Origin of the sequence: Paenibacillus sp. FSL R7-0340 (assembly GCF_038002205.1) — a bacterium.
Lineage (GTDB): Bacteria > Bacillota > Bacilli > Paenibacillales > Paenibacillaceae > Paenibacillus > Paenibacillus polymyxa_B.
In genome coordinates this window covers 1905856-2367228 of sequence record NZ_JBBOBY010000001.1, presented here as the reverse complement: position 1 = coordinate 2367228, position 461373 = coordinate 1905856, and the positions used below count along the sequence as shown (strand labels likewise).

Below are 461373 nucleotides of genomic sequence, written 5' to 3'. Positions count from 1 at the left end.
GGTAATAAGCTTTAATATCTTCATATACTTGTTCAATACTCTTCTTAAAATATTTTTCTTCGATATATTTTTTGGTTCCGCTATCAATTTCATCTATGGAGTTATAATTACGGTAAAGATCATATAATTTATTCGCCCTGGCCGGGAAAAAAACTCCTTTTTTCATAACCTGAATTTTCGCTCCCATTTCAAACATATCCCCTGCGGGAGCGTAGTCTGTATCCTGTATATTTAACTGCTGGAGCAAATCCTTTACATCATCACTTGTCCCTGCTTCAACCGTACATTGGTTGATTGAGCCTGTCATGATAAAATCCGCACCCAGTATAAACGCTGCCGCAGCAGCTTGTGGAGTCCCTATCCCCCCGGCTGCCCCTACCCTTATACTTTTATTGTATTTATACTTAAGTAACGCTTCATCCCTCATTTTAAGCATTAACGGAACCAGTACATATGCAACAGCATGATCAGTATGCCCGCCTGAATCAGCCTCGACACACAGATCGTCTACCATAGGAATTTCCATCGCCATCCGGGCCTCATCCCGGCTTATCCTATTTTCCTCAAGCAGTTTATTTACGATATTCTGAGGCGCAGGACTCAAGAATGCCTCCACAACCTCGGGTCTTGATACTTTCGCTATAATCCTGTTCTGCGGTGTTACGATCCCCTTTTCATTTCGTTTCAAACCTTTCAATCTGTACCTTACCAAAGAAGGCGTTATACTCATAAAAGCAGAGGCTTCAATAGTTCTAACACCGTATTTTATGTACAAATCAACGATGTTATTTTCTATTTCCAGGTGATCGGGAACATGAATAAGATTCATTCCATAGGCTTCGCCTTGGTTCAATTCTTGCTGAATATACTTTATAGCTTCCTCAAGGGCCCCAATCTTGACTCCCCCTGCCCCAAAGAATCCCATCATTCCTGCCTTACCTGCTTTTACGACCATCTCTTTTGAAGATATTCCCTTATACATCGAACCCATAAGATACGCGTATTTAAGTCCATAATATTTTTTGAATTCGCTATGACCAAGAGACTCCGCCGTAAATCGTTGGCCGGATATACTATTCTTCGACTTTACTTCCTGTACCTGCTCGCTACGTTCCTCATCCTCCCTCACAATCAGCGGTTCTGCGTCTCGTTGTATTGCGTTAACCAACCCTGTTATGACTTTTCCAGGCCCAACCTGTATGAACTGGGTTACATTTTTACCCATTAGATATCTTATACTTTCCGACCATTTGACTGGACTTACGATCTGGTTGATCAGCGTACTCCTTACATCTTGCTGCCTGTAGGGTCTGGCATAGATATTTGAAATGACTGGTATTTTCAATTTTGAGAATTCGAACTGTGACGCATAGGCCTCAAATCTCTGTCTGGCATCTTCCAAATACCTGGAGTGAAATGCTCCACTTACATTTAAAATCACATAGTTTGTGGCTCCTGCATCCTCAAAAATTGGCTGCGCCTGCTCAATCATGTCCTTCGGTCCTGAGATGACAATCTGGCTTGGCGAATTAAAATTAGCAACATCAATCTCCCTTAAATTATTTTTCTCGATAACTTCTCTAAATACTTCCTCGTTCAAGCCTATGACCGCTGCCATACCACCACCAGTAGCCTTGACCATCAGTTCTCCTCTTTTTTTAACCAGCTTCAAGCCCGTTTCAAAGTCAAATGCCTCTGCGGCAAATAAGGCATTGTATTCACCTAGGCTATGTCCTGCAACATAATCGGGTTTTCTTCCAGTCTCTTTTAATTTATTAAGATAACTCAAAGCGTTTACGACAAATAGCGCCGGTTGGGTAAAATCCGTTTGTCCTAGTTGATTGGCAGGATCTTCAAGACACAGTTTCTTAATAGAATAACCAAGAATAGCATCCGCTTTTGCAACCAATTCCTGAAATTCGTCAAATAGTCCTACTCCCATGCCTTTGGCTTGAGCCCCTTGTCCAGGGAACAGATATGCGATCATTTGTGTCCTCCTTTTTGCTAGTGAATGCATATTAGTCGAATATTTCAAATAGACGATCCAAATTTTTCATATCGTTTTGAAAAGGTGAAAGAATAGAACAAATACTTGCCATTTTCTTGTTACCAAAATTGTACTTCACAAAATTAGCAAGAGTGCCCGAGGGGCCAAGGTCAATATAGATGACCCCGTCCCCGTCTCCCAGACATTTTAAAGCGTTCCGAAAACGGATAGGTTTTCTAGTGACATCCCAAAGAAAACGGTTGTCAAGGGATGTCGCCTTTCCTCCGTACATAGATGAAACCATATTTATAGTCGGATTCCTTAGGGGCTTAAGCTTTAAATACGCTGTATATTCCAAGGCTATAGGGTCCATTAAGGAAGAGTGAAAAGCAAACTGGACCGGTAATCTTTGACATATAATCTCATTTGCTATCAAGTAGCGTTCAATTTCTTCCAGTTCCTCATAGCTTCCAGAAATGACAAAATGCGAGTCATAGTTGATTGATGCTAACTCTGAGTTGGCATTCAATACGGATATTTGGTCATACAGACTGAGGTCGCCAATTACGGCCAGCATGCCACCCTTTGGACAGTAGGTTTCTACCATTTCTGCTTGCTTGACAAGGCATTGAAGAGTATCTTCATAACTCATACAACCAGCCGCAGCAACAGATGCAAACTCACCGAGGCTGGAACCCAAAACGTAATCAGGATAAATCCCCTTTTCCAGTAATACCTGTGTGAGGGCATACTCCACCATGAAAATTGCGGGGTGAGTATATAACAGACTATCAAACAGGTCTCCTCTCCCACGGTTGTCGTCGTACAGCATTTTTAATACGGACCTTCCTGTAATATCCGTATGAATATCATCCAGCTTCGTCATCCATTTTCGGAAAACTGGATTTAACTTAAATAATTCTCTTCCCATGCCGTAGTATTGTGAGCCTTGGCCTGAAAACATAAAAATCACAGATCTGTCCATTCTAACCTCCCACAACATACTCATTGATAAAATCCCAATAACTCCATTTAAAACGAATATTTCACAGTAAATTGCGAACTAATTGCATTTGGGAAGGTGTGGGATTGCTTTCGTTAAGAACATTCTCCATATGTTGTCTTATTGCAGGTTTGAATTTCGGCTCTGTTATGATATATAGCTGCCCTTTTTTGATTCCCTCAAACATCTGATTTGCTACATCCTCTGGAAGTATTCCATTCTGGACAGCCTTGCGGGCCAATTGATTAATGACTTGTCTTTCCGGGGGAAGATTTCCTAGTCCGGTCTGCTTACTCAGCTCCGTCGGTCGGTTTCGTTCCGCATCCATAATTTGGGTGCGTACGAACCCGGGGCAGACAACTGAAACCCCTACATTGGAACCTATCAATCTGAGTTCTTGGTGTAGCGTTTCAGACAAGCTTAAAACGGCATGTTTTGACGCGCTATATATGCCATTACCAGGGCCGGACAATAGCCCGGCGATGGAAGCTGTATTCACAATATGACATGCGGTTTTCTGTTTCAGCATAATAGGAACAAAAATTTCAGTTGCAAAGAGAATCCCCCATATGTTTACGTTTATTACCCACTGCCAATCCGCCACCGTATTTTCCCATAATAAGCAGCCCGTTCCGGCGTCCACTCCTGCATTGTTGAACAAAAGATGCACAGCTCCAAATGTCTGAACCGTTTTTTGCGCTAATGCACGTATATCAGCTTCTTTGGAAATATCCGTCACCACAGATAACGTTTCTGCGCCCATGTCTTTCAATTGTTTTTCGGCCCTTAGAAGGGCCTCCTCCTCAATATCCGCGAGGACGACCTTCATGCCCTCATTTACACATCGGTCCGCAATAGCACGGCCAATCCCACTGGCGGCTCCCGTCACTACGGCTATCTTATCTTTAAATTCCCTCATGATTTACCTCCAGAATATTTTGTATTTTCCATCTGATAGTGATCGGTTCCCTGTTTATGTTTAAAACAGGGTTATCGGTAGGGGGATTCTGCGGACATCTTTATCCTCATGAAGTGCCTCCCATGAAATCCTGCCCCCCTGGGTCCAATACATCGCTATATTTTCCATATTTTTCTCCTCTAGCAGCAATTGAGAAACGGTCTCTCCTATTTTCCCTGAGAGAAGCGCACTCGTATTTGAGTCTTCTGCACTTTCTCCTATAAATAACGGAATAGATGCCCCTTCGGGCCCGTTGCCGCTATCGGCTATTTCGAGAAGTTCCCTAAGACCCGTGAGTAGATCCTGCCGCGTATTCGCTACGATTGCCGCCCGGCATGTCATCGCTTCGCGGCCTGTCTGAAGTGTAAAGGCAATATCTTGTAAGGCATCATCGCTCTGCTGCTCCAAATATCCCAGTAATTGATTGGCAAGCGCCATCAGTCTCTCCCGGTTTATGTCCGAGAGAATCACCACTTGGGGCTGATCTGCCACTCGCAAATGAATGTTGTCTTTTTCTGAAGGGATATATTCTTCCAGAATGAAATGCACATTAGAGCCTCCCGCACCAAAGGAGCTTACGGTTGCCCGCAACGGGAATTCCCGTTCTTCTCCCTGAATCTCAATTACAGGCCGCTCCCATTCCTGAACCTCCCGTTGCAAATAAAATGGAGTATTACTGAAATTAATATTAGGGTTAAGCTTCTCGGCTTTAATGGTAGGAACCAGTTTTCGATGCCACAATTGCAATATGACCTTGGTTAGCTGTGATATTCCCGAAGCCGCTTCTGCATGCCCTATATTGGATTTGACTGAGCCAATGGCACAAAATTGCTGCTCGGTCGTGAATTTCTGGAATGCTTTATTCAAAGCAGCAAGTTCAATAGGGTCTCCCAATGTAGAACCATTTGCGGCTGCCTCTACATAACTGATCGTCCGGGGGTCTATACCGGCTTTCAAAAAGTTTTCTTCGACTAGTTGCGCCTGCGCATTGGGGTTAGGGATTGTATATCCATTGCTATGTCCCCCATGATTGGTTGCCGTGGATTTAATAACCGCTAAAATGCAATCTCCATCCTGTACAGCCTTATGAAGCGGTTTTAAGAGTACCGCTCCAACTCCTTCCGCTGGAAGGTACCCATCCCCATCTGCAAAGCTTCTGCTATCTTCATGACTTCCAATCAACTGATTTTGACTGGATTCAATATACTTTTTGGGACTAGTCAATAGATTCCCCCCGCCAGCTACCGCTATTTGACACTCTCCCCTGATCAGGCTTTCACATGCCATATGGACAGCTACAGCTGAGGAAGAGCTCATCGTATCAATGGATATGCTCGGTCCCTGGAAATTGAAATAATGCGACATGGGATTTGCGACTGCAACAGACCCAAATGATGTTACCCGTTGGGCAGAGTCCGGTTCGATATCACAGGAGCAGTATTTGTGATACGTAGCGCCCACATAGACGCCAACCTTGTTCTGGTGCTTCTTCTGTAATGCCTCTCGCGTATATCCTGCACTTTCAAGCAAATTCCATATTATTCCCAGGAAAAGTTGCTCCATCGGGTCCATTAAACTGATCTCATAGGGGGTGAGATGAAAGAATGCTGGCTCTGACAGGCTTATTCGTTCCATGAAACCGCCCCACTTGCAGTAGGTTTTTCCCGGCTTGTTTCTCTCCTTGTCAAAATAAAGATCGTGCTCCCAACGGTCTTTTGGAACTTCGGTAATGCAGTCCTTGCTATCTTGGAGATTGCTCCAGAACTCCTGAAGATTTTCCGCCCCTGGATATTTCCCGGACACCCCGATGACAGCAATGTCCATCGCTCCTGTTTCTTGTTTCTTCTCCTCCTGAGCCTCTACCTCGGTTGCCGAAAATTGGGGACGACGGAATATCGGAGAAGGGGCTTTTACCTGCTCCATACCAAACCATTCAATCAATTCGCCTCGATGCGATTCCAGGAAATATTCTATTAAACTCTGGATATTCGGATATTCAAAAAGTAAGGTCCTCGATAGCGGGCCGAAGTTTTTTTCCAGCTCATCGGTTAATTCCATTGACTTTATGGAGTCAACACCATAGTTTTCTAGATTTTTGTCCTCTTCAATGCGATGTTCCGGCAGTCCAGTGGACGAAGAGAGCAGGCTCTTTAGGTAACTTGCCATTTTTTCACGCAGTAGCTCTTCTTCCTGGCTGGACACTGCCTTATTTGTTATAGAAGTTGGTTCGGCATTTTCACCCGCAGCTGTTGCCTGATCTATGCCAAACAAAGCGATTAATTGGTCTCGATAGGCTTCCACAAAATATTCCGTCAAACTCCGAATATCTGGATATTCAAAAAATAGAGTCCTCGACACCTGATCGAATGTTTTCTCCAGCTGGTCGGTCAACTCCATAGACTTTATAGAATCAACCCCATAATTTTCAAAAGGTGTATCCTCTTCGATTCGATATACGGGCAGTTCGATGGACGTTGAAAGCAGGGTCTTCAAGTAATGGACCGTCTTTTCACGCAGCAGGTCCGCTTCTCTGCCGGACACTTCCTTGTTTGCTGCAAAAGTTGTGTCGGTTTTCGCGCCTGCAACCGCTACCTGATCTATGCCAAACAAAGCAATCAATTGGTCTCGATAGGCTTCCACAAAATATTCCGTTAAACTCCGGATATCTGGATATTCAAAAAATAGAGTCCTCGACACCTGATCGAATGTTTTCTCCAGCTGGTCGGTCAACTCCATAGACTTTATAGAATCAACCCCATAATTTTCAAAAGGTGTATCCTCTTCGATTCGATATACGGGCAGGCCGATGGACGATGAAAGCAGAGTCTTCAAGTAATGGACCGTCTTTTCACGCAACAGGTCTTCTTCCTGGCCGGACTCTGTCTTCTTTGCTGTGGAGGAAACGATGTATGCTTCAGCTTCTGATCCGAGCGCCTGATCCCGGGATGCTTTGCCGCTTTCTTCAAGCTGTCCCTCCATGATCATCATGTTGCTGATTAGCTCTACGTCTCCTTCGATCACCATGACCTGATCCGAAATACAGGCTATGCTTTGGTACAGGGCGCTCATTCCTGTCTCTGTCCTCATCGCATACATACCCACCTTCTGCATGGCCTTCTCCGTCTCCTGGTCAGGCCGCATTCCGCCATCTTTCCATAACGGCCAATTGATGGACAGCGTTTTGCCTGTACGCTCCATGGAGGTTACCAAGGTATTGCGGTACCAGGCATATGCGTCCATAAAAGCATTCGCGGCAGCATAGTCAGACTGACCTGCATTACCACCCACTCCCGAACCTGACGAAAAAAGGATAAAGAAGTCAAGAGCAATGTCCTTACTGGCTTGGTCCAGATTTACCAGTCCCGCAACCTTGGGCGCCAGCACTGCCCTGAATTCCAGGCTAGTCTTTTTAATAATATAGTTATCCTGGATTATTCCAGCACTGTGCAGGATGCCGTTGATTCCGCCGTATGTCTGTTTGATATCTTCAATTAAGCCAACCACAGCTTCCTTCCGCGTGACATCCGCCTGCTTGTATTCTACCCGGGCGCCCAATGCCTTCAATTCCTCCAATGAAGTCTGCTTGTCCTGATCCAGTAGGGAACGTCCAGTAAGAATCAAAGTCACTTCCTTGGCCTGACGCGCAATCTCTTTAGCAAAAATAAGACCTAAACCCTTTGCTCCTCCAGTAATCAAATAAACCCCGCGGTCTTTCCATGGAATATCCGGTGTCTCTGACGGCATTTCTGCTTTACTCCAGACAGGAATCCAACGTTTGCCTTCTGCAAACCGGATGCGGCTATCCGCAGGGTGTCGGCTGTTCGTCTTTAGTATTTCGATGAGCCCTTCCATTTTTTCTGTATCCTCAACTTCAATTAACTGACCATAGATCTTTGGATTTTCCTTTTGCGCAGTTTTGAGTATGCCGCACAGCCCAGCGAAGAGCAGCTTTTCATGCTGAGGCATCGTTACAATCTGCACCAGCACCTTGCCTTTGGGTTTGTCATCCAGGATACTTTTTATTTTTTCAAAAACCTGGACGGCATACTTTTCGAAGCGGCGATCAACCTCTTCCATACCGGATTGCAGAGTGATACATTCCACTCCTGCCAAGGAGGACTCGATATCTCCTGCAGCAATGGTATCTGTTTCGCAAAGCATTACCACATGTCGTTCGTAAATGGGAACCATCGTGTCCTCCGCAACCGCCTGTTCTTTCCAGAAGGGTTGGAGCATCATTACACCAAGTGTTTTCTCACATGCGTCCACTTCCTTGTAGGAGCATCCTTTTATACGCACGCAGACTTGGCCTGCCTCATCACACAAATCAATGTCATACTTCTGCGTATTATGACCAGTCCCGCTTCCTCTGCTATACCGGATCAACGCCCACATTTCACAGGGACATTCCCGAAATATTTCGAGTCCCTCAATGGCAGTCGGCCGTATTTTCTGTAGAGGATCAATGCCTGAAGGCCACATGATATTTTCATCATTCGAAAACAAGTATGCCGGCGGCATTTGCAAAGCAGCGTTTATTATAAAGGGATGCAAAACAAATAAGCCCTCAGTATTCCTAATACCGGAAGGCAACGATAGCTTGGCCAGCACTAACCCCTGTCCTATATGCACTTGTTCATTGGCCTGATGTTCCGGACTGTAGTCGGCTCCCATGCCCCACACTGCTCCATCGTCTATCCCAGTCGAAACATGCTGAAAGCACTCCATCTGCAAAGCCTGTATATCCCACGTTTCCGCTTCATTTAACATCTTCAGTTCGGCACTACCCTGGCTGTGTAAGACAGGGTCCCCGGCTTCTGTTAATCTGCTATAGATTTTGAAGCCAATCGCTCCTTGATCTCCCGGAAAGAGCCCTATATGTATTTCTAACGGCTGATCTCCTATAGCGGGAGCATGTGTCCATACAATATCTTTAATAATGATGTTTGCCTGACCCTTCTCCTGTACTGTTAACGACTGCTCCACCGCTGCCCGCACCATTTCAAGGCATGCCGCTTCTGACAGGACAAGCTTTCCGTCAACTACGGAGTCCTTCAGATAAAACTCCTGGCCGCTAAAGGTTGAACTAAATCTTTGCTCAGAAAGTACGGAGGTGTTTTGATGCAGTAATGGATGTAGATGTGCAGCCACATTGGCGAACGGCTTTTCTTCATCTACATGTATCCAATATCGTTCTCTGGCAAAAGGATATGTGGGTAAAGGGATACGGCGGGGCTGGACATTACCGTAAAGTCTGCTCCAATCAATACGGACACCCTTGACCCACAAGTCTGAGATTCTGCCGTACTTTTCCGCTAGAATCTGTAAATCAATCGTTTCATCGAGCGTTTTCTCCTCTGAGGCCATGTTCAAGCTCTCCTTGTCTCGCTTGGCCTGTCCCCGGTAAAGCTGTGCAATACTCTGTCTTCCTCCAATAAAGCCCCGCAACTTGCTTCTAAGTTCCTCCACTGATTCAACGACCACAGCGAGGCGCTCTTCCATCGCCTCACGTCCTGTCTGCAAGGTATAAGCCACATTCACCAAATCGTGATCGGAAAACTCATTCCGATCCATTACAGTAGCCAATTGGCTTACCTGCTCCTTCAATGCTCCATCACTTTTTGCCGACAGAACTATGACGACCGGTCTTGGAGGAGTAAAGGTATTTTGAAAGTCATCCTGTTCCGCAGGGAGGTATTCCTCAAGGACGATATGAGCATTAGCCCCACCGGCTCCAAAGGAAGATATCCCGGCGATCCTCGGGTATTCCCGTTGCTCGCCGTCCTCCTCCACTATCGGACGCTCCCATTCAGAAAGACCCTGTTGGACTACAAATGGCGTTTTGGAAAAGTTTATATTAGGGTTCAGTTTTTGGGAATGCAGGCTAGGGGCAATTTTCCGGTTTTTCATTTGCAAGATGATTTTAGCGATGCCTGCAATCCCTGCGGCCGCCTCTAAATGGCCTATGTTTGATTTTACCGAGCCGATAGCGCAAAACCCCGTGTCCTGCGTATCTTTCTTAAATGCCTGGGTAAGCCCGGTGACTTCAATAGGATCACCGAGCTCCGTTCCAGTACCGTGGGCCTCAATATAACTGACTGCCCGGGCATTTACGCCTGCTTTATCAAAAGCCTCTCTAATCAGTTCACCCTGTGCTACCGGGTTAGGCACGGTATACCCGTTTGTTTTTCCTCCATGGTTGATACGGGTTCCCCGAATAACCGCATAGATATGGTCCTTGTCTGCAATGGCTCGTGACAAAGGTTTGAGCAGCACAACCCCTGCACCTTCGCCAGGGACAAATCCATTCCCGCCTTCCCCAAAGCTTTTACACCGCCCCTCAGGCGATAGCATTCTCATCGTACTGAGAAAGATATAGCTTGAAGGATGAAGATATAAGTTGACTCCTCCAGCAACAGCCATTTCGCATTCACCGTTAAAGATATGCTCACAGGCCTCGTGGATTGCAGTTAATGAGGAAGAGCACATGGTATCAACCGGGATACTGGGCCCCTTTAAGTTCAAGAAATAGGATATTCTGTTGGCTACCGAGCTGAAGGAGGTTCGCGGAAATACGGGTTGTCCTTGTTCCCACAGCTTTGGTCCATATAGATTGAACCCCGTTCCGGTAATTCCTGCAAAGACGCCAATCCGGCCATTATACTGTTCGGCGAGCTGTTCCCTACTATATCCTGCATCCTCGAAAACCTTCCAGCATTCTTCCAGGAATATTCGCTCCTGAGGATCCATACTCATCGCTTCCCGGGGAGATATATTAAAGAAGAGAGGATCAAAATCTGCAAAATCCTCCACAAATCCTCCATATTTACTATAGCTTTTGCCCTTCTCAACCGCTTCTTTGATGTCGGAACAGTAGAAACCTTCCCTCTTCCAGCGTTCCGCAGGAATTTCTGTTATACAGTCTTTGCCCTGTTCCAAATTACTCCAGTACTCTTCCATATTTTTGGCCTGCGGATATCGTCCGCTTATACCAATAATCGCTATTTGCTCGTGTTTCACACGGTCTCTGTTAGTAGCCGTGTTGCGGATACGATTGTTTTCTTCCTTTGGCAGGGTTGACAAAGAAAACTCGCTGGCAGCATGCAAGGTTGCGGAAATGGAGACGGATTTCTCTTCCGTCTTTATCGGGCTTCCGAGTCCTGTCCACCGTACGCATTCCTTGTGATAATCAGCAATAAAATATTCGGCCACTGCCTCCAACGTCTGATATTCATAAAACAAGGTCATTGATATTTCTCCAAAAATGCCCTGCAGCTTTTGATTAAGCCTTGTAATCATGATGGAGTCAATGCCATAGCTTTCTAAAGGCTCGCTGACATCAATCTTGTCAATGCTCAGCTTGGTAACTTCTCCAAACAATAGTTTTAGCTGATATAAGGTTTTTTCTAGAAGCAGTTCAAGATTCACCTCTGAAGAAGCTGACTCTTCAACATATTCTTTCTCCTGTGGTTGGGACGCCAGGAAATACTTTTGCAATTTGGATTGCTCACCTTCTATTACTAATAACTGATTCAGGCCAGCGGCCAGACCGTTATATAAAGCCTGGATGCCGTTTGAAGCTTGCATGGCTACCATGCCAATACTTTGCCAAGCCCTCTCCGTGTCATCGTCCACATGCATCCCTCCATCCTTCCAAAGAGGCCAATTGACAGATAGCGTCTGCCCTTTGCGCCCCTTTGAGGATACAAGGCTGTTTCGATACGCGGCATAGGCATCCATAAAGGCATTAGCGGCAGAATAGTCGGCTTGACCGGGGTTGCCCATAATCCCAGCTATTGAGGAGAAGAGAATAAAGAAATCCAGATGTAGCTCCTTGGTCTCCTGATCTAAGTTCACCAGTCCGGCAACCTTTGGTGCCATTACTTCCGCGAACTCTTCCTGTGATTTATTCATAATAAAACGATCCTGTATTACTCCAGCACTATGAAGGATACCATCAAGGCCTCCATACTCTTCCCTGATCTCAAGGATCAATTTGGAGACCTCTTCCTTCCGTGCTACATCTACCTGTCTGTACTCAACGCGGGTCCCCAGTGCCTTCAACTTCTCCAATATGGCCTGTTTGCCTTCGTCTAGATTTGAACGGCCTACAAGAACTAGCGTGGCTTCCCTGACTCGCTGGGCGATATCCTCCGCAAAAATAAGTCCTAAACCTCCTGCACCACCCGTAATCAAATAAGTCCCCCGATCCTTCCAGGGTACTCTTCCCGTTGTCTCAGTGGGTTTCATCTCGTTCCAACCGAGAACCAAACGTTTACCATCCTCATACCGTATCCTTTTATTCTTTGGATATTGACTGTTCTCTTTTAATTTCTCAATCACCTCTTCCAGACCTACAGATTCCAATTCTACGAGTTGCCCTACGATTTTCGGGTTTTCTTTCTCAGCTGTCTGCAGTAATCCCAATAGTCCTGCGAAAGGTTGCTGTGCGCTTTGTGCGGAAACTGCAATCTGTATCAGTACGCTACCCTTGGATTCCTCTGTGAGAACCATTTGCACTTCCGTGAGCAGCTGGAGGGCATACGCCTGAAAGCGTTCATCCATGCTGCTTTGGCTGGCATGCAGCTTGATGCAACGGGTTCCTTTCATGAGCGATTCAATGCTTCGCTCCGCGAAATGATCCAGTTCGCAAAGCACCACCAGATGCTGGCTAAATTCAGGGCGTGCCACTTTCTGATGAGCAACTTGCTCTTTCCAGAAAGGCTCAAGCATAAGGACTCCCGTATCCGCCAAGGACCCCGCAGTCCCTGTTCCGCTTTGCGGGGCCTCATGTGAAACCATTTGAGCTTGAAATTGGCGTATTTTTACAATGGCATCCTCTTTCTGTATCCGTCCGCTTTTTACCTCGCCTAGAATATATTGAAAAAAATCCTTCATCTTCTATTGCCTCCCAGCACGTAGAAACTTCTCATTTACGTATACATATATTGAGGATTTCACTGGCAGCCTCATCAACAGACAGGGTATCGTTCATCATTTCATCCAAGAGTCTGCCGCACAATATATCATCAAAGTCTACATCGCTCTCACCTTGCGAAAATAATGCATAGGCTTTTACTTGATCCTTGCTTTCAGAAGCCCAGTAATGCTCTTTAGCAAAAGGGTAGGTAGGCAGGCTGATACGGTGAGGCATCTTCCCTGTGTAAAGTTTTTCCCAATCCAAATTTATCCCTTTGGCCCACAGCTCCAAAAGCTTGGTATATTTCTTTTTGGAAATCCAAAGATCGATCATTTGTTGCAAGTCTTCGTCCCCCGAAAAAATAGACAACGATTCTCTGTTACGTTTAGCCTGTCCCCTATATAGGTTGAGCATGTTATGGCGTCCATCCACAAAACTCTTTAATTTTTCCTCAAGCTCTGCGGTAGATTCCACAAGTATGGCTAAACGCTCCTCCATCGCTTCGCGCCCCACCTGAAGCGTGTAAGCAATATCCGATAGGCTTGCGGAGAATAGCTGACCCTGAAGAGCATTCAGCAGCTGCCTTCCCTTTTCCTTAAGCTGCTCCTCGCTCTTGGCTGACAACACGATCATGACAGGTCCCTGAGAAGCGGATTCTGTTCCAGACTGTTCCTGATACTCGGGAATATACTCTTCAATCACGATATGAGCGTTTGCCCCGCCTGCACCAAAAGAAGATATTCCAGCCCGTCTTGGATATTCTTTTGTGATTCCATCGGTTGTAATTACCGGTCTCTTCCATTCCTCCAGGCTTTGCTGAACGATAAATGGAGTATTGTTGAAATTAATTTCAGGGTTCAACTTCCTTGAATGTAAGGATGGTACTAGCTGGCTGTGCTTTAGCTGCAACAATATTTTAGTCACTCCTGCAATGCCTGCTGCACTCTCACAATGGCCTATATTGGATTTGACCGCCCCTATGGCGCAGAACTGCTTATCCTTTGTGAATTTTTCGAAAGCCCTTGTCAGTCCTGCAATTTCAATAGGATCTCCCAGAGCTGTACCGGTTCCGTGGGCTTCAATATAACTAACTGTCCTTGCATCGACATCCGCACGCTGGAGCGCTTCTTCAATCAACCAGGATTGAGCTTGAGGGCTAGGTACTGTATAACCGCTGGTTTTACCTGAAGCATTAAGCATGCTCCCTTTGATTACTCCATAAATATGGTCGCCATCTGCAATGGCCTTCTCCAACGGCTTCAACACGATCGCGCCGACACCCTCTCCGTCGACGAATCCATCTGCCTGATCTCCGAATGACTTACATTCACCCGTTTTAGAAAGCATCGTCATAGCCGACAGCTTGATATAGTGGATAGGGTCTACAATCAAGTTGACTCCCCCGGCAATGGCACACTCGCTTGTACCGCTATACAGGCTTTCCAAAGCCAAATGGATCGCCGTCAATGAGGAAGAGCAAGCGGTATCTAAGGACATACTCGGACCTTGGAAATCCAAATGATAGGAAACCCGATTCGAGATGGAATTATATTGAGGTCCCAAACCGTAATTTCCGTTCATAACGCCTGCAAATACACCGACTCTTCTACTCTCACAAAGATTGGCAGGGGTATACCCAGCATCCTCTATGCTTGCATATGCTGCTTCCAGGAACAGTCTTTCCTGCGGATCCATTGTTTCGGCTTCTGCGGGAGAAATCTTAAAGAATAGCGGATCGAATAAATCAATGCCTTCGATAAAACCGCCCGATTTCGTATAGATTGTGCCCCTTTTCCCTTTTTCTTGGTCAAAGTAGGTCTTCCAATCCCAACGGTCTTTCGGAATTTCAGTTATGCAATTTTTACCTTCTCTTAGATTGTTCCAATATTCCTCTATATTACTAGCTCCCGGATAGCGTCCTGACATCCCAACAATCGCAACATCCCTGATATTGGAGGATCGTGTCGTTGGCTTTTCCTTTGTGCTGTCAGAAGGCTTAAGGAAACGCCCTCCCCGGTCAAACTTCATTGGGACAGTAGCGAGTAATTGCAAAGCAGGGACCTCTTCAACTCTGGAAGTCTCTTCGGTCAACTCCTGTTCCTTTATCCCTACCAGCTTCTTCAACGAGTCCTTTTGCGTTTGAAGAAGGTATGCTACTAGATCATCTATGGTGTTGTACTCAAAAAACAGCGTGCTGGCAAAATCCTCAATGACTTCACGCAAAACATTTGTGATTTGCACAACCAATATCGAGTCGATTCCATACTCTTCCAGGGCAACCGTTGAGTCGATACTTCCCGGTTCCATTTTTAGCGTCTCACCAAGCAAATGTTTAAAATACGCCGTACTTTTTTCACGCAGCACATGTTCTACCTCTGCTTGTGCTACCTCTATTTTGGGTTGAGTTCGTTGTTTCATTGATACCGTTTCTACAGTTCTTTTCTCTATCAATATTGATCTTCGTTTGTGCTGTCGCTTTTGCCGAACCAAGCCATCGCTTTGGGCTGCAACAATCTGCTGGCCCCAATCATGCGCCTCTTGCGCCGGGAAGAACGCTGCATGGAAACCTTCTTTGTCCAGTACGGTTTCCCATATTTGAGGGTGAAGCCCTGGGCATCCAGGAATACGCCATTCCGGATCCTCATACGCCCACCAGCCATCTAGCAATCCGAAGGTAAGGTGGGTAAACACGCTACTACCTGTGATTTCATTGAGCAGGAGCAAGCCGTTGCTTTTCAAAACCGCTTTAGCATTACGTAACGCCTGGCGGATGTCTTTTGCGGTATGAAGTACATTAGCGGCAATGACAATATCATATTTACCCGTCTCAACACCTTGCCCAGCAATAGGTTCTTCAACATTAAAAATCTGGTAGCTGAGATACGGATTATGCGGCCCATACTCTTTTTCCGCGTGCATCAAAAAGGCTTTGGAAATATCGGTATAGCAATATTCCTGAATGTGTTTGCGGTATGGGCGCAATTTCAGGAATAGCGTGGCACTGGTTCCTCCGGTGCCCGCTCCGATTTCCAGAATTCTGATTTTCGCAGTGGAGTCGGCCATAATCCTCTCCTGAATATAAGCGGCAGTCGTATCGGCAAGTACTTCATTAAAGTAGTCCACCACCAGATTGTTCTTGTAAATTCCTTCCACTAGTTCCATTGAGGAATTGGGAAAGATGACTTCAGTCGCAGGCGATTTTCCGGTAAGCACTTCCGGTAAAGCCCGTAGCGTTGTCTCAACCAAATTAACCCTTGCTCTCATCTGCGGATATTGTAGCCATGTACGCTTGCGCTCTTCCCATTCCTGCCAGACATCATCTCGATCCGTCAAGCTGGAGTTTCTACCTGATAGGTCGTTATCCATCTGTGTCAAAATCTCCATGCTCTCTTTCAGCCATTTGCCATATAGCTCAGGTAGTCCGAGTTTATTTTTGAACTCGTCGACGGACTGACGATCTGTCCCTGATAACCCCATGGACAAGAGCTGCTCCCGCAACAACCTGCTTAGGAGATGTTCCATCTCCCTTTCCTGGAGGTCGCCCATATCATCTGCAGCATAGTTTTCGATAAAATGGCTTCTTGATTGTATTGCTGTAGCAATATTTTCCTGAATATCCCTGAGATTCGGATCCGAATTAGGCGGGTAGAGATCAATCTCTTCCGTCGGATTAGTCCCTTCCATCTCCAAATGTCTTGTTGTTTTCATAAGCCCCATTTGGTCAACTGGTGAGGCAAGAAGCGTCTCAAGCGCCTCCATCCCCTCCTGCGGGTCAATGAGCCCAACACCTATTTGCGCCAGTCTGGAGTAATTTTCTACCTCCTGCCCTCCATTTTGAGAGGCATTGTTTTCGCCGCTCCCCCAGTATCCCCAGTTCATGACCTTCACTGGACAACGCCATTCCTGCGAAAGACGATGCGCAAACGCGTCTTTAAAGGTACTTCCGGCAGCATAGCTACTTTGTCCCGGATTCTTTACATAGGTAATCATGGAAGAGAAGAACAATACGAAATCCAACGGCTCATTTTGGAAGACCTGAGCCATGCGTACACTTACATCAACCTTTGCTGAAAGCCCTGACCGGAGCTCTTCCTCCGTCAAATCTTCCAAGCCCTTCTCCAAAAATGAAATGGCTGAGTGGACCACTCCGTTTATGTTGGAGTACCGCTGTTTTATTTCCTCATATGCCCGCTGCAGCTCCCTTTCGTCTGCTACATCCGCCGTGATATAGCATGGAACAGGTCCCAGGCCTTCAAATCCGTCCAGTTTGGCCTGGATAGAGGCATCCTTTTGCCTTCTGCCTAGCCACACCATCTGGGCCTGGTAGGTACAGGCCATATACTTGCTCCAAGCCTCTCCGATAGTGCCGGCACCCCCGATGACCACATAGACGCCTCCGGTTTTGTATAGCGTCTGTCCTTTTAAACCTGAAGTCTGTTTGAATGGGACCAAGTGCTGCCGGTACCACTGCCCATTTCTGTAAACCCACATCCTTCCTTGTCGGTCCGAAGGCAGCGTAAACATATCGGATAGCGGCCAGTCATCATCGGATTGCAGGTCAAGGATACGGATTTTCCAGTTCGGATATTCTTTGGCCATGGTGCCTACCAGCCCATGAAGACTTGCGTGAGTCGGGTTGACTGTATCGTTCTGATCCATCGGCTGAGCTTGATTGGTTATCGTTGTCCAGCCTAGCTTTTTCGTCCCGTATCCCAATAAAAGCATCGCTTTGACCATTCTAAAGAAGAGAAGGACTCCCTGCTCCTGTTCCTTGATCAAGGACTCGGCAGTCACCGATTCGACGGAAACACAGGGTGCAATCCACAGGATATGGTCAACGGCTCCATATTCTTCTACCTTTGCGGCAACTGTTTCAATGGAATCGTGCGCTTGAAGCTCCAAGAAATGCGCCCTAGGATAATACTCCCGGATGGCCTGTCTGTCTTTGTCAGTACCACCTGCAATGACCAATCGGTCTGTCGGTGACGGGGAAACGACATCTTTTTTTACAGCAGCAGGGTCCCATTTCGGGATGAGCATTACGGATCCTACAAGCGGGTCGGCGGCACTTTCTCCTGCCGCTGCGCCTTGTGCATTTTCAATGCCGACTTCTCCGTCCAGCGCCCGGGTGGATAATCCTGTTATTCTGACGCAAATAGTTCCTTCCTCATCACACAAGTCAATATTAAGCTTCTGTACCTTGTCTTCTTTCTTGCTGCCCTCGCTGTATTGAATCAACGACCACATGTTCGGGGTGCATGCCCCATAAATCTCAATCTCTTGGAGGGCAAACGGCATATGAGGCGTAGCTGGTACAGCGCTACCCGGCAACCCTCCGTTTTCTTGGCCCATAATTAGCCCGATGGATGCATGCAAGGCCGAATCCAGCAAGCTGGGGTGAAGAACCAAGCTGTCCGCCATATTAGAAATGAAGGAAGGCAATGCCAGCTTGGCTAGTACCCTGCCCGGATGTGTATATACCTTCTCCACACATCTGTATGCCGGGCCATAATCCATTCCCATTTCCTCGAAGATTTCATAACATTGCGATCCGTTAAACCTGTGTTGACCAAAATCTGCCTGTAACGCCTTAAGGTTTAGTGTCGGTTTTTGCTCTACGCAAACCTGCACCGCATCACCTTGGCTATGCACGGTATGCCCTCTTTCGCTTCCTACTTGCCCGCTATACACTTCAAAGCTGATTTTTCCGGTGTCTTCCAGAGAGAGCCTGGTGTGTACAGGAACTGGCTGGTTGTCCACCACAATGGGCCGAATCCAGTTTACATTTTTCAAACGGATTCCTGTTGTGCTGTTGTCCATATCTCCTGTGGAACGTTCTACAGCCGCCCGTACCATCTCAAGATAGGCTACGCCAGGCAGAACCTTTTGGCCTTTCACAACATGATCCTTGAGGAAAAATTCCTCGCCTGTAAACGTTGAACTGAACCGCTGCTCCAGAAAGTCTGAAGTGTTCTGATGCAGTAAAGGTGTCAAAAAGGATGATTGGGACGAAGCGGCTTCTGTTATTGCGGCGCTCTTTTCCTCATGTACGGGTATCCAATAGCTTTCTCTGGCAAAAGGATAGGTTGGCAGACTCATCCTGCGAGGCTTCACATCCTCATAAAGCTTGTTCCAATCCAAAATCAGTCCCGTAACCCAAAGTTCAGCGAGCTTTCCATACTTCCCTTTGTCCACCCATGCATCAATCATTTTAGCCATATCTTCATCGACTTCCTGAGTGACAAGCCCTCCTCTATTACGCTTTACCTGTCCTCTATACAGTTCTTCTACGCCTTCCTTTTTTTGTAGGAAGCCTTCCAATTTCCAGTCAAGCTCTTGGATGGATTTTGCAATGATCGCCAGACGTTCGTCCATCGCTTCTCGCCCGATTTGCAGCGTGTAGGCGATATCTGAGAGACTTGTATGCGGGTCATTCAGTTCTCTGAGTGCAGACAGCAATCTTTGCACCTGCTCGTCCAGCCTTTCCTTATTTTTGGCCGACAACACGACTATGACAGGATTCAGGGATGCAGGAGCAGCTTGCTGCTGACTAGCTTCTTCTGGAATATATTCTTCGATGACCACATGAGCGTTAGAGCCCCCAGCACCAAAGGCCGATACTCCTGCTGCCCTTGGGTATTCTCTGGTTTCACCGTTGATGGCAACTACAGGCCTTTTCCACTCTTCTAATTCTTGCTGAACTTTAAAGGGACTATCGCTGAAGTCGATATTGGGATTTAAGGTACTTGCATGTAGCGAAGGCACGATTTGTTTATATTTCAACTGCATAAGCACCTTTGTCACCGCGGCGATACCAGCAGCACTCTCACAATGCCCGATATTAGACTTCGCCGACCCGATTGAACAGAACTGCTTATCGCCGGTATATTTCCGGAAGGCCTTCTGTAAGCCTGCAATTTCAATCGGGTCTCCCAGTGGAGTTCCTGTTCCATGGGCTTCTATATAGCTGATGGTTCTGGGGTTGATTCCTGCCTCCTTAATTGCCTGACCAATCACACGGGCCTGTGCATTGGGGTTAGGTACGGTATAGCCGTTGGTTTTCCCCCCGTGGTTCACTGCAGTTCCTTTGATAACTCCATATATCCGGTCTCCGTCTGCTATGGCCTTGGCTAATGGCTTGAGCAGCAAAGCCCCGACTCCTTCTCCCGGTACATATCCGTCTCCCTGTCCGAAGCTTTCACATCTCCCATTGCTTGATGCAAAACTTCCCTGTCCCAACAATAGGTATTTGTTAGGATGGATGGAGACGTTGACCCCTCCTGCTACTGCCAGTTCGCATTCTCCATGCTGTAGTCCATGACAGGCCATATGAATTGATGTCAGTGACGAGGAGCACATGGTATCTACAGCGATACTTGGCCCTTGAAAATTACAAAAATACGATACCCGGTTGGCAACCGCCGAGGCATTCCCGAGAAGTCCAATCATCCTTCCCTTGGCTTGTTCCTGGGCTCCATAGAGTTGATACTCATGGTACATCACTCCGACGTAAACCCCGACATTGCCTTCTATGCCGCCAAGCTCCCGCTCTGCACAAAGGGTTTCTCTCGTATAACCTGCATCCTCTATCGTTTCATAAACGCATTCCAGGAATAAGCGCTCCTGCGGGTCCATCGTTTCCGCTTCCCTTGGCGAAATATTGAAAAACAACGGGTCAAACCAGTCCACTCCATCGATGAACCCTCCCCACTTGCTGTAGGTTTTTCCGGGCTTGCCTCTGTTTTCATTAAAGTACAGACTGTGATCCCAGCGTTCTTTAGGAATCTCTGTAATGCAATCCTTTCCATCCCTTAGGTTGTCCCAGAACTCTCGGATACCCAATGCTCCCGGATATCTCCCCGACACGCCGATAATTGCAATGTCTAATGCCTTCTTCTCCTGATGTGGTTGTATACCTGTCGGGAAAAGCCATGGACGCCTACGATTAGCCGATATCGAGGCTAAAGGCTCTATGGTTGCTTTTATAGGTACTTTCGGGCCTGCATCAGGAGCCGTATTCTTCTCTGTCGCTTCTACAGCATCAATCAGCCGACCGCGATACGATTCAAGGAAATAACCCGTCAATGACCGGAGATTCTGGTGTTCAAAAAATAATGTTTTCGGTAGTGAGCCGAAAGTCTTTTCCAATTCATTGGTAAGCTGCATAACCAGTATCGAGTCAATCCCATACCTGTCCATTGGTGCATTGACATCTATACTTTCAGCGGGCAGCTTGATCACGGTTGAAAGTACCGTTTTCAAATAACCCTCCGCTTTTTCCCTTAGCCATTCTTCTCCGATAAGCGATGCTCCCCCGCTTTCCATTACAGATCGGCCTGAGACATCAGTTTCCGAGAGCTGGCCTAGAATTGCCGCTTTAATCCTTTGGGGATACCCTTCGATCACCATAACCTGACTTCTGCCGGAAGACAGGCTTTGATACAAAGCTTTGATTCCATTCTCCGTTTGCATGGCAATCATGCCCAGGCCTTGCATCGCCCTTTCCGTTTCCAGGTCGACATGCATGCCTCCATCCTTCCACAGAGGCCAGTTTATCGACAGCGTTTGCCCCTGGCGCTGCTTTACTGTCACCAAAGCATTTCGATAGGAGGCATACGCATCCATAAAGCCATTAGCAGCGGAGTAGTCAACCTGCCCTACATTGCCAAGGCTTCCTGCGCCAGAAGAAAATAAGATAAAGAAGTCCAGAGGCAGGTCTCTGCTGGCCTGGTCCAGATTCATCACCCCTGAGACCTTCGGAATCAGCACTTCTCTAACCTCTTCTTTAGTCTTCTTGATGATGAAGTTGTCCCGAATCACTCCGGCTGTGTGCAAAATACCGTTAAGGCCGCCAAATTGCTCGACGATGCCATGAATTAGCCCGGTAACCGATTCGTTGTGGCCCACATCTGCCTGTTGATACTCTATATGACCGCCCAGCGCTCTCAGTTCGCTTAACAGAGCCTTTTGGTCCGCAGAAAGTGATGACCGACCCACCAATACGACGGTGGAGTTTTTCACATTGCGCACAATGTCTCTGGCAAAAATAAACCCCAGGCCACCTAAGCCACCAGTAATGAGATAGATCCCACCATCTCTCCACGGCAGGTCTGCATCTTCACGTAAGGCTTCAATTTCTTGCCACATTAAAGCCTGTCGTTTGTCCCCTTGGTACCGTATCCGTTCGTTATGCAGGCCACTCCGGTTCCCTTGTAGTTTCTCAATGATTCCTTCGACATTATCCTCTACATCAAGCTCAAGCAGCTGACCCATGACATTCGGATTTTCTTTTTGAGCGGTTTTCAGCATTGCAAAGAGCCCGGAATAAACCTGTTGGTCCTTCCGAGCGCGGGTTGCAAGCTGTATCAAAACTTTCTGTTTGGGGATGTCTAGCAGGATGCTTTGCAATTCTTCAAATATCTGAATGGTATAATCTTCAAACCGACTGTCCATATCCATGCTGGAGGACTGTAAAACAAGGCAGCGAGTACCATCCATGTGGGCTTCAATATCCTCCCCGGAGATACCATCCACTTCACACAGGATCACAACATGCTGGATATCTTCGTTAGCGTTCACCCCTGTGGTGACAGGTGTCTCCTGCCAGACAGGCTCAAGCATCAGTGTACCCATATCCTCAGTGATGCTGGCTTGCCCCACATCTCCTTCCAAAGCTCTGGATAAAAGTCCTTTGAGCTGCACGCAAATCTTTCCGGTCTCATCGCACAGATCAATATCCACCTTGCTTAATCCATTCGACGTCTCTTCACTCCCATCGTGAGAGATCCGGGCCCACATCACTGGAGTGCATTTTTCGGAAATCTTCAGTTCCTCCAAAGCAAAGGGTAACGCTGGCTTGCCTACAGGCAAATTTTCTTCCGAACCCATTACCAAGCCGATTGTGGCCTGCAAAGTTGAATCCATCAAAGCTGGATGCAGTACAAATTCAGTTTGAGTATGGAGTACAGAGGATGGTAGGGACAGCTTGGCCAGCACGTAATCCTTTCCTCGAAAGATTGCCTCAATGCCACGGTGTGCGGGTCCATAGTCTATCCCCATGGCTTTGAAAGCTTCATAGCATTGGCTCGAAGAAAGTGGTGTGCGGGTACAGTCTGCCCGTAAGACATTCAGGTCCAGATACTGTAGCTCGCCAGCCCTCTCCAGCACAGCCATTCCCTGACTGTGTATAATACCTTCAGCGTCGGCCCCTTCCATCCCGCTGCATATTTCAAACGCAATCTCTCCATTGTCCTGGGGATATAGACTGATGAGTACCCTGACCGGTCCGTCTGCTACAACCACAGGCCGAGCCCATACGATATTTTTCAGCTGAATATGGGTCTCGCTTTCTACTACGGCCCCCACTGCCTCTTCTACAGCTGCTCGCACCATTTCGAGGTAAGCCACCCCGGGTAATGTTTGTTGACCCTTGATTCTGTGGTCTGACAGGAAAAATTCCCGGCCTGTAAAAGTAGAGCTATAACGTTGTCCGGAGAGATCGGAAATATTCTGATGCAATAAAGGATGAATTTGGGCAGTCATAGCCAGATTTACACTGCCTTGTCCAGTGTCTGTTTCGGATAACCAATAGCGTGCCCTTTCGAAAGGATAGGTCGGCAGACTGATTCGTCTGGGCTTGATATCTCCATAAAGTGCGTCCCATTCAATGCTTGCGCCATTGGCCCACAATTTGGCTACCTTATCAAGTCTTTTCTTCTCAGTCCAGGCCCGAACCAGGGTTCCGGTGTCTTCGTCCGAATCCAAGAGTTCGATTCCGCCACCTGGATAGTTCACACGGCCGATCAGCACTTTTTCCGACGAGTTTCCGTTAATAAAATGTTCAAGTTCATCTATCAGATTTTCTCTTGAATCCGTCAAAAACGCGAGACGCCAGTCCATGGCCTCTCTTCCCACTTGCAAGGTATAGGCCAGGTCCGTGAGATTAACGCTTTCGTGCAACTTAACAAAATTCATCATATCTGCTGCATAGGTTTTCAAGGATTGTTCACTTTTAGCGGACAGCACAAATAGTCCCGGGTTGTCTTTACCCACTGGGGGTAGATTCACCGCAGAGACTACAGGAACATATTCTTCAATAACCATATGAGCGTTAGTGCCGCTAAATCCGAAAGAACTTACGCCCGCACGCCGGGGTACTCCCGGTTCGGGCTCCCAGCTTTGCAGACTGGTGTTAATATAGAACGGGCTATCCTCCAGAGAAATATGCTCATTTAAGGATTCGAAATGAATGGTAGGCGGCAATTGGTGGTGCTTCATGGCCAGCAGCACTTTCATCACACTGGCCACTCCGGCCGCAGTCATCATATGACCCATATTGCTTTTCAGTGACCCCAATGCGCAATAGCCCTTCTTGCTTGTATAGGATCGGAATGATTCCGTAAGTCCCTCCACCTCGATAGGATCACCCAGCTTTGTTCCTGTTCCGTGGGCCTCTATCATGGAGATGGTTTCGGGATGAATGTTAAACCGTCGATATACGTCTTTTTCCAGCGAGATTTGTGAATTTACACTTGGGGCAGTTATTCCGTTGGTTTTTCCATCCTGGTTCATTCCCCATCCCCGAATAACTCCATATATGGAGTCCTTGTCTCTGACTGCATCAGAGAGCCGTTTTAATAAAATGACCCCAACTCCTTCTCCGGGGACAAACCCGTTTGCACGGGCATCAAAGGTAAAGCACCGTCCATCCTTGGACAGCATTCCTGCCTTGCTAGTCATAACATGCATCCCCGGACCAGCCATAATCATGACTCCGCCTGCCAGAGCAAGGTCACTTGTTTCTAAAAGGAGACTGTTGCAGGCTTCAGCAATAGCCACCAGAGAGGAAGAGCATGCGGTATCAATAGCCAAAGAAGGACCTTTCAAATTTAGCAGATACGAAATCCGAGCGGATAGAATTGAAGGAGACCCTCCCATAAGAACCTGCGCATTTAACCCCTGCCCACTCATGGACCTCCCATAATCACTGGCTGCACAACCTACAAAAACACCGCAGCGGCTCTCCGACAGTGAGGCTGGATTTAATCCGGCATCTTCAATGCATTTCCAGCTGCTTTCAAGAAACAGGCGCTGTTGAGGATCCATCATCTCTGCTTCTGCAGGGGATATATTAAAGAACAACGGGTCAAATTTATCTACATCCTCTAAAACACCCATCCATTTGCTATAGGTTTTTCCCTGAGCCTTGGGATCGGTATCGTAATATTCATCGATTGACCATCGCGTTGAAGGGATTTCCGATATACAATCCCTGCCCTGAGCCAGATTGTCCCAAAATTCAGCCAAAGTCCTGGATTCCGGGAATTGCCCTGCCATACCAATAATTGCGATAGACTCCTTATGTTCCTGACCGCGCGGCATATCTAGCATAGCTTTTTTAGAATCAGCATGCTTGACCGTTTTGTGGGAATCATTGCTATTCGGCAGCTGTCCATAGGCGAATTGAATCCGTTCTTTAACTTCTTGCTGATTCACAAACGTTTTATCCTGCATTTTTATTTCTTTTTCAATAGTAGCCGCCAGCTTTTCTCTTATCGATTGGGCCATATGGTTTTTCAGCTCAATTAATGACTCCCTGGGAGACTCAGACAGTTTTCTTGCCAGCTGCATGGCGTGCGGCACCACTTCATTCCTCGGTACAACCGGAAAAGGAACCCCTTTGGTTTCCAGTTCCGAACCACTATATCTAGTACCTGTAAATAGAATTTCCTGTGCCATACTAACCCCGAATTTCTCAGGGAAAATCAGGGTCGAACCCGCTCCGGGAGTAAAGCCGTACTTCATAAAGTTAGTAGTATAGATGCTTTCCCGACTCATCACGATAAAATCGCAAAACATCCCCATGCACCAGCCAGCACCAATCCCATGTCCCTGCATAGCAGCGATGACGGGCAGCTTGCAATCCAAAGCAATCTTGTAAACATTGGTATCGCTATATTTCGCCTTTCCCTCATGGATAGCCAGCAACCCCTCTTGGGTGCCTCCTGTGGCAAAGTAGGTGTCATATCCCGTCAGAATCACAACTTTATAATTCTCGTTAGCCTGCACTGTCTCAAACGCCTGATTCAGGCCGATAATTAGTTCATCGGAAAATGTATTTTTGTGCGCCGTGTCCTTCATTTTCAACAAGACAATCCCGTGCTCAAATTCCTGCAATTCAACCACAGACTGTACCTTCATTTGGGAGGCGCTTATCTCCTGCCCATCCTCCGACGTGTGGAAGCTGTCCAATGGTTGCAACGTGAAAGCCCGTCCTTCTGATAATTCCTGTGGACTGGCTTCCAATGATTCATCCGGGAGCTCGCCAATAAATTGAAGCAATTGTTTTTCAGCATCTTCATAATTGATTTCCCCTGCTTGCACCGCACGAAAAATATCTTTTGAATCCATAAACATGTCCTCCTAGCTGTATGAAATAGGACAAATATCATGTTGGCTGTCTACGAGTGTAATTGGTTGAATAACTGGTCGGCCTGTTCAAAATCTAACTCACCCTGCAGTACTTTCTGTAACAAGACTTGCATGGGCTGCTTAGGCTTCGGCTCTGTAGGATCCTGATTTGTATCTCCCGCCGACTTGTTCAATTCCTTTGCCAAAAATTTGGAGAATTCTTTAATGTTAGGATAGTCGTACACTCTGGTTGCCGGAATAGCTGTTCCAAAGCGTTTATTCACAGCCTGCACCCACTCTACACCTATAATGGAGTCCAGTCCCATATCAATAAATTGATCATCCCGGCCAATATCCATTTCATTCATACTCAAGGATTTCGCAAGACTTTCTACCAGTTCCTTCTCCAATGTTTCTATCCGTACAGCCGTTGGCGCATATGTCGACCGCTTTGCCTCATCCTTGGCAACAACGGGCGGCGGCGAAGAAGGCTTGGCCTCAGGTTGCGGCGGGGCAGGCTTGGATTCTGCCAGCACAGCTGACTTTTCTGGCTTATCTGCTACCATCTGGATGTTGGAAACGGAGCTTAGCAAAATGCCCTGCGGTTTTTCAGGTACTTTCGCCAAAGCCTGTCTCTGCACATTATCGTTGCTATGGTTAACTGCAGGAGGGCTGGAAACGAACTCTTGTACCGACACATCGACTACAGGAGTTTCCGCCTCGACGTCCCGGGATTCGCCCCCACGCGCGAAGATCCAATAGCTCTCCTTGGCAAATGGATAAGTTGGCAGACTAATCCGACGAGGGCTGGTATTCTCATAAAGTCTAGTCCAATCGAAGAGTAGCCCCTTCACCCAAAGCTCCGCCAGCTTTGTATACTTCCCCTTGCTTATCCAACTATCCACCATTTTTGCCATGTCTTCGTCTGCCTCAAGAACAGCTAGGATGTCTTTATTCTTCTTTGCCTGACCCAAATACAGCCCGTCAATATCCTCATTCCCCGCTAAAAAACTCTCCAGCTTTTCTGTAAGCTCACGGGTAGACTTAACTATGACTGCTAACCGTTCTTCCATGGCTTCCCGTCCCACCTGCAGAGTAAATGCTATATCCTCCAGGCTGGTTTGCGAGTATTCCGGCTCTTTGAGTTCAGCAAGCAGTCTTTGCACCTGTTCATCCAGTCGATCTTTATTCCTCGCCGACAGCACGATCATTGCCGGATTTTGCAGTGGAATGGTAACTTGTCTAGTCTCCTGCTCCTCAGGGATATATTCCTCAATGAGCACATGTGCGTTGGAGCCTCCGGCGCCAAAGGAGGAAATACCTGCGATTCTTGGGTATTCAACTGTCTTCCCATTCATTGTGACGACGGGTCTTTTCCACTCTCCCAGCTCCTGCTGAACTATAAAAGGACTATCGCTAAAATCGATATTCGGGTTTAGTGTTTTTGAATGCAATGAAGGCACGATTTGTCCGTATTTGAGCTGAAGGAGCACCTTTGTAACTCCGGCGATCCCTGCCGCGCTCTCACAATGCCCAATATTTGATTTTGCCGATCCGATTGCGCAAAATTGCTTATCCTCCGTATATTCCTGGAAAACTTTTTGCAATCCGGCGATTTCAATGGGGTCACCTAAGGATGTCCCGGTGCCATGCGCTTCGATGTAACTAATGGTTCTGGGGTTAATTCCTGCTTTCTTAAAGGCCCTTCCAATTACACTGGCCTGCGCATTGGGATTAGGAACTGAGAATCCGTTTGTCTTCCCTCCATGATTCACCGAGGTCCCCTTTACGACCCCATATATATGGTCGCCATCTGCAATAGCTTTGGACAGTGGTTTGAGCAGTACGGCTCCTACGCCTTCTCCTGGCACATATCCATCTCCGCCTTGTCCAAAGCTTTCGCACCGTCCTTTACTCGATACAAACCTGCCTTGCCCAAGCATCAGGTATTTGTTCGGATGAATGGATACATTGACGCCGCCAGCAATGGCAAGCTCACACTCGCCTTGTCGCAAGCTTTGGCAGGCCAGATGAATGGTCGTCAATGAAGAAGAACACATGGTGTCCACAGCCATGCTCGGACCGTGGAAGTTACAGAAATAAGATAACCGATTTGCGATGGAAGCCGGATTGCCAGGAACGGCAATCATTCTGCCCCTAGCTTGTTCCTGTGCCCCATAAAGCTGGTATTCTTCATACATGACCCCGACAAAAACACCCACATTCCTATCCTGCCCAAGGCCCCGCTCTAGTCCAAGCGCTTCCCGGGTATAGCCTGCATCCTCTATCGTTTCATAGACGCATTTCAGGAATAGACGCTCCTGAGGATCGATTATCTGTGCTTCTCTAGGAGAGATATTGAAAAACATGGGGTCAAACTGATCCACACCTTTGATAAAGCCTCCCCACTTGCTGTAAGCTTTTCCGGACTGGTTCCTGTCCTCGTCAAAGTGCATGCTGTGATCCCAGCGATCTTTGGGAATTTCCGTAATGCAATCCTTCCCATCGCGCAGATTGTTCCAGAATTCCCGTATGTTTTCTGCATCGGGATACATGCCCGACAAACCGATAATGGCAATTTCCTCTGATTCGCCTGCTCTTTTCGGTTGCGGTTGGAAACTTGCCTGAACTGGCATGAAACGCGATTGCTTCCGACTATCAGAAAGTGACCTTCCCGGGTCGTTTTCCATCGTAGAAGGCTTGAATTCTTTCGCAGGGTTGACCTCTGTCTCGATTCCAAGCAATTTAATCAGCTGCTTCTGGTGGACTTTAAGGAAATATTGGGTCAATTCCCGGATATTCTGGTATTCAAAAAATAAAGTTTTGGGCAGTGTTCCAAACGTTTTCTCCAACTCACGGGTTAGCTGTTTAATCATAATGGAATCAATGCCGTACTTCTCCATAGGGGCATCGGTTTCAATCTGCCTTGCCGGCAGCCTGATGGATGTAGCGAGCAATTGCTTTAAATAATTTGCCGCTTTTTCGGCAAGCAGGTCTTGTCCGATGACCGAACCCATCTCGCTTTCCCTTATCATAGAGGAGGCATCTCCAGCCTGATTCAGGGACGGTTGCTGCAGGAGCGTTTCTCTTAGCTGACTGGCATGCCCTTCCAACACCATGACTTGATTCTTTTCGGAAGCCAGGCTCTGATACAAAGCCCGAATTCCTGCACCAGTCTCCATTGCAAACATCCCCATCCCTTCCATGATCTTTTCTGTTTCCCCATCAATACGCATTCCGCCTTCTTTCCAGAGTGGCCAATTGACTGAAATCGTCCGCCCCTGGCGTTGTTCTCGCTCTACCAGCGTATTACGGTACTTGGCATAGGCGTCCATAAAGGCATTGGCAGCAGCATAGTCAGCCTGCCCTATATTCCCGAGGCTCCCTGCAACGGATGAAAAAAGGATGAAGAAGTCCAGCGGGATTTCCTTGCAAGCCTGATCCAGATTCACCAATCCCGTAACCTTTGGTGCCAAAACGTTTTGCAATTCCTCCCGTGTTTTTTTAATAATGAAATTATCGCTAACCATTCCTGCGCTGTGCACAATTCCGTCCAGCTTCCCAAACTCTTCCTGAATATCCCGAATCAAAACTTCAACGGCCCTTTTATCGGCGACATCGGCTTGTCGGAATACTACTCTTGCACCTAAAGCCTCTATCTCCTCAATCCTTGCTTTGGTGTCACCACGAAGCGGGGAGCGTCCGACAAGAATTAAAGCGGTATCCCTGGCCTGTCGTGTAATTTCTTCGGCAAAAATCAAACCGAGACTTCCGGTTCCGCCGGTAATTAAATATACTCCCCTGTCTTTCCACGGAATGCTGATCGCTTCCCCGGAGGCTTTAATTTCCGTCCATACGGCAACATGCCGTCTACCTGATTGATAGCGGATATGTGGTTCTATAGAACCGCGACTGTTTTCTTGCAGGATATTTATCAGACCTGCTGGATCCTGCTCCACATCCATTTCTATCAATTGGCCAACCAGTACTGGATTCTCCAGCCATGCTGTTTTTAAGAGTCCGGAAAGTCCCGAGAATACCTGTTGGTGATCCTGCACCGGAACGACAAGCTGAACCAATGTTTTGCCTTTGGATTCCGTTTTAAGAATATGTTGAATTGCCTCAAACACCTGTGTCGCATAAGTCCTAAACCGTGCATCAATGCTCTTCTCTTCGGATTGGAGAATGAGGCACTGCACCCCGTTCATTTGCGATTCAATAATTTCCCCGGAAATATATCCCGGTTCGCATAAAATTACCAGATGCTGTTGATAGTCAGGTGCTGTTCCTTCCAGAGCAATCGCTTGTTCTTCCCACACAGGCTCAAGCATCAAAGTCTCCGGTGCAGTCCATTCCTCTGGTGCCCCTGTCCCTCTTTCAGCAACTCGTGATAAAAATCCCTTCATCCTCACACAAACATTCCCCTGCTCGTCACACAAATCGATATCTAACTTTTGCAGCGGGCCATCCTGCCTGCTGTCTTCACTATTACGAATCCAGGCCCACATCTCTGATGTGCATCTGTTAAATACCTCTAACTCTTCCAATGCAAATGGTAAAGCTGGCTTAATGGAAGCTTTGCGATCACCTGCACTCATAATCAAGCCTATCGTCGCCTGAAGAGCGGAGTCCATCAAACTGGGGTGCATCACATAATGCTCCATCGTATGGTAAACGGAAGAAGGCAAGGACAACTTGGCAAGCGCTTGACCCACTCCGACATATATTTTCTCAATTCCCTGATGTCCCGGCCCATAGGAAATCTGCATCGCCGCAAACGCCTCATAGCACTGACGGGATGAAACGGAGCCCAGACTGTACTGCTCCAGCAAGGTTTTAATATCTATAGCAGGGACCTCTGCCACCGGAACAATTACTGCCCTGCCTTCACTTTGCACCACCAGCTCGGTGTCCGTTGCTCCAGACTTGCTGTAAATTTCATAGGCGATCTCCCCGCCATCTTGCGGATAGAGCCCAATACTGACATCAACCGACTCCTCCCCAACCACAACTGGACGGATCCAATCCACATCTTTTAACCGGATGGACGTCCACTTATCTTCTGGAGATCCTGCAACCTGCTCTACTGCCGCCCGCGCCATTTCAAGGTAGGCCACTCCAGGCAAGAGCTTCTGCCCCCTTATCACATGGTCAGACAGGAAAAATTCCTTCCCCGTAAAAATGGAGCTGAACTGCAGTCCATAAATATCGGACGTATTACGCTGAAGTAAGGGATGAATGCCGACTGCTGTCTCCCGTTCCAACACAACACCGCTTGCTCCCGTCCGTTTATTGATATCGGTTATACAATATCGTTCTTTGGCAAAGGGATAGGTTGGCAGACTGATACGGTTTGGTTTAGCCTCTCCGTACAACAGGGCCCAGTCAATTGCGACTCCTTTTACCCAAAGGTCTGCGATTTTTCCATAGCTGCCTTCGCTAACCAAAACATCAATCGTCGTGCCTGCACCCTCTCCGTCTTCACGAGCTCTAATTTCTTCTTTATGGCGTTTGGCGTGTCCCACGTGTAAGCCGTGGATACCATCCCGGCCTTCCACAAATCCTTTCAATTTCTCTTCAAGCTCCCGGAGAGAGCCTACAACGAAAGCCAAACGTTCTTCCATTGCTTCGCGCCCCACCTGAAGGGTATACGCTATATCTACCAGACTGCTGTCTGTGAACGGATGCTCCCCGATTGCAGCTAGTAATAGCTGCGCCTGCTCTAGCAGTTGTCCTTCACTCTTGGCTGACAGCACCACAATAGCCGATTTTGGGGTGGTAAGGGGAATAGAATTCTGCGCCTGCTTTCCAGGAATGTATTCTTCGATTATCAAATGGGCATTGGCACCCCCGAATCCAAAGGAGCTAACACCCGCTCTTCGAGGAATATTTTTCCCTTGAGTATCCCGCTGTGGCTTCCACTCCCGCGCCTCCTGAACGATATAGAACGGACTACCTTCAAGTTTTATATAGGGATTAATTGCCTCGCAATGAAGGCTTTTGACCAGCTTTTTATGCTTTAACTGAAGCAGTACTTTTATGACACCCGCGATTCCAGAAGCCAGTTCCAGATGTCCGATATTGGTCTTCACCGAGCCCAATCCGCAATGGGATTCTGTGATCCCGGGTCCCTCTGTATTCTCATAAAGCTCTTTGAAAGCTGCTTTCAGTCCGTTAATTTCAATCGGATCGCCCAGCTCGGTGCCTGTCCCGTGGGCCTCAATGTAAGAGACAGTCCTTGGATCGATTCCGGCCTTTGTATATGCATTTACCAACACATCCGCCTGAGCCCTCGGATTAGGAGCTGTCAGGGAATTGGCCCGGCCTCCGTGATTGACGGCAGTACCCCGAATTACACCATAAATATGGTCTCCGTCCTTCTCTGCATCCTTCAGCTTTTTCAGGAAAAGCATGCCGGCCCCTTCACCACGCACGTAGCCATTGGCCTTATCGGAGAAGGTTTTGCACCGACCGTCCTCACACAGCATTCCTGCTTTGTTGAAGCTGATATGGAGTTCAGGCGTGATAATCACATTGACACCGCCTGCAATCGCCATCTCGCAGCTTCCATCCTCTATGGCTCTAACGGCTCGGTGAATGGCCACCAGCGAACTGGAGCAAGCCGTTTCGATAGGCTCACTCGGACCATGAATATTAAGGAAATAGCTCATTCGATTGGGCCCAACAGACGGTGCCATACCGCTGGAGGAATACGCCTCGACACCCACATTTCCCTGATAGATCATACCGCTGTAGCCGCTGTTCGCGGTACCTACAAAGATTCCTGTGCGGGTTCCCGACAGACTCCCTGCCTGAATGCCTGCATCTTCAATCGCCTTCCAGATATAGGTCATCAACAGACGCTGCTGCGGGTCCATGAGTGCGGCTTCCCGTGGTGAAATTCCAAAGAATAACGGGTCAAACTCATAGATCCCCTCAATAAACCCGCCCCACTTGATGTTTGTTTTATTGGCCTCCTGCTCAGGGTCACCGTAATACGTCTTCCAATCCCAGCGATCTTCAGGGATTTCAGTGATACAGTCCCTGCCTTCCTCAAGATTTTTCCAAAACTCATCCACATCCCGAGCCATGGGAAATACACCGCTCATTCCCACGATGGCAATAGGTTCAGGAACAGCCTGAGTCTGTTGCGGCATGGACAACACATTCCCGCCTGCAAACCGGAAACGCTGCCGTCTAACGTGGGTACTGTCTTCCCTATCATCCTCCACGGCCTGGACAGCAGGCTCAATCCGGGCATGCACGGCAAACTGCTCGCCAAGCACGGCATCATATTCGTCCACCAAATACCTGGTGAAGTCATGAATCGTTGTGTATTCAAAAAATATGTCCGGCGTCAGCTCAAGTCGGTATAAGTGATTGATGTTGTTGGTAAATTGTGTGAGTAGGATGGAATCGAAGCCATACTCACTCAGTTCTACATGTTCATCAATATCTTCAAGTTTGACTTTCAGCAATTTTGACACGGCCTGTATCATAGCGGCCTGTACCTTGTCCAGCAGATCCGGTACGGCATTGCTTTTAGGGGAAGCTTCTGAAATTCCTGTCACCTTTTCAGGCTGCCTAATCTCTGGAGTCGTGATTAAACCCATGCTTTTCTTCATTTTTGCGAGATTGCCTTCCATCACCATAACCTGATCAACGCCCGCGATCATGCCACGATACAAGGCCTGAACGCCGGAAGAGGTTGACATGCCGCTCATGCCTGTACGCTGCCTTACCAGCTTCTCCGTTTCCTCATCAATACGCATCCCACCCTCTTTCCATAGCGGCCAATTGATGGATAGCGTTTGACCCTGGCGCTGCTTAGATGCTATCAGAGTGTTCCGGTATCCGGCATAAGCATCCATAAACGCATTAGCTGCAGAATAGTCTGCCTGTCCCTGATTACCTAATCCTCCGGCTACAGACGAAAATAGAACAAAGAAGTCAAGCGGCAGATTCTTGCTTGCCTGATCCAGATTCACTGTCCCTATTACTTTGGGTGCGAGAACCTCCAGCATTTCCTCGCTATTTTTTTGGAGTATGCGGTTGTCACGAATGACTCCTGCACTGTGAATGATGCCATTGATGTTTCCGAATTCCTCCTGAATTTCCTGGATTAAATCGGTCACCGCCTGCTCCTGAGTCACATCGACCTGTCTGTATATTATTCGCGCCCCTAATGCCTCCATTTTCTTTATCTCAGCCCGTTTGCCCTCATCCAGCGCGGAACGCCCCGTTAAAATCAAGACGGCTTTATGGACTTTATCCGTAATCTCTTTGGCAAAAATGAGTCCCAATCCACCGGCACCGCCAGTAATCAGGTACACTCCGCCATCCTTCCACGGGTTACCCGCCGCTTCCTGAGAGATGTGAACTTCGTTCCAGCAGGAAACCCACCGTGTGCCTTTCTCGTACCGAATCTGGATATCCTCGAGGCTACGGCTGTTTTCTTTTAAAATGTCTATGATTGCTCCCCAGTCCTCATCCTGTCCCAGTTCTATTAACTGACCTACCAGTTTTGAATGCTCAAGCCGGGCCGTTTTTAAAAGACCGGAAAGTCCCGAGAAAAGCTGCTGCTCCTCCTGTCCGCTTATGGCAATCTGGATCAGTACCTTGCCATTGGGTTTTTCCCTGAAAATGCTTTGAATCTCTTCAACCACCTGGACGGCGTAATGCTGGAACTGTTCCGCGATTCCGTTTCGGTCGGGTTGCAGTACAATGCATTGCACGCCGTCCATCCGAGCTTCAACTTGTTCACGGGAAATCCCGGACGGCTGGCAGAGTAACACGACATGGCGATCATATACGGGCATTTCAGCCCCTAGAGCAATCCCTTGCTCTTTCCATACGGGTTCAAGCATCAAGTTACTGGAATTTGACTGAACATCCGAGGAAATCAAGTCCCTATTCAGAATTCTTGATGAATATCCTTTTATCCTGACACAGATGGCTCCAGTTTCGTCGCTCAGGTCAATATCCAGCTTCTGTGCCTTTTCCTCAGCTAGACCGTCTGCATTGTAGCGAATCAGCGCCCACATGATGGAGCTGCAATTTTTTATAATTTCAACTTCTTGAATGGCGTAAGGCAAAGAAGGTTTGATCTCGCCAGACCCCAGCGTCAAGCCTACGGTTGCCTGCAAGGCCGAATCTATCATACTTGGATGCAGGACAAATTTGCTTTGGTTGTCAGAAACGGAAGCCGGCAAGCATAACTTAGCCAGCACTTGACCCTCTCCCGCATACACCATCTCAATCCCTTGATGTCCAGGGCCATAATCCATTCCCATATCCCTGAAAACTCCATACAATTGTGTGGAGTCGAAGTTCCGACTGCATACATTCTGCAAGTCTTTAATATTCAGTGTTGGGACCTCCACAGCCGATCTTCGTGTAGCACTGCCGTAGCTATATATCACAATCCCTGCATCAGCTTCTGCGCTCTCCCCATATATTTCATAGGAAATCTCTTGATGATCATCCAGGAAAAGTCCGATGTGTAGCTGTAGTGGCCCATCCTCTACGATAATAGGCCGTGCCCAAACCACGTTTTTAAGGCAAATTCCGGTTGGCCCGCCCTCATCATATCCTGTTGCCTGATCCACGGCCGCCCGGACCATTTCAAGGCAAGCAGCCCCAGATAGAACCTTGCGTCCATTCACCACATGATCCTTCAGGAAAAACTCCTGGCCTGTAAAAGTCGAACTGAACCGCTGCTCCGAGAAATCGGAGGTGTTTCGATGCAGTAAAGGATGGAGCGAAGCAGCAGTGACAGAAGTCATGCCTTTGCCTGCCTTGCTGTCAAGCTCAGGCGCCCAGCAGCGTTCTCTCGCAAAAGGATAGGTCGGCAGACTGATCCGGTAAGGTTTGATGTCCCCATACAGCTTGTTCCAGTCAATAGTTAGCCCCTTTACCCACAACTCCGCTATTTTTTTCAGTTTTCTCTTCTTGATCCAGGTTTCAAGCAACGATTTGGCATCTTCATCCGCCTCAAACATCACAATCCCGTCTTTGCTCTTTTTCACCTGCGCCGTTAGGACGCCAGCAAGCAGATCATGATTCGCAAATCCTTCGAGCGCTTTTAGCAATGCCTCTTTTGAATCTGCCACAAAAGCCAGCCGGTAATCCATCGGCTCGCGGCTCACTTGCAGCGTATACCCCATATCCGAGAGGTTAAGATTTTCCCGGGATGCAATAAAGCTCCTCATTCTTTCGGCATACGTTTTTAGTTGCTTTTCACCTTTAGCAGACAAAACGAAGAGAACGGGATTATGGATATCGGCGGCGGCTGGTGAAGTCGCAGATGTTCCAGTCCCGGGACGATATTCTTCAATAATAAGATGGGCATTCGTACCGCTAAATCCGAAAGAGCTCACAGCGGCGCGCCTTCTGTTCCCGCGGGAAGGTTCCCAGGCGTTCAATTCTGTATTTACATAAAAAGGAGAATTATCAAAATCAAAATGCTCATTCGGGTTCTTGAAATTCAGTGTCGGTACTAGTTTTCTATGCTTCATGCATAGCAACACCTTTTGCACGCTTGCTATGCCCGCTGCTGCAGAAGTATGCCCGATATTGCTTTTTACCGAACCTATGGCACAGTAGTTCTTCTGATCGGTTTTCTCTTTAAAGGCGGTTGATAAAGCTTCCAATTCAATAGGGTCACCCAGCTTGGTTCCTGTCCCATGCATTTCAACATAGCTAATGCTTTCAGGCTCAATCTGATATTTGTTGTATATTTCCCGCTCCAGCTCAATTTGGCTGTTTGTGCTTGGAGCGGTAATCCCGTTGGTTTTTCCATCTTGATTGATTCCGGACCCAATAATAACTCCGTATATATGATCCCGATCAGCCTCAGCATCCTTCAGCCGCTTCAGAACCAGCGCCCCTACTCCTTCCCCCGGAACAAAGCCGTTGGCGCTATTGTCAAACGTTTTACACCGGCCATCTGGCGACAACATTCCGGATGCAGACATGCCTACATACGATTCAGGAGTCAGATATAGCGACACCCCGCCAACCAACGCCATTTCTATCTCTCCGTTAGATAACGCCTGGCAGGCCAGATGGGTTGCCACCAGCGATGAGGAGCATGCCGTATCTACGGATATGGCCGGACCTTTCAGATTGAGGAAATAAGAGATGCGAGCCGCTGCAATAGCGTTACTGTTCCCAGTAGTATTGGTGAACTGCGCTTGATGCTTGTACCGCAGCATACTATATTCATTATTTAAAATTCCAAGGTAAACCCCGCATTTTTTATTTCCCAACTGTGAGCCACTATAGCCTGCATCCTCAATTGCCTTATATGCTTCCTGCATAAAAATGCGCTGCTGGGGATCCATCCCTTCCGCCTCGGTAGGAGAAATATTGAAAAATAACGGATCAAAATATTCCATATCCTCTAAAACACCCAGCCACTTGCAATTGATTTTCCCCTCTTGCGCTGGACGAGGATCATAATATTGGCTTACATCCCAACGGTCCTTCGGGATCTCAGTAATGGAATTTTTGCCTAGAGCGAGATTATCCCAATATTGCTGCACATCTTCCGCACCAGGATATCTTCCCGAAATCCCGACAATTGCAATTACGTCTTTATTTTCCAAAGGCATAGGCGATGAATCCTCTGCTACCTTTACCAGGTGGAATGGCTCGGAATCCTCCTTAGGCGATAGCCTTGGGGAACATTGCAGCGTGTCAGGTCCCTTCGAATGGACTTTCGCAATAGGCTTGTCCGTGTCCGGGACTGTGCTCAAGGACTGTTGATTGGAGCTTCCTCCACGCTTATTGATTTCTTGTGCCAAATATGCAGCGAATTGGTGAATGGTCGGATAGTCGTAGACCTTGGTCGCTGCTATAGATGTACCATATCGTTTATTAATATTTTGAACCCACTCTACGCCTATAATGGAATCTAGTCCGGTATCTATAAAGTTTTTATCCGCCTCAATCTCGCTCCGTTCCATATACAAAGCCTCAGCCAGGCTTACCGTCAGCTCTTCCTGTAACAGCTCTGCAGAGGCGCTGCACTCAGCCATGCTGGCCTGCGCCTGCTTTTCAAACGAAATCGGCATCAAATTCACCTGAATGGAAGCCTCTGCCGATTTCTCCGGCTCTAATGCAACGGATGACAGTGAATACTCTGCTGGAGAATGATCCGAAATAGACTGGGCAGAGAATGGCGCAATTGATTTGCTCAACAATTCCTTCTCAACAAATTTGCTAAAATCCCGGATGGTTGGATAATCGTAGACTTTTGTCGCTGTTATGGCTGTATTGTAATGCTTATTAATGCTACGAACCCACTCTACGCCTATAATGGAATCCAATCCAAGATCAACAAAGTTTCTAACCGAATCGATATCGCTCCGATCTATATATAAAGCCTGCGCCAGGCTTGTTGTCAGCTCCTCCTGCAATATTTCCGCCGATATTGCAGAAGGAATAGACGACAGCGCTTCCGTCTTCTTCTCATCCTCTAATGTGTGCGATGTCTCCTCCAGTGAAGTTAACATGATCGTTGTCCCCTCCTGGTTGGCAGACTTGCTTAGGTGCGGCTGATGGTCCAACAAATTCGGTAAGGATATGCCGCTTGGTTTTTCAGAACTATTCAAAAAACCGGGTTGTATTAGGGCTGTTGGCTGCATCGCATGAGTCTGGACGGGAATTGCCTTTTCCTGAGCTTCCGTAACAGCTCTTTCTACAGAAGAGACTCTTTCTACAGATGGACTCATAATATCCGTGATCCAGTACCGCTCCCTCGCAAAAGGATAGGCCGGCAGGCTAATTCGTCGCGGCTTGGCGTCCCCATAAAGCATGTTCCAATCCATTGCCAGTCCCTTGACCCAGAGATCAACAACCTTCGAATATTTCCTTTTCCCTATCCAGGCAGCAATCATTTTCTCCATGTCTTCATCTTCTACCAGCGCCGTCAGCGCCTCCTTATTCCGTTTGACCTGGCCCCGGTACAACTCAGGGATTCCGTCCCGTCCTTCCAGGAATCCTTCCAGCTTGTCCACCAGCTCCTGCATAGACCCTGCAATCACTGCCAGGCGCTCTTCCATGGCTTCGCGTCCCACCTGGAGCGTGTATGCCACATCGGCCAGACTGCTTTCGCTTAGCTGTCCTTCCCGCATAACAGCTAGCAATCTCTCAGCCTGCTTTTTCAGTCGTTCTTCATTTTTGGCCGACAATACGATGATCGCAGGCTTTTGAGCCGTAACGCTCATCGGCACCTTCTCTTCTGCAATGTACTCTTCGATGATGACATGTGCATTGGAGCCTCCTGCTCCAAACGATGAAATCCCGGCAATCCTCGGATATTCCCGCGTCTCTCCATCGATCTCAACCACCGGCCGCTTCCATTCCCCCAGCTCCTGCTGGACGACGAACGGCGTCTGACCGAAATGGATATTCGGATTCAATTCTTGGGCATGCAGGCTGGGAACCAGCGTCTGGTTTTTCATCTGCAAGATGATTTTCCCAACCCCGGCGATGCCCGCTGCCGCCTCCAGATGTCCGATGTTGGACTTCACAGAGCCTATGGCGCAGAATCCCGTATCCGGCGTATCCTTCCTGAATGCCTGGGTCAGACCCGTCACTTCAATCGGGTCTCCCAGCTCCGTGCCTGTCCCGTGGGCTTCAATATAGCTGACCGTCCGCGCATGGACCCCCGCTCGCTCCAATGCCGCCCGGATGAGTTCCCCTTGGGCTGTCGGATTCGGCACCGTATAGCCGTTGGTCTTGCCTCCATGGTTGATGCTCGTCCCCCGAATCACCGCATGGATGAGGTCCCTATCAGCGATCGCCTTGGACAGCGGCTTTAATAGGACGACCCCCGCGCCTTCTCCAGGGACAAATCCATTGCCTCCTTTGCCGAAGCTCTTGCACTGCCCGTCTGCTGACAGCATGTGGTTGGCGCAAAGTCCGACATAGCTGAGCGGATGGAGATACAGATTTACTCCGCCTGCAATAGCCATTTCGCATTCTCCACGATACAGATGCTCACAGGCTTCATGAATCGCGGTCAACGAGGACGAACACATCGTATCGATCGGCATGCTTGGCCCTTGCAAATTAAAGAGGTACGAAATCCTGTTGGCCACTGAACTAAAGGATGTGTGAGGGTATATTTGTGTTCCTTTTCTCCATAAATCAAGTCCGTATAGATCAAAGCCCGTTTTGGTAATTCCGGCAAATACGCCTACCCGGCTGTTATGCCGCACCGCAAGCTGTTCCCGGGTGTAGCCCGCGTCCTCCAACGCTTCCCAGCAGGCTTCAATGAACAGCCTTTCCTGCGGGTCCATACCGAGTGCTTCCCGTGGCGCAATATTGAAAAAGCGCGGATCGAAATCCGCAAATCCTTCGATAAAGCCCCCCCACTTGCTGTAGCTTTTTCCATTCGCTACCGCTTCCTGTGAATCAGGATGGAAGAACCCTTCCATCGTCCAGCGCTCACGCGGGATTTCGGTGACACAGTTCTTCCCTGCTTTTAGATTTTCCCAATATTCGTTCATGTCCCTGGACCAGGGATACTTTCCAGCCATCCCAATGATCGCTATCGGTTCACGCATTTCCGCAGGGGCAGACCCGGCCAAGTTTCGGATGGGCTTCGCTGCCGTTTTTGCCGCAGATGGCACGGCTTCTTCTTCGACATACAGCGGTGCCGCAAGTGTTTCCTCCACAGGCTGTATGTCATGGTTCATCCCGGTCCACTGCATGCACTCCTGCGGGTATTCCGCTACAAAATATTCCGTCAAGGCGCGCAAGGTCTGGTACTCATAAAACAGCGTCTGGGACAGCTCTCCAAAGAAGCCCGCCAGCTTGGCATTGAGCTGGGTAATCATGATCGAGTCGATTCCATACCTCTCCAGCGGCTCATGGGCTTCGATGCTGCTGACGCTCAGCCGAGTCACCTCTCCCAATAGCACCTTGAGTCGATATAAGGTTTTATCGTAGAGCAAGTTCGAATCCAGCTTAGGCGCAGTTGCCTGGATAGGGACAGCTGCCTGGATAGCATGGACATCGGGCTGTGAAACGGCTTTTGCCAGGTAGGCCTCAATTTTCTCAGGTTCTCCTTCCATGACCATCACCTGCTTCTTGCCAGAGGCCAAGCTTTGGTACAACGCCCTCATTCCCGACCAGGTCTGCATGGCTGTAATACCCATGTTTTGCGTCATGATCTGTTCCGTGTCCGCATCGATCCGCATTCCGCCCTCTTTCCATAGCGGCCAGCGGATGGATAACGTCTGTCCCCGCCGTTGCTTGGCCCCTACCAGGGCATTCCGGTATTCGGCGTATGCGTCCATAAAGGCATTGGCGGTCGAATAGTCAGCCTGTCCCGGATTGCCTATGCTGCCCGATATGGAAGAAAAGAGCACAAAGAAGTCCAGGTTCTGGCCACTGCTTGCCTCATCCAGATGGACCAGTCCACTCACCTTCGGTCCCAGCACCTCCATAAATTCTTCACTAGTTTTTTTAATGATAAAATTATCATGAATCACCCCTGCGCAGTGGATGATCCCATGGACACGTCCATATTCCTGCTGAATGCTGTCCAATAAATCGATAACGGTGTTTCTATGGGTGATATCCGCTTGCCTGTACACCACGCTGGTTCCTGAAGCCTCCAGCTCCTTCAGCCTCGTCTGCTTGTCTCGGTCCAGCGGCGACCGCCCCGTCAAAATGAAGGTCGCTGCTTGCGTCTGCCGGGCAATCTCTTCTGCAACCAGCAGTCCCAGACTGCCGGAGCCGCCGGTAATCAGATAGACCCCACCATCTCTCCATGGAAGCCCCTCTTCTTGCCCAGATGTTTCAAGCCTGCTCCAGCAAGCGATTGTCCGTTGTCCGTTCTCATAGCGAATCCAGCTATTCATCGGGCTACGGCTGTTGTCCTCCAGCTTCGCCAGGATGCCTTCCGCCTGTTCTCCCTGATCCACTTCGATCAGCTGCCCGATGAATTTCGGGTTTTCCAGCCGGGCTGTCTTCAACAGTCCCGAAAGTCCCGAAAAGAGCCGTCCTTCCCCGGCGTTCCGCACCACAATTTGGACCAGCACCCTCCCCTCAGGCTTGTCTTTGAGTATGCTTTGAATGCTCTCAAAGGCCTGAATAGCATAGGCCTGGAACCGTTCATCAATCCGGCTCTTCCCGGATTGAAAGGCAAGCACCTGCACAGCTCCGTTCAAACTCGCTTCGAGGCGCTCGTGCAAAGCTTCGTCTGGCTCACAAAGCAAGACCATTCGCCGATCATAGGCAGGGACTTCGGCTTCCAGCGGTATCTCCTGCTTTTTCCATGTAGGCTCAAATAGCAGTGTACGGCTACTCGTAACGGCAGGCGCTTCCGCAGCTCTGGCGACCGTAAATTTTGGTTCACGCTCTGCCGCTCTGCCGCCTGTAATTTTGTCCTCACTCCTAGGCGCCCAATACTGCTCTTTTGCAAAAGGATAAGTTGGCAACGGAATCCTAGAGTACTGTTCATTTGAAAATAAACACTCAAAGTCTAACGAATATCCCTGAACATACAAATCTGCAATCGTAGTCAAAAGCTCCAAATACTCGCGGGTATCGCTTGCGTTTTGACAATTGTAAATACATTCATCCCCGTATCTTTTCAAAGATGTTTGTATGCGTTGATCTTTTTCGTGCAGTTCAGAATGATAAACTTGAGAAGCACTGCCTTTTTCCAGCCACTTTTTAAGGGACATGGCAAGCTCGCCTTGATTACGGGCAACACAGGCAAGACGATGATTACAGTGCTTTCTCCCAAGCAATAATGTATAACTCATATTACCGCAATCCGCCTTAGGCTCCTGTTCGCAATAGGCAAGCAGTTGCTCTACCTGCTGGCGCAATTGTTTTGAAGTCCGTGCCGACAGTGGAATGAAATAACCTGGCTTTTCGGAATGTGTCCGTTCCGTCTGTGGAGCCTCTTCTATAACCATATGAGCATTCGTACCGCTGGCACCAAAGGAGCTGACCGCAGCACAGCGTCTGGCTCCAGGCTCAACCTCCCAGTCCTGCAGATGCGTATTGACATAAAAAGGACTATCCGCAAACTGAATATTTGAATTGCCCGACCGGAAATGAAGTGTAGGAGGAATTTGCTTATTCTTTAATGACAATAAAAGTTTGATCATTCCCGTAATTCCTGCCGCAATTTGCGTATGGCCAATATTCGTCTTAATGGACCCTATGGCGCAATATTCCTTCTTGTCGGTATACTTTCTAAAGGTTCGAGTCAGTGCCTGATATTCAATGGGATCTCCCAATTTGGTGCCAGTTCCATGTGCTTCCACCATCTGGATTTGCTCTGGGTGGATATGAAATGTATCATATACATTTTGCTCGAGTCGCTCCTGAGATTTCTGGCTTGGCGCAGTAAGTCCATTCGTGGTGCCGTCCTGGTTGATCGCCGAGCCTGAAATCACTCCATAGATGTGGTCTCCATCAGCAACAGCTTCATGAAGTCGCTTGAGCACAATCGCGCCAAGCGCCTCTCCCGGAACCATTCCATCTGCCCTGTCATCAAAGGTATAGCAGCGTCCCGAGCGAGACAGCATCCCTGCCCTGTCACCATACAAATAGCAGCGAGGGGTCGTATGAATATAGACACCACCCGCTAAAGCCATATCCGTTTCTCCGGTCCATAAGCTTTGGCAAGCCAGATGAACTGCAACTAACGAACTGGAACAAGCTGTATCTACAGCTATTGCTGGTCCGTGAAGATTCAAGTAGTAGGATATTCTAGCGGGAATCACGGAACCCATATGACCCCAAAGCGCTTGTGGAGGCAGGTCTTCACCCAGCAATTGTTGGTAATCTCCCTCGGCACAACCCACATACACTCCACAGCGGCGACCCTCCATCCCTGTACCTGCATAGCCAGCATCCTCCAGAGCATGCCACGCTTCCTCCAGAAACAATCGCTGCTGCGGATCCATATAGGTCGCTTCCAGTCCCGAGATATTGAAAAAAAGCGGATCAAACTTATCAATATCCCCCAAAAAACTGCCGTGATTGCAATAGCTTGCATGTTTTTCCTGGTATTTCGAAAGATCCCATCGGGTTACCTCTTCCACTAAATCGTCACCGTTCTTAAGGTGATTCCAAAGCTCATATACATTATCTGATCCAGCAAACCGCCCGCTCATTCCAATAATCGCAATGGGCTCCCTTGGTGTTAAAGCTCTCTCTTTATCCTTCTTATTGGGTCTGTCCGGCTCAAAGGATATACTTGCCGTTTCAACAGGATGAATCGTATAATCCGTGTCTTTAAGTTTTTGGATGTCGCGACTTGCATCTTCCATGTTGTCTATTGGATTAGCGCTCTGGTCCAAGACTTGTGAAACTTTATCTCCATATTGGCTTAAAATGTATAGCGTCAGTTGTTTTACCGAACTGTAATCGAAGATGTCGGTGGTTTGCAAATGAATCCCCAGCCCCTGATTGACAGCCTGCACAAAGTTGACGCCAAGAATGGAGTCCAGGCCATAATCTGCGAAAGACTCATGAATATCAATCATAGTAAAGTCCACATTCAAAGCCTCTACCAGCTTCCCTACGATAAGCTCCTGGACATACTCTTCAGCCATCTCGCTTGTTACATCAATATCTGATCGAATTCCTTCGTCACGCTGTTTCATTTGAGATTTGCCGTGTTCAGGCTCCTGTTTGTTCCGAATCAGACCATCGCTTTCCGCCACAATAATTTGTTGACCTATATCATGCGCTTCCTGAGCAGGGAAGAAAACGGACCGGAAACCCTCCATTTCCAATACCTTTCGCCAACTTTCGGGATATAACCCGGGAGAGCCTGGAATGCGCAGCTCCGGATCATTATAAAGCCACCATCCCTCTAAAAGGCCAAAGGATAGATGGTTTAACAGAGAGTTACCGCTGATTTCATTTATAAGAATCAGACCGTTTTCTCGCAGCGCCGCTTTGACATTGCGTAACGTTTGGCGAATGTTCCGAGTGGCGTGCAATATATTGGTGGCAATCGCAATATCATATCCACCTGTATCGATATCTTGTCCCTGAGCCGACTCTTCCACATTAAAAATCTGATAAGTCAGGTAAGGGTTTTGCGGACCGTACTCTTTTTGTGCATGTAATAAAAATGCTCTGGATTTGTCGGTATAGCAATATTCTTGAATATGCTTCCGATAAGGTTCGAGCTTCTGGAAGACCAAAGCGCTAGTACCTCCAGTGCCTGCGCCAATTTCAATGATTCGAATCGGTACCGACGGGTTATGCTTAATCCGCTCATTCAGATAGGAAACTACGATATCTCCCAACACTTCATTAAAGTAATCCGCTGCAGGACTGTTCTTATATATACCTTCTACCAGTTTCATAGAGGAATTAGGAAAAATGATATCGGTGGCTGGTATTTTCCCGGTTAAAATTTCCGGCAGTTTGCGCAAGGTTGATTCTACCAAAAATACCCAGGCTGAGAGATCCGGATTTTTCAGCCATGCCCCTTTCTTCCATTCCCACTCCTTCCATACAGCCTGCAGATCGACCGAAGCGGTACCCGCTACGCTATATGACTCTCCATTGCAATACAAATACTGATTCCGTACCAAAATCTCTATGCTTTCTTCAAGCCAACGATCGTATAAATTCAGTAAGGCGGTTTTTGTTTTAAAATCTGCGATCATAGCTTTCTTTTCCATTTGCGCATATGGACATAATCCCATCAAGCGCAAATGGCTCCATAACAGCCTGCATAAGATATCATTCATTTCCTTCATCTGTAAGCCTCCATTCCCGTTCAGCCCCTCGTGTCGCTCCGTCCTGTTCCGAGTAAGCTTTGCTGTCGACTGTAGTCGAGGACATTGTCTCGTATGCAGCCGCTAGGTAAGAAAGATCTGGCATCTTCTTTATTTTTACACTGGCAGAAATATGACTCTGGATGTTTTGGATATACGAAGGAATAGCTTTGGCATTTGAAGCATCGATGTCTTCCTTATTCATTTCCGAAACATTTGCCATTTTGGCAAGTGTCTTTTGGGCAATGAACGAATCTGTTGGCTTTACAGCATCTGCAGATTCAATGGAAGCCAATTTAGTTTTAATATCCGTGATCCAGTACTGCTCTCTCGCAAAAGGATAGGCCGGCAGGCTGATTCGCCGCGGCTTGGCGTCCCCATAAAGCATGTTCCAATCCATTGCCAGTCCCTTGACCCAGAGATCAACAACCTTCGAATATTTCCTTTTCCCTATCCAGGCAGCAATCATTTTCTCCATGTCTTCATCTTCTACCAGCGCCGTCAGCGCCTCCTTATTCCGTTTGACCTGGCCCCGGTACAACTCAGGGATTCCGTCCCGTCCTTCCAGGAATCCTTCCAGCTTGTCCACCAGCTCCTGCATAGACCCTGCAATCACTGCCAGCCGCTCTTCCATGGCCTCGCGTCCCACCTGCAGCGTGTATGCCACATCGGCCAGACTGCTTTCGCTGAGCTGTCCTTCCCGCATAACAGCTAGCAATCTTTCGGCCTGCTTTTTCAGTCGTTCTTCATTTTTGGCCGACAATACGATGATCGCAGGCTTTTGAGCCGTAACGCTCATTGGCATCTTCTCTTCTGCGATATACTCTTCGATGATGACATGTGCATTGGAGCCTCCCGCTCCAAACGATGAAATCCCAGCAATCCTCGGGTATTCCCGCGTCTCTCCATCGATCTCAACCACCGGCCGCTTCCATTCTCCCAGCTCCTGCTGGACGACGAACGGCGTCTGACCGAAATGGATGTTCGGATTCAGTTCTTGGGCATGCAGGCTGGGAACCAGCGTCTGGTTTTTCATCTGCAAGATGATTTTCCCAACCCCGGCGATGCCCGCTGCCGCCTCCAGATGTCCGATGTTGGACTTCACAGAGCCTATGGCGCAGAATCCCGTATCCGGCGTATCCTTCCTGAATGCCTGAGTCAGACCCGTCACTTCAATCGGATCCCCCAGCTCCGTGCCTGTTCCGTGGGCTTCAATATAGCTGACCGTCCGCGCATGTACCCCCGCTCGCTCCAGTGCCGCCCGGATGAGTTCCCCCTGGGCTGTCGGGTTCGGCACCGTATAGCCGTTGGTCTTGCCTCCATGGTTGATGCTTGTCCCCCGGATCACCGCATGGATGAGGTCCTCATCAGCGATCGCCTTGGACAGCGGCTTTAATAGGACGACCCCCGCGCCTTCTCCAGGGACAAATCCATTGCCTCCTTTGCCGAAGCTCTTGCACTGCCCATCTATCGACAACATGTGGTTGGCGCAAAGTCCTACATAGCTGAGCGGATGGAGATACAGATTTACTCCGCCTGCAATAGCCATTTCGCATTCTCCGCGGTACAGATGCTCACAGGCTTCATGAATCGCAGTCAACGAGGACGAACACATCGTATCGATCGGCATGCTTGGCCCTTGCAAATTAAAGAGGTACGAAATCCTATTTGCTACCGAACTAAAGGATATTTGGGGAAATATTTGCGCTCCCTTCTTCCATAATTCCGGCCCATAGAGCTCGTAGCCCGTCTTAGTAATTCCGGCAAATACGCCTACCTGGCGGTTATGCCGCACCACAAGCTGCTCCCGAGTATAGCCCGCGTCCTCCAGTGCTTCCCAGCAGGCTTCAATGAACAGCCTTTCCTGCGGGTCCATACCGAGTGCTTCCCGTGGCGAAATATTGAAAAACAGCGGATCGAATTCTGCAAAACCTTCGATAAAGCTCCCCCACTTGCTGTAGCTTTTTGCATTCACCGCCGCTTCCTGTGGATCAGGATGGAAGAACCCTTCCATCGTCCAGCGCTCACGCGGGATTTCGGTGACACAGTCCTTCCCTGCTTTTAGATTTTCCCAATATTCGTTCATGTCCCTGGACCAGGGATACTTTCCAGCCATCCCAATGATCGCTATCGGTTCACGCATTTCCGCAGGAGCAGACCCGGCCAAGCTTCGGACAGGCTTCGCTTCCGCCTTTGCCTCAGCCGGCACGGCTTCTTCCTCGGCATACAGCGGTGCCGCAAGTATTTCCTCTACAGGCTGCATGTCACGGCTCATCCCGGTCCACTGCATACACTCCTGCGGGTATTCCGCCACAAAATATTCCGTCAAAGCACGCAAGGTTTGGTACTCATAAAACAGCGTCTGGGACAGTTCTCCAAAGAAGCCCGCCAGCTTGGCATTGAGCTGGGTAATCATGATCGAGTCGATTCCATAGGTTTCCAGCGGTTCATTGGTTTCAATGCTGCTGACGCTCAGCCGGGTCACCTCTCCAAACAGCACCTTGAGACAATGCAAGGTTTTGTCGTAGAGCAAGCCTGCATCCAGCATAGGTACGCTTGCCTGATTAGGTACAGCTGCCTGGATGGCACGGACATCGGCCTGTGAGAAAGCTTTCGTCAGGTAGGTCTCGATCTTCTCGGGCTCCCCTTCCATGACCATCACCTGCTCCTTGCCGGAGGCCAAGCTTTGGTACAACGCCCTCATTCCCGACCAGGTCTGCATGGCTGTAATACCCATGTTTTGCGTCATGATCTGTTCCGAATTCGCATCGATCCGCATTCCGCCCTCTTTCCATAACGGCCAGCGGATGGATAACGTCTGTCCCCGCCGTTGCTTGGCCCCTACCAGTGCGTTCCGGTATTCGGCGTATGCATCCATAAAGGCATTAGCGGTCGCATAATCAGCCTGTCCCGGATTGCCCAGGCTACCCGATATGGAAGAAAAGAGCACAAAGAAGTCCAGGTTCTGGCCACTGCTTGCCTCATCCAGATGGACCAGTCCGCTCACCTTCGGTCCCAGCACTTCTATAAATTCTTCCCTTGTTTTCTTGATGATGAAGTTATCTTGAATCACCCCTGCACAGTGGATGATCCCATGGACACGCCCATATTCCTGCTCGATGCTGTTCAGTAAATCGATAACGGTGTTTCTATGGGTGATATCCGCTTGCCTGTACACCACGCTGGCGCCTGAAGACTCCAGCTCCTGTAGCCTCGTCTGCTTGTCTCGGTCCAGCGGCGACCGCCCCGTCAAAATGAAGGTCGCTGCTCGCGTCTGCCGGGAAATCTCTTCTGTAATCAGTAGCCCCAGACTGCCGGAGCCGCCGGTGATCAGATAGACCCCACCATCTCTCCATAGAAGCTCCTCTTTTTGCCCAGATGTTTCGAGCCTGCTCCAAAAAGCGGTTTTCCGTTGACCTTCCTCATAGCGAATCCAGCCATCCATCGGGCTTCGACTGTTGTCCTCCAGCTTCGCCAGGATACCTTCCGCCTGTTCTCCCAGATCCACTTCGATCAGCTGCCCGATGAATTTCGGGTTTTCCAGACGGGCTGTCTTCAACAGTCCCGAAAGTCCCGAAAAGAGCCGTCCTTCCCCGGCGTTCCGCACCACAATTTGGACCAATACTCTTCCCTTCGGCTTGTCTTTGAGCATACTTTGGATGCTCTCAAAGGCCTGAACAGCATAGGCCTGGAACCGCTCGTCGACCCGGCCTTTTCCGGATTGAAAGGCAAGCACCTGCACAGCTCCGTTCAAGCTCGCTTCGAGTCGCTCGTGCAAAGCTTTTTCCGGCTCACAAAGCAAGACCATTCGCCAATCATAGGCAGGGGTTACGGCTTCCAGTGGTACGTCCTGCTCCTTCCAGGCAGGCTCAAATAGCAGTGTACGGCTACTCGTAACGGCAGGCGCTTTCGCTGTTCCGGTTCTTATTGCTCCGGCCTCAACCTCAGGAGCCCAACAGCGCTCCTGAGCAAAAGGATACGTAGGTAGACTTATTCTTTTCGGTATGACATTGGAATATAGCAATCGCCAATCTATATAGAAGCCTTTGGTCCACAACTCTGCCAGCTTGTTCATTTCACGATTTGCAATCCATTTGCTCATTAATTCCTTGAAAACTTCTTCCTGTTCAAATAATTGCACTGAATCTTTTGACTGATTGTTTTCTCCCCTCCAGCAATTCTCGATAGATTCTTGTTCATTCGTGAACGATTGGAGCTTTTGTACCAGCTCGCTCGTATTCTTTACGATAAAAGCTACCCGGTTTTTCATTGCCATTCGTCCTGTCTGAAGCGTAAAGGATACATCCGACAAATTAATGTCTTCAGAAGCTATCAAAAAATCTGAAAGCTCTTGTGCATACACTTTAAGACGATGATGATTCCTTGCAGATAATGGAATCAGATAGACAGCTTCTTTGTTCACAGAACTATCTTTAAATCGTTCTGATTCAGCATTGACTACAAATTGTTCGAAAATGGCATGAGCGTTAGTTCCGCCTATTCCAAAGGAGCTTAACGCCGCCCGATGAGGAGACGACGCCTTCTCCCATTTTTGGAGGCTATCTACAACATAAAAAGGTGAATCAGGAAAATTGATATCAGAGTTTGGTTTTTCGTAATTAAGTGAAGGAGGAATCTCATTATGGTATAAGCTTAAAGCAACTTTAATGCACCCCGCCAAACCTGCTGCAGTATCCAGATGCCCGATATTGGTTTTGACCGATCCAATACCGCAAAATTGTTTTTTGGTTGTATACTGCCTGTACGTTTCATTTAAGGCGGCAAATTCAACAGGATCGCCCAATTTTGTTCCAGTTCCATGCGTCTCGATATAACTGATAGATTCGGGATGAATTCGGGTTGATTCTATCGTCTTCTGAATAACCTCAGCCTGACCTTTGACACTTGGGGCATAAAACCCTAATTTGTCGGTTCCGTCGTTGTTCACACCTACTCCCCGTAAAAGCGCATAAATATGGTCACCGTCTCTAATGGCATCTGGCGCTTTCTTCAGTAGAACAACCCCAACCCCTTCTCCGCCAATCATTCCATCTGCCGACTCGTCAAAGGCTTTAATATGTCCGTCACTGGAAAAATTCAAGCCGGGTTGATGCACATAGCCTACACTGGTAAAAGGAAAGATCGTGGATGCTCCGACTAAAGCGTATTTGGCTTCACCGGATAACAGGCTTTGCGAAGCCAGACGCAATCCGACTAATGAGGAAGAGCAGTTCGAGTGCACAAACAGACTCGGACCTTTAAATCCCAATTTATGAGAGATCATGGTAGGAATTGTCCCACCCTGTGCTAAAATCCAGGTTACATATTCATCCGCGTTCTTCAGGACATTAGGTGATTGCGACGCCAAATTTGGGATAAATGCTTGATAGAAACTGCTGCTTGCCGACATATACACACTGGTTTCAGGAATTTCTTTGCTAATATAGCCAGCATCCTCAACGGCTTTCCATGAATGCTGCAACAGCAATTTCATTTGAGGATCCATAAACTCTGCATTTTTCTGTGATAAGCTGAAAAACTCAGGGTCGAAATACTCTTTTCCTTCAATCGTGCATCGTCCGGGAACATAGCCTCGATTCCCGACGATTTCTTTTTCCAGCCCTAATCCAACCAATTCTTCCTCGGAAAAGAAGCGGACACTCTCCACCCCTGCCCTCAAATTGCTCCAAAACTCGGCATGGTTTTTGGCCCCTGGAAAATGACATGAAATCCCTATAATTGCGAGACTATCCTCAAAGTAATCTGGGTAGGGTGGCTTGAGGTCATCTTCGCCTGAATCCATTTTCGGTAAGGCTGTATTTTCAGCTGTATCTGTTTGTTCCGGTGAATGTGATTGTTCCGTTTGAGAATCAACATTCTCGCTTCTTGTTTCTGTAATGTAGGCACTGAGTTCCTTAACTGTCGGATACTTGAACAATGCTGTCACCGAAATATCGCATTCCAACAATTCCTTGACCCTTCCGATCATCTCTGCTGCTGAAAAAGAATTCCCGCCTACGTCAAAGAAAGCATCATCTGTACTTAGATCATCAACATTCAGAAGTTTTTTCCACACCGCTAGAACCTGATGTTCAACATCTGATTGTGGTAAATGGATCTTTCTTGTTGTTGCTAACTCGATCCTGCGATTCATTAATTCTTTTCGATCTATTTTCCCATTAGGGGTCAAAGGCAGCTTATCTAGCTCTATAAAAAATGCTGGTATCATATAAAAAGGCAAGAAAGTTTTTAAATAGTTTCGCACTTCCTTCGGATCAAGAGGAGGCTTACCGGACTCGGAATTGTTCAGCAAACAGTAGGCAATAAGCTGCTTATTTCCCTCCTGTTCCTTGGCAATCACGACACAATCATCGATTCCTGGATATGTTCTGACCTGACCTTCAACTTCACTCAGCTCGATCCGAAACCCGCGAATTTTCACTTGATAATCCATCCGTCCCACATACTCAATAGAGCCGTCCGAAAGCCACCTGCATAAATCTCCAGTTCTGTAGAGCTTGGCTTCCGGATTGAATGGGTTGTCTATGAACTTTTCAGCCGTAAGCTCTGGCTGGTTCCAATAGCCTCTGGCCAATCCGCTGCCCGAAATAAAAAGCTCTCCCGGAAGACCGACAGGCACAGGTCTAAGATGTTTGTCCAAAATGTAAATCTGGGTGTTTGCGATAGGTTTACCGATCGAAATAGGCTTATCTGCGTCGATCTTTTGAATTGTAGACCAAATTGTCGTTTCAGTCGGACCGAACATATTCCATGCGTCACAGCTGTTATGAACAAAATAAGATTTCAACGTTTCCGAAAGGGCTTCCCCTCCGCAGAGAACTTTCATGTTCTCTTCGTTCTTCCAGCCGGTTTGAAAGAGCAGGGTCCAAGTCACAGGAGTAGCTTGCATGATTGTCGGTTTTATTCTTTGAATTTCCCGCTTAAGTCTTTCGGCATCCTTTATGTTTTTGGAGCTGCAAATATAGCATTGAGCCCCCTTAATCAAAGGCAGATATAATTCCAGTCCCGCTATATCAAAGCAATACGTTGTCACCGCAAGTAGTTTGTCCTGCTCTGTTAAACCGGGCTGCTCTCCCATGGAAATAAGAAAGTTGGTCAACGCTTTATGTGAAATCATGACCCCCTTGGGTTTCCCTGTACTTCCAGAGGTATATATCACATATGCCAAATGGTGAGGTTGCACTTCCCGTTTGATTGTCTTTCTACCCTTCACATCACTTTTCAGATGATCCCAGTCTTTATCAAGGACAATACAGCTAACGTTGTTCCCTTCCAAGTGTGACACTTTCTCCAACAACCCCGATTGCGTAATAACCAGTGAAACATTGGAATCCTGAAGCATATACTCCAATCGGTCCTCCGGATATTCCGGATCGAGCGGCACGTAGGCTCCACCGGCCATCAGGATTCCTAACAGCCCAATCACCATATCTAAAGAACGTTCCATGCAAATCCCCACAAGAGTATCAGGAGTTACCCCATGTTTCTGCAAATATAAGGCCAGCAAAGTGCTCTTTTCTTTTAGTTCCCCATAGGTAAGCGATTCCTTTTCATATACAACTGCAATAGCTTCAGGTGTTTTTCTTGCCTGTTTTGCGAATAATTCAGGGAAGCACTTATCAGGATAACTTGTTCCGGTAGCATTCCAGTCATTAAGGATGATGTCCTTTTCCTCTGGTAAGAGTAATGAATGCTCCTCCAAGGGCCAAGCGGGATTCTCCATAAGTGCTTCCGCTAATTCTATATAACGCTCTGCCATCTGTATGATGGTTGAATGATCGAACAAATTGGAGCGATATTTAATATTTAATATCATTTCCTCTTCCTGCTCTTGCAGTTCCAATACCAACTCGTATTCGCCTTCCTGGTGAATTTCTTCAACCAATTCGACGAAAAAGATATCTTTATATGGCTTGCAAAGCTGCTGAAAGCTTGAAGTTGGAAGGAAGTTTTGATAAGAAAAGGCTGCTTGGAAAACAGGTGAGCTCGTCTGCTTCCGCGGCACATTCAATTCTCGGACCAGAGCCGGAAAAGGATACGAGGCATGATCCATTCCATCGACTACTGTCAGCTGCAATTTTTTCATGAAATCCAGGAATGTCTCTGTTTCCGATATCTGACTCCGGATTGGAAGCATATTGACAAAATAGCCGATTAAATTATCAAAACGCTGCTCCGGGCGCACCATAACTGGCATTCCAACAATGATATCTTCCTGTCCCGAATACTGGTTAAGCAATACCGTATACATACCTAACAAGACTGTAGACAAGCTCGTATATTGCGCTTGGGCAAAAGACTTTACCCGTTTGACCCATTTAAGCGGAAGCGGCTTGGAATATGTTTGTGCTTCCATGCTTTGAGCCGGAAAAACAGAGCGGTCATATGGCAGCTCCAGGGTCGGTAAAGCACCTGACAGCTGTTGTGTCCAGTAGGAACGATACTTCTCCCCTTCTGCACTCGCTAACATCGTTTGCTCCCATTTAACAAAATCGCCGTAGCTCGCTGCGGGTGGAAACACTGTCGATGTCTTTCCCTGTACCACGTTTTTATAGGCATCTAAAAAGCTTTGTGTAAACATGCCGAAAGAACTTCCATCAAAAATAATATGGTGGATGACAACCAGTATGAAATGTTCCTGTTCAGATCTGGACATAACATAAATACGCATCAAAGGATCCTGTTCCAGCACGAATGGTTGCTTCGCTTTATCCCTAATAAATGGAATAATCTCATCTGCTTCCAAGGCTGAAATATCCTCCACTTGCACATGAAGCGGCTGCGTGGGCTGCAGCTTTTGATAAGGTATCCCATTTTCCTCTTCAATCACACTTTTTAAAATAGGATACTGTTCTAAAACGATGTGAAAAGCCCGTTTAATGCTCTCAATCTCAATCTTCGTATTAAACCGGAGGCATATTGGTATATTGTAAGCATTCATCTCAGGGGACATTTTATGTAATAGCCACAACCCTTTCTGAACTTCAGAAAGCGGATTCCTTCGGAAACTGAGCGAATTTTTCTCAGTATTGACCTGTACAGTGGATTTATCTTCTTCCACCTTTTGGGCTAAATATGCCGATAATAGTTGAATCGTCGGGTTCTCTAAAATTTCTCTTGCTTTGACCTTGATCGGATAGGACTTCTCAAGGCCGCGTATAAGCTTCATGACAAGAATAGAATCGATGCCATAACCATGAAGATTTGTATTCAAATTCATTTCCTCGTGCTTGAGATTCAGTTCCCAACACAAAAATTGCACTATATACTCCTGAATCTTCGATTGAACCAATGAAACGGCATTTATGGTACTGTCATGGTTTTCTGCGGCGGTTTCTTCCATATTCGAATGTGATAGTGAGAACGCACTCCGATATTGATAAAGTGCTTGAAGCTCTTGTTTGATATAAGCATTGCGGCAGATCTTTCTTTGGATTTTCCCACTTCCCGTTTTGGGTATACTTCCCTTAAGCAGCAAATAGATATCGTAAATTTCAAGTTGATGCGTATTGGATACGGCATTCAGTATGTTTTCGACCAGACGTTTATATTCCTGCTCATGAAGGGGCGCTTCAATTTCCTGTACGACGATTACTTTTTCCTGACCATTGATTTCAGAGGAAAATACAGCGATGGGCAAGGTCAACTCTGGCATATTTTTTTGGATGGTCCATTCAATATCGACGGGATGATGGTTTTTGCCGCGAATAATGATGACTTCCTTCTCTCTACCGATGACATAGATATGATTATCCGCAATAAAGCCAAGGTCCCCGGAACGAAAAAAGCCGCCTTCTTTTGTATCTGAAAGGGCTACCTCAAAAGTGCTATTCGTTTCTTCCTTCCTGTTTAAATATCCCTCTGCCATCCGTGCGGATTTAATCCAAATCTCGCCGACTTCCTCCGGTAAGCATTGTGTATGCCTTTCAGGATGAACAATTCGTATTTGCGTCGGATCTTCAATCTCCCCACAGCTCACTACGGACTTCGATTTATTCTTTTCATCCGTGTATTGGACTCTTCGTTGCTCCAAGCTAGGGATATCCAAGTTAAGGAATCTCATCGACTGACCTGGTTTTATACTGGCGACAGGGCACAGCTCCGATAAGCCAAGGAGGGGACAAAATATATCCTCTTGTAGCCCTAATTCCCGGAATTTATGGATGAAGTTCTCGTAAGTTTCCTTCCGGATGGGCTCACCTGCACATATAATCGCTTGGAGATGGCGAAGTGAATATTGCTTAATTGAAGCTATGTCCAGTGTGGAGCAGCAATAATCGAACGCAAAATTTGGCGCTGCCGTATGGGTAGCCTGATACTTGTCAATCATATGAATCCAATTTTCCGGATTTTTAGCGAAGCTTTCTGGCGGGAGAATAATGCTCGACGCCCCGTTTAAAAGTGGGACTAAAATATTGTTATGCAGTCCAAAAGCATGAAATTGCGGCGTCCAGGAAACGACACGACTATTCCGGTCAATTCTCCATTGCTCGGCCTTGGCCTGATTCATCACACAGCTGTGACTGAGGATTACGCCTTTTGGCAAGGATGTCGAGCCCGATGTATACATCAAAAGAGCAGTATCCTGCGGCGCTGGCATTCTCATCTCTATCTCAACGTCAACGGTGTCTTCTTGAAAGATTTCATCAATATTCAGGATACGGATTGAATTAAACTCCCTCCGTGTTTGGAGAAATGCTTTGAAGTCCGTATTGGTTATGATACATACGGCTTGGGAATCCCTATAGATAGGCATCATCTTCTCAAAGATTTTTTCATCCGGCTCCGAATCTGTAATAGGTGTAGGTATGGCCACGATATTTGCATAAAAACATGCCAGCATGCTGCTGATATATTCCAGACCCTGAGGAAATACAAGAAGTGCCCGTTCCTGCTCAGCCAGTTCTTTCAATAGGATATTGCCCAAAGCCTGTATTTGATGTAGAAGCGTATTTCCGGAAAGAATTTGAGGACTCTGGCCTTCTTTCTCAAACGTAAATAACTCTTTTTCAGGAAATTTCCGGCAAGTTTCAATAAAAGAAGCGATCGGAATATCAAGGTTCCATGTTTGGTCATGTTTTCGCATCATTCTCCACCAACTCCTCAAAACACAAAGTTTATATAACATGAGCTAAAGGCTTATCACCCTGTCCATTTTGAGCTATTATTCACGTTTGAAGCATTGCCAGGAGTTGCCTGCTAAAATATATCAAAGAAAAAACGAGTGATGAGGAAGGCTATATGCCTCTTTCACACTCGTTGCTGGTTCGCATGAACAACCGCAAAGGCGTTCAACGAATCTCTATTTGGTTATTTTCCAAACAAGTTGATAATTCGTTCTTTAACCTCTGCTTGATGAAAGGTCTTCTCATGCATGATAAGCTCTTGTTCTACGATTTTGGGAAGCTGTTCCCGGAGTGGAGCAACCAAATGATCCTTTAGCGTGATTAAAGAAAATCTGGGTTTCTCGGCTAGCTGCCGGGCAAGATCCATTACATAGCCCATCACTTCTTTGCGGGGCAGGGTCGGAAATGGAACTCCCCGTTTTTCCAGTTCAACACCTCGATAATTGCCCCCATTTAACAATAACTCTTCTCCCAAGCTGAACCCTAGTTTTTTAGGAATAATATACGTGGCACCCATTCCCGGTGTGAATCCGTATCTCATAAAATTAGTCGTGTACACACTTTCCCTGCTTAGGACTACAAAGTCAGAAAATAGCCCCATTACAAAGCCTCCGCCCACCGCATGTCCCTGCATAGCAGCTATCACTGGAACTTTACAGCCCAATGCAAGTGAGTAAATATTTTCATCGGTAAACTTCGAGATTCCTTCATGTAAAGCCAACAGTCCCTCTTGCGTCCCACCCGTGGCAAAGTAATTATCGTATCCTGTTAGAATTACGACTTTGCAGGTTGAATCTTCTTGGATCGTCTTGAACGCTTGTCTTAGTCCATGGGTCATTTCAAGCGTAAATGTATTTTTATGAACTCTATCTTGCATTTTCACTTGAATAATACCTCGTTCGATTTCAAGTAATTCAACCACGGATTGTGACATTATGATCTTCTTCCCTCCTACATCCCCATCTTGTGGCGTAGACCATCAGTCCATCCACGGAAATTGCCCCGTTTCAACGTATCGGAAAATGCCCTTAAGATTTTGAGCGTCTGAAAACACCTCTTGATTGGACGCCAACGCTAGTGGTTTACACTGACGCAAATCGTTGAGTTCATCCATAAAGCGCTTGTAGCGTAAAATCCCATGCTTGCTCAATCGTCTGAGGCGTAATAAATGCTTGCGTAGCACCATCTCACTCTGAGCATCGTACGCATCAACCAACCCCCATACATGGGCCTGTTGAACCGAAACGAGCTGCGTCATTAGTGTTAAATAATGCGCTTTTTGGAATCCAATCCTGCGGACTAAAAATGGTAGAACGCAAGCAGGGAAAAGTCCAAATAGCAATTCTGACAAGCTGAACTGTGCCGTCTCGTCGGCTATCACAATATCGCTGGCAGCAATAAATCCGACGCCACCAGCGTTTGCTTTTCCTCGCACATGAGAAATCGTGATATAGGGCCCAGTTGCTAATTTTAACCACAGATCATACATAGGCTCTGGACTCATTGCATGTTCTTGTCCACTTTCCACTTTTTCACGCATTCCCTCAAAATCCGCGCCAAAACAGAACACCTCCGGCAAACCTTCCAAAACTACGATCGTAACTGACTCCTCACACAGTGCAAGTACATGCAAGCACTCCTCGATGAGGGTATTATTAATCGTATTATTTGCCTCCGGTCGGTAAAAGCGAATATAACAAATCGATTCTTGAAACCGAACCTGAATCGTTTGATAACTCATGATTCCCACCTGTATTTACGGTGGAATTCATAGATTTCTTCCAAATACAACCGCTGTCTCCCTTTCCCGGAAGCTATCACCCCCGGAATCAATTGAAAATCCAGCTTGGCGTTGCGGGTTCCAAACCGTACAGCGCCACTGCCTTTTAGCAGGGATTCATATTCATCCATAGTTAACTGATAGCGATCATTCAAATTACGCTCAATTTCAAAACGCCGCAGATGTTCCTGGCTTTGCGGCATAACAACCCCGCTATAAAATTCAGAGCAGCAGCCTGACCCGTAGGAAAAACAGCCGATTCGCTTTGGAGCATCGAATGTACCCTGATCAATCGTACCTGCCAAGGAGAGGTACAAAGTCGCCCCCATAATATTACCGACTCGTTGGCAATACGCCAATCCGGGCTTAACACGTTGTAAATAATCTGCCTCAATCTCATTTGGTTTGGATTGAGTCAACCTTCGCATCATCGTGCGATGCGCTCCTTTTACCATTCCGCCAAAAGGAGTATGAAAGGCAAGATACTGAAAGGTATCTTTATAATCCACTCCTTGCACCCGTTTTTGGTATTCCAAAAACGCTTGCTCGCAACAGTCCAGATAGGACATTAAAGACAAATCTGCATCCCCAGCCTCGCTATCTGGAATCGGCCGGCAAGTATCCATCACCTCATAGCCGTAATATCCATTAGCGCCTGCATCAATTTGAAAAACATGAGGATTTTCACTAATGAGCATTGCCACGGCCCCTGCGCCTCCACTTGGCTCAGCATAAGACCAATCCTCACTCAAGACATCCCCGCCTTCAGCAGCAATAAATCGTGAAATATCACTGGCAATTACAAGCGCTTTTGCTCCTGGCGAGACCTGAGAAAGAATAAAATTCACCGCCATTTGGAGTCCAGCAGTACCGGAATAGCAGGCTTGCTTGAGCTCGAATAATCTGCAATTCCGATTCAACCCCAAATAGTGGTGAATATATGTACTGATTGATTTCCCAAAATCAATACCTGATTCCGTACAGGTGATAAGCATTTCGATTCGGTTTTTTTCCGCTTCTGAAAGAGCGTCCACCAGCGGTTTTGCCGCATTTACTCCAAAGGTAACTGGATCTTCGTAAGGTAGGGCAACCGCCTTTTCTTTCATTAATAAATTTTCGAACCTTGCAGGATCCAATTGCCTGTGTTGGGCTAATTGCATAACATCCAGATAGGCAGAGCCACCAAAAACGTTCATTGCCTCAATTCCCACGACAACCATAATCGTCCCCCTCTCTCAAATACGCGACTCACATTTTTGCATACAAATGGCAGTATTGATTCCACCAAAGCCCATGCTCAGATTCATAGTATTGTGAATAATTGCTGGTACGGACTCATTCTTCACCCAATTGCAGTCCAATTGGATAGGCTCCTCCAAATTACGGGTAGGGTGAAGTCTCGACTCCGACATTTGTAAAAGAGTAGCAATAATTTCAACAGTTCCTGCCGCGCTCAAGCCGTGACCGATAATGGATTTAGTTGCATTGATATAGGCATGTGACAATTTACAATCCTGTAATGCCTTTATTTCTATCTCGTCTCCAACGACCGAGCCTGTCCCATGGGGATTAATATAATCAATCTCTTCCGGTAGCAGCTTTGCTTTCTCCAAAGCTCTTCTAATCACTCGGGCTTCGCCTTCGTAGGAGGGATTGGGATTCCGGTTTCGATCCATTCCCATATCCCATCCTGCAAGTTTGGCATAAGGTTTCTCCCGAAGCCTCACGGCAGAATCGGCCCGTTCTATGACTACAACCCCGCAAGATTCCCCATAGATGAACCCGTCCCGCGACTGATCAAATGGTCGACACGCCATTGCAGGTTCATCGGCATATCGGTCGCTTCCCATCGCTCCCAAGGATCGCAATGCCTGGCATTCCATATACGAAATATCCATCAATGCCCCCATTGCAATGCAAACATCAACACGATCTGCTTGAATTGCCTCAATTGCTTGAATGATTGCGACTTGTCCACTCGCGGATGCACCACCGACGGTATAAGCTAACCCCTGAATACCGAACTGTTCGGTACATAGTCCGCACAAATCAGTATCCATAAAGGAAACCCCATAGGTCGGCGGTACAAAGCACATTTTGTCCCGATAGGCCTCATAAGTCTGAAATAGCTCCCGTTGCTGAAAATTGGAGCCTCCAACCACCAGTCCAATACGGCTAGGATCAACGTTATCCAATTGAGCATCATCCCAGGCTTCTTGAAGGGTTACCATGGCCACCTGCCCCGAAAATGATGCTGTACGTAACATTCGTTTGGATAATGCATTCGGATAAGACAAGGGTGGCAGCTCCGCACCTATAATTGAAGCTTCGCCTCTTCTGCCAGGGCGTTGCATGACGCCAAATGCATGCTGCCCTTTGAACAACGCTGAGGCAAAAGCAGCCTTCCCCTGCCCAATCGCCGAAGTCACGCCAATCCCCGTAACGACTAACTCAGGTTTTTCATAATTTTTCATAATTTCGCATAAAGTGCATCTGTCAATTCCCCTATATTTTTCACGCCAGACAATTCGACGCGCGGAATATTAAGAGATAATGTTTCCATCGTCTTGTTTACAATTTCAGCCCGATCTACTGAATCTGCACCCAAATCCACCAATCGATCTCCATACTCGAACGTGTGATCTTGTAATTCGGGAAGCACTTCACGAATACAACGTTTAACGATATCGAATACTTCTTCCTTATGCATGGGTATCCTCCTAAAAAATAAATGATTTAAAACTCAACAAACCTGGTGTTCAGTAAACATGATCTACAAACGGATTTCGATGAAAACTTGCATTGAATTTTTCATAAAGCCGAGAAGTATTCATACTCCATTCCGTCTTCCTCGGTGCTACAATCGTGCAGATATAGTCACCTAACTGGTAAGACTGGGCAGCATATTGTGGAAAATGTGAAAATGTACTTTGGAAGCATCCATCCACAAACCTGGTCTCATTCATTTCAAGTACATGCAGCGATGTTGTAAAACCTGTTCGCAATATTTTCGACAGGGCCTCCTTCACTGTCCAAAAAACCGTCAATAAAGCTGAGTACTCCCCTACTCCCCGCACGACAGAGATTCTTCCTTTTTCTTCCGCCGTCAGTTGGCTTTCAATTGTCTTATTTCGCTTAGAATCAATCCTCTCAATATCAATGCCCATGGGATGTGCTTCGGGAAAAACAACAGCCGCTCCGATATAGTCGCAGTGGGCAATGCTCACCTGATAGCTGTGGACACCATTGATTCGAAGCATGGGCTGGCCGAAGACACCTGACTCCACACTTACGTTGCGCAGGTCTGGCTCGCTTAACAGCACCGAAACTGCTTGTTTGGCACTTAGCCTGCCAAGCACAAAGTTGGATTTCCGCCGATGGAATACCAAACTCTCGAAGTAACTACACTCATCCGAATGAAAGACTTCTCGATCAAGGGGAGCGTCTGCGTTATAATCTGCATGGACAAAACTGACGGCCGCCTTCATCACGGCATCTTCCCGCTTCAACATTAGTTGTTCTGCATACGAGGCTACGCATATCCCCCCTAGTAAACTACTAACTTAGCAGTCCAAATCAAAAAAGGCCTTCAAATCCCTTAAGGGTTCTGAAAGCTTCCTCATGGAGTATGAACTCGTCACGAGTTCTCCACTTTAAACCTTACTTATAATTTCCAAAGCTACTCTCACTAACCTGATATCACCCATAAATTCTAACTGAATGACCGCTTGTCGTTTATGTCTATCTATTTTCTTAACTATACTCCCCCTTCCTTTAAGTGGGCCATCTAGGATACATATATTGTCTCCTTCAATAATTCCAGTTGATGATTCTATACAATAGCTATCATTGCATAGACTTTCTAACATTTGTTTCTCCGAATCTCTCATTGAAGCTTCAAACTTCGAGTATCTCAATAAACGAATGATATCACTAGAAGTGCAAATCATTGAATTTGTACTGGTTACGAACTGCAAGTCAGGTAAATTCGACTCAATAAATACATAGCTTGGGAACAAAGGAGCCCATTCTTTCTTTACTATTCCTGCTACTTTAAAGAGTCTTTCTTGGAGTGGTATAAAGGGTTTGTAGACTTCAGAATCCAACCACTCATTAATAAGCTGCTTGACCTGTTCTTCCCTACCCGTTCGCACAAAAAACACGTACCAGCTCACTTAACTCATCTCCTATAAAAACGTACTGCCAAATCATCTCCTATAATGTCTACTACTACCCATATACATAGCTTCGCCCTTTCACTTATCCTACTTGATAAGCTACAATCTCTCACGATATATCCCTCTTTGATGGTTAACGTGACCCGCCAGCGATTAACCACAGAAAAGTTCCTTTATTTTTCATATAATCATATAATTGGAATAATGTTTTTCCATTATAATCCTCTACTCAAACCCTGTCAATTCACAGTTGATTGGAAACGGCCAAGTTCATAATTGGATTCGCAAACCTTTCTGAAAATGCTAAATTTGAAGTCATTATTATCTTTCGAATACAGCCTCAACGTTTCTGGCGGCTTATAAAAGAACTGATCCGAGTGTTTTACTCTAGTTAACTTGAGCATCTGGGGCACAGACAAATGATAGATCGTTATGTATTATTTTTTATATTCAAGATTTTCTCTCACCATTAGAACTGGGCCACAATACAGACTCATTTGAAATCGAACAGGCCCTTTTGGTTCGGACGCATTCTAAATTTAATAAAAGATTCCTTACTCGTAAATTGAAAATAAATATTTTCATCCATGAGGTGATTGAGTGTAAAACCAGGCGCTTTACCAAATGAATGAGCAGGATAAATTTGAATAAAGTCATCAATTTCTCGCTTTATTTTTTGAACACTATTATATAATTCTATTGGATTTCCTCCATTTGGGTCACAAAAGCCACAACCTTCAATGAATATTGTATCCCCAGTAAATAAGCGATCTGATAAAAGATAGCATACACTTCCCGCGGTATGTCCGGGAGTCAAAAGACTTTTGATTTCTGTTTCACCGACCTGGATTGAATCCTTGTCTTTAATTGAATGTAAATTTCTACATCTAAAATGATAAAAATCGATTTCGTTTGTTGACATGAATACCTGCGGGTTATATTTTTCCAGGAGTGGATTTACCAAATTAATATGATCCCAATGTGAGTGAGTTAATAGTATCGCTTTGAGATCGCCATTCAAATGTTGAAGATAGGACTCTACCTTTAATAAATCCCATGATGGGTCAACAATAGCTATGTCTCTTGTTTTCTCATCCATTACAAAATATACATAATTGATGAAATTCATAAAACAGACTCTTAACTGTTCCATATGAAAAGTCAGATTCATATCAGCTTCACCGAACCACCTTCCCAATGGTTAATTAAAAACAATAACATTCTGATTTAAGGTTTTGGGCCCCTTCATTTTTTAGAAATACTTACTATTTAATTATAAAGGCCTAATTTCATTGTCCTATGATTATAACAATTGATGCAATAGAAAGGCTCCAACTCTCTGTTACAAGATCGCTTAATTTTTCCAAAACAAAAAACGCCTCTCCGTATGTTAACGGTGAGACGTTTTTGTTGGTTCTGTGTACCTGTTACGGAGTATTCCGCAGGTACACAGAACCTCGCGTTATTTTCGTTCATTTAACTTTGATGTGTCCGTTATAAATCAAAAATGCCGAGGACCGGGATCGAACCGGTACGGTAGTCACCTACCGCAGGATTTTAAGTCCCTTACGAATAGTTAGCGGTTAAAAACCGCGCTGTATCAACGTTTTACACCGATTATATACGTTAAATTGACGACAAGTACCCGAGGACCTCACCGTTCATTTATGCGTGATGTGATTGCGTAGGCTCCCGCTCCTGTGCGGTTGCTACCGTTATATTATACGGTAAATATTTCCGGTATACAAGCATCTCATAAACGAAGAAAAAGCGCCCGCCCACGAATCATAACCGTAGACGAGCGCTTTATAATTCTCGGAAGTTTATTTTGATACGCCGATTTCTCACGCACCAGATTCCGGGCCGTCGCGCAGGGGCCTTGGGGGTACGGCCCTCGCAATCTCCGAGCAAAAAGACGCTTATTCATTCGCTTTTGATAGCGTAAATAAGCGTTAATTTCGATCGGACACACGCAGCGATACGTGCCACCCGGCCGCCTTTTATGCAGCGGATATTCACATACATGTTCACAAAACACATATTATGCGAATATGTCTGCGCTCGGAAGCCGCGCTGTTATGCGGTTGATGCCGCGTTGCATAAACGCATCGTATTCACTGTATATACATTACCAGCGTATAATCCGTACGAATCCCGTAGCTACGCGGCTTTACGCGTTATCCGCCCATCTACCCGCTGGTAACGTATGCAGTGAAATACGCTGGTTCTCACGTCCGTTATACACTGCGTATGCAGCCGGAGTGTGTAGCGTAAATCCGCTATGTATCCGACTCATCCAAAAAAATTCCGAAGGGGGCACGCGTCAGGAGCTTCGTGTAGGAAAATTCGCTATAAAGTACACTTTTGGGACACGATAAATAGCCACTAAAGCCCTATATACCGCTGATATAACGCCATTTCACCCGATTTCGCATACGGTATGAGTCCGAACCGACTCGCGGCTTAAATAAGGCCGAACATTCGGCATCTCTCCGTGATTTCATCCGCTGAAAGCGCGAGCCAATCTACCGCACTCCTATGTCGTCGACGTATTGCGGATATGAACCCTCGGTGTACCCTCTCGTACTCTTTATTAAAGTCTTCGCGCTGTCGCCAACGGTACAATGTCCGCCTATCAACTCCGCATAGAGACGCGATTTCATCCATCGTGTCATGTACGCCCTTGCGCGCCAGCATTTCGATTGCAAGCCTATGACGCTCATCCAACGGCGGCTGTGCCCGTCTTTTGCGCTTCTTATTCGTCATTGTAACGCAACTCCTTCCGTATGTAAAAAGAGCACAATAAAAAGGACGGCAAAGATACCGTCCTTGAGTGCTGCATTTAACGTTTGTTCTTTCAATTATTCGTCCTCTTCTTGATGCTTAAATTCGAGCGTCTGTGTTGTCGGATTAACCCAATAGGATACCGCTTGCTCGAACTCTTGTTTATGCTGCTGATATTCGAGTTGAATAACGCCTATTTTATCATTATCATAATCACACAACTGCGGATAAAAAGCCACATCATCTTCGACACTTGTTTCCGCTACGTCGCCAGCCGATTCCGGTGTTACAAAAACTACTTTGCCCGATACCTTGTCCCAAAACACTCTTGACCCAATTTCATCCATCTTTACCCCTCCATATTTTTATTCGTATGCGAACCATTCGAAAGCTTCGATTACCGCTGTAGAGGTCGATCCGGCATAGTCATTAATCCGGCTACTTCCAACCAAACACGTAAACCCTCCAGACTGTTGCGTGAGACTACTTAGGGTAAGACGGTTGTTAAATCTGCCATACATAGATATATCCCCTGTTTGCGGAATAGAGGCAGTAGCAAACCCTTCTATATACAGGACATTGCTAGTATCTTTTAACCTCACGCGGATAAACACTCTTGTTGGAGAAAAGGACATGTTGTTCACTCCTACGGTCATTGTAGCCCCACTACTAAAGTTAGGAGCTGTTGCCGATTGGCCGTTAAACGTGCCTTGTGCCCATCTTTTTACGGGTAGATTCGTTATTGCTGCGGCTAATTCCGCGTGAGTGTTGCTGGCTGAGACATTACCACCTTTTCCGTTAATAGCGCCAGCAACGACACCTTTTCCATCAACGGATAATTGCTTTAAATTATTAAAATCGGACAATCCGAGAAGCCTTTGCCACGGTTGCCAAGAAGCAAATCCAGATCCGCTATTGTAAGCTGATCGTACCCATACCTCCATTTGACCGTGTGACCTATATGTCTGGCTCAACGCGCCACTCCCGGCTGTCATAACCTCCAGTACACCGTAAGTATATGCGCTCCCTTGGTCCGCGTTTTTAGGATAATTAATAAACGTTGACCAATCTGTAGCGTTGACCAAGTAAATGCCGTTTGCAGTTGCGCTATTAAAATCGGTAGGAACCGCTCCCCGAACGACTATTCCGCTATTCCACAAAGCTCGTTCCGCGGCTGTGGTGTGTTTGACGGAATCCGCAGCATGCGTAGTAAGCGCCTTGGCTGTCGGCGCCAACGTTTCAGATGTACTATTCGTGGCATTCGTGAGCTGTACGATACCTTTTTGCGCCGTACTCGCATCAACCGGGTCCTTTACGTTAAGTTGATCCGCGGGCACCTTTCCGTCCGCGCCTAGTACGGCGAGCCCGCCTGCTACGCCTACTTTCGTGTCTATAGCACGCCAATTTGCGTCCAGGTATTTCTCTAAGTCAAAATACGTTGTTGTTGGCGATGTACGATCAATTAGATTTAATCCGAGATTTGGTGTCTTCATAAGTTTTCTCCCTCCGTAAGTAAAAGAGCGAGCCGCAGCCCGCCCGCCATTACATCGCTAATCTACGCGCCAGCATACCGGCGAACCTTTCAACGTCCATATCGCTATTAATCGTTACGTTCTGTATGATGATTGATGGAGTGTTACCGCCTTTGCCACGTTGTTGATCGCGCCATTCGGACGCCTCGTGCTTTGTGAGTACCGCCTCATCACGGTGAAGTGTAGCGGGATAACCGTTCATAGGTACCCGGTCGAGACCGCCTGCGTGCTTATTGCCGAGCTTATTCCGACGTTCAGCGTTATGTGCCGCTAACTGATCGTCCGGAACACCGCCCATCCACGTAGGTAAGTGCTTATTCGTCCAGTCAAAGACCCCGTTGACAGCGTCACTTGATCCGAGAGACTTTGCTCCCTGGCCAATGTAGACGTTAGATGCACCACCGCCTGCGCCTATTGCAGCCCCTGCGAGCGCACCGCCAGGACCAAACACACCACCAACTATCGCACCGCCACCGCCATTAAGTACTGCACTAGCGATAGGGTCGTTAGCAATCGCTTTTTGTATCCCGTCAATTAATCCAGAACCAAGTTTTAACCCGACACTCACAAACGTTGGTACGGCTGATTCGAGAGACGAGGCCATGAACTGGACAACCTGTGCCGTTAAGTTCTCTACAGCTACTCGTCCTCCACCATTCCACCAACGAGCAAATGCCTTTTCTATCTTTTCGAAGGCGAACGCTACTTTACTTTTAATGTCTGGAAGCTTCGTAAACTCAGGGTTATTGATAAAGTTATCCTTGAGGAACGTCTTAGCGGTATTGACCGTACGCTCTACCGCTGCGGTAATCTGCGGCGTATACTTAACGACGAAGTCTGCGGCAGCTTGCGCGAGCTTCTTCAGGATCGGCATCGTAGGAAGCAGCGCGGATATTTGCAACGTTTCGATTGCGCCCTGGAACTGCTCGACGGCACCCGCTGCACTGTCCATCTTCTTAGTTGCGACCTGGAGCGCGGTTACATTCGCCATCTCCTGCTGAAACTTCTTAACGCCGGCCGCGCCCTCTTTGAAGAGGATGTTACCCGCGCGAATCGCATCCGACCCGAAGATTTGATGCAAATAGTATTGACGCTGCTCATTCGTAAGCTTACCGAATCGATTCTTCAGCAAGTCCGCTACTTGCGCTAGGTCTTTAATCTCGCCCTTATTATCGTAGAAAGCGGAATGGATGAGATTACTCGCAGTCAGGAACTTCTTCGTTTCCTTCGCGGCCTTAGACGTACCCACCTTGAGCCCCGTCTGCGCTGCGACATACTTCTCGATGTCCTTCGTAACTGCCTGTACGGAGGTTCCCGTTGATTTAATGCCCTTCTTGCTCATAAACGCGAGAGCATCCGTTGTGTTAACGGTCAAGAGATTGAAGTCTTCGAACATGCCGTACGCCTTGTCCGTTGCTGGAACCAAGTTGGACAGGAACGTCTTCAGCGACGTACCTGCGTCCGCGCCCTTTAACCCGTTATTCGCGAACAAACCTAGCGCTGTATTCGCATCCTTAAACGACATCCCTACGCCGTCTGCAACGGAACCAACCGCAGCCAAGGAATAACGCAAATCGTGTACGTCCGTAGCCGATGCGTTCGCAGTCCCGGCGAGAATATCAGCCGCTTGAGCTGCGGTTAAACCGTCTTTTTTGAACGAGTTGAGCGCCGTAGACATGACTTCCGCAGCCTCCGCGAGACCGAGACCGCCTGCTGTTGCGAGGTTGAGCGCTGCGTTCAGACCGCCCGCTTGGACCTGCGCGGTGGACATGCCCGCTTTCAAAAGCTCCTCGATTCCCTGTGCGGCCTCAAGCGCGCTATATTTCGTTAACGCCCCTTGTTCGAGCGCGAGTTGCTGCATGGCTTTCGTCTGCGCGTCCGTTGCGCCTGTCAGCGCCTGAATCGTAGACATTTGCGACTCAAAATCCATCGCCTTCTTAACGGAGTCCGCCGCAAAGGATACTCCGGTTACCGCCACGCCGAGTCCTGTCGCCGCTACACCGAACTTCGTTATGCTGCTAAAAGCCTTGCGCATGGGACGGCTCATATCGTCGACTAGGCGTAAGTGTCCTATCAGATCGAATGAAATTTAGATCGCCGTCCTTTCGATCGCACGCACCAGGAGTCCCAACGCCTTGTAAACGGCCATGGCCGGTCCTACTATGCCTTTTCCAGTCCGGACGGCTTCGTCTACGTCGTCGATCGCGGGAAGTAGCTTTTTCATACGGAATCCCATTGCTTGTACACGCGCCATGTCTGAAGCTTCAAACTTTGCGGCCACTTCGTTCCATATCGCTGCCTGCTCAGGAAAACTATCTGCGAAATCATACGAACCGGGACGCTTGTGCGTTAAGACCGATTCAATCAATCGAATTACGGGCGTTACGCGCTCCATATCTGCGAGAACGCTGTCCGGTAGTTTAGACTTGTTCATACGTGTTCCCCCTTTTGGATATAACAAAAAAGAGGCCCGAAGGACCTCCGTGTTATCGCTATTTACCTACGCGGTCAGCCCTTTGATACGGGCGTGCGCCTTCTCTTGCTGGAACTCCAGTGTATACTCTCCGACGATGATACCGGACTGATAATCGCCTTTGACGCCGAGGTACGTGTGACCGAAGGAGCGATCGCCAAGCGGACGAATCTTAATCCGATTCGCGTCAATAAACAGAATCTCGTCCGGCTTCAGATTATCGTTAAGCACGACTTGAAACGTACCGAAGTCGTTAACGATGTGGTCGACCTTCTGCCCGCGACTATTCTCCGCTTGTGTCAAACGGATTTGCGTAAATGCCATGTCGCTAATTGCGCGCTTCTGCACGGCAGGAACAACGAACGTATAGCCAGCGCTTCCTGTCGCAAAGCCACCCGCACTATAGACTTTTTGCACCACGTCATCGAGGAGCTTTTTCGTAACTGGCCCGCCGGCGGTCGTTACGTTGGTCTCGATGAAGCTACGGATGCCGCGCATTGTGCGTTTATTGCCGTTGTCCGACTTTCTACCGCCGATAATCGCCTTTTCCAACTGGAGCGCGAGTTCAAGTTGCTTCTTCGCTTTCTCGTAATAGTATAAACCTGACGCCCCGATTCCGTACTGTGCCACCGCTTCCGCAGACCCGGTAATGCTCACCGTATCCTCGAAAATTTGCGTCACGTTGTCAACCTTGAGACGTTCTTTAAAACGGGCTTCCCGTGCGTCTGCACCTTCCAGACCATCACCATACAACGACTCAATCGGAGAGTCCTTCGTAATTGCAGCGGCAGTTGTTCCGCTGTAGCCGCGAACGACCGTAATCTTATTCGCTGTGGTATCGATGGCCTGCACCAATACGAGTTCATCGCCAATTTCCGCAATGGTGCGCGGTCGGAACGGCTCGGTGCTGGCGACCTTAATTTCCGTTGCATCCACAGCAGTAGCGGCAGTCACCGTCGTACGTGTTGCGAACATGGCATCCTCGTACCATGCGTGTGTGATCGATGTGACTGGCTGGCTGAATCCGAGTAAATTCAGCATCGGCGTTTGTGTTGGGTTAAGCAGCAGAATTTCGTCGGATACAGATTCACGTTTACCTACCAAGTCAGTTGTATAAATTGTCATAATAAATTCCCCCTATTAATTTTGTAATTTAAGTTTACTTTTGAGTTCCATGTACTCAACCATGTCTTCTGGACGTCCGGTACGTTTAGCTTTTTCTGCTGCTGCCGCAAGTCGCTGTTCGCTCGTCTTTTCGACTCTCTCTTGATAGTTGAGACCGGACGGGCCCCCTATTGTATGCGACTTTTTAGGTTTAGCTGCTGCGGTAAACGTGGTCAGGATTTCATCAATCCCCTGCGCTTGCCCTGCGTCATCAAACGTTACAGCGGAAAGATTTACGATACCCGCCAGTGCGTCCGGATCGTCAATACCTGCTGCTCTTGCCTTCCGATAGAACGCGTTGCTTACACGTTGGCTGTGTAGCTCCGTTGTTAACGTTTCGAGGCGCTGTGTGAGCTCCGCGCGCTCATCTTCCCACGTTGGTTCTTGCGTTTGCTCCTCCGGAGTTCCCGGATTTGTTACGTCTTCCATGTATACCGCTCCTTTACCATTTAAATTTCATGTGCCTGAACCACGTAAAACCTCGCGGAGTCAGCCACCGCTTTACTGCTGGAGTAATCACCGGTCTCACCTCCTTCACGCTAATTCCTCTGTTACGGTAATTATTTCTAGTGCTCGATCGGCTGCCCCCAGCACGTTTGAATGAAGCCGAATGCTCTCGCCTACGAACAATCCTCGCGCAGCCACTTCGTCGAAGGCAGAAACTATTGCGCCCGCTCCGGCCTCGATAGGATCATCGTTATCCTCAGAAATAGGCTTACTACCTTGTAAAATCGGCCACCCAACGGATGAGTCAACGTAGACGAAGTCACGGCCAAAGTTCCGCTCATGCGCAATCGTCGGCAATCCCTTGCTCATTTCCTTTTCTCCTTCCGTCTGCGTCTCCGCTCGTCCTCGGCGATCCGGTCCGCATTGAGGCGTATGTATCGGCGGGACACTGAATCACCAAACGTAATCGTAATTCCGTCCGCATACGATATCACCGTATGGTACTGGTTAACTCCGTTGTTCAACATAGTTACGACCTCCTTGCTACTTGTGTACTCAAATACCGACATTGTACGGAATCATCACCGCGCCAGGCTTTACACCGCTTATCCGCTTTTGACATCGCGTGAAGCAATACGCAGCTTGAATCCGGCTTATAGTACGGACAATATGTAGCCGCATCCTCTCGATCACTCACTAGCTCACCTCCCGCTAAAACCGTGCATAACCGGTGCTCATTTCCGTGTTTTCGCTTGATTTCAGACGCGCAAAAATAAGCCGAGGGTCATAGTTCCTCCGCTTGTCTAATACGCTAATAACACGCTAATTCAACGTATAGTGTACTGCGCCGTCATGCGCTGATTTGGCAATTTAACAGGCGCTTGATCGACCGTTTCCGCGCTTCCGGTACACGATACTGAATCGCGATTAACTTGCCGAATCGGAAGTACTCAGCCATGACGTGAAAATCCGAATAGCTACGCTTGATCTTCGCCATGACGGTAACATCTTCTGTGTAAGCTGCGAGGTTGTCCGAGTCAATCCGCCATATCTTGTTACCCACGTAAGGCCCTCCTTTTGGGTACGACAAATAAGCCGCCTCGAAATTCGGGCCGCCTTGGTGATGCGTTTTTAATTGAAGAGAACTTTAATCGCTGCCAGCTTTTCCGCTGACCCTGCGAAGACAACTCGCGGATTAACTATAACCCGGCGCTTCCGTTTATCATGGACGTCGGGCACGAGCAGGAAAACGTTCTTGCCATTGAGCTTAACCGCGTCGAGTGCTTTGCGAAGTTTCTGCGCGTCCTTATACCCGAGTAATGCCGCGAGTCTCTCGACATCCATCGGTTGCAGCCGGTCTTCCTGCGTCTCTTCCGGATTAAAGCATACGATGTTAGTGTTGAAGTTGATAAACGGAAGCACCGCGTAGAGGATCGCTAATTGTTTGACTTCACGGCCTTTTCCGTAAGTCTCATACAAGCCGCGTACAGTATTGCGGAACATACAAATATAGCGGTACTCGGAAAGATCGTATGTGTTCTCTTTCTTGATCTCGCCGCGATAGAATATTGACGGGTTCATGTACAAGTCCCCGGTTTCCTCGTCCTCCGAGATGATTGATTCCGCGACCAGCTTCCTGTGTAGTTCGGAGTATCTAACACGGTGCATGCCGAGGAGATTGGCAAGGCCGGCGCGTTTAATGGGACGCCCGTTGTCGTGCTGGAGCCTGCCGCCGTCGTAGCTCGTATAGGTCCCGAGGAACATTACACGAGCATAATCGGATTGACTGAGCGACGGGAACCGCTCGATAAATGTTTCGCAGCCTTTAAAGAGCGCGAACACAAAACCGCCGTGCTCCTCCGCCCATTGGCCGAGTACCGTGACGTTGCGCGCCCCGCGTGCCTGCGCCTCAGTCGTCCGGATGACCGTGTCAATCGTAGAGGAAAGTCCGGCTTCTGCTAGTAGTTTATCCGCATGCTCCTGCGCTACGATCGCGGCCCCCTTCGTCTTTTGCGGTAGGTATTTCCAGACTCGATTGGCACGTGATCTTTTATCAGAATTGCTCATGTTACCCCTCCCAGATGAAAAATACCCTGCTTTTCAGTTACAAAATCGGCCAGATACCCTGCTTTTCAGTTACATGACTTTTTGGTGAGTAGAGGCTAAAAACCCACGTCTGGCGCGGCTTTCCTCCGTTTTTATCGACTTTTCGGAGATTCTATCCCTATAGTAAGTCTTATATTTTTTTTCTTCTTGGACGCGCAGAATACATGTGAACATACCATAACACCATGCTGCCGCCTCCCTTCGGTCGTTGCCTCACCGCACCCAAAAGATGGCACGGTGAAAATATATCTCTACCATAATCTTTCTCGCGTTTAGAATATGTACAGACGTCCCGGTAGGGGCGGATGTCCGCAGGAGCGTAGCGACGCGGAGGGTAAAGCGGATGAACACGACATATCTACCGTTGCAGCGTCTACTTTCCCGGTAGTAACGTATCCCGGTATATCTCGGTTAGGCGCGTTAATTTATCCGGCGTAAGTTGAAGTTCTCTTTCGAGCATATCCGCCCTGACTTTCGGTAGGTTACGGGCTCCGTTCTCGACGTAGGACACGAAACGCCCGCTCACGCCCATCAACGCGCCTAATTCTTCGTATGAGAGTCGATAGACTGCGCGGATAATACCGATGTTGCTTTCGTTAACGACCGCCATTGTAAACACCTCCCTTTGCGTTCTGATTCTTGAACTAGCTACGTAAATAAAAAGATCGCCGTCATGTCGTCAGGCAATCGACACGAGAGCGATTCTACTTCCTCATAACATGTAGATAACTAAATGGACAAAATATACGGTCTAAACGGAGGAATTTACGCGGTCCTCTCATACACGTATGTAACTGAGCAGGCAAAATGCAGGTATAGAACGTAAAAAACATGTTCAAATCTTCCTCATAACGTATAGCCACAAAATCACGAAAAATGTAGGGTAAAACGAAGGAAATTACGTTACGCAGTCCTCTCATATACGTTGGTAACTGAGCAGGTAAAAAACAACCATACTACTATCGTAGAAATAACGTAAGGGTGTGCTGGAGTGTACCCGCAACGTTCTACTTCCTCATAACGTATAGCCGCAAAACAACGTAAAAAACAACCTAAAACGGAGGAAATTACAGTGCCCTTTCATATACGCAGGTAACTAAGCTGCTAAAATATAGGTAAAAACAAAAGAATTTTCGTATATTTTCCGGCCTATACTATATAGGCGCTTTCTCCGCTTTGTTTATGTCACTATCTACTCAAAGTCAGCTAATTGCCGAAAAAACTTTCGCCAGGTATATAACCGTAGTCTTCATAGAATCCGTTATACCTATAAGTGTCAGTATCGAGATTGTGAATCTTCCTATTATATTCCCGCCGCTTACGGTCTGCGTCGTGCCTCATTTGGCAAACTGATTTAACGGTCCCATCTTCGTATTCATCAGAACGACGCTCATTAGCGGCATAGTTATACCGAGTATACGGGTGCCAGTGGCAGTAGGACATACGCCCGTTTCGCGACACGTCGTAAAAAGGACGGCCGCATTCCGGATGCGTGCACTCTTTAACTTTATGTAGTTTGAACTGAATATCTCGCCACGTAGCGCCGAAAGGCTTGCCCGCCTCGGTTATTAATGAGCGGAAGTATGACAATTCTTCACGCCTTGTCCCTTCTAGGATTAAGCGAAACTCTTCCGTTCTCCAGCGATAGTCCTCAGCTTCAAAGTGCCGCAGGAGACGCATATATACTTCGATTTTTTGCCGATGCGTCAGTTTCACAGTTAACCCCCTCCTAATTAATATGTTTCCAGAATAGCCGCTTTCGAACATACAAGCGAGTCTTTCTAAAGAATTTTTAAGAAAAATGGAACCTACGTTCGTGTCCTGCGTATTAATCTGATATAACAAGCAGACGACCGGTGCCTGAACCGGATTTACCGGCCGATCGTCCGAGGATGAAAGATATATATGAACTACGCCTGCCTGACGGATATTGCCGTATCCGGACGTAGGAATTATCGAAGCCGGCCAAACCGCAGTACATGCGTTGGCGCGCAGTCTACGGGTGGCCGGGAATTTAAAGCAGCGACCTGTTAGCGCAGGCCGAGCGTCCGCATAGCGATCCCTCCGCCAGTTGGCGCTGACGGTACGGACATTTAGCCACCAATGTTGGCGCAATGGCAGCCGGATAATACACGCGCGTCTCCTCCCCATATTGGCGTTAGGTTCATCGGAGGTATTTTACGTCAATACCTCGCGTGCAATTAAAACGACCGCGTAGATAAACTTGAGAACCGCCACAATACGCTTGCGATTTTTACGTGATAATACGATGTTACGCGTAGTTGATAAACTGCTTACTGCGTTCAATCTGGACGCCCCCCTTCCCGACAATGAATCCGAGTTCCTTCATAACGTCCATTGATAGCGTTAAACTACCGAGCGGCGACCGTTGATTGACTCCGGTTATCCGCCAGAATGCCCGCGCCTGTATGACGAGCTCCTGACGTGTGCCGACGTACCGAACTATGTAGTTGCCCGTGATCGGATCGAGTACGTAGCGAACTTGAGCCGGAGTAACTAGCGGACGGACAACACGGAAGACTTCCCGTTTCATTTCTGCGTCCAATTCAAAACCCAGTTCAACGAGTTGTGCCGGAGTAGCTTCGACAATGTCACCGTAGAGATACGGATTAGCTTGCGGTATAATAGTGAAGAATAATTCCGATGTAACGCGGAGTTCTTGACGTTTGCGGCCGCTTCCGACCGTGATTATAATGAGGTTGTCGCGACGATTACGGATGAAACCTAACGTGATTGACATATGATTCGCCTCCAAGCGGGATATATAGGATGAGTTGCGTTGACGCTTCGGAACAGTACGTTGTTGCTCGGATAAAGATGAAACTTTATATTAACTCAAAACGTTAATAACCTGATACGATAATAACTCTTTGAGTTAATATAGTCAACCCTTTTTATAATAAAATAAAATTAATAATAAGGAGGATCGCGAATGATTCGTTTTACACTTGAAGAGATGCTCAAGAAAAGAGAAATGAGTATGTATGCACTGTCTAAAAGTTCAGGGATTCGTCCTAACACCATAAGCCAATGGGTAACAAACGAGGGCGTTGACGTAAAGTCTATAACTATCGAGACTCTCGATAGAGTCTGTTCTGTATTAGACTGTCAGCCAGGGGATTTAATTAAATACATAACGAATGCCAAAGAAAGTACCGATAAAAAATAAAAGGATCGCAATAACTGACGGTCCTTTTCCGTACAATAACCATCATTCACCTTAGACCAACCTTACCTATTCGTTGGTGCTATATCGACCTAATTCCACGGCAAAACAACGCTAAAGAGTTGCGCATATAGACGGGAATAACATACGTCCGCTAACAATGAATACCCGCCTTTTGCGACAGCCATTCCACGGACGAAGATAAACGTCTAGTAGGGTCGACACTAAAGGGTGAGTCGTGTAGTAGTAAACTGCGGAAGGAGAGCGGAACAGCAACTTATGTGTGGTGGCTGTGTTCGTGCGGAATTTAGAAAAGGAGGGTTAAAAATGGGAGAAAACAAGGAACATGAAGAACCGAAAATAACAACTATAGAAGAAGGGGAAAAGCAGGTCGAACTAATACTTGAACCTCACCTGAAATCTTATATAACTGGTAATATAATGGCCTGTGAAGTAATATCCGTAGCTATTAATATACTGCCGACATTGAATTTACGTGATGTCAGCAGTTCATTAAAAGCTACCACTTCTCTGCTTATAAAAAATGTAAACGATCTACGAACAATGCGTATCTTAGCAGCCAAAGGTTACTCAACTCAAACTGCCACTATTGCATCCTCTTTATATGAGTCATCTTACATGCTCGCTTACATAGCTGGTGATGAAGAATTAGCAAATCAGTGGATCGAGCATACTGACCCCAGAAATTTGCCGACCGGCATTAAAAAATTTACCGAAGAGGCCCTTAAAAAGCAGGTCGATGATTATGAGCAAATTGCAAGACAAGAATACCACAAGTATCACCAACTCTGCATGGCTAAGCACAGTAATCCATTAATACAAAAGAACCACGGATTCCTTATTGAAGAAAGTAATGTTATCGCTGAATTTGGTCCTGAGATAGGTGAGCATTCTATTCGTCTTAGTTGTTTCGCTCTAGAGAACTCAATTTCATTTGTAATGACGGGGTTAGTTGCATATATAAATGCCCACCTCATTAATTATGATATCTCGCCCTTACAAGAAAAATTAAACCAGTTATCATCATACTTTAATCAGCTTCAGAATGAGTCCTATAAAAAATGGGCACAACAATCCGAATAATTTTACGCGAAAATAGCGCAAGCCCCTCCGTTTGGGATTTGCGCTATTTTCGCGTAAAATTAGGTTTTCTATTTGTGACTCTTATGTATGTATTCGTGATGCTTGAACAACGATTATACGCAATGAAAAACACGATAAAACTAGTTAGTTTATCGTTACATTAAATACGATCCCATAACGTAATAGTCCGTACAGAAACCACAGGATGATGCCTCCGATTATCAAACCGGAAATTAATCTCGCAACTTGTTTATCTACCGGAAACATGTCCCAAAAGCTCGGGTCATCGTCTTCCTCTTCGACTATTTTCTTTGACTCGGTTTCTTTCATATTAGTTTCTTGTAGCACTTAATCACCCCTTGGTAATAGCATAAAGACCGCCCAGCACCCCGAGCACGCCACAAGCAATCGCCGCGATCATAATTACCGGCCCTTGTATATCGCGGCCTTCAACTTTTTTCGTAAGGAATCCGAGAATGACCGCGATCGGAGACGTAACTATGGGGAACCACAACAGTGAGAGTACCACAAACGTCCATCCGAGAAACGCGAGCGCGCTTCCCTTTCTTTGCTCTTGCCTTTCCTTCGGTTTGTCGCTCTTTACGACACCGTTAATCAAACCTTATCCCCTCCGTCATCTCACGTTTACCTAAATAATACCATCGGACTAGGTCCATGTCACTACAGTTACACGAAAAAATAACAATAAACTCCCTGTTATATAAATTTTTTCATCTTAATCTAGACAAAATAATAAAACAATTGTTTATAGTCAATGCTTAGTGTATAATAAAATAAAAAATGTAACGCATTACAAAAAGAAAAGGCCGCTGGCGTTGCAAGACATAGCTCGGCCCTAATTTAATTTAATTGTATTTCACAAAAAATAGCCGATGATCCCGGCAAAGATAGCGGCTATTTTTTGCGTTTTATAACAATGACAAGTGTAGCGAACATTATCATGAGTGACAAAGATTCATACACGGTCATAGCGGTCACCTCCTGGGTAGCCGCTTTTTGCTATGCCTTGCTGGCTTAATTATACACACCTCCCCTCTTTTATACAATCGTAATTAGATACACGCTACATCCGAAGAAGTAGTACGTTGTCACTAAAAGAAAAACGGACCCACCTACGCAACTTAAATGAGTCCGTTGTTATCTCCATTATTTCGGCATCCATACGTCAATCAACACGACGGACTGGTTCGCCTCTGTTACGACGCTTACCAAGCGTGAGGGTTCCGGAATGTCGTCACCATCCGCTTCCATTCCGTAGAGGTGCAGCGCGAGGCAATCCTTCGCCATATACAGCGCTTCTTCATCCGTGTCGCCGCAAGTGTAGGCGCCAGGCAAGTCCGGGAAGCTGACCGAAATGCCATCGTCCGCGTAATCGAATATGGCCGGGTATACGTAACGGTTTTTCATAAGTGACGCCTCCTACTGATCGTTTAGTATCGAATTTACCGGTGAGTATTTCGTATGCTGCACGGAAATATCCGGCTGATACATCTCTGCGTAGAGTTTCACCATCTCCAACGTCTTGTGGCCCATGATCGACATAAGCGAAACAATATCACCGCCGTTCATTAAGTAATTGCGCGCAAACGTATACCGAAGCGAATGGCATGATACGCGAATTCCCTTGATATTCGCCAGTTTTCCGTAATCGCTTATCTGCTCCTGTACATAGCGCCGTTTAAGCGGCTGGCCCTCCGCATTCACGAAGAAAATATCGTGTTCCTGCTCCCCACGCATCTCCTTGTATTCACGTAATCTTAGCGCCAAAGTTTCGCTGAATGGCACAACGCGTTCCGTGCGGCCCTTCCCGTAAATTTGAATCACTTGCTCCTGCCAGTAAACGTCATGGACACGAAAGGTCAGCGCCTCCTCCAAGCGTATTCCCGTATCCAAGAGAACGAGCAGGAAAACGTAGGCGCGGAAACCAGCTATCGTACCTCTATCAGGCGCGTCCAATAACGCAACAACCTGTTCGCGACTTAACGTGCGATTAATGCGCTTTTCTTCAACGAGCTTATCAATCGGTTCCATTGGGTTTTCATTTAAGTAGCCTGAGCTATGTAAGTGATTAAAGAACGCGCGCAAACCTCTTATATATTTGTTGACTGTAGACGCTTTATTACCTATGTCTAATCTACGTTGTATAAATTCGTATACGTCCTCTGTAATTACGTCTATAGGACGCGATACGTCATTTTCGGCTAGGAACTCTTTGAACTTACTCAAGGTCTGAAAGTAAAAATCATACGTATTCTCAGTCAAATTTTTCAGTTTTCTTGATTGAAGGAATCCAGTTATAGCTTCATCCATCTCCAATAGTTCCTTGTTCTGCTTTTGTTCAATGATTTTCTTTCTCTTCTCTTTGTAGTCCATATTCAAACTCCTCTCCTATTATTAAGAGAAAGTTTAAACCATTAACTCAGCGGATACAAAAACGCGCACCTCCGAAGAGATGAGCGTTACGCACATATGTTTTATATTTTCATATTCCGTTTTGCCTTCGTACTCTTAAAAAGCCGATCAACCGGACTCGCCTTCGCGTGCTCTGCTTTCAAATCGTCGTTTACAAGTGCTACATATCTTTGCGTCATTTCCATCGTAGCGTGTCCGAGAGCCCGCTGCGTAGCAAAGGCGTTCGCCCCATTACGCAGAAACTCCAACGCAAAGACATGCCGCAAGTCGTAAGGGCGGATATGTGTGCCAATTTTCTTACAGTATATCTCCATGCGGTCGCCCCATGTATGACGGTTAAGCGGACGCCCTTCGTACGAACAGAATATCGGAATGTCATCGCTCCACTCAGGCGCACGCACTGATATCAATTTCCGCAACGCCTTCGTTGTAGTCTCCGATATAGGAAGCGTCCGCGCAACACGGCCTTTCGCCACCTTCGCCGGCACGTAAATTTCCCGCAAAGATGCGTTAAAATCCTGCGGTATTAGCTTCGTACCCTCCGATGGGCGGATGCCTGTATCTAGCGTTAAAAGAATGAGCGTATAGTCGCGTAGACCGACAAATGTGTTCTGGTTAGGCGCTGCCAACAACGCATTAAGTACTTCTACCTCGACCGCAACGGCTCGGTTTTCTGTCTTGCGTTTCTTTACACTTGCGAGCGGATTCGTGGATAGCTCGCCCTCTCTCATACAGTAGTTAAAGAATGTGCGTAAGTAAACGAGTCGATTGTTAAACGTTGGCGGCGCGATGTCCTCCGCTAGATGCTCCATTACCGCGTCCCTTAGCGCTTGCTCCGTGTCCCATGCATTGGGAAACCGTTTGAATAGAAGCTTAACGGTCCGATCGTAGTCGTGCAACGTATACTGACCGACTCCGTCCTCTAGCTTCTTATACGCTAGGAACTCCGTGAGAAGCTGACGCCAGTCCGTTCGGTTGCCCGCCGTAGGTTTTATACTTCGTAATCTTGCCAAAACAAAAACGCCTCCTCCGCATATTAACGGTGAGGCGCTTCGTCGGTCCTGTGTACCTGCGGATTACTCCGTTACAGCTACACAGGACCTCGCGTTATTTTCGTCCATTTAACGCTGATGTAATCGTGGTAAAACGTTGTGATGCCGAGGACCGGGATCGAACCGGTACGGTAGTCACCTACCGCAGGATTTTAAGTCCTGTGCGTCTGCCAATTCCGCCACCCCGGCATAAATTTAGGAACGCTAATCTTCACACTTACTTGTCTTACAAGTATCTGAGAAACACGCATCTGATTAAGAAGTGTTCTCATTATGTAAATGTCGTTCAATTGGGCACCAACATATAATACGATAATTTTATCGAATTGTAAAGTGTTTTTTTAAAAAATAATAAAATTCTCTTTTTGTATAACTTGTGCACATTTGAATTACACTAATAAACGTCTTTCCAAACTACCAGAAGGGGTGTTACGAATGCGTGAAGGTATGATTCCAGCTGTTCTTGGAACGGTAGTATCGGCTTCAGGCGCTGTGTTGCTGAGCAGTAAGTACAAACTTGCAGCTACAGGCATTCTCGGTTTCGGACTGGCTCATGTTGTTCTGGGAGCGATTGATCTGATTGAGCATCGCTAGTTGTTTGGGAAGTACCGGGCGGGATTTACTCCCTCCCGGTTTTATTTTTATCAACGTTTAGTCTGGAGCACAAGCGTTTATGTAAAGTATAGAAGCTGAATATGCCTAATAAAAGGAGCTGTGATGTGCTATGAGAGATAATAACTCTGAAAAGAATCGTACTGACGATCAAATCGAACATAAACAATCCCTGGACAAGCGCGAGCCAGGATTTAATCGCATTCCTGACACCGATGCAGATACACCTGCTGCTACTGATATGATTGATGAAGCCATAGGTCGCGGGATAGACAAGTTACGTAACGATTTCACAAAATAAAGCATGGGTAATAAGACACAGGTTTGTGAGCAGTCCTTAATCATTTGTTTTGATATGTACAGTGATTTCGTAAAATCACTTAAAGATCAGCATGATCCAGCCAATGATTGATATCCACAGCACGATGCTGATTAAGAGTCCACACATGATACCAAAAGAGAAATTACCTTCACTCTTCGGTACAGCACTACCAAATTTCAATCTAAGCTTCATTTGATTCCAGTTCATAGAACCCCCTCCTTAAGTTCTATTTCGGAATATGAAGCTTATTTTTGTAGACCTATAGTCATGTTTTCAAAAATAAAATAGGGTTTTTCGTCCTATCATCCTGATCGCGGAAATAGGATTACAGCTATACCGACCAAACAAATCAATCCACCAATGAAATCGTACAAGTCGGGTGTCTTTTTATCAATCCACCAGCCCCATGCAATGGAAAGAACAATAAAGACACCTCCGTATGCTGCATATACACGCCCAAAGGAGGAAAAAACCTGAAAGGTAGCAATGATTCCATACACAGCCAAGATTACTCCGCCGCAAAGTCCGACATACCATGTCTTTCCTTCACGCAGCCACTGCCAAATCAAATATCCTCCTCCAATTTCAGCGATGCCAGCCAATATAAAAAGTAAAGCTGCCTTTAACACCATTTCACATCCCTAATTCTTCAAATTCTTTTCGATTTTTTTGGATATCTCATTAGAGCACTCGACCTAAAAGGATAATCAATGCAATCACGCCAACCAGAATCAGCAGGTTGCTGACCTGACGCCATAAGCTAGGCACTCCCTCGGAGAGAAGCTTCCGCTGATTGGCATCAAAGTTCGCTTTGGCTCCTTCAGCATCTGCTGACCTAGAGAATGGTCTGTTTTCTTCATTCATAAGAGCACCTCCTTTTCAATCCACTTTAATCATACCAAACTTTTCCGTCGATTTCGCGTTGCTCTTATGCATATACTTCACATATATTTCTGATTGCATCTTCATATATGTGAAGTGTACATCCATATGTCAATATTTCGCTGAATATAAAGTATGATGTCGAATCAAGGTAGAGTGGGTATTTAGACGTCTTTCATTGCAGGACGGTAGTTATGGTATAATTTAGTCAACTTGTTCAAGATCGTAACCAGCGCTCATTTGTTTACTCAACTTATAATTAAATTGACATCTAAGAATCCACATCCCGGTTACAACCTGCATATTCTGTTTGTAAACCCAGGAGGAGGATACCGATGTCCCCAATCTTTATAGCAAGTTTAATGATGATGGGCATATTTTTATTTCAGGCAGCCATCGTTCTCGGCATCATACATTGGATTTCAAAACGAACCCAACGTCCAGCACAAACCAAAATGTATCTTGCAATGGGTTTGCTCGTTGTAATTTTAGGTTTCCTTGTGTGGGACAACTGGATACACTTACAGGAATTCAATGGATGGGCCACGATTAGTCTGCTGGTGATTATTATTAGCGCCTATATACAGCTTAGAAAGCAAAAAGAAAAATACTAATCCCATTACCATGCATCAAAGGAGGAGCGCCATGAAATCTCACTCAACACGCTTTTGGTTACAGAGGGTGCTACTGCTAATGCTTGTTTTACTCTTCAGCGGCTCTCAGCAATCATTCATTGTTGCCGATGCCGCCCCGCCAATTAATGTTCAGGCCTCTGCCAAAGCCAAGCAATTACTTGCCTACCTATCTAATGTACCGGATGATATGCTAATTTCCGGGCAGCATGATTACTTAGAGGCACCGGATGAACAAAATAACAAGCTACAACAAATCAGCGGACAATACGCAGGACTTCACGGCTATGAGTTTGGAGGATTGGCTAACCAGTCCCGTACAGCCCTACGAGAGCAACGTCAGCATGTTGTGAATAGTGCTATCCAATGGAGTCAGGACGGCGGAATCGTAGCTGTTACCTTCCATCAGGCGCTTCCTGGCAAACCTAAAACGTGGAAAAACGTACAAGCAAAAATTACTCAAGCTGAATTTAATCGTTACATCACGCCGGGTACCCCGCAATATAAACAACTGATCGCTGATCTGGATGAGGTGGCTTTGTCCCTTAAGACCTTACGAGACGCGGATGTACCTGTTTTATGGAGGCCCTATCATGAAATGAACGGCAACTGGTTTTGGTGGGGAAACAAGCAAAATTATGCTAAGTTGTGGAATCTAATGTATGATCGGTTCACTCATGTCCATCATCTGGATAACCTGTTGTGGGTGTGGAGTCCCAATGCTCCAAACGCATATAGCACTCCCTATAATTTGTCCTTCCCAGGTATTAACCGAGTAGATATTCTTGCAGCTGATATCTATAACAATGATTACAAACCCTCCTACTACACCGAATTGCTAAAGCTTGCGCAGGGCAAGCCTATGGGAATCGGAGAAAGTGATATTCTGCCAAGTGCGAAGGTGCTGCAAAATCAGCCAGCCTGGGCCTATGCCATGACATGGGGAAAGGAGCTGTCTGCAACGAATTCACAAGCAGCAATCAGACATTTTATGAACCAAAATAATATCATCACACGAGACCTTCTTCATGAGTCCCTACGCTGAAAGAAAAAAGCTTCCACTTCGCTCTAGGAGCAAAGTGGAAGCTTTTTTATACCAAATCCAAATAAAGCACTCTAACTATTTCTAATAACCTCTTCTAGATCAATATCGGCATACGCCTCTTCACCAAGATGTACGGATACAATGGTGTAGATCCGCTTGGACAGTCTAGACATCAGCCGATCACCCGGTGCTACAGAATATTCTTCCCGATAATCTCCAATTTTGTGAAAACCGCTGGACATATGGATGTACAAGTTGCCCCTACGTGTTTTACCATGCACCAACATCAAATCTCCTCCTGCTGTGTAACCAACCTAATTTCCCTGTTACATGTATATCGGTCAGAACAAGATAGGATATAAGTCCCTGGTCCCCTCTTTCGTTTCACATGTTAGTGCACGTAAACGAAACGGGTCTGCCAGTGATGTGACAGACCCGTTTTTGTAAACCCATTTTCGTGATTTAGGAAGAAACTATTCTTGATAGGATTCTGCTATTGCATTCGCTGCAATGATTGCATTGTACACGTCAGCAGGACTAACTGGGAACGGCATGTTGACCATTGTATCATTCGATGCACAAGCAGCTTCAGCCACTTGGCGCCATTCAGCCTCAACAAATTCCTCTACACCCAAGTCACGAAGCGTCAATGGAAGGCCTACATCCTTAACCAGTTTAATCACGGTTTCCAGTTCTTCTTTCGGTGCATTTTCCAGCACTAGCTGGGTTAACAAACCGAATGTAACTTTCTCACCATGCTGTGCTTTATGAAGCGAAGGAACAGCCGTCATGCCGTTATGAATGGCGTGTGCTGCTGCCAACCCACCTGATTCTGCACCAACACCGCTCAAATAAATGGTAGCTTCAATCGTATCCTCCACCGCACGAGTATATACTTTCCGATCCACAGCACGTTTGGCCTTCACAGCATTTTCCAGCAACGTATCATAACAAAGACGAGCAAGTCCCAATCCTGTAGTGGAAGGCTTGTTCAGAACCAGGTTATCCCCGTTAGCCTGATAGCAAGCACGAGCTTCAAAATAAGTGGCCAGTGCATCACCGATTCCAGCTGCAAAGAAACGTGCAGGCGCTGCTGCCAGAATGCCTGTATCCGCCAGTACAACGTCTGGATTAGTAGGCAGGAACAGATATTCATCAAAAGAGCCATCTTTTTTGTATATAACCGCAAGCGCGGTACAAGGAGCATCTGTAGAAGCAATCGTTGGGAAAATAACAACAGGCAGCTTTTCATAATAAGCGGTTGCCTTGGCGGTATCCAACGTTTTTCCCCCGCCAATCCCTATGATAATGTTTGAACCATGTTTACGCACCAATTCACGGTTACGATCAATCTCTTCTTTTGTACATTCATATTGGAATTTCTCGAAGACCACCTGGTTACCAGCTGCTTCAATTGAAGCACCCGCCTCCTTTTGGGCCCTTTCAAGTATGAACTCATCGCAAATAACAAAGGCTTTATCGCCATAATCCTTAATATAGTCATTTAACGACGAGAGCAGATTTTGTCCAGAAATAAATTTCTTGGGTGAAGTGACGGACCTTACAACGTTTGCCATGTAAATTCCTCCTCAGCTTTGACTCATACTCAAATTAATAACCATTTGGGCATGTGACCCCTTAACTATAAACCTCTTTTCACGTTATTAAAAGGCTTATTATGGAATATTTTATGAACAAATTGTGTATCTATTATACTTGAACAGTCGAGCGCCATTCAGAATACAGGATACCCATCATGATACGATCATAACTATTACCATCACGAAGAACAGCGGAACGAACTCTACCCTCAAGCTGGAACCCCGCCTTCTCATAAGTTCGGATCGCTTGTGTATTGTACTCAATCACATCCAAGCCGACCCGATTTAAATTGAGCTCATAAAACGCATAACGAAGAATGAGACCTACAGCTTCTGCCCCAAAGCCCTTGCCACGGTAGTCCGTATTACCTATACCTACTGCCAGCTGCCCGCTGCGATTATTCCACTCAATTCCGTGGATAGCAACAAATCCGATCAAGACATCATCTGCCAATGTTCTTAATCGAAAATAGACCTCGTTAGAGCTGGGAGATCCTTCTGACTCCATCTGTTTCAACGTGTAAGGGAGCGCCAAATCCGTATCTACATTTCGCAGATACTTCGCATCCTCACCCCATTTGAACATCACTTCGGCATCTTCTTCCCTGACTGCGGCCAATTTTATTCGTTCTCCATAAAATAAATTTTCGATCTTAATGCCCCTTCAGCTCCTATTATGAATTGTGTGCCATGTTTTCTGTCATAATTGTCATGCTATCCGATGTCCGCAATATAAGCTCTCCCTTATGTACTCAATGTTTAAATTTTACAAAAAAATCAAACATAACACAACCAAATCATTACAATTGTCATTGTGTGATACACAAAAAGACCTTGCAGCTGCAAGGTCTTCATATTCCTAGTATTTAAATAACATAGCAACCAGTTGATATCCAGCTCCAATCGTCCAGAACAGTACATAATCACCGCGCCGGATACGACCCGATTCAATACCTTCATATAGAGCAATGAACGGGCTACTGGTACCTGTGTAACCATATCGATCCCCCACATAAATCATTTGGGCATCCTCTAGCTCCAAGTGATCCTGAATCTTCAATACATTTGCTAACGAGAACTGAGACAGACAATAAGCCCGTACATCCCGAGGCGTCAGCCCATTCTTTTTTAAAATGCGTTCAAGCAGATCAAATGTAGGAGGCAAGGCCATATTGGCGTCGAACGGGAGCCACTGAATATATTTTCCGGGGGCGTTCCTTTGGAGTGTCGCCGCTAACCCCTGAGCCGGGTACAAAATTTTATCTATATTGACTGGGTCCGTAAAATACATAGAATCTATAAATCCGGTGTCTTCTTCTGTACGCTCCAAAATAGCCGCACATGCAGCATCTCCATAGTTCGCATAAGTAATCTCATCCTCCGGACCGGAAATGAGTGAATTATAATCCGAACCGATAATAAGCGCTGTCCGCACGTCAGGATTAGATAACATCGACCGACTGACTTGATCGACAGCGACTGTCATCCCTGCACAATTCGCGTTGGAATCCATCACGGCCACATCATGTCTGGCCCCAATCGCCTGGTGAACAAACAATGCATTCATCGGAAACAGTGACTCAGGAACTTGAGTGGAGAACACGATCATATCCACGTCACGGCCTGTCATACCAGCCTGTTCCAGAGCTTTTTGCGCAGCCGCAATTCCCATTGTTAGACCGTTTTCGTTCGGATCATCAATGATATAACGCTGTTTTCTACCCATATGCTCCATGAAGCGTCGAATATCTTTGCCCTGCTCGTCAAAATGGCGAACATAGTATTCGTTATCCAACGAATGGGACGGATGATACACACCCAGTGCTTTTATTTTGATATGGCTCATCAGGCTTCCCCCTTACACATACATCAGCGCATTATTGTACAACAATATCTACGTTGTTTAATCCTGCTTCGCGTGCTACTCGACCAAGCTGCATTTTAATAATGGTTTGTTGAAGGCTGATGCCAAAGATTACTTTGGTAAATCCAGTTTCTTTATAACGTACAAATGAGCCCTTCAATTTTTCCACTTCTCCCGGACCCAAAAGTGCCATCTGGGTACAATCTACCTTGAGTGTAAAGCTGGACGCCTGAATGGATGAGGTTTTGGCTACATAATCTTTTACAAAGCTATCATACTCCTCCTGGCTAAAAACTCCATTCACCGCCATATGTACCGTTTTCATGGCTTGATCTACTTCGATAGTGTAAGGATGTTGACTCATTTTAGAAGGACTCCTTTAATTTCATTTTTTTGTCTATTAAGAGTATCGGAATAATAGGTAGAATTTTTAATATTAAATCAGATAATTCACCACTAAAATATTACAAATTTGTGAATATAAAAAACCGTCACTGCTCCTAGAAGAAGCAACTGACGGCTAGAAATTTGCGTATTCTCATATGAAATTAATTCGTAAACGTATGGCGACCGAGTGAGATGACAGCCGGGCGACTTTTACTCCATTTGGCTGTAGCAATGGCCGGGTTGTAATAAAACAAGGACCCATTGGTCGGATCAGCACCATTAAGTGCCTGTCTGGCTGCACGGTACGCAGTCTTGTTGGGTTTCAGGCGGTATTGACCATCCTGTACAGCGGTGAATTGACCAGGCTGCAAAATAACGTCCGGGATCGAGCTTGGAAACTCACCGGACTGAACACGGTTTAATACGACAGCGCCGACAGCCACTTGACCTTCAAACGATTCCCCGCGAGCCTCAGAATAAATGATACGAGCCAGTTGATCCAGCGCGGTTACGCGCACCTCTCCGAAGGATTCCAGCTTGGCTTGTGTAGCCGCTCCGGCTACTCCATCAGGTGTCAGACCGTTATCCCGTTGAAAACGAGCCACCGCTTTACTGGTCAGAGAACCATAGTACCCAGTAAACCCAGCCTTGAAATAACCGAGCGAATGAAGCTGCTGTTGAAGCTCCAGCACCCGTTCGCTTTGAACCCCTTTCTTCAAAGCTGACGTTTGTGCTTGTGCTTGTCCTGGTGCGACTGACAATACAGTACCTAACATACATGCGCAGGACAGGATTAAAATAGATAACTTTTTCATATTCCAGACAACCTCCTCTTTCATGTTCTGTCCGGTGCAACCATTCCGGCCTGTACAACTCAGGGACGTTTATCCGATGATGTTTCTTATGACATAACTTATGCCTAGCTGCAGAAATGACGCGTGGCTACATACGGAATGGGACAATCATGCTTTCACACGTCCGTTGCAGTATACCATAAGCCGCATTTACGTATCATCCGGCTCTGGTCCTAAGACTACCCAAGCAAATAAAACGCCATCCCTAAAGGGATGACGTGTATTAAGAACAATGGATCATGTTCTGACCACACTTGAATACGTGACTTTTTTCGCTATTTTTCGCTTCAACTTGCCCGGGACCGGAGCCTGATTTCTACTAATTCAAATCACATATCCGCGCACACATACATGGGCGTATGCATAGGGTAGCGTACGATCATCAAATTTCGAATAATAGAAAGGCAGGAAACGACGCGTGGATTCATATATGGATTACACCTCCCCTACTGTACAATTTACCTATGATTTAAGAGACAATGTTTTGTTTCAGAAGGATGCTCAAAACTCGATCAACGAGCTGTCGATCCAGCAGCTGAATACATTGGCGAATGTATCGCTGCTGGATATTCGCCTTAGCACAGCTAATGTTGTGGAGCCTCACTATCACCAAAATGCCACAGAACTGGTATACTGCATCTCTGGAGCAGTAACCGTGTCACTGATTAACCCCTTCACCCTCGAGTTACGACATTTTCCGATCACACCTGGCCAAGTGGCTAACGTTCCTCAGGGATGGTGGCATTATCTGGTCGCCACGATGGACAACACTCATTTGTTGACCATTTTTAATGCTCCGACCCCTGAATTCATACTGGGCTCCGACATTTTGCGGCTAACGCCAAGTAACATTCTGGCTCATACTTACTGCCTGAATGAGAATAAGATTCAGGAAGCACTCGCCCCAATTAAAAAGCCTGTCATCATCGGTCCTCCCAATGACTGCAAGCAGCAGCCCCCCCGAAAACCTGGGATACATGTAAGGCTTGCCGATACTTCACCCCACCCTCAGGTCGCCCCCCAAAGAGGTTACGCCCATACCAATGGATTTCCTGGCTTCTCTTTTAATCCCTATCAAGAATAGGCTAACTCTAGTCAGGCCTTAAGTTCGAAGGAATACCTTTTCCCTGTATGTTCGCCGTTACCATAAGACCGTCCCTCTCATAAAATGCCAATGTATAAGAGGGGGTGATGGAATGGACGCTTATTACAACTGTTTGAACTGCATGAATAAAAAAGTGCGTATTCTCACCGTTGACGGAAAACAGTACGAAGGAACCATTATGGATGTGGATCGTAATAATGTGTACTTAAAAAAAGAACGGAACGGACGTGTACAAACGTCTGCCTTTTATCCTGGCTACGGGTATGGGAATCAAATCTTAACTTTGAGCTTGTTCACCCTGCTGGCGATTGCGTTAATTTAATCTCTGTTCCATTGTCCGTTCCTGTCTATAGATGCCAATGTACCTCAAATGACAGCTGCCCAGCCCGGCACAGTTTGTGTAGGGCCTGTACGCTGTTATTTGAGGTGTTTTATCATACGTTCCATCCTCTAAAACACTTAACCCCCCATCGGTTATATACCGATGGGGGGTTAAGCTACTCATTTCAATTTAAACCCATAAAGACTTAGTAATGATAACGAGCAAAATGAACAGTACCAGGATAGCTCCTGTCGATGTCCATACTCCTGGGTAGCCCCCTACTGAACCGCCACCACAACCTCTTTCACATTCACTCATGGTCATTGCCTCCTTCAATTCAAGGTACAACATAGCTTATGTATTGAGCTTTCCTATGGACCGGGCTTTTCGGCAATGTTATGAATGTTTTCGCTGATGGGCATTAGCCTACACCTTTCCTAGGCAGGAGCATAGGATAACACAACTAATCTTGAAGGAGTGAAGCAATTGAATTCAAATCAAATGCTCAATTACAACGTTAATCAACCTTTTCCTCACCATCCTACCTCTCACCACGTCGTGGTGCACCCTGTAGATCCATACGTCGTAGAAACATTAAAATCGGTGATCGGCAAGTACGTTGTACTTGAGACAACACGTGGCAGAATTGATGGATGCGTAGTCGATTGTAAGCCCGACCATGTCATTTTAGATGTATACGGAAAAAAATTCTTTGTTCGAATCAGCGAAATCGTATGGATCATGCCCAACTAAACAAATCAGACATTAAAAATCCTCGCAGATCCCGTTCCGGATTCGCGAGGATTGATCATGATATGATTTGGCTAATCGAGCTCTCCTGCCAGTGAAGCCCGGAGTTCATCTATCGTTCCGTTGTATTCATCCAAATCGACTTGGCCTTGAATACCCGGAACACTGCCTGTGCTACTGTACTGCCAAGCCCACCAGTTATTCCAAGCTGGAACCGCGGTCGGCTTTTGCGTAGTGCTGTATCGGGCTACCCACAGTTTATACATAGAAAATGTAGGATCAAACTTGGAAGCAAAAACATTGCCCGTGTATACGATTGGCTGACGCCCGGTAAGCCTCTCCATTTCATCCAAAAAGGCATGAGCCACTTCACTAATTTGTGCAGGAGTAAGACCTTTGGGGTTATTTTCATAGTCCATCACAGGGGGCAGATCTAGCCTGCCTCCTGCTGAATCTATAGCCCTGGCAAAATTAGCTGCTTCCTGACGAGCTCCATCCGCGGTAGTAGCATTCAAAAAGTGGTAAGCGCCAACCAAGATGTTAGCATCTCTGGCACCCTGTACATTTATCAAAAATTGATTATCTTGATATTTTGTGCCCTCTGTAGCTTTAATAAAAGCAAATGTCTTACCTGCCGCTGCCACTTGCTGCCAATCAATCTTGCCATTATAGTGTGAGACGTCAATTCCTTGCGCGTGTCCATCAGAAGAAATCGCAGGTACAACAGGTATGGTAGGTATAACGTCCTCGGTAGTTGATGGCTCCTCCGTTTCCTGATCCAACGCTATAACAACCTTACCATCATCCGCATTGAGTACATGAAAGGGTGTGCTGTGATTAAGATCAACCACAATACGTACCGATGCGGGGGTTGTACTAAACATGGAGTATCTTACTTGGGAAACATCTGGATCTTCAGTGACTGGAAAACTTCCTTGTCCACTACTGTCAAATGATTGCGATGCTAGAAATTCCTCAGAAAACGTTGAACTAGGTATGTCTACAACAATACGGTCTGCATGAGTCAACGTAGTTACTTTGGGGGTTGCTTTTCCATTAACAGCTATAGTCAATTGGTGATTAGCGAAGCTAATTTGGTTTATAGCTGTACGCGCACTCTCTTTAGGATTACTTACAGCTGAAGTAGCAGAATGATCATGAGTGGACTCGCTATTGTCGCTTGAAGTAGGCGGAGTCGTCAGGAACACAGTTTTAAGCTCGTTGTTCCAGGCCACATCAATCCCTGTCTGTTCAGACACAAAGCGAAGCGGAACATAAGTCGTCCCCTCTCTAAGCAAAGGCGCTACAGCCAATCCCATTTGATGATCATTGACAGAGGCTATGGGATTGTTGACCTGAAGACTGAGGTTAAGATTTTGCTTATGTATAGTTATGGTCCCTGTCTTGGACTCCCAATTCACGCTATAACCCAATTCCTCTACAATGAGACGGAGTGGAACCAGTACATTCCCCTTTACTTCTTGAATCTGAACACCTTTGCCAACACTTATATCTTTACCATCCAACTGAAGATGTGAACTCGAAGATGCAGCATGACTTTCTCTTGGAAATGCTAGTAGAAACAGAAACAAAAAAGCAAATAAACAAATTTTCTTCATTATGTACCCTACCATTCTCTAAATTTTCGCTTATGAAATTCTTGCACTCTATGATTCTCAGGACCTCCATTTTGATAGACGCGAATCATATGTAAAAAGTTACGATTAATTCAGTATATATTTCAGTCTTATCATACAAAAGTACTAAAAAACTCTGCCAGCTATACAGCAAGCAGAGCTTTTTCCAGTTTTATTAATCTAGTTTACTAGCAATCTTATCACAAACGAATACTTCATGTTCACACTGTTAAAAATGTTAACCCTATAAGAATGATCGAAGTAACAGACAGTACCAGTAAGGGAAGCATTGCTTTCTCCCGCAAAGCCTTAAAGCTCACATTCAGCCCCATGCCTACCATAGCCATCGTTAACATAAAGGTGGTAACTTGAGAAATTCCGTTCGTCAGACTAGATGGAACTACAATATATTTTCCAAAAACATAGCTGCCCACAATACTTGTAGCCATAAAGCCGATGAGGAACCAGGGGAACTCCACTTTAGCGTCTGTACGAATTTTTCCAGTTCGTTTCATCCAAACCATTAAAACAAAGCTGAGCGGTATGAGTAAGAAAACACGCCCCAGTTTGGCTAATAAGCCCATTGCAAGTGCATCCTGTCCGGCAGGCGCTGCAGCTAAGGCCACATGTGCAATTTCATGTAAACTGATACCCGACCAGATTCCATATTGCATATCCGTCAAAGGAAGCCAGGGCCGAAGCACAGTAAACAAAATGGCAAATACCGTTCCAACCAAGGCAATGAGTCCTACCCCTATGGCTGTATCCTCATCTTTGGATTTTAACAAGGGAGAAACCGCTGCAATCGCTGCTGCACCGCAAACTCCTGTTCCAATACCAAGAAGAAGCGAAAGCGAAGCATCTGCCTTGAAACGTTTTGCCAACCAAACCGTAAAAAAGATGGAAAATACAACAGTGCCCACATCACGCAAAAGTAAACCAAGTCCATGATGAATGACAACATCCATGTTCAACTTCAGCCCAAATAACACAATAGCTCCACGTAGTATTTTCTTTGCTGAAAACTCAACTCCCAAGCGCACAGCTTCAGGGTATCCCCACAACTGTCGGTACAGAATAGCGAGAAACATGGCACAAGCCAATGGACCTACATAATGAAAGCCTGGCAATTCGTTCAGGCCATAGCCTGCCAAAGCAAATAACATCGTGAGGACAATGCCAAATATACGCTGGAATAATCGACCTCTGTTCGAAAATAATTTGGTGTGTTGTGTATGACTGTTCATGGTGAACCCCTCCAATTCTACATGCATCCAGCTTAATATGTTTTTTGTCATAAGAAAAATAAATCATTATAATAATGATAATAAGTAAATAGATATGATGAATTTGGAGGAATGGGCCTTGGACCAATCTTTAATCGTATTTGTTATGGTCGCGGAGAAACAAAATTTCACACGAGCTGCCGAGGTGTTACACATGACCCAACCTGCGGTAAGTCAATATATTCAAACGCTGGAACGTAGCGTAGGAACCCGCCTCCTGGAGCGTAGCAATAAGTATGTACGCTTAACCAAAGCAGGTGAAATTGTGTATCATCATGCTCAGGAGATTATCCGTCTCCATACACGGATGCAGTATTTGGTGGACGAGCTGATGCATACAGCAAAAGGAAACCTGTCGATCGGCGCAAGCTACACGTATGGCGAATATGTGCTGCCGCATGTGATCGCGCAAATGAGGGTCCGGTATCCACTCATTCAGCCCTCCATTACCATCGGCAACACCCAGGAAATTGAAAAACTCATGATCCATAATCAACTGGATGTAGGTATTATCGAAGGAGAATTTCAGCATGACCATTTACACATCGAATCATTTGCTGATGATAGAATGTATATCGTCGTTCCGCAAAATCACCGTTTGGCTGGTAAATCTCAAGTGGATGTAAGTGAGCTGCAAGAGGACATCTGGATTCTGCGGGAAGAAGGTTCTGGAACCCGGGAAGCGGCTGAAAAAATGTTTGCACGGTTTCAGTTCTCCCCTTCTCATATGATGAATTTTGGCAGTACACAGATCATCAAAGAGTCTGTAGAAGCAGGCTTGGGGATTTCTTTGCTGTCCCAATGGGTCATTCAGAAGGAACTTGCTCTGGGAACATTAAAAGTACTGGATATTCGTAATCTTCCGGTTATTCGAAAATTCTCCTTCCTAACTCCTTCTTCGACATTTGAAACGAAAGCAAGCACCGCTTTTTTGGAGATTTTGCGAAGTTATAATGTGAAAAGGTAAAGTGCAGAAACAACGAAAAAAGCACCCATTAAGGTGCTTTCAACATAATCATTATCATGTTTTTTTATGAGGAAAGATGATCCTTACCATGATAGAAGAAATGAGAAAAATCAGCGTAGCTTCCTTGGAATTGTTGCATATCATGAGCAGCAATACCTACAAAATTTCCTGTAAAACCCCCGGATAAAAAGCTGATATCCTGCATTTCAAAAAGCCGCTTCCAAGCAGGTTTGTCTCCGACTCCATAATAAAATTGCCCGTGGGATGCATGGACTTCCACAGCTAAATGTATAGGAAGATCGTCCTGAAGCGTAATTGCTTGAGGAACTAAGGTAAATGTATTGGCTTCACATCGCATCATGCGCAGTACCTTCCCTTGCCCCTCCTCATAGCTAATATAGGCATACAAATAATCTTCTTCATTAAGGTACAGTAGTAGCCCCGCCATTTGTAAATAGCTTGTCGGCTTATACTCCAATGCTGTTTCTACCCGGAAATGATGATCCGTTTGCCGAATGGCAAGCACGTGATGCTGGAACAGACTTTGAATGGATTCTCCAGCCAGAATGCGAAGGTAGCCTGGGCGCTGGCTTAATGAACACCAGCTATCGTCCGCCAGGATACGCAATGTGTTCCACGTTTTATCTAATGTGGGTCCCTCGAAAAAATCCTCAAAAACATAACTCTGCTGCTCTTGCTTAACCGAGAACATCCCTTGAGGTGCGGGTACCTCCAATTGAGGTGTATGGCCCCCAGCAGTTAATCGCAGCCAGCCTTCATCATTCCAGTACACTTGCTGCAAGGCTGTTTCCCGTCCTAAAATGGCATATTTCCCCTCTACTGGACGTGTGCATAAATGAGCCATGTACCATTCGCCGTCTGGTGTTTGTACAAGACTGCCATGTCCTGCGCATTGTAACGGGAAATCAAGTTGATCACGTGACGTAAGCATTGGGTTGTGCGGGTCTACTTCGTATGGCCCGGACATCTGCTTCGAGCGTGCTACGGTAACGGCATGCCCCGTACCCGTTCCGCCTTCCGCTGTAACAAGATAATAATATCCGTTTTGCTTGTAGATGTGAGGCGCTTCTGTTTTCTTTAAAGGAGTACAATCAAAGATTTTAACAGGCTCGCCAATGAGCTGTTGTTGCTTGCTGTCATACTCCTGCATGACTATACCGGAAGATTTATTGCTTTCCAACATGCGGTAATCCCACAATGCGTTCAACAGCCATTTACGTCCGTCCTCATCATGAAATAAAGACGGATCAAATCCGCTACTGTTAAGATAAACGGGGTCCGACCACGGTCCTTGGATCGTAGGCGCCGTCATCACAAAATTATGAACATCCTTGAACGGACGTTTGGTGCTTTTCACATCCGTATAGAGCAGATAAAAAAGGTCATCTGCATAGCTAAGCTGCGGTGCCCAAATGCTACAATTTTTAGGATTACCTCTTAAGTCAACCTGATCGGTCAAAATATCTGTGCAATGCTCCCAATTTGCCAAATCTTTGGACTGGTACACCCGCACTCCAGGCAGCCACTCAAACGATGACACCACAATATAGTAAGTATCTTCGACACGTGTAATACACGGATCGGGATTAAAGCCTTTTAATATGGGATTTTGGATCATCATGAGACCTCACTTCTCCTTACTTCCAAAATGTAACTTCAGCAAAAACCTGTTCCTTGCTCCATGCTTCTGTTCCCGCTTCAAAACAATCCGCCCACGGAACACGCTGCTTACGTAACGTAGCAACTTCATCGTGTCCGTTATATTCTTGATAACAGACGGTTTTCTCGTTCGCAACATTGTCCCAATTGTCCCAGCCACGTGGGTCAATATGATCGCCCATTTTACAATCGACAAATACGGTCTTGGCATATTCCCGCCACGGACGCCCCAAAAAAACCGGAGTAATATCAGGCTCTGCAGTTAGGTAGCAATGGTTGAATACATAACCATACGCTTGTCCTTGCGGCGTAGAGGCAGCTGTAACGTAGCTCGTTTGGTTCTTATGATGGCGTAAACTGCGAATTTCGCAATCTTCAAAATACGCGGTAGCCCCACCAAAAATAAAGTCCACCGTACCCTCTATATAACAATGCTGATAGAGCTGCCGATAGTGCCTATGATGCTCCTTCAAATGGATTCCACCAAACTGGAGTCGTTCTTTCGGTGCAGGAGGTAGAGGGCCTGTAAATAAAGTATCCTGGTGTCCTTTAAAGGTACAGTTTCTAAAGACCGTTTCATCACAATGAGCGTATACCGCAACGGCCTGCCCAATGGCTTCTCCCTGTCCTGCCGTGTTGGAAATCGTGAGATTTTCCAAGATCAGATGGCTACCGCCTAAAAATAAAGTAGGTGTCGCAAAGGTCCCTATTTCCTCACCCGCTTCATCCCGCTCCTTGGCATACCGATCCATTCGAATCTCTACCTGCCCAATGCCTATAATATGAAGATATGAACGGTAAATTCGTACCTCTTCCTCATAAGTACCTGATAAAATAGTTAGCGTTTCCATTTCGTTGGAAGCCGACTGCTCCAATACAGCAATCGCCTCCTGAATCGTATGGAAATCACAAAAGGATTCTTTTCCAACTAGCATGGTTACCCCGATCCCTTCATTTGATTTACAGGTGTTCAGCTAAAAATGACTGCCACGCCGTTCGCATTTCCAACGTCTCCATATGTCCACCGCCCGCAATCACAGGCTGCCAATGCTCAGGGTGACCTGCCTCCTGGTAAGCTTCCAGCAGCCCTTTTGCCAAATGCTCGACTCCTTCAATAGGACACATCCGGTCATTTTGACCTGTTATACTCATCCGTGGACGAGGTACGATCCGCTTTTGAATATCCAAGGTGGTAAAATGCTTCAGCAAGCCGGGGACATAGGAGTAGAAGCCATGATGGTCCAATCCCCTTTTGGCGATCAGCGTATGGGCATCTACCTGTCCACAAATATCAACCGTGACCTGTATCCGTTCATCTAACGCAGCCATCCACCATGCCATGAGTCCACCCATCGACATACCGATTGTTCCGATACGAGAAGCATCAATGTCCTCACGCTGGCACATATAATCCACCAAACGACGGTTATCATACAGCATCATGCCCCACAGCACTTGGCCCTGCCAGAGCATTTCCTTTACCAGCTCGCTCTCGGTTTTGCCTCCACGTTCATTAAATCCCCACATGTCAATGCAGCATACACAGTACCCCATGTCTGTCAGAGTTGTAGCAAACGAGGGCTGCTGTAAGTAAGAACTGCTATGGATCAGTTCCTTGCGCCCGTTCGTATAATTGCCTCCATGCGAATGGTTAAAAACGACCAATGGGAACGGACCGTTCCCTTGTAAGGGTGTAGCTACATAAGCGGGTACAGACTCGATCCCGTTCAAGTCCAGCAGGAGACACTCCAGTCGATATCCCTCACGCTCTTCTTGATTCAGCAGAGTTGCCGTTACAGGGCGATCTGCCGGAAGGTCTCCCAACAATGCTTGCAACTTATCCACGTTGTACCTCCTTTCATGCCCTCCTAATTCATCATATTTTGTTCAGAAGGTTGTATCGTTACTTGTTCTATCAGCTTTTCGGGCTGAGCTGTATTCTTCGAATGGCAACGATTGATTTCAACGTCTTCCCCATTTTCAATATAAAAGGCAGGACCTTCATGATTCTCAATCGTCACATGTTGAAAACGAATATCCTTCACGTTACCTAGATAAAAACCACGGTTGTTCATATCTTCTATCCCTGTCATCATGGCCGGACGACCGGGAATTGCATTTTTAGCCATAGAAATATCAATATTGGAAAATGTGATTTCAGCAATATATCGTTCTGCAAGTCCGTATAAGAATCCAGCAGCCGCATGAACCTGTCGTGCCGTAATATCGGAAAAATGGATTCGTCTAAAGCACGGGGTTTCATCGGTAATCGGATAGGGATTTTTGTCCCACACATATTTGTCTTTGCCCCGAGGGCCGCAGAAATAATAAAGATTCAGAATAAATGGACAAATTACATCTTCCATCACAATGTTGCTGACGCGAATATCCTCGATGCTTCCGCCACGTCCTCGTCTGGATTTCAGACGTATGCCCCGATCCGTTTGCTTGAACACGCAATTGCTGATCGTAACATTACGAATGTCACCACTCATTTCGCTTCCCAGTACGACTGCGCCATGTCCATGCACCATCGTACAGTTGGTAATCGTAATATTTTCACATGGAATTCGCTCTTGTGTATCTTCGGTTCCTGCTTTGATCGCAATACAGTCATCGCCCACATCTATATTGCAGTTGCTAATACGAACATTGGAACAGGATTCAGGATTAATGCCATCCGTATTGGGGGAGTCCGCCGGGTTAAGAATGGACAAATTATCAATTGTAACGTTATAGCAAGCGATGGGGTTTACAGTCCAACTGGGGGAATTTTTTAACATAACATCTTTAATGGTAACCCGCTGACAACGGTCAAAGCTGATTAATTTGGGTCTCGGATACTGTAACTCCTCTGGATGATTGCGGTGCTTTTCCCACCACGGCTGACCATTTCCATCCAGCGTTCCGCTACCTGTAACTGAAATATTCTCAAGGTTCTGCCCATAAATGCATGACGCATGCACTTCCCGCTGAACGCCTTCCCATCTGGATTCTACTACAGGGTAATCAGCCAGTTCCGTACTAAAGGACAGAGTTGCGCCAGGGCTTACATGCAGCTCAATGTTACTTTTCAGAAAGATAGCACCTGTCAGATACGTCCCAGACGGAACAAAAACGGTTCCTCCTCCAGCATTGCTGGCCGCTTCAATCGCAGCCGCAATCGCTCCCGTAGCCAGCGTCGTGCCATCCTGAACTGCTCCATAATCTACAATGTTATACAATTGCATTTCGTTCTCTCCTGTCTTTATATTTTGTGAATGTTAGATCCATTTTGTATTGGAAAAGCATAAGCTGCCCCCGGATTTCAACATCCAAGAAATTATTCAAGGAGTCTGGGGGCAACAGCCATGCTCAGCTATTATTTTTTCGTTTTCTTATACGCTTCCTCGTACTCAGCAGTAATCCGTGATCCACCGGAGTTTTTCCAGTTTTCTACGGCTGCTTTAAATCCTGCTTCGTCAAGCTCACCCATAATAAATTTGAAGGAGGCGTCGGTAATGATTTTCTCCAGCTCTGTTCCTTGCTCATTAGCGGTGACTGAATCCAGTGGCACGGTTGGGTCCAGAACAGCAAATTCATTATTTTCTCGGACTAATTCATTAGCCAGTTCCTTTTCTGGATTGGCATCTTTTAAGTTGTAGGTCACTTCACTTGGTCTGGAGCTTGAAAACGGCTGAACATCTGCTTGCCACAAATCTGTATTCGTAATTTTGAAGGCTCCATCTTTTTCGATCTTATAATGAGTGCCTTCTATACCGCCGGTCATATACATATATACATCTTTGTCAATTAAATCATCTACAAATTGCAGCAGTCTCTTCAACTCAGCTTCTGTTTTTACTTCGGATTTCGGAAATGCCAGCAAACCTCCTACTCCGCTTCCCTCAGACCATACGTGGTATTTGCCATCTCCATTCGAAATCTTGTTAACCGGTACCAGCTTCAGCCCCTTTTGTAAGCCTTGGGACAAGGTTCTGAGGTTAGAGATATCGATCATACCTGTATAAATACCTGCTTTACCTTGTGCAAATTGTTGTTGCTGGTCCGTTTTAGCGGTTACAGCAAAGTCTTTAGAGAGATATCCGTTTTTGTATAATTTATTGGAATACTTTAAGGTCTCCAAATATTGAGGAGTATCAAATTCCGGCGTAAATTTTCCGCTTTCATCTACTTTCCAGCCATTAGGTGTGCCAAAGTAGGAACTTAAAGTTTTGAAGCTGCTGTAGCGTAGATCCGATCTGTCAACGAACCCAGTCGTATCATTTTTTCCATTTCCATCCGGATCATCTTCTGTAAACGCTCTCGCAACTTCATACAACTCATCCAGTGTCGTCGGCACCTTCAGTCCCAAGCGATCCAGCCAATCCTGGCGAATGACCAGACCCGCCCGAGCCAGATTCTTCTGGAACGGAACGCCATACAGTACCCCTTCAATGGATGCGGCTTCCCGAACTTCAGGCGGGATTTTCTTCAAATTTTCATAATCATCCAAATACTTTCCTACATCCCAGAATAGCCCTGATTTCAAAGAGCTTCGTACTGAAGAATTTGTCATCATCGTCAGAGTCACCATATCGGCCAATTCGCCGGATGCAAGCGCGGTAGTGATTCTCTCTTCTTTGGAAGCGTCAGGCACCCAATTGAACGTGATTTTAGAATTGGTGTATTCTTCAATTTTGCTTTTGATCGTTTCTGTAGGCGGAGAAGCTGTATGCAATACGTTTAACCAGGTAAATTCCAGTTTGGACTTCGGATCATAGGTTTGGCCGCTTTGATCCTCAGCTCCCTTGTCACCGCAAGCAGCTAAAAAAACACTCATGACCATTAGTACAGCAAGAAGGCCCGATACTCCCTTTTTCGTCGTGATTCCCTTTTTCATCGTGTTTGCTCCTTTTCTGTTTATATATTTATGCCATATCTTCCTCTTTCACCAGAACCTCTCGCTCTATTTTGCTGAACACCTGATGCGTCATCCACATCACGAGATAACCCATAATACTTGCTCCGGCAAAAGTTAGAATTCCTGGGTACAAGCCTAGAATCAATGCAAAAAGCACGACAATGGCTACAAAAAGAACAAGCGTATATTGTAAATACGAAAATCCAATCACTATCGACATTTTGACCTTCAGTCCGATACCTTTCCAATCATAGTGAGCCAGCAGCGGGAAAATGTAGGCCAAAGAGATGAGATACAAAAAGGCTCCAATAAGCGTCACCACACGAACATACCAGGACGAGACGTTGACTATATCCACGTAGAGCACGTAACCCACAAGGCTGTAAAGCCCGCCAATGATTGCTGCTTCTTTAAAGCTTTCTCTAAAGTAACGTACAAACGTCGAGAAAATGGCGACTTCCTCATTGCCCCGAATCCACTGCCTTAAAATACTAAGCATAGCAACGGTTGCAGGCCCAACGCCTATAAAACCCAAGCCCAGAATCGTCGCAACCGTCCAAAGCAAGTTAAGGTAGACCAGGCGCAGCAGGCGCATGCACCATTTGTTCATGTTTTCTACAAACCGTACCATTTTGCATCCTTCCCGTCGTCATTAGTAAACGCCGTCTTCACCAAATTTCTTGGCCAGTCGATTGGAGCCCATAATCAGGATTAACCCTACTACACCTTTAAAAAGTCCTACCGTCGTACTGAAACTTAATTGTCCATTCTTTAAGCCCGCAGTATAAATGTAGGTGTCAAAGATTTCGGCAACCTCGCGGTTTAATGAGTTCAATAGCAGATACATATGCTCAAAGCCCAAATCCAACGTGCTACCGATCTTCAAAATTAATAATGTAATAATGACTGGGCGGATCGCAGGCAAGGTAACGTGCCATGTCTTTCTCAGGCGTCCAGCTCCGTCCATCTCTGCTGCCTCATACAATTGCGTATCTACCACTGTAATCGCAGATAGATAAATGATGGTAGACCAGCCGAGTTCCTTCCAAATCACTTGCCCGATGTAGACGGTTCGCAGCCATTGAGGAGAAGTTAAGAAGCTGATCTTCTCACCGCCCAGCGCGGCAATCATTTCATTCAGCACCCCACCGTCTACGGTTAGGAATACATAAGAAATCGAAACAATGATAACCCATGACATAAAGTGCGGGATGTAGATAATGGTTTGAATAATGTTTTTAAAAAACATCTTCCTAACCTCGTTCAGCATGAGTGCCAAAATGATGGGCAATGGAAAAAAGATTACAATGTTCAGCGCAAACAAAACCAGTGTATTACGAAGCAGCATAAAAAACGTAGGCTCGGTAAACAAACGAATAAAATGCTTCATTCCTACCCATGGACTGCCCGTGATTCCCTGAAAAGCTTGATAATCCTGAAATGCAATCACCAATCCCCCCATAGGAAAGTACTTAAAAATAATGAAGTACACCAGTCCGGGTAAAACCATTAAATAGAGCAACTTGTGTTTCTGCATTCGTAAAAGGCTTTCTGTCGTTCTTTTGTTCTTTTTCATTTTCATGTTTGGTGCGGGGACACTTGAAACTTTCATTAGTTCGACCTCCTTCAAACGTTCCTGTATACGTTTTCAAGAGTACGCGATTTTCAGCATTCCGCATATAATCATCAAATGATAGCGTTTACAAAATTGAGTATACAGCCTACTTTTCAACCTTTTCACCTTAGCTAATGATTACAACACAACCTAATGATCATCCGCTTTTCTCCATGATTAGAGAACACCTCAAGATTTGATTATATACGGAATTCTTTCCTCTTGATAAGGTTGACATGTAAACGATTACGAGGAGGTCAACCACATTGACGCAACCATTACGAAAACAAAAATTACGAAAAAAAGAATCGCTGGGCAGCCGTATTTTCAACATTGTAAACAGTACACTATTGATTCTCATTGCCCTCACTTGTCTCTTACCTTTTTTGAATATCATCGCCAGCTCTTTTGCCTCAACTGAAGAAGTGATAGCCAAGAAGTTCATTTTATTCCCCGTTACTTTTTCCTTGGATGCCTATCGCTATATTCTGTCGACTCCCACCATTTTTAGAGGTCTCGGGGTTTCGGTTGGAGTAACGGTCGTCGGTACAGTTGTAAGTATGATATTTACTGCTTTTATGGCTTATGGATTATCCCGAAGATATCTACTTGGCCGCAATACGATTAACTTCATTGTCGTGTTTTCTATGTTGTTTAGTGGGGGGATGATTCCGACATTCCTGGTTGTAAAAAGCATGGGGCTTATCAATTCGTATTGGTCCTTGATTCTTCCCGTGGCCATTAATGCGTTTAACCTGATTATCATGCGTAACTTTTTTCAGGCGCTGCCAGATGATTTGGAGGAATCAGCCAAGATGGACGGGTGCAACGATTTTGGTATCTTCTTTAAAATTATGTTGCCGTTAGCCCTGCCTTCTATTGCAACCATCTCTCTATTCTACGCTGTTGCCTACTGGAATACGTATATGCACGCCATTCTCTATATTAATGATTCTGCCAAATGGCCGATTCAAGTCTTGCTACGTCAAATTGTAATCGTTTCCAGTGGTATGCAGGCAGAAGGAACTGCTGTAGATGTCATCCCGCCTGCGCAGACGATTAAGATGGCAGTCATTGTCATTGCGACCGTTCCGATGTTAATCGTGTATCCATTTGTGCAAAAGCACTTTGTCAAAGGAGCTTTATTAGGAGCGGTTAAAGGCTAATTGGCTTGCTTCATCTTTCGGTAAGCTCCTGGTGTAACCTGTTCCTTTTTCCGAAAAGAGCGGATAAAGTTTTGCGAATTATGATATTGCAGTCGCTCAGCGATTTCTTTAATCGTCATATCGGTCTCAACAAGCCATTTCTTGCCCATTTGTAACCGGTAGCCCATTAGATATTCACTAAACGTCGTTCCGTATTCTTTTTTGAAAATGCTGCTTAAATAATTCGGATTGTAATGAAGTCGGTCTCCAATGAGTTCTAATGATAATTCCTGGTCATATTCAGCACGGATAATAGCCGCAATTTTCTCCGAGAGACAGCGGAATTGCTGATTGGTCTTCTCCTTCATGCTTTTTACCATGGGGAAAATAACTTGCTCTATCAGCATACGTTCTATCTCTTCCGGGTTACGGATGTCCAGCAAACGATGATACAAGGCATGGTTGTCTTGCGTCAGCAGCACTTCAATCCCTAATAGCTGCTCCAATTGGATGAGGTTATTCACAAACCGTACCAACAGCACTTCAAAGTTCATGGAATGATTGTTTTTTATCATCATTTCCTCCAATAAAGAGTGCACGGTATGGTATACCTGCTCTTCGTCCCCTATTCGGATGGCATCAAACAGTTTTGATTCCAATTCCGTAGGATAATGAAGCAGCACCGGACCTGAAATGACCATGGAAATATCTTCATAAAAAATAATTGATTCTTTGCCTAAATTTAAACGGTGATGCAAAGCTTGCTTGCTCATCTCACAGGCTTCTTTACTTTCTAATAAGTTATCATACGCCGTACTAATGCCGATGCTGATGGATACATTCAAATACTCTTTTACGTTTCGAACCAAAAGGGTCGCATCATCTAGGACTTGCTTTCTCATTTCCTGTTCGCTCTTACCTGTCAGAATTAATATGGTGGCCTGAGTGTTATCGTTCAAAATGATGGGAAGCATTCGCTGCTGCTCTGGAATCGTTTCTTCTACGATTTTATTAATAGCCAGCAGCAAAACATCTTTATCCGAGGGCTCTCGATCTCCCAGATTATCCAGTTGGACTAACAAGGTAATATACATTTGATTCTCGATCGGCGGATAACCCAAGCGTGGCATTTTTCGTGCCAATTCCTCTGCAGAAATACGTTTGCGGAACAGGTTGAGAATCAATTGGGTTTCCAACTGTGGCATTTCGGACTGAATGAGACTTTCCAAGCTTTCTTTCTCGGTTACAATGTTATCGATTGAATTAATAATCCATTCAATTTCATTTTTAGAAGGTTCATTTTTGAAAGCGAAATTAGGATTTTTAGGCAAGCTTCGTTTTATTTGCTGAAATGGCTTTGTAAAGTAAATGGCAATGAAGTACGCCACTACCACCATTAAGAGCGTTAATACAAGTCCCATCATGATGATCCCAAATTTGGTCGTTTGAAAGGCATCCGCAATTTCTTTCTTATCTAATACCGTTAAGTAAGTCCAATTGTTGTAAGCAGATTTGGCATAAATGACTTGTCGTGCAGGCTGCTGATCCGTTTTCTCCAAAGTTAACATACCTGTGTTGTTCGGCTTCACTGCAGCTTCTGAAATATGCTGAAGCTGTTGGGTGGACAATAATTGTTCAGCAGGCTGGGTTTCATACATTAAATCGCCTTGTTTATTCAAAATAAAAACAGCCATATGATCCTCGGTTTGAATCGTATGATTTAACGTTTGCAGCGAAATATCCGACAAAGCAATGGCTTGCTTCTTCTTAGAGAATACAGGCAAGGTATTAACAAAACGAATTCCTTTATCTGTTTTAACCCAGAATAGTCCCTTCTCTTGGTGGTCGATATAGGTACTAATCAGCTTTTCTCGTTCCGTTTTCGTCAAATAGGACAGGCTTCCATTGGAGATTCTCCAATTCTGATTTAGACTGATTAGCGAATATTCCGTTCCCTCTAATCCCATCGTAGCAATATAATTGAGCTGAGTATTCACATTCCGATACGCTATAAAATCTTTTTCTGTAATGGGATTTTTCACAACATCATTAAAGGAACTGGTCGTGCTATACGTATTAAAAGCATATTCAATCGTTTGAATTTTCTGCTCCAGACTATTTCTGATCTGTGCCATGTAGCTTTGCTTGGTATTGGAAACTCTCTCCACAACGGAGCTAATTGTTGTAAAATAGATGTAGCTGCCAAAACTGGCCACCAATCCTATTCCCAAAACCAGAATCGTAATAAAAATAGTATAGAACATTCTTCCTTTTTTCATTGCGCTCCCCCTCTGGCTCTTTGCATCACAACAAAATTATAGCGCTTTCATAACAAGGTTTAAATCATTTTTTTCACGTGTGCATTATTTTTTACATCCGTATCATTCCAATTTAAGTCGATTTTGTTTGGTTTGCGGCAGTTAAAAAGAAATTTGGAGGAGTTATTTATGTTACATGTTGTTAGTCCTAAAGAACCGATTATAAAAGAAGAATTTCCGTCAGACACTTCCTTTCTCTCCCTCTATCCCGTAGCAGTTCGTGAAGCTCGTCCTTTTATATTGGTATTACCTGGCGGTGGCTACGAGCATTTGGCCTCACATGAAGGAGAGCCTATAGCTCGGTGGTTGAATGATCTAGGTATTCATGCGGGTGTGCTGGAGTATCAAGTCGGCGATTTCGAGATTATTTCCTTGTTGAAGGATGTAGAACATGCTCTGCAATGGATTCGCCAAACACCGCATGATTGGCTAGTCATCCCTGATCAAGTGGGGCTCATCGGTTTTTCAGCAGGCGGTCACTTGGCCTCCATTGTCTCCACTATAGGGATGGTAAAACCAGATCTTCTGTTGTTGGGATACCCTGTAATTTCATTTCATGAGCCTTATACACATATCGGAAGCCGTACACATTTTTTAGGGGAACAGCCGACGCTGGAGCAGCTCCAAGCCTTTTCATCCGATCGGCAAGTAACTTCACAGACACCTCCAACTTTGATGTGGACTACAGCCAATGATGGCGCTGTACCGGTAGAAAATAGTCTGTTGTTCGCTTTTTCATTATCCAGAGAACGTATTCCGTTTGAACTGCATGTATTTGAGGAAGGGCGACACGGCTTGGGGCTGTCAGAGGACAACCATGAATGCCATCAATGGCTTAATCTGGCGGAAACTTGGCTTCAAAAACATGGATATGCTCAGGCAAGGCAACAGATGACAACTCGACTGTTTATCGCTGGGGACTCCACTGCAGCTCAAAAAGGGGCTACCGAAAAACCGATGACAGGCTGGGGCGAACACTTGCAAAGCTACTTGGCACCGTCTGTTCATGTGGACAATCGTGCCGTCAATGGACGAAGCACCAAATCTTTTATAGCAGAAGGCCGGTTAGCTGATATTGAAAAAGATATTCAAGCTGGAGATTATCTGTTTATTCAATTTGGACACAACGATGAGAAAAAAGAAGACCCCACTCGCTATACCGATCCTGATGGAGAGTATCGTCAAAACTTAATTCAATACATTCAGTCCGCTCGGGAGCGTGGTGGAATTCCAGTGCTATTGACCTCTGTAAGCCGCCGCCGCTTCAAAGCAGACGGTGAACCTGATCCGCTGGCTGTAGGAGCCTATCCTGCTGCCATGAGACAAGTAGCCGCGGAAACCAAAACACCCCTGCTCGATATTTTTAAAGCTTCTCAGCAGCTATATCGTTCAATGGGTGGAAAAGAGTCACAGCAGCTATTTATGCATTTGCCTGAAAAAACGCATCCTAATTACCCCGCTGGTGTAACGGATAATACCCATTTTTCTGACGAAGGAGCCAAACAGGTCGCCCAGCTTGTAGCGGAAGCAATTCGACAGTGTGCGGAACTGTCTGCATTAAAACAACGTATGGTAGAAAGGAATCTAGACAGCGATGAGAGGCTTGCACACCAACTTGTCAACTGATATCAAGAACTAAATAGATACAAACACAAAACGGACTTGGAGCTAATCACTCTGACGTCCGTTTTTTATTCCGTGTGGATCAAAGACTATACAGCTAGGAGAATAGTTCAAAAGTATGGTAAATAAAAAACTTAAATTGTTATATTTTAATTCTTTTGTATTTTATAGGACTTTAGAATCGTTTTGTTGTATTATTTTGACAACATTTGTCGAATTAAGTGAAATCCATAACTTTACATGGTATATTTTAGGAGCTCAGATCATACATAAGGAGGATTTTTTTATGAAAACTAAGAAAATATTATTATCAACAGCTATGTCTCTGGGACTTATTGGGAGTATTATCGTCCCTAGCGCGTCCGCATCTGTAGGCCCTTCTCCGGTAATTACGCCTGTCGTAGAAGTTAACGGAGTATACTACAGAACGGCTACGTTGCCACGTAATTATTCCTATGCGTTGTCAAATTACCCAGGGGATACTTATAAAGTGGCGAGCGGAAATGTCACCGTCTCCGCTTCCGGGGTGGTAACAACTACTACTGCAACGACTGCAAGAGTTGAGATTTACGGCGGTAACGGTAAATTGAGAATGGTGTACACTGTTAAGGTGTCCTAAGATAAAAGCAGTGCTATTTTTATGGGTCGAAAAGAACTCATATTAGCTTTTTTATCAGCGGAATCCTTTATTAGTTTTCATTGAACTCTATTAACCGACTCTTGAGAAGTTTTATTTAAATGCTCCTCAAATTGAGTGCCAAATGCTCGAACGTCCTCTTTTCTAAACTTTCGTGAGATCAATAAAGATACCCCAAAAAATCTAAGTCTCCCTCACTCCAATCTATCTTTCCTACTTTTTTAATCATTATTCCATCAATTTTCTCAAAGCCTATTCCATTTGTAATAATTTTTTCATTATCAATTTTTAACCATTTAATTTTGTTCTTTACAGGCTTATATCCATTTCTTAAATACAAGTTCATATTATCAGCAAATAAAAGTATAAAATCAATATTTCGTGTAACGGATAACTTTTCAATTTCTAAAAGCAGTGCTGAAGCTATTCCCTGTGATCGAACATTTTTTGAAACACACAAATCAATTAAACCCAGTACTCTTATGGTTTCTCCGTTTAGATTCATTATCCTATAATCTAATCCAACATGCCCTATAAGTTGATAATCATGGTTAAAAGCTAGAAGTCTAAAATGTGGAAGTTGCTTGAAATAAATTCTATCCGTAGGGTAGATTTCTGAAAAACTGTCCATTAATAATGCTTGTATACTGGCTGCTAACTCTTGACTTATGTCATGTTCAAAAACTTGATCTATTTTCAAAATACCACTCCCATCCTTTTACCTACTTTAGCACTCTTCTACATTTAAGTGTGACAACTGTACGTGAATTGCGAAGGAATACTTCCTACTTACTGAAGCGGGTGATTTTTTTCTTGTTAATTCTAAAGGGGCTGTTGTATTAATTAACACAAATATAATTAGTGATCAATTTTTTGAACAGCCTACTATTCAGATTTATCAAGTATCCAAAAAAGAAAAGCACATAGCAATAACGTTTGAATATGGACCATCAAATACACTGTTTTATGCTTATCAATATAAAAACGGTACATTATTTAATAAACTTTCCATTATGGGCGATCAGGGTGTACAAGTTGATATAAAGGGAACCGTTAAACAATATTGGAAAAAGTACAGACCTGAGGGAGGATGGAATTTAGCTATAGCGACGTATTCATGGAATACTTCAAAGAATAAGTACCTCGGAGCAGGACAGCTGCCTTAGTTAAACATCTCTATTGAAATGCTCACGTTTAAAGTCATCTAAGGAAATACACTGGGACTCACACCAGCTTTCAGTCAGTGGAGTCCTCTTTTAGATCTAAAAGTAAAACTCACTAGTCCCTAATATTTTCTAAAGTAGCGCTTCCCATCTCCTGTAGGCATAATAACCTTCTGGTCCCTACCCCGTCATTCTACCCGAAATGTAGACCCTTCCGTCCACACAATATAGTCAAATCAGGCATCGAAAAGACGATATAACGATCGCAAAATGATTTCTGAAAGCTGTCCGTTATCAAAGGTATGACTGGGAAACCGATAAGTTATCGGAATGGCATACTGTTCCTGCTGGCGGCATTGTCATAATCGAAGGAGTATATTCCATCCGAAAGGAACTAGAAGACAAATATGACTTCAAAGTTTGGGTTGATTGTCCACGAAAAATTAGGCTTTCAAGAGGTCTTGAAAGAGACGGAGACTGTACTCGTGGGAAGGATTATAATCGCTCCCTCATAAAGGGGCTACTTTCCTCCATTTTCTCACCCTCTATAAACAACAAAAAAACCCTTGCTACGCAAGGGTTTTTGAGGAAATGGGCCCTGAGGGACTCGAACCCCCGACCAATCGGTTATGAGCCGACCGCTCTAACCAACTGAGCTAAGGGCCCTCAAAAAAATTTGTATATTCACGTTACACATTCATAACAGCAACGTTAATTAATATACAACATTTTCTTGTGTTTCGTCAATAGTCTTTCGAAAATTTTCTTTTACAAAATTATTTTTGTGGACTTACGGAATAAATCGGACACCATAACGACCTTTGCGCGAGCGGTACACCTCCACTGCGCGGGGATCATTGTAGCCATACATCCAGCCGTCGTGCTCCAACCTTTTTGCCAGACATCCTGCCTGAAATTTAGTCGTGTACAGTCTGCCATAGTAAATCCAATACATCCGAACTCCCTCTTTTCACATGATGGTAGGAGTTAGTGTAACCGGATCGAATTCGATTTACACGGCCTGAGCCATAACAATCTACAATGGTTAGCACGAGTACGAATCGCTCTAATCATTAGCTCTGTTGGCCCCTATAGCTCATCTTATTTGCCAAAGGAAGTCGGATCCTGACGCCAGGAACGCAGCAGTTCCATCTCTTCTTCCTGAATAGTTCCTTCACGCAAGGCAACGTTCATCAGGGCTGTATAATTGGACAAGCTTTGCAGCTCCACACCTGCTTCTTCAAAGGCTTGAGTCGCTTTGTCTAGCTGGTAGCTGAAAATAGCTAGTACCGCTAACGGCTGAGCGCCTGCTTGTGCTACGGCCTGTGCTGCTTTAATGGAGCTGCCTCCTGTAGAAATGAGATCCTCGATGACCATAACCTTTTGTCCTGCGCCGATGCGGCCTTCAATTTGGTTCTCTTTCCCATGTCCTTTGGCTTTGTCCCTCACATAGGCCATTGGCAGATTTAGCTTTTGCGCCACCCAGGCCGCATGAGGAATCCCTGCTGTAGCTGTCCCTGCAATGACTTCGGTTTCGGGATATTGCTCACGAATGAGGGCAGCAAATGAGTCTGCGATCAGCTCGCGTACCTCCGGGTAGGACATGGTCAGACGATTGTCACAGTAGATTGGCGATTTAATGCCGGATGTCCATGTAAAAGGCTGTTGCGGGCGCAATGCCACCGCCTGAATACGTAACAGATGGGATGCGATTTGCTCGGGGATACTATTGAATGTGGTCATACTTGTATCATCTCCTCAATAATGTGTTCCGCTGCGGCACGTGGGTCTGCTGCTGCGGTGATAGGACGTCCAACAACAATGTAGCTGCTGCCTTGGGCAATGGCTTGCCCAGGTGTAAGCACACGCGACTGATCGCCTGCAGCACTACCTGCCGGGCGTATGCCAGGAGTTATCGTCTTAAAGTCTGATCCACATACAGCACGAATGGCAGGCACTTCCAAAGGTGAAGCTACCACACCATCCAGTCCCGCCTCACGGGTCAGTTGTGCGTAACGAACTACTGCATCCTGTACCGTACCAGGAATACCTAACTCCTTATTCATGGTCGTCTGATCCGTGCTGGTCAGCTGTGTGACTGCAATAATGAGCGGCATGGAAAGCGAACTGTCTGCGGAAATAGCTGCTTCTGCACCAGCTTTAGCGGCTGACATCATATTAATGCCTCCAGCAGCATGTACGTTGAACATATCCACACCTAGGCGGGTAATGCTCTCTGCCCCTCCCCGCACCGTGTTAGGGATATCATGCATTTTCAAATCCAGAAATACGGAGTATCCTCTGGACTTTAGCTGTTCTACAAAAGCTGGCCCTGCATTATAAAACAGTTGCATACCTACTTTTATATAACAGGGAATTCCCTCTAGCTGCCGAATTAACTGCTCAGCCTGTTGTGCATTGGGATAATCTAATGCAACCATCAGCCGTCCTGCCATCTGCTGAAATGCTCCATTCACCGTTCTACATCCCCTTTTCACGTCAATTCGGGTACATTTGCCCGTGATAAAGGACATCCGTCAGCCGAAGCTGATGAATGTCCTTCCCTGTGCTACTTATTTCCTCACATCTATTCGTAACGCATTAGTTGCTTAGGACCGGCATGGATTCGGATGTGAAATTGATCGTTTCCAGCATTCTTAGCAAAGCGCGTACTGTATCCAGTGAGGTCATGCAGACGATGCCATTCTCAACCGCTTCACGGCGGATACGGAATCCATCACGCTCTGGCGTTTTGCCTTTGGTCAGCGTATTGAAGACAAAGTTGGCTTCACCCGTACGGATCATATCCAGGATGTTCGGGTTACCTTCGCTCAGCTTGTTGATCGTGTTCACCGGAATATTGGCCTGCTTCATAGCAGCCGCCGTTCCACCTGTTGCAATAATTTTATAGCCCAGTCTGTAAAAGCCCTGCATCAACTCGACAGCTTCTTCTTTGTCCTTATCTGCCACTGTAATGATGATTGCTCCAGTGGATGGAATTTTCATGCCAGCCCCCACAAGTCCTTTGTACAGTGCTTTGGCATACTGAATATCGCGTCCCATGACTTCACCTGTCGATTTCATTTCTGGGCCCAGCGTCGGCTCTACACGGCGCAGTTTGGCAAAGGAGAATACCGGAACCTTAACCGAGACATAATTACTTTCAGGCCAAAGGCCTTCTGAATAACCTGCATCTTTAAGCTTACCGCCCAAAATAGCCTGTGTAGCCAGATTCGCCATCGGGATATTCGTTACTTTACTCAAGAAAGGAACCGTCCGCGAGGAGCGAGGATTAACCTCGATCACGTACACCTGGTCTTGATGAATGACAAACTGGATATTTACCAGACCGATCGTTTTTAATTCTTTGGCGATACTGATTGTAATTTCCACAATTTTTTGTTTCAGCTCGGCAGACAAGTGCTGTGGTGGATACACCGCGATCGAGTCACCTGAGTGAACCCCGGCCCGTTCTACATGCTCCATAATGCCTGGTACCAATACTGTCTCGCCGTCGCAGATGGCGTCGACCTCAACTTCTTTACCCAGCATATAACGGTCGATGAGCACCGGATGCTCTGGATTGATTTTAACCGCTTCTTCCATGTACCGCAGCAATTCCGTATCTGAGTACACGATTTCCATAGCGCGCCCGCCCAGAACGTAGGATGGACGTACCAGGACCGGATAGCCTAGCGCCTGTGCGGTTCCTACTGCTTCATCTACCGATGTGACCGTGTTGCCTTTAGGCTGTGCGATAGCCAGACGAGACAAAAGTTGCTCGAACTTTTTCCGGTCTTCCGCTTCATCGATACTTTCCAGACTCGTACCCAAAATATTCACGCCTGCCGCACTCAGCGGAGCTGCGAGATTAATGGCCGTTTGACCACCGAACTGGACGATAACCCCAATCGGTTTTTCCTGCTCGATGACATTCATTACATCTTCGAAGAAGAGCGGTTCAAAGTAGAGGCGATCGGATGTGTTAAAGTCCGTAGATACCGTCTCCGGGTTGTTATTGATAATCACTGCTTCGTAGCCTGCTTTTTGAATAGCCCATACCGCATGTACGGTGGAGTAATCAAATTCAATCCCTTGCCCGATCCGAATCGGTCCGGAGCCGAGTACGATAACTTTCTCTTTGTTAGATGGAATAACTTCATTTTCCACCTCGTAAGAGGAGTAGTAGTACGGAGTTGTGGCTTCAAACTCGGCTGCGCACGTATCTACCATTTTGTAGACCGGACGCAGGTTTTGAGCTAGACGGAATTCACGTACCTCACGCTCGGTTGTCATACTGTCGTTTTGGCCCATACTGCGAATCTCGGCGATAGAGCGGTCGGTAAAACCTTTACGTTTGGCCTGATAGAGTGTTTCGTAGGTCAGCTCAGACTCTCCAGCGATGATGGCTTCGAACTTGACGATTCCCTCTACCTTATCGAGGAACCACCAGTCAATTTTCGTCAAATCTTGAATCTCCTGCTGCTGCCAGCCGCGACGGAACGCCTCGGCTACCAAGAACAAACGCTCATCATCTGCTTTAATCAGGCGATCCTTGAGCACGTCATCAGACAGCTGTTCGGCTCCCTTAAGATGCAGACGGTTTACACCGATTTCCAACGACCGTACCGCTTTATGGATGGACTCTTCGAATGTGCGTCCGATGGCCATGACTTCACCCGTTGCTTTCATTTGCGTGCCCAGCTTGCGGTTGGCAGAAATGAATTTGTCAAATGGCCAGCGTGGTATTTTGCTCACGATGTAATCCAGTGTTGGCTCAAAGCAAGCATACGTTTGTCCCGTTACCGGATTCACAATTTCATCCAACGTGTAGCCCAGTGCAATTTTGGCAGCCATTTTAGCAATCGGATATCCAGTTGCCTTGGAAGCCAGTGCCGAGGAGCGGCTTACGCGCGGATTTACTTCAATTACATAGTATTGATAGCTGTGCGGATCAAGCGCAAACTGTACATTGCAGCCGCCTTCGATATTGAGGGCGCGGATAATTTTCAGAGAAGCGGAGCGCAGCATCTGGTATTCGCGATCTGACAGCGTCTGACTCGGAGCTACGACGATACTGTCACCAGTATGCACGCCGACTGGATCAAAGTTCTCCATATTACAAACAACGATGCAGTTATCATTGCCGTCACGCATGACCTCATACTCGACTTCCTTCATACCTGCGATACTTTTTTCCACCAAACATTGTCCGATTGGACTGTATCTCAAGCCAGAGCTGACGGTTTCACGCAGTTCTTCTTCTGTAGAGCAGATACCACCGCCTGTTCCCCCTAGCGTATAAGCAGGGCGAACGATAATTGGATAACCGATTTCGTTAGCAAATTCTAACGATTCCTCTAAGGTTGTTACAATTACACTCTCTGGTACAGGCTGTTCCAACTCGCGCATCAAATCACGGAACAGATCACGATCTTCGGCTTGTTCTATCGAATTCAGTTGAGTTCCCAGCAGCTTGACGTTTTCACGCTCCAGCACTCCGGCGCGAGCCAGTTCCACTGCCATATTCAGACCTGTCTGTCCTCCCAGCGTAGGAAGCAGACCATCTGGACGCTCTTGACGGATAATCTGTGTTACAAAATCAAGTGTGATCGGCTCGATGTATACTTTGTCTGCCATGTTGGTGTCTGTCATGATGGTTGCCGGATTACTGTTGATCAGTACTACCTCGACGCCTTCTTCTTTGAGCGCTTGACAAGCTTGTGTACCAGCGTAATCAAATTCTGCTGCCTGACCAATGACGATCGGACCGGAACCGATCACAAGTATTTTTTTAAGTTCTGTATTTTTCGGCATATTAGCGCTCTCCTCTCACTGCGGCGGCGATAGCAGCCTGACGCGGTTGCTTTGGATGATTTCTTTTGTGCTCACGGATCATGTCCAGAAAACGGTCAAACAGGTAGCCATTATCGTAAGGTCCTGGTGCAGCCTCTGGATGATATTGAACCGAAAACGCGGGATACTTGGTATGTTTAAGACCTTCAATCGTTTTATCGTTGTTATTAATATGCGTCACTTCAAGCTCAGTTCCTTGGATCGAATTCTCATTCACCGTGTAGCCGTGATTTTGTGATGTGATAAAGCAACGTCCGCTCTCCAGTTCTTTCACCGGGTGGTTACCACCGCGATGTCCGAATTTCAGCTTCTCCGTATCCGCTCCCGAAGCTAAAGCGAACAACTGGTGTCCCAAGCAAATTCCGAAAATCGGGTATTCCCCTAACAGTTCAGCTACCGTACGAACGGCATGGGGTACGTCTTTTGGATCTCCAGGGCCGTTAGACAGCTGGATACCGTCCGGGTCCAAACGGCGAATTTCCTCAGCCGTCGTATCATGTGGAACGACAACCACATCGCAGTCCCGTTTATTCAGTTCGCGCAAAATGCCGCTTTTTGCACCGTAGTCAATCAGTACGATCCGCTCTCCGTTGCCAGGACTGCTGTACGGATGAGGTGTGGAAGTCATAGGAACCTGATTACGCAATTCTTCAATGGTGAGGTCAGACATCATTTCTTTCAGTTCTTCCAGCGGCTGGGAACCAGTCGTCAAAATGCCCTTCATCGTGCCGTGATGGCGAATAATCCGGGTAAGCATGCGGGTGTCGATGTCGCTAATGCCAATGATGCCATATTCCTTCAGCAAATCGCCCACGCTGTATTGAGCACGCCAGTTACTTGGCGCCGGCTCGTAATGTCGAACAGCAAAGCCATGGACATAAGGCCGTACCGATTCAAAGTCATCCCGAGTAATTCCGTAATTGCCAATCAGCGGGTAAGTCATCGTTACGATTTGTCCGCAATAAGAGGGATCAGTCAGCACCTCTTGATAGCCTGTAATCCCTGTGTTGAAAACGACCTCGCCTGTTTTTTCACCTTCCGCACCAAATGATGTGCCTGTAAACAGCGTGCCGTCCTGAAGTAACAATCTTGCCTGCATCCCGTCTCACTCCTCTATATTGTTTCCTGCTATTAGGTTCTATTTATTTAGTGGTTTCTATTTATTTTGCTTCGTCAGCAGACCATACCAGTTTGCCGTCTACCCAAGTTTTCACGGGCCAGCCTTTGAGCTTCCAGCCTGTAAAAGGAGTGTTGCGTCCTTTGCTGGCAAACGTTTGCGGATCAACTGCCTGCTCCTGCTCCAGATCAATCATGGTCAGGTCAGCTGGAGCCCCTTCTTCCAGGCGTCCCGTATCAAGGCGGAAGACACGCGCTGGATCAGCAGTCATACGACGCACTAGAAAGTCCAGCGTCCACTGTCCGGTAGCTACGAATTTTGTGTACAACAGCGGAAAGGCCGTCTCAAAACCAACGATTCCGAATGGCGCCAGCTCCATACCTCTTGCCTTCTCTTCCTCACTGTGCGCTGCATGGTCGGTTACGACGATGTCAATCGTACCGTCTTCCAGTCCCTCTATGCATGCCTGCACATCACGTGGGGAGCGGAGCGGAGGATTCATTTTCCAGTTCGCATCCAGCCCAGGGATGTCCTCATCTGACAATACCAAGTGGTGTGGGCATACCTCAGCCGTTACCTTGATGCCAAAAGATTTCGCGTGGCGGATTAACCGCACTGACTGCTCCGTGCTGACATGGCATACATGATAGTGTGCCCCGGTTGCCTCGGATAGTAAAATGTCTCGTCCGACGTGAATGGCTTCGGATTCGTTCGGAATGCCTTTAAGTCCGTGGCGCTTGGCAAATTCGCCGTCCGTCACCGCCGCTCCTTCAACAAGCGTGTTATCCTCACAGTGTGCAATAACCGGCATATCCAGTGCTTTGGCCCGCGCCATGGCATCCTTCATCATTTGCGCGCTTTGCACCCCGACACCATCGTCAGTAAAGCCGATTGCACCCGCTGCTTTGAGCGCTTCAAAATCTGTCAGCTCACGCCCCAGTTCGTTTTTCGTAATGGCTGCGTAAGGAAGAACCTTGGCAAGCCCGGCTTCCTGTCCCTTTTTCAATACCAGCTGGACTGTGTCCACATTGTCAGTCACTGGACGTGTGTTTGGCATGCAGGCAATCGTCGTAAATCCGCCTTTCACCGCCGCACGGCTGCCCGTTTCAATCGTTTCTTTATATTCAAAGCCAGGTTCTCTCAGATGCACATGCATGTCGATTAAACCGGGGATGACCAGTTTTCCCTGGGCGTCGATTTTTTCAACTTCGCGCTCCTGCTCAGATGCCCCTTCTTCTATAAGTAGGCTGACTCCAGCATCTGCATTTGCGATAGCCAAAATTTTTCCGTCGGCGATTAGGATTGATTTCAATTCAGCCTCGCCCTGCTCGTTCAATACGCTTGCATTCATTATTAATTGTTTCATCTGAAATATTCCTCCGCTCAGTTTTCTGCAACTTTTTCCTACGATCCAATTGACAGCTTCTACAGCTTCATTGCCCGTTCCATAACCGCCATGCGGATCGGAACTCCGTTTGCCATTTGCGGAAAAATTCGCGATTGTTCGCTTTCCACAACTGCACTATCAATTTCCACATTCCGATTCACTGGAGCTGGATGCATGATAATCGTTCCGGGCTTCAGGTTCGCTGCTCTTTTTTCTGTCAAACCGTACTGCTCTCGATACTCATCCGCTGAGCGCAACATCCCTTCAGCATGCCGTTCCAGCTGTACCCGAAGCATCATGACCACGTCCGCCTGTAGTGCCTCTTGCATCGGAACATAAGGCGCGTACGCCGCAAGATCAGGTGCTTGCATATTATCAGGAGCGCAGAAGCTAACCTTGGCTCCGAATTTTTGCAAGGCCCACAGATTCGAGCGAGCGACACGGCTGTGCAGAATGTCTCCTATGATGGATACTCTCAAGCCTTTAAGCTCACCGAAAGTTTTGCGCATGGTGTACAGGTCCAGCAGAGCCTGCGTTGGATGCTCATTGTTGCCGTCCCCCGCATTAACCAGTGGGACACTGACCTTTTCAGCGAGCTCTTGCAGCACCCCGGCTGGCTTTAACCGGATGACTCCTGCGTCAATGCCCATGGATTCGAGCGTACGTACTGTATCGTAAATGGACTCCCCTTTTTCCACACTGGAAGCCGCAGCGGAAAAGTTCAAAACCTGAGCGCCCAGCCGCTTCTCTGCCATTTCAAAAGAAAAGCGGGTGCGAGTGCTGTTTTCAAAAAACATGTTGGCCGCAAAGCGTGATTGCAGTACTGGAACCAGTTTTTCTGGTTGAGACTCCCAATAATGAGCGCGATCCAGAATGGACTCGATTTCATTTCGGCTAAGTTCCTTTAACCCGAGCAGGCTACGTTCTTTAAGTTGACTGGCTGTTGTGATCATAGCTGTTCCCCCCGGTTCTGAATGATTGTCACTTCGTCCTTACCGTCCGTCTCTTGAAGGGCTACTACGATTTCCTCAGATTTGGAGGTCGGGATGTTCTTGCCGATGTAATCCGGACGAATCGGAAGCTCACGGTGTCCGCGATCCGCTAGCACTGCCAGCTGGATCATTTGCGGTCGTCCGCAGTGCATCAATGCATCCATCGCCGCGCGGATGGTGCGGCCTGTATACAGCACATCGTCAAAGAGAATGACTTTCTTATCATGAACCGATACGTCAGCAGGATTCATCAAAAGCTCTTTTCCATTTCCTTTAGCTTCGGCTACGCTGCTCCGGTCATCCCGGTAGGCTGTAACATCCAGCTCTCCCCATGGAATTGGTGCGCCTTCAATCTCAGCAATTTTTTCAGCCAGACGTTGCGCCAGATGAACTCCACGTGTTCGAATACCTACTAGCACACAATCGTCAATACCTTTGTTTTTCTCCAAAATTTCATGTGCAATCCGTGTCAATGCCCGACGAATCGCAATTTCATCCATCAGTACATGTGTTTCATGACTCATGCTTCCAGCCTCCTCAGGTGATGTTCCCTTCAGACCTGGTCCCGTGTTCGGATACAAAAAAGACTCCTTGCCCAAGTTTGGCAAGGAGTCTCGTGTGAACAGTCTTCTACTGTTCTCCGATCTCTCGGACACACTGAAGACATACCGCCGCAGCGGATGCACTGATCAGTGATCCATTCACGTTACCTTGCCAGCCTCACGGGACTGATTTAAAGGTGCTATTCAGGATTTCCTTTGTCCTGCTTCTCATAGTGTGAGATGGTTAGCCATCTCTTGGACAAAGTTCATCGCAACTACGAGAAGTATGACAGATTGAAAATCGTGTGTCAACACCCGTTCAACCGGAACCACCGGAAGCACTCTAATAATTATACAACTTCATTGTATAATTATCCATAGTTGTTTTTACCCATACCTTATCCCACAATAAAAAAACCGCCCTTTAGGCGGTTTAACTTAATAATTTATTCAGGTTTGTGAATAGGAATGCAAATTGTCATTGTTTTAGCGACTACGCAAGGATGCTAACACATCCTCCATATCAGGAGGGATCGGTCTGTTGAATTCCATGTACTCTCCAGTGGATGGATGCTTAAAACCCAGTACCGCCGCATGCAGCGCCTGACCATCCATACGAACCCCTTTGCTGCGTCCATACATAGGGTCGCCAACCAATGGGTGTCCAATAAATTTCATGTGAACACGAATTTGGTGTGTGCGTCCTGTTTCCAATTGAAGTTCAAGCAGGGTATAATCCCCCAACCGTTCAATGACGAGAAAATGGGTGACTGCATGCTTGCTGTTACGTTCCGTCACTGTGAACAATTTGCGATCACCCGAATCGCGGCCAATCGGAGCATCTACCGTTCCCTGATCGTGGCTCAAATGACCGTGAACTAAGGCTATATATTTCCGAGTCACACTATGGTCCTTAAGCTGTGCTGCAAGTGATGCGTGAGCCTGATCATTTTTAGCCGCCATCAGCAGTCCTGATGTATCCTTATCAATACGGTGAACAATACCAGGACGTAATTCCCCATTGATGCCGGAAAGATCGTGGCAGTGGTACATCAGTGCGTTAACCAATGTTCCCGAAGAGTGTCCCGGTGCAGGATGCACGACCAGACCACGTTGCTTGTTAATAACAATAACGTCCGAATCCTCGTAAACGACATCCAACGGAATATTTTCCGGTACAATATCTACACTTTCTGGCTCCGGTACCGATAATACAATACGATCTCCTTCAGCCAGCTTGTAGTTCGCCTTGATCGCCGTACCGTTCACCAACACCCGACCATTTCCGATCCACAGCTGTATCTGAGAACGAGACACTTCCTTCATTTCTTCGGCGATATATTTGTCTATACGTGTTTTGGCATCCACGGAATCCGCTGTCCATTCCAGAGATTCACTCTCCAGTTCGTCTTCATAAGACAGACCTGCGGCTTCGCCGTTTTCATTCACTTCGCTCATGCTATGACTTCCCTTCAATGCTATCATTGCCATTTCCTTTTTCCCGACGCGATTCCAGCAATGTATCCAAAATAATCAGTGCTACACCGATGACAATCGCCGAATCTGCCACATTAAAAATCGGGAACGTATAGCTTCCAAAATTGAATTGCGCAAAATCAACCACTTCACCTGAAATAGCCCGATCCAAAAAGTTACCGACTGCTCCCCCCAGCACCAAACTTAGCGCAACAGGAAGTAGCTTTTGTCCAGCCTTGACTGTTTTTCGCAGGTACCAGACGATACCGATCACCACTACAATTGTAATCACGATAAAAAGCCAACGTTGACCTTCCAAAATCCCAAAAGCGGCTCCACGATTACGATGGGAGGTGATTAAAAAGAAATTGCCGATGACTGGTATTTGCTCGTACAATTCCATCCGCGTAGCCACCAAATATTTTACTCCCTGATCAATCAAAAAAATAATTAGCGCAATACCAAAATAAATCACAGTCCTTCGTCACTCCGATCCGCTTATATCCGTTGTTGAACCCATTTATTGTAGCATAAGCGTTCTCAGATCGTCCACGAAACCCGCAAGCTATCAAGTACAGATCATCTATAAAATGAACTCCACTGCATTTGATTAGAATTTCCTATGTAAAAGAGGCCTTCCCGGTGCAAACTACAAGGAGCATACTCGACACAACGCATGCGCATGTAAACCTAGAACAAGGAGAGGATTCCATGTCCCCATTGACGGAGCAACAATTGCAGGGCTTGCGTAACGAACTGCTGGAACGCAAAAAAGAAATTGAGCATCGTTTGCAGGACAACGGCCATTACGGACTCGGCGATTCCCAACGCGATCAAACCGGCGAGCTTTCTCCTATTGATAACCACCCAGGAGATCTGGCTACCGAAACCTACGAGCGAGCCAAGGATATTTCCTTACTGGAGCACGACGAATTCCAATTAGAACGCATCGAATCAGCTCTGATGGCCATGGAAAAGGGGACGTATGGCATTTGTGCCGCCAGCGGTAAACCCATTCCCTATGAGCGCCTACTGGCTGTTCCCTATACCATTTACTGTAAAGAGTACAGTCCCGAAACAGAAGTGTCTAACCGCCGCCCAGTGGAGGAAGAATTTCTCGCTCCCTCGTTCGGCAGAACAAGTCTGGATGAGCGTGATGATCAAAACGGCTTCGATGGTGAAGATGCATGGCAGATCGTCGAAAATTGGGGTACCTCTAACACACCAGCCATGGCCGAAAGTAGAGAAATCCACAGTTATGATGATATGGAAATTGAAGCAGGCGACGATAATATGGGCTTCGTAGAACCATACGAAAGCTTTGTTGCTACTGACATTTATGGACAAAATGTTTCCGTTATTCGTAGTTCCATTTATCAGCGTTATATCGAAGATGGCGAGGGCGAAGGTCTACTGGAGCCGGATACGCACGAAGACGAATCGTGAACTTCAAAGTGGAGATCGCTGCCTAATAGGTAGTAAGCTCCAATTGTCGTTGTACAATTCGTACAATATCAGCGATATAATCACCGATAATCGGCAAATTCAACGCTCCGAGCACTTGCAGCACATAAATAATGGTAGCGGCAAAAAAAGTAAAACCTAGCGCGATGCCGATTCCCCTGGAAACGCCTGATATTAGATTTAGCCAAAGTAATCGCCAAGGCTTGTTCAGCAGCAAAGCATAATCTGCAATACGTGTCCGTTCCATCTGCTCTGACACAGCACGTATCAGCTTTTCAACACGACTTAATTGCTCTGCCTGATTACCTGTTTTGCTTTTATCTGCGGCTACGGCTGCTCCTTCTCCGTTCATCTCTCGGAGACTTCTCCCCTGTCTACGCCTTGATCGTGCCGTCATATGCACAATCCCCCTTTTCCCATGGCTGCCCTGAACGCAGCAAACGAGCCGAAGCACGTAACGGAGAAAAACCGTTTCCGATGCTTAGGCTCGTTTTTATATGCTGCCTGTTATTGTATTATGGGACAGGGGGCTTGTAATTATTCTCCAATATGAACGCCGATGGTTTTACCGTTCACATCCACATGTTCTGCCGGTTCGGCTTGACCAAATGTCACAGTAGTAACCAATACGTTCTCACGCAACACAGAATCGAAGCTTTCGATGGCCTGACGCAGCTCGTTATCTACATCCAACGTCAACGCCACATACTTTTCAATCGGCAGATCCAGTTTTTTACGATAATCCTGTACCGCACGAACCACTTCACGTACCCAACCCTCTTGCTCCAGCTCTGGCGTAATGTCTGTGTTCAACGCTACCGTTAAGCCATAACCGGAAGCAGAAGCGAAGCCTTCTTTCGCTTTTTTCTCCACCAGCAGTTCTTCGGCCGTAACTTGCAGCTCTTCACCTTCTGGAGAAGCGACGTTTAACACTCCTTTTTCTACAACAGAACGGGTATCCTCAGCAGACATTCCTTTGAAAAAGTTTTGTAGGAAACCGACATTTTTGCCGTATTTCTTGCCTGCTACTTTCAAATTCAGTTTCAGTGTAAAATCTACAAAGCCGCTATCGTCCGTCTCAACATGAATATGCTTCACGTTAATCTCATCTTTGATGATTTCCTCATAGCCACTCAGTTCAAAGTCCTGATCCATGGACAGAATCAACTCGGACAACGGTTGACGCGTTTTCAAACCCGTTTCGTTGCGGACGTTACGCGCCAATTCAACGACACGGCGTGCCGTTTCCATATCTCGTTCCAGTTCCAAATCGATCAAGGACTCATTGGCAGTCGGATAATCATCCAGATGAACACTTTCCTCGTTGCTTAGGTTGAGGTAAATATCCTCTGCAAGCAGTGGTGTAAACGGCGCAAGCAGTTTGGCAGTCGTTAACAACACTTCGGTCAGTGTACGGTATGCATCCAGCTTATCTTCTGTAAGACCATTGCCCCAGAATCGGTCGCGTGAACGACGGATATACCAGTTGCTCAGCTCATCAACAAACGATTCAATTGCTTTAGATGAGTTCAGGAAGTCATTTACAGCCAGCGCTTTGTCCACTACCAAAATGAGGCTGTTCAGACGGGACAAAATCCAACGATCCAACTTATGAGCCGATGGTTTGAACGGATGCTGTGCCGGATCAAATCCGTCGATATCCGCATACAAAGTCAGAAAAGCGTGTGTATTTACAAGCGTATCCACCAGCTTCGATTTAGCCTCACCTACAATGCCTTTGGAAAAACGTTTGCTATTCCATGGTGCACTATCAGACAGCAATGCCCAGCGGAAAGCATCTGTACCGTACTCGTCAATCACTTCCCACGGATCAATAACATTACCCTTGGATTTAGACATTTTCTGCCCCTGCTCATCCAGTACATGGCCTGTCGCCATGACAGCTTTATAAGGAGCTTTGCCAGTCAGCATAGTCGAAACCGCAAGCAAGCTATAGAACCAGCCACGAGTCTGGTCAATCCCTTCACAGATCATATCTGCCGGAAATTGCTGCTCGAACGTTTCATTATTTTCAAAAGGATAATGATGCTGTGCAAACGGCATGGAGCCACTATCGAACCATACGTCGATTACTTCCGGTGTACGAGTCATTTCGTATTTACCGCATTGGCTACGAACCTTAATATCATCTACATATGGTTTGTGCAGCTCGATGTCCGCTGGTACATCGCCAATCGCACGTTCCCTCAATTCAGCAATACTATGCGGAGCGAACTGTTCTCCAGTTTCCTCACAAACCCAGATGTTTAGTGGTGTACCCCAATAGCGATCGCGACTGATGTTCCAATCCACCAGTTCCTCCAAAAACTTGCCAAAACGTCCTTCACGTATATGCCCCGGGTACCATTCGACTTCGCTGTTGTTGGCAATCAATTGATCCTTGATCGCAGTTGTTTTGATAAACCAGCTGTCCATAGCATAGTACAATAATGGAGTATCGCAGCGCCAGCAGAACGGATAGCTATGCTCGTATTTTTCCTTGCTGTACAGCAAACCTTTTTCGGACAGCATTTTAACAATATCTACATCACAGTCTTTCACAAAACGGCCTGCAAAATCAGTGATTTCCTCTACATAGTTACCTTGAAGATCCACCACGTTGATGAACTCAACACCATTTTCACGACATACCCGGTAATCATCCTCACCATGCGCCGGAGCCATATGAACGATACCTGTACCGCTGGAGTCTGTTACGAACTTCGCACCCAGAATCTGATTACCCTTCTCAACCTGAAAATACGTAAATGGCGGGGTATACGTTTGGCCAACCAGTTCTGAACCGGATAGTGTGCCAATCACTTCATGATCGCCTTTAATTACGTCCTCAACCAGATTTTTAGCAACGATGTATACACCGTCTTCCTGCTTCACACGTGCATATTCCAGTTCAGGGTTGACGGCGAGCGCCACGTGACTCGGCAAGGTCCAGGGTGTTGTCGTCCAAGCCAGTACATATTCACCACTGCTATGCAACTTGAATTTCGCCGTGGCACTCAGATCCTTCACATCTTTGTAGCCCTGCGCTACTTCATGAGAACTTAGCGTCGTCTGACAATCCGGGCAATACGGACTCACACGATGACCACGATACAGCAGATCTTTTTCATGAATTGTCGCCAAAATGTTCCATACGCTCTCGATATAGTTATTATCCAATGTAATGTACGGGTTATCGAGGTCAGTCCAGTATCCGATCGCTTCGGTTAGATCACGCCATTGTTGCTCGTACTCAAACACGCTTGCCTTACATTTTTTAATAAACTTTTCAACGCCATATTCTTCAATTTCAGGTTTGTGGGAGATTCCCAGTTGCTTTTGTACACCCAATTCTACCGGCAAGCCATGCGTGTCCCAGCCTGCCTTACGTACGACGCGGTATCCCTTCATTGTCTGATAGCGGCCTACAAAATCCTTAATTACACGGCCCAGCACGTGACCGATATGCGGTTTACCGTTAGCTGTTGGTGGGCCCTCATAAAATACAAAATTTGGCTTTCCTTCACGATTTGTGATGGATTTACGGAATGTGTCCTCTTGTTTCCATTTGCTCAGGATGCGCAGGTCACGGGACCGTGCTTTTTCTTTAACATCCACTCTGTTCATACTGTCATACTCCCTCTCTGCTCATCATTGATTTCCCTAGCATTTCCTAAAAAAAGCAACAAAAAAAGCCCCATCCCTGTAAAGGGACGAGACTGTGCTCGCGTTACCACCCTGATTCCGTAAAAACAGACCATTCTAAAATACAGTCTCATCACGGCTCTCTGAGCCCCACTCAACTACAGCAGGGCGCCATTATAACGCATGGCAAACGGTGATTGCTTACACACGCCATAAATCTTAAGCGCTTCAGCTCACTTCTCCGGGAGGATCTTCGGTCATGTTCTGAACGTTGGCTTGCACCGGAAGGCCAACTCTCTGAGGGACAAATCATGACGTACTCGTTCCCATCAACGAATTAAACATGTTAAATTCATCGAATATTAAACCAGCAACATCGTTGCCTTGAATAACAACCATCAGCCGACAGACGGATAATCATTGAATTCAGTATAGTATTTACAGTTATAGCCTGTTTAAAGATAAAAGTCAACCCTAACAAAGCCTAATAAAAGCTTGTCAGAAATGAAATTAGTAAATTTCTTTCATCTCACGCTCGCGCTCCAGTACTTCGCGTTCCCGGTTTTCAAGGGCTTCCCAGCCGTCTTGGCTTAACAAGTCAAGCTGCGCTTCCACCAGTGTACGAAACCGTGCTCGGTAAATCGATGCCTGCTTCTTCAGTTCTTCAACCTCCAACGCGATCTTGCGGGATTTAGACAATGCTTCGTTCACAATACGGTCCGCATTTTTTTCCGCTTCCTTCACGATCAGTTGGGATTCTTTCTTGGCGTTGTTACGAACTTCATCAGCCGCTTCCTGCGCCACGATAATCGTCTTACTCAGCGTATCCTCAATGGTCGCGAAATGATCGAGCTTCTCCTGTACGTTCAACAACTCGGTGCTCAGTTCTTTATTTTCACGAATAACGCCCTCGTAATCTTTGATCACCTGATCCAAAAATTCATTAACCTGATCCTCATCATAACCGCGAAGCCGGCGGGCAAATTCCTTGTTATGTATATCCAATGGCGTTAATGGCATGCCGTCCACCTCCTATAAGATTGACAAAAATTACATTTTCCGCGTCACGACGCTCACTATCATCTATCGGTCATCATACCCCGTTTTGTGAATACTGTACAGAGCAAAATCGTTCCAGTTCTTCGCTATAGCTTAATTCTTTCGACAGAAAGCTCGTGATTCCTGCCTACAGCTATACAAACTTACCAATTTTGACACGGAATCTTCCCTTTTTTGTCATCCCGTCTGTTTCAAGCACTTTGAAACGCCCAAAACCCTGCATGGAAATAACGTCCCCAGCTTTAAGTGGAGTGGATGGATTCTCCTCCACCTTCCAATTTACCCGGCACCGTCCCGCCCGAATCGGTGTTAATATTTTACTGCGGCTTAGCTTGTATACATCGCTGGCAATACCGTCCAGTCGTAAAGAAGCGACAGTCAGATCTAGCGCCTCTAATGCAACTTCCTTCGTTCGCAGACTCGCTACAGGCAACAGTTCTGTCCATACATGGACACGATGTACCTGCTGCAAATGCATCGTCATAAAATCACCGATCTCTGAAGCTACCAATACATGGCACCCATCATCAAGTACATGAATGTCCCCGATTTTCCCACGTTTGATTCCAAGTCCCAGTAGGGCACCTAGATAATCACCGTGCTCAAGGGTACCTATTTTATGATCGTCAGATGTGATGGAAAGGACCTGAATCCCCATCTCCTCACCGTCCAAATACGAATAATCGGGCGCAATAAGCGCCCGCTTTCGTTCTGAAGCCATATATCCGCCATCTACCCTAATCGTGACCTTGTCTTCCTTCGAAGCAAGTGTCTCCAATATGTACTGTTGGCGCGGGTCCAAAAAATCAGTCAGCTTCTGCTCATGATAAGCTCCCGCATGACTGATCCATTCGGAAGCGCGATCCACATAATCCCGTTCATCCGGGTGAAAATGCTCATAAATCTCAGTTCGCATAACTCCTCCTAGACGAAATTACCAATTAAAGAAATCAAACCGTATGACGCAAAACGCAGAGCAATCAGCGCAACGATGGGTGAAATATCAATCATCCCGAAGATTGGCGGTATAAACCTGCGAAACGGAGACAAATACGGCTCCACAAACTTGGCAAGTAAATCGCCAATTACACTCTCTCTGGCATTAGGAAGCCATGACAGCAGAACATATGCAATGATCATGTACGAATAAATCTGAAATAGCCAGTAAATTACCTCGATCAAGAAAAGTTCACCTCATTCTGTTAAGTTCTTGTTCAGTGTCAGCCAGTATTTCCGTAATAGAGCCTTGAATCTCAACCGTATCTGGTGTACACAGAAAAATATTGTTCCCGACCTTGGAGATACCACCACCCAGTGCATACACAGTACCACTCAAAAAATCAATAATGCGCAGCGCCTGATCCTTGCGAATTCGTTGCAAATTAACTACGACGGTGCGATGGGAACGGATATGGTCGGCAATTTCCTGTGCTTCATCATAAGAACGCGGCTCATACAGGACAACTTTCACATTTTTCTGTGAATGGATGCTGACAACATTAGTGCTCTTCTGGTTCTTACGTTTATCAAAGCTTGGGGTTTCAATTTCTTGATCTTCCGGCGTATTCATAACCTCTCGCTCTATAACTTCCTCTTCTTCCTGAAGCCCCAGAAAGTTCATGAACTTATTCATTACGCCCAATGGAAATCCTCCTCTCGTCCGACCAGTACGGAACCAAGCCGCAGCCAGGTCGCTCCCTCTTCAACCGCCACTTCAAAATCATTGGACATCCCCATAGACAAGTGAGCGATGGGTTCTCTGGTCAAGGCTTGTCCATTTAACCTATCCCGTAATTCACGTAATCCCCGAAACACAGGCCGAGTTTTTTCCGGGTCTTCCTCATGAGGAGCCATCGTCATCAAGCCAATCACGTCCACATGCTCCAACTCGCGAATTTGTTCCAAAAAGGGGACAACCGCCTCAGAGGACAAGCCATATTTGGATATTTCCCCAGAAATATTGACTTGCACAAAAGCTTTAACTCGCAGTCCCAGAGCGGCTGCCTTCTTGTCCAATTCCAGAGCGAGCGATAAGCGGTCAAGCGAATGTATAAATTTAAATTTTCCAATCACATCTTTAACCTTATTCGTTTGGAGATGACCAATAAAATGCCACGTTCCCCGGTCACCCAACTTGCTCCATTTATCCGCAGCATCCTGCCAGCGATTTTCGCCCACATGCTCTAAGTCGCTATCCAATACCGATGTCATTGTCGCCGCCGAAACATATTTCGTGACAGCGATCACATTAACTTCATCACACGAACGTCCGCTTCGGTCACATGCCGCTTCTACACGGGCATTCACTTCTTTAATTCGTTCCTCCAAAGACACGTGAGGACTCACCTCTCTTCCAGACCAATCCAACTCGCCATTCTTCCTGTGACGCCGCCTTCTTTGCGATATGAAAAAAACAAATCGCTACGGCTACTCGTGCATAAGGTAGTACATTCGATATGGCTCGGCAATATTCCTGCTTTCATCATAATGTGTCGATTGCATTGTTTCAAGTCAAGTAGTGTTTTTCCGGCGGTTAAGGGGAAGTAAACAGAACCTTCCCATTTATCATTACCCGGGCAATCATGCTCCAAAACCCGAATTTGGCTCATCACGTGCTCATCCACCTCATAGGATTCAGAACCAATGGAAGGACCAATAGCTGCTAGTATATCAGACGGCTGAGATCCATATTCGTTTTGCATGGTCTGTACCATTTTCAATGCGATTTCCGCAACGGTTCCCTTCCAGCCTGCATGCGCCAACCCAATCACACGGCGCACTGGATCACAAAAATATAATGGTACACAGTCTGCATAAAAGGACGTCAGCAAAATGCCAGGTACATTCGTCAAAAGTCCATCTGTGTCCTGAAAAGCGGATGCACGATCCATAAAGCCTCGCCCGCGATCAGCAGCCTTGACCACGGCAACATGATGACCATGAACCTGTTCACCGCACGTCCACGCTTCAGCAGCAAAGCCAAGCTGCTCAGCAATGAGCCGACGGTTACGAATAACTTGCTCGGGGTCATCCCCTACATGGAACGCACAGTTCAGACTAGCGTAGGGCACCTCACTGACACCGCCATGACGACCTGTAAAACCCGCTGTTAATCCCTGAACCTGCCGCTCCCAAGATTGAATATATAACAACTCCGGTACGGGACGTCCGCCATCTTTCATAAGCGCAGCCCCCGTAGCCTCGGTGTTCACTACAAATGGTTCCATTCATTCTCACCTCTACTGCCCAGTGTACCAAAAAGCCGCCGCCGTGTCTTCACAACACACTAAAATACGTAGATCTGCAAGTTCAGAAGCCCCGTCGGTCACTCCGCTCTTGACGTTCGATATATAACTTTTCCTCCCCTTCACCCGGCGGCTCATGCAATCCTTCCAGTCGTACAAGCACAACATCCGAACCAATTTTCACAATGTTGCGCCACGGAATGACCAACTCGCTTCCGCCTCCAAACCAGCCCATAAAACGACTGCTGCCTGGAACCACAATGGCTTCAATTTTCCCCTGCCGCACGTCAATCTCCAAATCACTGATTTGTCCCAGACGTCGTCCATCTACAATGTTAATGACATCCTTGGTTTGAAACTCGGAAATTTTCATTGCTCTTACTGACGTTTCTGGTGCACTCACACGCATCACATCCTTTATTTCACTATATGAGCGGAAGAGCCCAAAAAATGTCCTGTAAACGCAAAAACGATCCGGGTAGGATCGTTTTTATCGCTGAATCATTCAAGCATTCATTTCATTAGGACTTTACATGTTTTTGCATTTGCTGTATAGCCGACTTCTCTAATCTTGAAACCTGGGCTTGAGAGATACCGATTTCGTCGGCAACCTCCATTTGCGTCTTTCCTTCATAAAAACGCATAGACAATATCATCTTTTCACGCTGGCCCAGGCGATGCATCGCTTCCCGCAGAGCGATTTCCTCAATCCATGAGACGTCTTTATTTCTGTCATCACTGATCTGATCCATCACATAGATTGGGTCGCCCCCGTCGTGATATATCGGCTCGAACAGCGAAACCGGATCCTGAATCGCATCCAACGCGAACACAACGTCTTCTTTGGGCACATTCAATGCCTCTGAAATTTCAAAAATCGTTGGTTCTCGCGAGTTCAGATTCGTCAGACTGTCCCGCACCTGAAGCGCCTTATATGCAATATCCCGTAACGAACGAGATACACGGATCGGATTGTTATCCCGCAAATAACGGCGGATCTCTCCGATAATCATCGGCACCGCATAAGTGGAGAACTTTACGTTTTGCGAAAGGTCAAAATTATCAATCGCCTTCATTAGGCCGATACATCCTACCTGGAACAAATCGTCCACAAACTCTCCCCGATTGTTAAATCGTTGAATCACACTCAGGACGAGTCGGAGATTGCCGTTGACCAATTTTTCTCTGGCTGATCGTTCATTATTTTGCTGAAGTGATGTGAACAACTCGCGCATTTCTGCATTGGTTAATACCGGCAGTTTGGCGGTATCCACACCGCAAATTTCCACTTTATTTCGGGTCATCGTGTCTTACCTCCCAAGGAGCAACATTAATGTACATTATCTCCTGAGGGCATTTTTTTATTCGCCGTTTCCATCGCTTCCGGATATACCCATGCATTATACCATTTTATTAAATTCTTTTCGTAAGCGCTTTATAATTCGCTTTTCCAGACGCGAAATATACGATTGCGAGATACCCAACAGGTCAGCAACATCCTTCTGTGTCTTCTCTTCTCCGTCTTGTAAGCCGAAGCGCAGCTCCATAATTAAACGCTCTCGATCCGTCAACTTATCCAGTGCCTTATGCAATAATTTACGGTCCACCTGCTCCTCAATATTACGGTAAATGGTATCATTTTCCGTCCCCATCACATCGGAAAGCAATAATTCATTACCGTCCCAATCAATATTCAGAGGCTCATCAAAAGAAACTTCCGTTCTCGTTTTACTATTGCGACGCAAATACATCAAAATCTCATTCTCAATGCATCGAGACGCATATGTCGCAAGTTTGATTTTCTTCTCTGGATCAAAAGTGTTAACCGCTTTGATTAGTCCAATAGCACCAATGGATACGAGATCCTCAATGTTGATTCCCGTATTCTCAAATTTACGGGCAATATATACGACTAACCGCAAATTTCTTTCGATTAGCATCGACCGTACTGCTGCATCTCCAGAAGAAAGTTTCCCCAGCAAATATTCTTCTTCGTCTCTCGTCAGCGGTGGGGGGAGCGCCTCGCTGCCGCCAATATAATAAATTTCTTCACTTTTCAGCCCAAATAAAAATAAAATACGATAATATTGCAGTTGCAATGCTAGCCTAATTTTCATCTTCAATTTCATCTGTTCCCGCATATCATTCTCCCCCTTTTGAAAATAGTGCAATTCCAACTGTGCTCCGCCCATTTCACCATTGGATATTTCTCGTCGCCTTCAAACATCATTTTGTGTTTATGCTCCGTCATCCTGATTCCGTAAAATGCTCACTAAAATGTGCATCTCGTTTCTGGTTGGTATCAGCACTGCCCTCTTCTTGTGCCGTCACATCCGGGTGGATGATGGCACGATACTTACCCTCTGCTGACAATGTTCCCCCATCCAAGCCAATCAACACTCGATGATGTACAAAATGAGCCCCATTCATCACCACCTCTACTCGGTCTGGTTTGAGGGCGAGCATAAAGGAATGACTGCGGTTAATTCCACGATAAGGGACGAGACGAACACGATCCTGCCAGCTAAACGATTCGTCCCCCAGTTCCATCACCAGTTGGTCAGCATTACCCTCAGAACATTTTCGAAGCCAGGAGGCGGGCAAATACGATTCCCACAAGGCCGCCTCCATGACCATCACCGGGGTTCGGGTCAAAGGATCATAGAGCTGGTTACCTGTATCCAACAAGCCTGTACACTCAATATGATCCTGCCCAATCCACACCTGCACTTGTCCCAGAAACCCACTCATCCTTTCTGTGCGCTGCTTTGAGGACTGCACAATACGAAAGAAAAGCATCACTCCGCCAAATGCGCATAAAATAAACCAGAATGCGATTTTCAGTTCAAAAGACATTCCTCCCGAAGCGGTGTACCAGATACCATTAAACAATTCCCCCGTATTTTGGAGAAAATAATGCATCCCCAAAATGCCACCTGCAGCTACAAAATTGATCATGTAAAAAGCACCCATTGTACGAAGATACTTTTGCATGCTGCCAAATCCAAAAGCCACCAGCAGCATTATGACCGATAATGCCAGTTTGATCAGGAACGTAAATAAAAAGGACAGTTCCGGCACAAACATCATGACCACGTACATTGCGCCGATTCCAGCTGAAGCCATCAACCTCCACCACACCGGACGAATTTTTCTCATCCAGGCGGTGACCATCAGCAGCACAGCATCAATGAACAAATTGGCCAAAAAAATCAAGTCGATATAAACAACCAAGACTTCACCCGCCCAGCGTTTGCAGGATAGGCTTAAGTATAGTAGTCATGCTGTTCAAAGTCTGTCTAACGGTGGGGACGGTGACCGACTAATTTTGTCGGAAAGAGGAGAAGTGCCTGAACTGCAGGATGCGGAAAACAGAAAGAAGCCCGCATCTCCAGGGAGAATGCGGGCAGTCTGAATTGAAACTAGTTATCGTTATTATTATTGCGCGAACGGTTACGTAAGAATGTAGGAATGTCTAATTGGTCACTGCTTTGAGTGTTACCAAATGGACGCAAGTTAGGAGAGCCTTTTTCCGCCGAATCGGAAGTAGCCGGGTTGGCTGCCGGTTTACGTCCCGGTGCCGGTTGACTTGGCTTGCCTTCAAAGCCAGTGGCAATGACGGTAACCTTGATCTCTTCTTTCAACTCTTCGTCAATGATAGCACCGAAAATCATGTTTACTTCCGGATCGGAAGCCGATGTTACAATTTCAGCCGCCTCATTAACCTCATATAGAGACAGGTTGTTGCCACCAGTGATGTTCATAATCACACCACGAGCACCTTCAATGGATGTCTCCAACAACGGGCTCATGATAGCCTTGCGTGCTGCTTCAGCCGCACGATTTTCACCAGTTGCTTCGCCAATCCCCATCAAAGCGGAGCCACGCTCCGTCATGATCGTCTTAACGTCAGCAAAGTCGAGGTTGATTAGACCCGGTACAGCGATCAAATCTGAAATACCTTGTACCGCCTGACGCAGAACATTGTCTGCTTCACGGAATGCTTCCAACATTGGGGTTTTCTTGTCCACAATTTCAAGCAAACGGTCATTCGGGATTACTATCAAAGTGTCTACTTTTTCTTTTAATCCCTCAATACCAAGTTCAGCTTGATTGGAACGCTTACGCCCTTCAAACGTGAATGGTCGGGTTACCACGCCTACAGTAAGCGCGCCGCATTCCTTGGCAATTTCAGCAATGACAGGAGCCGCTCCGGTTCCAGTACCGCCACCCATTCCCGCCGTTACGAATACCATATCCGCACCTTTGAGCGTATTCATAATGAGCTCACGCGATTCTTCAGCCGCTTTTTTACCCACATCGGGGTTAGCGCCGGCACCTAGACCGCGGGTCAGCTTATCCCCAATTTGAAGCTTATGCTCAGACTTCGCTAAATGAAGTGCCTGGGCATCTGTATTGACTGTGATGAACTCCACACCCTGAACACCATTTTCGATCATTCGGTTAACCGCATTGCTGCCGCCGCCTCCGACGCCGATCACTTTAATTTGAGCCAAGCTCTCCATTTCAAAATCAAATTCCAACATACTATTCCATCTCCCCCTCAATGTGCATGGATGGCCCGTCCATGATTGGCATAATTAGCAATGAACGTTATATAAATTCACTGAACATATTTTTTAAGCGTTCAATCAACCCCTGCTTTTGCTCGCCTTCCGCAGCGGGACTACTGCTTTTGGTTCGGTTAGTCGGCTTCTTGGTACTTCCGCCACTGTTGCTAACGCTAGTCGATCTTCCGCGATAGTAACGAATAGCATTATGCAAGATTCCAACTCCGCTCGTGTAACCCGGATCCCTTACACCGATAAAATCAGGTACGGCGATCCTTACGGAAGCGGCCAGTTCGCTTTGTGCCACCTGAAGTACACCAGGCATGGAGACGGTGCCTCCGGTAAGTATATAACCTCCCGGAAGCTCTGTGTAACCCAAGCGCTTAACTTCCGCCTGAATGAGTTGAAAAATTTCCTGCACTCTCGGCTCAATAATAGCAGCCAAATCCTGCTGGTTGAACTCCTTATCCACGTTACTGCCGATACGCGTCACTTTAAAGACGACATCGGCTGCCGCATCATCATACCATGCGCAGCCGTACTTAAGCTTTACTTTTTCGGCTTGATCGGTAAGGGTTCTCAGTCCGTAGGCAATATCATTGGTTACAAATTCTCCACCAATCGGAAGTGTAGATGTGGCAACAATCGTTCCTTCCTGGAAAATGGCAACATTCGTAGAACCTGCACCAATATCCACCAGCACCGAACCCATCACCTTTTCATCCTTCGAAAGAGACAATTGTCCGGCTCCAAGAGGCAGCAAGACCAGATCTTTAATCCTCAAGCCGGCTTTCTCAACGCAGCGCAACAGATTATGTATCGGGGTCTTGCCTCCAGTAACAATCGTAGCCTCTACTTCGAGACGAACTCCAATCATACCGCGAGGGTCCTGAATGCCTTCAAGGCCATCCACGACATACTGCTTGGCTACCACGTCAATAATTTCTCTCTCCGGTGGTACAGCAATAACCTCAGCTGCCTTCAGTACACGCTCAATGTCCTCCTCACCGATTTCACGGTCCTCGTTGGACACGGCTACTACGCCATGACTATTTTGCAGGCCAATATGATTGCCTGAAATCCCCACATACACTTCTGTTATTTGAATACCAACCATGCGTTCTGCGTGATCCACGGCGTTACGGATTGATTGCACGGTTTGATCAATGTCTACAATTGCACCTTTGCGAATCCCTTCCGAGTCGGCAGATCCAACTCCAATAATATTAAAGGTTCCATTATTCATTTCCCCAATAATAGCCCGAACTTTGGATGTACCGATGTCCAAACTAACAATGATGTCATTGTTGCTCAAGTCTGTGGCACCTCCTGACTCCAAAATGAATTTCGTTCTTTAAACACACTCTGTACATATTCAACAAACTCCATGCTTTCCCTCTTTTTTCTACAAATTTTTTAGAAGCCAATTTATGGTTGCAGTCACATAAAAATTTGAAGAAAAAAGAAGGAGGCAAGTCTATTACCCATAAAATCAATTCTAGCATTTTTTCACATCACTGAGTAGTATCTTTTTCTTGGCCCTCTTCACTCGTATCCGGTTTGAACGGAACGTAGGAATCCGCCTCCAACATGGTGATCAAACCTGGATCTTCTGTTTCTAGCACCTGGTTCAAATAGCTGATTTTAGAATTCAGTAGAGAAACGGTTGTAATAACCTCAAACTGGGAACGTGTGTACATTTTGATGCGGTCCGGAAAAGAAGGAATCGGCGCGGGAATAATTTCTGAAATATCGGCTGTCCATTCCCCCGGAATGCGTGATAAAGCATCACACAGCTTCGCTTTGTACGGATCATCAGATTTCCATTTGGTCAAAATAGGCTTCTCAACGGCTATTCCGCTACTCCCCACGCCCACGCTTGTCCCGTTCGCTAGAATAGCACGAAGGCTCCCGTCACTCTGCAACTCGTAAGCGACCGTAGCAAACTCTTTAATGTGAATAGCAATAATCCCCGGAAACTGCTTGTCCACTGTGACTTGCTGTATCGATTGAATTTCCCGCAGTTTCTCAGAGATGTCGGATGAACTGACTCCGAAATACTGATCTCCAACAGCCAGACCGCTTCGATTAAGAAGCTGATCTCGGGTCGAAAATACATTACCATCAAAACGAATTTCAGAAACCCGACTCAACGAAGAACGGAAAAAGAGAACAGCAAGCAGTACGATAAACAACAAAATGAGAAGAATAGCAATCTTCCGGCTTGTACTTTTTTTCGTTCTGTTCTTTTTAAGAACAGGTATTTGAGCATTTGGCATAGCTTCTCTCCACAAAAGCCTTTTGTCCCCCCGTTAACGGAGGGACATTACAGGCATTAATTTACGAAATCCAGCTGCTCCGGCACCGGAGACTGACGGCTCATTCGGGCACCCAGTCCCTGGAAAAGACGTTCGATTCGGTCATACCCTCTGTCAATATGATGAACCTGCTCGACAATGGTACATCCTTGAGCCGCTAGACCCGCTATGACCAGCGCAGCCCCTGCCCGCAGATCGGTAGCCTCTACCGTAGCCCCGTACAGACGAGAAACTCCTCTTATAAAAGCAGCATTTGCATCAACCGTAATATCAGCACCCATTACATTTAGTTCATCTACATGTTTGAATCGGCTTTCGAAGACGGTCTCTTTCATGACACTGAATCCGTCCGCCAAGGAAAGCAGAACCATGACCTGAGATTGCAAATCCGTCGGAAAAGACGGGTAAGGGGAGGTAACGATCCTTTCCACTGCTTTGGGACGACTCATACAACTTACGGTCATTATATCATTCAAGATGCCGATTTGAACACCAGCCCGCCTGAGGACATGAATCAGAGCAGACAAGTGGGATGGATTGCAGTGGGTCAGCGACACACTTCCTCGTGTAGCTGCAGCTGCGATCATAACCGTTCCAGCTACTATGCGGTCAGGAATGACCTCATACGTACACGGATTGAGGCGACTGACCCCCGTAATTGTAATCGTGTCGGTTCCAGCACCGATAATGCGGGCTCCCATGGCATTCAAGAAGTTTTGTAGATCCTGAATTTCCGGTTCCCTCGCTGCATTGGTGATCGTTGTTCGTCCTTCAGCCAACGCAGCGGCCATCATAATATTTTCCGTTGCACCTACACTCGGGAAATCCATGTGGATGTCCGAGCCGATTAGCTTGTGGGCTCGAAATGTAATTTGCTCGTCTTTTTCCTCTATCTCTGCGCCAAGAGCTTTTAAGCCCTCTAGGTGAAGATCAATTTTGCGCTCGCCTATGGCGCAGCCTCCGGGCTGGTAAATGGAAACTTCTCCATATCTGGCGAGCAGCGGTCCCATCAGAAAGATAGATGAGCGCATTTGCTTCATCAAATCTTCTGGAATTTGGAACGTTCGGACGGACGACGTATCCACGTATACCGTTTCCTCTTCATGTCGGCATGTACAGCCGAGTCTTTCAAGGATGTGCAGCATGACCTTAATGTCTAAAAGATGGGGCACATTCCGAATTTCTACCTTACCTTGTGCTAGTAAGCTCGCTGCAAGAATAGGTAGTGCCGCATTTTTTGCCCCATGGATACGTATGGTGCCTGACAGGGGACGGCCTCCCTCAATCACCAATTTGTCCAATGTATCACCTCCGAGTTTACCGCTCACCCACTACGAAAACCTCCGGAACTAGCTTGATGCCGGTTTGAGATGATATTGTACTTTGAATATGCTTCATTAGGGTAAGCACGTCCTCTGCTGTCGCTTGACCGGTATTTACAATGAAATTGGCATGCTGTACAGATACCTCTGCGCCTCCCGCCTTCAAGCCCTTGAGACCTGCGCTCTCAATAAGGCGAGCAGCATAGTCTCCTGGAGGATTACGGAATACGCTTCCTGCACAAGCTAACTGTAACGGCTGGGTCAGCCGGCGGCGGTCTTTAAAAGCCGCAAGTGCTGCTGAAATTTCCTCGCGGTCGCCCCGCTTCATCCGAAACACTGCCTCTGTCACCATTCCACGTTGCTCATGCAACACGGAGTGACGATAGCTGAAATGCATATTCTCGGCATCGTACACAACCAATTCCCCTGTATCCAGCACAATCTCAGCGGACTGGAATATTTGTGACACATCAGACCCATGGGCACCGGCGTTCATGTAGACAGCCCCACCGACTGATCCTGGGATACCACCAGCAAATTCAAGGCCGGACAGGCCCTGCTTGCTGGCCATAACGCACAGTTTGACCAGTGAAACGCCTCCTCCAGCAACGATCTGTTCATCTTCAAAATGAACATAATCAAATCCTGGCCCCAGCTTGATCACAAGTCCCCGTATCCCTTTGTCAGAGACGAGCATGTTGGAGCCCCGACCCAACTGCATCCAGGGAATTCCGTGCTCGCTAGCCAGCTTCAATACTCTTGCCAGCTGCTCTTTGGTATCCGGGATGACAATTGCATCCGCAGGGCCTCCAATCCTCCATGTCGTATATTTGGACAGCGGCTCATGCTCCAGCACTTTTCCGATATCATGCTCCGCTAATAATGGCATCCATTGCTGCATTGTACTGAAACCTCCTTGTTGCTTGCCCCGCATGGTTATAAGGCTCTCACCTGACAACCGGCAGCCTGAGTGATGGTCACAATCTATAGGGTATCCTATGTAAATACCATCCGGTGTGTGACAACCGCCCAATTCTGCGCTGCAGACTACCTTTTATGGGCAAGACGTTCCATTTCTTTTACTAAAATATCTGCTGAGTCAGGCTTGCCAAGCGCAGACGCCGACTCTGCCATGCGACTCCGCCATGCCTCATCCTTCATAATTCCCGCTATAGATTGAAACAGGGCCGGGCCACTCAGTTCCTTTTCTACAATCATGACGGATGCGCCTGCCTTTTCAAGTGTACGAGCATTAGCCTCCTGATGGTTATTCGTCACATTAGGTGATGGGATCAGAATGGACGGAATGCCCAACGATGTGATCTCTGCCAAGAAGGACGCACCTGCGCGATTAACAATTAATGAGGTACAAGCCAGCACCTCTGGCATATTGTGAATATAGGGAAGCACGTGTAGATGATTGGGCAATGAGCCGATCTGATTCCGTATGCTATCCAGCGTTTGCTCATAATAAGATTCACCGGTTACATATACAAAATGGACGTCTTTCAGTTGCGAAAGTTGCGGAGCCATTGCAATCATGGCGTCATTAATGGCCTTCGCTCCCCTGCTGCCACCGACCACAAGGACGACCGAGCTGTTCATCGGTACCCCAATAGTAGCAAATCCCCGATCCCGGTTAGCCAAACGAACTGTTGTAGCACGCGGGTTCCCGGTGTACAGTACATTTTTAGCTTTGGGGAAAGCTCCTTCTGAGCCTTCAAAGCTAACAGCCACTGTATCCACATAGCGACTCAGAAATGTATTAGTCAGCCCTGGAATTGCATTTTGCTCATGAATAATGCTGGGAATTCCCAACTTGGAAGCTGCATAAACGACGGGGCCGCATACATATCCCCCGGTGCCAATAACGACATCTGGCTTAAATTTCTTTAATAATGCTTTGGATCTGCGAACCCCTTTGAAAAAGCGCATGATCGTTTTTATATTTTCCACAGACAAGCTGCGACGAAATCCTGTGATATCAATAGCCTCAAATGGAATTTTTTCCTGAGGAACCAACTTGCTTTCGAGTCCTCGTTGACCGCCAATGTATAAAAATTCAGCGTCCGAATCAATCTCTTCGCACTGTCTGGCTACGGCCAGCGCCGGATAAATATGCCCTCCGGTGCCGCCGCCGCTCAACACGACGCGCATAAACGTTCACCTCGCATAACGTGATAAATTTAGTAAAATGCCCAGAGCAGTTAGCATTAAGGTCAGAGAAGAACCTCCATAGCTGATTAAGGGCAGTGTTATTCCTGTCACCGGCATTAAACCGATAACGACACCAATATTAATGACGACCTGTACGGCGACCATTGCGACAATACCCACCGCAAGCAAACTACCATAGGTATCCGGAATGGTTATAGCGACACGCATTCCTCTCCACACGAGAACCAAAAAGAGCCCCAACACCGCCATTCCACCGATAAAGCCAAGCTCCTCCGCCAAAATGGAAAAAATAAAATCAGTCTGCGGCTCAGGAACGTAGCTATATTTTTGTCGACTCATGCCAAGCCCCAAGCCCGCCAGGCCGCCTGGACCAATCGCATATAGCGATTGAATAATTTGATAACCTGCGCCAAGCGGATCGGACCAAGGGTCCAGAAAAGCGGTGATGCGCTGAAGCCGATAAGGCGCAGCTGCAATCAGTGCAGCAAACCCTGCTGCTCCCGACAAAGCCAGCAGACCGAGATGCTTCATACGCGCGCCTGCCGTAAATACGATGAGCATGGACGCTCCCATCATTACCGTGCCAGTGCCCAAATCGGGCTGGAGCATAATAAGCCCAAAAGCCAGTCCCATGAGTCCAAGCGGGGGCAACAGGCCGCGCGTAAAAGAGCTAATATCATAGTCAGGACGACTGAGCCAACGAGCGAGAAAAAGAATCATACCCAACTTCATAAACTCGGAAGGCTGAATGCCGAAAGAGCTAATACCGAGCCAGCTTCGTGCCCCGCCTCTTACTACACCAATGCCGGGAATTAATACGGCAACCAGCAACGCAAGACAGATCAACAACACAACCTTGGCATATTTCTGCCAGATCCGGTAGTCCGTTCTGGCAGTAAAGTACATCGCTACAAGACCGAGCCCTGCAAATAGCAATTGCCGCTTTACAAAATAGTAGGAGTCCCCGTACTCGTGAAAAGCGAGGACGGCGCCCGCACTGTATACCATAACCATGCCGATGGCTAATAAGCTTACAATACAAACGAAAAGCCATAGATCCGGCGCTGGACGAGATTGCTTCATCAGGAGGCCACCCCTTGCATAAAAGTAGGGGCTTATCCAACCCCCCTACTTACAATTTATGCGCCGCCTCTTTAAAAATACGTCCACGCTCTTCATAGGATCGGAACATATCCCAGCTTGCACAGGCGGGTGAGAGTAATACTACATCTCCCGTCTCAGCAAATTCAGCAGCCTTGTTCACAGCCTCCACGAGCGTAGCGGCGGCATCCTCCCCATTATCGACGACCTTGACATGCTCTATTCCGGCTTGCTGGGCCCGCTCAGCCAGCTTATGTCGTGTCTCACCCAAGAGCACAACGGCTTTCACACCTTCCTGCAAGGAAGGTACGAGCTCTGTATAATCAGAACCGCGATCCAATCCTCCGGCAATGAGTACAATGGGTTGCTTAAAGGAAGATAAGGCCATCATTGTTGCTTTCGAATTGGTTGCTTTGGAATTATTGTAATAAGCTACACCAGCGTGTTCTAAAACATATTCAAGCCGATGTTCGACGCCGCGAAAAGTACTTAATGGTTCCGCCAAATTCGCTGGTTCTGCGCCTGCAGCAATGGCGATTGCGCAAGCAGCAAGAGCATTTTCTACATTAAAACGACCCGGAAGTCCAATCTCAGCTACGCCTATAATGGGATGCAGCACACCATTTCCATCGCGGTATACGATGCTACGTTCAATATCGTCCGTCACATCCGGTATGTATGGCGGGTCAGCAAACAACCCTTCCTGCAAACGTTCTGTCATAGAGAACGGAAGCAGCTTCGCTTTTATATAGGGTACGAGCTCCCGGCAGACGGGGTCATCCCAGTTCACCACCGCAGTATCCGCCGCCGTTTGATTGGCAAATAGACGCGCCTTGGATGCAACGTAGTCCTCCATGCCTCCGTGGTAGTCCAAATGGGTCTCAGCTACATTGAGCAGGCAGGCCACAGCGGGCTTGAAATCCTTTGTTCCTTTTAACTGAAAGCTGCTCAGCTCCACAACCATCCACTCGTCCGACTTGGCGTCCACAGCCGCCTCACATAAGGGCGTACCGATATTACCAGCCACGATTGGATTCATGCCGGATGCCTCCAACAGCTTGCCTACCCAAGTGGTCGTGGTCGTCTTTCCGTTGGAGCCAGTAATGCCGATGATCGGAGCTTTACATAGATGGTAGGCGACCTCAACCTCGGTCACGACCTCAATGCCGAGCTCGACAGCTTTCTGTACGGGAGGAGCCGTATAAGGAATCCCTGGATTTTTGACAACCAGCTTCACTCCAGGATGAATTAGCCCCTCTGGGTGACTCCCGCATAAAACGGAAATTCCCAAAGCCTCTAATTCAGAAGCTTCGGGACATTGTTCCCTATCTTTTTTATCATTGACTGTCAGCTTCGCTCCGGCCTGGTGCAGCACCTTGGCAACTTGCACGCCGCTTTTGGCCAGCCCGATAATGACGACTTCCTGATCTCTGTATGCGTCTGGATGGTTCATTTGTCTACAACCCCTTGTTGAGATAAAGTCCGAGTCCTGCCAACAACAGTCCTACAGCCCAGAATGTAATAACTACGCGCCATTCGGACCAGCCGGACAGCTCGAAATGATGATGAATCGGGCTCATTTTGAAAATACGCTTGCCACGTGTTTTAAAAGAAGCTACTTGCAAGACCACGGACAGCATTTCAATTACGAATACACCACCGATAATGAGGAACAAAATTTCGCTTTTCGTAACGATGGCAATGGCACCTATGGCGCCGCCGATTCCCAGCGAGCCTGTGTCACCCATAAACACCTTGGCAGGATGAGCATTATACACGAGAAATCCGAGTACAGCGCCAATCATAGCCGCTGAGCATACTGCTGCCGGAAGCGAGGTCGCCTGAATCGCGACAATGGCATAAGCAGCAAAGGCAATGGCACTTGTACCGGACAGCAGCCCGTCCAGCCCATCCGTGAAATTGACAGCATTGCTAATCGCCAGCATCATGATAATGATGAACGGATAATAAAACCAGCCGCCCCAATCAAAAGACCATGACGTTCCAGGGATGCCGATCGCAGTACTATGATCATTACTAAGCAGAAGCCAGCACATGATCGCGCCAAACAATAATTGCCCAAACAGCTTTTGACGCGCCGTCAGACCTAACGAGCGTTTGAATACAATCTTGATATAGTCGTCCAAAAAGCCGATCAGCCCAAAACCGAGCGTAGCAACCAGCAGAACGTAAAAGTCCGTATTTTTGATAGCTGAAAACTTAAGAAAGGTCAGCGTAAAAGCCACCAGAATCACGATACCGCCCATTGTAGGCGTACCTATTTTTTTAAGATGGCTTTGTGGCCCGTCATCCCGGACCTGCTGGCCGAATTTCATTCGCCGCAGCAGCGGAATGAGCAGTGGAGCGGCAATGACCGCCAATATAAACGATACGACGATCGTCAGCAGTAATAATTGAATATCCATGGGAGTCTCCCTCTCGTCAACATCAGTTCTGTAGCGGACCGTTTTTCAGCGCATCCACAATTTCTTCTAGTCGCATCCCTCTGGATGCCTTAACCAGCACAATATCATTGGCGTGTAGATGATCCAGCAAATACTGGATCAGCTCTTGCTTATCTGTATAAGCGTGAACGTTAGCAGTTGGCATCAACTCTTGCGCACCCTGCGCAATCGAAGTGCCTAACGCACCGTAGGTAAACAGTACTTCTACGTCGTGCTTTGCCGCGAAAATTCCAATTTCCTCATGGAATTGCTTTTCCTCAGGTCCCAACTCCAGCATGTCACCAAGCACGGCGATTTTACGTCCGTCCGTTTTATACGCAGACAGCGTCTGAATTGCAGCCTTCATTGAAGCCGGACTGGCATTATAAGCGTCGTTTAGCACGGTAAGTCCATTAGGACAGTTCACGACCTCAATGCGCATGCCCGTCAGCTTTAAAGACGACAACCCTTTACGTATATGGTCTACATCGACATTGAAATGACGCGCTACCGCCAGTGCTGCCAAACCATTTACAACATTGTGCTGTCCAAGCAAGGGAAGCCGGAAAGCCTCTTTGCCAGATTGGGCTGTTATAAATAAGCTGCCTTCTCCATCGGAAGTGATTTCAGTTGGATAGTCATCGTTGCCTGCAACTAGCCCGAACGTAAACAATTTTAAACCTTCAGGCTTGACCGTTTCAGACTCCGCCAACACTTGTGAAAGCAGTGGTTCATCCCCGTTGTAGATCAGCAAACCACCAGCCTTAAGGCCACTTGTGATCTCCAACTTTGCACGAGCGATTTCCGCACGAGAACCAAGCTGCAGCAAGTGCGATTCGCCTATGTTCGTTATGATAGCTACATCTGGTTGGGCAATATTAGCCAGCAGACGAATCTCTCCACGTCCACTCATGCCCATCTCCAGAATGAGAATATCTGTATCCTGCGGCATGGACAGTACAGTTAAAGGCAAACCGATATGATTGTTATAATTCCCTTCGGTTTTGTGTACTTTAAAAGTTGTGCCCAGCAGAGCGTTTACGATGTCTTTCGTTGTCGTCTTGCCGTTGCTTCCCGTGATCCCAACGACAGAAACGCCGGTTTCGCGTAAGTATGCAGCTGCTAGATGCTGAAGGGCTTCTAGCGTATCCTCTACCTCAATAGCGTTCTCAGCCGGAGGTGCTCCATGATCCTTTTGCCATAAAAATGCAGCTGCACCTGCCTCGCTTACGATCTGCTGCACATAATTATGCCCATCAAACCGTTCGCCCACGAGTGGAACAAACAACCCTTGGCTCTGCGGCCTGCGAGAATCTGTAAAAACGCCTTCGACCATCTGTTCGGTGTCCGCTTCTCCGTGAAGTATTCCTCCACACATAGATGCAATCTGACCGATTGTTCTTTTCATCACTTGGATAAACCCCTTATCGCTTCTTTGGCTACGATGCGGTCATCGAATTCATGCACCGTTTTTCCGATCAACTGGTAAGTCTCATGACCTTTTCCCGCAATCAATACTACATCGTCAGGGCTTGCCATTTCAACAGCTTTATGAATTGCAGTTCTGCGATCCACGATCAATTCGTATCGTTCTGCGGGTACACCTTCGTCGATCAACCCTTGTTCGATGTCTTTCAAAATCACTTTCGGGTCCTCTGTTCGCGGATTGTCGGAAGTAATAAACGAGTGATCGCTGTAACGCGCAGCAATTTTCCCCATCAATGGGCGTTTCGTACGATCTCGGTCGCCGCCGCATCCAAATACACACCATACTTTACCGACCGCAAATTCCTTTACGGTGCGAAGGACATTTTCCAATCCGTCCGGTGTATGGGCATAATCTACAATAACAGCAAAGGGCTGACCCGCATCTACAGGCTCTACCCGCCCATCTACGCCTGCAATAGACTCTAGACTGCGCTTGATATCCACCAGCGAGATTCCTTCCAGCAAAGCAGCGGTAATGGCCGCCAGTGCGTTGTACACATTGAACTTGCCTACCATTCGAAGCTCAATATCGGTATCTCCTTTAAAAGTAGACACATGGAAGGAGGTTCCCTTGGAACCTATAGTGATACGAGATGCCTGCACATCAGACTCCTTTTCCACGCCGTATGTAATCACTTGGGCCGCAGTTTGAGCCTGCAAATAGGAAGAAGCCGGATCGTCTGCATTCAGAACAGCATATTTGCTATCTGATGCATCCCGCGAGAAAGCATTTCCCAACCTAGAGAATAAAAGTCCTTTTGCGGCACGGTACTCCTCCATTGTGTTGTGGTAGTCCAGGTGGTCCTGCGTCAGGTTTGTAAATATAGCGGTGCGAAAATCAGTTCCTTTGACGCGGCCCTGCTCCAACGCATGTGAGGATACTTCCATGACACAGCATTGAACCCCCTGCTCTGCCATATTTCCGAGATAACGTTGCAGTTCCACCGCTTCGGGCGTAGTGCCAGACATTGGGTAAGACTGACCACCGTAACGCATTTGAATCGTACCAATCAGTCCGGTGTTCACCCCCGCATCCTTCATGATCTTTTCAATCAGATAAGTTATCGTTGTTTTACCGTTGGTTCCGGTTATGCCGATCATGCGCATGCGTCGGCTCGGTGAATCAAACATATAATCTGCCAAAACCGCCATGGCATGTCGTGCATCCTTAACTACAAGCTGCGGAACAGGTACATCCAGTTCACGTTCAACGACCAAAGCTGCCGCCCCGGACGCAATTGCCTGCTCAGCATAGTCATGTCCGTCCACTGTAAAACCTGGCAAACACAGAAATAAATCCCCCGGTTGCACTCGACGTGAATCCGCCCCGATTCCTCGGCAATCCACTGTACCGTCACCCACCACACGGGAGACGGCCAGCAGTGAAGCCAATTGTTGAAGCTGCATCTTTCATTCCTCCATTGCTCTCTCGTTATTCATAGTATGGTATAAAATGAACCTATCAATCCCCCATGTAAATACGGATCGTTGATCCCCGCTCCAATCTGGAGCCCGGCTTCGGCGCCTGACTCACGACCGTCTTGCCTGACCCAGATTTCACGAGCATAAAGTTCATATTCATATCTTCGTACAAATCAGCTGCAGTGGCACCTACTAGATCAGGTACCGTTTCGATCGGATTTTCTCCATACTTGTACTCTTTGGCAATTTGATTGGTGCGAGGCGGTATTTTCAAGGCAATCAGCGCGTCCTTTAAAATATTTTGCACGATTGGCGCAGCAACCACCCCGCCGAATTGAATGCCCTTCGGGTTATCGACAGCGGTATAGACGACGATTTGCGGATCATCCGCCGGGGCAAAACCAATAAAGGATACAATATGCTCCGAGGAAGAATAACGTCCGTTAATCACCTTTTGTGCCGTCCCCGTTTTACCTCCTACCCGGTAGCCTTCAATGAAAGCAGGACGACCTGTACCTTTAGCAACGACGCTCTCCAGCGCTTCTCTTACCTGTCGGGAGGTCTCCTCTGAAATGACCCTACGTACTAGTTCTGGTTCTACTTTTTCCAGCACTTTTCCGGTTCCCGGCTGAACCCAACCTTTTGTAATGTGAGGCTTATAAAGATTACCGCCATTGATTGCCGCCGATACTGCCGTTACCTGCTGGATCGGAGTGACAGACACCCCTTGACCAAAAGCGGTTGTCGCCAGTTCTACAGGACCGACCTGAGGTAGCTTGAACAAAATGCCGTTGCCCTCACCAATCATGTCGATTCCCGTTTTGCTGCCGAAGCCGAAATTCCGAATGTACTTGAAAAGTGTTTCTTTACCTAACCGCTGCCCCAATGTTACAAAACCGGGGTTGCAAGAATTCTCCACCACTTGAAGGAACGTTTGGCTTCCATGTCCGCCTTTCTTCCAGCAACGCAGGCGTGCTCCACCGACTTCAATATATCCCGGATCAAAAAAACGGTCATTTTTGAGATTGACCTTCTTTTCTTCCAAGGCAGCCGCCAGTGTAATAATTTTGAAAGTAGACCCAGGTTCATATGTCATCCAGATAGGCAGATTTCGATTATAGATTTCAGGCGCATACTGCTTGTATAGTGCTGGCTCATAGCTTGGTCGTCCAGCCATGCCTAATATTTCACCCGTCTTGGGGTTCATAGCAATAGACAACGCGGACTTCGCCTGAAATTTGACCATGGCTTGGTCAAGCTCCCGTTCCATAATGGACTGCACAGACTTATCAATGGTTAATTGTAAATTCAGTCCATCCTTCGGTTCAATGTATTTTTCAGAAGAACCAGGCATCAGACGACCACCTGCATCTGATAAATACGCAATGCTTCCGTCGATTCCCCGAAGCTTACTGTTTTGCTGCTTCTCTACGCCTGTCAGCCCTTGATTATCAATTCCTGTAAACCCAAGAATATGAGCCGCTAGATCACCATAAGGATAATAACGTTTGTTGTCTTCAGCAACAACGATACCCGGCAGCTTCAAATCACGAATTTGCTGCGCTTTCTCCATCGTAATTTTTCGTCCGCCGGGCTGAAGTTTTTGGCTTGCTGTTCGTTTGGTAATCAGCTTGAGCACTTTATCCTCACTCATATCCAGCAAGGGCGCCAGCCTGCGTGCCGTTTCTTCCGGCTTCTTAATTTGCACTGGTATCGCCATGACTGTCGGCGAACTGACATTGTAGGTCAGCGCCGTACCCTGCCGATCCAAAATTTCGCCGCGCTTGGCGGCAAATGGAATATTGCGGCGCCACGAATCCTCAGCCTTGGCCGAGAGCTCGCCTCCTTTACCCAATTGAACATAGGCGAGCCGGATCGACAAGGCCGCAAACAGTACAAATAATCCCATTACCCCCCATACCAGCCTCCGCCGCATGGTCACGTTAGATTTTTTCAAACGCGCTCCCTCCGTTCCTCAAATACTCATGACATGTCTTACCTCATGAATATTCAAAAGAACGGACATTAGAACAAGCTATCAGTTATCCTCGCCTTTAATCGCAGCAGCACTTTTCTCATCTGCAACAGCAGATATTCCTCCCTTAGGAGCTCCCGCGTCTGTTCCAGCATCAGCAGTAGTACTGGATTCGGTTTTAGTATCGGCCTCCCTTTTTGTTGCGCTGCCGGTCTGGTTAGCTGCAACTCCATTGGTCGAGTCCTGTGTTTCCTCCGGTTTCACTCCGGTCACCGTTTCTTTGGCCGGCTGAAGCGTCACGCTGACGATCCGCTTTCCATTTACCATTTGCGCCTTTTGAGAGACAACATAACCTTCGCCGCTTACCTGCACACCAACCTTCATAAGGGTCAAAACTTGAAGTGTGTCACGCAACGAAACACCTGTAAAATCAGGAATAGTCATGTTGGCACTATCCTCAGTCAGCAAGTAAATGCGTTGTCCGGGTTTCATTTTGACGCCTGCTTCAGGATATTGGCGAACAATTTTGGAGCCTTTGCCTACCGTTTCATAGGCAATTCCCTGTTTGAGCAATGCATTTTGCGCATCTTTCTTCACCTGACCAGTTAATGTTGGTACCGTTGGCAAATTCACTGTTTTTACAACAGCGCCACCTGATTTATTCGTTTTAGTTCCTGTTTTTGGAACCCCCATATATTGCAACGATTGAGATACGATTTTTTTAAATACAGGCGCTGCTGCTGTACCGCCGCCTACTGATTTGTTAGGTTCATCCATAACAACCAAAACAGCTATTTTCGGATCATTTACTGGTGCAAAACCTATAAAGGACACGACATCCTTCGAATGGTCATATACTTTTCCGACGACCTTCGTCGCTGTACCTGTTTTACCAGCTACACGATATCCGTCAATATAAGCAAGGCGTCCCGTACCAATTTCTTGGTCAGATACGACCTGCTCCAGATAGCTGCTTGTCTGGACTGCCGATTCCCGAGTAATCACTTGGCGGACTTCCTTCGGTTGAATCGTCTGAACTTCGCCTGTATCTGGGTTCATGATTTCTTTCACCAGATGAGGTTGCATCAGCTTCCCCCCGTTAGCAATTGCCGAGATTGCAGCTACCTGCTGGATTGGCGTTACCTGAACACGTCCGTGTCCATACGAAGCCGTTGCCACCTCGGATTTGTACTGGGTATGGAAAGTAATAGCTCCGGTAGACTCACTCGGAAGATCAATGCCTGTTTTCACGCCGAATCCAAAGTTATTAATATATTTCTTCAGCCTTTCGCCACCCAACTTATCCAATCCCAGATGGACGAAACCGACGTTACTTGAACGCTTGACCCCCTGAAGATAGGTTAACGTTCCCCAGTTACGGCTTACGTCACGAATATCCCAGCCTCCGACCCGAATCATACCAGATTGGTAGGATTCATTTGGATTGAACACCTTTTCTTGAACCGCAGCTGCCAAGGTGACAATCTTAAACGTGGAGCCAGGCTCGTAGATAGATTGAGTAGCATTATTACGGAAATATTCCAAGGGTGTACTCCCATATGTATTGGGATTAAAATTCGGGTAAGTCGCCATACCGAGAACATCCATCGTTTGGGGATCAGCAGCTACTACAGTCATCGTTTTCGGGTTGTATTTTGCAATAGCTTCCTGCATGGCATCCTCTATATAATACTGAATCGTATCGTCAATCGTCAGCTTTAAATTTTTACCATTTTGTGCCGGCTCATAGACACTTTCCGATCCTTGAAGAGGAACTCCCTTCCGATCCCGCTGATACAGAAGCTTTCCAGCCGTCCCCGAGAGCTCTTTATTATAATAAGCTTCCAACCCCATACCTGCTGTGCCATCTTTTCTTTGATAGCCAAGAACATGGGAAGCCAGCTTATTTTCCGGATAATAGCGTTTGGATTCTTGAACGGTGTCCACAGCTCCAATTACTTCATACTTATCCTTCAAATACTCTTTGAACGTATCCACTTGTGCCTTGACCTCAGGATCTACCTTCCAGCCCCCATTACGAATCTCGCGATTTTTTAAGTAGTTCCCCTTTTTATCCTTTGCAAAAAGATGTCCTCTCAGCTCATCCTCAGGCGTTTTGAGTAACTGGTGCAGCTTAGCTACAACCTCATTCTCCAAATCATACTCCTGAATGATGCTAGGATTGACAACTACCGTATAAGCCGGTGCATCCGTAGCCAATACGTTTCCTTTACGGTCCGTAATGGTTCCACGCTTGGGCTGAATCACCTGATCTCTTTCTACTTGATTAACTACCAGGTTATGCCAGTACTCCCCACTCACAACTTGAATCCAAAATACCTTAAGTAGCAGAACAAGAAAAAAGAGGGTAATACATCCCCCTATTAGCAGTGTGCGAAGCTTTATTCTTTTGACCATAGCTCAAACCTCTCTGCAAAAAAATGTACGTCAGAGCATAGCTTGATGCTATGCCCTTAACTATTTGGCAGCCTGCTTTTCCACACGAATGGGCTCTCTTGTTGGTTCGATATATCCCTGTTCCTTTGCAGTCGGCACGATCTGATTTTCCAGACGCTCCTTTTGAATCTTCAGTTGGGCGATATTGGTCTGTAATTTGGAAATGTCCTTGCTTGCCGTATTAATCGAATAATTGATTTGATAAATGTGAGCGTACCTGCTAATCAACATACCAGCAATGACAATGCACGCTACAAGTGTCAATAGATACAGCAGCTTTTCTCGAATCGGCAGCTCTCTGCGGCGTGTAACGACTTTGGTGGTCTCACGATACCGTTGTTGCTGAACCTGTTCCTGACGGGCTCTTTCTTTTACAGCCAAATTACCGCGTGTATAAGCCATGTCGCCTCTCCTTCTCCATTAAATTTACAATTTTTCGGCAACTCTCAGCTTCGCTGACCGGGACCGTGGATTAAGCTCCAATTCCTGCTCTGACGCCACAATCGGCTTACGGTTCACCAGCTTCAGATCGCCTATCATTTTGTCCTCCAAAATAGGCAAATCAGATGGATAGATGCTTTTCGCCAAATACTCCTTGAAAATATGCTTGCATATCCGATCCTCCAGAGAATGGAATGTAATGACCGAAATTCTGCCTCCTGGAGCCAGACATCTTATTGCCTGATGCAAAGTATCTTCCAGTGCACCCAACTCATCATTCACAGCAATCCGCAAAGCCTGGAAACTGCGTTTAGCCGGATGTCCCCCGGTTCTGCGTGCCGCAGCCGGAATTCCTTCTTTGATAATATCGACAAGTTCCCCTGTTGTGTGAATAGGCTTGTTCAATCGACGTTCAATCATGATCTTTGCGATCCGCCGTGAAAACTTCTCTTCTCCGTAATGAAACAAAATACGCGCAATCTCTGCTTCCGACCATTCATTGACAATTTCGTAAGCCGTAAGCGAGCTACTCTGATCCATCCGCATATCAAGCGGTGCATCATGATTGTAGCTAAATCCCCGTTCCCCCTCATCGAACTGGGGCGAGGATACACCCAGATCGAACAAAATACCCTGGACTTGCGGGACGCCGTCTTTTTCGGGCAATCCCAGCTCGGTCAGCTTGTCCTGCAAGTGGCGGAAGTTGGATTTCACTAATGAAATCTTTCCTTCATAGGCTGACAGCTTCTCTCGCGCATTGTTCAATGCCCAGTCGTCCTGATCAAAGGCAATGAGCCTTCCCTCAGGGCCAAGCTGTGATGCAATGACGGAACTGTGTCCTGCCCCTCCCAACGTGCAGTCCACATAAATCCCGTCCTGCCTGATGTTTAGTGCCTGTGTTGCTTCTTCTTTGAGTACGGTAATGTGGTGAAACAAACGGCTGACCTCCTAAATTACAATTCAAAGTTGAAATCAACCAATTTCTCAGCAATGTCGTTAAATGCTTCTTCTGATTGGTTGAAATATTGCTCCCAAGTATGCTTGCTCCAAATCTCTACACGGGTGGACACTCCCAATACGACGCACTCTTTAGTAAGCTTGGCGTATTCGCACAAATTCCCCGGTAAATTTACCCTGCCCTGTTTGTCCAATTCGCATTCAGTCGCCCCCGAGAAAAAAAAACGGGTAAACGCCCGCGCATCGGCCTTCATCAGAGGCAGTGCTTTAAGTTTTTTCTCCATGACAGCCCACTCATCCATGGGATACACGAAGAGGCATTGGTCCAGCCCGCGGGTAACCACGAACGAGGCACCGAGAAGTTCACGAAACTTGGCCGGTACAGTAAGCCGGCCCTTCTCATCAATGCTATGTTGGAACTCCCCCATAAACATTGGTTTCGTCACCCCTTACCCCATTCTCCCACTTTGGCCCACTTTCCACCACCTAAGCATAATAGATTCGCTTTAAAAAATCAAAGACCTCTTTTTCATTACCAAAAAGTGATAGAAGCCGGATCCATACCCTTATGTCTGTTATTGTAGCCCTGCGTCACAAGATGCAAAAAAGCCCCTTACCCCATGAAGCCGGCCCCCGACAATATGCATCAGGTTTCGAAACAACACGGAATAAAGGGCTTACTCTCTGTCCATTATGCCAACCTAAACAAACACTTGCATTAAAAACGCAACACTTTTGCAGCGAAAATCGTGATGAAATAATCCGATTACGCGTTCCAGCTGTCCAAATAGATCTTTTGGTCTTCAGTTAACGTGTCAATTTGGATTCCCAGACTATCAAGCTTGAATCGAGCTACCTGCTCATCAATTTCATAAGGTACATTAATAACAGCTTTGCCTAGCTCATTGTAACGATCATTCACATATTTCAAGCCAAGCGCCTGAAGCGCAAATGTCGTATCCATAATTTCCGCAGGATGACCATCAGCAGCAGCCAGATTCACGAGACGCCCTTCTGCCAGCAAATACATTTTACGTCCATCTTTAAAGCGATATTCCTCGATATTGCGACGCACCGTACGAATGGATTCGGAACGTTTAGCAAGCTCAGGCTTACTAACCTCCACATCAAAATGCCCTGCGTTACACAGCACAGCTCCATCCTTCATCACATCAAAGTGTTCTCCTGTAATTACAGCCTTGTTTCCAGTTACTGTAATAAAGAAGTCGCCCAGTTTGGCAGCTTCTACCATCGGCAAGACATGGAAACCATCCATATGGGCTTCTACTGCCTTGATTGGATCAACTTCGGTTACAACAACGTTGGCTCCTAGCCCTTTCGCACGCATTGCAACCCCTTTGCCACACCAGCCATAACCTACCACAACCACTGTACTTCCGGCTACAACCAGATTAGTCGTACGAATAATGCCGTCGAAAGCTGACTGTCCTGTACCATAGCGGTTATCAAACAAATATTTGCAGTAAGCATCATTAACAGCCACCATCGGAAAGTGAAGTTGCCCTTCTTTTTCCAAAGCCTTCAAACGAATAATTCCAGTAGTTGTCTCCTCTGCTCCCCCACGGATCGTAGAAATCAGATCAGGCCGTTCGGATTGCAACAGAGTAACCAAGTCACCACCATCATCTATAATGAGATCCGGCTTTGTTTCCAGTGCCTTGATTTGCAAATTTTTGAATTCTGCCGGGTCCGGATTGTATTTAGCTAATACTGTAACGCCATCTTCAACTAATGCGGCGCAAACATCATCTTGTGTGGACAATGGATTACTACCCGTAATAGTTACCTGCGCTCCACCTGCTTGTACCACTTTAGCCAGATAAGCCGTTTTGGCCTCCAGATGTAGACAGATGGTTACCTTCAGACCAGCAAAAGGTTGCTCTTGCTCGAATTGTTGACGTATACGGTTTAATACCGGCATATGGGCTTCTACCCAATCAATTTTCAAATGACCTTCAGGGGCCAATTTAAGATCATGAACTATGCTATTTTGCAGAGAATGGGAAGTCATACTTTGTTTCCTCCTTCATATTGGTTAAATTTGAACCATGATAAATCCTATATAAAATAATAAATCATACATAAATAACGCGATGCGTACCCGTCAGATCCAATGGTACACTCATAATCATATCAATCAGGCTGAGACCATGACGGTTCAGAAAATGATAGATCGTATACGCCCGCTCCTGCGGCTGTCCAAATGGAAAAAGCGACCACTCAATACGATCCCACTGGCGAAGTGCTGTTTCATTTTGCCGAAGCAACGCTTCCTGAACTTTTGCCTCCAGATAGGCGATCTGTGCCAGAATCTTATCGCGGTTGGTTTCTCCGAGCGGTAGCAAACCTTTTTCAATCAAACCTGTCTGCTGCACAAGCGGTTCGTACATGCGGACAAAAGCTTCCTTAGCCCCGGAAAACTGATCCTGCATTCCAAGCTGATCTTGAGTGGCGATCCATTGCTTTTTCCGTTCCTCAAGTCCGTCTCTAACTTGACCAAAACTCAATTCATACTTAAGCATATGCTTCTCCACGCCTGGCTCTACCAACGTAAAAGACATTCGTGGCAGCAGTATCGGCATCTGCATCTCCAACACCCCGAAAGCATCCCGTGTAATCGCCCAGTAAGCAATCTCTCCTAGACCCAGCACAGATGCCAGCACCGGAAACAGTGAATCCTGCATTAGAGGACGAGTTAGCACATTGTTACTAAAACGTTCGGGATGTCTATCTATCTCTTCAAGCAGTTCATCCACAGTAAACACCACCAGACCGTGTCGATCCGTGAATAGTCCAGCTTTTTTGAAAAGCAGCAAGCGTTCATCTTCATGGATATAAAAGAGATTCGCGCCACCTTCATGCACATCGGCTTGTAAATGATATCCATAATCTACGATCCGCGCAGCAGTCGTCCGGTAAGCCTGCTCCAACTCATCATTGTGCTGAACTAGTTGCTTAAAAACGGATGCTTCCAGCTTGCGTAGCGAAGGATCTGCTGAATCCAAGAGTACTAATCCATAGGTGCCGAACAAAAGGCCCAGCAACTTGACAAAGGCTTCACTCAGTCCATATGAATCCGTTAGCCCGTTCTCAATCATGCGCATTATTTCAGCCTTATGTTCTGAATCTGGCAAGCTTTGCTCTATATCCGCTATCGCTTGCTTCCACTCAACAGCCTCAACTTTAATGGCACTAACCGAAGAACGGCGTTCAGGCTGCTTATTCAGCTTGATTTTGACGGCTTGTGGGTCATTTGCCATTACGTATGTATGATTGACCTCGTCCCAGTCATGATCTTCGCCAGCAATCCAGAAGACGGGAATAACCGGACGTCCAAGCCGTTCCTCAGCTTCTCTCGCCGCCTTAATTAGGGTAGCAGCTTTGTAAATGACCAGCATCGGACCTGTGAACAATCCGCTTTGCTGCCCGCCAGCTACTACTAAGGCATCTGGACTTTCCAGACGGTCCAATGAAGCACGAACCGCCTCATACGAATTGTATTTCTCATTGTATATACGAAGACATGCTACGATATCCTTACGGTTTAATCGCAGATGCCCCGTCTTATCCAGCCACTTCGCCCGTTGGGCATAAGCATCGGCGTGCAGCACATTATATTCATACAAGTCGCTTGCGCGTCCTGTACCCTGTATATAATCTTCTGCCAAAGCCGACCCTCCGCGAAGCGTTTCCGGAATTATCTTCATGGGTCTGCCTCCTGTCTCCACCAAAACCTTACTGCTTGATTGTACCGAAAGCCCATGTCCACGTCAAAGCTTCCTACAAAAAAAACCGCCGAATAACTCGGCGGTTGGTGCATAAAACAAGATCAGGCGTAAGGCTCAGCTACAAAATGTCCTTTAGACACTTCGATGAGCGTGGCATTTTCCAGGTTATAAGCCCCTGTCTTGCTGCCAGATGCATCATGAATCGGGCCTGCTTGGTCGCCTGGCATAATAATCCGTTTTTTGTTGGCTTCTACTTCTGGATCAGGAAGTGGGATCGCCGACAAAAGCATTTTCGTATAAGGATGGATCGGATTTGCATACAATTCAGCACTTTCTGCAAGCTCGACCATTCTACCCATATACATTACAGCTACCCGATCACTGATGTGCTTGACCATCGACAGATCATGCGCAATGAACAGGTATGTCAGACCCAAACGTTCTTGAAGCTCTTTTAACAGGTTGACAACCTGAGCCTGAATAGATACGTCAAGAGCTGAAATCGGCTCATCACAAATGATGAATTTAGGATTAACCGCTAGTGCGCGTGCAATGCCGATCCGTTGACGTTGACCACCAGAAAACTCATGCGGATAGCGTGTTGCATGGTCAGGGTTCAAACCAACCAGATCAAGTAACTCTTCAATCCGTTTCTTACGTTCTGCACGGCTACCCGCCATATTGTGAATATCCAGTGCCTCACCAATAATATCAGAAACGGTAAAACGCGGGTTCAATGATGCATACGGATCTTGAAAGATCATCTGCATATCACGGCGCATTGCTTTCATTTTACTTGGTGATAATTTGTAAATATCCGTACCGTTAAAACGCACGCTACCTGCTGTAGGTTCATACAAGCGCAAAATCGTACGACCCGCTGTAGACTTACCACAGCCGGATTCGCCAACCATACCCAGCGTTTCACCCTCGCGAATATAGAAATTCAGGTTGTCCACCGCTTTGAGCACACGGTTTTTGCCAACATTAAAATACTTTTTAAGACCTTCAACCTCAATTAAATTGTTGCTACTCACCATGATCTCACCTCCTATTTCTTCAACTTCGGATCAAGCGCATCACGCAAGCCGTCGCCAAAAAGGTTGAACGCAAGCATAATCAAACTGATCAAACCTGCTGGGAAAAGCATCCGCCACGGGTAATACATCCACCCGGTCAGAGCCGATTCAATCATTGAACCCAGCGACGCCTGAGGAGCCTGTACCCCTAATCCAAGGAAGCTCAGGAATGCCTCAGAGAAAATAGCACTTGGAACTGTCAAAGTCAGTGTGACAATGATTGGTCCTACCGCATTAGGCAACAAGTGACGGAACAGCAAACGACCTGCACCAGCACCCATTGAACGGGAAGCAAGTACGAATTCTCGGTTTTTAAGTTGTAACATCTCACCACGTACAATCCACGACATGTTAATCCACCCCGTTACACAGAGCGCAATAATAATTGTAGTGATACTTGGCTCCAGTACAACCAGCAACAGGATCGTAACAAGCAAGTAAGGAATGGAGTACAAGATTTCAGAAAATTTATTCATGATTTCATCAACGCGGCCACCAAAGTAACCCATAATTCCACCATAAATAACTCCAATCATCAAGTCAATCATTGCAGCAGCCAAACCAATAATCAAGGAAATCCGAGCGCCCATCCAAGTACGTACAAACATATCACGTCCCAGATCATCTGTTCCGAACCAATGTTCCGCCGAAGGAGGAAGATTGGTGCTCAACAAATCATTGGTGCGGTCATCGTATGGGGACAGCATCGGCCCAACAATTGAAGCAAGCACAATGAGAACCAACACACTCAAGCTCGTCATTGCCAGTTTATTTTTACGAAGTCGTTCCCAAGCATCTCGCCAAGCGGACAAGCTTTCGCGCTGAATAACTTCAGACTGCTTTTCATCCGCCCCGACCTTCTGGAAATCTTCCGGTTTTACCTGAAGCTTATCCAAGTTCACAGCATTATCTTTAACAGACATAAAGTTATCCCTCCTTCCCGCCAGTAAGCTTAATCCGCGGATCAATAAATCCATATGCAATATCTGTAATAAAACGCGCCACCATCAGCAAAATACCGTAAAAAATAGTAACTCCCATAATCATGGTATAATCGCGGGTTGTAATACTATCTACGAATACCTTACCAATACCGCCAATCCCGAAGATACGTTCAATAACAACTGAACCCGTAATAATATTGGCCGTCATGGGTCCCACATAGGTAACAACCGGCAAAATAGCATTACGTACAACGTGTTTGAACATAATTGTAATGGATTTCAAGCCTTTAGCTTTGGCAGTCTTAATGTAATCCGCATGAAGTACTTCCAGCATGCTGGAACGCGTTAGTCGAGCGATAAACGCAATTGGGGAAGCAGATAAAGCTGCAACAGGCAGAACGTAGTCCATCGGACCGTCAAAGCCCATAACATTAAACCAACCTAACTGTTGAGCGAAGAAAAATTGAATCAACGATGCTAGAACGAAGCTGGGAACCGCAATCCCCATGATAGCTAATACCATTGCAACGTTATCTATTAGCCTACGATGATACAAAGCTGCCAGCATACCTAGCAAGAGACCGACAATTATCGACACGATTATGGCAACAAAACCTAGTTTGAGGGAAACCGTAAAAGTTTGTCCGATAATGTCAGTTACACTTTGATTCAGCTTTTTCATAGAAATACCAAAATCACCTGAAGCAATATCACCTAAGTATTTAAAATATTGGACATATACAGGCTTATCCAGCCCATATTGCTCCATTAACCGGGCTTGAATCTCAGGAGAAGTCGCTTTTTCACTCATGAAGGGGTTACCCGGAATTGCTTTCATGAGAAAAAACGTCGCAGAGATCAGAATGAACAAAGATAGCAGCATATAGAAAAATTTACTGATCAAATAACGCGTCATTGCCCGTTTACACCCCCCATAAATTTTTTTCGACACCATTCGATTTTATCGAAATAGAATTGGACTGTCCAATCTACTTATTTGCATGGTTACATGATGATGGAAAAGACCATGACACACAAAAAAAACGGGATATATATGGTTCTATCCACATATATATCCCGAAGTAACTATCAAACTTCAGAATCGAGCTTCAGTTACTGTGTAATATACGCTCTTGTGAAATCAACTGCTCCACTAAAGTCAAGCCCAATGTCTTTTACATTCGGTTTCGTTAAAGAAACATTTGAGTAGTAGTAGATCGGAAGCATTACCATATCATCTTGAACCAGAATTTTCTCCGCTTTCGCAAAATCTTCCATGCGTTTTGCTGGATCAGTTTCTTTCTTAGCTGCTTCAATCAAAGCATCATATGCTGGGTTAGCATAACCTGCATTGTTGTTGCCATTGCCTGTTGTCCACATATCCAGGAATGTCATTGGATCATTATAGTCAGCAGACCATCCACCACGAGCGATTTGGAAATTCAGCTTGTTACGTGTTTGGATAAATACGCCCCACTCTTGGTTTTGAGTTTTGATGTCAACACCAAGGTTTTTCTTCCACATATCAGCAACTGCCAAAGCAATCTTTTGGTGACTCTCGCTGGAGTTATACAGCAATGTTACCGGAGGAAGTGTAGTTACGCCTTCTTCCTTCATACCTTCTTGAAGCAATTTTTTCGCTTCAGTGAAGTCTTCTTTGAAGTAATCATCTTTATTCTCAGTACGGAATTCTTGAGATACTCCTTTGATACCTGGAGGTACAAAGCCGTATGCAGGAATTTGACCGCCCAATGTTACTCTTTCAACGATTGGTTGGCGTTCAATAGCCATCGCAAACGCTTTACGGATTTTAACATTATTAAATGGTTTTTCAGTTACATTAAACAGATAGTAGTACGTACTTGCAATCCCTTTTGCCTTAAATTCGTTAGGCAGTTCTTTTTTCACAGCCGGAATTTGGTCGGTAGGAATTTCACCGTTTGGCATACCTGCGTAATCGAGTTGTCCACTTCTATAAGAAGCCAGCTCTGTTGCACCGCTATTTACAAGGGACATCGTAATTTTATTCAGCTTGATATCATCTTTACCCCAATAGTTTTCACTTTTGGTTACTTCGATCTTTTGACCGCTGTCCCAAGTCGTTAATGTGTAAGGTCCGTTAGTGATCATGCTATCTTTCTTAACAGCCCACTTATCATTACCTTTAACGGAAGGATTTACAGGGTAAAAAGTGTAGAAAGAAGTCAATCCCAAGAAGTAAGGAGTTGGGTGCTCCAGCTCTACTTGCAATGTATGGTCGTCAACAGCTTTAACACCTACATCTTTAAAGTCTGTAACTTTAGTGCCTTTAAAAGATTTCGAAGTGCTCAGGTTGTAACCCTCAGCATTTTTGATATAGTACAATTGGTAAGCATATGGAGGTGCAGGAGCCGTGGAAGGATCCAATACCCGTTGCCAAGCAAATACGAAATCGCTTGCTTTGACTGGGTCGCCATTACTCCATTTTGCAGTATCACGAAGCTTGAACGTATAGGTTTTGCCGTCATCGGAAATTTTCCAAGATTCAGCTACGCCAGGGATTTCTTTGCCGTCAGGACCCATACGTACGAGACCTTCATACAAAGTTTTCAGAACCGTGTTAGTTTGACTATCCTGAGCTTGTGCCGGATCGAAGGTTGGCGGCTCGGAAGCAAGGTTAATGCGCAAAATTTGCTTGTCGGCCGGAGCCGGCGTAGTCGAGGTGTTTTCTTGTGCGCCCTTACCATTATCGTTCTTGCTGGAGCCACAACCTGCGAGCAGTGCACCAACTGCAAGAATGAGTGTCAAAAGGACTAAAAAGCTTTTCCTTTTCATCTAGCGTTTTCCCCCTAGTTCTAAAGTGGTATATGTTTATAGATTATACAACCAGCGGTCAAAAAAATCTACATTACATTTCTTCAAATTGAGCTTTTTTTTCAAAAAAACATGATTAATTCATATTTTTTCACCTTTTCATGTCACCTTATATCACATGATGTTGAATATATTCTTAAATATACCAACAACAGTCAACAAAATATACGCCAATGTCATCGCTATAAAAGTTAATCTCCAGACCGCTCTACATAATCTTTTACCATCAACCTTCCCTTTTATTCGATTTTGAGCTCCTCCAATTAAACCCAAGGCCAGTAATAGGAGCAGTAGAATCAAATAAAAACCGAATCGAGATGTAAAAATGACGTTAAAGAGTGCTGCGACGGAAAATATCAGAAAAAACGTGGTAATATCCATAGAAGTAAGTAACGATTTCTTTTTTTCCATTTTAAGAATGTAGCGACAAACCGCAAACACGATCAAAAACGGAAAAAAGGGAAGAATACTGAAAGTGATAATAGTACCTTGTATAAGACTCAACTGATCACCCCTCTTTTAGCCGCATGCCTTCAATTAATTGCCACAATACCTCATGAGTTGGTGCAGTAACTCCAGCCCGATCTGCCATCTGCACCAGTTGTCCGTTAATTGAAGCAACTTCCGTCATGGACTGTGCAAGTACATCAGCTAGCATGGACGAGTGATTTTCTGCCGTTACCCGGCATACATTCATAATTTGCTCCCACCATGCGTTTTCCCAGTGGATACCATGAGCTTCATACACTTGAATGCCTTCATCGTACAGCCTGCGCATCATATGTATTCGAATAGGGTCCGAAAGCAGCTCGCCATTACGAACTCGCCATACCGCTGTCAGCGGATTGATCACAGCATTGATCAACAACTTGCGATACATACCGTTCTCGATTTCTTTCGACAAGCAAACGTCAAATCCTGCTGCAAGCAGCCGATTTAGCACACATTGATTAAAATTATTGTTCTTCGCCTCCTCCCCTTCCTCCGAACTACCAATTTCAGTAACACCCGATCCTGCATGTACAATAGATGCTACTCCCTGTCTCTTGGCTCCTTCAGTCGTCACAGCAGGGTATACCACAGCTTCAGGCCAAGCCTGTCTAATGCGTTCTATATGGCCGATTCCATTCTGCAAGCAAACAATTCCTGTATCTCTATCCATTTGAGCTGCAGGCTGGATCTGTTCTAATACTTCCTCAATCGCCCCCTGTTTGGTCATAAGCATTATCCATCGTGCTGGAGCCTGTGAATTTAACCGTTGCCAATCTGCCAATGGCGCTACCTTCAATTTATCCCCGGAAACATGTACTGCCGTCTGTCCCTCCTTATCAAACACAGTAATCCCTTCACGAGCAATGACGCGTGCCTGCTCAAGTGTACGCGTCCACAGCCTTACTTTTGTACCCGAAGCAGACAACCTCCCGGCAAACAACAATCCCAGCGAACCCGCTCCAATAATATCAATCACCTTTGTATCGTCTCGCTTCCATCTTTTTTTCTACTATATCATATGCACTCTAAAGAAATACAAAAAACGCCAACTACGGCAAAGCGCTAGTTGACGTTTTATTTCAATATTGCAGAAGTAATCTTGTTACTCAATGCGCTCCAGATTCCCATTGGCGTCCATTTTGAATCTGGATTTAAGCTCTTCCTCATCTTCAGTGATTAAAGCCAAGCGCCGAGCTCGGTCCATAATCTGAATCAGAGCTTTATAATCATCATTCACAACACGATAGTCGGTTTGTACATCATTCACTTCTTTGGACAGCCGGTCATTAATGGAGCGAAGCTGATTCAATTCTTCTTCCTTTTCCCGTAAATCTTTCTCCAGCATCTTAATCTGCCGATTCGTTTCCTGGACGGATCCCTTCCATTGGCGCAAGAAGCGAATTACTGCATCAATAGATAATGTATCCTCACTCGCACCATCCGTTCTGTATCCACCTTCGACTGTATCAAGCGAGGCAAAAGCCGCAACCTGTGATACACCCACCGGGTTCTGCTTACGGATATAACTGCGCTTCTGGCGCTGTGCTTTGGCAATACTAATCGCTTCATCGTAACGTTTGCGCACGCAGCTATTCCAACGAAAGCCACATGCTGCAGAGGTTCTTCCTATTTTTTGTCCAACCTCCTCAAACGCAGCGAGCTGCGTTCCACCTTCACGGATATGCCGCAATGTCACCTCCGCCAATATCAAGTCATCTTCCACACTCCATGCATCTTGTCTTATTGCAGTCATGCCTCTAGCCCTCCTAACAACATCCTGAAATAACCGTCTTCATGAACCGATCTTGCCGGTATTTGAATAGGGTATAAAAGCTGTTTATTCATTCCTATGCCTCTCGTAGAGTTCATAGAATCTATTTGATACTAAATTGTATTTCCATTTCTGCAAGAACTCATACGTGAACGTAAACAGTTTCGGGTTTCAAGCATGCTCAGACTGCTGTACAATAAAATGAATGGTTAAAGAAACAGAAAGGATCATATACATTACCATTAGTTTTTTTCGGGAATACATAAAAGGGGAAACCAAATGAACAAACGAATAAAAATCACAATCAGCACCCTGCTGACCACCATTATGTTGCTAACTTTCATATATGTACGTCCTACCCTGGCCGCTCCCTCCCATGAAGAAAGTCAGATTTTACAAGATAGCCTGTCGATTGTAGAGATAGACCATGAAATTGAGCGAATCAGTCAGGAGCAGCATACCCTTTTGCAGCGTCAGCAGGAACTGCGAAGTAATCTCACCGTTCAGCAAGAGCAAATGACCATACAACGGAAGCGTGCAGGTTCTGTGCTGCGATCTTATTATATGGGGGAAAGGGACAAACTGTTGAGTGTGGTGCTAGGGGCGAAAAGTATAAGGCAACTTCTCTCTCTGTACGATTACTACTTATTATTGATTAGTCACGATCAGGATGTGCTTCAAGAATACGAATCCAATTATCAATCTATGCGAAAAACAGAACAACAAGTCACCCAAGCCTCAATGGAACTGGAGACTGTCAAAACAAACTTACTGGCACAACGTAAACGCATTGCCCTGCTTCAGTCGCGTGTAAATGACGGCGTTAACGCCAGTAATGACCCGGATACCCTACGTAAGCTAATTGGCGAAATGACAGCTTATTGGGAGAATGTAGGTGTCTACGAGGTAAATAAGCACTTTAAAGCATTAGCTCAAGCTATGCAGAATTTACCACAATTCATTCAACAACAACAAGGTGCCATGGTTACAAATGGAAAAGTCATTACGATAAGCATTCGTGAAGAGGACTTTAACCGTTTTTTAAAGTCAGAAAATGAATTGTTTAATCACTTCAACTTTACATTTGCGCAGGATCGAATTGTGGTAGAAGGTCAGCAGGGAACGATGAAATTAAGGGTAGAAGGTCACTACACGCTAGAGAATGAGCCGAAAAATGCAATTTTATTTCATGTGGATCGATTGGTATTTAATGGTCTGGAGCTACCTGATACGACCCGCAACAAGCTGGAAAAGGATTTTGATCTGGGTTTCTACCCACAGCAGCTTATTTCCTATGTCAAAGCCACAGAAGTACGCACTTTAGCAGGAATGCTTGAAGTTAAGCTCGAATTAAACTTTAAGTAAAATTTTGCTCACCTTTCATTGTTCTGAATTTTTACGTGTATAAAACAAGAGACCCCGGGAGATTCCCGAGGTCTTTATTATTGTAATAACGGTAGGGATTTTATAGTAGATCGGCTGCCAACTGCGCAAGCTTGGAGCGTTCTCCTTTTTCCAACATGATATGCCCACTAATCCCTTCTTGCTTAAACCGCTCCACCACATAGGTTAGACCGTTACTGGCTGCATCCAGATAAGGGTGATCAATCTGCTCCGGATCTCCCATCAAAATGATCTTGCTCCCCTCACCCACCCGGGACACAATCGTTTTGATCTCATGTCGGGATAAGTTTTGCGCCTCATCGACTATAATAAATTGCCCAGGTATCGAACGCCCACGAATATAAGTAAGTGCCTCCACCTGAATACTGCCCAAGCCCATCAAAATTTTGTCGATATCACCTGATTTTTTGGCATCAAACAGATACTCTAGATTATCGTAGATGGGTTGCATCCACGGGCGAAGTTTTTCATCCTTTTCTCCCGGTAAATAACCAATATCCTTACCCATAGGAACAACAGGCCGAGCAATCAGCAGTTTCTTGAAGCGATGTTCATCCTCTACCTTAAGCAAACCTGCCGCCAGCGCCAGCAGCGTTTTGCCCGTACCCGCTTTTCCTGTAATGGTCACGAGAGGGATATCGTCATTAAGCAAAAGCTCCAATGCCATCCGCTGTTGAGCATTACGCGCGCTGATTCCCCACACCGATTCGTTACTTAAGTACAGCGGCTCTAATCGCTCTGCCTCCTGATTCACTTTCAGCAAAGCTGATTTTCCAGTTCCCATTTCATCTTTCAGAATAACAAATTCATGCGGATACAGCGTATAAGGTAGTTCCAGTGGCTTGATTGGTAAAAAACGGTTAGAGTAAAATTCATCTATGATGGACGGGTGCACCTGTATTGCCGAGTATCCGGGATATAGCTCACTTAGATCGCCTGTTCTATCGGATAGGTAGTCTTCGGTCAGCAGTCCCAGTACATCTGCCTTGATCCTGACCAGCACGTCTTTACTGACCAAAACGACCGAACGTGGTTCAGGCTGCTCCTGCTCTTCCAGATGATAATTCAAGGCGACCGCCAAAATCCGGTTATCGTTCGAAACCTCCCCGAACATCTCCTGAACTTTCAAAAAACTTCGGTGGTTTAACTCAACCTTAAGCCTCCCACCCTGGGGAAGTGGAACGCCACTGTGCAGATGACCTACTTCTCTTAACCCGTCCAACAATCGCGATACATTGCGGGCATTCCGTCCAATCTCATCCGCGTTGCGTTTTTTGGAGTCGATTTCTTCCAGAACAACAGCTGGAATGACAACTTCATGTTCTTTGAAGGTAAAAATGGCTTTCGGATCATGCAGCAGCACATTCGTATCCAGCACAAAAATTTTCCTCATTAAATCCCCTCCAAAGCGGCGTGGACAATCTCGTGTTTCATACCTATACCTATTCACCGGGTACCCAATACTTGCTGATTCCCTGAAAAAAGAACCCCAAAGCAGATAAAGCAACGAAAAGTTGTAGTGAAGATAGCTCTGAGCCTGTACATTTTTAAAATTAGACACAAAAGGCCCAGTGATTGCTCACTGGACCTAGACTTGGTTCACTATAACTTTAGACATACCTCAACCCCCTTATGTTATATAAGAGCTTTACTCGCTGCGAGTATAACATAAGAGAGGAGAAAGATACATACTCAGGAATTGGAAGAAGCTGCAGTAGTGTCGCTTGCTTTTTTAGCTAATTCCTCTTGTAGCGCTTGTTTGGCCAAATCGAGCTGTTGCTCATCAATGTACACATACGGGCTACGCCACGTTCCTGCCACCGGATTGTATTTCACATTTTGCTTGGAAATATTCCAATAGGTTTGTACGATATTTTTCATTTGCTGTGACTCGATATCTGTCATCATATTCTTATCAACCGATTTAATAATTGCGCTAAACTTGGTCAAAGCGTTAAAGGATTGCATTTGGTCAATTAGGGAATGAAGCACCTGATTTTGTCGACGATTGCGATCAAAATCGTCAGATTCAGCTGTTCTTGGACGACAATTCGATTTGCGGTAGCGAACAAAATCAAGAGCCTGATCACCGTTCAAATGCTTGGCTCCAGCTGTCAGGTTAATATCGGTACCATCTGCACGGTCACGATAACACATGTTTTTATCAACCGTCACATCTACGCCACCCAAATTATCTACTACATCTCTAAAGCCCTGGAAGTTAATAACCGTCACATAATCGATATCAATGTTTAAATATTTGCCGATCATCTTCTTCATTTGTTCTTCAGCAACTTCACCAGATTCTTTCTCTCTAGCCTTAAACACTGGATAATACTCATTCAACTTGCGTGGTTTATATCCATCCATTTCTAGACGCGTATCGCGCGGTAAAGACACGATGGTAGACGATTTGGTATTGGGGTTTAATGTAGCTACCATAATAACGTCTGACAAATAAGTCGGATGATCAGGGCGGTAATCGGTTCCCAGCAATAAGATAGTCAAAGGCTTAGCTTCAGCCAATTGTGTTTTGGGTACTTCCTTGTTGATCCCCGTATCCAAAACTTCCTCTACCTGATTGTAAATATAGTAGGTATAACCACCTACTGCCAAAATACCTATAATGAGCAAAAACAAGACAAACTTCATAAACGATCTGAAAAAGCTTTTTTTCTTTTTCGTTTTTTTCGGTTTGGCGGATTTTTTCCCGCTTTGTGTCCGGGGAGGCAATCCGTTCGAAAGATTACTCATGCTTCAACACCTTTTCCTGCGTTTTGAGAAATATCGCTTTCTCCAAGTTTACAATCCTAAAACACATACAGCGGCGCATCCCGTTCCCGGGCGTCGCCGCTGTGGCCAAAGACCAATCCAATCAATTACGTATTTGCTTGTGCTGTTTTACGTTGTTTCTCCGCACGCTCGCGTTCACCTTTGTTCAAGATCTTTTTACGCAAACGGATGGCATTAGGTGTAATTTCGCAATACTCATCATCATTCAGATATTCGAGCGCCTGCTCCAGAGAGAAGATAACAGGTGTTTTCAGTTTAACTGTATCGTCTTTTGTTGCTGAACGAACGTTTGTCAATTGTTTTTCTTTACAAATGTTAACGACGATGTCGTTATCACGTGTGTGCTCCCCAACGATCATGCCCTCATAGATTTCAGTACCTGGCTCCAGGAACAAAATACCGCGATCTTCTACGCCCAGCATACCATAAAATGTAGAGCTGCCGTTTTCCGTTGACACGAGAACACCCTGATGACGTCCACCTACTTGACCGCCAACAAATGGTCCATAGCTGTCAAACGCATGGTTCATTACGCCGTAACCACGAGTCAAAGTCAGGAAGTTTGTAGTGTAACCGATCAGACCACGTGCAGGGATCAGGAATTCCAAGCGAACCTGTCCGGTGCCGTTATTAATCATGTTAACCATTTCGGCTTTACGGGAGCCCAAACTTTCCATAACCGCGCCCATGCTTTCTTCCGGAATATCAATGAGGAGACGTTCGATTGGCTCCATTTTCTTACCGTCAATTTCCTTGACGATAACTTCCGGTTTGGACACTTGCAGTTCGTAACCTTCACGACGCATGTTTTCAATCAGGATACCCAGATGCAACTCACCACGTCCGGATACAATAAAGGCGTCCGGGCTATCTGTTTCATCAACACGTAAGCTGACATCCGTTTCGAGTTCTTTCAGAAGACGCTCACGCAATTTACGGGATGTTACCCACTTACCATCGCGACCTGCGAATGGGCTGTTGTTAACCAGGAAGGTCATTTGCAGCGTTGGCTCATCAATCTTCAGTACAGGCAATGCTTCAGGATGATTTGGATCGGCAATGGTTTCACCGATGTTGATATCTTTAATTCCCGCAATCGCCACAATGTCACCAGCGCCCGCTTGGTCAGTTTCAATACGTTTCAGACCTTGGAAGCCGAACAGCTTCTCAATACGCGCTGATTTACTGCTACCATCACGCTGCATAACTGTGACTGCTTGCCCCTGCTTGATGATACCGCGGTTTACACGACCTACTGCAATTCGGCCAAGGTATTCGTTATAGTCCATCAGTGTTACGAGGAATTGAAGAGGCTCATCTACTTTCTCAGTTGGAGCCGGAATGTGCTCTACAACTGTTTCGTACAATGCTTGCATGTTATCGTCTTGCTTTTCAGCATCCATGCTGGATGTTCCGTTCAGCGCCGAAGCGTACACAACAGGGAATTCCAATTGCTCATCATTCGCACCCAGCTCAATGAACAAATCCAATACTTCGTCAATGACTTCTGCCGGACGAGCTGCCGGACGGTCAATTTTGTTCACTACAACGATAGGCGTCAGATTTTGTTCCAACGCTTTACGCAGTACGAATTTCGTTTGCGGCATGCAACCTTCGTAAGCATCAACGACGAGCAAAACACCGTCAACCATTTTCATAATCCGTTCCACTTCGCCACCAAAGTCGGCGTGTCCCGGTGTATCTACAATGTTAATCAGGTAATCTTTGTAAGTGATTGCTGTATTTTTAGCCAAAATCGTAATACCGCGTTCACGCTCCAGATCGTTGGAGTCCATGGCGCGCTCCTGAACAGCCTCGTGTTCTCTAAATGTTCCGGACTGTTGAAGCAGCTTGTCGACAAGCGTCGTTTTTCCGTGGTCGACGTGGGCAATAATCGCAATATTGCGAATGTTTTCTCTTGCATGCATGGTTTGTATCCATATCCTTTCCGTATATCAAAATAGTGTCTCTATCCTGAAGCAGTGCTGATTCAAGGCTAACAATCGTTCTTTAGGCCCACTCCCTGCCAGCCTTCTATATGTTTCAGGCTTTGTACAGACAGCTTCTCTCTCCGATTCGCGTGAAAACCTTAAAATAAGCGTCAGAAATCTCCGACGCTCTTATCATATCCATTATATTATAGTTGAAATATGTCATAAAGCAAGACATTATTGCCTGTTCCGTAATTTACCGCCATAAAATCTCACAGCTTGTCGTTTTACCTTTTGCGTTTGCCACGGTTGTTTAGGACCAACCAGATTCCAGCTCCGATCAGTAAAACTGCAATAACATATATGATGCCCGTTCTTAGCAGGGTAATGACCAATAAAAACACCGATATCAACCCCAATATCACGCCCCCTGTATAAACATTACGAGAAAGCGAAATATCATTAATGGCGTACTGCCATAATCCAATCGCCACACCTAGAAGTAGCAAAGGCCATAAATAGGCCATTAAATTCCAGCCCCAAATATTGCAGAGCAAAAATAAGAAGCCATAAACCGACAAAATCCCTGCCGGCAGCAACATAAAGGGTGAAACTTTACGCTTCATGTACATTGCATGCAGTACGATTCCAGGTATTAAAAACAGCAAAGGCCAAAAGTTTCGTCCCAAGAAGGAGAACGTCCCCAGTTTCCCCAACAAAATAATCAGTCCTACGGCAACAATGCCCACTCCGATCATACGCTCTTTTCCGGAATTCATCGTGGTCTCCTTTGTTTGCTGAATTTGTTTTTAGGTCTTTTAATGTGATTGTTTTTAAGTATATTTTAGCCGATGTTTTCCAAAAAAACTACGTTCAAATATGGCGAGCTCGTAACTGACGATATATTCCTACAATGACAACTGCTGCGGCCAAAAGTCCCGGTAACCATGCATGTATTAGCTCCCCCGCACCTGCTAACCACACACCCAATCGGGGATCACGGAGTAGCATTTCTCCTGCCGTAAAAGCCAGGATTGCAGATCCAAGCAAAACAAGTACAGGGAACCGATGAAGCCAGATCGCAATCACGTTGCTGCCCCAGACGACAATCGGAATGCTAATTGCAATACCAATGACGATAATGGCGATATCCCCATCTGCTAGGGCTGCAATAGCTAATACGTTATCTAGACTCATCACAAAGTCCGCTACCAGAATCACCTGTATAGCCTTCCATATGGTTGTTTCTGCTCTGACTCCCACATGATCCTCATTCTCATAAAGCAGCTTAAACGCAATCCATAACAGAAGTAGACCGCCTGCCGCCTGAATAAAGGGTATGCCCAGCAAAATGACAGCTACAAAAGTCAAAACACAGCGCAGGAGGACTGCACCGACTGCCCCCCACCATATAGCTTGACTCCGCTGCCTTGCAGGCAAGTTTTTGCTCGCCATGGCTATAACAACTGCATTATCACCGCTTAATACCAAATTAATCATTAATATTTTCAACAGCAAAATGATATGCTCCATGTGTACAAACACCCCCATCCTACTTGTATGCGAAATAGGACGAGGCTATGCTTATAAGCCTTGTCAAATAAGTCATCATTTATTAAAAATTGATGTCAAATTTGTTGAGTAAAGACCTTGAAATCAATAACAAACAGCAATATAATGAATCGTATTTCCGAAAAACGGGTATTAAAATAAACAACATACAATGATTTTAGGATGTTTAATCAGGGAGATGAGAACGATTGATATGTCCGGACTTCAGTTCTTTTGGCTACTGCTTAATGTGATATTTATTGATCTTCTGCTCGCAGGAGATAATGCGATTGTAATTGGACTTGCCGCCAGAAAGCTGCCTCCTGCCACGCAAAAAAAAGCGATACTGTACGGTACCGGTGGTGCCCTGCTCATTCGCATAGCAGCCACCATTGTGGTACTCTGGTTGCTTCAAGTACCGTGGTTGTTACTCATCGGGGGTGTCATGTTAGTCTGGATCGCGTATAAGTTACTCGTAGACCAGGAGGACCATACCGAAGTCAAAGCGGGAACAACGTTATGGGGTGCTATCCGCACGATTGTTGTAGCCGATGCGGCTATGGGTCTGGACAACGTGATTGCGGTTGCTGGCGCGGCCCAGCAGCATTTGCTACTTGTAGTGCTTGGCCTGTTAATTAGCGTACCGATCGTTGTATGGGGTAGCACTCTTTTTATCAAACTGATCAATAAATTTCCCTGGATTATCTATTTGGGATCGGCTGTTCTTGGTTATACAGCCTCTAATATGATTACTGAAGAACGTAAGCTGGAACCCTATTTTACCGAGCACCCTGCGCTGCGTATCTTGTTTATTGCCGCAGTTATGGCTGGTATTTTGCTCACAGGATATCTTCAAAATCGCAGAGCAGTATCCAGTCGAGAAAAAGCCGTCTAAAATGATTCAAAAACTGTTTTAACTAAAATAAAAAGGCAGACCCAAATTAGCTGGTGGGTCTGCTTTTTTATTTTAAAACCAATCTTCCTGTATAACTTCCTCTTTACGCCCCTCTATAGCTCCACCTGTCTCCAGGACAAGTGTCTCCGTTTCAGCCACAGCCTGTTCAATCAAGGCATTTAAATCCCGAATAGAGGCTTCAATCTTTTGAACAACCCACAAATTCGGATTGGTGGTTGGGGATTTGGGAACAAACAATGTGCAGCAATCCTCATATGGAAGGATGGATAGATCGTAGGTGCCAATTTGCTTTGCGATTTCCGTGATCTCCTGCTTATCCATCATTACGAGAGGTCGCAGCAATGGTAATTCTGTCGAACGGCCAATCACATTCATGCTGGATAACGTTTGACTAGCGACTTGCCCCAGACTGTCGCCCGTCACGAGTGCCAGTGCTCCTTCACGCTCAGCCAGCATCGTTGCAATTCGTAACATAGACCGTCTCATTAGCGTAATTATCAGATTATCCTGTCCAGTGTGCGTAAAGGCCGTCTGCACCTCTGTAAACGGCACAAGGTGGATTTTAATCCGACCCGCATAGCCTGCTAAGACCCTTGCCAATTCAATGACCTTTTCTTTCGCACGCTCACTTGTAAACGGATAGCTATAAAAATGCACACATTCAATTTCCAATCCTCTACGCATGGAAGACCACCCTGCTACCGGGCTATCAATTCCACCAGACAGCAGCAGCATAGCTTTACCGTTCGTTCCTAACGGAAAGCCCCCTACAGCCATAATAACATCGCTGAATATATAGGCCGCCTGCTCTCTAACCTCCACACGTAACTCAATATCTGGTCGATGTACATCGACCCTCAACGCTTGAAACTCTCGCAAAATAGGAGAACCAATTAAATGGTTCATCTCTTGTGAAGAATGGGCAAATTCCTTCCACACTCTGCGGGCATTTACCTTGAAAGTCGTTCCCTCGTCCACATTCAGCTCACGCATCAAAGCTACAGCGGTCTCAATTATAGCACCAAGCTCGACAGGAGCCATTTTGACAGGACTTATTGTCGTGATGCCAAACACTTTTTGTAACACTTGAATGATCTGTTCATAAGGCTCTCCTCCGAGAACCACATAAATCCGTCCAAATTCCTTCCGCAAAGAAGCACCGGGAAACGGTTTGAGTAGCAGCTTCACGTGATTCAGTACTGCCTTTTCAAAACGAGTCCGATTCTTCCCTTTTAATGTAAATTCACCGAAGCGAAGTAACAACATATCATAGTGCATTTTAACGTTTCCACCTTTCAAGGGATTCCAGCTTGGCTACAGCCTGTCGCAGTGCAAGTATAAGCTCATCGATATCCTGTTCCGAATGCTCATCACCGAAGCTGATACGAATGCCGCCAGACGCTTCCGCCTCATTGCATCCCATCGCCAGCAGCACCCGACTGGGTTCAGCCAATTTCGAAGAGCAAGCCGATTTGGTGGATACTACCACACCCAATTGCTCCAACGTATGCAGCATTACCTCGGCCTTCATGCCCGGATACGAAAAGTGGACAATATGCGGCGCTTCTTCCCCGCTGTTCAGCCGCAGTTGACGGATTGTCTTCACTTCTGCGACCACCCGTTCTCTCCACTCGGTCATACGGCGTGCTGTCTCTACTTGCCGTTCGCCCGCCAACCGTACCGCCTTAGACATACCGACTAGCAGCGGTACATTTTCCGTACCTGCACGAAAACCCTGCTCCTGAGAGCCGCCACTATGCAGTGGGAAAAGCTCCACACCTTCCCGAACGAATAGTAGTCCAGCACCTTTGGGTCCACGCAGCTTATGCGCAGAGAGGCTGTACAGATCAGCCTGCCAGCCCCGGATATCAACCGGTAGCTTTCCAAACCCCTGTACACCGTCAATATGAAATAGCACACGGGGGAACTGTTTCTTGAGCGCAGCTCCGATATCATGCAACGGTTGCACCCTTCCCGTCTCATTATTGACATGCATGATACTGACTAAAATCGTATCTTTACGGACAGCGGCACAAACCTGTTCGGTGCTCACATGCCCCTCCACATCGACAGGTAAAAATGTAACCTCGAAGCCCAGATTTGTCAGTTGTCTGCAAGCTTCGTACACAGACGGGTGCTCTGTCGATACAGTAACAATATGCTTGCCTCTGGTCTGATACTGCAAAGCTGCTCCCTTAATAGCAAGATTGTTGCTTTCCGTTGCTCCGGATGTGAAGACAATCTCTGATGGATACACTCCCAAAGCCGCAGCACATACTTCGCGCGAACGCTTAAGCAACTTATCCGCATCCTCTCCATACCGATGCATCGAAGATGGATTCCCATAGTGGCGTCTCATGACCTCGGCAACTGTTGTAATCACCTCTTCAAAAGGTGGAGTTGTCGCCGCATAATCAAAATATTTCATTGCACTCCCCTTTCTTTCCTATAACTGCTACAACAAAAAAAGACCAAAACAGGCAAAGGCCGCTACATTATAGCGACACCCTTTCCCCATTTGATCCTATCTGCGGACCTAATCTAAATGAAATTACGCACTTTTTTTCGTTATAAGCTATAGGGCTTAGATCGTATATTTTTCACGTGCATTTTGAATTTTGGTAATATATCTTTGCGTTTCCAGCGGAAGCTTGTCCAGTACAGCCATTAACTGTTCATCACTATTTACACCAAGCCGCTGAACCCGCCCGGGACCTGCATTATATGCAGCCAGCGCCATATTTTCTTGTCCGTTAAACCGTTTAATCTGGTAAGACAAATAACGAACACCTGCATCAATATTTTGAACAGGATCATATGGGTCACTGACTCCCAGACCTTGAGCCGTAGCATCCATAAGCTGCATAAGCCCTTTGGCTCCAGCCGAAGAAGTGACCGACGGATTAAATGAAGATTCCGTATCAATAACTGCTTTAATCAACGCTACTGGAATGCCGTATTTCTGACTAGCCTCGTTAATCAAATCATCATATGCTGTAGGTGTTGTGGGTCCGTCTGTTGCTGTACTGGAAGGAGCGGGATACAGTGACGAAGCCGTTCCCCTGGAAGGTCCCAATTGAAGCCATAGTAAACCGTTTTCGTCTCTGCTAACATCACTTGAATTTTCTCGAGTCACAGCACCATCTGTTTCCAACTGACCTACTTGTTCCAGTAATCCGGAAAAAGCGTCCGTTGTACCCGTCTGGGTTGTAGCACTCATATTATTTAACAGCTGCATGTCTAACATGGACTTGGACACGCGCGGATCAATTTGCATGTGGTGTTCCCAACTTTCTATAGTTGTTGTATCCCAAATAGCTTGTCATTACTGCTATGATACAACTTTTTACTATGTACTTCCATACCTTTTAATGAAAAAAAGCTCCGTTTCTGTCGAAAAGACAGCGGAGCTTTATAGATCAGCTTTAATGTAATTATATCACTAAGATGATTTTTCTCGGATATACAAAAGAAAACTGAGCTTTTTCCTCCAGTAGGGTCAACGAACGAACGGGATAAAAGCAAAATAACTCAATGTTGCCAGCGCCCCAAGACCAATCGACCAAATGCCGGTCGTTTTGCTGCCATTCACATAAGCAAAAAAACCTAAAACTGCAGCAATAGGCCCCAGCACAATTGACCACATAAACAATGAGGCAATTCCTGCAGCCAGACCAATATAGCCAGAAATACGACCACTATTGTTTATAACCTGCTCTTCACCCTTGACCTCATGTCGAGTCACAACTGATCCGGGAGCAACTTCTGCTGCATATTCTTCACGATCATTACGGCGCTTGGCAGATCGTTCATGAATGTGACGGGGGTAATCTACACGTTTGCGGCTAACATGCTCTTCATTCTGATGCTTGTCGTTTTCATGATCTTCCATAATAAACTGCACCTCCAAATGCGAAATGAATCGCGTAATAAAATTCACACGGACTTCGGCTTAAAAGTGTGGCAACAGGTTGCGGCTGACGTGGCAGCCTTATCACGTTCTTCTGAACTGAAGCTTTCCCCCGCATATTCTTCTTTAAATTTCTTTCCGGCATGACCATCAACTTCAATCATGATCAAATCTGCCTTGCACAAGTTGTTTTCTCCCCAATAATGGCAATTGGCTACGCTACACTTAACGATTGGCTTGGCCTCTTGGCTCATGATCATCACCTCGGATTCATTGTCCCCCCGCTACCCTGCACCTATGCGTTCATGGTATATGGCAGTTGGTGACATACGAAAAAAGCCGCTTCCTTCACCTCCTCCAATATGGCAGGAAGCAAGTAGAAAACGGCTTGCTTGTCTTAGTTTTTGATTAGAAATGATCTTCCCCGTTGAATGCTTTAGGCATGAGTACGTCGAGTCTGCATCCGGCGCTGAGTCAAATAGTCACTTTCATAATAAGTCAGATCATCACGCAATTCTTCAAAATTTTTCGTGATGTCCATGATCACTTCGCGAGCGGCTGGCACTGGCGTTTTACGGAAGCGGATAGCATCTTGTCCCGTATACGCATAGCGTCCATCCTCTGCGTAAGATTCATTTTTGGGATAAAAAAAGCTGTTCACGCAGTCATGGTAAACGTTATACAATGCCTTTTCCGCAAAATCGACGTCAAAATTGGCACGGCGTAAAGCCACACCCAGCTTTTCATAAGATACTTCGGAAAAAACAAGGACATGACGGAGATCCGACAAAAAGCCTTTGTAAAAAAGTACGGACTCCTCATTGCCATCTGTAGCCAGTTGCGGCAGAGCATGCTCATTGAGGAATGTTTCCACCCGTTTCACGGCAGTTTTCAGTCTCTCCTGCGCCGACTCACATAATTTTTGTACGTTGACTGCTGACATCAAGGCAGCTCCCCCTTATTTGTTGCTTGTTCATCAATTTGGTTACCCGAAAATAGTCCCTTCTAACCGAAAGAGCTGTAATTTTCAGTATTTATCCTACCACAAATGAGCATTGAAAGGTATAAAAACATGCCAACCTCCTCACGCTAAACCATAAATTTATGAATACTCAAGGAGGACGGTCCCATGTCTCGGCGAAAATGGTTAAAACCCCTGCTAGGAGCAGCTGCCGGGGTGCTTCTCATCACACTGATGCTGCCTTCCCGTGATCATCGCCCTACACCGCAACCCGAATATACGGCCAAGATGGTGCCACAGCAAGAGAAGCAGCTCAAAAAAGGAATGTTGGCTTTGGACCTGTCCGCTACGGATACCCTCACACGCATGGATGCAAGGCAGGATATTCAATACGTGATGCGGGAGCTTGATGGTAAAACTGCTGATCAGAAAAGACAGTTTACTCGCACGCTACAGCAATCGCACAGTCATCTTCATACGTTACTGTGGATTCACACACGCGACGGGAACACGAGCACCTACACGGGCAGCAAAGCACAAACTCGTCTGCTCAGTCATCCTCAAATCAACAGCAGCTTGGCTGCGGCTCGCCGTTCCGTCATGCAAAATAAATCCTACGAATCTGCTGCATTTCAGGCTGAAGGCGGTAAATATTTTGTCATGGCAGAACCATCGGCTGACGGAACATGCGGCGTTGCTGCCCTGGTCAGTCAGCAAGTATTGCGTGACGTGGAGAAGCATCAGCGGAAGAATTTGCGTTTGATTCCCTATCCAAAAGAAGGCAGCTACAAAATCGAATCCGTACATCCCGACACATTGCACGATATTACTGTCAAGACGGGCCATGACAACGAAAATGCAAGCCATTATTTCGAAAACGAAATTGTCGTTCGCTTCCGTCACAATCCTGATTCACGACAACTGCAGGAAATTGCAGCAGATTTACACTGTGCGCCAGGCCGCAAGCTTGGTTATACCTATGTATTTCATTCGGATAAGATGAACTTCAAGGAACTAAAGCAATATTTTTCAAGAAAGTGGAACCCGCTTTATACTGAGCCTCACTATATGTATCTAACCAATGAGAAAACACCTATCAAAGCGGACAGCTCTATCCCCAATGATTTGCTCTTTTCCCGCTATCAATGGAATCTGCCGGCTACTGAAACCAACCGGGGTTGGAAATTAAGCAAAGGCAGCAAGGACGTAATTGTCGCTGTCGTAGATACGGGAGTAGATTTGGATCACCCCGACCTAAAAGGTCAAATCCTTTCAGGTCATAACGTGGTAAATCCGTCTGAAAAGCCTTATGATGACGTCGGTCACGGAACGCACGTCGCTGGCATCATTTCTGCCCTCGTGAATAATGGTGAGGGGGTCGCTGGCATGACATGGTACAACAAAGTCATGCCGATTAAGGTACTTGACCAATCCGGATCCGGTACGACTTACTCGGTTGCAGAAGGTATTATATGGGCAGCTGATCATGGGGCTAAGGTCATCAATTTGAGTCTGGGCAATTACGCACAAGCTGAATTTTTGCATGATGCGATCAAATACGCCTATGATAAAGATGTCGTATTAGTTGCAGCTACAGGTAATGACAATACGGAACGACCTGGCTATCCAGCAGCGTATCCTGAAGTATTTGCCGTTTCCGCTACAGATTCTTCTATGCACCGTGCATCCTTTTCTAACTATGGAGATTATGTAGACGTCATGGCTCCAGGTGCAAGTATTGCCAGTACGTACCCAGGGAACCAATATGCTGCACTGTCGGGTACTTCAATGGCCAGTCCCCATGTATCAGCGCTTGCTGCACTGATTCGATCCATTAACCCCGATCTGACCAACAAAGAGGTTATGGATTTAATGAGAAGCAGCGTAATTGACTTGGGCACACCCGGGCATGACAAATATTTCGGATATGGTCAAATTGACGTGTATAAAGCGTTGAAAGCAGCACAACGTCCATATGTTCCTTTGCAATTCTATCCACAGCATTTAAGTGACAAGTTAAAATCAATATTAAAGAAACTGGAAACGTAAGATTCCTTATTGGAAAAAAGCAGCCATGTTGCTCCATGGCTGCTTTTTTGGGCTTTATTAACGCTTGGAACTGCTGCGAACAGGACGCTTGCCATGGCTGCGAGTATGACAGCAAGGTTCTCCAGGGTCCTTTATACTCACCGGAAATACGTGATGAGGTACAGGTACAATGTGCGTCTGATTAACAATTTCAATCGGATGAACCACAGGCACGACTTGTGGGAAAAATTGATGATTTACAAATTGGATCGGCGGGCACACGATCGGGTCGTAGGGGCAATGACTCATAATGTGCAACTCCTTTCGGTGAATTAGTACAGCATATTAAGAAGGCGTGTGCTGTGCTTGGATGTTTACCCCCTAATACAAATATCCCTTATAAAATAGGCTTCCGTTCAACAATGACCGAATGATCAAGCAGTTCGCCCAACAAACGGCACAGTTTGTGAAGACCTGTTTTAAGTGTTTCCTTGTCCGCATACGAAAAAGAAATACGGATATGATTACTGTCCATACCACCTGCATAGCATACTGCACCAGGTAAAAAGGAAACTCCTTCTCGGTCAGCCAGCCGCTCCAATTCTGGAATATCAACATTAGGTGGAAGCTTAATCCACACATTTAAGCCGCCTTCGGGAGCATACCAGCTGACCTCTGGCGGAGCATAGCGCTGGAGCGTATGCAACGCGACTGTCAACCGATCCCGCATTTGTTCCCGCAACCTAACAAGATGCTGATCAAGTCGGTTCTTGATAAAGGGCAATAGCGCTTTTTGCGTTAATAGAGGGCTCCCCAAATCCGTAGTAGACTTGGCAGCCACCAAACGATCCATTACACTGCCAGTGGCCGCTACACAAGCTATACGGCAGCCGGGAGCAACGGTTTTGCTAAAGCTTTTGATATATATCACATGTCCGGACTGATCATGCGCCTTGATAGAGAGTGGCGGCTTTGTTTTATAGTATAGGTCGGAAAATGGATCATCCTCAACAATGAGGCAATGATAACTTTGAGCTAGATCCAGTAATTGTGTGCGTCTGGCCATCGTTAAAGTTACTCCGGTAGGATTATGAAAGGTGGGTATCGTGTAGATTAGTTTTGGGGGATGAGTGTCACAGAGACGTGTGAGGATATCAATCCGCATGCCCTGCTCATCCATCGGAATCATAATTACTTTGGCACCACGACTGGTAAACACATCAATGGCCCCCGTATATGTAGGAGCCTCCATGTAGACAACATCACCAGAACCAACAAAGGTACGTGCCACCAAGTCAATGCCCTGTTGGGCACCACTAGTCACGAGCAGCTGTTCTGCCACTGTGCATATACCGCGTTCGTTCAGGTGATCTGCAAACACTTCCCTCAGCGCTAAATCACCTTCAAAAGTCCCGTATGCTGCCATTGCATCGGGATTTCCAGAGGATAGACGTTGAGTATCAGCGATGATTTCGCGTGTAGGAAGAAGCTCCGGTTGAATTGCTGCTATATGAAAAGAATAAGGAAACTGTCTGCTATGGTTAAAGTTTCTCCATAACTGTGCGCGCGGCAAATAATCGATCAGCGACATTTGCCATGACAAGTCCTGTGCTCCCTCACGTTGAACAGCTACCGAAGGCTCCGCTACATAGCAACCTTTTCCCTGTGTACAGGTAACCAAATGAATAGACTCCAACTCAGCATACGCCTTGCTTACAGTTACGGGACTTACCGCAAGCAGACTGGACAAATGACGGACAGAGGGAAGCTTTGTGCCCTGAGGCAGCAATCCAGACTGGATGCGATCTGCTAATGTTTTGGCAATCTGTAAATATAATTTGACACTGCTATTGCGGCTGAGATCAATATGCATCGGAACCGTCCCCTCCAAAAATCAACTGTTACATTTAGACGTTTACTGTTATACTTCATTATCGATATAATACAACAAATTTCATAGTACAGTATAGAACACAGGAGATGATTGGATTGGAACACAAATTTTCGGGTATGGCTCGTACTCAGGGCTCGTCCATGGTAAGGGACATTTTAAAGCTGACACAGGGAACAGATGTGTTATCTCTGGCAGGCGGCCTTCCGGCCGATGCCTTTTTCCCCATCGAAGCTGTTGCTAAAGCCTATGAGCGGGTATTTCGTCTCGGCGGTACTACCGCTCTTCAATACGGCCTAACCGAGGGCTACATTCCTCTACGGGAACGTCTTGCAGCAATCATGTCATCCCAAGGCATCTCCGTCACCAGAGATAATATCATCATGACGACGGGCTCACAGCAGACCATTGATCTGGTTTCGCGTGTGTTGCTCGATCCGCAGGATACTGTATTGGTGGAGTCCCCTACTTATTTGGCAGCTCTTCAGGTATTTAATTCCTATGGTGCCAACATTGTAAGTGTAGATACAGACTCTAACGGTATGCGATTAGAAGATCTTGAAGCCAAGATCAAAAAACATCAGCCTAAATTCGTGTATGTCATCCCCACCTTCTCCAACCCGGCAGGAAGTGTTTGGAGTATGGAACGCAGAACGGGCGTTGTTGAACTATGCCGTAAATACGGCACTTTGATTTTTGAAGATGATCCTTACGGACGTCTTAAATTTGACGAAAACCTTAACTTTCCATCCCTTTTCTCAATTGATCAACAACTAGGTGGAGACGGTCATGTGATGTACACTTCTACATTCTCTAAAACCGTTGCTCCTGGTGTTCGCTCTGGATGGTTGGTAGCCGATCAAGCTATCGTCGTTAAAGTCGCGAATGCCAAACAATCTGCCGATCTGCACTCCAGCAGTATTGATCAACGTGCTTTGAATGAGTTATTGGACTTTTTTGACTTGGACGGACATATTCGTACCGTGTCCGCCGAGTACTACACTCGTATGCTACGTCTCACATCGCTGATGAAAGAACGTCAATGGGAAGGAATCACCTGGAATGATGCACTCGGCGGTATGTTTATGTGGGTTACTCTACCCGAGGGCTTCCGTTCTGATCGGTTGCTGCAACTCGCAATTCAGGAAGGAGTCGCATTTGTCCCCGGACAAGTCTTCTATGCTGACCTAAGTGGCAGCAACCACATGCGGATCAACTTCACGCATACGGATCCTTCCCTGCTGCCTAAAGCGGTTGACCGATTGGATCGAGCACTGAAGATGTACACAGAGGAAAGTGTGGTAAAAAGCGTGCGATGATGGAGTTGGCAGGATATGTACGTGAGGCCGCTTCACCAATCATTTGATTTACGATCGCTGTTACCCCTGATTCGTTTGGAATTTGAATAGTATGGTGGAATCTGGGACAAAGGTGCAGGCCTCGCTTCTACAGATTCAAATGCGTTGCTACACTAACTACGTGCCTCATCCTCAAACGGTTTTACGGTAGAGGAAGTAAAAATTAAAATGAAAGCCCCCAGTAATTATGCTGGGGGCTTCATTCTAAGAAGGCACTATTTCTGCGTAAATACGGTATGTTAAAAAGGGTGTGCCATGATTCCCGTTGGAATATGACACACCCTTTTTAATTCAATAAATACATTTGGATTAAAAGCTTTCATGCAAACAGGTCATTTACAAAAGTTAAATTTATACATTTTAAGGTGTTGCAGTGGGGAAAGTTTTCCGTAAGCCGGGTTCTGTGCTATTCGTGGTACAGACGGGAACTACCCTCCCACTACAAGCGACAATCATCTATCTAGGCCGAACATTGCTATCCAGCTCCAGCGACCAACCTAGACACGCCTCGGGCTAAGGCTGCTTCGCGAAGAAGCTGTGTCCCATTAGGTCTTGCTCCAGATGGGGTTTACCAGGAACGAAGTCACCAGCGTTCCTCGGGGTCTCTTACACCTCGGTTCCATCCTTGCCTGTGCCGCAAGCGGCCATCGGCGGTCCATTTCTGTGGCACTATCCTTCAACTCGCGCTGACTGGACGTTATCCAGCATCCTGCCCTATGGAGCCCGGACTTTCCTCTCGCGGCTCACGCCGCCAGCGATTGTCTGTCAAACTTTCCGAACAACATTACATAGTATACAGGGAACGCGCGCATGATACAACCCTGAAAATATTGTAAAAAGTAGAAAGCTCCCTTTATTTTCTCATAGGCGTTGGTTTTACAAAAATTGAAAAGGCTCGGTTTCCACCTGAGATACATGTACTTCCGTTGAGTATCGACCTTCTGCCAAGCGTTTGCGCATCCATTCTACGGTTTTAGGCTTCATAATCTTTTCAGCGTTATGTCCAGGGTCAATAATAGCAATCCCCGCCATAAGGGCATCCTGAGCCGTGTGATAGTCAATATCCCCCGTGACTAATACGTCAGCTCCCTTAAAGAGCGACTTGTTCACATAACGGCTGCCAGAGCCCCCAAGCACGGCTGCCTTTTTGATCGTACGATCTAAGTCGCCCACCACACGTACATGCTCGACGTTGAGACCGTTTTTCACAACATCGACAAACTCCCGTAACGTACGGGCTTCCTTGAGCTTGCCTACCCGCCCCAGACCAAAGCTACGGCCTTGCAAATCCATATGGTACAGGTCATAAGCCACCTCTTCATAAGGATGAGCCTTCAGCATCGCTTGAACAACTTTACTGCGTACACCCTGCGGTACAATGGTCTCGATACGAACCTCTTCACTACGTTCCATTTTACCCGGCTCACCCAAAAACGGCTGTGTGCCTTCACCCGGTACAAAAGTTCCGTAGCCGTCAATGTTAAAGCTGCAATGGCTGTAGTTGCCGATATGTCCAGCTCCCGCCCCTAATACGGCATCAAGTACCCGTTGATGATGTGTTTTGGGTACGAAAACAACAAGCTTGAATAATTGCTCGGTGTGAACATCCTCCAGCGTACCTTCACTTTGAATACCCAGAGCTTCCGCCATCCAGTCATTCATGCCGTCCTCAGCCGTATCCAGATTCGTATGACTGATGTAGACAGCAATATCATTCTTGATCAGCTTTTCATACAATCTGCCCGCAGGCTGATCCGTGTTCAATGCTTTAAGTGGGCGGAATATAATCGCATGATGTGCAATAATGAGATCAGCTTTTATGCGGATTGCCTCTTCGACAACCTCATCATTAACATCCAGGGCTACTAATATGTTTTTGATTTCCTTTTGCAGACTACCCAGTTGAAGCCCGATTCTATCGTCCGGAACTGCCAAGTATTTCGGAGCCAGCTGCTCCATGTAGCTAATCACTGTCTGTCCTTTGGCAAACATGCAAGTACCTCCTCTAGCTGTTCAATTTGCTTGCGCAATTGCTCCCGCTTATGCTGTGCGGATTCCTGATCTGATCGTGCCACTTGTGCCAGCACATCCTCAAGCTTGCGAATCTCCAATTTCCATTTATAAAAAAAGATTTCATTCGGTGCTTTGACCAATAGCGGTCCGAGTTGCATTAACAAATCCTGTGTCAGTACCAGCGAACTATCGGGAAGTTTCCATGGTTGATACAGCTCATCCTGTTTCAGTGGGCTTACCGAATCAGGTACGGCCGTCAGAATTTCATATATTTTTCCGTCTTCTTCCATAATATGTTCACTTGTTAGTACCCATTGATGTTCGATGAGCCAACGGCGTAAGATATCCTCGCCTACGTTAGGCTGTAGAACAAGCTGTTTCACTGAAACAAGCTTGTCTTTCCCTTGCTCTAAAATGGAAGCGATCAAGGCACCACCCATGCCGGCTATCGTAATAACATCAACCTCATTGGCCTTAATTACAGCCAAGCCATCTCCCTTTCTAACCGCAATGCGATCAGTAAGACCTGCTTCGGCCACCTGCTTTTGAGCCGCACGTAACGGACCATCGTTAACCTCACCCGCCACGGCTTGCGGTACTCTGCCACTACGCACTGCAGCCACAGGGAGTAGTCCATGATCCGAGCCAATATCCGCAAGTCTGCTCCCGGCAGGAATTTGTTCCATAATATATTGTAATCGTTGAGAAAGTTTCATGACGTCACCCACGTAATCCATTTTTTTCGAGTCCAAAATAAAATTCCTACAACAAATGCCAACTTCAGTATGCTGTAAAATACCACATCACCCGCCGCTTGATGGCGCAGGATAATCATGTCTGCTTCAGCCATGAATGCTAGTGTCATGCCTATAGCGAAATAAATCAAAGCGAGACGCGGAAAGCGGCGATGTACCCACCAGCTTAGCCAGATCAACAATACTGCGTGCAAAATCCAAAATGCCTCAAGCATCACTAAAGTTGCTGTAGGCCAGTAGCGGCCTATAAGGACCGCGTACACTAAAAGCAGCCCAGCAAGACCACAGTAATGAAGTAAGCTGATCCGCAAAGTTAATCCCACAAGACACCATACTACACCGCATAGGCCTACGAGCAAAAGAAACCAAACCCTAGCTTCACCTTGATGGAGCTGAATGATCCACACACCCGAACCCAACATAATCGCACTGCCTAAAGTGCTCAACATCGCACTCATACTCTTTTCGGAAGACCGCCAAAATGCGGCCACTCCATAGCAAATCGCAGTAACTGCACTTGCCGAGAATATTTGCATTGCCAACGGAAAAGCGGTAAAATAAAAACCGATCAAACAAATGCAGGAAATAATGACAAAACCAAGAAGCCAGGCGATCCCATGCCCGTGTCTAAGATATGTAAGCAGCCCGGTGTTGTTACGGTTCTGGCTCTGCGACGGATCTTCGTCCTCCCGATACAGGTTAGACAAAAAATCGCAATATTGCTCAGGGAGCAGCCGACTTCGCCGCCAATGCTCAATTTCATGTAACAGTATTGCCCGTTTTTTCTCCTGGTCCAAGCTTCTTCCCCTCCACCAAGGCTGCCATGAGATAAAAAAAGACCTCCTGCGCGCTTCAAGCCGCAGAAGGTCCGCAATGTTACGCTTCTATTCGAGGAAATCCTTCAGTCGCTTACTGCGGCTTGGATGGCGCAACTTACGCAGCGCTTTGGCCTCAATCTGACGAATACGTTCACGTGTAACACCGAACACTTTACCCACTTCTTCAAGGGTTCTGGTTCTTCCGTCGTCCAAACCAAAGCGGAGACGCAAAACATTCTCTTCCCGTTCGGTTAACGTATCCAGTACATCCTCGAGCTGTTCCTTCAGAAGTTCATAGGCAGCCGCATCTGCAGGCGCCAATGCTTCTTGATCCTCAATGAAATCCCCCAGATGTGAGTCATCCTCTTCACCAATTGGTGTTTCCAATGAAACAGGTTCTTGGGCAATTTTCATAATTTCCCGTACTTTTTCCACGCTCAGCTCCATCTCGGCAGCCACTTCCTCCGGCGTAGGTTCGCGCCCCAACTCTTGCAACAGTTGACGCGATACGCGAATCAGCTTGTTGATCGTTTCCACCATATGCACCGGAATACGGATTGTTCTCGCCTGATCGGCTATTGCGCGCGTAATGGCCTGACGAATCCACCAGGTTGCATACGTACTGAATTTAAAGCCTTTTTCGTAATCAAATTTTTCTACTGCCTTAATCAAACCCATATTACCTTCCTGAATCAGATCCAGGAAAAGCATTCCGCGACCAACATAACGTTTGGCAATACTTACAACCAGACGCAAGTTCGCTTCTGCCAACCGACGCTTAGCTTCTTCATCGCCGTTATTGATCCGTTTGGCAAGCTCCACCTCATCATCAGCAGAAAGCAACGGTACACGACCGATTTCCTTCAAGTACATCCGGACCGGGTCATTAATTTTAATACCGGGAGGCAGGCTCAGATCGTCATCGAAATTAAAATCATCCCCATCATTGTTTTCCGGGTCGTCATTTTGACGCAATCTGGTAACTTCTTCGTCGTTGTCATTCACAACTTCAATCCCCAAGTCACCCAGTTGCTCATAAAACTCATCCATTTGCTCGGGGTCCTGATCAAACGGCGACAGTTTTTCCATGATATCTTTGTAGTTCAGAGAAGAACTTTTTTTACCCAACTCAATCAGTTGATCTTTGACCTGATCCAGTGTTAGTTCCGTCTCCAGTTCAGTATGCTGATCATTCGCCATCTTTCGACTCCCTCCTCCCTAGAAACATCCGACCTCTGTGTGTTCATTGTCTCTCTAGGGCTATAATCTCACTTGCAATTTGTGCTGCGCGCAAAAAGTCACCCAAGCGCTCAGCGGCTCTCATTTCTTCCCTTTTCAAATCCAGTTGCTCCTGCAATGGAAATTTTCGCACCTGATGAATATAATCATCCAAAATGTGCGGTGCCCATACGCCTGGAGCATCCATCATCATGATCGAACTTACGTTCTTCTCCAGCCGGTCGTCTTGCAAAGATGAAATAAAACGGCTTGTATCTGGTAACTTCCCTTGCGCGTAATAGGCATATAGATAAGCAGCAATTGCTGCATGATCCTCAATATTAAAGGCGTCGCCCAGATGCTTTTCTACATACTCTGCAGCTTCTAAATCCTGCATCATCCAGTGAAGCAGCCTGCGCTCAGCCACATGGTAAGCCGGCAACAGATTAGGTGTGGAGACCTGCCCTTTTTTATGCCTACCATTATTCCACCCATTTTCGTTATTATCCCCAAAGTTCTGTTTTTTTTGCAGGGATTGACGCAGTAAATTGCATTCTTGCTTCAAGGTTTCAAAATCCACCTTGACTTCGGCTGATACTTCGCGCAGATACACTTCCCGCTCAGTCGGGGATGACAGAGGTGCAATGACATTTAATGCTTCGCGGGAATACGCGATTCTTCCTTCTTCCTCTTGCAGTATATGGTTTTTTTTCAGATATATAAGCTTAAATTTCACCGTTGAAACAGCACTTTCAATAATTTGACGCTGGAATCGTTCGCCGCCGTATTGCCGGATAAAATCATCCGGGTCCATACCGTCACTGACCAGCGCTACTTTCACGTGAAGTCCCGCATTTTCCAACAGCGGAAAATTTTTAAGCGCAGCAGCTTGTCCTGCCCGGTCACCATCATAACAAATAATGACCTCATCGCACAGTCCTTTTAACATCGTAGCATGGTGCTCCGTTAGAGCAGTGCCCATGGCGGCCACCCCATTTTGTACGCCCGCTTCCCATGCCGAGATGACATCACCGTAGCCTTCAAAAAGAACACTCTGGCGGAGCTTGCGAATTGAGGTTTTAGCATGATGAAGATTGTACAGCGTTCGGCTCTTGTTGAATAGCTTGGTCTCCGGTGAATTCAAATACTTCGGCTGTCCCTCACCAAGTATACGGCCTGCAAAGGCAATAACTTTTCCGTTGCGATTCCAAATGGGAAACATGATACGATCTCTGAACCGATCCACATATCCATCACCCTCATGCCGGGGAGAAATAAGCCCTCCCTTTTCCATCTCCACGGGATCAAAAGAACGCTTCTCCAGAAACTGAACGATCGTATCCCATCGGTTGGGTGCATAGCCAATTTGAAATTGATCAATGATCTTGTCACTGAATCCCCGTGAACGCAAGTACTCCATCGCTGGTTTGCCGTGCTCCGTATTTTTAAGCAAAAAATGGTACATCTTAGAAGTTAACTCATACGCTTGCAACAGCCTGTCCAACTCAGGATGCTGATGCGATGAATCACGTCCCTGCCATTCGCCGAGCGGGATATGACTTTCTTCTGCCATTGTCCTGACAGCTTCGGGAAAGGATAGTCCTTCGATTTCCATCATAAACTTGATGGCATTGCCTCCCGCGCCGCAGCCGTAGCAGTAAAAAATCTGACGATCCGGTGTCACGGTGAATGAAGGGGTTTTTTCGGAATGAAAAGGACAGAGGCCTTTCATATACTTCCCCTGCTTGGTCAAATGCACGTACTTGCTTACCGTATCTACAATATCATGATGTTGTAAAACCGACTCAATGATATCGTCCGGTATGTTACCTTGTCCGGCACTCATATTAACCACCTTCATCTCTTTAGCACGTAAATATAATTCGATACCGTTACTCATTCTCCTGCAAGCGAAGTAAAAGTTTTGTCAGTTTATGTTGAAAAACTTCACGATCCTCTAATGTAAACGGTTTAGGACCTTTTCCATAACGTCCTTTTTTCCGTTCTTTGGCAGAAGTATGACGTCGGTCAAGCATGAAATCTATCGAATCGTTTCGATACATAGCTCCGCGAAAAGACATCACTTCACAACCTTTTGCCAAGGCAAGTGCAGCAAGACCATAATCATTGGTGGTTACAATATCGCCGCGGCGGATATGATTGGCAATATAGAGATCGGCACTTTGGTCGCTTCGGTCTACTTTAACGATGCTTACGCCTTTGCTGCCCTGAATGAGATGATCATATGAAGATACCATAATAACCTCAATATGAAAACGGGAAGCTATCTCCGCAATTTCACTTTTAACAGGACAAGCGTCCCCGTCAACAACGATCCGCACATCCAGTAAAGTTCCGGTTCCCTCCATGAGCATCCCCCATCTCCATCCGCATTCGAGTAAAATACGGAACGGCTGCAAGATTACTCTTACACCGTTCCGTATATTTATACCCATTTTTTCAAGTTGTTCATACTACCACAACTGACGTTTAAACTACAAGCTTGGAAAAATCGGCAAAACGCTTCAGTTCTGAGTCAATAGCAGCCAGCAATGCCAAACGATTATTACGAACAGCATCATCCTCAGCCATAACCATAACGGAATCAAAGAATGCCGTCACCGCAGGGGTAATGGATGAAGCAAGCGCTAACGCCCGTGTCGCATCACCTTCCTGTAAAGCTACGCTATAAGATTCATAAGCGCTATACCATGCTTCGTAAAGCGTTTTTTCGCCTTGCTCCGTAAACTCACCCGTATTAACTGACTTATGAACTGCTTTAGCAGCCAGATTACCTACACGATTAAAGGACTCAACTGTTGCTTTGAATACCTCACCTGTTTGAACGGCAGTCATTAACGCAGTTCCGCGGTTAACAACGGAAGCGACGTCGTCATATCCAGCTGCAAGCACTGCATCCACAACGTCATAACGAAGTGTCTCAGACAATAGTTTCTTCACGCGTAATCCGAAAAACTCATGTAATTCTTTACGTATTTCATCCGCGGAACGTTTCATATTTCCAAGGTTGCCGTGCACATCGAGCGCGATATTGAACACATCAGACAACGTAGCCGAAAGCTTGCGATCCAACAATATCTGCACAATACCTGCTGCCTGGCGACGAAGCGCGTAAGGGTCCTGTGAACCTGTTGGAATAATACCGATGGAGAAGCAGCCTGTAATGGTATCTATCTTGTCTGCGATACTTACAATCGCTCCAGCATTCGTTGAAGGAACTGTTTCTCCTGCAAAACGCGGCTGGTAATGCTCAAACACCGCTCTTGCCACTTCTTCCTTCTCTCCAGCCTTACGAGCATAATCCTCACCCATCACACCTTGCAGTTCCGGGAACTCATATACCATTTGTGTTACCAGGTCAAATTTACAAATATCCGCTGCACGACTAACCGATTCCTGTGTATCTGGGGAAACGCGAAGCTTCTCTGCCAGAGCATCAGCAATACGGCGAATCCGGCGCACTTTGTCTCCAACCGTTCCCAGCTCTTCGTGGAAAACGATACTTTCCAATTTGGAGAGTGCATCCTTAATTTCCAGCTTCTGATCTTCTTCATAAAAGAATTTGGCATCAGACAGCCGCGCACGCAATACTTTTTCATTCCCTTTAGCAATGACTTCCAGCGATTGACTTCCTCCGTTACGTACCGTAACAAAGTATGGCAATAGCTCTCCTGTGTGATCCAGCACTGGGAAATAGCGTTGATGTTCGCGCATGGAAGTAATGAGTACATCCTTCGGAATGTTCAGGAACGCAGGATCAAAACCTCCGAACAGTACTGTTGGGGTTTCCACCAAATACAGCACTTCTTCCAGCAAATCATCCTTGACCGCAATCGTCCAATCTTTTTCGGCAGCCAGCGCTTCAATCTGCTTTACAATAAGCGATTGACGTTCCTCAATGTCCACAATGACATGCTGCTTGCGAAGCACTTCAACATAGTCAGCTGGACTTTCTACTACGGCATCCTGTCCCAGGAAACGATGCCCTCTTGTCACATTTCCTGACTGCACGCCGGCAATCTCCAAATTAACAATATCGCTACCAAACAAGGCAATCAACCAGCGGATCGGACGAACAAATTTAAAGTCATAACTTGCCCAGCGCATGAATTTAGGGAATGTCATGGCATGTAAAATGTGCAATAAACCTTCGGACAGTACATCCGCTGTTGGTACACCTATGCTGCTCTTAGTTGCGTAAATATATTCCACGCCTCCAAGCTCCTTGAACGTGAACTGTTCAGGATCAACACCTTGGCTGCGAGCAAAGCCTAGTGCAGCCTTGCTCCAGTTACCAGCCTCGTCGAGTGCGATTTTGCGGGAAGGACCTTTAACTTCTTCGTTAATATCTTCTTGCTTCTCCGCTACTTCCTTGACAAGTACCGCCAAACGGCGAGGTGTAGCATAAACCTCTACAGCACCATAAGCAATACGCGAACTGTCAAGCCACGCCGTCATACGCTGCTTCAACTGCTGAATTGCATTCGGGATAAAACGTGCAGGGACTTCTTCCAACCCGATCTCAAACAATAAATCCTTAGACATTTGCCGCACCTCCTTTCTTCAACAGCGGGAAGCCCAGCTTCTCGCGCTCCTCCAGATAGGTCGCAGCCACCTGACGCGCCAAATTACGCACTCGTATAATAAACCCAGTCCGTTCCGTCACACTGATCGCTCCGCGAGCGTCCAGCAAGTTGAACGCATGAGAACATTTCAGCACATAATCATAGGCTGGAAATACAAGATGCTGCGCCATCGCTTTATTTGCCTCTTCTTCGTACATATTAAAAAGAGTAAAGAGCATTTTGACGTCAGATACTTCGAACGTATACTTGGAATGCTCAAATTCAGGCTGGTGGAAGACATCACCGTACGTAATTCCATTGACCCACTCCAAATCGAACACATTCTCCTTGTCCTGGATGTAGGAAGCAAGACGCTCCATACCGTACGTGATTTCTACAGCAACCGGACTGGCATCAATACCGCCCACTTGCTGGAAATACGTGAATTGAGTAATTTCCATACCGTCCAGCCATACTTCCCAACCTAAGCCCCACGCTCCCAGCGTTGGTGCTTCCCAGTTGTCTTCAACGAAACGAATATCATGCTCCAAAGGGTTAATGCCCAAACGGCTCAAACTCTCCAAATACAATTCCTGAATGTTATCCGGTGAAGGCTTCAAAACTACTTGAAACTGATGATGCTGATACAGGCGATTCGGGTTCTCACCATAACGTCCGTCTGACGGACGACGAGAAGGCTCAACATAAGCTACGTTCCACGGCTCAGGTCCGATCGAACGTAAATACGTCATCGGGTTCATCGTGCCTGCCCCTTTTTCCGTGTCATACGGCTGTACAATAATACAGTTGTGTTCAGCCCAAAATTGTTGCAGCGTTAAAATCATCTGCTGAAAATTCATTGGTACACGCTCCCTTTCCAATTCCCTCAAATGTTGGTGATTTCTTCTCATAAGCTCGTATGTACAGGACTATTTTATCCCAAAAGCCTTGCTAGAGACAGCAAAAAGCCCCCGCCTCTACGCCTGTACAGACGTAGGGACGAGAGCTGACTCCCGCGGTTCCACCCTACTTGATTGCGATCCTACATCACCAATCAGATCGTAATCCTCTTTTCCGTGTCCATTCAGACGCTCCCGAGTGCCTTGTTCACGAAGAATTCCCACTGGGCTTACACCGTCCCCAACTCGCTAATTACAGAGAATACATCCCGCTACTTTCTCGTTCAATGCATCTGCTCCCGAAGGAGATATAGTAGGATATTACACGTTTTCAGCAATACAGTCAAGAGAATAGGGCGTTTCACATATCGTACTTGTCGAGCTGATCCAAGAAATTGCGGGATTTCAGCTTGACCTCCAACTGCATATCCATGAACTGACGCATGACATGTTTGATCTCCAGCTTTGTGGAGTCCTTTACGTCAATGTTGCCGAGCCGATTCAAATCCATTCTGGCGAACAAGCGCAGCAACTTCAATGTACGTGGAGTCACGCTCAATGCAGCTGGATCATAATGCTTGTAGCTCCGACACAAAACTCCGCCCAGCCTCGGACTGACAAACATATCTTCATCAGCACATTGTTGACCACTTGAAATACATGCATCAAGCTGAGGAGCATATCCGGCCGCCTGCAATATTTTAAATTCATAAATACTCATGACGATCAGCGGATCTTTGCCACTCTCCAGCGCCTCCAAACATGCTTTAAGCTGCTTAAACCAGAACGCGCCTGTTTCCTCATCCTGTAACACCCGATCGAGTAATTCACAAGCATAAGAAGCGTAAGCAGCTTTAGTAATATCCTCGCGTAATGTATGGTGGGATTGGATGATTTCACCGGCATTCAACGTGCCTAAGCCTGTGTTTCGAAAAAAAACGAATTCACCGTACGTAAACGGCTGCGTTAAAGCAGCGTGACGGCTTTTGGACTTTTTTGCACCTCTGACCAGCACGCCTGCTTTGCCTCCGCTTTCGGTGCAAAGCGTAATAATTTTGTTCCCCTCACCGTAATCCATGCTGCGGATGACGATTCCTTCCACCCTGTAAAGCATGCCTCTTCCCCCAAACATTCGCGAAGAAGCCAGTGGCTTGTACTATTCACGGGCTTCTTCATGCTCGTCCGACTCTCCCTCATCCGTGTCTTGCTCCCTTGTCACGGCGCTCTCCCGATATAACAGATACGCACCGACATCTCCAGTCATCGCAAAATACTTCCACGAAAAATCTCGCAATCGTATTCATCCTTTCTTCGGAAATGACGTTTGCATCTCAAAAATAGGATGATGCGAAGAGGGGAGAAGTATGCGATGAAATTAATGGATTACGTTGAAAAAGGCTACTGTATGTAGATTGGAATGCCGCTTCGCAAATGATTTGATCTTACGATCGCTTCTTCAGATTCAAATCCTTCGCTCCGCTACAATGTGCACACAGTTACAATAACTCTTTTAAAAGCACTCCTTATTTCATCACTGGAAGAAAGGGGTAAAAAGAGCAAGAGTTAAGCGCCGCATATGCGCGGCGCTTTGAATGACCAAAAAACTGTTACTTATCTCAGTCATAGAGATCGGGACGGCCTTTTTATGATGCTTACAACAACTATACATATTTATTTAATATCAATTTTTTTAGCCTCAATAAACCCTTGAACTAAAGTGACGTAGAATCAAGTTCTGTTTTTAAGCGTCGCGATGGAAGCCAAGGTCACGAAGGACGCGTTCCTGGTTGCGCCAGTCTTTTTTGACCTTAACCCAAAGTTCCAGGAAAATCTTGGAGCCTAGCAGGTTTTGGATATCCTGGCGGGCCTGTTTGCCCACTTCTTTGAGCATGGCTCCATGTTTGCCGATAATGATCCCCTTCTGGGAGTCACGCTCTACAAAAATAACAGCCATAATATGCACTACCCCATTATCCTGCACTTTCATGTCTTCAATCATAACCGCAATAGAATGGGGGACTTCCTCACGTGTCATATGCAGAATTTTTTCCCGAACCAGTTCGGAGATGACAAACTGTTCTGGATGGTCGGTAATTTGATCATCCGGATAATATTGCGGACCTTCTGGCAAGTATTTTTGCACCTGCTCCAGCAGGGTGTTTACATTGTTGCCCATTTTGGCCGAGATCGGTATGATTTCTGCAAAGTCGTACAACTTGCGATACTGCTCAATCAGGGGCAACAACGCTTCCGGCTCAATGCGATCAATTTTATTCAGCACCAAGATAACTGGCGTTTTTACTTGTTTAAGCTGTTCCGCAATAAAACGGTCGCCACCGCCTAGACCCTCAGCAGCGTCAATAAGAAAAAGTACCGCTTCTACTTCACCCAACGTATTAAAAGCAGTCTGATTCATGTAATCCCCTAATTTTGACTGGCGCTTATGAATCCCGGGTGTATCCAAAAATACAATTTGTGTGTCCTCTGTAGTAAATACGCCGTGAATTTTGTTGCGTGTAGTTTGTGGCTTGTCTGACATAATGGCGATCTTCTGCCCAATGACGTGGTTCATCAGTGTTGATTTTCCGACATTGGGTCTGCCAACAATTGCGACAAAGCCTGATTTAAAGTGTTTCTTAGCCATTTCATTTCCTCCAGCGCGATTAAGCACCTATTTTATTTTGGTTTTTCCATTAAAACAGCGAACTAATTAACGTTAACATAGGCCTATAAAACACAAATATACCAATAATTACAGCAAAAACCGCTGCCAGGAGCACGGCTCCGGCGGCGGTGTCTTTAGCCGCTTTGGCCAGCGGATGAATATCAGGTGAGATGAGATCCACCGCTGCTTCAACAGCGGTGTTGAACAGTTCGGCTACAATGACTATAGCGATAGCCACGCAGACGAATAACCAGTCGAGCCGGGAGATGTGCAGAGTTAAGCCTGCTACAATGACAAAGAGCGCCATGGCCACATGTATCCGCATATTTACTTGCGTACGCAGAGCGTACATCACGCCTTCTGCCGCATAGCGAAAGGTCATTCTCCAAGGCTGACGTCTCATTACCTTGTCAACCCCGCTTGAGCCAGTACAGCTTCCTGTTTGCCCATCATTTCAGCTTCACTCACATCATCCTGATGATCATAGCCTAACAGATGCAGAAAGCCGTGAACAAACAAAAAACCGATTTCACGCTCAATCGAATGTCCGTATTCTTCGCTCTGAGCTTGCGCTGTCTGTACAGAGATTATAATATCCCCCAGAACATCCGGTACATCATTCATTGAAGTTTCTTCATTCGGTTCGTAAATAATTTCAAGCTCTTCATCCAGTGTCTCCTTCATAGCAAAAGACAACACGTCGGTGGGACGATCAATTCCCCGATAGTCCCTGTTCAACTCATGAATTTGCTCATCATTAACGAAGGTAAGGGCTACCTCACCGTCTGTGACTCCTTCCACTTTGCCTGCCTCCTCCAATAAGGTGTTCAGCAACGTAATCAAGGATTCGTTAATTACCATATCGTTTTGTTCATTATTCCAAGCTAATTGAAGGCCCATGCCAACCGCTCCTTTTAATTCTAGTGCTCTAACCGTGCTTCGTGCACAAGTTATATTAAGCTTTTCCGTTTTCAGACTTGGGCCTTTCCTCTGGATACTCAATACGGGAATGGAAAATCCCCATTACTGTTTCCTTGAGGGTTTGAGCCACGATATCAAGCTCCCGCATGGTCAGCTCACAGTCGTTAAATTGGTGATCATCAAGACGGCTCTTAATAATTTTCTCAATCATGGATTCTACCTGTTCCACCGTCGGCTTCCGTAAGGAACGAACTGCTGCCTCCACACTATCAGCAATTCCCACCACAGCAGACTCTTTAGACTGAGCCTTCGGTCCCGGATAACGGAAATCATCCTCCGTGAAGTCAGGCTCTACCCCTCGCTCTTCAGCCTCACGCAACGCCTTGTGATAAAAATAGTGTAAGAATGTCGTTCCGTGGTGCTGCTCGGCAATATCGCGAATTGGCTTGGGTAGCTTGTAATCCAATTGCATTTCCACCCCGTCACGAGCATGGGCGATAATGATGGATTTGCTCAGCTTGGGCTCTATTGTATCATGTGGATTTTCCAACCCATTTTGATTTTCAATGAAGTACGAAGGCCTCTTGGTTTTACCAATATCATGATAATACGAACCAACCCGGCACAACAAGCCGTTTGCTCCTATAGCCTCCGCTGCGGCCTCTGACAGATTGCCCACCATTACACTATGATGATACGTTCCCGGTGTCTCCGTAAGCAGCTTGCGGAGCAAGGGATGGTTGGGATTCGACAGCTCAACAAGCTTCAGTGCCGACAAGATACCAAAGGTAGACTCAAAAAATGGCATTAGCCCAATAACAAGTATTGCTGTTATCAGACCGCCTGCAAAAGCAAAAGCTACCCCATAGAGCGTCGTCGTTTGAGTCCAATTCCCTTGGTCAATCAGTGCCAGAGAAAAAACAGACAGGGCCCCGAACAGGCATACCATGATCGCCCCTTTGAACAGTGTTGAACGCTGGCTGGCTCGATGGGTAGAGAAAATCGCCGCCAGACAGACCACAAGAGCAAAAAACCCAAAATTAAAGTCAAAAATTTGTCCCTGACGGACATTCAAAATAACACTAGCCAATATACTGAATATAACGGCACATACGAAAGCCAGCGACATATCAAGCAACAGCGTTACAAGCATAGCTCCAAGCGCGATAGGCGCCAGATAGCCGAGATAGGAACGTTCACTGTTCTGCAGTATGGAAATTAACATCATTGCCCCCACTGTAATCACAAAGATTAATACTAGCATGAGCAACTGCGCATTATTATACTTGAAGTTTCGTGTTCGTGATTGGAATTGACGAATATACATAAACAGGCCCAACGCAAGCATCATAGACAGCATCAGTAGGCCAAATTGTGGCCAATAATTGATTTTATCCTTGAGCAATTCATTTTCATCAAGCAGTGTGTAGATTTCCTGGGTAATAATCTCACCCTTCTTGACGAGTACTTCACCCTGTTTAATGTAAACTGTCGGTGTATCTTCACGAGCCTGTACCTTGGCGTCCTTCGTAGCTGTATCATCATAAAACTTGTTGGCGGTAATCACAAGCCTTGCAAGTTCCTGAACAACCTCCCGTGAAGTACGCTTAGTAAGCGAGCTTGTACTAACCCGCTCCGCTACCTTCGCTCGGGCTGTCTGGGCATCCGTAATTTGATCATTCATCAACCCTGTCACAATCTCACGGGCAACAGGCCGCATTTCAGCAATATCCTCAGATGTAAGGCGCGGAATTTTAATGAATGTCTCCTCTGGAATTCGGTACGTTTGCTCTTTCGTTTTTTCCAGCACTTCATCCAGCAACTTATCTGGGTAGGCATCCGCATTACGGCTGTTATTCACAAAATTTTGCACAAATTCCCGTGCACGTTGCGGAATCTCATCCTTATAAATCGAAATCTTATCTGCTCTGGAAACCTGATCATCCTGATTGAGCCGTTCAATTCGATCCAAAATACCAGTAATCAGGTTATCGTTGCGAACTGGCACAATGGTATACATGGGCTGCACACGTTCAGCTGATTCCTCTTGAGCCTTCAAAGTCGCCTTACTGTTAGGAAGCTGCATCGGGGCGACAATTTCCTTTTCACTCGGTTGATTTACCCGAATGTCATAACGCTCGGGAAGCAGCTTGGACGCAAAGCCTACATAAAAAAGAACCACCAAAAATAAAAACAGAAGATAGCGTGTCGCCACGCTATACTTCCATCCATTCATTCTATGCTGGAACGTTTTCCCTTTAGATAATTCCTTCGAGGTCATCTAAAACAATCCCTCTCCATCATCTTTTTCAAGGCAGCTACACTGCTCATTTTATACTTTTTCTGATCGTACACACCATACTCGTGATTGAATGGCTATCCATGATTTTCGGCAATACGGTCATAAGCAACAATGATTTTTTGAACTAGGGAATGACGGACAACATCCTCTTCTGCAAACTGGACAAAGCCTATTTCTTCAATCCCTTGTAAAATCGCATTCGCTTCAATCAGACCGGATTTTTTGCCACGAGGCAAATCAATTTGCGTAACATCGCCGGTAATGACCATTTTGGAGCCGAAACCAAGTCGAGTCAAAAACATTTTCATTTGCTCGGGTGTGGTGTTTTGCGCTTCGTCCAAAATAATAAATGAATCATCCAGCGTACGTCCCCGCATATAAGCCAAAGGAGCAATTTCTATTAACCCGCGCTCCAGTGCCTTTGCAGTCTGCTCTGGGCCCATCACATCGTATAGGGCATCATACAATGGGCGTAAATACGGATCAACCTTTTCCTGCAAATCCCCTGGTAAAAAACCTAAATTCTCCCCTGCTTCGACCGCAGGACGAGTCAGTACAATGCGCTTGACTGAACCTTCCTTCAGGGCAGCTACAGCCAGCACTACAGCCAGATAGGTTTTACCCGTACCCGCCGGGCCAATTCCAAATACAATATCGCGTTTCTTAATCGTGGTTACATAGTGCTTTTGTCCAATCGTTTTGACGCGAATCGGTTTCCCCCGGAACGTCGTCGTAATTTCACCCTTGAACAAATCGAGCAGCTGATCAGCACGCAAATCTTTTGCCAATTCAATCGCATAATGGACGTCCCTTTCGGTCAGTATATACCCATTGCGAATTAACTGGAGTAATACATCGAACAATTGTTCGAGCACTTCCACCTCGTGAGCATTACCAAAAACATTAACTTCTGCCTCACGAGATGCTATTTTTGCTGGAATAGCGGCTTCGATTAATTTTAAAAAGGAATCCTGCGGGCCAAATAACGCCTGTCCTTCTCCCGCATTGTTCAATGCAATTTGTATGCTGCGTTGTTGTTCTGCCAAATAGCCTCATTCTCCTTGGTTATGAACTAACGGAAGTTCTTCCGCAATATCCTGCTCCACTTCAAAAAGCACTTTCATATAAACTTTACCATTCTCTCTCTTCTCATGCAAAATTTTTTGGCTCATTATTTTCGTTCCTTTGCCGTATTTAGCTAAAATATCAGCTCGCGCGCCTTCTATTCCTGACATTTTCGCTTCTGCTTCCGTAAGCTTCTGCTCTTGTATCTTTGTCTCCCTCACACTTTCAGTCATCCAACCCATCGGAAGTTTGAAGGAACGCCAAGTTAGCGGATCATGTTCAACTGTTGTTTTATGTGTAGAATAAGGTATTTTCCCATATCCCCACAATTGTATCGCACGATTGCCTAACACCAGATACAAGCGGTCGTGACTGTTACCTGTATACGTGCTGCTGCGTTGCACCGTAGGACTGCTAATTTCGTATTCATGCCATACAAGACCCTTAACCTCTCCTTTGGCTACGACCTGCTGCTGATTCTCCTCATCTCCAAGCGTTCCCGAGATGAGGATGGCTCCTTTTTTGACACGTGTATTTTTATGCACGACAGGACGACCCTGCTCGGCAAAAATCTCAGTGACTACCGCGTCTGCCTTACTGATGATATGACGTGGGCTGTAGAGCGGCGCAGGGGTAGGCTGTGAAGCTTCAACAACCTGAATCGTTACCAAAGTACCCTGCTTTTCCACACCGATCCAGGATGCCTCTGGAAGCTTCTGCATGAGCGCACGGGAAAGCTTGTCTTGACTGGAAAGACGAAAGCTCCATTGAAACGGATACAGCCCCTCCTGTCGGGCGGCTTTGAGAACGGAGTCCGTCGAGAGCTTATCATTCCCCTTCACTTCAATGTCCCAGATAAGCGAAGACATCAGCAGGAGACCTATCCAGAACAAAGCCAATCCAGCCATAAAAAATTTACGTTTGGCAAGCCGTATAACAGTAAAGGGAAGCCCTTGCCGCTTCAGAACATGCATTTTACAGCCTGTCCTTCTCAAAAGCGGGCGTAGGAGGAAGACGTGCGGCAGCAGAAGGTTCATTTCTGCATGTCTAGTACCCATCGGCCGCACGTTCCAAACAGGTATATGGTGATCGGTGAGTAAATTAATGAAAGCTTCCACACTTTCGCCCTTGACAGCAAGGGTAACCGTGCCACGCAGCATTGCTAAAGCAGGATGTTTCACGAGCCTTCCTCCGTTCCTTCCATTTGGATATCTGTTATATGTCCCTCCACACTTACCTGCTCTGGCAGAATAGACGTAATGACTAAATCATGGCCGGACACCCTCAGCCTGCCTTTCTCAAGTGCAAGTACGAGCTGATTCGGTGTGAAATCCACCACGCCCCGGTGATTCTCCACATAAAGCTGGCGGCTGCCGATGAGGGTTAACCGCGGCAGGTCAAATAGAATGTCCTGCGGAAGCTCCAGCGTCTCGCTGGCCCACTTTCGCAGTTTGCGGCTCATCCGGCTCATACGGCGAAATCTCCTTTCCTGTCATCAAAACATCTGTTATCCAACGGCTAATGTTGTTTTGATGACAGCACGCTGCTATTTTTTCATCTTCTGTTATTGCCATTCGGTACCCATAGATGTTTCATGGCAGCTACGCTGCTGGCTTTTCATCTTATATTCTTATTATCAGTGAACGCCATTACACCAGCGCCACAGATATCTGTACTGTACATTTTATGATCCAGTCCCCGCATTTATGAGGCTAAACTTACAATTCGCAGCAGCTGCTATATTGCAGAGGAAAAAGATGTGTCCTTTCAAAATTTACAACAAAAAAGACAGCCTCATTTTCATATCGAAAACAAGGTTGTCTTTTTTTTATTTTCATCAGATGACACAGTTATTTTTCGGTATTTCGATTCAAAAGAGAGTTTTTTCTAGAGTATAAGAAGTAAACAGCCATACCAATGACAAGCCAAATAATAAAGCGAATAAATGTCTGGCCATTCAGATTAAGAATGAGCACCCCACATGAAACGATAGCCAGGATCGGAATATACGGAACTCCAGGACATCGGAAGGCCCTGGGCAAATCAGGTTGTGTTTTTCTCATAACGATGACGGCGACCGAAATCAGAATAAATGCTGACAAGGTTCCAATGTTCACCAAACTAGCTAACTCATCCAGCGGGATCAGCCCACCCATTAATGCAGATAAAGTACCAAAAAACAACGTGTTAATGTAGGGAGTTTTATATTTGGAATGAACCTTGGATAATATTTTAGGGACTAAACCGTCACGTGACATGGCAAACATAATACGAGTTTGACCATAGAGCATAACCAGCATGACCGTTGTCATCCCTAAGATGGCTCCTATATCTACAATACCTGCAACCCAGTTCTGGCCCGCAACCTGCAATACCAATGACACTGGGTGAGAGATACCTTCAAATTGCATAAACGGCACAATACCTGTCATAATCGCGCTAACAATAACATACAAAAACGTACAAATAACGAGTGAGAAAATAATGCCTCGCGGTAGATCACGAGCGGGATTTTTGGTTTCTTCAGCCGCTGATGAAACAGCATCAAAACCAATAAAAGCAAAAAACACAAGTGCTGCGGCTCCAAACACCCCACTGAACCCAAACGGCATAAATGGTGTCCAATTATCTGGCTTCACATATTTAAAAGCAACGATGATAAATAATAAAATAACAATAATCTTTACAATTACCATGAAGTTGTTTATCCGTTTTGATTCTTTTATCCCAAAATAAAGCAAGAACGTGATACCCATCAAAATTAAAAAAGCTGGGAGATTAAAATAAGTAGTTTGGTCTTTTAAAGTCCCCGGTGCGGCAGTGAATTCAAGCGGAATGTGAAGGCCAATTCCATTCAAAAATGATACAAAGTAACCCGACCAACCTGCGGAAACGGCGCTGGCTGCCAGCATGTATTCCAAAATTAAATCCCATCCAATAATAAAGGCCAATAGCTCCCCCATCGTAGCATATGTAAAAGTGTAAACAGAACCGGATACTGGAACGGTGGATGCAAACTCCGCATAAGCCAATGCCGCGAATAAACAGGCGAGTCCCGCAATCACAAAAGAAAGTACCAAGCCTGGACCAGCCGTAACTGCTCCCGTACCTGTCAACACAAATATCCCCGTTCCGATAATGGCTCCAATCCCAAGCATCGTTAAATCAAACGCACCCAGTTCCCTTTTGAGTGCTTTTTCCCCCCGCGTAGCGGCAATCAACTGATCAATGCTCTTCTTTCTGAACAAGCTATTTCCCATCTATCCCATCCTCCTAGAAATTAATTTTCCATTTTTATAATCTTGTTTTATCACCTCGATATAAATCAAATTTTAGCTAAATTTGGAGTAAATTTCATAAGTATCTATCATTGAGAACATTATATATAAAAAAGAAAAAATGAAAACTGCTTTTGGAAAGCTCCATTCATATTGTTACATTTGATCATTTTTCACGAATATATTTTCATAAACGAGACCCTAAATTAGACAAAATGCCACCATTTTAGATGACAACAAATGTGAGAAACCTAGGGCGCACAAGGGATTATCACATTCGTTGTCAGGTAATTAGAGCATTTGTCGTTAATTCATTTTTTATTCTGAGCATGCTTATGTATTCCTAAAGCTCACAAAAAAAGATCCGCCACAGCCAAAGCCGTGACGGATCCACTATCATTTTAACGTCTTCCTCCACCCATATAGCGCTTGGAACGCGGAGGACCTAATATTTCTGCCCAAATCACACCTCTACGCAGATCAGCCGTATCCACCGTATTACGGTCTTGCGAAGCTATCTCTGGCGCATCTGTAATTTCCCCTGACTCCCTCGCGTTGGATATACGATCGAGACGGGCTAAAACCAATCTGCGTTCTTCTTCCATAGCACGGATCCGATCCTCTAGAGTCGAACCGTTATCTAATGAATCCCGGTCCATCCGTTCTTCCGTTTCTGACCGATCGCCCACTTCTTCTATACGACGAGCTTCCATAACCACCCGTCGTTCATTAGGAAATTGACGTTGCAACTCCCCAGTAACATCCTGTTGGCGCTGCTCTTGTCCATGTTCCGTTGTGAAGGGTCTGGATGACGTCGAGGGCCCACGAGAACCATGATCACCACCAAAGGTGGGCATACCTTTTCGTGGCGGAGATTTCCGCCCTGTGCCTTGGATGCTTTTCCCCAAAAAGGACACCAAAGCAAAGCCAATCACGATCAGGATATACAAATGCTCAAAGATCCAGCTGATAAAGTTCATTACTCACCACCTAGCTGCCGTAATTCATCGGCTATGTCCCGTTATTAATCCCGGTTCTTGTTATCATTCCCCGAGTTCTCATTCGGTTTGCCTAAGGAGCCACGCATTTGCGTATCCGCCTCAATATTTTTCAAATTCATATAGTCCATGACGCCAAGTTTCCCGCCACGCAGTGCTTCAGCCATTGCCAGCGGCACTTCGGATTCGGATTCCACCACGCGTGCTCTCATTTCTACGACACGTGCCTTCATTTCCTGTTCCTGCGCTACAGCCATCGCACGCCGCTCTTCTGCTTTTGCCTGCGCAATACGTTTGTCGGCTTCCGCCTGCTCTGTTTGCAGAAAAGCACCGATGTTTTTACCTACATCAACGTCCGCAATATCAATGGACAGGATTTCAAATGCTGTCCCAGCATCCAAACCTTTGGACAATACAGTTCTCGAAATTGAATCCGGATTCTCCAGCACGTCCTTATGCGAATTACTGGAACCTACGGTTGTAACGATACCTTCACCGACCCGTGCAATAATCGTTTCTTCTCCGGCACCCCCGACGAGTCGATCAATGTTGGCACGCACGGTAACACGAGCTTTAACCTTCACTTCGATACCATCCTTGGCGACCGCTGCAACAGTAGGTGTCTCAATAACACGCGGATTAACGCTCATTTGGACCGCTTGCAGAACATCCCGTCCTGCCAGGTCAATCGCAGCCGCACGTTCAAATTCAAGCGGAATGTTAGCACGCTGGGCAGCAATCAACGCATTGATCACTCGGTCTACATTCCCTCCTGCGAGAAAATGGCTTTCCAGCTGGTTGATGTTCAATCCCAGACCCGCCTTGGTTGCCTTAATGAGCGGATTGACAATTCGGCTTGGCGTGACGCGCCGTAACCGCATAGCTACCAGCGTAATGATGCCAATACGCACACCCGATGCCAATGCTGAAATCCACAGCATCACCGGGAAGAAACTGAAAAATACGCTCAATACAATAATCACTACAACGGCAATCAGCAAAACGCTGACAATACCCGATTCGAACACTCGCATCATCCTCCATTAATCTAATTCTTTGTTATTTACTTGTTTAGACGCTAGTGTCAGCCTTGACCACAATTCGCCCACCTTCTACTTTGGATACTATAATCGGCATATCTGTAGCAATAAACTCGCCGTTCGTTACAACATCGACTCGCTCATCAGCAATCAGCACCGTTCCGGCTGGACGAAGTGGTGTCAGACTGACACCCCGTTGACCTAATAGCATTTCCCGGTTCACAACTGAAGAAAAGCCTTGTTCAGCCGTTAAACTTTCTTTAAGTATAAAACGGTTCCATATCCCTCGGTCCTTGAATACAACTGCGATAATCGCCACAACAGCAACCGCAGCTGCAAAGGCAATGCCCAAAGATATAAACGCATGCTGCATGTTGTATGCTGCCCGAACAACTCCGGCGACAAGGCTGACTGAACCCAAAATGCCCAAAATACCAAAGCTTGGGATGAACATTTCAAGTATAAGCAGAGCCAGACCGATAATAAACAACAACCACGTCTCCGAACCTGCAAAACCAGCGATATAATTGCCGAAAAAATACAAACCAAATCCGAGTATGCCCAAAATTCCCGGTACACCAAAACCGGGTACGAGCAGCTCAATAACGACACCCGCGATACCGATAAATAAAAGTAACGTCTGCACAATTGGGTTGGTCAATATCTCGGCTGCTTTTTCAGCCCATGTTCGCTCCACATGAATTACATCATCCGTGCTGTAACCCATCCACTGGATAACTTCTTGTTCGGAAGACGCGATGTGATCCGCATAACCCAACTTCAGCGCTTCCTCACTGGTTAAAGAAATGATCTGACCATTTTCCTTATTAAAGTTCATCTCTGGAATAGATACGGTCGTTTTGGAGTCAACCATACCTCTGGCAATATCCGGATTACGTCCGCCAGCTTCTGCGGCAGATGCCATGCTACTCTTCCACCAAGCTACCGTTTTTGGATCTGTGATAGCCTGCCCCCTACCGTCTACTAACGCTGCTGCTCCGATAATACTCCCCGGTTTCATAACAATCTTGTTTGCGCTCAACGCAATATAGCTACCCGCTGAGGCCGCTTCGCCCCTTATATAGGCTACGGTCGGAATTGGACTGTCTTTAATCAGTTTACCCAGCTTCTCCGCTGTATCTACCCGTCCACCGGGAGTGTTAATATCCAGTAAAATCAGACCTGCTTTGGAATCTGCTGCTTCTGCAAATCCACGTTCCATAAATTTGCCTAGACCTTGCTCAATTTCCTGATCAACTGGTATAACAAACACAGCTCCACCTTTAGTTTGGGCCGCCGCTGATTCAGAATGAACTAAGGGTAACAGCAAAACGGATACCATAATCCACAACGTTAAAAAGATCAATTTGCGACTGGAGTGGTGATGTTCTCTATGCATTTCTCTCCCCCCTTTCGACCTTTCTATGTTACAGCATACCAAACTTTGTTAGACAAACTATACAGTTTTCAGGATTTAATGTGAAATTATTGGGTATATTGCTAATCCTGACGGCTGTCAGATACTTTACGCACCCAACGGACATCACGTTTCATACAATTAACGATAGCGCTTACATATAAGAATCTTCTCACCATTACATTCTATGGTAGGCATCGCATATATAGAAATAACACCCTCTGTAAACAGAGGGTGTTGTGTTTTCCTGTTTGTCGCAGGTTTATTGCAGAAATTGCTGAACCGCTTGGTTCACGAGCTTACCGTCAGCGCGGCCTTTTACCTTAGGCATCAAGGCCGTCATTACTTTCCCCATCTCGGCTTTCGAAGAAGCACCGGTTTCCTGGATGGTCTGCTGTACAATAACTTTAATTTCTTCCTCAGAAAGTTGTTCGGGAAGGTACTGAGCGATGATCTCTATTTCTGCTTTAGTGCTTGTCGCAAGTTCATCACGACCGGCTTTTTCAAATTCATGGAGGGCATCTTTTCGCTGTTTGATCTCACGACTCAGAATATCAAGCACTTCGTTGTCGTCCAAATCCCGTTTCAAATCTATTTCAAGATTTTTAATCGTAGAACGAACCATTCGAATGGTGGAGAGTTTGAACTTGTCCTTACTCTTCATTGCTTGCTTCATATCTTCGTTCAATCGTTCGCTCAAATTCATGATTGCTTAGATCCTCCTAGAACTTTCTCTTACGAGCAGCCTCGGACTTTTTCTTGCGCTTTACGCTTGGCTTTTCATAATGCTTGCGTTTCTTCACCTCAGCCAATACGCCATCCTTAGCAATGGAGCGTTTAAAGCGACGAAGTGCAGCATCAATTGTCTCGTTTTTGCGAACTTTAGTTTCAGACACCAGTTTTCCCTCCCTCCGACCAGACCGTCCAAGAGCAATAACACGGTTCATCAAATTTTATTATAGGTGAAACGGAAACCAGGTGTCAACCTATAAGAAAAAATGAATACATAAAGGGCCATTTTTCTCCATTCACATCCGTATTACTGAAAAGACAAGCTCTGTCATTTTTTAAGAATGTGAGTCCGAAATACCTGTCAAGGCACCCAATTTGGCGCCGCCCAGTAAGTGATAATGCAGATGCCCCACCGCTTGTCCACTATCTGGGCCACAGTTGTTAATCAACCGATAGCCAGACTCGGCAATTCCTAACTTTTTCGCAACCTCAACCGCAACACGATGAATCTCCGCGATAAGAGGAAGATCCTCCTCTGTCACAGCGTTCATCGAAGGAATATATTTTTTTGGAATAATGAGCACGTGTACTGGCGCCGCAGGCTGGATGTCATGAAATGCGAGCACATTGTCGGTTTCCAACACCTTCTTACTGGGGATGGTTCCATCCACAATTTTCAAAAACAGATCGTCCATTCAAAACCCTCCTTTGGCAGTGAGCCGATCATAAGCAAATAGACAAAAACAGCCCTTGCTCTCGGCATTCAAAGTTATGTATTTCCCACACTGAATAGAAACATATACAGCCATGTTTGGTTATACTTATGTTTCTTTATGTATCATAACGGAAAAAGGGTCTTAATACCAGTTTCCCTTACTAACTTCCTCTATAATAGCTTTCACCCCTGCATCAATTTGATCCAACTGTGCGCGCGAAATACTTATGCGCAAAAATTTCTCTTGTTCCCTATAGCCTGATAAATAAAAGCCTTTGCCAGCTACAACCTGGATGTTCCTCGCGGAAAGACACTGTACCAAGCGTTCCAAATTCACCGTCCGAGGCAGTTTAAACTGCATATAAACTCCTGAAGTTACAGCTGAAGTCTGAACGTATCCGGCCTGATTGTATCGTTCCACAGCCTTGTTAAGAGCACGAACGCGCTCCGAATACAGTTTATATATCGTGTGCTTGTGGCGTTCATACATTCCATTTTTAATATAAATATCAAGCGCCGCCTGAGACAAAATAGATGTGTCGACATATCTTTTATAAGTGTTAAACGTCTTCAATAGGACTTCTGGCAATACCGCAACTCCTAATCGCAAGCCGGGGAAAATGATTTTCGAGAAGCTTTTCAAATAAATAACATGGTCCGTCTGGTCGTATGCATAAATGGGATCAAAAAGATGATCGGCCCCCAAATCTGCCATATAGTCATCTTCTACGATGTACACATCATATTTGGCGGCTAAGGCAGCTATCGCTTTTCGCTCCTCTGTGTTGTAAGAGACTCCTAATGGATTATGATATCTTGACATGGTATAAAAAAACTTGATGCTCTCGTTCTTAAATTGATTCTCCAATTCCTGAAAATCCATACCTTCCGCTGTCCGGACGATGGTACTGACGGGAATGTTCTCTTCCTCCAGAAAACGCAAATATATATCGTAACTTGGCTGCTCGACCAAAACCTTTTCTTTGCCATTGGGAAACGCCATTTTAGCGAGTATCTCCAATGCCTGCTGAACACCCGAAGTAACGATAATCCGATCCATTTTTGCAAACACCTGAGTATCAGCCAAATGGGAAACCAACGTATGACGCAGTGTTTCCAGCCCTTGCGAATCGCCATAAGTGAACAGATGATATTTGTAGGTGTCAATAGCCTGATTCAAACAATGTTGGAAATCCAGATAAGGGAATACATTCAAATCCGGGGAGGCCGAAGCAAAATCAACGGAGTCTTGAATATGGCTATGGTGTAAATCGCCCGAATTTTCCACTACATAGTATCCACTTTGCGGTATGGAATAGATGGCGTGTTTCTTTTCAAGTTCAGCATATGCCCGCAGAATCGTGCTTTTGCTGCACCTGTATAATTCAGAAGCCTCACGGACCGACGGCAACTTGTAACCTGATTTATATTGTCCCTCGCGAATTTTAAGTTCTATATCCAATAAAATTGAAACGTATTTTTTCACAATATCCTCCCACCTGCTCTTTACATACTCATTACATGCTCATTTCATTACATGCTTATTCCGTCTTATGTTTCTTTACACGCTAGATGTTACCATGGTTTATGAATAAACAGGATACCTCATTTCATTGAACTGTACTAATACAGTTTCAATCATTGGATCATATTCGGGATGTTTTACGTGAAAAAGAGGCTGTTTCTTCATAATGGAAGAAGCAGCCTTGCATGGTGATAATGTATGGATGCGCCTTAAAGTCACTTGTACTGCACAAGAACTGTAGGCGGGAGAGAGCAGGAATTCACTATGTCTGACGACTAAGAAAATAGGATTAGTAATAAGGCAGCAAGCTAATTGCTGTCAACGCTGCAAGTGGCAGAATCAAACGATTAAAGCGACGGCGTCCGTATGGGAACCCATATGCATAAGCGGGTGCTGGATACGGGTACGGGTACGGGTACGGAGGATAAGACGCATAGCCACCATAAGCACGGGAGCCGCAGCCACAATTATTAGGCGGATATGGGAGATTAACATTGACATTCTCCATCTCGTCTCCACCCATAGGAACGGCTAAGTATATCTTTTCATCATCCACATGCTCTACAATGCCGTCATACATTGTCCCGTCCTTCACCCATACGCATACATAACGATGCATATGCTTTTGACATAGTGTTTTAGCATCCGTCTGTTCCGGTGCTGTAACTTTTTCGGTTGTCATGCTTTTTTCCATGGTTGTTTCCTCCTAGGCTCTTGCATGTATACCGTATGTTATTCAAAAACGGGCTATTTGCTACATCAAATTGGGCGAATTCCGGCTTGCAAAAAAAAAGAAGCACCCCGGGAGCTCTTGGCAGAGCCCCTCTGAACGGACGTATGATGGGAAGATTTCTTCCGCAGCATACGTCCGCCGGGGTGCTGTATGATTAACTTGTCGGCTTGGCTGTATTATAACAATAGTTTGAAACTGTATCTGTGACCTGTATCACATTGCTTCAAAAAGTTTCCATAACCACACGTGAGCCGCCTCCAGCCTGCTCTGCTGGCAGAACAACTAGCTTGCGCGGAAGACGGGCCCGTAGTTCAGGCACATGACTAATCACACCAACAGACAATTGATCGTGGTGCAGCTTTTCCAGTGAGGTGATCACTGTGTCAAGCAGCTCAGGGTCCAACGTTCCAAAGCCTTCATCCAGAAAGAAAAATTGCAGAGGGTATTGGCCCCGCAATTGAATTTGAGCCGACAGCGCAAGCGCAAGCGACAAGGAGGTCAGGAACGTTTCGCCACCGGACAAGGTCGATACCGGACGTTTGACCCCACCGTTGGCATCGTCACTAATGACAAATCCACCGCTGGAATCTACCTCTAGCGCGTAACGCTGCTTGGTCAGAAAACGCAGGCGGCGTGAAGCCGACTGACTGACCTGCATGAGCTGCTCCTCGGCAATATATTCAACAAAGGCATTGCCGCGAAAAACAGACTGGAGCTTGGACATTTTTTCCGCTTCGCTACGCAAATGTATACGATTGGACTCCAGCTCCATCCAGCGGACGTGCCGATGCTGCAAGTCCTCTAAATCACGCTCAGCCTTGGCGCGATTCTGAAGCGCCTCTTCATCGCGTGCACGGCAATCACGTAGCTGTGCAGTGGCCGTTTCCCACTGTTCCTCTGATACCGTTGCTCCATTCAGCTGCTCTTTGACATGTTTTAAGCGGGAAGACAGCTCTTTTTCCCATTCTCGATGCAAACTCACTTCACGCTCATAGCGTGCGGCTTCTTCCGGTCCCAGGCAGCATTCCATGACCTCTGCTTCCGTAGCGAAGGAGGATGCTTCCAGACGGCTGCCCCAACGGGACTCTGCCATCTGACGTCTTTCTTCTGCCGAGTCGGAGGCCTGCCGGGCAATCAGTGAAGCATGAACGGCTTGCTGCTTGCGTTCTTCCGCTTCGGTACGGCGGCGTGCCGCGGCTTCGGCTCCGTTTTTAAGTCCCAACAGTCGCGAGGTCGCTTCTTCCAGCAATGAAGCCGCTTGGCCATCTCCAACCCACTTTCGGAGCTGTGCTAGCTTTTCACGAAGCGAATCATCTTTGCTTTGGAGCCCTGTACGGCGGGCAATAATGATTTTATCCTCCTCGATGATACTCTGCTGTATCTGTTGAACACGCGCCGCCTTTCCTTCGAGGAAGGTCACACTCGTCTCCAGCCGGGACCGCAGCTCTTCCGCACGCCCGTCGCGCTCCTGCATGGCGCGGTAACGCTCCGCGGCTTCGCCCGGAGCGACATCCGGCAGCTGCGCCGCCCATTCGGCGCGCAGCCCCTCGCTGCGCGTGGTGCATGCCTCGCGCTTGCTGCGTGCCTGCGTCAGCGCTGCAGCTGCTGCCTCCTGCTCGGCGGCAGCACGGATACGCCGCTGCTGTCCGGCGGCGTCTGCCTCGCGCAGCGCCTGTGCCTCGGCAGGCAGCATATGCGCACGTGCGGCTAGCTCTGCCGCAGCACGCTCCAGCGCCGTGCAGCTCTCCGCCCAAGCGGCGGCACCGCGCGGCTCTGCTGGCGCTGCCGCAGGCGTGAAAGGCTCGCCTGTGGCGGCAGCGCCGCTGTCTGCGGTGGCGGGCAGTGCCAGCAAGCTGCGCTGCTCGTGCAGCTGCTGGCGCAGTGTGAGGCGCAGCTCCTGCAAACCAAGCCGCAGGCGGTGCAGCTCATCTGGCGCAGCGGCATCCGCGCTATGCGCCGCGACGACGGCAGGCGCGGGGTGATGCAACGAGCCGCACACTGCGCACGGCTCGCCTTCGCGCAACTCGGCAGCGAGATGCTGAGCAAGACGGCCCAGCTCCTCGGCACGGAGCTCGTGGCGCAGTTGCTCTTCCTCGGAGGCCAGTGACGACATATCGACGGTGATCTCTGCCTCCAACGTCAGCAATGCCTCAATGCCATCAGCTGCCTGTGCAGCAAGGGCAGAACGCCGTGCCTCTGTCTCCTGTGTCTCCTGGTCCGTCAGCTGTAAACGTTCGTCAGCTTGCACAAGCCGATTCTCCTGAGCGGTGTACTCCAGTTCAGCTTCACGCAATTGCTCATTCGCGACTTCCAGCTGTTGCAGCCGTTGCACAGCCTCTTGCAGCATACGCCGCTCATCTGCCCGCACTTCATTTTGCTTTAGCTCCTGTTGAAGCTCTTGCTGTCGCTTCAAGCCTCGCGTCTGTAGCTCTTGTTCCTTTGCGAGTCCTTCTGCATGTTCAGCAAGGGTTTGTTCGCTTTGCACAAGCTCGGCCGCCAGACGTTCCCGTTCGGTCCGCAACGCTTCCGTATCACGCTCCAGTTGAAGCGCCTGCTCTAGTTGGTCGATCCGAAGCAATAGCTTCGGTTCTTCGGCACTGAGTGCTTGCCGGGCCTGCTCATCTGCTTGCGCAGACACAAGCGCAGCCTCCTGCGCGGTAGCGGCCAGGACTTCCATTTCTTCGGCAGTCTTTTGCCGTTTTTCCGCTTCAGCAATGGCTTCCTTCCAATCCGTCAGCGCAGGCAGCAATGCCTCGGCTGCAGTTGCTTGTCGAAGCTTGCGCTCCAGCAAAGCAATGCCCGGCTCCTGTGCTGCCAACTGCTCCAGCTCGTTCGATCTTTGGCTGAGCTCGATGACCAGCTCACGGGTTTTGTTTAGCGCCTCCGATTCACGTGAGACACGCTCTAGCTCGCGACGCGAAGCTTCTGCATTGGCAATCGCCTCTTTGAGACGCAACTCTACATGTTCAAGCGCTTCAGCACTCGCATCCCCCAGCCCTTGCTGCTCCGCCTCTAACGCTTTCAGTGCGCTATCGTTATCTTTCACACGACGGCTTAGCTTCTGTGCAAGTTGATCTCCGTACTTCTCCAGATGGAATAAACGCTGTAGCATCTGTCTACGTTCACTGCCTTTTAAGGACAAGAATTCCGCAAACTTTCCCTGCGGCAATACAACAGCTCGTGTAAAATCGTCCATTTTCAGGCCGATATACTCCTCTACACAGCGCGTCACATCCTGCACCTTATCAGCAAGCACTTCCTCGCCATCCTCTGTTAACGCAATAAAACGGCTAAGCGTATTATTAACCGATACGCCTCCAGCACGTTTGAAACGTCGTTCTACACGGTAACGACGAGGCCCTTGAGCTGACATTAATTCAAACGTAAATGCAACAGACAACGTATCCTCAGCATGATTCATAATGCCTTGTGTACCATTCACTGCCCGCTCCACTTTACCGTACATAGCCAACGTAATGGCATCCAGCAGCGTTGATTTTCCACTACCCGTTGGGCCAAAAATTCCAAACAGTCCAGTTTCGGTCAAATCGTCAAAGCGAATTTCCTGTGACTCCCGGTAGCTTTGCAACCCCGCCAGTTTTAGAAGGATTGGTTTCATGCGTCATCCTCCTCAGCGTGCTCTCTTGCATCATCCTGTTCCACCAGTTCCAGAAACAACTGCACTAATCCGTCATCCGGCTTTGCTCCACCTGTCTGCCGCTGATAGAATGCCCGGAACAACTCATGCACTGGCAGTTCTGATCGTTGGTGCTCCAGCTGTGCGGCAGCCATTTCTGGATACATTGGGCGAATATGAATGATGCCTTCACGGCTTTTGCGCAGCCGCTGAATATCTCCCATCGACATCGCTTCATCCAGCGTAATTTCCAGATCAATAAAGGCATCGGCATCCAGTCCTTCGTCCAGCCAGCGATATACTTCCTCCAGACCTCCCCGTGCACGCCACCTCACTAATGGGCGTCCACTGGTAATATACAGTTCCTCGACCTGAGCAGGCTTGCCAGCAACCACGTCAATTAACGTAACCGATTTGGCTTGTCCGGCTTCGGAAAAGCTATAAGCCAGCGGCGAGCCACTGTAACGCATCAGCCCGTCTCCCTTCACATATTGGGGACGATGCAAATGTCCTAGAGCCGTATACTGTGCCCCAATGCTCAAAGCAGACGGATCTACGGTATACGCCCCCCCGACCTGAATCGGACGTTCCGAGTCCGATTCCAGCCCGCCGAGCACATAAATATGGCTCATCGACAAATTAACGGTGTCAGGCCGAAATGCTGTACCCAGCTGTGACATCAGCAAGCCCACACGGCGGCTGTATGCCTCGCGCAATACTGTTTCATCTCCGTCTTCAGACAATAGCTCGTTCAGACGAGACTCGGAGGGATATGGCAAGGCTGCAATGCATGCCATTTCACCCGTTCGCGGTGTATGAACGCGTACCGCTTCCCCATGGGGCAGTCCCAGCAATGTAATTCCGCGCCCGCTCACCAGCGGTGTGACCGAGGATACCCTTTCCGGCTGATCATGATTGCCCGCAATGACGACTAGTGGTCTTCCTCCAGCCGTAAGACGGGCAGACGTTTCATAAAACAATTGCTCGGCTGCGGCCGATGGATTGACTGAGTCGTATACGTCTCCAGCCATCATAATCAAATCGGCCTGCTGATCGTCAGCCATTTTCGCCAATTCTTCCAAAAACGCCTCCTGCTCCTTTAAACGGCTGCGTCCTTCCAACGTGCGGCCCAAATGCCAATCACCTGTATGCAAAATCCGCATGCTATTCCTCCTCTCCCTATCTATATAACTACAGCCGTACACTCTCTCCAGCTTCTAAAAAATACAGCCACTTCTCAGCAACCTTTTTGCCTGTAATCTCTTCGATCACACGGGCATACAGCTCCAATTGAAATCGATATTGGTCTGTTAAATGGGACAGTGTACGATATTCAGATATCCGATCTGTTTTATAATCTACCAGTACGAGTCCTTCAGGAGTTTCAAATAGACAGTCAATAATCCCGTTCATCAGCACCTTATCGCCGTCCTGTCTACCTTCCGAATCTGTTTCTTGTCCTGGTGACATCGATGGTAAGCTGTGGTTCCAGTAATCGGTTGCCCGCATGGTATAAGTAAACGGAAGCTCTCTTTGAACATGGGATGCTCCCAGCATTCTGCTACCCAGCTCACTAGTGAAAAAGCGTAATATTTTATCCGTATCTAGCGCCTCTGCATGAACATCCAGTAACATACGCTGATTGAGCAAACGAGCCTTGGTTTCCTCAATAACTTCGGCGCTCATCCCCCCATCTAGTGGCAAATGCAGCATCAACGTATGATAGACTGTTCCTCGTTCCGTTGGAGTCAGACGCTGATTCCCCATAAACTTAGGTCTGCGCAAGTGTAATTGACTTCCCCCAGTGTGAGAATCCTCCCGATCCTCCGGTAACTCTGCTAGTAGGGAGGTAGATAGATTCAGCCAATCGTCCGAACCCATCTCCTGCATTTCCAGCCATCTTTTCATCTCAGTAACCGATGTATTGGCTGCCGTCTTGCCAGCCCGTTCATACGGATAAATCCAGGAAAGAGCAGCTTCAATATCCGTTTCACTCTCTTCGTTCAAGTCGATTAGCTCCGCATTTCTCAGTGCTTCTGTCTTCTTTTGGCGCTCTTCTCCCGACACCTCTTCCTCATGATCTGAGTTCACACGAGAGCCGGAAAGTGTTTCCGAGGCCACGATTTTAAATAACCAGTCTGTTCCCGGCATATGTTCCAGCCTGTGATAGTACCCATCCTGATCACCTGCGGCTTCCCTCAACAAAGTAGCAGAAGGATGCCGAATCAAAGCGGGACCTACCCAGTCCAGATAGCTGCGGCCTGCCGCCAGCATATAGTCTGGTAAGACAATTTCCGTATGTTCTTTGGCACGTGCCCAACCCGCTGCGCGCGAAGCGAGATCCTTCACGGTTCCGGTCATAATCAGCTTTTCGCGCGGACGTGTAAGCGCCACGTATAACACCCGCATTTCCTCAGCCAATAGCTCCAGCTGTGAGCGTCGGCGGATCGCTAAATTAGGCAGCGTAGGGTAGCTGACACGATTTTGTTCCTCCACATATTTAGGACCAAACCCCAACTCCTTGTGCATAAGAAACGGCGCATTGAGATCCTGTTGATTGAACATTTTTGCTGTCCCGGCAATAAACACGATAGGGAATTCAAGTCCTTTACTTTTATGAATGGTCATAATGCGGACAGCCTGATCGGGTTCAGTCCCTCCGCTAATTGATCCTAAATCACCGCCTCGCTCCCGTAGACGGGAAATGAAGGTCAGAAATCGGAACAATCCTCGGTTGGACGTAGAAGTCTCATACTGTCTCGCTCGGTCATATAGCGCCCGCAAATTGCTTTGGCGCTGTGAGCCGCCAGGCAGTCCACCGACCCAATCCAGATATCCTGTTTCCTCCAGCACATTCCAAATCAATGCACTTAAGCTGCCTTGTCTGGCTTCATGCCGCCAGGCTTCCAAATTACGCAAAAATGAACGTAGTCGGGCAGACAACGTATTCCCGTCATTTCTATTACCAAAGTCAGATGAAGATAAAGAGTCCTCTGGGAAAATATCCAACTCCATGATGTCAGCTGAAATCCCTTCTTCGCTTTCTTCCAGTAGGTCAGCCTCAGCCGCCGCCAGTAATGCGCCATAAAACAATCCATCCGGCTTCTCCAACCGAATTTGTGCCAGTTCATCTTCGGTCAAGCCGACAATCGGCGAACGAAGCACGGATGCAAGCGGGATGTCCTGCTGCGGATTATCAATAATATGCAGTAGAGACAACATTACCTCAACTTCCGTTGCTTTAAAAAAGCCTGTCGTCTGCTCCCCGGAGGCCGGAATGCCCTCAAGCCGCAGTTCCTCCACAATTAGGGGGGCCCACACGCTTGCGGAACGAAGCAAAATGACGATATCACCGTAGACTGCCGGACGCATCGCTTTTAATCCTCTGTCGTAAATCAACAGTGGTTGTCCAGTGTCTCCGGTCAGTTCTTTAATCCGTTGCGCGATCGCACGAGCCTCTAACTGTGCCGTTTCTAACTCCACAAGCTCAGCCAGCTCACTTTCCTGTAAAGCAGATTCGTCCCCCGTTTCGGACAGCTCCGAAGCCTCGGAAAGACCATGTCCACCCTTATCAACTAACAACAGCTCAGGTGCGTATACAGATGCGGCGTCTTGATCCGACTGGTCGGGATAGGATGCGCCGTGTACCAGCCACGCTCGTTCATCGTACTCAATTTCCGCCACATCCACACTCATAATCTGGCGGAACACCAAATTGACCGCATCGACAACTTCCTCCCGACTGCGGAAATTACGCGCCAGATCAATTAATAAGCCATCTTCCTGCTCCTGCATGCCGTACCGTTGATACTTATTCAAAAACAGACCCGGCTCCGCCAGCCGAAACCGATAAATACTCTGTTTCACGTCGCCCACCATAAAACGGTTACCCGGTTCCTCCCGTGATACCAGCCTGACGATATCTTCCTGTACGGTATTCGTATCCTGATACTCATCCAGCAGCACCTCGTCGAATTGCGCCTTGTATTCGAACGCAGCGTCGGAAGGTAGTAGCTTGTACGGAGTAGAATCGGGATGTCGTAATATTTTCAGACAGTAATGTTCCAAATCCCCGAAGTCCACCAGCCCTTTTGACTGCTTGTGATGTTGAAATCGTTCCCCGAATACAATCACGGTTTCTATCAATTCGTCCATCAGCGGAGCCGCGGCGTGCAGCTCCTCCCAATAGGCTTCTGCTCTCCTGCCAAACAGGGAAGCCTTCATATCTGTAATCATTTTTTTGGCTGCTTCACGCAGCGTTTTAACCCGTTCCTGCAATGCAGGCTCGGTCTGATCTTTTTTGACGGGCTTGAGCTTACCGAAGGAAGCTGTCTGAAAATGATCATATAGAGATGCCCACGGCTGTGTCTCCAGCTCCTGTAACAATCCCTTCACCATCGCCGCATCCTCTTGCAGCGTCACGGCATAAGGTGCAGGACCGCCAGGCTGCATAGCTGTTTCATGCGCCTGTTCCAGCAAGCTCGCTGCTCCACGCAATGAAAGTGCAGCATCCGCCAAAATACTGCGAACCCAGGGAGTCTCTCCCAAAGCGGCTACATCCTGTACACGAAATGCTGCCGCTGTCTCCCGCAGCCAATGTTCTGGCCAAGGATGACTTTGAGAAAAATCATACAGCCGCTGAACAAGCACGTACATTGCATCATCGGTGCGTTCTCCACTGAACCAGTCGACCAGTCTGCGGAATGTACTGCCTTCATCATGAGCCTCATATTTCTCCTCAAACAGTTCTTCTAGAAGCTCCTGACGCAGCAATTCTGTCTCATGCTCATTCATAATCCGAAAACCGGGATCAAGGGGAATGGCCTGATAATGCCTGCGGATGACCTCCATACAAAATGAGTGAAGCGTCGTAATCGAGGCCCGATTCAGCAACGATAGCTGGCGGCGTACATGCTCACTTTCCGGTTCCTGCTCCAGTACACGTTCCAACGCTTCGCGTATCCGTTGACGCATTTCGGCGGCGGCAGCCTTCGTAAAGGTCGCTACCAGTAACCGATCCACACTGAAGCCGAGCTGGGGATCGACGATTTTACGAATAATACGCTCTACGAGCACCGCTGTTTTACCAGACCCTGCCGCTGCCGCGACCAGCATGTTATTACCAGATTCCGAAATTGCACGCCACTGGTCATCACTCCACATACTGCCTTCCGGCTTCGGCATGCCTTTAGTGTTTGACGTGCCTATCATTGGTCCATTCCTCCTTTCCCTTCCTGTGTATGACCCAGCAGATTCCAGATCTGATCCTTACCGGGTTTACCCCATTGATTGTAGCCACTACCGTCCAGACTGTCGTCAAATTGACAAACAGGCTTAAAAGAACAGAAGGTACAAGCCGTCTCTTGCTGGATACGATAAGGTTCAATGGCCACATCGCCCTCTGTCATCCGTGTGCCAATCGTCCGGATATTATGACGTACCGAAGCTAGCAGGCTGTCCCACTGTTCCGGCGAAGCAACCGAAGCACTGCTATAAAAACTGCCGTCTGCTTTCACCGCAACAGGTAAAATAGAGGAATATCCCTTGTCCAATGCTGTATCCATTTGCCCAACTACATCCCGATCCGCGAGCAATAATCCCTTCATCTTAAAACGTTTTAAAAGCTCCTGACGGGCCTGTTCTGCGCTAAGACCGTTAGGCGACTGCAACATCGGATTGTGGACGTGAAAATACAGTGTACCCGCTGGATAAGCTGTCTCGCCCAACCATTCCTCCGCCGCATTCAGCAGCACATCCAGGTAGGTGAGCATCTGCAAGGACAGGCCATAGTACACTTCATGCAGCTTGAGATCCTTTTGGCTAGATTTGTAATCGATGACACGCAAAAGTAACCCCTTTTCTCCCTCTGCCACATCTACACGGTCAATCCGTCCGACAATTTCCATTACAACGCCGTTATCTAACCGGAAGCTTAACGGAGGAAGCTGCTGACCCGGCCCAAAGTCTAACTCCAGCCCAATCGGCTCAAAGCTACCTCTTCGCGCATGTTCACCTAAAATCAACGAGGCACGGCTCACGATGTCTTTCAATTTACGCAAAATGTAGCCATACCGCTTGGAGCTCATTAAAATCTCGCCTTGCAGACGAGGAGCCAAACGCTCCACTGTACTTTCCGCCTCTTGGCGGCATTCCTCCGTGCTGAGACTGCCCCAGCTGACATTGCGTTTACGCAAATTGATCGCCATCTCTCCAAGCGCTGCATGAAATAATTGTCCGATATCCGGGGCCTTCAGGCGATACATTTGACGTTCCTTCAAACGAAGACCGTGAGAGGCAAAGTGCGAAAATGGACATGCCACAAAACGTTCCATACGAGATACGCTGGTACGCAGCTTGCTGCCGTACAGACGGCGGCTCGTTTCCTTCTGCATTTCGGCATGGTTCTCGTAAAAAAGTGAGGTCAACAGCTGACGCAGCTTGTCCTTCTCACGCCCTTGCTGGCTTGCGTACCAGTTATATACCTCCCACCAAGGGGATAAAATGTCACCGCCACGCCGCCAATGCCGTAATTGCGCAATGAGCTGCGGTAAAGCCTCGGACGGATGAGAAGCATACTCCCATTGCGTCGTCCAAGCATCCCCAGGCAAAGGGTATCCAGCCAGTGGACGCTCGTCCAGACTAGGAAACAGGTGCCGCACATGTCGTACTAACTCAGACGGCAGCAACGACTTCCCTTCTTCATCAGTCACTGCATAGCTCATCCACAGGCTTTTACCGGCTGAAGTAAGGGCCGTATAAGCGAGAAAACGTTCGTCCAACAGACGTCTTGTCATATCCGGCGCCAGCTCTACGCCTCGTTCGTTTAATGCCGTACGCTCCTGCTCATTCAGCACACCGTCCTCATGGAACACAGCCGGCATCACACCTTCGTTCATACCTAGTACAAAGGCATGTTGAATACCGGACACACGTGTACGGTCCGTGTTTCCGACTAGAACCTGATCCAGAGCTGGCGGAACAAGTCCCATACGGAACTCAGCCAATCCCGTTTCCAGCACACCCGCAAACAAAGAGGTATCCAGCCTCTCATCACCCATCATTTCGACAATTTGATCCAGTAGTTCAAGCACCGCATCCCATACTTGACGATGCTCCTTCGCCTGCTCAGGTTTTCCTGCTTCCTCTGCCTGATGAATGAAGGCGTCCAGCTTGTGGCCGATTTCTGCATCCTCCAGTAACAGATATACCGCTTCACACTTCTCAAGTGCAGTTCGTGCCTTGCCGACACGTTTCTCAAACGCACGTAAAGGCGTCACGATCACATCCCGGCACAGTTCCATCAAATCCAACGTTTCATCCCGTTGACGGCTCCGTTCCTGCTCCTCCAGCTCCAGTGACAAGCTGGGCACAGCCTGCCACGGGCGACCGTCTGTCCAACGGCTGCCTTGTATTCCGCAGGCTAGTACATAGTTTTCCAAACGGTCCATCTCCTCACGACTTACCCGACCATCCAGCGGCAGGAGAAGGTCTGTTTTGACCGCACGGAATACATCCTCATATCGCCAACGACGCTGCACGATATCCAGCGAAGCCCGAATCAATTCCACTAAGGGATGATGCAAAACACTTCTCCGCTGATCCAGAAATACTGGAACCTCATATTGTTTGAATATCGGTTCCACCCATGGCTCATAATCTTCAATATGACGTACAAACAGGGCCATCTCCCGATAACGAGCGCCCTCATCTCGGGCCAGACGACGCATTTCGCGTACAGCCCCTTCCAGCTCTGCACGGCGATTAGCCGCAGTGTACAGTTTTATGCCTTCCGGCTGTTCTTCTGTCCACTGCTCTCGTAGCTGCTGCAGCCGCATCCATTGTTCCTGATTCCGTAACCCTGTACGATGTTCAAAGTTAGCCTCCAAATACGCCAACGCCGGACGCTCCTTAAATCTCGGCAGCGGATCAGGGCGCAGTAATTGTGTCTGCGTCTCTATCATCAGCTCGTCTGCCATTCCTTTGAGCTTTACATACGTAGCCGCTGAGGGATGAAACAAATCCAGCTCATGCGGAAGCTGTCCGCTCTCGTAGCTGCGGTTGCAAGTCAGCGCCACCGTCAACGAAGAAGCGTGCAGCATAAGCTGCTCCACCACCTTGTATTCATGTGGTGTAAACCTGCGGTAGCCATCCATCCAAATATCTGCCCCACGCACAAGGGAAGACTCAGCAATCTGTTCTGCCAGCATGCGCAGCGTATCTTCACCGTCAATATATTTAAGCGTCAGCTCTCGTTCAAAATCCTCATAGATTAGACTGATATCTTTGAGCTTGCCGCGCAAAATCGGAGTTGACTCTCCAGCAGCGTTCATTCGCTCCAGTTGCTCCGGTACAGACCGAGTATCATTTCCATACTGCTTTAGCTCCGTAAACAATGTATTCAACCGATCCACAAAGCCGAGCTGGTCTCCCGAATCCTTAAACAAACTCAGTTCATCCTTGCGACGACGAATAATTTTATATAAAAGCATCTTCTTGCCTTCTTCCGTTACAGGCACCAGTGCTGAACCCCCGGTTTCCTGCATAACTAAATAGGCAAGACGATGAAATCCCATCACTTGGGCGCGCACCGACCCCTGAATACCGTTTCCGGATTCTGTAAGTAACGCATGCTCAGAAGCAAATGACGATTGCTCCGGTACAAGTAACAGCATAGGCTTACCTAGCGGCTCCTCGCGTAACATAGACGTCATTTCATTGCGGATTAACGTACTTTTACCACTCCCAGAGCGGCCAATCAACAAGCGAACCGACATGATGCGGCCTCCTTTCCAACGAACAACATTCTATTAAACAGTATAGCATATCAGGCAAGGGAGAAAAGAACGTACGTTTGCCATGTTGTAGCAATTCTTCCTCCCTCTAAAAAAACAAATCAGTCCCGCAGATTGGCTTGGTGCATGCCTTCTCTACAGGACTGATTTATACCTAAACGAGTCTATTTTACCTATTTAATCACCAAAAAGGCGATTGACTTTGACCTTGTATGAAACCTACAGCTGTGTCCGGCTGCGCACCTCAAAGATGGCGAATTTCAAGTAATGGCCTTCCTCCACACCCAAAATTTGAGGATGGTCTTTACCAGCCGCTCTCCAGTCTACCAGACGAAGGATTTTGCCGGCATCTGCCGCCGCTTCCTTAATGGTATCTAAAAACAACTCTGGCCGCATATGGAACGAGCAGCTCGCAGTCACCAGATAGCCGCCCTCATTAACCAGCTTCATCCCGTGCAGGTTGATATCTTTATATCCACGTGTAGCTCCTTTGACAGCGTTCTTCGTTTTGGCAAAGGCTGGCGGATCAAGAATGACCACGTCAAAGGTGCGTCCGCCACCTGCTGTCAGCGGCTTGGATGTATCTCCTTTGCCCCCGGCTCGTGCATTGCGTTCCTCTACACCTTTCACTTGATTGCGCAAATATTGAAAAGCATCGTCGACGACAAACTCAACGCGTTCCTCAAAACCGTTCAGCTTGACATTATCCCGCGCACTTTCAATCGCATGCTCTGAAATATCAAGACAAGTTACTTTTTTAGCACCATGTTTACATGCATTGAGCGTAAAGCTTCCCGTGTGCGAAAAACATTCCAATACGGTTGCGCCATCCCAGAATGGGAATTCAACAACCTTACCACTTTTATTCACTGGCTTCATGACCGTTGTGCCCGCATCCCCTGAGTCTGCAGCTACTTCTTGTAGCGTAATTCCACTACGTGCTCCCCAACCTGTCATCAACGGTGCTATGGCCGCACGATTTTCACGCTGGTCAAAGAAATAACCCGTCTTCTGGCCCTCTACGATATCAACCTTGATTTGCAGGCCATTTTCCGTCACTACCACATGACGCGGGCAATCACCGTACAAAGGACCCTTCGTTTGTTCCAATCCTTCCAGCTCACGGATGGATACATCACTTCGCTCATATATACCAACAGGACCCACTACTTCAACGAGCGCATCCCTGATTTCTTCCCTGCGCCGATCCATGCCAAGCGTTAACAACTGCACGACTAACACATCACCAAATCGATCTACAATCAGTCCAGGCAAAAAATCAGCCTCGCCGTACACCAACCGATAAGCGTTTCCCCCGGTCACAAAACGTTCGCGGTGCTCCAGACATTTGCGAAAGCGTTGGGCAAAAAAGTTTTGATCCATTGCTTCCAGCGGCTCGTAGGACATCACACGCACTGTAATTTGTGAAGCTGGATTATAGTAACCTGTCGCCAAATAACGCCCCTGATGGTTAACGATACTGACCAAATCGCCTGCCTCTGGGTCCCCTTCGATCTTGGCTATTTCGTTTTTAAACACCCAAGGGTGTGCGTGCTCCAGCCTTTTTTTACGGCTGCGTTCTAATATTACTGAAGGCAAAATCCTTCACTCCCATTCTTGGATTACTCAAAGTCCTTAATATCGTTCCGTAAAAAAGAGCTCAGCCATGCTTGTCATGGCTGTCCCCGACAGATCATAGGCTGTTACATAAGTATTTTTACCTAGAAAAGGGGGCTATGCCCGTGTTTATACATGTTATACTCCCACTGTGCGGCGGGCTGTTTATTTTTTTGGGCGGGATGAAGCTGATGGAAGCAGCCCTCCGGCATTTAGCCGGCCCCTTCCTCACCCGCTGGCTGAACCGCGCCACAGTTTCCCCTTGGCGGGGCATGCTGTTCAGCTCAGGCATTACGGCCCTGCTGCAAAGCAGCACCGCCGTAACGGTGCTGACGATCGGACTGGTTAACGCCGGGCTGTTGACCTACGGCCGCACGCTCGGCATCATTCTCGGCACCAATATCGGCACCTGCCTGACCACTGAGCTGATGGGGCTCCAGCTTGGCATGCTGGCTGTTCCGCTGCTCTGCGGCTCACTGCTATGCTGGAGCACTGCCGTCCTGTGGGGTGAAGCTGTCCCCAATCGCCAGTATGCGTCCGCCGGAGCTTCACCCGGCTCCAATGGGCTTAGCCGTCCGCAGGCTGTACAATATATCAGCCTCGTCTTTGCTGGATTTTCGCTGATTCTGGCAGGTATCCGCGTAATGCAAACAGTCGGCCCCTGGATTGAGCAGGCCGGACTATTCCGCTGGTTTCTTGATCACGCTGCGGCCAACATGTGGTGGGCCTTCGCTGCTGGAGCCTGTCTGACCGCGCTGGTTCACAGTAGCGCAGCCGTCATTGGCATGGCGATTAGCCTTGCCGCTGCGGGAGCCTTGCCAGCCGATGTGGGGATCGCCATCGTCATCGGCTCCAATGTAGGCACCTGCGTAACCGCCCTGATTGCCGCTGTTGGCGGCAGCGTGTCCGGCAAATTTGTGGCCTGGTCCCACGTGCTGCTGAACGTAGGCGGAGCCTTGCTCTTTATGCCGTTGATCCCTGGTCTGGAGATGGCCGCTGCCTGGATATCTACCGAGCCCGGAGCTAAAGTAGCCCATGCCCAAACTCTGTTTAACGTTATTAGCTCTCTGCTGGTTTTGCCTCTCTGCTATCTACCTGTGTGGACGCGTTTAGAGGATCGTATATCTCCCCACAGAATCAAACGTTAATTCCTAGCATGGACAGCGCCTTGCTTAAAATGACATCATTATTGTCATATCCACCCTGGCGCTGGAGACGCCATGCTTCCTCAGGCGTATGCCACGCAACTCCTTTAATTTCTTCGATCTGTGCCTGTAAATCCCCATCCAGTGCCTCTACGAGATAATAGTGTACTTCTTTATCTACTTCCCCAAATTCTGGATGATGATACGTATAAGCAATCATATCTACATGCTGGATAATCCGCCCGTTCAACCCTGTTTCCTCGCGAATTTCACGTAAAGCCGTCTGTTCGATTGTTTCTCCCAACTCCATTTTCCCTTTAGCCAAGGATACCTTGCCATATCGGTCAGTAATGAGCTGAATTTCAAGTTGCTCCCCCTGTTTGCGAAACACAACGCCGCCTGCGGAAATTTCCTTTTTTGCTGCCATCCTGTAATCTCCCTTCCTTGCGCAACAAGGATTCCGTCCTCTCTGTAAGGAAAGGCGAAATCCTTGTTTGCCATCTCTATTGCCTGTTCAGGCTTTTTTTGTTCTTACAGAGCTGTTTGCAGCCCATTCTCTAGTACGCGAACCAATTGGCCTTCACTTTCATTAATGCCCGCCTTCGTCAGCTTCACGCGGCATACCTTGCCAACCAGATCCTCAGTACCTTCAAACGCCAGTTGAATATAATTGTCACTATATCCATGGAGTATGCCGCTATCTTCGGTCCCTTTCGGTGCAACTTCCGGAATGACCTCCAGTACCTGACCTACAAACTTCTCAGCATACGCCAATTGCATTTGCTCTGACAGTTGTATCAGCTCATGCACTCGTGCATTTTTCACGTCTTCGTCCACCTGATCCTCCATACGCGCCGCAGGAGTTCCACTGCGCTTGGAGTACGGGAACACGTGCATTTCTGAAAAATCGATTTTTTTCATCAGCTCATAGCCATTGCGGAACATTTCATCCGTCTCCCCAGGGAAGCCGACAATCACATCCGTAGTAATCGCTACATCTGGCATTGCCTTGCGAATCATAAGCATTTTGTTATAAAACTCTTCTGTCGTGTACTTGCGACGCATCCGTTTCAACACGGTGTCGTCCCCCGCCTGAAGCGGTATGTGAAAATGACGAACCAGCTTGGTGGAACGATTCAGTACATCAAGCATTTTTTCATCAATCTGGCTGGCTTCAATCGAACTGATACGGATACGCTCCAGCCCTTCCACCTTCTCCAGATCCCACAGCAGATCAGATAGGTCGTAATTATCCATGTCGTCACCATAACCGCCAGTGTGGATACCTGTGAGTACAATTTCCTTGTAGCCTGCGTGCACCAGTTGACGCGCCTGTGCAATAATACTCGCAGCATCACGACTACGGGATAGACCCCGTGACCACGGAATGATGCAGAAGGTACAGAAGTTATTGCACCCATCCTGAATTTTCAAAAAGGCCCGAGTATGATTAGCAAAATCAGGCACATCCATTTCCTCAAATACACGCGTTTTCATAATATTGCGCACGGCGTTCACCGGTTGACGCGTTTCTTGAATTTCCTGTACGAACGGAATGATTTTGTCTCGATCCTGAGTCCCGATAACGAGATCAACGCCAGGAATATCCATAATTTCGGCAGGAGAAGTTTGGGCGTAGCAGCCCGTCACTGCCACAATGGCATCTGGATTCCGGCGAATCGCGCGGCGAATGATCTGACGACTCTTTTTATCACCGGTATTCGTAACGGTACATGTATTGATAAGATAGACATCAGCAGTCTGCTCATCAAAGTCCACCTGTTCATAACCTTCATTTTTAAACAGCTGCCAGATCGCTTCTGTATCATAAAAGTTTACCTTACAGCCCAATGTGTAAAATGCCACTGACGGCATATTAAACCCCTCCCATTTCTCCTGTCTCATATAAAATGCATGCCAATGCAGCCATTCCTGCGGTCTCCGCACGCAAAATACGTCTTCCCAGTCCTGTAGACTGTGCCCCGGCCTGCTCGGCCTCCAGACTTTCCGCTTCAGTAAAGCCGCCTTCCGGGCCTACCACCAGCAGAACACGCGGCATGTCCGTCGACGCCCATTGTCCTGCCAAAGGCTGGATTACATCCCGTAGCTGTTTACCCTGCTCTTTTTCATAACAATAACATATCAAATCATACCCAGCAAAAGAAGCCAGAAGTTCTTTCCACGTCATGGGCGCGCTAATTTCTGGAATCCGGTTACGGTGGCTTTGTTCAGCCGCTTCCTTCACAATCTTGCGCCAACGCTCCAGTCGCTTGCCTTCTTTTTTGGCATCATACTGCACGACCGTACGCTCGGACAAAAACGGTACAAACCCGGTTGCTCCGATTTCTGTACATTTTTGCATCACCGTCTCCATCTTGTCTCCTTTAGGAAGACTCTGAGCGATAGTGACCTGCACATGCGGTTCAGAGGTCATCTTCAGCGGCTCAATAATCGTCGCCGTAACATGATCCTGCTCAATCGTATCCAATGCAACCAGCGCTTCCCTAGATATCCCGTCACTAACTATAATTTTGTCACCACTACGGCCCCGCATGACTTTAGCGATATGTCGCGCGTCCTCACCCGCGACAATCACGTGATCTTCTAGAAATTGCTCTGCCGGAATAAAATAACGCTGCATTCTCTCTCACACCTATTCCTGGATTTTGCAAAATCCTCATTCTAAAAATAACTGTTATCCACTAACGTTCCGTACAAAATCCGAATAAATCACCAAGCAACATCATATCATCTTTTGCGCCTGTATGACCAGTCTGTTCCCTCTTCTATTCAGGTTATACCTACCTATTCTCGTAAAAAAAGGAGCCCTTAGGCTCCAAACAATCCAGTGATATAAAAAGAGAACTGCAAAAACTGTATATAAATCATCTGGGCCAGCGTGTAAAGAGGTTCAATTGTTACAGCTCGAACCTGCGGAATGACCAGGATAAGCAGAAAAATAAAGATCGACCACTGTTCAAATTGCTGAAGCTTACGGCGTACAGGAGTGGGGGCCACATCTTCCACAATCCGGTATCCATCCAGTGGAGGCAGTGGGATCAAATTAAAGATAAACAAAAATAGATTTAAATTGATCAGAGCATTGATAAACAAATAGATTGCTTGAGCTACCCGTTGGTTCTCCATCCCCGGCAATACTTGAAAATGAAGGAGCACGGCATAGATCAAAGTAGTAACAAATGCAAGCAGCAGATTGCTCAGCGGACCCGCAGCCGATACGATAATGCCCATGAGGCGCGGACGGCTAAAATTGTCACGATTAACCGGAACTGGCTTGGCCCAGCCAAAGCCTCCGATCAACAGCAGCAGCGTACCCAGCAGGTCAATATGCACTGCCGGATTTAAAGTCACGCGCCCAAGTAGCTTGGCCGTAGGGTCACCAAATTTATTGGCATAATACGCATGTGCAAACTCATGAACCGTGAACGATATGATCACAGCCAGTAAATAAAAGGGAAGAACATTTAAATTTACACGAAAAATATTTTGTAGAAAATCCATACTTACCTCTTTCTCGCCACAAACGCCAGCCAATCTTCATCCCGGCTTATTTCGGCAATCTCAAAGCCAGCTGCTTTCAAAGCAGTTTCGACAACCTCTTCTTTGTTCTTCCAAATCCCTGAAGCAATATAAATACCACCTGGTTCCAGGGCTTTATATACATCATCAATGAACAGCAGAATAATCTCTGCCAATATATTCGCTACCACTAGCTTGACTGGTAACTGGATACCCAGCGTTGGATCGCTTGCATTAAGCACGGATAGCAAATCACTTTCTTTAATGGTGATGCATTCCTCCAGTCCGTTCAAACGCGTATTTTCCCGCGCACTGGATACTGCCACCGGGTCCAAATCCAAGGCAAGTACATGCTTCGCTCCCAGCTTTACAGCTCCAATGGCCAAAATACCGGAACCCGTGCCGACATCAATAACTTCTTCTCCACCCTTAATCACAGACTCCAGCGTTCTCAGACAAAGGGATGTCGTAGGATGCGTTCCGGTCCCAAAGGCCATACCAGGGTCCAACTCAATGATTTTTTCCTCTTCACTCGCAGGCTCATAGTCTTCCCAAGTGGGTTTAATCGTCAGACGGTCCGACACACGCAAAGGCTTGAAATATTGCTTCCAAGCATTTGCCCAGTCATCCTCATCAACTGTTTTCAGCTCATACTGAACCTCACCAGGATCAATATCGAAAGTTCTCAATTCTTCGACGCGCGGCTCAATCTGCGAACGAATACGATCCATATCCACTTCTTCGGCAAAATAGCCTTTGATGATCGCTTGTCCTTCAGGTATATCGTTCAAAGGCCGATCATACCACTGTCCATAGGACGTATCCCGCGGCTTGTTGAGCGAACCGGATTCTTCAATGGAAACCCCTCCTGCACCTGCTTCGTGCAGAAAATTCGAAATCATTTCGATGGCTTCTTCGGTTGTATGTATTGTAATTTCATTCCACAACATGGTTTTCATTTCCTCCTCATTTCACATGCATACATTACATTGTACTATATACATGCACAGGAGTTCAAAAAAGCTAATATTATCGAAGTTCAAAATATTTTTTGTAGAGCTTGTATATGTTGTCCACTCTTTTAGTCCAAGCACCCTTAACTCTAGTACATACAATACAATATACTAGAAAAGGAGTGATTTAGTATGGCAAAGACGGTGTTAGATTATAATGCCAGTGTTATTACACCTATCACTAATGGTATAAATCTTCCTGTTCCGATTTCTCCAGCCGGACTTGGAATTGCTACGACGTCTGTATTTATTGATCCTGCTATTTCTGGAGCTGTCAACAACCGAGTAGAGTTAAAAGCCTCGATTGGACTACGTTTTGTCGGTGCCGGCAACATTAGAGTGCTTGTACGGATTTGGAGAGCCGGCAAGGAAATTTATTACGGACTGGAATCCAATGTCTTCGATAACAATATTATTCTTAATGTCGAAACGGTAGACGTTGCGCCTCTGGGCGTACAAAACTACCAACTGATTATTGAAAATCAAACGCCTGCGACTACTGCTTTCGTCGCCGGTCCTCTTGTTTTTAGTGCAACAGCATACAGCGGATAATGAATAGAAAAAGGAAAGAACACAAATAAGACGGGCTATCCCACAAATTATCCTTATTAATGGAGATAACCCGTCTTATTAAATTCTACTCATTGTCGATTATGATACGCTGCTGACGACGGTCAGCTACTTCGCTACGCCGGATCGCTTCTAGATCCTCAGCATCTGCCTGATCTGCCGAGAACTCTACATCTTCATTTTTAGCAGATTGCATGCGTTTGATTTTCTCCGTTTTGGTCAGCACTTTATCAAACCGTTTGTTTTTGGACATCGGTCACTACTCCTTCCAAACTTTTCACAGCATTCCACCCGCTTGTTCCACGATGGACATCGCCTGATGATGAATGGATTCATCCACCACAGCAGTCAACAAAATATCACGGCCCGTCGGTCCGCCCTGTCCTCCATCACTCATGCCACTGGCGGACGGATCAGCTGCAGCCAGTATTGCTGGAGTTGCATCTGTAAAGTCCACGCCCTGTGTCAGTGAGGACAAGCTGCTAATCTGTCCTGAAAATACAGGCAATCCGGCGTTGCCAGTAGACTGCCGCGGATACCGGCTAAATCGGTCTATCGACACATCGGCTACCCGGAGAGCTTCCAGTTTTCTAGCGGCTCCCTGTGCTTCCTCAGGACTTTTGAAATACGCCAAAATATTTTTTTCGCCCATCTCAAAATCTCCCTGTGTAGTATTGAGCGCAACTGCTCTTCAAGAGCATAGAGCGTTACGCTTTGTTATATCCTGCTCATTGGCACGATTTTATATTCCCTACGAAGGCTAGACGGATCAGGCGGTATCGAGAACAGCAGGCCAAGACTGTGAACCATAGTTTGTGAAGAATATAACTTTTACGGGTGTAAAGTAGCAGCCGGAGCTTCACCTGACTTGGCCACTCCTGTCTCCCATGCAGCACGAATGACAGCATCCCGTACCTTTTGAACCACCTTCGGATTAAAAACATTCGGTATGATATAAGTTTCACTTAGCTCCTCAGGACAGATCGCATCAGCGATGGCAAGTCCGGCAGCTAGTTTCATTTCCTCATTAATCGTCGTAGCATGGCAATCTAGAGCACCCCGGAAAATTCCCGGGAAGCATAGCACATTGTTAATTTGATTTGGAAAATCGGAGCGGCCAGTAGCAAGCACACGTACATGAGGTGCGGCTACAGCCGGATCAATTTCCGGCTTCGGATTCGCCATGGCGAACACGATAGGATCAGTTGCCATGCTCTGTATATCCTCCACAGTCAGTATATTCGGGCCTGACACACCGATGAATACATCAGCTCCCACAATCACATCGGATAAACTTCCACTTAAATTGTGCGGATTAGTCATGTTCGCATACTCTGTCCAATGCGGGTTACTGTACTCCACGTCACGATGAATAGCTCCCTGTCGATCAACGCCAATCAGATTGCGCACACCTGCCTTAAGCAGCATACGGGAGCAGGCCATACCCGCCGCACCGATCCCTGCAAATACAACTTTGACATCCTCCATTTTTTTGCCACATACCTTTAATGCATTGACCAGACCCGCTAATACAACGACTGCCGTACCATGCTGATCATCATGAAATACTGGAATGTCCAGTTCCTGCTTCAACCGTCTCTCGATTTCAAAACAGCGTGGCGAAGATATATCTTCCAAATTAATGCCGCCAAAGGCAGGAGCAATCATTTTGACAATTTGAACAATTTCATCAGCGTCCTTCGTGTTGAGACAGATTGGGAAGGCGTCAACACCTGCAAATTGTTTGAACAAGACTGCTTTACCCTCCATCACAGGCATAGCGGCCTCCGGTCCGATATCTCCTAATCCAAGTACCGCAGTTCCGTCTGATACGACTGCTACTGTATTCTTTTTGATCGTTAATTGATACGCTTTGGCTGGGTCATTGGCGATTTCCATACAGATTTCAGCTACACCCGGCGTATAAACTTTGGACAGCCCCTCCATCGTTTCAATTGGCTTCTTTGGTAAGGTCTCCATTTTGCCACCTGCGTGTAATTCTCTAATTTCATCTATTAAACTGCTCATATTTTTCTCCGTCCTTCCATGTCTCTATTTGGATATGAATCTCAGTCCTGTGTATAAAACTCATCAGCTCCATAATTGGAGTAACAAAGTTGCTAAAATGACCGTGCCTGCCCCTCCAATACGTGTTGCAATTTGCGCAAAAGGCATCAGTTCCATCCGATTGGACGCAGACAGAATGGCTACATCTCCCGTGCCCCCTAATCCACCGCGACAGCTAGTCACCAAAGCAGCTTCTACGGGATACATGTGAATCCATTTTCCTGTGAAGTATCCGGTAACAATCAATGCAACTACAACAGATGCGCAGGTGATGGCATAAGGAACCGTTAAAATCCCAACTACACTATCCAAAGGTACATACAAAATACCCAATCCCACCATCAAGGGCCACGTCAGACTTGCCGTTATACATTTGTACAAGTGAAAAGCTCCCTGCTCCAATGTGTTCGGCATGATCTGAATACACTTAATTAATGCCGCCGCCAGAATCATGAGGATCGGGCCTGGAATATGGAGATACGGCTCCAGCAACTTACCCACAATAAAGAAAGTGCAAGCTAACAGCAGGCCTCCTCCCATCAATGGAAAAGAAATCGATTGCTCCAAACTTGCCGGAGCTAACTTGTCTGCATCTTTCTCCAGTTTTAATAACCTCCCGTTACCTGAAGTTTTCGGATTTTTCTCTGCTAATCTCTTCAGAACACCCGCACCTATGATTGCAACAATGTTCCCGATAATTGCAGCCGGGATAAACTGGGATACGAATACTGCGGAATCCTTGCCCAGCACCAATCCATACGAAATGGACAACGGTAAAATGCCTTCCCCAATCCCACCGGAGATAATCGGAATGATGATGAAAAAAAATGTATGATAGGCGCTATAGCCAAAAGCCATCCCCACCACCATCCCCACGGCAACAGCTGCAATAGATCCTATAATAATGGGGGCAAAAATTTTGACAATTCCGTTCATCAGCATTTTCCGATCCATGCCAAGAATACTTCCCGTTACTAGACATGCGATGTAGAAGTAAAGAAAATTCGAGGTTTTCATAAGCGTGTGTACAGCACCCATCGCAGATGGACTGAACATATTCCAAAATACCATTAACGATGGAACCATAAGAGATAAAATGGCCGGCCCGCCAATATGCTTAAGCAACGGAAGTTTGGCCCCTAAATCACTGAGAAGTATACCTAAAATCATGATGACGGCAAACCCGCCCAACAGATCGTTCGGAAGTCTTTCAGTAATTGCAGCTGCATAAACAATTAGCGCGATCACGGCATAGAGTGGAAGAGGAATAACCCCCACCTTTACCCTACCCAGCATTCTGATGCCATCTACAAAATTTTTACTCCATCTTTGCCCCTTTTGAATGACAGGCTGATTCGTAGCATTTTCCATAAATCTCCCTCCATAAAGTGAAGAATGATGATCATGTTTCCATTCTACACCTTGGAAAACGCTTTATTTGGTTTTAAAACTAATCATTCACTTTTGTAATTAAAGTAATCAGAAAGAAGATTTAAATAAAACTATTCATGATGCCTTCTGCCTGTGGCAATATTCGGTATTGGTAAACAGGACGCCCTATGGTACCGTATATGGTTTCCATGGAAAGAGCCTCAATCTCTGTCATAAAAGCCAGGTACTTGCGCATAGACACCCTGGATATTCCTGCACTTTCCGCAATATCCTCGGTGGAAAATAGCACCTTATTATGCTGCTGGATACAATTCCATATCATAGCCAGCGTGGATTTAGTTATGCCTTTGGGCAAACGTGCCAATTCTTTAGTCAAGCTTTTATGATAAATCAGTCGGTCCAGTTCTTCCTGCGAAAGTAGGCTGCGCTCACGCACGATGCTAATGTGCTCTCGGTACCCCGTGAGGGCCTCCAAAAAACGGTTAAAGTGGAACGGCTTAATCAAGTAATCCACCGCACCGAAGTTCATCGCTTTTTTGACACTGTTCATGTCACTTGCAGCCGAGATGACAATGACATCTATATTTACACCTGTCTCCCGTATGAATGACAGTAAATCGAGGCCATTGCTTTCCTGCATATACACATCTAGCAATATCAAATCAATGGCTTGTTCAGCTATATATTTCTTAGCCTCTTCCACAGAAGAAGCCCAACCCCCACATCGAAAACCTTCTACCTGCTCCATATATTTGCGGTTAAATTCCGCAACCATCGGATCATCTTCTACAATCAGGACATTAATCATGTTCATCATTCCCCGCTATAATGTATGGAATCGTAATCTGAAAACAGCACCCTTGCTCGGCTGGGATCAACTTTATGCTTCCCTGTAATCTTTTCACACTTTGCGTCACCAGATAAAGACCCATCCCTCGTGACTCTCCCTTGGTCGAAAAACCTTTTTCAAATATAGCCTTCACAAGCCCTTCCGGTATACCCGGACCATTATCGCACATGATACAGGTCAGATAGCCGTTCTTCTGGCTTTCCTCATAATAAAGTGAAAGGGTAATCCGTTTGTGCTCCAAAGATTCCATCGCCTCCACCGCATTATCAAACAGATTGCCAAGAATAGTAATCAGTTCATGCGTCGTTTGAGTTTGACTGGATTCGGGCAAGTAACTACCTGGAGTCAGTTCAAAATTCACCCCTACTTCTCTGGCCCGGCTTAATTTCCCCAACACAAACCCTGCCATAACTGGGTCCCTGATCTGCCGGGTGATGGAGCCAATCTCCACTTGATGATGCTCGACGGCATCCATAATGTAATGCTCCAGTTTATCGTACATTCGCAAGTGTACCATCCCCATAATGACATGCAGCTTGTTCATAAATTCATGAGCCTGCGCACGTAGTGCTTCCGTGTACAGGGACACTCCTGTCAAACGTTCCGCAAGCTGGTTCATCTCCGTTTTATCCCGAAAGGTTACAATTGCTCCCACAATTTCCCCTTTGACCCGTATCGGAACACTGGTGGTCAGCAAGGTTATTCCACCCAGCTCCATTTCCTCATCCATCTGTGGAGTACTCGCTTCCAAGACCTCTTGCAATCGAAAAGCGGATAAATAAACGGTAATCTCCTGTCCGGAGAATGAGAAATCTTCAATCCCCGCTTGCCTAAGCAGACGTATCGCTTCTGCATTCATCAGCATGACGCGACCGAATTCATCTACCGCAATAACCCCTTCCTTGATGGATTGCAACATGGCGCTGCGTTCCTCCAGCAAGCGTGCGATTTCCGGCGGCTCCAGACCGACTAGCATATTTTTGATTTTACGAGCCAGCACAACCGCACCTCCAGTGCCAATCAACATTCCAGTGCCAATGGCGATAGCAATAAGACGGTTGTTGCCTTCCTGAGCCATCTGTACATCTTGCATGGATATACCAACAACAATCGCCCCTACCTGTTTCCCCGTTAAACTGAACACGGGGGAAAAGGCTCGCATGGACAAGCCCAATGTTCCCTTCGCAACGGACACGCTCTCATGGCCATGAAGTGCAGTATACTCGTCTCCGCCGACAAAGGCTTTGCCGATCATCCTAGCATCCGGGTGCGTTTTACGAATTCCCTTCATATCCATAGCCACGATAAACTGGATGTGATTTGCTGCTGAAACCCTCTTCACATACTCCTGCATAGAAGGAGACGAACCCGTCCCTTGCAATTGCTCGACAATAAGCGGCGTATGGGCGAGTGTACGCGCGATGGACATTGCCTTTTCTTCCAGTCCCTTCTCAGTTTCATGTTCCACTCTCTCAGCAAATAACAGGGTTACAGGCAGAAGCACAAGTGCCATAACTAGACATACTAGCAGTGTAATTAGGCCTCTGAGCTTTAATAGCGGTTTACCCCGACGTAGCTTGAGCTGTACATTTCCGATGAAACTCACCCCTTTCTACTTGATATTAAGTCTCAACAGTTCAACATGCCTATACAAAAATGGTTATGTATGTGTTTACGTGAATATAAAAAAAGGAACTATCCCGCAATTGCGGAATAGTTTCCTTTGATTCATGGTTGAAGCTCCGCGATTCCTAATTGGGCTTAGTCGCCTCGGAAGGCGCGCTTCACACGGTCAAAAAAAGACTGCTCATTCTCATGTGTCTGCTCTCCGCTAAGCGAAGAGAATTGACGCAGCAAATCCTTTTGTTCCTCACTCAGCTTACTAGGCGTTACCACAACGACCTTAATATGCTGGTCACCCTGACCTACGCCACGCAGTTTTGGCACACCTTTTCCTTTAAGACGGAAGTAAGTACCTGTTTGCGTACCTGCTGGAACTTTCAGCTTCACTTTCTCGGTCAACGTTGGGATCTCGACTTCATCTCCCAATGCTGCCTGTGAGAACGTCAGCGGAATTTCACAGTAGATATCGTCTCCCTCACGCTCAAAGAAGTCGTGCGATTTCACACGGAACACAACGTACAAGTCACCTGCTGGTCCTCCGTTGACACCGCCTTCGCCTTCACCGTTAATACGCATTTGCGCGCCGTCATCCACACCCGCTGGAATACGAATATGAATTTTACGTTGCTTGCGTACACGACCCGAACCGCTACAAGTCGTACATTTTTCTTTAATGATTTTACCGGAACCGCCGCAATTGGAGCAGGCGCGTCGATTAACCATACGACCAAACGGTGTATTCTGCACCACTTCTTCCTGTCCGCTGCCGTGGCAGACGGAGCAGGTTTGTGGTTGAGTACCCGCTTTGGCTCCCGTACCGTGACACGTATCACATGTTTCCGTACGTTCAATATGAATGTCGGTTTCTTTACCGAACACCGCTTCCTTGAATTCAATCGTCATCGTATATTGAAGATCGTTCCCACGCTGCGGTGCATTCGGATCACGTCGACCATTGCCGCCGCCACCAAAGAACATATCAAAAATATCGCCAAACCCGCCACCGAAGTCGGCGCCACCACCGAAGCCGCCTCCCATGCCCTGGTTCGGGTCTACATGACCATACTGATCGTATCTTGCCCGCTTCTGACCATCGCTGAGAACATCGTAAGCTTCTTTCACTTCTTTAAATTTAGTTTCCGCGTCCGCAGCCTTGTTCACGTCCGGATGATACTGACGCGCAAGCTTACGGTAAGCCTTTTTGACTTCTTCATCCGAAGCGCCCTTCGCGACGCCCAGCACCTCATAATAATCACGCTTATCAGCCAATGTTCCACCCCCATGCCTACAACGTGTCTGCACTACATATAAAAGGAAAGCCAAAGGCACGGGATGACCCGGCTTTGACCTTCCCATCATTTCAAGGCAGTACAACCCGTAATATGCTTATTTATCTTGGAAATAACTGTTACCCTTCGGCTAATTGTTATTTATCAAGGCAGCTACGCTGCAATTACTATTCAGTATATCATAACGCATCGGTGTACCGTAAAGCTACCACTGCCCGATCCGTAGCTTAGTCTTTCTTCTGGTCTTCGTCAACAACTTCATAGTCCGCGTCAACCACATTGTCGCGGCCTTTGCTGTCTGCTGCGCCATCTTGAGCTTGTTGAGCCTGTGCTTCTTGAGCAGCTTGCTCATATAGCTTCACAGACAATTGCTGAACGATTTCAGTCAGTTCTTCAGTAGCTTTTTTGATGTCTTCCAGGTTGTCGGTTTCCAGCATTTTTTGCAGATTTTCTTTAGCTGCATTTGCTTTTTCGACTTCGCCTGCATCCGCTTTTTCGCCCAGATCTTTAATCGTTTTGTCTACAGAGTAGATCAGTTGATCCGCAGCATTTTTCGCTTCTACCAAATCTTTGCGTTTTTTATCTTCTTCCGCATGCAACTCGGCATCCTTCATCATACGTTCTACTTCCTCGTCGCTCAAGCCGCTGGAAGATGTGATCGTAATTTTTTGGCTTTTGCCTGTGCCTTTATCTGTAGCGGATACGTTCACGATACCGTTCGCATCCAGATCAAAGGTAACTTCGATTTGTGGTACACCACGTGGTGCTGGAGGGATATCTCCCAATTGGAAACGACCCAGTGTTTTGTTGCCTGCTGCCATTTCACGTTCACCTTGCAACACGTGAATTTCTACGCTAGGCTGATTGTCGGCATATGTCGAGAATACCTGCGATTTGCTCGTAGGGATCGTCGTGTTACGATCAATCATTTTAGTAAACACGCCACCTGCGGTTTCAATACCGAGGGACAGTGGAGTTACGTCAAGGAGAACGACGTCTTTCACATCACCAGTCAGTACACCCGCTTGAACTGCCGCGCCCAAAGCTACCACTTCATCAGGGTTTACGCCTTTGTGTGGCTCTTTACCTGTCAGCTTTTTGATTGCTTCTTGTACAGCCGGAATACGTGTGGAACCGCCGACCAGAACGATTTTGTCGATGTCGCTGGCACTCATGCCTGCATCTTTCATTGCTTGACGAGTAGGTCCCAATGTACGTTCTACCAGACCTTCAGACAATTCTTCAAATTTCGCACGAGTCAGGTTCAACTCCAAATGCTGTGGAACGCCATCAGCTACTGTGATAAACGGCAAAGAAATCGTCGTTGTCAGTACGCCGGACAGTTCTTTTTTCGCTTTTTCCGCTGCATCTTTCAGACGTTGTACAGCAGCTTTATCTTTGCTCAGGTCGATGCCTTGATCTTTTTTGAACTCATTTACGAGGTAATCAATAATCACTTGGTCAAAGTCATCGCCACCCAGCTTGTTATCGCCGCTTGTTGCTTTAACTTCGAAGAAACCGTCGCCCAGTTCCAGAATGGATACGTCAAATGTACCGCCACCCAAGTCATACACGAGGATCGTTTGGTCTTCGGATTTTTCCATACCGTATGCCAATGCAGCTGCTGTTGGCTCGTTGACAATCCGCAGAACTTCCAGACCAGCAATTTTACCTGCATCCTTGGTTGCTTGACGTTGACCGTCATTGAAGTAAGCTGGAACAGTAATAACAGCTTGAGTAACCGTTTGTCCCAGGTAAGCTTCAGCATCGGATTTCAGCTTTTGCAAAATCATAGCGGAAATTTCCTGTGCGGAATATTCCTTGCCGTCAATGCTTTCTTTATGGTTTGTACCCATGTGACGTTTGATGGACATGATTGTACGATCCGGGTTCGTAATTGCTTGGCGTTTTGCCGTTTCCCCTACAGTACGTTCTCCATCTTTTTTGAAACCAACAACGGAAGGGGTTGTGCGTGCGCCTTCCGGATTTGGAATAACGACCGCTTCGCCGCCCTCCATAACAGCCACACAAGAGTTGGTTGTACCTAAGTCAATACCGATTACTTTGCTCATCGGACAATTCCTCCTTCTGTATATACGAGGCCCGCAGGCCAGAATGGTTGAATCAAAATGATGTATTTCTAATGTATATTGAAAAAGCTACATGCTCACTTTTACCATCGCTGGACGAAGCACCTTGTCCTTCAGCATGTATCCTTTTTGTACCTCTTCAACGACGATGCCTTCCTCATGCTCTTCGCTCTCCACCTGCATAATAGCCTGATGGAAATCCGGATTAAACGGTTGTCCCACCGAATTCATGGCCGTTACACCCTCTGCCTGAAGCACACTCTCAAACTGGCGGAAAATCATTTCCACGCCTTTGCTGAATGACTCAGACTCCGCTCCTTGCGGTGCTGTTGCCAGCGCACGCTCGAAGTTATCCAAAACAGGCACCAACTCGGTAACCAGCTTCATAGATGCATATTTGGCAAGGTCTTCTTTTTCTTTCAGCGTACGACGGCGAAAATTATCAAAATCCGCCTGAGCGCGTAAAAACCGCTGTTGATGCTCTTCCGCCTGTGCGCGAAGCTTAGTCAGCTCTGTTTCGCTTTCTTGGTCTTCCAGTGCTGCCGCTTCATTAACCGGCTCTTCCTGCTGGCTCGTTTCGGCGGCTTCCTCTGTGCTTACATTTTGTTGTTTTTCTTCTTGGAACGCTTGTTCTTCCTTCAAAATGTTTCACCTCCTTCAAGTCATAACTACCTTTACAAAAACACGCAACAATGCACCCGCGCAGGATACAAACCGTATCCCGGCGCGGAACATGTAGTACCGCAACCTATGCGGTCTTGTTCTATTTAAACCGTTGCGTTAGCATTGCGGTCAAATCCTTAGACAGGATACCCAAAATATTAATAACTCTCGCATATTCCATCCGTGTCGGACCCAGTATGCCTATAGTGCCCAACGCTTCTCCATCTACTGCATACGTAGCAGTAATCAGGCTGCAATTGGCAAACGCCTCATGATCATTTTCAGTGCCGATGCGGACTTGAATTTCAGGTGCCCCGGCAACAGGTGTCATTAGTTTAAGCAGCGTTGGTGTTTCCTCCAGCAGATCGAGAATATGTTTAACCTTTTCTACATCTTTAAATTCAGGTTGATTGAGCATGTTCGTCGCACCGCTCAAATACAAGCGCTGATCCGATTCATTATCCAGTGCTTTATCCAGCACCTTCATAGCGTCCTCAAAATGAGACACATGCTTCTCCATCTCCTGACCAAGTGCGGTGTAAAGGCGTGATTTAAGCTGATAAATCGGCACACCGACCAGCTTGCTGTTCAGTAAATTCACAACCTTCTCCATCTCGGAAATCGAAATTCCCGGTGGAATATCTACCGTTTTATTCTCCACCTGACCGGTATTGGTCACGATAATCGCTACAGCCGTCGTTTCGTTGAGCGGCAGCAGCTGAAAATGACGCAATGAAGTATGAAAAACCTCCGGCCCAAGCAGGATGGAAGTATAATTGGTCATATGGGACAAAATGCCTGACGCATGCTGGATCACTTGCTCCATTACATTCAGCTTTTCGGCGTAAAAGGCTTTCAGTTCCCGCATTTCCATAGGCTTCAGTGTATTCAGTGGCACCAAATGGTCCACATAATAACGATAGCCTTTATGAGACGGGATGCGTCCCGCAGAAGTATGGGGTTGCTCCAGATAGCCCTGTTCCTCCAAATCCGACATTTCATTACGGATCGTGGCCGGGCTGAATCCGACATCCTGCCTTTTGGATATGCTGCGGGAACCCACTGGCTCAGCCGAACGAATGTAGTCATCAATAATCGCATTCAGAATGAGCCTCTGACGTTCGGTTAACAAGCGAATCCCCCCTTGTTGTTTATCCATAATAGCATGATTGTTAAATGGAATCATTAGCACTCGTTCGCGATGAGTGCTAACCGATAATACAAAAATACCAAACCGACCTGATCATTGTCAAGTCAGATCAGTATTTTCAATAAACAAGATTTATTACAACAGTTTAGTTTACTGCAGCAAATGCAAACCGTTTACACTTTTTTGCGAAAAATCTCATTATTCATCGTATTAATACCGTATTTATGTATAGAGATTCATAAAACAGAAAATTCGTTCGAGACTATGTCTTCATACCGTTACATCTTCTTTGTCCTTGAGGAGGAATTATATTTGAGAACTAATCGCCGCAACCTTTTATACGCATCGACCGCACTTTTACCTACAATTTGTATGTTTCACATTTTAATCAAGTTGTTTCCGTATACAGGACTAGGAAGAATAGTGGCTTTGCCATTAGTTTTCACCCTGAATGCAGCCCTTATTAATTCAGCCATCCATTTAATTCGTAAATTAAGCCCCCTGTGTTGTGCCTTAATCTTGGTTCCTACAATACTTTTAAGCATATGGAATACCATTTTGTTTTACCCTCAAGAATTCAGTCCAAGTATTCCCAAGCAAATAAAATACAGTATATCGGCAATACAACATTACGATGATTTAACACTAGCCGATTGGGAAGGATATACATATAGTCCAAGCAGAAGCGGAGCGTCTGAAAGATATGTTGTCGCCTTGTATAAATATAAACACCGAGTTCCATTAGACGGCACTTCATACTTTTATAATGATACTGATTATCATAAGGACCATCCCATAAGAAGCCTGAATGGAATACCTTCCGAACTGGAGCCTCATCATCAATTCATTTGGTGGTTGCTCAAAGCATATGAGAAATGAACCAGGATTAAACAATGTAGGCTGTATAACAAACGCACGATTATGGCCTGATGAAAAAAGAACTGACCTCATTATTGACAGGTCAGTTCAGTACTTTCAACACTGCGATTTCATCACAATTGTTTTGTTTACTACAGTGAATGCAGTCGGTCCATACCTTTTCAGGGAAAATCTCTTTACTTACTACATCAAAACCGTTTTTTATAAAAAAGGAGACCTCGTAGGTCAATGCCATAATTTTAGGAATACGTTGCCGCCGTGCTTCTATAATAAGGCCCTCCACGAGCTTGGAGCCAATACCCATACCTTTATGTCCCTCAGAGATGCCAAGGGAGCGAATCTCTACCAGATCAGCGCCCAATTTGCATAAAGAACCACAACCAACAACTTCGCCGTCCACCTCTGCAACAATAAATAGCTCCAGTTGGCGCGTAAGCACTTCCCTCGAACGTGGCAGCATAATCCCCCGCTCTGCATAGCCGCTAATCATTTGATATAAAGGCTCCACATCCTCAGGAACCGCACTTCTGCACAATACATCTTTACACACTGAAGCCATCTTGCTCTCCTCCTGCCGCTTGCCGCATATAATGAATAAATATACAACATCACGCATAGAATCGCAATACTCCATTTACCCTGCTTTGACAGAATGTTGTTATAAAATGATTGTCCCAGCTTACGAAGTTGAAACGTACTGTATTGAAGCCTACGACTTACGACTTATGAATTTACCGTGATTGAACCGATGAACTCTGCAAATACATCATTTCCGAATAAAATGCCGCGTTCACTCAAACGATAACCGTCCTCAATTGATTCGATTAACCCCGCATTGAGCATTTTCCCGAGAGGAGCAGTAAACGTATCCTCCAATGCCTGACCGAATTGAGCTTCAAAGCGGGACTTGGATACGCCCTCTAGCATTCTCAAACCGACCATAAGAAAATCCTCCATGGCTTCCGCCGCCGGCACCTCAAAGCTATCCAGACGTGGTAAACCATTACGACTAGCCTCCACATAAGGGTTAATGCCTTTAATGTTCATATGACGCTCTCTGCCAACATATCCATGTGCCCCAGCGCCGAGACCGTAATAGTCCTCATTTCGCCAATAGGTCATGTTGTGCTTGCTCCCCAAGCCTGGTTTTGCGAAATTACTAATCTCATACTGCTCATACCCCGCTTCTTTCATGCGACGCATGAGGAGTAAATACATTTCCAGTTCGTCATCCTCATGTGGAAGTGGCAGCTGATTTTTCTGGTACAGCGTATGGAAGAGTGTGTTTTCTTCAACCTTCAAGCTGTAGATAGAGTAATGAGGAAGCTCCAGCTCTAGCGCTCTACTGACGCTTTCATGCAGCATCTCCACCGTTTGGTTCGGCAAACCGAACATCAGGTCAATCGACAGGTTGTCCAAGCCAACCTTACGGGCGTTTTCCAAACTGCGATATACGTCATCTGTACTGTGAATACGACCTATGCCTGTGAGTAGCTCATTCTGAAAAGCCTGTACACCAAAGCTGAGTCGATTGACGCCGCCTTCTTTCATCACAGAGAGTTTTTCAAAATCAGTGGTGCCTGGATTGGCTTCCATGGAAAACTCAATATCTTCCGCCCAATTTGGGAAATAGGTTCGGACGCTCTTCAGGAAATATTCCATTTCTTTCGGGTTTAGGGTAGTTGGTGTTCCGCCCCCGACAAAAATGGTTTTAATCTCTCCTGGCGGGTGAAGCTTGACTGTATGTTCCATCTCCCGTTCCAGTGCATACAGATATTCCATAACAGGTTGATCCTTGAGCACATAAGAGTTGAAATCACAGTAAAAGCATTTATTCGTGCAAAAAGGTATATGCAGGTAAACCGCTTGAGGCGCGGATGAATGTTCATGTTTTTGTATGGATGCGGTCATACCGATCCTCCTTGTCAATTCAGTGTGTGGTGATTGAAAAAAATGGCGAAGAGGGGGGAGAACGCTCCGTGGATGGATCATTCTTCCGATCGCTGTTACCCCCGGATTTTTTCTTTGTAAATAAACTTAATAGGGTAAGATCCGGGGATAAAGGCGAACGCTAACGCTTCTTCAGAACGATTCCATCCACTCCGCTGCTGCCCACCACCATCGGTCATTTTTTGTGATGTAGGTGTTGCAGTAAGAGTAAAGCATCTTTAGAAATACGCTAAAGCTACTGTTGTTATACTATTTTTGCAACCGAGATAACAAACATTCCATCTTTGGATAGCTTGCTCAAATAAATAACGTCCATTCTCCATGCACGGCAAATGCCCCATGAAAGAATGGACGAATACTTCAAGCAGCTTTACTCATCTATTTTCAGTACCGCCATAAATGCTTCCTGTGGTACTTCTACGTTACCGACCTGCTTCATACGCTTCTTGCCCTCTTTTTGCTTTTCAAGCAGCTTCCGTTTACGGGAAATATCGCCGCCGTAGCATTTGGCCAAGACGTTTTTACGCATCGCCTTAACGGTTTCACGCGCCACGACCTTTGTTCCCACAGATGCCTGGATTGGCACCTCGAACATTTGACGCGGGATTAGCTCGCGCAGCTTCTCACAGATAATACGTCCGCGATGATAAGCCCGATCTCTATGCACGATGAACGACAGCGCATCGACCTGCTCGCCATTCAACAAGATATCCATTTTCACCAGGTTGGACTGGCGATAGCCTGAAATCTCATAATCAAAGGAAGCATAACCTTTGGTACTTGATTTAAGCTGATCGAAGAAATCATATACGATTTCAGACAGCGGAATTTGATACGTAATGGTTACCCGTGTCGTATCCAAGTATTCCATATTTACGTACTCACCACGTTTGGTTTGACAAAGCTCCATCACCGTACCTACGTAATCATTAGGGACGATAATACCTGCTCTTACATAGGGCTCTTCCACATGTTCAATCCGTCCGATTTCCGGATAATTCGATGGGTTGTCGATCTGGATTGTTTCCCCATTCGTCAACTTAATACGGTAAATAACGCTTGGTGCCGTTGTAATCAGTGGAATGTTAAATTCACGTTCAATCCGTTCCTGAATAACGTCCATATGAAGCAGACCAAGGAATCCACAACGGAAGCCAAAACCCAACGCGCTTGATGTTTCTGGCTCAAAGCTGAGCGAAGCATCGTTCAGTTGTAGCTTTTCAAGCGCCTCACGCAGATCGTTATACTCCGATGTTTCGATTGGATACAGACCGCAATATACCATCGGATTAATTTTCCGATAGCCTGGCATCGGTTCTAATGTTGGATTTTTTGCATCTGTCACCGTATCCCCGACACGCGTATCACCCACATGCTTGATACCAGCAACGATAAAACCAACATCACCGATGTTCAGCTCGTCCACGATGCTCATACGTGGCATGAAAGCACCAACTTCAATAACCTCAAACGTTTTGTCAGTTGCCATCATTTTAATTTTGGAACCTGCCTTGATGCTACCATCTACGACGCGGACATACACAATAACGCCTTTATATGGATCATAATGCGAATCGAAAATAAGCGCCTTCAGCGGATTATTCGGATTCCCTTGCGGAGCAGGTACGCTTCTGACCACCTGTTCCAAAATTTCCTTGATACCGATTCCAGCTTTGGCCGATGCGTGGACAGTCTCGCTCGTATCCAAGCCGATAACATCCTCGATTTCCTGCTTCACCCGTTCAGGATCGGCACTTGGCAAATCAATTTTGTTAAGCACTGGCAGAATTTCCAGATTGTTGTCCAACGCCAAATATACGTTAGCCAATGTCTGTGCTTCAATACCCTGTGCCGCGTCTACAACTAGCAAGGCCCCTTCACAGGCCGCCAAGCTTCGGGAAACCTCATAGGTAAAATCGACGTGTCCCGGTGTATCAATCAGATTCAAAATGTACTCTTCGCCGTCATCGGCCTTATAAGTGAGTCGCACTGCCTGGAGCTTGATTGTAATCCCGCGCTCCCGTTCCAGATCCATCTGATCAAGCACTTGCTCCTGCATTTCACGGGATGTGAGTGCACCGGTGTATTCCAAAATCCGGTCAGCCAGCGTGGATTTACCGTGGTCTATATGTGCAATGATACTAAAGTTCCGAATTTTACGTTGTCTTGCCAATATGTCAGTCATGCCTTACCCCCACACAATGCCTAGTGTCAATCAGCTTATTATAGCAGTTGTATAGGGGGTCAGCAATATTTCTATTCTGTCACTCCGTCAAAAACAGACACAACCCATCGAATCCCCTGTCTTGATAGGTTTTGCAGCAGCCCAGCCGTTTTGTCCGCCATGGTATCCACCGAAGCTTGTTGTCCCTTGACGGCTAACAGTTCACGCGGCGTCTCCAGGTCCTGAGTATTGACATGCTGCGCAGTCGTCGAATACCACCTGGATGCCCCGAGTTCCGTCTGCTCCTCATTTTCTTCCCTTCCACTAGCTTCATTTATACCCGCTCCCGTTTTCGGCTCAACCTTAACATTTCCACTTGTGCTATACGTACCGCTATATGCACGAGCGTTAGCTGCGGGTGTATCCTCAATAACCGTCTGTTCATATCCGACTTTCTGTTGATTTACCGATTGAATCGTATCCCCGTTCCATTCCGGTCCATACACTGAACGCAGGCCAGATCCTGCCAGTTGCATACCCAGTAGAATACCTGCCCCCATGAGCAATACAAATCCAAGTGCTTTATTACGAAAATGTCCAGACATTACCTTCCCCCCTTACCGCTACCTCATTTAATTGCCGCTGTTGCTCTTTTTTGTATCCGATACGTTAGTGCCCGCTTTCTGAGCTTTCTGATCTTCCCAATACACTTCACCGATCATGTCCGCCAAAACGTCTGAGGTGCGTTTCAACTCCTCCTCGGTGTTGTCAATACCCCCGATTTCAATTAAAATGCTATGCGAAGATAAGCTTTGATTGTATTCACCGTTGTTGCCTTTGCCACCATCTTTCCCCCATACACCACGTGATACGCCATGATACGATTTTTCCAGCTTTTCATGAATACGAGCAGCAAAAGCTTCATTTTCGCGCCAATTTTTGTTGTCATGTCCGATAATAAAATACACCTTGGCATAAGAGAGTCCATTAATGGTTGCTGTTGTTTTTCCGTGACGTTGTGAATCTCGATGAATATCAAGCAAATAAGTTAAACCTTTATTTCCAGCTAAAGCTTCCTTGACTGTTTCGCGTGAATATTTATAGGAATAGTTCCAATTGTAATTTTGAACTGTAGTGGCATAATCCTTGTTTACATGCAGTGTGGATATCCCTTGCTTTTCCAGCCTCTTCTTTACGAAGTCCCCTACCCTTGACACATTGGCTGATTTAGAACCTGAATTGGGGTTGGAACTGGTTTTGCTGAGTAGTGGGTTATATGCTTCTCTGGGATGAGAATGGTAGATTAATATACGCTTGTCCCCTTTGGCCGTATCACCTGGATGATCTTCACGTGCCGGATCTGTTTGCGGTGTTGTCGGAATATCCGGCGTAGTAGTCGGTGGGTTCTCAGATGCATCTGAGCCACCAGGGGCATCCGTCGTTCCCTGATCGGGCTGATAATCCGTAGGACCCTCTACCTTTGTGTTCCCCGAACCCTTGCGCAGCAAGACAGGCGCTCCCGCAGACATGCCAGGAATTTCACGAGAAATGAGACTTTTGGGATCCTGCGGATTAATACCTGTAAGCATCTGAAAAACAAAAGGCGACCATTGTTCACCCGACAACGAAGATTGCTGCTTCTTTTGTGCCAAATGAGGTACTTCCATACCTAGCATATCCGCAAAAAAACCGCTAGACACCGAACCTGCCAATCCTTTCATCGAAGAAACAGGAGATGTTTGTAGACGATTTTCTGCCAATCCCCCTAGCCCCAAAACGACAAATAAAAGCGCCGAGCCCATGATCAGCAGCACAAGCGTATGTCCCATCGCCAAAATTTCGATACCTTTTCTTCTCCATCTTCCGACGTTCCAGGTCTGAATTTTTTTCATGTGAGCCTTGTCCTCCTTCGTCCCGTCGAAACCCGCTTTATATTCTGAACATAGGGTTCCTATCTGCTGCGGAAATCTCTTATACTTCAACTCTATGAACGGAGAACAATTGCTAGAACACAAAAAATCTCTACCACAGGTATATCACCTCCCTTTTTGAAAGAGATTAGATTCCTGTTAAATAGAGACTTTTGGTATAAAATATGATTTTACCAACCCTTGATTAATGCGTATAGGCGGCGACATTGCCAGGATCAACAGCTTCATGCAGAGCAGCGTTCAATCCAGTAGCAATGATGTTCGCGATATCTTCAATAAATTCATCGATCTCTTTAGGAGTCACAATCAGATCATGCCCCAGCGGCTGCAGTACCTCTCTCACCAGCCCAAGTCTCTCAGGTTCTGAAATATCGTCCAACATCCCCAGGATTGCTTTTGTAGAAGCCTTTTCTTTGGTAAAATGTGTTTTCATCAGTTCGATTACGTTATTGACAATGGTAGAAGCGTAGCATACCGTCGGAACGCCGATAGCGATACACGGAACACCCATAATATCCTTGGTGATACCGCGCCGCTTGTTGCCAATACCTGAACCTGGATGTATCCCGATATCAGCCACCTGAATGGTCGTATTGACGCGCTCCAGTGAACGTGACGCCAGAGCGTCAATTGCAATAATCAGTTCTGGCTTTGTGCGATCCACGATGCCTTGAACGATTTCACTGGACTCGATCCCCGTAATACCCAGGACGCCCGGTGCAATTGCGCTCACATCTCGATAGCCCGGGTTGATTTGATCAGGTGTCAGTTCAAAAAATTGACGAGTCACCATCAAATTTTCAACGACAAGCGGCCCCAGCGAATCGGGAGTAACGTTCCAGTTGCCCAGACCTACCACCAGTACCTTTGCCGTATTAGAGATCCCTATTTTTTGTATAAAATGCTCCATTTCTTTTGCAAATGCAATAGCTACACGTTGCTGGAGCCCCGTGTCGCCTTCACGCAAGCCTGGTACTTCCAACGTGACGTAATGCCCTTGTACCCGCCCAATACGGTTGGCTCCTTCTTCATTCAGTACGTCCAGCCGTGTGATTTTGATTCCGTTATCTTCCTCCACGTTCTCACTTATGCCCGACAGAGGTACAGGCTGATCCCGTTCGGCCAGTTCTCTTGCCTCTAATGCCAAATCCGTGCGTACCGCATACTTCTGCAAATCCAGATCCATCTTTTAAGCCTCCTTGGATACCATCTTTGACTATAGTGTGCGAGACACCCAACAGGTTTATGCACATCCATTTTCATCCTGTAATTCGCATCGCCTCAGAATGTTTTCTTATTGCAATTTGAGGTGTGGCATGCTAAAATATTTTAAGTTGTGAAACGTTTGTGTTCATAAGTAATGCCTTTACAGGAGGTGAATGTAATGCCAAACATCAAATCCGCTATCAAACGCGTTAAAACTAGCGACAAACGCCGTGCGTTGAACGCTTCCCAAAAATCCGCGCTTCGTACAGCAGTAAAAGCTGCCGATACAGCGTTGGTAGGTAACGAAGCTGAAACTGCTGCTGCTGCTTTCAAAGTAGCTTCCCAAAAGCTGGACAAGGCTGTAACTAAAGGTCTGATCCACAAAAATGCAGCTGCTCGCAAGAAATCCCGCTTGGCGAAAAAACTTAACGCTCTTACAGCTCAAGCGTAAGCAAGAGCTACTTTCATACGTTAATGAAAAAAACCTGACCAGCCTTGGCTGATCAGGTTTTTTTAGTTTATAACTTTTGTTAATTTATAGAGTCAGCTTTCCACGCTACATGAGCTGACTCTATAACAGCACATGGGGGGATTAGATTGAAGCCCCCGCACCCATTTTCATCAAAAATAGCTCCAGTCCCAGTACCTTGTCAACGACACCTGTTTTCATATGATAATCCAGCTCGCCCAATTCGTAGAGAAGCTGACGCAGCTGCTCAGGACGGAACCTCCGCGCTTGGTCCCCTGCAACTTTCACCCCATAAGGATGCAAACTAAGCTGACTCGCAATTTGTTGCTGGGAATAGCTTTGACCTGCCAGCTCTTTGACCTGCAACATAATACGGAACTGTCGCGTGATCAAAGCGGCAATCTTGATCGGTTCCTCTTTTTGCTTAAGCAACTCATAAAAAATACTGAGCGCCTTATCCAGCCGCAAATTAGCCAGATCCTCAACCATCGCAAATACGTTTTGCTCTGTGTTACGAGGCACCAGGGATTCTATATCAGCGGATGAGATCGTTCCCTGTGCTCCTGCGTACAAGCAGAGCTTGTCTATCTCGGCAGCCAAGGATTGCAGCCCGGCACCTGTGAATTGAATGAGGCTTTCAGCAGCTCCTGCAGCCAATTGCACTTCTCTTTCTCCTGCACGCTTATGGATCCAAGCTATAAGATCATCTCCACCCATTGGAGCAAAAGCAATAACCGAAGCATCACTTTTCAGCTTTTTGACAATCTTTTTCCGTTCATCCAACTTTTCAGCCTGAACCGTAAAAACGATGACGCTATAGTCAGTCGGGTTATCCATATAAGTCAACAGCGTCTCAAGCCGGTGCTCTATCTTACCGCTATCTTTGCCTGCTGCAAATACACTGGTATCCCGTACAATAATCAGCTTCTTTGGCACCAGAAAAGGCGCTGTTTCCGCCTCCTCCACGACCACCTCAATTGGCGTTTCGGTTAAATCATAAGGAATGATGGCGAAGTCACGATGCTCCTCTTCCACCACTTTCTCTTTAAGCATCTCAACAAACTGCTTCATTTGATATTTTTCACTGCCGTATAGCAAATACACTGGCGAAATGTCGCCTTTGCGAATAGCCTTAGAGGCTGTTTTTACATCCATTTTCCGTTCCCCCCACCCACTGATCGTACCCGACATCCGACCGGAAGGCAAGTCATGATACAAACGAAGGGACCCTGCCTATAGACAGGATCCCTTCACCACCATCTATATCAACACGGCAGCAGAAAGCTCTAGAAACTTTCGGCCGTCGGGATACGACGTCGGTTCATATAGTATATTCTCTGTTTTTAAAAGTGTGCCAACTTACGGAAACTATTTTCCAGTGCTGCGCGGGACGGTGTACGTATATTTACTTGCTGTCCCATCCTGCTCCGTCTCATACATAAAGGTCTGGCTGTCTTCTGACCAGCTTCCTTTGACCCAGGCACCTTTTAGAGTACGGACTTCCAGTGTTGTTCGGTCTACACCGTTATCAGAAAGCTTATACACTTTCAGCTTTTTGCCCTCAATAGCCACCGCATAGCTACCATCTGGCGAGTTGAGCTGATCTGTAGAGGCAGATTGGGCACTATAGCTGGAAGCATTATTGTTGTCCGGAGAGACCAGTGAATTAGATACAAATCCTTCTTTACGAACCGGGTCTTGCGACACGGATGATTGCTGATCATTAGAAGCTGCATTGCTGCTATCCGTTCCCAAGGCATTGCCCGAATCCTTTGTGATACTTTTGGAAGTCGTTTCTTTCGACGTTTCATTTGACGCAATTCGATCCTGTACCTTCAAATCCTGACTAAGCGACGAAGAAGAATCATTCGTACTTGTATTACCATTATTATCGTCCTGAGCGGTACCCGTATCCGCTAGGGGTGCTTTTTCCATTTTCGGTTCCACCTGTTCAGCAGGAGCAATCGTGGATCGATCAGATTTTTCCTGACTTAACTGTTTGTCCTCAGATTTAGGAGCATCTCCAGCAGACGGATTTTCCTTTGTCACCTGACGATCCGTACGTAGCTGTCCCTGCCCTTCATCCTGATGAGAAGAATGTTCAGCTGGTGCAGACTTCGTCGAATCTTCCTCCCCAGCTCGCTGATCGTCACGTTTCCCAGCATCCCGTTTGGAAGAGTTCTTTTCATCATCTGCATTGGTTGCACCTTGTTTGCTCAGGTCAGGATCTTTATCCGCAGGTAGCTGAGATGCATCCGTTCCTTGCCCCTGCTCTGACGGCTGCTGTGTAGAATCCGAACCAATGGCTGCATCACGGCCTCCACTGCCATTGGCTGTACCTGGAAGAATTTCCGTCTGATTCTGCGGATTCGTCACTTCGGGCGTCTGGGTTGTAAGTATGCCTTCCGCATCCTGCACTGTTTTAGGCTCGAAGTTAAACACTACAATCCCCAGTACAACAGCAGCGGCAGCCACGCCCATGGCAGCGCGTCCAGCCATTCGGTTCCACCAAGGTGTAGGCTGGGTACTTTGTCTAGGCACTGGTCCAGGCTCTACAGCCACAGGCTGCATTTCCTGAAGCGCACTTCCCTGTTCTTCACGTGCGCGGTCAATGGCATCAAGCTGAGGCATGATGGAATCCACCAGGCTGAACGCCGGGGAAACCGCAGGCAATTCCTCCAGCTCGCGAGAGAGTGTCTGAAGAATAAGAAATTTTTCCGCACAGTCCGGGCAAGTCGCAATATGGTTCATTAATTGGGACGTCTCTTCTTCGCCCAGCTCATGATCCACATAACGCTGCATCCAATCCATCACCTCTTCCCCACACTTCATCCTGATACACCACCTTTCTGATATTCCTGAAGTAGCCCTTGCAATTGCTGTCTTGCACGATATAAGTATGACTTGACCGTATTTAGCGGCAAATCCAGAGAATCTGCAATCTCGTTATAGGAGAAATCCTGCAAATATCTTAAGACAATTACCGTCCGGTGGTGCTCCGGAAGTTGTTGTATAGCTTCACGAACATCCTGTGCCATGTAAGTGGTCAGCACCTCGACCTCCACGTTTTGGGGATCGTTGAATATCATGTCGTGCTCGTCAATGGAAACCGAGGGCTTCGTTCTTCTGAATTTGTCGATGCATATATTCGTTACAATGCGTTGGACCCAGGTTTTAAACTGCGCTTTTTCCTCATAAGAGTTAATTTTGGAATAGATCCGTATGAGGGCTTCTTGTGAAGCATCCATGGCGTCCTGCTCATTGTTTAGAATGTAATATGCCGTACGGTACACATGCTGTTCTATCTCTCTTAATAGGGTAATGAGAGCGTCGCGATCGCCCGATTGAGCGGCTCGAATGAGTCCCTGCTCTACCACAAAGGATCCCCCTCTCCCTGCAATATTACAGACGTATCCCTTTTGCAAATTGTTGCAGGATAGACGTCTGACACTAATTTTATTTTTTTAACAAAAAAAATTATACCAAAAAGCCCAGAATCCCCAGCGTATCCTCCCTTAGAATAACAGAAAAAGGGAAGGTAGTCACCTTCCCCTAGCTCCTACATACATCTAAATGCTAGCCTATCGAGCTGCAAGATCATATTGTTACTTCTTGGAAACCAAAAAATCAGATATGAGTTCTAATTGATAAGTCAGAGCAATCGGATCTTGAAAATAAAAATCGTCGATTGAGTATTGATATACTTTACCTGTTTTAACGGCAGAAAGGTTCTTCCACACACTTTTAGATAAAATATCTTTTCCTTGGTCTGTTCCGTCGCCTCTAATACCCAACATTAAATAATCGGCATCGCCCAGCATCTCCGGTAAAGCCTCTATTGAAATGCTGGCCCATCCCTTCTCGAACGCTGCCTTTTCTACCTTCTCAGGAGCATGAAGTCCCAGCTCATCATAAAGTATGGCTCCTCCACGTCCATAAGATTTTCCATATAGATATAATTCTTTTCCTGTAATCTCAAAAATAGCGATTTTTTTACCCGAATCAATGACGTCAGACAAAGCCTGTTTCTTCTCAGCAATCTTGGTTGCAAAATCAGCCAGGCAATTCTTCGCTTCCTGCTCCTTGTTTAACACTTTGCCCAGCTCCATCAGACGGTCCTTATATTGATATTTACCATATGGAATATATACTGTAGGTGCTATTTTTTTCAGATTTTCATACGCTTTCTCATCATAGGTAATGATCAAATCCGGCTTCAGGGTGATTACCTTTTCAAGGGACAATGCGGAACTGTCACCGATATTTGCAACACCATTCAAATATTTTTTATAGTATGGAGCATCAAATACAGTGTCTGGAGCCCCTACAGGTGTAATACCAAGTGCTAGCACATCACCTACATAATCATCGACTGCCACTACGACACGCTGGGGATGCTCAGGAAGAGTAATTGTACCTTTATCACTTTCATATGTACGTGTGGCAGCTTCATCTCCAGTTGATGTGGTCTTGAGAGCAGTCGATTGACCGCTTTCTGTTACAGTCCCACTCCCACTTGTAGCGCATGCGCTCAATACCAGCATTAACGAAATGATGAACAAACAAGCTGATGCTCTGAATTTAAAATAACTCACAATATTCCTCCCATTAATAATGATTCTCATTTTCATTACTCATATGATTCTATCAAAGCTTACAGCTACTGTCCATGCAGATTGGATTCAAAGCAAACAGCCCACTCCTGAGAGTGAGCACCCGTTTTAGTGTGTTGTTGTACTGATAAAAAAGGATCGAAAAAACTATTTGCGTTGGTACCGCACACTCAGTTTTCCTTGCTGTGCTCGAATCTGTATCTCTCCCATCGTATCTGTTCGATATATAGCAGAATTAACTGCCGATAAACGTTCCAATACCGCTTCATTCGGATGTCCGTAAGTATTGGTCGCACCGACCGAAATAACAGATACTTTCGGTCGCCAGTAGGATAACCACTCTTCCGAGGTGGAGTACTTGCTGCCGTGATGTGCTATTTTCATGACATCTATAGCTTTCCTTACTTCCCCCGTTGCTCCCTCATCTTTCACACTTGATGAAAAACGAGTTAATTCAGAGAGCAACGACGACTCTGCTGCATCATCCATATCTCCTGTGAACAAAAAAGAGGCTCCCTCCATCTCCAATATCATGGCAACAGAGTAATGATTCTGTTCCTTCATAACAGGCAACTGCTCAGATTCGTTCTCCGGTAGTGTAAACGGATAGAGAAAGCGGATTTTCGTAGCCTGGTCTGGTTCCCATTCCATACTATGATGTGCACCATACAGCTTGATCTGCTTGTCTAAAGCCGTGTTCAACAGCTTACGGAATGGGGTTTTATCTGTCAGGGTACCGTTAAAAAACAAAGTAGATACGGGAATCTGGTCAAGCACAGCCTGTAGTCCTCCGGCATGATCATGATCTCCATGCGTTAAAATGACAGCGTCCAGGCGATGCACACCTCGTTGCTTTAGCAAGGGTACAATCGTATCTTCACCCACCTCGTAGGGATCTGCACGCTTGCGCCAAGCATTTTTCCCTGTCGCAAAATCCATTGTACCCCCACCATCAACCAAGATATGTTTCCCGCCCGGTGTTGTAATTAAAATGCTGTCACCTTGGCCCACATCCAGATATTGAACAATTCCCGTATTTCCCTCACCAGGAGATTGGTAACCTGTATACAATATTCCAAGCCAAGCAATAACACTTAGAGCCAGTGCCAAATGACGATAACCATTCCACTGTCGACTTGCAAATTTCCCTGCTCCCTCAGGTTCAGGAGCCGTATGCAATATAGCCGCCCATTCTGGAGAAGCTGCTAATCCTGTATATATAGGTGATGAAATGGCAGTAGAATTCAAGACGGTAATGTCGTTCGTTTGCCTGCGGGATGTCAGCCACCTTTTGAGCCAGTACAAAACACTGTACAGAGCTGCGTAATACGCCATGACCCACAGGATGGAAGAAGACGGCCAAATACTCACATAAGCATCATCTACATTCAGCCATTTCACTAGTAAAAAGGTCAAATCGTTCAATTGCTCTGCCGGCCACGCAAGAATACGAGCCCCATCCCCCCACAAAAAGGAAAGCCCCATCGCCACCGTACCTAATGGAAGCACGATATATGTAATAAGGGGTACAAGCACAAAATTGGCCGCAAATGATAACAACGAAAATTGATTAAAGTAGAATACTGTCATTGGAAACGAAACAAGCTGTGCCGTAATTGTAATCGCAACTTCACCGCCGATTAGGAAAGGCCATTTGGCGAAAAACGGCTTCATAAGCGGCATATAAATGAGCAACCCACCCGTCACCAAAAAGGAAAGCTGAAAGCTGACGCTAAGTAGATAATATGGATTCCAAATCAGCATGAGCAACGCGGATATACTTAGAATATTAAGTCCGTCTTTGAGCATACCTCGTCGGGCTGCAAACAAGCCGATCATCGCCATAATTCCCGCCCTCACAACAGAGGGAGAGGCACCTGTCAGCAGGACATAAGCCGGAATGAGTATCATCACGACCGTAAGAGATGTCTCGCGGCTAACTCTTAGTAGCTTGAGTAAATATAATAGTGTAGCTGCATATACCGCCACATGCATGCCCGATATTGCTAAAATATGCGTTAAACCAAGCTGCGTAAACTCGTTATACGTTGCTGGGTCCAACTCATCTGTTACCCCAAGTACCAGTCCTTTCATATATCCTGCGTGATGAAGTGATGTAAATGCCGATTCCATTCTCTGCCCTAGCTGCTCCCTAAGCTGATCATTCCATCTGAACAAAGTGTAGCGGTTCCACAGTGAAGCCTCCTGCTTCTGTAACGAGGCTGCCCCATCGCCTTTGAAAAGCCAGTGGATTTCCTGTGTGTGCAGGTATTCACTGTAATCAAAGCCACCAAAGTTCCCCGCTTTTGCAGGAGCCTTTAAGGTGCCACGCAGTAGGATTGCATCTCCACGTTGCCACGCTGCCGCAAGTTGCTGTTCCTGCTTGGCAGCCAACTTGATATGAACAATGACCTGTTCTGATATTAGTGCACGATTCTCGTCCTTTTTCGAATGACTTCCGTAGTGATTGATTGAGGTGACTCTCATCTCAAACTGTGTTCGATCACCATCTACCTGTACTTCAGAAGCGATAAGCCCTGCTGCTTGAACAGACATGTCTTCCACCATAGAAGACGATACATGGAGAGCATCGGGAATACTGCTAACATTATGCGTATCATGCCAATACCAATGAAATCCACCACCGCTGAATGCAAGCCAAAGTAATACCATATGCCGGATGGAGATTTTCATCAATAAAGCTATAAGCGGAAAGATCAGGGTAACCCCCGCCCAGAGCAACAAAAGCATCCGTCCAGAATACAGACATGCCCCTGCACTTCCTGTAATCCAACAAACAGTAAGGGTCAATATAGGTCTAGTTAACACAAGTTTAGCTTGAATACAATCACCTTCCGGTAGGAAACATTGCTTTCTGTCCAAAAAACACAAAACAAAAAGAACCTCTGACAAAATAGCATTTGTCAGAGGTTCTTCCTCGTTTACTTTTTAATTCATTACATCCATCAGCGTTTCTTTCGGTGGATGATAGGTCTTCAGCATACGAAAGGCGATTCCCTTTTCCTCCATCATAGCACGAACCTTGTCGGCATCTTTGGGATAAGGTCTGTGGTATACAATCTCCACAATACCGCTGTTCGCCAACATATTGGCACACGTCCAGCATGGCTGGTCAGTGACATATACTGAAGAGCCTTCACGATCAATTCGGTCAGTAAACAGTAGCAGGTTCTGCTCCGCATGAATAGTGCGAATACAACGCTGCTTCTTAACCATTTCCTCGCGCCCATCACGGTGAACGACCTCATACTCCTCTGAGATCATACAGCCTGCCTCAGAACAGTCAGGCACCCCGGATGGTGCTCCATTATAGGCCGTCCCCAAGAGCTTTTTACCTTGTACAAGTACGGCTCCAACATGACGCCGCGCACAGCGCGAACGGGTGGATACCATATAAGCGATATCCATGAAATAGGTGTCCCAGTCCTTGCGTACATCTGCACTCATTTCCATCTCTCCCGTATAAACAAGTTAAAACGTAAACCATATCCGCTACCGCCGTTCTCAGGGCCTGTACATTGTAATCTTATATAAGTTACAAGCTGACATACGGCTTCATTTTCGCCAACATTTTAGCTCCGATTCCCTTTACATGATCCAAATCGTTCACACGTTTGAACGCCCCATGCTGATTACGGTAGTTCAAAATAGCCTCGGCTTTTTTAGCCCCAACCCCTGGTAGCTCCATTAACTCGGCAGCAGTCGCCGTGTTGATGTTTACCTTTTTTTCGCCGGAAACGGGTGTAGTAACCGAATCACTTACCGTATTGGTCCTACTCGTCGTTGCACCACTCGAACTAACAATACCTGTGTCTGAGCTCGGATTCGCAGCAGCAGATACACCAGTAGAAATCTGCACAGTATCACGTTTCACATTGTCAGCGGCTTCGGCATTCCTACTGCGCTCAGCTTTGTCTGAGGGTTCTTTTACAGCAGGCTTTTTCTGGGCATAGTCACTGCTGCGCTGCGACTCATTTGGCTCTGAATCCATCGCCACAGCCTGCTCCACCTTATGGTTAAGTAAAGTCCACTCTTCTTGCGGCTCAGAGCGCTGTCCTCCGGCAAATAAAATAAGTCCACTCCCGATTACAGCAAGCGTTATCGCTGTTCCTGTCCATACGCGTTTCATTTCCGTATCGTCCCCTACTCCACATGGATTTCGGGAAATTGAGCCGACTGAAAACACCGTCTCAATCAAACAGAGCAAGTCTGTCCAATTCCCGTTAAACCGGAGGGTGCAAACAACCTCCATACGGTCTCGCTGTGAGCATTTTTACAAAAAAGTGGTACGACCCCGGGCACGATCTAACATGCTCAGACATAAAATTCGTCATGTCGGCCAAGACCAGGCGCATACACTAAGAAGAATGACAGCTGACAGCACAGCGTCTATACCGCAAAGTATGAAAGGAGGACGTTGAACAATGAAAGTTGGATTTATCGGGACTGGCAGCATGGGAAGTCTGCTAATTGAGTCTTTTATTAATTCTAACGCACTCAAGCCGCAGCAAATATCAGCAAGCAATCGAACGCATTCCAAGGTAACCGAGCTAGCCCGTCGTTATCCAGGTTTGCATGCAGCCCAAAGCAACCGTGAAACGGCAGCGGAAAGCGATGTTTTGTTTATCTGTGTGAAGCCGCTGGAATCAAAAGCCGTAACGGATGAAATACGCAACGTCATTACAGAAGAGCAAATCGTCGTATCTATCACAAGCCCGGTGCAGATTCGTATTTTGGAGCATGCACTGAAAGCCAAAGTGTCCAAAATTATTCCCAGTATCACCCACCAAGTGGGCAGCGGAGCCTCACTATGCATCCATGGAAGCCGGATTACAGAGGAGGACCGCACCCTTCTGGAAGAGCTTATGTCCCACATCAGCAGGCCGATTCGGGTTAAAGAATCTTATACTCGAATCACGTCGGATTTTTCGAGTTGCGGTCCTGCTTTCTTGGCCTTTTTTATGGACCAGTGGATTCAAGCCGCAGTTCAAGCTACAGGTATAGACCGTACGGAGCTATGCGCCCTGGCCGGTGAAATGATCATCGGCACTGGAAAGCTGCTCACGGAAGGCGGGATGACACCAGCCGAGTTACAGGCCAGAGTAGCGGTTCCCGGAGGTATTACTGCCGAAGCTCTCGCACTGTTGGACATCAGCCTGCATAGTGTCTTTCCCGAGCTGATACAGGCCACGCACAACAAGTATGAAGAAGACATGCAAAAGGTGGATGTCTCCTTCGGCTTAAAGCCAATTAACCGGCAACAATATTAACCAGCTTACCTGGTACAGCAATTACCTTGCGGATCGTTTTGCCGGCCAGTGCCTGCTGAACATTGTCCAACGACACAGCGAATGCTTCCATCGCTTTAGCATCAAGATCCTTGGCAATCGTTGCACGCTGCACAATTTTACCATTCACTTGCACAACAATTTCCACTTCGGCGTCCACCGTCCATGCTTCATCATAAGCAGGCCAGGCCGCGTAGGTAATGCTATCATTGTGCCCCAGCAGCTGCCACAATTCCTCGGCCAGATGGGGTGCAAGCGGCGACAGCATTTGCACGAAGTTTTCCATTGCTGCACGCGGCAGAAGGTCTGCTTTGTATGCATCGTTGGTGAAGATCATCAGCTGGCTGATCGCTGTATTGAAGCGCAGTGCATCCAGATCTTCGGTTACTTTTTTCAGCGTTTTGTGCCAAGTACGATTGAACTCATCGCTACCGCCGTCATTTGTAATTTTATCGTTCAGGCTACCATCCTCGGAAACAAACAGGCGCCATACGCGGGACAGAAAACGATGTGCTCCCTCTACCCCATTCTCATTCCATGGCTTGGTCGCTTCCAGCGGCCCCATAAACATCTCATAAATACGCAGCGTATCGGCGCCAAACGTATTGACAATATCATCAGGATTAATGACATTACCGCGTGATTTACTCATTTTTTCATTGTTATTGCCCAAAATCATACCCTGGTTGACCAGCTTATAAAAAGGCTCTTTCGTTTCCACTACGCCGATATCATACAGTACCTTATGCCAGAAACGGGCATACAGCAAGTGAAGAACCGCATGTTCCGCTCCGCCAATATACAAATCAACAGGCATCCATTCACGTTGTTTCTCTTTGGATACAAGCTCTTTGTCATTTTTCGGATCAATAAAGCGCAGGTAATACCAGCAACTGCCTGCCCATTGCGGCATTGTATTTGTCTCGCGGCGTGCTTTCATACCTGTCTCAGGATCAATGGTTTCGATCCAATCTGTTGCGTTCGCCAGCGGGGATTCACCTGTACCTGAAGGCTTGATATTGTCCATCTCCGGCAGTACGAGCGGAAGTTGGTCCTCAGGAACCGTTTTGATCGTTCCATCCTCCAGATGAATTACCGGAATCGGCTCGCCCCAATAGCGTTGACGGCTGAACAGCCAGTCACGCAGGCGATAGGTGACTTTGCCGTGTCCTTTGCCCTCGGCTTCCAGCCATTCAATCATCTTCGGAATCGCTTCCTCGTTGGTAAGTCCATTCAGCGGGCCGGAATTGACGTGCGGTCCATCCTCAGTATATGGCTCATTAGCCACATCTCCACCTTGGACAACCTCAATGATATTCAATCCGAATTGCTTGGCAAATTCCCAGTCACGCGCATCGTGAGCAGGTACAGCCATAATCGCTCCAGTTCCGTAGCCTGCAAGTACATAGTCAGCAATCCAGATCGGCAGCTTTTCGCCGTTCACCGGGTTCACTGCATAAGCTCCTGTGAATACGCCTGTTTTATCCTTGGCCAGATCCGTACGCTCCAGATCGCTTTTACGAGCAGCTTGTTCACGGTACTGTTGCACAGCATCCTTTTGCTCAGGCGTAGTGATAATATCCACCAATTCCTGCTCTGGTGCCAGCACACAGTAGCTTGCGCCGAACAGTGTATCTGGACGGGTTGTAAATACTGTGAGTTGCTCGTCATAGCCTTCAATTGGAAAACGAACCTCTGCCCCGGTAGACTTACCGATCCAGTTCCGCTGCATATCCTTAATACTCTCAGACCAATCCAGTTCCTCCAGATCCTCCAGCAGACGATCCGCGTATTCCGTAATTTTCAGCATCCATTGACGCATTGGTTTACGGACGACCGGATGACCGCCACGCTCACTCTTACCGTCAATAACTTCTTCATTCGCTAGCACCGTTCCCAGCGCCGGGCACCAGTTCACAGGTACTTCAGCTACATATGCAAGGCCGCGCTTGTACAGCTGGATGAAGATCCACTGTGTCCATTTGTAATAATCAGGATCCGTCGTGCTGATTTCACGATCCCAGTCGTAGGAGAAGCCGAGCGATTTGATTTGACGGCGGAAGTTATTTACATTTTTCACCGTAATTTCGCGTGGGTGCTCCCCTGTATCCAGCGCATGCTGCTCGGCAGGCAGACCGAAGGCGTCCCAACCCATCGGATGCAGTACGTTGTAGCCGCGCATTCTTTTATATCGTGAAACAATATCCGTAGCTGTGTAGCCCTCTGGGTGGCCTACATGTAGGCCGGCTCCAGATGGGTACGGAAACATATCCAAAGCATAAAACTTCGGTTTGCCCGGCTCTTCCCCGGTACGGAACGTCTTGTTCTCATCCCAATATTTCTGCCATTTTGGTTCAATACTTTGCGGTTGATAGCCGTGCTTCGGCTGTGTGTCTGTCATTGTCTTTTCCTCCTCAAACGGTATGCAACAAAAAAACCTCTGCATCCCGTAGCGTGTCAGCGCTAGGGACGAGAGGTTATATTCCCGTGGTACCACCCTAGTTAGCAGAAAGCGTTCTTCGCGTTCTACTCCCTTTGCACCTGATAACGGAGGTGATCCGATGCGGGTTAATAACAGGATACAAGCACCTGTATAGGGCGTTCCTGCGTTGGACGCATATCTCCGAGGCGAGTTCACTTTGCACTGTCAACCGGCTTGCACCACCCGCCAGCTCTCTACATGTCCAGACAAAGCTACTATTCCTCATCAGCGATTGTTTAACCGTTAATAATGGCACTATTATATTGAAAACCGCGAAAAAAGTCAAATAAGGACTACCTTTGGTGTTAAAGACCCTCTTCATACTAATTGTTCATGACACATGCATACGAATGTTTTATAATGATTTCGAATTAAATCGCTTCAAGTTGAGATGAGTTGAGATAAGAAAGGTGAGCTGAGAAATGGCACAGATTAAAATTTACGGAATAAAAGAAACTCTAAATCCAATCAAAAAGCAACTTTCAGAGGTGATTCATTCTGCTGTGGTGGATGCGTTCAAATATCCTCCTGACAAGAGGTTTCAACGTTTTTTTCCTATGGATCAGGAAGACTTTATATATGCCGATGGTCGCTCTGAGGCGTACACCATTATTGAAATCAGTATCTTTGAAGGCAGAACGACAGAAGCTAAGAAGCAACTCATTAACCTGTTATTCCAAAGAATTAACGATCTTTTGGGTATTTCTCCACAGGATCTTGAGATTACTATATTTGAAACACCCAAACAGAACTGGGGCATTCGGGGTGTACCGGGTGATGAGCTTCAGCTGAGCTATAAAGTGAATATATGAGTGCAAAAAGACGCCCTTCATGTCATCATGAAAAGCGTCTTTCTTTTCCCATACTTGCTAAATGAAGCCTTGCTATTTTACAGCAACATAAAACAGTCTCGCCGCGTCATCTTCTGCTTCTACCCATTCAAAATCCGCATATACCTTCACATCACGAAAACCCGCTTTGGACAATTCTGCCTTCATCCAGTCTGGGTCATAGGCACGTTGAACATGTATTTCCTCGAAACGCTGGTATAGATCGCGTCCTTCTTGTTCTGCTTTCGCAAAGATACTAAGATGATGCTCAATTTCACAACGGGGAGTGTCCAACGCACATGTCCAGATATACGAGATAGAGCGTTCATCCAGTACGAATGGTTGCTCTTCATCATAGCGTAAAAACGTCTGCGGATGATGTACATCGAACAAGAAGGTTCCGCCAGGCTTTAGACCAGCATGCGTTCTGCGAAAAGTAGAAATTATATCTTCTTCCTCCAACAAGTAATTCAAACAATCGCAAAAAGAAATTACAGAATCCACAGGCTCGGGTAAAATCCATTCTCTCATATCCTGCTGTATCCAGCGAACGCTTCCCTCACGAAACAATCGCTGTCCCTGTGGAGTGGTTTCCATTTTGCGACGGGCTACTGCCAGCATGTCAGAGGATAAGTCGATTCCAGCCACCTCGAAGCCCGAGTTAACCAGGGGGATCGTAATTGAACCCGTTCCGCAGCCCAGCTCGGCCACCGTATGCGGCATCCCGTACTGATCCCAAGCCTGCCGTGCAAAGCGCAACCAGTCCGGGTACGGCATGTCCTGCATCAGCTCATCATACACATAGGCAAACTTCCGGTAAGAAGCCATTTTTTATTCCCCATTCCCGTCCTTCGGTTTCGGCATTTTCTCCACCAGGTAGGTCCAGTTTTCCTTTTGTGTAATCATTCCTTCCTTCATCAGCTTGCCCATTGCACGCTTGAAGGCGGATTTACTGATACCGAACCGTTGCTTGATAATATCCGGCGGTGTTGCGTCGGAATAAGGCATGCCGCCGCCCGGACGCTCTTTCAGAAAAGCAATCAGCCGCTCCGCATCCTCATCACGGCCTACTTCCTTGCGTGGTGACATCGCCAGATTGACCCGACCGTCTTCCCGAACAAGCGTGACCCGTACCTTGACCTCTTCGCCCAAGCGAAGCATCCGGTTACGCTCCGAGGAATGAATCATTCCAATCGCTCCAAAACCAAGCACACCTCCGTCCACCAGGACGAATGTGCCCATCTGAAGCGGCTTGTACACAGTCGCCTGCACCCATGTATTTAACCACGAATCAGGGGCGTGGAAGCACAACGGAGCCAGCTCCTGTTCCCCTGCCAGCTTAGCCCGCAGTCTACCTTGCTTGTCATGCTCCATAATGGCATATACGTAGTCGCCCACCCGAGGATGTAAATCTCGGTTTTCTGGCAACTCACGAATCGGCAGCAAAAGCTGACGACCCAATCCCATCTCCAGGAAACAACCCAAACGCGGATGCACATCAGCCACTTCAAGTTTTGCCATTTCGCCCAACGACAAGAACGGCTTTTTCATGGTTGCGGCCAAACGGTCCTCTGTATCGTGAAAAATAAATACCTCCAACCGTTCACCAACTTCGATTTCACGTGTCAGCTCCGTATAATGCAGCAGCACATCCTGCTCACCAACAGTGAGAAAATAACCGAAAGGAGATACCTCACGATCCACCATAATGGTGACATAAGTACCGGCGATCAAACTCATACCTTTTCCACAACCTTAGCATCCGACCAGAGTCGTTCAATGTTATAGTATTCGCGCTCGTCGCGATGGAAGACATGCACTACGACATCCCCCAAATCCATTAGAACCCAACGGGCGGAATCCATTCCTTCGATTCCTTTGATGGTTACACCTTCATCATGAGCGCGTTTGCGAATTTCTGTTGCAATCGCCTGTACCTGTGTATCCGAATTACCGTGGCAGATGACAAAATAATCAGCTACTAGTGATATTCCCCGCAAATCCAGTGCGACAATATTCATTGCCTTTTTATCATTTGCAGCATCAACCGCTGTTTGCATTAATTGCTCATTAGTTAGGGTCATTCATGAACCTCCGTTTTTCTCTGTTTTAGTTGTTGAATCAAGTCATTGCGCGACAAGACTGTCAGTGGAAAAATAACCTTTTTCTTTTCCAGCAACAATGTAATCGTGGAGTCAAATCCAGCGATAAGGCCCTGCTCCAAGCTTTTCTTTGCCTGTTTACGGATATGCTCAACCCCCGGAAAATCCCGTCCCGGTTCGATGTAATCAGCGAGACACACGACTTTATCCAGCAGGCTCATACCTACGCGTCCTGACGTATGCCAGCGGATCGCATTCCTTATTTCCGGATCATCCACTCCGTAATCTCTTGCTGCAACGCAGTATCCTACCTCTGAATGCCAGAGCTGCTTGTTATGTTCCAAAAGCTCCTGATCACATTCGGGATGACTGCGAATCACCTCTTCCATCTGCTGGACAGGCCAATATTTCGCTACATCATGCAAAATAGCCGCCAGTTCGGCCTTATCCGGATCTGCTCCATATCGCTGCGCAAGCTCAACTGAGGTATGCATAACACCTAGTGTGTGCTTCCAGCGCTTTTCAGGCATTTGACCAGATACGGCTTCCATTAATTGCTCACGGCTGTACTTCATACAAACCGCCCCTTGTAATATAGTCATGCACACGATCAGGCACAAGATAACGGATGGTACGCCCTTCCGCAGCACGCTCTCGAATATCCGTCGACGAAATGTCCACCACTGGCATATCCGCCAGCAGTACCTTGTCCTGCAAATAATGCGGCAACTCATCCAACGCAAGCTGGAACCCTGGGCGCCGAACACCAATAAAATAAATTCGCTGCGCCAGTTCCTCAATTCCCTGCCAATGAGGCAAGTAGTTCACCATATCCGCACCAATAATAAAATAAAAATCCACAGCAGAGTGCAACTCCTGAAGCTCCTTGATCGTGTCAATGGTATAGGATACTCCCCCGCGAAGCACTTCAATATCCAGCACTTCAAAAGCAGGATGACCCGCTACCGCTTCACTCGTCATCTCCAGACGCTCCTTACCGCTCGCCCCCGCCTGATGCTTGTGCGGAGGAATATGAGAAGGCATAAACCATACTTGATCCAGACCATAGGCATCTCTTGCCGCTTCTCCAGCCAGCAGATGTCCAATATGAATTGGGTCAAATGTACCACCCATAATACCGATTTTCATAATTTTCTCCCCGCGTGTTATCCTCTAGGCAACTCGATTTCCTTATGATCACGGGATTCTTTGTACAAAATAATAGTGCTCCCGATGATCTGAACAAGCTCAGAACCTGTCTCCGCGGCCAGTTCTTCCGCAATTTCATGTTTGTCGTCCAAACAGTTGTTCAAAATTTGCACTTTCATCAGCTCACGCTTTTCAATCGCATCGTTGATGTGACGCATAAGATGCTCATTCGTACCGTTTTTGCCTACTTGAAAAACCGGGTCCAAATGATGCGCCATTGAACGCAAATATCTTTTTTGTTTACCTGTTAACATGTATATTTAACCCCTTCGTCGCCACATATACAATGCAGCATTTCCATAATTTTAATGTACAATCTTACTTACGACAGGCTACTCAGCACAGCCGCTCTCATTTGCTCTACAGCAGGGACAACCCCTGTAAAATACTCAAAAGCCACAGCCCCCTGGTACACGAACATGCCCAAGCCCCCATGTACAGTGCAGCCGCGCTGTTCACGGCTTTCCCGTAAAAGTCTCGTTTCCAGCGGATTGTAGATCAAATCACTCACAATGATTCCCTCCGGAATCAAGCTCGTTTTCAGTGGAAGTTCATCCGATAAAGGGGACATTCCCACCGAGGTTGTGTTAATCAACACATTCACTGTGGCGAGCACGCTCTTGGCATCCTCGTTGGAATAACCCCTCACTGGGATCGCCTCCGTCGTCCACTCTAATGCCAGTTGCTCAGCTTTGTCACGTGTTCGGTTCAAAATAATAACCGATTCCGGTTGCTCCTCCAATAGAGCATGAATTACGCCACGAGCAGCCCCTCCGGCTCCAAGAACAGCAATTCTTGCGCCCTTCAAATCGACAGAAGTCTCTTCTTTGAGGGAACGTACGTAGCCAATTCCGTCCGTGTTATAGCCCTTGAGCCGTCCATTGTCATTCACTATCGTATTGACAGCGCCAATGAGTCTGGCCCCTTCATCAATCTCATCCAGATATTTCATAACCTCGACTTTATGGGGAATCGTCACATTGACTCCGCGGAAATGCATAGCGCGAATCCCCTTCATGGCATCTTCCAGCTGATCCGGTTTGACATGAAGAGGTACAAAATCTCCTTCAATCCCTGCTGCCTGTAAAGCTATTTTATGCATAAGAGGCGATTTGGAGTGCTTGATCGGATCACCCAATACGCCCAATAGTACAAGACCTTGTTCGGTCGCTTCAGACTCCCCGCTGTTCATCGTTGCTCTCCCCCATATTGCAAAATATTAGGCCGCACAAATACATGAATGGCGGCAGGAACCAGTACCTGTTCCTTGCCGCCCTATAACATGGTTACAGCAACGTTATATCAACGCAGGCCGCAAAAGCACACGGACTCCCCGAGGAGCATGAACCGCAACCAGAGCTCCGTTCTCGCTATTCACTCTGATCCATCCCAAACCGGAAATGTAGATGTCCGATGGAGATTTGCGTGGAACGCGGAACTCATGTCTTGTCCATTCCGGCATTTCTGCCAATTGATCGCGTGTTGGCGGAGATAACAATTCCCCGGCATGATCAGCGAACAACTGATCAGCCCGCTCCAGCTTCGTGCGATGTATTTTAAGACCACCGTTAATATAGCAGGTAAATGATTGGTGCTGACCCTCCACAAAATCAAATCGGGCCATACCGCCGAAAAACAATGTTTGTCCGGCATCAAGCTGATACGCAGCAGGCTTCAGCGGCTTGTCCGGCATAATAGCACTCAAGTCCTGACGGGAGACGATCTCACTGAATCGCCAAGGGTATACAATACCCGGAGTATCAATAATGTGCTTGCCGTCGTCGAGCGGAATATTCACCATATCGAGTGTAGTCCCCGGGTAACGGGACGTTGTAAGTTCCTGCTCCATATCGCTATAATCACGAATCAAGCGGTTAATGAGCGTGGATTTACCCACATTTGTCGCTCCGACCACATATACATCGCGGTTACCACGGAGCTCAGATACCACATCCAACAGACGGTCAAAGCCCTGATTTTTTTTAGCTGAGCACAGAACAATTTCTTCCGTGCGAAGTCCTTGCTCCTTCGCTTGCTTTTGTACCCAGTTACGTACCTTGTTCCAATTCGTTACCTTAGGCAGCAAATCGGTCTTGTTCACAGCCAGTATAACCGGATTGGAGCCTACAAAGCGTTGCAAACCGGAAATCAAGCTACCTTCAAAATCAAAAATATCTACAATGTGGATGACGAGCGCATCCTTGTCCCCAATCTGGCTGAGCAGCTTCAAGAACTCATCTTGATTCACCGTCACTGAAGACGTCTCATTATAGTTTTTGATCCGGAAGCAACGCTGACAGATGACAGGTTCGCGAGTAAGCAATTTTTCAGGAATATATCCCGGAAGCTCCGGGCTAGTGGTCTGCACGGTGATACCGCAACCACTACATTTGACGGCAGTGCCGCCGTCAGGTCTTTCAGTCATTCTTCTTTTCCTCCTCAAGCCATAAGCCTTTCTTACGTAACCTTGAGAGCGCGATTCGCTCCAACCGCCGATTAAATCGGGTCATGACTCCTTCATCATGAATGGATATCGGTAGCACCAACACCGTATGCAATCCCAGTCGGTTACCTCCCAATACGTCCGTCAACATTTGGTCTCCGACCATAATAGTCTCTTCCGGAGTCAGCCCCATCATACGGATGGCTCTACGAAAAGACGAGTTGGAGGGCTTCCGTGCGGCATGTATAAATTCAATGTCCAAAGGCGTAGCAAACACGGATACACGGTCCATATTGTTGTTAGACACGATGACAAGCTTAAAACCCGCCTGTTTGACCTTCTCAAACCAGGCCACCAGCTCGGGAGTCGCATTCGGCGCTTTTGCGCCGACCAGCGTGTTATCCAGATCCGTAATAATGCCGCGATATCCTTGAGCATACAAGCCTTCGAGATCAATATCAAAGACGGTATTCACCCGTAATTTGGGCATCAGCATTTCAAACAACGTCGGTCACCTCAGTTTCATACGACAAACTATACCATATTACTATGGCTTAGTAAAAAGCTATCCGCAACAAACGGACAGCTTTTTCACTAAATATAGCTAAAGATTAAAATAGACGGCAAATTGAACCTAATCAAAAATAGACTAGTCTTGATCCTTCTGATCCGTCGCAGCTTTTCTTCCAGCCCATCGTTTTATCCATCCTTCTTTGTGTAACAGAGAGGCCTGCTGGCGAACCATATGCCAATCTTCTGCGGTTACGGATGAGGGACTATAACGCGCTTGTTCAAATCGTCCAAGCAGCTGATGTAAAATAGAAGCTTGTTCCGGTACTTCTAGCGACCATCTATCAACTGATTCCCTTAGCGTCTCGTGACTGGCGCGGACAAATCCCTTTCTTCGCATGTACCTTAACCAGTGCTCAGTTTCCACGACCACCTTTTCATCCGGGGTCAGCGGCTTACCTCTGCGTAAACGCAGCAGGTAAAAGTGAATGTCTGCCCGATTACGCCAGACGATATAAGCAGCCCACAGCAGCAGAATTGCAGCAGCAGAACCTATGATTACAGGATGAATCTTTGAACCTTCCTCCGGATCAGTCTGCGGGTTCTGCTCAGGCTGTTCTGGTTCAGGCTGATCTTTAACCTCTGGGGCTTCTGGAGTCTTTGAATCCTCCTGTTCCGTAAGCAGCGGCATATCAAAGCCAGGCGTAGCTTCTACAGGAACCCAACCGTATTCACCTAAATATACTTCCGCCCAGGAATGAGCATCCGCATTTGTCACGGAGTAAGAGGACATATTTTCATCACCTTCGCCCGTTGTTGCATCATCTGAAAACGTCTGCTGACCAGGTGCATACCCTTTAACCCAACGGGCTGGAACCCCAACAGAGCGAGCCATCATGACTAATGAGGTGGAATAATAATCGCAATAGCCCTCCCGAATCTCAAACAGAAAGGCATCCACAAAATCTCTGCTTCTTTTCCGTGAGAGGTCCGGGTTGTTCGTATATGCATAATTTTGCTGCAAATACTGCTGTAGTAATCCGACTTTTTCATACGGCGTTTTCGCCGTTGACGTTACGTTCTGAGCCAAATCACGAACCCGCTGTGGCAACTCATCTGGAATTTGTAGATAGGCATCCTGTTTGTTTTTTCCGTACAACTCATTAAAAGTTTTTGTGCGTAGCTCTTTCTCAGGGATCACAGGGACATGTGATACCAGAGTATACGTTTTAGGATAAGCAGTTCTTCGGGAGGATGGATTCCAAAGCAGTTCCGCCTGTTCCGGGTTCCAATGTAACCCATCTGCCCGTGAATCTCTGTCCACCGATTGAACACGCTGCACCGAATAGGCGCCAAACAGAACAGGATAGCTCTGGTCATTTTGCATCGTAATGGTCTGAACGACCTGCTCAGTCGAATGCCGCGTTTCTTGTGTGTTTTCAAGCTCTGCGGTCATCGGCACATCATTTAGCGTTTGATCATCGTTTCCCCCGTCACTCCAGCCTGTACCGGAATAGGTTCGTTTCGTTTCCCCCCGCCAATAGCTTCGTTGAGTGGTCGTGATGGTCATGACAGGAGAATAATCAAAATTAAAACCTCCACCCAACCGATTATCCTGGCGACTATACCCTGATGCGGTGTTCATCCGCTGATTCAGTGCCCCAGATCCATTGCTAATCCCGGCGGTGGTTGAGCTATTTCTCTGGGTCCACGCTGTATAGGGATCCGTCAAAGCTGGCTGTACCTCGGGCATATTGACACCAGCCATAATAATGAGCGCAAAAATGACCGCAATATTGGCTGCTATTTTATATGGATAGCGTCGAATATGCTTCCACCCTTGAGGATAATGCTGCCGAAAATACTGCAGATGCTGTGTCACTAGCCAACCCATACCAGCAAAGACGATCCAGGCAACCTCCTCCCACAGCACAGTTGGCGTAAAGGAATCAAGCACTGCCAGCGCGGCGATATTAATACCCACAAAAACAAGAATCCGCTGTTTCGTTGTAACGATGAGCGGCACCATTTCAATAACTAGCCAAGCGATGAGGGAAAACCAAATATAAGGAGACATATTGGATATAAATTGGTCCAGGCGATTGGCTACCCCTCCGAAGGGGATAATGATGGAGTAAGACACCAATGTCCGATACAAAATAAAAAACAGCGCCGCCGCCTTAACAATAAATTCAATCCAAGGACGAAATGGTAGTACAATCTTCACCAGAGCCAGCATTGTAATGGTCATCAGTACAAGTGCTCTTGTCTCTTCCAGCCATAATTCGGAAGCAAAAGAAACCCATTGCATGGCAATAATAATAATCCATAAAAATGTAAAAGCGGGGGCCCAGGAACCCTTTAACGATTGTAACCAGCTCTTCATAGTGTCCCTCCCCCCATTACAGCCGGGAGCTCTTCAAGGCTCTCAACATCGTAGCCCTTGATTCCCCTTGCACGAAGCATGCTCATCCATTTTTCAGCTTCTCCCTCAGCAGAACCTTCTCCGATATAGACATGGCACGGAGTCATCCCTCGGGTATCGGCCCAACGAAGAAGCTCCATCGCCTGATAATCATTCAGCGGACTAATCAGTATAAAATAACAGCCTTGCGGAAACTGGCGCACACTGCTTTCTACAGCGGATTTCAAGCTACCTTGTGAAGTTGTGTGTATGTCTACCAAGTGATGCATCATTCGTTGTCGTTCCATTGTCTGCTCACTTGGCTGAAAGACAGTGCCTTTTTCTCCAGCTGTGCACAATCCAACCCCCATTCGCTCCCGTCCACCATATTCCAGCAATGAAGCGGTGGAGGATACAGCTAGCTCAAACTGTTCGGCGTTTACATAATGCTTCATGTGTACGTCCAGCACAAGCATCGTTTTTGGAACGGTCTCATGCTCAAATTCCTTGGATTTCCAGCTACCTGTACGAGCCGTCGCATTCCAATGGATGCGCGAAAACCGATCTCCATATACATAGTCCCGTACACCGTTAATTTGTGTCGTCTCACGCCGCGTTCGAGTTTGAACGGTCTGCGGTCCAGACATCCTTGAGCGACGGTCATTCATCTGCCAATACGGAATGAATACCGTTCGGGGCAGCACCCGAAATTCACCGCGTGCGTTCAAGCTGCCTTTGTGCTCCAACAGACCGAAGATGTCCTCACTCACACATTCAGTTTCCTCAAAGTGGTAGCTTCCTCGCTCTAAAGCGGGAGTCTGAAATGTAAGCTGACCGCCCCCTTTTAGACTAGGAATGACACTGTCCTCAAACGACCAGGATTCACCTGTATGCCGCTTGAGGACCTCACGGACAATGACATAGGGTAACGGAAGAAAACCAGGAATGCTGAGGCTCAGCTTTACATGCACCTGATCTCCCGCATGCAGCAGTTCTCCAAACTCCGAGCCTTGCGAAAGCTGCCGGGAGCCTTGCACACGGCGAACTCCACTCAGACCAACGATCCCTAAATAAACGATTAACAGCGTAACCATAGACAACAGCATGACCGACGTCTTGCCGCCCTGAAACAACAAATATAGCAGGCACACCACCCATATGACCACCAGAAGCCAGATGCGGCCTGACAGCCGGGGAAGCCTGCGCTTCCTTTTGACCATATTCATTCCCTAAGGACGCTCCATTCGTACGGGTACATGAACCTGCCGAAGGACAGCTTGGAGCACGGACTGGGCATTGGAACTGTCCAGACGCGCCTCGGGACGCAGCAACAAACGATGCGTTAGCACATAAGGTGCCAGCGCCTTGACATCATCAGGCAGCACATAGTCACGGTTGTCCAGAAAAGCGTATGCCTTCGCAGCCATTACAAAAGCAAGCGCCGCCCGGGGGCTAGCTCCCAGCAGCACGGATGGATGTTCTCTTGTCGCACGCACGATATCAAGTAAATAGGACGTCACTGCTTCGTCCATATAAATTCCTCTAATTTCCTGCTGGATGTCAGCAACCTGCTCCATATGAGCTACAGCCTCCAGACGGTCTGCTGGCTGGCCTGCCTGATGATGAAGCAGCATGTTTCGCTCCGTCTCCATGTCAGGATAACCCAAGCTGATTTTGAGCATAAAACGATCTAACTGTGCTTCCGGCAGCATATAAGTGCCTTCAAAATCAATCGGATTTTGTGTCGCACACAGCATAAAAGGATGAGGCAACATATGCGTGTCCCCATCCACCGTCACACTGCGTTCCTCCATAACCTCCAGCAGAGCCGACTGGGTTTTCGTCGTCGCTCGGTTAATTTCGTCCGCCAGCAAAATATTAGTCATCACAGGACCCGGACGGAAATAAAAACGCTCGTCCCGTGGATGAAATATGGATACCCCTGTAATATCACTCGGGAGAATATCAGGATTACATTGAACACGGCGGTAATCACCGCGCATGGATTTGGCAAGCGCCTTGATCATTTGCGTTTTCCCCGTACCCGGAACGTCCTCGATCAGAATGTGTCCACCCGCCAGCATAGCCGTAAGCAGTAATTTTATTTCAAAGGATTTACCTAATATACATGATTCCAGATTAGAACGGATTGCAGATACAATCTGCACAGATTCTTGACGTACGGGCATAGCTCTGTAAACCTCCTAGATAGCAACATGTTTCCTATTATTGTACATGAAGGCGGGCACAGAGTACACTTAACCCCCTGCCCGTATTATTCAAACTCCATCCTTCTTTCGATCTTTCATGTGCAGAACAATTAAAAACCCTTCGGTCATTAGATCCGAAGGGCACATGTATATAATCATTTATTTTTATGTCATTTCTAAGTACGCTGCTTCTATATGCTTCCTTTTGGACGAACAAACAAGCATGCCAGAAAAGAGAAAATAATCGCAGAGGAAATTCCTGCACTTGTCAGACTAAAGATCCCTGTAATGACACCCAACCATCCGTCCTTCTCCAATTCCGTTAATGCGCCGTGTACAAGTGAGTTACCAAAACTGGTAATTGGAATGGTCGCACCCGCCCCTGCAAATTTAATAAGCGGATCGTATATCCCAACAGCATCAGCAATTGCACCTGCAACTACCAACGTACTCATCGTATGTGCCGGCGTCATTTTGAACACATCCATCATCAACTGGCCTACGACACAAATGGCACCACCCACTAAAAAAGCCCATAGAAATATCATACCGTTCCTCCCGCTTCAAAAGCTACAGCATGTGCAACACAAGGAATGCTTTCACCCTGCTGTGTAGTCAAAGGAGATAATAACGCTCCGGTCGCCACGACCAGTACCTTTTGAAGCTCTCCTTTTTCGATCCGCTTCAACAAATGCCCGTAGGTTACAACAGCCGAGCAGCCACAACCACTGCCTCCTGCAATGACTTTCTTTTGCTTATTGATATCGTAAATCAGTAAACCGCAATCATTAAATTCCGTCTGATTCATATCGAACCCATCTTTTTTGAGCAGCTCCTTGGCAATCGGTAGCCCCACTGAGGCTAAATCGCCCGTTACAATGAGATCATAGTAACCAGGGTCACGGCCAGTATCTCGAAAATGAGACAACAGCGTATCCGCAGCCGCGGGAGCCATTGCTCCACCCATATTAAAGGGGTCTTTAATGCCCATATCCATTACACGTCCAATGGTAGCACAATCCACCACCGTCCCTGACTTGGCATGTCCTACAATTGCGGCGCCGGAACCGGTAACAGTATACTGAGCCGTAGGGGGCTTCTGTGATCCGTATTCATTAGGATAGCGGAATTGTTTTTCTACAGTACAGTTATGGCTGGTCGTACCCGCCATCACGTAGTCACCGGCCTCTGAGTCCACAATAAGTGCGGCTAAGGCTAAGCTTTCCATTGATGTTGAGCAGGCTCCAAAAACACCCAAATAGGGAATGGCCAGCTTGCTAGCCGAGAAGGAGCTACTGATAATCTGATTCATCAGATCACCACTAATAAAAAACTGTACTTCTTCTTTGTTCAAATTCGCATTAATTAGCGCCAGCTCTGTAGAATGCTCAATCAATCTACGTTCCGCTTTTTCCCACGTTTTCTCGTTGATTTCTATATTGTCATAAATATAATCAAAATCTGTGGATAACGGTCCCTCTCCTTCATCCGGGCCCACAACGGTGGCACTTCCAATGATGCGCGGTCTTGATTCAAACTTCCAGGTTTGTCCTCCCTGTCTTCTCATAAGTGATTGCCTCCCACACCAAGGATGGCATATATAACGCCTACGATAAATGCGGCCACCACCCCGAATACGATAACTGAGCCTGCCAGCTTGAACATATTCGCGCCCACTCCGAGCACCAGTCCCTCAGAACGATATTCCAATGCAGCCGAACACATGGAGTTAGCAAAGCCTGTAATTGGCACAGCGGTTCCCGCGCCCGCCCATTGGGCAACCTTATCGTAAACCCCGATACAGGTTAATATGACCGCCAGCAAGATCATCATGGATGAGGTTGGCGGGGCGGCCTCCTTGGCTGATATGTGCATTCCTGCCATAAAAGCCTCTTGAATCGCCTGTCCAATCACACATATCCCGCCTCCAACCAGAAAAGCGCGCACACAATTGGCAAATACTTTCCTCGAGGGTTCATGCTTTTGTGAAATATTCTGATAGTCCTTCTCATTTATGGACAGCGGCGACGTATTGGTACGAAAACCGCGCTGCCCTGATTTAGCTGGCATCATTCACCACCCCTTGTCTGTAAGTTTTCGCGCTTGGCGGTTCGAATTGCTTGGGTCTTTTTCATTATGAGCTTTTTGGAGAAATGTTATGTCAGGAAAATGATATCGTGGACATTCGATACAAATCCATTCATACTGAATACATGACGACCACTGGTTAATTAATAAGGAGTGAGGTATACATCATGGAATCAAAAACATTGGAATTGTTTAAAACCTTAACGGAGTTTCCTTCCATTCCTGGACATGAGCGTGAGTTGCGGGCATGGGTTAAGGAACGGATATCCGGTTATACCGATGAAATCGTGCAAGATCGATTGGGGAGTCTTTTTGGGGTGCTTCGCGGCCAAGAGAGTGGACCACGAGTAATGGTGGCAGGCCATCTGGATGAAGTCGGTTTTATCGTGAATGGTATTACGGAAAATGGAATGATTCGTTTTCAGCCGGTTGGAGGCTGGTGGAGCCAAGCCATTATGTCACAACGTCTTCAAGTATTAACTCCAAAAGGCCCAGTTATCGGTGTAGTTGGCTCTGTCTCGCCTCATTTGCTGGATGAATCGCAACGCAGCAAACCTATGGACATCAAGCATATGTATCTGGATATCGGCGTAGACAGCAGACAAGAAGCGCAAGATCTGGGGATCGTACCAGGAACGGCCATTGCGCCGATCTGTGATTTCACTCCACTGGCAAATCCTAAAAAAATCATGGCTAAAGCGTGGGATAACCGCTACGGTGTAGGCTTGGCTATTGAACTACTTGAAGCATTACATAAAGAAAAAGACAAGCTTCCCAATACATTGTATGCAGGGGCCACTGTTCAAGAAGAAGTGGGACTGCGTGGTGCCCGCACAGCGGCCAATCTGATTCAGCCGGATATATTCTTTGCACTGGATTGCAGTGCAGCCAACGATATGGGCGGCGACCCGAATGCTTACGGGCACCTCGGTAAAGGCGCACTGCTGCGGGTATTTGATCCGGGTATGATTACACATCGCGGAATTGTGGAATACGTGCAAGACATGGCGGAAACTCACAAAATCAAGTATCAATATTTCATCTCCACAGGGGGAACCGATGCAGGCCAAGTACACTTGAGCGGAATTGGCGTGCCATCCACCGTCATAGGCATCTGTGGACGATACATCCATACTTCCTCGTCCATTATTCACACTGATGATTATGATGCAGCCAAAGAGCTGATCATCAAGCTGGTTCAAAATCTGGATCGTACAACGCTGAATACCATTATTGAACGAGCCTAAGGTGTAACAGAGAATCGCAATCTATAAAAAAACAGTCAAGACACGTACAACGTGCATTGACTGTTTTTTTAATTTAATAGAAACAAAAGATAGAACATATCAAATCAAATGCTTATAACGAAGCAAAGCAATCACTACAAGTACAGTAGTTAAAGCAACGCAGACGTTTTCTACCTTAGCTCCCTTCCGGGTTCCAGTACTCATCAATTTAAATCGCAGCTTCCATTTAAACGGCGGCAAAGGTTTAATTCCATTATTCGTCAAGGAATCTGCCAGTAAATGCAGCAAGTACGCCATACCTCCAGCCAGCCATATGCTGTCACCGTGCAAACGTGTCGTACCATAAAGCAGCGCAGTCCATGCGACGGTTCCGTATACCGTATGTGTCAACCCCCGATGTGGGACTAGCGTACAAATGATCAGCAGACACCCGGCGATATAATTCCAAGGTGCATATGATTCTCCATACCAGGCTAGGCCGATACCAATTAAAAAGATAATAACCTTGCGCATGGATCGTGAAGGCATAAAAGAAGCACTGATCATCAGCAAAGCCAACACAAGATTCCATGGAAGTGGAGCCAAACGGGTAAAAAATACCCAACCAGCAGCCCCAATCATTAGAAGCTGTACGAGCCTAAGCATTTTGGTTGGTAGCGCTCGGCTCACGAGCATGGAGTTAGGCTCGTCAATATCCGGCAACAGTGAACCGACCACAGCAGCTGCCACGGCAGCCGGGGTCACTTCGTATCCACTTAGAGCTAATACCGACAGGGAGACCCCGGTTCCAATAATCAAATGGGCTCTTCCCATCATGGTGCAAAACATCCTTTCGTTGCAGCATACAACAGAGTTCAACATCACTCCATTTGAATGAGCATGATTCGATTGTATACGACAAACAAAAGGAGAACAATAGTTCGCTTATTCTATTTAAAAGACTTCATTCAAAAGTCCTAGTTTCGTCCTCATTACTTAATCCTCCCCTTATTCTTTATCTGTACAACCATTTCTAAAAAAACACGCCATATGGCCTATGAGTATGTTGACAAACATCTTCAATATTTTCTTTTTGCCTCAAAGTCCTATTGTACAATTTGAAATATTAGGTAATATAGTGTTTATATTTACTATATGAATCTATTAAATGAATAAGGAGGAAATGATTATGCAAAAAAAATCGACGTTCCGAAAGTTCAAAACCATCGGTCTGACATCGTTGCTAAGTCTTGTATTATTCGCCCTTCCCGCTTCAGCTGCTTGGAATGATACATACACGGGGTACGCCACATATACGGGATCAGGTTACTCTGGAGGGGCATTACTGCTTGATCCCATCCCTTCGGATGCCAAAATTACAGCGCTTAACCGCACACAACTGAATTATAACGGAATCAAAGCTGCATTAGCTGGAGCCTATTTGGAAGTTCAAGGTCCCAAAGGGAAAACAACCGTATATGTAACTGATCTTTACCCTGAAGGTCCAAGTGGCGCGCTCGATCTGTCCCCAAACGCGTTCAACCTGATTGGAAATCAAATAGACGGAAAAATCAATATTTCATGGAAAGTTGTCAAAGCTCCGGTTAACGGCAATGTCTCCTACCGCATTAAAGAAGGCAGCAGCCAATGGTGGGCAGCCATTCAAGTACGCAATCATAAATATCCAGTCTTGAAGATGGAAGTCCAACAAAACGGACAATGGCTCAATCTCGAAAAACAGGATTACAACCACTTTCTAGGTACTAACTTAGGAAAACAACCTCTGAAAATACGGATTACGGACATCCGCGGTGTCGTGCTGAACGATACAATCCCAGCTCTAGCGGAAAATGGTACAGGCGGAGCCTATATCGTTAAAGGTAACGTTCAATTTCCTGACTAATTGTAGTACCGTCATCTTTCTTCTTTTATTTGAATAGACAAACCCGGCCGGGAACCGACGCAATCCAATGCGTATAAGTGTTCCTGGCCTTTTTACTAAAAAATTATTATTTTTCACAAAGAATCGGTTTGTTCACTGTCCTGTTCACAAGATCACACGTATAATGAATACATAAATAGGGTGTACTTTACAGCTACGTGCACACAGACAGGAGGCCTGTTCATATGAGCAATTTCAAAAAGCATCACAAGCTTCACAGCAAATTGCTGGTCAGCATTACGTTATGTATTACGCTAACGTTGCTGGTATCCACCACTGTGTATTATTTTTACTATATTCGCGTGGAGAAGGAGCAGGCATTCGAGGCCAATCACAACAGCTTGACGTTGAGAAGCAGAGAGGTTATTAACATGACATCTATTGCTCAATCGTTGGCATTCCAAATGTATCGCAGCAGTACCCTGTCCAAGTTGTTGTATTATCCAAAACCTAATGTATATGATGTAACCGCTGCCATGACCGAATTGAACAATTATCTTAATTCCATGCCGTATATCGAATCCATCTACGTGTTTAACCCTAAAAGCGGCACCTTCTACATTGCGTCCTCACAAGGTCAAAACGGGTTATTCAGCAAACATGAACTAGCTGATACAGATATCATTCGCGTGCTGGATCATTATCAGGACTATAAACCCTTTACGCCTATTCCACGCACGTATCCGCTGCTGTCTGCCTCAGACTCCAGAGCTGAAGTAGAGCAAGCAAGCCCAGATATCGCAGCCTATACGTATTTATGTTATGACGCAATTAACTCGAACGAAGCAATAAATTCGGCTGTGATTGTGAATGTGTCGGCGGCATGGATGAACAAGGAAATGGCGGCGAATCCAATCTCAGGCGGGACCGCTTATATTTTAGACGATCAAGGTAGACTGTTGTCTGGTACAACACTGACAGACGAAACTTTGAACGAAAAAGAACAGCTATGGCTGCACACGAGAGTCAAAAAACAAGAAACAGGCTATTTTGTAGAAGACTTTCATGGTAAAAGATCCCTCATTTCCTACACCTCTCCAGATGGACTAGGTTGGCAGTATATTAGTGTCACACCATATGAAAGCGTTATCAAGATGGCAAGTGTTATTCGTAATGCGATGTTACTGATAGCCGCCATCATTGCATTGGCAGGATTCGTGGCTTCGTGGCTGCTGTCCAAAATGCTGTATACGCCTATTGGCCAAATTGTTGTGCATATGAATTCACTGGAATCAGAGAAACGAAACAGTATGTACACGATCCGGCAAAACATTTTAAGAAATGTGATCCGGGGAATCCGAAATCTTCCTACCGGTGAAGAACCGGAACGATTGCGCGAGCTTGGGATTACGTTCCAGTTTGACAAAGACTACCGCCTTGTGCTGCTGCGCATAGATGAATATACCCGATGGCAAAGCGAACGTGGACCTGATCTGCTACCCTATAAGTTTGCAATCATGAACATTGCTTCTGAAATATGCGGACAGACGTACCAGGTGGAGACCGTTGATATGGATGAGGACAGTGTACTGCTGATGCTTAACATTCTCGATCCCGCAGAACATACAGACACTGTACTGCTAGAAACTTTATTACGCCAAATACGTGAAGCTTGCTTTGAATATTTGAAGCTGAGCGTTTCACTGACTTACAGTGCCATCACAAGTCAACCAGAACGGCTGCATCTGCTGTATCGCCAAGTACAAGACGCATCTATGCACCGATTTTTTCAGGGGCACAGATGCATTATTAATGCTCAAAACACTACAGACGAGGATATCCAAAATACTTACGTATATCCAGCCGATAAAGAGAAAAAAATGTTAGATATGCTACTGTCTGGTCATACAAAGGATGCACACAGTATGTTCAAAGAATTATTGATGCATATGGAAAAATATCCTTTTTCCTCTGTTCAAGTGGCGATATCCCGGCTCATCATGAGTGTAAATAATGCTGTTCGGCATATCAGTGAGCTCAATGGATTTGCTATAGAATCTAAATCTGAATTACCATCCGCTGATCGGTTAGAGACCGCTGAGAATCTTATTGATCATTATCAATTGGTCTTTGATCATATTCGCTCCAGTCTATCGGAAAAACGAAACACGAAGCAGGAACGACTGGTACGGCAAATTAATGAACGAATGGAGCAAGCCTATACGGATCCCAATTTTTGTCTCAATCAGATTGCGGAAGAACTGGATATGTCGCCGATCTATGTCAGTAGGCTATATAAGCAACAGACCATGTCAACTATCGTGGACGTCATCCAACAACTTCGTATTCGCAAGGCCTGTGAGCTGCTGGAACAGACCGACTGGTCCGTAGCTGACGTAGCAGAACAAACCGGATTTGCGAGTAGCTCTTATTTCCATCGTATGTTCAAACGTAGCTTGGGCGTAACACCGACAGATTTTCGCCGTTCTAAAGCAAATGCGCAATAAGTAAACTGCTCTACACGCCTGCTCCGAGAACGGAACATTGCTCCCAAAAAATAGACTGACATTAAAAAAGCAAGCCTCCAACTTTCTGGAGACTTGCTTTTTTCTTTATCACAATTCTTTATGTTTTATTTAATCCCCTTCTCCTTTACATAGGCTTCCCATTGTTTTGTATATTCGGTTTGAATTTTCTCCAAACCAGCTTGGTTTGCCTTTTGCAAGAAGGTCTGCAAGCCTTGATCTACATTGTCGATCAGTCCAGCTTGGAGCGGATACAGATATTGCTTCTCAACCTGTTCTAGAGCTGCTTTTTCTGCTTGATATGTCGTGTAGTCCTCTGCAAAGCCGGTAAACAGGTCAGGCTTCTGGATTTTATCCAGCTCGGCAAAAATTTTCTTCACACGGTCAAAACCAGAATCAAACAGCATGTATTCCGGGTTACGCCAAGCCCAACTATTCATACCTTCGCGTGAAAATCCATTAGTACTGCCGCTACCTATCATTTGGTAGTAACCATCTTTGACTTCGTAGTTTTTGCCTTCAATACCATATTGCGTGAGCAGGTTATAGCGTTTGTCCGTCACCAGCTTTTCATAAAAGGCCAATGCGCGCGCTGGATTCGGGCTGCTTTTTGGAATCGCAAAGCCGTTATGAATCGGATGCACTGGAGTTGCATAACCTGTCGTCAAAGGGAATGGGTAGTACTCGAGCTTCCAGTCCGGGTGAGATGCTTTGAGCTTAATGACCATATCATTAAACCGGGTTGGATTGTCACCGAAAATACTCGCTGCTTTACCAGAAGTCACTTGATCCTGAAGCGTATCTTTTACGTTTAATACGTTTTTGGGAATGAATCCTTTATCGGCCCAGCGTTTGTAAGTGTTCAGCTCTTCCTTTTGTTCATCCGAGCCCCAAAATTTATATACCTCTGTTGGTTTTTCGTATTTAATACCGATACCGTAAGGCAGTGTGCCCACGCTCTTCGTTACTAATTCGGTATATCGATCATGCAGATTTCCCTTAATATCGCTGTTCAGAGATACGGTTTTCATATTTGGCTCATGCTGACGTATCCCATCCATATAAGCCTCATAACTTTTCATATCTGTCGGTTTAGGCAAATTGTACTTCTCACGTAAATCCTCACGCCATACAAAACCGTTTGTGACATATTCTTTATACGTGCCAGGCACGGTATAAATTTTGCCTCCGATTTTAACTCCATCCCACATGTCCTGAGGCACAAATTTTTGCAAGGCAGGTGCAGCCTTAGGCAGCAGATCGTCTAGCGGCAGGAATGCGCCCTTTTTGGCATAGGCCTGATACTGCGTCCAATCTGCAGTGAAGATCAGGTCGATAGGCTGACCCGAAGACAATAACAGCTTATATTTTTGATCCCAGTCTGTCCACGTCGTATAGTTAAATTTGACGGTGGCATTCAGATCTTTTTCCGCCAACTTATTGATCTCTGTCTCAATGGTAGGCAGGTCCTTAGGAGCATCCCCCAGCATATAAAATTGCAGCTGTACTTTCTGGGATTTATCATCCTCTCCATTTGCTTTTTGAGCGCTGTTTCCACTACCTCCTCCACATCCGGCTAATAGCGCCGTGATGACCATTACTGCAATCAGGATGGACATGCGTTGTTTTCTTTTCTTTGTGAATGTCATGTGAATCCTCCCTTTGAAATGGTAGTCTGATTAAATAAAACGCTTACAAAGAGTGCTATTTAGATGGCACAACGTCAGCACGTCATGCCATCACAGTCCTTGAGTGCCACTTTAGCCTTTTACCGCACCAATGGTCAATCCCTTAACAAAATAGCGCTGTACGAACGGGTACAGCAGCAAAATAGGTCCGGTAACCACGATAGCCATTGCCATTTTGGTCGACTCTGTCGGCATATCGTTGGAAAGGGTTACGCCAGTACCTGCACCCATTTGAGCGATAAATTGCATGGAGTTAATTACATTATACAGATAATATTGCAACTGGTATTTATGCGGATCGTTAATAAAGAGTGAGGATGAGAACCAGTCATTCCAGTAAGCCAAGGCCAGAAACAGTCCCACAGTGGCAATACCCGGTGTAGATAAAGGCAACACAATTCGATAGTAAATTTTAAAATCACCCGCACCGTCAATTTTAGCGGACTCGAACAGCTCTTCCGGCATGGAGGAACGAATGAAGTTTTTCATTAAAATGATCAGAAACGGAGTCATCAATCCCGGGAAAATAAGCACTGTATACGTATCAAGCAATCCTAAATACTTCGTCAGCATAATGTACCAAGGTACCAAACCGCCTCCGAACAGCGTCGTAAAGTAAATATAGAATGAAAACGCATTACGGTATTTAAAATCTTTGCGTGCCAGCACATATCCTGCCATCGTCATCAGGAACAGGCCCAACGTCGTACCTACAACCGTGGTAAAAATCGTCACCCCGTATGCCCTTAACACCTCTTCAGGAAAGGTGAACACCGTCCGGTAACCTTCCAGTGAGAATTGCTGTGGTATAAAGTGATATCCATCCCTGATAATCGATTCATTACTGGTCAGTGAAGCCGAAATAATAAGTAGAAACGGGAGTAAACAAGCAATGGAAGCAATAATGATAATCACATAAGAGATAATTTTAAAAATTCGAGTGTATACATCCTCTTTGATCGCCATCCGTTTGGGTCCTCCTTTCTAGAATAAGGCATACTCGTCGTTCAACTTGCGGATGATATAGTTCACGGTCATGATCAGTACAAAGCCGAATAATGATTGGTATACGCCTGCCGCCGAAGCCATCCCCACATCAAAAGTCACTTTCAGCGAACGGTACACATAAGTGTCCAAAATATCCGTCGTATTGTACAGCACCCCATTGTTGCCGATTAACTGATAAAAAAGATCAAATTGTCCTTTCATAATACTACCAAGCGCAAACAACAGCAGCACAACGAATGTCGATTTAAGCATAGGAACGGTAATGTACCAGATTCGTTGAAAAATGTTGGCCCCATCCATTTTAGCTGCCTCATAATATTCGTCACTGATACCTGTAATCGCTGCCAGATAGATCACCATACTGTAGCCGAGATTTTTCCATAAATAGAACAGGATAATCAGGAAAATCCATACCCATGGTTTGTTGTATACATCCACGCGTTCACCACCAAATTGCAGCAGCAGCGTATTCAGGAAACCATTATCATAATTAAATATGTTATACACGATAACACTTAGAATAACGAAAGAAACAAAATAAGGCAGGAACATCACGGATTGAGCGATCTTTTTAAAGTAGCGGCCTCTCAGCTCATTCAGCAAAATAGCGAGAACAATCGCTAGCACGTTACCGAGTAAAATAAACGCTGCATTGTATCCGACCGTATTCAATGTCAGTTTTGTCAGTGTGCCGGATTGCCATAGAAAGCGAAAATTTTGGAGTCCGACGAACTTGGCATCAAACAGGCTGGTATTAAAGTCGAACTGGGTAAATGCATAATAAATACCCACCATAGGAATGTAGGAATTAATGAAGAAAAAAATTAAAGTGGGCAACAACATCAAAAATAATACCCGATTGCGGAACAGTTCATAGAAGAACCCGTGTTTCCTACCCGTTCCCAGCCTCTTACCGTTCAGGCGGGAATCCGTTGTAAGCATTGCAGAATTTTTGGGCATAGGCTGATTCAATGTGAGTCACTCCCCCTCTGTATACGTTACCGACAGCAAAGTTTGTAGCACCGCCGCCGTATAACTATATTTTATGTAAGCGCATTCAAAATGAAAAGTGAAGCCTCTCATGCTTCATGAACAAAGGAGTGTCCTGAGGAGTGAACAATTCGGATATTTGTGAAGTTTTGTGTAATATGAGGCGTCTAATCGACGCCTTAAGCCTATTCATAAAGCATATTTGAACGATCTACTCTACTCCTTTTGCCCACCCTGGAATGTGGTTTCATCCTGTTTTACCCAAAATCCGATTTTCTTTGCCTGCTCCAGCAGCTCAGCGGCATTATCCTGCGGCTTATATCCGATTAGTTCTTCCAAGTAGCCAATGTCATAATAATTATCCGTATTGGCTGACGTACCGTACAAATTAAGATAGCTCATCTCCGGACGAGCTTCGATACAGCAGACAGTCAGACGGATCATATCGCGCTCGGAGATCCAAATATGAGCGGCGCGCTCCGAATGGGGCCGATCATCTCCAGGAAAATTTCCGATACGGATATTCATTGAAGATATTTTGCCCTGATCGGCATACAGCCGTCCTAACAGTTCAATGTAGCACTTACTCAATCCATAAAAACTGTCGGGTCGGTAGGGATCTTCTACATCTATACTTTCGCCTACTTTATAAAACCCTGTGGCATGATTGGAACTGGCAAAAACAATGCGTTTTACCCCATTTTTCACCGCAGCTTCATACAGCTTGTAGGCTCCACTAACATTGCCAGACAGCACTTTGCCGAGGAAATCCCCTTCATCCTTGATCCATGCAAAATGCAGTACCGTATCCACTCCGCGTGTAAGCTCAGCCAGTCGTGCAGCATCATGTATATCCATTTCCACAATCCCTGCCTCTTCATCCCTCTTCACATCAGCAGCGATTATTTCATATTTACCTTCCGCTTTTAGCCCTTCATACAATACTTTCCCAATTGTACCTGCTGCACCTGTAATCAACAATTTTCGTGCCATCGTCCGCATCTCCCTTCTTTGCTTGGTTGTATGCTGTCATCCATATCATAATCTTAACCAACTCCCCAGGGAGGAAACCCCTTAAACTCTCGAATTAGGCAGGTCAAAGCCCACGTAGCTGTGTCTCCTGTCGGCATATAAAAAGGGACCCTGCTACTGTGCAAGAGTCCCTTGTTGTTACTATAGTTTCAAGTTCTATCTTTCAATCTCTTGGTTTCAACTACTACGCTCAAGCTTGTCGTACTACTCTCGCTCTGCGATTAACCAAATAAATGCTAAGCCCGATTAAGATTAACCCGATAAGCAGGAAAGCCGTAATCGCTTCGCCCAGCACCAACGAGCTGACAAACACCGAGATCACAGGCACCAAAAACGTATAAGACGCAACCTTACTCGCATCCCCTGAATTAACAAGTGTGAAATACAGCAACCAGGAAAGTGAAATTCCCAACACCGTGCCGAATATCAGCCCTGACACATACGGGACATTCCATACGATATCCGACCAGTTTTCCGTCACCGTTCCAGCTCCCGTCAGCACGATGCCTCCCAGTGTACATTGGAATGCAACCAGCCACAGCGAATCCACACGCTGGTTTACCTTTTTCACATATACCGTTCCCAATGCCCAGCTCACGGCTGTAATAATGGCGATGATTACACCTGCCACAGCCACATGCCCTGAAAATCCGCCCACACTGACAGCTGCAACGCCCAAAAATCCGATGATCAATCCAATCACCTTGAGTCTGGACATCGCTTCCCCTAGCCACATCCATGCAAAAATACCGACCAACACAGGCTGGAGATATACCAGCACAGAAAACAAGCCGGAGGGGACGTACATCAGTCCCACTGTTTGCAGGCCATAAAACAGTACCACGTTAAAAATACCTGAAATAGCATACACCCGCCAATTTTCTTTCCAACGAATGCGATTCCATCTCGGTACTAAAATCACTCCCAACAGCAGACCGCCCAGCAGTGTACGTAGCCCTGCAAACAACAGTGGAGGTGTGAATTCCAATGCGACTTTATAAATGGGCCAAGAAATGCCCCATAATACAACCAGCAGCGCGATCATCATTATCCGCTTGGCTGTCGTTAACTCTCCCATGACGCTCTCGCTCCTCTATGAAAAAAATCACTAGACTTTATATACTACGCCTACAGAACGACTTTATCAAACAAAAAATATGTATTGGAAAGCTCCACCTTTCATGCCCGCTTGTTCATCGAGGTATGTCTTCGGACAGAGGAATCCAGTCATTTTCCTATGTTACAATATACCAAAAAGATAGATAAAGCTTATAAGGATAGGAGGTTGTCTGCACTTGATTTATATCATCAAATTTTTGTACAGCTTTGTGCTCCCTCCCGGTTTGTTCATCCTGGTGATGGCAGGGCTCGTGATCTGGCTATGGAAAAGGGCACGTATACCTGCGGTCGTATTGCTTCTTGTCACATTGCTGCTGTATGTTTCCTCGACCAATTTGGCTGGAGATTTGTTAATCAGTAGCCTGGAAAAACAGTACTCACAACCCCGTACCGTTCAAGGCGATGTCATTGTCGTACTTGGGGGCGGAGCCACACAGGGAACCCCCGACATCAATGGACAAGGCAATCTGCTAGGATCTGCGGCTAATCGACTGCTCACTGCGGCCCGACTGCACGAAGCAACAGGCTTACCTATTCTTTTCTCCGGCGGGCAAGTGTTTGGAGACAGTGGTAATGAAGCAAATATTGCGCAGAGGCAGCTACTAGGACTCGGTATTCCGGCAAAGGACATCCTGATCGAAAACCGTTCTTTGAACACACAGCAAAATGCCGTATATACATCGCAAATTTTGGGAAAACATCAACTCACTAGACCTGTTCTGGTGACCTCCGCTTTCCATATGCCACGTGCTGCACTGGAATTTCAGCGTGCAGGCGTGCAGGTCATAGCTTATCCTACCGACTATCTGGCAAGTGAAAAGCTGTCACTGTATGCTGGCAAGCTCTCGCCGTCTGCTGGGGCCATGTCTACAACCGGAACAGCCCTCAAGGAATACCTAGGAATTCTTGCATTAAAGCTTAAATAATGTGATGTCTATTCGTATAGCGGCACATAGCACAAACAAGCGTCTTGCGCTCGCAGGTATAAGCCTGTAAGCTAGCAAGGCGCTTGATCTACTCTTATATATTTTAATCCAAGAAAATATCCGATATTTGTTCTTCCGATATGACCTTAAAGCCTTCCTTTTTTAACAAAGCCGAGGTTACCCCGTTACCTGCTATTTTACGATTTTCGAATGACCCATTATATATTGCTGCTGATCCGCAGGAAGGGCTATTTTCTTTTAAAACAACAAATGTTGCGTTAACCTCTCTGGCTATATTCAGGGCTTCGTACGCACCTCTAATGTACATATCGCTGACATCGTTGCCTGAAAACTCGAACACCTTGGCTGTGCCGTTCAGCACATCCTCCCCTGTCCCTCCAACAATCTCAGCAGGCTCTCTCGGAGTCACAAAGCCCCCCAAAAGCTCAGGACAGATTGTCATAGCCTTCTTTTCCTCTACCAACTTCTGAATATGTACATCCAGGCTATCCGTCCCGTTATATCGTACCTTCATGCCCGCCAAACACGAACTTACCAGAATCATTAGTTCCACCTCATATCCATTGCATTCACTATTAAGTAGTTAAAGTATAAACAAATTTTCTCGTAGAGTCATCGTGCGAAAATTTAGACTCGCCACTACGTCCGCGTTCCGTAAGGTTATTCGTCCAGCTGATGTCATAATCATGATCCTGCGCTCTACCCATACCCTTTTGAATTCTGTTCGAAATACAAGTAATGAAAAAAGGCCCTGATTAGGGCCTCAAGCGGCTTCATATATCTCCTTATCCATTACCCCTTCTGTTTGTAAAACTCATGGTACAACTTCATCAGCGCGCGCTTTTCAATTCGTGACTTCCTTTTCAGTCCCTATAGGATCGTGGAGAGATACGTCTTTGCGTGTTTTTTTCAGAGATCGCAAATGCATCAGGATTTCATTTTCTATACAACGGGCTGCAAATGTTGCCAGCTTGGTGCCTTTCCCGGTCCGAAAGCTTTCAATGTACTCATCCAAAATAACCTGATAAAAACAAGCCGGAGGCGCATGTTGGGCAGCACTACGGCTTATTTTTATTGTTGAGGTTCACCCTGCTCGTAAGTAAGATAAATTCACTCTTGCTATAAGTCGTAATTTAAGATATATTATTAATTAAATAATCAATCATTTAATTAATGAAAGTTTAGTTTAAAGAGAGGGGAATACATTTGGCAAGACCCATCAATGAAGAAAAAAGACTGGAGCGGCGTAAACGTATCCTAGAAGAAGCTGTTGTCCTGTTCGCAGAAAGTGGATATTCTAATACCACAACGGCAATCATTGCGCAGAGTGTGGGAGTGACTCCTGGAACCATTTTTCAATATTTCCCTAGCAAAGAAGCTTTATACTACGCCGCTGTTCTTGAGCCGCTTGCTGATATTCAGGCGAAATCGCTTGCTTGTCTACAACAAGAGGAGACGCCGGGCGTATTGATTAAGAACATGGTGGCAGAACAATTCAACCATATCTACTTCTATATAAATGAATTGCGGCTTGTTCAATCTGTCTTAGGACAACGAATAAGATTCCCTGAACTTACACAGAAGGTCCTTGAAAGTATAAAGGTAATGACAGATGCGATCGAATGCGTCTATGCCAAGGGACAGTTAATGGGAGAATTCAACAAAAGCTTTTCTCCAGCAATGATCTCTCGTGCCTATATCTCTTTCTTAAATGGAGTGGGCTTAACTCTTGCAGAAAGTATTATTCATCATCCCGAGTGGGAAAATCTGAAGGGGCATGCCTTTTATTTGTTCGCACCCATACAACCTAAAGAAAAACTGGAGGAGTCTGAATGAGTCAGGCATCATTACAACCCGATCTAACATTTAACGTTCGTGTAAAAAAACGAAAGAAAATTTTATGGAGCCTAGGGATCGTGCTTTTGCTTGTGATGGCTCTTGTATTTTTTATATCTTATAAAGTAGTAGACACCTTGTTGCACCATCCTAGAGACACTAATGTCAGCTACGAATTGAATATGGATAAAACTCCCTACGAAGAGGTCGAGTTCAAGAGTTTGAAAAATGATAATACGATTAGAGGTTCCTTCTTTCCTGCAAGTGGTCTTCCTGGTAAATCAAGTAATAAGACGATTATTGTCGTCCATGGATATACGAGCAATCGTTTAGTCAAAGGGCGGACCCAAAAGTTAGTAGAGCATTTCGTTCCGAAAGGCTACAATGTATTGGCATTTGACCTCAGCTCACAAGGTAAATCCGATGGTGATTTGATTACACTGGGCCTCAATGAAAAATACGATTTGCTAGGAGCTGTAAGCTATTTAAAATCGAGAGACCATACGGGTGATAACATTGGAGTTATTGGCTTTTCAATGGGTGCTGCTACTTCTTTGCTAGCCGCTAGTGAAAGTGATGACATCAAAGCCGTAATTGCAGATAGTCCTTTTCGTAATGCTGGTCTATTTCTGAGAGAGGGTTTGCCCTTCTTTTCAGGTTTACCTGCGTTTCCATTCAGTTATACATCGACATGGATGGCAAATTGGGCCTTTAAGGTTGATCTTGATTCCATATCTCCTATGGATGCGGTAAAAAAGATGCAAGACAAGCCAGTTATGCTTATTCATGGTACTGGAGATCAGCAAATTAGTTATAAAAATACAGAAATTATTTACGAGTCCTTAAAAGATAACCCAAAAGCAGAAGTATGGTACCCGCAAAATACGGAGCACATCGATGCCATCAACCATTACCCCACTGAATATTTCAAAAGAGTAGATCGCTTTTTGGATGAGTATGTAGGAAAATAAATTCAATCCAATAGAGCCAACTAGCGAAGGAGCTTGTCCTGATGAAGTGAAAATACCCAATAATATCAAGCATTTTTATCCTGTAGTGTAGAAAAACACTACAGGCTTTTATTTGCGTTTTAAATGAAAATACATAGCAAAATAGTTATTATTTAAGCGAAAAAAACAGTGTACGAGTACTGAGCATGTTGATAAAAACAAAAAGACAAGCGTATGCTGTTCACTGGTCAGGAGAAGATCCTTTTTAGAGATCATTTGAACAAAGACCCGGAATCGAATTAATGAACTAGAAAACAACGCGTTCTCTACATGAGCAACAAAGAATAGTTCATCTGATATTCCCCATCTTGACAGTATTAAAGATATTCGGGAATTAAAGCTTATTGAACGAGTAACCACACTTATAGAAAAATTGCCTAGCGCTTTTCAGCGTAAAGGAGCAGTTGTTTTTATAGGATAGCCTTATATAAGAATATTGGATGGGCAGAGGGGGATGCAATTTAAACACGCCTCTGAAAAGAAGCAAGTAATTGAACTATGAAAAAGACCTAAAAAGGCCCTGTTAAGGGCCTCAAGCGGCTTCATATATCTCCTTATCCATTACCCCTTCTGCTTGTAAAATTCATGGTACAGCTTCATTAATGCACGCTTTTCAATGCGGGACACATACGAACGCGAAATCCCCAGCTCTCTGGCAATTTCCCGCTGTGTTCGTTCCTCTCCTCCGGCTTCCAGACCGAAACGGCCAATCACCACTTCTTTTTCACGCTCATCTAAAATATCCAGGTTGCGATAGATTTTACTCTTCTCGATTTTAAGTTGTACTTTATCTACAATATCGTCCGCCTCGGTGCCGAGGATATCAATCAAAGTAATCTCGTTGCCTTCCTTATCAGTCCCTATAGGATCGTGGAGTGATACGTCTTTGCGTGTTTTTTTCAGAGATCGCAAATGCATCAGGATTTCATTTTCTATACAACGGGCTGCAAAAGTTGCCAGCTTGGTGCCTTTCCCGGTCTGAAAGCTTTCGATGGCCTTGATCAGTCCGATGGTGCCGATGGATATAAGATCCTCCAAATCTTCGCCGGTGTTATCGAATTTTTTCACAATATGGGCCACCAGCCGTAGGTTATGCTCAATGAGTGTGTTACGGGAGTGTGCATTGCCTTCGGCAAACAGCTTTAGGTGTCGAGCTTCCTCTTTCTCAGTCAATGGCTGCGGAAAGGCGTTGTTTTTCACGTAGGAAACGAGTAGCGTCAATTCCTTGATGAACAGAGCGATAGCGCTAAATAGTCCGGGCACGGATGACACCTCCTGAGGTAGTTGCGAACTTACCGGCCTTTGTTACTTACCGGGCTTGCGGTCTGTTTATTGTATGTAGGCAGGTGCCCATCCGTGCCTGTACTCCGAAAACTGCTCCGTAACAATTTGCCGGATATCTTTCTGGAGCAACCTCCAATACTTAATTCGAAGCGTAGAGATCTCTTCGACACAAATCAACGCACTCCATATAGCCAGAGGAAGACCCGGGATAGCTTTACATTATTCATCACTTGGTTTCCCCATTTTCTTTCAGTAGAGTATTAACTTCTTTCTAAATATGACAATGGAAGTGGCGAATAGACCATTGTATCTCCATCTTCATCTCGTTTTAAAATAATAGCAAACTCAGCACCATTACTTTCATCGCCTCTTGGCAACGGAAATATCATAGCCGGACAACGCGACTCATAATTATGAGGAAATTCTTTTCGAAAGTTCTCTAAAGCATAATTCAGAATCGCATCTATTTTGTCGGTAAGCACATTAAATCCACCTATTACAAAATCATTATATTCTTGGGAAGTGGTGTACTTCTCAAATAATTTTCTTTTATATTCCTCAACAGTACTAAAACAAACTTCCCAATCCAAAGGGAAAATGCCATCTCCCAAATAATAAGTGTATAACTAGTATGCATTCCATGTTCAAGGAATATATTCATAGAGAGTTTCATATAAATGATATGAATCAACCTTTTCGACACATTCAAAAATTAAACTTAAGGAGGAATTTCAACATGGCAAAATTCAGTCAAAATCCAGACGACTATACTTTTTCCGTGGATCCTGTTGTTATAGCAGAGGAAAATGTTTCAACGAATGGAGATTCTAAAAATACTTTTCCAAAAAATGTTTTAATCGATAATAATCTATATTGGGAAAGTAGTTTAAGCGGTAAAGGTGGAGAAATCATCTTCAAATTAGATACAGGTAAGACGATCAATGATATTCTTTTAGCTCAGCCATCTTCTCGAGCTTTTATTCTTTCATTTTCTTTTCACGGCTCTAATGACGGAGAAAATTGGTTTAGGTTAGGTGAAGTCGAAGCTTTGCCAACCATTGCAAAAACAACCTATCAATTTAGTAATGAGATTCCTTTTTCATATTATAAAATAATTGTACTTTCATCCGGGATGAGTAGTACAACCTCCTATTATGGTATACGATATATTCAGCTAAAAACCGCACTCATTAATGGCGTTCCTGCCTACAGAGCATCCAATTTAAACCCTGCTATTGCGGAATAAGTTAAGTTAGTACACAAAAAAAGGGGCTGGCCAACGCCGCCCCTTGATTCGTTCTATTTCACTTGAAGCATGTTATAAATCATCTCAGCCGCTTCCGCACGTGTGACCTCCTGCTTGGCCCGAAAGCTACCATCTGGATATCCTTGTACTAAATTAATCTCGGTTAGACCAAGTACATCCTTTCTGGCCCACTCTACAATTTGAGAGGAATCCGAGTATGCACTGCTTTCTTGCTGTGGTGTAGCTTTGATAATGTTATTCACCATTTTAGCCGCCTGCTCACGGTTAATGACCCGATCTGGGCCAAATTCTCTATTACTAAACCCGCGAGCGACCTGATCTTTAATCGCCGTTTTGAGAAGATCAACGTACCACGCCGATGGATTAATATCCTCGAAGCCTAAAGTCACATCCGTTTCGAGCGGTAATTTCAAGGAACGGACCAGCATCGAAGTGAACTCCATACGCGTTACAGGTCTGTTCGGCTCAAATAGCGTGTGGGTTGTTCCCTTTACTATACCCAAATCGGCAAGCACATTTATTTTTTCTTTATTAAATATCCGATCAATGTCACTAAAATGATTTGGCTTCTTCTCAACGGTTGAATCCTGAATGTGCTCTGTTTCTATCGGTTCCTTTATAACAGGCTGAATCGGTTTTACACTCTCCGCCCCTCCTGCTCCGCCACCTACGTCCACAGTATTACCCGTTGTTTTTCCATGCGCTTGTTTTGCCTCTGTGCGTTTTCCTTGACTATTTTCTGCCCAAAGTTGAACTGTATACAACTGCTTCTCTTTAAGTTGTCTCCAGATATAGCTTCGATCCTTACCACGATATAGCTCTGTTCCTCCTTCACTGGCAAGGACGAAAATATCATTCTCATGGTCTGATTCCCAATGGATGATAAATTCACTATTCGTTGTTTCCGTCTTCAAAAACGCAAACGCTGGAGACGGCAGCGTCTCGACCTGACCTTCTGTCTGCTTACCTTCACCACTTGTGTTCACTGGCTTAATGGTAATACGATACACTGTAGAACTGTCCAATCCATCTACTTTAAATTCATGGGTGGTCGTATGACCGATAAGCACCTCGTTTTGGTAGACATTGTAAGCATCTGCACCCGAAGCTTCTTTCCACGTAACAACCAAATCGGTATCTGTTACTTCTTTCACTGTCAATCTATTGTCTGGTATTTGACCTGGCAAAGCGCGAAGCGTAAAGGGAGCTATATTACCTACCCCCGTTGTATTCACGGCCTGTATACCAAACGAGTAAATCATACCAGGCTGGATATCTGAAAGCTTAATATGGGCATCTCTGGTGTTAAAAACTTCCCCCGTATCTTTACGGGTTACAGTATATTGAGAAGAGCTCTTGATTTCATCCCAGCTCAGTGAAATCTGGCCACCCTCAAGTTCTGTAACATTAACATTTTGTACTTCAGGAGGAAGTGTCAGCAGCTCACCCAACGCTGGCTGGCTGAAACCACTACTGTTCCCACTGCTCACTTGAAAATCATAGTTTCTCCCACCTGTTAAACCAGATACAACCACACGTGGTTCCGTACTATAATAATTTTGACCGTTGATCGTTACCTTATATTGAGTTGCCCCATCAACCGGGGCCCATATCAATGTGGCATCGTGCTCGCGAACATCTTCAGCTGCAAGTTGTATAGCCGAATCAGGTAGTGTTAATGCGTTGATAGATGTATCTTCACCCGTGCCACTTCGATTGTGGGCTCGTATTTTAATATTGGCAGATCTACCAGCAGGCAAGCCCTCAAAAGTATAAGAGTGGATACCACGCGCAACCCGCACCTTCGGTTCATCGTTAACATTCAAGATGTATCCTTCAGCCCCCTGCACATCCTGCCACGCAACACCGATAGCATACACATCCTTCGTCACACTCGATAATGTCGTTACTCGATCAGGTAAAGTGATAACTCCCAGATGGGCATAGTCTCCGAATCCTGTTGCATTTTCAGCGGAAACGTTATAACCATACTCTGTTCCCGCCTGAAGATCAGTATCGGTGAATTCTGTATACACATCGTTATAAACCGATACTTCGTCACGTTCTAGGGCGTAGTAGGTGGCAGTGATTACAGAATTCCACTTCAAGTCGATTCCATCTTCTCTTACAGTTACATTCCGAAATCCGTTCGGGCTGTCTGGTAGACTTAAAAAAGATACATGCTTTGCTGTACCCTCTCCAGTGTCATTAATAGCTGATACAGAAACATCGTAATATTTACCAGGCTTCATTCCCGTAATTGGATTATACACATCCTGTGTAACCGTATCCTTAAATATGATTTCTCCCGTACTTACGTCTGCTGCTGTAATATTATATTTGTTAGCTGATGAGACTGGCGTAAAGTCAGCCATGATTTCTGCAGAATGACGAGAGACAGGTCGTAACTGGATATGCTCAGGGGCATCAGGTAACGTTAATATATGGACTCGATTAGAATACGCATTACCTCCCACATGATTACTAGAACGCACTTCATATTCGTATTGCCGTCCTCCTTGTAGCCCTCTATCTGTAAAAGAATTTGTCGGATGCGTAACATCCCAAACCTCATTAGTTGTTAGATTTCGGACTGTATAAACGTAACCATCATCAAGACCAGACGGGAGAGTCCACTGCAAATCAGCTTCTGTATTTCGTATGGATGTCGCAGAGAGCACAACCGACTGGGGCTGCCTTTGAATGCGAAGTGCACTGCTGACCGTTTCATAAATGTTACCCACCCTGTCTTTGACCTTGGCATGAACATACCATTCACCTTCATCTGAAAGATCCATCTGGATTGTTGTATCGGCTGAAGCATCCCAGTTTTCTGGTGAATCAGGGCTGTTCGTGATTTTATACTGCATTGTGGATGACTCAATCCCCGAATGCTGATCGGCATATCGTATCCTCACATGAATATGGGTATCTTTCCATTCACGCGAATCCGGCGTCAGTTGAATCGTCGGTGGTTCCAAATCAATATAAGATATTGCGGATACTGGATCACTTCGATTCCCAGCTGCATCTACAGCTTGAGCAGTCAATTTTACGATACCCGAACCATTTAATATTCCAGACGAACCAGACACATAGGTGCCAGAACCCAATTGATATTCATAATGTACTGCTGTAGTATCCGTCGCACCCGATAGAGTAAACTGCACTGGCTTATTGGTATATCCGGTAGGTATCGTCACCTCGGAAAACGTAACTTTCGGAGGCGTTGGCTTGGTTCGATCAATCATGACCGATTGAGTCACGATTGGACTAGACACGTTGAGATTATTGATCGTCCGCGCTGATAATTCGTAAATCCCTTCTGCGTTTAATGTAAAAGTGCCATTGTATGTCTGCCATTCCCCTAATGGGCCCAAGCGATATTGTGTCATCTTAATTCCATTTGTAGAGTCACTTCCTGAATCAATAGCAATATTCACATCACGGATCGTTGGCCCTGTCTCGCTAGCCCGGATGGTAGGAGCCGTCGGTCCCTTTTTATCAATGGTGACTTCTTTACTTACTTCTTGGCTCACATTACCGACGCCGTCAATGGAGCGTGCATGTACCGTGCTTTTACCATCTTTATTCACATGAAACACTCCACTATAATCCTGCCAATCCTGATTCACAACGCCCGTCATACGAAATTGAGTATGGGCTAGTCCAGAATAATCGTCTACACCCGGTTGTAATGAAATCGTATAGTCATTACTGTTTCCCGTTGCGTTTAGGATGGGTGGAGTTGGTGGCATCTTATCTATTCGGACATTCCCGGAAGAAAGACCACTATACTGGTTATTCACGTCTACTGTCCGGGCATAGATCGTATTTACACCGTGATCATATACAGTAAAGGGACCTGTGTATAGCTGGAATGCTCCTCCATTCAGGCTATATTCATAGTATTTTAGTCCTTCAGGAGCCACGTCCCCATTTATCCACACGGTTACAGGTTCTTTGGTCCATTCTGTGACAGCCTGGCCCTCAGCGCCTGCATGAATCTGCGGTGGTTTAGGCATGAAATCTGATTTGGGAATAACACGGATTCCAAACTTGGATATTTCATTGCTTGTCTGTTGGTTAGTTCCCATCGCTCTGAAATATCGAACATCCCTTAATGTAATAGAGTCGGTGATATCTATCCATTTTCCCTGGTAAAATCTATCGGCGTAGAATTTCGTTATATTAGTCCATGTGTATAAGTTCGTTCCGTTAGGCCTCCAACTGTCGCCTGCTGCGTTATTAGATGTATATATATCAGTATGATACGACCCTTCAATGTAAACAAAAATCCTGTAATCCGAAGTCTTAATAGATCTTCCAATATCAACAAAACGTTCAGTCGGCTGCGTAGTACCATCACATTTATATCTCGCCGAACCCATGCCAGTGTATACTTCCGTTGCTCCTATCCCACTTCCTGACCAAGAGCCCCAACTGTCGCCTCCACCCGGCAAATTGTTTTGGCAAAAAGGGCCTCCCATGATCTCCTGAGTAGCAGCTGATACCCTTTCCGGAAATATGGGAATCATCGTTAATAGTAGGACTACAGCCAAAAATCCGTACACCCACTTCCTATACTTCCTTACCTTTCGCTTATTTTTTCGATACATACACTTCTCCTTACTTTTATTTTATTTTCAAAGAGTTTTACAAACTCGCTTCGGGTAAAATAGAAAAAGCACCTCAAACAAAGGCGTTAATGCCTAGGTTTGAGGTGCTTCCTCTATATCACGAGTATGTTTTGAAGCTATTATACTTCGTTCCAATCAGGTTGTAAACAGAACTGACAAATTATTTGAAGGTGTTAATGAATCTGAACACCCAAGTTCCGAAAAAATCCCCGCATATTCTGCATGTAAGAATCCTGAGCAGTGGAAGATTCCTTAAGAAGATTTTGCATACTGTTCATAAAAGCAGAAGCTGATGTCGTATCCGCTTTGTCAAACCGATTGTTTAGCGGTGTGTTATTGAGCAACTCTGCATTCTGTCCCGTACGTTCCTTGTATTTCTCAATCCAATCGGGATGTTGAGGAACCTTTTGCGCAAAATTTAACAGTTGGCTCAGCCCATTTCCTCCACCTTTAATATCATTCATGTACGCAGTATATTTTTGAGGATCAACCTGCTTCATCACTTCCGACAGCTTGACATAATCCTCAGGAGCACCTGACGGACGATCTATTGGAGTCGTGTAGCTAATATCTCCGGTCTCTGGATCAGTGGATCGTGTCAAAGCAATACTAGCAATCTGGTTCATGGTTTCCAGAAACTCTTTGGCCTTGTCGCCTTCCATGTAATGATCGGCAATATACTTGGATTGAGTAACTCCCATCTCCAGCAGCACAGCTCGTTGACTCTCATCCGTTACTGTTCCGTCGACGATAAAATTAGATTCAATCATACTGTACACTGCATTAGACACTTCTTCTGGCTGACCTTCCAAAACCCGGTTTAATGAATCATTGATCTGTGTTGTACCGAAATACTTGGCAGCCTGTGATACAATAGCTCCTTCCGCCAACTGTCTACCGGCTTCACTAATCTCCACGGAGTCTTGAACTACCACTCTGGAGACCTGTTCTTCATGAAGCTGGGGTGGTGGAGCTTGCTTGCTTGTCGGATTGATCCGTAAGCTACTTGCATTAAGAATCGCTTGCTGTGCTCTAAGAGGTCCAAAATTCATTCTATTTCCTCCTGTCATGTTTGTAACAGGCAATCTAAGGCGTATGTATAGTGTAATGTGACCCTGTTTCTATATATATCGGACAAAGCATATATGGAATGAACATATGCTTTGTCCTAAAATTGAACAAATATTGAAACGAACTACTTTTGTTTCAGATATAAAATATTCAAGCAACAAGTTACCTTAAGTGTTAGCTTAATAACCCGTCCATCAGCCGCCATAAATACTATAGGCAAAGTGATATACAATATCTGTGTCTATAATCGAAGTACCTGACACCTGAACCGCTACCCCTGATAGATCATAGTAGTGTGTAAAACTGATGGCTCCAGACAGGTATTCCGCTATACTTCCAGTGGAAGATGGCAGGGAAAGAGTCACACTAAAGGCTCCATTCTGGTCCGTATAAGCTGTACCTGTACGAGTACGATTCCCGCTGCTTTCAGTCCAGTTCTGATTCAACCATGTCACATCAACAGGCGCATTTGCCACTGGATAACCATCAGTTGTCTTAACTACACCCTTCACGGTAAGGTTGCTGCGTTGATTAACCCGATAATGACGACCATATGAGTAGTTCGGATAATCATTAGGACCATTAGCAGAATCATAACCGGTAATTTCAATTTTGCCAGCCCGAAGCACTGGCTTCAGTGTAAGTGTGTACAAATGATTGGGTGAATACTGATTGGTTGTGTACACTCGCACATAGTAGGTTCCTGTATTTAAGCTAACATTATGGTTCGTTTGCGGCAAAAGCACCATTTGGTTTCCGGTAAGAGCTCCGTAGACTTCCGCTTTGTAGCCATAACCGTCCGAAACACTGTCAAGCTTTACGTTCAAAGCATCATAATTGCGGCTGGCAGGGATCGTAACTTGGTACCAGTCATTATCAATGCCTGAATGAATGGAGCGTGAATTAAGCGATGAACCGCCCATACTAAAGGTAAAGTTATAGGCATGGAAAGCACTCTCATCTGGTTCATATGCATCGTAGCTGGAGCTTGTATCGACCGTTAGATAGAAAGGATCATTGATGCTGGAACCCTTTTTGGCATGAACAGCAATCGCATATGCCTTTTCATATCCGGTAGCGTTACGGGTTCCTACGTTCTCAGGAAGTGAGGCAGCCCCCTGTTCATAATTGTTAAAATAAGTACCATAGGTGGATGCGTCAATGGCATTAGGATTAATGTCACCTGTCGTCATATCAAACTCATATAAGTATAAGTCATAGTCAAGCTGGGCTGAAAATGGACCATCCAACTGGGACTGCAACAATTCACCAGGCTGCAAATAGATCGGATATAAAAATTGTGTGCCTCCCTCTTGCGTAATCGTACCGGAATACGTAGCAGAGGAAACTGTGGCTGATGCAGCCATTGGGTTTGCCTTCAGCGAAGAAATGGGTTCCCTTTTCAATGATGTTGTCTCTGGTGTCTTGAAGTTGAGATTTTCTTGCATGACATAAACCGAAGACGTAACGTTGTCTGGCTTGTCTGCTCGCGTTAAACGCTTAATCACGTCTTCATTTCCAGTTGTTAGCTGAATATCGGATTCCACTTTAATCGCTTGATCCGATGTAGCCTCCGTACTTTCACTCGCATTCGCAGTCATTCCGAAAGCAAACAGGAGCATCATGCTTAACATAACTGCAATAGCCTTTTTGAACCTCTTCATACTGAAATCCCCTCTCAAATGGTTTAAGGAATTCCCGCTATCCCCGGATAAACCAGGGTGATTTCTAGGCTGTATGGCTCTATCATAAATCATCTTTGGTTCTATTGGAATATATTATGCAAAACAATTTCTATTTGTAATCTATGAAAACAAGACCATTTTCTTATTCTTGGTGAATAAACATGAAAAGTCGCTCTTTCAGAAATGGAAAGCCTCAGCTAACCATTCAAAAAAAGCGACTCTCATGAATCAAAACTACATTAAAGCATATCTTAATTTCTCAAGCTATAAGCAAACAGATAAACAATGTCCGTCGCACTAATCGAAGTTCCATCGACCTGAGCGGCAACTCCTGTAAGATCATAGTAGTGTGTGGAACCAATTTCACTTATATAATCTACATTTTTTCCTGTCGATTGTGGAAGAGAAAGGGTCACACTGAATTTACCGCTATCATCGGTGTACGTAGAAGCCGTTCTCGTACGGTTACCGCTGCTCTCGGTCCAGTTCTTATCCAGCCATACGACCGTGACAGGAGCATTGGGAACCAGTTGACCATCTGTTGTTTTCACAACACCGTTCACGATCAGACTGCTGCCTCCGTTAATACGATAATGACGACCGTAAGAATATGTCGGATAATCATAATAGCCATTGGAGTTATAGCCGGTAATTTCAATTTTGCCAGCTCGAAGCACTGGTTTAATCGATAGTGTATACAAATGGTCGGCTGAATACTGACTTGTGCTGTGCACTCGTACATAGTAGATCCCTGTGTTTAGGGTAACATTATGATTGGTTTGCGGTAGAAGCACCATTTGATTGCCAGTAAGAGCTGCATATACTTCCGCTTTGTACCCATAGCTTTCCGAAGTGCTGTCCAGCTTCACATTTAATGCATCATAATTACGACTGGCCGGCACTGTAACTTGATACCAATCGTTGTCTTTAGCGGAATGGATGGTGCGGAAGTTAATCGAGGAGCCTTTGTCGTTAACCGTAAAATTATAAGCATGAAAGGCACTGTCATCGGGCTCATAGGCATCATAGTTGGAGCTTACAGCTACAGTTAAATAGAAAAGGTCATTGATGCTAGCCCCCTTCTTGGCATGAACCGCAAGCGCGTAAGCCTTTTCAGCTCCGATCGAGTTGCGAGCTCCTACGTTTTCAGGAAGAGAAGCAGCTCCTTGCTCATAATTGTTAACATAATTCCCGTAGTTGGAAACATCTATTGGATTGGAATTAATATCGCCTGTCGCCATATCAAACTCATACAGGTATAAGTCATAGTCAAGCTGGGCTGAAAATGGACCATCCAACTGAGCCTGTAACAATTCACCCGGCTGCAAATAGATCGGATATAAAAACTGTGTGCCTCCCTCTTCTGTAATCGTACCGGAATATGTAGCAGTGGACGCTGTCGCTACGGTCGCTGCGGCTTTAGATGATACTGAGTTTGCACTGGCTTTGAGCGAAGGGGTAACTCTCTTTTTCAATACAGATTTCTGTGGTGTCGCCAAGTTAATATTTTCTGTAATGGTGTACACCGAATCTGTGATACTGGCAGGCTTGTCCGCGCGTGTTAATTGTTCAATAACACTTTCCTTATCAGTTGTTAGCTGCACATTGGAAACTGCTTGAATCGTTTGATCCGTCTTCACCTCTGGGCTTGCACTCGCGTTCGCCGTCATACCGAATGAAAGCAGGAGCATTGAGCTTAGTGTAACTGAAACCACCTTTTTAAATCTTTGCATACTGAAATCTCCTCTCAAATGTATTAAAAAAAATCAACCATTCTCCAAATATATACAGGGAAATTCTAGGATGTCCTTTTCTATCATAAAGTAATTCTGGTTCAAATGGAATATACTTCTTAAAACATTCTTATTTGTAATTCCATGTGAATAGGTTTAGGTTAATCAACTTAATTTTGACACTATTTTACCATAAAAATCCTACCATTCTCTTATTTATACGATATAATCAAATAATATGGATAGTTCTTTAAGACTATTAAATAAATCGAATTACCCATAACATACATAAAAAAGGGGAATACAGATGAAAAAACTTAGCGTGTTTATGTTAGTATTATGTTGCTTCTCCATTTTGGCAGCCTGCTCTACCGATCCGATAAAAAAAGATTTAATCACGTATGTAAATGATGGAATGCTTCCTTTGGCACAAGATGAAAAAGCAGTTACTGATAAGTATGAAGCTGTGACTGGAGATAACTTTACAGATGATGTTACACTATATAATGCTTTAAAAGACGATATCATCCCGGAATACACCAAATTTGTTGATAAGTTAGAAGCTGTAAAGACGGAAACTCCTGAGGTAAGAGCCGTCCACGAAACCTACATCAAGGCCGCCAGTACTCAAAAGGAAGCCTTCATTAAGATGCTCGATGCGTTGGATAAACAGGATCTGAACTTAGTCAATGAAAGTAACACCAAGCTCAGCGAAGGTAGAAAGCTATTCAGAGATTTTGGTGAACAAGTCAACACACTTGCTAAAGAGCATGATGTGGAGATGAATAAGAAATAAATAAAAAACTCCCTTTATGGGAGTTTTTTTATACTTCAGGATTTTGCAAAATCCTCACTTATGAATATTCGAAGCAAATTACCGCTTTACTTAATTCTTGGTCGTAAAATAAATAGACGGTATCCGCCCCACACGCTTGAAAATAATACCCGGTAATGGAACCGATATAGGCAAAAGTCTCACCATTGGGACATTTAGGCACATGAAGCAGATTGGTTTGCTCGAACTGGAGCATCTCTTCCAGAGATTCGTCATATTCCTTGATATAACTCTGAGCCTTGTCAGACTGAAAAGCGATATCATCCAAAATTCCGTTAACTTCAGGGAAATTCAGCCCCCAACCGCTGGTTTGCTTTTCCTCAAAATCACGGGTGAGCTCTTCCACAGACTTTTGGGCCTCCCCAAAGGAGGAATATGGATAAATTTTATTGTTTTCCAGGAAAAATGCTTTGCGAGCTTGGTAGTCTTGTTCATTAGCCATGTACACCTGTTCCAGTCCGTCCAACGCCATAACTTCTCTCTTCATACGTAGGTACGCTTTATCCCCAGTAGATTTCAGCGCTTCATAGGTAGCTTCCAATTGCTCTTTCCGATGAAGACTAAAATAATTCCAGTCTGCTTCGAATTTGTATTTGCCGTCAATTACATCGAAACCCAGCATATCTTCCTTGGTATATGAGGTATGAAATTGCTGAGTATTTTCACCCACACAGCCTTCGTGGATTTCTTTTACGGAAACAAAATGAAGCCACTCATTCTGTTCTGGAAATAAGAACTGGAGATTAATTGAGCAGATTGGCAGAAAGTGCTTGCGGTGATGTTCAAGATTACCAATAAATACGTCCTCATATGCTGGAAACCGTTTGATAAATCTCTCTGGTATGTTCATGGATGCTCCCCCTAAATTGTACGATTCTAGGTTCTATGGTTGCTTTTCGATCCGAAACGTCCCTTCACTGGAAATCACGCTGTAAATTTCATCAAATCCTTCTTCGTAACTTGGGACCTCTAGTTTACTCATTACACTTTTAATACCGATTTCAGGAATATACTCTTTGCCTGTGCGCTGCTCATTACGCTTAATAGATTCTGCAAAATCGGGCTCAAAATAGTAGCCAATAATTTTAAACCCCTTATTTTTACAAGCATCGATATATTTCTTCCGTTCTATAACAGTGGCATTTGTATTGTCTACAACAAAGCGCTGCATTGTTTCAATGGAGGCTTGCAGATAAATATTTTCCCTATTCCGTGTTTTAAGCATATCAAGATTTATTCGCATATGTGTTTTGAAGAAATGTTCTTTATAAAATGTCGACTTGCCCGAAGCCTGAATTCCTATAAAAATGACACACTCCAAATCTACACATCCTTGTCCAAGTATACATATTGGTTAATATAATCTCTATTCTGTGAAAAAATCGGTGTCTCATGATCAACATCCCACTTGCTTCTGACGGCTTCGCCTTTGTTGTACTGTTGTTTGGTAATGCAAATTCCCCGCTTTTGCCAGACTGGAATATCGTTCCAGTTTAGCCCTTTTTCCACAAAAAGCTTGTCTTGTAGCTGATTTCCGTTCAATCCTTCTAATTCTGAATGCCTGAAATGGGCTTGAGCCACCATAGAAATGCTGTTTTTAGTAGCATCTTGCTGTCTCCATAGAAAGTAGTTTGTAACCTCATCCTGGGGCAAGACCCATGCTCTCGCATCAAAAGTGGCTAAAGGCTGACCTGGGTAAACCTTTTGGATCTCCTCATTAAATTTGGCTGTAGCCAGAGAAGCAGATATGGACACCATCTTTTGAAGATTATTTTCAAACCAGGATTGCGTCGTTAATTTGTCATAATTCGTAAGAAGCAGTGAAATTTCATCGCTCTGATGATACACCAGTTTACATCCCATAATGTTATAGGCCAAATATTTACACGTCTCCCATAATGCAAAAATTAGTTTCTCATCAAAAGGTTTCGTCATCCCACGTGTAAAGGTATGAAAATGCGCACCATCAATTCTGATGATTACAGGTAAACGGCGTGGTAGGCTTAATCTATAGGCATTTTCATATTCCTTCATCCTATTTCCAAAATCATTTCTTTTCATAAACTATGTAGGTTCCTTTCATGATCCGTGATTTGCGCATAGAGTAAAACAATGTCTATCTTCCCCAATTGACATATATAAAAATTGTAACAAATTGGCTGATACATCGCTAGGAATTAAGAAAGACAAAAAAAACTTAGCAGATGGATTTGCAGAGTCTTTCATTTTTTCTTGGTATCTATTCTCCAAATGTTAGGCTATAATAATTTCAGATTTTACTTTATTCCGATATGAAAAGGATGATATATATGAGCCAAAATCCATCTTCCATTCCGCGTCCGTTAGTCAGGGCTAATCAATGGGTAATTGTTTTATCTGTAGTTTTCACTTGGATCACAGGGGGATATGGGGTGCTAGTTATTCCTCTTATTGCGGGGTTACTCGGCGTCCTTTTTAACTTCAATCCGGTAATGCGGATAGCCAAGCTTTTCTTGAAGAAAAGCCCCTCCTCGTATGTGCAGGAGGACCGAGAGCAGCAAAGGTTTAATCAGCTTCTTGCCGTCTTTTTTCTGTTGGTCGCTTGGGTAGGATTTATGCTCCAGTGGAGTATTGTCGCTTATGTATTCTCGGCCATGGTCCTGGTGGCGGCCTTGGTGGCTATCCTTGGTTTTTGCATAGGATGTTTTGTTCTCTACCAATGGTCCCAATATCAATATCGAAGAAGAAAAAACGTGTAAACAGAAACAGCTCTCTTTTCATTCCATTAGGACATCGTTAATTAAATCGAAGGTGCAGCCGAACTCTCCGACAATATGGATGCTATGTCGGTTCCGCCTTCTTTTTATTTTGCAGTAATATTATCTTCAAATACAAAAACGGAGATGGCTATATCTTCCTCCACTTTAATATCTGAAAAGAGGTGCAGCAGCCGGGAATCCATGTAATCCTCCAGTTCTTTATTGAAGTGTGTGGGATATATTTTTTGAACCATTTTGGTTCGGGCTGCATGCACCATCTCTTTCCCGGATTCTTCTTGTGCAAGAAACTTTTCAGATGGGGTTAAATTTCCATACAGCATCGTGATGGCCATATTATCTACAAAGGTCGTATGTATGCGTTCCGGGCCTTTCCCAAACAGCTCTTTACGTACTTTTCGAATAATTTCGTTAAAACCCGTTTCCCTTCTCATATCGCACCGCTCTCCTAAAATCTACTAAAATCCCTATTACTATTTCCATCATAACCGATTCCTATCATATAAAACAGAGACTAGCGAAAGTGATTTTTGGAACATGATTTTATCTGCAATTATAAGCGTTCATTAATTTTGATTAACATTTCCTCTAAAATTCGCTTCTCCTCTTCGGTCAGGGCTTGAACAATTTCGTCCTCCACCTTTTGGAAAGAGTCACTAAAAGCTTCAATCAATTCAATGGCTTTTGGTAAAACATAAATATTTTTTTGCCGTTCATTATTGGCCGGGATTTTGCGCTCGATGAATCCTTTTTGCTCAAGACCTTGAAGTATGCTTGTAATGCTGGCTCCGCGCAGATGAAACCGATCGGCAAGATCCTTCTGAATTAAATCATTTTCTTGATTCTCGTAGATATATTTAATCATTTTTCCTTGTTGAGCATTTAATCCCAACTCTTTTATGCTCTCGTCCGCTCTTTTCTTTAACTTAAGACCAATAATCTGAAACAAATCCAGATAAACCGTATCCTTTTGGGTTTTCATAATCATATCTCCTCAAATTATTAGAAGTCTAATTGTCAGTAAATAAACTATATAAATCTCTAAACTGTTTGTCAAATGAAAATTAGTTTATTGACAGTTATAAAACTAATAGTTAGAATTCTAAGTGTTTAAGATTGAACACTAAGGAGGAACGACATGAAGAATGTAACTCAAAGCTCTACGGTAGAAAAAGTTACAGCGATTACGAATGTACGTATTTTCGATGGTGAAAAAGTTATTGAGCCCAGAAATGTTGTCATCCATGGGGAAACCATTATTTCGGTAGGCGGAGACCTTCCGACACATGCAACGATCATCGATGGGGAAAATGCGACATTATTGCCCGGCCTGATTGATGCGCATGTCCACACTTCAATCGGTGGGTTACGAGATGCTTTAAAATTCGGCGTCACGACAGAACTCGAAATGAACGGCAGTTTTACAGAAAGAGGGCGCAAGATCCAGTTGAAAAACGTGAATGACGTCGCCGAAGTCCGTTCTGCCGGCACAGCGATCACTGCTCCAGGTGGTCATCCAGATGAATTATTGCAGGATGAGGATGAAATTCCGGAGTTCGTATTAAAGGAATTGGAGAAGTTACCTAAGGAAGACCGGGAAGCTATGCTAGCCGCCTACGCTCACGATCACGAAGAGGTGCCCCAAGTGACGACAGTGGAAGAAGCGATCAAACATGTGCATACCCAGGTGGAGAGTGGCGCCGACTATATTAAAATCATGATTGAAGAAGGGACGGTCTTGGGTGCCCCTGGACTACCTATTTTAAGCGACGAGATTTTAAAAGCAGCCGTGGCAGAAGCCCATAAATTCGATAAAATTGTCATAGCCCACGTCTTGACGGCTGATTCTTCGCAAACCGCCATCGATATGGGAGTCGACGGATTGGGTCACTTATTTCTCGACAGGCCCGAATGCACATCCGAGTTGGTGAAATCCATAGCGGATTCAGGCGCATTTGTTATACCGTGCTTAGTATTGAACTCATCCATTCTGGGAAATCCGGCATCAGAATTGGCGAATGATTCACGTGTTTATTCCAAATTAAGTCCAGAATGGATCGATATTTTGAACTCGAGCTTCCATACTTTCCCGCAAGGCAATTTGGAGAATAGCTTTAAAAATGTGATGGATCTTCACCGTGCCGGTGTGGATATTCTGGTCGGGACGGATGTCGCCCCCGTTCCTGTTCCCAATCTTGGCGGCCTTGCTCATGGAGCCAGCGTTCATCATGAAATGCAATTGCTGGTTGAGGCCGGATTTACTCCCATAGAAGCGCTTCAGTCGGCTACTGCGAAACCAGCCCGTTGCTTTGGGCTTTACGATCGCGGCTGTATTACCGAAGGTGCGCTCGCTGACCTTATACTAGTAAACGGTGATCCGACAACCAACATCTCGGATACCTTGTCGATCAAGTCCGTATGGTTCAAAGGTGTACAACAACTATGTTAATCAGAGCCTCTTGAACAGGAACTACTTTCTAATCTCATTTGTATACTTCCATTTTCACTTCCCGAGGATAGCTTAATCTTGTTGCCAACGCAAAAACACCTCCAAAGTTTATCCTCATATCTTACGACATGGGGATTCTCTTTGAAGGAGTTTTAATTGCAAGGAACATTGTAAAAACGTACAATCAGTGGTCCCACATAATTTCGGTATGCACTGTTGGTCATAAAATATAAGACTTACTCGTAGGCACCGATGTTCACCGCGGCTCCCTGTACTCTGGGCTTCCCGTCAATATCCAGTGTTCCAATGATGGCACGGTCCGTGTTCCCGGCATCGATCGCAGGAGACGAAGACTGCAAATGGAAGTCGCTGTTCGCGGCATTCACGAATTTAGGATCGGCAAACAGAGAATGCGTATCGTTGCCGGTTCCCGATTTGTATGCGGAGAATCCCGTATACTCTTTATTTTTCCAGATCCAGTTAGCTTCCGAGCTGCCGCTCGGAGCGAAATATAAATTATAATCCACAACATTGCCGGAATTTTTGGTGTATCCATTGGAGATCAGCATATCTGTGGAGCTAGCCACGAAAATATTGTTTTTGATCACATTGTTTCGCGTATCGTACTGAACCAAAAGCTGGCCGCTTCCGTCGTCAAATGTATCGTTCTTGTATAGCGTATTGTTCACGATCTTGCAGTTTACCGTTGAGCCGCGCTCCTCATTGTAACCGCCCATGGCAATACCAGTCAGTCGGTTGTTATATATCACGTTGCTGCGGACTGTAATATTGCTGGTGGCTTTGCCGGCATGCTCAGAGGCCATTTCGACGCCGATGTCGTTGTTGTAACTGTAGTTCTGCTCGATAATGCTGTCCTTGCCCCCATCTACATAAATACCACCGGCCGAGTTGTCATCGCTCTTGTAAGATGGGTTATTTTGAACAGAATTATTGTACACCCGGTTGCCCTTCACTAGCCCGTTTCGCGCCTGATCGTAAGCAGTATTCGGCGCAGTTCCCTCAAAGCCGATCAGATCAATCCCGATGTTGTCATTATCGTGAATGCGGTTGTCGGTCACCGCAAAGCCGTCCACGTTGCCGTTTAAAACGAGCGATTCGCTGGAGCCCAGCACGAGATTGTACAGCTCATTACCGCTGATCGTAAGGTCGTGAATCGAAGCCGGAGCTTTCGTGCCATAAACAGCGATACCGTGAGCGTCCCGGCCCAGCCGATCTTTGCCAGTCGGGGTGACCGTGTTTTTGATGTCATGGATTTTGTTGTTGGACAAATTAATGAAGCCGCCCGAACCGTGGACATAAATACCTACGGGCACCGTGTTCTTGGAAGCAGTGGTAAAATTACGGATTTCAAACCCCTGAACGGTAACGTGATTGACATCGGCCAGTTCGATCAGCCCTTCGTTCCCGCTGACCGAAAGTCCGCTGCCATCAATAATGGCGGTCTCTGTCCCATAGTTGGTGAACACAATTGGACCCTGCGAAGCGGAGCCAGAGCGGGTAATCTTTAATTTCTGCTTGTACACGCCGCCTCGGACGTAAACCGTGCTGCCCGCAGGAGCCACGTCAGCCGCGTGCTGCAACGTCTTCCACGGCGCATCGTTCGTTCCGGCATTAGAGTCGCTGCCGCTCGTGGACACATAATATTCTGTACCGGCCGCGGAAGCAGCGGGAGGTTGCACATTTCCGGCCACCAGACCAAGCCCGAAAACCATGGCTAAACCTACCAGAAACATTTGCCCGAATTTCTTCATGGTTCCCCATCTCCCTTTGCTTATTTTTTTGTAAATTATACCACAAAAATTCACCGAATCTGTTACGCCTGCAAACGGAGTACCGCCTCGACCTTCCGCGAGTCTCCAGTACCTCGAATGCCAAGAGTTGGAGAGTGAATGAAGAAGTCTAAGAGTTTTATTTTCTCAAGACAAATAAAACACAGCCTACCCTATCGGCAGACTACGCATGTTCTTACTCCAACGGACTAATCCTTTACCAGTCGATTAGAAAGCATCAACATAATAAAAGAGAATAAAATGATGACAGCTACCCAGCTCCAAGAGAGTGTCATATTTCCGACCTCGGACGCGGTGTAAATCGCTGTAGGCAGGGTTTGGGTCTGTTCAGGAATATTACCCGCAAGCATCAGCGTAGCGCCAAATTCTCCTAACCCTCGGGCAAATCCGAGAATGTATCCTGAAATGAGTGGTCGGTAGGCAAGGGGCATCGTAATGTGGCGAAACACTTGCCATTCGTTGGCACCTTGCGCACGTGCAGCCTCCTCTACCTCTGGGTCTACAGCTTCAAAACCTGCTTTAATGGTACGGTAAGCCAGTGGAAAAGCAACAACTACGGCCGCCACCACTGCAGCTCCCCATGTAAATACAATCGTCTGCTGGAACAAGCTTTCGAAGGCAGTGCCAATCCAGCTTTTCCTTCCCAGCAAGATGAGCAAAATAAAGCCGACAACAGTGGGAGGCAAAACGAGCGGAAGAAGTAGGACGGTCTCAATCACGCTGGTTCCCCTCCGCGGCGTGCAGTTCGCCATCATCCGCGCTACCACAGTAGCTAATAAAAAGACGATGATGCTGGCGACGACAGCAACTTTAACAGATACGATAACCGGAGGAAGAAAAGCTGACCAATCCAACGGAACCCCCTCCTTTATCTGTGAATTCTATTTTCCCGTCATTTCTGTAGGGGCTGAAAATCCATCTTTACTGAACACACTCATAGCTTCATCTGTCCGTAGAAAATTAAGAAACTCGCCTGCTTCCTGGCTGTGTTTGGTTGCTTTTACAATGCCTTCAGGATACAGGATGGGTGCATGCAATTCCTCAGGCACTTCCAGTGCTATGACCGTTTTATCAGATGATTTGGCATCCGTCAGATAGACGAGTCCTGCATCGGCATTGCCTGTTTCAACATAATTTAATACCTGTCTTACGTCCTTGGCGAATACCATCTTAGGTTCCAGCTTGTCCCATAGTCCAGCCTTCGTTAACGATTCTTTGGAATACTGTCCGGCGGGAACGGTAGTAGGCTCCCCAACAGCCACTTTCAGGTAAGAAGGACCCATCAAGTCATTGAGCGTAATGCTTTTGTTATCTGTGCTTTTCGCCTTATCTTGTGGAACAACCACAACCAGTTTATTTTGAAGCAACACGTTATCCTTTTCCACCAATGAAGCATCCGTTAATGCCTTCATTTGCTTCATGCCCGCCGAAATAAATACGTCAGCGGGTGCGCCTTGTTCAATTTGTTTTTGTAATGTACCAGATGAAGCGTAGTTAAAGGTAAGTTTGATATCTGGGTGCTGTTTCTCATACTGGTCCTTGAGCGTATTCAGACTATCTTGAAGACTTGCAGCGGCAGATACGACTAGTTCTGTCTTGGGTGCAGACTGTGCCGACTGTACAGCAGCCGGAGACGAGCACCCCGCCAGAACCCATGCCAACAATCCAACGAACGTGAATATGTACCCAAATTTCTTTTTCAATTTGTTCTTCCCCTATCCTATAAATTCCAAAATGAGATGACGAAAATGTGATGGCGAAAATAAGAAAACATTGTACATCTCATAACGGTTCGAATCTATTGGGTCAACCCAAATATTTGTGATAAATCGATCTCGCCTCAGCGATGTCCTTCGTGCCATGAATTAAGACGCGTCCATCCTGAAAAAGAACAATTCGATGCGTTCCGATAACAACGGATACCAGGTATGGATTATGCTCCACTTTGCCCCCCTGACGGGATAACAAACGTGCCGCTTCATTCAGATCACGTACAGTACCCGGGGCCGGGCGGATTTGAACCGTATCTCGTCCGCACAAGACAGCCGTTTTAGCCTGATGCTCCGATTGTAAAAAAGGATACACAGGGTACTCACCACATGTTGGACAATCGGCTTTCTTCATGGCGCTGATTTGGATCGCCTGATGCTGATTGTTCCACAGATCGAAGGAAATCAGCTTACCCTGTAAGGCTGATTCGTTCCCGGTGAGCAGCTTCAATGCCTCGGCGCTTTGATAAGCCGCCACCATCTGTACAGCCGGGCTAATCACACCGACCGTATCACAGGTCGCACCGCCGAGCGGTACGGTTCCGAGCAGGCAATGCAGGCACGGTGTCTGCCCTGGCACGATGGTAAAGGTTGTCCCATAGCTGCCCACACACGCCCCGTAAATCCAAGGGATTCGATGCTTGACCGCATAATCGTTCATAAGCAGACGTGTATCGAAATTGTCGGTGGCATCTACGATGAGATCCACCCCTGCTGCGATATCGTCGATTTCATCTAGCGAGACGTCCCGGACTAGCGCACGAATGTCCACGTCCGAATTGATTTGCTGCAATCGCTTCTGCGCGGCCACTGCCTTGGGGATCTGATCACGGGCATCCGCTTCGTCATAGAGCTGTTGGCGCTGCAAATTGCTCCAATCTACATAATCGCGGTCTACCAACGTCAGCCGTCCGATGCCCGCTCGCACCAGCATGTCAGCATTGGCAGTGCCCAGTGCGCCGGCCCCCACCATCAGCACGTGCTTACTACGGATATTTTGCTGGCCTGTCGGTCCAATTTTCGAGAATAATTCCTGTCTAGAATAACGGGCATGAGACGCATGCGCATGTGCTTGTGCAGCAACTTCTATTTTCTGGATTTTGTCCATTTCTGACATCGTTGGTTTACCCTCCATACTTATCCATTGATAGCTACAAGTTGATCAGACAAGCTAAAAGCTCAGATGTCCTCGTCCTTATTCGAAAGCTTTGGGGTATTTTGAGGATTCCAGCCGCCCAGCTGATGCCCCTTCCATTCTGAGCCGTCCTCCCACACTTCCTTTTTCCAAATCGGTACGATTTGCTTTAACCGTTCAATGGCATGGCGGCTGGCTTCGTAGCAAGTATCGCGGTGTGCAGCAGAGACAGCAATCACCACACTCGTCTCTCCAATTCTGACCGTGCCAAGCCGATGTGTAATCGCAGTACGTGTAGAAGGCCAATGCTCTGCAATTTCGTCACCAATCTGCTTCATCGTGTTCATGGCCATCGGGACATACGCTTCATATTCAAGCAGCACCGTTCGCTGACCTTGCGTAAATTCCCGAGTCGTACCATTAAAGGTCAGCGAGGCGCCATGAGAAGGGTCGAGCACCTTTGAGGTTACTTCATCGGCATCAATCGGGTCGTACGTAATGGCAAATAAACCACATTTTGAAACGACCGTCTCCATCCCGGGTGCTGACTGATGAAGAGCAATTGCATCTGATGGAAGCACAAGTTCATCTGGAGAAGCCAGCTTTTTATGATGGGTAAAAAAAGAACCTGGCAGTTGTGAAGTCACTTCCGGGTACAGCTCATTCAGCCTTTTTCGAATGTCTGCCATGGTCACCGTTTCCTGTGAAAGTTCTACTGTGATCACATCATCAAGTTGCTCCGCCATACCTGCGAATAGCTGAATACGGTATTGCATATGATCTGCCCCCTTGCACCTATTCTATCGAATTCATCTATCTATATAATAGAATTTACCCTCCTGAAACCGGAGGAATAATCGCAATCTCATCATATATACTCACGAGGTCCTCAGGAGCGGCGTAGGCTTGATTTCTGGCAACAAAAGAACCCTGCAACTGAGCTGCCGATTCAGGGAAACACTCGGATAGCAAGTCTTTTAACGCGGCAACGGTCATCGTTTCTTGCTCAGTAGGCACCATAATTATAGGCCCTCCCATCTGTTCCGCAAGTCCGGCAAATACTTGAATATGATAGTTCATTTAACATGCCCTCCTTTTCAGTACAGTGAATGTCCACCACATATGTACCAAGAAAAACCAACATGAATGAATACCCCGAAAGGTTTTATTCCATGCTGGTTAACTATGACGGTGTACATTGAAGATTTGTATATTATATTTTAGATTCGACCAGTTCATCAATCCGTTCAGTATGCGTATACACATTCAGAGAACGACTGCGTATAAAGCCGACGGTCGTAATTCCCAGATCCTCAGCCAACTCAAGTGCAAGCTCTGTGGGAGCTGACTTGGACAAAACAACTTCACAGCCAATCTTCGCAACCTTCAACAAAATTTCAGACGAAATGCGTCCGCTGAATACTATGATTTTGTCTTGCAATACAATATCATGTTTTAAGCAATGTCCATAGATTTTATCCAGCGCATTGTGTCGGCCGATATCTATTCTGGACAGGATCATGCCGTCTTTATCGCACAACGCTGCATTATGAACACCACCGGTCTGTTGGAACGTAAGTGCCGAGCTTTGCATTAAATTCATCAAGCGGAAGCAATCGTCAAAGGACAGCGTAACATGGGTGTCATTCATTCTTTTTGCCACTTTGGCATCATTCATAAAATAAAAGCCCTGTCTACTTTTACCGCAGCAGGAGGTAATGTACCGTTTGGAATGAAAGTTTTGATAAAACTCATTCATTCGACGGGTTTTAATATGAACAAAACCTTCTTTTTCCTGAACCCAAATATCTTCGATATCATCGTACCGTTGAATGACGCCTTCAGAGGCCAAAAAACCTACCGCCATATCCTCCACATACTCCGGTGTACAAACCATGGTAGCAAATTCCTGCTGATTGATTTTGATGGTCACCGGATGCTCCGTCACCACAGTGTCTTCAAAACGCTTGATCTGACCGTCACGATAACGTAGAATCTCACGTTTTACCTCAGCTGGCTTTTCCATGTGCTCCACTCCCTTGTTTCTGACAGGCTGGCTCTTCGGCTCACCCGCCGATGTGTGACATTTCAATTTTAGATGTTGCTTGCTGTGTATGATTCAGCCGTTCCTCTGAATAGCGATCGGTACGTTCTCTCCAAACACGCTCAATGTAAGCTCTAATCTCGTCATCGGACTGTTCGGAACGCAGCATCGCGCGAAGCTTGTACCCTTGCGAGGCAAACAGGCACGTGTACAAGGAGCCTTCAGCAGAAATTCTCGCTCGTGTACATGTGGAGCAGAAGGCGTCCGTAACAGACGAAATAATGCCGATTTCCCCGTCTCTGTCCTGATACCTGTAGCGCGTCGCCACCTCACCTTTGTACTGGGGTGGGACAGGCTCTAACGGCATATGCTCGTGAATGGCTTCGATGATCTGCTGCTTGGAAACGACCTGATCCAATTTCCAGCCATTGGTGTTGCCTACATCCATAAACTCAACAAAACGTAAAATATGCTTTTCCTTTTGGAAATAATCGGCCATGGGAACAATATCCTGATCGTTAAAGCCCTTTTGCACGACCATATTTATTTTCACCTGCATCCCTGCTTGAGCCGCAGCCTCAATACCATCCAGCACCGCCTTTACACTGCTTCTGCCCCCGTTCATTTGGCGGAACCGATCATCATCGAGCGAATCCAGACTAACCGTCACTCTCTTTAGTCCCGCCTCTCGCAGTGCTACAGCATATTTAGGCAAAAATACGCCGTTTGTCGTCATTGCAATATCTTCAACCCCATCGAGTTGAGTTAACGAATGAATAAGCAAGGACAAATTTTTCCTCAGCAACGGCTCGCCACCAGTAATACGTAGCTTCGTAACGCCCAGCGAGACAAAAATACGAGAAAGGCGCGTAATTTCCTCAAAGGTCAATATCTTTTCTTTTGGCAGAAACGGATAGTCATGGCCAAATATTTCTTCCGGCATACAATATCGGCACCGAAAATTACATCGGTCTATGACGGATATTCTTAAGTCCCGTAACGGACGATTCCATTGATCGTCGCTCCGGTTCGCCATCCTGTTCACCTCAATCCGTCTTCATTAATAAAACTCTTTACACTCTAAATTGGGACGGTATTTCCATTCATTTTATACTGAACCAAAAAACCGGCATCACAACAACTTCTTCGCTTATGAATATCGAAGAATCTGCTAAATGCCGGTTAATTTATCTACATCAGGATTTTACGAATCCCACTTCATGTGATATAGAAAAATCAAACTAACAAGCGCTGCGACAAATAAAATATACGCGGTTCCCACGCACACTCCATTTACGATTGCTCTGAAATAGATTACATTCCTATTGTTAGCAATCCTGGAACGTTTGTCAATGATTTTTCGATTTCTCAGACGATAATCATTATCAATTAAAAAATTAATAATGTACCGTTGAACTATCTTAAATTTTACGTTATAGTTACACGAGATGAAATGCAGAAAATGACATATCTAAGTTATTCAGAAGTTATTGATATACAGACGGTGCGTACTGTTTGTTATTAATACATATTCAAATGGCGGATTGGCCTCCAGGACCTAGAGCTTGGTCACTACTCCACCATAAACACAAGTGCTGGAACACGAGCACTTGTGTTTATGGTGGAGTTTTTTTATTCCTAATTTTTAAATTTAAAATCTGAAAGGAGCCTGAACCGTGACTGATAGTGCGATCAAAATTACATTAAACGGACAGGAACTGAAAACGAAGAACAGCGCAACGATTCTTGAAGTGATTAACGAAAATAACATCGCCCATCCCCAGCTGTGTTACGTTCCCGAAGTCGATCCGATCCGTACCTGTGACACATGTATCGTGGAAGTGGACGGAAAACTTATGCGTTCCTGCTCGACACTGGCTTCCGATGGAATGAATATTCATTTACATTCGGATCGCGCGAAAGCAGCTCAAACCGAGGCTATGGACCGATTGCTGGAAAATCATCTCCTCTACTGCACAGTGTGCGATAACAACAACGGTAATTGCACTTTGCATAATACAGCAGAGCTAATGGAAATTGAACATCAAAAATATCCGTACCAACCGAAAGTTGACCCGACAGAAGTAGATATGTCTCATCCCTTCTATCGATATGACCCCAATCAATGTATTGCATGCGGCCAATGCGTAGAGGTATGCCAAAACCTTCAGGTCAATGAAACGCTGTCCCTCGACTGGGAAGCTGAACGCCCTCGCGTCATATGGGATGACAGGGTTGCGATTAACGATTCCTCCTGCGTTAGCTGTGGTCAGTGTGTAACCGTCTGCCCATGCAATGCCTTGATGGAGAAATCCATGCTGGGAGAAGCAGGCTTCATGAGTGGCATGAACAAGGATTTATTAAATCCGATGGTGGATTTAATAAAGGAAGTGGAGCCGGGCTATAGTGGGATTTTTGCTATTTCCGAAGCCGAAGCAGCGATGCGTGAAACCCGTACGAAAAAAACGAAAACCGTCTGTACGTTTTGCGGTGTAGGTTGCAGCTTTGAGGTTTGGACCAAAGGCCGCAAAATTTTGAAGGTACAACCTACCTCTGAGGGACCTGTTAACGGTATCTCGACATGCGTAAAAGGGAAATTTGGCTGGGATTTTGTGAACAGTGATCAGCGTCTGACCTCCCCTTTAATTCGTCAAGGTGACGAATTTGTGGAAGCAACCTGGGAAGAGGCACTGAGCCTGATGGCCAGCAAAATGGGAGCTATTCAAGAAACTTACGGCGGTGAGGCACTCGGCTTTATTTCTTCGTCCAAATTTACCAATGAAGAAAACTATTTGATGCAGAAGTTGGCTCGTCAGGTCTTCCAAACGAATAACGTCGATAATTGCTCACGGTATTGCCAATCTCCTGCGTCATGGGGGCTGCAATACACCGGAGGCATCGGTGGGGACAGCGGTACGATTAAAGACATTGCCAAAGCAGGTTTGGTCATGCTGGTCGGTTGCGCGCCGGGAGAAGGACATCCAGTGCTGGCTACTCGTATCAAACGTGCGCATAAGCTGCACGGTCAAAAGTTGATCTCGGTCGACCTGCGCAAGCATGAAATGGCAGAACGCGCAGATCTGTTCATTCGTCCGAAGCAAGGTACTGATTATGTATGGTTATCCGCTGTAGCCAAATACATCATTGAGCAAAACTGGCATGATGCAAAATTCATTGAAGAGCATGTAAACTTCTATCCTGAATATTTGAAGTTGCTAGAGCGTTTCACCCTGGAATTTGCCGAACAGGAAACTGGTATTTCCAAAGAGACACTGATTCAGGTAGCGACTATGATTCACGAAGCCGACGGCACTGCCATTTGCTGGGGCATGGGTGTGACGCAAAACATCGCAGGCTCTTACACTTCGATTGCAATTGCCAACCTGCTGCTGGTGACTGGAAACTTTATGCGTCCGGGTGCAGGCGCATATCCGCTTCGCGGACATAACAATGTGCAGGGTGCTGCCGATATGGGTACGATGCCGGATATTTTCCCGGGCTATCAGCCCGTGACGAACGATGTCATTCGTGCCAAGTTCGAAGCGGCCTACGGCGTACAAATTCCAGGTCAACGCGGACTAGACAACATTCAGATGCTGGAAGCTATTGAAACAGGTAAGCTCAAAGCGATGTATATCGCTGGAGAAGAGATGGCATGGGTGGATGCTGACTCCAACCATACCCAAGAAATGCTGGCGAACTTGGATTTCCTTGTCGTTCAGGATGTATTTCTAAGCAAGACAGCTGAATTCGCTGACGTTATTTTGCCAGCCGTACCTTCACTCGAAAAAGATGGAACCTTTACGAACACCGAACGTCGTGTTCAGCGTTTATATGAAGCACTCCGCCCTCTAGGAGACAGCAAACCAGATTGGTGGATTTTCAGCCAATTTGCCAAGCACATGGGATTTGATTGGGATTACAGCCATCCAAGTGAAATTTTTGAGGAAATGGCGTCGCTCACTCCATTTTTCTCCCAATGTAATTATGACGTATTGGAAGGCTGGAACAGCTTCCACTGGGGATCGCCGGATGGTAGCAATACACCGCTACTGCACAGCAACGGCTTTAACTTTCCGGATAAAAAAGCTCGATTGGGACTTTTCGAATATGTACCACCGAAAGAGTACCCCGTTGAATTCGATTTGACCTTAAATAATGGTCGACTGCTCGAACAGTTTCATGAAGGAAATATGACGACCAAATCAGCGGGTATTCAGCTCAAACTTCCAAAAGTATTTGTGGAAGTGTCACCTGAATTGGCTGAGGAGCGCGGAATCACTAATGGATCGCTGGTTCGATTGGAATCCCCTTATGGTGCGGTCAAGCTACGTGTTCTGGTGACAGACCGGGTGCAGGGAACTGAAATTTATGTGCCAATGCACTCTACCAGCCATGATGGTGCGGTCAATCTGTTAACTGGTGGAGCGTTCGATGTGGTCACCCGTACACCGGCCTATAAACAAGCCAAAGTACGGATGCAAATTTTGGAGGTAGACGGTCAAAATCCACTACCACGTATCAATCCGCGTTACAAAAAACGTCATCCGCAAAATGGGGTTGAAGTGGACCGTAAGTGGAACCGTCCCGGTTACGTCGATTTGGTGGATCAAAAATAAGGAGGTCAAGCCGTGGCTAAGCCTATTTCAATTGTGAGAAAACGCGTTCTGACAGAAGAAGAACGGCAAAAACAATCGCTGGATCAGCTTACTGCTGATCTGGCGGACAATGGGGCGGCATTGCAGAAGACGCTTGAAATCGTACGCGAGCTGCACGACAGTGGTCTTCTCGAAGCAGCTCAGTCTATGCTAAAAGCCAAAGAAAGCATCGCCAAAATCGCTGTAGGACAAGCGACGCGTAAGCCTGTGACGAACATCATCAATAATCTCATGGGAGCAGCAGGGATGCTGTCTGAGGTAGACCCCGAGCTGATGAAAAAGCTGACAAATAGCGTTACCAATGGCCTGAACGAAGCCGAAGAACATCTAAAGCAGAATAAAAAGACTCGTCTGCGCGATCTTATGAAGGCAATGAATGATCCAGATGTAAACCGGGCAATGGGATTTGGCATTCATTTTCTCAAAGGAGTGGGAAAAAGTTTGTCTGATAAATAACTCATAGAGCGTGAAGTTGGAAGACTAGTAACAACAGACAATAAAAAGAGCTGGCTCCGAAAACGGGGGCAGCTCTTTTTATTTATTTTTTATCCACCTGCAATAGCGTCACCGTTTTAAGAGAAACGGCATCTTTTATTTGCTCCTCTGCGATGACCTTGAGCTTAAGCAAACTGGCAATCTTCGACGTATCCGGCTTGGAAAACAAGCGCCATAGCTGCGGATCAGGCAGTGAATCATACAGCTTTGTATGATCGTATTCCTTGCGGTGCTGCTGTATAATCTTGACTCGGTAGTTGCCAATTTCCCAATCTGATACTTCCTGCTGTGCACAATGAGCGGTAATGTCATTACGCAAATCAGTCAGTTCACCTTCAATTTCTTTTTGCTTTTGCTTTAACTGGTAGTAGCGACGCACCTTGTTTTCCAATCCCATCACGCTCCTCTGCTTACATATGTATGTTTGCAGAAGCGTTTTAGGACAAGTTTTGTAATGTTAGGATTGAAGGTATAACTGCAAAAGCATTTCCCGGGTAATGGAAAGGTCCATAAGTTGAGATCATTATCATCCAAACTTTATTTAGGTATATTCGCCCCTGGATTTACAGGCCCCGCTTCTTGGGATTTCCCCTTACGCTTCATATAATTGGCCCAGTATGCCGTCAGAATAGGTACTAAAATCGAGGTCACAATGACCGAAGCGGCAACTAAGGCCGTTGCAGATTGCGCAACAGGCAGAAACTCAGGCTTGATATTGGCGACAATGACTGGATTGGCTACTGCTGCTCCTGCTGTACTAGAGGCTGCAATTCCTGCTGTACCGTTGCCACCACCGATATATTTGTCCGCCAAAATCAGTGGAATACCTGTAATGATAATGACAAAAACACCCAATAAAATACCAAGCATACCTGTCTGGACAATGACACTCAGGTCAATGGAACAACCAAGTGCAAAACCGAAAAATGGAATCAAAGCTTGCGTTGCGTTCCCAAAATATTTTCGGAAATCATGATCCAGATTGCCCAACATAAAGCCGACCAAAAATGGTAATACCGCCCCCACAAATGTCTGCGGTTCAAAAACGGCCAGCCCGGTGCTACCCAAAATAATCATGGTCACCAACGGACCCGATTCCAGTGACATCAGTACAAATGCTCCTGCCTCTTCCTTGGAGCCATACTGCTGCATAATGGAGGCGTATAACCCGCCGTTCGTCATATCCATAGCCGAGATCAGCGCCAGCACTGACAAACCTGCAAATAGTCCACTTTCTACACCACCAACAGGCAGCAATCTGGATGCAATGATCGCCACTACCCACGCAACCGCGATTTTAGTCAATACGAGCGTTCCTGATTTACGCAATACAGTACCCGTCGCTCGCACATCTATAGAAGCACCCATACAAAAAAACCACACTGCTAAAATGGGTACCGTACCTGTCATCAGCCCCTTGGTAAAAGATCCAAAATAGTCGCCTGCCCATGGAGTAAATGTATGAAAAAGTGCGCCAATAAACAGCGGCACCAGCATAATGCCCCCTGGAATTTTATCAATGTTTTGTTTGATTTTCATTACTTCGTTCAACCCTTTCGTTTTTGCCAATGCAAAAACAAGGCCGTATTACTTGCGGCTCAAGCCGAGCTCGGGAATCAGTCTTGCGAAGGTATCATGACTCTCCTTCAGTTGCTGCGCGAATGCCTCTGCATCCTGGACACGCAATCCCAACCCATGCTTACGCATTTCCTCCCTGAATTCCTCGTCTTTCGTCCCCTTGATCAGTGCATCCGTCAGCGTTTGAGCAACTTCATCCGGTGTATCCTTGGGTACAGCCAGCCCTCTCCAAGTACCGATAAAATGTACACGCAGCCCAGTGGCTTGTTGTAGTGTCGGCACTTTTGGAAACGCTTCCGAAATAGTGTCTGCCTGGATCGCCAGTATGCGAAGTTTCCCTTCGTCCACGTATTTCTTCACTTCTGCGGGACTGACGGGTACAGCATCCACAAATCCGCTCATCAAAGCGGAGACGGCTGGGCCTGCTCCCTCATAAGGGATATGGGTAAAGCGGACTCCGCTTTTCTGCTCCAGCATTGCGGCAGCAAGGTGCCATATGCTCCCCGTGCCTGCATTCCCCATTTTGAGCTTGCCGGGATGGGCCCCAGCATCCTCCAGAAATGCCTCCGCTGTCTTCCATGGTGCATCCGCCCGGACCGTAATGGCGGAAGGGTCCATATTGGTTTGAAGCAGCGGCTTAAATCGCTCATAGGTGAGCGGTAGCAGTCCCAAATGAGGCAACGTAGTCAGCTCAGCGACCAGATACGTTACAGTATAACCGTCCGCCTGCGCCTCAGCCCCTTCCATCAGCCCGACAGAACCGCCTCCTCCCGTTCGATTAACGACGATGATCGGCTGACCGAGATGCTTTTCGGCGGCTTTCGCCAACGCTCTCGCGGTAATATCTGTACCGCCTCCGGCCGCATAAGGAACGACGAGTGTTATTGGCTTCGTAGGAAATATACGGCTGTGATCCTGCAGGGTGCGGTGATCCACATATTCACTGATACTCAAGGCAGAAAGCATAGCTACTCCAGCCGCAACCAGCACATATTTTTGCCATGGCTTTTTCTTCATTATGTTTCCTCTTCTCCAAAAATGAACTGGGCCCGTCATGCGCCCGTTTTCACCTCCAACGTTTTCGGTCTTGTTGTTTGCGTTTACATGAAGTCAATGTACCGCAACGTGGAGGGCTACAGCTATCGCTTAATCTTCGTATTTATCTTCTATTTCGCCAAAGTATCGGCCTTTTGACCGATCTGCATATTCATTGGAAGATTTGCTGATTTGTCTGAATTTCCCTGGGGTCACTTGTTTGTGCTTGCGGAATACCCGAATAAAGCTGTTCTCATTTCGGTATCCGACCTGTTCTGCAATTTCACCGATTTTCAAATGGGTTTCACATAGTAATGTGCATGCCTTTTTTACGCGTAATCCAGTCAAATAATCGTAAACGGTGGTCCCCGTTTCTTCCTTGAACATGCTGCTCACCGAGGACACGCTCATGTGAACATGATCCGCAATTTCCTGAAGCCCGATGTTCAAATGCAAATGATGTTCCATATATTCGATCATCTCTTGTACACGCACAAAATCTTTGGACTGAATGCGACCGTGCCATTTTTCTTCGATATCAGTCAACATAATGACCAGCAATACCTCAATGTCTTGAAGGTCTAGTGTCAGAATCTGATTCCAGTGGTAATCAGCAAGCTGATCCGGCGGCGTCACACTCTGAGTGGTACACCATTTTAGCAAATCTTCCAGCAATCCATGAACAAACAAGTAGACCTGGGCTGGGGATGTTCTGTGGAGTCGAAGTTCTTCTACCCAGTGGCTGATTAGCTTTACACTTGCACCAGGTTCCTGTGACTCCAGGGCACGAATCATTTCCACACGCCGATTGTCCAGCAATGTTGAATCCTGAATCTGCTCCTTTGACTGTTCATCCACTGTGTTATCCTTTTTCACACTTATGCTGCTGTCTATATTCGTATATGAACGTCCATACCCCTCATACAAACGCAAATTAAGGGCCTCTTTTCCTTTTATAAAAGACGCCCGTGCCTCTTGAATATCCGTGACTATATGACCAATCCCTATAGAAATAGTCAAAGGAAGATACTCACCGACAACCTGAATCAGCCTATCCACGCTTTTCTGAAGCAAAATGCTCTCTTGGAGGTCAGTCTCTGTACCAACTTCATTCGAACTCTCGCTGAACTGTAACAGCACAATAAAACCACTTTCCTCCTCCGGCGAGCATACTGCTTTCCAGTGAGGTTCGAGCATCTCTAGCAAAATATTGTTCAGCGCATACTTGAGCAGCATTTTATCCTCTTCTGGAAAGCTTGCGGCCCACGCAGAATACCGGTCGATGGACACGATCATGACAAACAAAGAATGGCCGTCCCAATCGGAAAAATACTGTTCCCATTTCATACGCATTTCCTGTATGCCCATTCTACGCTGGATGACATCTTCCATATATTTGGAACGCAGCTCCGGCAGGCTTCGCTCTACCACCAATGATTTGCGGTGAAACTCTCCAACCAGTTTGCTAATCACAGGTTCCAGGTCATACAATCCTCCTTGGCGCGTTCCCTTATTGCCCGAATTTAATAGGCTATTAATTTTTTTCATGGGGCGAAAAGCTGCATAATTGTAATAGTAAACTGCTGAGCACCCAGCCAGTATGGAGATAAAGGCCAGCCACAGCATCATATTGCGCGCCAGCTTTACATTTTTCAGCAGCTTGTCCATCGGAACGAGCGATACTAGACGCCAGCCCGTTACATCTGAAAAGGTTTGGTTGGCCATATATTCCATGTCCCCTATCTCCACATAAGCATAGGGGCTCACATCCAGCTCTTTCAAAATCCTGCCCATATCATTTAAGGGTAAGGACGATTTCAGCTTGGGATAGATCAACTCGCCGTCCAGATCATACACGTATTGCGAGTTGGATAAATGAATATATAGTTTGGAAAAAAAACGATCGTAATCCAGATTGATTAGCACCGCACCCATGACCCGACCATTCTTTACTATGGGCCTGGCCAGCGAAAGCAACTCTATCGTCCCCTGCTCACGATCAGTGCCATACCATCGCCGCTTAATCAACAACGGCTTTTTTTGAATGTCCTGAATCCAGGGAACCCATGTGGTATCCGGTGCCTGCTTCCAATCAGGCATGTAACCATAATTGCTGGATACGAGAGCATGATTGTCCAAAGAAATAACTTCAACCGAATAAATTTCTTCGTGCGAAGAAAGGGTTTTCAAGTATTTCTGAAGCCGATCTATGACGGAGGCGTTGTCTTCCAGCGATTTCCCGTCCGTTTGGACACGTACAAAAGCCTCTACATCCGGATGATAGGCTGCGTCCAGCGCCTTGTTATCAGACTCACGAAAAGCCCGATTGGTCACATCCAGATTGATTTGCAATAATTCTATATTGGGTGTGTTCAGCTCGGTATCCAAACCTTCACGGTATCCTGAATACGATAGCAAGCCGATCACGCTAATCACAAGCGACACGCACAGAGTAAGCAGTAGAATCAATCTTGTCTGTTTATTTTTCAGTATCAATCGAAGCTTAAGTCGCAGCATTCCCGTAACTTCATCCTTCCGGACTTCGTTGTCCATCTTCCTCTGACCCATATACTGGTGACATATTCTCCCTATTACTATTTGACGCAAGAGTCGGAATTCCCTGCCTATGTAATTCAAACTTAATATAAGGAACAACATTCATATAAAAAAGAAGAAGTCTCCCTGTACAAGGTAGAACTTCTTCTTTGGCACTGCTTGTATTCATTATTCAGCAAAAACAGATACTTGCTTCACAGGTTTTAGCTTGTCTTTTCCACCTGAAAACGATCTAGCTCCCGCTGCATTTCCTCGCGAATCTGACGAAGCTCTTTTACCTTCTCAGCCGATTCCTCAAATGAACGCTTCTGCTCTACCGTGGAAGCCGTAATCTCTTCACTGCCTGCGGCGGATTGCTGAGTGATTGCGCTGATATTTTCGATAGCTTGCTGTACCTGTACGCTCAGTTCTCGCGATACATTCATGTCCGTTGATAACTTGCTGACTTGGCTGGCAATTTGCTGCACTTTGCCACTAATCTCTGTAAACGATTCGCCGGTTGAGGAGGTTGCCTTCTCCTGCTCACGGAACAGCTCCTGACTTTGCGCCACAGAAATCTTCACCTTATCCATAGCCTGCGTGATACCGTCAACTGCGGTATAAATTTTCTTTACAGCAGACTCTGATTGATTCGCCAGCTTTTTCACTTCATTGGCAACAACAGCAAAACCTTTTCCTGCTTCACCTGCACGTGCAGCCTCAATAGAAGCATTCAAGGACAACAGCGATGTTTGGCTGGCAATTTCGGAGACATATCCAGTCATGGTTGTAATCTCGACTGCATTAGCCTCCAGCTCCTTGACCGTCTGCTCCACTTCGGACATGGCTGAACGATTTTCTGCAACAATACGCAGTTGATCGCTCATGACCCGCGTACCCTGCTCAATGACACGCAAAGCATCCTCACTATACGCGGTCGATTGTGTGGTTTCCAGTAGATTCGATTCAAACTTCTGCTGCATCTCGTCCACAACGCCAACTGTCGACGACAGATCCTCAGCAATTTTCTGACTGCCTATTGCCAGTTCCTCTGTTGACGTGCTGACTTGTGTCACAATTTCCTTCATGGCCTCATTATGCTGATCAATATCCCGAGCCATCAGATCGACACGATTACCCGCCTGATCAATGGAGAGTACAATGCTGCGCAAGTTCCCGATCATCACCCGGAAAGATTCATTGAGCTCGTCCAGCTCATCGCGTCCCTTGGTTTGGGCAAGCTGCACTGTCAGATTTCCCTCAGCAATTTGCTTTGCGGCATCCGTTAATTTGCGTGTTCTAAGGGCAAGCTGCCTGGATGTATATGTATTATATAGCCCAACCGCCACCAGAAGTATAACTGCACCTGCCAAGGCCAATTGCCATGTAAAACGAATGCTCTTGGTCAAATCTTCTGTGTATTGGTCATAACGTGCCTTGGTCAGCAGATCCAGCATAAATACATCGTTCTGAATCCCTTGGGCACGCATGGCCTCCCGCTTGGACTCCGGGCTGTTTTGGGTACTCATGGCTTTCTCCGTTGCTACTTTCAATTGGCTGAATTTTGTTTTAATCGTATTCAGTCGCTTTTGCTGCGCTTCGGTTTGCATCATGCCCTGTGAAAGCAATGCAATCGTCTTTTCAGACTGAGTCAGTTGATTTTGCACATCGGCTTTGTTGCTCTCCGTCATGGAAGCTGAATAATTTTGCAGTGCCTGCCCTGACTGAATCAAATAGGCATTGAGCTGCTGTACATTCAACATAGCCGGAACCAGATTACTACTTTGCGAGTTAATACGAATTAATTCAAAAATGATATAAGCCACTAAAGCCAGGCAAGCGATCAAGGAAATCATCGCGTTCAGTACCAGTTTACCTTGCAGTTTCATCAGCCTTCATCCTCCGTTTGCGAAAATTTATTGGGTGGGTACAGTAAGTGTGCCGGATTTGATTTTTTCCTTTAAATCATCCAACAACTTTTGCTGATCCGGATTCAGTGTCACGACACGAATAGGCGCTAAACCTACACCATCTTCTGCAAGACCAAACACCATATCCTTCTCCGTAAATTTTCTTTGATGATCTGCAAAGCCTTTGATTGCTGTATAAATTGCAATGTCTACATTTTTAAACATCGAGGTCACTACCGCTTTTTCCGCAATAAAAAACTGGTCACTATCGACCCCGATGGCTAATTTTTGCTGCTTTTGCGCTTCCTGTAGCGCACCTACACCCGTAAGACCTGCGGCTGCAAATATAACATCAATCTGATCCTGATTAATCATGTCATCTGCAATTTCCGTACCCAGTTCCGGCTTTCCAAAATCTCCTGCATACGTTGCAGTAACTTTGGCATTAGGCTTGACTGATTGCACCCCTGCGCGATACCCAATTTCAAATTTTTTCAACAAAGGAGATTCCGCACCTCCGAGAAAACCTACCTGTTCGGTTCGACTCGTCAAACCCGCAACGACCCCAGCCATAAAACTGCCCTCTTCTGCTTTGAAGCTAATAGAGGCCACATTCGGTAAATCTGATTTCTCATCCACAATTAAAAATTTACGGTCTGGATATTTTTTAGCAATGGATTCCAAACTGTCCTTCACCATGTAACCCAGCCCAATGATTAAATCAGCCTTTTCTTGAGCAAGCTGCTCAAAAGCCGCATCATACGTCTTGGTCTCAGTTATTTCCCGGTATTCAAAAACAATCTTCCCCTCATCCCTTGCCTTGACCAAACCTCGAAAAGCCGCGTCGCTGTAAGATTGGTCACCCAGACCAATATCTGACAGTACGATTCCCACCTTAATGGGCTGAGCCTTGGTTTGTGCTGCCGACTGCCCACATGCACTTAGCAATAATGCAAAGACTGTGACAATGGGAATCCACCTAAAATTCAACAATTTTGCTCGCTTCTTCATGACATATCACCTCAGCATAATTTGGAAATCCCCAACATCTTTATATCGGTTATAAAAGCATATTTTTTCATAAGAGTTTCTGTAAATTCATTGTAAATAGAACATGATAAATGAGATCTACATGTAAAAAATGTATATTTTTATGCTTCTTTTATTATACGAACTGTCCAAATTCACTTATTTTCGTTTATATCGTAAGAATAAAGTGTAATTTGGAAAACATAGGTACTCTGAAACCATCACTCTATTTCAATCCGAAAGGAGCAACATTAAAAATGACTTCGACAGATTTAATTCCACAGCCCAAAACTTATGGTCCCTTAGGTAATCTGCCCTTGATCGATACACATGCCCCTGTCCAGTCTCTGGTTAAGCTTTCTTATGAGTACGGTCCAATTTTTCGCATGGATCTGCCTGAAGGAACGAACATTTATATTTCCGGTCATAAGCTGGTCGCAGATGCTTGTGATGAATCCCGTTTCGACAAACAAGTGTGGGCCCCACTACAAAAAGTACGAGCTTTTGCAGGAGACGGACTATTCACAAGCTGGACTGAGGAACCGAACTGGCGCAAGGCCCACCAAATTTTGCTGCCAAGCTTCAGTCAGCGGGCCATGAAGGGTTACCACAATATGATGCTTGATCTTGCTGTTCAGCTGATACAGAAATGGTCTCGGCTCAATCCCGATGAAAGTGTAGAGGTTCCGGAAGATATGACCCGGCTGACTTTGGATACGATCGGATTATGCGGCTTTAATTATCGTTTTAACAGCTTCTATCGCGATCAGCCCCATCCGTTCGTGACCAGTATGACACGCGCACTGGATGAAGCAATGGGTCAGCTGCAACGCCTCAATCTGCAAAACAAGCTGATGCTATCGAAGAGAAAGCAGTTTAAACACGACATCGAAACGATGTTTTCGCTGGTAGACAGCATTATTCAAGAACGCAAAACCCTTGGCAACCAAGGAGAAGAGGATTTACTGGCACGTATGCTGGAAGGCAAAGATCCAGAAACTGGTGAAACGCTGGATGATGAAAATATCCGCTATCAGATCATCACTTTTCTCATCGCCGGTCATGAAACGACCAGTGGGCTTTTATCCTTTGCTATTTACTATTTGCTTAAGAATCCGCGAACGCTAACCAAGGCCTATGAAGAAGTGGATCGCGTGCTCACCGATTCGCTGCCTTCCTATACTCAGGTTCGTGAACTCAAGTACATAAGGATGATACTGAATGAAGCTCTGCGACTATGGCCGACAGCGCCCGCGTTCTCTCTCTTTGCCAAAGAAGATACGTTGCTCGACGGAACCTACCCACTTAAAAAAGGTGACAGCGTCAATGTACTCATTCCAAAACTGCACCGTGATACCGAGGCTTGGGGCGAAGATGTTGAGGAATTTCGACCGGAGCGCTTCGAGGACCCATCCGCCATTCCGCAAGATGCCTACAAACCGTTTGGCAACGGTCAACGCGCCTGTATTGGACAGCAGTTTGCCTTACAGGAGGCCACTCTTGTGCTGGGTATGGTACTGAAACATTTTGAGCTGATTGATCATACTCATTATGAGTTGAAAGTCAAAGAAACGCTCACACTCAAGCCGGAGGGCTTCACCATTCAAGTACGCCCGCGCAGCACACAGACTGCCGTTATGCTGCCAGATGCCGTTCAAGAACTTCATGAACAAGAGGAACAAAAGGTTGCACCCCCCCATGCCGAAAAACATGATACTTCTTTGCTTTCTTTGTACGGCTCGAATCTGGGTACAGCTGAGGGACTTGCAGGTGAACTAGCCGATTTAGGTCGAAATTGGGGTTTCAACAGTAGCATAGCAACTCTGAATGATCGTGTGGACAATTTGCCTAAAGAAGGCGTGGTACTTATTACAACCGCATCTTATAACGGGCGTCCACCGGATAATGCTGATGCCTTTGTACAATGGTTGGAGCAGGCAGACGAGGGGCAGCTGGCAGGCGTAAGGTACGCTGTATTCGGCTGCGGCGACCGCAATTGGGCCAGCACGTATCAGCGTATTCCAAGGCTGATCGACAAGCTGATGTCTGCCAAAGGGGCGAAGCGACTGTATGACCGGGGTGAGGGCGATGCCAGCGGTGACTTCGAGAAGGATTGGGAAGCTTGGAACCACGGCTTATGGCCGGATTTGTTGAATGCTTTCGGGGTAGAGCACAATGATACAGAACCGCAGGACAGCAACAGCCTGAGCATAGAGTTCGTCAGCGCCATACTCAGTACACCTCTTGCAGACAACTACGGAGCAGTGACCGCCGTCGTTACAGCGAATCGTGAGCTGCTTGCTGCTGAAAGTGAACGCAGTACACGACATCTGGAGCTCAAATTACCAACCGGATTGTCCTATCGCGAAGGTGACCACCTTGGTGTGTTGCCGCGTAATCCTGCTTCGCTAGTCAAAAGGGTGATGCAACGCTTTAAATTACAGGAACAGGATTACATCGTATTGAGAGGCAGTGACCGGGATGCGGCGCATCTCCCCTTAGATCGGCCTGTCAGTATAGGAGATTTGCTCACTCTCAGTGTGGAACTGCAAGAACCGGCAACGAGAGCCCAGCTACGGCAACTGGCATCCTTTACAGTGTGTCCACCGCACAAGAAAGAAATTGAAGCTTTGCTGGAGGATACTACCTTTGATCGAGAGATACGACAGAAGCGCGTCACGATGCTGGATATTCTGGAGAAGTATCCAGCCTGCGAGCTGCCATTTGAAAACTTTATCTCGCTGTTACCACCACTCAAGCCTAGGTACTACTCCATCTCAAGCTCTCCGCTTGAATCGGATAATTCGGCGAGTATAACAGTGGGCGTCGTGCGTGGACCAGCCCGTAGCGGACAAGGTGAATACCTAGGAATTGCCTCTAATTATTTGGCACAGCTCCAACCAGATGATCCTATTGTCATTTTTGTGCGTAAGCCTCAGTCGGGCTTCCGTTTACCGGAAGATCCAGCCGTGCCTGTCATCATGATCGGTCCGGGTACTGGAGTGGCACCATTCCGCGGATTCCTACAGACACGCTATGTACTTAAGGAGAGAGGAGAGCAGCTCGGCGAGGCTCATCTATACTATGGCTGCCGTAATCCGAAGCTTGACTATCTGTACAAGCAAGAGCTGCAAGCCTGGGAGCAGGAGGGAATCGTTACGCTTCATACAGCCTTTTCACGTCTGCCCGATCAACCCAAAAGATACGTGCAGCATGTCATGAAGGAAGATGCGGACACTCTGATTCACTTGCTTGATGAAGGAGCGCATCTGTATGTATGCGGTGATGGTAGCCGGATGGCTCCCGATGTAGAAAACACCCTTTGTGCTGCTTACGCGGAAGCACACCATACCAATAAAGAAGAAGCACAGCAATGGTTGGATCGTCTCCAACAGGAGAAACGCTATGCTAAGGATGTCTGGACAGGCATCTAATGTTAACAATATAAGAGCAAGCATTATGTTAAAAAATAAAAAGGACTGATTACTGGGCTTCGATCTCGTCACCAGTAATTCAGTCCCTTTTATGATTATCTTTCGCTCCATTTGGAAGCAATCACTTCGGTTTTACTTTCTATGAGATCCATGACTTCCTCGCGCCGTTTCGTCTTGAATAAATCAATCATGTCGATCAAGTCGTTGCGGTCTAATAATTTAACCCCGTTGACAGCAGCAAGTGTTTTACAGGATTCCGTGTACCGGCCGGAGGTGATGACGAGGGACTTGTCAGCTGCATAATAACGCATAGAGGTATAGATCTCCTGCACTGCTCCCAGGCCTACCGGATGTTGTACCCCATAACGTTTGGCCTGTATGACTACTCTGACGCCTTCACGGTCTGTAAAAACCAGATCCGCTCCAAAATCCCGGCTACTGGTTGTTTTATAGATGTCCTTATAGCCAAGCGCGGATAATAACCGTTGCAAATAAAGTTCAAATTCCGAGCCATCCTCCATACGATCTATATCCTGAATTCCAATTTTGCGTGGGTCCAGATCACGTAAAATCCGATTTCTGCGACTACGTATCAGTCCTCTGATGATGAGCGCAAACAACACTAAAAGTACAATGAGTCCTATTCCTAATTCCTTGTATGCCAATAATTTCTCTAGCAACATCCAACTCTCCCTTTTCTACCATAAGCGTAGCCATATCATCCTTGACAGGACACTCCCCTATGCACGCTGGCACCCGTATTACATCTGTGTTATCACATAACAATAGCCCCGCCAGATTCGACGGGGCTATCTTCGTCTTGCCTCAAAGCTGTCTAAACTCCATACTCCGCATCATTATTCGCGATTCAGCAAAGATTCTCCGGCAATACCAGGCTGAGTCATTTGGTACGGGTCCAATATAATGTCCAGCTCCTCCTCGGTCAGTACATTGTACAGCAAGCACAACTCACGCACCGATTTCCCAGTCGTAATTGCTTCGCGAGCAATACGTGATACCACCTCATATCCAAGATGCGGATTAAGCGCTGTAATAATGCCTACACTGTTCTCTACATATTCACGACAACGCTCCACATTCGCTTCAATCCCTTCCACACAATGAATGCGGAAGACGTGGAAGCCCTGCTTCATAATTTCCAGCGATTGCAGCAGATTGTAGACCAGTACAGGCTCCATCACATTCAGCTCGAGCTGACCAGCCTCTGAAGCCAAGCAGATTGTATGATCATTACCAATGACCTGAAAAGCAATTTGGTTAATGACCTCACACATCACCGGATTTACCTTGCCCGGCATAATGGATGACCCTGGCTGACGAGCAGGCAGACTCAGTTCTCCCAGACCTGCACGAGGTCCGGAAGCCATTAACCGGATGTCATTTGCCACCTTAGACATATTCATCATACAAATTTTCAAGGCAGCAGACACTTCAGTATAAGCATCCGTATTTTGTGTAGCATCTACAAGATTTTCGTCAGCTTCCACAGGGAAGCCACTGACTTCTGCCAGTACCTCTGCGACACGCTGAATATAACGACGGTCTGCATTCAGGCCAGTACCCACCGCAGTTGCACCCATATTAATCGTTAGCAGGTGCTGCTTGGTCGCACGGACGCGTCCGATATCACGACCCAGCACACGCGCATAAGCCTGAAACTCCTGCCCTAATCGTATGGGCACTGCATCCTGCAAGTGAGTCCGGCCCATTTTAATCACACTATCAAACTCATTTGCCTTCCGGGAAAATGCTTCCTGAAGCTCACTCATGGTAGCTAACAGCTTATCAATCATACTTAATACAGCCAAGTGTACGGCTGTAGGAAAAGCATCGTTCGTCGATTGCGCCATATTAACATGATTATTAGGACTGATCTCCTGATAATCTCCGCGTTGCTTGCCAATCAGCTCCAACGCACGGTTCGCAATCACTTCATTTGTATTCATATTAATGGACGTGCCTGCGCCGCCCTGAATCGGATCGACGATGAAATGATCATGCAACTGTCCTTGTATAATCTCATCAGCAGCCTGAATAATGGCCTCTGCTTTGGGGCGATGTAAACGGGTTAGTTCCATATTTACCGTCGCTGCTCCCTTTTTCACGATCGCCATGGCTTTAATCAACTCAGGGTGCAGTCTTTGGCCTGTAATTGGAAAATTTTCTTTTGCTCTCAGCGTTTGTACACCGTAATAGGCATCTGATGGCACTTCCTTGGTACCTAAAAAATCATGCTCCAACCTCATATTCTCTGATTCCTCCGCTGTGTTTGCTACGTTCTTCAATTCAGTACACCCAAATTGACATAAAAAGACCTTTTCTGATCCCCTCTTTATTATACGTTTCTATTCCCGTGCTTTTCCAGTCGAATAAACGCGGAAAAAACTATGTAATCCTATGACAAGTTATGATTACCCGTATATACCACAATTATTCGGTAAATGCTCAGCTATGACTAGAATACAGATTTAATGGCTTATAATAATATCGAGTGGCATGAAGCTGACCATCGGCTGATTGAGCATAACCCGGAATAACACCAGCTTCTACGAACCCGATCGACTCGTATAGTCCATTGGAGGGGTCACCCACCCGCGTATCGAGCACCAGTAACGTTCTATCCTGACTTAGTGCCTCTTCTTCCGCTACCTTCATTAACTGTCGTGCGATCCCCAGTCTGCGTCCGGACGGATGCACCATAAGCTTTGCAATTTCCGCACGATGAATAGCGTTAGCTTTTTGAGCCAAATGCAGCTGTACCGTCCCTACTGGTACTCCGTCCTTCTCAGCAATCCACAGAACTACACCGTCCTCAAGTACATTGTTCCAATAAGCTGCTGCTTCCTCATAACCTAATGGGGGTAAGAAACCTATAGATGCACCGTCTGCAACCACGTCGATTAACAGTCGACTCAGTGAATCTGCCAGGGCTTCGCTCAGAGCTTGAACAGGGTAGACTCTCATTTCGTTAGACATTGTGATTCCTCCCGGTGAGTTCGATAACATACAATAAAGAAAGCAAACTATCTTTTGAGGATAGCTTACTTTCCATAATACTTCGTTTACTTCATCATTCTTATTTCCATTACTGCTCTGCCATATAAAAGAACTCCCACAGATGACCATCCAAATCCTGAAAGCTCCATCCATACATAAAACCATGATCTTGAGGTTCGTTCGAGGGCTTGCCGCCTGCTTCCAAAGCCTTGTGGACGATCTCGTCCACCTTTTCTCGGCTCTCTACCGATAAGGCAACAATCGCTTCTGTACTTTTTGTAGCATCTGAAATTTCTTTTGTCGTGAACGCTTTAAAACGTTCTTCAACCAATAACATGACAAAAATATGCTCACTAACAACCATACAGGTTGCATGTTCATCAGTGAACTGAGCGCTGAATTCAAATCCGATGGTAGTGAAAAAATCAATGGACTGTTGCAGGTTTTTAACTGGTAAATTCACAAAAATTTGTTTAGCTGTTACTCCCACGACATTTCACCTCTTCATTCGTCATTCATTCTACTTTATCATACTACCTCTCCACAAAAGATAACTTAACTATCGTATAAAGTCAATCAATCTGACATTTGTGTAATGAAGTCTCCTATTCCCAATGTAGCTTATCCAGTGTGCGTGATAATACAATCGCTGCTTCTGCCCTCGTCACAGATGTATCCGGGCCAAAACGGCCTTTCTCGTCTCCCTTCATAATACCTAGTCCAGACAAAGTCTTCACAGCCGGAGCTGCCCATGTAGAGATCTCCTGCGCATCCGATAATGATACAGATATACTTTCACTCACTTCTCCTGTATGTTCTTCTGTGTTCCCAGCGAAGCGCAAGGCTCTCTCTATGATCACAGCCAGTTCCTCCCTCGATACCGGTGTATTAGGACGGAAGCTTCCGTCAGCATAGCCGTTGATCAGCCCGGCTGCTGCTGTGGTACGTACGGAATCCGCATACCACGATTCGGTTTGAACGTCGTCAAAGCTCGTCAGCGTGCGATCTGTACGCTCCAGTCCAAGCACACGAACCAGCATCGCTGCCAGTTCAGAGCGTCGCATCTGGCCTTCAGGCTCAAAATGCATGTTCGCTAAGTCCCTTTCATGAGTCGCACTAGCTGTAGACGCTGTTGAATCGGTCCCCGTCACAAGCAGGCGAGTCGCCAGCCGTGTAATGTCTTGCTGCGCCCAATGGCCGGATATATCCATGAACGTTCTGACTTCACCAGAAGCCCCGCCATCAAGCACAGCGTAAGTCCCTCCCGAACGTCCATACACGGTTATTTCCTCACTCGCAGCGTGAAAAGGAACAGGCTGATAGGACAGCTGTCCGGCTTGGTTGGTCGATACCTTCACTACAGCAAGCTGGTCTGCATCGACCGTTGCAGGAACACGTAACAGATAACGTTCATACCCACTACCAGAGTCTCCGTTACCTGCCAAAAGCTGTTTCCGTCCATCCTCGTTTCTCAGCTCAGCGGCGATATCCAAAGCCTGTAACAGTTTGCGCCCTGTCGGAACATCCAAGCGTTTAGCCAATTCTTCGTTCAAAGCGACGGAAACATTCAAGGAAATTTGTTTTACAGGCACCTGCCAGGTATCAGCCAGTTTCTGAAGAGACAAACGACTTGTTGCTACTTCATATCCACCTTGTGGCGTTTCCACTCGAAGGGTATGAATACGGTCGTTCAAGACGGCTCCCAAAGCTTCACCGTTTAAATGAACCTCGTACGTCCTCGCTTCTACTTGCTCCCCTGCACGGATCACAAGCGTACCCTTCGCGCCATTTTGAATGGCCTTTTGTATTTCAGCAGCTGTTACTTGAGCAACTGCCTTTTTCAGTCCGTTTTGCTCCACTCCGATCATTAAAGACTTGACTTGCACCACATTTGTACCAGACAGGCTGCTTCCATTGGGTACACTACTGGCAGTCTGACCCTGCCCATTTACCGTTCCATTCATGTTACTGCTACTGCTATTCCCAGCGTTGGCGTTTCCAACGTTATCCTGCTGATCCTCATCGTCATCGTCATCGTCATTTCGGCCACTCCCACCATCTGTTGGTGGTTCTTCCGTTTTGCGCGGCAAATCTATTTGCGCAACCAACGGATCATGATCGCTTACCCGCCCGTCCGCCGCACTAAAGTCTGCATTCATATGAACGATATCCAGCACGGATGTTTTGCTCAGTGACGGGCTGACCAGCATATGATCCAATGTTTGCGAGTTACCTTCATAAATATAGGAGTACCGTTCCTTTTCATCCAAGTTGTCAATCAGATTGGTCAATCCCTGCCCCCGTAGCAAAGCCAGCGTTTCCGAAAATTGAAAATCATTCAGGTCACCGAGCACCACTATATTGGCCTTAGGGTTCACTTGCAGTACCGACTTTACAAAGCCATTCACAATCGTTGCAATCTTCGCACGCTGTATTTCGCTGCTTCGCACAGGTGGCTGAATTCCTCCAAATGGCGCTTGATCGCCCCCTTTGGAATTAAAATGGTTAGAGACCACAATCACCTGCTCGCCTTCAAACTCAAATTCAGCGGCCAACGGCTTGCGCGAGTCTTCAAATGACGCATTCAGGGGATCAATCCGACCCGGGTTGAGAGAGAGTCCCTGCACTCCATAAGTGACAGACGTAACTGAATCCCCCTTGGGCTTGTCGGTCAGCGTAACACGTTGCGGATTGTACAAGAAGCCAACACGGATGTTGCCACCGGGGGCACCGCCATCCTTATTATTTTCAGGGGCAATATCTGTAAAAGCGTACTCCGGGCCTCCATGAGCACGAATCGCCTCTATGAGCACTCGGAAGCTTTCGGAAGCGTCTGTGGTGCCATCGTCTTTCTCACCGTTATTATCCTGCACTTCCAGCAATCCTATGATATCCGGATGATTCAAATTTACGGCAATAGCCTGCCCCAGCTGATCTATTCGTTTTCCATCACCGGGATCGAAGTTTTCCACATTAAAAGAAGCTACTGTCAGCTTACGATCATCGCGTAACAAACGCGTGTTGGCTGGCTGGAGGCCGCCAGGTACAACATCCGGCATACGCTCTGGCAGCAGCTTATAATTGCTAAAGCTATAGCTCACCACACCTGTGATAGGACCCGCAAAACGATCGCCTGTCTTCAACGATGTCGAAGGCTTCGCATCAATCAGAATCCGTTGCGGGTTCAGACTTCTTTCTGTCAGCATGAGTCCGCCTGCCTCCGTTACAACCTCACCTGTGTTTGGACCGTTATCAATTCGGACTGGAATTTCATAACCATAAGGACCAATCACAGTGGCATCCTTCAACTCTACACGCATGCCTTCCAGGCTTTCGAAAAAGTCCAAGCCATCCTCCTGTGGATCAAACACCTTCATTCCGTCATTATCCACAACAGATGTCGGCATCACACGTCCCTGTTCACCTAGCAAAATTGGAGATGGCGATGGACGGTCATTGGCAATTACCTTAACCGAAGAAGCCACAATTTCTGTGGTCGTCAAGTCGATTGGCTTACTTGCATATGTTCTTTCCGTGTATTCCTTCACCGAACCGCTAACCCTTACCTCATCCCCTACCTGTGCACCGTGACTAGGCTTGTACACTAAAATGGCCTCGGATGTTTTTTCATCCTGATCCACTTGATCATCCATCTCTTGGATATAGAAGCTGCTCCCCTTCACCATTGTGACAACGCCTTCAATATCCGCTACTTTTTGTCCTTCATATGGAGAACGGTGTGCTACCCCCTGTATATCGTGGATGCGAAGCTTTTTAGGAAAATAGACATCTGCATATACACTTGCCCCTACAGTTACGGGTGAAGGTTGCACCTCTTTTCCTGCAAAAGATGCAGGCTCTGCCGAAGCTTTTCCACTGGACAACCCTACCGGCCCTCCAGCTGAAAGCACCAGTATGACACTGAGCCATGTGATTCCGAACCTTTTTAATTTCGTGGGTAATATTTTTACTATGTATTCTTGTTTCATCAAAAGATACTCCCCTCCCCATTTTTACTATGATTACGCTTACAAATATATTCTTCTTTTAAGATACCATAAATTAGTCAATTTAGTACCTGAATTATGTAAGGATTTTGAAAAATTCGATTCCAGTCGCTCCAAAGTGCAATATATAGACGCACTAGACCACTTCGGTCTATATATTGTTCATTGGAAGTCGCTTATTGGATGTTTGCAAAGCCATCATATAAAAATGAATTCTTCCTGCCGTAGCATATTCAGATCAAATTATTGTAAACTTGTTCTAATACAGAAAAAGGTGGCACATACGCTATGGAGCATTTGCTTAACGATCAGGTTAAAAACATTCAAATCAGCGGCATCCGCAAAATCGCCAACAAAGTTGCCGCATTACCCGGAACCCTGTCATTAACGATCGGACAGCCGGATTTCCCTACCCCTGCGCATATTATGGAAGCAGCCCATCGGGCCATTAACGAAGGACGCACCTCCTATACACCTAATCCAGGACTGCCGGAATTACGAGAAGCCGCAGTGACGTTTGTAGCTCGTAAATACGGCCTGAATTACCGTGGACAGGATGAGGTTATCGTAACGAATGGAGCCAGTGAAGCGCTGGATATTACTTTACGCACGATTTTGTCACCCGGCGATGAAGTTGTTCTACCTGTCCCGATCTACCCAGGGTACGAGCCATTGATCCGTTTGTCAGGCGGCATTCCTGTGTTTGCCGATACCCGCAGTAGCGGCTTCAAGCTCACGGCCGAGGTGCTGGAGCCTTATCTGACCGAACGGACAAAAGCAATCATTCTCGGATATCCTTCGAATCCAACCGGACGAGTGATGAGCCGTGAAGAACTGGAAGCGGTCGCGGATTTACTGAAGGAGCGTGATCTGTTTATCATTTCGGATGAAATATACAGTGAACTGATTTACGATACCCCCCACGTGTCCATTGCAGCTCTACCAGGTATGCGGGAGCGTACCATCGTCATCAACGGTCTGTCCAAATCACATTCCATGACGGGATGGCGCATTGGTTTTACACTTGCACCCGCTGAAATTACACAGCACATGGTCAAAGTCCATCAGTACAACGTAACCTGTGCCAGCTCGATTAGCCAATATGCTGCCCTGGAAGCCTTGACCACTGGTGTCGATGATGCACTTCCGATGCGTGAGGAATACCGCAAGCGTCGTGATTATGTACATGGAAGGCTGACAGACATGGGTATCCCGCTGGAGAAACCCGAGGGAGCCTTTTACCTTTTCCCTTCCATCGCGCATTTTGGATTAAGCTCTATGGATTTTACCTTGAAGCTGCTGGAAGAGCATGGAGTGGCTGTCGTACCTGGAGATGCCTTTTCTTCCTATGGCGAAGGATACATTCGCTTGTCTTATGCTTACGGGCAGGATGTGCTGGAGCAAGGGTTGGATAAAATAGAGAGGTTTGTTAAAGGGTTATAGGGAGTTAAGGCGGGAGGAGGCGCTACGCAGTCCATTTGATCTTCCGATCGCCGTTGCGGTGGGATTCTTGAATTGGATAAAACATTTATAGGTAAGAATCCCACAGCAAAAGCGAACACTACCGCTTCTCCAGATTCAAATGGCCCGCTTCGCTCACTGCCCGCCTTAAAATCCCACAATTCTCTAACGTGTGTGGGAGACGCAGGGGTACGCTTTGCGCGGTGAGTAAACATAAAAAAGGCCTCTGAGCCACCCGTACAGGTGGCTCAGAGGCCTTTTCGCTCTTCCACTACTCCCACCGGCTATCGGCGTAGGGATTCATGGGTGCGTACCTTTAAGCACGGTGCAGCGGAGGGGGCGGAATGGTGCTGGACAAGCGAAGCGGTCGCCTTTAAATTGAGATTTTAACCTTTAAATATTCAATCATAAAAATCGGAATTTAACAGCGATGGTAAGCACCATCCACCACCGCAGCGACCTTTAAAGCACCAACCCCTAATCCCAACGCCACTCCCCTACTTTAAATGCATTTTGAATTGCAGGAACAATTCATTGTAATGAGCGAGCATGCGCTTGCCCAGATTGTTGTATACTTCCAGCTTGTCAGTAATTTCCGACGGAGGATAAAAACGCTCGTCACCAGAGATATCTTCAGGCAACAACTTCTTTCCATCCTCATTAGGTGTGGAGTATCCTACAAACTCGGCATTTTGAGCGGCTACATCGGGCTGCATCATGAAATTGATGAACTTATGGGCCGCATCCACATGCGTAGCGGTTTTTGGAATAACCATATTATCAAACCACAAGTTGGAGCCTTCATCTGGCACGATGTAATCGAGCTTCTCGTTCTCATCCATGATTTCAGACGCATCACCGGACCATACAACGCCGGCAGCAGCTTCCTCGTTTGCCAGCAGCATTTTAATCTCGTCACCGACAACCGCTTTGACATTAGGCGCTAATTTCTCCAACTTCGTTAAAGCCTGCTGTAAATGTGCCTCATTCGTATCGTTCAAGGAATAGTGAAGGCTGTTCAGTGACATCCCTACGACTTCCCTCGCACCATCAACCAACAGTAGGTTATTACGCAGCTTTGGATTCCACAGACCGTTCCAGCTATGAAAATCAATGCCTTTCGTCAGCTCCGGGTTAAACACAATCCCGACTGTACCCCAAAAATATGGTACCGAGTATTCATTATTCGGGTCAAACGAAAGGTTTAGAAAATGAGAATCCACATGCTTCAAATTCGGCAGCTTACCGTGGTCCAACGGGAGCAACAAGTGCTCCTGCTTCATTTTAGCCAAAGCATATTCCGAGGGAACCGCTACATCAAACGAAGTTCCTCCCTGCTCGATTTTCGTCAGCATCGCCTCATTGGAGTCAAAGGTCTGATAAATGACAGTAATCCCCGTCTCCTTCTGAAACCGTTCCAACAGCTCGGGGTCAATGTAGTCTCCCCAGTTGTACACCGTCAGTGTGTTGCCACCGGAGTAGCCTTGACTGGAATTAAGCCATGCGGCCACCCCCATCAGACCAAACGAGATGATGAAAATGGACAGAAACACGCGCACAAGTGACTTCATCTAGGCACCCCCATTTCTGCCGCAGGCTCTTTTTTACCATTACGATTCGCCTTGCGCATAATAAAGTAGTAACCCACCACCAGCAGCACAGTAAACAGGAAAATGAGCGTGGATAACGCATTGATGGACAAGGAAACCCCTTGACGGGCACGTGAGTATATTTCCACCGATAAGGTCGAATAGCCACTACCTGTCACAAAAAAGGTCACCGCAAAATCATCCAGCGAGTATGTTAACGCCATAAAGAAGCCCGCATAAATCCCTGGCTTGATAAAGGGTAGAATCACCTTGGTCAGCACATCCATTCGGCTGGCACCCAAATCACGCGCGGCATCGACCAGAGATGGACTCATTTCCTGCAACCTCGGCAAAATCATAATGACCGCAATCGGCACACTAAATGCAATATGGGATAATAAAACGGAGTAGAAACCCAGCTTAATCCCGACCATCGTGAACAAAATGAGGAAGGAAGCGCCAATAATGACGTCCGGGTTCACGATCAATACATTATTGAGCGACAGCATCGTGTTTTTGACTCGACGGTTCTGCATCTGATGAATAGCCAGTGCCCCCATAATGCCAATAATCGTAGCCAACGCAGACGACAGCAAAGCAATCACCAAGGTGTTAATGACAATAATGATCAAACGGGTGTCTGCAAACACCTCTTTGTAATATTGGAGTGTAAAACCTTCAAACTCATGCATCGTCCCGCCACTGTTGAAGGAATAGTACATCAAATACAAAATAGGTGCGTACAACACGAGAAAAACAATCACCAAATAAATATTCCCGAATCGGTTTTTATTTACCATGCCGCACCCTCCGTTTCGTTCCCGAGGTGAGCAGCATAATGATCCCCATCGCCAAAATCAGGAACACGGCAACCGTAGAGCCCATACCCCAATCCTGAGTAACCAGAAAATGCTGCTCTATCGCCGTCCCCAGTGTAATCACACGGTTACCTGCAATCAGGCGGGTAATCATAAACAGCGACAACGCTGGAATAAACACAGCCATGCAACCGGATCGCACACCCGCAAGCGTTAACGGGAAAATAACCCTGCGAAACGCGGTCCATTTGGAGGCTCCCAAATCACGGGCTGCGTCCAGCAATGACGGGTTTAACCCTTCCAGCGCGTTATAGATGGGCAAAATCATAAAAGGCACAAAAATATAAACCGACACAAACACAAAGCTGGAGCTGGTAAACAATAATTGCTGACCACCCAACCCAACCATACCTAACACCGCATTCACCGGGCCATAGGTACCAAAGATCCCGATAAAAGCATACGTTTTGAGTAGCAAGTTAATCCAGGTCGGCAAAATAATGAGCAACAGCCACAGTTGCTTATGCTTGGTGCGTGTGAGCAAATATGCTGCCGGGTAAGCAACTAACAGTGAAAATACAGTGATCAGAAATGCATACCAGAACGAGCTAAGCGTCATGCTCAAATAAACAGGTGTCAGAAACTGAGCGTAGTTGTTGAAGGTGAGATGACCATCCACATCAAATAATGAATAGTAAAACACAAGTACAACCGGAGCTGCCACGAACAGCACAATCCATAAATAGTAAGGCAGCAGATACGCTGCTCTTGTATTACCGGACATGCTGATCCACCTCTTCATAGGCTTCCAGACGCCGATCAAATTCTTCCTCTGTTTCCCCGAACCGCATCACATGGATCGCTTCCGGGTCAAATCGCAGACCGATTTCACTGCCCAGCTCCGCCTTTTTGGTAGAATGTACGAGCCACTCCTGACCCGAATCATCATAGCAGCTTATTTCATAGTGAACACCTCGGAACAATTGGGTATCTACTTTTACACGTAGCTTGCCTTCAGCCACACTCGTAATCTCCAAGTCCTCTGGCCGGATCACAATTTCAATGGGCTCGTTCGGACGTAATCCTCCGTCAACACATTCAAACTGTCGACCGTTAAATTCCACTTGGTAATCCGCAATCATCCGTCCTGGGACAATATTGGATTCGCCGATGAAATCAGCAACAAACCGATTAATCGGCTCATCATAAATATCATTAGGCGTACCACTCTGCTCAATCTTACCTTTGTTCATGACAAAAATTTCGTCCGACATGGCCAGCGCTTCCTCCTGATCATGCGTAACGAAAATAAAGGTAATTCCAAGGCGCTGCTGCATTTCGCGCAAAATGTACTGCATTTCTGTACGCAGCTTTAAATCCAGTGCAGACAACGGTTCATCCAACAACAGAACATCAGGCTCATTGACGATAGCCCGTGCGATGGCTACACGCTGACGCTGTCCCCCGGACATCTCAGAAATTTCTCGCTCACCGTAGCCTTCCAGATTGACAAAGGACAACGCCTGTGTCACCTTCTCCTGAATGTCCTTTTTGTTCATCTTTTTGATGCGCAGACCAAAGGCTACATTTTCAAACACATTCAGATGCGGAAATAGCGCATAATCTTGAAAAACCGTATTGACCTGCCGCTCATTGGCTGGAACACGATTAATGAGTTTTCCATTTAAATAAATAGAGCCTTCTGTCGGCTCCGCAAAACCTGCAATCATACGCAGAATCGTTGTTTTACCACAGCCGGAAGGACCCAGCAGTGTATAAAATTTACCACGCTCAATCTCAAAGCTGACGTCCGCCAGCACTGGGGGATCGTTGTCATATTGCTTGGTCACCCGTTCAAATCGGATGATGGTTTGCTCTCCCATAACACCCTCCTTCAAAAATTCGACTTCATTCCATTTCATTCTTTTCATTAAACATAATTATTCAGGGCGTATCATTTACCCTTGAGACTTCCATGTAAAATAGTCTGTCAGCACACGAATGGCTACACCAATCGCTTCCTCCGCAGGTTCCAGCTTCGCATGATGCAAACCATAAGGCGTATCAACACCAAGCCAGAACATCAGACCGGGAATTCGCTCCAGAAAATACCCAAAGTCTTCTCCGGTCATCGCTTCTCCGCATTCAATAAGCTGCACATCCTGCCGATTACGGACCCAGTTCATAAATTCCTCGGTCACCTGAGCTTCATTGTACACTTGCAAATAGTTTGAGCCATAGTGAATCTCTGCATGGCATTCAAATCCAGCTTCAACACCGCGTACCAGCGCTTCAATCCGTGATTTAACCAGCATCATTGTATCGGCTGACAACGTTCGAATCGTACCCTCCAAACGGGCGGTTTCCGCGATAATATTTTGCTTCGTGCCTCCGCTAACCTTACCCACGGTAATGACCGCTGCATCGAGTGGATTCACATTACGGGCTACAACCGTCTGTAATTGTCCCACCAGTTGGCAAGCAGCTACTACCATATCATTCGCCTTGTGTGGATACGCAGCATGCCCGCCCATACCCTTCAGGTCGATGAAAAGCTCCGACGTATTGGCAAATAGGATGCCCGGGCGAGTCGCAATTGTACCGACAGGATATTCAGGTGCAACATGCAGCGCGACAATTTCATCGGGTATCCAGTCTGCCAGCTCCATGCTGTCCCGCATAGGCAAGGCTCCGCCCGGCCCTTCCTCAGCAGGTTGAAACAGCACAACCAGGTCATCCTTAATCGGATGGCTTGCAAAGTGAGTAACAATTCCCAATCCAATCGTCATATGTAAATCGTGTCCACAAGCATGCATATAGCCGGGATGGTTCGAACGAAAATCGTACCCTGTCTCTTCTTCAATCGGTAAACCATCCATATCACAACGATATCCATAGCGGCGTTCAGGAGCTGTTCCATGAATGAACACTAACACGCCCGTACGCCATGTACGAATTTCCAACCGCTCCTGAGGGAGCGTTTCCAAATAATCCAGCAAATATTGCTGTGTTTTGTATTCCTCAAAACCTGGCTCGGGAATTTGATGTAAATCTCTTCGTATTTGGACAAAAGAACGATAGTCGACCGTACTCATTACCGCTACGCCTCCTCTTTATAGCTCATCAGCTCTTATCTGGCAAAAGAACAAAAGGACAAAAGCCCGGCGCAGCCGCCGAGCCTTGTCCGTTGTGCTTCGTCCCTAAGTTATGCTGTCAGTGCATCATGCTTCTGACAAGGAATCGTTCACCTTTGGTACATAAAAAACTTTTGCCTTCTTACAGAACGCGCAGTTCTTTCAAAATCTCAGTTTTAGATTTGGTCTTATCGTCGACCTGTTTGATCACACGTGCAGGTGTACCCGCCACTACGGAGTATTCAGGCACATCTTCAGTTACGACAGCTCCGGCTGCAACAACTGCACCTTTACCAATTCGCACGCCTTCCAATACGACCGAATTCGCACCGATCAATACATCGTCTTCTACTACAACTGGCTGTGCAGATGGTGGTTCAATGACACCCGCCAGGACAACGCCTGCACCGATGTGACACATGTTACCTACTTTAACACGACCGCCCAGCACAGCATTCATATCAATCATCGTGCCTTCACCAATGGTGACACCGATGTTAATCACTGCACCCATCATGATGACTGCGTTGTTACCGATGCCAACCATATCACGAATATATGCGCCTGGCTCAATGCGGGCATTGATGCCTTTCAGATCGAGCATAGGAACAGCAGAGTTACGGCGGTCATTTTCCACCACATAGTCTTCTTCTTTCGCGTTTGCGCTATCCAGTACAGGCTTGATATCAGCCCAATCCCCAAATACAACACCACTGTCTCCAGAAATAAAAGCTTGAACATTCTCGCCAAAAGATGCGGTAGCCAAAGCTCCTTTTACATATACTTTAACAGGCGTCTTTTTCTTGCTGTTTTTAATCACGTTGATGACTTCTTGTGTATTCATTTCGATGGACATAGTAAATCTAACAACTCCTTCATCGCTTCATACGACTTCGCAAGCCGGAATGATCTTATTCTCTCATCCTTTATAGCACAAAAGTGCAGGTCTCGCAATTATAGATTAGACCCTTATAGCTCTAACCTAACCCTTAAAATAACAATTTTCAGCGGCATGACTGCCTTAAATTCATGATTGTAAGCCGCCGACCACCCCAACACCAAAGAGGGTTATTTATTAGCTTGCAGGCTCTCCAGCGATGTATAAATGAAGGATTCGAATCCTTCAGCAGGTTCACCTTGTGGAATGTTCACTTTCACGATGAAACCGCCTGTTTTATTTTCTACAACAATATATTGCTGTGTCATCTTCGAACTGCTCGCTTGTAAGAACAGACGGCTACTGGATAACGCTTCAGGTATGGCTGCTTTGTCCAGCTTTTGCACCTTGCCGATGGAAGCTAGATCCTTTTCGCCTTCTTTTTGAAGCTCATCCAGATTAAAATCGGAGGGCAGCTTTGTAATTTCAGCATAATAGTTATCATCTACAGCCAAGGCAACACGGTTTTGATCGGGAAACAGGGACATCGGATCAAACACATACAGTGAATATCCCTCTCCTTTTGCCAATGTTGCTGTCTGCTTTTCCTTTTTTCCTTCAAGGGTAAGCTCAAAAGCTTGAGTTTTCGAGCGTTCCCCGCCTACTGCTTGACTGGAACTTCCGTTTTGACTGCTATCTGTTGCAGCCTCTGTTTTTTGTATTTTCGTTAAAGTCAGTTGCTTCGCCGTCGCGTCGCCCTCTACTGCTTTTTCGTTGTATTCAAACGCTACTGTATCGCCTTCTTTAAGTCCAGCTATTACCGTGTCCAGTCCCTCCCCCAATTGGAAGGATTGGGCTTCGCCATTGGTTTCAATTTCAACCGTATGGGGGTCAGCAGCTCCATTGTATACACCTGTGCCTTTTTTAACCTCCGGCTCAGCGATTGGCTCCGGTTTAACTTGCGGCTGCTGTTGCGTTTGCGGTTGGTCTGACCCTTGAGGTGCGGTGTTATTGGTTTGCGGTTTCGTTCCACAGGCTGACAGAGCCAGCACTGCCACTACAGTCAGTAGTATGATTGAAAATGTGTTTTGTTTTTTCATAAAATCCACCTCCACTATGATAGACGAGCTTGTGCAGCAAAAGTTCTACGCAGCATCTCACTTAAAATCCTACCTCCTGCTCCCGTTTATAATATTCTCAGGATTTTGCAAAATCCTAATACCACGGGAATGTCAGGTACGGTATAATGGGCTGTATTAAACCTATTTTTCGAGATACCGCTTGGAAGGAACATAGACGTATTTACTTTCTTCCATACGGATGGAGCTGCCACATGAATCAAGCACACAAACCGTCGTTTTCCTTTGAATTATTGTACATCATAGGTATTATCGCTATTTCGTTCTCCTCGATCTTCGTAAGATGGTCTGAAGCCGAGGTGTCCGTCATCGCTATGTACCGTTTGTACCTAACCAATCTGATCATGCTGCCTTTGGTCTGGAAATACCGCACTGAGCTGTTTAGCCTGACCCGCAAGCAGTGGATGCTGATCCTCTGGTCCGGCATTGCGCTGGGGCTGCATTTCTTACTCTGGATGGGCTCACTTCGACTGACCACCGTTGCAAGCTCTACCGTTATTATGACATTGGAGCCGATCCTTGTCATGCTCGGTTCTTTTTTGTTTTTCCGGACGGGCACGAATCGTGCTATGCTCATCGGAATGGGTATGGCTTTTATCGGCTCACTGGCCATCGGAGCTGGAGACTTCCATGTCTCGGGACAAGCCCTGCTCGGGGACGCACTGTCCTTCTTGGGTATGGTAGCCGTGTCCATCCATATGCTGATGGGCAAGCATCTGCGCGAGCATTTGAGCGCGTTTGTGTATAATTTTTGGGTTTTCTCCATCGCAGCCACCTCACTTGCGCTGTATAATGTGGTCAATGCCATTCCTTTTACCGGATACGCTCCACGGGAATGGGGACTGTTCCTGCTGCTTGCCATTGTGCCTACGCTGTTCGGACATTACCTGTTTAACTGGCTACTCAAATACATTAACGCCACCGCGGTGTCGATGGCGGTACTCGGCGAACCCGTTATTTCTTCCCTGCTAGCTTGGGTGCTGCTCGGGGAAAGGCTGTCTACTTTACAATTTGGTGCAGGCTTTTTCATCCTGTTCGGGGTATGGATTTTTATCCGATACGGAGCGGATTTTAAAAAGAAAGTCATCCACCAAAGTGAGTTGCCCGACACTGAGCATCCCCTGAAGGCCAGCTCTTAACTTATTTACCCCATTTTCATAAACCATACTCAACGGATTAAATTTACTGTTAAATAAAGGAAGGCGGAATCCTCTATGAAATCCATCGTATCCAAACGCTGGCTGCTGGCCCGATTGTATGAGCCGGACATGATCATTGCTGACTGCCGTTCCCTGCTCGGACAAGCCGGGGCTGGACGGACTCAATTTAATGAAGACCATATTCCAGGGGCGGTTCACTTCGATTTGGAAGAAGACCTTACTGCTCCTCTTGGTGAGCATGGTGGTCGCCATCCATTACCTGATGCGGATACACTTGCCGCACGTCTGAGTCGTGCCGGGATCAACGCATCTTCACGCATCGTCGCTTATGATGACCAAGGCGGTATGATGGCTTCCCGCTTCTGGTGGCTCCTGCGCTATCTCGGGCATGAGCAGGTGTACGTACTGGAAGAAGGCTACAGTGCCTGGAAGGAAGCAAAATTCCCCGTTACGGCAGATCAGCCGATTCGCATTCCCTCGACCTTTGTGGCAAATGTTCAGCCACAAATGCTCACAAGTATGAAAGAAGTACAACATATATCCGAAGATTCTGCTCCTGTTGGCTCCTATATCGGTTTTTCACCTATACTGATCGACTCCAGAGAGCGGCCGCGCTACCTGGGACTGGAAGAGCCCATAGATCAAGCAGCAGGGCATATCCCAAGTGCGGTGAATTTCTTTTGGAAAGAGGTATTGGACGAAAAAGGTAGCTTTAAAAATGTGGAACAATTGCAGCAGCACTTTGCCGACCTTGATCCAAACGCAGAAATTATCGTGTATTGCGGTTCTGGCGTATCCGCCTGTCCCAATGTACTGGCCCTGAATGAAGCTGGATTTAGTAAGGTTCGTTTATATCCGGGAAGCTGGAGCGACTGGATCAGTTATGAGGAGAATCCGGTGGCGACCGGAGAGGAATAAAAAGTTTTCAACGGATATACAGTGGTTCTAAAGACAGATACACCGTCCTAAGCGATTAAACTTACGGCGGTGTATTTGCTTTGTTCAAAAGCACAAAAAATCAACTTGAGCTGAGTGAAGCAATAAAACGATGTAGAAGAAGTTGCTTGCTTCTTAGAATAGCTATCCAATCTTTTGAACAAATATATATCTTAATTCATATTTTTTCTGTTGTTTTTCTGCATATATTAGAGTCTCTCTTATGGAACCCGTTTCTAATATATTCAAATCATTAAAATGTCCTTTTAAATCTTCTTCAGTAAAGAAGTGAGCATATTTACCCTTCTTGTATTCGTATGTTCCTTCTTCAATTTCCCTACCCACACCATTATTAAAATCACAATTAGAAAAACATGTGAAATACATTACTCCCAATTCCTTCAAATGCTTCACGCAATTCTGTATCAGTTTTTTTCGGTCTTCTAACAAAAATAAATGCAATAAATCATAACAATATATTCCATCATATCTTTGGCATGTACTAAACTCTAATACCGATTCTTGAATAAAATTCGTTTTTAAGTCCCATTCTTTTGCTAGATTTATAGCTGAACTAGATATCTCAATTCCATCAACCTGAAAATAAGAAGAGAACGCCTTTGTATTTCTTCCATATCCAGCACCAGGAACCAAAATATCATGTACATTATTCTTTTTGAACAAATCTATAGCTTGGGTTACAGTTTGACTTGGTTCACAACCCCAAATCATCCCTTCTTCAGTAAATCTTTTGTTCCAATAATCCCCCATATGATTCACCCGCCTATATACTCACATAGCTCTTCTTTTAAGCTCATCAATCTGTCTTATGTGATGTTGATCATGCCAGATAAAATCTCTTAAATATGATATTACAGTAAACTTCCCGTCAGCATATTCTTTAGTAAACTTGTCGTCTTCAAAACTTTCTATACTCTCCAATATCATGTTACGGTACTGAATAGTCAATTTAATTAATTCTTCTTTCGTTTTTGTTTTTCCATATTCAATAGCATCCTGATTAAATTTATCAAAATCAATACGTGTTAATGTCAGAGGTTTATTGTTTAATATGGGACTTATTGCTGCTTCAAAAAAGTATTTATCCCACAGTAGTATATGACTTACGATATCCTGAACTGACCATTTACCTTCAGCAATCGTTATTTGCCAATCCATTTCACGAATCTCAGAAACAAAACTGATCCATTCTTTGAACTCCTCTAGTAACCGTGACTTCTCATTCATGGTATCACGCTCCTTTTTTCAAATTGCAATTATTTAGGATAACGTTTTTGTATTCACGCTCCCCCAAAGGGGTTGTCTGCTGAAAATCCTTTTTCGAGACTCCTTCTCGCAGACCTAGGCTCCGTAAGGAGATGCAGTTGAATATTAAGTATAGGATATCCACCACATTTTTTTGAGCTACTAACATCTTCTAATCCCACATAACTCACCTGATAAATAAGACGAATATTCTGTCCTAACCAAACCAGAAAATCACTCTTACATCTTCAGCATTCCCTAATTTCAATAATTTTGGAATTGTTTCATTGATGAAGTTCGAACATGTATTCATAATATTTCTGTATTCCATAAATTGATCACAATAATAATTTTCATCCCATTTAAAATTAATTAAATCCTTCAATAATAGCCAACTGTGGTCATAAAAATCATCTTTATCCTCGAATGCAACTTCACTCAATTGAGGGGAAATATCCACTGGAAGACCTCTTGGCAAAGATATAAACTTTAGATTATGATCATTCCTAGTATTCGATAGAATACTAAATAAATCATAGTTTCTATCCCCACTGTAAAATTCATAAGGATCACTTGGTTTCAATTTAGAAGTCTTGTGTTCTGGATACAGATAGTAATAAGGGTTAACAGTCCACTTATCTACACTTAACCAAGTAGCAGTATCATTTAATTCTTGCTTACTCTTTTTGATTTTTCTCCAAGTACCATCAATCTGTTCACATTCGTCTCTGAAGTACCTTTTCTCTACAAAAAACCAAATGTCTGTACCCACATATAGCCTCCCACAATGTTTTTTGCATACACCCTACTTTAAAAGTCTCTGTACCGTACCAAAGGAAATCTTCATATTAGGTGTTATACTAACCAAGATTTATCACTGAACTCTTTAGAAAAAGTTGCTTCTGCTTCATATTGTTTTTGATATTTTATTGGCTTGCTTAATTAATTCCATGCCTTTGTCAATGCCAGTATATGTTGATCCATTTGGTAGCAATGGAAGAAGCTTTAGTCCTAAATATCCAAAATCGCATCCATAATCTATGATCTTTACAGGTTTATTTATCTTCCAAACCCTTTGTATAAGAAATTCCAAGTAATCATCGTTATAGTACAACCAGCGGGTATTTCTTAGATAATCAATTTTATTGTCCCAGTAATATCAAACATAAAAATTCCCCTTGTTATTTAATTTGGCGATTCTCAGCTAACGTTTATGTATTTATCCCCCGAAAGGATTAAGGTGCTTCAGCACCGAGTCAAATACTTAGCCTTGCAAGGTTGATCGCCTGAGCCCCAGAGAGATAGCTTGGAGAAGTATAAATTTCCGAATTTTCAATTCGAAGATGTACATCTGCCCAACCAATATTACTTAGTGTATAAGTAAATTTCATGTATACTCTCCTTTTCAATATTACGGTTATTTCGGCTAACGTTTGTGTATTCACGAACATGAGAACCTTAAGGCTCTGAAGGAGCTGCCCGCTACATGGTTAAGTTCTCAGACGGTCCACTGAATTCGCTTCTTGAGCCGCATCTAGTGGACCAAGGAAGCGAAAGCGACTACAGTGTGAATACGATGTTAGGTGGAATGCACTGAAATACTCACATAATTAATTCAATTTTCCCTTTAGGCTCTACTCGAACTAATACCTCTTCTATAGTCATTTCTGGAGTTATAATTATCGTTTTGTTTAGGTTCCGACTTAAATCTTTTAGAAAGTTCATGAGTACATCTATTTTTTTCTCTGAGTCTATCTGTATTGGTGAAATATCAAATTCAATAACGCTTCCTTCATAAAAATGCCCACAAATATCAATTTCACTATATTCAATAGTTATCCCAATACTTGCTTCTTTTTTAATTCTTAACAATTCAGCAATATCCCTGATTCTAGTTAGTAGCCCATCTATAGTTACCTGATAATTAATCTCACTACTTTCTAGGTAATTAAAAATTAAGGCCCATACTTGGATGTCTGTATCCAATATATAAATATCCCTTAGACTTCCATCTTTAAAGAATACTTCATTTAATACTTCATCGTAATTCATTCAGGCCTCCTAACACTCCGTATTTCACCTAACGTTCTTATATCTACAAGCCCTCACTATCTATTAGCTTCTAATCTTCATTCATTCTATCTGCTCGTATCCAGCTCATTTCCTCAATGTTTAATAATTCTTTAAACTCTTCTACTAACTGATGCTCAGATTCCAGTTGTGTATAGTAATTATTATTCAAAATATCGTCTAATTGTTTTATTCGCTCATTATCTAGTTCAAAAAATCTAAATGTTTTTAGATTGCAATTTGTAAACTGTTTTGCTATTTTCTCATTGTATTCATTAGATCTCAGAACTTCTTCAATTAATTCAGTTCTGATTTTGTCCCCTCTAGGGTCTACATATAAAAATTCAATGTGATCTTCCTCTGGATATCTTTCTTCTGCAAGCTTAATAATTGAAGTATCTAATAACACATATGATATATGAAGACTTGCTATCTCTTGTGAATTGTAAACTACACGGTATCCCCAACAGTGATCTTCAAAATTATAAAAATATAACACTGGGATTTTTTCTGAAATTTGAAATAGACTTTCTGGAATTTCTTCACTTTCTTCTGTATCTTTGGTTACGAAAACAAACCATTTGTCATTTAAATCCTCCGCGTATATAGGATCATGCTCAAGAATTGCTTCTTTATATTTCAATAGTGATAAGCTTCCTGAAGTCAATTCACTCATTGTTTTGGCTCCTTTTTGTTTTTTTAGTCATATTTCAGCTAACGTTCTTGTATTCATGAACCCCTAAGGGGTTGTCTGCTGAAATTCCTCTCCGAAATCCACCTCGCAGACCCATACTCCGTAAGGAGCCGCTGCTTGAATATGATGTTAGGCGATACCCTTGATCTCTTTTGAGTTCCTTAAAATAATCCCTATTACTACTGTATTTTAACTTCTCAAATCGACAACCATCGTGATTGATGAATCAACTTTCCCAACTTCTTTAAATCCGAATCTCTCGTAGAGTTTCATTGCCGCTGCATTGCTCGGATCAACACTGAGGGATAATTTTTTTATATTCCTCTTCCTAGCTTCTTTAAATAATTCATCCATTAAGGCCATTCCGATTTTTCTTCCCCTGTATTCTTTTAACAAAGCCATTCCTAGTTCGGGTACATCATTATCAATAAATCCAAATCCCTTATTATCCTCGTTAAAATATCGAACTGTTATTGATCCGACGGGTTCACCCTCATGGTTCATTGCTATAAATCCAAAATCCCCCTCTCTTCCCCAACCTTCAATATATTTTGATATATAAGGGTCTTTTATTATCGCTTTATCGAATGGCTCTTGACCTTCTGGGACAAATAATGATTCATATAACATCTCCCATAAAAAAAACACATCATCTTCTATTATTGGTCGGATTCTGTATTGCATCATTGAAGTTACCTCATTTCTAGATTCTCAAATGTTTCACCTAACGTTTCTATATTTTCCATAAGAGCCGTAGCTTGAATATTATGTTATGCAATTCCTCCATCCTCTCCAAATCAACATTCCAAAGCTTGGCTTGCTTCTGTTAATTCATCATTGGCCTCTAAATATTTTAATATTTTTTCAATATCATCGTGGTCCATTGTTTTCGTTATAATAAGATGTTTAATATTAAATCCTGGTGATTCCATTTCTTTTTTAAAGTGATTTACTAATTTTTGAGGGGTTGTCACCAAACTCCATCGTTCACTTCCATCCGAAAAAGTAAGGGTCACCTCCACCAAATCAAATTCCTTTGGATCCTCATCAAACTTCCATCTTTCTAAATAAGGCACTTCTATATTTCCTTCAATAAAATGAGCTTTTGATATCCAAACTGCTTTTCCATGGTTTCCAATAATTCTATACTTGTCCCCATCTTCTTTTTTTACGATGTATTTATTGCCCCTTGTAAGTGCATGAGCATAAACGCCTATACTCATACAAGTTATGATTGGTCCCTCCATCAATTCACTTCCATACCGTATTTAATTTACTGAGGTTTCGCATAACGTTCCTGTATTCATGAACCCCAAAGGGGGTGTCTGCTGAAATTCCTCTTCGAAATCCAACTCACAGACCTAGGCTCCATTGGAGCGGCAGCTTGAATGTTATGTTGTCAGATTACAGTGCCTTCCTTGATTTACTCAACGTCAATTTTTGTTTAAATCCTTTGTCAGTATTATTTCTAGAGGTTCGTTCTCAAGCATTAAACATCCAGCATCTCTATATCCAAGCTTTCTATAAAAATGTTGGGCTCCTTCATTTGAAAGTGTTGAGGTCATGACCATTTCAAATCCTTTTTGTTTCATTAATTCTTCCCAATACTGGACAACTTTTTTACCAATACCTGTTCCTCTATACTCCTCATCTATCCATATCATATTCATAAATGGTGTGTTGTCCCAAAAAAATCCGTATCTCATCCAACCTATTTCTTGATTGGATTCTCTAATTATTAGAATTTCATTTTCTTTTATTTTTGGTCTTATCAGTGTCTTATGTATGTGCTTGTCTCTTAACGAGATATACTCATAATCTGATTCAATCGCAAAATCAATCTTCATTGTAAATCCTCCCTCTCACTCTTCTCATTAAATATCTTCTTGGTAACACTTAGCACTGATGTCTCATAACGTTTGTACATTACATAAGTTTATAGAGTCTTTTCAAAAATGTATAAGTCACCTTCTTCTCTAACTTTAGTAAACCCACACTTTGAATAGAAGTGATGATTCTTCACACTCCAGCTAGGAGTATCCAGCCACCATTTAGTGCTGTCTGGAAATTTATTTTCAATTTTCTCCATCACCTTCGTTCCGATTCCTTGATTTTTAAAATTTGGATCAATAAAGATTCTTCCTAGATTATGCACTTGATTACATTCTACGAATATCATTGCTCCCCCGATTATTTCTCCATTAAAGAGCACCTTGAAATATTCGCAATTTTGCATCATCTCTTCTTGCCAACTTATGGAGTCATATCCTATTGGCCCAACGGTTTCGTTATTCTTAAAATGCTTTGATTCATCCTCAAAACTGGCCTTTTGTATTTCAGCAAGTTTTTGTGCATCATTTTTTCTAGCTTTTTCTAATGTCAGCACCCAACATACCTCCATTGTCTTTTTATTTTTTCTGGGGTTGTCTGCTGAAATCCCTCCTCCAACTCCATCCCAACAGGCCAAAGCTCCGTGAGGATTCTTATGCTTGAATATTATGTTATCAGAAGTTACCGAACTTCTTCACTATACATTCAAAATCAATGGGCAAATTTTTTTATCAGCGAATTTTCTTATATGGTCTTTTTCCATTTTGTAGTTTGATTATTAGTTCATATGCATCTCTTCGAATTATATTAATCCCATAATTGGCAAAGAGTATATCTAAAATGACCTCCAGATCTTTCGTGTTCTTTATACTATAGCTTTTAGTACTTTGAGATCTTATCATTATGTTTTAGTAATTCAAGAATTTCTGATAACGTTTCTGTATTCATGAACCCAAAGGGGTCGTCTGCTGAAATCCCTCTTCAAAACCCAACTGGCAGACCTAGGCTCCATTGGAGACGCTGCTTGAATATTGTGTTGTGTGACATCAACAACTTCCTCGAATTCACTAGGTTCCTAATACTGGTATCCAAAGAAAAAAAGCTTTTCTTTACTTTTTATTATCTTCATTATGGGTGCCGGCCTCAAAAAAGCATCAAATTTAGAGACTCAAATGGACGATGTTCGTTCGTGTCCCTCGACACTACAATTCAGCAATTTCCAAAATTGTTCAACCATGACCGATGCTGGATATGGCATCGAACGGGTAATCCACCATTCCAATACCCCCACTGCCGCTGAAATTAAAAATTGTACCGTAATGTCCCTATTCATATCCTGATCGAGGTTGATCGAATCCAGATGCTCGCACAGACTTTGCCGGAACATTGTCTCCATTTGGTTCCGAAAAACCGTACTTCCCTTGTTCGTCAGCATTATAGAGTAGAATGAAGCATGCTGCTCCAAATATTCAAACGTGCGCAGTAGTGCGGTTTTGGAAGGGAGATGAAAGAAGTTATCTTCAGACATACAATTGCGTAGTAACTCGTTAATTTGAGCTTCCATGCATTGATCGCGCAGATCGTACTTGTCAGCGAAATGCAAATACACCGTTCCGCGATTGACATTCGCTTCCTCAGCAATTTGATTGATCGTAATTCTCTCGAATTCCTTTTCTGACATCAGCCTCATAAAAGCATCAATAATGGCTTGCCTCGATTTTTGAATACGCCTGTCCATATCCTTCTCCCCTTTGTACCATCCGAAAAAATGAACACTTCGAAGTCCTCTGTTGAAAAATCAACAACCACGCTTGTTTTAACCATTGAACCCCATATACCGCTCTGATACATTCACTTTATAAAATTTATGTTGATGATTCAACATATGTTCAGTTTTAGAGGAGTCATACTCATGAAAGCTATTGTTTTACAATGTTTGGATAATTTAATCTACATTGAATTAGGAGGGTTTAAAAATTGAAACTTACAGGAAACACGATTTTTATTACAGGCGGCGGTTCGGGAATTGGACGTGCGTTAGCAGAAGCTTTCCACAATCTTGGAAACAAAGTTATTATCGCCGGTCGACGTAAAGAGCGTCTGGAGGAGACGATCAAAGCGAATCCCGGCATGTCCGCAGTGGAATTGAATGTACAAGATCCTGCCAGCATAGAGGCGGCCGCCAAGCTGTTAATCGAAGAATACTCGGATGTGAATGTCTTGATCAACAACGCCGGCATCATACAGTCCGATGACGCGGCGGGCGTGATCGATGAGGATGTTTTGATTTCGACTGTCACTACAAACTTGCTCGGTCCCATTCGGTTGACTTCTGCATTCATCGAGCATTTGAAGTCCAAAGAAGAAGCAGTTGTCATCAACACGACTTCAATACTTGGATTTGTACCGTTAGCGACAACTGCTGTATACTCCGCGACGAAGGCAGCACTTCACACCTATACGCTGTCCCAAAGGTACATGCTTAAAGACACATCGGTAAAAGTAATAGAAATTGTGCCCCCATGGGTTCAAAGCAACAACGATGAGCCACGGGCGATGCCACTTACTTCATTCATTGATGCAACAATAAAGATACTTGGCACGGATACAGACGAAGTTCTGGTGGAAGAAGCGAAAATGTTTCGAAATAACCCTGGCCCGAACGAAGGTGTTTTTGTGACTCAGCTTAACGATACGATGAATTCTGCACCTCCAAAGATTCATTGATCCATCTGTAATTTAATTTTCAAAAATTTAGAAGAACATGAAGTAAACACTCAGTTCCGTCTACTTCATGTTCATTTTTATTGCAACTTACTCGTGGAGTAAGAAAAAGTGCCAAGCGGTCACACCCATGTTTACCTCTTAAATAATTTTGTTGATTTCACATAACGTTCCTGTATTCACGAACCCCAACGGGGTTGTCTGCTGAAATCCCTCTTCGAAATCCATCCGCAGACCAAGGCTCCGAAGGAGCCGCTGCTTGAATATTATGTTATCCGATGCTGCTGACTTCTTTGAGTAGTATACAAATCATACTTTTCTTTGTTAATTGTTCTTTTATTTAACGGGTTTATAAATCCGATCTGTATCTGTGTCTATCACATAATCTATTCCAAGGCTTTCAGAATGTTGTACTTCTTTAAGGTTTAAATATTCTTGTAATTTGATTGGTATATCTTTTATTGTAGAACACGTTTCTTTTGCCTTTACATAGCTTTCCGAAAGTTGTTCGTGACTAAGATTCCGGTCGCTAGCCAATACACACTGTAAGTAGTAACCATCAACTTCAATGATCATTATAGATTCTCCCATATCTTTTTCATGCATTCTGCCCTTAATCATTCTTCATAGGGCTTGGCGGTTTCGGATAACGTTCCCGTATTCACGAACCCTGCGAGGCTAAAGTGGCCGGGTGGTCCCGCCACTTAGCCTCGCAGGGTTGTTTGCCTGATCCTGCTTCCCTGCTATTAGCCTCTGGCGGACCAAGGGGCGATATCAGTCGGCCCGCAGCGTGAATATATTGTTAGCCGATGTATTTGCCTTCATTGAGTTTACTAAAGGTCATTGTCTCCCTTGTACCAATTAAACTTACTAATCATTTCTTTAGTGGCAACTAAGACTTCATCTCCCTTTGAAAAGCGTTCAGTTGCATGTTCTGCTTTGCCTGTAGGCCTACCAAATTGTTCGTTAAAATCATCCATTATCCTCCATACATATTCTTCACACGCATCAACTGAATTTCCAACATAGATATCGTAATCCTTATTTTTCAAATTATTTGGATTCCAATTATATTTATCTGTATACATATAAGCATTACTTTCTCCAACTAATTTTATAGATATGGATCTATGCTCTCTATTTGAACTTGCACTTAATGTAATGGAAAAAGGATTCGCAGTACCACCAACCCATGTTGACCAGTTATATTTTATAGCTTGGTCGACTAAAGTAGTTACTAGATCCTCAAATTCAAGTGTTTTAAATTTCTTCCAATCCACTTTTCTACTTTTTGTGAATTTTCTCCAATTGTCTTGAGTTATTGCTTCTGTTTCTTCTATTCCAAAGATAGATGCTAATTCACTAAAACCTTGCTCATAGTTATTTCTGAAATCTGCAAATCTTCGATCTGCTAAAAAATAAGGTATGTTACATTCTCTATAAAATATGGGTAGAACTAATACTTTTTTTGACTGCATTTGTTTTACCCATGCCGCTCCAAGTTCACTCTTAACCCATTCAGAATTCAGTGCTTCGGGAGAAAGTACAATTCCTAAATATTCATTCTCTTTTATCCCTTCCTCTATTTTCCAAGTAATTGAATCACCTATTTTAATCTCCCATTTATCGAACCATACATTTACACCAATTCTCTTTAAATCTCTTGCTAATTTTTCTACAAATGGTTTGTCTAAACTGGTATGACTTAAAAAAATACTAGGCATCTCTTTCATCCCTTCATGCGAATATTTCGGCTAACGTTCCTGTATTCATGACGTCCGACGAAGTCGGATGTGTCTGCTGAAATGCCTCCTCGAAATCCTTCCTACAGACCAAGACTCCGAAGGAGACGCTGCTTGAATATTATGTTAGCCGAAGTTATTGGCTTCTCCGAGTTAACCGCTCAACGCCTTATCATTCCTTCTTTCCATAAAGCAAGGACTACATCCATTTGTGAGTTGTACTACGTCCTGATCTCCAATTACTTCTTTCCATAATAATCTTTGATTTATGTCCTGATCCTTATTAATCTCACGCAATATTTTTACTGCCTTTAACCCATATTCTTTATTTTTTTTAGAATTTGTGTAAACCCCACTTGGAATACCTTCAAGTAAACCTTCTCCGATATAGTCCTAAAAAGGTATTTTTCGGACATCTCTTTTTCTGCGAAGCACTGCCTTCACCAAATATTTGTATTGTCACTTCATCCCAGGCTTTATTTGGGCTATTTTGTTTCTGTTCAATAAGATTTTTTACAGTTTTTACCGATATTTCACCATATTTCCCCATACTAATCCTTCTTTCTTTTTACAATCGCAATAGTTTCGGTTAAAGTTACTGTATTCACGAACCCGAGAGACTTAAAAGTGTGTAGCGACTGGATCCGTCAGCACTTATCCTCGTAGTCGTTGATTGCCTGATTCCACTTTCTTGCTATCTTACCTTCGGCAATCCAAGGGGGCACATGGCCCTGTAGCGAGAATACTACGTTAGATGATTTTATTGCCTTCATAAAATTACATTCAAAAAAATTGCCCCTAGAAAAGTAGGAGCAATTATAAATATAATATTATACTGAGAAAAAATACTCCTTAAATTGAGAATAATTATTCTTTGGAGCCCTGAAATCACTAAATGATTTAGAAATTGTGAAAGAGTAACGATCATCACCTTGAAACTTTAGTTTATAGTGCTTGCCATTTTCAGTAATATCGAATCCAAGTTTCTTTAATTCTTTCTTATTCTGTTTTGTAAGTCCTTTATCTGAAACCAAAATTCGTTTTATTGATTCCAAAAATACTTCTTTATTTTCGGGCTTATTATTTGATTCTAGTATTGAATTAATCATATTTTTCATTCTGTCGGAACAAGAGCCGCTATTTAGTTTTTCTTCTAATATTTCAATAATAAGTTCAAGTTGTTCATTTCTAAATAGTTCTCTTTCAGTTCCCTTATACATAAGAGTTGGTACATTTGTAAACTCAGTTTCAGTTTGAATTTCAAATTGATGATTTAGGTAATCGTTCTCTGCTTCTAAATTATCAATTCGTTCCTTTAATATGCTGATTTCACTAAGTGTATACTCCATAAAATCAGTCAATTCCGTATTATTTTTTTTGTACTCTGCTAACCTCATCCTGTATTTAATATCCTGTATGTATGACCATCTACATTCTTTTATTAATGTTCTACTACTTAATGTTTTTTGAACGAACAATCTTACTTTTAGTAGATGATCCGATTCATCATGGCTATAGTAATTGTTTCTCCCACCACCAGGCCAGTATATACCAATTGTTCCATTATACGGATTTTGACCATTTGTAATTTCTCTAATCTTCTGTGAAACACCTTCATCGGCCTCATAATAGACGTGCGCAAAACCTGATAACCATTTTCCAAGTTCTATAGGGTTAATTAAATAATCTCCTGTGAAATATTTGCTGATGAAAACAATAGGAAAACGATTCTTCTTTTCATTGTTTATTAAAGAAACTACCTCTTGATAATTTGTTAAGTCTACTTTTTTGGGCTCTTTTTGAATTATTAAACTATCGTCAAACATGGGTAATGTCTTTTCCATTAGTAGTTTAATAATATAAGGTCTAGCAGGAAGCTTAGTGTAAGTTTTAACATTGAACTCTGCCTTTGAAGTTACAATAGAGACCAAAAAACTATCACTTGTCTTATACCCAAGCACATCTGTTCTCCACTCACAATCATCATCTTTTTTTGTATGTCTTACCCCACTGTGAATACCCTTTTCTCCATCGACTCTTACAAATTCAAGTGATTCATTATGACTAGTGTACTTTAATCCATCTTTAATCGAGCTTTCATTAATTTCAAGAGATGTATGTGGGCTGTGTTTCATCCAATCTCTACAAATCAATAAGAACTCTTCAGTTGTTGTTTCTGTTGACAAAGGTAATATTGTGCTAAAACCAATCATTTTTTTACCCCTCACAATTAATATTTTAATTCATATTACATCATTTTGGTTAATTGTTCTATTCTTTAAATTTTTCAAAAGCTTTTTGCAATAATTTCGGCTAACGTTTCTGTATTCATGAACCCCAAAGGGGTTGTCTGCTGAAATGCCTCTTCGAAATCCATCTTGCAGATCAGGCTCCGTCAGGAGCCATAGCCTGAATATTATGTTAGATGAACACTATGCCTGCCAGATTTCTCAATCAAGTTCCTTATTTCTTTCTTCAAATATCCCCCGCTTAACTTCATCCTCAATCATTTGCTGCGTTATTCCTGATTTTCGATATAAAACACTTGATATTTCCATTAATCTATTATCCATTATTTTTACTCTATTAACGAAACTGTTCAATTCATCTATTAGTTCATTTCTACCTGTTTTTGTGAATGTTAGTTCTATCTTCTCCTTAAAGAAATCATGTACTATGAAGTTCCGTAATTTTAATATTGCCTCCAATTCGTCTATATCTTTATCTTTTAGTTCAAACACTTGTTTTATTTCGTTTATTAAACGTCCCATAGTAATTGAAAATTTTCTTTCGAATAATGCTTCAAAATCATCTTCAGTTGGAACTAATCCCTGAGATCGCTTAAGTAATACGATCATATTAACTAACTGATGCTCTAATACTTGAGAATAAAAAACAGCTAAACCAAAATGGGCATAGCATTCTTTACTATGTTCACTTTCTTCATACTCTTCTTCGAGCAACTTATATCACCAGCCTGCATAGATTTCATCTAACGTTCCTGTATTCATGAACCCCAAAGGGGTTGTCTGCTGAAATCCCTCTCCGAAATCCATCCGCAGACCAAGGCTCCAACGGGGCCGTTGCATGAATATTTTGTTATCCGGTGCCACTCTTCATCGAATCACTCAAGATTATATATTTTCTTGGATTGCATATTTAACTATTCCCTTTAATGCTTCATGACAGCTCTTCATTTCGTTGATAACATTTGTGATGTCACTGTCTTCTTGTGTGTGACCAACTTGATTCCTTAACCACGTGAATCTAGTTTCAAGTCGATCACTTCTTTTATAAGAACCGTCTTTTTGTTTAATTAACTTTGTTGATTGTTGTTTGTATTCTTCTTCTTCTGGCTTTGCTGTTAAAATAAATCCATCTACTTCTGGCTGATTTTCTGCTTTAATCACTAACATTAAAAGGCTGTATAAAAACATAAATTTTCCTAAGTCATCATCATGATTAAGAGCCTGACTATATAAATCATAATAAACATGATCGAACCTATCAGATTGAATAAAAGACTTTATCTCATTCAAGTGTGTAGCATTTAATTTAATTGGAACTGTAATTGACATAAGAAGATCACTTGAACCACTCTTGTATTTGGTGAAATTCTGAGAGGTGAGTTCTATTCCATAAATCTGAATCCCATTGGTGAATATTATCCCTCTTACGATTTGTCCAGTCTTTTTTTCTGCAATTCTCTTGGCAGAATCATATTCAACATTCTCATTGAATTCTATTCTGACAGTGATTGTGCCTATATTCTCCTTCCTATCAAAAGTTATAACCATACACTCAACTTCGTTTTGTGCTGCTGAGAAATCTACTTCCATTATTTCTTTACATATAGGTAGATTGGAGTACCCTGTGAATTCAATAAACCTATTCATCATTTACTCTCCTTATTCTTAAAATTAGTGGTTTCGGATAACGTTCCTGTATTCACGACCTCAGCGAATGCTGAGGTGTCCGGCTCCTGCCGGACCCAGGGCGTATGCCCGCAGCGTGAATATTATGTTACATGAAGTATCTACATCACTGAAATACTCGAGTTATTCTAAAATCTTTACTAATCTTTCAAAGCTTTCTTTAATAATGCCAAAATGTTCTTCAACATTTCTTTGATAAACCTTTTCTCTTTTTTCCTTAATATCATCAGTAAAATGAATTTCAATATTACATTTATGCTCCTCAAAGTAATCACTGGTATTAACAACAGGAAGAGGTATAAATAGATCCCCTTTTTTATCAAATATCACTCCTTTCACTTTAAACAAACTCAATAGCTGTCTTAAATTAAAATCATTAGTTAAAAAAAACGGAATGAAAAAACGACCTTCTCCCCCTCGCTTAAGAAAATACTCCATAATACGTGGGACTGAAAAATCCCAGGCTATATTTTCGATCTGGCGAAATAATTTTTCAGTCTTCATACCTTTATTAAATTTATTGAGCATATTAACGTTTTTTGAATTCATAAAATACTTGTGTGCTACAATAAATTCTCTTTCATAATAAATTCCTAGCTCATCATTGATAAACTTAAATAAATTGTCTAATTTTTTTGGAACACCTGCTTTATTTTCGAATTTATTAATCAAGATACCAATGAGTAATAGGATCATGCACTGATGAAGATTCTTAAATATACTCATCATTCCTTCAATGCTACTGGCATTAAATGTTCCATTAAAAATTTGATCGGCAAGAAGAAAAGCCTCTGTTTCAGTAATTGTATAAGAGATGATGCCTTTCTCTATATACTTTTGTTGATCAATACTTTTAAAAAGCTCTAGACTAACCAAATTCCTATACAACTTTGCTCTTTTATCTTTTCTGATAGATTCATCTTCTACCCCTTCTAATTTGAAGGAGTTTTTATAATTTTCAATCATATAAAATAAATAGTCGTAATTGTACCCTCCCCGAATAAGTACATCTATAACTTGAAATACCTCGTTATTCATTGTTGACCATTCATTATTTCTGACAAAATTATCAATGTAACTGGCATAGTTAGTATCTAACATTATTGAATAATCTACTTTGAATGTTGTATCAGCACTCCCATTCATAATCATTTCCCTGTTTAATTCATTCTCTATGAAGTACAATTTATCAGTTGAAAAATAAGGAATGAAATGGCTATTCTCAGATTCAATAAGTTTTTTTATGCCATTTGGATAACCACTTCTGTGATAATTATCTAGCGAAACGATAGCACTTGTATCATTAGAATTCCCCATAATTGCCCAAGCTTCAAACAGCTCTTTCGGCTCGGTCGCTTGAGAAAGTACATACAAACCTTCTTTAAAATTTTTACTAGTCCTAACCATAAAGGTTCCCTCCCAAACTAAAATAGGTGCCTAAATATTCTTTATAGATATTTCATGTAACGTTCTTGTATTCACGAATCCGAGGGGTTTAAGGGCGTTTGCGCCCGGGTCGTAGACTTAGCCTCGCAGGATTGTCTGTCTGAGTTCACTTCCTTGTATTAGCTACTGGCAGACCAAGGATCGTATGGCCCGCTGCTTAAATACGGTGTTATACGCCGTGTTTCTCTTCGTCGATATACCCTTCAATTGTCTCTTTAGATCTTCTAACTTTTCCACTTGTTCTATCGAATTGAATAGAGATAATATCGTCTTTAACTATATCATCTATCATTTCAACAATAATTCCATAATCTATATGATAAAGATGTTTATCTTTATCAAAATCAGAATTTATAAATACTCCAGTATACTCCATTCCATTTTCTTCATCAAACGTTGGAAAGAAAATAAAACTATGTATAAATGAATTGCACATTTGTTTAATTGTAAGTGAACTGTTTAAACAATTCATTAAATCGTAGAATTCACCGTAATCAATAAAATTTAGCAAATCTATTTTTTTCTCATTTTGTATTCTTTGATATTTTCCACACTTGTAATTTTTAGAAAGTAATTCATCACTTAACTTTCCATTTTCAACAAGTTTTCTAATAATAAAACTGCAAAGAAAATGAAACTTCTCAAGCCCCATTACAAAGTGTTCAGTATCATATTTTGAGAATTTTATTTGTTTGAGATATTTTTTGAAATTTCTCAATTCCTTAATTAATTCCGCTTTCCAAATGTGGGAGTTCCAAATCATCTCACAATCTCCTTTATTAATTCTTTAGAAACATGGCGTATAACGTTCCTGTATTCACGACTCAGCGTATGCTGGGTGTCCGGCGACTGCCGGATCAAGGACTAATGTCCGCAGCGTGAATATTATGTTAGGTGATATTCCTATTTGATAAAACAATAAATTTCACATAAAATTCTAGAAGAAATCAGACTCACTACCATACTTTCCTTCAAACTTATAATGTATTTTAAAGACTTTTTTATTGTATTTTATTATATTTTTTTGTATATTTTAACTACAATTAATTGTTTCTACTTAAGATTTCACTGTGTCTTTTTTCATTTCATCAAGTTCCACGTTACTGAGATTTTCCCTAATTCATTTCAGAACTTTTATTACCTCAGTCGCTCAATGTTTTCAAAATACATATATTATTTATAGTTATTAGTATGTTGTTGAATTTGTGAGTTTTTGAATCTTTTTGTTTACATACCGGAATTCTTGTGCGAGAAAGTGTACGGAAGCGTCTCAGCAAAAGGCCGTCTCTTGCCGCCACGGGCGTTCTATACACCTTTTTCCGTCAGATTAACCTTCCTGATAACACGCTCAAACGCTGGTTTTACACTGATACAACTTTGCCTTCGAATTGGATCTCAAAGCGTGTTGGCGACGAAGACATTGCGCGCGAAGGCTGCATCTACGGGATCTGTATCCTTGATCTGAACACTCGTCAGGTACTCGGCCTTTGCGAAGGACGAAAAGAATCCGATATTCTCGGATTTTTACAACGCACGGTGCCAAAAGCCTGTGTTATGGCAGCGTCTACGATGAGCAAAGCGATTCACGTGTTGAGCCTGTATCATCGAATCCCGTTACACAAATTCGATGATACAGCGATGAAAAACGACAGTCTTGAGCTGCAGCGTGCACAGTGAGCCTTTTCGCATTCGCTACGACTGCTGAGCGTCTATCCAGCGCGACTCACAAACGAAGTATGGCAGGAAGTGCGCGAGCATCTGCAAGTCGACAAAATGCTGAAAATTCAACATTAGGTGCTGTAGCATTTTCTATATGTCCTGAAAGTGTAACGTTTACGGTGGCGTAAAAGCGATTTGAAGCCTCGATGAAGCGGTTTGCTTTTCAACACGGTAAGTCGTTTGTCCAAAATACTTAAAGCGCGGAAAGAAGACATTTCGGCTGCTGCTCGTGGAATCTAATGGCCTCTTGGAAGTAATGCGACAGTCAAGCTGCTGAATCGCCGAGCTTATAGCTATCGGAACATAGCTCATTTCATGCAACGAATTCAGTTTGAAAACGGCTCGATTTTGGTCAAGAACAACCCATAGAGAAAAATCTATTTATCACTAATTTTGCAAATACAAACAGGTCTGTTCGTTTCCAACTATTATTAATATTGACTTTGCCCTACTTAATCCTACATATAGTTGCTCTCTTTGTTCTTTAAGAATAATAGAATCTAATCCCCATAAAAAAACGACGTCAGACTCTAATCCCTTAAATTTATTTACCGTTGTTACTACTATCGTACTCTTATTCCTTTGCTCAATATCCGTATACTGATAACCTTTAGGAAGTAGGCTTGTTTTCAGGGTATCAAAATACTCCTTTTGATGTAGGGCATCGACAATTAGCACCGTAATTTGGTTGGGTTCTATCTGTTCATCCAAAATTAATTTTTGAATTTTAGAATGTATTTTCACCGCTTGCTTCTTAGAATTTTGGGTAATTATATACTCTATATCTTCGCCATTAATATTGGAATGGTCAATTGGGTCACCTTTGTAATGTCTATATGATATCTCGTGTACTTGCACTGTATTTCTACAGTTTTTTAAAAGGGGGAAAGTTTCATCTTCAGATACTGGAAATGTACTCACCCTAGAATATAAGTTTTGATTATCATCATAAAAAATATAAAATGGAGTTTTGTTTTCATCAGCTAGCAATAACTCAAGCGGTGCCCAATATTCTTCTCTAAAATCTTGGCCTTCATCACATACTATTGCGTCGTATCTTTCAGTAATATAATCTAATGAGAATAAAGCAGCACAAGGAAGTTGTACATCATAGAGATCTTCACCAGGATAAGTCTTCTGGGCATCCAACAATATATCATTACCTTTTACCGAACTCGCCTCTTTAATTTTTGAGTAACATAGCTGATGAAAACTCATAACAGTAAGCCCGTCAATTCCATTGCATACTGCTGCCAAATAATCAGCGAGCGGCCGGTTATAACAAGTTAATAAAGTAGAGAAACCTTCTTTAGCTAACCGCTTTGCTTTTTCAACTGCTAGAATAGTCTTTCCAGTCCCAGCACCACCACTAACTACTACACGACGTCTTTTTCTAAGTGTGTCCAGCACTCTAGTTTGTTCCTTTGTAAGAGTTATTCTAATTTCTTCCTCGTTTCTTAAATTCAAAGAAATTAGCGGCTGAACAGTAAAGGATTTAGAAAATATCTTCCCAAAAATATCTATCCCTTTTTGTCCAAAAAAATTGGAGCTAGATGAATCTTTGTCAATCCAATAATCAAAACAATCATCAACCCAGATTTTAATTGAAAGCAAATCATTGTTTGTTCCAATAAGATTTCCAGGTAAATCTAAGCGACTTATAGAACTTGCATCAGTTATATCCGGAAAAAATACTGCATGCCCACATGGAATCCTACTCTCCTTAAATAAGTCCTTTAGTTCAGTTTCCAACAGTTTTGCCCTAATGGAGTATTTTGCATTCTTCGCTTGTTGAATTGGATTTTTAATTAAATGCTCCCGTCCATAGCGGTCTCTTGAGTACCACTGATCAGCACCAGCATTAAAAGAAATCCCCCCACCTTTTACTTCAATACACAAGTACCCATAATGAGGGTGAATAATTATAAAATCAGTTTCCCCGTCACGCGCCTCATCACTTTCACGTTTCAGAATCCATGCTACTTGGGAGAAGACTGAATAACTATTAGGAAGTCCCTCCTTCAGTGCTCTGTACACCTGAACCTCACCATGAGAATTGAAATAAGAAAGTTGTTCATCAGTCAAGTCTGGTATCATATTAGCCACTTTATCTAATCCTCCAAAATATCCATTTGAGTAATATTAAAAGGAATTCTTTTTTCGCCATTTTCGAAATTTACAATTAAAAACTTTATTCTCCCTTTATTTACCTCTTCCTTTATCGTTCCCGTACCAAAAATGTGATGATTAATTCTTACACCAGCAACAAACTTATCTACAAGTTTGGTTTTCTCTGCAATAGCCCTCCACCCATAGTCAAATACGTAAGATGTAATTTTACTGTAAGGATTCTGAATCGGATTAATTTGTATATGTTCTTTATCTTCAACAAATTCAACGACATATAGCCACAGCTGATCTCCGTTTTCTTTCGCAAACTTCATTTGCTCATTTGAAAGCAACACTCCATAATTGTTCCATTCACCTATAAATCCAAAAACAATAATATATCGATTGGTTCCCTCTATATCACCATTAGGAGAAATGATGTGGTAAATTCCACCTATATCAGAAGCTTGTACTGGTTTACGTCCTTCTGTTGTCTCATAATTAATCGCAGCATTTATTGCTGAGATTTGGTATTGTAACTCCCATTCATTCTTATTTACTTGTGAAGATGTCTCATTTCCCTCACTTGTTACATAAGAAATTAAACGTTTCCTATGATTTGTTGAACTAAAATTATAAGTAGATAGAGTGCTTCTAGACGAATAATAGTTATTCTCCGCTTCTCTTAATTCATTATTCTCCTTTATTAGGTCACTTTGAAGTTCATCATTGTGATTATTTCCATAGTAGTAATTTTGCTTTCTCGTGTTTTGATTTTTATTTACTGAAGATGGTAGATTATCATCAACATCAGATTGGTTTATATATTCTAAAAGACTATCCTCTTCCATTCCAGAATCAGGATATTCATTTTCATATTTTTCAAATTCTGAATCTCTTTGATCACTGGATACTTCCAATTCAATAGGATCAATATTAATAACTGAATATCCTATAGATGTAAACCACTTTTCTGTGTCAATGTCGTTGAGCTGTAATATAAGATGGATCTCTCTATCATTTCCTCTCATTTCAAACAGAGAACTCAGAGAGTTACTTAGATTATAAAGTGTCAAAGGATTAGTTAAAGAACCTGCATAATAAACCGAATTTGATTCAGCATGATACCAGGAATCAATAGTTTGATTGTATATTTCTGTCCCTGCTCTATTGATCAGTAGTAAAGATAACGATTCAGCCCTTTTAAAATTTGCATCTTTGATTGTCCTTGTTAGGTTATATAAAATTTCTAAAGGATCTTCTGCGTTAATATTAGCAATAAGCATAGCTAAGTACTTTGACTTTTGAAGTAGTTTTTTCTTAAGTTTTTCATCACTTTCTTCACCCGTGGTATCAAGTTGAAGGTCCTCGTTTTTTATTACAGGTATATCGAAATAATCAAATAATATTTGGTTATCTTTTTTTGTTCCCGATATTTTTATAAAGAACTTAGAATTACTGGGAGGCATTATCCCCTTAACATCAAAAAAATGAAGTTCAGAAGCAAATTGAAATGAATCATCTGTTGCCAACAACTTTAAATATTTAATCTTAAGATTATTCTCGTTTACCGGTTTATTATTAATTATTTGTTGATATATCGAATCGACTTTCTTTAGTGTAAGACTGCTTACTGGGTTACCTTCTAACTTCTCAAGCAGACATAAACAATCCTGGGTGGTAACCCTAGTTTTAATCGCGAGAAATTCCTCTTGTTCTTTATTTAAAGAGATATCTCTATGCACAACGGGATAAAAGTCACCGACGATTTTTATTAAACTTCTGGAATATAAGTCTATTGATTTATAACATTGTCCATCATCACTCGGTATAGAGGGATTGTTTTTTACGTAATACTGAATATATGAACTTTTATCTAAGCTGGCATCTCCGAAATATGTGTAATATTTTGAACTCAAGGATTTGGAATAAAGCTCATTCCAGTGGTTGCCAAAAATTATTTTCCATAACTTAATAGAAAACCTTAGATTATTTGTGTACTCCATATACTGGACATACACGAAATTTTTCAATCCATGTTGTCCTCTGTAAATATAAGTTTTTGTCTGCTGCGGATAAAAGTCTCCATTATCTATAAAGTTGAGATATGATTGAACTGAGGGATACTTCCTCACCAGATTTTGCCTTTCGATGCTTTCTTCAATAGAGATTTTTATCTTCTGTTGCACACCTATTTTTAAAAACAATTTCTTAAAACTATACAGCTCTGATTCCTCTTGGATATACTGAGGAGATACATAATCCCCCTCAGTAAAGAAATTCTCAAGGCTCAACTCTGGTTTATAATAATCAGAAAAGTAGCATTTATTGGGAAGTTGTAAACTTACCTTAGTTGTTAGTAACTTCAGATTGGACAACTTTTTATAATCATTGTCATTAAGAATTCCTTTATCAAAGACTTTAACAACAAATCTTCCTATAAACAAAGCATTTGATATATTAATTAAATCAGAGTCAATCATTTGAAAGATCGATTTTCTTAAAATATCTATCTCAGAGGGTTCACTGATCCCTAATAATGTAAGCCACATAACAAGCTTATCATCTTTTTTTATATTTTCGAAAACCTGAACATTCAGACATCTCATAGAGACAACATCAGAGATTCCCATTTCCCCTTCAGGTAATGGGTAATATAAATTTTCTGGCGGACTCAATTGTTGGACCTCATCTAGCAAAAATGGAACTGTTTTCAAATATGTTGACCATCCAGACTTGCTATCTTTTTGATGCAAAAATTTAATCAATCTTATATTATATTGTACATCTGAGTTAAGCATTTTTTTAAATGTTTCTGTTGCAAATAATCCACACAGCTCTTTCTTGTCAATTATTTCAGCACCTAAGTCTGCTAATATCCTCTGATTCTTAATTTTACAATTAGCTACATTAAATTTTTCACTATATTGACTTAAAATTAATCCAGTTCCAAACTCCTCACTAAATCCAGTATTGTCTATAATACAACCGCTTATTTTTGAGTAAACATTCTCATAATCCTGAACCGGAATAAAAGGTATTTCAGCAATTGCACTATCGAGACCTTCATTATAACTTTTACTTGTTAAAGAACCGAATGAAGAAAACTTACCTCTTATTAGTCTCGTAAATTGATATTTATACTTAAAATCTCGAACTAATTCAGCTAACCACTTGATTTTGCAAATAGCTATCTGCTTAAATATAAATCCATTCCAGTCATTTTCAAGAATTCTCGTTCTTTCTGCATTTGTTATGAAGTCTCCATTTATTAAAAAGTTAAAGTTATGCTGGACCTTTGTCGGTAAGTAACAATAAAGTTGAGCTTCAGATATTTCCTCTATATCACCATTCTCAGCAACGGAAGCAGCAAATGAAATCTTAATATTTGTTGCTTCTTTTAATTTATCTGGATAGGTTGCTTTATCGAGGTTTTTTATTTTCTCTTTTAAATCTATATCCACTGGAACAATAAATTCTTTGTATAACCAGCGACTTTTTCTCAATCCATTGACAGATATAGATTTAAGGCCATCATCGCCTTGTTCACGTGTTAATCGCAATTCCTGTGCACTACCATCAATAAATGTCAATACAGAAATATGCCGCAAAAATAACATAATCCTAGAGTCACTAAAAACCTCTATTATTTCTCTTTTGATTTGTTCCCGGTTGTTGATAGGAACTATTGTGATCACATTCAATCTGTTAATCTCGTTTCGAACTTCTTTATCTAAATCAATTTCTTCAAACCAAATAGGAATTATCTGCCAGGGATAATTTTGGGCATTTCTCCACTTCTCATGATTTTTATCAAATTTGAAGGTGAAATTTTTCGAAAGAATATATACTAAATCGCAAGTATTGAAAATAGATTTAAAACCTATTCCTTTATATCCTGTTTTTTCAATATCTTTCGTTTTTCCACTATCTCCACTACCTAAGTCAGATATTCCTTTAACGTCTTCCTTTGTAAAATGCTTACCTGTATGACTGAAAATTAAGTATTTTTCTAGCAATCTTATTTCGACCTTAATATTGGCTACTCCTGATTGTACAGGAGCATCATCTGCATTTTGAATTAGTTCAAAAATAAATCTATTCGAGTCTTCAAATACAGTCTTAGTAATCATATCCAATGCATTGGCTAACGTTTTAGAATTAGTATCATTTTTCGTCTTTTCAATGTATAGATCTTCTATAAACTTTTTTTCATCCATGTTGTTTACTCCCATATTTATTAATAATATATCTCTATGTATTGAGATATTGTTATAGTTTCAAATCTATTCAGTTCTTCATAAGGCCTCTTTCGAAATTCGATTATATTAAGCTTTTTGTCCACTAAATATATTTTTCTAAGTAACTTAGATGTTGATTTTTTTGATTATACGATTCTGCTTGTAATTCTTGAATGATTAATTTCATATTAAACCATTTTCAAATAGTAATTTCGCCTAACGTTCCCTTATTTACGAACCCTATGAGGCAAAGTGGCAGCGCCAGCTATCGGGTGGCTATGCCACTTCGCCTCGTAGGGTTGTCTGCCTGACTTTGCTACTCTGAAATTACTTCTGGCAGACCAAGATCCGCAAGGATCACCGCGTAAATAAACTGTTAGATGATGCTGGCGACATCTTGAAATACCTGCTAAATTCTTGTTTACATAAACTCTATTTCCTATAAATAAAATGATCTAAGAAATAAAAGCGACTTACTCTTTGCCATGAAAAATAATAATCATTGTTTAGATATATCGTCTTATTATGACCATTTCTAGCGCTGTAAGTTAAGACAGTATTAGCTTCATACTTTGTATTATGTCGAAAATCAAAATCCTTAGTACCATTTGAATATGATTTTTGATTAACATAATGAGTATTGTCTGTACCTATCAAAAAATATCCGATTTTAAAATCTCTGGACAACTGAGCATACTCTTTTAAATTCTTCAGATCGCAAAAGACATCAAAACGGTTATGGGGCTCACGAAGTTTATCCCTAAGGAAAAACTTCAATTCAATTGCGCACGTTGTAACTTGGGTAGTGCTTCCATACCATTCCAATGTTATATCAATTTTTGATCTATTAGAACCACTTTTTGATAGAGTATTTGCAGATCTGAATGGGGTTTCGAGATTATTTTCAGATTGTGATTTATACCAAATTTGAATAGTTCTCCTACGCTTTTTAATATATACGAAAAGTGGAGCTGAAGATCCGCTTCATTATTTATTTCAATTTTGTAATGGTCGATTTGACCAAATAAGATATCACGACTTGTTGTAATAATATGTTTGAGCATCGCAACTTCATAAAGCCCATTATATTTATAGAAAGGTATATCGTTTGTCAAATTCTATGCTCCTTTCAATCCTTAATTTAAACGAAATTATTGATTTGTTGAATTGCGAATTGTGGTATCTTTTCGCCAGTTTCATCTAACGTTCCTGTATTCACGACCCAGCGTATGCTGGGTGTCCGGCGTATGCCGGGCCAAGGACGAATGTCCGCAGCGTGAGTATTATGTTATACGCTGTTCATTGATTATGAATTATATTGTTAATTCATTCATTTAAGGTTCCTTGAAGAAAACTTAGAAAGGAAATACAGTGAGCAGTAATTTCCCCAGTATTTTTACTTAAAAAATCATCAATTATTCTTTTTTTAGAGTTTTCTTCATCTTCATATGGATACATAGAAGTGGAACGCATTACTAGTCCTAAAAATGCTAACTTTTCTGCACTAACTTTTATAGATTGAGCATATACTGTATCATCTTCAATTATTTTTTGTTTAATCTCTTGAGCTTCTGCAATAATTTTATTTCTATCTACCAAGTGAACATGATTTATATATATGTGCAACATTAGCAATTGAGTATCAAGGTCGTCTAATTCAGTTATAAATCTAAGACATCTTTCCATTCCTTTTAAGTTCTTTACTTCCTGAGAGCCAACAGTTACTAATATAGAAGCAGCTAATTTTCTTATCCATTCGTTTTTAGCATTAATTGATTGTTTAACTAACTCCTCTACAATTGCATATTCTTCTGTAGAAAAATCAAATTGAACGAATCTCCTCAAATCTTCTAGTCCTCTTTTTTCCATTTCTATTTGAAGATCATATAAAATTCTTTCTACCTTTTCTTTATCTTTACTTGCAAGTCTATTAGTGATTGTGCGATCTCCAACATTGTACATACATGCAAGCATAGGTATACCTAAAGTAACCAAGGCTTGGAGGCCTGAAGGTAAAGGAGTAATAAGATTTAGTATTCCTCCCGTGACACCAGCAGTACTAAAATCCGATAGTGCTTGAACAACTGCGTTCCTTTTTCTTCTCATGTAATACTCCTTATTTAAAATGTATTTTGAATTATGTATAACGTCCCCGTATTCATGACGCCCAGCGAATGTTGGGTGTGTCCGGCTGCTCCTGCCTCCCCGAAATCCTTCTGCCGGACCGAGGGCGTATGCCTGATGCGTGGATATAATGTTAGATGATGTTGCTGACTTCTTCGAATCACTCTGGATATTTCATTGAGGCTTCTATCAATTCATCTTCCTCATCGAAAACTCTTAACACTCTGTCAATATCACTAACTTCGTAGCTTCTAACTACAATAAGCTGTTGCATATGAAGACCTGGTGGATCTATGTTTGGCCTAGACAAGTTATTTAGCAATCGTTCTGGTGTATATAAAATGCTCCATCTTTTGGAACCATCCGTGAAATGCATCGTGATCTCTATCCAATTCCATTCTTCTGGATTATCAGTTTCAACCTCATCATCGAAATGCCATCTTAATAGCCTTGGTCTTAAATCCAGTTCTTTCACAATGTTTTCACCTCTCTTTGCAACCTATCAATTTCAGCTAACGTCTTATTTGCGAACTTCCGAAAAAATGCTCTCTTCGTCCTATTCACGAACTTCGTGAATCCTGCACTTTGTTCCTGATTCCCGCACTTTCTGCGTTTCAATCCTCCTGCCCGCTCATCCGATCCAACGGACTTTGAATCCGCCCAATGTCCCGCCTGCTCACATGTGTATACCGCTCCGTCGTTCGCACACTCTGATGCCCCAGCAGTTCCTGAAAATAGCGAAGATCAATCTAAGCTTAACGTTCCGTCAGGTGGCGGCCTTTTCTCTGCTCTGGAAATAGCCAGTCTTCCGGCTGCTCCACCTCTTTGTACTGCTCGACCATCACAAAAGCCGCTTCTGAGAGCAGCGCTTGCCGAACCTTCCTGCTTCATCCCGATAGAGTAGGTTTATCTTCATCTCACTTGTCTCCTTAGTATATCAGCCGTTCAAAAATTTGGAAATCTAATTTTGCACAAAAAAAGGGCCTTAAGATGGAAATTTACCTTAAGTCCCTGATTCTTTCGGATCAAATTATTGATCCTTTAAGTTCAATTTTCATTATATAATTACTTGAAATAAGACTCCGAAAACAGTGGAATAATGTAACGTTAATCTCTTGTATAAGGATACGCGGCTAAAAAGCATAGTTTCTCGCCGCTTTTTTCAAGCAAACCGCTTGTATTACAATCATATATAAAGAACAACGAATTATATTTACCATCTATTTTACTCAAATCATGTAATAGTGGAGATAAAAAAGAATCAACATAGGAAACATCTTTTATACCATCATCGGTCCCGTCAACCTGAAAGACTCCTTCAGCAAAATCTTCGTCAAAATCATCTATTTCATGATCATTTAAAAAACCGCTAAAAACATCCTCATTCTCATCTTCCGGGTATTTGATCTCAACATATTCAAACAACTCATCTTCAGAGGCAAAGTGACCGTACCAGACGGACACAACATTTTTTTCAAAGCAATCCATATCTTCACCCCGCTAATATTTCAGTTTATACGTATAGTCTATCTGTATCCCGCACCAGCTACCATGCTCTCTATCCCACAACAGCTGTTAAAGCTAAAAAGCCCGCGCTGATCGCGGGCTTTGCTGTATATAAGTCAAAATCATGCCTAGTAGACTTGCTACTCGACCTTGAACTGTTTTAATTCGTCTTGAAGCTTATTGGACAATTGGTTTAATTGTTTGGATAGTTCAGCAACCTGTTCAAAGCTCTCCAATTGTTCCTGCGTGCTGGCGCTGACCTCTTCGGTTGAAGCGGAATTCTCTTCTGTGGTAGAAGAGATAATCTCCAACGCCTGCAAAATCTCATCTTTGTGCTTGTGGACTTTGGAGGTGTTCGTGCTGATCTGAATCATTCGCAATTTCAAATCTTCCAAATCCTTGTTAATGCTAAAGAATACTTGCTTCGTGTCCTCCACCGATCTGGCATTTTCTTCTGCAATTTTCAGACCGTGAACCGTATGCTCAACTGATACGCTGGTTTTTTCTTCAATCACACGTACCTTCTTGTAGATTTCCTGTGTCGCCAGCGCCGTCTGCTCAGCCAGCTTGCGAACCTCTCCGGCAACCACAGCAAACCCTTTGCCCTGTTCTCCTGCACGTGCAGCTTCAATGGAAGCATTGAGCGCCAGCAGGTTGGTCTGCGTTGCAATTTGGTTGACCGTATCGACGATGCTGGAAATCTCATGACGGCTCAGATCAATATCCTGAATAATAGACGACATCGCTTGTGTGGAATTGTGATTTTCTTCCGCCCATCTGGATAACTGATCTACTACAGCAAGCCCCTGTCCGCTTTGTTCAGCAGAGATTTGCACCATTGTTTCGATGGCTTTGGCATCATTGGCAATTTCGTCAATTTGGCCGGATAATGCTCCGGTTTTTTGTAAAATGTTATCCGTTTCGATGGATTGGTAGTTCGTTGCATTGGCAATCTCATTAATTGCTGTCGCAGTATCGTTCATCGTGATTGCGGTTCTGGAAGAAATGGATTGCAAATCATGAGAAGACTGATTCAACACTTGAGCTGAGCCACCCACCATTTGGAGCATGCCTTGAATTTTTTGAACCATATTGTAAATTCCTTGAGAAATTTGCCCGATTTCATTGTTGGATTGCGTATCAAACTGAACGGTCAAATCTCCATTTTCAATCAGCTTGATTTTTGCAAGCAGCTTCGGTATGGATCTCAACAGATAACGGAGCGTTATATAACAAATCACAACGAGCAGGATGGTGGCTGCCGCAAAACCGCCAATGGTAATCCAGGTAAACGCTTTTAATTCTGAGAGCACCTCTTCTTCAGAAATGGTTAAGCCTACAGACCACCCCGTATCTTTACTGGTTGCATACCCGATATAACGACGTTCGCCATTATCATTAATTAGCTGTACTCCTGACTCACCGGCAATCATTTTCTTTCCGATCTCCCCAAGATCACCTGTGCTTTCGTTAATCTTTTCTTTCAGCACTTTATTTTGATCGGGGTGATACAAAATATCACCTGTTTTGGATGCAAGAATCGAATAACCTGTGCTTCCAAGCGAATAGCTTTGCATAACGGCAGGGATGTCTTTGAAAGCAATATCAACTGCAGCAAATCCGATTAATTGATTACTGCTATCTTTAATCGGATAGAAAATGCCCATGAGCACATTACCCGAATTGACGTCCTTATAGGGTTCTGAGTAGTATAAACCGTCAGCTTCAACAGCTGGCTTGAAGTATGGGCGTGTATGGATATCAAAATCCGGTTTAGAAGCAACACCATCATTCTGAAGAAAGAAGCCTTTACCAGATATTCCTGCAATCCAGGCGTCGGCAAAAGATGGCTCTGCCTTTACAATGGCTGCCAGAGTCGCTACTGTTTCCGCAGCATAAGGAGAAGTTTTCACCATTTCTGCCGATGAGGTGGTTTCTAAATATTGCTTAAAAAGATTGTTCGTTGACATTTGTTTGACAAGTGATCCCTTTTCCTTAAACAACGCATCGAATTGAGTGACAACGGCCTGCGTCTTGGTCTGGAGCATGGCCTCTTGCTGCTTGACAAGTATGCTTTGCGTGCTTGCAAACATGAACGTCCCCAAGGTTGCAAAGACGACAACGATAATGACTAACAAGACCATGGCCAATGTGTTGGCGATGCTGGATGATCTGATTACGCGCTTCTTAATATTTTGTGACATGCTGCCATCTCCCCGAGGAATATTGAGCGAAAAGCTCTTAGATAATATGTCGGAAGTTTGCAGCTGTTTTAATAGGTTTTTAGTATACACAATTTAAAGTTTCGCTATCTGATTCCTCATAGATTCCCTCCCAACCTGTTCGGTAACTCCAGCAAAAGATTAGGACAGCACAAAGAGCCTCCGTCAGACGTAGGCTCTTTACTAAAAGCTATATATGAGAACGCAGGGTTTTGCGGATTTAGAGCGTTTCAGCGATCCGTAAGCTCAACCCTCATCCTCCGTCGTTAACCCAACTGCATCGTTGTGATACACGTATCGTTTTTCTCATATGTAGAGAATTCAGTTTCAGCCGTTTTACCTTCATGATTCACGCTAATGCGGTATGTTTTATCCCTCGGTAGCCATAGATCAATAAAACCATTGGATTGTGATTTCATAGCGGCATTCTCCATGATGACATTCCCTTCGGAGTCGTGAACGGTCACATTGAACGCTCCGTTTTTTATTTCGCCTTGGCAGCCCGTTAGACTATGAGTTGCACAAGGGTGGGTCTGTTCCACATATGGCGCAATCGAAACAAAAAACTCGTTGTCAGGCAAATCATAATTCATGGTCTGAGTATCGTCCCCTGTGACAATCAACTGACTGGAATTAATGGAAGCAGACTGGGCTGCTGCCTTGCCTGCACTTATATCATGCACCAATTTCTTGATATCTGTCGTCTCATGGTTTTCCGCCCCTTCTCTCTGAATATTCCCTGCAATTAGGTACGTCCCCAATGCGGCAACAACCAACCCTGAAGCGACCAAGATTCCTTTTTTCATCTGGAGTTCATCTCCTCGTCTATTTTGTATTATTATAAGGGAGAATGCACCATAATGGGCAAAATGGGGTGCTGAAGTCACCAGATATTCACATTCAACGTAAAAATACCCCATCACTCTTGTGGAGCAATGGGTTACACTCGTTTTTTAACGGTCCCTGTTCACGACATAATGTATTAAGTGCTTCAGAAAAGCAATATTGCGTGGGATCTCTTCCAATGCTTCCATCGCGAGGCAATAGTGTTCCCACATCTCTTTACTGGCACCTTCAAGACCAAGGATGGACACGAAATTCGAATTGTTATTATCAGAATCTTGGCCAACAGGTTTTCCGAGTAAGAGCATATCTCCTTCCACATCAAGCAAATCATCTTTAATCTGAAAAGCAATCCCCATATGATAGGCAAATTTCTTCAAAGCAGCAATTTCCGACTCCTTGACCTGTGCAAGCATGGCTGGCATAACCAGACAAGCCTCAAACGCCACTCCTGTTTTGTAAAAGCACACCATATTCAGCTGCTCCAAGGTCAGTGCCTTTCCTTTGGAATCCAGATCCATCGCCTGCCCCATACACATATCTTCTGCTTTCTGGGCCGAGTATTGTATCAAAGCAAGCACCGTTTCAGCATTGAACTGGTCAAGTGACGATTGTTCCCCAATCGCCTTCTGGATCAGATACAGACCGGTTAGTTCCGCGGTGGCGCTATTGTGCACCTGATGCAAGGTCTGACGCCCTCTACGGGTAGACGCATTATCCTGGGAAGGAAGATCATCAAAGATCAGGGATGCGGTATGCATATACTCCAGTGATCTCAGAAGAGGCACGATTGCCGATGCATCTAATCCATATTCGTTCACACCCATGACCCAAGTCAATATAGGCCGTATCCGCTTCCCGTCCCCTTCGAGACTGTAATTTGCAGCCTCAATAAGCTGTTCTTTCATGGCCGGAATCCCTTGAGGCTTGGTAATTTTCAATTGGTTGTTAATCTGCTCACGGACCATTTTGACCGTATTGAAAAAGTCTTCCTTTTCCCTCGCATCGTTTTTCAGATGGGTAATCATCTGATCCCGAAGCAGCTTATCTAAGAAATCTACATCATCCGCTTTTTGTACCATCTTCTGAATGAGATTATTAAATTCCGGATTTCCGGATGCAAAGATCTCCATCGTTTCATCATACTTTTCAATACCTACACGTTCTTTATAACGTTTGAGTCCATTCATTGCACGATCCAGTATCACCTCACGAGCCATGGTATCGGAGTCATATACGTTATGGATCAAATAGGAAATAACCGCCCAGTATAATTCAAAGGGATTGATAAGATCCGATCTCTGATGATGATATTTTAAATAGTAGGTATAGGGTGTTACCGCACCGTCTCTCATATCGTCAACCATATCCGCAAAATCATCAGCAAGCTGGTTATAGATGCCATAAAAGAATGTTCGTTGCTCAAAACCCTCATCCGCAGGAGCACTAATCACGGAACGGACAATCAATCGGGACGAAGAGGACTTCAAAATAACGGGTATATAAAGCTCTTCATTGGTATAAGTAACTCGCGTTAGGTCCTTAACACGGTCAATATCTTGAGCATGAAAAAAGACATAGGACTGCTCGAAAAATGTTTGCTGTGTGTCTGGCCGCTGATGTTCCTTAATATACTCAAATGCATCCGAGAGCTCCGAATGTATGTATTGAATCAACTCCATATGATTTCCGGTCCAATCGCCCAACTCAGGCACAGATCCACTAAGAAGCGCGGCACGTATCATACGGGAATATTGTTCTTTTTCTTCAACCGTCAAAACCTGGGAATCGAGAAGATCATCAATGAAAGGATAGGTCAGACCATAGGAGTACCCAAGCCTGATGGCTTCATCAAGTCTGCGAGCACGTTCCACAGGCAACACTGTATCGTCCATTTCTTCCATCACATGCAGAATAACCCCGATAATGATCTTAATCAGTTTGCGCTGGGCTTGCTCGGCATCCATCTCTTTGGGAATATGGGAGGATACGGACCTAAGTTTGTTGATCACCCAAATTATCGCGGTTTCTATACCTTCCCTCTGGGCCCACCGATACACCCCGGCCAAATTCATAAATTCCGGTTGGTCTCCCCCGTTTGCACGGGTGGATTGGATCAAGTGTTTTTTTACGTCTGCAATGACACGCTGAATCCGGGTATGTGTGTCAGGAGAATTCAGAGCTTTGCCTAGGTCCCTCATATAAATATAGGAGACACTTCGGTCCAGATAATCATCCAATTTGCCTGTATAATTCAGCCATTGAATGTATCTATTATAGTCCCGAGTATCAGGTTTTCTCTTTCTCCGTGAAAAAAAGGATAACCATGAGGAATGATGAATATGATTTTTTTTCCACTTTTGAATGTCTTCTGTCAGGGTGGTCACATAAGATTTGTCTAAGACCTGATCATACAGTAATGCAAAATACTGAATCGCCTTCCGCTCAGCCAGCTGATATCCTGTATTGGCTTGTAATTTTTCATTCATATAATGCATTACCTCAACTTCTCATTTTGTTAAACATGGTTGCATTTCTCCCTGAGGGAACGAACTTGGATCATGTTTTTATCTTTATACGGAAAAAAAACTGTAAGGTTACGAAATTATCATGCTGCTTATCGATACCCCCTCTTTGGCAATATCCATGAATTTAAAACAAGAATATAGGCTCAAATTACTTCCAATCAACAAAAAAACCCACGTCTGACGTGGGTTTTTATAATAACTCTTCTATCGCCACCTGGTACAACAGAGAACCTTCACGGAGCAGCAGGCGGTTTTTTCTGAAATCCTGTTCGTGCGGCTGAAGAAACTCTTGATCGTCATTTAAAAAACGGATGTTTTGCCCTTTGCTCAAACTACCTGGCTTCACATTCTTTTTCAGGACATATTGTCCACTCTTTCCATACCCGCCATCGAATAAAAAGTGATATCCATCTGTAGCCACCCCAGAGCAGCCAGAAATCCTCGGATTCATTAACGTAATATTCGTGTGGTCACTACCGGAAATACGTCCTAATGAAAAGTCTGAATAGTAATAAAACCAGATTTCCTGTTCGCTGACTACGTTTAATGCATAGCAATCATCAATAGCTGCTGCTTGGTTCTCATATATTTTATCTCCCTTTTCATTCCAGGCAACAAGGCCGGAGGACCCAACAGGCTCAACCCAACCATAATTGCCAAATATACCTTCGTCAAAATAACTGGTCCAGATCGTACCTTCTTCTGTTACCTGAACACTCTGGATGCCGTCTCCAAGCAACATCTCATTGACGGTATGACCTTCATAATCAAGGATTTTACCATTTAGATCGTATTGACCAGGCCCATAATAATGGCACCGTGCTCCGACGAGTAACAAATGATTTTTTAGAGGCTGTACATAATGATAGTTGAACTGCTGCCCCTCCACACACACTTCTTCGATGTGATCGTCTAGGATGAGTACCTTGTAAGTATGTCTGTCTTTAAGAGAGGCAGGCGTGAACATCCCCCGCACTCGTTCTGGGACTTTATCAATCAGCAAAATATACACGCGCCCATCAGGGCCAAATTGGGTCGAAACGATCTCAAATCCTTTTATATCATTGGAAATATCAGCAAATGAATGAAGCCGTTTAAATAGATGTGACAAGGTAATTCCTCCTCTGAAGGGTCAATAAAGTGAAGTGTTATTTGTATTGAACTCATTTTGTCATAACGGCATGTTGCTGAGTAGGGCGGAAGTATGGCGATATAGCAAACAAAAAAACAAGCTGGGCTCTGCTTCATAAGAAAAGCAGCCCAGCTTGATCTTTATAGATGTTCCCCTTGGAGCGTTTGGTCCTTCTCAACCTTCTGCCATAAAGCCTCAGTCAGTTCATCTATCGTCTCCTTCATCGCCAGCTTCTCGCGCCAACGACTCGGAATACCGCTTATTCCGTAATAAGCTCCTGCAATTTGCCCGTACACCGCCCCAGTCGTATCAGCATCATCCCCCAGATTCACTGCCAACAGTGCTCCCTCTTCAAATGAAGTCGAATGGTGGAATGCCCACAACGCAGCCTCAAGGGAACGAATGACATACCCGGTTCCTTGTATTTCAGGCGGCTCTTTATGCCGGTAAGATCCCCGAATTATTTCTTCAATGGCTGCCGAATAAGCGGGCTCGTCCTGCCGCCACTTATAACAGACGTCCGCCGATAACATGGATTCTTTGTCCGCTCCTCGCAAACCTGCCACAAGGATTGAAGCAAGCACAGCACAGGACTCCACACTTTCGACTGCTCCATGGGTGGTTCGTGAGCTCATCTCAGCGTACATCACCGCCTCTTCCGGACGGTTCGCATAGGCCATAGCTACAGGTGCAAGCCTCATAATAGAGCCATTGCCGGCAGTCATGGGGTCAACGGACCCACTGTACGGATCTCCGGTAGCTTCGAAGCGATGCAGTGCTGCTCTCGTTGCACCACCGATATCAAAGCACGTTCCCGTGCTGCTCATATATCCCAAGTGGTACCAATTGGTGTATCGGCGCATTTGATCTGCCGGATCAAAGCCATCTTTTCGCACCATACTCTCGGCCAAGCAGAGCGCCATCGACGTATCGTCCGTCCACTGGCCCGGCTTTAACCCAAAGACACCGCCGCCCACGATATCCGTTACAGGTTCAAATGTACCTGGACTGCTGAATTCCACAGTGGTTCCCAAAGCATCGCCCACGGCCAGCCCAACCAGGCATCCCAAAAAACGATCCTTGATAAGTGCCATTTTGGTTTTACGCCCCTTTTCAAATGTAATAACTACCGCATATTTTCCCATCTCGCCAGGAAGGAAGCCCGACACTGCCATTTATTCGTAGCTTAAGGCTTTACAGCGGCTATCCGGTTTCAATTCAATGAAAATTCCTGCCTCTTGATGGTAAACGAGTGGAAACCGCTCCGTATCTACATATTCCCGCACACCGCTTGAAAGCCGCCATACCTGAAGCGAGACTCCTTTTCCCCATAAGAATAATCGGTCACCACAAATGGCCATATCCGCTTGGGGAAAAGGAAAAGTCCCGTCTTCAACAGGCTCACAATTTAGAGATGGAATCGCTGGAAGCACACGTCGGTACCCGGGCTGGGTCATATCGAATAGGACAACAGCCGGTTCAACTCCTTCCTCTCCCCAATCTTCCTCCTCCAGTAAATCAGCATCCATCTGTCCCCAAACCGCCAATGTATCGGGTCCTGTCCAGCACACTGGCCCATCCCAATCTATGGTTTGCCAAAGATCGCGAACCGACGGACCCTTCTCCGATTCCCATGGATTCAGCAGCCAATCCGATAACGACCAAGTTCGGACCACTCCAATCGGAGCCCACACCCATCCCGTATCCGCAATCCACTTTCCCCCTGGTGAAATCAGCAGCCTCCCATGAAAATAATCTAGATAATGTTCATTTTTGCTGTCGCTGTTATAAACAGGGGTAGGCCTTGCTGTCAAAAGCATGCCTGTTTCTATATCCGTCAGGTCAAGCCGGTTCCATTCCGTCCCATGAACAAGAATGCATGCACCATCTTGGTGTACAAATGCCAGGGGAAACATACTTTTATCGTAGTGATATTCGTCCCGTGATAATTGCATTTTTTCTTGAGCATGGACTAAATCATAAACTGCCGCATGCCGTCCAAAACGATTGGAGATAGCTACGTAGCTGCCGTCAGAACTGGTAACCATTTGGACAGGTTGCATGGGATTAAAATCAGGAATACAAATACGTGTGCACAATTCTGCGCTGCCAGAGCGAAGTTCTAGTCTCCACAGTTCTGCTTGTGTGTTTAGTGCCAGCAGGGTTATGCTTTCCTGAGAGTCACCCTGTAGTGGATGAATGGCTGTAAGGCGTCCGATAGACGATGGTAAATCAGGTAAAGAAACGTGATGGAATGGCATGATTAATCCCCTTTTACTCTAGATAAATAATAATTTATACCCGCATTTGTGAAGCTTGCTTTATCGACAAAAAATCTGATTTCAAGCAATGCAGTTAATACTTTCATAAAAACTCCCGGTTTTTTCTTGCAAAACAACTTAAGATATGTAATTTCGCTAGGATCTCTTTTGAGAACAAAATAGGAGTAATTCATCAAGATCAAATGGGAGATGAACTGCTCTGTTGGAGATTGATGCTCATTGATACAGTCTATCAGCACCTCTAATACCCTATTTTTATTAGATTTGTAGGCTTGCATAAACATCGTTGCTTCTACAAATGGTTTGTTGAAATCATCGAATGGAAAATCATATACATCATGACTACCCAGCATAAAGTTGACCCATTGGCCTTGTAAAAATTTTATTTTTTCCAGCGCTGCTTGTGTATCCATATCCATCTTATTTTTGTTAATATGTTCATGCAAAATGTTAATAAGAATGTGCAGATCATAATATTGTGCGTCTTCCATTCTGTACATGATCCTATTATTTTCAATCGTTAGACGATCATAAATGTCGTCACCTAAACCCAGTTCAAATAAAAGATGTTGGAGGAAAAGTAGTCTGTCCTGAGCAAACGTGAATTCATTGCCTCTCTCTCTTAGATGTGAAACTTGATATTGATAATAAAAACAAAATAAGTTTTTTCTCCTATAAGCAACATCTTTATGTATATCAAAAACATTAAAAATGAACGAAAGCAATCGAACCAGACGTTCAGCATCCAGTTCGCTTCGAATGACATGATCCATTTTTGTAAATAGCGACCTGTCAAACAGATCATGCCATCGCACTAGAGAAACATAATCCTGCTCGTTTATATTCAGGGTTAATATTCTTAAATTTTGCTCTTGATCGGGATAAGAATAAAATAGATATTCATGACTTAAATCAGAAATACGCTCATTAAAATAAGCTCTTAATTTGTAATCGTATATTTTAGAAAAAGACATGCTTATCCTCCTTACAAGTAAGCCTGAGCATATTAAACTAAGCACAAAACATTTTCGAACTCCTATATTGTAAAATTAATCTGGATAGACTGGCAAGGCGGCACAATTACAGAAACATATGTTCTCCATATTTATATTATGATATCTTTAGGCTAGAAATGAAACGTTATTGTCGGAGGTCATAGCCTACAATTAGAAAGGAATGGACACCTATGAAACAGTTAAGCGAAGCTCTGGCCCGTTTTGTACAACAACAAAACTTATATAATGAAGCCTACGGGCTGTTCCAAAACCACGACATCCAGCCCCGGATGGAGAAACTAGCAGATTGCTGGGACAGTCAGATTCCTGTATCCCCTGAGCTTAAGTATCTGTATAGCCATTATGAAATGATCGATGCTAAGGCAGTGGGAACACACAAATTAAAAAATGCAGCAGTTGAAATCGGGGATGCCGCGGTTCTCTTTTTTGCCGCACCAGAACATCTGTATCGCCAACAGCTGGGCTATCGCTGGATTACATCTGGTGAGCTTGTCCAAGAATCTTCTTCGTGGCCGCCCCATCATGTCGTGATTGCCACTTTTAATGACGATCCAGTCATTGTCGATACTAGCGCACTCGGTTCCCCTGTATATGCTGCATTCGAAGGCGGTGTCCCGCAGCAGATTGCTGACTCTTTAGCTAACTTCTTTACGGCTCTCTCCATCCTGATTGAAGGTGCCTGTACCTTTAAGGGAGAATTGAAAGATGAGGAGACCTACGAAACCAAAGCAGAATATATCGAGCACGTAAAACCGCTGCTGCATCCGCTGTTGAGCGAAAATCAAACCACGTATTTAATGGAATACCTATCCCTTTGTTAGAAATCCTTTTTTTTGAAGAGAGGTGGGACTTTTTATGATCTATATCGCATTACTGCGGGGCATCAATGTTGGCGGCAACAACAAGATCGAGATGAAGAGGCTCAAGCAAACGTTTGAAAATGCAGGTATGGGGCATGTGACGACTTACATTAATTCTGGAAACATTATTTTTTCTAGTCAGACCCAGTCTAACCAGGAGCTTTCACTCATATTGGAACAGACGATTCTGGAGGATTTTAGCTTACCCATCCGCGTCATCGTCCGTAACATGAAGGAAATTCAGAGCATTATGGAGGCACTGCCGAATGAATGGTCTAATGATACACAGATGAAAAGTGATGTAATGTTTCTGTGGGATGAAATTAACGATATTTCCGTTCTGGACAAGCTTCCTTTGAAACCGGGAATAGGCCATGTAATATATACGACCGGGGCCGTTCTGTACTCTGTCAGCAAAGAACAAGTCACAAAAAGCGGGTTAACGAAATTAGTCGGCACCAAGCTGTATCAGCAAATGACGGTGCGGAATGTGAACACAACTCGTCAGATTTATAAGCTGATGCAAATGGCTGAACAGGAAGAGTTGCAGGATACGAGTTCTTGACTGTAATCCAAAAGCAACGTTGGAAGGGTAAACTTAAAAAGGAGCCTTTTTAGGGCTCCCCAACTGTTTTTCTTCGATGTAAAGTTTTCCCTAGTCTTTATATATTGTCTCGTTAAATTTTAAAGCCTTCGACCAGTTCATTCAGTCGGGCAGCGCTTCCCTTCACCTGATCAGACTGGTGTGCCACTTCAAGAGATTTCTCCGTCGATGAAACCATATTCTCTGCAATGTGCTGAGTGGATATAGCGGACTGTTCGCTGGCTGTTGCAATCTCATGAATTGCTCTCACCATGGTTTGGATGGTTGCATTCACCTGCTTAGAGGTAGCGTTCAAATCATTGACCGTGTTCGTATGCTCCACGGCATCATTGTAATATTGTCCTGCTGTATCCTCAAGCAGCTGATAATCCTTGCCTACCTGGGCTTGCAGGAAGTGCAGTAATTCTTCGGCATTAGTAGTTAAATTCTCTACCGATTGCACAACTTCTTGAGTAACACTCTGAATTTGGTCTACCGCGTGTTTGGAGCCGTCTGCCAACTTGCGAATCTCGTTAGCCACAACCGCAAACCCTCGACCTGACTCACCCGCACGAGCCGCTTCAATGGATGCATTTAGAGCCAGCAAATTGGTTTGTGCCGTAATTTCTAAGATAGACTGAGAAAGTAAACGAATTTGGTCTACGGCCTTGGCTCGTTCTAACGCTTCCTTCATCTTTTCATTGGCCTTCCGGTAAATTTCCTTGGCCGCTTTATTGGATTCACTTGCCGCATGCTTCAATGTTTCGGCTTTTACACTTGTATCATGGGCAGACTGAGCTCTTTCTTGAGTTTTGACCGAAATGTACTCTGCTGCCCGCTGCATTTCTTCCGCCGAATGGTTCATATTTTCGGTGTATGCCGAAGTCTCTTCCATAGCTGCTGACAGCTGTTCGACCGTGGCAGATACATCTCTAATCCGCTCATTGAGATCTGTCATATTATGATTCGTCTGATCACTCAGTTGGTTAATTTGGCGTGACTCTTTGATAACCCCCGTAATGACCATTGAGGTTGAATCTGTCATTTGTTGAATGGCACGCGCAATCACAGCGATCTCATTATTTCCTTTAAGCAAGGCAGGATCAAGTGCTGCCGTTAAATTTCCTTGGGTAATCTCCTCACAGTATTTCGTAATAGTACTCATCCGAAAACGGATATTTCGAATGGCCGCAAAGGAGATGGTGATAAGAATAGCCAGCACGAGGGCCAGAACTGTGATCAAAACAATTGTACGCATTTTAATCTCATTTTGCGTATTTTGATATAAGTTGGCGGATTGCTCATTGTTATAATCTGAAATCGTAGTCAGCATCGTAACAATTGCCGTACTGGATTTATTAATCCGGCCTCTCTCTTCCGTGTCATACGTTCCGCTATTTTTTTTGACTGCCATGATTTGCTCAATATCCTGATAATATGTGTCTATACTCCCCCGTAGTTCCTCGTACATTTTCTGTTCCTTAGCATCCAAATTCCTTTGTGAGAATTCATTTAGTCCGGTTGTAACGCTATCTTTTCCTTTCTGCACCTGCTTATACTGTTTATCTGTGTACTCCTTATTGTCGAGTATTTTTGTATAATTAGCCCGCATATTATAGAAATCACTTTTGACTTCAAGAATATTCGTTTGGTGTTGAAAGCGATTCACATACAAAATACCTTGACCCTCTTTAGCTTGATACATACCAATAACCCCTACCAACGATACAATGAGTAAACCCACTAAGCTGATTACAATCATGGAGATCATCGTTGTCGTAACCTTTAAATCTCTAAAACCCTTCCCTTTTTTAGTCCTGTCTGATAGCTTGTTACTCATCCAAACCCCTCCAGATCGTCTATGGATAATAGTTCACGCTGCTCTCAACTTTCACGAGTTTCCGCTCGGTCTCCTTGACATTGCCCTCCAAACAACACAATGAAGCAGATCACAGAACGTGATGATATCTATATTTATATATATCGGTAGAAAGCGCTTAAATTTATAAGTAAGATAACAGTGATGCAAAAATAAAGAATATTCTGATAGCCAAATTCATTTGCAGACTTGCTATGTAACTCAAAATTTTAGATACTCATGGGCTTGAAGAATTTGCTAAACCTATCTACTATTTACTTTTAGCCATATGATAACAAGCCCCGATGATAAGTTATTTCATCGGGGTATATTATCCTATGGCTATGTCCTTCTTCTCTTTATTGTTAAGTCTTCAATTTAAAACCTAGTGTGATAATTTCATGCGGCTTTACAGACTGAAGTAACTCATCAGAAGAATCCATTACGATGTCTTCTCCTTGTTCTTCGAGGATATTACTTTTATAAAAATCGTATTGCTGCGTCCTGGGCTTGATAATTAATTCGGCTATACTATGACTCATATTGTACCAGCGTAACAGCACATCCCCCGACAGCTCATTCATTTTCATAGAGGAAAAGGCAAGCTCCGTGCTTTTCCAATCAAACGGCCCATAATCTGGAGCAACTGTACCCTCATGAATCCCCGTTTGTTTTACAATCCAAGGAATTTGGTATTGATAGGCTTCTCTATACGCGCCGGACTGAATACCGTCGCCATCATGTGGAATGATTTCCAGACGGGCGGTATGCTCACCTGGACATTGCGCTTCCGGCGTCGGGAACCATCCCCAATCACCCAGCTCGCCAACTGAGCGAAGCAGCGTTACTGCAATCGTGTTACGTCCATCACGCAGCACTTCATATTCATTCAACCCGAGATTGGCCACGGTCAGACCGGTTTGTTCCCCGCTTACATCCACAAACGCCTGCTGATGCTGTGTGTTGCTTGGGTTTTCCCACTCAGGTGCGGGTTCATTGTCCCGGATTGCAATTTCAAACATGGCGTCCGCCCGATGCTCGCCAGAGTGTATTTCTGTCGGAAACAGAGCGCGTAGTCGGTGGTCCTTGGCTTGGTTGTTGAAGGTGGTTTCCATAGAAACACCCCTGCTGTTCCGAGATAAAGAAATGACAGTCCGTATCGTCAGCGGAACAGTCTGTCGGGAGCGCTGAGCCTGACGATACGGATAATAAACTAGCTCTCGCTGCTCCTGCCCCAGCGTTTCATCCGCAGAGGCCGGTATTTCCCAATGATGGATAATCTCCAAGGATGCGAGAAAAGGTGTATCTTCAAGCACACGGATGTCAGCGATCAAATCTTCGGTGGTCAGCGCCTGCTCTCCCTCGGGCTGTCTGAACATATACTCGTTGCCGATATCACCAACATTTTCATATACGCCAAGGTCTTTGTAGCTGCAGCCTGTACGCTTATCCGTCAGGGTAAAAGAGCCGTTATCCGCAATTTCGACGTGAAGCAAATCATTTTCCATACTTCGACTGCCTTGAAAAAGTGAAGAGGAGTCAGTCTCGACATTGCTTTTCAGCCAAGCATAGGTTTTTAAGCCTAGCAGGGGCACACGTTCTACCTCAAAGGTAAGGCGAACCCGACGAGACATGTAAGGCTGGCGGAATCGATCATCCGGCAAATCATAACCGAACTGTAGCCCGAGGTCCTCCACCTTGCATGCCACCGGACACCCTTCACTGTCCACCAGTACGCGCCCGGAAAGATCCACTTTCTTCGCTCGATGAGAGGCCTCCTCAAGCGTGTATCCTTCACGGAAGTATAGACGCACCACTTCCAGTTCTGCCGACACTATACCACTGCGTTCCCAGCCTGACGTATTAAAAATCACGAGTGGCAACGCATCTTCTCCAAATCGACTGAAGCCCGTCGTATCCACTGCTTGCGCAATGACCTCAATGCTTTCATCCACAATGCTCTCGGCTACATGACGGCTCTTATCAAACCGGGTCACCATCTCACGGTGCACCTCGTCCACACTACAGCCGCAAATACTGTCATGCGGATGGTTCTGCATCAGTGTTTTCCAGGCATAGGTGAACAAATGGTGAGGGTAAGCCTGCCCCAACAGATGCGCGAAGGTTGCAAGCGGCTCAGCCACTTTTTCCAGCATCACTTGTCCCAACTGGTTCATCTGTTTCAAATACACCCGGGCAGAAGCCGTATTCACCAGCGTTCCCCAGCCGTCCGTGCGCTGACTGCGAAACTCTCCCTTCACTGACGAGAGTTGCCTTTGGGAAGCCCGTTTCAGAGAGGTCAGATAATCGTTGAAATTAGAATGAATAAACTCCATATCCGGATAAAGCTTCTGTGCCGTACGGATTGCTTCCGGTAAATCAAGCTGTAAAGGCTGGTGATCGCATCCGTTCATGAACAGCAGCTCGCCAGTTGAAGCATATTTTTGCGCATCATCCAGTTTACGCTTCCAATAAACCTTGGCTTCCGCCTCATCTACCGGAACCTCATTGCCGTTGGAATACCAGTTAGCGAATAAAATACCGAGTACCTCCGATCCGTCTGGCCCCGTCCATAACAGTTCCGAAAAGGAGGACTCGTAGCCTCTATCCGACACTGTATTGTTAAACCCTGTGGGCTTTACGCCCCTTCCGAAGAAAACATTCGTAATCCCCGACTGTAGCATTAACTGCGGAGTCTGCCCAACCAGACCAAACGTATCGGGGAAGTATCCGATCTTGGACGGATTGCCGTAACGTTCAGCATCGCGGTGCCCGATCTGCATATTACGTACATTGGCTTCGCCGCTGGTCAGAAAAGCATCCTGCAAAATGTACCAGGGTCCGATAAAAATACGACCATTGCGAATATGCTGCTCCAGCCGTTCCTTATGCTCGGGGCGAACCTGTAGATAATCCTCCAGAATGATCGTCTGCCCGTCCAGATAAAAGCTTTTATAATCTGGGTCCTGCTCCAGCTTATCCAGTAGAGAATCCATCAGGCTAATCAGGCGCATATGGTGCTTCTCATAAGGCAAATACCACTCCCGATCCCAGTGGGTATGCGAAATAATATGTGCTGTCGTCTTGCTACCCGTATATGTGTCTACTTCCCTGCTTATCGCTTGATTGCTGATTGATTCATCCCTTTGCTCGCTCATTGTATATCTCCTCACCGTATATCTTGACCTGCCATTGTTCACTGCATCACTTCAATCGTCACGTCCTCGGGACGATATACTGCTAGCAACTGACCTTCTCGATCCACAGCAAACAAGACAGAGCGGCTCCTTGGCAACAGAAAAGCGTAGGATAATCCAGTCGCCTTATCTCGAACACGCACTTGCGTATCCCGGGAAAACTCCGATACGAAAATATACAAGCCCCCATTCTCGAAATTCAGCTTACGTCCATATAGTCCCGGCTGATCGCCACCGTCTATCCACTCCAGTTCTCGCTCCACCCCGGCGGCAGTGAGGGCATAGCGATATAGCTCACCAATCGGCTCATCCCTGCCATTCAACTCCAGTGGAAGCGGACTCCAGATCAAGCGCCCCTTGCCAAGCGGCAGGTTCACGACTTCATCCACCATCGCTCCATCCGCTTCCGGTGACAGTTGTTCCTCCTTAGCCACCTCAGCAATTCGCCGCTGACCGAATGAGACAGGGAAGGTTTGACCCTCCAGACTCATCACTTCCTCCCGTTGGACGTTCCCCAGCGTACGCTGCCCAATAATATCATCGACTCGGTCGCTCACTTTCCAGTAAGGATCAAGGCCCAACGGTCCGGTGACTAGTAAAGTCACACCGAAGGAACGTACCATTTCCAGAAGATGTTCCAGCGATGTACTGTCGAAATTGTGCGCGCTAGGGATCATAATCAGTTTCGGTAACTGCCGCTTGAGCGAGTCCAGATGATACTCGGAGACGGCACGGAATGGCTGCTTGAGATCATAGGACATCACCCGGGTAAGCCGTGTCGTGGCATCAAAGGCAAGCGATCGGTTGGAGAAATCATTCGAGTACGGGAATACAACAGCCGTTTCCTCCAGTTTTCGGTCTGTAAACAGATCGCGAATATCATTCATAAAACGCCCAAAATCGTAAGATACCTCTGCTTCCGGCTTCTCGGTCCCATCCGCACGTAACGCACCGATGTGAGATTCATTGGCATTATCCATATAAAAGTTCGTATTCCATATCCAATGAATCGCACCCGCTCCACCAGTCGAAAAGGCATACGCATACTTGCGCTCCAGCATATCGCGCAGCTCCGGCTCTGAACGTTTGGCTCGACCATCCGGCGTCTCAACATACATTATTCCGGTTTCCTGCACGAGATTCGGTTTGTCTGGTGTTTTGGCAAAAATACCGTCCCACACCAAATGGTCATTCAGCCACCATGAATGCACCGTCGTATAATCCACCACAGCCTCATAAAAAAACGGAGACGGCCGCTGCGCGCCCATTGCCTCGTCCTGTCCTACAGTTACCAAATGCCCGGGACAAAGCTCTCGAATCGTAGTCGCCAATTGCTCGGCCCACAGATTGTGCATATCCATTGAAAACAGACAGTAATCCAGCCACTTGGCTCCCTTTTTGGCCTGATGCATATCCTGAACGTCGAAGTTTATCTCCTCCGGCTCGGGAATTGTGGCAGAAGCAAAACAGGGAAGCTGCTGTGGCGTCATATTCCATGCTTCCTGCAAACCCTCAATGCTGCCGTGCCGTTGCCCCAGCCATGTGCTGAATGCCTCCTGTTCCCATGAGTTCCTCGCAGAACGCGGACCATCCGCGAAAATGCGCGACGGATCAAACATGGAAGGCTCGTTAATCAGATCCCAGTCTACATGGGTTGTAGTCGTGTGACGGCTGACAATACTGCGAATGAACCGCTTTTGTGCTTCCACGCTTTGCGGATCGAGATAAGGGTTAACCCCTTCCCATGTTTCCGGTGTAAAAGAAAAGAACGTGAACGTCACCTGCAATCCATGCCTTTTGGCTGTCAGCAAAAAAGCATCAATTGCTCGAAGCGCCTCTTCCGAGGCGTGCCCGTCTATCTGCATCATGTTGCGATAAGCCGTCCATACCCCTGTACGAATCCAGTTGATGCCCGCTTTGGCCATCTGGGCCATATCCCGGTCCCAAATTGCTGCATTGGGCAAAAACAGAAACTTCCGTGCTACATCTGAGGTCATATAGGTCATGCCGACAACAGGCAACGGGCGCCCATCCTTTATAAAATAGTCCCGACTGCGCATGATGATCTGTCCTTCAGCCAGCAGTTCGGCATCCTGCCCCCAAAAGCCCTGTCGCAATATACGCACTTCACCATCCGATGACTCGGCTCGGCAAATGACCCGATATAAACCGCTTAGGATGAAAAAGGAAAGGGGAATACGTACAAAGTCCTGTTCTCTGCTAACTTCAATCTGCAAGCGCTTGCTCCATACCTGCTGACTGTGATCATCCAATATTTTCTCCACCGTCAGGTCAAAGCTCCATATCTCGTGACATCTGGGCGTGGCTCCTCCTCGCTGCAATCTTTGGGTTTGAAGTGTCAGTACAGCTCGTTCCCCAGGCTCATAAGCAGCGTAGTTTGGCTTGATAGATAGCTCCGTCATCCCCTTGGCGCAAAAACGTGCCCATTGGGCAAGCAACTGCTCCCCATCCTGTTCCCAAAAGGAAGCTATCAACGGCAATTGGACAAACATCCAGCGTGCGCCGGCAAACAGACCTCGGGCATGCTCCCATAGCACCACTGGGGCGGCAATGTCCCGTCCGTCCTTACTTACTCCCTTGAGCAAAGGATAAATTTGCGTATTCATCGGCCCGGCAGAGCCCATTTGGTGCGGCAGATCACTGCTTTTGGTCGTATGTGGAACGAGATTCCACGTATCCGCCACCTGGAACAGAGACTCCTGACCACACAGCACAGGAATATCCTCTGATGCGACCAGGGAAGTCACCTTCGACGCGTCTACTCTCAGCACCTCATGAATATGCAATTCCTGATGATATGCAGTCTGCTCAGTCTCAATTACCCAGTCTCCATGCTCATCAGCAGGATCGCGGACCGGATTCTTAAAGGGTGCTCCCCCGACGTTAAGCAGCCCCCCTCCCCTGTGGAGAAATGCCACGATTTCGGTCCAGGCGGACTTGGGGAAGTACGGTGCATGCAGATTGACAAAGCAGCCGTTGTCCATATGCTTTAGCGTTTCAGCCAGTTCATCGGCTCGTACGACCACCACGTCTGCAACTCCCTGAAATGCCTCGTCTGGCAACAGGCTCCCTATAGCGGGAAAGCCTTGCTCACTGAAAACAACGATGGATGGATTTACTATGGATTCATTCATAACAAGCCATCCTTCATGGCCTTATACACAAGCTGGGCAAACAGACTGTTGGACCAGGCGAACCATTTTCTCGTATAAACCGTGGGATCATCTGCATGAAAGCCTTCATGCATATATCCGGTGTCGCCATCTGTCGCTTCCAGCATCCGGATCATCTCCAGCTTTTCTTCTGTGGTCTGGGCCGTTAACCCTTGCATAGACAGGGACATATGCCAGATGTAACCCGGCAGAGTGTGCGGACTTCCGATGCCTTTAGCCGCCTTGCCTTCATAGTAAAACGGATTCTCCTGACTTAAAGCGAAGAGTCTCGTATTTTGATAGATAGGATCGTCCGCCGTCGTATAGCCCAAATACGGAATGGACATCAATCCCGGCGTACCTGCGTCATCCATCAGGCAGTAGTTGCCAAATCCGTCCGTTTCATAAGCATATATAGGCCCGAATACCGGGTGGCGGTAAATGCCGTACAAGCGGATACCGTGCTCCACCTCAGCCTCCAGCTCCTTCAGCTCGTTCAGAAAGTCCATATCACGAAATACCCACTCCGCAAACTCCTGCATCTGCCGTAGAGCAACTACCGCAAACATATTCCCGGGTATATTGTAGTGGAAATCGCAAGCATCATCACTGGAACGGAAGCCCGACCAAATCATCCCTGTATAATTTACAGGCATACCGAGTCCCAGATTGCGCAAGGAATCGGTGAAAATGCCGTTATTACGCGTAAACCGATACGCAGATTGCTCTTGGTGACGCTGCTCCGTTTTGAACACATCCACCATTTTACGCAGAGCCATCTTGAATTTTGAATCAAAAATATCGGTAAGCTCCGTTTCCTTCCAGTACATATAAGCCAGCCGAATGACAAAGCAAAGCGAGTCGATTTCAAATTTTCGTTCCCACACCCATGGCGACATTTCCGTCTCATCGGCCGCGTTCCAGTGCCAGTCATTCGCCGTCTCATTGAACGCATTCGCATACGGGTCTATGAGGACATAATGAATATGGCGCTTGATCAGACCACCAATGATACGCTGTAAATCAGCATCCTCCCTGGCTAACGGCACATAATGAATGACCTGCTCTACGGAATCCCGCAACCAAAGAGCCGGAATATCACCTGTAATGAGAAACGTTGTCCCATCATCCATTAGTTTGGTCGTCGTCTCCAGCGAATTCGGAAAACAGTTTTTAAACAGCTTCAGCAGCTTCGGCCTGTGAGCCAGTGCTTGCTCCGCTTCCTTAAGTACGTCCTGAACAGCCTGCGGCAAGTCAAGGTCGGGCATCGGTATTTTGGGAAGTCTGAATTGTTCCAATAGCTTTTTCGCTCCTTTATCATATCTATTGCAAGCGTATCGTTTTAATTTCATAAGGTGTAAAAGACAATGTGAGACAGCTACCTTCCAGCTCAAGCGGCTGAAGGGGTTCCTCCAGCGCATTCGACACGTAGGCTGCGTTGAACGTGTAAGGCCAGATCAACTTGATCGTTTCCCGTCCCCCAGAAGATTCGTACAAACGAAGAATCGTCCCCAGTCCATCTTCGGCCGGCTTGATCGTATCCAGCATAACGTGACAGCTATCAAAGTTAATGAACGATCCGCTGCTCGGCAGCACTCCGGTGCTGCGCTTTTGCTGTTGCACAACAGGCATATCTTGGTTCAGCTCAGCCGCATGACGCAAGGTATGGGCGCTGCGCCAGTCTCCCACATGCGGATATAGCGAATACGTAAAATCGTGCTCGCCCAGATCGGCATCTTTATCCGGCCATTTGGGTGCACGCAGCAGAGACAGACGGATGGTGCTGTCTTGAATGTCGTAGCCATATTTGCAATCATTAAGCAGACTCACTCCATACCCGTGCTCGGAAACATCCGCAAATCGGTGTCCACACACTTCATACTGCGCCTGCTCCCAGCTCGTATTCCGATGAGTCGGCCGCTCCAAAGCACCAAAAGGAATTTCATATGTCGCCTTGTCCGTAACCACATCTATAGGAAAGCCTACCTTTAGCAACTTGTGCGCTTCATTCCAGCTCACATGCGTCTTGAAATCAATTCGCCGCTCATGATGATAAAAGATCACATCCTGTGTCATTTCAGATTGATGGATTCGCCATCGGAAGCGCAGCACATCCTTCGTTTTCCCCTGGAGCACTACTTGTTTTTCCAGCAACTCGGCTTCTCCTGCTACCTGTTCCTCATAGCGGTCATCCAACTCCCATGCATCCCACAAGGTCGGACGGTCATGGAAAAAATGAAAACGGTTTGCCCGTTCCCCTTGCTTCAAGATTTCACGGTTTGCCGCTTTATCCAGCAGACGAATCATTTCGCCCCGCTCATTAAATTGCACCTTATAAAATCCCGTCTCCCAGATATCCCCCAGCGATCCAGATATCACATCTAGCTCGGGCTTCTCACCTGTTTGAGCCTGTTCTCGCTCCAACCAAATCGTTTTGTAGCCCAGTGCAGGAACATCCGGAATACGCACCGAAATGCCGCCTTCCTCCATATCGATGTCCAGCCGCTCGGCTTCATCATTAGCGTAGTGGTAGGCATACACTCCCTTTGCCGATTCCGTAGCGATATGGATCACGGCACTACGGCTCCAGCCCAGGCTGTTAAACACAAGATACGGCATTCCTGTTCTCGAGCCTTCCGTGTTCACTTGAGCCGCCAGCGTCGTAATCCCCTGTTGAAGCCCGACATGTCCCCATTCGAAAATTTGCTGATACTCCTTATCCGAAGTCCCGTAAACCTCGGTAATCGCAGAGCCGGGGATAATATCGTGGAACTGATTCAACAAAATCAGCTTCCAGCCCTCATGCAATGCCGAACAGATGTCCTGCACCTGCTTCGGCTCCAGCTTTGGTAATGCTAGCGTGCTCCATAGCTCTGCCTCGCGGTAGACTCCCTCCGCTTTCCGGTTATTACGTTTGTTGCGAGCATGGGTCGTGTAGGTTCCCCGGTGCAACTCAAGGTACAAGTCACCATGCCATTGGGGAAGCTTCGGATGTGCCTGATCTATGCCTGCGAAAAACTGCCCCGCCGTGCTGAACCGACTCGCAGGCAGTCCCACCATTAGCGGAGAACGCTCTATATATTCCAGCATTTCACGCGTAACTCCACCGCCGCCGTCTCCATGTCCATAGAGCAACATGTGCTCAGGATGAGCCGATTTTTCACGATAGGACTGCCAATGGTCATGAATGTCCTGTGGCCGTGTATTTTCATTCACGCCATGATTGAGGTAGGACAACATCGAAGTACCATCGATGCCCACCCAGTGGAACAAATCGTAAGGAAACACATTCGTATCATTCCAGCCGAGCTTGGTCGTCATAAAATAGTCTATCTTCCCATGCTTTAAAATCTGCGGCAGGGACGCACAGTAGCCGAACGTATCCGGTAGCCATTCGATATGAGAGGTTTTGCCGAATTCCTGTTGGTAAAAACGCTGACCATACAGCATTTGGCGGATGAGTGATTCGCCACTAGGCAGGTTCAAATCAGGCTCTACCCACATCCCCCCAACCAGCTCCCACCGTCCTTCGGCGACTCTCGCTTTGACCCGTTCATACAGCTCTGGATCATTTTCCTTTACAAAAGAGAACAGCAGCGGCTGGCTCTGTGCATATTGATATGCCGGGTATTCATCCATCAGCGCATCCACCGTTGAGAAGGTTCGGCTTGTTTTCCGTACGGTCTCGCGCATCGGCCACAGCCAGGCAATGTCAATGTGCGACTGTCCTACCATGTGCTCCAAACCTTGCGCATTCCCACCGATCTCCTGAACTTGCTGAATGAGCTCCTTTTCTGTCGCTGAGATCGCTCCCCCTTCTCGAATGGCGTCTTCCTCCAAATTCGCAAAGCAATCCATCACCCCATACAGAGCTTTCAGCAGGCGTATTCTGCGGATATCGCCCTCAGGCAGCAGTAGAGCGGCTTCGCTAATAACGGTAACGGTATACATCAGACTCTGCACGGGCTTGTTTGGCCGTACAAGATAGCTTGTAATAGAAGAAATCGGAGGTTGAATGACAGCCTGCCGATTAAGTGGATCAACGGGTTCGGGTACAGGATCAAACAGTTCTATATCCAATACCGGTGAAGGCCCGATGACCTGCGGATTAAGCGTGACATAGGTATGATTGCGATCAAGCCCGTGATAGGCAGCACCATTGACCCGCAGCAATCCTTCTCCCCCGGACTCAAACACCAATCCAAAAGGTTTTCTCAACCACGCTGTCGGTACATCCAACTGCGTTTGAAAAAAATAAGTCGTCCCCTGACTGCTGGGGAATCGCTTGAGGTCCAGTCCTTCCGATAAAGGTGCGTCGTCTTCGTATTGACCTGGTGTTTGGTAAGTGGAGCGTGTAATGTTCCAGCTTCGCAAATCCAGCTTCTCCAGCCATTGGCATTCCGACAATTCCCGAATCAGGCGTTTGATACGCTCCATTATTCATCCTCCCGTACGATCAACTCGGCACACAGGGTATCTTTGGAGTGCCTGCCTACTTGAATAGAAAATCGCCCTGCCTCAACGACCGGCTGTAGATCACGCCCTATATATTGCAGCTTGTCGGAGCCTACAACAAACTCAACCGTCCGTGTTTCTCCCGGCTTTAATACAACTTTGCAGAAGCCCTTGAGCTCCCTGATTGGGCGGGTCACCAAACTCACCGTGTCCGAGATATAAAGCTGTACCACCTCAGCTCCTTCCCGTTCACCCGTGTTGGTTACATCGACTGTAACCGTAACGGATTCGTCCGCTCGGATCGAGTTGGTGCTTAATGTAAGCCTTTCATAGCTAAATGTCGTATAGCTGAGACCGTAGCCAAACGGATAGCAAGGCTCGGAATCGTCCTCCAGATACCGCTTGCCCCGGGAACGCTTGCCATTGTAATATACCGGCAACTGGCCGACATGCTTAGGGATGGAGAGGGTCAAACGTCCCGAAGGATTTACATCCCCAAATAAAATATCCGCGATTGCATGTCCCCCCTCCTGACCGGGATACCATGCTTCCACAATGGCGTGCGCATGCTGCTCCACCCACGGCTCAGCAATCGGTCGCCCGTTCATATAAATGACGACCAGTTCCTTTCCCAGCCTGTAGACTTCCTGCATGAGTTGGAGCTGTACCCCCGCAAGCCCCAACGTCATCCGGTCGATGCCTTCGCCGCATTCCATGTCGTTCCAATCGTGATCCGATACCTTCGACGCGCCGGTTTTAAGATCAATCGTCCCTTCCCCGAAATCGCGGGCGCTGGACCCTCCAACCACCATCACCACTGTATCGGCCTCAGCCGCACATGCCAGTGCATTTTCAAAGCCTTCCCGGGATTCTCCCTTGATCCGGCAGCCAGGTGCGTACAGAACGCTAACCTGATCCTTGCCCAGCTTGCCACGGATACCATCAAGTACAGTTATCACGCGGGATCTCGGCTGCGGTGATGTATAATCTCCCAACTGATTGTAGACCTGATCCGCATTCGGGCCGATGACCGCAATACGCTTGGAGGTTTTCGGCAGGGGGAGCGTTCCATCGACGTTTTTGAGCAGCACAATCCCTTCTGTCGCAAGCTGACGAGCCAACCGAATATGCTCCGCCTGACCAATCACCTGCTCTGCTCGTTCCGCATCCACATACGGTTTGTCAAACAGACCCAGCCTGAATTTTAGCGTGAGCACCCTGCGAACCGCCCGATCCAGCACACTCGTCTCCAGCTTGCCAACGCGAACCGCCTCGGCCAGATGACTTCCGAACATTTCGCCGGACATTTCCATATCAATCCCTGTGCGAATCGCCTGCACAGCGGCATCCGATCCATCCTCGGCCACATCGTGCCCGCTCGCCAACATTTCAATCGCGCCACAGTCCGTAATGATCACACCGTCAAATCCCCACGCCTGACGAAGAATATCGTCCAATAGCTCAGCATTCACTGTACACGGGACCCCATCGATTTCGTTATAGGCTGGCATAACAGATTGCGCCCCTGCTTCCACCGCTTTTTGAAATGGATACAGATCCACCTCCAAAAGCTCGCGCCAGCCCATATGCACAGGTCCGGCGTTACGTCCGCCTTCCGAGCTGCCATAGCCTGCAAAATGCTTTAATGTGGCAGCTACGCTATGTTCGCTGAGTAAGCTTTCCCCCTGAAGCCCCTCCACTGCGGCAACAGCAAATTCACCGATGAGATAAGGATCTTCGCCGAAGCATTCCTCTGTGCGTCCCCAGCGCGGATCACGCACAACATCAAGCACGGGCGAGTACGTGACTGCCCCACCCTGAGCGCGGGTTTCACTCGCAACCGCACGGCACATATCGCGGTACAGATCGACATTCCATGTGCTGCCGATGGACAGCGGAACCGGAAACACAGTGCCGTCAATCGCCATATGCCCATGAGAGCATTCCTCACCGATCAGTATCGGGATGCCCAGCCGGGAATGCTCTACCGCATAGCGTTGGATCAAGTTCACAGCCTTCGCCCCTTGCTTGGCAGATAAGCCATTCTCCAAGGTCACCCCGGTCCACGGATCAGCGCGAAGTACCCCGTATAAGGAACCGACTCCCCCATTTTGCACCTGCTGCTTGAAATCATGATGTAGGGACAATCCCCCATCTGTGTGCTCATACACTTGCCAGCCAAAGGGCTGCACAAGCTGTCCCACCTTTTCCTCTATTGTCATCAAACCGATTAAGTGCTCCACCCGTTCTTCGATCGGTTTGCTTTTATCTTTATAAATCAACATGGTCATGCCCTCTCCTCCCCTGTTATTCCTTCACAGCCCCAACCGTAAGCCCCTGCACAAAATAACGCTGGAAAAATGGATAAGCGAATATAATAGGTAGCGTCGCCAGTACTACCATCGCCATTCGTGAAGTATCCTGCGGAATGGATTGAAGCGCAGCCAGGCTCATAGAGCTATTCTGCGAATTTTGCTGGATGAACTGAATGCTGGATTCAATCCGCATCAGCATGGACTGAAGTGGCACCAGATTGGGATTGTCAATATACAACAGGGCATTAAACCAGTCGTTCCAGTAACCAAGCGTGCTGAATAAACCAATGGTCGCAAGTCCAGGCAGAGAGAGCGGAAGCACCATTTTTAAAAAGGTGTAAAACTCGCCTGCCCCATCTATTTTGGCTGATTCGACGATGGCATCTGGCACGCTGGTGCTATAGAATGTGCGCAGGATCATAATATAAAAGGCATTCATAGCCAGCGGTAAAATCAAAGCCCAAATCGTATCCTTAAGCCCGAGCAATTGGGAAACGACCATATAGGTCGGGATCATTCCGCCATTAAAGAGCATGGTTAAAATTGCAAAAACCGAAAAAAATCTTCTATAACGGAAGCTCTTTCGTGAAATAGCATACGCATATAATGAAATAAGAATGAGACTGATCACCGTACCGATGACCGTTACAGCAATCGTCACCCCATAGGAGCGCAGTAGCGTATCACTGGTACGAAATATGAAACGATAAGCCTCCAGACTCCATTGGGACGGGAGTAACCGATATCCGTCCCGCGCCAGCGTTTTCTCATCGGTTAGGGAAATAATGACGACGAATAAAAAGGGAAATACACACAAGAACGCGAACACCCCTGCTACCACATTCAGAACAACATTCCAGCCCCGTGAAATATGATGGAAATCTCGTTTTTTTCTTTCTTTTCCAGAAGCCACAGTCCACACCCCTCTCCTCTTTTTTAGAACAAAGCGCTGTCTTTATCTATTTTTCGCACAACATGATTGGATAGGATGACGAGAACGAAGCCAACCACCGACTGATACAAACCTGCGGCTGTGCTCATCCCAATTTCCCCTGTCGTTTTCAACCCGCGATATACATAGGTGTCGATGACGTTCGTTACCGAATACAAGGTGCCCGAATCTCTTGGAACCTGATAGAACAAACCAAAATCCGCATAAAAAATCCGACCAACCGCAAGCAGCGTCATTATGATAATGATCGGCGAGAGCAAAGGGAGCGTCACATTACGAATTTGCTGCCATTTGCTGGCTCCATCTATCATGGCTGCTTCATACAAGGATTTGTCGATCCCCAAAATCGAAGCCAGATAAACGACACTGTTATATCCGATCGCCTTCCATAGACTGATTAGAATCAAGATATACGGCCAATAAGCAGCCTCCGAATACCACTGAACCGGCTCGATGCCAAACCCTGCGAGAATTTGATTCAGCATTCCCCGATCCATGCTCAGAAAGCTGAAGGCAAAGTAGCCCACAATGACCCATGATAGGAAATACGGGAGAAACATGCCTGTCTGGTACAGCTTCGCCAATCGTTTATTAATCAGTTCGGAGAGCAGAATAGCCATAGCTACCGAAAACACAAGTCCGAGAATAATAAAGACCAGGTTATACAAAAGGGTATTTCGCGTGATGACATAGGCATCGTTGTTATTGAACAGAAACTTGAAGTTATCCCAACCCACCCACTTGCTCGTATAAATACTGGCCCAGAATCCTTCCCTGTTAAAACGATATTGCTTGAAAGCAGCCACTGTTCCGACCAGCGGCAGATATGAAAAGAAGAAGAACCAGATAGCGCCGGGCAGCACCATGAACAGCATAACTTTGTTTCTCATCACATTTTTGAAAAATGCGGCCATAGGTATCCCCTCCCAATCTGTTATGAGAAAAGCAGCTAAATTAGCTATTGGAAAAAGACCGGGCGTAACTTACACCCGCCCGATCTCTCCTATATTTCACGACCTAAAATATTATTTGCTGTTTTTTTCCTTCCAGGCATCAAGCTGGGATTGCGCTTCCACCATCACCTTATCCAGACCAGCCTGCTTGAATTTCTCAATCACTTTCGGGAGATTCGTTTCCGGGTCCAGCGTACCTGTCATCAGCGAAGCCCAAAATTGCTCTTTGACGTTCTGAACGGCTGCCATCTCCGCAGATACTTTACTGCTGTCAAAGTTGAAGCTTAGGATTGGAGAGTTTTTTCCTTCCGAATTGAACTTCTTGAATTGCTCCCATTTATCAGCCGGATCATTCGGATTCAGATACAACAGCATATTGTTGCCGAGTGAATACGAAGGCATATCATAGTTTTTGGAATTAGCCAGATTTTCGATATACTGGCCATCTGTTTTTTTGTAATGCACTCCTTCAATACCGGAGTCAACCATATTGCGTAATACCGGATCTGTATTCAGCAGGTTCAGGAACTGCATCGCCTTTTCAGGGTTTGCCGAGTTTGCCGAGATCGCCATAATGGAGCCCTGTACAGACGTATTGGTCACAATTGGATCGCTGGCAGGTGTCGATATCACTGGATAGCCGTAGCTTGCAGACCACAGGTTATCGGCCAGCGGTTGAGTTTGCGCACGATCCAGAAACCAGTTTCCGGACGTAGTTAAATCATTGGTCGAGCCTGTGGTTGCAGCTTCCGGTGATACGTATCCGGCCTTGTAATACTTATGCATCGTCTTTAGCGCCTGCTTCATTTCAGGCGTTTCCAAGATGTTTACGATCTTATAATCCGTGGTATCCAGTTTGACAGCCATCGGCAGGTTTTGAATGATATAGTCATATGGAACATAAGGAACATAGTTTTTGTCCATGCCGAATGCAGTTACGCCAGGCTCGTTTTCTTTAATCGTTTTGAGCAGAGGCTCCAGGCTATCCAACGAGCGGACATTTGAAAGGTCCAGCTTGTATTGGGTCAGCAATTTGTTATTGAACCGCCATACCTCTTGCTGCGGAAGCTCCTTATTGGCAGGAATGCCATAATAATGTCCATCCACCTTAGAGCCTTCCAGAAACGCAGGATCAATCGTCTTTTTAAGATCCTGGCCGTACTTGTCAAGCAAGTCGTCCAGTTCCATGAAAGCGCCCTTTCTGGCATTTTGCACATAATCAAAGCCACCGGAAGCCGTGAATACAATATCCATTGGCTCTCCCGAAGCCACGTTCACCTGCATTTTTTGCGGGTAGTCACCCCAATCGACCATTTTCATTCTGATCGTGGCGTTTATTTTCTTTTGGGTATACTTGCTAACCTCTTCCATCACCCGATCGACATCTTTTTGAGGCGTACCAATGGTGTACCAGATCAGTTCTACCGGTTTTTCCGCTCCTCCATTCGTCGTTTCCCCGCCACCGCTGCTTCCTCCACAAGCACTGAGAATGAGCGTCAGCACCATACACATCACGAGAACAAGCGAGTATCCTCTTTTGTTTTTACCCATGTATGATCCTCCCTTATGAATTGGAATTTGACCCTATCTTGTTCATTGGAAGTCGCTTATGGGATTTTTGCAAAATCCTCATTTATGAAGCAACTACATTAACCTTAACTAATGTAAGCACTTTCATAAAGAAGATAAACTTAATAAACCAAGGTACAAATTAAAGAAATCCATGTACACCTGGTATTTATCCCAATCCTTTATAGTCTGTCGGGGAAATGCCCACATATTTTCTGAACTGCTTATAAAAATATCCCGTCTCCCAATACCCCACGTTCCGCGCAATTTCGTGTACCTTGAGATTGGTGTTTTTAAGCTGTTCCTTGGCTTTTTTAATCCGGTACTGATTGATATATTCAGCAAAGGTTTCGCCCGTTTCCTTATGAAACAACTGACCGAGATAAACGGGATGAAGGTGGTACTGGTAACCTAATATTTTTAATGATAGCTCCTTGGCATAATGAACATGGATATAGGACAGCACCTGACTTACGATAGGGTTTTTCATATCTTGTAGCAGTGAATTCACCGTCTCTGTCGCCACATGCTGAAGCGCACTCACCAGCTCTGCCAATGTCGTACAGCATTTTATCTGGTGAAGCCCCTGCTGAAACCGTTCCGACTCATTGGAATGCTTGATGTTCTCCAGCTCCATCTTGAACCGGATCACCAACTCCAGCGCCATATTCCGCAGTTCATCCGGGGTAACACTTTCGAGATGCTGAAGCTGCTCAAAATCACTCTGAATTCGTGCGGTAAGCGCATCTAGGTCTCTTGCTATAATCAGCTTCACATAATCCTTCCAGTCGATGGAACAAGTCTCGCCAGCGTTGCCCTCGCTCTCCTCCAGCATTGTATAGTCAATGATCCGGCGGTCATTATATATCATAAAATATTCCAAAGATTTTTTAGCTTCATTATAGCTGCGTGGAGCTGCAGCAAGCGAACCGGCGCTGCCTATCCCGATATACACCGTTTCTTCCCCGTCCGTCGACCACTGAACAGAAAAATCCTCCAAGAGCGTTAACAAGTCCTGTCTGCCCTCATCATAATTCGGTAGTGCGGCAATGATTACACTAACCGCATCAACATCGCGAAACAATGTTAAATCGGGCTGGTGTTGAATGTACTGCCTTAACTGTTGATGCATTCCTGCCGAATCCCCTTCCGTCCGTAACACAGCTACCTCCATGAAGGGGATATTTAACGAAAAACCTATCAATTCAGCACGTTCCTGGAATTCTGTAGGCGCAATCTGTCCTGTCAGCCAACGGTACAACGTATTTTCCTTGAGAACCTGCACCCCAAACGTCTCATATTGTTGATCCAACCGGGACCTGTCCAACTTCTCCATTGTATTGCATAAAGTGGATTCCAGTTCCTCCACATTAATCGGCTTCAAAAGGTAATTTTCGATGCCCAGCTTCATGCCTTCCTTCAAGTAATCAAATTCATTAAATCCGCTCAACACAATCGCCTTCAAGTCAGCATGCAGCTTTCTCGCCTCATGAATCAGCCTGAGACCATTCATCGTCGGCATAGAAATGTCCGTAATCAGTACGTCCACGGGTCTGGAGGCCAGCGCTTCCAGCGCTAAAGATCCATTTTCCGCATGTCCGACAATTTCTAGCCCAAAAGAGGTCCAATCCACAATATCGTATAATCCCTCAATGATAAAAGGCTCATCGTCTACAATAAATACTTTATACATATATGGCATCCATCCCTTCCCTGTTAGGGCATCGTACCCGAATCGTCGTTCCCTCGCCGCTGCGGCTCTCCAGTTCAATCCCGGAATCGGCTCCGTGTAAAAACCGAAGTCGGGTGTGCACACTGCGTAGTCCAAACATTTGTCCGTCTTCTTCCTGGCGTTCCAGTTCCTCCAGAATCTGTTTCAAACGCTCCCCTTCAATGCCCTTCCCATTGTCACGGATCTCAACCAGCAGAACCTCCCCCGTTTCACTCACTTCAATGGTCAGCACATTATCATTCCGGTCGCTTTGTATACCATGAACAATATAATTCTCAATAATGGGTTGAAGCATCAGCTTCATGACAGAACGAGTATACAACTCGGGGTCGACCGTAATCGTGTAATTGAACCTTTCCTTGTAGCGTATTCTGAACAACTCAAGATATAATCTGCAAGCCTCCAATTCATCTTTAAGCGTGTATATTTTTTTCTGCTGAACCAGGCTTTTGAACAATACCGATAAGCTATAGATCATTTCTCCTACATCCTTGGCTCCCTGGGAAATCGCCCTCATTCGTATCACTTCAAGCGTGTTATACAAAAAATGTGGATGAATACGTGCCTGCAAGGCAACAAGCTCCGTTTGCTTTTGCTTGATCTCTGCTTTATACACCCGTTCAATATATAGATTAAGATCGTCCAGCATATCGTTGAAGCTTCGAGAGATTTGTCCCAGCTCATCCTCTTGGGGGTCTTGGATACGAGCTGTAAGATCGCCATTTTTCACCTGACGGGTGAATTTAATAATCCGATTCGTTCGTTTAGCAAAGTTAATGACGAAAAAGGCAGGGAACAGCACAGCAAACAGAATACAAACGACACTGATTGTCAAAATCGTATTACGGATACCCCGGTACGATTGAGCCATTTCCTCATTGGGGACTGCCCCAATCACGACATATCCTTCGTCCGGAGAAATCAGCTTGTTGATGTACATATTTTGCTTCGCCTGAATGATCCCGGCATCGGAATCCACATCGTCATATAATGATCGGGTCACTTCGACATAAGGATACGTTTTCCCGTAATAGTTACTCCTTGAATCGAACAGAACCGTTCCATGGGTGGACAGAACGATAATTTCGCCCTTTAGGTTGTTCCCGTAGCTGGAAAGTGCATTGGAGATACTTTTGGAATTTAGAAACACCAGAAGCTGACCGGTATTTTTGAGTGTTTGCTTATTGTTAATGGGGACTTGTAACGAATATAACGAGGGGCTCCACTGATCGATCGCCTTCCGAATCCAGTAATTCGGAGCAGAGACGCTTTTGCTTTCGGCAGCCATCACATCCGGTACAAAGGAACGCGCCGCATGCACCGGGAATTGCTTGAATTGCTTGCTCTCATTGAAGGTGGACAAATATTGCTGGTCGGCACTGTACAATATCAAATTGCTAATATCGCTATTTTCATCCAGCCAATTTTTAAAATAAGTGAGCACATCTGTTGAATAATCATGACTCTCCATGTACGTCTCGTCCATGCGGTGCTGTACATATTCGGAATACGCGTGGTCCATAAAAAAAGAAACGTTCATCGAGAGCGCCTCATTCCGGTACATATCCCGCACCATGTTCTGAACGGATTCATGCCGGAGATGGATATAGCGGTCAACACTCTCCATCGCTGCTTTCTGGGTATCCAGTTCCCGTCGAATCATGGATTGCGATATGGATATATACGTGACATATGCAATCGTAATAATTGACAAAATGGCAATACAGGAGAACAACAATAGTATCCTCAGGAACATGTTGTTTTTAAAATAAGCTGTGTATCTATTGCCCCTTTTCATCGTATAAGCCCTCCAGGATCGTTCATGCGTAAATAAAGTATACCATGTCCTTCGCTGGATATAAGTAAGCGCATTCATAAAAATGAGGATTTTCTTTAATTTAAACGCCATATCTTTAATTTAGCCTCTATTTAAAAACCGTTTTATTGATTATCTTTAGGGGGATAAATACACGTTAGGGGGATGAGCTATGAAACGTAACAAGGTTCACAAGTTCGCTTTAAAATGGACTGCGCTGGTTTTGACTTCTGTCCTGTTAAGTCAAACCCTCTCTCCATCCGTTTATGCAGGCGATACCCTCCCATATGAAGGAGAAAGCGCCAAAGGGCCGAATCAGCCTTATCAGCACGGATACGCCAGCTCACATATTTTGGACTGGACTCCTACCAAAGATGTCTATGGAGATATGCTTCGCGCTCGCGTCCCTCTGCAACAACGTAACAGCTCCTTCGCCGCTACACAGGCCCAACCTGCTTTAAGCCCTGACACGCAAATGTTTACACTTAGCGGCGATTATGGAAACGCTTTTTTTGATAGCTATTCCTATACCAATAAATTCAGTCAATACTTGTTTAACTATTGGCAGTATACCGACTATTACGGCTACTGGCATGGCATGCCTACCGCCCATGTACCCGAAGAGTTATACGATCCCCAAAAGGATTGGACGGAAAAATGGTTCGAATTCGGCATTCTGAACATTCCAAATCCGGGTTATACGAATGCGGCGCACAAAAACGGCGTTCTCTCCATCGCCTGCATTTTTTTCTCGGATAATGACCGTGGACCGCAAACGTATAAGCAAATGCTCGTGCAGGATGCTCAGGGTGGATTTCCAGTAGCCAAAAAATTGATCGAAATGGCGAAATATTATGGCTATGACGGCTACTTCATCAACCAGGAGGAAGCTTCAAAAGGCGTAGCTACAGAGGACATCCCCCGTTACAAGCAGTTTATGAAATACTTGCGAGATCAGGGCATGTATGTGCAATGGTACGACTCCACCGTAAACGAAACCGGTAAAATTGCTTATCAAAATGAGTTTAATGCCGTGAACAGCCCGTTTGTCAAAGACAAGCAATACGGACAGGTGTCCGATTCTATTTTTCTCAATTATTGGTGGGACAAAGCGAAGCTGAAAAGCTCCCGCGACCATGCCAAGCAATTGGGTCTGGACTCTCTTAAAACCGTTTTTGCTGGGATTGAGGGCGGGAACGGTGACTTTGGCAGATGGAAGCAAAAATACGATCTTCGTCTGAATATCGGTGATAACGGGCAGCCAATGAACAGTATCGCGACGTTGGGAGCAGATTTCACACATAATGCGCTGGATGAAGAGTTTGGCGGACAGGACACCAATCGCAGAGCTGACAATGCGTATCAATGGATGACCTTTATCCGCGACCGTGTCTGGTGGTCAGGTCCGAATCAGAATCCCGTCCGTGCACAAAGAAACCCAAGCGTAGATTTGTCCGATGTAAAAGCTTCGGGCGCAAACTGGGACGGTATCGCGGCATATATCGCCGAACGTTCTGTCATCCGTGGCTCCCATTTTAATACCAGCTTCAATACCGGACATGGCTTGCAGTATGTCGTGAATGGAGTCATCTCCAATCCCAAGGAATGGTCCAACATCAATATTCAGGATATCCCGGTAACTTGGCAATGGTGGCTCGATACCAAAGGTAAACCGCTCTCGGTTGACTATGACTATGGTCCGAATTATACCAAAGGCACTCGGTTTACCTATCAGCCTGTGGGCGCTTATCAGGGTGGCAGCTCCCTCGTCGTTAACGGAGAGCTGAATTCAGATAACTTTTTACGCCTGTATAAAACGGATCTGTCGGTAAATAAGAATTCAAACTTGTCCATCACGTACAATAAGCCTTCCTCCGATGACAGCTCGGTGCTGAGTATCGGACTTATTTTCAAAGATAACCCCGGCCAAGTCGTAAAAGTCAGCATCCCTAACTCTGGTAAACAAACCACGGGCTGGGTAAGCCACAATCTGGATTTGAGTGCCTATAAAGGAGAAACAATTGTAGCTTTCGGTTTATCTTTTGATAACGCGAATAAAACAATCAAAAACTATCAGATGAATATCGGCCAAATCAAGATAACAGACCATTCTGTCCTGAAACCAGCCGCGCCGACGGGATTCAAAATCACCAAGGCACTGACCGATACGAACGAAATGCTCGTAGCCTGGGACCTTGAGGATTACTCCAAAGTTAAACAATACAATCTGTATGAGAACGGCTCCTATATCGGCGGAATTTATGACTCATCCTATTATATTAAATCCCTAAACCATAAATCCGGTGAATTAATGCTTACTGCAGTTGGGGCTGATGGAACGGAAAGCGAACCGGCTCGATTAAGCTACGATCTGAATGCTGCCGTCAGTCATATTAAGGTGGAGACTCAAGAAAACGGTGAGGCTACAGTAACGTGGAAAAATCCCTCTGAAGCGGACGGAACGGTTAAATTGACCTTGATCACCGACTATACGGACACCGTATTCCATAAAACCATTACGTCGGACAATGGCGCTGAAACGGCTACGTTTACCGATCTGCCCACAAACGGTGATAGCTACACACTACGTATCGCTATCGGCAATCATGAACCTGTAGCATACACTGGGTATCTCGCAGACACGACGATAGAGCCTTATGTAAAAGAGAATGTGACGGTCACTGGGTCAACGTATACGCTTGCTCTACCAACCTTGAAGGACTGGCATCGTTTATATGTATACGAAAACGATGTGCCCAAGCAATTTGGCGTAACTTATGTATCGAAAAAGTTTCCTTACATTGTCCGGGGAAGAACAAAATTAAGTGAACTGACTTTTACCCCTACTTCTCGTACCAGCTCGCTAAAGATCGTGCTTGAAGATTATGCCGGCAATCAGGCCACAACATATGTAAGATAGCTTTGTGCAAGAATCCCATGGTCCTGATTGTGTATCGCATATCCGCTACAAACAGTCCCAATGAAGAGTTCCTTCAAGGGGACTGTTTGTAGACTTCTCACTATTGGCTATATATTGGGCAGAATCATGCAGGTATCAATACAATGCCCATTTTTCCGTACTCAGCTCTATAAATGAATGGGCAACCTGTTCACATTCGTCATATCCCAGACTACCAGAATGAGCAAAAAGAACGGGATACTCATTGTTTCTTTTTTCCTCTCTCATATCAAACATATAGTGGTTTCCGCACCCATCCATCGCAAACGACACAGCACCCGGCATATATTCCGGCAACTCGTAGGCGAGGTTCATTTCTCTCAAATCTTCGGTATTGAAAAACTGAAAATAACGTTCTCCATTTTGAAACTCCCCACCATTAGAATATTTCAAAAACTCCATATAGCTGTCAGGAAATTGTCCTTGAGGCAGATGCCAGCCAACAGGATCTAAAGGTTTATATTGATCATAGAAAGGAGACAACTTTGGAAAAGGGTTCACTTGTCTTTGCTTGATTTCGTGAATCTCTTGCTCGGATAGCTTTATGTTCCATGTTTTCAAAAAATTCGCGATTTGTTCATCAGTTGCTTCCTGACTTATTACAAACGGTTGTTCAAATTGAATACTCCACATATGTACCAACCTCCATGCCTTGATGCCTCTAAGAGTTGTTATTTCTACCGAGCAAGCTATTCCTTATCCACTACCGCCTGCCATGCTTTTGTAATGTCTATAGGCGACTTGCTGCTGGTCTCCCCTCCACCTTCTTGGGTCCATAGCGGCGGATAATATGCAAATACCTCTCCCGGCTGAAGTTGCTCCATATCCTTCTGCCAACCGTTCCAGCGGAATGTCTGGTAGAACAAGCCCAAATCTCCCTCAGCCAACCAGCTCAAGAAACCGGAATAGGCCAGCTCAGTGGATTCCCATTCCAATGCATCTGGTGCAAAATAGTAGATGTGACCGCTACGTCCGAATTTCCCTATATCCAATCCAAAAAATCCACCTGCTGCATCATAGGCCACCATTAGCATCCCCTCAAGCGCAGGAACACTTTCCGGTTCTTGAAGCCCGTTCCATGAGGTCAAGCTACCGAAAATTCCAGAGCCACCCGCACCCAGCAAGGTGATCCAACCGTAATCAAACACGATTCCTCCTGTCTCATAGGCAACTGTTCCCAAATACGATTTCGTACTCACCTGCAAACGGTACAGCGTGTCCCCTGGAGCGGATTCCGATTCGGCCGATACAATTTGATGTGAATTCCGGCCTTCTTTCAGAATATTTCTGACCTCTTCCCATGCATGGTTATCCTTATCTACCAGTTCATCAACCGTTAAAGTATGCATGTTCATTCCCCTTCCCGCATATCCCAAAATTCACTTTCAACCTGCGAACTGATTTTTGAAAACCTGCGTTTGATCTAAAATCACCCACTGATTCACTTCGTCGTATCCTTTTACAATGGCCGTGACCTCATGCTTCGGATACATCCACTCGGATGGTGTCTTTTCCTCATATGTACGAGTGTCTGACAATCCGACCGCATGATGCTGGAAAATATGAATAAGCGTACCGTGTGGGAAAAATACTTCAATATAACCCTTTACCTTAGTTCCAACGGGCAGTGCATTTTTGATTTGATGCCATTCCTGGTTCAAGGTGTGAAGATAATTGGACCATACTTCTTCAAACTCTTTTTTTGTAATTTGCGTATAATAGGGCTCCGTGTCATCAATCGCTTTCTCAGCTAATAAGAAATGATACTGCTCGTGCTTGCGATTAGAGGCGATATACGTGCCGTCATCCTGGATGACAATTTGTCGATAGGCTATTCCATCCGAATCTATTTCAAAATACCAGGTTCCCATGCCTGGTTCCGGGCAATCCTTAAGATATTTCATGGGCCCCTCCTATTAAAAAATTCAATTCGTTTGTATCACTTTTTCCCGCCATAGGTTCTTGCCAAATATGCGAGATATTCCGAACGCGTCAGTCCTCCCGTTTGACGGTTGAACTCATCATACGAAATGTCTTCCGGGAATCCGAATTCGGCCAGTGCTTTTCGACGTTCATCCTGATGTAACGGATTATCCAGCGTTTTGTGCCACTCCCGCTCTTCCCAGGAGCCAAAACAGTCGGCAACGATACCTGAATAAGCACCGTTATTTGAAAATTTTCGCGAGGACTTGAACACGGTCTCCCCTTCCGGTTTGGAAACCGTGCCCGTTCCCCAGGACAGACTATATGTTTTTTCTTTTCTACTATCCGTACTACAGCCATAGCCGATGGGGAACACAATATCCTCTTCCACTAACAGCTTATGCCCTACTCGCTCATAGGCACCCCGCATAAAGGAATCATCCATAACAATCCAGGTCGTTTCGGATAATGGGGCGGATGTGATAGATTCCAAAGCTGTTGAACGGTCACGACTCGTAAACAAATATGGACGTACGAATAAAGGCATGGTCATGACACTGTTCCAAATGCTCTCCTCTGCAAACAACTGATCCTTTTGCATTTGGCGCAAATCTCCAACGACCAGCACATATCCATCTGTGAAAAGGTCTATTTCCACGCGGAAGATGTCTCCTGGGACCGTTTTATAACGCTGGTTTTTCATATGCTTCAACCGGTGCAACCTGCGATCGTAATCCTTGGGCACAAGTGACGGATATTGCTGAAGCCAATCGATGATCTCTTCTTTACTATGTAAATGCTCACATCCCGTAATAGGGAGTTTCACACCCGTTTTGCTATTCACAGCAGTAACATAACTAAGAGGACGATCCCTTCGAATGCCTGCTGAAAAGGTCACGCCTTCTGCCTTGATACTCGAAACACTTGTGTAATTCAGCTTTTTCTCTTTGCCACGAGCCGTTTTAGGCAAAACAAATGCCCGATCACGAGTAAAAATCTCTACATCGGTTTCTCCATAAGTATCCTCAGTGGAAGAAATTCGCTTGCGAATTACGTCTCCATCCACACAAATATAGTATCCTTCTTTAATTTCTATCACATCCCAATGCTCTTCCAGCACCTCCAGCCCGAAGTACGGTCGTAACGCGTTCGTTAGCCAACTATTCATCTGTTCCTCCAGTTCCAAGTACATCTCAATGCACCCGGGTTCAATTTTCCTAAAGATTATAACATAACGCGGCATTTAGCTCGTTTATTCATACACTGTTCCAGCTTGGACCAACTCTTCCTGAATCCAGCTACTGCTGGTGGAAACCTGGCGCAAGTCGGCAGAGATCTGTTTGACCTGCTCTTGCAATACGTGTGACTGATCCGTTCCTTCCAGAAAGCGACTCAAAAAATGAAGAAATACGTCTACCTTCCTAAGCAGCATCAATATAGGCACAGCATCAATCTCGGTGTGGCTTAAATGAACCTGGCGGCTGAAGCCCCGGCAAAAATCCCGAACTGCTGTCGTCTCCTCTGGTTGTCCCAAAAATCCTGATAAGATGACCGCCGGCTCCATGACCCGAACGTCTAGCGTACAAAATTCGAAATCAAGCAGTGCGGTTACTAGACTATGATCAGAATCCTTTACTAACAAATTGGAAGCGTTCAAGTCTCCATGTACAAGCTGATGCGGCAACTCTTCCAATGCATGAAGCGAATCTGTAATCTCTTCATAAGCTTCCCCTATTAATCGCAGTTCTTCATGCAAATCCTTTAGAGGCTCAGGCGGATGTAAACAAAAGCCCTGAACCGTTTCCCGGTTACACAACGGATAGGATTGCTGCAAAGCATAATACGGTCGATAGACTGGAGTCATATCAAGATTAACTGTCGCAAGCACAGCCGATAATTCCCCCGTAGTCTCGCCCAAAGAATAGGCAAAGCTTGAATCCTGCTCCAGGGGTGATATGCCTTCTATGTATTCGAACAGACATACATATTTACCGCTTTCCTTCTCCAGCTGAGCGAGCGTCTCTCCCCTGACCGTCGGAATAGGCGTGGGTGTCCTGAACGATAGTGAATGCTTACTCAGCTCCTGCAAAACTGCATGCTCAAATTCAATTTTGTCCCGATCCTTGTGTGTATCGTAGACGCGCAGCACTCCGTTTCGCCCACCACTCTTAACAAAATACGTCGTATTATTCCAACCCCCGGTTTGTTTCTGCAGCGTTCCGTTCCACTCTGGCCAGTGACGTCTTAGTATTGCCTCCAAGGATGTACCCTCCCTTATAAACACCAGCTTATGAATTTGCAGATATTATAACAAATATAGACGCCCATTAGAATTGGACGTCCTTGTATATCCTTCATTTCCTCAACTGTTTGTTTCGGATATTTTGCGGGGTGGCACCATATGCTGTTTTAAACTTTTTATAGAAAAAACTCATGCTGTTATATCCCACCTGTTTAAATATCATTTCGAACGGCAGATTGGTATTCACTACCAAAGAATAGGCTGCATTGAGTTTAATGTTGGCAATAAGCTGAGTGTAAGTAAGACCGGTTACTTTTTTTAACTTATTACTTAAATACGTGCTATTGTAATTAAAATGGTTAGATAATTGCTGTAGGCTTAAATGCTGATAGTGCTCTTCCATGTAATTCAGAATAGAGGTAATATTATTTTCCTGCTGGTTTAAGTGAATATTATGCTCGCTTTCCAATACACGGACCAATTCTCCAAATACAATTTGCAAATAAGCCTTCACCAATTCCATCGAATCCTCTTGCCTGGAATAATATTCGATTAAGATTCTACGCAATATATATTGAAGGTTCTCATTATGCTGCGACTCAAAAATAATAAAGTGATTATGGTGCTGATGCTGGAGGACAGAGTTGGCTAGAAATTCGCCAATCAGGCTTTTTTTCTTAGATAGCCGCTGCAGAAATAGGGATGAAATTGTTTCTCTTTGTAGCAAGATATTAATCAGTATATCGTCTTCTCCCAAAGGAGCGATGCTGTGCGGCACATCCTTATCCAGGACACATACTTGGCCTTCACAAAGCTGAATTTCTTTGCCTGCTATGATTTGATTGCACTTACCTGAGTAAACATAGTTTAATTCGATAAATTCATGCATGTGCTCCAGCATCGGAGCAAATCTATTGTGCTTGCTAATATAAATATCATGTTCTCCAAAGAAAAATAAAGCGGGCATACGGTATATATTCTGATTTATATCAAAAAAACGCTCATTCTCCGATTCTTTGGAGAGATCATTAATCACCTGATTGTTTTGCTGTTGTAAAAGTTCAATTTCCGTTTTGTTTCTCAGCAACTGATCCAACTCATGAAGGTTCATAAACACTGACTCCTCCTTCACTATATGATGGAAAACGGGCGGTTCTCCGCCCGTTGAAAAAATTACTATATCGGATACATCCCATTAACTGTGGACTGCCGCTTGAGTTTTGCTTCCCTTTCCTCTAATAGCGATTCCCAGACAAAGGAGTGCCGCAATCGTAAATACAATCGCAGAAACAAGGAAGGAAAATGAAGCCGTTTCATTTCCAGACAACACGCCAACTAACTTGATCACATAAGGCGAAGCAAACGCTCCCAAATTGGACCCTACCATCGCAATGGAAATGGATAAAGTCTCACTGCCTTTAGGTACGATTTTAGTTAGTATGGTAAAAATATAAGGAATAAACAGCGCAAAACTAAAGCCAATGATCAGCATGGCAACGGTAACCATGGTAACATTCTGAGCAAACCATAGTAGTACAAAACCAGTTGCTGTTAATAGACTGGAGATAAAGGGAGCGTAATTTCTAAACCATTTATAGATTCTACCAAACAGGAAGCCCGCAATCATGGTGGACAAGGAAAACAGCGTTAACGCAGTTCCTAAAAAACCAGCATTGGGCATGCTCTTTTCAGCAATCATAATGCCTGTTTTGGTATATACAATCATGATAAAAGTCATAAACAGAAAAAGTGCAGCCCCTAATCCAAGTACAGGTATGGATATTCCCCCGCTCTTGTGACCCTTTTCTGTCGAGTTCTCTACTGTAGGCTCCCCGCGCTCTGGTTCGGGAATGATCAGAAAGAATAATAGCGCAATAGGAATGGTGATTCCATAGCATAAAAAAGCGAACTGCCAGTCAATTAGGGCGAGCTGCCCTGCCACAAAGGTAGCCAAGCTGCTTCCGAGTCCTTGAACGGCGCTTTGAAAGCCTACTAATTGAGCACGTTCATCCCCTTCAAAAAAATCACTAATTAAACTGACGGCCAGTGAATTGAACATCCCGAGACCTGCACCTAGTACCAAACGCAGCGCAAGAATCCATGTAATATTCGTCGTGAACATGGGAAGTATTCCGCCGATGACTACGAGCAAAAGCCCTAGCAGGACTGTATTTTTTTTACCCAATCGAGAAGAAATCGGGCCACTCAATAGCACAAACAGCATCATCGAGAAGGATGGAATCGTGACTACGCTTTCAATCAGCGAACTGGAGACGCCTGATAATTGGTTCAGCATCATTGGTATGACAGCCGAAATGGCACTCGCTGACGTCAGGACTAAGGAAATGGATAGCAACGCCGTTTTAAACAAAACTTTGTTCTTTATATTCATTAAGCTCTCACCTCTAGTCTATGTTATTTAGCCTCTAGTTGCATCTGTACTGGAACGTATACTGTCCAGAACCGACCGTAAACGTCATTTCATGATCTCCGCTCCTTTGGAAAATCGCCTGTTTCCCTGTAGAACCTAATTTCCCAGCCAGCTCCTGTGGAACATCACCAGGCGGATACTGAATCGACGGATATTGCATAACAATGATTTGCTGTAGTGCATCCGGCTCCATAACGCCCGGAAGTGTAATCTCAGCCGTCGTATTATGTGGTACGTGAACCGTCATCTTCATTTCTTTATTCACGATTTCCCATTGGACTTCAAGCGTGCCATATGGCGTCTCCAGCTTGCCATGGGCCGAAGTAAGATTGGCAGGCGGTTTAGGAGCTAAACGTGATTTTTTATAGCCCGCTTCAAGCACATCGATTCCGGCAATATTTTGGTACATAAAGTCTCCTACTGAACCGTACGAATAGTGATTGAACGAGTTCATATCGGTGCTCCAGAACGAGCCATCCACTTTGATGCTGTCCCAATGCTCCCACATGGTCGTTGCTCCCCGTTCAACCTGATAGAGCCATGAAGGATAATCATTTTGAAATAAAATGTTATAAGCGACATCCGTATAGCCATGGTCGGATAAAACCAGACATAGATAGGGGGTGCCCACAAAGCCGGTATCCAGATGCATATCATTTTTTTCGATGAGCCGTACGAGCTCCTGGATCACTTGCGTTTTATACTTTTCTGGCACCAATCCGAAGTGCAAAGCCACAACCTGTGCAGTCTGGGTATTGGAGGTCAATTTGCCCGCGTCATCGAAGTAGCGGTTCGCAAAAGCCATTTTAATCCCCTCATGTAAGTTTTTATATGTGTTGTAATCGGTATAACGATTCAGCAGTTTGGCCGTCTGTGCCAAAATATGAGTCGAATACGCAAAATAAGCAGTGGCCACTAGCGTTCCGTCCGTCGCCCCAAAATAGCTTCCTTCCTCGCTATCCAGCGCAAGCCAGTCTCCCAGCTGCAAACCGGTATCCCAAAGACATTCTTCGTCCCCTTGGGCGCGAATATAATCCACCCATGCTTTCATACTGTCATACTGCTGCACTAAGATTTGCTTATCCCCATAGCATTGATATAGGGTCCACGGACATATAACCGCCGCGTCTCCCCATGCTGCCGTCGTTTTGTCCATATTATCGGCAAAGGTTCCTTTGAGGACATCCGGCACTACAAAAGGCACTGCCCCATTTTCCAGCTGGTTGTAAGCCAAATCCCTAAGCCACTTTCGGAAGAAGGAAGCCGCATTCATATTGAAGCTGGCAGTTCTAGCAAAAATCTGTGCATCGCCGGTCCAGCCTAATCGCTCATCACGCTGCGGACAATCGGTTGGCACATCCAGGAAGTTCCCCTTTTGCCCCCACACAATATTGTGTTGAAGTTGATTCAGCTTTGGATCAGATGTCTCAAACACCCCGATCGTCCCCATGTCCGAATGCAGAACAACACCCGTAAAATCTTCAATCGTAACGCCATCAGGAAAGCCCTCAAGCTTCACATATTGAAAGCCTTGAAAAGTGAAATGCGGCCTAAATATCTCCGTCCCCTTCCCGCTACAAATGTACGTAATCTGCTGCGCTGCATCCCGAATATTATCTCTGTAAAAGTTCCCTTGCTGATCCAGCACTTCACCATGAACCAGATTCAGAACCGTACCTTCGGGGGCTTCCACTTTAAATTCCAGCCAACCTACCATATTTTGACCCAAGTTAAGCACCAGCTCACCTTTAGGAGTTCGAATGAGTTCAACAGGCTTCAATCGGTTCATCACACGGACAGGTTCGTTCTCCTGAGCAATCAGATGACTTAACGGGAACGAGACGACCTGCATCATTTTCCGTTCGGTTAAGGAGCTATGTTCGGCTGCCTGCTGCTCAAGTCGGGCATCATAGATTTCGCCGTTATAAATATCCGACATTAAAATGGCACAGCTCGTTTCCTCCCAGGAAGAATCAGAGCAAATGACTTCAGAACGGCCATCTTCATAACTAATCTTCATTTGAAATAACAATGCATTCGTGTTCCCGTAGGTGTCCTTGCGCTTTTGCCAACCCAGATAACCGCTGTACCAGCCTTCTCCCACCGTGGCTGTGATTCGATTATGTTGTTCTCGAATGGTAGAAGTCACGTCATATGCTTGCACCTGGACACGATCGTTATAATCCGTCCATCCCGGGGTAAAGTAGGCATCGCCCACCCTTTGTCCATTGAACTCCAGTTCATACAGCCCAAGACTTGTAGCATAAATGACTGCTTTTTTCACTTTTCCCTCAACCGAAAAATATTTGGAAGCGGCAAAAGGAGCTCTTGTCTGAAACTGTTCATGGATGCTCCGCTCCTTCACTGTGATCCATTGTGCTTTCCAGTCCTGCTCATGGAGCAGCCCCATCTCCCAAAAGCCGGACTCACTCCATTCCGATTCTTCCGGTTCTGTGTCACCCGCTCCCTGAGCCCATACTTTTACCCGATAATAATATCTTTGTCCTGATTCCAGCGGGGGGCCTTCATAGGGAAACAAAATGGATTGATCCGAATAGGTAAAATGATTCCAAATCAGCGGTTCAAAAGTGGGATGAACGGATACTTGCAATTGGAAACGTTTTTGAGAAACATACATTTTTTCAGATTCGATCTGCCAACTTAACCGCGGTTTTAGACAACCCAATCCAATCGGATTATTTAAATGCTCGCATCTAAGCGCTTTCACTTTTAGCATTCTTATGTCCTCCCTGAGGTCTTCTTTTGTATTTCTATATTCAAATTAAAACGCTTCCATTGATTGTGCGCAATGTTGTATCCCTGCATGTTATATGCTTGATTTACAGGTGTTGAAATTCCACCCCTTATATTGAATCTTAAAATGGATTTATTGGAAAAATATGTGCGTTTGCAGAACAGCTACACTTAAAAAAAGCCTGAATCCGTTTGAGAAGGATTCAGGCTTGATTCTTGCTAGAAGGTTTATCTATTCTTTTTCAGCTGGCCTATGCCTGTCCAGCTAGCGCTTGTTCGGGCGTGGAAGCTGGATACAAGTGACAGGCTACCTGTCGCCCTGGTGCAGCTTCGGCAAAGATGGGCTGTACTTTGCTGCATATCTCCATGGCTGCCGGGCAGCGATTATGAAACGCACAACCACTTGGCGGATTTTCTGGACTGGGCACATCCCCTTTAAGTACAATCCGATCACGCTCCGCTTCCGGATCAGCTACAGGTACCGCAGACATTAGCGCCTTTGTATACGGATGCAGCGGCTCTCTGAACACTTCTTGGGTCGGTGCGAGTTCGACCAGCTTGCCCAGGTACATCACACCCACGCGGTCGCTGATAAATTTGACGACCGACAGATCATGAGAAATGAACATATACGTCAGGTCATATTGTTTTTGCAGGTCCTTCATCAGATTGAGCACTTGCGCCTGAATCGACACATCGAGGGCCGAGACTGGCTCGTCACACACGATAAATTTGGGATGAAGCGCCAGTGCACGTGCGATCCCGATCCGCTGGCGTTGACCACCCGAGAACTCATGCGGATAACGATGTGCATGATAAGGAGACAATCCGACCACTTCGAGCAGCTCTTCCACCCGCTCTTTGAGCTGCGTTTTGCTTAGCTTTTCATGCGTGATGAGCGGTTCTTCCAGCACCTGCTGTACTGTCCATCTGGGATCAAGCGAAGCAAACGGATCTTGAAACACCATCTGCATATCCGTTCTGAATTTGCGCAGCTGCTCTGTGTTTAGCTTACGTATATCCGTGCCATTAAACAGAATCTCTCCATCCGTCGGTTCAATCAATCTGAGAATTGCCCGTCCGGTTGTGGATTTGCCGCAGCCGGATTCTCCCACGATTGCTAGGGTTTCACCCTGCTGTACAGTCAGGTTAATACCATCCACCGCTTTGACTGCTCCCACTTGTTTGGAAAAAAGTCCTTTTTTGATCGGATAGTGCTTTTTCAAATTACGTATTTCAAGCAGTGTACTCATGATATCCCTCCTGCTGTAGCAAGCAGCGGCTTTTGTGTCCGGGTTCCACTTCTGTAAGCTCCGGGGCCTCTGCACGGCAAATTTCCTTGGCATACTGACAACGTGGTGCAAAGCGGCAGCCTTGTGGCATATCAAGTGGGTTGGGAACCTGGCCCGGAATGGAAGCCAGACGCTCCTGATCACTGTTTAATTGTGGCAGTGAGGCTAGCAAACTTTGTGTATACGGATGCTTGGGATCTTTAAAAAGCGTTTTTACATCGGTTTCTTCTACCACTTGTCCGGCGTACATAATCACGACCCGATCGCACATTTCAGCAACGACACCAAGGTCATGGGTAATCATCAGAATGGAAGTTCCTTCGGACTTCTGCAGCTCACGCATCAAGTCAAGAATCTGTGCTTGAATGGTTACATCTAGTGCCGTTGTCGGTTCATCGGCGATCAGCAGCTTCGGATTGCACACCATCGCCATCGCAATCATCACCCGTTGGCGCATCCCGCCCGAGAGTTCATGCGGATAAGAAGCGGCTACTTTTTCTGGACGTGGAATTCCCACTTTCGTCAGCATGTCCACAGCCATGTCTTTCGCTTTGTGTTTGCTTACACCGTGGTGGTATCGGGCAGACTCCGCAATTTGCTTGCCGATTTTGAACACAGGATTTAGCGAAGTCATCGGCTCCTGAAAAATCATGGCCATCTCGTTGCCACGAATCGAGCGCATTTTCCGCTCCGAAAAATCCAGCATGTTTTCACCGTTAAACCGTACTTCACCAGCGGCTACTTTCCCAAGTCCCTTGGGGAGGAGCTGCATAATGGAAAGGGAGGTAATGCTCTTGCCGCACCCGGATTCGCCAACGATTCCGAGTGTTTCGCCTTTGCCAACCGATAGATCGACGCCGTCCACAGCCCGGATGGTGCCAGCCGCAGTCTTGAACTCCGTCCGGAGGTTGGTTACTTCAAGCAGTTGTGCCATGCCCTCTTCCTCCTCCTTGTCCATCATTGAACCTTCATGTTCTTTTTAACTTAGGGAATAAAGCTTATTCAGACTTGCCCATCGTTTGTAGATGCTTCATAGTACCGTACAATTTAGTAATATGTTGAAACTCCTTTTCCGAATGAAAAGAGCATTGCCCACGTCCATAAGCTTTGGCTGTTTCTACAGCCAATTTGGCCGCCAGCGCAATATCGCTTTCGTGGCTGGCCCCCGTTGCACTGCCTGGGACAGGAGCAGCGGCCGTGATGGCTACACCAACCACTGGAGCGGAAGTTGCCACCGCTGGTTGCAAAATGCTGTTGATGTGATACAGGTCGTTACCATAAGGTGTGATGTCCTGCGTAGTTACAGCAAACGTGACACACGGTTCGCCAGTAACGGTCTGAACAATATCGACGAGGTCTTCACTAATTCGTAGCACATAGCCTTCACGTACCGTCGGGGAAATGGCAATACCTTTATGGTTAATGACCCGATTCCCTTTGGTCGTATCAATGGACAGGATCGCTTCCATTTCGGGTGTCACTTCATATTTGTTCATCGTCAAAATATCTACGGGTGAATCCATAAATGGAACCGGATCATGGGGCTGAGTGGGTGCATCTGGACAAATATGTGTACATATGATCACGTCTCCATCAAGCACATCTCCTTTGGACTGCATGCACAATAGTTTAGCCGCCGCCGAAATTGCCGCTGCCGCACCGTCACCATCGGATACAAATCCGATCATTTCCGGTCGTGCTCCAAGTCCACCAAGTCGCCCTACTACACCCAAGGTTGGAGAATCGCCCCCCTGAATGCGACCCGTTTTACCGGCAATGACAATTTTAATAAAATCCGTAGAGCCCTTTTCACCTTTCACGGTGGAGACCGTAATCTCCGCTTGACCCAGTTGTTCCAAATAAGCTTTGACTTCTGCCCCGCTGGCAAACGGACTATCCAAAAGGTCATAGACTTCAAAAACTTGTTTCATCATACGGCAGATCCCCTTATGCTTCTTTTTGTGTTGTTTTCAGATATTTAAGCGCCGTCAAGGCGTATACTTTCGCAGATTGAATGATCTGCCATACCGGAGCTTTTTCATTAAAATTGTGAATGGTCGACAGTTCGGCAGGCCCGTATTGCAATACCGGGATATTGTATTTGCGGAATGCACGTGCATCGCTGGTTGCCCATTGCAGTACGCCATAGGCCTCTTTACCGCTGACCTCAGCGATAGATTCCACAAGCTCCTGTACAATCGGCTCGGTTGGAGGGGTCCAGTTGGCATTACCATAAAATCCGAATTGTTTGGGTTCCGCGTCAATGCCAACACTTGCAAGCAGTTCTTTGGCTTTGGCCAGTACATCCCGGTGGTCTACGCCAAATGGAACACGGGAATCCACTTGCACTGTGCAACGGTCCGCAACCACATTGACTTTGGTGCCTCCCTGGATCGTACCAATGTTCACTGTTACATGATCAAACGCTTGTCCATAGCTTGGGTTCTCCCGTTCACTTGCATAACGCTTGGAAATTTCAATGATCTCTTTGACTTCTTCCGGGATGTCCGGCTTGATGTCCCACAGTTGTTGCAGCGCTTCAATCCCTTTTGCTGCCTTCAAAATAGCACTTTCACCTGCTATCGGCTGCAAACTGCCATGACCCGGTGTGCCTTCAACGGTAAATTCAAACCAGCAGCTTCCTTTTTGCCCGATGGTCGGGTTTTGCGGGCCTGAAGGCTCTGCGATCACAGCAGCTGTTCCTTCAATCAGCTTTCTTTCCAGCACCCAAGGTACTCCAAGATGTCCCCCGGTTTCCTCGTCTGGAACTACAAGCAACGACAACGCACCTTCGAGTGGTACGCCTAGTTTGGAGAAAAGCGCAACGGTAAATATTAATCCGCCCAGTCCTGCTTTCATGTCCGAAGCACCGCGACCCAGGAGGTAGCCATCACGTATCTCACCACAAAACGGATCAAAATCCCAACGAGTACGATCCCCTGCCGGCACAACGTCTGTATGCCCACAGAAAATCAGTTTTTTTCCGTCCGCCGTTTCAGCGCCATAATCAGAAATGAGATTCCACATATTCGGCCCGGATTCATGCACCGTTGTTTCTATACCTGCTTCTTTAAGATAGTCCATAATGAACTGACTAATTTCGCGTGAATCACCTGGAGGATTTTCCGAAGGAAACTGAATCAACCGCGAGCATAGCTCAAGCAATTCGTCCTGCCGTTTATCTATTTCATCAAGAACTAACGTTTTCCAATCTGTCATTTCCATTCAGTCCCTTCACGTTTTTCATTTAGCCAACTAAATTTTTTACGATCCATCGGGATCAGCTTCATACTTCAGGCGTAAAATGATAGCCTTCGGCTGTAAAAACCGAAGGCATAAGGTAAGATCACAACTTACTCTTTATTCAATGAATAGAATCGGATAACCTCATCTGGGTAGTAAACATATCCAGTGACGTCTTTGCTCATGCCAACAACCCGATTGTATTCATACAGGTACGCCCATGGCGAATCTTGATTTATAAGCTCTTGCGCTTTGCCATACAGCTCTTTACGTTTATTTTCATCTTGCTCTTTGCCAGCTTGTTCCCAAAGCTTATCCACTTCTGCATTAGCATAATGCATATAATTCGAAGAACCGCCGCTGTACATCAGGAACCCGAGATGGTAACCAGGGTCGTTGACGAAGGAAGTCCATTTGGAAATGTATGCTGTCAGGTTGCCTTCTCGTTGCTGTTCAAGGAACTGTGCACGGGCAACATTGACAACATTCATCTTTACGCCAATCTTGGCAAGTTCAGCTTGAATCAATACAGCATCATCTGCCCAGTCCTGGAAGCCGGAACCCAGTGTCAGATCAAAATTAAACCCATTAGGATAACCCGCTTTTGTAAGCAGCTGTTTTGCTTTGTCCAAGTCGTGCTTGTAGCTGTAGCCCGCATCCGTGTAGCCAGGCGTGTTACTCGCTACAGAACTCTTCATTTGCTTTGCTTGACCGTACATGACATCGTCGATTAATTGGTCGTAAGGAATAGCATAAGCAATGGCTTGACGCACTTTTGGATCATTAAAAGGTTTGACTTTGTTATTCATGGCGAAATACAGAATCCGGTTACTTGCATTGGATTGAACCTTCAGATCAGCGTTGGTTTCCAGCTTCGAAACGTCCTTTGCAGGAATCTCAATCGCCATGTCCACATCGCCTTTATCCAGCAGAAGTACACGGTTGGAAGCTTCCTTGGTAAACTTCATCGTTACTTTGCTCAGATTTGGCGCTCCTTGCCAGTAGCTGGCATTAGCATTAAAGACAGCTTCTGTCGCAGGGTCCCATTTTTCAAGCTTGAACGGACCTGAACCTGCCGCATGTGTTTTCAAATAGTCGCCATCGCCATTTTCTTTGACAAGCACATCATCCACAATGGAGAAGTTGTACAATGACAGGATTTGCAGAAACATATGATTGGGTTGGGACAATGTAACGACAACGGTGTGCTCATCAGGCGCTGTAGCGGTTTTAATGGAGCTCATACCATACAGGAAGCTACCGGAATCGGAATTTTTAAGCCGCTCAAAGGAATACAACACAGAATTGGCGGTCAGCGGGTTGCCGCTTTGGAATTTAACGTCTTTACGCAGATGGAGCGTATAAGTCATGTTATCAGCGGACACATCCCATTTCTCAGCCAGCATGGGCTTAATTGCTTCCGTATCTGCCACTTCACCGCTATCCGTAGACTTTTTGCCATAGGTCACAAGCTGATCATAGAGCGCAAGCACAAGGGTATCCGATGTAAGATCACTTGCTTCAGCAGGGTCCATGGTTGACCCTCCCTCCGAGTAAGCAAGTGTAATCGTCTTTGGTGGGGATGGGGCATCTGCGCCTTTCTCTCCAGATGAAGCGGACGGGCTGTTAGCATTGCTCGCACAGCCTGCCGTCCATAGCAACGTAGACAAGACGACAATTAAAGAAAGACTTTTTTTCAACATGGCTTACGTTCTCCCCTTTAATGATCTATTTATTTTTATTTGCTAGAGCGCAGTCTAGGATCAAGAACATCCCGCAAACCGTCTCCAAGCAAATTGAAGCCCAAAATAGCTGTCGCAATTCCAAGACCCGGGAAGGTTACAATCCACCACTCACCGGAAATGATATACGCTCGCCCTTCTGAAATCATTGCGCCCCATTCAGCAATCGGGGGTTTCACACCGAGCCCCAGGAAGCTGAGACTGGCTGAGGTGAGGATGGCGAAGCCCATTCCGAGCGTTGCATTCACAAGCAGTGGGGCAAGTGCATTAGGCAAGATGTGGCGAAACAGGATCGTTCCGTTCGTTACACCAATCGCCCGGCTGGCCTCAACAAACTCCTTTTCCCGGAGAGAGATGGTTTGTCCGTGAATCAGTCTGGCGAATTCGGGTATGCCTACAATGCCCACAGCGATGAGTGCACTCATCAGTCCTGGTCCCATCGCTGCAGCAATGGCCATGGCGAGTACCAGCGACGGGAAAGCCAACAGAATATCCATACAGCGCATAATAATGCTGCCCATTCGACCGCCATAGAAACCTGCGATGGCTCCAAGCGGTACGCCGATGATAAATGAGATCGACACGGCAATCATCCCGGTCCATATGCTGATTCTGGCTCCGTAAATGACACGGCTGAGAATGTCACGTCCGTAATTATCGGTCCCAAACCAATGTTCTGCACTTGGCGGCAGCAGCTTGTTCGCCGGGTCGGTTACATAAGGATCATGTGGAACGATCCATGATGAGAGGATGGCAATGAGCGTCCAGCCAACGATAAAGATGAATCCGATTAAAGCGAGTTTATTGCCAAACAGTAATCGCCAAAAGGTCTTGCGTTTCGGTATAGCGGTTGCATTGGGCTGAGGTACAGCCGCTTTTGCCACCAAATCACTTGCAGTGCTCATCCGAGTACCTCCCCCTACTTTTGTGCTTCGTTCATTATTCGTACCGGATACGTGGATCAATCAATCCGTAAACCAAGTCGACTCCAAGATTGATAAAGCTGTAAATCAGCGCACTTACGAGGGTAAATGCTTGAATCGGTGCGTAGTCAGCCGCCAAAATGGAGTCCGTCACATAGCTGCCCACTCCTGGCCAGGTAAAAATGGTTTCGGTAATAACCGCTCCACCAATCAGGTAACCGACCTGCAAACCAAGTACGGTAAGTGTTGGAATAAAGGCGTTAATGAGTGCGTGCTTATAAATAACAATTCCTTCGCGCAGACCTTTGGCTCTGGCTGTGCGAACAAAATCCTGACCGATCACTTCCAGCATGCTGGAACGCATCATCCGTGCCACAATCGCCATAGTGCCTGTACTGAGACAGACTGCTGGCAGAACCAAATGGGATAAACTGCTTTTTAAAGCTACAAAATCACCGGTCATCAAACTATCGAGTACATAAAGTCCCGTAACGTGCGTCGGCGGATTGATGTCACCGCTAATTCGACCCATGGGCGCAGGAGCGATGCCCCATTTAGCATAGAAGATATAAATGAATAACAGGCCAATCCAGAAAATGGGCATACATGCACCGATCAAGGAAAACACACGTGAAATGTGATCCACAATCGATTCTTTACGGGTTGCTGCCAGGATGCCGATTGGGATTGCCACCAGAATCGCAATAACCAAGCTTGCCAGCGCCAACTCGATGGTTGCTGGAAACCGGGTAGCAAAGTCGCTTGCCACTGACTGTCCGGTGTGATAAGCCTGACCCAGATCACCTTGGAACAATCCAACTACATAATGAAAAAATTGAATGTACTTCGGTTGATCCAGTCCCATGCTGCTTCGAATATTTTCAATCGTCTCGGGTGTAGCCTGTTCCCCCGCAAGCATCACGGCAGGATCACCCGGAAGCACTCTTGAGATCATGAATGTAATGACGACAATACCAAGCAGTGCCGGAATCATTTGTATCAATCTACGTAGTGTGTATACGGCCACAGCCTGTCCCTCCTTATCCGTAATTCCTCGTGTCTTTGTCACCTTTCTTTTCATCACTTGTTATTTTTATTCATTGTACTAAGGAACAAGAACGGTTTCCACGTCCTGAATAACTAAAAATAATGACGAATTTTGTCGTTTGCGCACTAAAGTTACTCACCATGTTATTTAAATGTCGTGTTTTATTCGAATATAGAAATCAAAATCAGCATGATGCCAAAAAAAGCGGTCCCCTTTCAAAAGGAAATCGCTTGTTTTTTATATATAGATTGTAGTATTAGGCCGATCAGGAAAGGAGAAATAATCGCGAGCACTGCAAAGAACGAGGTGTTCGACTCAGCAGCTTGCTGTCCGGTCGCACCTTGAAGCGAGGGGGAGCGAAAATACGTATTGCTTTGTCTTTCTCTATAGATTTCCAGTCACGATAATACCATTTTCTTTCTTCAGGTGTGCTCTGACCCAAGCTATAAAGGAATCGATAAATATGCGCAATTCCGGCTCCTTGGCAGGCCAAGCATCCAATTCTGTTAATATCTCATGCCATATCGACTCCGGAATCGGATTATCCCAACAGGGATCAAAAGCCTCATACGTTCCCCCCGTATCAGGATCGTCAAGTGGATATTTGGACTTTAACGCAGACAACACGATATCAAAGTCATCTGCGTAGATAAAGATTATCTCCTCCAGCTTTGGTTCATCCGTATCCCCATAACGCAGCGGTTCAAAAGTATATCCAATATTGGCTCGTGGACCACTATAGCGATAGATTAGTGTCTGAATCTCTTTTTTGTCCTTCTTACTCAATCTCACCACTCCTTTCTTCGGCTACAACTCGAACCAATCCGCAGCGCATTTCTCTTCTTCCAGCACCCTGCACATTCCTTCCCTCAACCTCACCGCATCTCCGCCGCCGATATGAAATAGACAATAGATATAAGGTTCATCATCTTCTAACCCTTCAATATTCCTTGCCTCTTCCACAGACACCTGGAACGCCTCAGGCCAATCGGGATCATTTTGAAGCAGGACAAAGCCATCCTCATCCCTTTGCATCCGATATCCGTCAATCCTAGGCAATGCTTCAGCTAAACGATCCATTAGCACTTGAATATCCTTAACATCTGCGACTTTAATTCCATACTCCCAACCCATCTGCATCCCTCCAATTTTATGAACTTCTCCTTAACTAGCCCCCCCTAAATCGGATTTCACCTTCTCATTCACCTCAGGAGTTCAGTCGTAGTCCGCATATAAGAGGTACTTTTTTGTTTAAAACCACCCACTTTTGCTGGATTTCCATGAGCCTCCCACTTTCCTTCTGCTTTCCCTGAATTTTCTTAAAACTTATTATAATAGATATCTAAACTATGTAGCTTATGAATTAGCAAATTGAGACCTTTTGACTATCATTCAAACCAGCAAACAAAATAGGCTTCTCGTGAATATAGCACGGAAGCCTATGGGTTCATCAAACAACTCTATTATTTATTTGGCCTTCTGAGATACCAGCTCACTATTCCCTTTTCTCTTTCTTACCCCCAACATAATGATGGCCATAACAGCTACTAGAGCTGCTATAAGAGCAAAAGGAATATATTTGTCCACCCGATATAGCGTCGTTGTCAAAATAGGAGCAATAATTGCAGAAATCCCTTGGACAGTGGCCACCAGACCAGCGGCTCCCCCTTGCTGTTCTTTACTAACAGAAAGAGAAGCCCCAGCCATAAATCCAGGCATAAGCAAGCCTGTACCTATACCAAACATAAAGAACGCTAAATAGTAAACAACCATGCTGGCTGACATGAGGAATATCAGCATACCGGCAATAAGGAACAGAGAACCGAGCAAAATCATCGGCTTGGGTTGCCATTTAAGCCATTTCATCTGAACGATCTGTACAATCAACATGGCTGCACCGGAAAACATAAGTCCAAAGGAAACCACTCTTGCTGTTTCTTCGGATGAAAGGCCTAATTGATCTTGAAAATAAAATCCGCCAATAACCTGGATGGTCACAATACTAATCATCGTAACCAAACCTGCGAACAAATACATTCGTAGACCGGGTTGAAAGGGGTTAATTCGGGCTGGCTTTTGCTGAATAACGGGCTTGGCAGACGGAATTGCCAGCAAGGCCACTACAAATGCTACAGCAGCAATTACAATCCCAAAATATAGAGGCCACAGCAAGCCTATTAAAGTAAAGGCACCTGCAATAGCAGGACCAAATACTAATCCAAGTCCATTGGCTGCGCTAATGATCGCCATCCCACTGCCTCGATCTTCTCCCTCGGTCACATCTCCCATATAAGCTTGGGAGGATGACAATACCGCCGGGATAAACCCGCCGATCAAACCGCGTGTAACAATTAACAGGACTAACAGCAGCCCCCCGCTGAGCCAACCTTTTAATCCTGCAAAAAGAGTAAGCGTAAACAGCAAGCAGCTTACACACATCCCTATGAATCCAAGCAGAATCACAGGCTTGCGTCCCTTTGCATCACTCAGATTTCCCCATATTGGGGCCATTAAGGCCATCGTTATGGAGCCAAGCGATATAATTAACCCAGAATGACTTTCTCTTAATCCCAACTCACGAATAAGGGGCGGCATAATTGGAGCAATGAGCATGAGCCCTAGCATAGCCACAAATACACTGAAAAAGATGCTCCCTTTTATTCTGTTCATCCTCGCACACTCCTCTGTTATAGATTCTCTCTATGCAGAAGTATACGAGTCACAGCACCACTCTACTGCCTATATACGGATTATTCTACGGTTAAACGGATTTTATTTTAAAATACCTTCTTTAAGGATGATGGCTTCACTCCGTATTCCCGGAAAAATTGCTCTGAAAATGCACTCACATTGCTATATCCTACAGCCATCGCAGCTTCAGTCACATTGCTTTCTTGGCTTCGGAGCAGCTTCATCGCATAATCAAGACGAATTTGGCGCAAATATTCAAATACAGTAGTTCCAAAGCAGGCTTTGAATCCTTTTTTTAATTTAAAATCGTTTAATCCAACCTTTTTGGATAATGTGATCAGTGAGGGTGGATCAATCATGCTGAACTCAAGTATCTCCCGAGCCATATGCAGCTTTCTAACATCTTCTTTAGACAAACCTTCGGGCATAGGTGTTAAATCAAATAATTGAATCATAAATCGATTTAAAATCTCAAGTGCTGCTGCTTCCATTAACAAAGGCGATTTATGCACACTTTTCAAGTCTTTGATCAAATGTTCAATCATCACTATACTTCTGTGATCCAGTTCAAAACTAAAGTGATGGAATGCAGCTCCCTTAAGAATTTGATTAAATTCAATAGCTACCTGCCGACGAGCCGCTAACTGTGAAGCCGCATAATTAAACAACGAAATCGGAATGCCAAGTGCAAATGATTTGTATTGTTCGTTAACCGGAGGATGAAAGCACGCTTTAAAATCCTGTAAAAAAATAAGTGCCCCCTGTCCCATCGGGAGTGTATAATCCAACCCAGCCACATTCACATGACGTTGACCCGAAAGCGCAAATTGGAGCTCAATCATTTGTCCACTGGAAGCAAAGTTGGTCGGATACGGCTCGTGATATTGAATATGCGAATACACGATCTCAATTCCACTATAAGTTGTAACTCGGTAGATATGTCCATGGCCCGCTTCCGGTAAAATCATATACGTATGCTCGTTCTGTTGTCTGAACGGGGTCTTTTCCAAATAATGCTGATATATTAATGATAACGAATTTGAATTCACAAGCGTCCACCTCAAATGTTTTCATTCATCCTGATCCTTCGAATGAGAATCGTTATCAATAATAGTAGCTGAATTTGTATGGTTTGACCAGACCTATTGGAGTAAGCTGTGGAGACATTCCGGGGCTTTTATAATAAAAAGCCCGCCGTAAGAGGCAGGCTCGGCTAATTAGCTCTAAGGCGTGTCAGCTCTTAATTCCCTTTATTAAGACTTTATCTAACTCTTTACAAGATTTGCTGAATGAGTGACCCGATTTCTCCCGCCACTTTTGGAAGCATACAGAGCCAAATCCGCTTGATGAACAATCGTTTGTTCCGTATCCTCTTGCGTAACCGTTGCCACACCAATACTCACAGTAACAGCATATTCTCCCCAATCCATCGAGGCCGTCGTGGAGCGGTATCTTTCCGCTGTAAGAATAGCTTCTTCTTGATCGTTGCCCGGAAGAATAATTACGAACTCCTCGCCGCCATACCGAGCGACAATGTCCCTATCCCGTGACATGGATTGCAGTAATTCTGCCAGATTCGTAAGCACTAGGTCGCCCACTGGATGACCATAAGTATCGTTAATACTTTTGAAACGATCAATATCAATGATAAGCAGCGAAAAAGATATTCCACTCTCACGAAAGGACGCGAGGCTAGCTAGTAATTGATCTTGGAAATACCTTCTATTTTTAAGACCGGTTAACGGGTCCGTTGATGCCATCGTTTCAAGCTGGAGATTAATCCTTTCTAGCTCCTGCTGTTTGATTTCATATTCTTCGTGCAACCGTTCAAGCTTCTGGTTCGCTTCATTCGTAGCCTGATATAATTCCTGAAGCTTGGTTTTGGTCTGCAGAATATCTCTCTCATGTTCAATTCGCTTACGCATCATAAGCACTACACAATCAATAACAGTTTCTCCGTTGCGTTCCTGGCGTACCCCGTTTAGAAGTACAGGCACATCCTGTCGATCACTTGTCCTAAACGAGAAGTACATCTCATCGACATGCCCGTACAACTGAATATAGGGATAAAAATAAGTATGAAAAAATAGCTTATTGGTAACAGACATTGTGGATTCAATCGGCCGTCCGAGCAATTCATTACGGTCATAAAGCAGCATATCCAATAAAGTTTGATTCACCGATTGAATGAAGCCAGAATCCGAGATTGAGAAATATCCACAGGGAGCTTTATCTAATTGAATATCCATTTCATGACTGCCTTTCTCCTGATATTACACACTGGCTAAATACTCTTTAATCAGATCGCTTGTTTCTCCTGGTTGACTTAAGTGAGGATAATGCCCCTTTGCCCTCATCTGTTGAAGCCTGCTGTTTTTAAGATGAGTATGTAAATAATTCCCTACTTCAATCGGAGCAATGCTATCGTCCGAGCACTGGAGAATCAGTGTAGGAATCGAAGCATGCTGGAGATCGACACGGCAATCCGAAAAAAAAGTCACTTCCGCAAATTGTCGTGCAATATGAGGGTCTCTTGAGCAAAAGGTTTTCTCCAACTCTTCGGTTAATTCCTGTCGTTCAGGATTCTGCATAACAATGGGTGCCAGGTAACTAGCCCAGCCGATGAAGTTCATTTGCATCATATCAAGCAATTCATCGATGTCACTCTTATCGAAGCCTCCATAATAATAGGGGAGGTCATTCACATAACGAGGAGAGGGACCGAGCATGACGATGCGCTCAAAATATTGGGGATTTCGGATAGAAGCAAGCATTCCGATCATACTACTAACGGAGTGTCCGACGAATATGACATTTCTTAATTCTAGCGCTTCCATAATATCTAGCACATCTTGGGCATACCCTTGTAAGTCGCTGTATTTTTCTGAATCATAGTACTTAATTTGAGATTCTCCGGAACCTACGTAATCAAATAAGACGATTTGGTAGTTGTCGATAAAGCTAGGGACGATATAACGCCACATATCCTGATCGCATCCAAAGCCATGAGCAAATACGATCGTTTGGCTGCCTGAGCCCAGCACTTTTACATTATTACGTACGAGGATGTCAACGGTCATTATAAATCACCTCTCTGAGGTAGTATCTGTTCTATCAGCTTTTCATTATTATATCGGAAAAGATTTGATTATGGATAATGAATCTCATTCAGAAATACATGTACCCCATATTCTTCTAGTTCGGAGTAACTCTGTTCATTTAACTCATTCAAATTCATATCTGTATCCTCTCCGCGGCATTTATTCATCTAAATGAAAATATTTTTTTATAGGCAAGGGCATCGCAGAGAATATTAATTCGCCTAATTGCTCTGGAGATTCCTTCATGCCGTTCTCAAGCCAGTCCTTAGTCACATTCACTCCTCCATAAGCGTTAAATCTTATAGCAAAAAGGATGTCGGGAGGCAACGAAGTCCTATTTGTTTTCTTAAGAATATAATTAGTGTGGCATTCAACCGTATAGTTAAAAATATTATTATAAAAAGACAAGTGCGTATTGTCGTCAAAAGCCTTTTTAAAATAGATGTAATCCTCTTTAATAAACTCAACAATTCTCCCGGCAACACGTCCCCAAGGCTCTTTTTCTATATATTGTTCAATAATTTTATCTGCCTTATCACTATATATCCATGAGATCAGGTCATATTTACTGGAAAAATGATAATAAAACATCTGTCTGCTAACCTGACAATTGTCAGTAATATCCGTTACGGTGATGGACTGGATTGGATGTATTTTGGCTAAGTCTATCAAAGATTCAGCAAGAAGTTCCTTAGGAGTTGTTTTTCGAATCATGTTAGCCCTCACAAAATTTTATTTTACATTTGTACACTATGAAGCATTTGTCTACATTTTTAACACTCTTAAAAATCAGTCTATTATTATTTAATTGCCTATATTTTATACTAATGATGTAAATAGAAGCTGGACAGCCATCTACCAAATGAAAAGGTAATGGTTCAAAATCTTTTTTATAAAGGAGAATAACAGCATGAATCCCAAAAAGATTAAAAATGTAACTATTAATGCTTCATTCAACAGCGAGAATGAAGTTGCTAAAAAGAACATGGATGTCATTGTAGACTTTTTTTCTTTATATTTAGGAGATACGGACAAATTTTATTCTTTGTGGGTTGAAGATAATCCGGCTGTAATTACCCCATTTACCACTGATGATGTGGCAGTTTTGCACAATTCTGTTCAAGAAGGCTGGGATGCTGTAAAAGGCTTCTTTAATCCCATTTTTAATGATATGAAAGGGAAATTCGAATGGACCATCGATGAGTTTATAGTCGGAGAAAATCCTAACACGATTGTGACAAAAACACGCAGCCATATTGATATCACAGCGAATGGACCATGGGGAGAAAATAAAAAAATAAAATACAACGGGATCTATGTCCAGATCTTTAAATTTGAAAACAATAAAATCAAATCTTTCGAAGAGTATTATGATACTGCACTGTTAAACCAACAATACTCGTAAATATTTACTATTAGAAAAAGTCTCGGCCTGTAATCTACATTTCCATACGGAATGTACAATTCACAGACCGAGACTTTTTTTCATTCTTTATTCTGCTTCAACATCATCCGTGATTTTTTCTACTAACCCTCTCAAGCCGTGGTTGGTTACATTTAATTGATCAATAATATTCATAAATTCCGTAACAAGCTTGGCTTGCTCTTGGGAGGATACCGCAATCTGTGTGATTTCTTGTTCCATGTTATAAACCGATTGTCTGACGGCTTGCAAGGACTGCTCAATCCGTCCGGTTGCTTCCTTGGTGCCCGTAGACATTTTTCGGATTTCTGTAGCCACAACCCCAAAACCAGCTCCTGCCTCACCCACTCGGGCTGCTTCAATTGCTGCATTTAATCCAAGCAAGTTCGTCTGCTCTGAAATTTCCTTAATGTAGCCGGCCACCTCAGTCACGTTACCGGAGTCCTCAACCGCCTGTTTAGTATTGCTTAGAATTTCTTCGGCTGTCGCACTAAGCTCCTCCGAATGGGCCGCCACATGCTGAATCCCTTCAACTAGCTTGCTTGTAACATCCTCGGCTTGAGTCATCAACTTCTTCAGTTGATCTTGATTATCCATACTATAGGTGATACACATTACGGCCTCGATCTCATTCTGTTCATTCTTAATCGGATGAAAGTAAGAATCAGCAGCGATGCCGAAAACTTCAGCAGCGTAACGCTCTCTGGTCTTTTCACCGCCTACTAGCATTTTGAAGTCTCTGTGTACATCAGGAAGAGGATCGCCTGCTTTGAAATCATAAACTAAGCTTTTACCCGACTGAAAGAACAGAAATTTTTCCCTGTCCATTACGGAAATTGAAACATCTTGTCGTGCAGCTTCTTTGATAAATGGCATGGCGGTCAAAACAGCTTCTACTTGATTCATAATATGTATCCACTTCCTTATATTTTGATATAAGTCCTATCTTCTTTTTCGACATTTTCATCCCATGTGTTTAGTGAATTTTAAAATACATGGATGATGTTGAGCCCCTACCTATAAACAATCTCCGTAGTTTCCTGAAGGGAATCCATTTTCACAGCCGGGATGAATATCCATTTAAGGTATTATTTTCGTTTCATAATGTAAATTCAAGCAGCGCGTACCGATTAAAATTGGCACGCGCTGACGGTATGACTTTTATGAAACAGGCACTAAGATTTAATCCAACTGCTCTCCATTGGTTTCAATCACATTCTTATACCAATAGAAGCTCTTCTTTCTGGATCTGGCAAGTGTCCCTTTGCCTTCATTATCCTTATCTACGTATATAAACCCATAACGCTTTTTCATTTCACCAGTTCCCGCACTTACCAGATCAATACATCCCCAAGGCGTATACCCTATTAAGTCTACTCCATCAGCAATCGCTTCTTTCATTTGCTCAATGTGTTGCTTTAGATAATCAATTCGATAATCATCGTGAATGGAGCCGTCTTCTTCCACTGTATCTACGGCGCCAAGGCCATTTTCAACAACCATTAACGGGATTTCGTATCGGTTGTAAATGTTATTGAGGGACCATCTCAATCCCTGTGGATCGATCTGCCAATCCCAGGCACTTGCTTTCAAATGAGGATTCTTTAAGCCCATAGATAAATTTCCTCCCACCTTCTCCTGGTTGGGATCGGCGCTGACACAAGTAGAGGAATAATAGCTGAAGGTATAGAAATCTACGCAGCCTTCCTTTAAGATGTCCTCATCCTCTTCTTGCATTTTGATCTGAATGTTATGATCTCTAAAATAGCGTTTGGCAAATCCCGGATAAGCGCCTCTTACTTGAACATCTGAGCATAGGAAATTACTTAAGTTATCCTTTTGTTGAGCTAGCAGAATATCATCAGGATGGCATGTAAGTGGGTAGGAACACATATAAGCAATCATACAACCGATTTTAAAGTCCTTATTGATTTCATGACCCAGCTTTACAGCCTTTGCACTGGCAATAAATTGATGATGCAACGCCTGATACAAAACCTGCTCATCCTTCACTGTAGCATGGGCAAGCTCTCCATTCCCCTCCGGCATCATAGCTCCAGCCATGAATGCGCCAAATGACAAGGTTAAAATATTGATTTCATTAAAGGTTAACCAGTATTTCACAACATCTTTGTATCTGTTAAAAAGCACTTCACAATATCTCACATAAAAATCTACGACTCTGCGATCTGACCAACCATTATATTTTTGGGTCAAATGAAACGGTGCTTCATAATGTGAGATTGTAACCAAAGGCTCAATATTATACTTTTTCAATTCTGCGAATACACGATCATAGAACTGCAAGCCTTGCTCATTCGGCTCTGCATCATCTCCGTTAGGAAATATTCTTGACCACGCAATGGACATTCTAAAGACCTTGAATCCCATCTCTGCAAATAAGCGGATATCCTCTTGATAGTGGTGGAAAAAATCAATAGCCTCGTGACTCGGATAGTTCACTCCTTCTTCCAGTATAGGTGTAATTCTTCGGGAAGTCGTATGCGTTCCAGCCGTAATCACATCCGCAGTGCTTAAGCCTTTACCTTCTTCATTATATCCACCTTCAAATTGGTTGGCAGCCGTTGCACCTCCCCATAAAAATCCTTGTGGAAATTCCAATTTAGTTGTATTTTCCATTGTTAATTCCTCCTCAACATTTAATTAAGATTAGACTACGACGGTCAATAAATCCTCTTGATACTCAATCGCCTTCTTCTCTGTTTCAATGACATCCAGGTAATTCGTAGTATTGGCAACGATAACGGGTGTGGTCAAAACATAACCAGCCTCTTTTATAGCTTCCATATCAAACTCCATAAGCAGCTGGCCTTTTTTAACAGCATCTCCCTGTTTTACTTTAGGATAAAAATGTTTGCCTTTTAATTTGACCGTATCTTTGCCTACATGGATGAGGACCTCAACACCGTGATCACTTGTAATTCCAATCGCATGACCTGACGAAAATAATGATGTTAATACACCATCTACAGGTGAAACGACCTTACCTTCAGAAGGTTCAATGGCGATCCCTTTACCCAGAGCACCTGTCGAAAAGGCTTCATCTGTTACTTCAGATAAAGACTTCACTTCACCTTTTAATGGACTCATCACCGTCTCTTGTTTTACTAAAACTTCTCCTCTTGCCGCTCCTGGTGTACTGTCTTCCTTTTTTGCTTCTTTCACTTCATCATCTTTAAATCCGCCAAAGAACATAAGCAAGAAGCCTAATACAAAGCTTACCAGGATACCGATAACAGCCCCATAAAATCCGTTGTCTATTCCTGCCGGACTGATATAGCTCGGGATAGCGAAAATACCCAATCCACCAATAATGTAACCTTTAGTTCCCATCATTCCTATAATACCGCCGCCTACTGCGGATGCTATACAGCTTAAAATAAATGGTTTCTTACGTGGTAATGTAATCCCGTATATTGCTGGTTCTGTCACACCAAAAATCCCGGAGATGACAGCTGGAATGGAAAGTGATCTCAGTTTTACATTTTTGGTTTTAAACAAAATCGCCAGTACGACGCCCGTCTGAGCAAAGGAAGCTCCCAGTGTAGCCGCAAGAATCGGATCGAATTTAAGCACTGCTAAATTGTTCATAGCGATAGGAACAAGTCCCCAGTGTAATCCAAAGATAACAAACACTTGCCAGAAAGCGCCCATGAGCATACCTTCAATAATCGGACTTAAGTTATACACAAAGAGGGTTCCAGCGCCAAGCAGTTGACCTGCCCAAGTCGAGAGAGGTCCAATCACAATCAACGCTAAGGGTACAATAACTAACAATGTGAAAAACGGAACCAAAAATGTTCTCACTACGCTAGGGATTACCTTTTTAAAGAAGTTTTCTATTTTTGAGCCTACATAGGTGGATATGATAATCGGAAGAACGGTTGACGCATAACTCATCAGAATGACCGGAATACCTAAGAAGGTGATATATACCGGTGACTCAAATATAGTACCGCTAAATAGAGTGTATAGTGGTTTGCCCGAGGCTGTTATCGTGCTAAATGTTGGGTACACAAGCGATGCACCTATAGCCATGCCTATAAAAATGTTGGCATTGAATTTTTTAGCTGACGTATACCCCAGGAAAATAGGAAAGAAGTAAAACAAACAATCACCTAAAGCATTGAGAATTTGATAGGTACCCGATGTAGTGGCCAGCCAGCCCAAAGCTACAAATAAGGCGGTGAAGCCCTTAATCATACCTGTGGCACTTAAGACACCCAGCGTGGGTGTAAATACACCTGAAATGGTATCAATGAATCTATTGAACAAACTCATTTTTTCACCTGATGCTTCTTCTGAATCTCCTGTTTGAAAACCACCTACAGCAGTAACATCAGCATAAACCTCAGGTACATGGTTACCTATAACAACCTGGTATTGCCCGCCACTCTTTACCACAGTGACAACACCATCCATATTTTTCAAAACCTCTGTATTGGCTTTACTTTCATCTTTTAATTTGAAGCGCAAGCGTGTAATACAATGAGTTAGACTATTCACATTTTCTTTGCCGCCGACATTTCTGATGATGTCTTTTGCTAATGTCTCATACTTCATTGTAACTTCCCCTTTAATTGTATTTATAAAAAAAGGCAAAACCAAAATAGATCAAATTCGATCTAGGTTGGTTTCGCCTGCATTACCAGTAACAATCCAAGTGTTATTCAATTTTCTCTTTGGGTCACACGCTGAATATGAATCGTTATATACAGCTTTTCCTCATCTGACAATACCATATCCAAGTATTTCTCAATCTTCAGCATGCAGCCATAAGCCTTTTTGTACTTTGCTTTCACTTGCCTCCACAAAAAATCGTCTTCCAGTTCTACTTTTTCTTTTTTATTTAATCGCTGAAAGAAGAACCTTAAATGCGTAATAAATCGCTCATAACTGATCGAGTGTTCATCTATGGTGGTATTATAAGAGTATTTAATAATATTCAAGATGTCGTGTATTTTTTGAGTTTGCTGAGCAACATCTGCTACCTTGTTGTAGGAGCTGTTTACTTGAGCATTTATTAAATGAAGAGCAATATTACCTGCTTCATCTTCTGACAATCGTTTGCCTGTTTCGTCTTCAATGAACTCCAGTGCTTTTAATCCAACCGCAAATTCTTTGGGATAAAATTTTTTAATCTCCCAAATTAATGGATTTGCATTTTTAAACCCTTCATCAAACATTTTAAATGCATTGTTCATGTGATCCGTAAGCGAAACATATATATAATCGCTCAATTGTGCTTCTAATATGCTTTTTCCATATTCAATGATGTCATAGCATAACGAAACATATTCTGATGGAACATCCTCTAACAATAACTTAAATTTCTCTGAAGCATCTTTATGTTTAAGCACAAAGACCTTTTCAATTAGATGCTCTTCTACTTGTTCACCTGCACTCTTTTTGAATGCAATACCACGACCCATAACAACAAATTCATCTCTTTTTTGATCTTTGGCTATTATGGCGTTGTTATTAAATATCTTCGTTATGATCATCTAACTGCCCCCCTTATCCCATCAAATTTAAAAAAGGATTTAGTTGCTGGGCGAAATTTCAGATAGGTCACAAGACGGTAATAGCCGATCAAACCTTCGTCGTAAATCAAATGCAAATGTATTGATTTACAATTTCGTGTTATGAAAACGCATTCATAATGAGAGACAAAGCCTTACGTTTTCCCTGAATGATCTTGAGTGCTTCCAAACCGATCTGATATTCCGTTTTGAAAATGAATATAGTCGGTTAACCACGTCCTATGACATCATTTTTCGGATGTCGATTCGTTGGTCGACGTCATCATCTTTGTTGTTCAGCACTTGTAAGGCTTTATATCACTCACCTTTCTGCGTTATGGCTGGGCCATATATTCATATCATGCAGGATATCGTAAAGCTTGTATTCTAAAAAGAAAAGGCAAAACCCAACACATGGAAATCTAATTCCATGCCTCGGGTTTTGCCTTTTCAGTAACAATCCCAAGATCATAATAACATCGAATTTAAGTTTTGCCAACAAAAATGTTTGCGCTTTCTTTTTCGAGGCGACCACATCAAATACAGCACATTCTCATGGTATAAAATGTCAGCCGCCAATGTAGGACATGTTAATCTTTTTTTTGTTGTTGGCTGTCTGCTCCGTACGTTCATCGGAATACCGATCTGTGCGTTGTTCCCATACTGAAGTAATCACATCGAGTAATTCCTGGTCATTCGCTCCATTACGAAGCATCTGACGTAGATCAAATCCGCCTGAAGCAAACAAACATGTATAAAACTTGCCATCGCACGATAAGCGGGCACGTGTACAAGACGAACAAAACGATTCAGAAACCGAAGTAATAAAACCAATCTGTGCGTCGCTGTCTTTATAACGGTAACGCTTTGCTACTTCTCCAAAGTAATCCTGATCCATCGGCTCCAGCTCGTACGCATTCTTAAGTCGTTCAACGATTTCTTTTTTGGTTAGTACCTTTTTGAAGCTCCATCCGTTGTCATTACCTACATCCATAAACTCGATAAAGCGAAGGGTTATTCCCTGCTCCTTAAAATAAGCGGCCATCGGCAAAATCTCCGAGTCATTAACGCCTTTTTGAACTACCATATTGACCTTGATTTCAAAGCCGATTTCTCTTGCATATTCGATCTGCTTCAAAATAATATCAGGCTTAATCCCCCGCCCATTCAACCGCCCAAATAGCTCGGGGTCCAGAGCGTCCAGACTGACATTAAGCCGTCGTAGCCCCGCGTCATAGAGAGGCTTGGCCTGCTGTCCTAGCAGCACACCGTTGGTGGTCAAGCCGACATCTTCCACTCCGTCAATGGACAGGATTTGGGAGACCAGGTCGGGTAGATTCCTGCGCATTAATGGTTCGCCGCCCGTGAGTCGGATCTTTTTTACACCCAGGGATACAAAGAGCTTCGTGAGCCGGTGAATCTCTTCAAACGACAGACATTCATTTTGGGGAAGAAAGGCGTAATCGTCACCGAAAATCTCTTTAGGCATGCAATAGGAACAGCGGAAATTGCAGCGGTCTGTAACCGATATACGCAGGTCACGAATCGGCCGCTGCAACTTGTCTTTCAGTGGATGAAAATTCATACGCCCCCTCCTTTCTAGTTGTTTAGCATCGTTATCATTAGCCGCCGCTCACTGGGGGAATGAAGGCTGCAATGTCTCCATTCTGTAATACATCCGTAGACAACGCATACTCCTCGTTTATCGCAATTCGCACAGACTTGATCGGCATATCTGGATATTGATCTGTTATCCAATTGGATAAATCGCCTACCGTTTGGCCCGCCAAATCTGCCAATTCTTCTGCTTTTCCCGTCACCTCACGGAGTCCCGCAAAGTAGTACAGCTTAATCATGACTGATCTCCCCCTGGCTTTTTCTTTTGATCTCCGACCCACTGCGTTCCATCTTCCCAAATCTCTCGTTTCCAAATAGGAACTATTTCTTTGATTCGTTCGATCGCGTATTCATTCGCCTCATACGCATCCGAACGGTGAGGTGAAGAAACGGCAATGACAACGGCGATATCACCGATTTGAAGCTCGCCAATGCGGTGCGCGATCGCCACTCGCGTTCCTTCCCATTTCTGTTCGATTTCGCGACCAATCTCTGCGAGTTTTTTTTGAGCCATAGGGACATAGGCCTCATAAGCAAGGTATAAGGTCCGTACGCCTTGAGTCCATTCTCGTACGTGCCCTGTAAAAATAGTCACCGCTCCTGCTTCCGGCCTTAGGACATAATCCGCATAAGCCTGCGGGATAATGGGCTCCGTCACGATTTCAAATACACTCATCTTTTCCACCTTCCAGCCACCGGACAAGCCACTCTCCGGTGACAGACTCTTTTAAATGTTTCTGCTTTTTGTATCTATATCTCATTTAACCGAACAGCTGATGATATAGTTTTTGACCGTTGGCAACACTCCGTACACCGTGTATGAGAAGCCTTCCGTTTTTGAATAAAATCATTCGATGCTTAAAAGCATAAAATTCAACGAAATAAGGGGTTCTTTTTACACGATCTGCTATAAGCCTGCCCATTTTCTCTGCATCATCAAGCGTGATCGGACGTTGTGGGTCTGGAAGAACCTGTACCACGTTCCGTCCGCACAGAGCCGCATACGCCGAGCGACGTGATGCTGTCAGTGCAGGAAACGTAGGATGCTCTCCACAGGTTGGACAATCTTGGTTACGGATGCGGGAAATCCCTATGTCCATCTGCGTGTTCTCCCATAGATCAAATAGATGAACCTTGCGGCGCATCTTATCATGTCTGCCACTCAGCCACTTCATGGCTTCTGCACATTGGAGGGCCGCTGTCACCTGGACTGCAGGCGAGATGATTCCAGCCGTATCGCAGGTCTGATTGATCGCAGGCAACGATGGCAGAAGGCAGCGTAAACAAGCAGACTCGCCCGGCACGAATGGAAAAACAACGCCTGTGCTTCCAACACAGGCTCCATAAATCCATGGAATTCCTGCCTTCAGTGCAGCATCGTTGATAAGCAGACGAGTTTCAAAATTGTCCGTAGCATCCATCAGCAATATACTTTTGCTGGCAAGTTCTTGAACAAGCTCGGCATCCAAATTATCGAGATATGTGTGCAACCGCACGTCTTCTCGTATGGCTTTCAGCCTTTTTTCGGCTGCCATGACCTTAGGCTGCATTTCCGCGGCGTCCTGCTCCGTGAACAGCTGCTGACGTTGCAGATTCGACATCTCCACATAATCCCTGTCGACAAGATGAAGCTCCCCAACGCCCGCTCTTACCAATGTTTCGGCAATGGCGGAACCCAGTGCCCCGCAACCGATAATGGTGACGACAGCAGCGGATAAATTACGCTGCCCTTCGCCACCAATAGGTCTAAATAAGATCTGTCTGGAATAACGTTCATTCATTAGATTGTGTCCCTTGATAATACAGCCATATAACGAGGATCAGGCTAGCCAGCGCCACTTGGGAGAGGAGCATGAATCCAATGGAATATTGGCCAGTAGCGGCATGAATCGTCGACAACAAGATCGGAGGGAAAAAGCCACCGAGACCGCCCATCATGGATACAATTCCGTTAACTATACCTGCCTGTTTATTAAAATAAAATGGAACTAGCTTGAAAATGACGCCGTTCCCCATTCCAGCACATACAGCGATCGCCAAGCAGCCTACTGTATAAAAGGTAATCCCTGGTGAAAAAGCCAAAAGAATCGCAGCGACCGTATAAACAGAGAACGTGCCTACCAGCAGGAACAGGGGCTGAAACCGATCCGCCAGCCAGCCACCGATGGGGCGGAAGAAAGTGGCAATCGCTATAAAGCCTGCTGTACGCATCCCTGCATCCACTTTAGTCAGCTCAAAATTCGATACCAGGAAATTCGGCAAGTACACCGTGAACGCTACAAATGAGCCAAATGTAATAAAATAAAAGAGCGAGAAAAACCAAAGCTTTTCATTTTTGTAAACCCCTTTAATCTGTTCCATAATGGGCGTCTTTACTTTAGCTTCATGACGGTCCCCTAAGAAGAAATTCAAAGCGATAAAAACAAGCAGCAGAATGAGATACAGCTTCACTGTAGGGGCCCAGCCAATTTGAGTAGCCACAATAGGGGCCGAGAAGGTAGTGACGGCTGTTCCCAAATTCCCTATGCCATACATCCCATTTACAAACCCATGCTTTTCCTTTGGATAATACTTCGGCAGCGAAGTCACCCCAACCGAGAACACAGCTCCCCCAATCCCAAGGAACAAGCCACCGATAATTAAATCCATCATCGTAGAAGCTTCACTGATATAGTAGACGGGAAACAAAAGCAAAATAAAGCTAACGAGAAAAACGATTCTTGCTCCGAAGATGTTGGCATAATAACCAAGCGGAATGCGCAGAATCGAACCAAGCACGACCGGAATTGCTGTGACCATGGCCAATTTTCCGGGTGGAATAGCAATATCCTCCGTAATGAACGGCATAAGCGAAGAAATGATAACCCATACCATGAATCCAAGAATCAAGTTCAATGTTTGTAACGGCAACTGCATTTTTCTAATCATTTAACTCACCTTTTCAACGTTTTTTCTGTCGAATTATTGATTTGAATTTTCTGTCCCCATTGTAGCCGCTAGCCCATCCATTCGAATATAGGGGAGTCCCCTTTACCTAACAGGGGACTCCCTGAAAATATAAAAAACCGCTTCTATAGGAAGCGGCTTGGTCAATTCAAGAGATAAGCGTATTTAATTTGTCACATAACTTGGTTAGATCATTCCGATTGATCTGTTGCTCTGCCATAGGAAAAAGTACGGCTTCTTCTTTTATAAAATGAACAGTCAGGACTTCGAAGGCCTCCCCCGCGTTCTTGGTCGCCTCCTGAATCTCATCAAGCGTGAGCAAACTCAGATCGCCCTCCGTCTGATAAAGAAAATGATCGATATAGCCCTCTATTTCACGGTGCTCCTCCTGTATACCAACGAGCGGTCCCTGCTCAAAACCAATGTAGGTTCCTAGCATAGAAAAGAAGTGTTCTTCTTCCTTTTCGGTATGTTTCTTGAGGGGTACCCTAAAATCGATAATCTGCGTTCTCAGTTTTTCCAGTTGCTTGCGGCCTTCTTCCAAATCTAGTATTCTGTGCTGCTCAAACCACAATACAATGGCATGCCATTCATCCATCAGATAGGTTAGATAGCGATGCTCATTTTCAAGAATACGCATGGCAGGTTTGGAAAAGCGCAATTTCTCATTTTCCAGCACGCGGATTTCCTCCATTCATCGGCTAAAAATCCAGCATTTTTTTCTTTAATGCATATTGGACCAGTTCAGGCCGACTTCTTAAATTCAATTTCTCCATGATTTTCGCTTTGTTCGCTTCCACCGTCTTGACAGAGATGAACAGCTTTTCCGCAACTTCCTTGTTACCGTAACCTTTTGCGACCAGAGGTAGAATCTCCAGTTCCCGCTTGGACAGGATCTCATAAGGATCTTCTGATTGTGACGTCGTATCTTTTTTGATGAACTCACGAACGAGAGAAGTAGCCATTTTAGGATGGATATAAGTCCCACCCCCATGAATGGTTCGTATAGCAAGCAATAACTCCTCATCTGGGGCATTTTTCAAAACGTATCCTGAAGCACCATTCTTTAAAATATGAAAAAGATATTCTTCATCGTCATGCATGGTCAGAATCAGAATTTTAGTATCAGGGTGGTCCTCTTTAATCTTGCCTGTAGCGATCAATCCACTTTCGCCTGGGGGCATGCTGAGATCCATGATTAGAATATCCGGACGATATTTAGCTACCATCGTATACGCTTCAATGCCATCCGCAGCCGTTCCGACAACCTCCATATCCGATTGGAAGTTCAAAATCATGGAAAATCCGCTTCGTACAATAGCATGGTCATCCGCTAACACAATTTTGATCAAGTCTCTATTCCTCCTCTTGGCCAATCGGAATTTGTAAAAAGACTTTGGTTCCCTGACCAACATTTGAAAGGACGCCAAAACTTCCGCCTACCAGCTCTGCTCGCTCCTGCATGCCATATAAACCTAATCCCGTTCCAATAGGCTTGCTCCCCTTTTCAAAGCCAATTCCATCGTCCTCTACAGTCAAACGAAGTGTATGATCGTGCTCAGTCAAAGAAACTTTAACCATGTCTACCTGGGCATACTTCAAGGCATTGAGAACAGCCTCCTGGCAGACACGGTAAATGACCGTTTCCTTTTCACTTCCATATCGTTTTTGGGAAAGATCCGACACAAATTCAACGACAAGACCAAAGCTTTGTTCAACCCTCTTAAAGTGGGAACGAAATGCCGCTTCAAGCCCAAAATCATCAAGTGTGGCGGGGCGAAGTTCCACAGACAGGTTGCGGATATCATCCAGCAATCGCGTCATGGATGCTTCGGTCTGCTTCATGTTTTTGATGAGCTGTTCATCATTCGTCATGTATTTTAATACCCGCAGTTCAACAACCGCGCTCATCAATTCCTGGGCGACACTGTCGTGCAGTTCCCTGGAAAGCCGTTTACGCTCATTTTCCTGCGCTTCAATGACATGCTTCATCATTTTGTTTTGATACAATTTTTCCTGCGTCTGAAATTGCGGAGTCAAGTCTCTCAACATCAACACCCGTGTTCCATGTTCAGAATCAATGGTGTGAAAAGAAGCGGCATAGGGAACCATTCGGTTGCTCTTCGTTTCCAGATACACCTGAAAAGAAGCGAAATCCTTGGATTCTGGCATATTGAAATAACAGTCAAGGCAGGTACGGGGCTCCGTTTCGCTTGTATAACCCCTGCATGTTCCACATAAAGCTCTTTCCTTCCCTTCATAGAGCTGGATGAGGACGTCATCGCCCACAATCTCCTCAGCAGCCGGATTCATGGCTAGGGTATTCCCTTGCCTATCAAAAAAGAAAATGGCTTCCGTACTGTTCTCAAACAACTTCACCATTAGCGCACTCAAAGAGCCAGTCCCTAAAGACAATGTCAATTCACATCACTTCCTTCCCGTTCAACTCTCCAATTCCTCTATGTGCCAAGGCTTCCAAATCACGCATCATGGCTTCGGTCATGAGCTGTTCTTCCCGAAATCCACCAAGCAGTACGCCCGCGACGCGAGCATCATTCCATAGGGGAACAGCCCCGAGACTCTTGAGCTTCTCGGATTGAACGATCGGATAGTTAAACAGGTTGTCTGCCCCCACATATTGATAAATAGATGGAATGAAAACGGATTTCCCGGTTTTAAACACAATTCCTGCTATGCCCTTACCGGATTGCAGCACAATCCGCTTAAAGCGATCATTTAAATTACCGGCTGCATTTTTCCATTTAATTACGTATTGATATTCGGCCGGTTCAACCAGAGCTAGCGCCATGAAATCATAACCGAAATGTTCGCGTATTCGCTCAAGCTCCCTTTGATAATCCATCCTATTATTCATCGCTCTCTCCTAATAGAATTAGGAAAGAAGGCAGAGCCCGCTTTCCTAATTCGATTTATGTCTTCTGTAAAGGATATAACTTCTGCGCACATAATTCAACGGAACACTCCACACATGTACAAGCCGGGTAAACGGCCAGAATGCAAAAATCGCAAAGCCCATAAGTATATGAAGCCTGAAAGACATCGGTACGTCTCTCATCAGAGTCGGGTCAACACGGAATATGAATAAACCGCGGAACCAGATCGAGATCGTCTCCCGATAATCGAATTCCGGCTGTACCGCATTCGTTACGAGAGTCGCGAACATCCCCATGCATACAATGGCCAAAAGCAATACGTTTACAATCAAATCAGACGCTGTACTTAAACGGCGCACATTGCGCATTGTAAAACGACGAGAGGTAAGAATCAACATACCGAGGAATGTCATCGCTCCAAATATTCCACCAACATAAACTGCTCCAATATGATACAGATGATCGTTTACACCCAGTGCATGCATCCAGGTTTTTGGTATGCCCAAACCGGATACATGACCCATAATAACTGGGATAATACCCAGGTGGAATAAGAGACTTCCGATCATCAATTGTTTTTTTTCAATAAACTCACTTGATTTTGCTGTCCAATTGAACTGGTCGTTTCTATAGCGGAAAATATGCCCTACAATAAAGACCACCACGCACATATAAGGGAAAATAACCCATAAAAACTGCTCTAGCATCATCATTGCGCGGCTGCCTCCTGTTCTACGCAAACTTTAAGCGTTTCACGCAGTCCCTTCACCAAATGAAAATACGGGCTTTTCATTTTTTCCAACGCTTTAAGCAAATGATATGTGCCGTCTTCCAAGATCGCGATTGGCATGCGGAAGTTTTCTGTCGTCTTCGGATCTTGCGACCATTCGGCGGCATACAGAAATTCACACATGAGCGGCAGGTAATCTGGCAGCTCTCCATCTGGCATTTCAAGACCATACATCTCGTATAGCACCTTTAACTTGACCAACATTTGTCCCCGTTCTTTTGCATCTTCGAATTTAAAGTAAGTCATATATAGTGCACAATTTTTTTGGAAATCAAAGGTTTCCGTATACATTTCCTGAATCTCTTCCATACTGAACTCTTGCATAAGGGACCAGTAGGTGTTCGCATACGTATATGCCGGATGGTTTGGATCAAACGATGTTTCCAGAAAAGCCGGATGAAAATCCAGCTTTTCTGGGTACATGAGTTGCTGGGCGAAAAACCCGAATGATGGCTTGCATTCATACAGCTTCGCTACATTAATCACGCCAAATACCCCCGTAGAAGTTTTCTTCATACATTTCTTTGCCCGTTTTCAAGGGCTCTTCCATCCCCATTGAACTTGCCAGACTACAGCCATCACATCCAGAGCCAGAACCCATGTTTCCCATGGTATCGCCGTAACCAGCAGATCCTTGAGCTCGGTACGGGTTCGAGTATCCTTCTTTATGCGATGTCGGAATGACGAAACGATCCTCATACTTGGCAATCGCCAGAAGTCGATACATCTGCTCGGTCTGCCGCGGTGTCATGCCGATGCGCTCAAGACGGCTTTCATCGAAAGATTGTCCTGTGGACTGGGCACGCATATAGGAGCGCATCATAGCCATTCGCTGCAAGGATTCCTTCACGGTTTGCGTGTCGCCCGCCGTCAGCATATTGGCAAGGTACTGAATGGGGGTGCGCATCTCTTCGATAGCCGGAAAGATCATATCGGGATTCTCAATCGAGTCTTTCCCTTCAAAGTAATTCATGATCGGACTAAGTGGTGGCACATACCAGACCATAGGTAATGTGCGGTATTCCGGATGAAGCGGGAATGCCAGCTTGTGCTCAATGGCAAGCTTGTAGACTGGCGAGTTCTGGGCTGCTTCAATCCAGTCCTCCGAGATACCGTCTTTTCTCGCTTGAGCAATCACTGCCGGATCACTTGGATCCATGAACAGGTCGCACTGCGCTTTGTAAAGTTCTTTCTCATCCTGTGTAGAAGCGGCCTCAAGCACCCGATCCGCGTCATACAGCATAACGCCGAGGTAGCGAATTCGTCCTGTACATGTCTCGGAGCAGACTGTCGGCAGGCCAGCTTCCACACGTGGGAAACAGAAGGTACATTTTTCCGCTTTGTTCGTCTGCCAGTTAAAGTACACTTTTTTGTATGGACAGCCCGTCATGCAATACCGCCAGCCGCGGCAGGCTTCCTGATCGACGAGCACGATTCCGTCCTCGTCCCGTTTGTACATGGCGCCCGAAGGACAGGACGCGACACAGCTTGGATTTAGGCAATGTTCGCAAAGCCGTGGTAGATATACCATGAACGACTTCTCAAAGTTAAATTTAATCTCTTCTTCGATTTTCTGAATATTTGGATCAAGCGGACCGGTTACATGCGCACCCGCCAGGTCATCTTCCCAGTTTGGGCCCCACTCCAAATCCATTTTTTCACCTGTTACCGCAGAATGCGCGCGTGCCACAGGTGAATGCTTCTGTTCGCCAGCGTTGGTCAGTTGCTCGTAATTATAAGTCCAGGGCTCATAATAGTCTTTCATTTCCGGCATGTCTGGATTGTAAAAAATCTTACCCAGTGCTATCTTGGACAGCTTGTTGCCTGACTTCAGTTCCAGTTTCCCTTTGCGGAGCTGCCAGCCCCCTTTATATAATTCCTGATCTTCCCAGCGCTTCGGATAACCGATACCTGGTTTGGTTTCCACATTGTTAAACCACATATATTCCGCACCTTTGCGGTTCGTCCAGGTTGTTTTACATGTCACGCTGCACGTATGACAGCCAATACATTTATCCAGGTTCATGACCATGGCAATTTGAGCTTTAATCTTCAAGCCAGTTAACCTCCTTCATTTTACGTACCGCAACGTACACATCACGCTGGTTGCCGATCGGACCATAATAGTTGAATCCATAACTAAGCTGAGCATATCCACCGACCATCTGGGTTGGTTTGAGATGAATTCTTGTTGGTGCGTTATGACTACCGCCGCGTGTGTCCGTGATTTCGGAGCCTGGCACTTGAATGTGCTTATCCTGAGCATGGTACATGAACATCGTTCCTCTTGGCATCCGGTGGCTGACAACAGTCCGGGCGGTTACGACGCCGTTACGGTTGTATACCTCTACCCAATCATTGTCGGCCAGATCGTGTGCCTCTGCGTCTTCGTTGTTGATCCACACCGTAGGACCTCCGCGAAACAGTGTCAGCATGTGCTGGTTGTCCTGATAGGTGGAGTGAATATTCCATTTACCGTGCGGTGTCAGATAACGAAGCACAAGTGAATCTTGCCCGCCTTTTATTTCCCGGTCGCGAGGGCCGAACACCATCGGCGGCAGCGTCGGTTTGTAGATCGGCAATGATTCCCCAAATTGTTGGAAAATCTCATGATCAATATAGAAATGCTGTCTTCCCGTCAAAGTACGAAACGGAACGAGACGTTCAATATTCGTTGTAAATGGTGAATAGCGGCGTCCCTTCTTGTTCGATCCAGTGAAAACCGGTGTCGGTATAACTTCACGCGGCTGTGCCGTGATACTTTGGAAAGTGATCCTTTCCGCTGCCCGATCGGCCGAGATGTCTTTGAGTTCCACACCGTGAAGCTCTTCTGCCTGCTCATAAGCCTTTTGCGACACCCGTCCATTAGTCGCGGATGAAAGGTGAAGAATTGCATTGGCCACTTGGCGAGCTGTCTGGATTTTGGGCAGCCCATCTTTAATGGACTCATCGTAATAAACTCCGTTCAACTTTTTCATTTCCTCATATTCGTCCGCTACGGAGAAGCTGACGCCATGCGCACCTGCTTTCCCAGTAGTCAAATTAGGACCGAGTGAGATAAATTTATCGTGAATTTTAGTATAATCGCGTTCGATGATGCTGAAATTCGGCATGGTTTTACCCGGAGTCGCTTCAATCTCGCCCTTCGTCCAATCCTTTACAAGACCCATCGGCTGTGAAATTTCGCCTATACTATCGTGTGCGAGCGGCGCGGTCACAAGGTCTTTATATATTCCTGGTAGATACTCTTTTGCCATATCCGAAAAGACTTCGGAAAGCTGGCGGTAAATATCCCAGTCCGCGCGGGATTCCCACAGAGGGTTAACAGCCGGATTAAATGGATGCACGAAAGGATGCATGTCTGTTGACGACAAGTCTGTTTTTTCGTACCAGGTTGCCGCCGGAAGCACGATGTCCGCGTACAATGGAGTTGTTGTCATCCGGAAATCAAGTGCAACCATCAAATCAAGCTTTCCTTCTACATCTTCTCTCCAGACGATTTCCTCAGGTTTCTGTTCTTCGTTCGGCCGGGCAAGCAGGGCATCAGATGCTCCGAGTAAATGTTTCATAAAATACTCTTGTCCCTTCGCCGAACTGGAAATCAGATTTGACCGCCAAACAAAGAGTGAGCGCGGGAAGTTCTCGGCTGCCCCAGGATCTTCTACAGCGAAGCGTGTCTTACGTGATTTAATCTCTTCCACAGAATGATTAATGATGTCCTCGTTGGACTTCTTGCCTAATTGCGCAGCCTCTTCGGCGAACAGTAGACTGTTTTTATTAAACTGTGGATAAGAAGGCAGCCATCCCAGACGCGCTGCGAGCACGTTGTAGTCTGCTGGATGTCTGTAACTGACATCTCCGCCAATCGGTGACTTCAAGGTGTCTGTTCCACTTTCTTCGTAACGCCACTGCTCTGTTGCAAAGTAGAAAAACGATGTAGCATTTTGCTGTCGAGCCGCCCCTTGCCAGTCTTTTGCAAAGGCAATCGTTGACCAGCCTTCGATTGGGCGAAGCTTTTCTTGACCCACATAATGCGCCCAGCCTCCACCGTTTACACCTTGGGAAGCAGTCAACACGACAAGATTCAAGATGGACCGATAGATCGTGTCACTATTGAACCAGTGATTGATACCCGCACCCATAATAATCATGGAGCGCCCTTTAGTATCGATAGCATTTTGAGCAAATTCCCGAGCAATCTGTACCACAACAGACGCCTTCACACCTGTGATCTTCTCCTGCCAGGCAGGGGTATAATGCGAAGCTTCGTCGTAATAATTTTTGGCGTTATGAGGGCTGTCATTGCGTGCGACACCGTACTGGCTCATCATCAAATCGTACACGGTTGCTACGTAACGTTCCGAGCCATCTGCCAAGCGTACTTTTTTGGCTGGAATTACACGTTTGAACGTTCCATTACCGGCGTTATCAAAGTAAGGGAATACGACTTCTTCCCATTGCTCGCCATGACCTTCCACAGTGAGCGCGGGCTCAACCTTTGTTCCGTCTTCCCGTTCCAGAATCAGGTTCCATTTCTTATCCTGCTCCCAGCGCTGTCCCATCGTACCGTTCGGGACCAGCATTTCCCCCGCCGCTTCGTCATATATGACCGGCTTCCAGTCCGCATGCGGCGAAACATCCCCCAGGTCACTCGCCCGTAGAAAACGTCCACCTTTCCAAGCTCCCTCGTGCGGATCAAGCAGAATCATAAACGGCATATCTGTATATTGTTTGGCATAGTTAATGAACATCGGTTCTTGGCGCTCTCTGTAAAACTCATCCAAAATAACATGCGTCATAGCCTGGGCTATGGCAGCATCTGTACCCGGATGTGGTGCAAGCCAGTTGTCAGCGAACTTCACATTCTCCGCCAAGTCGGGAGCCACGGATACGACTTTTGTTCCCTTATATCGTACTTCCGTCATAAAATGAGCGTCTGGCGTCCGGGTAAGCGGTACGTTCGATCCCCACATAATCAGGTAACCCGCATTGTACCAATCAGAAGATTCCGGTACATCCGTCTGTTCACCCCAAATTTGAGGAGATGAAGGCGGAAGGTCGGCATACCAGTCATAAAAACTCAACATCTGTCCACCGAGAAGCGAAATGAATCGGGCTCCTGAAGCGTAGCTTATCATTGACATCGCCGGAATTGGCGTAAAGCCCGCGATCCGGTCGGGACCATACTTACGAATGGTATAGATGAGTTGCGCCGAGATCAGGCGTAGGACATCGTCCCAAGCGACACGGACATGACCACCTTTTCCGCGAGCTGCTTTGTAGAGCTTGGCTTTCTCCGGATCTTCCACAATGCTTGCCCATGCTTCCACCGGATTGGCATGTTCCTGGATGGCTGCCTGCCAAAGCCGCAACAGCTTGCCGCGCATATAAGGATATTTCACGCGTAATGGACTGTATTCATACCAGGAAAATGTAGCCCCACGCGGGCATCCGCGCGGTTCAAATTCTGGCATATCTACACCGCAGGAGGGATAATCGATCTGTTGATTTTCCCAGGTAATGATGCCGTTTTTTACAAAAACCTTCCAACTACAGGAACCGGTACAGTTCACTCCGTGAGTCGTCCGAACCACTTTGTCGTGAGACCAACGCTGACGGTACACGTTTTCCCATTCTCTATTTTTTTCCTCAAGGATTGACCAATTTCCCGAATAGCTTTCGATCGGTTTAAAAAAGTTGAGGTTGTATTTTTTTTTCATCGATGACCAACACTCCTTTTTAGAAAGAATCATCCCAACGCAAGTTCCAAGGTAAGACTCATTCGCTTACTCTCATTATGTAATTCATTCATCTCTGTTCCCATTAGGGAATGTCCTATAGCGCTACAGGAAATCCCTCGTTCTATGGAAAGATACAAAAAAGCCTCCCCCTGCTAAAGGGAAGCTTGTATGGAGTAATTAATTGTTCTTTTGACCCGTTAACAGGAGCATGATAAAAGAAATGAGTATGATAGAGCATGTCCACGCCCAGGCCATAGGAAGATGACCAGCATCCACCGCAATATAAATGGCCGTCGGAATCGTTTGTGTTTTACCCGGAATATTTCCGGCAATCATCAGCGTAGCACCAAATTCGCCCAGGCCGCGGGCAAAACCGAGTATAAAGGCAGCCTTAAAAGAAGGGAAAATTAAAGGGAAGGTGATGTATCGAAAAACCTGCCATTCACTTGCACCCATCGAACGTCCCGCGTTTTCCAAGTCCCGGTCGACAGAAGACAGTCCCATTCTCAGCGTCCGATAGACAAGAGGAAAAGCCACTACCACCGCTGCTATAACCCCAGCCCACCACGAGAATATAATAGGCTCGCCAAACCATTGCTCCACAAACCGTCCGAACCCGCTTTTTCGTCCAAGTAATATGAGCAGTAAAAAACCAACAACCGTCGGTGGGAGTACCAAAGGCAGCATAAGCACGGTTTCAACAACCGTTTTCCCTTTAAATAATCCCAACCGCGACATTGACCATGCCACAAGCAAGCCTAATATGATTACCAGAACGCTGGATAACAGTGCAACCTGCAACGATAATCGGATAGGAGGCCAATATTC

General features: G+C 45.5%; 368 protein-coding genes, 2 tRNA genes, 1 other RNA gene, 3 pseudogenes and 2 other annotated features (2 of these 376 cut by a window edge). Of the genes and pseudogenes, 47 read left to right on the top strand and 327 right to left on the bottom strand.

Features of this window, described 5'->3' with window-relative positions; all coding sequences use genetic code 11:
* The 31 genes from fabD to MKX59_RS10240 form a co-directional block, all read right to left on the bottom strand.
* Positions 1 to 1987 carry the 5' portion of an ACP S-malonyltransferase gene (fabD, locus tag MKX59_RS10390; protein ID WP_023989384.1) on the bottom strand. Its footprint begins 287 nt before the window's first position, so the window shows 1987 of its 2274 coding nt (coding positions 1-1987); it begins with the start codon at positions 1985 to 1987; its stop codon lies beyond the left edge, outside the window.
* Positions 1988 to 2018: 31 nt separating this feature from the next.
* Complete coding sequence (locus MKX59_RS10385) at positions 2019 to 2972, bottom strand: acyltransferase domain-containing protein (protein ID WP_076264798.1); 954 nt, start codon at positions 2970 to 2972, stop codon at positions 2019 to 2021.
* A 61-nt stretch (positions 2973 to 3033) separates the two neighbouring features.
* The gene (locus MKX59_RS10380; RefSeq protein ID WP_025718361.1) at positions 3034 to 3909 is read right to left on the bottom strand and encodes an SDR family NAD(P)-dependent oxidoreductase; all 876 of its coding nucleotides are present in this window, start codon (positions 3907 to 3909) and stop codon (positions 3034 to 3036) included.
* Positions 3910 to 3969: 60 nt separating this feature from the next.
* Complete coding sequence (locus tag MKX59_RS10375; protein ID WP_340858413.1) at positions 3970 to 12846, bottom strand: type I polyketide synthase; 8877 nt, start codon at positions 12844 to 12846, stop codon at positions 3970 to 3972.
* 31 nt (positions 12847 to 12877) lie between these two features.
* Positions 12878 to 26278 (bottom strand): SDR family NAD(P)-dependent oxidoreductase, encoded by a 13401-nt coding sequence (locus tag MKX59_RS10370; protein ID WP_340858412.1) that lies wholly within the window; start codon positions 26276 to 26278, stop codon positions 12878 to 12880.
* Positions 26279 to 26328: 50 nt separating this feature from the next.
* The gene (locus MKX59_RS10365) at positions 26329 to 46035 is read right to left on the bottom strand and encodes an SDR family NAD(P)-dependent oxidoreductase (RefSeq protein WP_340858411.1); all 19707 of its coding nucleotides are present in this window, start codon (positions 46033 to 46035) and stop codon (positions 26329 to 26331) included.
* Entirely contained in the window at positions 46019 to 57163 is an 11145-nt protein-coding gene (locus MKX59_RS10360) for an amino acid adenylation domain-containing protein (protein WP_340858409.1), read from the bottom strand. The genes MKX59_RS10365 and MKX59_RS10360 overlap by 17 nt, the downstream gene beginning before the upstream one ends.
* Positions 57164 to 57384: 221 nt before the next feature.
* Positions 57385 to 58134: a polyketide synthase gene (locus MKX59_RS10355; RefSeq protein WP_023989389.1), complete on the bottom strand. Its 750-nt coding sequence runs from the start codon at positions 58132 to 58134 to the stop codon at positions 57385 to 57387.
* 45 nt (positions 58135 to 58179) lie between these two features.
* Positions 58180 to 58941, bottom strand: a complete 762-nt coding sequence (locus tag MKX59_RS10350; protein ID WP_023989390.1) for an enoyl-CoA hydratase/isomerase — start codon at positions 58939 to 58941, stop codon at positions 58180 to 58182.
* A complete protein-coding gene (locus tag MKX59_RS10345; protein ID WP_209942841.1) occupies positions 58938 to 60200 on the bottom strand; it encodes a hydroxymethylglutaryl-CoA synthase family protein in 1263 nt (420 codons plus the stop codon). The genes MKX59_RS10350 and MKX59_RS10345 overlap by 4 nt, the downstream gene beginning before the upstream one ends.
* 15 nt (positions 60201 to 60215) lie before the next feature.
* Positions 60216 to 61454 carry a beta-ketoacyl synthase N-terminal-like domain-containing protein gene (locus MKX59_RS10340; RefSeq protein ID WP_028540509.1) on the bottom strand — a complete coding sequence of 413 codons (1239 nt, stop codon included), beginning with the start codon at positions 61452 to 61454 and terminating at the stop codon, positions 60216 to 60218.
* Positions 61451 to 61690, bottom strand: a complete 240-nt coding sequence (locus MKX59_RS10335) for an acyl carrier protein (protein ID WP_013310983.1) — start codon at positions 61688 to 61690, stop codon at positions 61451 to 61453. The genes MKX59_RS10340 and MKX59_RS10335 overlap by 4 nt, the downstream gene beginning before the upstream one ends.
* A 49-nt stretch (positions 61691 to 61739) precedes the next feature.
* Positions 61740 to 62492 (bottom strand): 4'-phosphopantetheinyl transferase family protein, encoded by a 753-nt coding sequence (locus MKX59_RS10330; RefSeq protein WP_028540508.1) that lies wholly within the window; start codon positions 62490 to 62492, stop codon positions 61740 to 61742.
* 141 nt (positions 62493 to 62633) lie between these two features.
* Complete coding sequence (loaP, locus tag MKX59_RS10325; protein ID WP_023989394.1) at positions 62634 to 63155, bottom strand: antiterminator LoaP; 522 nt, start codon at positions 63153 to 63155, stop codon at positions 62634 to 62636.
* A 496-nt stretch (positions 63156 to 63651) separates the two neighbouring features.
* Positions 63652 to 64329: an MBL fold metallo-hydrolase gene (locus MKX59_RS10320; protein ID WP_028540507.1), complete on the bottom strand. Its 678-nt coding sequence runs from the start codon at positions 64327 to 64329 to the stop codon at positions 63652 to 63654.
* A gap of 999 nt (positions 64330 to 65328) precedes the next feature.
* Positions 65329 to 65454 carry a hypothetical protein gene (locus MKX59_RS10315; protein ID WP_340858404.1) on the bottom strand — a complete coding sequence of 42 codons (126 nt, stop codon included), beginning with the start codon at positions 65452 to 65454 and terminating at the stop codon, positions 65329 to 65331.
* Between the two features lie 167 nt (positions 65455 to 65621).
* The gene (locus MKX59_RS10310; protein ID WP_340858403.1) at positions 65622 to 65924 is read right to left on the bottom strand and encodes a phBC6A51 family helix-turn-helix protein; all 303 of its coding nucleotides are present in this window, start codon (positions 65922 to 65924) and stop codon (positions 65622 to 65624) included.
* A 95-nt stretch (positions 65925 to 66019) separates the two neighbouring features.
* On the bottom strand, positions 66020 to 66289 hold the full coding sequence (locus tag MKX59_RS10305; protein WP_340858402.1) for a hypothetical protein: 270 nt from the start codon (positions 66287 to 66289) through the stop codon (positions 66020 to 66022).
* Between the two features lie 18 nt (positions 66290 to 66307).
* Positions 66308 to 67435, bottom strand: a complete 1128-nt coding sequence (locus MKX59_RS10300; RefSeq protein ID WP_340858401.1) for a pyocin knob domain-containing protein — start codon at positions 67433 to 67435, stop codon at positions 66308 to 66310.
* Positions 67436 to 67484: 49 nt separating this feature from the next.
* Positions 67485 to 69509: a phage tail tape measure protein gene (locus MKX59_RS10295; protein ID WP_340858400.1), complete on the bottom strand. Its 2025-nt coding sequence runs from the start codon at positions 69507 to 69509 to the stop codon at positions 67485 to 67487.
* Positions 69510 to 69563: 54 nt separating this feature from the next.
* Complete coding sequence (locus MKX59_RS10290; protein ID WP_340858399.1) at positions 69564 to 69908, bottom strand: hypothetical protein; 345 nt, start codon at positions 69906 to 69908, stop codon at positions 69564 to 69566.
* Between the two features lie 66 nt (positions 69909 to 69974).
* A complete protein-coding gene (locus tag MKX59_RS10285; RefSeq protein WP_340858398.1) occupies positions 69975 to 71072 on the bottom strand; it encodes an SU10 major capsid protein in 1098 nt (365 codons plus the stop codon).
* A 15-nt stretch (positions 71073 to 71087) separates the two neighbouring features.
* Positions 71088 to 71540 carry a hypothetical protein gene (locus tag MKX59_RS10280; RefSeq protein ID WP_340858397.1) on the bottom strand — a complete coding sequence of 151 codons (453 nt, stop codon included), beginning with the start codon at positions 71538 to 71540 and terminating at the stop codon, positions 71088 to 71090.
* 105 nt (positions 71541 to 71645) lie between these two features.
* Positions 71646 to 71927: a hypothetical protein gene (locus MKX59_RS10275; protein ID WP_340858395.1), complete on the bottom strand. Its 282-nt coding sequence runs from the start codon at positions 71925 to 71927 to the stop codon at positions 71646 to 71648.
* Positions 71924 to 72085, bottom strand: a complete 162-nt coding sequence (locus MKX59_RS10270; protein WP_340858394.1) for a hypothetical protein — start codon at positions 72083 to 72085, stop codon at positions 71924 to 71926. Before MKX59_RS10270 ends, MKX59_RS10275 begins: the two co-directional genes overlap by 4 nt.
* A gap of 2 nt (positions 72086 to 72087) precedes the next feature.
* Entirely contained in the window at positions 72088 to 72255 is a 168-nt protein-coding gene (locus MKX59_RS10265) for a hypothetical protein (RefSeq protein WP_340858393.1), read from the bottom strand.
* Between the two features lie 153 nt (positions 72256 to 72408).
* Positions 72409 to 72621, bottom strand: coding sequence for a hypothetical protein (locus MKX59_RS10260; protein WP_208332406.1), 213 nt, complete (start codon positions 72619 to 72621; stop codon positions 72409 to 72411).
* Positions 72622 to 72689: 68 nt separating this feature from the next.
* Entirely contained in the window at positions 72690 to 73625 is a 936-nt protein-coding gene (locus MKX59_RS10255; protein ID WP_340858389.1) for a hypothetical protein, read from the bottom strand.
* A gap of 412 nt (positions 73626 to 74037) precedes the next feature.
* Positions 74038 to 74274 (bottom strand): helix-turn-helix domain-containing protein, encoded by a 237-nt coding sequence (locus tag MKX59_RS10250; RefSeq protein WP_340858388.1) that lies wholly within the window; start codon positions 74272 to 74274, stop codon positions 74038 to 74040.
* A 596-nt stretch (positions 74275 to 74870) separates the two neighbouring features.
* Positions 74871 to 75380, bottom strand: coding sequence for a CGNR zinc finger domain-containing protein (locus tag MKX59_RS10245; protein WP_340858387.1), 510 nt, complete (start codon positions 75378 to 75380; stop codon positions 74871 to 74873).
* Positions 75381 to 75936: 556 nt separating this feature from the next.
* Entirely contained in the window at positions 75937 to 76425 is a 489-nt protein-coding gene (locus tag MKX59_RS10240) for a hypothetical protein (protein WP_340858385.1), read from the bottom strand.
* Between the two features lie 192 nt (positions 76426 to 76617).
* On the opposite strand from MKX59_RS10240, the gene MKX59_RS10235 reads away from it, so the two are divergent.
* Together MKX59_RS10235 and MKX59_RS10230 are read left to right on the top strand one after the other, a co-directional pair.
* Complete coding sequence (locus MKX59_RS10235; RefSeq protein WP_340858384.1) at positions 76618 to 76854, top strand: helix-turn-helix domain-containing protein; 237 nt, start codon at positions 76618 to 76620, stop codon at positions 76852 to 76854.
* 324 nt (positions 76855 to 77178) lie between these two features.
* Complete coding sequence (locus MKX59_RS10230) at positions 77179 to 77955, top strand: hypothetical protein (protein ID WP_340858382.1); 777 nt, start codon at positions 77179 to 77181, stop codon at positions 77953 to 77955.
* Between the two features lie 144 nt (positions 77956 to 78099).
* On the opposite strand, the gene MKX59_RS10225 is transcribed toward MKX59_RS10230, so the two are convergent.
* The 7 genes from MKX59_RS10225 to MKX59_RS10200 form a co-directional block, all read right to left on the bottom strand.
* Positions 78100 to 78303: a hypothetical protein gene (locus tag MKX59_RS10225; RefSeq protein ID WP_340858381.1), complete on the bottom strand. Its 204-nt coding sequence runs from the start codon at positions 78301 to 78303 to the stop codon at positions 78100 to 78102.
* A gap of 4 nt (positions 78304 to 78307) precedes the next feature.
* A complete protein-coding gene (locus tag MKX59_RS10220) occupies positions 78308 to 78574 on the bottom strand; it encodes a hypothetical protein (protein ID WP_340858380.1) in 267 nt (88 codons plus the stop codon).
* Positions 78575 to 78870: 296 nt separating this feature from the next.
* Complete coding sequence (locus MKX59_RS27585) at positions 78871 to 78945, bottom strand: putative holin-like toxin (protein ID WP_413540864.1); 75 nt, start codon at positions 78943 to 78945, stop codon at positions 78871 to 78873.
* A gap of 177 nt (positions 78946 to 79122) precedes the next feature.
* Complete coding sequence (locus MKX59_RS10215; RefSeq protein WP_149034896.1) at positions 79123 to 79383, bottom strand: type II toxin-antitoxin system HicB family antitoxin; 261 nt, start codon at positions 79381 to 79383, stop codon at positions 79123 to 79125.
* A gap of 12 nt (positions 79384 to 79395) precedes the next feature.
* Positions 79396 to 80349 (bottom strand): tyrosine-type recombinase/integrase, encoded by a 954-nt coding sequence (locus MKX59_RS10210; protein WP_340858378.1) that lies wholly within the window; start codon positions 80347 to 80349, stop codon positions 79396 to 79398.
* A gap of 101 nt (positions 80350 to 80450) precedes the next feature.
* On the bottom strand, positions 80451 to 81401 hold the full coding sequence (locus MKX59_RS10205) for a tyrosine-type recombinase/integrase (RefSeq protein ID WP_340858377.1): 951 nt from the start codon (positions 81399 to 81401) through the stop codon (positions 80451 to 80453).
* A gap of 142 nt (positions 81402 to 81543) precedes the next feature.
* Positions 81544 to 81629, bottom strand: a tRNA-Leu gene (locus tag MKX59_RS10200).
* 246 nt (positions 81630 to 81875) lie between these two features.
* Here MKX59_RS10200 and MKX59_RS10195 point away from each other — a divergent pair.
* Together MKX59_RS10195 and MKX59_RS10190 are read left to right on the top strand one after the other, a co-directional pair.
* The gene (locus MKX59_RS10195) at positions 81876 to 82034 is read left to right on the top strand and encodes a hypothetical protein (RefSeq protein ID WP_013311032.1); all 159 of its coding nucleotides are present in this window, start codon (positions 81876 to 81878) and stop codon (positions 82032 to 82034) included.
* 130 nt (positions 82035 to 82164) lie between these two features.
* On the top strand, positions 82165 to 82353 hold the full coding sequence (locus tag MKX59_RS10190) for a hypothetical protein (protein WP_023989396.1): 189 nt from the start codon (positions 82165 to 82167) through the stop codon (positions 82351 to 82353).
* A gap of 75 nt (positions 82354 to 82428) precedes the next feature.
* On the opposite strand, the gene MKX59_RS10185 is transcribed toward MKX59_RS10190, so the two are convergent.
* The 3 genes from MKX59_RS10185 to MKX59_RS10175 all read right to left on the bottom strand — a co-directional run bounded on the left by MKX59_RS10185 (position 82429) and on the right by MKX59_RS10175 (position 83238).
* Positions 82429 to 82581 carry a hypothetical protein gene (locus MKX59_RS10185; protein ID WP_023989397.1) on the bottom strand — a complete coding sequence of 51 codons (153 nt, stop codon included), beginning with the start codon at positions 82579 to 82581 and terminating at the stop codon, positions 82429 to 82431.
* Positions 82582 to 82676: 95 nt separating this feature from the next.
* On the bottom strand, positions 82677 to 83003 hold the full coding sequence (locus MKX59_RS10180) for a YnfA family protein (protein ID WP_023989398.1): 327 nt from the start codon (positions 83001 to 83003) through the stop codon (positions 82677 to 82679).
* 52 nt (positions 83004 to 83055) lie between these two features.
* Entirely contained in the window at positions 83056 to 83238 is a 183-nt protein-coding gene (locus MKX59_RS10175; protein ID WP_023989399.1) for a hypothetical protein, read from the bottom strand.
* Positions 83239 to 83591: 353 nt separating this feature from the next.
* Here MKX59_RS10175 and MKX59_RS10170 point away from each other — a divergent pair, with 353 nt between their 5' ends.
* Positions 83592 to 83870: a hypothetical protein gene (locus MKX59_RS10170; RefSeq protein ID WP_028540506.1), complete on the top strand. Its 279-nt coding sequence runs from the start codon at positions 83592 to 83594 to the stop codon at positions 83868 to 83870.
* A gap of 31 nt (positions 83871 to 83901) precedes the next feature.
* Entirely contained in the window at positions 83902 to 84933 is a 1032-nt protein-coding gene (locus MKX59_RS10165; RefSeq protein ID WP_023989401.1) for a glycosyl hydrolase, read from the top strand.
* 71 nt (positions 84934 to 85004) lie between these two features.
* Here MKX59_RS10165 and MKX59_RS10160 read toward each other — a convergent pair whose 3' ends face one another.
* The 6 genes from MKX59_RS10160 to MKX59_RS10135 all read right to left on the bottom strand — a co-directional run bounded on the left by MKX59_RS10160 (position 85005) and on the right by MKX59_RS10135 (position 89600).
* Positions 85005 to 85220 (bottom strand): hypothetical protein, encoded by a 216-nt coding sequence (locus MKX59_RS10160; protein ID WP_013311038.1) that lies wholly within the window; start codon positions 85218 to 85220, stop codon positions 85005 to 85007.
* Between the two features lie 186 nt (positions 85221 to 85406).
* Positions 85407 to 86510, bottom strand: coding sequence for a glycerol dehydrogenase (locus tag MKX59_RS10155; RefSeq protein WP_023989402.1), 1104 nt, complete (start codon positions 86508 to 86510; stop codon positions 85407 to 85409).
* Between the two features lie 133 nt (positions 86511 to 86643).
* The gene (locus MKX59_RS10150) at positions 86644 to 87192 is read right to left on the bottom strand and encodes a GNAT family N-acetyltransferase (protein ID WP_316244482.1); all 549 of its coding nucleotides are present in this window, start codon (positions 87190 to 87192) and stop codon (positions 86644 to 86646) included.
* A gap of 201 nt (positions 87193 to 87393) precedes the next feature.
* Positions 87394 to 88380, bottom strand: a complete 987-nt coding sequence (locus tag MKX59_RS10145) for a ketoacyl-ACP synthase III (protein WP_023989404.1) — start codon at positions 88378 to 88380, stop codon at positions 87394 to 87396.
* 31 nt (positions 88381 to 88411) lie between these two features.
* Entirely contained in the window at positions 88412 to 88762 is a 351-nt protein-coding gene (locus tag MKX59_RS10140; RefSeq protein ID WP_013311042.1) for a hypothetical protein, read from the bottom strand.
* Positions 88763 to 88946: 184 nt separating this feature from the next.
* Positions 88947 to 89600 (bottom strand): cell wall hydrolase, encoded by a 654-nt coding sequence (locus MKX59_RS10135; protein WP_023989405.1) that lies wholly within the window; start codon positions 89598 to 89600, stop codon positions 88947 to 88949.
* Positions 89601 to 90057: 457 nt separating this feature from the next.
* Here MKX59_RS10135 and MKX59_RS10130 point away from each other — a divergent pair, with 457 nt between their 5' ends.
* Complete coding sequence (locus MKX59_RS10130) at positions 90058 to 90723, top strand: cupin domain-containing protein (protein ID WP_340858375.1); 666 nt, start codon at positions 90058 to 90060, stop codon at positions 90721 to 90723.
* Positions 90724 to 90835: 112 nt separating this feature from the next.
* Positions 90836 to 91066 carry a hypothetical protein gene (locus tag MKX59_RS10125; RefSeq protein WP_023989407.1) on the top strand — a complete coding sequence of 77 codons (231 nt, stop codon included), beginning with the start codon at positions 90836 to 90838 and terminating at the stop codon, positions 91064 to 91066.
* 189 nt (positions 91067 to 91255) lie between these two features.
* Here MKX59_RS10125 and MKX59_RS10120 read toward each other — a convergent pair whose 3' ends face one another.
* The gene (locus MKX59_RS10120) at positions 91256 to 91384 is read right to left on the bottom strand and encodes a hypothetical protein (protein WP_013371969.1); all 129 of its coding nucleotides are present in this window, start codon (positions 91382 to 91384) and stop codon (positions 91256 to 91258) included.
* Positions 91385 to 91552: 168 nt separating this feature from the next.
* Between MKX59_RS10120 and MKX59_RS10115 the strand changes: the two genes are divergently transcribed.
* Entirely contained in the window at positions 91553 to 91819 is a 267-nt protein-coding gene (locus MKX59_RS10115) for a DUF2642 domain-containing protein (RefSeq protein ID WP_025719729.1), read from the top strand.
* Between the two features lie 71 nt (positions 91820 to 91890).
* Here MKX59_RS10115 and MKX59_RS10110 read toward each other — a convergent pair whose 3' ends face one another.
* Both MKX59_RS10110 and MKX59_RS10105 read right to left on the bottom strand, forming a co-directional pair.
* Positions 91891 to 93435 (bottom strand): GH25 family lysozyme, encoded by a 1545-nt coding sequence (locus MKX59_RS10110; protein ID WP_340858374.1) that lies wholly within the window; start codon positions 93433 to 93435, stop codon positions 91891 to 91893.
* A 239-nt stretch (positions 93436 to 93674) separates the two neighbouring features.
* Positions 93675 to 94700 carry a YeiH family protein gene (locus tag MKX59_RS10105; protein ID WP_053325755.1) on the bottom strand — a complete coding sequence of 342 codons (1026 nt, stop codon included), beginning with the start codon at positions 94698 to 94700 and terminating at the stop codon, positions 93675 to 93677.
* A 118-nt stretch (positions 94701 to 94818) separates the two neighbouring features.
* Between MKX59_RS10105 and MKX59_RS10100 the strand changes: the two genes are divergently transcribed.
* Positions 94819 to 95706 (top strand): LysR family transcriptional regulator, encoded by an 888-nt coding sequence (locus tag MKX59_RS10100; RefSeq protein WP_023989411.1) that lies wholly within the window; start codon positions 94819 to 94821, stop codon positions 95704 to 95706.
* Positions 95707 to 95770: 64 nt separating this feature from the next.
* Here MKX59_RS10100 and MKX59_RS10095 read toward each other — a convergent pair whose 3' ends face one another.
* The 7 genes from MKX59_RS10095 to MKX59_RS10065 all read right to left on the bottom strand — a co-directional run bounded on the left by MKX59_RS10095 (position 95771) and on the right by MKX59_RS10065 (position 103901).
* Positions 95771 to 97348 (bottom strand): glycoside hydrolase family 43 protein, encoded by a 1578-nt coding sequence (locus MKX59_RS10095; RefSeq protein ID WP_310166673.1) that lies wholly within the window; start codon positions 97346 to 97348, stop codon positions 95771 to 95773.
* A gap of 16 nt (positions 97349 to 97364) precedes the next feature.
* Positions 97365 to 98321 carry a pectinesterase family protein gene (locus tag MKX59_RS10090; protein WP_023989413.1) on the bottom strand — a complete coding sequence of 319 codons (957 nt, stop codon included), beginning with the start codon at positions 98319 to 98321 and terminating at the stop codon, positions 97365 to 97367.
* Positions 98322 to 98346: 25 nt separating this feature from the next.
* Positions 98347 to 99231: a dienelactone hydrolase family protein gene (locus tag MKX59_RS10085; protein WP_023989414.1), complete on the bottom strand. Its 885-nt coding sequence runs from the start codon at positions 99229 to 99231 to the stop codon at positions 98347 to 98349.
* Between the two features lie 23 nt (positions 99232 to 99254).
* A complete protein-coding gene (locus MKX59_RS10080) occupies positions 99255 to 100616 on the bottom strand; it encodes a glycoside hydrolase family 28 protein (RefSeq protein ID WP_340858372.1) in 1362 nt (453 codons plus the stop codon).
* A gap of 131 nt (positions 100617 to 100747) precedes the next feature.
* Entirely contained in the window at positions 100748 to 102268 is a 1521-nt protein-coding gene (locus MKX59_RS10075) for an extracellular solute-binding protein (protein ID WP_028540499.1), read from the bottom strand.
* Positions 102269 to 102296: 28 nt separating this feature from the next.
* Entirely contained in the window at positions 102297 to 102920 is a 624-nt protein-coding gene (locus MKX59_RS10070) for a YesL family protein (RefSeq protein ID WP_023989417.1), read from the bottom strand.
* Between the two features lie 21 nt (positions 102921 to 102941).
* A complete protein-coding gene (locus tag MKX59_RS10065; protein WP_023989418.1) occupies positions 102942 to 103901 on the bottom strand; it encodes an ABC transporter permease in 960 nt (319 codons plus the stop codon).
* A gap of 269 nt (positions 103902 to 104170) precedes the next feature.
* Between MKX59_RS10065 and MKX59_RS10060 the strand changes: the two genes are divergently transcribed.
* Entirely contained in the window at positions 104171 to 105070 is a 900-nt protein-coding gene (locus MKX59_RS10060; protein WP_028540498.1) for a carbohydrate ABC transporter permease, read from the top strand.
* On the opposite strand, the gene MKX59_RS10055 is transcribed toward MKX59_RS10060, so the two are convergent.
* Complete coding sequence (locus MKX59_RS10055) at positions 105067 to 107328, bottom strand: helix-turn-helix domain-containing protein (protein ID WP_023989420.1); 2262 nt, start codon at positions 107326 to 107328, stop codon at positions 105067 to 105069. The genes MKX59_RS10060 and MKX59_RS10055 overlap by 4 nt on opposite strands.
* Before the next feature lie 168 nt (positions 107329 to 107496).
* On the opposite strand from MKX59_RS10055, the gene MKX59_RS10050 reads away from it, so the two are divergent.
* The gene (locus MKX59_RS10050; RefSeq protein WP_069080402.1) at positions 107497 to 108993 is read left to right on the top strand and encodes a GDSL-type esterase/lipase family protein; all 1497 of its coding nucleotides are present in this window, start codon (positions 107497 to 107499) and stop codon (positions 108991 to 108993) included.
* Positions 108994 to 109276: 283 nt separating this feature from the next.
* The gene (locus MKX59_RS10045; RefSeq protein WP_068942323.1) at positions 109277 to 109609 is read left to right on the top strand and encodes a hypothetical protein; all 333 of its coding nucleotides are present in this window, start codon (positions 109277 to 109279) and stop codon (positions 109607 to 109609) included.
* A gap of 178 nt (positions 109610 to 109787) precedes the next feature.
* Here MKX59_RS10045 and MKX59_RS10040 read toward each other — a convergent pair whose 3' ends face one another.
* Entirely contained in the window at positions 109788 to 110327 is a 540-nt protein-coding gene (locus MKX59_RS10040; RefSeq protein ID WP_076295457.1) for a GNAT family N-acetyltransferase, read from the bottom strand.
* Between the two features lie 752 nt (positions 110328 to 111079).
* Here MKX59_RS10040 and MKX59_RS10035 point away from each other — a divergent pair.
* Positions 111080 to 111280 (top strand): annotated as a pseudogene (locus MKX59_RS10035) (uridine kinase); the annotation flags it as partial.
* A gap of 102 nt (positions 111281 to 111382) precedes the next feature.
* Here MKX59_RS10035 and MKX59_RS10030 read toward each other — a convergent pair.
* The 11 genes from MKX59_RS10030 to lspA form a co-directional block, all read right to left on the bottom strand.
* A tRNA-Ile gene (locus MKX59_RS10030) sits at positions 111383 to 111456 on the bottom strand.
* Between the two features lie 124 nt (positions 111457 to 111580).
* A complete protein-coding gene (locus MKX59_RS10025; RefSeq protein ID WP_014282411.1) occupies positions 111581 to 111745 on the bottom strand; it encodes a hypothetical protein in 165 nt (54 codons plus the stop codon).
* 146 nt (positions 111746 to 111891) lie between these two features.
* Positions 111892 to 112533: an orotate phosphoribosyltransferase gene (gene pyrE, locus MKX59_RS10020; protein WP_071558489.1), complete on the bottom strand. Its 642-nt coding sequence runs from the start codon at positions 112531 to 112533 to the stop codon at positions 111892 to 111894.
* Positions 112530 to 113324, bottom strand: coding sequence for an orotidine-5'-phosphate decarboxylase (gene pyrF, locus MKX59_RS10015; protein WP_081391159.1), 795 nt, complete (start codon positions 113322 to 113324; stop codon positions 112530 to 112532). Before pyrF ends, pyrE begins: the two co-directional genes overlap by 4 nt.
* Before the next feature lie 67 nt (positions 113325 to 113391).
* Positions 113392 to 116607, bottom strand: a complete 3216-nt coding sequence (carB, locus tag MKX59_RS10010) for a carbamoyl-phosphate synthase large subunit (RefSeq protein ID WP_023989424.1) — start codon at positions 116605 to 116607, stop codon at positions 113392 to 113394.
* A gap of 1 nt (position 116608) precedes the next feature.
* On the bottom strand, positions 116609 to 117745 hold the full coding sequence (gene carA, locus MKX59_RS10005; protein WP_075154448.1) for a glutamine-hydrolyzing carbamoyl-phosphate synthase small subunit: 1137 nt from the start codon (positions 117743 to 117745) through the stop codon (positions 116609 to 116611).
* Between the two features lie 61 nt (positions 117746 to 117806).
* Complete coding sequence (locus tag MKX59_RS10000; protein ID WP_028540490.1) at positions 117807 to 119129, bottom strand: dihydroorotase; 1323 nt, start codon at positions 119127 to 119129, stop codon at positions 117807 to 117809.
* Between the two features lie 59 nt (positions 119130 to 119188).
* Entirely contained in the window at positions 119189 to 120103 is a 915-nt protein-coding gene (locus tag MKX59_RS09995) for an aspartate carbamoyltransferase catalytic subunit (RefSeq protein ID WP_023989427.1), read from the bottom strand.
* Positions 120100 to 120666, bottom strand: coding sequence for a bifunctional pyr operon transcriptional regulator/uracil phosphoribosyltransferase PyrR (pyrR, locus tag MKX59_RS09990; RefSeq protein WP_023989428.1), 567 nt, complete (start codon positions 120664 to 120666; stop codon positions 120100 to 120102). Before pyrR ends, MKX59_RS09995 begins: the two co-directional genes overlap by 4 nt.
* Before the next feature lie 504 nt (positions 120667 to 121170).
* Positions 121171 to 122142 carry an RluA family pseudouridine synthase gene (locus MKX59_RS09985; protein ID WP_023989429.1) on the bottom strand — a complete coding sequence of 324 codons (972 nt, stop codon included), beginning with the start codon at positions 122140 to 122142 and terminating at the stop codon, positions 121171 to 121173.
* A 1-nt stretch (position 122143) separates the two neighbouring features.
* On the bottom strand, positions 122144 to 122635 hold the full coding sequence (gene lspA, locus MKX59_RS09980; RefSeq protein WP_023989430.1) for a signal peptidase II: 492 nt from the start codon (positions 122633 to 122635) through the stop codon (positions 122144 to 122146).
* A gap of 236 nt (positions 122636 to 122871) precedes the next feature.
* Here lspA and MKX59_RS09975 point away from each other — a divergent pair, with 236 nt between their 5' ends.
* A complete protein-coding gene (locus MKX59_RS09975; RefSeq protein ID WP_023989431.1) occupies positions 122872 to 123606 on the top strand; it encodes a TraR/DksA C4-type zinc finger protein in 735 nt (244 codons plus the stop codon).
* 22 nt (positions 123607 to 123628) lie between these two features.
* On the opposite strand, the gene MKX59_RS09970 is transcribed toward MKX59_RS09975, so the two are convergent.
* From MKX59_RS09970 to MKX59_RS09790, 37 genes are all read right to left on the bottom strand, one after another.
* On the bottom strand, positions 123629 to 124021 hold the full coding sequence (locus MKX59_RS09970) for a DUF5665 domain-containing protein (RefSeq protein ID WP_226887732.1): 393 nt from the start codon (positions 124019 to 124021) through the stop codon (positions 123629 to 123631).
* A gap of 140 nt (positions 124022 to 124161) precedes the next feature.
* Positions 124162 to 127251, bottom strand: a complete 3090-nt coding sequence (gene ileS, locus MKX59_RS09965) for an isoleucine--tRNA ligase (RefSeq protein WP_023989433.1) — start codon at positions 127249 to 127251, stop codon at positions 124162 to 124164.
* A 79-nt stretch (positions 127252 to 127330) separates the two neighbouring features.
* Positions 127331 to 127611, bottom strand: a binding site (T-box leader).
* A 168-nt stretch (positions 127612 to 127779) separates the two neighbouring features.
* A complete protein-coding gene (locus tag MKX59_RS09960) occupies positions 127780 to 128289 on the bottom strand; it encodes a DivIVA domain-containing protein (RefSeq protein WP_023989434.1) in 510 nt (169 codons plus the stop codon).
* 172 nt (positions 128290 to 128461) lie between these two features.
* Positions 128462 to 129244: a YlmH family RNA-binding protein gene (locus tag MKX59_RS09955; RefSeq protein WP_023989435.1), complete on the bottom strand. Its 783-nt coding sequence runs from the start codon at positions 129242 to 129244 to the stop codon at positions 128462 to 128464.
* Positions 129245 to 129252: 8 nt separating this feature from the next.
* Complete coding sequence (locus MKX59_RS09950) at positions 129253 to 129510, bottom strand: YggT family protein (protein ID WP_023989436.1); 258 nt, start codon at positions 129508 to 129510, stop codon at positions 129253 to 129255.
* A gap of 7 nt (positions 129511 to 129517) precedes the next feature.
* Positions 129518 to 129970: a cell division protein SepF gene (locus MKX59_RS09945; protein ID WP_023989437.1), complete on the bottom strand. Its 453-nt coding sequence runs from the start codon at positions 129968 to 129970 to the stop codon at positions 129518 to 129520.
* The gene (locus tag MKX59_RS09940; RefSeq protein WP_023989438.1) at positions 129961 to 130662 is read right to left on the bottom strand and encodes a YggS family pyridoxal phosphate-dependent enzyme; all 702 of its coding nucleotides are present in this window, start codon (positions 130660 to 130662) and stop codon (positions 129961 to 129963) included. The genes MKX59_RS09945 and MKX59_RS09940 overlap by 10 nt, the downstream gene beginning before the upstream one ends.
* 8 nt (positions 130663 to 130670) lie before the next feature.
* A complete protein-coding gene (gene pgeF / locus MKX59_RS09935) occupies positions 130671 to 131555 on the bottom strand; it encodes a peptidoglycan editing factor PgeF (protein ID WP_023989439.1) in 885 nt (294 codons plus the stop codon).
* Positions 131556 to 131637: 82 nt separating this feature from the next.
* Positions 131638 to 131982, bottom strand: coding sequence for a YlmC/YmxH family sporulation protein (locus tag MKX59_RS09930; RefSeq protein WP_023989440.1), 345 nt, complete (start codon positions 131980 to 131982; stop codon positions 131638 to 131640).
* A gap of 112 nt (positions 131983 to 132094) precedes the next feature.
* A complete protein-coding gene (gene sigG, locus MKX59_RS09925) occupies positions 132095 to 132877 on the bottom strand; it encodes an RNA polymerase sporulation sigma factor SigG (RefSeq protein WP_007431182.1) in 783 nt (260 codons plus the stop codon).
* 96 nt (positions 132878 to 132973) lie between these two features.
* Entirely contained in the window at positions 132974 to 133714 is a 741-nt protein-coding gene (gene sigE, locus MKX59_RS09920; RefSeq protein ID WP_013311082.1) for an RNA polymerase sporulation sigma factor SigE, read from the bottom strand.
* Between the two features lie 106 nt (positions 133715 to 133820).
* Positions 133821 to 134807, bottom strand: coding sequence for a sigma-E processing peptidase SpoIIGA (spoIIGA, locus tag MKX59_RS09915; RefSeq protein WP_023989442.1), 987 nt, complete (start codon positions 134805 to 134807; stop codon positions 133821 to 133823).
* A 188-nt stretch (positions 134808 to 134995) separates the two neighbouring features.
* Positions 134996 to 136120 carry a cell division protein FtsZ gene (gene ftsZ, locus MKX59_RS09910; RefSeq protein WP_023989443.1) on the bottom strand — a complete coding sequence of 375 codons (1125 nt, stop codon included), beginning with the start codon at positions 136118 to 136120 and terminating at the stop codon, positions 134996 to 134998.
* Positions 136121 to 136187: 67 nt separating this feature from the next.
* Complete coding sequence (gene ftsA, locus MKX59_RS09905; protein WP_013311085.1) at positions 136188 to 137459, bottom strand: cell division protein FtsA; 1272 nt, start codon at positions 137457 to 137459, stop codon at positions 136188 to 136190.
* Positions 137460 to 137658: 199 nt separating this feature from the next.
* Positions 137659 to 138423, bottom strand: a complete 765-nt coding sequence (locus MKX59_RS09900; protein WP_023989444.1) for a cell division protein FtsQ/DivIB — start codon at positions 138421 to 138423, stop codon at positions 137659 to 137661.
* Positions 138424 to 138479: 56 nt separating this feature from the next.
* Positions 138480 to 139790, bottom strand: a complete 1311-nt coding sequence (murA, locus tag MKX59_RS09895) for a UDP-N-acetylglucosamine 1-carboxyvinyltransferase (protein ID WP_176716858.1) — start codon at positions 139788 to 139790, stop codon at positions 138480 to 138482.
* Complete coding sequence (gene murB, locus MKX59_RS09890; protein WP_028540483.1) at positions 139780 to 140685, bottom strand: UDP-N-acetylmuramate dehydrogenase; 906 nt, start codon at positions 140683 to 140685, stop codon at positions 139780 to 139782. Before murB ends, murA begins: the two co-directional genes overlap by 11 nt.
* Positions 140686 to 140831: 146 nt before the next feature.
* Positions 140832 to 141941 carry an undecaprenyldiphospho-muramoylpentapeptide beta-N-acetylglucosaminyltransferase gene (murG, locus tag MKX59_RS09885; protein WP_028540482.1) on the bottom strand — a complete coding sequence of 370 codons (1110 nt, stop codon included), beginning with the start codon at positions 141939 to 141941 and terminating at the stop codon, positions 140832 to 140834.
* A gap of 6 nt (positions 141942 to 141947) precedes the next feature.
* The gene (gene spoVE, locus MKX59_RS09880) at positions 141948 to 143045 is read right to left on the bottom strand and encodes a stage V sporulation protein E (RefSeq protein ID WP_023989448.1); all 1098 of its coding nucleotides are present in this window, start codon (positions 143043 to 143045) and stop codon (positions 141948 to 141950) included.
* Between the two features lie 49 nt (positions 143046 to 143094).
* Positions 143095 to 144516, bottom strand: coding sequence for a UDP-N-acetylmuramoyl-L-alanine--D-glutamate ligase (murD, locus tag MKX59_RS09875; RefSeq protein ID WP_023989449.1), 1422 nt, complete (start codon positions 144514 to 144516; stop codon positions 143095 to 143097).
* 4 nt (positions 144517 to 144520) lie between these two features.
* Positions 144521 to 145489, bottom strand: a complete 969-nt coding sequence (gene mraY / locus MKX59_RS09870; protein ID WP_013311092.1) for a phospho-N-acetylmuramoyl-pentapeptide-transferase — start codon at positions 145487 to 145489, stop codon at positions 144521 to 144523.
* A 22-nt stretch (positions 145490 to 145511) separates the two neighbouring features.
* On the bottom strand, positions 145512 to 146915 hold the full coding sequence (locus MKX59_RS09865; protein ID WP_034095062.1) for a UDP-N-acetylmuramoyl-tripeptide--D-alanyl-D-alanine ligase: 1404 nt from the start codon (positions 146913 to 146915) through the stop codon (positions 145512 to 145514).
* A complete protein-coding gene (locus MKX59_RS09860) occupies positions 146915 to 148402 on the bottom strand; it encodes a UDP-N-acetylmuramoyl-L-alanyl-D-glutamate--2,6-diaminopimelate ligase (RefSeq protein WP_028540478.1) in 1488 nt (495 codons plus the stop codon). The genes MKX59_RS09865 and MKX59_RS09860 overlap by 1 nt, the downstream gene beginning before the upstream one ends.
* A gap of 55 nt (positions 148403 to 148457) precedes the next feature.
* A complete protein-coding gene (locus MKX59_RS09855; protein ID WP_069080392.1) occupies positions 148458 to 150374 on the bottom strand; it encodes a stage V sporulation protein D in 1917 nt (638 codons plus the stop codon).
* Positions 150375 to 150455: 81 nt separating this feature from the next.
* Positions 150456 to 152810 (bottom strand): penicillin-binding transpeptidase domain-containing protein, encoded by a 2355-nt coding sequence (locus MKX59_RS09850; protein WP_340858355.1) that lies wholly within the window; start codon positions 152808 to 152810, stop codon positions 150456 to 150458.
* 60 nt (positions 152811 to 152870) lie between these two features.
* Positions 152871 to 153251: a hypothetical protein gene (locus tag MKX59_RS09845; RefSeq protein ID WP_028540475.1), complete on the bottom strand. Its 381-nt coding sequence runs from the start codon at positions 153249 to 153251 to the stop codon at positions 152871 to 152873.
* Positions 153252 to 153275: 24 nt separating this feature from the next.
* Positions 153276 to 154226: a 16S rRNA (cytosine(1402)-N(4))-methyltransferase RsmH gene (rsmH, locus tag MKX59_RS09840; protein ID WP_023989455.1), complete on the bottom strand. Its 951-nt coding sequence runs from the start codon at positions 154224 to 154226 to the stop codon at positions 153276 to 153278.
* Between the two features lie 17 nt (positions 154227 to 154243).
* Positions 154244 to 154681: a division/cell wall cluster transcriptional repressor MraZ gene (gene mraZ, locus MKX59_RS09835; RefSeq protein WP_013311099.1), complete on the bottom strand. Its 438-nt coding sequence runs from the start codon at positions 154679 to 154681 to the stop codon at positions 154244 to 154246.
* Positions 154682 to 155013: 332 nt separating this feature from the next.
* Positions 155014 to 156279: an adenosylhomocysteinase gene (locus MKX59_RS09830; RefSeq protein WP_076264697.1), complete on the bottom strand. Its 1266-nt coding sequence runs from the start codon at positions 156277 to 156279 to the stop codon at positions 155014 to 155016.
* Between the two features lie 64 nt (positions 156280 to 156343).
* Positions 156344 to 157975, bottom strand: coding sequence for a bacillithiol biosynthesis cysteine-adding enzyme BshC (gene bshC / locus MKX59_RS09825; RefSeq protein ID WP_076264698.1), 1632 nt, complete (start codon positions 157973 to 157975; stop codon positions 156344 to 156346).
* Between the two features lie 122 nt (positions 157976 to 158097).
* Entirely contained in the window at positions 158098 to 159036 is a 939-nt protein-coding gene (locus MKX59_RS09820; protein ID WP_013311102.1) for an ABC transporter ATP-binding protein, read from the bottom strand.
* 11 nt (positions 159037 to 159047) lie between these two features.
* Positions 159048 to 159998: an ABC transporter permease gene (locus MKX59_RS09815; protein ID WP_013311103.1), complete on the bottom strand. Its 951-nt coding sequence runs from the start codon at positions 159996 to 159998 to the stop codon at positions 159048 to 159050.
* A 4-nt stretch (positions 159999 to 160002) separates the two neighbouring features.
* Complete coding sequence (locus MKX59_RS09810) at positions 160003 to 160935, bottom strand: ABC transporter permease (RefSeq protein ID WP_023989458.1); 933 nt, start codon at positions 160933 to 160935, stop codon at positions 160003 to 160005.
* Between the two features lie 197 nt (positions 160936 to 161132).
* Positions 161133 to 162833: a peptide ABC transporter substrate-binding protein gene (locus MKX59_RS09805; RefSeq protein ID WP_023989459.1), complete on the bottom strand. Its 1701-nt coding sequence runs from the start codon at positions 162831 to 162833 to the stop codon at positions 161133 to 161135.
* 153 nt (positions 162834 to 162986) lie between these two features.
* Positions 162987 to 163376 (bottom strand): DUF3397 domain-containing protein, encoded by a 390-nt coding sequence (locus MKX59_RS09800; protein ID WP_013311106.1) that lies wholly within the window; start codon positions 163374 to 163376, stop codon positions 162987 to 162989.
* Positions 163377 to 163380: 4 nt separating this feature from the next.
* The gene (locus MKX59_RS09795) at positions 163381 to 164340 is read right to left on the bottom strand and encodes a ketopantoate reductase family protein (protein WP_071558478.1); all 960 of its coding nucleotides are present in this window, start codon (positions 164338 to 164340) and stop codon (positions 163381 to 163383) included.
* A gap of 126 nt (positions 164341 to 164466) precedes the next feature.
* Positions 164467 to 165117: an RsfA family transcriptional regulator gene (locus MKX59_RS09790; protein WP_013311108.1), complete on the bottom strand. Its 651-nt coding sequence runs from the start codon at positions 165115 to 165117 to the stop codon at positions 164467 to 164469.
* Between the two features lie 297 nt (positions 165118 to 165414).
* Here MKX59_RS09790 and MKX59_RS09785 point away from each other — a divergent pair, with 297 nt between their 5' ends.
* Entirely contained in the window at positions 165415 to 166500 is a 1086-nt protein-coding gene (locus MKX59_RS09785) for a hypothetical protein (protein ID WP_071558477.1), read from the top strand.
* A gap of 100 nt (positions 166501 to 166600) precedes the next feature.
* On the opposite strand, the gene MKX59_RS09780 is transcribed toward MKX59_RS09785, so the two are convergent.
* The 5 genes from MKX59_RS09780 to MKX59_RS09760 form a co-directional block, all read right to left on the bottom strand.
* Positions 166601 to 167932 (bottom strand): PhoH family protein, encoded by a 1332-nt coding sequence (locus MKX59_RS09780; protein ID WP_071558476.1) that lies wholly within the window; start codon positions 167930 to 167932, stop codon positions 166601 to 166603.
* A 299-nt stretch (positions 167933 to 168231) separates the two neighbouring features.
* Positions 168232 to 169293, bottom strand: a complete 1062-nt coding sequence (locus MKX59_RS09775) for an LCP family protein (protein WP_023989463.1) — start codon at positions 169291 to 169293, stop codon at positions 168232 to 168234.
* A gap of 125 nt (positions 169294 to 169418) precedes the next feature.
* Positions 169419 to 171260: a translational GTPase TypA gene (gene typA, locus MKX59_RS09770; RefSeq protein WP_013311112.1), complete on the bottom strand. Its 1842-nt coding sequence runs from the start codon at positions 171258 to 171260 to the stop codon at positions 169419 to 169421.
* A gap of 290 nt (positions 171261 to 171550) precedes the next feature.
* The gene (locus MKX59_RS09765; RefSeq protein WP_028540472.1) at positions 171551 to 172042 is read right to left on the bottom strand and encodes a LiaF transmembrane domain-containing protein; all 492 of its coding nucleotides are present in this window, start codon (positions 172040 to 172042) and stop codon (positions 171551 to 171553) included.
* A gap of 94 nt (positions 172043 to 172136) precedes the next feature.
* Complete coding sequence (locus tag MKX59_RS09760; RefSeq protein WP_023989465.1) at positions 172137 to 172796, bottom strand: TerC family protein; 660 nt, start codon at positions 172794 to 172796, stop codon at positions 172137 to 172139.
* A gap of 217 nt (positions 172797 to 173013) precedes the next feature.
* Between MKX59_RS09760 and MKX59_RS09755 the strand changes: the two genes are divergently transcribed.
* Entirely contained in the window at positions 173014 to 173709 is a 696-nt protein-coding gene (locus MKX59_RS09755; protein ID WP_025722107.1) for a TerC family protein, read from the top strand.
* 72 nt (positions 173710 to 173781) lie between these two features.
* Here MKX59_RS09755 and thiI read toward each other — a convergent pair whose 3' ends face one another.
* From thiI to MKX59_RS09725, 6 genes are all read right to left on the bottom strand, one after another.
* Positions 173782 to 175008 carry a tRNA uracil 4-sulfurtransferase ThiI gene (gene thiI, locus MKX59_RS09750; RefSeq protein ID WP_053325774.1) on the bottom strand — a complete coding sequence of 409 codons (1227 nt, stop codon included), beginning with the start codon at positions 175006 to 175008 and terminating at the stop codon, positions 173782 to 173784.
* 1 nt (position 175009) lies between these two features.
* Entirely contained in the window at positions 175010 to 176158 is a 1149-nt protein-coding gene (locus MKX59_RS09745; RefSeq protein ID WP_053325775.1) for a cysteine desulfurase family protein, read from the bottom strand.
* A gap of 156 nt (positions 176159 to 176314) precedes the next feature.
* Positions 176315 to 177007, bottom strand: a complete 693-nt coding sequence (locus tag MKX59_RS09740; protein WP_053325776.1) for a lytic transglycosylase domain-containing protein — start codon at positions 177005 to 177007, stop codon at positions 176315 to 176317.
* 222 nt (positions 177008 to 177229) lie between these two features.
* Positions 177230 to 177622, bottom strand: a complete 393-nt coding sequence (locus tag MKX59_RS09735) for a hypothetical protein (protein ID WP_023989470.1) — start codon at positions 177620 to 177622, stop codon at positions 177230 to 177232.
* Between the two features lie 44 nt (positions 177623 to 177666).
* Complete coding sequence (locus MKX59_RS09730; RefSeq protein ID WP_013311120.1) at positions 177667 to 177894, bottom strand: DUF1540 domain-containing protein; 228 nt, start codon at positions 177892 to 177894, stop codon at positions 177667 to 177669.
* 182 nt (positions 177895 to 178076) lie between these two features.
* Complete coding sequence (locus MKX59_RS09725) at positions 178077 to 178583, bottom strand: YpuI family protein (RefSeq protein ID WP_023989471.1); 507 nt, start codon at positions 178581 to 178583, stop codon at positions 178077 to 178079.
* A gap of 186 nt (positions 178584 to 178769) precedes the next feature.
* Between MKX59_RS09725 and MKX59_RS09720 the strand changes: the two genes are divergently transcribed.
* On the top strand, positions 178770 to 180650 hold the full coding sequence (locus tag MKX59_RS09720; protein WP_209942897.1) for a S8 family peptidase: 1881 nt from the start codon (positions 178770 to 178772) through the stop codon (positions 180648 to 180650).
* A gap of 57 nt (positions 180651 to 180707) precedes the next feature.
* On the opposite strand, the gene MKX59_RS09715 is transcribed toward MKX59_RS09720, so the two are convergent.
* Positions 180708 to 180938 carry a hypothetical protein gene (locus tag MKX59_RS09715; RefSeq protein ID WP_071558470.1) on the bottom strand — a complete coding sequence of 77 codons (231 nt, stop codon included), beginning with the start codon at positions 180936 to 180938 and terminating at the stop codon, positions 180708 to 180710.
* 88 nt (positions 180939 to 181026) lie between these two features.
* Complete coding sequence (gene pdxR, locus MKX59_RS09710) at positions 181027 to 182502, bottom strand: MocR-like pyridoxine biosynthesis transcription factor PdxR (protein ID WP_053325778.1); 1476 nt, start codon at positions 182500 to 182502, stop codon at positions 181027 to 181029.
* Positions 182503 to 182618: 116 nt separating this feature from the next.
* On the opposite strand from pdxR, the gene MKX59_RS09705 reads away from it, so the two are divergent.
* Positions 182619 to 183839 (top strand): aminotransferase-like domain-containing protein, encoded by a 1221-nt coding sequence (locus tag MKX59_RS09705; protein WP_028540464.1) that lies wholly within the window; start codon positions 182619 to 182621, stop codon positions 183837 to 183839.
* A gap of 414 nt (positions 183840 to 184253) precedes the next feature.
* On the opposite strand, the gene rnpB is transcribed toward MKX59_RS09705, so the two are convergent.
* The 33 genes from rnpB to MKX59_RS09540 all read right to left on the bottom strand — a co-directional run bounded on the left by rnpB (position 184254) and on the right by MKX59_RS09540 (position 225586).
* Positions 184254 to 184652, bottom strand: an RNA gene (rnpB, locus tag MKX59_RS09700) — RNase P RNA component class A.
* Between the two features lie 102 nt (positions 184653 to 184754).
* Entirely contained in the window at positions 184755 to 185870 is a 1116-nt protein-coding gene (locus MKX59_RS09695; protein WP_023989475.1) for a Nif3-like dinuclear metal center hexameric protein, read from the bottom strand.
* The gene (locus MKX59_RS09690; RefSeq protein ID WP_023989476.1) at positions 185846 to 186607 is read right to left on the bottom strand and encodes a tRNA (adenine(22)-N(1))-methyltransferase; all 762 of its coding nucleotides are present in this window, start codon (positions 186605 to 186607) and stop codon (positions 185846 to 185848) included. Before MKX59_RS09690 ends, MKX59_RS09695 begins: the two co-directional genes overlap by 25 nt.
* Positions 186604 to 187443: a hypothetical protein gene (locus MKX59_RS09685; protein WP_069080385.1), complete on the bottom strand. Its 840-nt coding sequence runs from the start codon at positions 187441 to 187443 to the stop codon at positions 186604 to 186606. Before MKX59_RS09685 ends, MKX59_RS09690 begins: the two co-directional genes overlap by 4 nt.
* Before the next feature lie 87 nt (positions 187444 to 187530).
* On the bottom strand, positions 187531 to 188664 hold the full coding sequence (gene rpoD, locus MKX59_RS09680) for an RNA polymerase sigma factor RpoD (protein WP_007431230.1): 1134 nt from the start codon (positions 188662 to 188664) through the stop codon (positions 187531 to 187533).
* Positions 188665 to 188707: 43 nt separating this feature from the next.
* Positions 188708 to 190582 carry a DNA primase gene (dnaG, locus tag MKX59_RS09675; protein ID WP_025722118.1) on the bottom strand — a complete coding sequence of 625 codons (1875 nt, stop codon included), beginning with the start codon at positions 190580 to 190582 and terminating at the stop codon, positions 188708 to 188710.
* Complete coding sequence (locus tag MKX59_RS09670) at positions 190575 to 191051, bottom strand: YaiI/YqxD family protein (RefSeq protein ID WP_013311130.1); 477 nt, start codon at positions 191049 to 191051, stop codon at positions 190575 to 190577. Before MKX59_RS09670 ends, dnaG begins: the two co-directional genes overlap by 8 nt.
* A 121-nt stretch (positions 191052 to 191172) precedes the next feature.
* Complete coding sequence (glyS, locus tag MKX59_RS09665; protein ID WP_071558468.1) at positions 191173 to 193248, bottom strand: glycine--tRNA ligase subunit beta; 2076 nt, start codon at positions 193246 to 193248, stop codon at positions 191173 to 191175.
* On the bottom strand, positions 193241 to 194128 hold the full coding sequence (gene glyQ, locus MKX59_RS09660) for a glycine--tRNA ligase subunit alpha (RefSeq protein WP_023989480.1): 888 nt from the start codon (positions 194126 to 194128) through the stop codon (positions 193241 to 193243). Before glyQ ends, glyS begins: the two co-directional genes overlap by 8 nt.
* Before the next feature lie 117 nt (positions 194129 to 194245).
* Positions 194246 to 194392: a hypothetical protein gene (locus MKX59_RS09655; RefSeq protein WP_155613687.1), complete on the bottom strand. Its 147-nt coding sequence runs from the start codon at positions 194390 to 194392 to the stop codon at positions 194246 to 194248.
* 136 nt (positions 194393 to 194528) lie between these two features.
* Positions 194529 to 195281: a DNA repair protein RecO gene (gene recO / locus MKX59_RS09650; RefSeq protein ID WP_023989481.1), complete on the bottom strand. Its 753-nt coding sequence runs from the start codon at positions 195279 to 195281 to the stop codon at positions 194529 to 194531.
* A 42-nt stretch (positions 195282 to 195323) separates the two neighbouring features.
* On the bottom strand, positions 195324 to 195461 hold the full coding sequence (locus tag MKX59_RS09645; RefSeq protein WP_013372137.1) for a YqzL family protein: 138 nt from the start codon (positions 195459 to 195461) through the stop codon (positions 195324 to 195326).
* Positions 195462 to 195908: 447 nt separating this feature from the next.
* Complete coding sequence (gene era, locus MKX59_RS09640; protein ID WP_340858335.1) at positions 195909 to 196811, bottom strand: GTPase Era; 903 nt, start codon at positions 196809 to 196811, stop codon at positions 195909 to 195911.
* 49 nt (positions 196812 to 196860) lie between these two features.
* Positions 196861 to 197235, bottom strand: a complete 375-nt coding sequence (locus MKX59_RS09635; protein ID WP_023989484.1) for a diacylglycerol kinase family protein — start codon at positions 197233 to 197235, stop codon at positions 196861 to 196863.
* Complete coding sequence (ybeY, locus tag MKX59_RS09630) at positions 197235 to 197732, bottom strand: rRNA maturation RNase YbeY (protein ID WP_023989485.1); 498 nt, start codon at positions 197730 to 197732, stop codon at positions 197235 to 197237. The genes MKX59_RS09635 and ybeY overlap by 1 nt, the downstream gene beginning before the upstream one ends.
* Before the next feature lie 55 nt (positions 197733 to 197787).
* Positions 197788 to 200034 carry an HD family phosphohydrolase gene (locus tag MKX59_RS09625; protein WP_028540460.1) on the bottom strand — a complete coding sequence of 749 codons (2247 nt, stop codon included), beginning with the start codon at positions 200032 to 200034 and terminating at the stop codon, positions 197788 to 197790.
* 95 nt (positions 200035 to 200129) lie between these two features.
* The gene (locus MKX59_RS09620; RefSeq protein ID WP_013311138.1) at positions 200130 to 201101 is read right to left on the bottom strand and encodes a PhoH family protein; all 972 of its coding nucleotides are present in this window, start codon (positions 201099 to 201101) and stop codon (positions 200130 to 200132) included.
* 6 nt (positions 201102 to 201107) lie between these two features.
* Positions 201108 to 202301 carry a sporulation protein YqfD gene (gene yqfD, locus MKX59_RS09615; RefSeq protein WP_028540459.1) on the bottom strand — a complete coding sequence of 398 codons (1194 nt, stop codon included), beginning with the start codon at positions 202299 to 202301 and terminating at the stop codon, positions 201108 to 201110.
* A complete protein-coding gene (gene yqfC / locus MKX59_RS09610) occupies positions 202298 to 202591 on the bottom strand; it encodes a sporulation protein YqfC (RefSeq protein ID WP_023989488.1) in 294 nt (97 codons plus the stop codon). The genes yqfD and yqfC overlap by 4 nt, the downstream gene beginning before the upstream one ends.
* Positions 202592 to 202970: 379 nt before the next feature.
* Entirely contained in the window at positions 202971 to 204380 is a 1410-nt protein-coding gene (locus MKX59_RS09605; RefSeq protein WP_028540458.1) for an amino acid permease, read from the bottom strand.
* A gap of 419 nt (positions 204381 to 204799) precedes the next feature.
* Positions 204800 to 205378, bottom strand: a complete 579-nt coding sequence (locus MKX59_RS09600; protein WP_028540457.1) for a hypothetical protein — start codon at positions 205376 to 205378, stop codon at positions 204800 to 204802.
* A 44-nt stretch (positions 205379 to 205422) separates the two neighbouring features.
* Positions 205423 to 206430, bottom strand: a complete 1008-nt coding sequence (gene floA / locus MKX59_RS09595) for a flotillin-like protein FloA (protein ID WP_043922497.1) — start codon at positions 206428 to 206430, stop codon at positions 205423 to 205425.
* 37 nt (positions 206431 to 206467) lie between these two features.
* The gene (locus MKX59_RS09590) at positions 206468 to 207835 is read right to left on the bottom strand and encodes an NfeD family protein (protein ID WP_071558467.1); all 1368 of its coding nucleotides are present in this window, start codon (positions 207833 to 207835) and stop codon (positions 206468 to 206470) included.
* Positions 207836 to 208115: 280 nt separating this feature from the next.
* Positions 208116 to 208559, bottom strand: coding sequence for a GatB/YqeY domain-containing protein (locus MKX59_RS09585; protein WP_013311146.1), 444 nt, complete (start codon positions 208557 to 208559; stop codon positions 208116 to 208118).
* Positions 208560 to 208575: 16 nt separating this feature from the next.
* Entirely contained in the window at positions 208576 to 208749 is a 174-nt protein-coding gene (gene rpsU / locus MKX59_RS09580) for a 30S ribosomal protein S21 (RefSeq protein WP_005547957.1), read from the bottom strand.
* A 171-nt stretch (positions 208750 to 208920) separates the two neighbouring features.
* Complete coding sequence (locus MKX59_RS09575) at positions 208921 to 209280, bottom strand: histidine triad nucleotide-binding protein (protein WP_025722131.1); 360 nt, start codon at positions 209278 to 209280, stop codon at positions 208921 to 208923.
* A gap of 162 nt (positions 209281 to 209442) precedes the next feature.
* Positions 209443 to 210786, bottom strand: coding sequence for an aminotransferase-like domain-containing protein (locus tag MKX59_RS09570; protein WP_340858325.1), 1344 nt, complete (start codon positions 210784 to 210786; stop codon positions 209443 to 209445).
* Between the two features lie 328 nt (positions 210787 to 211114).
* Positions 211115 to 211519: a hypothetical protein gene (locus tag MKX59_RS09565; RefSeq protein ID WP_028540454.1), complete on the bottom strand. Its 405-nt coding sequence runs from the start codon at positions 211517 to 211519 to the stop codon at positions 211115 to 211117.
* Between the two features lie 262 nt (positions 211520 to 211781).
* Positions 211782 to 215177, bottom strand: coding sequence for an AAA family ATPase (locus MKX59_RS09560; protein ID WP_071558465.1), 3396 nt, complete (start codon positions 215175 to 215177; stop codon positions 211782 to 211784).
* Complete coding sequence (locus MKX59_RS09555; RefSeq protein WP_028540452.1) at positions 215174 to 216358, bottom strand: exonuclease SbcCD subunit D; 1185 nt, start codon at positions 216356 to 216358, stop codon at positions 215174 to 215176. The genes MKX59_RS09560 and MKX59_RS09555 overlap by 4 nt, the downstream gene beginning before the upstream one ends.
* A gap of 28 nt (positions 216359 to 216386) precedes the next feature.
* Positions 216387 to 220406 carry a helicase-exonuclease AddAB subunit AddA gene (gene addA, locus MKX59_RS09550; RefSeq protein WP_340858321.1) on the bottom strand — a complete coding sequence of 1340 codons (4020 nt, stop codon included), beginning with the start codon at positions 220404 to 220406 and terminating at the stop codon, positions 216387 to 216389.
* Positions 220403 to 223969 carry a helicase-exonuclease AddAB subunit AddB gene (gene addB, locus MKX59_RS09545; RefSeq protein ID WP_076264700.1) on the bottom strand — a complete coding sequence of 1189 codons (3567 nt, stop codon included), beginning with the start codon at positions 223967 to 223969 and terminating at the stop codon, positions 220403 to 220405. Before addB ends, addA begins: the two co-directional genes overlap by 4 nt.
* A gap of 237 nt (positions 223970 to 224206) precedes the next feature.
* Positions 224207 to 225586 carry a class I SAM-dependent rRNA methyltransferase gene (locus tag MKX59_RS09540; RefSeq protein WP_028540449.1) on the bottom strand — a complete coding sequence of 460 codons (1380 nt, stop codon included), beginning with the start codon at positions 225584 to 225586 and terminating at the stop codon, positions 224207 to 224209.
* 143 nt (positions 225587 to 225729) lie between these two features.
* Here MKX59_RS09540 and MKX59_RS09535 point away from each other — a divergent pair, with 143 nt between their 5' ends.
* Complete coding sequence (locus MKX59_RS09535; RefSeq protein ID WP_023989500.1) at positions 225730 to 226752, top strand: Na/Pi cotransporter family protein; 1023 nt, start codon at positions 225730 to 225732, stop codon at positions 226750 to 226752.
* On the opposite strand, the gene MKX59_RS09530 is transcribed toward MKX59_RS09535, so the two are convergent.
* The 5 genes from MKX59_RS09530 to prmA all read right to left on the bottom strand — a co-directional run bounded on the left by MKX59_RS09530 (position 226742) and on the right by prmA (position 231239).
* Complete coding sequence (locus tag MKX59_RS09530; RefSeq protein ID WP_023989501.1) at positions 226742 to 227176, bottom strand: NUDIX hydrolase; 435 nt, start codon at positions 227174 to 227176, stop codon at positions 226742 to 226744. The two genes, MKX59_RS09535 and MKX59_RS09530, sit on opposite strands and share 11 nt — an antisense overlap.
* Positions 227177 to 227280: 104 nt before the next feature.
* Positions 227281 to 228624: a tRNA (N(6)-L-threonylcarbamoyladenosine(37)-C(2))-methylthiotransferase MtaB gene (mtaB, locus tag MKX59_RS09525; protein ID WP_023989502.1), complete on the bottom strand. Its 1344-nt coding sequence runs from the start codon at positions 228622 to 228624 to the stop codon at positions 227281 to 227283.
* Between the two features lies 1 nt (position 228625).
* Positions 228626 to 229390 carry a 16S rRNA (uracil(1498)-N(3))-methyltransferase gene (locus tag MKX59_RS09520; protein ID WP_264454752.1) on the bottom strand — a complete coding sequence of 255 codons (765 nt, stop codon included), beginning with the start codon at positions 229388 to 229390 and terminating at the stop codon, positions 228626 to 228628.
* A gap of 188 nt (positions 229391 to 229578) precedes the next feature.
* Positions 229579 to 230271, bottom strand: a complete 693-nt coding sequence (locus tag MKX59_RS09515) for a site-2 protease family protein (protein ID WP_023989504.1) — start codon at positions 230269 to 230271, stop codon at positions 229579 to 229581.
* A gap of 2 nt (positions 230272 to 230273) precedes the next feature.
* Positions 230274 to 231239 carry a 50S ribosomal protein L11 methyltransferase gene (gene prmA, locus MKX59_RS09510; protein ID WP_279834704.1) on the bottom strand — a complete coding sequence of 322 codons (966 nt, stop codon included), beginning with the start codon at positions 231237 to 231239 and terminating at the stop codon, positions 230274 to 230276.
* 195 nt (positions 231240 to 231434) lie between these two features.
* Between prmA and MKX59_RS09505 the strand changes: the two genes are divergently transcribed.
* Positions 231435 to 231854 (top strand): hypothetical protein, encoded by a 420-nt coding sequence (locus MKX59_RS09505; protein ID WP_023989506.1) that lies wholly within the window; start codon positions 231435 to 231437, stop codon positions 231852 to 231854.
* A gap of 85 nt (positions 231855 to 231939) precedes the next feature.
* On the opposite strand, the gene MKX59_RS09500 is transcribed toward MKX59_RS09505, so the two are convergent.
* The 10 genes from MKX59_RS09500 to hrcA form a co-directional block, all read right to left on the bottom strand.
* Positions 231940 to 232125 carry a YfhD family protein gene (locus MKX59_RS09500; RefSeq protein WP_023989507.1) on the bottom strand — a complete coding sequence of 62 codons (186 nt, stop codon included), beginning with the start codon at positions 232123 to 232125 and terminating at the stop codon, positions 231940 to 231942.
* Between the two features lie 24 nt (positions 232126 to 232149).
* The gene (locus MKX59_RS09495; RefSeq protein ID WP_013311164.1) at positions 232150 to 232524 is read right to left on the bottom strand and encodes a hypothetical protein; all 375 of its coding nucleotides are present in this window, start codon (positions 232522 to 232524) and stop codon (positions 232150 to 232152) included.
* Positions 232525 to 232703: 179 nt separating this feature from the next.
* Positions 232704 to 233900 (bottom strand): NAD(P)-dependent malic enzyme, encoded by a 1197-nt coding sequence (locus tag MKX59_RS09490; protein WP_025723348.1) that lies wholly within the window; start codon positions 233898 to 233900, stop codon positions 232704 to 232706.
* A gap of 63 nt (positions 233901 to 233963) precedes the next feature.
* On the bottom strand, positions 233964 to 235310 hold the full coding sequence (locus MKX59_RS09485) for a 2-hydroxycarboxylate transporter family protein (RefSeq protein WP_023989508.1): 1347 nt from the start codon (positions 235308 to 235310) through the stop codon (positions 233964 to 233966).
* Between the two features lie 121 nt (positions 235311 to 235431).
* Entirely contained in the window at positions 235432 to 236139 is a 708-nt protein-coding gene (dcuR, locus tag MKX59_RS09480; RefSeq protein WP_028540448.1) for a two-component system response regulator DcuR, read from the bottom strand.
* Entirely contained in the window at positions 236132 to 237787 is a 1656-nt protein-coding gene (gene dcuS / locus MKX59_RS09475; RefSeq protein WP_340858312.1) for a DcuS/MalK family sensor histidine kinase, read from the bottom strand. The genes dcuR and dcuS overlap by 8 nt, the downstream gene beginning before the upstream one ends.
* 155 nt (positions 237788 to 237942) lie before the next feature.
* Positions 237943 to 239073: a molecular chaperone DnaJ gene (gene dnaJ, locus MKX59_RS09470; RefSeq protein WP_023989511.1), complete on the bottom strand. Its 1131-nt coding sequence runs from the start codon at positions 239071 to 239073 to the stop codon at positions 237943 to 237945.
* A 247-nt stretch (positions 239074 to 239320) separates the two neighbouring features.
* Positions 239321 to 241165, bottom strand: a complete 1845-nt coding sequence (gene dnaK, locus MKX59_RS09465) for a molecular chaperone DnaK (RefSeq protein WP_068942392.1) — start codon at positions 241163 to 241165, stop codon at positions 239321 to 239323.
* An 87-nt stretch (positions 241166 to 241252) separates the two neighbouring features.
* On the bottom strand, positions 241253 to 241825 hold the full coding sequence (gene grpE / locus MKX59_RS09460; RefSeq protein ID WP_013311172.1) for a nucleotide exchange factor GrpE: 573 nt from the start codon (positions 241823 to 241825) through the stop codon (positions 241253 to 241255).
* A 121-nt stretch (positions 241826 to 241946) separates the two neighbouring features.
* Positions 241947 to 242978 (bottom strand): heat-inducible transcriptional repressor HrcA, encoded by a 1032-nt coding sequence (hrcA, locus tag MKX59_RS09455; RefSeq protein WP_013372178.1) that lies wholly within the window; start codon positions 242976 to 242978, stop codon positions 241947 to 241949.
* 330 nt (positions 242979 to 243308) lie between these two features.
* Between hrcA and MKX59_RS09450 the strand changes: the two genes are divergently transcribed.
* Complete coding sequence (locus MKX59_RS09450) at positions 243309 to 243875, top strand: hypothetical protein (protein WP_231517115.1); 567 nt, start codon at positions 243309 to 243311, stop codon at positions 243873 to 243875.
* An 82-nt stretch (positions 243876 to 243957) separates the two neighbouring features.
* Here the strand turns inward: MKX59_RS09450 and MKX59_RS09445 are convergent, their stop codons facing one another.
* From MKX59_RS09445 to gpr, 6 genes are all read right to left on the bottom strand, one after another.
* The gene (locus MKX59_RS09445) at positions 243958 to 244434 is read right to left on the bottom strand and encodes an N-acetyltransferase (RefSeq protein ID WP_013311174.1); all 477 of its coding nucleotides are present in this window, start codon (positions 244432 to 244434) and stop codon (positions 243958 to 243960) included.
* 164 nt (positions 244435 to 244598) lie between these two features.
* Positions 244599 to 245786, bottom strand: a complete 1188-nt coding sequence (gene hemW / locus MKX59_RS09440) for a radical SAM family heme chaperone HemW (protein WP_025723343.1) — start codon at positions 245784 to 245786, stop codon at positions 244599 to 244601.
* Positions 245787 to 246195: 409 nt separating this feature from the next.
* Positions 246196 to 248010, bottom strand: a complete 1815-nt coding sequence (gene lepA / locus MKX59_RS09435; RefSeq protein WP_023989515.1) for a translation elongation factor 4 — start codon at positions 248008 to 248010, stop codon at positions 246196 to 246198.
* A 71-nt stretch (positions 248011 to 248081) separates the two neighbouring features.
* On the bottom strand, positions 248082 to 248594 hold the full coding sequence (locus MKX59_RS09430) for a hypothetical protein (RefSeq protein ID WP_023989516.1): 513 nt from the start codon (positions 248592 to 248594) through the stop codon (positions 248082 to 248084).
* 27 nt (positions 248595 to 248621) lie between these two features.
* On the bottom strand, positions 248622 to 249881 hold the full coding sequence (locus tag MKX59_RS09425) for a stage II sporulation protein P (protein ID WP_023989517.1): 1260 nt from the start codon (positions 249879 to 249881) through the stop codon (positions 248622 to 248624).
* 223 nt (positions 249882 to 250104) lie between these two features.
* A complete protein-coding gene (gene gpr / locus MKX59_RS09420) occupies positions 250105 to 251106 on the bottom strand; it encodes a GPR endopeptidase (protein WP_023989518.1) in 1002 nt (333 codons plus the stop codon).
* Between the two features lie 198 nt (positions 251107 to 251304).
* Between gpr and rpsT the strand changes: the two genes are divergently transcribed.
* Positions 251305 to 251577: a 30S ribosomal protein S20 gene (gene rpsT, locus MKX59_RS09415; protein ID WP_013311181.1), complete on the top strand. Its 273-nt coding sequence runs from the start codon at positions 251305 to 251307 to the stop codon at positions 251575 to 251577.
* Positions 251578 to 251718: 141 nt separating this feature from the next.
* Here rpsT and holA read toward each other — a convergent pair whose 3' ends face one another.
* The 8 genes from holA to MKX59_RS09375 all read right to left on the bottom strand — a co-directional run bounded on the left by holA (position 251719) and on the right by MKX59_RS09375 (position 260358).
* Positions 251719 to 252750, bottom strand: coding sequence for a DNA polymerase III subunit delta (gene holA, locus MKX59_RS09410; RefSeq protein ID WP_340858311.1), 1032 nt, complete (start codon positions 252748 to 252750; stop codon positions 251719 to 251721).
* A 213-nt stretch (positions 252751 to 252963) separates the two neighbouring features.
* Positions 252964 to 254427, bottom strand: coding sequence for an anti-sigma factor (locus MKX59_RS09405; protein WP_340858310.1), 1464 nt, complete (start codon positions 254425 to 254427; stop codon positions 252964 to 252966).
* Positions 254424 to 254972: an RNA polymerase sigma factor gene (locus MKX59_RS09400; protein ID WP_023989520.1), complete on the bottom strand. Its 549-nt coding sequence runs from the start codon at positions 254970 to 254972 to the stop codon at positions 254424 to 254426. The genes MKX59_RS09405 and MKX59_RS09400 overlap by 4 nt, the downstream gene beginning before the upstream one ends.
* A 228-nt stretch (positions 254973 to 255200) precedes the next feature.
* Positions 255201 to 256190, bottom strand: coding sequence for an iron-hydroxamate ABC transporter substrate-binding protein (locus tag MKX59_RS09395; protein ID WP_340858309.1), 990 nt, complete (start codon positions 256188 to 256190; stop codon positions 255201 to 255203).
* A 165-nt stretch (positions 256191 to 256355) separates the two neighbouring features.
* Positions 256356 to 258896: a DNA internalization-related competence protein ComEC/Rec2 gene (locus MKX59_RS09390; protein ID WP_340858998.1), complete on the bottom strand. Its 2541-nt coding sequence runs from the start codon at positions 258894 to 258896 to the stop codon at positions 256356 to 256358.
* Positions 258826 to 258978 carry a hypothetical protein gene (locus tag MKX59_RS09385; RefSeq protein WP_340859014.1) on the bottom strand — a complete coding sequence of 51 codons (153 nt, stop codon included), beginning with the start codon at positions 258976 to 258978 and terminating at the stop codon, positions 258826 to 258828. The genes MKX59_RS09390 and MKX59_RS09385 overlap by 71 nt, the downstream gene beginning before the upstream one ends.
* A gap of 179 nt (positions 258979 to 259157) precedes the next feature.
* Positions 259158 to 259676 (bottom strand): deoxycytidylate deaminase, encoded by a 519-nt coding sequence (locus MKX59_RS09380; protein WP_025723414.1) that lies wholly within the window; start codon positions 259674 to 259676, stop codon positions 259158 to 259160.
* An 88-nt stretch (positions 259677 to 259764) separates the two neighbouring features.
* Positions 259765 to 260358 (bottom strand): ComEA family DNA-binding protein, encoded by a 594-nt coding sequence (locus MKX59_RS09375; RefSeq protein ID WP_028540441.1) that lies wholly within the window; start codon positions 260356 to 260358, stop codon positions 259765 to 259767.
* Positions 260359 to 260653: 295 nt separating this feature from the next.
* On the opposite strand from MKX59_RS09375, the gene comER reads away from it, so the two are divergent.
* Entirely contained in the window at positions 260654 to 261499 is an 846-nt protein-coding gene (gene comER, locus MKX59_RS09370; protein ID WP_028540440.1) for a late competence protein ComER, read from the top strand.
* Here comER and leuS read toward each other — a convergent pair.
* Positions 261480 to 263918, bottom strand: a complete 2439-nt coding sequence (gene leuS, locus MKX59_RS09365) for a leucine--tRNA ligase (RefSeq protein WP_023989526.1) — start codon at positions 263916 to 263918, stop codon at positions 261480 to 261482. The two genes, comER and leuS, sit on opposite strands and share 20 nt — an antisense overlap.
* 61 nt (positions 263919 to 263979) lie before the next feature.
* Positions 263980 to 264237 (bottom strand) — a binding site (T-box leader).
* 184 nt (positions 264238 to 264421) lie between these two features.
* Between leuS and MKX59_RS09360 the strand changes: the two genes are divergently transcribed.
* Positions 264422 to 264811: a tautomerase family protein gene (locus tag MKX59_RS09360; RefSeq protein WP_028540439.1), complete on the top strand. Its 390-nt coding sequence runs from the start codon at positions 264422 to 264424 to the stop codon at positions 264809 to 264811.
* Positions 264812 to 264883: 72 nt separating this feature from the next.
* Here MKX59_RS09360 and MKX59_RS09355 read toward each other — a convergent pair whose 3' ends face one another.
* From MKX59_RS09355 to spoVAC, 15 genes are all read right to left on the bottom strand, one after another.
* Entirely contained in the window at positions 264884 to 265657 is a 774-nt protein-coding gene (locus MKX59_RS09355) for a class I SAM-dependent DNA methyltransferase (RefSeq protein ID WP_023989528.1), read from the bottom strand.
* Positions 265658 to 265660: 3 nt separating this feature from the next.
* On the bottom strand, positions 265661 to 266569 hold the full coding sequence (locus MKX59_RS09350; protein WP_076295469.1) for a CvfB family protein: 909 nt from the start codon (positions 266567 to 266569) through the stop codon (positions 265661 to 265663).
* On the bottom strand, positions 266566 to 266913 hold the full coding sequence (rsfS, locus tag MKX59_RS09345; RefSeq protein WP_013311194.1) for a ribosome silencing factor: 348 nt from the start codon (positions 266911 to 266913) through the stop codon (positions 266566 to 266568). Before rsfS ends, MKX59_RS09350 begins: the two co-directional genes overlap by 4 nt.
* On the bottom strand, positions 266910 to 267506 hold the full coding sequence (gene yqeK, locus MKX59_RS09340; RefSeq protein ID WP_076295470.1) for a bis(5'-nucleosyl)-tetraphosphatase (symmetrical) YqeK: 597 nt from the start codon (positions 267504 to 267506) through the stop codon (positions 266910 to 266912). Before yqeK ends, rsfS begins: the two co-directional genes overlap by 4 nt.
* Entirely contained in the window at positions 267490 to 268080 is a 591-nt protein-coding gene (nadD, locus tag MKX59_RS09335; RefSeq protein WP_013311196.1) for a nicotinate-nucleotide adenylyltransferase, read from the bottom strand. The genes yqeK and nadD overlap by 17 nt, the downstream gene beginning before the upstream one ends.
* A 17-nt stretch (positions 268081 to 268097) precedes the next feature.
* Positions 268098 to 268394, bottom strand: a complete 297-nt coding sequence (gene yhbY, locus MKX59_RS09330; protein ID WP_013311197.1) for a ribosome assembly RNA-binding protein YhbY — start codon at positions 268392 to 268394, stop codon at positions 268098 to 268100.
* Positions 268395 to 268462: 68 nt separating this feature from the next.
* Positions 268463 to 269332, bottom strand: coding sequence for a shikimate dehydrogenase (aroE, locus tag MKX59_RS09325; RefSeq protein ID WP_028540436.1), 870 nt, complete (start codon positions 269330 to 269332; stop codon positions 268463 to 268465).
* A gap of 105 nt (positions 269333 to 269437) precedes the next feature.
* Positions 269438 to 270565 (bottom strand): ribosome biogenesis GTPase YqeH, encoded by a 1128-nt coding sequence (gene yqeH, locus MKX59_RS09320; protein ID WP_028540435.1) that lies wholly within the window; start codon positions 270563 to 270565, stop codon positions 269438 to 269440.
* Positions 270558 to 271088, bottom strand: coding sequence for a YqeG family HAD IIIA-type phosphatase (locus tag MKX59_RS09315; protein WP_340858308.1), 531 nt, complete (start codon positions 271086 to 271088; stop codon positions 270558 to 270560). Before MKX59_RS09315 ends, yqeH begins: the two co-directional genes overlap by 8 nt.
* A 144-nt stretch (positions 271089 to 271232) precedes the next feature.
* Positions 271233 to 273479 carry a transglutaminase TgpA family protein gene (locus MKX59_RS09310; protein WP_028540434.1) on the bottom strand — a complete coding sequence of 749 codons (2247 nt, stop codon included), beginning with the start codon at positions 273477 to 273479 and terminating at the stop codon, positions 271233 to 271235.
* The gene (locus tag MKX59_RS09305; RefSeq protein WP_028540433.1) at positions 273476 to 274723 is read right to left on the bottom strand and encodes a DUF58 domain-containing protein; all 1248 of its coding nucleotides are present in this window, start codon (positions 274721 to 274723) and stop codon (positions 273476 to 273478) included. Before MKX59_RS09305 ends, MKX59_RS09310 begins: the two co-directional genes overlap by 4 nt.
* A 3-nt stretch (positions 274724 to 274726) precedes the next feature.
* Positions 274727 to 275686 (bottom strand): AAA family ATPase, encoded by a 960-nt coding sequence (locus MKX59_RS09300; protein WP_028540432.1) that lies wholly within the window; start codon positions 275684 to 275686, stop codon positions 274727 to 274729.
* A gap of 212 nt (positions 275687 to 275898) precedes the next feature.
* The gene (spoVAE, locus tag MKX59_RS09295) at positions 275899 to 276255 is read right to left on the bottom strand and encodes a stage V sporulation protein AE (RefSeq protein ID WP_013311204.1); all 357 of its coding nucleotides are present in this window, start codon (positions 276253 to 276255) and stop codon (positions 275899 to 275901) included.
* Positions 276252 to 277274, bottom strand: a complete 1023-nt coding sequence (spoVAD, locus tag MKX59_RS09290) for a stage V sporulation protein AD (protein ID WP_023989537.1) — start codon at positions 277272 to 277274, stop codon at positions 276252 to 276254. The genes spoVAE and spoVAD overlap by 4 nt, the downstream gene beginning before the upstream one ends.
* On the bottom strand, positions 277271 to 277777 hold the full coding sequence (spoVAC, locus tag MKX59_RS09285; RefSeq protein WP_023989538.1) for a stage V sporulation protein AC: 507 nt from the start codon (positions 277775 to 277777) through the stop codon (positions 277271 to 277273). The genes spoVAD and spoVAC overlap by 4 nt, the downstream gene beginning before the upstream one ends.
* Positions 277778 to 277962: 185 nt before the next feature.
* Here spoVAC and MKX59_RS09280 point away from each other — a divergent pair, with 185 nt between their 5' ends.
* Positions 277963 to 279042, top strand: coding sequence for a M42 family metallopeptidase (locus MKX59_RS09280; RefSeq protein ID WP_029515385.1), 1080 nt, complete (start codon positions 277963 to 277965; stop codon positions 279040 to 279042).
* A gap of 99 nt (positions 279043 to 279141) precedes the next feature.
* Here MKX59_RS09280 and MKX59_RS09275 read toward each other — a convergent pair whose 3' ends face one another.
* Positions 279142 to 279858 carry a metal-dependent hydrolase gene (locus MKX59_RS09275; protein ID WP_340858307.1) on the bottom strand — a complete coding sequence of 239 codons (717 nt, stop codon included), beginning with the start codon at positions 279856 to 279858 and terminating at the stop codon, positions 279142 to 279144.
* Between the two features lie 352 nt (positions 279859 to 280210).
* Between MKX59_RS09275 and MKX59_RS09270 the strand changes: the two genes are divergently transcribed.
* Both MKX59_RS09270 and MKX59_RS09265 read left to right on the top strand, forming a co-directional pair.
* Positions 280211 to 280924 (top strand): expansin EXLX1 family cellulose-binding protein, encoded by a 714-nt coding sequence (locus MKX59_RS09270; RefSeq protein ID WP_023989541.1) that lies wholly within the window; start codon positions 280211 to 280213, stop codon positions 280922 to 280924.
* 224 nt (positions 280925 to 281148) lie between these two features.
* Positions 281149 to 283410: an AraC family transcriptional regulator gene (locus MKX59_RS09265; protein WP_340858306.1), complete on the top strand. Its 2262-nt coding sequence runs from the start codon at positions 281149 to 281151 to the stop codon at positions 283408 to 283410.
* A gap of 125 nt (positions 283411 to 283535) precedes the next feature.
* Here the strand turns inward: MKX59_RS09265 and MKX59_RS09260 are convergent, their stop codons facing one another.
* The 5 genes from MKX59_RS09260 to MKX59_RS09240 form a co-directional block, all read right to left on the bottom strand.
* Positions 283536 to 285077 carry an extracellular solute-binding protein gene (locus MKX59_RS09260; protein ID WP_023989543.1) on the bottom strand — a complete coding sequence of 514 codons (1542 nt, stop codon included), beginning with the start codon at positions 285075 to 285077 and terminating at the stop codon, positions 283536 to 283538.
* Between the two features lie 111 nt (positions 285078 to 285188).
* Positions 285189 to 286082: a carbohydrate ABC transporter permease gene (locus MKX59_RS09255; RefSeq protein ID WP_013311212.1), complete on the bottom strand. Its 894-nt coding sequence runs from the start codon at positions 286080 to 286082 to the stop codon at positions 285189 to 285191.
* A gap of 18 nt (positions 286083 to 286100) precedes the next feature.
* Entirely contained in the window at positions 286101 to 287096 is a 996-nt protein-coding gene (locus tag MKX59_RS09250) for an ABC transporter permease (protein WP_023989544.1), read from the bottom strand.
* A 234-nt stretch (positions 287097 to 287330) separates the two neighbouring features.
* Entirely contained in the window at positions 287331 to 288107 is a 777-nt protein-coding gene (locus tag MKX59_RS09245; protein WP_053325807.1) for an NAD-dependent epimerase/dehydratase family protein, read from the bottom strand.
* Between the two features lie 229 nt (positions 288108 to 288336).
* Positions 288337 to 289224: a DMT family transporter gene (locus MKX59_RS09240; RefSeq protein ID WP_053325808.1), complete on the bottom strand. Its 888-nt coding sequence runs from the start codon at positions 289222 to 289224 to the stop codon at positions 288337 to 288339.
* Positions 289225 to 289441: 217 nt separating this feature from the next.
* Here MKX59_RS09240 and MKX59_RS09235 point away from each other — a divergent pair, with 217 nt between their 5' ends.
* Positions 289442 to 290191 carry a YdcF family protein gene (locus MKX59_RS09235; RefSeq protein WP_340858305.1) on the top strand — a complete coding sequence of 250 codons (750 nt, stop codon included), beginning with the start codon at positions 289442 to 289444 and terminating at the stop codon, positions 290189 to 290191.
* Positions 290192 to 290294: 103 nt separating this feature from the next.
* Here the strand turns inward: MKX59_RS09235 and MKX59_RS09230 are convergent, their stop codons facing one another.
* Positions 290295 to 290756, bottom strand: coding sequence for a DUF523 domain-containing protein (locus MKX59_RS09230; protein WP_340858304.1), 462 nt, complete (start codon positions 290754 to 290756; stop codon positions 290295 to 290297).
* A 312-nt stretch (positions 290757 to 291068) separates the two neighbouring features.
* Positions 291069 to 291215, bottom strand: a pseudogene (locus tag MKX59_RS09225) (sigma factor); the annotation flags it as partial.
* A gap of 203 nt (positions 291216 to 291418) precedes the next feature.
* Between MKX59_RS09225 and MKX59_RS09220 the strand changes: the two are divergent.
* Together MKX59_RS09220 and MKX59_RS09215 are read left to right on the top strand one after the other, a co-directional pair.
* A complete protein-coding gene (locus tag MKX59_RS09220; protein ID WP_023989549.1) occupies positions 291419 to 292048 on the top strand; it encodes a TetR/AcrR family transcriptional regulator in 630 nt (209 codons plus the stop codon).
* Positions 292045 to 293019 (top strand): alpha/beta hydrolase, encoded by a 975-nt coding sequence (locus MKX59_RS09215; RefSeq protein WP_160790182.1) that lies wholly within the window; start codon positions 292045 to 292047, stop codon positions 293017 to 293019. Before MKX59_RS09220 ends, MKX59_RS09215 begins: the two co-directional genes overlap by 4 nt.
* A gap of 600 nt (positions 293020 to 293619) precedes the next feature.
* On the opposite strand, the gene sigK is transcribed toward MKX59_RS09215, so the two are convergent.
* Entirely contained in the window at positions 293620 to 294321 is a 702-nt protein-coding gene (gene sigK / locus MKX59_RS09210; RefSeq protein ID WP_013311218.1) for an RNA polymerase sporulation sigma factor SigK, read from the bottom strand.
* 281 nt (positions 294322 to 294602) lie between these two features.
* Positions 294603 to 294932, bottom strand: a complete 330-nt coding sequence (locus MKX59_RS09205; RefSeq protein WP_245248474.1) for a hypothetical protein — start codon at positions 294930 to 294932, stop codon at positions 294603 to 294605.
* A gap of 146 nt (positions 294933 to 295078) precedes the next feature.
* On the opposite strand from MKX59_RS09205, the gene MKX59_RS09200 reads away from it, so the two are divergent.
* Complete coding sequence (locus tag MKX59_RS09200; protein WP_209942976.1) at positions 295079 to 295588, top strand: discoidin domain-containing protein; 510 nt, start codon at positions 295079 to 295081, stop codon at positions 295586 to 295588.
* Positions 295589 to 295641: 53 nt separating this feature from the next.
* Here the strand turns inward: MKX59_RS09200 and MKX59_RS09195 are convergent, their stop codons facing one another.
* The 4 genes from MKX59_RS09195 to MKX59_RS09180 form a co-directional block, all read right to left on the bottom strand.
* Entirely contained in the window at positions 295642 to 300228 is a 4587-nt protein-coding gene (locus MKX59_RS09195) for a fibronectin type III domain-containing protein (RefSeq protein WP_340858303.1), read from the bottom strand.
* A gap of 194 nt (positions 300229 to 300422) precedes the next feature.
* Positions 300423 to 301301: a hypothetical protein gene (locus tag MKX59_RS09190; protein ID WP_340858302.1), complete on the bottom strand. Its 879-nt coding sequence runs from the start codon at positions 301299 to 301301 to the stop codon at positions 300423 to 300425.
* Between the two features lie 213 nt (positions 301302 to 301514).
* Positions 301515 to 302984, bottom strand: coding sequence for a hypothetical protein (locus tag MKX59_RS09185; protein ID WP_340858301.1), 1470 nt, complete (start codon positions 302982 to 302984; stop codon positions 301515 to 301517).
* 272 nt (positions 302985 to 303256) lie between these two features.
* Positions 303257 to 304738 (bottom strand): Ig-like domain-containing protein, encoded by a 1482-nt coding sequence (locus MKX59_RS09180; protein ID WP_071558452.1) that lies wholly within the window; start codon positions 304736 to 304738, stop codon positions 303257 to 303259.
* A gap of 307 nt (positions 304739 to 305045) precedes the next feature.
* Here MKX59_RS09180 and MKX59_RS09175 point away from each other — a divergent pair, with 307 nt between their 5' ends.
* Positions 305046 to 305534 carry a hypothetical protein gene (locus MKX59_RS09175; RefSeq protein ID WP_023989558.1) on the top strand — a complete coding sequence of 163 codons (489 nt, stop codon included), beginning with the start codon at positions 305046 to 305048 and terminating at the stop codon, positions 305532 to 305534.
* Between the two features lie 58 nt (positions 305535 to 305592).
* On the opposite strand, the gene MKX59_RS09170 is transcribed toward MKX59_RS09175, so the two are convergent.
* From MKX59_RS09170 to MKX59_RS09160, 3 genes are read right to left on the bottom strand one after another with little or no spacing between them, the layout of a single operon-like run.
* Complete coding sequence (locus MKX59_RS09170; RefSeq protein ID WP_160789949.1) at positions 305593 to 306423, bottom strand: siderophore biosynthesis protein; 831 nt, start codon at positions 306421 to 306423, stop codon at positions 305593 to 305595.
* A gap of 33 nt (positions 306424 to 306456) precedes the next feature.
* On the bottom strand, positions 306457 to 306894 hold the full coding sequence (locus MKX59_RS09165) for an AAA family ATPase (RefSeq protein ID WP_340858299.1): 438 nt from the start codon (positions 306892 to 306894) through the stop codon (positions 306457 to 306459).
* 2 nt (positions 306895 to 306896) lie between these two features.
* Positions 306897 to 307634 carry a tRNA(His) guanylyltransferase Thg1 family protein gene (locus MKX59_RS09160; RefSeq protein ID WP_068942422.1) on the bottom strand — a complete coding sequence of 246 codons (738 nt, stop codon included), beginning with the start codon at positions 307632 to 307634 and terminating at the stop codon, positions 306897 to 306899.
* Positions 307635 to 307882: 248 nt separating this feature from the next.
* Between MKX59_RS09160 and MKX59_RS09155 the strand changes: the two genes are divergently transcribed.
* Positions 307883 to 308311 (top strand): DUF4395 domain-containing protein, encoded by a 429-nt coding sequence (locus MKX59_RS09155; RefSeq protein ID WP_023989561.1) that lies wholly within the window; start codon positions 307883 to 307885, stop codon positions 308309 to 308311.
* A 104-nt stretch (positions 308312 to 308415) separates the two neighbouring features.
* Here MKX59_RS09155 and MKX59_RS09150 read toward each other — a convergent pair whose 3' ends face one another.
* Both MKX59_RS09150 and MKX59_RS09145 read right to left on the bottom strand, forming a co-directional pair.
* Positions 308416 to 308763 carry a DUF2294 domain-containing protein gene (locus MKX59_RS09150; protein ID WP_013311231.1) on the bottom strand — a complete coding sequence of 116 codons (348 nt, stop codon included), beginning with the start codon at positions 308761 to 308763 and terminating at the stop codon, positions 308416 to 308418.
* Positions 308764 to 308882: 119 nt separating this feature from the next.
* Positions 308883 to 309311 (bottom strand): MarR family winged helix-turn-helix transcriptional regulator, encoded by a 429-nt coding sequence (locus MKX59_RS09145; RefSeq protein ID WP_023989562.1) that lies wholly within the window; start codon positions 309309 to 309311, stop codon positions 308883 to 308885.
* A 156-nt stretch (positions 309312 to 309467) separates the two neighbouring features.
* Here MKX59_RS09145 and MKX59_RS09140 point away from each other — a divergent pair, with 156 nt between their 5' ends.
* On the top strand, positions 309468 to 310778 hold the full coding sequence (locus MKX59_RS09140; protein ID WP_023989563.1) for an amidohydrolase family protein: 1311 nt from the start codon (positions 309468 to 309470) through the stop codon (positions 310776 to 310778).
* A 236-nt stretch (positions 310779 to 311014) separates the two neighbouring features.
* Here MKX59_RS09140 and MKX59_RS09135 read toward each other — a convergent pair whose 3' ends face one another.
* From MKX59_RS09135 to moaA (MKX59_RS09100), 8 genes are all read right to left on the bottom strand, one after another.
* On the bottom strand, positions 311015 to 312550 hold the full coding sequence (locus MKX59_RS09135) for a right-handed parallel beta-helix repeat-containing protein (protein ID WP_160790186.1): 1536 nt from the start codon (positions 312548 to 312550) through the stop codon (positions 311015 to 311017).
* Between the two features lie 227 nt (positions 312551 to 312777).
* On the bottom strand, positions 312778 to 313443 hold the full coding sequence (gene modB / locus MKX59_RS09130) for a molybdate ABC transporter permease subunit (RefSeq protein WP_023989564.1): 666 nt from the start codon (positions 313441 to 313443) through the stop codon (positions 312778 to 312780).
* 27 nt (positions 313444 to 313470) lie between these two features.
* Positions 313471 to 314292: a molybdate ABC transporter substrate-binding protein gene (gene modA / locus MKX59_RS09125; protein WP_069080357.1), complete on the bottom strand. Its 822-nt coding sequence runs from the start codon at positions 314290 to 314292 to the stop codon at positions 313471 to 313473.
* A 103-nt stretch (positions 314293 to 314395) separates the two neighbouring features.
* A complete protein-coding gene (locus tag MKX59_RS09120; protein ID WP_023989566.1) occupies positions 314396 to 315475 on the bottom strand; it encodes a thiazole biosynthesis adenylyltransferase ThiF in 1080 nt (359 codons plus the stop codon).
* A 62-nt stretch (positions 315476 to 315537) separates the two neighbouring features.
* Positions 315538 to 316269, bottom strand: coding sequence for a molybdenum cofactor biosynthesis protein MoaE (locus tag MKX59_RS09115; RefSeq protein WP_160790455.1), 732 nt, complete (start codon positions 316267 to 316269; stop codon positions 315538 to 315540).
* A 55-nt stretch (positions 316270 to 316324) separates the two neighbouring features.
* Positions 316325 to 316573: a MoaD/ThiS family protein gene (locus MKX59_RS09110; protein ID WP_028542528.1), complete on the bottom strand. Its 249-nt coding sequence runs from the start codon at positions 316571 to 316573 to the stop codon at positions 316325 to 316327.
* Between the two features lie 133 nt (positions 316574 to 316706).
* Positions 316707 to 317519, bottom strand: a complete 813-nt coding sequence (gene fdhD, locus MKX59_RS09105) for a formate dehydrogenase accessory sulfurtransferase FdhD (protein WP_023989569.1) — start codon at positions 317517 to 317519, stop codon at positions 316707 to 316709.
* 40 nt (positions 317520 to 317559) lie between these two features.
* On the bottom strand, positions 317560 to 318573 hold the full coding sequence (moaA, locus tag MKX59_RS09100) for a GTP 3',8-cyclase MoaA (protein ID WP_209942990.1): 1014 nt from the start codon (positions 318571 to 318573) through the stop codon (positions 317560 to 317562).
* A 640-nt stretch (positions 318574 to 319213) separates the two neighbouring features.
* Here moaA (MKX59_RS09100) and fdhF point away from each other — a divergent pair.
* Together fdhF and MKX59_RS09090 are read left to right on the top strand one after the other, a co-directional pair.
* A complete protein-coding gene (gene fdhF, locus MKX59_RS09095) occupies positions 319214 to 322156 on the top strand; it encodes a formate dehydrogenase subunit alpha (protein ID WP_340858287.1) in 2943 nt (980 codons plus the stop codon).
* 12 nt (positions 322157 to 322168) lie between these two features.
* Positions 322169 to 322651: a DUF1641 domain-containing protein gene (locus tag MKX59_RS09090; RefSeq protein WP_068942430.1), complete on the top strand. Its 483-nt coding sequence runs from the start codon at positions 322169 to 322171 to the stop codon at positions 322649 to 322651.
* A gap of 82 nt (positions 322652 to 322733) precedes the next feature.
* Here MKX59_RS09090 and MKX59_RS09085 read toward each other — a convergent pair whose 3' ends face one another.
* The 6 genes from MKX59_RS09085 to MKX59_RS09060 all read right to left on the bottom strand — a co-directional run bounded on the left by MKX59_RS09085 (position 322734) and on the right by MKX59_RS09060 (position 330759).
* Positions 322734 to 323087: a hypothetical protein gene (locus MKX59_RS09085; RefSeq protein WP_013311244.1), complete on the bottom strand. Its 354-nt coding sequence runs from the start codon at positions 323085 to 323087 to the stop codon at positions 322734 to 322736.
* Between the two features lie 140 nt (positions 323088 to 323227).
* Positions 323228 to 324229: a 2-keto-3-deoxygluconate transporter gene (gene kdgT / locus MKX59_RS09080; RefSeq protein ID WP_068942432.1), complete on the bottom strand. Its 1002-nt coding sequence runs from the start codon at positions 324227 to 324229 to the stop codon at positions 323228 to 323230.
* Positions 324230 to 324277: 48 nt separating this feature from the next.
* Positions 324278 to 325285, bottom strand: a complete 1008-nt coding sequence (locus MKX59_RS09075; protein WP_023989574.1) for a tripartite tricarboxylate transporter substrate binding protein — start codon at positions 325283 to 325285, stop codon at positions 324278 to 324280.
* A 129-nt stretch (positions 325286 to 325414) separates the two neighbouring features.
* Entirely contained in the window at positions 325415 to 327856 is a 2442-nt protein-coding gene (locus MKX59_RS09070) for an AraC family transcriptional regulator (RefSeq protein WP_081365994.1), read from the bottom strand.
* 206 nt (positions 327857 to 328062) lie between these two features.
* Positions 328063 to 329727 (bottom strand): methyl-accepting chemotaxis protein, encoded by a 1665-nt coding sequence (locus MKX59_RS09065; protein WP_023989576.1) that lies wholly within the window; start codon positions 329725 to 329727, stop codon positions 328063 to 328065.
* 27 nt (positions 329728 to 329754) lie between these two features.
* On the bottom strand, positions 329755 to 330759 hold the full coding sequence (locus MKX59_RS09060; RefSeq protein WP_023989577.1) for a BMP family lipoprotein: 1005 nt from the start codon (positions 330757 to 330759) through the stop codon (positions 329755 to 329757).
* A gap of 275 nt (positions 330760 to 331034) precedes the next feature.
* Between MKX59_RS09060 and MKX59_RS09055 the strand changes: the two genes are divergently transcribed.
* On the top strand, positions 331035 to 334211 hold the full coding sequence (locus tag MKX59_RS09055) for a bifunctional cytochrome P450/NADPH--P450 reductase (RefSeq protein WP_076295490.1): 3177 nt from the start codon (positions 331035 to 331037) through the stop codon (positions 334209 to 334211).
* 95 nt (positions 334212 to 334306) lie between these two features.
* Here the strand turns inward: MKX59_RS09055 and MKX59_RS09050 are convergent, their stop codons facing one another.
* The 5 genes from MKX59_RS09050 to MKX59_RS09030 form a co-directional block, all read right to left on the bottom strand.
* Positions 334307 to 334894, bottom strand: coding sequence for a restriction endonuclease (locus MKX59_RS09050; RefSeq protein ID WP_028542537.1), 588 nt, complete (start codon positions 334892 to 334894; stop codon positions 334307 to 334309).
* A gap of 174 nt (positions 334895 to 335068) precedes the next feature.
* Positions 335069 to 336478, bottom strand: coding sequence for an aspartate ammonia-lyase (gene aspA / locus MKX59_RS09045; RefSeq protein WP_013311251.1), 1410 nt, complete (start codon positions 336476 to 336478; stop codon positions 335069 to 335071).
* A 199-nt stretch (positions 336479 to 336677) separates the two neighbouring features.
* Complete coding sequence (locus MKX59_RS09040; protein WP_076264705.1) at positions 336678 to 337208, bottom strand: GNAT family N-acetyltransferase; 531 nt, start codon at positions 337206 to 337208, stop codon at positions 336678 to 336680.
* 109 nt (positions 337209 to 337317) lie between these two features.
* The gene (locus MKX59_RS09035; protein ID WP_023989581.1) at positions 337318 to 337719 is read right to left on the bottom strand and encodes a VOC family protein; all 402 of its coding nucleotides are present in this window, start codon (positions 337717 to 337719) and stop codon (positions 337318 to 337320) included.
* A 115-nt stretch (positions 337720 to 337834) separates the two neighbouring features.
* Positions 337835 to 341218 (bottom strand): S-layer homology domain-containing protein, encoded by a 3384-nt coding sequence (locus MKX59_RS09030; RefSeq protein ID WP_076264706.1) that lies wholly within the window; start codon positions 341216 to 341218, stop codon positions 337835 to 337837.
* Positions 341219 to 341524: 306 nt separating this feature from the next.
* On the opposite strand from MKX59_RS09030, the gene MKX59_RS09025 reads away from it, so the two are divergent.
* On the top strand, positions 341525 to 342679 hold the full coding sequence (locus MKX59_RS09025; RefSeq protein WP_076264707.1) for an aminotransferase A: 1155 nt from the start codon (positions 341525 to 341527) through the stop codon (positions 342677 to 342679).
* A gap of 515 nt (positions 342680 to 343194) precedes the next feature.
* Here the strand turns inward: MKX59_RS09025 and MKX59_RS09020 are convergent.
* From MKX59_RS09020 to MKX59_RS08990, 7 genes are all read right to left on the bottom strand, one after another.
* Positions 343195 to 344268, bottom strand: a complete 1074-nt coding sequence (locus MKX59_RS09020; protein ID WP_076264708.1) for an ABC transporter substrate-binding protein — start codon at positions 344266 to 344268, stop codon at positions 343195 to 343197.
* On the bottom strand, positions 344265 to 345086 hold the full coding sequence (locus MKX59_RS09015) for an ABC transporter permease (protein ID WP_023989585.1): 822 nt from the start codon (positions 345084 to 345086) through the stop codon (positions 344265 to 344267). Before MKX59_RS09015 ends, MKX59_RS09020 begins: the two co-directional genes overlap by 4 nt.
* Positions 345076 to 345888, bottom strand: coding sequence for an ABC transporter permease (locus tag MKX59_RS09010; protein WP_023989586.1), 813 nt, complete (start codon positions 345886 to 345888; stop codon positions 345076 to 345078). The genes MKX59_RS09015 and MKX59_RS09010 overlap by 11 nt, the downstream gene beginning before the upstream one ends.
* On the bottom strand, positions 345878 to 346987 hold the full coding sequence (locus MKX59_RS09005; RefSeq protein WP_028542542.1) for an ABC transporter ATP-binding protein: 1110 nt from the start codon (positions 346985 to 346987) through the stop codon (positions 345878 to 345880). The genes MKX59_RS09010 and MKX59_RS09005 overlap by 11 nt, the downstream gene beginning before the upstream one ends.
* 75 nt (positions 346988 to 347062) lie before the next feature.
* Positions 347063 to 348199 (bottom strand): N-acetyldiaminopimelate deacetylase, encoded by a 1137-nt coding sequence (locus MKX59_RS09000; protein WP_023989588.1) that lies wholly within the window; start codon positions 348197 to 348199, stop codon positions 347063 to 347065.
* A gap of 181 nt (positions 348200 to 348380) precedes the next feature.
* Positions 348381 to 349094 (bottom strand): 2,3,4,5-tetrahydropyridine-2,6-dicarboxylate N-acetyltransferase, encoded by a 714-nt coding sequence (dapD, locus tag MKX59_RS08995; protein WP_076264709.1) that lies wholly within the window; start codon positions 349092 to 349094, stop codon positions 348381 to 348383.
* A 212-nt stretch (positions 349095 to 349306) separates the two neighbouring features.
* A complete protein-coding gene (locus MKX59_RS08990) occupies positions 349307 to 350215 on the bottom strand; it encodes a hypothetical protein (RefSeq protein ID WP_069080346.1) in 909 nt (302 codons plus the stop codon).
* Between the two features lie 233 nt (positions 350216 to 350448).
* Between MKX59_RS08990 and MKX59_RS08985 the strand changes: the two genes are divergently transcribed.
* Positions 350449 to 351393, top strand: a complete 945-nt coding sequence (locus MKX59_RS08985) for a DMT family transporter (protein WP_340858280.1) — start codon at positions 350449 to 350451, stop codon at positions 351391 to 351393.
* Between the two features lie 75 nt (positions 351394 to 351468).
* Positions 351469 to 352332: a sulfurtransferase gene (locus MKX59_RS08980; protein ID WP_340858279.1), complete on the top strand. Its 864-nt coding sequence runs from the start codon at positions 351469 to 351471 to the stop codon at positions 352330 to 352332.
* Positions 352333 to 352494: 162 nt separating this feature from the next.
* Here MKX59_RS08980 and MKX59_RS08975 read toward each other — a convergent pair whose 3' ends face one another.
* From MKX59_RS08975 to MKX59_RS08920, 12 genes and pseudogenes are all read right to left on the bottom strand, one after another.
* On the bottom strand, positions 352495 to 353121 hold the full coding sequence (locus MKX59_RS08975; RefSeq protein WP_028542547.1) for a class I SAM-dependent methyltransferase: 627 nt from the start codon (positions 353119 to 353121) through the stop codon (positions 352495 to 352497).
* 21 nt (positions 353122 to 353142) lie between these two features.
* Positions 353143 to 353598 carry a DinB family protein gene (locus tag MKX59_RS08970; protein ID WP_339200573.1) on the bottom strand — a complete coding sequence of 152 codons (456 nt, stop codon included), beginning with the start codon at positions 353596 to 353598 and terminating at the stop codon, positions 353143 to 353145.
* A 235-nt stretch (positions 353599 to 353833) separates the two neighbouring features.
* Positions 353834 to 354388, bottom strand: a complete 555-nt coding sequence (locus MKX59_RS08965) for a hypothetical protein (RefSeq protein WP_075154537.1) — start codon at positions 354386 to 354388, stop codon at positions 353834 to 353836.
* 138 nt (positions 354389 to 354526) lie between these two features.
* Positions 354527 to 354757: pseudogene (locus tag MKX59_RS08960) on the bottom strand (methyltransferase); the annotation flags it as partial.
* Between the two features lie 115 nt (positions 354758 to 354872).
* Positions 354873 to 355007: a hypothetical protein gene (locus MKX59_RS08955; RefSeq protein ID WP_256703474.1), complete on the bottom strand. Its 135-nt coding sequence runs from the start codon at positions 355005 to 355007 to the stop codon at positions 354873 to 354875.
* A gap of 211 nt (positions 355008 to 355218) precedes the next feature.
* Positions 355219 to 355668, bottom strand: a complete 450-nt coding sequence (locus MKX59_RS08950) for a protein export chaperone secb (protein ID WP_068942469.1) — start codon at positions 355666 to 355668, stop codon at positions 355219 to 355221.
* A gap of 70 nt (positions 355669 to 355738) precedes the next feature.
* On the bottom strand, positions 355739 to 356362 hold the full coding sequence (locus MKX59_RS08945; protein WP_076157275.1) for a hypothetical protein: 624 nt from the start codon (positions 356360 to 356362) through the stop codon (positions 355739 to 355741).
* 207 nt (positions 356363 to 356569) lie between these two features.
* Positions 356570 to 357067 (bottom strand): GNAT family N-acetyltransferase, encoded by a 498-nt coding sequence (locus tag MKX59_RS08940; protein ID WP_028542549.1) that lies wholly within the window; start codon positions 357065 to 357067, stop codon positions 356570 to 356572.
* 110 nt (positions 357068 to 357177) lie between these two features.
* Positions 357178 to 357627 carry a hypothetical protein gene (locus MKX59_RS08935; protein WP_340858274.1) on the bottom strand — a complete coding sequence of 150 codons (450 nt, stop codon included), beginning with the start codon at positions 357625 to 357627 and terminating at the stop codon, positions 357178 to 357180.
* 186 nt (positions 357628 to 357813) lie between these two features.
* Complete coding sequence (locus MKX59_RS08930; RefSeq protein ID WP_076264714.1) at positions 357814 to 358227, bottom strand: GNAT family N-acetyltransferase; 414 nt, start codon at positions 358225 to 358227, stop codon at positions 357814 to 357816.
* Positions 358228 to 358316: 89 nt separating this feature from the next.
* The gene (locus tag MKX59_RS08925; protein ID WP_076264715.1) at positions 358317 to 358766 is read right to left on the bottom strand and encodes a GNAT family N-acetyltransferase; all 450 of its coding nucleotides are present in this window, start codon (positions 358764 to 358766) and stop codon (positions 358317 to 358319) included.
* Between the two features lie 612 nt (positions 358767 to 359378).
* Positions 359379 to 359948 (bottom strand): TetR/AcrR family transcriptional regulator, encoded by a 570-nt coding sequence (locus MKX59_RS08920; RefSeq protein ID WP_076264716.1) that lies wholly within the window; start codon positions 359946 to 359948, stop codon positions 359379 to 359381.
* Positions 359949 to 360187: 239 nt separating this feature from the next.
* Between MKX59_RS08920 and MKX59_RS08915 the strand changes: the two genes are divergently transcribed.
* Positions 360188 to 360937, top strand: coding sequence for an SDR family oxidoreductase (locus MKX59_RS08915; protein ID WP_076264717.1), 750 nt, complete (start codon positions 360188 to 360190; stop codon positions 360935 to 360937).
* A 333-nt stretch (positions 360938 to 361270) separates the two neighbouring features.
* Here the strand turns inward: MKX59_RS08915 and MKX59_RS08910 are convergent, their stop codons facing one another.
* The 9 genes from MKX59_RS08910 to MKX59_RS08875 all read right to left on the bottom strand — a co-directional run bounded on the left by MKX59_RS08910 (position 361271) and on the right by MKX59_RS08875 (position 368820).
* Positions 361271 to 361510 carry a hypothetical protein gene (locus MKX59_RS08910; protein ID WP_076264718.1) on the bottom strand — a complete coding sequence of 80 codons (240 nt, stop codon included), beginning with the start codon at positions 361508 to 361510 and terminating at the stop codon, positions 361271 to 361273.
* A gap of 257 nt (positions 361511 to 361767) precedes the next feature.
* A complete protein-coding gene (locus tag MKX59_RS08905; protein ID WP_076264719.1) occupies positions 361768 to 362658 on the bottom strand; it encodes a toll/interleukin-1 receptor domain-containing protein in 891 nt (296 codons plus the stop codon).
* Positions 362659 to 362829: 171 nt separating this feature from the next.
* A complete protein-coding gene (locus tag MKX59_RS27580) occupies positions 362830 to 363039 on the bottom strand; it encodes a DUF6979 family protein (protein ID WP_445669765.1) in 210 nt (69 codons plus the stop codon).
* A 4-nt stretch (positions 363040 to 363043) separates the two neighbouring features.
* Positions 363044 to 363226, bottom strand: coding sequence for a DUF6979 family protein (locus tag MKX59_RS08900; protein ID WP_081391161.1), 183 nt, complete (start codon positions 363224 to 363226; stop codon positions 363044 to 363046).
* A 280-nt stretch (positions 363227 to 363506) separates the two neighbouring features.
* Positions 363507 to 364889, bottom strand: coding sequence for a hypothetical protein (locus MKX59_RS08895; RefSeq protein WP_076264720.1), 1383 nt, complete (start codon positions 364887 to 364889; stop codon positions 363507 to 363509).
* 237 nt (positions 364890 to 365126) lie between these two features.
* Complete coding sequence (locus MKX59_RS08890; RefSeq protein WP_076264721.1) at positions 365127 to 365639, bottom strand: hypothetical protein; 513 nt, start codon at positions 365637 to 365639, stop codon at positions 365127 to 365129.
* Between the two features lie 171 nt (positions 365640 to 365810).
* Complete coding sequence (locus MKX59_RS08885; RefSeq protein ID WP_143757852.1) at positions 365811 to 366575, bottom strand: hypothetical protein; 765 nt, start codon at positions 366573 to 366575, stop codon at positions 365811 to 365813.
* 159 nt (positions 366576 to 366734) lie between these two features.
* Entirely contained in the window at positions 366735 to 368018 is a 1284-nt protein-coding gene (locus MKX59_RS08880) for a hypothetical protein (RefSeq protein WP_076264723.1), read from the bottom strand.
* Between the two features lie 208 nt (positions 368019 to 368226).
* Positions 368227 to 368820 (bottom strand): hypothetical protein, encoded by a 594-nt coding sequence (locus tag MKX59_RS08875; protein ID WP_076264724.1) that lies wholly within the window; start codon positions 368818 to 368820, stop codon positions 368227 to 368229.
* Between the two features lie 482 nt (positions 368821 to 369302).
* Here MKX59_RS08875 and MKX59_RS08870 point away from each other — a divergent pair, with 482 nt between their 5' ends.
* Complete coding sequence (locus MKX59_RS08870; protein ID WP_076264725.1) at positions 369303 to 369734, top strand: hypothetical protein; 432 nt, start codon at positions 369303 to 369305, stop codon at positions 369732 to 369734.
* 429 nt (positions 369735 to 370163) lie between these two features.
* Here the strand turns inward: MKX59_RS08870 and MKX59_RS08865 are convergent, their stop codons facing one another.
* From MKX59_RS08865 to MKX59_RS08810, 12 genes are all read right to left on the bottom strand, one after another.
* Complete coding sequence (locus MKX59_RS08865) at positions 370164 to 371873, bottom strand: NERD domain-containing protein (RefSeq protein ID WP_076264792.1); 1710 nt, start codon at positions 371871 to 371873, stop codon at positions 370164 to 370166.
* 14 nt (positions 371874 to 371887) lie between these two features.
* On the bottom strand, positions 371888 to 376105 hold the full coding sequence (locus MKX59_RS08860; RefSeq protein WP_076264726.1) for a sacsin N-terminal ATP-binding-like domain-containing protein: 4218 nt from the start codon (positions 376103 to 376105) through the stop codon (positions 371888 to 371890).
* A 1347-nt stretch (positions 376106 to 377452) separates the two neighbouring features.
* Entirely contained in the window at positions 377453 to 378232 is a 780-nt protein-coding gene (locus MKX59_RS08855; protein WP_076264729.1) for a hypothetical protein, read from the bottom strand.
* A 178-nt stretch (positions 378233 to 378410) separates the two neighbouring features.
* Positions 378411 to 378725: a hypothetical protein gene (locus MKX59_RS08850; protein ID WP_081391162.1), complete on the bottom strand. Its 315-nt coding sequence runs from the start codon at positions 378723 to 378725 to the stop codon at positions 378411 to 378413.
* Between the two features lie 632 nt (positions 378726 to 379357).
* Positions 379358 to 379738, bottom strand: a complete 381-nt coding sequence (locus tag MKX59_RS08845; protein ID WP_028542320.1) for an immunity 22 family protein — start codon at positions 379736 to 379738, stop codon at positions 379358 to 379360.
* A gap of 158 nt (positions 379739 to 379896) precedes the next feature.
* Positions 379897 to 381960, bottom strand: a complete 2064-nt coding sequence (locus tag MKX59_RS08840; protein ID WP_340858269.1) for a methyl-accepting chemotaxis protein — start codon at positions 381958 to 381960, stop codon at positions 379897 to 379899.
* A gap of 284 nt (positions 381961 to 382244) precedes the next feature.
* Positions 382245 to 382784, bottom strand: a complete 540-nt coding sequence (locus MKX59_RS08835) for a CueP family metal-binding protein (RefSeq protein WP_340858268.1) — start codon at positions 382782 to 382784, stop codon at positions 382245 to 382247.
* A 147-nt stretch (positions 382785 to 382931) separates the two neighbouring features.
* Complete coding sequence (locus MKX59_RS08830) at positions 382932 to 385319, bottom strand: polyprenyl synthetase family protein (RefSeq protein ID WP_340858267.1); 2388 nt, start codon at positions 385317 to 385319, stop codon at positions 382932 to 382934.
* A 220-nt stretch (positions 385320 to 385539) separates the two neighbouring features.
* On the bottom strand, positions 385540 to 386460 hold the full coding sequence (locus tag MKX59_RS08825) for a hypothetical protein (protein WP_340858266.1): 921 nt from the start codon (positions 386458 to 386460) through the stop codon (positions 385540 to 385542).
* 161 nt (positions 386461 to 386621) lie between these two features.
* A complete protein-coding gene (locus tag MKX59_RS08820) occupies positions 386622 to 387575 on the bottom strand; it encodes an ADP-ribosylglycohydrolase family protein (protein ID WP_075155074.1) in 954 nt (317 codons plus the stop codon).
* Between the two features lie 81 nt (positions 387576 to 387656).
* On the bottom strand, positions 387657 to 388742 hold the full coding sequence (locus tag MKX59_RS08815) for a hypothetical protein (RefSeq protein WP_075154551.1): 1086 nt from the start codon (positions 388740 to 388742) through the stop codon (positions 387657 to 387659).
* A 2-nt stretch (positions 388743 to 388744) separates the two neighbouring features.
* Complete coding sequence (locus tag MKX59_RS08810; RefSeq protein ID WP_340858263.1) at positions 388745 to 389737, bottom strand: hypothetical protein; 993 nt, start codon at positions 389735 to 389737, stop codon at positions 388745 to 388747.
* A 212-nt stretch (positions 389738 to 389949) separates the two neighbouring features.
* On the opposite strand from MKX59_RS08810, the gene MKX59_RS08805 reads away from it, so the two are divergent.
* The gene (locus tag MKX59_RS08805; RefSeq protein WP_340858262.1) at positions 389950 to 390600 is read left to right on the top strand and encodes a hypothetical protein; all 651 of its coding nucleotides are present in this window, start codon (positions 389950 to 389952) and stop codon (positions 390598 to 390600) included.
* Positions 390601 to 390634: 34 nt separating this feature from the next.
* Entirely contained in the window at positions 390635 to 391204 is a 570-nt protein-coding gene (locus MKX59_RS08800; protein ID WP_340858260.1) for a DUF1697 domain-containing protein, read from the top strand.
* Positions 391205 to 391316: 112 nt separating this feature from the next.
* On the opposite strand, the gene MKX59_RS08795 is transcribed toward MKX59_RS08800, so the two are convergent.
* The 11 genes from MKX59_RS08795 to MKX59_RS08745 form a co-directional block, all read right to left on the bottom strand.
* Positions 391317 to 393062, bottom strand: a complete 1746-nt coding sequence (locus MKX59_RS08795) for a methyl-accepting chemotaxis protein (RefSeq protein ID WP_279835601.1) — start codon at positions 393060 to 393062, stop codon at positions 391317 to 391319.
* Positions 393063 to 393445: 383 nt separating this feature from the next.
* Positions 393446 to 396238, bottom strand: coding sequence for an alpha-mannosidase (locus MKX59_RS08790; protein WP_339200606.1), 2793 nt, complete (start codon positions 396236 to 396238; stop codon positions 393446 to 393448).
* 38 nt (positions 396239 to 396276) lie between these two features.
* Entirely contained in the window at positions 396277 to 399432 is a 3156-nt protein-coding gene (locus MKX59_RS08785; protein WP_340858257.1) for a beta-galactosidase, read from the bottom strand.
* Entirely contained in the window at positions 399429 to 400748 is a 1320-nt protein-coding gene (locus MKX59_RS08780) for a glycoside hydrolase family 125 protein (protein WP_076264739.1), read from the bottom strand. Before MKX59_RS08780 ends, MKX59_RS08785 begins: the two co-directional genes overlap by 4 nt.
* 25 nt (positions 400749 to 400773) lie before the next feature.
* Positions 400774 to 403887, bottom strand: coding sequence for an alpha-mannosidase (locus MKX59_RS08775; protein WP_340858255.1), 3114 nt, complete (start codon positions 403885 to 403887; stop codon positions 400774 to 400776).
* Positions 403887 to 406190: a glycoside hydrolase family 3 N-terminal domain-containing protein gene (locus MKX59_RS08770; protein ID WP_340858997.1), complete on the bottom strand. Its 2304-nt coding sequence runs from the start codon at positions 406188 to 406190 to the stop codon at positions 403887 to 403889. Before MKX59_RS08770 ends, MKX59_RS08775 begins: the two co-directional genes overlap by 1 nt.
* Positions 406191 to 406212: 22 nt before the next feature.
* Positions 406213 to 407133, bottom strand: coding sequence for a carbohydrate ABC transporter permease (locus MKX59_RS08765; RefSeq protein ID WP_028542304.1), 921 nt, complete (start codon positions 407131 to 407133; stop codon positions 406213 to 406215).
* A gap of 23 nt (positions 407134 to 407156) precedes the next feature.
* Positions 407157 to 408086: an ABC transporter permease gene (locus MKX59_RS08760; RefSeq protein WP_340858252.1), complete on the bottom strand. Its 930-nt coding sequence runs from the start codon at positions 408084 to 408086 to the stop codon at positions 407157 to 407159.
* Between the two features lie 111 nt (positions 408087 to 408197).
* Positions 408198 to 409676 (bottom strand): ABC transporter substrate-binding protein, encoded by a 1479-nt coding sequence (locus tag MKX59_RS08755; protein WP_340858250.1) that lies wholly within the window; start codon positions 409674 to 409676, stop codon positions 408198 to 408200.
* Positions 409677 to 409863: 187 nt separating this feature from the next.
* Positions 409864 to 411387 carry a response regulator transcription factor gene (locus MKX59_RS08750; protein WP_068942248.1) on the bottom strand — a complete coding sequence of 508 codons (1524 nt, stop codon included), beginning with the start codon at positions 411385 to 411387 and terminating at the stop codon, positions 409864 to 409866.
* Entirely contained in the window at positions 411380 to 413224 is a 1845-nt protein-coding gene (locus tag MKX59_RS08745; RefSeq protein ID WP_068942190.1) for a sensor histidine kinase, read from the bottom strand. Before MKX59_RS08745 ends, MKX59_RS08750 begins: the two co-directional genes overlap by 8 nt.
* 190 nt (positions 413225 to 413414) lie before the next feature.
* Between MKX59_RS08745 and MKX59_RS08740 the strand changes: the two genes are divergently transcribed.
* Complete coding sequence (locus MKX59_RS08740; protein ID WP_340858245.1) at positions 413415 to 416162, top strand: endo-beta-N-acetylglucosaminidase; 2748 nt, start codon at positions 413415 to 413417, stop codon at positions 416160 to 416162.
* A gap of 135 nt (positions 416163 to 416297) precedes the next feature.
* Here the strand turns inward: MKX59_RS08740 and MKX59_RS08735 are convergent, their stop codons facing one another.
* From MKX59_RS08735 to MKX59_RS08630, 22 genes are all read right to left on the bottom strand, one after another.
* On the bottom strand, positions 416298 to 416834 hold the full coding sequence (locus MKX59_RS08735) for an SMI1/KNR4 family protein (protein ID WP_340858243.1): 537 nt from the start codon (positions 416832 to 416834) through the stop codon (positions 416298 to 416300).
* Between the two features lie 56 nt (positions 416835 to 416890).
* Entirely contained in the window at positions 416891 to 417550 is a 660-nt protein-coding gene (locus tag MKX59_RS08730) for a DUF2625 domain-containing protein (RefSeq protein ID WP_340858240.1), read from the bottom strand.
* 36 nt (positions 417551 to 417586) lie between these two features.
* Positions 417587 to 418105 carry a hypothetical protein gene (locus MKX59_RS08725; RefSeq protein WP_160789871.1) on the bottom strand — a complete coding sequence of 173 codons (519 nt, stop codon included), beginning with the start codon at positions 418103 to 418105 and terminating at the stop codon, positions 417587 to 417589.
* A gap of 35 nt (positions 418106 to 418140) precedes the next feature.
* Positions 418141 to 419292 carry an Imm26 family immunity protein gene (locus MKX59_RS08720; protein ID WP_340858236.1) on the bottom strand — a complete coding sequence of 384 codons (1152 nt, stop codon included), beginning with the start codon at positions 419290 to 419292 and terminating at the stop codon, positions 418141 to 418143.
* A gap of 84 nt (positions 419293 to 419376) precedes the next feature.
* A complete protein-coding gene (locus tag MKX59_RS08715) occupies positions 419377 to 420384 on the bottom strand; it encodes a phosphotransferase enzyme family protein (protein WP_340858233.1) in 1008 nt (335 codons plus the stop codon).
* Between the two features lie 94 nt (positions 420385 to 420478).
* Complete coding sequence (locus tag MKX59_RS08710; RefSeq protein ID WP_034095071.1) at positions 420479 to 421477, bottom strand: AraC family transcriptional regulator; 999 nt, start codon at positions 421475 to 421477, stop codon at positions 420479 to 420481.
* Positions 421478 to 421561: 84 nt separating this feature from the next.
* Positions 421562 to 422758 carry an MFS transporter gene (locus MKX59_RS08705; RefSeq protein ID WP_023989672.1) on the bottom strand — a complete coding sequence of 399 codons (1197 nt, stop codon included), beginning with the start codon at positions 422756 to 422758 and terminating at the stop codon, positions 421562 to 421564.
* A gap of 34 nt (positions 422759 to 422792) precedes the next feature.
* On the bottom strand, positions 422793 to 425534 hold the full coding sequence (locus MKX59_RS08700; protein WP_076264743.1) for an alpha-L-rhamnosidase: 2742 nt from the start codon (positions 425532 to 425534) through the stop codon (positions 422793 to 422795).
* A 268-nt stretch (positions 425535 to 425802) separates the two neighbouring features.
* On the bottom strand, positions 425803 to 426804 hold the full coding sequence (locus MKX59_RS08695) for an ABC transporter ATP-binding protein (RefSeq protein WP_071642096.1): 1002 nt from the start codon (positions 426802 to 426804) through the stop codon (positions 425803 to 425805).
* A complete protein-coding gene (locus MKX59_RS08690; protein ID WP_075155076.1) occupies positions 426788 to 427777 on the bottom strand; it encodes an ABC transporter ATP-binding protein in 990 nt (329 codons plus the stop codon). Before MKX59_RS08690 ends, MKX59_RS08695 begins: the two co-directional genes overlap by 17 nt.
* Positions 427778 to 427841: 64 nt before the next feature.
* Positions 427842 to 428777 carry a DUF1177 domain-containing protein gene (locus MKX59_RS08685; RefSeq protein WP_053325872.1) on the bottom strand — a complete coding sequence of 312 codons (936 nt, stop codon included), beginning with the start codon at positions 428775 to 428777 and terminating at the stop codon, positions 427842 to 427844.
* Between the two features lie 13 nt (positions 428778 to 428790).
* Positions 428791 to 430062 (bottom strand): M20 family metallopeptidase, encoded by a 1272-nt coding sequence (locus MKX59_RS08680; RefSeq protein WP_023989677.1) that lies wholly within the window; start codon positions 430060 to 430062, stop codon positions 428791 to 428793.
* Positions 430063 to 430196: 134 nt separating this feature from the next.
* Positions 430197 to 431789 (bottom strand): ABC transporter substrate-binding protein, encoded by a 1593-nt coding sequence (locus MKX59_RS08675; protein ID WP_071558435.1) that lies wholly within the window; start codon positions 431787 to 431789, stop codon positions 430197 to 430199.
* Positions 431790 to 431824: 35 nt separating this feature from the next.
* Positions 431825 to 432733, bottom strand: coding sequence for an ABC transporter permease (locus MKX59_RS08670; RefSeq protein WP_023989679.1), 909 nt, complete (start codon positions 432731 to 432733; stop codon positions 431825 to 431827).
* 34 nt (positions 432734 to 432767) lie between these two features.
* Complete coding sequence (locus MKX59_RS08665; RefSeq protein WP_023989680.1) at positions 432768 to 433778, bottom strand: ABC transporter permease; 1011 nt, start codon at positions 433776 to 433778, stop codon at positions 432768 to 432770.
* Between the two features lie 405 nt (positions 433779 to 434183).
* Positions 434184 to 434591: a hypothetical protein gene (locus MKX59_RS08660; protein ID WP_340858222.1), complete on the bottom strand. Its 408-nt coding sequence runs from the start codon at positions 434589 to 434591 to the stop codon at positions 434184 to 434186.
* Between the two features lie 15 nt (positions 434592 to 434606).
* Entirely contained in the window at positions 434607 to 434933 is a 327-nt protein-coding gene (locus tag MKX59_RS08655) for a hypothetical protein (protein ID WP_023989682.1), read from the bottom strand.
* 333 nt (positions 434934 to 435266) lie between these two features.
* Positions 435267 to 436469: an MFS transporter gene (locus tag MKX59_RS08650; RefSeq protein ID WP_340858220.1), complete on the bottom strand. Its 1203-nt coding sequence runs from the start codon at positions 436467 to 436469 to the stop codon at positions 435267 to 435269.
* A 107-nt stretch (positions 436470 to 436576) separates the two neighbouring features.
* Complete coding sequence (locus MKX59_RS08645; protein WP_028542287.1) at positions 436577 to 437539, bottom strand: helix-turn-helix domain-containing protein; 963 nt, start codon at positions 437537 to 437539, stop codon at positions 436577 to 436579.
* 216 nt (positions 437540 to 437755) lie between these two features.
* A complete protein-coding gene (locus tag MKX59_RS08640; protein ID WP_023989685.1) occupies positions 437756 to 438739 on the bottom strand; it encodes a sensor domain-containing diguanylate cyclase in 984 nt (327 codons plus the stop codon).
* Between the two features lie 24 nt (positions 438740 to 438763).
* Positions 438764 to 439570 (bottom strand): alpha/beta fold hydrolase, encoded by an 807-nt coding sequence (locus MKX59_RS08635; RefSeq protein WP_028542285.1) that lies wholly within the window; start codon positions 439568 to 439570, stop codon positions 438764 to 438766.
* 180 nt (positions 439571 to 439750) lie between these two features.
* Positions 439751 to 440305, bottom strand: a complete 555-nt coding sequence (locus MKX59_RS08630; RefSeq protein WP_023989688.1) for a TetR/AcrR family transcriptional regulator C-terminal domain-containing protein — start codon at positions 440303 to 440305, stop codon at positions 439751 to 439753.
* A 196-nt stretch (positions 440306 to 440501) separates the two neighbouring features.
* Between MKX59_RS08630 and MKX59_RS08625 the strand changes: the two genes are divergently transcribed.
* Positions 440502 to 440996 carry a nuclear transport factor 2 family protein gene (locus tag MKX59_RS08625; protein ID WP_028542284.1) on the top strand — a complete coding sequence of 165 codons (495 nt, stop codon included), beginning with the start codon at positions 440502 to 440504 and terminating at the stop codon, positions 440994 to 440996.
* 87 nt (positions 440997 to 441083) lie between these two features.
* Here MKX59_RS08625 and MKX59_RS08620 read toward each other — a convergent pair whose 3' ends face one another.
* The 18 genes from MKX59_RS08620 to modB (MKX59_RS08535) form a co-directional block, all read right to left on the bottom strand.
* On the bottom strand, positions 441084 to 441920 hold the full coding sequence (locus MKX59_RS08620) for a methyl-accepting chemotaxis protein (protein ID WP_023989690.1): 837 nt from the start codon (positions 441918 to 441920) through the stop codon (positions 441084 to 441086).
* A 276-nt stretch (positions 441921 to 442196) separates the two neighbouring features.
* Positions 442197 to 443654: a glycoside hydrolase family 1 protein gene (locus tag MKX59_RS08615; protein ID WP_053325876.1), complete on the bottom strand. Its 1458-nt coding sequence runs from the start codon at positions 443652 to 443654 to the stop codon at positions 442197 to 442199.
* A 30-nt stretch (positions 443655 to 443684) separates the two neighbouring features.
* Positions 443685 to 445598 (bottom strand): beta-glucoside-specific PTS transporter subunit IIABC, encoded by a 1914-nt coding sequence (locus MKX59_RS08610; protein ID WP_028542282.1) that lies wholly within the window; start codon positions 445596 to 445598, stop codon positions 443685 to 443687.
* A 107-nt stretch (positions 445599 to 445705) separates the two neighbouring features.
* Positions 445706 to 446539, bottom strand: a complete 834-nt coding sequence (gene licT / locus MKX59_RS08605) for a BglG family transcription antiterminator LicT (protein WP_053325877.1) — start codon at positions 446537 to 446539, stop codon at positions 445706 to 445708.
* Positions 446540 to 447125: 586 nt separating this feature from the next.
* Complete coding sequence (moaA, locus tag MKX59_RS08600; RefSeq protein WP_023989693.1) at positions 447126 to 448142, bottom strand: GTP 3',8-cyclase MoaA; 1017 nt, start codon at positions 448140 to 448142, stop codon at positions 447126 to 447128.
* A 37-nt stretch (positions 448143 to 448179) separates the two neighbouring features.
* Positions 448180 to 448413, bottom strand: coding sequence for a MoaD/ThiS family protein (locus tag MKX59_RS08595; protein WP_053325878.1), 234 nt, complete (start codon positions 448411 to 448413; stop codon positions 448180 to 448182).
* The gene (locus MKX59_RS08590; RefSeq protein ID WP_053326596.1) at positions 448410 to 448850 is read right to left on the bottom strand and encodes a molybdenum cofactor biosynthesis protein MoaE; all 441 of its coding nucleotides are present in this window, start codon (positions 448848 to 448850) and stop codon (positions 448410 to 448412) included. The genes MKX59_RS08595 and MKX59_RS08590 overlap by 4 nt, the downstream gene beginning before the upstream one ends.
* An 85-nt stretch (positions 448851 to 448935) precedes the next feature.
* Positions 448936 to 449955, bottom strand: coding sequence for a ThiF family adenylyltransferase (locus MKX59_RS08585; protein ID WP_028542279.1), 1020 nt, complete (start codon positions 449953 to 449955; stop codon positions 448936 to 448938).
* Complete coding sequence (locus tag MKX59_RS08580; protein WP_340858203.1) at positions 449948 to 451102, bottom strand: nitrate/nitrite transporter; 1155 nt, start codon at positions 451100 to 451102, stop codon at positions 449948 to 449950. The genes MKX59_RS08585 and MKX59_RS08580 overlap by 8 nt, the downstream gene beginning before the upstream one ends.
* Positions 451103 to 451268: 166 nt before the next feature.
* On the bottom strand, positions 451269 to 451799 hold the full coding sequence (locus MKX59_RS08575) for a hemerythrin domain-containing protein (RefSeq protein ID WP_023989698.1): 531 nt from the start codon (positions 451797 to 451799) through the stop codon (positions 451269 to 451271).
* 22 nt (positions 451800 to 451821) lie between these two features.
* Positions 451822 to 452469: a response regulator transcription factor gene (locus tag MKX59_RS08570; RefSeq protein WP_023989699.1), complete on the bottom strand. Its 648-nt coding sequence runs from the start codon at positions 452467 to 452469 to the stop codon at positions 451822 to 451824.
* A gap of 7 nt (positions 452470 to 452476) precedes the next feature.
* A complete protein-coding gene (locus MKX59_RS08565; RefSeq protein WP_023989700.1) occupies positions 452477 to 453541 on the bottom strand; it encodes a PAS domain-containing sensor histidine kinase in 1065 nt (354 codons plus the stop codon).
* 1 nt (position 453542) lies between these two features.
* Positions 453543 to 453995 (bottom strand): GAF domain-containing protein, encoded by a 453-nt coding sequence (locus tag MKX59_RS08560; RefSeq protein WP_023989701.1) that lies wholly within the window; start codon positions 453993 to 453995, stop codon positions 453543 to 453545.
* A gap of 45 nt (positions 453996 to 454040) precedes the next feature.
* Positions 454041 to 454724, bottom strand: a complete 684-nt coding sequence (gene narI / locus MKX59_RS08555) for a respiratory nitrate reductase subunit gamma (protein WP_028542277.1) — start codon at positions 454722 to 454724, stop codon at positions 454041 to 454043.
* Positions 454724 to 455290: a nitrate reductase molybdenum cofactor assembly chaperone gene (narJ, locus tag MKX59_RS08550; protein ID WP_023989703.1), complete on the bottom strand. Its 567-nt coding sequence runs from the start codon at positions 455288 to 455290 to the stop codon at positions 454724 to 454726. Before narJ ends, narI begins: the two co-directional genes overlap by 1 nt.
* Positions 455283 to 456860, bottom strand: coding sequence for a nitrate reductase subunit beta (gene narH, locus MKX59_RS08545; RefSeq protein ID WP_023989704.1), 1578 nt, complete (start codon positions 456858 to 456860; stop codon positions 455283 to 455285). Before narH ends, narJ begins: the two co-directional genes overlap by 8 nt.
* The gene (locus tag MKX59_RS08540) at positions 456850 to 460524 is read right to left on the bottom strand and encodes a nitrate reductase subunit alpha (RefSeq protein ID WP_069081152.1); all 3675 of its coding nucleotides are present in this window, start codon (positions 460522 to 460524) and stop codon (positions 456850 to 456852) included. Before MKX59_RS08540 ends, narH begins: the two co-directional genes overlap by 11 nt.
* 198 nt (positions 460525 to 460722) lie before the next feature.
* Positions 460723 to 461373: the 3' portion of a molybdate ABC transporter permease subunit gene (gene modB / locus MKX59_RS08535; protein WP_028542273.1), read on the bottom strand. The gene runs 27 nt beyond the window's last position; 651 of the gene's 678 nt are visible here — the last part of the coding sequence; the start codon falls outside the window, past its right edge; the stop codon is at positions 460723 to 460725.

Excerpts from the sequence above, each read along its gene's own strand:
- MKX59_RS10385 (WP_076264798.1), bottom strand. The coding sequence starts at position 2,972 with ATGGACAGATCTGTGATTTTTATGTTTTCAGGCCAAGGCTCACAATAC.
- MKX59_RS10380 (WP_025718361.1), bottom strand. The coding sequence starts at position 3,909 with ATGAGGGAATTTAAAGATAAGATAGCCGTAGTGACGGGAGCCGCCAGT.
- MKX59_RS10375 (WP_340858413.1), bottom strand. The coding sequence starts at position 12,846 with ATGAAGGATTTTTTTCAATATATTCTAGGCGAGGTAAAAAGCGGACGG.
- MKX59_RS10370 (WP_340858412.1), bottom strand. The coding sequence starts at position 26,278 with ATGGATTCAAAAGATATTTTTCGTGCGGTGCAAGCAGGGGAAATCAAT.
- MKX59_RS10365 (WP_340858411.1), bottom strand. The coding sequence starts at position 46,035 with ATGAAGGAAATGAATGATATCTTATGCAGGCTGTTATGGAGCCATTTG.
- MKX59_RS10360 (WP_340858409.1), bottom strand. The coding sequence starts at position 57,163 with ATGATGCGAAAACATGACCAAACATGGAACCTTGATATTCCGATCGCT.
- MKX59_RS10355 (WP_023989389.1), bottom strand. The coding sequence starts at position 58,134 with ATGTCACAATCCGTGGTTGAATTACTTGAAATCGAACGAGGTATTATT.
- MKX59_RS10350 (WP_023989390.1), bottom strand. The coding sequence starts at position 58,941 with ATGAGTTATCAAACGATTCAGGTTCGGTTTCAAGAATCGATTTGTTAT.
- MKX59_RS10345 (WP_209942841.1), bottom strand. The coding sequence starts at position 60,200 with ATGGTTGTCGTGGGAATTGAGGCAATGAACGTTTTTGGTGGCTCTGCC.
- MKX59_RS10340 (WP_028540509.1), bottom strand. The coding sequence starts at position 61,454 with ATGAAAAATTATGAAAAACCTGAGTTAGTCGTTACGGGGATTGGCGTG.
- MKX59_RS10335 (WP_013310983.1), bottom strand. The coding sequence starts at position 61,690 with ATGCATAAGGAAGAAGTATTCGATATCGTTAAACGTTGTATTCGTGAA.
- MKX59_RS10330 (WP_028540508.1), bottom strand. The coding sequence starts at position 62,492 with ATGTTGAAGCGGGAAGATGCCGTGATGAAGGCGGCCGTCAGTTTTGTC.
- MKX59_RS10320 (WP_028540507.1), bottom strand. The coding sequence starts at position 64,329 with ATGAATCTGACTTTTCATATGGAACAGTTAAGAGTCTGTTTTATGAAT.
- MKX59_RS10315 (WP_340858404.1), bottom strand. The coding sequence starts at position 65,454 with ATGAGTCGGATACATAGCGGATTTACGCTACACACTCCGGCTGCATAC.
- MKX59_RS10310 (WP_340858403.1), bottom strand. The coding sequence starts at position 65,924 with ATGACGAATAAGAAGCGCAAAAGACGGGCACAGCCGCCGTTGGATGAG.
- MKX59_RS10305 (WP_340858402.1), bottom strand. The coding sequence starts at position 66,289 with ATGGATGAAATTGGGTCAAGAGTGTTTTGGGACAAGGTATCGGGCAAA.
- MKX59_RS10300 (WP_340858401.1), bottom strand. The coding sequence starts at position 67,435 with ATGAAGACACCAAATCTCGGATTAAATCTAATTGATCGTACATCGCCA.
- MKX59_RS10295 (WP_340858400.1), bottom strand. The coding sequence starts at position 69,509 with ATGCGCAAGGCTTTTAGCAGCATAACGAAGTTCGGTGTAGCGGCGACA.
- MKX59_RS10290 (WP_340858399.1), bottom strand. The coding sequence starts at position 69,908 with ATGAACAAGTCTAAACTACCGGACAGCGTTCTCGCAGATATGGAGCGC.
- MKX59_RS10285 (WP_340858398.1), bottom strand. The coding sequence starts at position 71,072 with ATGACAATTTATACAACTGACTTGGTAGGTAAACGTGAATCTGTATCC.
- MKX59_RS10280 (WP_340858397.1), bottom strand. The coding sequence starts at position 71,540 with ATGGAAGACGTAACAAATCCGGGAACTCCGGAGGAGCAAACGCAAGAA.
- MKX59_RS10275 (WP_340858395.1), bottom strand. The coding sequence starts at position 71,927 with ATGAGCAAGGGATTGCCGACGATTGCGCATGAGCGGAACTTTGGCCGT.
- MKX59_RS10270 (WP_340858394.1), bottom strand. The coding sequence starts at position 72,085 with ATGTTGAACAACGGAGTTAACCAGTACCATACGGTGATATCGTATGCG.
- MKX59_RS10255 (WP_340858389.1), bottom strand. The coding sequence starts at position 73,625 with ATGAGCAATTCTGATAAAAGATCACGTGCCAATCGAGTCTGGAAATAC.
- MKX59_RS10250 (WP_340858388.1), bottom strand. The coding sequence starts at position 74,274 with ATGGCGGTCGTTAACGAAAGCAACATCGGTATTATCCGCGCAGTCTAT.
- MKX59_RS10240 (WP_340858385.1), bottom strand. The coding sequence starts at position 76,425 with ATGTCAATCACGTTAGGTTTCATCCGTAATCGTCGCGACAACCTCATT.
- MKX59_RS10235 (WP_340858384.1), top strand. The coding sequence starts at position 76,618 with ATGATTCGTTTTACACTTGAAGAGATGCTCAAGAAAAGAGAAATGAGT.
- MKX59_RS10230 (WP_340858382.1), top strand. The coding sequence starts at position 77,179 with ATGGGAGAAAACAAGGAACATGAAGAACCGAAAATAACAACTATAGAA.
- MKX59_RS10215 (WP_149034896.1), bottom strand. The coding sequence starts at position 79,383 with ATGAAAAACCGTTACGTATACCCGGCCATATTCGATTACGCGGACGAT.
- MKX59_RS10210 (WP_340858378.1), bottom strand. The coding sequence starts at position 80,349 with ATGGACTACAAAGAGAAGAGAAAGAAAATCATTGAACAAAAGCAGAAC.
- MKX59_RS10195 (WP_013311032.1), top strand. The coding sequence starts at position 81,876 with ATGCGTGAAGGTATGATTCCAGCTGTTCTTGGAACGGTAGTATCGGCT.
- MKX59_RS10190 (WP_023989396.1), top strand. The coding sequence starts at position 82,165 with ATGAGAGATAATAACTCTGAAAAGAATCGTACTGACGATCAAATCGAA.
- MKX59_RS10185 (WP_023989397.1), bottom strand. The coding sequence starts at position 82,581 with ATGAACTGGAATCAAATGAAGCTTAGATTGAAATTTGGTAGTGCTGTA.
- MKX59_RS10175 (WP_023989399.1), bottom strand. The coding sequence starts at position 83,238 with ATGAATGAAGAAAACAGACCATTCTCTAGGTCAGCAGATGCTGAAGGA.
- MKX59_RS10170 (WP_028540506.1), top strand. The coding sequence starts at position 83,592 with ATGTCCCCAATCTTTATAGCAAGTTTAATGATGATGGGCATATTTTTA.
- MKX59_RS10165 (WP_023989401.1), top strand. The coding sequence starts at position 83,902 with ATGAAATCTCACTCAACACGCTTTTGGTTACAGAGGGTGCTACTGCTA.
- MKX59_RS10160 (WP_013311038.1), bottom strand. The coding sequence starts at position 85,220 with ATGTTGGTGCATGGTAAAACACGTAGGGGCAACTTGTACATCCATATG.
- MKX59_RS10155 (WP_023989402.1), bottom strand. The coding sequence starts at position 86,510 with ATGGCAAACGTTGTAAGGTCCGTCACTTCACCCAAGAAATTTATTTCT.
- MKX59_RS10145 (WP_023989404.1), bottom strand. The coding sequence starts at position 88,380 with ATGAGCCATATCAAAATAAAAGCACTGGGTGTGTATCATCCGTCCCAT.
- MKX59_RS10140 (WP_013311042.1), bottom strand. The coding sequence starts at position 88,762 with ATGAGTCAACATCCTTACACTATCGAAGTAGATCAAGCCATGAAAACG.
- MKX59_RS10135 (WP_023989405.1), bottom strand. The coding sequence starts at position 89,600 with ATGAAAAAGTTATCTATTTTAATCCTGTCCTGCGCATGTATGTTAGGT.
- MKX59_RS10125 (WP_023989407.1), top strand. The coding sequence starts at position 90,836 with ATGGACGCTTATTACAACTGTTTGAACTGCATGAATAAAAAAGTGCGT.
- MKX59_RS10120 (WP_013371969.1), bottom strand. The coding sequence starts at position 91,384 with ATGAGTGAATGTGAAAGAGGTTGTGGTGGCGGTTCAGTAGGGGGCTAC.
- MKX59_RS10110 (WP_340858374.1), bottom strand. The coding sequence starts at position 93,435 with ATGAAGAAAATTTGTTTATTTGCTTTTTTGTTTCTGTTTCTACTAGCA.
- MKX59_RS10105 (WP_053325755.1), bottom strand. The coding sequence starts at position 94,700 with ATGAACAGTCATACACAACACACCAAATTATTTTCGAACAGAGGTCGA.
- MKX59_RS10095 (WP_310166673.1), bottom strand. The coding sequence starts at position 97,348 with ATGATGATCCAAAATCCCATATTAAAAGGCTTTAATCCCGATCCGTGT.
- MKX59_RS10090 (WP_023989413.1), bottom strand. The coding sequence starts at position 98,321 with ATGCTAGTTGGAAAAGAATCCTTTTGTGATTTCCATACGATTCAGGAG.
- MKX59_RS10080 (WP_340858372.1), bottom strand. The coding sequence starts at position 100,616 with ATGCAATTGTATAACATTGTAGATTATGGAGCAGTTCAGGATGGCACG.
- MKX59_RS10075 (WP_028540499.1), bottom strand. The coding sequence starts at position 102,268 with ATGAAAAAGGGAATCACGACGAAAAAGGGAGTATCGGGCCTTCTTGCT.
- MKX59_RS10070 (WP_023989417.1), bottom strand. The coding sequence starts at position 102,920 with ATGGTACGGTTTGTAGAAAACATGAACAAATGGTGCATGCGCCTGCTG.
- MKX59_RS10065 (WP_023989418.1), bottom strand. The coding sequence starts at position 103,901 with ATGAAAGTTTCAAGTGTCCCCGCACCAAACATGAAAATGAAAAAGAAC.
- MKX59_RS10055 (WP_023989420.1), bottom strand. The coding sequence starts at position 107,328 with ATGAAAAAAGGAAGAATGTTCTATACTATTTTTATTACGATTCTGGTT.
- MKX59_RS10050 (WP_069080402.1), top strand. The coding sequence starts at position 107,497 with ATGTTACATGTTGTTAGTCCTAAAGAACCGATTATAAAAGAAGAATTT.
- MKX59_RS10045 (WP_068942323.1), top strand. The coding sequence starts at position 109,277 with ATGAAAACTAAGAAAATATTATTATCAACAGCTATGTCTCTGGGACTT.
- MKX59_RS10025 (WP_014282411.1), bottom strand. The coding sequence starts at position 111,745 with ATGTATTGGATTTACTATGGCAGACTGTACACGACTAAATTTCAGGCA.
- pyrE (WP_071558489.1), bottom strand. The coding sequence starts at position 112,533 with ATGACCACATTCAATAGTATCCCCGAGCAAATCGCATCCCATCTGTTA.
- pyrF (WP_081391159.1), bottom strand. The coding sequence starts at position 113,324 with ATGTCCTTTATCACGGGCAAATGTACCCGAATTGACGTGAAAAGGGGA.
- carB (WP_023989424.1), bottom strand. The coding sequence starts at position 116,607 with ATGCCGAAAAATACAGAACTTAAAAAAATACTTGTGATCGGTTCCGGT.
- carA (WP_075154448.1), bottom strand. The coding sequence starts at position 117,745 with ATGCAGGCAAGATTGTTACTTCAGGACGGCACGCTGTTTACAGGCACA.
- MKX59_RS10000 (WP_028540490.1), bottom strand. The coding sequence starts at position 119,129 with ATGAAACAATTAATAATGAATGCAAGCGTATTGAACGAGCAGGGCGAG.
- MKX59_RS09995 (WP_023989427.1), bottom strand. The coding sequence starts at position 120,103 with ATGATCACAACAGCCAGTCAACTTAAAGAACGTAGCCTGCTCGGGTTA.
- pyrR (WP_023989428.1), bottom strand. The coding sequence starts at position 120,666 with ATGAGTCATGAAACACATGTACTGATGGATGAAATTGCGATTCGTCGG.
- MKX59_RS09985 (WP_023989429.1), bottom strand. The coding sequence starts at position 122,142 with ATGAGCGAAGTGAATGAAAACGGCGAAGCCGCAGGTCTGTCTTATGAA.
- MKX59_RS09975 (WP_023989431.1), top strand. The coding sequence starts at position 122,872 with ATGTCCCCATTGACGGAGCAACAATTGCAGGGCTTGCGTAACGAACTG.
- MKX59_RS09970 (WP_226887732.1), bottom strand. The coding sequence starts at position 124,021 with ATGACGGCACGATCAAGGCGTAGACAGGGGAGAAGTCTCCGAGAGATG.
- ileS (WP_023989433.1), bottom strand. The coding sequence starts at position 127,251 with ATGAACAGAGTGGATGTTAAAGAAAAAGCACGGTCCCGTGACCTGCGC.
- MKX59_RS09960 (WP_023989434.1), bottom strand. The coding sequence starts at position 128,289 with ATGCCATTAACGCCATTGGATATACATAACAAGGAATTTGCCCGCCGG.
- MKX59_RS09955 (WP_023989435.1), bottom strand. The coding sequence starts at position 129,244 with ATGCGAACTGAGATTTATGAGCATTTTCACCCGGATGAACGGGATTAT.
- pgeF (WP_023989439.1), bottom strand. The coding sequence starts at position 131,555 with ATGGAACCATTTGTAGTGAACACCGAGGCTACGGGGGCTGCGCTTATG.
- MKX59_RS09930 (WP_023989440.1), bottom strand. The coding sequence starts at position 131,982 with ATGCGTGTGAGTGCACCAGAAACGTCAGTAAGAGCAATGAAAATTTCC.
- sigG (WP_007431182.1), bottom strand. The coding sequence starts at position 132,877 with ATGACCCGAAATAAAGTGGAAATTTGCGGTGTGGATACCGCCAAACTG.
- sigE (WP_013311082.1), bottom strand. The coding sequence starts at position 133,714 with ATGCGGGAACAGATGAAATTGAAGATGAAAATTAGGCTAGCATTGCAA.
- ftsZ (WP_023989443.1), bottom strand. The coding sequence starts at position 136,120 with ATGTTGGAATTTGATTTTGAAATGGAGAGCTTGGCTCAAATTAAAGTG.
- MKX59_RS09900 (WP_023989444.1), bottom strand. The coding sequence starts at position 138,423 with ATGCCAAATGCTCAAATACCTGTTCTTAAAAAGAACAGAACGAAAAAA.
- murB (WP_028540483.1), bottom strand. The coding sequence starts at position 140,685 with ATGCAGCAATGGATGCCATTATTAGCGGAGCATGATATCGGAAAAGTG.
- murG (WP_028540482.1), bottom strand. The coding sequence starts at position 141,941 with ATGCGCGTCGTGTTGAGCGGCGGCGGCACCGGAGGGCATATTTATCCG.
- spoVE (WP_023989448.1), bottom strand. The coding sequence starts at position 143,045 with ATGAAGCAATCTCGTCCAGCGCCGGATCTATGGCTTTTCGTTTGTATT.
- murD (WP_023989449.1), bottom strand. The coding sequence starts at position 144,516 with ATGAACCATCCAGACGCATACAGAGATCAGGAAGTCGTCATTATCGGG.
- mraY (WP_013311092.1), bottom strand. The coding sequence starts at position 145,489 with ATGGATATTCAATTATTACTGCTGACGATCGTCGTATCGTTTATATTG.
- MKX59_RS09865 (WP_034095062.1), bottom strand. The coding sequence starts at position 146,915 with ATGAAAAGAACAATCGGTCAGATTGCATCTATGTGTGGAGGAATACTT.
- MKX59_RS09860 (WP_028540478.1), bottom strand. The coding sequence starts at position 148,402 with ATGCAGCTTCAACAATTGGCTTCACTGCTGGCCGTCTCCCGTGTGGTG.
- MKX59_RS09850 (WP_340858355.1), bottom strand. The coding sequence starts at position 152,810 with ATGGTCAAAAGAATAAAGCTTCGCACACTGCTAATAGGGGGATGTATT.
- MKX59_RS09845 (WP_028540475.1), bottom strand. The coding sequence starts at position 153,251 with ATGGCTTATACACGCGGTAATTTGGCTGTAAAAGAAAGAGCCCGTCAG.
- mraZ (WP_013311099.1), bottom strand. The coding sequence starts at position 154,681 with ATGTTTATGGGGGAGTTCCAACATAGCATTGATGAGAAGGGCCGGCTT.
- MKX59_RS09830 (WP_076264697.1), bottom strand. The coding sequence starts at position 156,279 with ATGACTTCCCATTCTCTGCAAAATAGCATAGTTCATGATCTTAAATTG.
- bshC (WP_076264698.1), bottom strand. The coding sequence starts at position 157,975 with ATGAAGATAATTCCGGAAACGCTTCGCGGAGGGTCGGCTTTGGCAGAA.
- MKX59_RS09820 (WP_013311102.1), bottom strand. The coding sequence starts at position 159,036 with ATGGTGAGTAGCAACAATTTAATTGAGGTTGAAGGTCTTAAAAAGTAT.
- MKX59_RS09815 (WP_013311103.1), bottom strand. The coding sequence starts at position 159,998 with ATGTCTGTTAAAGATAATGCTGTGAACTTGGATAAGCTTCAGGTAAAA.
- MKX59_RS09810 (WP_023989458.1), bottom strand. The coding sequence starts at position 160,935 with ATGACGCGTTATTTGATCAGTAAATTTTTCTATATGCTGCTATCTTTG.
- MKX59_RS09805 (WP_023989459.1), bottom strand. The coding sequence starts at position 162,833 with ATGAAAAGGAAAAGCTTTTTAGTCCTTTTGACACTCATTCTTGCAGTT.
- MKX59_RS09790 (WP_013311108.1), bottom strand. The coding sequence starts at position 165,117 with ATGACTGCAATAAGACAAGATGCATGGAGTGTGGAAGATGACTTGATA.
- MKX59_RS09785 (WP_071558477.1), top strand. The coding sequence starts at position 165,415 with ATGAACAAACGAATAAAAATCACAATCAGCACCCTGCTGACCACCATT.
- MKX59_RS09780 (WP_071558476.1), bottom strand. The coding sequence starts at position 167,932 with ATGAGGAAAATTTTTGTGCTGGATACGAATGTGCTGCTGCATGATCCG.
- MKX59_RS09775 (WP_023989463.1), bottom strand. The coding sequence starts at position 169,293 with ATGAGTAATCTTTCGAACGGATTGCCTCCCCGGACACAAAGCGGGAAA.
- typA (WP_013311112.1), bottom strand. The coding sequence starts at position 171,260 with ATGCATGCAAGAGAAAACATTCGCAATATTGCGATTATTGCCCACGTC.
- MKX59_RS09765 (WP_028540472.1), bottom strand. The coding sequence starts at position 172,042 with ATGAATTCCGGAAAAGAGCGTATGATCGGAGTGGGCATTGTTGCCGTA.
- MKX59_RS09760 (WP_023989465.1), bottom strand. The coding sequence starts at position 172,796 with ATGGAGCATATCATTTTGCTGTTGAAAATATTAATGATTAATTTGGTA.
- MKX59_RS09755 (WP_025722107.1), top strand. The coding sequence starts at position 173,014 with ATGAGAACGATTGATATGTCCGGACTTCAGTTCTTTTGGCTACTGCTT.
- thiI (WP_053325774.1), bottom strand. The coding sequence starts at position 175,008 with ATGCACTATGATATGTTGTTACTTCGCTTCGGTGAATTTACATTAAAA.
- MKX59_RS09745 (WP_053325775.1), bottom strand. The coding sequence starts at position 176,158 with ATGAAATATTTTGATTATGCGGCGACAACTCCACCTTTTGAAGAGGTG.
- MKX59_RS09740 (WP_053325776.1), bottom strand. The coding sequence starts at position 177,007 with ATGCAAATTGATCCGCGCGTGTCCAAGTCCATGTTAGACATGCAGCTG.
- MKX59_RS09735 (WP_023989470.1), bottom strand. The coding sequence starts at position 177,622 with ATGGAAGATCATGAAAACGACAAGCATCAGAATGAAGAGCATGTTAGC.
- MKX59_RS09730 (WP_013311120.1), bottom strand. The coding sequence starts at position 177,894 with ATGAGCCAAGAGGCCAAGCCAATCGTTAAGTGTAGCGTAGCCAATTGC.
- MKX59_RS09725 (WP_023989471.1), bottom strand. The coding sequence starts at position 178,583 with ATGTCAGCAGTCAACGTACAAAAATTATGTGAGTCGGCGCAGGAGAGA.
- MKX59_RS09720 (WP_209942897.1), top strand. The coding sequence starts at position 178,770 with ATGTCTCGGCGAAAATGGTTAAAACCCCTGCTAGGAGCAGCTGCCGGG.
- MKX59_RS09715 (WP_071558470.1), bottom strand. The coding sequence starts at position 180,938 with ATGAGTCATTGCCCCTACGACCCGATCGTGTGCCCGCCGATCCAATTT.
- pdxR (WP_053325778.1), bottom strand. The coding sequence starts at position 182,502 with ATGCATATTGATCTCAGCCGCAATAGCAGTGTCAAATTATATTTACAG.
- MKX59_RS09695 (WP_023989475.1), bottom strand. The coding sequence starts at position 185,870 with ATGTTTGCCAAAGGACAGACAGTGATTAGCTACATGGAGCAGCTGGCT.
- MKX59_RS09690 (WP_023989476.1), bottom strand. The coding sequence starts at position 186,607 with ATGAAACTTTCTCAACGATTACAATATATTATGGAACAAATTCCTGCC.
- rpoD (WP_007431230.1), bottom strand. The coding sequence starts at position 188,664 with ATGGCGAATGATCAGCATACTGAACTGGAGACGGAACTAACACTGGAT.
- dnaG (WP_025722118.1), bottom strand. The coding sequence starts at position 190,582 with ATGAGTAACGGTATCGAATTATATTTACGTGCTAAAGAGATGAAGGTG.
- MKX59_RS09670 (WP_013311130.1), bottom strand. The coding sequence starts at position 191,051 with ATGGAGGGAACCGGAACTTTACTGGATGTGCGGATCGTTGTTGACGGG.
- glyS (WP_071558468.1), bottom strand. The coding sequence starts at position 193,248 with ATGTCTAAGGATTTATTGTTTGAGATCGGGTTGGAAGAAGTCCCTGCA.
- glyQ (WP_023989480.1), bottom strand. The coding sequence starts at position 194,128 with ATGAATTTTCAGCAGATGATTTTAACGCTGCAACAATTTTGGGCTGAA.
- recO (WP_023989481.1), bottom strand. The coding sequence starts at position 195,281 with ATGCTTTACAGGGTGGAAGGAATCGTCATCCGCAGCATGGATTACGGT.
- era (WP_340858335.1), bottom strand. The coding sequence starts at position 196,811 with ATGGCTAAGAAACACTTTAAATCAGGCTTTGTCGCAATTGTTGGCAGA.
- MKX59_RS09635 (WP_023989484.1), bottom strand. The coding sequence starts at position 197,235 with ATGAGACGTCAGCCTTGGAGAATGACCTTTCGCTATGCGGCAGAAGGC.
- ybeY (WP_023989485.1), bottom strand. The coding sequence starts at position 197,732 with ATGGGCCTTCAATTAGCTTGGAATAATGAACAAAACGATATGGTAATT.
- MKX59_RS09625 (WP_028540460.1), bottom strand. The coding sequence starts at position 200,034 with ATGACCTCGAAGGAATTATCTAAAGGGAAAACGTTCCAGCATAGAATG.
- yqfC (WP_023989488.1), bottom strand. The coding sequence starts at position 202,591 with ATGAGCCGGATGAGCCGCAAACTGCGAAAGTGGGCCAGCGAGACGCTG.
- MKX59_RS09605 (WP_028540458.1), bottom strand. The coding sequence starts at position 204,380 with ATGGGAAATAGCTTGTTCAGAAAGAAGAGCATTGATCAGTTGATTGCC.
- MKX59_RS09600 (WP_028540457.1), bottom strand. The coding sequence starts at position 205,378 with ATGAACTTTATCAGCTGGATCTTTGAGCATTTGTATATCCTGATCGTG.
- floA (WP_043922497.1), bottom strand. The coding sequence starts at position 206,430 with ATGCGAGTGTTCGAATCGGGTATTGTCAGCGTTTTGCTGATTGCCGTT.
- MKX59_RS09590 (WP_071558467.1), bottom strand. The coding sequence starts at position 207,835 with ATGCATAGAGAACATCACCACTCCAGTCGCAAATTGATCTTTTTAACG.
- MKX59_RS09585 (WP_013311146.1), bottom strand. The coding sequence starts at position 208,559 with ATGAATTTGAGCGAACGATTGAACGAAGATATGAAGCAAGCAATGAAG.
- MKX59_RS09575 (WP_025722131.1), bottom strand. The coding sequence starts at position 209,280 with ATGGACGATCTGTTTTTGAAAATTGTGGATGGAACCATCCCCAGTAAG.
- MKX59_RS09565 (WP_028540454.1), bottom strand. The coding sequence starts at position 211,519 with ATGGAAAAAAGCATGACAACCGAAAAAGTTACAGCACCGGAACAGACG.
- MKX59_RS09560 (WP_071558465.1), bottom strand. The coding sequence starts at position 215,177 with ATGAAACCAATCCTTCTAAAACTGGCGGGGTTGCAAAGCTACCGGGAG.
- MKX59_RS09555 (WP_028540452.1), bottom strand. The coding sequence starts at position 216,358 with ATGCGGATTTTGCATACAGGTGATTGGCATTTGGGCCGCACGTTGGAA.
- addA (WP_340858321.1), bottom strand. The coding sequence starts at position 220,406 with ATGATAGGCACGTCAAACACTAAAGGCATGCCGAAGCCGGAAGGCAGT.
- addB (WP_076264700.1), bottom strand. The coding sequence starts at position 223,969 with ATGTCGGTTCGCTTGTTGATTGGCCGCTCTGGGAGTGGTAAAAGTACG.
- MKX59_RS09530 (WP_023989501.1), bottom strand. The coding sequence starts at position 227,176 with ATGGCAGCAAAAAAGGAAATTTCCGCAGGCGGCGTTGTGTTTCGCAAA.
- mtaB (WP_023989502.1), bottom strand. The coding sequence starts at position 228,624 with ATGCCGTCAGTGGCATTTTACACATTGGGCTGTAAGGTAAACTTTTAT.
- MKX59_RS09520 (WP_264454752.1), bottom strand. The coding sequence starts at position 229,390 with ATGCAGCGTTATTTTATTCCGGCAGAGCAATTTCTAGAAGATCACGTG.
- MKX59_RS09515 (WP_023989504.1), bottom strand. The coding sequence starts at position 230,271 with ATGGATTTTCTACAAAATATTTTTCGTGTAAATTTAAATGTTCTTCCC.
- prmA (WP_279834704.1), bottom strand. The coding sequence starts at position 231,239 with ATGTTGTGGAATGAAATTACAATACATACAACCGAAGAAGCCATCGAA.
- MKX59_RS09505 (WP_023989506.1), top strand. The coding sequence starts at position 231,435 with ATGGCAAAGACGGTGTTAGATTATAATGCCAGTGTTATTACACCTATC.
- MKX59_RS09500 (WP_023989507.1), bottom strand. The coding sequence starts at position 232,125 with ATGTCCAAAAACAAACGGTTTGATAAAGTGCTGACCAAAACGGAGAAA.
- MKX59_RS09495 (WP_013311164.1), bottom strand. The coding sequence starts at position 232,524 with ATGGGCGAAAAAAATATTTTGGCGTATTTCAAAAGTCCTGAGGAAGCA.
- MKX59_RS09490 (WP_025723348.1), bottom strand. The coding sequence starts at position 233,900 with ATGAGCAGTTTAATAGATGAAATTAGAGAATTACACGCAGGTGGCAAA.
- MKX59_RS09485 (WP_023989508.1), bottom strand. The coding sequence starts at position 235,310 with ATGGAAAATGCTACGAATCAGCCTGTCATTCAAAAGGGGCAAAGATGG.
- dcuR (WP_028540448.1), bottom strand. The coding sequence starts at position 236,139 with ATGATTAATGTCCTGATTGTAGAAGATGATCCGATGGTTGCGGAATTT.
- dnaK (WP_068942392.1), bottom strand. The coding sequence starts at position 241,165 with ATGAGCAAAGTAATCGGTATTGACTTAGGTACAACCAACTCTTGTGTG.
- MKX59_RS09445 (WP_013311174.1), bottom strand. The coding sequence starts at position 244,434 with ATGGCTTCAGTGTGTAAAGATGTATTGTGCAGAAGTGCGGTTCCTGAG.
- hemW (WP_025723343.1), bottom strand. The coding sequence starts at position 245,786 with ATGACCGCATCCATACAAAAACATGAACATTCATCCGCGCCTCAAGCG.
- lepA (WP_023989515.1), bottom strand. The coding sequence starts at position 248,010 with ATGACTGACATATTGGCAAGACAACGTAAAATTCGGAACTTTAGTATC.
- MKX59_RS09430 (WP_023989516.1), bottom strand. The coding sequence starts at position 248,594 with ATGTCTGGACATTTTCGTAATAAAGCACTTGGATTTGTATTGCTCATG.
- MKX59_RS09425 (WP_023989517.1), bottom strand. The coding sequence starts at position 249,881 with ATGAAAAAAATTCAGACCTGGAACGTCGGAAGATGGAGAAGAAAAGGT.
- gpr (WP_023989518.1), bottom strand. The coding sequence starts at position 251,106 with ATGGATCTGGATTTGCAGAAGTATGCGGTACGCACGGATTTGGCATTA.
- rpsT (WP_013311181.1), top strand. The coding sequence starts at position 251,305 with ATGCCAAACATCAAATCCGCTATCAAACGCGTTAAAACTAGCGACAAA.
- holA (WP_340858311.1), bottom strand. The coding sequence starts at position 252,750 with ATGGATGTAAAAACAGCCTCTAAGGCTATTCGCAAAGGCGACATTTCG.
- MKX59_RS09405 (WP_340858310.1), bottom strand. The coding sequence starts at position 254,427 with ATGAAGTGTGGGGAAGAGGTGATGGATTGGATGCAGCGTTATGTGGAT.
- MKX59_RS09385 (WP_340859014.1), bottom strand. The coding sequence starts at position 258,978 with ATGTCTGTATTCTGGACGGATGCTTTTGTTGCTCTGGGCGGGGGTTAC.
- MKX59_RS09380 (WP_025723414.1), bottom strand. The coding sequence starts at position 259,676 with ATGAGTGCAGATGTACGCAAGGACTGGGACACCTATTTCATGGATATC.
- MKX59_RS09375 (WP_028540441.1), bottom strand. The coding sequence starts at position 260,358 with ATGAAACGCGTATGGACAGGAACAGCGATAACGCTTGCTGTAATCGGG.
- comER (WP_028540440.1), top strand. The coding sequence starts at position 260,654 with ATGAAAGTTGGATTTATCGGGACTGGCAGCATGGGAAGTCTGCTAATT.
- leuS (WP_023989526.1), bottom strand. The coding sequence starts at position 263,918 with ATGACAGACACACAGCCGAAGCACGGCTATCAACCGCAAAGTATTGAA.
- MKX59_RS09360 (WP_028540439.1), top strand. The coding sequence starts at position 264,422 with ATGGCACAGATTAAAATTTACGGAATAAAAGAAACTCTAAATCCAATC.
- MKX59_RS09355 (WP_023989528.1), bottom strand. The coding sequence starts at position 265,657 with ATGGCTTCTTACCGGAAGTTTGCCTATGTGTATGATGAGCTGATGCAG.
- MKX59_RS09350 (WP_076295469.1), bottom strand. The coding sequence starts at position 266,569 with ATGAGTTTGATCGCCGGTACTTATGTCACCATTATGGTGGATCGTGAG.
- rsfS (WP_013311194.1), bottom strand. The coding sequence starts at position 266,913 with ATGACCCTAACTAATGAGCAATTAATGCAAACAGCGGTTGATGCTGCA.
- yqeK (WP_076295470.1), bottom strand. The coding sequence starts at position 267,506 with ATGAAGTACAGCCGTGAGCAATTAATGGAAGCCGTATCTGGTCAAATG.
- nadD (WP_013311196.1), bottom strand. The coding sequence starts at position 268,080 with ATGAAAATCGGTATTATGGGTGGTACATTTGACCCAATTCATATTGGA.
- yhbY (WP_013311197.1), bottom strand. The coding sequence starts at position 268,394 with ATGTTAACAGGTAAACAAAAAAGATATTTGCGTTCAATGGCGCATCAT.
- aroE (WP_028540436.1), bottom strand. The coding sequence starts at position 269,332 with ATGAACAGCGGGGAGTCTGAAGCGACCGAACAAGGTCTTGTACTATTG.
- yqeH (WP_028540435.1), bottom strand. The coding sequence starts at position 270,565 with ATGACTGAAAGACCTGACGGCGGCACTGCCGTCAAATGTAGTGGTTGC.
- MKX59_RS09310 (WP_028540434.1), bottom strand. The coding sequence starts at position 273,479 with ATGAAGAGCTGGTTACAATCGTTAAAGGGTTCCTGGGCCCCCGCTTTT.
- MKX59_RS09305 (WP_028540433.1), bottom strand. The coding sequence starts at position 274,723 with ATGAATATGGTCAAAAGGAAGCGCAGGCTTCCCCGGCTGTCAGGCCGC.
- MKX59_RS09300 (WP_028540432.1), bottom strand. The coding sequence starts at position 275,686 with ATGCCCGTACGTCAAGAATCTGTGCAGATTGTATCTGCAATCCGTTCT.
- spoVAE (WP_013311204.1), bottom strand. The coding sequence starts at position 276,255 with ATGATATTTCTATGGGCTTTTTTAGTGGGTGGTGCCATTTGTGTCGTA.
- spoVAD (WP_023989537.1), bottom strand. The coding sequence starts at position 277,274 with ATGAGAAGACAGGGAGGACAAACCTGGAAGTTTGAATCAAGACCGCGC.
- spoVAC (WP_023989538.1), bottom strand. The coding sequence starts at position 277,777 with ATGCCAGCTAAATCAGGGCAGCGCGGTTTTCGTACCAATACGTCGCCG.
- MKX59_RS09280 (WP_029515385.1), top strand. The coding sequence starts at position 277,963 with ATGGAATCAAAAACATTGGAATTGTTTAAAACCTTAACGGAGTTTCCT.
- MKX59_RS09275 (WP_340858307.1), bottom strand. The coding sequence starts at position 279,858 with ATGATGGGAAGAGCCCATTTGATTATTGGAACCGGGGTCTCCCTGTCG.
- MKX59_RS09270 (WP_023989541.1), top strand. The coding sequence starts at position 280,211 with ATGCAAAAAAAATCGACGTTCCGAAAGTTCAAAACCATCGGTCTGACA.
- MKX59_RS09265 (WP_340858306.1), top strand. The coding sequence starts at position 281,149 with ATGAGCAATTTCAAAAAGCATCACAAGCTTCACAGCAAATTGCTGGTC.
- MKX59_RS09260 (WP_023989543.1), bottom strand. The coding sequence starts at position 285,077 with ATGACATTCACAAAGAAAAGAAAACAACGCATGTCCATCCTGATTGCA.
- MKX59_RS09255 (WP_013311212.1), bottom strand. The coding sequence starts at position 286,082 with ATGGCGATCAAAGAGGATGTATACACTCGAATTTTTAAAATTATCTCT.
- MKX59_RS09245 (WP_053325807.1), bottom strand. The coding sequence starts at position 288,107 with ATGGCACGAAAATTGTTGATTACAGGTGCAGCAGGTACAATTGGGAAA.
- MKX59_RS09240 (WP_053325808.1), bottom strand. The coding sequence starts at position 289,224 with ATGGGAGAGTTAACGACAGCCAAGCGGATAATGATGATCGCGCTGCTG.
- MKX59_RS09230 (WP_340858304.1), bottom strand. The coding sequence starts at position 290,756 with ATGATTCTGGTAAGTTCGTGTTTGGCGGGCATGAAGGTACGATATAAC.
- MKX59_RS09215 (WP_160790182.1), top strand. The coding sequence starts at position 292,045 with ATGAGTCAGGCATCATTACAACCCGATCTAACATTTAACGTTCGTGTA.
- MKX59_RS09200 (WP_209942976.1), top strand. The coding sequence starts at position 295,079 with ATGGCAAAATTCAGTCAAAATCCAGACGACTATACTTTTTCCGTGGAT.
- MKX59_RS09195 (WP_340858303.1), bottom strand. The coding sequence starts at position 300,228 with ATGTATCGAAAAAATAAGCGAAAGGTAAGGAAGTATAGGAAGTGGGTG.
- MKX59_RS09190 (WP_340858302.1), bottom strand. The coding sequence starts at position 301,301 with ATGAATTTTGGACCTCTTAGAGCACAGCAAGCGATTCTTAATGCAAGT.
- MKX59_RS09185 (WP_340858301.1), bottom strand. The coding sequence starts at position 302,984 with ATGAAGAGGTTCAAAAAGGCTATTGCAGTTATGTTAAGCATGATGCTC.
- MKX59_RS09180 (WP_071558452.1), bottom strand. The coding sequence starts at position 304,738 with ATGCAAAGATTTAAAAAGGTGGTTTCAGTTACACTAAGCTCAATGCTC.
- MKX59_RS09175 (WP_023989558.1), top strand. The coding sequence starts at position 305,046 with ATGAAAAAACTTAGCGTGTTTATGTTAGTATTATGTTGCTTCTCCATT.
- MKX59_RS09170 (WP_160789949.1), bottom strand. The coding sequence starts at position 306,423 with ATGAACATACCAGAGAGATTTATCAAACGGTTTCCAGCATATGAGGAC.
- MKX59_RS09160 (WP_068942422.1), bottom strand. The coding sequence starts at position 307,634 with ATGAAAAGAAATGATTTTGGAAATAGGATGAAGGAATATGAAAATGCC.
- MKX59_RS09155 (WP_023989561.1), top strand. The coding sequence starts at position 307,883 with ATGAGCCAAAATCCATCTTCCATTCCGCGTCCGTTAGTCAGGGCTAAT.
- MKX59_RS09150 (WP_013311231.1), bottom strand. The coding sequence starts at position 308,763 with ATGAGAAGGGAAACGGGTTTTAACGAAATTATTCGAAAAGTACGTAAA.
- MKX59_RS09145 (WP_023989562.1), bottom strand. The coding sequence starts at position 309,311 with ATGAAAACCCAAAAGGATACGGTTTATCTGGATTTGTTTCAGATTATT.
- MKX59_RS09140 (WP_023989563.1), top strand. The coding sequence starts at position 309,468 with ATGAAGAATGTAACTCAAAGCTCTACGGTAGAAAAAGTTACAGCGATT.
- MKX59_RS09135 (WP_160790186.1), bottom strand. The coding sequence starts at position 312,550 with ATGAAGAAATTCGGGCAAATGTTTCTGGTAGGTTTAGCCATGGTTTTC.
- MKX59_RS09120 (WP_023989566.1), bottom strand. The coding sequence starts at position 315,475 with ATGTCAGAAATGGACAAAATCCAGAAAATAGAAGTTGCTGCACAAGCA.
- MKX59_RS09115 (WP_160790455.1), bottom strand. The coding sequence starts at position 316,269 with ATGCAATACCGTATTCAGCTATTCGCAGGTATGGCGGAGCAACTTGAT.
- MKX59_RS09110 (WP_028542528.1), bottom strand. The coding sequence starts at position 316,573 with ATGAACTATCATATTCAAGTATTTGCCGGACTTGCGGAACAGATGGGA.
- fdhD (WP_023989569.1), bottom strand. The coding sequence starts at position 317,519 with ATGGAAAAGCCAGCTGAGGTAAAACGTGAGATTCTACGTTATCGTGAC.
- moaA (WP_209942990.1), bottom strand. The coding sequence starts at position 318,573 with ATGGCGAACCGGAGCGACGATCAATGGAATCGTCCGTTACGGGACTTA.
- MKX59_RS09085 (WP_013311244.1), bottom strand. The coding sequence starts at position 323,087 with ATGGGATTGGAAAACAAGGTGCGTCGCTACTACCAGTTAAAGCAAAAG.
- kdgT (WP_068942432.1), bottom strand. The coding sequence starts at position 324,229 with ATGAAAATCAAACAAAACATTGATAAAATTCCAGGGGGCATTATGCTG.
- MKX59_RS09075 (WP_023989574.1), bottom strand. The coding sequence starts at position 325,285 with ATGAAGAAAAAGCCATGGCAAAAATATGTGCTGGTTGCGGCTGGAGTA.
- MKX59_RS09070 (WP_081365994.1), bottom strand. The coding sequence starts at position 327,856 with ATGGACAACGAAGTCCGGAAGGATGAAGTTACGGGAATGCTGCGACTT.
- MKX59_RS09065 (WP_023989576.1), bottom strand. The coding sequence starts at position 329,727 with ATGAAACTGCAAGGTAAACTGGTACTGAACGCGATGATTTCCTTGATC.
- MKX59_RS09060 (WP_023989577.1), bottom strand. The coding sequence starts at position 330,759 with ATGAAGAAGCGAGCAAAATTGTTGAATTTTAGGTGGATTCCCATTGTC.
- MKX59_RS09055 (WP_076295490.1), top strand. The coding sequence starts at position 331,035 with ATGACTTCGACAGATTTAATTCCACAGCCCAAAACTTATGGTCCCTTA.
- MKX59_RS09050 (WP_028542537.1), bottom strand. The coding sequence starts at position 334,894 with ATGTTGCTAGAGAAATTATTGGCATACAAGGAATTAGGAATAGGACTC.
- aspA (WP_013311251.1), bottom strand. The coding sequence starts at position 336,478 with ATGAGGTTGGAGCATGATTTTTTAGGTACCAAGGAAGTGCCATCAGAT.
- MKX59_RS09040 (WP_076264705.1), bottom strand. The coding sequence starts at position 337,208 with ATGTCTAACGAAATGAGAGTCTACCCTGTTCAAGCTCTGAGCGAAGCC.
- MKX59_RS09030 (WP_076264706.1), bottom strand. The coding sequence starts at position 341,218 with ATGAAACAAGAATACATAGTAAAAATATTACCCACGAAATTAAAAAGG.
- MKX59_RS09025 (WP_076264707.1), top strand. The coding sequence starts at position 341,525 with ATGGAGCATTTGCTTAACGATCAGGTTAAAAACATTCAAATCAGCGGC.
- MKX59_RS09020 (WP_076264708.1), bottom strand. The coding sequence starts at position 344,268 with ATGAAGTCACTTGTGCGCGTGTTTCTGTCCATTTTCATCATCTCGTTT.
- MKX59_RS09015 (WP_023989585.1), bottom strand. The coding sequence starts at position 345,086 with ATGGTAAATAAAAACCGATTCGGGAATATTTATTTGGTGATTGTTTTT.
- MKX59_RS09010 (WP_023989586.1), bottom strand. The coding sequence starts at position 345,888 with ATGTCCGGTAATACAAGAGCAGCGTATCTGCTGCCTTACTATTTATGG.
- MKX59_RS09005 (WP_028542542.1), bottom strand. The coding sequence starts at position 346,987 with ATGGGAGAGCAAACCATCATCCGATTTGAACGGGTGACCAAGCAATAT.
- MKX59_RS09000 (WP_023989588.1), bottom strand. The coding sequence starts at position 348,199 with ATGAGTACGGTCGACTATCGTTCTTTTGTCCAAATACGAAGAGATTTA.
- dapD (WP_076264709.1), bottom strand. The coding sequence starts at position 349,094 with ATGTCCATCGAAATGAATACACAAGAAGTCATCAACGTGATTAAAAAC.
- MKX59_RS08990 (WP_069080346.1), bottom strand. The coding sequence starts at position 350,215 with ATGAAAAAACAAAACACATTTTCAATCATACTACTGACTGTAGTGGCA.
- MKX59_RS08985 (WP_340858280.1), top strand. The coding sequence starts at position 350,449 with ATGAATCAAGCACACAAACCGTCGTTTTCCTTTGAATTATTGTACATC.
- MKX59_RS08980 (WP_340858279.1), top strand. The coding sequence starts at position 351,469 with ATGAAATCCATCGTATCCAAACGCTGGCTGCTGGCCCGATTGTATGAG.
- MKX59_RS08975 (WP_028542547.1), bottom strand. The coding sequence starts at position 353,121 with ATGGGGGATTATTGGAACAAAAGATTTACTGAAGAAGGGATGATTTGG.
- MKX59_RS08970 (WP_339200573.1), bottom strand. The coding sequence starts at position 353,598 with ATGAATGAGAAGTCACGGTTACTAGAGGAGTTCAAAGAATGGATCAGT.
- MKX59_RS08955 (WP_256703474.1), bottom strand. The coding sequence starts at position 355,007 with ATGAAATTTACTTATACACTAAGTAATATTGGTTGGGCAGATGTACAT.
- MKX59_RS08950 (WP_068942469.1), bottom strand. The coding sequence starts at position 355,668 with ATGAATTACGATGAAGTATTAAATGAAGTATTCTTTAAAGATGGAAGT.
- MKX59_RS08945 (WP_076157275.1), bottom strand. The coding sequence starts at position 356,362 with ATGAGTGAATTGACTTCAGGAAGCTTATCACTATTGAAATATAAAGAA.
- MKX59_RS08940 (WP_028542549.1), bottom strand. The coding sequence starts at position 357,067 with ATGATGCAATACAGAATCCGACCAATAATAGAAGATGATGTGTTTTTT.
- MKX59_RS08935 (WP_340858274.1), bottom strand. The coding sequence starts at position 357,627 with ATGGAGGGACCAATCATAACTTGTATGAGTATAGGCGTTTATGCTCAT.
- MKX59_RS08930 (WP_076264714.1), bottom strand. The coding sequence starts at position 358,227 with ATGAAGATTGATTTTGCGATTGAATCAGATTATGAGTATATCTCGTTA.
- MKX59_RS08920 (WP_076264716.1), bottom strand. The coding sequence starts at position 359,948 with ATGGACAGGCGTATTCAAAAATCGAGGCAAGCCATTATTGATGCTTTT.
- MKX59_RS08910 (WP_076264718.1), bottom strand. The coding sequence starts at position 361,510 with ATGATCATTGAAGTTGATGGTTACTACTTACAGTGTGTATTGGCTAGC.
- MKX59_RS08905 (WP_076264719.1), bottom strand. The coding sequence starts at position 362,658 with ATGCCTAGTATTTTTTTAAGTCATACCAGTTTAGACAAACCATTTGTA.
- MKX59_RS08900 (WP_081391161.1), bottom strand. The coding sequence starts at position 363,226 with ATGGGGAAATATGGTGAAATATCGGTAAAAACTGTAAAAAATCTTATT.
- MKX59_RS08895 (WP_076264720.1), bottom strand. The coding sequence starts at position 364,889 with ATGATTGGTTTTAGCACAATATTACCTTTGTCAACAGAAACAACAACT.
- MKX59_RS08885 (WP_143757852.1), bottom strand. The coding sequence starts at position 366,575 with ATGATGAATAGGTTTATTGAATTCACAGGGTACTCCAATCTACCTATA.
- MKX59_RS08880 (WP_076264723.1), bottom strand. The coding sequence starts at position 368,018 with ATGGTTAGGACTAGTAAAAATTTTAAAGAAGGTTTGTATGTACTTTCT.
- MKX59_RS08875 (WP_076264724.1), bottom strand. The coding sequence starts at position 368,820 with ATGATTTGGAACTCCCACATTTGGAAAGCGGAATTAATTAAGGAATTG.
- MKX59_RS08865 (WP_076264792.1), bottom strand. The coding sequence starts at position 371,873 with ATGATACCAGACTTGACTGATGAACAACTTTCTTATTTCAATTCTCAT.
- MKX59_RS08860 (WP_076264726.1), bottom strand. The coding sequence starts at position 376,105 with ATGGATGAAAAAAAGTTTATAGAAGATCTATACATTGAAAAGACGAAA.
- MKX59_RS08855 (WP_076264729.1), bottom strand. The coding sequence starts at position 378,232 with ATGAGAAGAAAAAGGAACGCAGTTGTTCAAGCACTATCGGATTTTAGT.
- MKX59_RS08845 (WP_028542320.1), bottom strand. The coding sequence starts at position 379,738 with ATGGATTGCTTTGAAAAAAATGTTGTGTCCGTCTGGTACGGTCACTTT.
- MKX59_RS08840 (WP_340858269.1), bottom strand. The coding sequence starts at position 381,960 with ATGTCACAAAATATTAAGAAGCGCGTAATCAGATCATCCAGCATCGCC.
- MKX59_RS08835 (WP_340858268.1), bottom strand. The coding sequence starts at position 382,784 with ATGAAAAAAGGAATCTTGGTCGCTTCAGGGTTGGTTGTTGCCGCATTG.
- MKX59_RS08830 (WP_340858267.1), bottom strand. The coding sequence starts at position 385,319 with ATGCATTATATGAATGAAAAATTACAAGCCAATACAGGATATCAGCTG.
- MKX59_RS08820 (WP_075155074.1), bottom strand. The coding sequence starts at position 387,575 with ATGGCACTTATCAAGGATCGTTTTTTGGGATGCCTGGTTGGGCTGGCC.
- MKX59_RS08815 (WP_075154551.1), bottom strand. The coding sequence starts at position 388,742 with ATGCCATTCCATCACGTTTCTTTACCTGATTTACCATCGTCTATCGGA.
- MKX59_RS08810 (WP_340858263.1), bottom strand. The coding sequence starts at position 389,737 with ATGTCTTTTTCTAAAATATACGATTACAAATTAAGAGCTTATTTTAAT.
- MKX59_RS08805 (WP_340858262.1), top strand. The coding sequence starts at position 389,950 with ATGAAACAGTTAAGCGAAGCTCTGGCCCGTTTTGTACAACAACAAAAC.
- MKX59_RS08800 (WP_340858260.1), top strand. The coding sequence starts at position 390,635 with ATGATCTATATCGCATTACTGCGGGGCATCAATGTTGGCGGCAACAAC.
- MKX59_RS08795 (WP_279835601.1), bottom strand. The coding sequence starts at position 393,062 with ATGAGTAACAAGCTATCAGACAGGACTAAAAAAGGGAAGGGTTTTAGA.
- MKX59_RS08790 (WP_339200606.1), bottom strand. The coding sequence starts at position 396,238 with ATGAGCGAGCAAAGGGATGAATCAATCAGCAATCAAGCGATAAGCAGG.
- MKX59_RS08785 (WP_340858257.1), bottom strand. The coding sequence starts at position 399,432 with ATGAATGAATCCATAGTAAATCCATCCATCGTTGTTTTCAGTGAGCAA.
- MKX59_RS08775 (WP_340858255.1), bottom strand. The coding sequence starts at position 403,887 with ATGGAGCGTATCAAACGCCTGATTCGGGAATTGTCGGAATGCCAATGG.
- MKX59_RS08770 (WP_340858997.1), bottom strand. The coding sequence starts at position 406,190 with ATGTTGATTTATAAAGATAAAAGCAAACCGATCGAAGAACGGGTGGAG.
- MKX59_RS08760 (WP_340858252.1), bottom strand. The coding sequence starts at position 408,086 with ATGGCCGCATTTTTCAAAAATGTGATGAGAAACAAAGTTATGCTGTTC.
- MKX59_RS08755 (WP_340858250.1), bottom strand. The coding sequence starts at position 409,676 with ATGGGTAAAAACAAAAGAGGATACTCGCTTGTTCTCGTGATGTGTATG.
- MKX59_RS08750 (WP_068942248.1), bottom strand. The coding sequence starts at position 411,387 with ATGTATAAAGTATTTATTGTAGACGATGAGCCTTTTATCATTGAGGGA.
- MKX59_RS08745 (WP_068942190.1), bottom strand. The coding sequence starts at position 413,224 with ATGAAAAGGGGCAATAGATACACAGCTTATTTTAAAAACAACATGTTC.
- MKX59_RS08740 (WP_340858245.1), top strand. The coding sequence starts at position 413,415 with ATGAAACGTAACAAGGTTCACAAGTTCGCTTTAAAATGGACTGCGCTG.
- MKX59_RS08735 (WP_340858243.1), bottom strand. The coding sequence starts at position 416,834 with ATGTGGAGTATTCAATTTGAACAACCGTTTGTAATAAGTCAGGAAGCA.
- MKX59_RS08730 (WP_340858240.1), bottom strand. The coding sequence starts at position 417,550 with ATGCATACTTTAACGGTTGATGAACTGGTAGATAAGGATAACCATGCA.
- MKX59_RS08725 (WP_160789871.1), bottom strand. The coding sequence starts at position 418,105 with ATGAAATATCTTAAGGATTGCCCGGAACCAGGCATGGGAACCTGGTAT.
- MKX59_RS08720 (WP_340858236.1), bottom strand. The coding sequence starts at position 419,292 with ATGAATAGTTGGCTAACGAACGCGTTACGACCGTACTTCGGGCTGGAG.
- MKX59_RS08710 (WP_034095071.1), bottom strand. The coding sequence starts at position 421,477 with ATGAACCTTCATGAGTTGGATCAGTTGCTGAGAAACAAAACGGAAATT.
- MKX59_RS08705 (WP_023989672.1), bottom strand. The coding sequence starts at position 422,758 with ATGAATATAAAGAACAAAGTTTTGTTTAAAACGGCGTTGCTATCCATT.
- MKX59_RS08700 (WP_076264743.1), bottom strand. The coding sequence starts at position 425,534 with ATGCTAAAAGTGAAAGCGCTTAGATGCGAGCATTTAAATAATCCGATT.
- MKX59_RS08695 (WP_071642096.1), bottom strand. The coding sequence starts at position 426,804 with ATGAGTACACTGCTTGAAATACGTAATTTGAAAAAGCACTATCCGATC.
- MKX59_RS08690 (WP_075155076.1), bottom strand. The coding sequence starts at position 427,777 with ATGGCACAACTGCTTGAAGTAACCAACCTCCGGACGGAGTTCAAGACT.
- MKX59_RS08685 (WP_053325872.1), bottom strand. The coding sequence starts at position 428,777 with ATGATGAAACAAGTTTTTGAAGTCTATGACCTTTTGGATAGTCCGTTT.
- MKX59_RS08680 (WP_023989677.1), bottom strand. The coding sequence starts at position 430,062 with ATGACAGATTGGAAAACGTTAGTTCTTGATGAAATAGATAAACGGCAG.
- MKX59_RS08675 (WP_071558435.1), bottom strand. The coding sequence starts at position 431,789 with ATGTTGAAAAAAAGTCTTTCTTTAATTGTCGTCTTGTCTACGTTGCTA.
- MKX59_RS08670 (WP_023989679.1), bottom strand. The coding sequence starts at position 432,733 with ATGAGCACTGCAAGTGATTTGGTGGCAAAAGCGGCTGTACCTCAGCCC.
- MKX59_RS08655 (WP_023989682.1), bottom strand. The coding sequence starts at position 434,933 with ATGGGTTGGGAGTATGGAATTAAAGTCGCAGATGTTAAGGATATTCAA.
- MKX59_RS08650 (WP_340858220.1), bottom strand. The coding sequence starts at position 436,469 with ATGAACAGAATAAAAGGGAGCATCTTTTTCAGTGTATTTGTGGCTATG.
- MKX59_RS08640 (WP_023989685.1), bottom strand. The coding sequence starts at position 438,739 with ATGGATATTCAATTAGATAAAGCTCCCTGTGGATATTTCTCAATCTCG.
- MKX59_RS08635 (WP_028542285.1), bottom strand. The coding sequence starts at position 439,570 with ATGACCGTTGACATCCTCGTACGTAATAATGTAAAAGTGCTGGGCTCA.
- MKX59_RS08630 (WP_023989688.1), bottom strand. The coding sequence starts at position 440,305 with ATGATTCGAAAAACAACTCCTAAGGAACTTCTTGCTGAATCTTTGATA.
- MKX59_RS08625 (WP_028542284.1), top strand. The coding sequence starts at position 440,502 with ATGAATCCCAAAAAGATTAAAAATGTAACTATTAATGCTTCATTCAAC.
- MKX59_RS08620 (WP_023989690.1), bottom strand. The coding sequence starts at position 441,920 with ATGAATCAAGTAGAAGCTGTTTTGACCGCCATGCCATTTATCAAAGAA.
- MKX59_RS08615 (WP_053325876.1), bottom strand. The coding sequence starts at position 443,654 with ATGGAAAATACAACTAAATTGGAATTTCCACAAGGATTTTTATGGGGA.
- MKX59_RS08610 (WP_028542282.1), bottom strand. The coding sequence starts at position 445,598 with ATGAAGTATGAGACATTAGCAAAAGACATCATCAGAAATGTCGGCGGC.
- licT (WP_053325877.1), bottom strand. The coding sequence starts at position 446,539 with ATGATCATAACGAAGATATTTAATAACAACGCCATAATAGCCAAAGAT.
- moaA (WP_023989693.1), bottom strand. The coding sequence starts at position 448,142 with ATGAATTTTCATCCACTGAAAGACAAGTTGCAGCGGCCGATTCGTGAC.
- MKX59_RS08595 (WP_053325878.1), bottom strand. The coding sequence starts at position 448,413 with ATGATTAAGCTGTACTACTTTGCGGGACTCCGTGAGGTGACGGGAAAA.
- MKX59_RS08590 (WP_053326596.1), bottom strand. The coding sequence starts at position 448,850 with ATGAGTGTATTTGAAATCGTGACGGAGCCCATTATCCCGCAGGCTTAT.
- MKX59_RS08585 (WP_028542279.1), bottom strand. The coding sequence starts at position 449,955 with ATGAATGAACGTTATTCCAGACAGATCTTATTTAGACCTATTGGTGGC.
- MKX59_RS08580 (WP_340858203.1), bottom strand. The coding sequence starts at position 451,102 with ATGATTAGAAAAATGCAGTTGCCGTTACAAACATTGAACTTGATTCTT.
- MKX59_RS08560 (WP_023989701.1), bottom strand. The coding sequence starts at position 453,995 with ATGAATAATAGGATGGATTATCAAAGGGAGCTTGAGCGAATACGCGAA.
- narI (WP_028542277.1), bottom strand. The coding sequence starts at position 454,724 with ATGATGCTAGAGCAGTTTTTATGGGTTATTTTCCCTTATATGTGCGTG.
- MKX59_RS08540 (WP_069081152.1), bottom strand. The coding sequence starts at position 460,524 with ATGAAAAAAAAATACAACCTCAACTTTTTTAAACCGATCGAAAGCTAT.